The sequence below is a fragment of the Nitrospira sp. genome (genome assembly GCA_035968315.1).
GTDB lineage: Bacteria > Nitrospirota > Nitrospiria > Nitrospirales > Nitrospiraceae > Nitrospira_D.
In genome coordinates this window covers 519,045-977,446 of sequence record JAVYIN010000005.1, presented here as the reverse complement: position 1 = coordinate 977,446, position 458,402 = coordinate 519,045, and the positions used below count along the sequence as shown (strand labels likewise).

Here is a 458,402-nt window from a genome sequence, read left to right as displayed (position 1 = left end):
ATCGGAGCAGGGACGGCGACGGCAGGCGGCGGCGCGGCGATCGGACCTTTGGGTGCCGCCGACGGCGCAGGGGGCGTGGTCGGAACAGCCGGTGCCACGGCGGTTGGGGCCGGTGCTGGAGCCGGAGATGTCGCTGCTTGGGGGGCTGCCGTTGGCGGTGCGGCTTGGGTCGGTGCGGCTTGAGGCGGCGCGGCGACGGGCGCCGGGGCAGCGGCTCCCGGTGCGGCCGGAGCCGACATGGGGGCTGCCGGTTTCGCGGCGGCGGTCGGCTGTGGCTCCTGAACGGCGGTTTCCCCGAGCAACTGGTTCACCCAGTCCAGGACCATTTCCGGTTCCATGGCTACATAGGCACCGCCGCCGACAAGGGCGAGGAGCACGATCCAGAGCAGGGGACGTCCGCCGGACTTTTTAGGGGACTTCTTCGGGGACGATGAGCGTGTTTCGGTCGTCTGCTCCAATTCTTCTTCCGTGAATTCCAGATCCGGCTCCGGTTGAATGGCAAAGAACAGATTGGAGAGCGGACTACCCGTGTATGACGGGCCGGCAGCGACAGCGAACATCAGGCACCTCCCTATGGCGAGCGTCGATCTTCTTGCAAACTCTGTGAAACTACTTATCACCAAGGGGGGGTGGAGTCAATTTTGTGCGCAATTTCTGCACGGCCTGTTCAGGGACGGTATGAACCGGAGGCGAGGCTTGGACAGGCACAGCTTTCCTCATAATTGGTCGCAGGCTGTTTAGAAAGGCCGTCCAGCAAGGCCGCAGCAAGCAAAGAGGCGACGCGTACTGATGAGCGTACGTGGAGCCTCTGAGCGCCGCGAGAACGCCGCTGGCGGTCTTTCTGGACTGCCTGCTAACAGGCTTGCACGTGAGAGCAGGAGAGCACCTGATGACTTCGGCTGCCGGAACGGAAGACGGTGAGCCCCTTGCATCCGAGCTGATGGGCGAGGCGAAAGGCTTCGGCCACATCTTCGGGCGTCGCCTGCATGGGGAGGTTGATGGTTTTTGACACGCCACTGTCACTGTAGCGCTGGAAGACGGCTTGCATCCGCACATGGTGTGAGGGGGGGATGTCATGCGCGGTGACGAAGAGGGATCTGAGCGGCTCTGGGATGGCGGTGAGGTGCCGGATGGATTCCGTCCGGCTGATGTCGGCCTGGAGTGTGGCGAGCGGCAGTCCGTGACGGGCGGCCGCTCGCATGAATTCAGGATGGAGGCTGGTGAGGGTGAGCCCCTCCAAGACGCGGCGCACGATGCTGATGCCATACAGAGGCTCAATGCCGGCCGAGCAGTCCGCGATGATGCTGATGGTGCCGGTCGGGGCGATGGTTGTCACGGTGGCATTGCGCCGGCGGTCTCCACTGGCGTGCAACCGGCTTTCTGTGAAGGCGGGGAAGAGGCCCCGCTCCCGTCCCAATTGCGCGGAGGCCCGGTGCGCCTCGAGTTGAATGAATCCCATGAGCCGATCGGCGACGGCCAGGGCCTCGTCTGTGTCGTAGGGAATGCCAAGGTGAATCAGCAAGTCGGCAAAACCCATGATCCCAAGCCCGATCTTGCGAGTCAGCTGGGTGTGGCTGGCGATGGCGTCCAAGGGAAACCGGGAACGGTCGAGCACGTTGTCGAGGAAGCGCACGGCGGTTGGAATGACGGTCCGCAGGCGGTTGAAGTCGATGGCGGCGCGTCCCTTGGCGTGAGACACGAACCGGGCGACATTGATCGAGCCCAGCGTGCAGGATTCATAGGGCAGCAGCGGCTGTTCCCCGCAGGGATTGGTGGCTTCGATCGCGCCGAGTTGCGGAGTCGGATTGGCGCGATTCATGGTGTCGAGAAAGACGACGCCCGGTTCTCCCGATTGCCACGCGGCCTCGACGAGACGGTCGAAGACCTGTTCGGCCGGAAGCCGACGGACAGACCGGCCGGTGCGTGGATTGATCAGCGCATAGTCTTGGCGGCGCTGCACGGCGCGCATAAAACGGTCGGTCAGACCCACTGAGAGGTTGAAATTGGTCATCTCCGATGGGTTCTGTTTGAGCGCGATGAAGTCGAGGATATCCGGGTGATCGACTCGGAGGATGCCCATGTTGGCGCCGCGTCTCGTTCCGCCTTGCTTGATGACGTCGGTTGCCAGGTTGAAGACCCGCATGAAGGACACCGGTCCCGAGGCCACCCCGTTGGTGGTGGCGACCCGGTCGGCCTTGGGACGAAGCCGGCTGAAGGAGAAGCCGGTGCCGCCTCCCGATTGATGGATGAGGGCCTGGTATTTCACGGTATCGAAAATCGATTCCAGTGAGTCGTCGATCGGCAGGACAAAGCAGGCGGAGAGTTGTTGCAGGGGGCGTCCGGCATTCATCAGGGTGGGGGAGTTGGGCAGAAAGTCGAGACGGTGCATGAGATCGAAGAATTGCCTGGCGAGATGCGGGACGCGGGCGGTGCGCGGGTAGTTCTGCTCGGCCCGGGCAATATCCTCGGCCACTCGCCAGAAGAGCCCGGTGGGGGATTCGCACAACGTGCCGCGGCTGTTGCGCGCCAGGTAGCGCTGGCGCAAGACGGTCAGGGCATTCTCTGACAGCTGCCGTGGAGACCGTCGTGGAAGGGCTGCCCGCATAGAACTATTATAATCCCTTCGCAGGATTGCAACAGCCTCTTGCCGGCATTTTGTGGGGCCACTTGAATCTCTGAGGATCCGTTCGGCAGAATGCCTGTTCGACACACGGACGGGGCCGATGAAATCCTATCGCGAAGAACTCTGGTTTGAGACGAAGACGCGCCGCGCCTATCTCAATGTGACGCCGCAGGTTGAGGCGGCGGTCAAGAAGAGCGGGGTGCAAGAGGGGCTGGTGCTCGTGAACGCGATGCATATTACAGCGAGTGTATATATCAACGACGATGAACAGGGTCTCTTGCGGGATTACGATGACTTTCTCGAACGCCTGGCGCCGCAGGAGGCGGTCTACCGCCACAACGACACGGGTGAAGATAACGGCGATGCGCATCTGAAGCGGCAGATCATGGGCCGGGAAGTGGTGGTGGCGATCACCGGTGGGACGCTGGATCTCGGGCCATGGGAACAGATCTTCTATGGCGAGTTCGACGGCCGCCGCCGCAAGCGCGTGCTGGTGAAAGTGATCGGCGAATGAGGCCGCGTCGAATAGCAGGCGGGCGTTTGTGCAACCGGAATACCCTTCGTCCTTGCTCCGGTGGGGAAAGTTTGGCAACATGGATTGTGAACACGGTCGACGCGTTCCCGCCGTATGCATTATTTAGGAGAGCTTGATGTTAGCCTGGTCTCGGCCCGATCCCCTCACACGCGATCTCATTCATCTGATCAACGCCCGGCGTCACGACCATGGCGATACCGAGGCGGCCATCGATACGCTTCAGGCGTTTCTTGAGCAAGGCCGGGAAGCCGAGCTCTTGACGGTGCTGGCGGCGCTGGACGAGGACATGGCGGAGTGGCTGTTCGATCTGCTGGCGGAGGCCAGCTGCACGCTCATGCTGGATGGGCCCGATGACGACAAGCCCGCCTATGCGACGATGGCGGCCTTGGCGCTTCCGTTGCAAGCGAATCTGACGGCCCCGCTCAATCTCAAGATCGATCCCATCGCCACGGCGGAGCTGCTGCATCGCCATCTTCGGCTGCCGGCCGGGACGGTGGTGCGAGTGGAGTCCCGCCTGTTGACGGATTCGACGCTGGAGCTGCTGGATTTGCAGGCGTTGCAGGACCATTTGACCAATGTGGCCGATTCGCAGCGGACGCAATCGGTGGCGGCGCGGCTGTATCCGCCGGTTGAGAATACGGCATTTTTGCTGTTTGAAATCATCGGGGCGCCGGATCCCGGCCTGCCGGAGGCATGGGAAGATCGTCATCGCCGCGCGATTCTCGAAGGCCTGGTCGAGCAATGTCCGGAATTGGCGCTGGCTCCCGATACGATCGAGGCGCCGGTCTATGCCGCGTACGCGACCTTCGATGCCCAGAATGCCGTGCGGATTCACCGCCTGGCCGACGAAACCGCCGCAGTCTGGCGCGACCTCGATCCGCTCGTACGGTCGCGCACGATCGTGCATCTGCACACACAATGCGGCAATGGCGTGTATATGCCGGTCTGGACGGATTTGTTCGATCCGGAGCTGCCGGAAGAACACGGCCCGGTCTGGACGTCTCCGGATGTATGGGTCTTTACCGCCGATCTGCCGATCGAGTGGCCGGGAGAAATGCTGACGAATCGGCTGCTGGCGGAAGGGTGCACGCGGTTCGAGAACCACATTATCGAAGCCCCCGACAATTAGCGCGTCTTTTCTGCCGCCTCCGTTCTGCAAGGGATTGTGCCAGGCCTGAGCGCCGGTGTTGCGGGAAATTCCAGCTTTCCGTGATTTTCTCCACAGACTGCCCTATGCTGGACGCACATCATGGCTTCGCCGCAACCACAGCCGTATTCCAGCCGAGTCCTCACGATGGTCGTGTCTCTTGCCGTCCTGGCAGTGGTGTGGACTGTGGTGTGGGCGAGTTTGCCGACGTTGGAGGAGCTGCGGGCGTCGAAAGTGCCGCCGCAGGCGGCGGAGACCGCCCCTCCTTCGCCCGTGTTGGACCTGACGATTCCCGGCGTGCCTCCAGCGGATGACAAGGCGAGTGCGACTCCCTCGCCTGTGGTGGTGGTGAATGGGGCCGAAGGGCCGAAGGCGGGAACGGATCTGGGGATGCCGTCGGTACCGCTGGATCCTCGGGCCAGGCAAATCGTCGAGATGAAATGCGATGTGGAAGTGGAGCAAGTGTGCCCCCAGTCTCTGCCGGAAGAAGAACGACGGCAATGCATGGAACGCCGCATGACACAGTTCCCGCTGATGTGTCAGCAGATTCTTCAGCCGCGACTGGTGCGGTGGAAAGAACGCTCAGGCCATGCCCAGGCTTGTGTCGAGGATGTGCAGCGGTTGTGCCGTGAGATACAGCCGGGAGAAGGACGGGTTCTGCAATGTCTGCAGCGTCATGCCCAGGATGTCTCTGAGTCGTGCTATAGGACGCTTCCCAAAGGCTCCCTCACTTATCGAAACTAGCCGGACGTTCCCTCCACGCTATTTCCTTTGTCCAGCGCCTATGATTCGAAATGCCGGTGGTCAAGCCGTCTGAGCACAGCAGGAACCGGTCGCCTGGTTACAGCGGAGTTTCGCCGAGCGTTACCTCCACCTACCGATCGACCCAGACGGCGTGAGTGACCAGATTCCGGCGCGGAGACCGTTCTGCCGCCGCTTCCGGCCGATATCCGATTGGGCGGCATGGAAGAGGTCAAAGGCCATGGGTGCTTCGGTCTAAGCGGCAAGTCCCTGGAGGCAGGCCCGAATGGCCTGGGAAAACTCTCCGGCCCGCCGAAACCGAAGCGCCGGATCTTTCTGCAGGGCGCAGTTCAAGACTTCCAGCATAGCCGGAGGCAGGTCTGGCCTGATCGTGTGTATGGATGGATAGGGATGATGGGCGATGGCAAAGAGCAGGGCGGAGAGGTTGTCGGCGGTGAATGGAGGCTTGCCGCTCAAGAGCTCATAGAGCACCACTCCCAGCGAAAAAATATCGGATCGGCCATCCACTTTCTTGCCCGCGATCTGCTCGGGCGACATGTAGGTCGGGGTGCCCAGCACCACATCGGCTTGAGTCTTCGATGAGGAGGCCATCTTGGCAATGCCGAAATCCATGACCTTCACGATCTGGTCTTTGGTGACCATGATGTTGGCCGGTTTAATGTCGCGGTGCACGACCCCTTGTTGATGTGCGTAATCCAGCGCCTCGGCGACTGTGGCCAGAATGGGAATGAGTTTGTCGAGCGGCAACAGGTTCGGTTTGCGCGACCAGTCTTTGAGCGTGTTGCCTTGGAGCATTTCCATCGCAATGTAGCCGAGATTCGCTTCTTCCCCGGCATCGTAAATGGTGACGATATTGGGATGGGAGAGGCGGCCGGTCGATTCAGCCTCGCGGAAAAACCGCAGCGTGACCTCCTGCTGTTTCTCCGCATCGTCGGTTTCATCCAGGCGCATGGTTTTGATTGCCACGAATCGCTGAATGGTCGGGTCTTTCCCAAGGTAGACCACTCCCATGGCGCCGCGGCCCAGTTCCTTGAGCACCTTGTATCGTCCAAGCGTCGCTGGTGGAGCACCGGTGTCGCTGGCTGTGTTGGAGGCCGAGGGAAAGGAATCGGGAGTGTCTGCTCCGTCATCGGCCTGCGCGTGTTCGCCGAATGCGGGTTTTGATTTGTTCCGGCCCTTGGATGGCGTGGGATGGGAAAAACACCGATGCAGCGTCTCAAGGTTCAGCAACCAGGTGGCACTCAACCAAAGAGTGACGGCAAGCAGGGTTGCCGTGTAGCCTGTGTAATAGCGGTGGGGGCCGATTCGGTCGATCAGCGGCTGTCCGGCGACTCGGAGGGTCTTATCCGCGAGAATGATTACCGCGATGGTGATCAGCGGCAGAATCACGCGCCGGGTAAATGAAAATCCTCGCCCATTCTCCGGCATGGTCCGGAAGGCGTGAAATGCGAGGAGCCAGAGGGTCAGCAGGCCGGTCGCTTCCACGATGAGGCGGATTGTCTGCGGTCCCGTCAGTCCAAAGAGCGTCAGCGGAAATGTGTGCGCGAGAGGGAGCTTGCTCAGCAGCGGCCCGGCAAACAGGGCCACCAGCGAGACCATGGCAAATTGAATGAGCCAGCCGGACGCGTTCGACATCATGGGTTGTCAGGGGCAATTGTCCGAAGTCTAACGGAGTGGCGGAGGGAGTCAATGAATAGCGGGAAACATGCAGAAGGCTAGAGGCGAGCCGTGGCATCTTTGAGTTTTGTGAGCAGGTGGTCGGGGACGTGCAGCGTGCCCTTGCCGATTCCGACCTCGATGTCCGGTTTGGTGATGCCGTGAAAATCGCTGCCGCCGGTCACGAGCAGGTCAATCTGCTTGGCCAGGCTCAGGTATTCGCGGGTCTGACGGGGGGTATGGGTGCTGTAGTGAACTTCCACGCCATCCAGTCCGTCGGCTTTGAGCTGCCGAACGAGATCGGTTAATGTGCCTTCCGTAGTTTTGACCCAGGTCGGATGAGCCAGGACGGCCAGCCCTTGTGCCGCCTTGATCCATTGGATGGCGTCGGCGGGTTCCGGCAGGTCTCGCGGGACATAGGCGGGCTTGCCGTTGGCGAGGAAGCGGTCAAAAGCTTCTTTGGCCGAGGTGACGACCTTTTTGTCCATGAGCACCCGGGCGATGTGCGGCCGGCCGACCGAATCGCTTCCGGCGACGGCGCGCACCTCGTCGTAGGTGATGTCGATTCCGAGGGATTGCAGCCGTTCGATGATCTGCGGGTTGCGGCGGTGACGGCTGTCTCGCAGGGTGGCAAGGCGCGCATTCAGTTGCGGGTCCTGCCAATCGAGAAAGTAGCCGAGCACGTGCAATTCCGATTCTCCATAGCGCGAACTGATTTCAATGCCCGGGATGATCTCGATGCCGAGCGCCTGTCCGGCTGTGATGGCCTCCGGAAGGCCGGTGGTGATGTCGTGGTCGGTGATGGCCAGTGCTGTCACGCCGGCCTCGTGGGCCAGCCGCACGACCTCGGCCGGAGGCAGGCTGCCGTCCGAATGGGTTGTGTGGAGATGGAGGTCGATGCGGCTCATGCAGGCAGCGCCAATCGCTGGGGCTTCTGGGCCACCAATTGCGCGGTATAGGTCGCGCCGGAACCCTGCACGCCGTCGTGGGCCCCTTCGTCGTAGTGCCTGATGTGAAGCGGCGATGCCAGCGAGAGCAGTTCGTTCTGGGCCAGGCAGAACTCACGCCTGCGCGGATGGCCGTGCCGGAGATGGTTGTCGATTGTGAAGGTTTCATAGATGAGGACGCCGCCCGGCTTCAGGGCCTCGATAAGCAATGGAAAGAGCGGGCGGTGGAGATAGAAGAAGACGGCGATGGCATCGTACCGTTCTCGGCCGAAGGCCGGATCGAACGGGGCCGGCTGTTCGAGATCCACGGTTCGAGTCGTAATGGCCGGCAGGCGGTGCGCCGCTGCCGATTGTGCAAGCTGAGCCAGCGCGGCGCTGTCACGATCCACGGCATCGACATGAAAACCCTGAGCCGCGAGCCAGAGCGCATGCCGTCCGCTGCCGGCCGCGACATCCAGCACGAGGCCTTTCGGCAGGCGATGCGTTTGCTGCAGGAGAAACGGGGCCGGTGCCGAGCCGCTCTGTTCCGGGTGGTGCTGGAGTCTGGTGCGAGTCAGGGAAATGCCAACGGAAGTGGTGACTTGGCTAATGGGAGGATGCAGTTTTCGTAACCACAGCGTGGCGCCCTCGATAGGGAATTCTGTGAAGAGCGTGGAGAGGAACCGCTCGGCCATGGTCTCCAGCAGGCAGGCCTCTTGTGCGGTGCCGATGTCCACGATGCGCCGGGCAACGGCGGCATAGTCGATCGTGTGCGCCAGATCGTCGGAATGCCCTGCCGGTCCGATCCGGCAGTCCAGCTTCAGATCGACGGCCAATGGCTGCGCTTTGGCCCGCTCCTCAGGCGTGACGCCGCAACGTCCGCGGAATTCCAATCGTTCGATAATGATCTGTTCCGGCATGCGGGGCATTGTGAGGATCGGCATTCAAGGTGTCAAGCAAGGTGCGTGCGCCGCTCATCCGCCGGCGAACACCGGGCGAAAGCCTGCTGCGGTGAGGATGCGGGCTACACTCTCGCGCTGATCGCCCTGAATTTCGATCCGTCCTTCTTTCACCGTGCCGCCTGCGCCGCAGGCCTTCTGCATCTCTTTCGCGAGCTGTTCTTTTTCGGCCTGTCCAATTCCGACAAAACCCGTGACCACCGTGACCGTTTTGCCCCCGCGATGGGCGGTGGAGCGGATGATGTCTACCCGTCCACGGTTCTTCATTGGCGCGGTGGGTACTAGGGCTGATTGGATGGCCGTCGGTTGGTTCGCGCGGTCCGGCGGGAGCGTCACGTTCTTGAGTGCCGCGAATGGGCTTGCCCAGGCCGTGGGTTCGCCATCTGTGGGAATGCGGGTTCTCTTGGTCATGTCATCTCTGATCAGGACTTGAACGGAGTCGAGGCGGCTTTCAGGATCGTCCATTCGATATGTGCGCTATGGGAGCCTTCTCCCACCCACATCTGTCCTTCTTGAATGGTGCAGGGCAGCTGCATGCTGGGTTGCGCGAGCTCTGCCAAGGCGCGGCTCCCGTCTGACGGAAGATTGACCACCGTGAGATTGTGCAATCGCTCCAGGGTGCCTCGGTTCTTCTCCCACCACAGATCAGCCCCTCGGCCGCCGTAGGCATACACCACGACCTGCTTAGCACGGCCGCAGGCCTGGCGGAGCAATTTCTCCTCCGGCTGGCCCACCTCGATCCAGAGGTCGATGGCGCCGGTGAGATCCTTTTGCCAGAGCGCCGGTTCGTCTTCGACGCCGATGCCCCGGCCGAAGGACAAGTGTTCGTGGGCGTGTAATGCAAAGGCCAGCAGCCGCATCATCATGCGCTCGTCAGTTTCTGACGGATGGCGCGCGAGCGTGACCGCATGATCGCCGTAGTATTGGCGGTCCATATCGGAGATTTGCAGGGACGCTTTGTAAATGGTCGCGTTCAATGCCATCGTATCAGTGTTCCGTCACGGCAGTTCCGCGATGTACATGCCTTCCACCCGCTCCCGCGCCCAGGGCGTTTTGCGCAAAAAGGTGAGGCTGGATTTGATACTGGGGTTATGCAGGAAACAGCGGACGGGGAGGCGTTTCCCCAACACCTCCCAGCCGTGTCGTTCGACCAGTTGCGTGACGATGGTCTCCAGCGTGATTCCGTGCAGCGGATCGCGTGGATGGGGCGGTGGTATTGGTTGGTTCATACGCGCGATGGGCTTTCTTACAGCAGAGTACTCGGTACGGTTGTTTCCTGCAAGATGTGCCAACTGTGGTACGTACGTCCTCTGTGCTGGGTGCTTGACCTATCCTAGTTTGCCTGAAATGCCCGAATGAATTCTCCCAGCAAAGATTCTTGGTCGGACTCGAATTGCTGCAAAGACACTGGCGGGGCGATCTGGATATGTTCCCGGGCCCAGGTGTCGCTCCAGATGCGGATCCGTTGGTTGCGGATAAGCGTGACTTGCTCGACGAGAAAGAGTCCTGCTTTATAGAAAACCTTACCCGGGCAGTGCTCGCTGATGGCCCGCTGGGTCATTTCAAGCGACAGACTCGCCGTATCTTGTCCTTGAGGTTCGAGAGATATGGAAAGGCCCGCGGCTCTGAATTGACGAAGCGCTTTGGTTGCAAGCGGGGGGGTCAATCGCCCCGCTACGACCGACAACTGCACCCTGTCGAGAGAAAGGCCGTGCATGCTAACGCCGGTGCGGGTATCAGGTGTCAAAGGCGAAGGCCCATCATCACCGTGTGGATTCATCGAGTTCGCCTGTTCGGATTCGACTTTCTGTTGGGGTCGCGCGGAATTTGCCAGTTGGTAAGCTTTAATAAACCGCCAAATGAGCCAGTCCAGATCCTGTTCAAGTTCTTCAATCGTCAACGGCGGTCGTGCTTGAGGAGAGGTTTCAGCAGACCAGGTGATGTCCTGCATCACTTCGCTGTTTCTCGGCACGAGTACCGGTTCGATGAGGACTATGGAGGGGGTATATAAGACCTTTGTTGGGCAGATGTCGCCGAGCGGTGCGGGATAGAGCGTGAGCTTCAGCAGCGCAGTGGGTGCGGTATAAGTCTGAGCTGGAGAATACAGAGAAAGGCCAGCTGTTAGGAAAAGGTTTGTCACCCGTTCACGAAATCGGTCCGTCATCTCTGGTGCCGACTTGACCACGAGGCGAATGTGATGCAAATCAAGATCGCGCATCACCGGCAGATCCCGGTTCGGTGGATTTGCGATCCCCTGTGTGGGGACTGAGAATACAGATAGGAGCAGGAGCAGACCTATCCTAAGGAGCGGAGCGACCGTCGTGATGGGCCCCGTCGTATCCCGTGCTACAGTGACCGGTCGCTTCGGGGATGGAAGGATGGCGGGATGCAGGGCAGGAGCCAGTAGAGACTGTTTCCGCATTGGACTAGACGTTGAACCGGAAGTGCATGACATCGCCGTTTTGGACGACGTATTCCTTGCCTTCCAGCCGCATCTTGCCCTTTTCTTTCGCGCCTGCTTCGCCCTTGCAGGCGATGAAGTCGTCGTAGCTGATCACTTCCGCTCGGATGAAGCCCTTTTCAAAGTCGCCGTGAATGACGCCGGCGGCCTGTGGGGCCGTGTCCCCGACGTGAATGGTCCAGGCGCGGACTTCTTTCACACCCGCCGTAAAGTAGGTTTGCAGACCGAGCAGTTCGTAGGCGGCGCGAATCAGGCGGTTCAGCCCCGGTTCGGTCATGCCGGTGTCGGCCAGGAATTCCTTCTTTTCTTCATCCGACAGCACCGAGATTTCTGATTCCAGCGCGGCGCAAATGGCCACGACCGGCGCGCCTTCTTGTTTGGCAAATTCTTCCACACGGGTTAAGAGGGGATTATTCGTGAACCCTTTTTCCGACACGTTGGCAACGTACATCACGGGCTTGAGGGTGAGCAGGCAGAGCGGCTTCAAAAGAGCCAGCTGCGCCGCATCCAGCTTCATGGTGCGGGCCGGTTTGCCCTGGTTTAAACAGGCGGCCACCTGATCCAGCAGTTCGCCCAGCTTCGCGGCGTCTTTATTGCCGGCGCGCACGAGCTTGATGTTTTTCTCCTGCGCCTTTTCCACGGTCGTCAGGTCCGCCAGCGCCAGCTCCGTGACGATGGTGGCAATGTCGGAGAGCGGATCGACCTTGCCCGCGACGTGAATCACGTTGTCGTCCTCGAAACAGCGCACCACGTTCACGATGCCGTCGGTCTCACGAATGTTGGCGAGAAACTGATTGCCCAAACCTTCGCCCTTCGAGGCCCCGGCGACCAGTCCGGCAATGTCCACGAACTCGGTCGTGGCGTATTGGATGCGCTGCGGACTCACGATCTCGGCGAGCGCCTTCAGCCGTTCATCCGGCACTTCCACGATGCCGACATTCGGCTCGATGGTGCAAAAGGGATAATTCTCCGCTGCGATGCCCGACTTGGTGAGCGCATTGAAGAGGGTAGATTTGCCCACGTTGGGCAGCCCGACGATTCCGCATTTCAAACTCATGACGATCCCTTCATCTAGTAAGACGGCCGGTTGAGAGGTGCTGTTTCCAACGCGCCTTCGCGGAGGCTGAGAGGGGGCAGGAAAAGCAGTTCCTTATTCTACGTTGTCAGGGGGGCTCGGGTCCATCCCTCAAGAGTCGGTTTACGGGATTAAGCCGATGGGGATGGAGCGGGAAGAGGGCCAATGCTTGGCCCCCCTCCTTCGATAGGCAGGTGAGGGGGCGGAGACTATTGTCTAAATCAGATTTTGCGAACTTCTCTTCCGATCATGCCGGGCCGGTTCTTACCGTTCCCAGGGCACGGCGTGCTCGCGTTCTGTGTCATGCGGGCTATCCGGCCGTTCCAAATCTTCCCGGAAGGCAGTGGCAAACTCGTTACGGAGATAGGCGTCGAAGACTAAGCGATCAGTGAACGAGAGGCGCAACGGCGTCTGGTGGCGGCTCGATGGTTTACGGGCGACCTCCACGATAGTGGCATTGGAAAAGCCGATCCGGTCGAAGCCCTGATAGATGTCGTCGCGTTTCCAGGGAACGAGATTGCCCACGGCGTATTTCAGGGGCATGATGACAGCGTAGTCGAGGAGCGTTGAGAAGCCGCCCGCCACCACGCCGACTTTCGATACCACATCTTGATTGGCGCCCGACCCGGTATTGAGGTAGACCTTGAAGGCCTCCGGATACCGTGGATCGACCAGCGCCTGTCCGATACTTGGCCCGGCAATGCCGACGGCTTTGACGACACGGTACTTATGGTGTGTGAGAATTTGCGAGGCGGCGGCGCTGCGCTGTACCCCGCCGCTATGACCGGCGAGATAGAGACGATCCTCACGGCTTGCATGGTCCAAGATATACCGGACTTCGCTATAGGCCGGGCCATGGGAGAGGTTGAACATCGACCAGACCACATCGATGACGGTGCCATGGCGGTAGGGAGGGCTATAGACGTCGTAGGTGGGGTAGCTGTGTTTCGCAAAGAGCGCCCATAATCCTGTGTCCTGCCCCCATTTATTTCCCCCGTAAATCCCGCGAGACAGGAACAGCTTGCGGCGAATGGACGTGTCTTGCGCGATGTCGTCCTTTTCCGACCGGTCAAAGCTGAAATTGTATTGGAAGAGCTGTCCCACCAGCGGGGTCTCGAGGAGGAGGCGATAGAGCCCCCATTCGGCTCCTCCGCGGGTTTGGGTAGTGGCTTCGACATAGAGCGCGTTATAGGCGGTTTCGAGATTTTCCAGCGGATAGTTTGCGCGGTCCCGTCCGAAGGCCAGCCCCGCGATGGTGCTGAAGGGGATTTTGGCCAACTCAAAGGCTGCATTCTTCAGCCCAATCACGAGTGAGAAGGGGTATCCCGTGATGCGCCAGGGGTTGTCTTGCCAGGGCAGGAGGTTTTCCGTGGACCGTTCGGGGGACGCTGCTGTGACAGGCTCGACCAATGGCTTGGGGTCGGCCTCATTGGCATAGACGAGGTCATAGCCGATCAAGCGGGCCCTGGCGGCAGTCCCGGTGGAAGGTTGGCCACTCTCCGTCAGAGTGTGCTGGAAATAGAACGTCACTCCATAGCGAACCAAGGTTCGATCTTCATCCCAGGGTAGTTCATAGCCGAGAACAAGATAACGCTGGTTCCGCGGTGTGCTCGCGGCCTCAGCCTGGGTCATGTCGGACAGGAGCCGGTCGTAGAGGTCTGTGGGAGAAGTGACCACGTGATAGAGGGATTGCGCGGCGAGGCAGGAGGCATCCCCTCCTGTCGCCGCCAGGTTCTGTTGTGGGTGGGCCGTGAGCGGGATGGATAGTGTGCCGCACCACTGCGATTGACGCATGGCGGACTGTTCGACGAGACGGTAGGTATTGCGAGGGTCCTGGTCCGGCAAGAGTTGGCGTTCGGCCAGTTGCTGGACGAGTATGGCGGAGCGAACGTACTCGCGAAAGCGGTCCAGTTCCTGGTCCGGATCGGTCGCGTCCACGGCATAGGCCGTCAGCCATTTTTTCGCGACCTCTTCGATGGGGGGGAAGTGGGTGGCCTGCACGGAACGTCCCTTGTCGTCGGTGCATTGTTGCAACGCTTGCGTCGCTTCATGCAATCGATGTTCGAACCGATCTTGTAGCGTGCGAACGGTCCAGTTGGATGAGGCGTATGTGCCGGCGACCTGTTTCACGACCTCGTTGAGGCGAAGCACGCAATGGGCTCGCCCGGCGTCACCCGCGTCAGGGTTCGGATCGTCGATGGCAATGGAATAGGGCAGGCTGGATGCGCAGCCGGTAAAGATGAGAAGGCATATCATGGTGGCGATGAGTTTCATGCAATCCTCTCTCAGTGAGCTCGTTGCGTGGGAGAATAGTATTGCGAATCTGGTCCTGTGGGCCTCGTGTGCGTCTGCCAAAAAATCCACAATGGATTTTAGTTGAGCACATTTTCATTAGTAGGATGTGCTTATGCCACATCGAATGCCATCAGGCAAGAAGGCGGACTGCGTTGAAGCCGGAGCAGGCACGTTATATGGGGGCGCGGCGCTATCCCATCGCAGCCCAGATCTTCTGCGCGTTGTCGCCGGTAAACGTCATGTCATCCTGTGCTGTGGAGCTGCGCTCGAAGTAGAGATGGAGCAGTCCTCCGCCAAAGTGCGCTTCCCGGACGAGATCGAGATTGATCGCCACTTCACCGGCCCGTTCTTCATCCTTCACTTTGATAAATCGCATCACTCGCGCTCCCTTGTATTGCTGATGGACATCGCGTGACAGGAGAGACCACCGTGTCTCTTGCCCAAACATGCGTCTGCGGAAAAGTAAGCGGATGAAGTGCCTGAGTCAAGGTGGGAAAGATCAGCGATAGGCGCAGGCGGTCCGCCGACAGTCAGGCCTCGAGAGGTGTGCGCTGCCACAGGGTCATGATTATGTGTCTGCTTCAGGGCTAGGCGGGTCTGCTCTGTTCCACCGTACGGTGTCTGTAGGGTACGGCCTACGATTTCAGGCCACGATTGCACGGTCGTGTCTCTCAGGTGTGTACGGTTCTGTCGATTTTGAGTGGAATGGCATACAGGGCTGACAGGCTGGGGGACGTTCTGATTCTCCGTTGTATTCCAAAAATATCTATAAATCCTGGTCGCTTGGTGATCTGCGCGGAGTCGTGCCGACGGCATTGATATTGCTCATTGGGCACATGCGAGTCGCAGTGCTGAAGAACTAATCGGTGTTTCAGGGCAATGTCCGGCGAATGACTTCTTACACAATGCGCGAGGTATGTATGCGTCACATTCACCAATATGATCGGGTTTCCCAAGCTGGATGGCGTGGGATTACGTTTCGTCTCTGTGTGGGCCTTGGTGTAATTCTGGCCGGCGGTATCTGGGCATCTTCTGATGCCTGGGCGGTGAACGTGAGTCCAACGGCAGTGACCTTTTATGCCATTGAGGGTGCCGCCGATCCCTCCGTCCAGTCAGTCTCTGTGTCCAAGGGGAATTATCGTCAAGCGAAGTTGACGGCCTCGGACAACGCGGCATGGCTTGCGGTTTCCCCCGCGACGGCGATTATTACGAGCACCGCGCAGGTGTCCATGGCTGCAAAGATCAGCGGGTTGCCGGCCGGCACCTATACCGCCTCTGTCACGATTAAGTTGGATAAAGGGGGCAGCACGGTGGTTCCGGTGACGTTGTCGGTGCTTCCTGCAACGACCCTGTCAACGACTTCGACGACGACTTCAACGACGGATCCCACGACCTCGACCACGAGCTCAACCACAAGTTCGACCACGAGCTCGACGACGAGTTCGACCACCACGACGACGACAACCATCGTGAGCAGCACCAAGTCGGTATCGGTCACCTGGGACCCTGTCACCAGCGCGGGTTTGGCCGGATATAAGGTCTATGTAGGAACCACGTCGGGAACCTATGGAACCCCCATTGATGTGGGGAACGTCACGTCTTCATCGATCAACAGCCTCCTCGTCGGATCGACATATTATTTTGTCGTGAGGGCGTATAGTACCGATGGCCTTGAGAGCCTTCCGTCCGCCGAGGTGATCAAGACCATTAATTGATCGGAACCATCGTGGCTTGAGCCGAAGGAACGCCCGAGGGCCTGCAGGGTGGAGTTCCTAGGGGGGGCTTTGCCGTCAGATTATTTCCTTAGCCCTGGTGATTCGCTGTCCACTGTCCGATCCGGAAGATGAGGAACTCCGCTGGCCGCAACGGCGCTACTCCGACAAGACAGATGAGGCGCCCGGCATCAAGATCGTTCTGTGTCATGGTGGAACGATCACAGGTCACGAAGTAGGCCTCTTCCGGTTTCGCCCCGAGCAGGGCGCCATTCTTCCATTCGTTGAAGAGAAAGCCTTCGATCGTCCGGCGAACGGCATTCCACAATGGCAGGTCATTGGGCTCGAACACGGCCCACTGCGTGCCTGTTTCGATAGATCGTTCGAGATAGGAGACGTAGCGGCGCAGATTGACATACCTCCATTCAGGGTCGGAGCTCATGGTGCGTGCCCCCCATAAGCGGAATCCTCGCCCTTCGAAGAAGCGGAAACAATTGATCCCTTCCGGATTGAGGACTTCTTGCTGGCTTTTGTCGAGTGACTGCTCGAATCCGATGGCGAGAGTGAGCACCTCATTCGCGGGTGCCTTCCACACGCCGCGCTGGCTATCGGTGCGGGCATAGATGCCCGCGACAAATCCACTGGGTGGCAGCAAGATTTCAGTGTGCGTGAGAGGATCGAGTACCCGCACCCACGGGTAATAGAGAGCCGCGTAGGCGGAGTTCCATTTCGCTCTCATGGCCCGAACCTGGGCAAGGCTCTGGGCATTGCCGCAATCGAGCACCGCCATGCGGTACCGCATGCGTTCAGCCTGTGAGATGAGCGCGCTCGCAATGGCTTCAGCATCGGCTCGATACCCGTCCTCCAGGCCGAACGTGGACCCGGGCGCGGCAATGATGGAGAGATCTTCGGCCGCTTCAAAGGCGACGAGACCGGTGTTCGTATCCGATGCCGCATCCTGCGCCCCTCTGTATTCATCCGCCGTGGGGCGCCGGCCGTCATTGCCCCCGGTCAATTTGACGGTAACCGAGCGTTGTGCGTCACTCGACCGAGGACAGTTCACAGCGGAGCCAAGAGCCGGCTTTGCCTCAATCAGGGCCTGTACTATCGCCAGGCCGTCGGTGATCCCGCTGCCGAGAGTGATGATGAGAGGCACGATCTGCGGATCCTCACGAAGGCGCCGCTCGTCGGCAAACTGCGCGCTCAGCGAATCCGGCTCGCTGGTTCGCTGATGGTGTGGATCGGGCGGGAGGTCCTGCCAGACCAATCGCATGCCGTCGTTTTGTTGGACGGTTACCGTGACGGTCATCACCCGCACATGAATGCCTAGGGCGGGATCGAGCGACAGCTTTGGATCGGCATGTTGCAGACGAAGATCCGCCGGTGTTGGTGTCGTGCTGGATTTGAACCGCCAGGTTCCCTCCGTCGTATCGAATTCCGCCAGATAGAGCGAGGCCGCTCCCGGTGGAGCCACAACCGGGGAGGGTTCAGCGCCAATCCAGACGACATCATGGTTTGATAACGCACCGATAGTGGGAGCTTGGGTTGTGCCACCGAGAATATTGGGGCCCAGACGGATCGTAAACCGCACCCGCAGATTGCCGGCCGTGCCGGGGAATCGTGCGCGAAGGCTGAGCGCCTGCTCACCGCCTTCAGAGGGAAGGGACGCCCGTGCATGTCCGTCGTCGTAAAGGCCGGCGGTCGATTGTGCGGGCCTCGAGAACTCAGCCGGCGGGTATGTTCCGGCAAGGGGTTTGAAAACACGCGCGATCGCGAGCCGCTTGCCGCCTTCCGCGAAAAAGGCACGGGCCGCATGCCACATGTAGTTAGGCATCGCCGTGCGGCGGTAGGTCAGGCGCCGGCCATCCCCATAGATCCGTTCGAACTCGCTGAGACTTGTCAGGATTTCCGTCCCTGCGTCGGTGGGCCCGTACCGGGTCGGGCCGACAAATCCGGTGGTGGACGTACTGACGCCTTCGATCGGTTTGGGGCGAAACGACGTCTCTTCGAGAGAGATTCCGGGAGCGAGATAGTCAGGCATGTTGTTCTCTGGTGAACTTGTCGGCCAAGTGTAGCGCAAAGGCAGAGGCGTATCCATCACATCGGGGCCTGGCGCGTTGAGGAGGCTAGGTATTGCGGTTGAGCAGGCCCGCGAAGCGAGCGAAGGGGGTGAAGGTCGAGGGCCGATCTTGTGTGCGGTTCGGCGGTGGCTCACCGGACCTGTTGGCCACCAGATATCGCTGATGCTCGTTGTCGTGACAGTAGAGACAGAGCAATTCCCAGTTGCTTCCGTCAGGCGGATTGTTGCCGTGGTTGTGGTCCTTGTGATGGACCGTGAGCTGGCTTACCTTTTTGCCGGAGAATTCTCGTCCGCAATGTGCGCAGATCCATGGAAAGAGTGCGAGCGCGCGCTCGCGAGGGGTCTGCTCACGCGGAGAGTGATAGTTCCGTGCCATGCGCGCCTCGGTGAGGAGGGAGACTCGTACAAAGAGATTGTACAACAAGTCGTGAACGAATGCTTGCCATGAGCTGGGAAATGGTTTTCTGCTGGGAGCTTCAAGGGGGAGGTCCGATCGATGCGCTCGATTTGGTCGTGTGATGCGAAACGCTGATGCATGGAGGTTGCCGGAGAGTTTGTAGGACGACGCAGTATCGTTCGGTGAGGCGAAGCAGTGTCGCCAGTTGTTCCTCCGTGGCATCTGTCGAAAGATCGAAACACAGCCGGATCTGTTGAAACCCCACCGGCGTATCTTTGGAGATTCCGAGCGTGCCTCGAAAATCCAAGTTGCCTTCCGCCCGAACCGTTCCTTCCCGAATGTCGATACCGATGGCGGTCGCGACGGCGGCCAAGGTCACGCCGGCGCAGGCGGTCAGTGCCTCCAACAGCATGTTGCCGGAACAGGCCATGAGCCCGTTCCCGCCTGTGGCGGGATGCAGTCCCGCTTCAATCAGCGCGTTCCCGGTCGCAACGGTGCAGGAAAGTTCCGCTCCGAGACGTCCCTCGGCTTTCAACGTCAGGAGGGCCGTCTCCGGACGTTCACGATAGCGTTCTTTGAGTGGGGCTTGACGGGATCGGAGTTCGTTTGCCTTCATCGCGCACCTCGAATGAGTACAGGGTGACGTTCAGTAGTGGCGCTCGCCGGCGAGTCTACTGCAAAGCCAGGAACGGGTCTATCACGAGTGCTCAAAGGCTGAGTAGCTGTAGTAAGGGGATGGGTGTTGTGTTTGAGCATAGGCGTTGAGCCTACGTACGCGGCTGACCGCAATGGATAGGAGTGGCCATGAGTGGGGTGCCAGAGTGTGTAGGGTTCTTGATACAGGGCGCATCAATAGACATGCCAGCTGGGCTTCTCGATCTATCGCCAAGAGGCAGGGGAGGATTTGTTGCAGAATGGCCCCATGAGCGTGGCGGGATGGACGTGTGTCAGGCAGTGAGCGGATATGTTGTGTAGGGCTCGTTGCCATTCTTGGATAGAGACTCCTGCAACAAGTTGATATTGCGCCGTAACTGATAGGTGGTGCGAACCGGATTCTTGGATAATGGACATGCCGGGCTGGCATTGTCTTTGCTCCTTTTGGAGGTAGGTGCCTGAGGATGTCGTACGGTGCGAGTCCCTATTCAGAGGGCGGTGTGAGCGGAAAGGAGTCGATCCATGACACGCAAGATGGTGGTCATGTTAGCGTGGATGTTCCTGTCGGGATGCGCGCTCGACTACCGGCAACCGATTGATGTGGGCGTGGCGATCGGTGCGCCATTGCCGATGCCGGTTCATTCTGTTGGGCCGCCGCCGTGGGCGCCGGCGTATGGCTATCGCGCGCCGCTCTATGAATATTATTACTATCCCGATTCCGGCGTGTATTACAGTCTGGCCACCGGCACGTATTTCTACATGCAGCAAGGGGGCTGGCAGTTTGGCGTGACGCTTCCTGCCGGCGTAATGATCAATCCCGGAGCCTATGTGAGTCTGCGGTTGGCGACCGACCGGCCCTATCTGTTGTACGGTGAACATCGTGCGGCGTATCGTGGCTGGCGCCAGTATTCGCATGGCGGATACGAGTCCTATCGATCAAGGGGGCATGAGTACGGACATGAGCATGGGCACGGACATGGGCACTGGAGATAGTCTGTGTCTGGCGCTGCACGGAAAGTTCGAATATACGTTGTGCTTGATTCGATAGTTGGTAGAATGGGCATTGAGACGAGGAAATTAGTAGAAACGTACAAATGGGTTTTTTTAAGGAGGACGCATGGCCGACAATCAAATTTCGATCAATCCGTGGAAGCTGGCCACGATTGGCTTACTCATCATCGGTGGGACGGTCATGGTGACCACCTTCGTGATCGGCCAGAAAAACACGGCGGATTCCGGGGCTGCCAGCACTTCTGCGGCTCAGACGGCGGCTGCCCATAAAGCGAATAATCCCACCCCCGCGCATGCCCGGACGCAGCAGGCGGCGAATACGGCTTCGGCCCAGCCGTCGCCCGCCATCATCGAAGCTTGTAACCGGTATGCGAACGAACAGGTGACTGGGAAAACGACGGAAGTGGTGAAGGATGCGGGCATTGGCGCGGTGCTGGGCGCTGCCGTCGGGGCCGCCGGCGGGGCGATCGCGGACGGTGGCAAAGGCGCCGGCAAAGGCGCGGCGATCGGTGGCATCGTCGGGGCAACCGGCGGAACCCTCTTTGGATTAAACGAAAATAGAACGAACGACGAACGGTATAAAGCGGCCTATACTTCCTGCATGCATGCCAAAGGGTATCCAGCCTAACTAAGGATGCGGCGGCATCGGAGAGACGAGCGTTCGCTCTCCGGTGCCGCCGCCATTTTCCCTACACGCTGTTTTTCCCGACCGAGTCTCGCTACAATCATCCCATCGTGATCGGCATTGATGAAACACGGAGTGCTGTGCCCCGTCTGTGTCTGCCAACCGTGTGATGAGAAAGGATCCCTATGGCGACAGAGCACTGGATGCCGCGTCCCTGGAATGCGGAGCTGATGGGATGCATCTGGCTGCCGCGCCTGTTGGATAAGGGGCGGCAAGCCTTGGAAAGCCGCCGCCAAGGCAAAGATCTGATGAATAGCTATCTCTTCGGCAATAACGATTATGCCGATGGCAAGCTCCTCACGTTCCTGCGTACGAACGATGCCCATGTTCTGGGGCTGCTCCGGGAATCGAATGATGACGAGGCGGTGGCCAAACAGCTCCTGGCCGAGAGCGGCCGTTCAGCCGCTGAGGTGAAGGCCTGGTCCAAGCGGTTTCGCGCCGTCAATGCCCCGTTCGCCGCGATGTGGGATGCGGACGAAGGCCGGAGAGCGCCGGGTGCCGGCACGACTGCGCTGAAATTGTTCTACAACTATTTGATGATGCCGCCGGTGTATGTGATCTTTGCAATTGCGGAAGCGCTGCGGCCACGCAAGCGCGGCTGATAATCGAATCCGGTCGTCGAGCGGGCTGTGTCAGAACGACCAGAGACAGGCCGGGCCGACCAATCAGACAAACTCTACGGCGCGTGCCGGGAAATAGATCCAGACCTGCTAGACCCGCACCGTGACGCGCAAGAACGTGGCGGGGATGGATGTGGCATCTTTACGTGGGCTGGTGTTTTGGTTGGTGAACAGCACCTCCAGCTCTTTTTGCAACTCACCGGCCCGCCCGCTCTTTTCCGCCGCTTCGAAGGCATTCATGGTCGGACCATAGTATCTTCTAAACACCTCGACGAGTGCCGAAGGCGTGCCTGGAAAATTGAAGACAAACGTGTCTTTGGCGAACGAGATGTTCTCCTGAGGAATTCCCGCAGCCGTAAAGCGTTCAATCACGTGGCTCTCGATCCCCCAGGTCATCGGGCTCACGAAGCCTTCCGGAGGCGGCGGCGAGTAGGCGGAGCTGATTGTTAAAATTTGCGCGACCAATGTCGGATCATTGGGAATCCAGTTCCCCATCACGATCCGCCCCCCGGGCTTGGTCACGCGCACCATCTCCTTAGCCACATCGAACGGTTTAGGCGCGAACATGGCGCCAAAGATGCTCACGACCAGATCGAACGCATGATCCTGCAACTCGTGCAGATTCGTCGCGTCGCCTTCCTGAAACGTGCAGTTCGTGAGGCCCTGTTCTTGTGCGCGCTTATTTCCGGCCTCAACCAGGTTCCTCGCGATATCCACGCCCAACACGTCTGCGCCGAGTTTCGCTTCGGGTAATGCCGTCGTGCCATCGCCGCATCCGAGATCCAGCACCTTGAGCCCCTTGGTAATGCCGAGTGTTGTCACGAGCGTCTCTCCGCTCTCTCTCATGCTCGCTGCGATGCGGGTAAAATCGCCCTTTTCCCAGAGGGCTTTGTTTGGATTCATGGAATGTCTCCTCTCTTGCGGTCATGGAAATTATGACGCGCCGGATGCCTGCTCGGACGACAGGGCGGCCTCACCCAGACCTCGTGCGAATAGTATAGGAACAGAGTAGCAGATGCTACGCGGTCAGGCCGGGGTGACCGCGTGCTGGGGAAGCGTGGCGGAGGATTAGCCCCGCCCGTCATCCCTCATACTTGAGCTGGTAAAAGATAAGGCCCGCGAGAGCGATCGCGCACAATGCGGCTCCTGCATAGAAAGTGGATGACGGGCCGAGCTGATCCCATAAGAATCCCGCCAGCACGCTGGCGATGAGCATGGCCAGCCCGCTCGCGAGGTTGAAAAAGCCATAGGCCGTTCCGCGCAGATCGGCGGGCGCCGCGTCGGCCACCATGGTGACGAGCAAGCCTTGCGTCATGCCCAGGTGAAGCCCCCACAGGCCCACACCCGCGACCACCGTGTTCCAATGGTCGTCAGCCGCCAAGACCAGATCGGCCGCCACCAAGACGAGCAGCCCGAGTGACAGCAATTTCGTGTGGCGCATCCGGTCGGAGAGCTTGCCGAAGGGGTATGCGGTGGCGGCGTAGATGACGTTCATCGCCACCATGACGAGGGGGACGAAGGCGATGGGAATGCCACCGCGCTGCGCCCGCAGCACCAGAAAAGCCTCGCTGAATCGCGCCAGCGTGAAGACCGCCCCACATCCGACCACCCACCAATAGCGAACTCTTAAGCGGGCCAGAGTCTCCCAGTGAATCGGGGGGTGTCCTTTGGAGCCATGCCGAGCGTCAGGCTCGTGGATGCCGAACCACAAGAGGACGACCGCCAGCAGGCCCGGCACTACCGCGACCCAAAAGACGGCCCGGAAATCGTCGGCCCAGAGCAGCATCAATCCCACGGCGAGCAGCGGGCCGAGAAACGCGCCGACCGTATCGAGCGATTGCCGCAACCCGAACGCGGCGCCTCGGATCGCAGGCGGGGCAAGGTCGGCGATCAGCGCATCCCGTGGCGCGCCGCGCACGCCTTTGCCCACCCGGTCCAGCAGGCGGGCGGTCAGCACCAGGCCGATGCCGGAGGCCAGCGCAAACAGGGGCTTGGTGAAGGCGCCCAACGCATAGCCGAAGACGGCCAGCCCCTTCCGCTTGCCCCAATAGTCGCTCAGCGTGCCTGAAAAGACTTTGACGACCAGCGCCAGCGACTCGGCGAGCCCTTCCACGATGCCGACGGCGAGGGTGCCGGCTCCCAGCGTGGTCACCATGAACAACGGCAGCAGGCTGTGGATCATTTCAGAGGAGATGTCCATCAAGAGGCTGACGAAGCCCAGCACCCAAATGCCTGAAGGCATGTCACGGAGAGAACGCCCGGTCACAGTCACAGATGAGCTCCTGGTCCAGCGTATGTGGTGCAATGAGGATCTGGCGAAGGCGCGGGGTCATTCTACAGGTGCGGAGCGGCCCATGCCATTGACGCGGGCTGAAGGCGGGGAGATTGGGGGAGGGGTCTGAAGCCGTGATGTGGAGAACACGATGCGGGATGAGAATGTTGGCAACGCTCGGAGCAGGGGCGCCGGATCGCCCCGTGCCGGGGAATAGAGGATTACAGGACCTGAGGGGGCGGGCAAAATCGCAGAATCTGGGGCTGTTTGAAATCACCGTTGAGCCACGTGTTCAGTTTTCAGACGGTTGGTGTGTATTCATTGGAGTGGGTTGCTCCTCGTTTCGCTCAAGTCTCTATGGATAGGTGCCGAAGAAGGAACGACGAGAGGTAGGGGTCGGCTCCGGGCTGGCCACCGTGGCGGGATTGACGATGAAGATTCTTCAACTCGGCAATTGTTATTTTGGGGGAGCCTTCCGGGAGATGGGGCATGAGGTCAAGTGGGCCTCAACCGATCCGGGCGCCGATGTGGTGCTGTCACCATTCCTGGTGGAGGCCAAGAATCTCCTGGCGGCCTTGCCGGCGGATTGGCGGCCCGACGTGATCGTCATGGGTGACCACAGCGGTTTTCCCAAGATTCTGGGATTGGAAGCGCTCTCGATTCCCCTTGCCTGGTATGCCGTCGATTCACACATCCATCATGACTGGCACCGGCATTATTCCGCGGTGTGGGACTTTGTCTTTGTGGCACAGAAGGAATGGGCGCCGCTCTATGCGCTGGAGCCTGACCGGCAAACCGTGTCGTGGATGCCGCTCTTTTGCCATGCGGCTCATGACCGTGATCTCAACAGGGCGCGGACGGCGCCGCTGGTGTTCGTGGGGACATTGAATCCGGCCTGGAATCCAGACCGGGTGGAGTTAATGCAGCGGCTGCAGGCCCGGTATCCGATCGACGTGCGCACCGGCGCCTATGTGGAGATTTTCAATCAGGCGCAGATGGTGTTGAATCAATCGGTCGCCGGCGACGTGAATTTTCGGACATTCCAGGCCATGGCCTGCGGCGCGATGCTGGTGACCGAGCGGGTGGGGAACGGGTTCGAGGAGCTGTTCCAGGACCGTGTGCACTGTGCCGTGTATGAGAAAGGCAATGTGGAGCAGATCGTGGAGATTGCCCGCTATTATGAGAACCATCCCTCGGAGCGGGAGGCGATTGCCGCGTGCGGACGTCAGGCCGTGCTGGCCCGCCACACGAGCCACCATCGGGCCGAGGCGCTGCTGTCCTTGATTGCGCGCTCGGATGTCTCCGCTATGGTCAGCAAGCGCCTGGCCCGCCAGGCCGCCATTCAAGGCAGCATGGCACAGGTTTACGATGTTGCGATGCGGTCCTACCTCAAGGCGGCGAATCGGGGAGAGGGTGAGCGAAAAACCGTATTCTATAACACCATAGCCAGGCAGTATGCCGAGCAAGGATTGGCCATTTGCCGGAGATTGGGGCCGATGGCCCAGGCCGCGTCCTGCCCGGCGGCCTAGCTGGTTATGACACCCTCCCGATAGCGCCGGATAAGAGTGCGCTGTCCTTTTTCCTGTCCGGCAAGGGCGAGCACCAAAGTAAATCAGAATTTCGAGTTGAGGCTTGTCTGTGAAGCGGTTCCGATAATCCTCGGCCCTCCGTTTGTTTCATCTGTGCAGGCTAATGTGTTTCGGTATACGGGCGCTGCCACAGCTTCGTGAGCGTTCCCTCGTGCGCAGCCGTCCAGAGCCATCCGGCATTGCCAGCAGCCATGTAGAGCGTCGTGGGCATGAGAGGCTTTCGGAAGGCTGCCATGGCGTCAGGCGGGATGGCACGCCCCTCAGCGAGTCGTGCACAAGCCTCGTCGAGTGCGGCGGATAGATGGTGGACCACCTGTCCAGCTTCGTTCAGCGAGCGCCCGCTGATGGTCCCGCCGCCACCGAGTTGCAACGCCCCAGCCCAGCGCGCGCCGGTTTCACGAGCAAAGAGCGCAGAAATGGCCGCTGCCACGGAACAATGCCGTGCTTCGGGGAAGCCACAGTTGACGAGCAGTGCGACGGTGAGCGGCGGCGGCGAGGTGAGAGACCGTCGATCGGCGGCAATGGCTTCAAGCGATCGGGTAACAAGCGATGGCAGCGAGTCGATGTACAGGGGCGTCGCGATAAGCAGCAGGTCGTGCGCGCGCGTGTCAGCGGTGAGCGCGGCAAGCCCATGCGCCGAGTGAGCATCGTGCTGGCCCCACCGCGTGGTGGTGGCGATGCCGCGGGCCTCGAGGCGCGCCAGCATCTCGCGCCCCAGCGTTTCCGAGGTGCTGGTGCCGCGCGGCTTGGCGCTCCCCACCAGCAGCAACGCGTGTTGTGGAGGGGCTGCGGTGTCCCCTGCGCAGGGCAATGCCGGGAGAAGGTGATCCACATCGTCAATGTGCGCGGGTGTTTTCACGGATGGTGGCGTCGTCATCTGGTCGAGGAGTGCCGTGCAGACGGCCAATTCACGCCTCTCATCGGGAGGCCCTTCAAGGACCGCGACCGCGTGCGGCTGGGCCGCAAAGTTGATCGCATTTCGGGCCACGAGTGTGCGCAGTGTGACCTCGGCTTCAGCATCTGGGCGGTCGAATGTGGCCACGACGCCGATCGTCAGGCGGTGTGCGTATCGCTGCGGGTGATGCACCTCGCCGTCGATCCGTGTGAAGAAGGGGAGGAGGACGCCGAGAATCCGGTCCAGCGCCTTCTTGAGTTCGGACGAATACCCGCCGAACGTCACCGGGGTGAGATAGATCACGATATCGCTCTGCGCGAAGGACTCGGCAATACTGCGGCCGGCATCGTCGATCTTGCAGAGACCGGGCGTATGGACCCAGCACTCAAAGCAGCCCTGGCACCAGGCTACGGAGATCTCGAGCATCCGCCGCACATCGACCTGTGCGCCGCGCTCTTTGAGTGCGCGCACTAGGTAGGTTTCGCATCGTGAAAGGCGCGAATCAGGACCGATCGCTCCGTTGAGGAGGAGTGCACGCATGATGACCACCCATCGATATCATGGCGGTACAAACACGGAGGCACTGAACGGGAATATTCTACTGTGCAGGATTAGCGTGGTCTATGGGCTTGTGAGTCGGGGGGCAATCTGGTGGCGTATGGCCGATGGCAATGGGAAATTGAAACCGGCGAGATGCGCGGCACGCGATGAAGAGCACCTCAGAAGACCGCCACGCGCCGTGAAATGGCGGATGAGAAGACCCTGATTGTGCGATTCTTGTGCAACGTTATTCCGTGTCTCCGGGAAATAGTTTCTCAAACCAAGCCCCTCTCTGTTCGTCCGACTATCTGTACAGTCGTCAGGCGTGTGCCGTGAGATTGAAAATCACGTCGATCTATGTCGATGAGTTTGGGATATGTTTCCCAGACATGTATGGTTTGTCATGCTGCTCGGACAATCCTGCGTGCGACAAATTTTGTAAATAGTGGCTGATCTGCAGGAAATATCAGGGGATGCCTATTGGCACCGGCCTTGCTCTAGTCCAGTCGTGTTGGGCCCAGTGTTTTCTATTCACGACAAGGATCGGTTTCTTTTGCCGCGCGGCCGCGCATGCGAAGGAAATGCTGGTCTTGATGAAGGAGCAAGTCATGAAACACCCGCTGTTCCGTTTCCTCTTGGTCCTCCTGGTGGCCAAGGGTTTGATCGCGGTTGATGCGACGCCCAGCCATGCACTGGGGTTGTTCGGCTCACAAACTGATACGTTTTGCCAGTCGTACAACGGCACGACCCCGTACGCCGATCAAAGCTGCGCGCTCTGCCATGTCAACGGAGTGCCTCCAGCCTTAAACAGTACGGGGACCTTGTTTAAAAATAATGGGTTCGCACCTTCAGCTGCGATGTGTCCGGTCAAGAACACCGCGCCAATCGCCAATGCGGGTCCGAATCAAACGGTCGCGCTTGGCACGACGGTCACGCTAAACGGCACGGGATCCAGCGACGTCGATGGCAATCCTCTGACGTACCAGTGGTCGTTTGTATCCCAGCCGGCAGGCAGTGGCGCTACGCTTGCCAACCCGACTACAGCCAAGCCGACGTTTCTGGCTGGCATGGCTGGACAATATGTCGTCCAGCTCATCGTCAATGACGGGCTTGTGAACAGCCTGCCGGCAACCGTGACGATCAGCACGTCCAATACGGCACCGGTGGCCAATGCGGGGCCGAATCAGACGGCCAGAATGGGAGCCACCGTAACGCTCGATGGCAGTGGATCGACGGATGCAGATGGCAATTCACTCACCTACCAGTGGGCATTTGTCTCCGTGCCAACCGGAAGTGCCGCAACGCTGATGGGGCCCGCCACCGTCAAGCCGACCTTCGTGGCGGATAAAGCGGGGGACTATCTGGTGCGGCTCATTGTGAACGATGGAACGGTGAATAGCGCTCCAGCGACCGTGACGATCACCACGACTAACACGGCACCGGTGGCCAACGCCGGCCCTGATCAGGCGGCCACGGTTGGCTCAACGATCACTTTGGACGGGAGTGGGTCAACCGATGTGGATGGCAATCCCTTGACCTACGACTGGATGTTCGTCTCCGTGCCGACGGGAAGCACCGCGACCTTCTCGAACCCGACGGCCGCAAAGCCGACATTCGTCGCTGACAGAGCTGGCCAATACGTGGCCCAGTTGATCGTCAATGATGGCATGGTCAATAGCTTACCCGATACTGTGACGATCACCACGACCGCCGTGAATCTGGCACCGGTCGCCAATGCCGGTCCGGATCAGACGGTCCCTGCCGGGTCAACGGTTCAATTGGATGGGAGCGCCTCCGCAGACGCTGACGGCAATGTGCTGCGCTATCAGTGGGCCCTGACCGTCAAGCCGACAGGGAGCAGGGCGACTCTGTCGAACGCGACGACCATGATGGCGAGTGTCATCGCCGATGTGGCCGGACAGTACGTGGTCCAGTTGACCGTCAATGATGGCATGGTCAACAGCGCGCCGGATACGGTCACCATTACGACGCTGGGAGGCAACACGGCGCCAGTCGCCAATGCCGGCCCAGATCAAACCGTGCAAACGGGGATGGTGGTGACCTTGGATGGCAGCCTGTCCAGAGATGCCGACGGGAATCCGCTGACATTCCTGTGGGCCTTGACGACGAAACCGATCGGCAGCACCGCGGTGCTGTCCAATCCCGGCGCCATGCGGCCGACGTTTACGGCAGATCTGAGCGGCGAATATATCGCCCAGCTCATCGTCAACGATGGAACAGTATCCAGCATGCCGGATACGGTCATGATCAAAACCAGCACGATTCCACAGGCCTCAGGCGTCTATATCCAACGGGCCAAGTGGACTGCGAGCACGGGCAAACTCACGGTGGTCGGACGGGCGCCGAAGAATGCGACCGTTCAGATCCTCGATGCGGACAGTGGCACGTTGCTCACGACGGTGTTAGCGGGGGATACGGGGCGCTTCCGGGCCTTTATTACCCCCATGCCGTTTGTGCCATGCGCCGTCCAAGCCACGGCGAATGGGTTGTCCAGTGAGATGACACCCGTCGCAGGGGCGCCGACGAACTGTGGCGTGAACGGCGGAGCCCCTGCCGTGCAGAAAGGCGGGCAAAAGCGGATGAGTCGATAGACGACGCCTCGTCTACGAAGGTCCGTCCCGGGATCGGTGAGGGCATATCAAATGCTCTCGCCGATCCCCATATGTTCAGCCACTCGGACCGAGGATTCTAATAGAGTCTTCTGGCTGGTCAACGACAAGTAACGGCTCTCGGCCCGAGGCCGAGCATGAGCGCAAAGGGAACTGTTACGACAATGCAGTGGTGGAGAGCTTCTTCAACAGCCTGTAGAATGCATTGGAGCATCACGGGCGGCTGCATCAGAGTCTGGGTTATCACAGGCCGATGGAGTTCAAACGATGGATCGGTGCCCCGTAACCTGGCGGCCATAAACCCGAGGCACCTCAACCCGACCCCGCTACTTCTTCCGCGCATCCCTGTCTTGGATTCCGCGTGGAGAGGCGGCCGGAGGGCATGACGTCTGCTGGGCGTGTCGGATGGCAAGACCTGGAAATGGTTCCTGACACCTTTTTCTTTCCGGCTAAAAAAACATTCTCCAGCGCCAGTTGGCCGATCTTCGCATGCAGCGTCTTGAGATCCGGCGTGTCGGCTGGCGGGGGCGCCCCGCCAAACACGTCCGCCGCCCGCGCCAGCAACTGCTGCTTCCATTCGGTGATCTGGGTGGGATGGACGCTGAATTGCTCAGCCAATTCGGCCAGCGTCTTGTCGCCTTTGACCGCCGCCAACGCCACCTGCGCCTTAAACGTGGCCCCGTGATTCCGTCGTGTTCGCTTCATCGCCTCGCTCCTTTCGTCGGCCACCCCTCAGCAGGGTGGGTGAAGCCAGGCTACCACTTAGCACACTGTCCGAATTTCCGGAGCCCCCTCTATGAGCGCCATGTTGACGCTGCATCACCTAGGACTCCGTGAACAAACACAATTAAACGGTTCTTTTCATTCGATGGAGTGCAGGCTGTTGATGGACTGGTAATTTGCGAATCCCAAGACTCATTAGGTAAAAGGACACTCGGCGGAACCGAGGAGCAAGAAACGGTTGCGACCATGACAATCCCAAGCATGAGGGGCCGAGTTAGGGGCGAGCCCCATGCACTACGACAAGGTTTTTTCTCAATGCTTTGTCTCATAAGCAGAACCTTTCTTGAGATAGTTGGCAAACTCAAAAATGAACCAAATCAATATCGAAGGATCAGGGGAAAGTCTTGCTGGTATAGTTTTCGGCGACGAGCCTCGCTAAACCTGCACTCAGTGTGCTCAGCTCTTTCTTTAGCGCTATGCAAGTTATCAATCCTAATTATAATAAACCACTTTCGCAAGTCGAACAAAGACCACTTTGGGGAGGAGCGTGGACGGTATGTCACCAAGCGAAGGCCAGACGAAAATAAAAGGGTCGCCCATCTCGAAGGCTCCGGTCAGGAGGGCAAGACACCTCGTGCACCCTCACGGGGCTCGTGGGGCGAGGCCTCAGGTGACGACGGTTCTCTTGTAGCGCTCCCCCTGAATCAACCCAGGCAGCTTGATTTCAGGGAAGCACTACAGGCTTCTACAACCGTCAGCGGCTCCATGGCCCCTTGCTGTGGTGCGGCGGCCAACCAATATAGCTGTAAATACTGGCAACTAACTATCACCGCAAGTCGCTGAGCAACTGGTCTGCTTTAACCGATGTTCTGTTAACTTTCCAATCTATTTCAAGCTGATGGACAAGTGGCTCGGGCAAGGTGTCGGCATAAATCGATGCCGTTATCGTTACCACGCAGTTGGCTTTTGCGCCAATCACAAAGCTAGGATTCAGACTGACCTCTCTTTGAGGCTGCAACGCCCTCAATTCTAGGTGTGTCCTCCATTTGTTGCCCTGCATTTCGGGCTCATCCTCTCGCTGCTCAACACCCCCTGTCCATATCACACCGCTGCCAGATTTACTGGGAGGCGAGAGCTTTGCTTTTGAAATGGAGGACAGAATTACTTCACCTCCATCAGAGACTATGCGGACATCCACGTATACATCTCGAGCACCAACCGCTCCAATATTTTTCAGCCAAAAACGAACCGGCCGATAATACTTGCTAAAAACGATATGTCGAACCATTTCCCTGTAATAGTCTTTATTCGGATGCAGCCACGCCATGGATAGGAGCCCTGTTGATTCGGACTTATACTCATCCTGCAATTTTGGTTCTTGGTAATCAGGTATCGAGTCAAAGTCTGAAATCTCTAACAAATCGCTTTCGAACGTAACCTTGGAGCCTGCTTTCACTCCAGTAGCAGGGTCTGCAAATTCAAACAAGATGTCAGTCACCGGCTTTGAATTTAGCCCGCCCTTAAGGCCAAGTCCTTGCTCTACCAGCAACGTGCGAAGTTGCATTTCGATCTGCTTGGCCAACTTATCGCGGAATTCAATTGGGCTCGCATATGCTTCAACAAGGCCTTTGGGGAAAGTCTTCTGTTTGAAGTCTCGCAACTTTTGCAGTTGTACAAGATCGATGTGTTCCGGATCTTGCTTTACCTTAGAGAAGTAAAGCATCACGGGCTTTCCCTGGTTTGCTACTCGTTCGATCTCTTCGAGCGTTCCGCTATCCGCGATTCCTGTTGGACTGCCTACTCGAGTCCAAAAAATTCCTACCAGTAAATCACAGTGATCTACAACTTGGCGGTTGATCACTTCTTGAGGGCGCCGCCCATACTCTGGCGCCGAGTGCGTTTCCCATCTTAGTGGTAGCAAAACGAGCTGACGCTCAGAGGAATTCAAATCGTTCCACTCCTGAATGGTCTTGACAGCAATCTCGCGTTCTTCCTCCACGTCGGATGGGGAAGCAATCAATATTCGAAAGACTTGAGCGGGAAAAGACATATTCGCCGGGCTCCCATTGTTCAGGAAATGCTGCCACACGGGTGGCCTGCGGTAGGCCACTAGCACCTATCAGAAATCACATAATGGGTCTTATGTTGAGACCTGGAAGATTATGTCGATACCAATGCGTCTTTGACGCGCCGGACCTTAATCTTCCCAACCTGTTTCTCCACTTGCGCCAGGTCGTAAGCCGCCTGCATCCGCAACCAGGTCTCCGCGCCGCCGCCAAAGGCTTTTTCAAGACGGATCGCCATTTCTGCCGAAATCCCGGCCTTGCCGCTGACCAAGTTGTTCATGGCCTGCCGGGTGACACCCAGTACCTTGGCGCCTTCGGTCACAGAGAGGCCAAGCGGTTCGAGGCAATCATGCCGCACCGCCAAGCCTGGATGGGGAGGGTTCTTCATACGCATCGTAGGGCTCCTTAATGGTAGTCAATCAGATCTACGTCGAAGGCGCTGCCATTCTCAAATCGAAACACAATCCGCCAATTGCCGGATACAGTTACGGACCAGAAGCCTGCCAGCTCTCCCTTTAAGGGGTGGAGCCGATAGCCTGGCAGCCCCATGTCTTGCACGATCATCGCTTCATTTAGCCGCGCCAGGATGCGGGCAATCTTGTCAATCTGTGATGCCGGTAATTTTCGCCGGTCATCGTCCTCAAAGAATCTTGCAAGCCCCTTGTGCTTGAAACTCTCGATCACGCCTACCATCCTGCTCGTGTCAGGCGTAACTGTCAAGTATGCCTTTACAGTGAGAGAGGGCTCGGCTGTCTGAGTGGCCATAGGGCCTCGTGTTTCTGTTGGTGCCGCTCTTTCTCGCCTCTCCCTTTGTATTGGGGAAGGGCGGCCAGGGGCTTTCCGGTTTGCGCGTATTGACCGAGCACCGCCCCTGCATTGTCACTACAATCGGCTTTTGCGTGCGCGGGCAGCGAGCATAGGAAAGCACCTGGTTGCCCCTACGTTCCCTTCTCCTCTCCACTCCACATCTAAGGACTATCTGGCCGCTCCGTCTCACGCTCTTGCATATCAATCTTTGGCCCCCTTACAATGTCCTCTCCGACAGCCTAACCCCTTGGCATTCTGGCACTTTCAGGATGCCGGTGCGATAGACGAGGAGCCTCCTTCATGCGCATTGAGTATTCGAAGGGCGAGCGGGCTTCCAAAGAACTGATTCTCCTGAATCGTCAGAGTTTTGAAGCTAGCAGCGGCCGGAAGATGAAGGTCATGCTGATCTTCCCGCCGGACTGGTTTCCCTCCGAACCCTATCTGAGCCTTCCCTCCCTTACCGCTGTCCTCCGTCAGGCCGGTCATACCGTCATCCAAAAAGACATCAACCTCGAAATGTGGGACTGGTACTTCAGCGAGGACTTTTTGAAGAAAGTCCTGCGCCGGGTGCCGCAGCAACTTGACCGGCTCCGGAAGCTCTCCAAGAAGCGGGATCTGGACGCCAACGAGATGGATTTGCAGCTGGCGCTTTGCGATGTGACTAGGCAGCGGATCGATGAATTGATCAAGAAAGCGGAGAAGGCGAAGGCAATTATCCGCGGAGAAGTCTTCTACGAAATCGACCAGTTAGAGTGGGCCATTCAAGTGTTCCGCGAAGTGACTGCGGTCATTTCGATGGTCTATGCCCCGGCGCGGATCTGCATGCCGCCGATGGAGACGGATCTGTCCTATAAGGTCTTCGTCTCCTCCGAAGTGATGGAGGCGGTGAACGACGAACAGGTCAATATCTACCGCGATGTGTTCGAGCATCTGGTGAAGCCGGCGATTGAGCAGGCCCAGCCGGACGTGATCGGGATCTCGATCGTTCTGCAGCAGCAGATGTTCTCCACCATGACCTTCTGTGCCCTCATCAAGCAGCACTTCCCCCATATCCACATCACGATCGGCGGCAATACGGTCACGCGCCTGCGCGATGTGCTGCCGCAGTCGCCCCTGTTCCAATACTTCGACAGCGCCGTGGTCTATGAAGGGGAGACGGCCTTCGTCCAGCTGGTCTCGGCGGTGGGGGCGAAGCGGAGCCTGGCCGAGGTGCCCAACACGATCTATAAGGACGCCACCGGCGTCCATACCTCCGCGACTAGCTTTGCGGAAGACATGCATGCGCTGCCTCCGCCGGATTTTGACGGATTGCCGCTGGAGAAGTATTTCGTCCCGACGAAGATTCTGCCCTATCTGGCGACGCGCGGCTGCTACTGGGGCCGCTGCGAGTTCTGCGACCATGGCGAGGGCTATACCGCCGGCTATCGGACGAAGAAGATTCAGGACATTCTCGGCGAAATCCAGCACCTGCGCGACAAGTACGGGGCGAAGCATTTCCATTTCACCGACGAGTCCTATCCGCCGGCGCTCTTCCGCAAGCTGACGCGCGGGTTGATCGACAGCAAGATGGACATCTTCTGGACGACACACATGCGGTTCGAGAAGAGTTTGCTTGAGGATCAAGTTTGGCAGGATGCGAAGGAGTCTGGCTGCAAGTATCTCCACTTCGGCTACGAGTCGGGGAACGAGCGGGTGCTGAAGCTGATGGACAAGGCCACGACGACCGCCATCATGACCGAGCATTTGAAACGCACCGCTGAAGCGGGCATCTGGAACCACTGCATGGGCTTCTTCGGCTTTCCCGGCGAGACGAAGGAAGAGGCCTGGTCGTCGGTGGAGTTCCTAGAGCAGAACAAAGAGCATGTGCATTCGCTGGGGTTCGGCACGTTCGACCTGGGCCGGCATAACCCGGTGGCGAAGCATCCGGATAAGTGGGGCGTGACGGCCTACAAGAACCCCGAGTGGGACTTGGCGCTCGACTACTATTACACGGTGAAGAACGGGATGAGCATCGAAGAGGCCGAGCGGGTGTTCGAACAATTCGAGCGGAACCATTATTCCGGCTGGGACCTGCGGCTCTATATCCGGGAATATATCTTTCTCTATATCGCCAAGTTCGGCTTGGAGAAGTTGCGGGATCTGCAATATCAAGCCGCCAAGATTGCCGGGCATACGCCGACGCTGGCGGGGAAGATGTGATGGGTGCGTGGCTAGGGGCGAGAGGCTAGAGGAATGAAGTGGTGCGATCGTTCCTCCCCTTTGTAAGGGGAGGCGAGGTGGGGTAGAGGTCCGGGGGAAGAATGGCAGTGACGCGCGATGAGCCGCGAAATAGAAAGAGCCTATGAGTAGCTCCGGTCTCGTACAGATAGACGGTTTGTCGCCGATCAAGAAAGAGGATCGGAAGACCTCCAAGGTGATGCTGCTGTTTCCGCCCGAGTGGGTGCCGACGGCGCCCTATCTGGCGCTGCCGTCGCTGACGGCGGTGTTGCGCGAAGCCGGTCATACGGTCGTGCAGCGCGACATCAACATCGAGATGTACGACCACTTCTTCACCATGGAGTTCCTGATCTGGGTGAAGGGCCGTCTGGGCATGCAGCTCAAGCCGCTGCAAGATAAGGAAAAGGCCGGGACGCTCACGGACCGCGAGGCGGATCAGAAGGCTGTGTTGGAGCAGGCCTATGCGGTGGATGTGTTCGATCTGGCCGAGCGGGCGGAAGACGCCAAGCTGATCGTGCGCGGCGAACGGTTTTACGAAGCCGAGAAGCTGGAAGGCGCGCTGAATTGCTTCCGCGAGGCGATGCAGTATATTTCCGCCGCCTACTATCCGGCCTCCCTCGTCTTCTATCCGATGGAAAGCAACCTGGGCTACAGGCCCGGCGTCTCGAAAGAAGTCTTTGCCTGTCTCGACGACGAGCAGGTGAATGTCTACCGCGATATCTGTAATCAGCTCGTGCTGCCGTCGGTCGCCAAGGAGAAGCCGGACGTGGTTGGCGTGTCCATCGGTACGCAGATGCAGCTGCTGGCGGGCCTGACCTTCTGCAAGATGATCAAGGAGACCTTCCCGCACATCAAGGTGGTGGTCGGGGGGAACGTGATCACGCGGCTGCAGGAAGAGCTGCCGCATCACGAGCGGTTTTTTACCGAGGTGTTCGATGCGGCGATCCTCTACGAAGGCGAGCATGCGCTGCTCTGGTACATCGAGGCGCTGAACGGCCAGCGGGCGATGGAGTCGGTGCCGAACCTCATGTATCGCCATGCCGACGGGGTGAAGCAGAGCAAGGAAGTCTATACGGAGAAGACGGCGGCCCTCCCGCTGCCGGATTTCGACGGCCTGCCGCTGGACCGCTACTTCGTGCCGGAGCTGATCATTCCCTATCTCGCGACGCGCGGCTGCTACTGGGGCCGCTGCACGTTCTGCGACCACGGACAGGGCTACTTCGATCAATATCGCGGGATGACGGCGCAGCATGTGATCGAGCAGGTGACGGCGCTGCGCGACAAGTACAACTGCCGGCATTTTCTTTTCAGCGACGAGTCCTATCCGCCGGCTTTGTTCAAGAAAGTTTCGCAGCTGCTGGTGGAGCACAACGTCGGCATCAAGTGGACGACGCTGATCCGCTTTGAGGAGACGCTGCAAGATCAGGCCATCTGGGATCTCGCCGCCAAGGCCGGCTGCTGCACGCTCTATTACGGCATGGAGTCGGCGAACGAGCGTGTGCTGAATCTCATGGACAAGCACGCGAAGAAGAGCGTGATCCAGAACAACCTCCACCAGGCGGCGAAGGCGGGGATTTGGAATCATGTAATGGCCTTCTACGGCTTCCCCGGCGAGACGCGCGACGAGGCACTGGAAACGCGCCAGTTCGTCATCGACAACCAGCCGGTGATCCATTCCGTGGAACTGTTCTACTTCGTGGCCTATCGGCACACGCCGATGGTGCGCAATCCGGAGAAGTTCGGCATCACGATCCACAAGCAGGAGGAGTACGACCTGCCGCTGGACTACTACTACACGCTGAACGAGCCGAGCACCCTCTCCTGCCTCGACGCGATGCAGCTTTGCGAAGAATTCTACAAGAACGATTTTCAGCCCTGGGCGGTGCGGGTGAACTCCCGCGAGCACGTCTTTCTCTATATCTCCAAGTTCGGGACGAACAAGCTGCCGCAGATTTACGCCAAGCAGCAGGTGGCGGTCGGCGCGGCTGAAGGGGTGTCAGGTCTCGTTACCTGGCCGGTAGCGCAGCCGGAGGGAGATGAGGGGATGAGTCGGGTCACGAGCCACGATGTTTCGTGAACGGTGAAACGTAAATCTTTCACCTTTCACGTCTCACGTTTCACGCGCCAGACTCATCCGGCACCAGGACGGCGGTGAGGAGAGCATACGAGGCTTCGACCAGCTTGGTCATCTCCTCGGCCTTCTTGTAGGCCTGCATGTAGGCTTTGGGATTGTTGGTCAGGTTTGAGTAGCGGGCAGGGTTCCAGGTATAGAGCTGCACGCGCTTGGCCCGTTCCAGATCCTCGGAGGTGACGGGGAGCGTGAGGCCCAGCACCTCCAGCGCATGGGCGACTTCTTTGGGGATGATATCGTCGGTCATGGGACTACTGTAGCCGGAGTCAGACGGTCAATCAATGCCAATACCGATTCCCATGCTTCAGGCCGCTCCGATCTTCACGAAGAAAGATTATCGTGAGGTGCTGCGCCGTGAGATGGACGCGGGGAAGATCCCGCTCAGTCTCGGGCGCGATTGCCCGGTGAAGTGCGAGTTCTGCTACGAGCTGGACCACTCCTACCGCGAGACGCTCGACCCGCCCAAGACCAGCGACGACGACTGGAAGTACATCCTCGACTACATCAGCAAGAAGCCGACCGATCCGAAACAGTTCTGGTGCCTGGGCGGCAATGAGTACATGGAATGGACCGACCTCTTCCTGCATCCGAAGGCCATGGAGTGGGTTGAGGACTTTCTGAAGTACACGGACAAGAGCATTCAGTTCTTCACCGTCGGCTTTGTGCATGTGCCGAAGATCCATCAGCTGGTTGCGCAGTATCCGGGGCGGATCAACTTCGAGCTCTCGGTCATCACGCTCAGCGATTATCGCCAGCGGCTCATGCCTCACGCGCCCTCAGTGAAGCATGTGATGAAGGTGCTGGACGGGCCGGCCGTATCCTCGGCGAATTTTTATTCGTTCGATCGGCAGACGATGTCGAAGGACGCGCTGGAGATTTCTAAGATCAATCAGAAGTGCGTGCTCTGGATGGGGACGCTCACGCCGGTGCGGGGGCTCAAGGAGGAGACGGCCAGCCTCATGCGGCAGGGCCGGAAGCATCTGGCGGAAGAGGCCCTGCGGATCTACGACGCGGCCCTGCCGAATCTCCAGACCATCCATACGGAAGCCTATATTACGGCCTTTTTGAGCCGCAAACGGATCGTGAGCCTCTTTGACTCGCTTGAATTGGAGAAAAAGGATACCCTGGTAACAGGCGGGAGTGTGTCGAAGATCCTGTCGATGTACCGGAAGAACAAGGCGAAGGTGCTCTACGTGCCCAATGCGATGCTGAGCGGGGACTCGGATTGCACGGTGCTGCTGACGTTCGACGACATCATGCGGCGGCTGACCACCGAGAAGATCATCCATGTGCCGAAGTGCATCATGCAATCGGGGCGCGGGCCGTACACCGATATTACCGGCGTCACGCTCGACCAGTTCACGCAGAAGACCGGCGTGAAGGTGAAGGTGCTGCACAAGGTCGATACGCGCTTTGCCAACGAGCAGCTTTATCGCAACGGCTCGCTGCAAAACTATATTGAGAACTATGTGCGCAATCCGATGGTGCAGGAGTATGAGGCGCTTCCGCGCCCTGCGTAGTAGCCTGTTGAAAAAGGCTTCTGGCGGCGTTCTCGGTCGTATGTCTCCTTGCGACGTGCCCCAAAGGGTACGCCTCAGTTGCCAGACTCCCTGCGGCCTTGCCACAAGACCTTTTTGAACAGGCTGGAGGTAGGTTGTAATCAGGATTTATAGAGGAGTCACTACAAATGCCTGATCGCCGCTCGCTCAAGTTCTACCAAGCCGACGTCTTTACCTCCCAGCCGTTCGGTGGCAATCCGGTGGCCGTCTTTCCCGAGGCCGACGGGCTGTCCGACGATCAGCTGCAACAAATCGCCCGGGAGATGAATCTCTCCGAGACCGTCTTCGTCTTTCCCCCGACGGACAAGGCCGCGGTGGCGCGGCTGCGCATCTTTACCCCCACGCAGGAGATTCCCTTTGCCGGCCATCCGGTGCTGGGCACGTTCTTCGTGCTGGCCGAGTTGGGGATCATTCCCGTGAAAGATTCGGTGATCCGCGTCATGCAGGAGTGCAACATCGGGCTGTTCCCGGTTGAGCTCCAAGCGGAGGATGGTCTGGTGGAGCGGGTCGTGATGACGCAGCCCAAGCCGGAGTTCCTGGGCCCGGTGGAGGAGACGGAAGATCTCTACAAGGTCGCCAGCGCGCTGGGGCTGGCCAAGCATGTGATCGCCGATACGAAGTGGCCGATCGAAGTGGTCTCCACCGGGCTGCCGGTGATGATCGTGCCGGTGCGGACGCTCACGGCGGTGCGGTCGATCCGTCCCGATGCCTCGGCCATTACGGATGTGTGCCGGCGATTCGGCGCGAACGGCATCATGGTGTACACGACCGTGACGGTGGAGCCCTCCTCCACGGTGCACGCGCGCATGTTTGCTCCGGCCATCGGGATTCTCGAAGATCCTGCGACGGGCAGCGCGAGCGGTGCGCTGGGGGCCTATCTGGTGCAGAACGGTGTGGTGGACGTGGCGCCGACGACGGAGATCATTGTCGAGCAGGGCTACGCCATCGACCGGCCCTCGCGTATTTTCGTGCAGGTGGATTCGGACGACGACATTATTCAGACGGTCAAGGTGGGCGGGCAGTGTGTGATGGTGGTGGAAGGAACTTTGAAATTCTAGCAGGATGATGAAAACGCCATCTCACTGCGTTCTCAGTCGCACGTCTCCTTGCGACGTACCTCGCAGGGAACAAGCTGCACCGGCAGCTTGAGGTGGGTGGGTGAGAAAGCCACGCCTCAGTCGCCATGCTCCTTGCGGCCTTGTTATATGGCGTTTTGATCATCCTGGGGATTGTGCCCTGCTAGTGCCCGAAGGCGAGGCGGTCTGTTAGTCTCCTGTGCTCGCGCAACGCGCGGCCTCGGAAGGCCCTCGTTGCATGCGCGCAGTAGGAGACCAATCGGCCCACCAGTGAGGGGAGAGAGGGCGCACGATCCGTGCATTCAAAGTTTCAGTTGGAGGGGGAGAGGTGAAAAGATGAAAGCGGTACTCTTTCGCGCGCATGGTGGGCCGGATAAGTTGTCGTATGAAGACGTGCCGCTGCCGTCGTTCGGGATGGAGGATGTGCTGGTGCGCGTTAAGGCCTGCGCGCTGAATCACCTCGATATCTGGATTCGCCAGGGGAATCCGGCCTATCCGATGCCGATGCCCCATGTGTCGGGGTCAGACATCGCCGGGATCGTGGAGCAGGTGGGGGCGCAGGTCGAGGGGGTGACGGTCGGGCAGAAAGTCTTTGTCTCGCCGGGGATCAGCTGTTGGAAGTGCGAGTTTTGCTTGTCCGGCCGGGATAACTTCTGCCGCACCTACAGCCTGATCGGCGCCATGATGCATGGCGGCTATGCGGAGTATGTGAAGGTGCCTTTCCGCAATGTGCTGCCGATGCCGGAGAATCTCTCGTTCGAGCAGGCGGCGGCCTTTCCACTCGTGTCCGTGACTGCGTCGCATATGTTGTTCGCGCTCGCGGGATTGCAGCATGGCGAGACGGTGCTGATCATGGGCGGCGGGAGCGGGGTGGGGACGATGGCCATTCAGATGGCCAAGCTGGCCGGAGCGCGGGTGATCACGACCGTCGGGTCGGACGACAAGATTCCCAAGGCGGTGGTGCTTGGCGCTGATGCTGTCATCAACCACTCCAAGGAAAAGGTGGCGGAGCGAGTGAAGCTGCTGACCGAAGGGCATGGGGTCGATGTGGTGATCGAACATATCGGACCCGAGGTCTGGGAGAGCTGTCTGCAGTCCCTCGCGAAGGGAGGGCGGTTGATTACCTGCGGCGCGACGACCGGCGCTGAGGTGAAGCTGGATCTCCGGTATATCTACTCCCGCCAGTATACGATCAGAGGATCCTACATGGGCACGCGGGCGGAACTCGTAAAGGCGGCGGAGCTGATGGGGCAGAAGCGTCTGATGTCGGTGATCGATCGCACCTATCCGCTGAAAGAGGCGAGAGCGGCGCAAGAGCAGATGTTGTCTCGCAAGTTCTTCGGGAAGATTGTACTGACAGTGTGAGGATGCTGGAAACGGGGAGGTGAGTGCCCTGGTCATCCTCCTGCTCGCGGAACGCGCGCCCTCAGAAGGGCCTCGTTCGACGCGCGCATTTGAGGATTAACCAGGCCGCCTGGTAGAGCAGGAGGAAGGCAAGCTTGGAAGGTAGGGAGAGTCTGGACGCGGCCGGCGTTCTTCTCATCGATCACGTTCGCGACGAAAGGAGTGTCTGATGTCCACTGTTGCGCAGATCATGACGAAACGTCCGAAGTCTATCGGGCCCAAGACGTCGATTGTCAGCGCCGCCAAGACGATGCGCAGTGCGCGCGTCGGGTCGCTGCTGGTGAAGAAGGGGAAGCAGTTGGTCGGGATCGTGACGGATACCGACATCGTTCGCCGGGCTGTCGCTACCAGCAAGCCGCTGGGCAAGTTGACGGTCGATAAAGTGATGACGACGCCCCTCTGCACGATCGAGGGAAATCAGCCGGTGGATGATGCCCAGGAGATGATGGGCGATCTCGGTGTGCGCCATCTCGCGGTCACGAAGGGCGGAGCGATTGTCGGCGTGGTCTCGGTGCGGGATGTGATGTTGTCCTACCGGAAGTATGCCCAGTCGAAGATTTCAACCGAGGTGACGTACTCGGAACCGAAGATCGGGCAGGATTGACGGATGCTGAAAACGGCCTCTAGTGGCGTTCTCGCCTCGACAGCATCCTCAACGTAGCCCTGAGGCTACGCCTCCGGTGCTGTCATCGTCTGTGGCCTTGCTAGAAGACCGTTTTGAGCATCCTAAAGAAGGGAGTGTCCGCTTACTTCGTGAGTTCTTTGACCAGATGCCCGAGTTCGGGGAGGATCAACTTTTCCATCGCCAGGCGGACGGCGTTTTCTGATCCGGGGGTGGAGAAGAGGATGCGGCCCTTGATGATGCCGGCGGTGGCGCGGCTCATGATGGCCGGTGAGCCGATCTCCTGATAGGTCAGATAGCGAAAGACTTCGCCGAATCCATCCAGCCGTTTCTCCAGCATCGCATCGACCGCCTCGAACGTGGAGTCCCGCCGCGAGATGCCGGTGCCGCCGTTGATGATGATGGCTTGCACCGCGTCATTCGCAATCCCTTCGGCGATCCGTCCCTTGATCTGCGCCGGCTCGTCTTTCACGAGATGGTAGGCGGCGACGCTGTGGCCGTTTTCCTTGAGCAGTTTCTGGATGAGCTGGCCGCTCGTATCCGTTTCGGGCGTGCGGGTGTCGCTGCAGGTAATGACCATGCACCCGATGGACCGGGGTGCATGGTGCTTGTGTTCATGATGGGTTGCGCTGGCCATGATGCAATCGCGTGCGTTACTTCCACACCGCGTCGGGGTTCAGCTTGGCCGCGGGCTTGCCGCCCTTGATATGTTCGTCGAGGATCGTGGCGACGTCGGCTTCGGTCACCTTGGAGTACCAGGTGGCATCCGGATAGACGACGACGGTCGGTCCCTGCTCGCAGGGGCCCAGGCAGCCGGTCGCGCTGACGAGCACTTGGCCCGGCATAACGCCGCGCTGCATCAGGCCCATGTTGAAGGCCATGAGCAGCTGGGCGGCCCCGGAACTGCCGCAGGACGGCTTCGGGTGGCCCGGCGGACGGGAGTTGGTGCAGACGAGAATATGGTGCGTGGGTTTTGGCATGATGCTCCTTGGGTTTAAGGCGAGGGGCGAGTGGCTCGGGGCGAGGGGCGATGCCCCTTGCCTCTGGCCTCGTGCCCCGGGCCAGCTAATGCGGCCGGTAGGCTTGCCATTGTTCGATGGCTTCCTCTGGCAGTTTCCACTGTTTGAGCCCTTTGAGGACCCAGTCGAGGTAGTGGTCTTTGGGTTTGAATTTGCCGATCGGGTTGGCGGCATAGGTCGTGACGAGCTCTTTGTCTCCGGCCTCGTTCACGACGGTGATCTGGAGGTGCCGATACGCGCCTTGCGGCACGTCGTCCTCGAACTGATCCATGATCTTCAGGTCTTCGTCGGTCAACTCGAACACGCCGCCCCAGACTTTCTCGCCCGGTGAGGGGGCGATGCTGGCCAGGCCGCAGCGCCATTGCGAGGACCAGCGGCAGAACTTGATGGTGTGGTCCGCCAACGTCGCCAGGTAGAGGAACTTATGTTCCGGGGCTCGCCGCTTGAGCTGGGTGAGATTCAGGTTATCGCCGTACAGGAAGAATTTCATGCCATATGCTCAGGGTGTATCGATCGTGTTGCTTCAATGTGTGCGGTACTTGTAGCACACCCGCTTTTGGTCAGACAAGGTGGGGCGCGCCGCCATTGACAACCTCCCGAAGGGGTTCCTAAGATGCCGTGGGATTTCGATATGGCTCTTCACCTGATCTGGAACGTGTGTGGGGGTTCATGAGTACCGATTCGTCTCGCACTGTCTCTGGCCAATCGCGGTCATCGTCTCTCGTCAAAACGCTCCACTATGCCGTCGTGGCCGTGCTGGTCTTTGGAGGAGTGGCCTACGTCTGGATGAAGCCGCCCGCGCTCAATCCCATGGCCGACAAGCGGGCCGCCGAGGCGCTGGCGCTCGTGCAGACCCATCAGGCACTGGGATTTCCGACGATTCTTCAAGCGATGAATGAACATGTGCGCGCTAAAAAAGAGCGGGGCGAAGGCGTCCGGCTTGGGGAATGGCGGGTTAAGCAGGTTGAAGGGGATCTCTACGAGATCCGGGTGCAGCTTCGGGATCAAAGTGTGAGCGGGCAATGGTTTGAGCGGGAGTTTATCTGGCACGCGCACCTGGGCGTGAAGAAAGTGAACGCGGCTTCGTTGCCAGCAGATGGGGTCACTCCCAAGCCGCCGGACTCCGAGCGCCCGCAGACGCCTGCGCCTCCGTTGCCAGGAGCCCCGCCGATGCCGCCTATGCCAGGTCTGCCGGGAGTTTGATCTGGATCTGGCCGTCGACGACGCGCACGTCGCAGCAGGCCACGGTGAAGTTGGGATTGTTGACACGGGCGAGCTGGGGTCATTGCTTGACTTTGCACTCCGTCATCACCTGGAGTTGTTGGGGCGTGAGGGGCGTTGATTCGACAGCATCTTGAATCTTTGAAATCCTGGAAGCTGAGACCCCAAAACGGATGGCGACCGTATTCAGCGGCTCGTTGGCGGCGCGTCTCAATAGCCATACTGCCGTGTGGTAGGCCTCGCGATGTGTTCTGGCTATGATTGCTGGCGGTGAAATCCCAAATACGGTTGCCACGCGAATAAGAATCTCATCCGGCACCAGCCTGGTAGGATCAGTTTGGGCGCGCGGCACATTAGCCGGTCGCTGCTTGGGCAGTCGTTCTGCCATTCGTTCCCGAAAAGACGGACTTCCCAGGAAAATCTGGCCCGTAATCTCCGACCAGGGTGAGGGGCGCCCGATCCCGTCCGCCACGAACTGCCGATAAGCCTGCCGCGCTCGCGCCTGATCCGCCTCGAACAGCTCGAGCACACTCGCCACATTGAGCCATGGCGGGGCTGTACTGACTCCGGCCGTCGCTCCATAGCTACTCCATGCCCACTCCTCTGGAGTCGACACCATGCCTGCCCGCACCGGATTCAGCACCACATACCGGCAGAGCTCCAAGAGATAACTCTCGCGCTCGACCACGATACTCTTGAACCGCCCCTGCAAGAGATGGCCGACGCGCTGATGACGCCAATTGAAGCGCTGGGTATAGCTGCCATTCAGCCGCCGCATACCGCGGCTCAGATTTGGTTCGGGTGTGTCGAGGAGCAGATGATAATGATTCCCCATCAGGCAATAAGCATAACACCGCCAGCGCTGCTGGAGGATTTCGCGCCCGAGCAAGGTGAGGAAATGCTGCCGGTCGGTGTCATCGTGAAAGATGGACTGCTGCTCGTTGCCGCGGGCGGTCAGGTGGTAGAGGGCGCCGGGATATTCCAATCGCAGTTGGCGGGCCATGAGGCGGGAGGGTAAGAGGGTGGTAGTGCAAAGTCAAGCAATGACCCCATCTCTTTCCCCTAGTTTAGTAAACGTGCCAAATGGGACCGTTGGGGGCGAGTCGAGGCAGATCGGAATTGCGGCAACCGGCTCGGAAATGCAGCAGGTATTCCCCATTCATATAGATGGCGCGGAAGCTCAAGGGAATGCAGGATTCGGTGAGAGCGGCCTCCGCAATCAATTTATCTTTTCGGACTTTGATTCGCTCAATCAGGCCACAAGTAGCGTTGGGACCGGCATCCATCTTGATATTCAAACAGACCAAACTCCTGTCGACAGTGAATCGGCGTTGACCACCAACGGCCATGCCGTTCAGCGCCAACTGAATGCCTCCGTTGATTCCCGTGAGAAATGGACCGCTTCGGATATCATTTTCGATGCCGGTAATGTCGACGAATCCAACGTAAGTGTAGATCGGGCCTTGATAGATCAGAGTGCCGTCGGTGTACCGAACAGTCAAATCGGCGGAGAGACGTCGTCCCCAAGCGGCGACGGGACCAGTTCCAACCTTGATGTCCTCAATCTGAAGCAGTTCCCGCTTCTGCCGCTCGAGGTCGAGTTGTCCCTGAGCGTCCAGCTTACCTCGGACAAAAGGGGACAGATCCTCCCCATATTTGGCATCACACCCGGTCTGAGTCAGAACGAGGACCAGGATAATCAGAACACGCTTCAGCATAGTCTCTCATTCGGTAACCAAACTGTACCGCCTGATCGGAATGTGGTCAATCCTTCTGTGGGAAATGGTCTGTCTGGTCTGTTCGGTCTGTCTAGTCTATCTAGTCCTGAGGCATCGAACCCATCACTGTTCACGCGTCACTCGTCACTTTCTTTTGATCAACTCACGCTGCTCAACCAGGCCACCATTACTATTGCCGATCTGGCTGATGGGTATCTGGCGCTCACGTCCGGCACAACGATCACGCTGGATACCGATGCCGCCGGGTATGGGTGGTTCGTGGATCCGACGCCATTCACGAGTGAAGAATTCTTGCTATCAGCCATCAGCTATCAGCCGACCCAAATGGTGCCGCTGCAGGCAAGATCGACCTCATGACCGTGCTCATGCATGAACTCGGGCACGTGATGGGCTTGGGCCATGTGAGTTCCGCGGTGGATGGCACGCGTCTCATGGCTGGCTCCATTGACCCCGGTATTCGCCGGCTCCCATCATCACTCGATGTAGGTCTATTTGGTCTGTCTGGTCTATCTGGTTCGGGGACGTCAATCGACTCCGACCATTCACCATTAGAGGTCTGGATCACACCGACTCGTTGCTCAACATCCAAGCCGACGGCACTATGTTCTTGGCTCCGGGTGTGACTGTGACGCTGCTCACCTCTAGCCCCTCGTCTCGTGCCTGGGTCGTTAATATCGATCTGACCGGCATCATGGCAGGGGCGGGGGCACGGCTCTCGTTCGACCTGCTCGGCTTCGGCGACCGGACCTCCACGGTGACCATCGACAACGTGCTACTCACGGATGGCACACCGACCGTCGCACCGGTTGCCGTCAACGACTCCTATTCTGTCGCCGAAGGTTCCACTCGCCTCGTGTCTCTCGCCTCTGGCCTTCTGCAGAACGATTCTGACCCCGATACGGCCCCAACAGGCTTGTCAGCCGCTCTTGTCAGCAGTCCTTTATATGGCACGCTGAGACTCAACGCCGACGGTAGCTTTACCTACGTCCACAACGGCAGCGAGACGCTGAGCGACTCCTTCACCTATCGCGTGAGCGACGGGATCACTTTCTCGAATCTCGCCACGGTCTCCTTCACGATCACCCCGACGAATGATGCCCCGGTGATTGCAGGGATTCCCGCCCAGTCGGTCGAGCAGGGGAGAACGCTGACCCTCACGGTTCCGGCCACCGATCCGGACGACTCCAACATTGGGCCGGAGTCCAACGTGCTCAGCTTTAGCCTCGGGTCAAACGCCCCGGTTGGAGCCTCGATTGATCCAAGCACCGGCCTTGATATGGCGGTGAGCTTTTGGGGCGAGAGATGCGGTTATTCTAAATGTTCCGGGAGTTTGATCTGAATCTGGCCCTCGACGACGCGTGCCTCGTAGCAGGTCACGGTGAAGTTGGGATTGTTGACGCGCTGCCCGGTTCGCACATCGAATTTCCAGCCGTGCCAAGCCCCCCCCCTGATACGTATTTAGGACCTCAAATAAATCTCACCCTCGAAGTCAATGCGAGGGTGGCGAGTCAGCGGTGAGGCTGCTCCATCCAAGGCCGAAACAAGTCAACACTCATGCCTGGTCCCATTATTCCGTTGGCGTGGCTGTTGACCAGTATCAGACTGGTCTATATACTGGTCTGTAGAAAATGGGGGCGAGAGGAGGAGCGCATGAGGACAGAAATTGGTTCGTATGAAGCGAAGACGAAGCTTCCTGAATTGCTCCGGCAGGTCAAGGCGGGTAAGAGTTTTACGATTACCAATCGAGGAGAAGCTATTGCGGACCTCGTGCCGAGTGCGGGCGCAAGAGCCAAGGATAAAGTTTCAGCAGCCGCAAAACTGAAGGCTTTCATGCTGGCTGATCCGGTGCGTGGGGTCGATATCAAGGCCCTTCTTGAGGAGGGGCGCGCGTGAGGTTTGTGCTTGATAATTCGGTGACCATGCGGTGGTTTTTCGGCGATGGCAAGCCACAAGACCTCGCGTACGCCGGCAAAGTGTTGGATATGATGCAAGAGGCCCAAGCACTTGTCCCTGCGACCTGGGGCTTGGAGGTGGCGAATGTCATTGCCAAGGCGGAAGAGAAGGCCTTGGTGACGGAAGCCCGGAGTGGGGCATTCCTTGAGATGTTGGAAGATGTGGATATCGAGGCGGACTCAGCCACGTTTGTCCATGCGTTGTCTCATACGCTTCAGCTGGCGCGCCGGTACAAGCTGTCCTCATATGATGCGTCATACCTCGAACTTGCCTTGCGATTGGGCCTTCCACTGGCCACACTCGATGAAGATTTGCAGAAAGCTGCAAGGAAGGCGGGTGTGAAAAGATTTGCGTGACGAAAGAAAAATGGCGTTGCGGGAGAGGGTTCGATACTTACGGAGGATTAGAGCGGTGCCAGCTATCAAGTGACCTTCTCGGTCACTGATGGCGGGCGTGTGGAGTGGCGTGCGAGCTATGCCAGGTCTGCCGGGAGCTTGATCTGGATCTGGCCCTCGACGACGCGCACGTCGCAGCAGGCCACGGTGAAGTTGGGATTGTTGACGCGCTGTCCGGTCCGCACATCGAATTTCCAGCCGTGCCAGGGGCATTCCACGATGCCCTCTTTCATCTTTCCTTCGCCGAGCGGCCCGCCTGCATGCGGGCAGGTGTTATCGACGGCGTAGAGGGTTCCGTCCACGTTATAGAGGGCGATCCAAATGCCCTTCACGTCCACGGTGCGTCCGGTTCCTGGCGGGAGGTCGGCCAATGGGGCGACTGTCACGAATTCACTCATGCGGCGCAGTGTCTCAAAAAAATGGCCCTCGCGTCCAGATGGCGCGGGATACGGGGTTGCTTGATTTCACCCAGTGCTTATGGCATAGAAGGAAGAAATATGCCCCTGACCCTCTCGATGCCTGTTCGGCTGAGGAGTCCAGTTAGGAATGAGGTTGTTGCATGGAAATGACGCTCCTGCTCAACTCGACGTACGAACCCCTGCGGGTTGTGCATTGGCAAAAAGCGATTGCTCTGCTCTGGCAGGGTAAAGTCGAAGTCCTTGAAGTCTACGACCGTGAAATCCACGGTATTTCCCTCTCGATCAAACTGCCCGCGGTCATGCGCCTGCTCAAGCTGGTGCGGATAAAAGACAGCCACCGGGCGGTGAAGTTTTCCCGCATCAACATTTTCACGCGCGACGGCTATACCTGCCAGTATTGCAACCGGAAGTTCAGGACGGAAGAACTCACCTTCGATCACGTGGTGCCGATTGCCAAAGGCGGGAAGAAGACCTGGGAGAATATCACCACGGCTTGCTGGCGCTGCAACAACCGCAAGAGCGGGCGCACGCCTGAAGAGGCCGGGATGCGGTTGAAGAAGAGGCCGATGAAGCCGCGCTGGAGTCCGGTCATCACGATCACGATCGGTATCCGCAACACGCCGGAAAGCTGGCGCGACTATCTGTATTGGAATATGGAGTTGGACGCCGATCCCGCCGAACCCTAATCAGGCTGTTGAAACACGTCTTCAGCTGCGTTCTCGTCTCGTCAAAATCCTCAACGTAGCCGAGAGGCTACGCCTCCGGTTTTGCCTCGCCTGCGGCCTTGCTGAAAACGCGTTTGAACAGACTGTAAGCTTATTTTCTGCTATCTCAGTGGACGGAGTCTAAGACGATTTCCAGATCGCGCCCGCCTGAGAGGGTGGGGTTCTTGGCGTAGCGTCCTTCGATGTCGCCGGGTTGAGCTGGGCCGGCTTGTCCGTCCCGATCGAGTCTGGCGATCACGTCCACCATGCCCCGCAGTTCCGAGCCCTCCACCATGACATCGGCGTTGGTAATTTCGAATGAGACGGGAAAGGTCGGATGCTCGATGCGTTTGGCGGCGATGGGCCTTGGCGGGCCTTGGGGCCGTTTCACGATGACGAAGAGGACATCGGTCGGTTTCACTTGATCGGCGAGATTCGAGGCGATGGTGACGCGTCCGGCGATGACGCCTTCTCCCGCCGGCGGATCGCAACTGTGCGCCAAGCCCAGCCACGCGGCCATGGCCGCCAAGCCGATGATGCCCCCCGCCATTCCTACTGCTTTGCCCGACATGCCGGCCATTGTTCCTCCATGCCATAAGAAAGACGTCATTATAGAGAGATCAAAAAGAAAAAGGGAAGGCACGGTTTACGGGTCTGAAAGCCCTATTGTATGATACGGCGTTTGCGGCAAGTGAGTTGAGAACGGACGATTGACGCGCGATGTGCGGGATGGAGGAATAGGATATGGCCCCGAATCCTGGTTTTCCCTTGGTGCTTGATGTGAAAGGCTGGTCGGTCGTCGTTATTGGCGGCGATGAAGAGGCGGCTGAGAAATCGCAGCGGCTGCTGGAGTCCGGTGCGAAGGTGACGGTGATCAGCCCAACGTTGCATGAATCCCTGAAACAATTGGCGGCCTCGGCGAAGGTCATCCATCGCGGGCGGCATTTCCGTGAAACCGATTTGGAGCAGACGATTCTGGTCCTCAATATGATTCGAGGGGATCGGGAGTTTGCCAAGATGTTGCTGGCGAAGGCCCGCGAGAAAGGGTTTCTTCTCTGGTCGGTGGACTTGCCTGAGGCGTCGAGTGTCACGATGCCCGCTGTGGTGGCCTCCGGGCATGCCCGGGTGGCGATCAGTACGAGCGGCATGGCGCCGGCCTTGTCGGGATTTATGAAAGAAGATTTGGAGCGGATTCTCGATAGTGAGTTTGCCGCTTTTGTCGAATGGCTGGGGCAGCTCCGGGAGCAGGCCAAGGCGAACGAACCGGATGCGGAGAAGCGCCGGACGCTGCTTCGTGAGGCGCTCGATGGGTTCCGGCTGTTGGGCAAAGTGCAATATCCGAAGGTCTGGCAGGAAGAGCGAGCTCGTCAGGGAGCGGCTGCTTCCGCGGCGAAAACGACATAGAGGAGAGCGCGACGATGGTCTTATTGGAATTCAGCATGTCTCCGTTGGGGAAAGGTGAGAGCGTAGGGAAGTATGTGTCCCGGTCGCTCGACATCATCGATAAGAGTGGCGTGGAGTATCGGCTCAACCCGATGGGGACGGTGCTGGAAGGCGAATGGGACGAGGTGTTCGGCGTCGTCAAGAAGTGCTACGACCGGATGCGGAAAGACTGTGGCCGCATTTCCTGCACGATCAAAGTCGATTATCGCAAGGGCCACTCCGGACGGCTGGTGAGCAAGGTGGCTTCCGTCGAAAAGCAATTGAAGCGGCGCGTGAAACAGTAGCACGCGCAGGGCCTTTGGAGGCCGGTCAGTGTATCAGTCTTTATACGTGTGCGTATCTGAATTAATACTGAAAACTATGGTTTGATTGTATTTTTCGGCTGGTTTATGAGGCTTTATTTAGGAACTGATCGTGGGGACTTTGACGAGGTGAGGGCGCGTATCTTGCTAGCACTCCCGTAATTTCTGATCCGTGTGCGGCCGCTTTGAGGCTGCGCGGAAGATTGAGCGGAGTTGACGTGCAGACGGAACGGTATGTGACCGAATATTCATTCTTCCGTGGTTCATGAACAGGCTTGCCGAATCGATGATTTGGCAGGCCTGTCGTGTTTGAGGACCTAGGCACTAGGCCGGATAAAGGTAGGCGCACAATGACACGCTCGCAGCGGCTGATGGATGGACTGGCCTGGCTCTTTCGCCTGATCAATCGGATCTTGCCCTGGTACAAACTCCCGTTCATCAATAGCCGGATTCATCTGCTGGCGGCCCTGAGCCCTCAGGTGGTCAATCTGCCGATGCTGCGCCACGATCTGCGCCGCTGGAATCTGCATGATACGAGAACGCTGCCGGCGGTGTCTGAACCGCCGGTCTGTCCGTTCCACGAGAGCGATTTGGCGGCTCGCCGGGAAGACGGCACGCACAATGACCTGGCGGATCCGGCGATGGGGAGCGCGGGCACGCGCTTCGGACGGAATCTTCCGCTCGATAAAGGCTGGCCCGACCAGCTTCATCTGATGACGCCGAATCCTCGCGAGGTGAGCCTGCGCCTGATGACGCGCCGGCAGTTTACTCCGGCGGCGAGCCTGAATCTTCTGGCGGCGGCGTGGATTCAATTTCAGGTGCATGACTGGGTCCGGCACGAATTGAGCGAGGAGGAGTTTCACGAGGTGCCTCTCCGGCCGGACGATGTGTGGCCCAACGACGCAGACCGGCGCAATCCGATGAAGATTCGAAAGACGCTTCCGGACCGCACCAGACCCAGGCACTGCATGGCCGGACCGCCGACGTTCTTGAATGTCGAAACCCACTGGTGGGATGCGTCGCAAATTTATGGGAGTTCGAAGGAGCGGTGCGACGCGCTCCGCCTGCACCGGGACGGGCTGATGCGGATCGAGGCGGTGGGCGGGAATCAGGTCCTGCCCCAGGAAACCGACCCTCTGTTGCCGGGTGTGGATTTGACGGGCATGAATGACAATTACTGGGTGGGGTTGAGCCTGCTCCACACCCTGTTTGCGCGGGAGCACAATGCGATCGCGGCCCGCTTGAAGCGGGACTATCCGGAGTGGAGCGATGAGCAGCTGTTTCAAAAGGCCCGGCTCATCAATGCGGTGCTGATCGCCAAGATCCACACCGTGGAATGGACGCCGGGGATTCTGGCGCGGCCCTCGCTGCAAATCGGCATGAACGGCAATTGGTGGGGCGGGATTGGCGAACGGCTGCACAACTTGTTGGAACCGGTCGGGGAGAGCGAAGAGGTGTGGGGCATCCCCGGCACGCCGACGGATCACCATGGCGCGTCCTACTGTCTGACGGAGGAGTTTACCGCGGTGTACCGGTTGCATCCGTTGATTCCTGATGAGTACCGCTTCTCGTCGCTGACGGATCCGGGGCTGGCGGTCTACAAGGATTTTGCCGAGGTGCAGGGCAACGGGACGCGCGCGGTGCTGCTGGATCCCGCGATCGGGATGGACAATGCGCTCTATTCGTTCGGCCTGATGCACCCCGGCGCCATCACGCTGGGCAACTTTCCACGTGGCTTGCAGCACTTCAAACGGATCAAGCCGTTGCAGGGACAGGCGGAGTTTCTGGATTTGGCCGCGCTGGATATCTTGCGCGACCGCGAGCGGGGCGTGCCGCGGTATAACGACTTCCGCCGCATGCTGCGGTTGAAGCCCGTGACGTCTTTCAAGGCGTTGAATCCGGAGTGGGCCGATGAGATGGCGGTGCTCTATGGGGGCGATATCGAGCTGGTGGATACCCAGGTGGGATTGTTTGCGGAGAAGCCGCCGGCGGGGTTCGGGTTCAGCGATACGGCGTTTCGCATTTTTATTTTGATGGCGTCGCGGCGTTTGAAGAGCGACCGGTTTTTCACGAAGGATTACCGGCCCGAGGTCTATACGCCGGCGGGCATGGAGTGGATTCGCGCGAATACGATGACGTCGGTCTTGTTGCGGCACCATCCGCGCCTGGCTCCTGCGCTGGCCGGGGTGGCCAATCCGTTTGCGCCCTGGCGCAATGTGCATGTGCCCGTGCGGCCCATGCCGTAAACCCTCCCGGACTGGAACGGTCCGGCGGATGCTGACGCGGGCGGCGGGATTGCGGGTTGTGTGAAAGGATCTGTGGGGATGGGGATCTGGGGACGGCTGTGCTGGAGGATTCGCCGGGGGATCTGGAACTGGATCGCGCGGACGAAATTCACAAAAAATCAGCCGCTCGCGATTCTGCCGGTCCCACGGGCGTTTGAACCGCTGGTGCCGGTGCCCTTTTGCCGGGTGTTTCCCGGCGTGGTGATTCCCTCGTTGTGTGTAGCGAGTGCCATTCCCGCCGATGAAAAGCGCCCGTACGGGCAGTATCTCAAAAAACGGCTGATGTTCGGCGCGCAGCGGGTGCTGTACCGGATCTTCCCGCCCATGCAGCGCGGCCTCCCCATGATCGCCTCCGACATGCATGCGGCGCTGGCTCAGGGCTATCGCTCACGCCATGACCGCGCGGCCAAGGCGGCGGCGAAAAACGCGCGTGTGTCACGGGAGCTGGTGCTGCACCCTCCGGTGCTCCCGTCGGAGCTCTGCGGCAAGCCGGATCTCGGTTTGCTCGCGGTGCGCGGCCCCTATGCCGCCTATCTCCAGCGCGTGACCGACGATGTGTATGAATGGAACCTGCAGCAATTGAAGGCCCGCGCCGTGGTCTGCCATGAAGGGCTCTATCAGCCCTGGGCGCAGGTACGGTTCCGGCGCGATCCTGGCGCCAGGACGATTCGGGCAGTCGAGATTCATACGGAGTTGGGGGTGGCGCGGCCTGGCGATGCGGCCTGGCCGCTGGCGGAGCGGATCGCGCTGTGCGCGGCGACGACGCATACCGGCTTGGTGCGCCATTGGAACTGGCTGCACTTGATGGCCGGCGAATCGCTGGCGCTGGCGACGCGGAATGCCTTTCGTCCGCATCACCCCATCTGCCGCCTGCTCTGGCCGCATCTCTACGGAACGCAGCAGAGCAACCGGTTTGGGAACGCGGCCCAACTGGTCCCGCGCGGAGATTTCGAGCAGACCTACAGTGTCACCCACGAAGGGCTGTGCGCGCTGCTGGAGTCGTCCGCCAGGGAGTTTCTCCTGGAGATGGGCAATCCGCGGCTGGATGCCATGCGGCGCGGGCTGGCCGATTGCGGCATTGAGTTGCCGACGCAGGCCAATCTCGAAACGCTCTTTCGCGTCATGCATCGTCATGCGCAGCGGTATGTCGGGCTGTATTACAGCCAGGATGCCGAGGTGCAGGCGGATGAGGCCTTGCGCGCCTGGGTGGAGGGGCTGCACCGGTTGCTGCCGCATGCGGGTATCGGCGGGTTGTGGCCGCTGTCGGCGGCCGGGCTGGCGGATATGCTGGCCCGGATGATCTTTCTGGTTACGGCCTATCACGAGTCGGTCGGCGCGCAGCTCTGGAACTACCAGATGTGGACGGCGCCGCATCCGATCCGCGTCTATCGGGATTCCCGCCGGGAGCCGCTGGATGTCTATCAAAGGATGGTCAATACGAACTATCTGTTGCAAGTGGTGCGGGCTCCCTTGATGGCCGACTATTCGGGCGTGGCGTTGGAGGAGCCCACGAATCCCCAGCGGACAGCACTGGCGAAGGGGGCCTTTCGAACCTTTCGCGCAGAATTGGAGGCGCTCCAGCAGACGATGGATATGGAGCCGCCCGGCCTCTGGAAGCTGCACCCCAGGATGCTTGAAGTGAATATCAATGCGTGATCACGGCGGGCGGATTCGCATCAGCGCGCGCGGCGCGGCTTGGGTGATGTGTGCGATATCCCGTCCGGGATCCGGGCGACGGTGACGATGGACGTGTTGCCTCCCGACCATACCATCCTTGAACGGCCTTTCATGGCCTATCGCCCGTTCGGCGTCGATGAACGGGGCGAGCGGATTCAAGACTTCGGCGGCATGATCATTCGCGACAATGTCGAATATCTCGAAGAGTGCGTGCGCAAGAGCCGCGGCGCGGCGGCGGCGGAGACGGTCGCCGACGAGCTGTGCGGACTGTTGAACGGGCGCATCCGCGATTCCGCCTACCATGTGACGCCCGCATTCTTGAAGACGGTCTGGAATAGCTATTCGTATGAGTTCAGTTCCTATCTGCGGGAGTTCTGCCGCCAGCTCTCGGGCTGTCCGACGTTTCATTATGATGTGGGAAAAGAGAAACATATCTCGCCCTTGATTCAGACGCTGGGCCGTCCGTTTCGCCTTTCGCAGATCCACCGCATGTATCCCTATTTTGCGCAGAAGTTTGCGCGGGGGCTCGAATGCACGGTGGTCGAGGTGACGGACCGGTCGGCCGTGTTGCGGCTCCAGTTTTCTGACAAAGTGGTCGAGCAATTCGGCCCCTATCGGCGGGCCTGTGCTGCCCAGACCTGCGAATCCTCCAAGGGGCGCATTGCGATGGTGCCGGTGCGCTTGCATGGACTGCCGCCCTCGACGGTGATCGATCGTGCCTGCATCGTGCGGGGCGATGCCTATTGCGAATGGGACGTGCGGTGGAAGCCCGAGCAGTCGCAGCCGGTCTGGCCCTACTGGGGGGCGACGGCCGGTCTGGCGGCGTTTACCTATCTGTCCGTCGTGCATCCGGAGATCAGCGCGGTGGAGGCCTTGGCGGTGGCCCTGGTGCCGACGCTCGTGGCCGGCATGATTACCAGCCGGAGGATTCAATCCGAAACACGGAAGCGGGAGGCCTTGATTCAGGAACAAGTCGCGTTCGTCGAGGCGCGCCATGAGGAATTGCGCGAAGCCTATCTTGAGCAGGAGCAGACACGCGTGGAGCTGCGCCGGAAGGTCAACCAGCTGACGGCGCTCCATCGGTCCGGGTTGCTGTTCAGCTCGACGCTCGACCGGGAGGCCTTGCTGCAGCAGGTATTGGAAACGCTGATTCGCGATTTGAACTACGATCGCGCCATGATTTCGTTTTACGACCCGGTGCGGCAGGTGATCGGCAACGCGCGGGCGCTAGGGGTGTCGCCGGAAATCCAGGCCTTTGTTCGGGCACGAGAAATTTCGCTCACCGATTCGGAGAGCCCGGAGGGAATGGTCGTGTTGCAAGGAAAGTCTCTGTTGATCGGGGATGTGCGAGAGGTGTGGGACCGGCTCCATCCCATCAATCAGCAGCTGATCGAGATGATCAATACCAAAGCGCTCATTGCGGTTCCCCTCAAGGCCAAAGATCGAATACTTGGGACCCTGATGGTAGACCGGATGCAGGAACACAGTTTGACGCACGATGACCTTGAACTGATGACAACGCTGGCGAACCAAGTGGCGATTGCCTTGGACAATGCCGCGGCCTATCAGCAGATCGAGGAGTGGAACATGCGCCTGGAGGTCAAGGTGCGCGAGCGGACGGCGGCGCTGGAACAGGCCGACCGGCTGCGGTCGCAGTTCTTGTCCCATGTCTCGCACGAGTTGAAGACGCCGCTGACGTCGATTAAAGGGTTTATCCAGAATTTGCTGGATGGGCTGACGGGCCCGTTGAACGACAAACAGTTCCGCTATCTCTCCAGGATGCTGGAGAATTCCGATCGTCTGATTCGCATGATTGAAGATTTGCTGGACCGGACACGCATTGAAACCGGCCGGCTGGAGGTGCTGCCGGCCGAGGTGGATTTGGAGGCCTGCCTGGCGGACGCGATCGAGCAACTGCGTCCGCTGGCGCAGGCCAAGCGGCAGAAGATCGAGCTGGTGTATCCGGCCGCTACGATGATTGCCTGGGCGGATCGGGATCGGCTGACTCAGGTGGTCGTGAATCTCGTGCAAAACAGCATCAAATTTACTCCCGAGGATGGCCAGATTGCCGTGCGTGTGCAATCGGAAACGCCACGATCGGCCCGTATTGTGGTGCGGGACACGGGGCCTGGTGTTCCATCTGAGTTTTTAGACAAAATCTTCGACCCCTTTTTCCGCGTCCAGCATGGTCAGCGGAGCGGTCCGAAGGGATTGGGCCTGGGGTTGTCGATTGTGAAGACCCTGGTTGAGTTGCAGGGTGGGGCCGTCATGGCGCGCAATCATCCGGACGGCGGAGCAGAGGTTTTATTTACCGTTCCGTTATTGCCTACGTTGGACCCTCCTGCCTCCTCCGGCCTGTCGGCTGGGCGGCAGATATTGGTGATCGAGGGGGATGCCGACATCCAGCAATTGCTGGCGGATCGGTTGCGGGCGAATGGCCTGTATCCGCATCTGGTCATGGACAGGGAGATGGCGATGGAGAGGCTGCAAGCCGAACCCTATGCCGGGGTGCTGCTTGAAGTGGATGCGGCGCTGGCCGATCGCGTGGAGCTGGTGCGAGAGATCAGGCTGTGCAACCAGCGGATTCCGATTCTGCTGCTCTGTACGGCCGACTCTCAGGCAGTCGCGGCGAGAGCCATGGGGTTAGGAGCGCAAGCCACGTTGCTCAAGCCGTTTGAATCTGGAGAGGTGCAGCGTCTCATAGACTATTGGTTTCGACCCGGGTAGAATGCCGCCATTTCATAGCCTCTGGCTGCTAGGGATGCCGGAGAGAAGGAGCGGTGGCGGCGTGGTCAATATTCGGTTCCGTCAGGTGGCGGCAGGGTCGATTTGTGCCGGTGTGTTTCTGATCGTCAGTTTGCTGTACGGGGCATTCTTTCCCTCTGATCTTCTGGCACAGGTTCCTCGTATTCAAGGGCAGGGGACCGCCGCATCCGGGCAAGGCAACGCCTTTGCCGCCCAGGCGGACGATCCGTCGGCGCTGCACTACAACCCCGCCGGGATGACGCAACTACATGGTCTGCAAGTGATGGCCGGTGGATTATTGTCAGGCGGGACGACCAGTTTCACCAGCACGTCCGGTGTGAATTCCACAGGCGACCGCAATGGGGCCTGGGCAATGCCGCCGCCAGGCCATCTGTTCATTGTCGGAAATCTTGGCGACCTTGGGCTGAGCGCTCTGAGCGGATTCAGTGTGGGCGTCGGAATGACGGCGCCGCTCGGCTCTCTGAGCCACTATCCGGATAATGGCCCGCTTCGCTTCAAGAGCACCTTCACGGCCATGCCGTTGATCGACATCAAGCCCACCCTGGCGTATCAGGCGCTGCCGGATCTTTCGCTGGGGCTGGGAATGGATATTTATACCTTCTCCGGTTTGTTGGGGGAAGGGCATTTCGAGAAGCAGTTTATTTCAACCGGGGCAGTATCTGCGTTTGGTTCTTCCGGATCGAAAGCGGAGCTCTATGGCAAGGGAACCGCTGTCGGATACAACGTCAGCCTGCTCTATACGGCCTTGCGGAATGCCGAGGGAAAACCGATTGCCAATATCGGGCTGGTGTATCGGAGCCAGGTCGGCTTGCCGCTGAATGGAGGCATATTGGCCAATGGGGTCAAGACCTCGGATGCCTCGACGACCTTTGTGCTCCCGCAAATCTTCTCCGGTGCCGTCGCGATTTGGCCGACCAGAACGGCAGAGCGCGAATGGAAGCTGGAATTGGATGTGGATTATGTCGGGTGGAAGTCGGTTCGGGATCTGGACATCCATCTTCCCAGCGGAACGACAATCCCTCAATCGCAGAATTGGCGCAGCACCTATACAATGATGGTTGGGACAGAGTACCGGTGGCTCAAAGTGGAGGCGCTGCCGGAGTGGGAGTTGGCGCTGCGGGCGGGCTATACCAATTCCCCCACGCAGGTGCCGGATTCTTCCTTCGATCCAGCGTTGCCCTCAGCTGATGTGCATATCCTCTCGGTTGGGTTTGGAGCGTTGTGCAAAGAAGGGGGGACGATCTTTGGCATTCGCTGTGGTGACATTGGCTTTGGGCCGGTGAAGCCCAAAGCGATCGCGCTGGATCTCTCTTACCAGGCCTCGCTCTACGAGCAGCGAACGGTGACGTGCGGCTGTGCCTTGTCTGTGGTCAACGGGCGCTATCAGACGACGTATCACACGGGCGGGGTATCTATCCGAATGAATTTCTAACCGATACGAATCGAGCGGGATGGCGCCGCAGCCTCGTGCTGATAGACACGAGGCACGCGGGGGCCAATGGCACAGAGCACTTCGTAGGGGATCGTTCCTGTCCAATCTGCCACGTCGGCCGCGCTGATGGCGTCCTGTCCTTGCCGGCCGATTAGCACGACCTCATCCCCCACGGCCACACCGGGGATGTCGGTCACATCGACCATGATCATATCCATGCAGACCGTGCCGATTACGCGGGCGCGCCGGCTTTGCACGAGGACTTCTCCGCGGTTCGAGAGGCGGCGGCTGTATCCGTCGGCATAGCCGATCGGCAGGACGGCGACGCGCGTGGCTCTCTTCGCAATGAAGGTGGCGTTGTAGCTGACGGTGCCGCCTGGTGGAACCGTGCGCAGTTGCGCTATGCAGGTTTTGAGGGTCAGGACCGGCTGTAGATCAGGGGCTGGTACGGTGTGAGGCAGGGTGTGATAGCCATAGAGCATGATGCCGGGCCGGACCAGCGAGAACTGCGCGCCAGGAACACGCACGGCGCCGCCGCTATTGGCCGCATGGATGAGTGGCGCCGTGATGCCTTGTGCCGCGAGTGTCGTGAGCACGCGTGTGAAGAGGGTCAGCTGCTGTTGGGTCTGGTCGTTGGTTGCGCCATCGGCATCCGCAAAATGCGTCATCAATCCTTCGAGGTGCAAGCCTGACGGCCATGGCTCTGTTGTCACAAGTGCAATCGCGTCATCGGCGGCCAATCCCAGGCGGCCCATGCCTGTCTCAACCTTCAGATGGACAGGGTAGGGAGTCTGGAGCACGGCGGCGCGTTTGGCGAGCGCCGGGAGGATGGCTCTATCGCTGATTACGGGCGTCAGCCGGTGGGCGAAGAGGTCGTCTGTTTGGTGTGGAAAGAGCGGACCCAGTACCACGATGGGCACGGTGATGCCGGCCTGCCGGAGCGCGATGCCTTCATCGAGGGAGACGACCGCCAGGCGGGCGATGCCCTGCCGAATCAGTGCGCGGGAGACCTCGACGGCCCCATGGCCATAGGCATTGGCTTTGACGACGGCCATGATCGCGCATCCCGGCGAGAGGAACCGGCTGAATTGTGTGACATTATGCGCGAGGGCGGCGAGATCGATCGTCGCGGAAGTGGGGGAGCCGGGTGAAGTAGTGGACACCTGATAGGCCAGATTCCTGAAGGCCGATGTCAGACCTCCAGGATTTCCTGTTCCTTTTTCTTGATCACGTCGTCGATTTTCTGCACATAGTTGTCGGTCAGTTTCTGGGTGTCCTGTTCCGCTTTCCGGAGCTCATCTTCGGTCAGCTTGCTGTCTTTCTGCAGTTTCTTCAATTCTTCGTTGGCGTCCCGGCGAAATCCGCGGATTTGCACCTTCGCGTCCTCTCCGTGCTTTTTGCAAATCTTGCCGAGTTCTTTCCGGCGCTCTTCGGTGAGCGGCGGGAGGGGGACGCGGATCAGCTTGCCGTCATTCGAGGGATTGACGCCGAGTCCAGAATTGGAGATCGCTTTTTCGATTTCTTTAATGAGCTGGGGCTCCCACGGCTGGATCGTGATGAGCCTGGCTTCCGGCGTGGAAATGTTCGAGACTTGCTTGAGGGGGGTCATGGTGCCGTAGTAGTCCACCCGCACGCCGTCGAGGAGGGCCACCGAGGCGCGGCCGGTGCGCAGCCCCGCCAGATCACGCTTCAGATGTTCCAGGGCATGGTCCATTTTTTCGGTCAGTTTCTGGTGAATGGGGCCGGCGTTGGACATGACATCACTCCATGCAATGGGCTAGCGCGGGCTGGTCGTCACCAAAGTGCCGATCGGTTCGCCGAGCGCAACCCGTTTGAAGTTTCCTTTTTCTTTCAGATTGAACACGATCAGCGGCAGCTGGTTGTCCATGCAGAGGCTGATCGCCGTAGCGTCCATGACCTTGAGGTTCTGGTTCAAAATGGAGAGGAACGGGATCTCTGTGTATTTCTTGGCGGACGGATTTTTCACCGGATCGGCATCGTAAATTCCGTCAACCTTGGTCCCTTTCATGATGACTTGCGCCCCGATTTCCATGGCGCGGAGGGCCGCGGCGGTATCGGTCGAGAAGTAGGGATTGCCGGTGCCGCCGGCGAAGATGACGACGCGCTTTTTCTCCAGATGCCGGATGGCCCGCCGGCGGATATAGCCTTCCGCGAGCTGGCGCATTTCAATCGCCGATTGCACTCTGGTAATGATGCCCAGGCGTTCCAGGGCGTTCTGAAGGGCCAGGGCGTTCATGACGGTGGCCAGCATGCCCATGTAGTCGGCTGACGCTCGTTCCATGCCGGATGCGCTGGCGGCCAGGCCGCGGAAGATGTTGCCTCCGCCGATCACCACGGCGACTTGAATGTCGAGCGCGACGACGGAGGCAATTTCTTCGGCCAAGCCTTCGAGGATGGAGGGCTGAATACCATATCCCTGCTCACCGGCCAACATCTCCCCGCTGACTTTCAGAAGGAGGCGCCGGTATTTCGCAGAGCTCATGCTTCGCCTAGTTGATAGCGGGTGAAACGCCTGATGTTCATGTTCTCGCCAATCTTGGAGATCTTTTGCGAGAGCAGATCCTTGATGGTGACGGCGGGATCCTTGATGAACGACTGCTCCATCAGGCAGCTTTCCTGATAGAACTTTTCCAATTTGCCTTCCACGATTTTGGGCCAGGCCGCCGGGGGCTTCCCCAGTTCCTTCGCCTGTCCTTCGTAGATCTCCTTCTCTTTTGCGACGAGATCCGCGGGGATGTCCTCACGCTTCACATAGGACGGCTTGGCGGCGGCAATCTGGAGGGCCAGATCGTTGACAAAGGCTTTGAATTCCTCATTGCGCGCGACGAAGTCCGTTTCGCAATTGACCTCGATGAGCACGCCGATTTTCCCGCCCATGTGGATATAGGCGTGGATCAACCCCTGATTCGTTTCCCGGCCGGCTTTCTTCGCGGCGGCGGCCAGGCCTTTTTGACGGAGATAGTCGACGGCTTTATCGATATCGTTGCCGTTTTCTGTGAGCGCTTTTTGGCAATCGAGAATGCCTGCGCCGGTCTTTTCCCGGAGTTCTTTCACTAACTGACTTGATCCTGCCATGATCCAATATCCTTACCGTTATGATGAACAAATCGTCTGCACTGCCACGTATCGGCGATTAGGATGCGGGGGCACCCTGTGCGCTCAAGGCCGCCTGCTTGTCGGCTCCTGCCGGCGCGGCCTGGAAATCGGCTTCTTCCCGCTGCGACTTCAGATGCGCGCCCTCGATGCAGGCGTCCGCAATTTTTGACGTGATGAGCTTGATCGAGCGAATGGCGTCATCGTTCCCGGGAATCGGGTAGGTGATGTGATCGGGATCGCAGTTGCTGTCCAGGATAGCGATGACCGGAATGCCCAAGCGGGTCGCTTCCTGAACCGCGATGTGCTCGATTCTCGTATCGAGGATGAACACGGCGCCGGGGACGCCCCGCATGGTCTTAATGCCCGACAGATACTTTTGCAGCTTGACGATGTCCTTCTGCATCAGAAGGATTTCCTTCTTCTTCAGGCCGTGCTCGCTGGGGTTCGCCAGGATGGCTTCCATCTTCTTCATTTTTTCGATGCTGAGCCGAATGGTCTTGAAGTTCGTCAGCATGCCGCCCAGCCACCGCTGGTTCACGAAAAACATGTTGGCGCGCTTGGCTTCTTCTTCAAGAATTTCAGCGGCCTGCCGCTTGGTGCCGACAAAGAGGACGGATTCGCCTGCGGCGACGGTATCCCGGACGAAGGCATAGGCTTGCTCCATCCGCGTCAGCGTCTGCTGCAAGTCGATGATGTAGATCCCGTTGCGTTCGCCGAAGAGAAAGCGCTTCATCTTCGGATTCCACCGGTTCGTCTGGTGTCCGAAGTGCACCCCTGCTTCCAATAATTCCTTAATCGCGACCACTCCCATGCCTTCACCTCCCCTCAGGGCTTGCAGAACACCCATGACCGATCATGGGTGAGGGGGACTGGCCCCCTTGTCTCAAGCCAAGCAGCGTCCATGCGCTGATGTGGATTTTGATAAGAATCCGGTTCAAGCACAAAGCTCGACACCGGGCTGTCTTGTATAACCCGTAAAGCCTCGGCACGCTATCATAGTCACGGCTGGTTTTCAAGCCACCGGCTTGAATTCCATTTTAGGATCGATAGCTTGCGTTGATCCTGACATAGTCGTAGGACAGGTCGGTGGTCCACATGTGGGATGAGGCGGAACCCTGTCCCAGCCGCACACGAATGGTGAATTCCTTCTTCTTGAAGACCTTGGCAATGCGCCGTTCGGCGGCCAGGCCCACGCCCATGCCTCGCTGCACCATGAGGACATTGTCAAAATGGACGCTGACTTTGCTCTGCTCAATCGGAACACCGGCCCGGCCGATAGCACCCATGACCCGCCCCCAGTTGGCATCTTCGCCGAAGAGGGCGGTCTTCACCAGATTGGATGTGGCGATGGTTTGCGCCACCTGCCTGGCGTCCGCTGGTGTTTTGGCCCCGTCGACCGCGATTTTGACGACTTTGGTGACCCCTTCTCCGTCGCGGCAAATGGAGAGGGCCAGGGTCTGAGACACGGCTGTCAACAGGGCGACAAACTGCCGATAGGCTGCTGTGCCGTAGGTAATCGTCTTATTTTTCGCCAGGCCATTGGCCAGGCAGAGCACGGTGTCGTTGGTGCTGGTGTCGCCGTCGACGCTGATGCAATTGAACGATTCGTTGACGGCGGATGCTAAGGCTCGCTGGAGCGCCGCCGGCGCAATGGCGGCGTCCGTCGTGAGATAGCCCAGCATCGTGGCCATATTGGGATGAATCATGCCGGATCCTTTGGCCATGCCGCCGATCGTCACGATCCGTCCGCCGATTGTTCCGCGCACTGCGCATTCTTTCGGGCGCAGGTCGGTTGTCAGGATCGCCTGGGCCGCCTTGTGCCCGCCTCTGGCGCTCAATTGAGCGAAGAGCATGGGAATGCCGGACTTCACGCAGTCGATGGGCAGGCGCCGGCCAATGACTCCGGTCGATCCGACAAAGACTTCGTGCGTGGGGATGTCCAGTCGCTGTGCCACCAGTTGGGCCATCGTGAGCGCAGCGGCCATTCCCGGCTTTCCGGTGCAGGCATTGGCATTGCCGCTGTTGACGAGAATGGCTCGTCCGATGCGCTGCTTCAGATGCTCGCGATCGAGGATGACTGGAGCGGCGGCCACCTGGTTTTTCGTGAAGACCCCGGCGATCGGTCCGCGTACGTCGGACACCAATAACGCCAGGTCAAGAATGGCAGGTTTTTTGATTCCGCAATGAATGCCAGCGGCTTGAAAGCCTTGCGGCGCGGTGACGCCTGTTGTGTGCGAGGATGTCGTCATGGTCAGCTCGGTATAGGTGATTGAGGTGATGATCGGGCTTGATGGCTTAGGGGTATGCACCCGGAGCCGTCAAGCCGGTTTCTTCGGCGATGCCCATCATGAGATTCATGGCTTGAATCGCTTGGCCCGCCGCGCCTTTGACCAGATTATCGACGGCTGCAACCGTGACGACCCACCCGGCCCGCTGATCGGCATAGACCCCGATATCGCAGTAGTTCGATCCCTTGATATACCGGGGGTTGGGCACGGACTCTTCATGCAGGCGGACAAACCGTTCGCCGCTGTAGAAGTCTCGGTAGAGCGCGCGCAAGTCCGGAAGGGACATCGGCTTGTGCAATTTGCAATAGGCCGTGCTCAGGATCCCTCGATTCATCGGGACGAGATGGGGTGTGAAGGCGATCGTCACGGCACCGGCGTTCCCTCCCGTTTTAGCCAGGAGGCCGGACAATTCCTGTTCGATTTCAGGAATGTGCCGGTGCTGGCCGATCTTGTAGGGCTCCAGCGATTCGTGGGCTTCGGGAAAGTGGTAGGGCAGGGCCGGACTGCGTCCTGCGCCTGAAATGCCGGACTTGGCGTCGATCACCACGGTGCCTGGCTGGACCAAGCCTTTCGCGAAGAGCGGGGCCAGCTGGAGGATGGCGGCCGTTGGATAGCAGCCGGGAGAGGCCACCAGCCGCGCCTTGGCGATCGCCTCGCGGTGCAGTTCCGGAAGTCCGTAGACCGCATCGTTCAGCATCTCGGGATGGGTATGCGGCGCCTGATACCACTGTTCGTAGGCCGTCACGTCTTTGAGCCGGTAATCGGCGCTGAGATCGACCACGAGCTTTCCAGCCTTCCGGCACAGCGCCACCGGGTCCTGCGATTTCGTGTGGGGAAGCGCCAGGAAGATGGCATCGGCGCGTTCTGCCAGTGCTTCTGGTGCCAAGGCTTCAAACGTATGCGATACCAGCCCGGCGAGGCTGGGGAAGACCGCCGCGACTTTCTGTCCGGATGATTTTTCCGACGTCACGGCGGTGATCTCGTAGGCCGGATGGGCGGCCGCGAGGCGAACCAGCTCTGCTCCGGCATAGCCGCTGGCTCCGGCAATTGCGACGCGAAGGGTTTTCGTCATGACGACCTGCTCATCAAGCTGGTGAAGTGTAAGAGGTGCCGCCAGGCATAAAAAAAGGGGAAGGCGAGAAGCCTTCCCCTTTCCGGATGTCGGCTTCGTTGTTTAGCGCTTGGAGTACTGGAAGCGCTTACGAGCACCCTTCTGACCGTACTTCTTCCGTTCCTTCACGCGTGAGTCGCGCGTCAAGAGGCCTTCTTTCTTCAAAGGCGTGCGGAAGGCCGGGGTCATGGTTACGAGGGCTCGCGCGATCGCATGGCGAAGGGCGCCGGCTTGGCCGGTCGGGCCGCCGCCGTAGACGGTCGCATTGATTGAGTATTTGCCCATCATGCCGGCCATTTCCAGCGGAAGCTGGATAATTTGCCGGAGGGTGAGCCGCGGGAAGGCCTTTTCAAGGGGCTTCTCGTTCACGGTGATGTCGCCCGCCGTGCCGGTAACCCAGGCCCGTGCGACCGCGCATTTACGTCTGCCTGTTGCGTACTGTGTGACCACTGCCATGCGATTACGCCTCCTTCTAACCTAATGCCTAGAGAGTAATAAGTTTGGGATCTTGAGCCTGGTGCGGGTGGTTGGGGCCCGCATAGACACGGAGTTTCTTGGCCATATGGTTGCCCAGGGGATTCTTCGGGAGCATGCCCTCGATCGCCCGGACCAGCAATTCCGTCGGGTCTTTTTGGAAAAGATGCTTGGCCGTGGTTGTCTTCAGTCCGCCCGGAAATCCGGAGTGATGGATGTACAGCTTGTCTTCCATCTTATTGCCGGTTAGATGCACCTTTTCGGCATTGATGATGACGACATGGTCGCCCATATCCACATTCGGCGTGAAGGTGGGGCGGTGCTTTCCTCTGAGAATGCTGGCAACCTTGGCCGCCAGGCGTCCCAATGTGTGGCCTTCGGCATTGACGAGGTGCCACTGTTCTTTGACGTCGGCTGGTTTTTCGAGATAGGTCATCATGGTCGTCTTCTACTCCTCGCAATAAGTCAAACTGCGTGTCCTAGACTTCTTGTGTGCCGATATTTTTTGTATCGAGCTTCGTCAGCCAGGCATCTAGGTGTTGCCCGCTGCGTCGTTTCCACACATCCGGTGTCGTGTAGATGGGGGCGTGGGTCCGAAGGGCCAGCGCGATGGCATCGCTTGGCCGGGCGTCGATCATCCGCTCGACCCCTTTATTTTCCAGGTAGACGGTCGCGTAGTACGTGCTGCTTTTCACATCGGTCAAGATGACCCGCTGGGTTTTGATGCCGAAGTGCTCCCCGAAGTTCTTGATCAAGTCATGGCTCATCGGGCGCGGCGGGAGTGTCGAATCCAGGGCGCGGCGGATGGAGTCGCCTTCCGGTGCACCGACCCAGATCATGAAGGTTTCGGTTTCGTCGGGTCTCGTGAGCACCACGATTCTCGTGTCGGTATTGGAGTCCTCGACCACGCGATTCACCGTGAGCGGGATCAGGTCGTCGAGAGAATAGTGTGGCGTGGTGGTCATGATCAATGTCGTCGCGGCTACGAGTCCAGCTTGCCGAAATCTTCCGGTTTGAGGTTCTCCAGCCATTGCTCCAGTTCTTCCGAGCTTTGTTTGCGAATGACCGAATCGCTGGCGAAAATCGGGGCATCGGACCGGATGGCGAGCGCGATGGCGTCACTCGGCCTGGAATCGATGGCGTATTCGGAATCTTCGTACATCAAATGGACTTTGGCAAAATAGGTATGTTCGTTCAAGTCCGTAATAACGGTGCTGATCACTTTCGCGTTATAGGCGTCCAAAAAGGATTTCATGAAATCGTGCGTCATCGGACGTGGCGGCGCCACATTTTCCAGCGCCAGGCTAATGGCGCTGGCCTCTGACTTGCCAACCCAAATCGGCAGCATCTCCGCCTGATCTTCATCGCGAAGGACAACTATATAGGCGTTGTTGTAGGGGTCGAACATCAACCCCTTTACGTGCATTTGGGTAATCATGGCAAAATTCACCGCGCTCTCGGTCAATTGATGCAACAGAGAACGGAGGAGAATGGAGGAATCTAGCACTTCATTAACAGTCCTGTCAACGAAGTTGGCGACAAGACTGAAGAATCACTGGCCTCGTCTCGGCCGGGTTTGCAGCGACGCGAGGCTGATGGCGTGTGACGACACTATTTGATTCGGTTGCCGGCTGCGCTCATTGGCCCTGCGGCCGGAAGTTTTCGGCAATCTTTGACGTATCCGCCTGCTCGCCCAGCTTCAGGAAGGCCTTCATCTGTTTGCGCACGAGCTCGCGTCCGCTTTCGTCGCCCAGGTTGACCTGGTACTCATTGATGACCATCACTCTCATTCCTTCCCATTTCTTCCAGCAGCTCGTGCAGACTTTGGCTTTAATTTCGGTTTCGAGTTTGCCAAGGAAGAGAGGGGCGGTAATGGCTTCGCCGGTTTGTCCGCAGGTAATGCATGCTACGTCTGCCATGAATGTATCGGGCTCCTTCTCAGTGTGGTGAATCGATTGTGGTTCGTTCAGCGTGGCCTTGTGTGATGATGAAAACAGAGCGAAAAGAATTCGATGGCCATCTTAGCATTCAATTTCCGATGAAGAAAAGAGGCTTGCATGATTGACCCCGGTGATTGGTCGTGATAGAAGAATTCCCGCGCTATTCCATTCGCTGGGACGAGCCCGGATGGCGGAACTGGCAGACGCGCCGGACTCAAAATCCGGTTCTCGCAAGAGAGTGGGAGTTCGACCCTCCCTCTGGGCACCACCAGATAATACGATGGAAGGCGTGGGTACTTCATGAAGTTGGTTTTGCTGTCGAGTGTGCTAACGACTCAATTTATTGGGGGGAGCCCACTTGACAGGCCCTGGATATTGGCCTATAGTGCGCCCGTTCATTAAAAAAGACTCATGCACACGGTTATTCAAGGAATCTCGTTGTTCATCACCATCATCCCTACACTTCATCATTTAACTCACAAGGAGGCAGCACATGCGTAAGGTGTTGGCACTAGGAGCTGCGGTTATCATCGTAGGCTCTGTGAGTGTTGCAGTGGCTCAAGAGCGGCTGCAGCAGTCATCTGGTGGGTCTGCTATGGGCGTTGGCACCGGAGTCGGCGACGTGTCCGGAAGCGCGAATCGTGTTTCAGCTTTTGATCGGAACAGCTTCCTTGATCGGCTCTCTCAGCCAGAGACGATTTATGGTCGCGTGTTGGCGATCGATTTGCCTGGCGGGAAGTTGCACCTGGAAACGGGCGGAAGCTCGCATGACGAAGGGCGCGCTGGTGCCGGGTCAATGAATTCCCTTATTGTGTTTCTTGACGACAAGACCAACATGGATCAGCTCAAGACGATCAACTCTGGCGATGATGTTACATTGCAGGTGGTCGAAGCGACGTCCAATGCCCAGCAGTTTGGAGTGGGCCGGAAGCTTGTTCGTGAAATAACCGTGCTTCGCGGCAACGAGAAGCTTGCCGGCTTCGGTGGATTGGGCCAGCGCCCGAATCCTTCGACCGAGCGTGCGATTGAAACCAACAGCGGCAGCACCACCGGCGGCGTGGCTGGGGCAGTGCTTCCCGGCCAAGTCAAGGGCACTGTCGATACCGGCATCAGTGAGTTCACCGGTGCGGCTCCCTGCTGGAACTGCGAACCGCAGCCAGGCTGGGGTTATGGTTCTTCGAACAAGTCTGACTATGGGACAGATGCAGCCAAGCCCAATCTCGTAAAGGGGCTGAACTAGATCTGAATCCTGCATTCGTTTTTGGAAAGGGGCAGCTTCGGCTGCCCCTTTTTATTTTGAGGCGTGAAAGTCATGACTCCTTGTCGACTGCATGCCTTGTTTGGTAGGCTGATTCGCGAGTTCAGTACGATCCTCCTTATTCAATGGGCGAATATCGAAGGTGAGCGATGGATGAGCTACGGCAATCGGAATTGGCGTCAACGTCGGATGCTGAGCTTGATCTGCGTGGGGTGATTTGTCCCTATAATTTCGTCAAGACAAAGCTCAAGCTGGAAACGATGAGTGAGGGGCAAGTGTTGTCGGTCTTGCTCGACGATGGAGATCCCATCAGGAATGTTCCGCGAAGCGTGGAGAATGAGGGGCACACGGTGCTCATTCAAGAGCGCGTTGAGCAGGCATTTCGAGTACTGATTCGCCGGGAGGAGACCGACTAGCGAGTCAGGTGTTTGCGTGCGGCCGCTCTCTGCTTCTTTCCCGCTGGTTGCTCTCCCAGGATGATCGTCACGGCTTCTGGCGGATTCATCTCTTGAATCATTGCGCATATCTTCGGTGCGGTCCCTCTGAGAATCAGTTCTCGTGGCGTTGTAAGGTCGCAGGCCACGGTCATGGGCCGGTTCGGATTGAGTTGGGCGAGTGTTCCTACGGCAGCCGGCAGGGACTGTGATGGGCAGAAGAAGATGCTGGGCCCGGTGTGAGTGAGGATGGAGGCGAGCCATTGTTTGAGGGGGCCTGCGCCATCCGGAAGCTGCCCGTGGAAATAAAAGGCATCTCCAGGCCAGCCGGATGCGGCCATCGCGGCCGTGACCGCCGAAGGACCGGGCACTGATTGTACGGGGAGGTGTTGACGGTGTGCGGCGTCGACCAGGAGAGAACCGGGGTCGGATATGACGGGAGAACCGCAATCCGAGACGAAGGCCACATTGTTTCCTTGCCGGAGCCGATCAAGAAGGACGGAGATTTTTTCCTGTAGATGCCTGGGGCCGTAGCTTGTCAGATTGGCCGAGAGGCCGTGGTGCTGCAGGAGGATTTGTGTGGCGGCCGGGTCCTCGGATGCCACGATGTCGGCGCGGCGGAGAGTCTGGAGCGCACGGACGGTGATGTCGTCGGGATGTCCGATGGGAACGCCGACGATAAACAGGATTCCTGGCTGCTGACGTGGCCTGTTCTTTTCCACCATGGGACTCGTGTTTGGTTGACTCCCTTCTCGTCGCATCGTTATAATTTCCCGCTAATCCCGCAATATACGGTCTGAAATCTGTCGAGAGTGAGGGAAGACCCATATGGCAGTCGTCTGCTTCATGGTGACAATGGGGATCTATTTCATTGCCACCATTTCGTTTCTTGCCTATCTTCTCCGACGCTCTGAGGCCTTGTCAAAGGTGTCGCTTGGGATTACCGCGGCCGGATTCGTGGTGCATACCATTGCGCTAGTGGCGCGGATGTTCGCGAGTTCAGCTCCGTCTCCGCCCAGCGTCCATGAGGCGCTGTCCTTTTTCTCCTGGATGCTGATCCTTGTGTTTTTGGCCGTCGAATTCCGCCATCGCATCCATGTGCTGGGATCGTTCATCGTGCCGCTGGCGCTGGTTTCGCTCGTTTCCGCCGCCGCGCTGCCGGATACCGTTCCCACCTTGCAGCCGGTCTTTCGGACGTTGTGGCTGCATGTCACGCTGAGCATGTTAGGGACTGTCGGCTTTGCCATCGCGTTCGTCGCGGGTGTGATGTATCTCATTCAGGACCGCCTTCTCAAGTCGAAGCGATTCAATGTGTTGTATGCCAAGCTGCCGGCCCTGGATTTTTTGGATCACCTTAATCAGCAGTCCATTGTCATGGGGTTTCCGCTGCTGACGCTCGGCATCGTCACTGGCGCGATTTCGGCTGAGTTTGCCAAGGGGGCGTATCTGAGCTGGAATCCTGAGCAGACCTGGGCCTTGGTCACATGGCTGTTTTATTTCGTGGTGCTGCTGGGACGGTTGACGGTGGGCTGGCGTGCCAAGCGGGCGGCCTATTTGACCGTGATTGGATTTGCCGGAGTTATTTTGACGTTGGTGGGAGTGGTGCTCAAGAGCTACGGGACGGTGTCGTGAGATGCATCTGATTGTCGTCGGGCTCAGCCACAAGACCGCTCCGGTCGAGATTCGTGAAAAACTCGCGGTGCCGGAAAGCCGGATCGGCGAAGCCTTGAACCGCCTGTGCACCTATCAGGGCGTGAAGGAAGGGCTGCTGTTGTCCACCTGCAACCGGGTTGAAGTCTACTCGGTGGTGGACGATATCGATCACGGCTACGGGCGGATTCAAGAATTTCTTGCCGATACCCATCTGTCATTGTCCTCGGAGCAGCTGACGCCGCATTTGTATTGGCATACCGGCGATCGGGCTATCGCGCATTTGTTCAGAGTCGCCGCCAGTCTGGATTCGATGATTATCGGCGAGTCTCAGATTCTGGGCCAGTTGAAAGACGCGTTTGAAGTGGCGCTGGCGCACAAGACGACCGGCGTGATCATGAACAAGGTCGTGAAAAAAGCCATTTCGGTGGCCAAGCGCGTCCGTACCGAAACGAAAATCGCCGAGATGGCCGTGTCGGTGAGCTATGCGGCGGTCGAACTGGCCAAGAAGATTTTTTCGGACCTTGCCCAGCGGACTGTGCTGTTGGTCGGCGCAGGAGAAATGGCGAAGCTGGCGGCCCAGCATCTCATTGCCCAGGGGGTCGGACAGGTTCGGATTACGACCCGCACGCCGCAGCACGCGGTTGAGCTGGCGGAGCAATTTGGCGGGACTCCGGTGCCATTCGAGCAGTTCAAGGATGATATGGCGTCGGCGGATATCGTCCTGGTCTCCACCGGGGCCTCGCACTATCTGATCAGCGCCGACGATGTGCAGCGGGCCGTCAACGTGCGCCGGAACCGGCCTATGTTCCTCATCGATATTTCGGTGCCCCGCAACATCGATCCCGCGGTACGCCATGTGGACAACGCCTTCTTATTCGATATTGACGATCTCAAGCAGCGGGTCGAGCAGAATCGCGCCGAGCGTCTGCAGGAAGCGGAAAAGGCCGAGCGGATGGTGGTCGAAGAGGTCGGCGTGGTGCTGGAGTGGATGAAATCACTTGAGGTCACGCCGACGATTGTGGCCTTGAAGAATCGGGCCGACGACATCAAGCGGAGCGAGGTGGAGAAAACCATGAGCCGTCTGGCTCATCTCTCCGCGCAGGATCGCGAGATCGTCGAAGGGCTTGCCTCCGCCATCGTGAACAAGCTGATTCACAATACGATGGTGACGCTGAAATCCGAAGTCAATTCATCGAGCGGGGCGGCGTTTGTCGAGGCGGCCCGCCGCTTCTACAGCTTGGACAGCCAGCCGCCAGCCGAGGCTCGGAGCGGTGAGGCCGCAAGCCAGCCGGATCCTCAATCGCAGGAGTTGCCGGGCGAAGAGGCCGCGTCTCACACCGCCAGCCGCAAACGAACGAGCTAATCGCAGAGTCAGTTCACGATAACGATGGGGGCATGAAGGGTGGCGATATCAACCGGTCAACGATCCACATTGGTGTTGGGAACGAGAGCGAGCAAGCTGGCGCTGCAGCAGAGCGAAATGTTTCAGGCGCGAGTGCAGGAAGCGGCCCCAGGGGTGACGGTCACGTTGAAGCGCATTCAAACATCCGGCGACAAGATCGTCGATGTGCCGCTGGCGAAAATCGGCGGCAAGGGGCTGTTTGTAAAGGAAATCGAGGATGCGCTGCTCAACGGCGAGATCGATTTTGCCGTGCACAGCATGAAAGATGTGCCGACGCAGTTGCCGGAAGGGCTGGAGATCCTCTGTGTGCCGCAGCGCGAGGATGCGCGTGACGCCCTGATCAGTCGCGAGGGGCGCCTGTTCAAGGATCTGCCGTCTGGCGCGCGGGTTGGGACGAGCAGCTTGCGGCGGCAGTCGCAGTTCCTCCATGCGCGGCCGGATTTGCGGATCGACATGTTGCGCGGGAATCTCGACACCCGCTTGAGGAAATTGAAAGAGGGGCAATTCGACGCCATTGTGCTGGCTGCCGCCGGGCTGCGGCGGTTGGGTTGGACGCAGGAAATTACCGAATACCTGGATCCGCAGCTCAGTCTTCCGGCCATCGGCCAAGGGGCCTTGGGCATCGAGGGACGGTCGAACGATGGTTTCGTGCGAGACATTCTGAGCCGGCTCAATCATCCGCCGACCAGGGTGGCGGTCACCGCTGAACGGGCGTTGCTCCATCGATTGGAAGGCGGGTGCCAGGTGCCGATTGCAGCCTATGCGACTCTGGCCGGTGATGAGATTCAGATGGAGGGGCTGGTGGCGAGCGTGGACGGCAAGACCATTATTCGCGAGGCGATCCGAGGCAGGATCGCCGAGGCCCAGGCCTTGGGCACACAGCTGGCAGAGCGGTTGTTATTGCGGGGGGCGGACAGCATTCTCCGCGCGATTTACGGAGCGGCCTAGGGTGAAGAAGACACGGCACGGCATCGTGTATTTGGTCGGGGCAGGGCCTGGTGACCCGAAGCTGCTGACCCTGCGCGGGAAGGAATGTCTCGAGCTGGCCGATGTCGTGGTGTACGATTATCTCGCGAATCCTGCCTTGCTCTCTCATGCTCCGGTTCAGGCGGAACGGGTGTATGTGGGGCGGCGGGGAACAGGACAGTATCAGGCGCAGGATGCAATCAATCGCCGGCTGGTTGAGGCGGCGCAGCAGGGCCGCATCGTGGTGCGGCTGAAGGGCGGCGATCCGTTCGTGTTCGGCCGAGGCGGAGAAGAGGCCGAAGCGCTCGCGGCGGCCGGGGTGGCATTTGAAGTGGTGCCGGGTGTGACGGCCGCCGTGGCGGCTCCTGCCTATGCCGGCATTCCAGTGACCCATCGGACGATGGCGTCCACGGTGACCTTTGTGACGGGTCACGAAGATCCGGACAAGAAACGCTCGGCGATTGAGTGGCCGAAGCTGGCCAGCAGTCATGGCACGCTCGTCTTCCTGATGGGGATGAAGAATCTTCCTTCGATCGTGGCAAACCTGATGGCGGAAGGGCGTCCTGCCACAACGCCGGTGGCGCTCATTCGCTGGGGAACCAGGCCGACGCAGATCACGGTGGTGGGGACCTTGTCGGATATCGCCGAGAAGGCCGCCCGGGCGCATCTGGAACCGCCGACGGTGATTGTGGTCGGCGAAGTCGTGCGGTTGCGCGAGCAGTTGAACTGGTTCGAACGCCGTCCGCTTTTTGGGAAGCGCGTGCTGATGACGCGGGCGAAAGAGCAGGCTGCGGAGCTGGCGAATCTCCTCGCGGCCCAGGGGGCGGAGCCGGTTGAAGCGCCGACCATTCAGATCGTCGATCCCAAAGACTGGATACAAGTCGATCAGGCGATTGACCGCCTGGAGACGTATGAATGGGTCATCTTGACGAGCGTGAACGGCGTCGCGCGCTTTATGAAGCGGTGTTGGGGGAAAGGGCGTGATGCGCGCAGTTTTGCCGGCCGCCGGATCTGTTGTATCGGTCCGCGCACGGCAGAGGAACTGGCGAAATATGGGATCACCGCCGATGTGGTGCCGGCCGAGTTTCAAGCGGAGGGCCTGTTGGCCGCATTGGCTGGAACCGATCTGGCGCGCTGTCGCATGCTCATCCCGCGCGCGGAAGTCGCCCGGGAGCTGCTGCCCGATGAATTGCGTGCCCGCGGAGCCACGGTGGATGTCGTTCCGGTCTATCGAACCGAGATGCCCCGGGATGCCGTGGAGGGTTGGCGGCGGCAGTTGGAAGACCGGCAGATCGATGCCATTACGTTTACGAGTTCGTCGACAGTGCGCAATTGCATGGAGCTGTTGGGGGGTGAAGCCCAGGCCCGCCTCCTGTTACAATCGGTGGCGGTGGCCTGCATCGGTCCGATCACCGCGCAGACGGCGCGCGAGTCGGGGCTGACGGTGGCGATCATGCCGGAAGAGAATACGATGCCGGCGTTGGTAGAGGTGATGGCACAGTATTTTAGAGGAGGCGTCCGGGTCGCCACGGCGACGGGGCGTTCGTAATGCGAAGTCGGTGGATAGATGAATTGTAAAGGGAGGAGCACAGCATGGTTCCGGTGAAATCGTTCATGATTCCTCGAGAGAAGTTTGTGACCGTGGCCCGGGATACGGATGCCCAGACGGCGGCGCGGATTATGCGCGATCATGGGATCGGGAGTCTGTTCATCACGAATGACAAAGAAATTATCGGCATCCTGACCGATACCGATATGATGCGCCGGGTGGTGGCCTCGGGATCTGACGCCACGAAGACGACGGTCGAACAGATTATGTCGGCGCCCATTATGACGATCGAAGAGAACAAGACGCTGCTGGATGCCAACGATCTCATGGCGCAGGCCCATGTGCGCCATTTGGGCGTGACGCGCGATGGGAAATTGGTCGGGGTCATTTCCGTGCGCGACCTCGTCGTGTTCTTGACGAATCTTCCGAGAAAGTAGGACCCCATGGCGTTTCCGATTCAGCGGCTCAGGCGTCTGCGGCAGCACGAGGCGTTGCGGCGAATGGTGCGGGAGACAGCGCTGTCCCCCGCCGATTTTATTTACCCGCTCTTTGTGGTCGAGGGCCGCGGCCGCAGAGAGGAAATCGCCTCCATGCCGGGCCAGTTCCGGCTCTCGATCGATCTGCTGACCAAGGAAGCCGCTGAGATCAAGGCGCTGGGCATTCCCGCGATCATTTTGTTCGGGATTCCCGACAAGAAGGATGAACGGGGGACTTCCGGCTACGATCCCAATGGCATTGTGCAGCGGGCGATCAAGGCGGTGAAGGATCATGTCCCGGGCCTGGCGGTGATCACGGACGTCTGTATCGACGAATATACCGACCACGGCCATTGCGGGATCGTGAAGGACGGCAAGATTCTCAACGATGAAACGCTGGACTGTTTGCGGACGATGGCCAGAACCCATGCGGAGGCCGGGGCTGACATGGTGGCCCCGTCCGATATGATGGATGGGCGGGTGGCGGCCATCCGAGCAGAGCTGGATCAGGCCGGGTTTTCCGAACTCCCTATCATGGCCTATGCGGCCAAATTCTCCTCCTGCTTTTACGCGCCCTTTCGCGATGCCGCGTATTCGAGTCCGCAATTCGGCGATCGGCAGTCCTATCAGATGGATCCGGCCAACGGACGGGAAGCGCTGCGTGAGATCGATCTGGATGTCGAAGAGGGGGCGGACATTGTCATGGTGAAACCGGCCATGCCCTATCTCGATATCATCGCCAAGGCGCGCACCAGAACCCTGCTGCCCATCGCGGCGTATCAAGTCAGCGGTGAGTACAGCATGATCAAAGCGGCGGGCCGCGCAGGCTGGCTGGACGACAGCCGGGCCATGATGGAATCGCTGCTGTCGATCAAGCGCGCGGGCGCCGATCTGATCCTGACCTATTTCGCCAAGGACGCCGTCCGGCAGCTTCATTGAGATCGCGATGAAGGTGACGCGCGGATATTCTGACGGCGTGGCGCGGCCCTACCCGGTGGCCACCATCGGCAATTTCGACGGGCACCATCTCGGCCACCGGCGATTGCTTGGCACGGTGGTGGAGACGGCTCGCCGGATGAATGGCACGGCCCTGGCGCTGACTTTCGACCCGCACCCGGTCAAGATTCTCGCGCCGCATGTGGATTTGAAGTTTCTGACGAGCCCGGAAGAAAAACTCCAGCATTTTGAAGCGGCGGGGATCGACGAAGTCGTGTTGCTGGAGTTCAGCCATGCCTTTGCGAGCCTCTCGGCCGAGGCGTTTGCCGGGCAGGTGTTGAGCCAGGGGCTTGGGATCCGGCAGATTTTCGTGGGGCGGCATTTTGCCTTCGGGAAGGGCCGGGCTGGAACGGTTGCGGACCTTGTGGCGTTTGGGCAGCGATTCGGTTTTGCCGTCGATCCGGTTGAGCCGGTGGTCGCTGACGGATCGGTGGTCAGTTCGACGCGCGTGCGGAAGCTCGTGCAAGACGGTCAGGTCGATCTGGCGGCGCGCTTGTTGGGACGGCAGTATGCGGTGGCCGGCATCGTCATATCGGGGGCCCGGCGGGGACAGGAAATGGGGTGGCCGACGGCGAATCTTCGACTGCCAGCCGAGCGAGTGATCCCGCCGGACGGGGTCTACGCGACGGTGACGGTCTGGAATCAGCGCCGGTTCGATTCGGTGGCCTACATTGGGACCAGGCCGACGTTCGATGCCGGAGAGCGGTTGCTGGAAGTATATCTGCTCAATGAGCGGCAGGATCTTTATGGAGAACGCATCGAGGTGCGGTTTCTCCAGCGATTGCGCGGGGACGTCCAGTTCGCGAGCGGGGACGAGCTCAGCCGGCAGATTGCGATCGATGTCGAACGCGCCAATGCGATCTTGCAGGCGCACCGCAATGTCGGACAGGCAGGATGATGACGGCGATGGCGACGATCGAACAACGGGCGGCTCGGACTCCATGGCCGCCGCTTCTTCATAAGGTGGTGAAGACGGTCCGGTCTCGCCATCTGTTTGAACCCGGCCAGCACCTTCTCGTGGCGGTATCGGGGGGGCCGGATTCGGTGGCCCTGCTGGCGCTGCTGCATCGGCTCGCGCCACGATGGCGGTTACGACTGACGGCGGTCCATTTCAATTATGGGCTGCGGGGGAAAGAGTCGGATGAGGATCAGGCCTTTGTGGTCTCTTTGTGCGAGCGGCTCGCGATTCCGCTGCATTGCCAGACGGTGGATGTTCGGACCAAGGTCCGGGGGCATTCATTGCAGGCGGAGGCGCGCACACGCCGCTACCAGGCCATGACGGCGCTGGCCACGGAGTGCGGGGCCGATCGTATCGTGCTGGGCCATACGGCTGACGATCAGGCCGAGACGGTGTTGTTGTGGCTCTTGCGGGGGGCAGGTCTTGCGGGGCTGGCGGGGATGCCGGCTGTGCGAGAGGGCCTGATTGTGCGCCCCTTATACGATGTGCGGCGGCAGAACATTGTGGACTATCTCGTCCGGATGGGGCAGTCGTATCGGCAGGATTCCAGCAATGCCAAGCCGATCTATACCCGGAATCGCATCCGTCATGAATTGATTCCGGCGATGAATCGGATTGCGCCTTCGGCAGTCGATGCCCTCTGTCGGATGGCCGATCTCTGTCGTGAAGACGAGGGGTATCTTGAGACGCAGGTTGCCGGGTTGGCATCGTCCATGCTTCAAGAAGACGGGCAGGGCGGCTATTGGGTCGAGCGCGGACTGGTGCAGGCGTTGCCCCCGGCCATTCAGCGGCGGCTGCTTCGGGAAGCCTTGCGCCGGTGCCATCCGTTTCATCGGGCACCCAGCTCCGTGGCGGTTGAGGCGGTGAGGGGGATGCTTGCCAAGACGCCATCAGCCGCTGTGCGATCGTTGCCATCGGTTGTGATGACGGTATCCGGACGGTATCTGCGCCTGGCTCCGCGTGCTCATGATCCCAAGCAGGCTGAAGGGGCAGATGTCGGGAGTGAACTTTCCCTGGCCGTTCCTTCGCATATCCAGTGGGCTGGAACAGGACAGCAAATTCGGGTACAACTGGTGCCGGTCGAACGATTGCGTCAGCTGCAGCCGTTGCCGGATTGGTCAATGGTGCTGGATGCCGATCGCGTGTCAGACCCCTTGATGCTTCGTTCGTGGCAACAGGGCGATCGGTTTTGTCCTTCCGGGATGAAGGGCCGTTCGAAGAAGGTGCAGGATTTCTTCACCGATCTGAAAGTGCCGAAAGCGATTCGGGGCAGGATTCCTCTCCTGGTTTCACGGGAAGGCATTGCCGGCGTGTTGGGCTATCGGCAGGATGAACGGTTTGGGGTGGGGGCTTCAACGCGGCATTGTCTTGTCGTGCATGTGAGTGGTGCATTGGTGAAAGAAGGAGCGCTGTAGGATGGAACGTGTGTTTGGCCGCCCGGTTGTGACTCAGGAACAAATGCGTGCCCGTATTCGCGAAATGGGGAAGCAGATTAGCGCCGACTATGCGGGAAAGGATCTGGTCCTTGTGGGAGTGCTCAAGGGGGCCTATGCCTTTTATGCCGATTTGGCCCGGGCGATCCGCATCCCGATCAGGGTGGATTTCATCATTGTCACCAGTTATGGATCGAAGGCGAAGACCTCGGGGAAAGTAAAGCTCATCACCGAGCTGACCGAGGAGATCAAAGGGAAGGATGTGCTGCTCGTCGAGGATATCGTCGATTCCGGCCTGACCGTTCAATATCTCGTGAAGACCCTGTCCAAAAAGAAGCCGCGGTCGATCAAGGTCTGTACGCTCCTGAGCAAGCCGGAGCGCCGGGAGGTCGAGGTGCAGATCGACTATGAAGGGTTCAAAATTCCTAATAAGTATGTGGTGGGGTATGGGTTGGACTACCAGCAAAAATACCGGAATCTGCCCTATCTGGCCGTGCTGGATCAGGTGGACGAAGAGGCGTAGGCTTTTCTCGCGATATTGTCAGTTTTGACAGGCCTGTGTTAACATCACCCACAATCGATTGTGCGAGTGGTGCCCGTTTTTTTAACGTTCCCACAAGGAGATCTGGATGAATTCCAGGGTGAAAAACCTGCTCTTTTGGGTGGTCGTCGGGTTGTTCATGATTTTGCTGTTCAACCTGTTCAGCGTCCCGACACATGCCCCTGAAGAAGATGTGATATTCAGCGATTTCATGGCCAAGATTGATAAGGGCGACGTGGAGCGGGCCATTATCAAGGGGAGCCATATCAGCGCGGTGCTGAAGGATAAGACGAGGATCCGCACCTTCTCGCCGGATTATCCCGACCTGGTCAAAGTCCTGCGCGAGAAGGATGTGCAGATTGAGGTGAAGCCGCTGGATGAAAGCCCATGGTACATCACGTTCTTGGTGACGTGGGGACCGTTTATTCTGTTCCTCGGGCTCTGGTTTTTCCTCATGCGTCAGATGCAAGTCGGGGGGAACAAGGCTCTGTCGTTCGGCAAGAGCCGCGCCCGGTTGCTGACGGAAGAACGAAAAAAGGTCACATTTTCGGACGTCGCCGGGGTCGAAGAGGCGAAGGAAGAAGTGCTGGAGATCATCGAGTTTCTGAAGGATCCCAGAAAGTTCCAGAAACTCGGCGGCCGGATTCCAAAAGGCGTATTGATTGTCGGGCCTCCGGGAACGGGAAAGACCTTGCTGGCCAAGGCCATCGCCGGAGAGGCGGGTGTGCCTTTCTTCAGCATCAGCGGCTCGGACTTTGTCGAAATGTTTGTGGGGGTCGGTGCGTCACGTGTGCGCGATCTCTTCGAGCAGGGGAAGAAACATGCCCCCTGCATTATCTTTATCGACGAAATCGACGCGGTCGGGCGTCTGCGCGGAGCCGGATTGGGCGGCGGACACGATGAGCGCGAGCAGACGCTGAACCAGCTCCTGGTCGAAATGGACGGTTTCGACACGACGGAAGGCGTCATCCTGATCGCGGCAACCAACCGGCCTGACGTCCTGGATCCCGCCTTGCTGCGTCCTGGCCGGTTTGACCGGCAAGTGGTGGTCAACCGCCCGGACCTTCGCGGCCGCACGGAAATTCTCAAGGTGCACACGAAGAAAGTACCGGTTGCGGCGAATGTCGAGCTGGAAAAGATTGCGCGAGGGACGCCCGGATTCTCCGGTGCCGACCTGGAAAATCTGGTGAATGAAGCGGCCTTGTGGGCCGCCCGTTTGAATAAAAAAGAAGTCGAAGTGATCGACTTTGAAATGGCCAAGGATAAGGTCTTGATGGGCGCCGAGCGGAAGAGCCTGGTGCTCACCGACGAGGAAAAGCGGACGACGGCCTATCACGAGGCCGGTCACGCGCTGATGGCGAAGCTGTTGCCAGGGACGGATCCGGTTCATAAAGTCACCATTATTCCCCGCGGCCGCGCCTTGGGCGTGACGATGCAATTGCCGACGGATGACCGTCACAATTATTCCAAGGACTTTCTCTATAACAATCTGGCCATCCTGATGGGCGGGCGGGTTGCGGAAGAACTGGTCCTGCATCACATCACGACCGGTGCCGGCAACGATCTTGAGCGGGCCACCGATTTGGCCCGCAAGATGGTGTGCGAGTGGGGCATGAGTGAGAAATTGGGTCCCTTGACGTTTGGCCGCAAGGAAGAAGAGATTTTCCTGGGGCGTGAAATCGCGACAAAGCGTGATTTCAGCGACCAGGTTGCGTTGGAGATTGATCATGAAGTCAGCCGGCTGGTGACGGAAAACTATGAACGCGCCAAACGCCTGTTGACCGAGCATATGACGAGCCTCAAAGCGCTCGCCGAAGCCTTGCTTGAAAAAGAAGTGCTCGATGCGCCGGAGATCGACCAGATTCTCTTGCAAGCGACTTCGCAGACCGTTCCTGCCTAAGTGCTCTCTCAATGGTCGCCGCGCTTCACCGGTGGGCACCTGAAGCGCGGTGACCGTACCGTGTGATCCAGTATCAAGCGGAAGATCTCTTGGGGTCTTCTCCTGTGTCAGGGACTCTGACTAGGCGCAGCGTTGCTCAGGATAGACTCAACCAAATTTACCGGCGTCAGGCATTGAATGGAGAACATCGTGGAAGGCCATGTGTGGCTGGCGAGAGGACGGCACATGCACATCGGCGCGCGCCCTCTCATTATGGGGATTGTCAATGTGACGCCGGACTCCTTTTCCGATGGCGGACAGTTTCTCGATCCGGAAAAAGCCTTGGCCCACGCGATGGATCTGGCCGAGCAGGGCGCGGATATTGTCGATCTCGGAGCGGAGTCTACGAGGCCCGGTGCTTCTCCCGTCGATGTTGAGGTGGAGCTGAAGCGGATCGTTCCTCTGGTTGCGAGTCTGGCCAAACGGGTTGCGATTCCCATTTCAGTCGATACGATGAAGGCGCGGGTCGCCCAGGCGGCAATCGACGCGGGTGCGTCGATTGTGAACGATGTGTCGGGCTTGCGGTTCGATCCGGAGATGGCATCCATTGTCGCCCGGACGGAGGCCGGCCTGGTGCTGATGCATATGCAGGGGATGCCGGAGGGCATGCAGCAGGCGCCGCAGTATGAGGATGTGGCGACGGAGGTGTGCGCATTTTTTAAAGAGCGGCTCATTGCCGCCGAGCAGGCCGGCATTTCCAAAAGCCAGATCGTGCTTGATCCGGGTATTGGATTTGGTAAGCTGCAGGAACATAATGTGGAATTACTTAATCGGTTGTCGGTATTCAGCGCGTTGAACCTCCCGATTCTCGTCGGGCTGTCGCGCAAAGCGTTTCTCGGAAAGATACTGGACCGTCCTGTGCAGGAGCGAATGTGGGGAACCGCCGCGGCTGTGGCCTTGGCCGTGGATCGAGGCGCGGCTATTCTCCGGGTGCATGATGTGGCGGAAATGTTGGACGTCGTGAAGGTGGCCGCTGCGCTGAAGGCATCGGCGGCCCCATTGAGACAGGAAGACTATGCGTAAATTATTTGGAACCGACGGTGTCCGCGGGGTCGCCAATCTTGAGCCGATGACCAGCGAGATGGCGATGCAGTTGGGGCGGGCCGCGGCCCATTTGTTTATGCGCCGCGCCGGCCGCCATCAAATCATCATCGGGAAGGACACCAGAATTTCTGGGTATATGCTGGAGTCGGCGCTGACGGCGGGGATCTGCTCGATGGGTGTCGATGTGCTGCTGGTCGGCCCCATGCCCACGCCGGCCATTGCCTTTCTGACCAGAAGCTTGCGCGCGGACGCGGGAGTGGTCATCTCCGCCTCGCACAATGCCTATCAGGACAACGGCATTAAATTCTTCTCCAAGGATGGGTTCAAGCTGCCTGATGAGATGGAGGCGCGCATTGAGGAATTGATCGTCTCCAATGAGATCAGCCACCTCCGTCCGACGGCCGATCTGATCGGCAAGGCCTTTCGCATCGACGATGCGGAGGGGCGCTACATCGAGTTCGCCAAACGGTCGCTGCCGAAGGACCTCGATTTTCAAGGCATCAAGCTGGTGGTCGATTGCGCGAACGGGGCCGCGTACAAGCTGGCGCCAAAGGTCTTGCGCGAGCTTGGAGCCAAGGTCGAGGTCATCGGGAATGAGCCGAACGGCATGAACATCAATGCCGGGTGCGGCGCGGTGCATCCGGAACGGTTGCAGGAGGCGGTGCGCCACCATCAGGCGGATATCGGGATTGCGCTGGATGGCGATGCCGACCGGGCGATTTTTGTGTCCGAGCAAGGGCGGATCATCGATGGCGACCATGTGATGGCCGCCTTGGGGCTCGACCTGCACCGCAACGGGCTCTTGGCCAAGCAGACCATGGTCGGGACCGTCATGAGCAACTTCGGACTGGAGTTGTCGATGGCGAAAGCCGGCATCACGCTGCTTAGGACGCCGGTGGGGGACCGCTATCTGCTCGAGCGGATGCTGGCGGATGGGTATAATTTTGGCGGCGAGCAATCGGGCCACTTTATTTTCTTGGACCACAATACGACCGGTGACGGGCTGATTTCGGCGCTGCAAATGATTTCTCTGATGAAGCGGACGGGCAAGCCGCTGTCGGAGCTGGCGTCGGCGATGTCGGCGGTTCCTCAGATTCTGCTCAATGTGACCGTCAAGCAGAAACCCAATCTGGAGTCGGTGCCGGATATCGACCGGGCGATCCGGGACAACGAGCGCCGGCTGAATGGGAGTGGCCGCATTGTGGTGCGCTATTCAGGGACTGAGCCGCTGCTTCGCATCATGGTCGAGGGTGAACGGGATGCCGAGATTAAGGAAGTGGCGGAGGATCTCGCCCGTCTCGTGCGCAAACATCTCTGCTGACGCTCCTGTCTTCTTGCTACGGGAAGGCTCATGCTGCCGTCCCTCTCTGCGGTCTTTCTTGCCGGTCTCGCGCTCGGATCTCTTCTTCCGTTCTTTCCCGTCACGATTAGTGTGCTGCTAGGCCTGTTGATTCCGGCCCTGTGGATTGCCGAACGGGCCGGCGGCCTGGATCCCTTGCGGGCGACGACGGGGTATGCGGCCCTGTTGTTGGGGATCGTCTATTGGGCGTCGGTCGTGCCGCCACCTGGGGCGTTTCACGCGTTCGAGGAGGCTCCTGTCGATCTGCGGGCTGGGCGAATTATTGGCCCGGTGCAGCATGCCCCGCACCGTCTCACGCTACTGGTGAAAACCGAGTCCCCGCGGGAATCCCCTGCCGTACCGCACACGATTCGACTGACCTGGCGGGACCCGGGAAGAGAGGTATGGCATGGCGATCGGATTACGTTTCGCGCCAAGCTACGAGCGCCGACGGGGTCCTTGAACCCCAGGGGCTTCGATTACGCGTCCTATGTGGAACGTCAAGGGGTCGAGGCGGTCGCCACGGTGACGGGGCCTGAGGCGATCCAGGTACTGGAACCGGCGATGAGCAGTTGGTGGTGGGCCGGATGGGGAGAGGTCGATCGGTGGCGGGGCGCGATTCGCGACGCAGCGATCCGGTCGCTGAGCCAGCCGGCGCTCGGGATTTTTCTGGGGATGATCATTGGGGAACGGGGGTATTTACAGGAGGATGTCCAGGAATGGTTCATGATCACGGGGACCGTGCATCTGCTATCGATCTCAGGGTCGCACCTGGGTTTGATCGCGATCGTCCTGTTTGGCCTGGTGAGGGAGATGGCGGTGCAATTGCCGGCCCCGATGTTGCTGGCTCTGTCGAGACGCCTGACGCCCACGCGCTGCGCCATTCTTGTGACGTGGGCCGGAGTGATGCTGTATGCGCTGCTGGCAGGCGCAGAGATCGCCACGTTGCGGGCGGCCATGATGATTACCGCGGGACTGGCGGCGGTCTGGATCGGGTCCGAACGGCATCTTGCGCACGCGTTGGCTGGGGCTGCTGTCGTGATCGTCCTTCACGATCCCCGCGCCATCGGTGATATTTCCTTCCAGTTGTCCTTTCTCTCTGTGCTGGCGATCGTATGGGTTGCGGACTGGCATGCGTCTCGATCGGCTGAGGAGGATCAGCAAGAGGCCACCAGGTGGAAGCGGTATCGTCGAGCCGCGCATGAAGCGATGATCCTCAGCCTCGCGGTCACCATCGTGACGACTCCGCTGGTCGCCTGGTATTTCAATCAAATTCCGTGGGCCGGCGTGCTGACCAATATGATCGCGGTGCCGGTCACGGGATTTGTGGTCGTCCCGCTGGGCTTGTTGACGGCCGGTTGGACCGTGGCGCTTGGGCTTGACGGGCTCTCGCTCGCCACGGTGCAGCAACGGCTGATCGAATGGCTGGTGGGAGGGCTGCATGGGATCGCTTCATGGTCCGCGGCCGACTGGCGCGTATCCGCGCCATCCGTGTTCGTCATGGGAATGTTGTATGCCGGACTCCTGATCGCAGTGGGGATTTCAGTCAGACTCCGCTGGCGTCTGGTTGGTGCGGTGTTGCTGTGTTCTTCGATAGGCCTGTGGGGCTGGGAGGCGGGTTCTTTCGTTGATGGGGATCGGTGGCGAGTCACCTTTCTGGATGTCGGCCAGGGAGACAGTGCCGTGATTGAATGGCCGGATGGAAAGGCCGTCCTGATCGACGGGGGTGGCAAGTATGAGCGTTTCGATGTCGGGCGTGGAGTCGTCGGGCCTTTTCTCTGGAATCATGGCATTCGCCGCCTCGATGCAGTCATTGCCACGCATCCTCAGCTGGATCATGTCGGGGGCTTGCCCTGGATTCTTCGCCATTTTGCGGTTCAAGAATATTGGCATGCCGGTGTCGAGCGGCATGAGCCGCTGTTTGAGGATCTTCGCCGAGCCGTTCTGGAGCGGACGGTACGCGATCGCCGAGCGCACCGTGGCCAGGAGATTGTGTCCTCCGGCGGGTGCCGGCTCACGGTGATGAATCCCTTTGATGCGGATGTGGGAAAGCCGGTCTCGTTGCCGCTCAGCGGTTCGCAGCTGAACAATGAATCAATTGTTACTCAGCTTGAGTGTGGAGCCCATGCGGTGTTGTTTGCGGCGGATGTCGAGGCGGCGGGGATTCGCCGTTTGGCGGCAGAAGGGCAGGCTCCGGTGACGGTGCTCAAGGTCCCGCATCATGGCGGCCGAAGTTCGCTGGATCAAGCCTGGGTGAGGCGCGTTCATCCGCGCCATGCCGTGATTTCGGTCGGCCGGCACAATGCCTATGGCCATCCGGTTCAAGCTGTGCTCGACGCCTATGCGGGGGAAGGGAGCGAGATCTTTCGCACAGATGTCGATGGCGCGGTGGTGGTGACCGGACGGGTTTCATCATCTGCGGTTCATGTGCAGCGCACGAGTGATATGAGGCTGCGCCCTGCCAATCCGGGACGCCATGTGTGGCAAAGTGAATGGGAGAATTGGCAGCGGCTCTGGTCTCAGTGGAGCGGGGCGTAGCGTGTGCGCCAATAAGATTGTGTCCCTAACTAATGGAATGTTGGAAATGGGTTTTCTGTACAGTGGTGAAAGGCTTGTGGCAAAGTTTGTCCAGCTTTCATTCTGCGGCGGCGGTTCTCACGCCTAAGTGTGTGTGTTTCCTCACCATTGCTGTCGGCTGGCTATGGCCTGTGCAGGGCATAGCCTGTGCACATCAATCACTCTCTAGGGATTGAATACTGGAGGAGTGGCACATCATGGCCAATCTCGTTCGCATCGTCATCCAACTTCCGGAAGAGCTGAAACAGCAGCTGGATGCTCTCAGGCAACAGGGCTACACAGCCAGTGGATTTATCCGCGCAATGCTTGAGCGGGAACTGCCCAAACATGCTCCGGCCCAGCCTCCGGTGCTGCAGGTTGTCCCACCCAAGAAGCGAGTTGCGCGGGCGTAATTCGCGGATCGCGCACGAAATCCGGTTCGACCCCCTCGGTTCGGATGAGGTTCCTCACGTCTTGCACTTCTGTGTCAATCTCGGTACAAGGTCACCATGGTTCCCACTGTTGAATGGAAAAACGGCGTTGTTCGGCTGCTTGATCAAAGCCGCTTGCCGGAACAGATTGAGTTTCTCGATTGCCGGGACTATCGGGCGGTCGCCGACGCGATTCGTGAGTTAAAGGTCAGAGGCGCGCCTGCGATCGGAGTCACAGCGGCGCTCGGAGTGGCGCTCGGGGCACAGGCGGTTTCGGCGGCAGACTTCTCTCACTTTTCTCAAGCCGTTGAGGCTGTTTGCGACCATTTGGGTGCGACTAGGCCTACAGCGGTGAATCTGTTTTGGGCCCTCGATCGCATGAAGAAGAAGCTGGCGTCACTGGCTGCCCAGCCGATCGCCTTCGCCAAGGCCGCGCTGATCACCGAAGCGCAAGCCATTCTCGATGAGGACATTGCCCTGTGCAAAGCCATGGGGAAGCACGGTGCAGGCTTGATCAAAGACGGGCAAACCATCCTGACCCATTGCAATGCCGGGGCGTTGGCGACAGCGGGATATGGGACGGCACTTGGGGTGATCCGGGCTGCCTGGGAGCAGGGGAAGAAGATTCAGGTGATTGCCGATGAAACCAGACCGGTCCTGCAGGGGGCGCGGCTGACGGCGTGGGAATTGATGCAGGACAAGATTCCCGTGACCCTGATCACGGACAACATGGCCGGTTCGCTCATGCGCCAGGGGAAAATTCAGTTGTGCGTCGTCGGTGCCGACCGCATCGCTGCCAATGGGGATGTGGCCAATAAGATCGGCACGTACTCGGTGGCCGTCTTAGCCAAGGCGCATGGAATTCCCTTCTATGTCGCGGCTCCCTATTCGACGATTGATCTCAAGACGAAATCCGGAGCGGATATTCCCATCGAGCAGCGCAACCCCCTCGAAGTGACCACCATCCATGGCAGCCATCCTGTCGCGCCAGCCGGGGTCGCTGTCTACAATCCCGCCTTCGACGTGACCCCCGCCGAACTCATCACCGGCATCATCACTGAACGGGGCGTCTTTAAGCCGGGCGAGCTGGCTCGGCAGTTCGCATTCTAACCAGAATCGAAGCGCATCGAGGATATCTGCGGGATGGGAGCGGCCATTTCTATCAGTTGCAAGCTATTTCCTGGCCACTTATAATGCGGCGACGATGTTGAATTTATCCTTTAACTGTGTGGAGGAATCGTAGCGACAATGAGCGAACGGACATTAGCGATTATCAAGCCAGATGCGGTGAAGAAGAATGCCATTGGGGATATCATCAACCGCTATGAGCAGGCGGGGTTGAAGCCGGTGGCGATGAAGTTGATGCAGATGTCGAAGCCGGTGGCGGAGGGATTCTATGCTGTCCACAAGGCGCGGCCGTTTTTTGATAGCCTCTGCACCTTTATGTCGTCCGGTCCTGCGGTCGTGATCGTGTTGCAGGGTGAGAACGCCATCAAGAAAAACCGGGAACTGATGGGTGCCACGGATCCTGCCAAGGCTGAAGCGGGCACGATTCGCAAGGCCCATGGGGCGAATATCGAGTTCAACGCGGTGCACGGATCGGATTCCCCTGAAACGGCGGCCTTCGAAGTGAGCTACTTTTTCCCCGGCATGGAAATCTTCGGTTAAGCATGCCTCCCGGAGGGCGATGGGTTCTTTGCCCTTCATTCAGACACAAGGCCTGATCCGAGGGATAGCGTTGGCGCTGTCCCTCGGGTTCTTGCTGGCCTGTTCTCCACGCGTGCATCCTTCGCTTCCTGCACGATCCTCGGTGGAGGAGGTGCACAATGATCCCGCTCGCGACGCTCACCTGAAATTACTCCGAGAGGCCTATCGGGCGTTTGTCCAGGAGCGGTATCCCACGGCCCTGTTATTTTTCCGGCGCTTTGTCGATTCCGCTGATCGTGGCGCGCCGAGGATGGCGGAAGCGCGCTGGTGGTTGGGGCGCTCCTACGAGCAGCTGGGCGACTATCGGGCGGCCATGGCGGAATACCGCACGTTGGCTGTTGGTGAGGCAGGAGCGGATCCGCAGCAACCGTTGTATCGCGCCCATGCACTCCGCCGTTTGGACGAACTGCGTCAGGTGCCGACTGTGCCTCAAGCGGCGCCTCGCCGGCAGATGACGATAGGGGTCTCTCTCTCCCAAGTTCCTCCTGTCCCGCTATGGATCCCGTGGTTGGAGTCGCTGCTGAAGGCCGACGTGACGTCGTTGTTGATTGATCCGGCCCTGTCCGATGGGACAGCGGGAGAGGAAACGGACCGTCTGCGGGCGCTGGTGGAAGCGGCGCATGTGGCTGGTCTTGCTGTATGGGTATCTCTTGATCCCCATCAGGGGCGAGGCTTGCCGGTCCGTCCAGAGTGGATAACGGCGACGGTTGGGAGGGGGCAGGGCTTATCCAACGGGAGTGCCGGTGGTCCGGAAATTTTGCGTCATCCAGATATCCTGCATCCGGACTACCAAGCGGCGATCGAGGAACGGGTGAAGGTATTGCTTCAAACCGGTTGTGATGGTGTGTTCTTGCAGGCACGGGACAGCCAGGGTTTTGCCAAAGAGTATTCAGAGATCTCGTACCGGCTATTTGCCTCTGCGTTTAGTGTGGCCCTCTCTCCCCAGCAATTGCTCGGAGAGGGGGGAGGCGGAGGTGGGTGGGATGCGGAGCGTGAGGCGCAGTACTGGCGATGGGTCGGTTGGAAGGCGCGCGGATATGCCGCGTTTGTTGCGCGCATCAGAGCGCGTCTTCGCGATATGAATCCGACCGGGCGGTTGCTGATCGAGGTGCATCGTGAGACGGTGAACGGACCGCTTGCGGGATTGGAACAGTACGGCGAGGACGTGGCCGAACTGCTCCAGCGGACCGGAGGGGCCATTGTGGTTCGGAGTGAGGGCGCAGGAACCCTGTCTCTTCCTGAGCCATTGGCTCAGCATGCAGGGGCGCCGGATCGATGGTGGCTTAGTGTGGCCATGCCAGACTCTGAGTCGCTCTCAATCGCGCAATGGGTCGGAACGGCGCTGGCCACCGTGCCGGAGCAAGGGAATTGGAACGTGCTTGTTCGCGTGCCCGAACCGGCCCGATTTCCTTGACAAAGGCCGGTCTGGCCCACTACGATCCGGTCACATTCCGGTTGAGTTATGAGTAATTGACGAGCATGGGGAACCTATGATTCCGACAGATTTGCGGTATCACAAAGAACATGAGTGGGTGCGTCTCAGCGGGACACAGGCGACGGTCGGCATCAGTCACTTTGCCCAGGATGCCCTTGGCGATATTGTGTTCATCGATATGCCGAAGGTCGGGGCGGTGGTGTCGTCCGGGCAGCAGATCGGTGAAGTGGAATCGACGAAGACCACCTCGACCATCTATACGCCGGTCAGTGGCACGGTGACCACGATCAATACAGAGTTGAAAGATCATCCGGAAGTGGTGAACAGCGATCCGTACGGGAAGGGCTGGATTATCGTGATCGAGCTCTCCAAACCGGCCGAGGTGGATCAGCTGATGACCGCAGCCCAGTACGAAGCGTTTCTGGCCAGCCAGAAACATTAAATTCTTCCATGGCGACACACATCGCGATTCTGGGCGCCGGGCCGGGCGGATATGTAGCGGCCATTCGGGCGGCTCAGCTGGGCGCCCGTGTAACGGTCATCGAGCAGCAGGCGCTTGGCGGTGTGTGTTTGAATTGGGGCTGCATTCCCAGCAAAGCCCTCCTCTCCGTTATTGAACTCGGCGACAAATTGAAGAAGGCGGAGGATCTGGGGATCCTCCTTCCAGGCCCTGCGCGCTATGACCTGGCGCGCATGGTGGCACGCAAGAACAAGGTGGTGGCGACGCTGGTGAAGGGCATCGCGACGCTGTTCAAGGCCTGGAATATCGACGTGGTGGAAGGCCGCGGCCGCCTGGTCGATGCGCGCACGATTGCCGTGACGTCGAGCGACGGGTCACAGCGGCAGGTCGAGGCAGACGCCATTGTGATTGCGACGGGGTCGTCATGGCCCCAGCTTGCGCAGTTCCCAATCGATGGCACCACCATCATTACCAGCAAACAGGCGTTGGATTTGGACGCTGCGCCGCCGAGAATGATCATTCTTGGCGCCGGGGTGGAAGGATGTGAGTGTGCGTCGCTGTTTAGCGGGTTGGGCACACAGGTCACGATGGTGGAGCTGCAGTCGGCGGTTCTCCCATTGGAAGACGAGGAGGTTTCCGTGCTCATGGCGCGGGAGCTGAAAAAACGCGGGGTCGAGGTGAACACCGGCACGACGATCGAGCAGGTGGCCGTGCAAGACGGCGTGGTGAGGGCCACGCTGAAAGACGGGAGCACGCTCGAAGCGGAGAGGCTCCTGGTGTCGATCGGACGCGGATTTCAGTCGCGCGATATCGGTGCGGAGCACGCGGGAGTTGCGTTGGGGCGGCGTGGAGAAATTCTGGTCGATGACCATATGCAGACCAACGTGCCTGGCGTGTATGCGATCGGCGATGTGGTGGGCAAGGCGATGCTGGCCCATGTCGCCTCGGCGCAGGGGAAGGTGGCGGTTGAGAATATTCAGGGGCATCCGGTGACGATTCGGTATGATGTGATTCCGGCCGGCATCTTTACGTTGCCTGAAGTGGGGCGTGTCGGGCTGACCGAGCGGCAGGCGCGAGAGCAGGCCCAGGCGGCTGGTCGCGATCCGGAGCAGGCGATCAAGGTCGGGCGGTTCCGGTATGCGGCGCTGGGAAAGGCGCAGGCTACCGGTGATGTCACGGGGTTGTTCAAAGTGATTGCGGATGCGGCGAGCGGCAGATTGCTGGGCGCACATATTGTCGGGGCTCATGCGGCCGATCTTATTCATGAAGCGGCATTGGCGATGGAGACTGGCGCGACGATGTCGCAGGTGGCGCACATGATTCACGCGCATCCCACGCTGGCGGAAGGATTTCAGGAAGCGATTGAAGACCTTGAGGGACATGCCATTCATCAGGTGAAGAAAAAAGCATGAGTCTGCTGCGATCCATATTGCTCAAGCTCGGGATGTTTGCCCTGACGATGGGCGTCGTGTTCTGGATTGGCTGGCAAGTTCCGCAGACCATGCAGCGGCCCGCGTCTCCACATCCCGCGCCACTTGCGCAGGCTGAAGGGCTGGATGAACCATCGCCGGTCGGTGCGGCCCCTAACCAGGATCCTGTCACGGCCAAATCTCCACAGCGCATTTCCACAGACCCGCGGCTGGTCGATCTCAATCGCGCGAGTGTCGAGGAGTTTGAGCAGCTTCCCGGCGTGGGGCCTGTCTTGGCCAGACGAGTGGTGGCCTATCGCGAGTCCAGAGGGAGATTTCATGCGGTTGAAGAGTTGCGGGGAGTCAAGGGTATCGGGCAGAAGAAGCTGGAGCGTTTGAGGCGGTTGGTTACAGTCGCATCGCCGGCCGCATCGGACAAGGGAGAGAAGGCCCCCATATGAGCGAACTGAGTCGGCAGCTCGATTTGATTTTGCGCGGAACGGTGGAAGTGATTCAACAGACGGAGTTGGAAGCGAAGCTCACCCGGTCGCTGAAAGAGAATCGGCCGCTGCGCGTGAAGGCGGGATTCGACCCGACTGCGCCGGATTTGCATCTCGGCCATACGGTTCTGATCCACAAGCTCAAGCATTTTCAAGATCTGGGACATCAGGTCCTGTTTCTGATCGGCGACTTTACGGGGATGATCGGCGATCCCACCGGCGTGTCGGAGACCAGACGAGCACTCACCAAAGAACAGGTGCAGGACAACGCCAAGACGTATCAGCGGCAGATTTTCAAGATTCTGGATCCGCAGAAAACGACCATCGAGTTCAATAGCCGGTGGATGGGATCGATGACGGCGGAAGGGTTGATTCAGCTGGCCGCGCATTATCGCGTGGCCCGGATGATGGAGCGGGACGATTTTCATAAGCGGTTCCATGATCAGAAGCCCATCAGTGTGCACGAATTCCTCTATCCGCTCGTGCAAGGGTACGACTCGGTGGCCTTGAAGTCCGACGTCGAGTTGGGAGGCACCGATCAAAAGTTCAATCTATTGGTCGGCCGGGAATTGCAGCGCGATTTCGGCCAGGAATCGCAGGTCGTGATCACCATGCCGTTGCTGGAAGGCACCGACGGCGTGAAGAAAATGAGCAAGAGCGTCGGAAACTACATCGCGCTCGAAGATAAGCCGGAAGAGATGTTCGGCAAGGTCATGTCGATCAGCGATGCACTGATGGCGCGGTACTATGAATTATTGACGACGGAAGATCTTGAGCGTGTGAAGGCCCTGCATCCTATGGAGGCGAAGCAGGCGCTCGCCCAGCTCCTCGTCTCGCGTTACCACGGCGAGGACGCCGGGCGGCAGGCGCGGGCGGCGTTTCAGCACAAGTTTTCCGAGCGCGAGTTTCCGGACGAACCCGATGTCCGGCTTGTCCTGGCGGCGCACGATCTCAAGGACGGGCAGTCGATCGGACTGGTCGAGCTCGTGGCCAAGACCGGGCTGGTGCCGAGCAAGAGCGAAGCCCGCCGGCTGATCGTTCAGGGCGGTGTGGAGTTCGATCAACAGAAACAGAGCGATGCCGCGGCCGTTATCACCCTCGCCGCCGGCCGTCAGTACCGCATGAAGGTCGGCCGCCGCAAGTTTGCATTGGTCGAGCGGGCTCCGTAAGCAACCTCTTTCTTGACTTGGCATAGAGGCCGCGCGTAGGATGCGATTTAGCGAGCGGGCGTAGCTCAGTGGTAGAGTCCTTGCTTCCCAAGCAAGTTGTCGTGGGTTCAAATCCCATCGCCCGCTCCAAATAACATATGAAATGCGAGGCGTGAATTGTCACGCGCAAGGGATAGAGGACTTGAGAAGCATCTGCTTCCAAGTCCTTTTTTGTATCCTTCGGAGGATGGCGGATGAGGCGGTTCATTTCGATCGCTGGGGGCATTGCAGTCCTGCACGCATTAGCGGGCTGCCACTATTATCAAGAGTATCGCGTGCTGAAAACGAAGGCCGATGTCCAGGAGGAGCACGCGGAGTTATTGAGCGCCTACCGCCAATGCCTGGCCAAATATCAGGATGAGCCACCCAAGGCGAAAGAGATCTGCGCCGCCTATACGCAAAGTCTTCGAGAAATAGAAGTCAGGCACCAATCGGTTCGATAAAGAGAAAAGCGGATAGTGAGGGGGGGGGCGGCGTGTGAGGTGGAGAACGCGCGACCGAGCGCCTCGTCAATATGGCGAGGAGGATCGTGCGGGAGGACGCAATTCCGGTGCTGCTCTCAATACAGCAGGGGATCAGGAAAATGAGCGGAGAAGAGGACTAGACGGCCTTCTTGACCAACCCAGAACGCAGGCAGCGCGTGCAGACCCGAATTCGCAACGTGGTTCCACCGACAACGGCGCGGACGGACTGAATATTGGGATTGAATACCCGTCTCGTCTTATTGTTGGCGTGGCTGACGTTATTCCCGGATTGGCGGCGTTTGTTGCAGAGATCGCATGAAAATGCCACGGTAAGACTCCTTGTAAAGAAACACGTTCTCAAGAACGTCGGATGGTAGCATAGACAGAGTGCGCATGACAAGCGTCACGCCGTGATTTTCAACGGGGGGCGGTTTGCCTGTGAGCGCGAGGAGAGCTTCGATGGAATTCGACACATGGATAGGATTTCTGGCGGGCACGTTGACGACGATTGCGTTCTGGCCGCAGCTTCAACGGACCTGGGTGACCAAGTCAGCCAATGATGTGTCCTTGGCGATGCTCCTGACCTTTACCACTGGTGTGTTGCTCTGGTTTATTTACGGGCTCTCTTTGCACTCCTGGCCGATCATTGTGACTAATGCCATCACATTCGTGCTGACTTTGGCAATTCTTGTTCTCAAGCTGAAATTCCAAAAATAGCGATTCTTCCCACGAACGTTCAAGAGGCCGTAGCAGGTTGCCGGTCTTGGGGCGCAAGTGCTGCCTAAGGCAGAATGAGATCTCTATAAGGAATGACTGGGTGGAGCCATGGCGCTTGAGAGGGGAACGCTAATGTCGAAGCTCGGATCGCCTCCATCATCCAGATGATCTTTCCCGACGCTATAGAGTTTTCGCTGTGTGGGGCTCCAGAGCATGGGAAGGCCTGAAAAGGGGTCGTAGTATTTCGCTCCGACTTCGGCCAGCCGCGTGGGAATGGTGGCGGTGGCGGTCGGTTTGCGCATCAAGACCTGGAGTGAGACCAGCCGGAGGCGCGCATCAGTTTCTACGAGTCGCTGGCTGAACGGCGTCCATTCCGGCTCAAATTCCAGTGGATGGGCGACGCGCTCAAAAAATGTGCGGGTTGAGTTTTTGGCAATGTCGTGCAGTTTGGGGAGCGGGCTATGAACGGAGTCAGCCGTCTTGATGAGCGCATCGTAATACGCGGCATAGGTATTCCAGGTTTGCTGGTTTTGCGAAGCGGTGGTCAGGGACTGGCGGTTCTGAGGATGTTCCACTTTCTGAAAGGCTCCGGATGGGAGATGGGCACTGTGCGCGATGGACTCATAGGATGTCCAGTCAGTCTGGGGAACCTGGAGTGGGGCCAGGTCTGTCGTTCGGTTGCGTAAATAGGTCAGTGTGAAATGGCTTTGAACAGGCCATTGGAGCGAGTACTCGGCGGTGGTGAGCGGTTGAAGCAGATCGAGGCTCCGCGTCAGGATGGTCCGGTCCACTGAATCTTGGCTCAGGATTCCGGATAGAAGTTGCACATCGTCATCAATCATGACGGTGGCCATCATTTTGATAGGGAGTGTGCGGGCTTCGCGCAGGACCATGCGCCATTGGGCCAGGTCGCGGGAGAGCCGTGCAAGGCCGCTGGCGGTCTGTTGTGAGAATCCTTCCGCAACATAGAGCCGGTGGGCGCCCAGCAATTCTTCGATGCGCGGGGCTCCCTGATGGGCGTATCCCCAGTCTTCAAAGGGCATCTGAAGCCATTGTTCGTAGCGAGCCACCAGAGGACGGTATCGGTCGGCGGAGATTCGATACAGCGCATCTTTCTTTTGTAACGCCTCGAGCGGGTTGGACGCGTACCATTCGGGGAGGACGTGATCAACTGCGACGGGGAGGCGGAGTTCGGATCGCCCTGTTTGATTGAAGTCAAAACCGGCCTGGGTCGGCCGCGCATCCGATTCGAGCCAGATGTCATAGCCGGTTTGGATTGGGTTTCGTCCGCTTGCAGCGGCCATGCCGAGCAGGAGAAAGTAGCCATTCTCCAGAGGATGTTCAATCACGCGAGCCGGCGGTTCCGTCAGAGAGATAAAGGTGTCGCTGGGGTTGTCTTTTTTCAGTGACCACAGGAGGCCGGAGAGTTCCAAAAACAATCCAATGATACAGGCACTGATGATGAGATTGCGCATGACCCGTTCGAGGCCTTTCTTGTATCGCGTGCTGTGAATCGGTGTTCTGTAGGATTGACAGAAACGTTCATGGGAGATCTGAGCAAGCCTTATGCCCATAGGGTGTCCGTAGAAAATCTCACTATCACGGGCACTTTCAGCGATGAGGGGACGGTAACGGAGAGACCAATGTACAGCAAGGATGCAGTGGTTGGACAATATGGAACTTGACAAGTTTTGCTTCCATCTCCTAGAGTGCCAACACCATATCGTAACTCCGGGGTAAGGGAAGAGGGTGTGACTCCCTCGCGGTCCCGCCGCTGTGAATGGGGACGAAACCCGTGAAGGCCACTGTCCGTTTGGATGGGAAGGCGCGGGAAGTAGGATGAACCATGAGCCAGAAGACCTCCCTGGAGAATTGACCATCGTTCCCTCGAGGGCTGGGGAACAGGCGAGGATGTAGAAGCGGGGCAATCCTCAGGGTCTATTGTAGGCCTTGGGGATTTTTTATTTTGGGCCTGTTCAACGCGATTGTCAGTGGAGCCTGTGTCCTGCTTCTCTGTCTGGGTGGGATGCCAGCGGGCGGTGCGTTTGCGCATGATGAGATGCCGGATATGAAACGCCGACAGCAGGGTATTCTCACGGGCATGCCGTTTATGGCCCATGTGTCGTCCCGGTCGTTTGTCGATGACATGGGCCGCAAGATCTATCTGGCCAAAGCGCCGACCAGGATTGTGTCGCTGGCCCCGAGTGTGACGGAAACGTTGTTTGCCATCGGTGCCGGTTCACAGGTGGTCGGGGTGACGCAGTTTTGCGATTTCCCTCCGGAGGCGGCGCAGAAGCCGAAGGTCGGATATGCCAACCCCAATTTGGAATCGCTGGTCGCGCTTCAGCCGGACCTGATCATTACTCCGCAACAATTTCTCAAGCTCGATCTCCTCGGAAAGCTGGAGCAACTCAAAATCCCGGTCTTTATCCTGGCCGACCGGAGCGTCGAGGATATCTTTTCGCATATTCAGACGCTGGGGCGCATGTTGGATCGCTCTACGGAGGCCGTTGCGCTAGGGATGGATCTGCGCCAGGAGATTGCGCGCCTAAAAGCTCGGACGCAGGGACAGCCGCCTGTGCGGGTGCTGTATGTCTTGAACAGCCAGCCGCTCATTACCGTCGGGCCTGGCAGTTTTATCGATCAGCTTATCGGTCTGGTGGGCGGCGTGAATGTGGCGGCCAAGAGCGCGACGCCCTATCCACGGCTCAGTATGGAAGTGGTATTGCAAGAGGACCCGGAAGTGTTGGTGTTTCCGATCGGCAAGGCCGAGGGGATTTCGGAGAGTGAACAGCAAGCCTGGCGGCAATGGACCACGCTCACGGCCGTGAAGCAGGGCCGGTTGCGGCAGATTCCCGCCGATCTGCTCAATCGGCCCGGCCCCCGGATTGGGAAGGGATTGGAGTTGTTGGCGGATATTCTGCATCCGTCGCCTCCGGCATCGCCAGCGACCGGAGAGAGGCCGTAAGACGATGGCAAACGGCCAGGCCACGCCCCCAGCCGCTTCTGCTGCACTCGCTCCGGCAATTGGTGCGACCGCCTCATCAGATATGAGAGGGCAGTGGCAACGGACCGGGGCGATTCTGAGCAGCCGACGCTGGGGCCTGATCCTGTCCGGGCTTCTGCTCGCCAGTCTGGGCGTGGTGCTGCTCTGTAGCCGGTTCGGAGCCGCGTTGGTGCCATGGGGAGATGTGTTCCCGGCACTCGTGCATGCCTTGAAGACCGGGGAATGGGATCAGTCCTCGATTGGCACGTCCGGCGTGATTTTGATGCAAGTCCGGTTGCCGCGCGTGCTGATGGGATTTCTGGTCGGCGGCAGCCTCGCGGCGGTGGGGGTCACGCTGCAGGCGCTGCTGAGAAATCCGCTGGCCGATCCCTATGTGCTCGGCGTGTCAAGCGGCGCCGCGTTAGGGGCGGCCGTGACCATGTTGTTGGGAATCGGCACGACGATGGCGTTGTTGCCCGTGCTGCCCCTGTGCGGATTTGCCGGGGGGCTGCTGGCGCTGGTGGTGATCTATCGCTTGGCGCAGTCGCAGGGCCGGCTGCCGATTCACAGCCTGTTGCTTGCCGGCGTGATTCTCAATGCCATCCTCACGGCGCTCATTATGTTTATCACTTCCATCATGGAGCCCAATCGATCCGCCGGTCTGATGGCCTGGCTCATGGGCTCGTTAATCGCGCCGGGTTATCCGGCGCTGGGTGTTCTGGCCGGCTATGCGGTCTTTGTGTTGGCGATCGTGATGCAGAAGGCGCAGATGCTGAATGTGCTGACGCTGGGAGAGGAGACCGCCCGTTCGTTGGGGATCGATACCGAGCGTATGAAAAAACAGCTCTTTGTCCTGACGGCCTTGCTCACCGGCGCGGTGGTGTCAGTGAGCGGCATGATCGGGTTTGTCGGGATGGTTGTGCCGCACGCGGTTCGTCTGGTCCTAGGGTCGGATCATCGGCTGTTGTTGCCGGCATCGGTGTTGGTGGGAGGCATGTTTCTGGTTGCGGCGGATACCATCGCACGGACGCTGTTCGCGCCCGCCGAGATTCCCGTGGGGATCGTCACGGCGCTGATCGGCGGCCCGTTCTTCTTGTACCTGCTGTTATGGCGAAAAGATCGGATGTTGTGAGATGGCCGTATCGATGACCGCAGAACCGCCTTCCCAACCGATCATGACCCGTCATGCCATGGAGGTTGAAAACCTGTCTTTTCGGTACGGTTCTGACCAACAGGGGCGGGCCTGGACGATTGAGGGCGTGTCATTTGGCGTTCGGACAGGAGAGGTGCTGGGGATCGTCGGACCCAATGGATCCGGAAAGTCCTCTCTGCTGAAGCTGCTGGCGGGGTTGTTACGTCCCTACAATGGCGATATTCGACTCGGCGGTTATTCCATCGGCCGGCTCGAACCGCGAGAGATCGCACGCTCGGTGGCGGTGGTGCCGCAGGAATATGCGCAGGTGTTTCCCTTTACGGTCACGGAAACGGTGCTCATGGGACGGTTCCCGCACCGGCGCGCATCCTGGTGGAGCATGGGGATCGGGGATGAAACCGAACAGGATGTGTCCTGTGTGCAAGAAGCCATGAGTGCAACCGACGTTGTGCCTCTGGCCGACCGGTTGATGTCAGATCTGTCCGGTGGAGAACGGCAACGGGTGGTCATTGCGCGAGCCCTCGCCCAGGAACCGGCGATTCTCTTGCTCGATGAGCCGATGGCCTTTCTCGATATCAATCATCAGATCGAGATCTGTACGCTGATCAGCCGGCTCAAAGCGGAACGGCAGCTCACCGTAGTGCTGGTTTCCCATGATCTGAACGTGGCGAGCCAACTATGCGATCGCGTGTTGATGTTGAGGGACGGGCGGCTCTGCCGGATGGGGCCGCCCGAAGACACGATCATGCCGGATGTGTTGCGGATGGTCTATGGCTGCGAGGTCGTGGTCGATGCCCATCCGCAGACCGGGCGGCCTCGTGTGACCATACCGGTTGGCTCCGGCCAGATATAGGATATTCCCACGGTCATGTCCCCGGCCGTGCGGGTGTGAATGAGGGGGGACGATCATTTCAGCGTGAAAGGGCGTTTTGTAGAAACGTAGTTGGTGTCGGGGAAGATGGTGCAAATCCATCACGGTGCCGCCACTGTCAGCGGGGAGTAATTCTGCAGATGCCACTGTCATGAAGCGTGAAAGGTGAAACGTAAAGCGTAAGAGGAGCAGTCAGTCCTTTTACGGGGCACGTTTTACGCCATCACGCTTCAGATGGGAAGGCGCAGAGACACGACGATCCGCAAGTCAGGAGACCCAGCCAGCTGTCGATTCAACTCAACCCTTCGAGCACAAGGGAGATGTGTCATGGCATGGTTTGTTCGCTGGGCGTTGTCTGTCTGCGTTCTGGTCTGGTTCCTTCCTGCTCCTGTCGTATTGGCGCAAGAGATCGCGATGGCCGATCCGGCCGATATCATTGAAACGCCGGAGGTCGTCGTGAGCGCCACGAAGACGCCTGTTCCGGTGGCGCAGGTGACGAGTGCGGTTGAAGTGCTTACCGAAGACGATCTCAAGCGGCGGCAAATCAAGACGGTGGCGGAGGCTCTTCGCTTGAGCCAGGGGTTGACGGTGTTTTCAAACGGCGGCCCAGGAACGAGCACGAGCGTCCGGATTCGCGGCAGTAACGCCGATCAGGTGTTGGTGCTTATCGACGGCGCGATCATGAATAGTGCAACGCTGGGCAGCTTCAATTTTGCAAATCTGACGACCGACAACATCGAGCGTATTGAAATCCTTCGCGGCGCGCAGAGCATGTTGTGGGGAGCGGATGCGATGGGCGGAGTGATTAATATTACGACGAAACGAGGCAGTGGGGCGCCATCGGCAAGTGCATTTATCGAATACGGGTCATTTGCATCCATCCGGGAAGGCGGACAAGTGTCCGGCAAGACGGGGATTGTGGATTACAGTCTGGCGCTGTCGCGGTGGGATTATGCCGGGTTCTCGGCGGTGAATTATCGACGGGGCGCATCGGAACGAGATGGTTTTCATAACTGGCAGACGTCGGCGAGGCTCGGTGTGGCGCTGCCTCATGAAGGCCGGCTTGATGTCACGTTTCGGCTGTTGCAAGGCAAGGTCAATTTTGACAATGGGTCTTCTCCGGGGTTCGACACACTGGGCGCATTTACCGACAGCCAGCAATTTGTCTACAGCGCCACCTATGTTCAGCCGATCACGGACTGGTGGAATCAGGCCATAACGCTGTCCCGCCAAACGGAGGACTCGGAGTCCTTTTCAGGAACCACCCAGCGCAATTTGCAAACTGGAGTGGTAAATTCGCCGTATCTCTATCGATCGCAGATTAACACCGTGGCCAATCGCGCTGAGTGGCAGCACAATGTCCAGATTGGGAAGCCTCTGCTCCTCAGCGCGGGATATCAATTCCGCCAGCAGCAGGGGGAGAATCTAAACCTGCTTACGAATAATTATGATTTTCCGACAAAAAACGTGTCCAGTCATGCCGGATTTGCTCAAGCGCAACTGAATCTGTGGGAACGTGTGTTTGCCACCGGCGGCATCCGCTACGACGACTATAATGTGTATGGCAGTTCCACCACCTATCGGACGACGGCCGGCTATCTTCATCCAGAGACCGACACCAAGGTGCGGGGGAGTTACGCCACCGGTTTTCGTGCGCCGACGATCAATCAGTTATTTTATCCCAATTTCGGCAATCCGAACCTCAAGCCGGAACGAAGCCAAAGCATGGATGTCGGCATAGACCAGTATCTATTGGATAAGCGCCTGACGTTCAGTGGGGGATACTTTTGGAATCGCTTCCGCGACATGATTGCCGCGGTTTCGACCTCGACGGTCTGTGGGGCTGGCGGCTATTGTGCGGAGAATATCGGTCTCGTGAGCACGAAGGGATGGGAAGCGAGCGTCAAATACGCGGTGGTCAGAGATGCTTCCTGGATCAAGAGCTTGGATATTCAGGCGCAATATACGAATACGATGACCAGAAACCTTCAGGAGTATCCCGGCAATCGGGCCCCTCGCATGCCGGTGGATCAGTGGAGCCTGATCGTCAGTTGCCAGCCGATCGAACCGGTTCGGGTGAATTTAGAAGGCCGGTATGTGGGGTCACGGTTTGATGATGTCAATAATCGGCAAACCATGAAGGCCTTCGATGTCTGGAATCTCTCCGCGACCTACGATGTGACGCGCCGTGTGCAGACCTATCTGCGGGCCGATAATATCTTCAACGAGAAGTACGAAGAGGTTCGGTTTTACGGGACGCCGATTCGGTCGATCTTTGCGGGCGTGCGAGTAAATTACGATGCAAAATAGGGCATGGTATGACTAGTCCGAGGCTGGTCATTGCCGGCACCGCGAGCAATGTCGGGAAGACGACGGTGACGTTGGCGATCCTGGCAGCCCTGCGACAGCGGGGCCGCCGGGTGCAGCCGTTCAAGGCAGGACCGGACTTCATCGATCCGGGCCATCACACGGCGGCGGCCGGACGTGCGTCGCGCAATGTGGACGGCTGGATGCTGGGGGCGGACCTCAATCGAGCGATTGTTGCGCGGGCCGCGGCGGATGCGGACATCTCGATCATCGAAGGGATGATGGGATTGTTCGATAGCAGTTCCCCGGTGAATGAGATCGGCAGCACAGCGGAATTGGCGAAGCAGTTGGATGCGCCGGTGCTGCTCGTCATCGACGGCAGCGCCATGGCGCGGTCCGCTGCGGCAATGGTGTCGGGCTATGCGCGGTTCGATCCGGCCTTGCGGATAGCGGGAGTGCTGTTTAATCGGGTCGGCAGCGAGGGCCACTACAAGCTCCTCAAGGAAGCCGTGGAACACGAGACGGATGTGGCGGTGGTCGGGTATCTGCGTCCTGATGCCGCCGTGACGATCGGCGACCGCCATCTTGGACTGGTCATGGCCATGGAGCAGGGGACCGGAGCGCTGTATGACCGGCTGGCGAAGGCCGCGGCTGACACGATTGACCTGGATCAAGTCGAATCCCTGGCCGGCTCGTGCGGAGCCTTGAGGGGGCCATCTCCGTATGTGACGGAGACCCGGCCGCGTTCGGTTCGCATCGGTATCGCGCAGGATCAGGCCTTTTGTTTTTACTATCCCGAAAATCTTGAACTGCTGGAAGCGGAGGGCGCGGAGCTGGTTCCGTTTTCTCCAATCAGGGATCAGTCTCTACCGGATGATGTGGCGATGCTGTATTTGGGCGGCGGCTATCCGGAACTACACGGACCGGCGCTGGCTGGGAATACCGCCATGCGAACGGCCATCAGCGCATTTGCCGGGCAGGGAGGGACGATCTATGCGGAATGCGGCGGCATGATGTATCTGACGCAGGCGATTCGTGACTTTGCTGGCGTCTCCCATGAGATGGTCGGGCTGTTTCCGGCCGAAGCCGTCATGCGGAAGGCGGGGATGACGCTGGGATACCGGACGGTGGAACTGGCACAGCCATGCATTCTCGGTGCGGCCGGTGTGACGGCGCGCGGCCATGAATTTCACTATTCCACACTGGTTCCGAAAGGGCCATTGACCTATGCCTGTGGGCTCACCGATGCGCGGGGGGAGTCGAGGGGGCCGGATGGGCTGGCTCTCGACAATGTGGTGGCGCTCTATACGCACCTTCATTTTTCCAGCCAGCCCCAGGTTGCGGCTTCGTTGGTGGCCTCTGCTCGTCGAATGAAGGTCCGGGCATCGGTGCAACAGGAAGGAGTGCGATGACGGAGCAGGATGAGCATAAAGCGAGGATGGAACGGCTGAAGGCGTCGGTGGACCGCCGCATCGAGGCGGCACAAGAGGAGAAGGGGCTCTTGATCGTCTACACCGGGGCCGGCAAGGGCAAGACGACGGCCGCGCTGGGGATGGCGCTGCGCTGTATCGGGCACGGCCAGAAGGTGGCGGTGGTGCAGTTTATCAAGGGCGCCATCGATACGGCGGAAGAGCGGATGCTGAAGTCGTTCGGGGATCGGGTAACATTTCTGCGGATGGGCGAGGGGTATACCTGGGAAACGCAGAATCGTGAACGTGACACGCAGCATGCCCAACAGGCCTGGGCGAAGGTATGCGAGTTTCTTCGCGATCCCTCCTATGCGATGGTGATCCTCGATGAGTTCAATATCGCGCTGCATCATGACTATGTGTCACTCGGCGAGGTGCTTCCGGTTCTGCGCACTCGCCCTCCCATGCAGCATGTGGTGATGACCGGTCGCGGCGCCAAGGAAGCCTTGATCGAGGAGGCCGATCTGGTGACGGAGATGAAGCAGGTCAAACATCCCTTTCGCAAAGGGATTAAGGCGCAGCCGGGGGTGGAATTTTGATCAGGGTGTTGAAAAAGCCCGCCAGCTTTGTTCTCGCGTCGCTCAGAGGCTCAACATACAAACGGAGTACGCCTCGCCTCTTCGCTTGCTGCGGCCTCGCTGGACGGCCTTTTTGAACACCCTGAGGAGTTCTGAAGCGTGAGGTGGGGAGTACGATGCGAGGTCCTGTAACCAAGACGTGTGAGCACTGTGGCCAATCGTTTTCGTGCGGAGGGTATCAATGCTGGTGCGGGAAGATCGGGATCACGGAGTCCCACATGGACTGGATTGCCGAGCGGTATAAGGATTGTCTCTGTCCCGGTTGTTTGGAGAAGATCGCAACCGGTGAGTTGGGTCCGCAATCCGTGCCGCATCACGAGCGAACAAGATAGGAGCAAGGCCGGCAATGTCTGACGATAGGCAATTTTCAGACGTGGAGCGGGAGGCTGTGTATCGGGCAATCTTCGAACGGCGCGATGTCCGCCGGAATTTTCTGCCGGCGCCGATTCCAGACCAGGTCTTGACGCGTGTGTTGACCGCAGCCCACCATGCCGGGTCGGTAGGATTCATGCAGCCCTGGGATTTTGTGGTGGTGCGCGATCGCACGACCAAGGGCGCGGTGAAAGAGTTATTCCGGCAGGCTAATGAGAAGGCAGCGGCCTGTTATGAGGGGGAGCGTGCCGCGCTCTACAGAAGTTTGAAGCTGGAGGGAATCGAAGAAGCGCCGATCAATATCGGGGTGACCTGCAGCCGGCAGCGGGGAGGCCCTCACGTGCTGGGCCGTTCGACCGTGCGCAATACGGATTTGTATAGCACCTGCTGCGCCATTCAAAATCTCTGGCTGGCCGCGCGCGCCGAGGGGATCGGCGTCGGATGGGTCAGCATTCTGGATCACGGCGCGTTGAAGCGGGTGCTCGGCGTGCCCAAGCCGGTCAAAGTGCTGGCCTATCTCTGTCTCGGGTACGTATCGGATTTTGCCGCCAAACCGGATTTGGAAACAGCCGGATGGCGGGAACGGCTTCCGGTGGAATCCCTCATTCACTATGAATCGTGGGGCAATGTCGCAGCCGGACACGAGGGGAGGCAGTGATGCGCATTACCAAGGTCTATACCAGAACGGGTGACGCGGGAAAAACCAGATTGGCCGGCGGGCAGCAGGTCTGGAAAGACAGCCTGCGGGTCGAAGCCTATGGGACGATCGATGAGCTCAATGCGTCGGTCGGGGTGGTGCGGGTGATGAATGCCGAGGTGCTCGATGAGTATTCGGCGGCGGCGATTCTGGAAGAGGAATTGCGCTGGGTGCAGAACAAACTGTTCGACGTCGGCAGCCTGCTGGCGACGGCGCCGGGGCAGACGTTCAAGAATATGCCGCAGGTAACGGCGGCGGATGTCACGAGATTGGAAAAGCTGATCGATCGGTGCCAGAAAGATCTGGCGCCGCTCAAGGAGTTTATCCTGCCAGGAGGCGGAAAGGTGTCCGGCTTTCTCCATCAAGCCAGGACCGTGTGCCGCCGTGCGGAGCGGCTCTGTGTCGCGCTGGGGAAGGTCGAGCCGGTTGACTCAACCATCATCAAATTTGTGAATCGGCTGAGCGATGCCTTGTTCGTGTTGGCTCGGTGGGTGGCGAAAACACAGGGCGAACCGGAATTTCTCTGGGAGCGGGATGGCGCAGGCAAAACCAAGTAAACGAGCAACGCTGGCGAAGGTGCCCGCGCAGATCATCTTCGTCCTGGGCGGGGCGGCCTCAGGGAAAAGCGACGTGGCTCTCACCCTCGCTGGAGAGCAAACGCCGAAAGCGTTTGTGGCGACGGGGCAAGGGCTTGATGATGAGATGGCTGCGCGCATTGCCCGGCATCAAGCCACGCGATCGTCCGATTGGGAAACGGCGGAAGTGCCGCGTGAACTGGCGTCCTGGTTTTCGCAGGAGGGTGCTCGCTACCGGACGATCCTCCTGGATTGCGTGACCCTGTGGCTCAGCAATCTGACCGGCTCGGGAGTATCGGAGCCAGCCATCACGAAGCGTGTCACGGCACTCCTCAAGGCGATCCGAAAGACCTCGGCTAGAGTGGTGATTGTCAGTAACGAGTTAGGCCTGGGGCTGGTGCCGGCGGAGCCATCGGCGCGTGCGTTTCGTGATGTGGCCGGGCGGGTGAATCAGCAGATTGCGGCCGCAGCGGACGAAGTGTATCTGGTCGTCAGCGGGATCCCGCTGCGCATGAAGTGAACTAAGGAGCCGGCCATGTCATTACAGGAAGTGTGCGGTCGCATTCAGCCGCTTGACCCGAATTTGCTGGTGAAGGCGCAAGCGCGGCTGGATCGGTTAACCAAGCCGTTGGGAAGTCTGGGGCGGCTTGAGGAAATGGCGGCGCGCTATGTGATGATCACGGGCGAGCTAAAACCATCAGTCCCGCGCGGCGCCGTGTTCACGTTTGCGGCGGATCATGGGGTGACCAAAGAGGGCGTCAGCGCCTATCCTCGTGAAGTGACCCCGCAGATGGTGTTGAATTTTTTGCGCGGCGGGGCGGGGGTGAATGTGCTGGCTCGGCATGCCGGTGTGGATGTCCGCGTGGTGGATATCGGCGTCGATCATGATTTTGGGTCGGTGCCGGGACTGATCGCGAAGAAAGTGATGAGGGGGACGCGCAACTTGCTGGCCGAACCGGCCATGACTCGTGCGCAAGCGGAGCAGTCTGTCTTGGTCGGCGTGGAACTCGCCACGCAGGCCGCTAGGGAAGGGGTCGGTCTCATCGGCACCGGTGATATGGGGATCGGGAATACGACGCCGAGCGCCGCGATTACGGCGGTGATGACCGGGCGGCCTGTGGCGGAGGTGACCGGGCGAGGAGCCGGCATCGACGAGGCGGGACATGCGCGGAAGGTGACCGTGATCCAGCACGCGCTGGATCTGCACCGTCCCGATCGAACCGACGCGCTCGACGTCTTGGCCAAAGTGGGCGGGCTGGAAATCGGGGGGCTGGCCGGTTTGATTCTCGGCGCGGCTGCGGCTCGAGTGCCGGTGGTCTTGGATGGGTTTATTGCCGGAGCTGCGGCATTGATCGCGGTCGGTCTCCAGCCGCGGTGCCGGGAGTATCTCATCGCCTCGCATCGCTCGGTTGAGCGCGGGCATCAAGCCATCTTGGATCATGTGGGGGCCAAGCCGCTCCTGGACCTGGATCTGCGTCTTGGAGAGGGAACGGGCGCTTGTCTGGGCATGAGTCTCGTGTGCGCCGCGATCAAGATCTACAATGAGATGGCGACATTTGATGAAGCCGGGGTGGCGGAGAAAGCCTAGGATATGGGAGCGGTTGTCCGTCCATTCGTCTTTGCGTGGCATTTTTTGACAGCCATTCCGTTGAGCCGGGCGCATCATGAACCGACTGCCTCGGAATTGGCGGCGTCGATGGCCTGGTATCCTCTCGTCGGGATGGTCATCGGCGGCGGACTCGCCCTTGTTGACATGGCACTGACACATCTCTTTGCCCCCACCGTAGTGAATGCACTGTTGATCATGCTGCTGGTGCTGGTGACGCGCGGGTTGCATCAGGATGGGTTGGCGGACACGCTGGATGGATTGGCCGGCGGCCGGACGCCGGCGGAGCGGCTGCCGATCATGCGCGATCCGCGCATCGGCGCGGTCGGTGCCACGGGACTGTATCTCTCCTTGCTGTTGCGCTATGCCGGGCTGATGGCCTTGCCACAGGCGCTCAGGCTGCCCGCCCTGCTCTGTATGCCGGCGGTTGGACGGTGGGCGATGGTGACCCTGGCCTGGGCCTCACCCTACGCACGGGCGGAGGGAGGCTTGGCTGCCCCATTTCTTACGCACCTGTCGTCCCTCCAAGTGCTGATTTCGACGGCGGTGCTTTCCGTCGGGCTGGGCTTGGCGTTTGGCGTACAGAGCGCATTCGTCGTTCTGCTGTGCGCGGCGGCGCTGGTCGCCGCCGTATGGGCCGGTTGCCGCCATTGGTTCGGCGGCATTACGGGAGACACGCTGGGTGCCACGAATGAACTTATCGAAATCGTCTTTCTGCTCCTCGTGCCGTTGCTGCTGTGGTTCCTATGACGGGACGCGAACTCCTGCTGGCAGCCTGCCTTGATACGCTTGTCGGTGATCCCCGATGGCTGCCGCATCCCGTTCGCGGAATGGGGGCTGTCATTGCCTGGTGCGATGCGCATGTCAGAGGGATGTGCCAGAGTCCGGCTGGTCTTCGTCTGGCCGGGATCGGGCTGGCCGTTGGTTTACCCGGAGCTGTCTATGCGGTCGGGTATGCGGCAATTGACGCCGCCTCGGATCTATCCCTGTGGTGTGGGACGGCCGTGTCTATTGTCCTGGCCTCCACCACACTCGCGGGACGGGATTTATGGGACCATGTGCGGGCGGTGCGTGACGCGTTGCAGCAGGGCAATCTTCCCGCTGCCCGACAGGCCGTGGCGATGATCGTCGGGCGTGACACCGAGCCGCTGTCCGAATCCGGCGTGGTGCGCGCGGCGGTGGAAACGGTGGCGGAGAGCACCGCCGATGGGGTGATCGCGCCGCTCTTCTACCTGGCCATCGGTGGCGCGCCGCTGGCGCTGGCGTATAAAGCGGTGAATACGCTGGATTCGATGGTCGGCCATCGGGATGAGTGGCATCTCGATTTCGGGTGGGCCTCCGCCAGGCTTGACGACATTGCGAATTGGGTTCCGGCCAGGCTGACGGCTGTGCTGCTGGTCTTTGCGTCTGGCCTGGTCACAGGACAAATTGATCCGATGAGAAACGGGTGGCGCATATTCTGGCGGGATGGCGGCAACCATCCCAGTCCGAATAGCGGAAGGCCGGAAGCGGCGTTGGCCGGTGTTCTCGGTGTGCAGCTGGGAGGGCTCAATTACTATGACGGCGTGCCTCATGAGCGGCCATTCATTGGCGAGGCCGCTAGGGCGCTGGTTGTCGAGGATATCTCTCTTGCGATGCGGATGATGGTCATGGCCTGTGTGTTGGGCTTGGCCATGGCCGGAGGGATGCGATGGCTCGTCTGAAGGCCCGCTCGCATGGCGGCGATGTCTATGCCGCGTCGCGCGAGTTGCAGTGCGATGTGACGGAGGTGCTCGATTTCAGCGCCAGCATCAATCCGCTGGGTCCGTCGCCACGGGTCTGGCGGGCGATCACCGGCGCTCGTCATGTGTTGTCCCACTATCCCGATCCTGACTGTTGGGCACTGCGCCAGGCGCTGGCCACGCAATGGCAGTGTGAATCAGCACAGATCGTGGTGGGAAACGGCTCGATGGAATTGATCTATGCCCTGCCGCACGCGCTCAAGATCGATCATCTGTTGGTGGTGCAGCCCACGTTCTCCGAGTATGCCGCGTCCATGGTGCGCCATGGCGGGCACGTGTCGCAGGTCTGTGCTGATCGCAACGAACAGTATGCCTTGCCGGTCGAGCGCCTGTGCGGCTTGCTGCACCGGCAGAAGAACGGGCCTCGGGCGATCGACGGGGTGATGTTCTGCAATCCCAACAGTCCAACGGGGCAGGCCTGTGGTGCCGAGGCTGTACTGGAGCTGGCGCGCATGGCGCAGCGGCGGGGTGTCTGGTTGATCGTCGATGAAACATTTGCCGACTACTGTCCGGAACGATCGATCTTGTCCCTGGCTGCGTCGTTGTCGCGCGTCGTGGTGTTGCGGAGCCTGACGAAATTCTATGGTTTGCCTGGATTGCGGGTCGGGTACGCGGTCGCGAGGGCTTCCGTGGCGCGGACGCTGCGGGGCGCATTGCCGCCCTGGTCAGTGAATGCGATGGGGCAGGTGGCCGCCTTGGCTGCGCTGCAGGATACGGCGCATGCCCGGAAGAGTCTCCAGTACGTGATCACAGAGCGCACGCGATTGGCCGGGCTGCTTGCGGAGTTGCCGGGGTGCAGGGTATTTCCAGCGCATGCCAATTACATTTTCATGGAATTGCCCCGTGGCTGGCAGGCGAGGCAGATGACGGAACGCCTGCGACGGGACGGATTGCTGATCCGGGACTGCTCCAGAGTGCCCGGCGCGAACGCGCGCTCGATCAGGATTGCCGTGCGGCAGCGGCGAGACAACGACCGGCTGCTTTTGGCGCTTTCACGATGTCTGAGGGAGCGCCGATCATGACGAACGAAGGCTCGTCTCGCGTTCAGACCCGGTATCGAGTTGTGGAACAGACCCTGATTATTGACCTTGGAGGACGACGGCGTGTGCTCTCGTCCGCTCCGCAAGGAGGCGGGTTCACCACGGCGGCGCATATCCTAAATCACCAAGTCCAGTCGAATCCGGTTACGAACAGGCCTCATCCCGTAGCGCGCTGGGGGGATCCTGCCCGGTATCTCCGGCGGTTGGCCGTCACGCTGGGAGCGAAGCAGGGAACAGTCGGGCTGATGACCGCCGTCCCGATGAAGCAGGTAGTAACCGCACGGGGCATGTCGGGGGCGGTTTGGGTCGAGTGTTTCGCCACCATCGGGGTGGCGAATGCCGTACGGGCGGGGGCATGGCCTGAAACGAGCGCCCGTCGCAACCGGGCTGCGGGACCGGGAACAATCAATCTTATCCTGGTGACGAATGCCAGCCTGTCGAGTGCGGCGATGGTCGGCGCGGTGCAAGTTGCGACGGAGAGCAAAACCGGGGTGTTGCGAGATCACGCTGTGCCGAGTTGGACGGGGGAGTCTGGCGCGACCGGGACCGGGACCGATGCCGTGGTGGTGGCCTGCCGGTTGCGGGGGAAGGGGCCGTGGCTGGCCTACAGCGGCACCCATACGGTCATCGGGGCACTGATCGGCCGTGTCGTGGCCCGATGTGTGGCCCGTGGTTTAGCCAAGGAGAAACAGTGGCGGGAGCGGCACAGATGAAGGCGCGCGCATTGGCCGTGTTGGGAACGGGATCGGATGTCGGCAAGAGTTTGATCACGGCCGGGTTGTGCCGTCTTTTTCTTCGGGCCAGAGTCCGAGTCGCGCCATTTAAGGCGCAGAACATGTCGAACAATTCATATGTCACGCCGGACGGAAAAGAGATCGGACGGGCGCAGGCGCTGCAAGCACAGGCCTGCGGGCTTGACCCCGATGCGGACATGAATCCGATCCTGATGAAGCCGGAGTCGGATCGCAGCGCGCAGATCGTGGTGCAGGGCAAGGTGTGGGGCAAGGCGGAAGCCAGAACCTATTTTGAGCGGCGTGCTGAACTCGCTGAACGGGTGCGGGAGAGCTATGAGCGGCTGGCGGATCAGTATGACCTGATCGTCATCGAGGGGGCGGGGAGTGCCGCCGAAATGAATTTGCGCGACCGCGATTTGGCCAATTGGTCCGCGGTGGACATGGCCGATGCGCGTGTCGTGCTGGTGGCCGACATTGATCGCGGCGGGGTCTTCGCGCAGGTCATCGGCACGCTGGATCTGCTGGCCCCTTCCGAGCGGGCGCGGGTGATCGGCATTATTATCAATAAATTTCGAGGCGATGCCACCTTGTTTGAGGATGGGGTGCGGTTCATCGAGCAACGAACCGGCCTTCCTGTTCTCGGGGTGGTGCCGATGTTACGTGATCTTGTCCTGGATCAAGAGGATAGCCTTGAGATCGACCGCGCCCGTCAGGCTCCATTTGCCCCGGATCGGATCAACATTGCCGTGGTCCTGCTGCCGCGCATGAGCAATTTTACCGATGTTCGCCGGCTGGCCGCCGAAGATGACGTGACCCTTCGTTATGTCGCCGAGCCACGTGATCTGGGCGGAGCCGATATTATCGTGATTCCAGGGACCAAAAATACGATCGGTGATTTGCGCTATCTTCGGGAGGCCGGGTTCCCGGAAGCCTTCCGGGAGCATGTGGAACAAGGGCGTGAGTTGCTTGGTCTTTGCGGGGGCTATCAAATGCTGGGGCGCAGCATTGCCGATCCCGAAGGAGTGGAGTCCGGTGGTGTGGTGGAGGGCCTTGGCTGGCTGGATGTGACGACGAGGATGCAGCCGACGAAAGTCACCCAATTGGTCGAGGCGCACGCGCTGCATGTCGATGGCGGCCCAGCCGGTGCCGTCACGGGGTACTACATTCACATGGGCGAGACGCATCGCGGAACGGATCGCCCCTGTTTCCAGGTGCGCCTCGCAGGAACGCAAGACGCAAACGGTCGAACAGGGCCGGATGATCTGGATGGGGCTGTGGGCCACCACGGTCTCGTCTGGGGTACCTATATCCATGGGGTGTTCGATCGGCCAGGTTTTCGGCGGGCCTGGCTGAACCAGGTTCGGTTGCGGAAGGGATGGCTGCCGATCGATCCTCAGGTTTCTGAACGGGTGTCACGACGGTTCGATCATGAGCTTGATCGGTGGGCCGATCATTTGCGCACCCATCTTCCACGGATCGACGTGCTGCAGATCCAATCGTTGTCCTAGCCGGTATTATCGCCATTCTATTCCGCCGGCCGTTCGATCCTTTCTCCTTACACCATTCGCACTCATCTACTGGTGCCATCCACAATAGTGCCAAGAATTGTCACCTGGCGCGCAACAGTGCACGGAAAATACGGATCTTCAGCATTTGGCTGTTCCTGCCGATATGAATAGCAATGTGGGTCATTTTCGCAGCATTTGCTAGCATTCGGTGCAGAGACGCTCAATGGGGATCGTCTCGGTACAATGGCGGCACAATAGTTGCCATTGTAGAGGTGTTCCATGTGTGCGCCTGAGATCCGGCCGTGCGCAAATTGGCGGCAAAACGGAGCAAGGACAGGGTTGTGGAAAACCCATCGTTTTCTTGCCAATGGCGCATAAGCAGCTACACTTGCTCATGAACAATGGTGGTGAGGTCTCGAAGGAGGGGCATTATGAATGTGAAGATAGCGGCACTCATTCTTGGGGCGGGGCTCTGTGTCACGGTGATGGGAATGCCGTCGTCTGTCCGCGCAGGCGATGAAGCCGAAACGGCGGAATTGCTGATTGATTTACTGAAGGCCGGACGAGCGGTCGTTTCGGAACATCAGGCGTTGATCAATGATTCCAGCAAGGGCAACAAGGGATTTACCGACGAGTTTCTCGCGCAGCAAGTGATCGAGAAATTCAAAGCCAAAACGCGCGTGGATTTGAGCCGGCCGAGTGGCGTGCCCCAAAGCGGAGTCCTCTTGGCGCTGTTGGAAGCGGAGCGCGAAGTGGTGCTCGAAGGGCAGCCGGTGATCAATAAGCAAGGCGTGACCTTCAAGGGATTTATTCCCGCCGTGTTCGGACGGAAGGCGGGAGAAAAATTCTACAAGAAGACCGGCATTCGCTTGAAGCTGACCGGGATTGACTATCGGTACCCGGGCAATAAGCCGGATGATTTCGAATCGGAAGTGCTGCGCATGTTCGCCGATGCGCGGCATCCTAAGGGCCAGCAGTATGCGAAGGCCACGATGGTGGGCGGAAAGCCGGTAATGCGGGTGATGGATCCTGAGTACGCCGGCGCCACCTGCTTGACCTGCCACGGCGGGCCCAAGGGTGAACGCGATATTACGGGAACGAAAAAGGAAGGTTGGAAAGAGGGAGATCTTGCTGGAGCTATCAGCGTGGTCATCCCGATGAAATAGGGTGTGTTTATTAACGATGGAGGCGGAGGAAGGGAATTATGAGCAAGATTGTTGTCGTTGACGATTCGTATGCCGAGTTGCAGATGATTGAAGGCTATCTGAAGGCGGCCAACCATACGGTCGTGTCGTTTCCGAACACCGACAAATTGGAAGATAAAATCGTGGCAGAGAAGCCCGATCTTATTGTGATGGACGTGGTCATGCCAGGCCGCAACGGATTTCAGGCCTGCCGTGACTTGAAAAATGACGATCGGTTCAAGGGGATTCCCGTGGTGCTCTGCACCTCAAAAGGCCAGGAGAGCGACAAGTTTTGGGGACAGCAGCAAGGGGCCAACGGTCACGTTGTGAAGCCCTTCAAGGCGGAGGATCTGTTGGCCGCCGTGAAGCGGGCGTTAGGTTAGCTCTTGGAGTGAGTGTGTGCATCGGGCGTTCATGAAGGAAGCGATATGGAACCAGCTCTCGAACTCGTACAGTTGCCATCCATAGCTCCAGACCGGACCGGACGAGCCAAGGCCTCGGCCTCTTCTCGTATCTGCCTCATGAGCCTCGGAGGGGAACTCTTTGCCGTCGATCTTCGCCAAGTCCGAGAAGTCTTCGAACTTGAATCCGTGACGCCTGTGCCTGGCATGCCGGCGATGCTGGTCGGCGTGGCGAACCTTCGCGGAACGGTAATGCCCTTGGCGGATTTGCGTCCGTCGCTGGGCGTCCCGTCGTCAGGAGATCAGAAATATGCGGTTGTCGTACGGCATGGATCCCAGCAGGTAGGGATCTTGATCGATACTGTACCGGAGATTCGGACGATACATTCGGACGATCTTGTGAGTGCCGCGTCGCGCGGGCTGGCAGAAACCAGGCCGTTTGTTTCAGGCCTGGTAAAAGTCGAGGAACGCATGAGCAGTGTGATGGATGTGTCCAAACTGTTGGCCTGCGTGGAGGGTACGGCGGTATAGGCGGGCCTGAGGCGCGGACGAGCAGGCGCGAACGAGTACAATGCTATGGTCGGGAAGGATCACCTTGAGGGGTGAGAGGAGGATGGTATGGCGAGGAACGGGAAGGTGGAGAAGTCAGAGAAAACAGGATGGTCGGTGCAGACATGGTTCCAAAACCTCAAGACGCTCCCCAAGCTCATTATCGGATTTTCGGCCGTCGGCGCGATCATGATCGCGGTCGGCCTGGTCGGTCTGATCGGCCTCAATCGGCTGAAGGGTGAGTTGCAGAACATTTACGACGGATCAACGCTGGCGCTGTCGAATACCGGAGTGAGCAGTACCAACTTGGGCCTCTACCACGACGCGTTGCTGAACGCAGGCCGGCAAACACGCAAGAGCGATTTCGAGGACGCCATCGCGCCGCTGGCCGACTTGAAGAAGGAAACGTTAAGCCCTCTGTCAGCTTATCAGGCGAATGAGGCGCATGAGTCGTCTTCGGGGCGCAATGAGGCTAAAGATGTTGCCGCGCTGCGTACGGCTTTGACTGAATACTTTGCCTCAACCGACGGCGCGGTGAGCGCCTTCGCCGACAGTTTTTCCTCCGCATTGTCCGAAGATCAGAAGCAGAGCATGCGTGAGTTGGGTAACTTGGCGCTCAACGTCGAAGTCGCGAACAAGTACAGTACGGCGACATTGCGCGTACGAGAGCTGATGACGACCATTCGAGATGTCGCGAAGGATCTGAACGACAACGGGCAGGCCGAGGCCACCTATCGCACGAACGTCGTGCTGCTCGGAGGGCTGTTGGCGCTCGTCTTGGGAGGCGCGATCGGCTACTTCCTGGCCCGTTATATCGCGCGGAACATCGTGCATGTGGCCGACGTGGCGGAGCAAGCCGCGGCGGGCAATCTGCAGGCCCGCGCGAAGCTCGAAAGCGACGACGAGGTGGGGCACATGGCCAAAGCGTTCAACTCGATGTTGGATCGTATTACGGCCCTGGTGTCCACGGAGGAAGAGCGAGACATCATGCAGAAGCGCCTGATGCAGTTTCTTGTCTTGGTGTCCGACGTCGGTAAGGGAGATTTGACGAAGCGCGGCGAAGTGACGGCCGACATGTTCGGAAATTTGGCCGACGGTTTCAACCTCATGATTCAGCGGTTCGCGCAGTTGATGCGCCAGGTGCGAGAGGCCGCGGAACGCGTCAACAAGTCAGCGGGGACGTTGCGTGATAACGCCGGACAGATGGCCGGGACGGCCAAGCATCAGGCCGACGAGTCGGTCAAGGCCATGGGCGCGGTCGAACAATTGGCGGCTTCGATGCGGCAGGTGTCGGAAACGGCCGGCGCCTCGTCCGAATCGGCGCGGCAAGTGCTGCAAGCGACGGAACGTGGACGTGTCGCGGTGCAAGAGACTGTGCAGGATATGCAGAGCATCCGGGCGGCGGTGCAACGCATGTCGAAACAGGTGAAGGCGCTCGGCGACCGGTCTTTGGAGATTTCACAAATCGTGTCCACGATCCGCGATATCGCGAATCAGACCAACCTCCTGGCGCTCAACGCCGCCATCGAAGCCGCGGGTGCCGGAGAGGCCGGAGCCCGATTCGCCGTCGTCGCCGACCAGGTCAGAAAACTAGCCGAAAGTTCGACGCAAGCGACGCGCGAAATCGCCGATCTGGTGAAGGTCATTCAGGGTGAAACGCAGGATGCCGTGGTGGCTATGGAACATGAAACGCAGGCCGTGGAAGCGGGATCCGCTTCGGCGTTGCGCACGGGTGACGTGTTCAAAGAAATTTCCACGATTGCGCAACGGTCCGCAGAATTGGCCCAGAGCATTGCGTCGTCAGCCGCCGAACAGACGGCGTCTACGGATAAAGTGGGCCGATCGATCAAGGACTTTACCGGCGGCGCCGTGGCCACGCAAAAAGCCACGGACTCGGCGCGTCTGACCGTTGAGGACATGGCCAAGCTGGCCGAAAGTCTGACGGCCTCCGTATCGCAATTCAAACTGGCTTAAGCCGGCGACCCGGAGAACTGCCACGGTTCTCCGGGTAAGAGGGGGACTCGGATGAGCGCGGAATTCGATCAAGAGAATCTGATCGGCATCTTTCTGGCTGAAGCGTCGGATGGAATGGCCATGCTCAAGGCCGCGCTCCATCCCGCAGACGGAACGGTTCCCACCCCGCAGCAGCTTCAGGAACAATATATCGTGGCGCATCGTATTCGCGGTGCGGCTGCACTCTACGGGTATGCGGGAATCGCTCAGTTGGGCGAACGGCTTGAATCCCTCTGCGAGCAGGCAGGGTCCATCCTGGAGGCCGAGTGGGTCCGGGCCGTGGGGGCGATGCGGGAGATTGTGCAAGGGGTGCAGTTGCAGCTCGACGTGATTGGGCAAGGCGGGGGAGAGGATCAGGTCACGGTTGAACGCTGTTTGGCCGTGTCCTCAGGATTTCTTCCTGATGATGCCATTGTGCAAGGGGTCTCCGCGCCTCAGTCGGTGTCTGAACCCGTTGCGAGTAGCGAGGCCTCGCCACTGTCCCGGCAGTATTTGATTCCCGATTTGGATGAGGAGGTCTTGTCATATTTTGTGCCGGAGGCCGTGGAGTATCTCGACACGATCGACAGCTTGATCCGTGGATTGCAGGCGCGTCCGGCTGACGAGGAGGCCATTTACCGGTTCTTCAGGACGGCCCATACCCTCAAGGGGTCCGGATATACGGTCGGCTTTACCGTGATCGGTGATTTGTCGCATCCCATGGAAGAATGCATGGGCGCGGTGCGGGAGCAACGGCGCCAGCTGAATGATGAACTCTTTGAGGGGATGACGCGCGCGGTGAACACGATTCGTGTATTGCTTCGCCGGGACCCCAGCCAGCTTGAACGGCTTCAGCAGGAGGTCCCGTCGACCATCACCCTGTTGCGGCAGATTCGCGATGGGGAAGCGGTAGTGATGGCTCTTCCGATCGCACCCGCCGTCGCGGCCTCGTCTGTTACGGAGAAGCCGGCGCTGTCGCCTGTGACGATGCCGGAGAATCCCCCACCGGCCCTGTCAGCGGAGTATTTGATTCCCCAGCTGGACTCCGAAGTCTTGTCGTATTTTGCGCCGGAAGCCCAAGAATATTTGGAATCGCTCGAAGCCAATTTCCTCCAGCTTGATAAGGATCCTCAAAATGCGGAACTTATCAACCAATTGTTCCGCACCGCCCATACCTTAAAAGGGTCCGCCTATACCGTCGGTTTTCAATCGATCGGCGATCTTGTGCATCATGTGGAAGACTTCATGGGAGCGGTGCGTGACGGGCAAATGGCGGTCTTGCCGGGCCACACGGATCTCCTGCTCCGTTCGATCGACGTGGTGCGCGTGCTCATGCGGCGTGATCCGTCGATGCTGGCCACGACGCAACAGCGGTTTGCCAAGGCTTTGGCCGAATTGAAATACCTTCATCAGGGCGAACTTCCAACCGGAGCGGTGCAGCCGGCGGCGGTTGAATCGCTCGTGCTCCCAACGCCCCAGCCCACGGGATCCCAGGAGGGGCCATCGCAGGGCAAGGCGGCCGATGGGAAGACGGCGGAGGATCGTGAAGTCATTCGTGTCAGCCGGGAACGGTTGGAGCGGCTGTTGAATCTGGTTGGCGAGCTGGTGATCGGACGCGGCCGGTTAGAGCAGCGATTGCGAGTGTTAGAGCAATTGTCTCAACAGGTCTTGGGCTGTAAGAACCGGCTGGTCGATGCTGTCCAATCGTTCGAAGAAAAGCATACGTTTACGTTTCCCACGGCACCCACCTATCCAGCCGTGTCGGGCGAGCCAGGGATTCCAGGGCTGAGCGATTTCGGGAGTTTGGAGCTCGATAAATACGATGATTTCAACATCCTGGCTCGCCGGATCAGCGAGGTGACCGCGGATATTACCGAGTCGATGTCGCAATTGAGCGGATCGATTCGCCGGTCGCACGACGACATGAGCCAGCTGCAACAGCTGACTTTGGGCATGCGGGATGAAATCGCTCGTGCCCGTATGGTGCCGGTTGGCACGCCGTTCACCCGATTCCGTCGCGCGATTCGTGAAATCGCCAGGGCATCCGGGAAAGAGGTCTCCTTAGTGACGTCGGGTGAACACACTGAAGTGGACACCGGAATTGTGGAGCGGCTGGTTGATCCCTTGGTGCATCTCGTGCGCAATGCTGTGTATCACGGCATCGAGTCTGCGGCGGACCGTCTGGCCAAGGGCAAGCCGGCGGTCGGGACGGTGTATTTGCACGCGGCCCATCGCGGAAACTCGATCATCATCGAAGTGGAAGATGACGGCGCGGGGCTCGATCTCAAAAAGATTCGGGATAAAGCGGTGAAGCTGGGGTTAGTGCGGGCTGAGCAGGCGTCATCCATGCCGGACGGCGAAGTCTTAAAGTGCATTTTCGCCCCTGGATTCTCCACCGCCGACAAAGTGGGCGATCAGGCCGGACGCGGCGTAGGGCTTGATGTGGTCAAGCGTGTGATCGAAGGCATGAACGGGCATATCGATGTCGAATCGCTTCCCGGCGTCGGAACTAAATTCACGCTCGATTTGCCGCTGACCCTTCTCATTGCCACGGCATTGCTGGTGCGCGCGGGATCCGAGCGGTATGCGATTCCGTTGCCGAATGTGCGGGAAGTGACGATGCCGACCGCCACATCACTCCAGCATATGGGCGACCGCGCCATGTTGCATATCGGTGACGAAGCGGTGGATCTCTATGCGCTGCGCCATCTGCTGCGCCGTGAGGCCGGAACGGTGGACAGCAGCATGCCCGTGGTCGTGGTCCGGACGATGGCGGGTCCGGTTGGGCTGGCCGTCGATGAGTTGCTGGGACGCCAGGAAATCGTCATCAAGACGCTGGGCTCGTTGAAGCCGATGGAACGTTCGTTCTTTGGCGGCGCGACGATCGATCCGGAAGGGCGGGTTGTCTTGGTGATCGATCCGGGCCGCCTGTTTGCCCGTGAAACGAAAGAATCGCTTGCGGTGACGACGGCGGCAGAAACGGCCTTGCTCGAGGAGTATGAGAGCAGGGAGGCCGCGGCGTCCGACGAGAAGGCCGTGGCGCCGATTCTGCTGATCGACGACTCGCTCAGTATTCGCAAATTCGTGGGCCGCATGCTGGAAAATGCCGGCTATCAGGTAGACACGGCGGTGGATGGCGAGGATGGCTTGAGGAAGGCCTCTGCACAGTTCTACCGGCTAATTATTACCGATCTTGAAATGCCGAAGCTGAACGGCTTTGAAGTGATCCAGGCCTTGCGGAGCCGGGCGCAGACTCAACAAACGCCGGTGGTCGTGATGACCACGCGTGCGGGCGACAAACACCGTCAGATGGCGATCAATATCGGGGCCAGCGCCTACATTGCCAAGCCGGTGGAAGAACGAGCGTTGCTGCAAGAGGTCGAGCGATGGGTGGGGCAGGCGCAGATTGTCCGCTAGCAGGGTGCAAGATGCCACGGTATCATCTGGTCCGGACAGAGAGGCGAAGAGAGATGGCCAATGAGGCGGCGTCATGAGTTTGCGGGGGCGTCAAGCGGGTGCTCGCTCGCGGGTGGCGTTGGATCGCTATCTCATCGCGACGCTTGGCGGGGTGCAGGTTGCCGTCTCTGCGGAAACGATTGAAGGCCTGCTGACGATGGCGGAGGGTGGATCGGATGGGCCGCTGACGGTTCAAGGCCAGGTGTACGCACCAATGGATTTGGCCAGCCGGCTGGGGCTTTCACGCGAGGCCGATAGTCCGGATACGAGAGTGATCTTGCTGTCCCAGGGCACCGTGCGCGCCAGCGTGCGAGTGGCTTGTGTTCACGGCCTTGTCGAGTGCGAGCGCAGACACGTGCTTCCCCTTCCCCATCAGTTTCGTGGACCGGAGCGGAGCTGGTATGTAGGGCTGCTGCCATTGAGTGAGGGCGTGTCCGTTGTGCTTCATACGCAGTGGCTCTTGGATGGGGCGTATGCCGTGGCGTATCCGGAGAGTGTGTCCCAGGGGCATCGGCAGCCACTCATGTCGAAGGCGGCATCGCTGGCGATTGGAGGAGGCCCGTCATGCTAAGGGGCGCGGTTGGGCGGCAACAGAAGGCGGCCTCCCGTTCTTGTCACCTCCTGATGTTTACCGTAGGCGGACGCCGGCTGGCGGTCAAGACCGAGGAAATTGGCGGTATCTCAGCTTGGAAGGGGAGTTTCCCGATTCCCAGTCTGACCCCGTTTGTGTCGGCGGTGGTACGGCAGGACCGTGGGGTGTTTCCGGTATTCGATCTCGCGCAATTGCTGCGTGTGACGGTGCAAGGAGAGCAGGCCCTGTGTTTACTGGCGAAACAGCCGGGAGGCGCCATGGCGATTTGCATCGATGAGGAAATGCCCAGTCTCCATATGCCTGATACGGGAACAGTGCATCCGTATCGGGGGCAGGATGTCCCAGCCGTGGAGAGCGTGTTCGTGGGGTTCGAAGAGGTTCCCATTATTTCTCTTGCGCGATTGGGCAATGCATAAGCCGAATTGAATGCGGGATGGCGGTAGAAGGGAGTCGGTATGCCGAAGATTCTTGTGGCGGACGATAGTATCGCAGTCAGGAAAGTCGCGGAGCGGCTGCTGACTGAGGCCGGGTTGGGGGTCACCTTGGCCGCGAATGGAGAAGAGGCATTGGCGTTTCTCGCGAAAGAGCTGCCGGATGTCATTGTGTCGGACGTCATCATGCCGGATAAGAGCGGATACGAAGTGTGCGCGTTTGTCCGGGGGAATGCCGCGTTGGCAGAGACGCCGGTTCTCTTGATTTCAGGTATTGTCAACGAGGAAGTCACAAGGCAGGCCGAGTCCTGCCATGCCAATGGCGTGCTCAAGAAGCCCTTTCAGGGCACCTCGCTCAAAGATCGGGTGCTGGAACTCATTGCCAAACGTCACGCACAGGCCGCCGCGCCGGTTGCCTCTGTTTCTGAGGCAAGCGCGGCCGCTCCGGTAGAATCCGGAAGGACTCCCTGGATTACCCCTGAGCGATTGGCTGCGTATCAGGAAGCCGTGGCTCAAGCGCAGCAAGTTGATGCGCAGTTGTCGGCCGAGCGGGATCGGGCAGAGCAACTCGCCAGGCGGGTGGCTGAACTGGAGGCTGTGGCAGGACGTGTCCGGGAGTTGGAAGGGTCGGTGCAGGTTGAGCGGCAGCAAGCGTCTGAACTGAGTGTGCTGTCTGAGCGGGCCGCATCGCTGGAGGCGGCCTTGCTCCAGGCGCAACAGCAGATTGCCAATTTGCAGGAGCAGGTGGCGGCGGGCGAGCAAGTCCGGACAAAGGTGGAGGAGCTGCAATCGGCATTGAAAGATGAACAGGCGGCGGCGCAGCAATATCGCCAGCAGTTGGCTGACTTTCAAAAGACGACGGCCAAGGTCGCGGAGCTGGAAGCAGCGCTGCATGCCGAACGTGAAGCGGCGGCGCAATTGGTGCAGCAATTAACGACCCTGGAAAAAGGGGCCGCTCGTGCCAAGGAGCTGGAAACCCGCCTGGCTCGCGAGGAACATCGCGCAACGGACTGTGAATTGCAGGCGAAAGCCGCGGAGACCGCGTTGACGACTGAGCGCGCGCGTGTCGGGGAGTTAAGTGCTCGGTTGGCGACGGCTGAACGCAGTATTGCGCGGGTTGCGGAGCTTGAGCAGGTTGTGGCGGACACGAATCAGAAGGTCAGCGCGGGGGCTGCAAAAATTCAGGAGCTGGAAAAGGCTGCGGCCAAGATGCAGGAGGTCGAAGGGCTTCTTTCGACGGAGCGGGACCGGAACGGGTTGCTGACCCGGCGAGTGGCGGAAGCCGAACATGCCGCTGAGCAGGCAACAAAACGATTTGAAGACATGGCCAGAAAACTCGGTGAGATCGCAGGGTTGGCTTCACAGTTGGGCCATGGCAAAGGGCGGTCCTGAGCAGCTGCGCCTGTCAGTCTAGTTGTGCGTCGCAAGGAACTGTGCACGATGTCCGTCGATGCAGACGATGAGTTTCAGAAGGAGCTGATCACCCTTTTTGTGCAGGAAGCGCAAGAGTGGTTGCAGCAAATTCATGTCGCGCTGGATGAGTTGCAGCAAGGGCCGCCGGCAGACCGGCATATAAAACTGGCCCAAACGATCAAGGCCGGCCTCACCAATCTGGGAGGGTCGGCTGCCACCATCAATCTCACAGGGGTCGAACAGGCGAGTTTTTCTGCCTTGCCCTTTGTCGAGGCGGTCGAGAATCCCGCGGTAGCGTTATCTGCCAGTGCGTTCCTGGCTCTCTGTAAACAACTCGGACAGATTCACGGTGCGCTCACTCATGCGACCGGAGTCACCTTCGATGCCGAGTCCTCCGCGAGCGCGGAGGCGGTTCCCTCTACGATGGCCACGTCGGATTTATTGGCGGCGCTGCAAGGCTTGCTGTCAGGCCAGACCGGGGCGGATGAGGTGGCGCGTAACGTGACGCGGACAGTCATTGCGCAGGTCGAAGGGTTGGTCAATACGGGCGTGTCGCAATGCGATACGAACTCCCTGCGGGAGTTCCTTACACGCGTGGCCGATGCGGAGCAGATGTTTTTGGGCGTGGTCCAGCAACAGGGGCCGATGGTGGCCGAGGGTGTGGCACAGATGAATCGAGAGTTGAGGGGGCCAGGCCAGAATCCCGTCAGCGAATGGCAGGCGTTAGTTGACCGGGTGGGTGCGCTGTGGTCGGCTTCGCAGCAGGTCAATGCCGTTCAGGCAATGACGTTTTTCCTGGGTTTGAAGAGTTTTCTGACGATTGTGATGGAGCGGCGTGTGTTGCCGAATCCCAGGCAGTTTGAGACGGTGGAGCAGCGGCTTCGGAGCATGTTAGGCGCCATGCAGGAATGGGTGGAGGCCGGGCGTGCTGAGCGGGGAGCGATCAACGCGCTGTTGCCAGCCGCCTAGACAGCCAGCCTGTCCGCTGGCAAGAGCATGGAGAGAAGGGATCGGATGTTGATGTCGTGGTATCGCGAAGCCGAAGATGAATTGGGGCGATTGGCGTTGGCGATTCAACGCCAGGAGGTCGTGTGTCTTGATCGCGTGACGTCGCTGGCGACGGAGTTGGTGGTGTCGCTGAAGCGGAACGAGGCATTGACGGTGGTGGCGTTATCAAGCCCTTCCGGTGATCCCGTCCTGACGAATCTGCTGAATGTGGCCATTGTGGCCACCAAAATGGGCATGCGGCTGGGATATTTCGGTACAGAGTTGGAGCGTCTGGCCGTGGCCGGGCTTGTTCACGATATCGGGTTGTGTGCTGTGCCGCAGTCACTTGTCACGAAGGAGGGGCGTCTGACGCCGGATGAACGGATGCTGATCGAACAGCATCCGGAACTGGGTTACGAGGTCATCAAGCGGGCCGGCCCTGAGTATCTGTGGCTGGCGCAGGTGGTTCGAGAGGCGCATGAACGTTCGAACGGTTTAGGGTATCCCAATAGGCTGAGAGGCCGGCAAATCAGCGAAATGGCGCAGATCATTGGAGTCGCGGATGTCTTCGATGCGCTGATCAGCGAGCGGCCCTATCGGCGCCGCATGCTTCCGCACGTGGCGATTCAAGAGTTGATGGTGGCAGAGCGGATGACGTTCCCGAGAGAGATCGTGAAAGCCCTGGTCGAACAGTTATCGGTCTACCCGCTGGGCACTACGGTTCGATTGACGACCGGAGAAACCGGGTTGGTTGTGGGCGTCAACCCGCGCTATCCGCTACGGCCAATTGTAAAGGTAGATGAAGCTGGGTCGGAAGATGGCGCGGCGAACCGTCAGGTTGATTTGAGTTTGACCCCGCTCGTGGGGGTCATTGAAGCGCTGAGCTTTCCCGTTGTTGGACGTGTTACCTTTGCCCCGGAGCCTCATGCTGTCGATGGGGGAGATTCTGTCCAGCCTGGCATGGGTTCGGATCGGTTTACTGCGTTGCTGGAGAGTCTCGATATCATTGCGTCGGCCATTCAGGGTGCCGTGGAAACCCAAGAGGCGTGTGCGCAGGAGGAGCCGGACCAGCCTATTGCGGAGCCGGTTCAGGAACCGCTCAGCCAGGAAGGCTCCACGGTGTTCTGAGTCTTTTCCCGTACCTATCCTTGTACTCATCGACGGAATACCCGTCAGGTCAGATCTTTTCTCCCTCTCCAGTCCAGCCTTCCGAACTCTTCAAGATGAACGGTTTCAAGATCGTCTCAGGATCGTTATAATCAGGCCCGTCCCAATTCCCTTATCGGTATCGTCTTGCAGTGAGGATATTGTGTCGAAATTGATTGCCAGGCCGCGGCCTGAACAGATTGCGCAGCACGCGCAGGATTATGTGAAGTCCTACATTCTCCTTCCGTCTGGGATTGTGGGATTGATTTGCATGGTCGGAGGCGTGGGCGGGCTGGGATACCAGCTGCTTGCGACAGACAATTATACGTGGGGCACGTTTTACCAGAGTACGGGGCTGATTGTTCTCGGCGTGGTGATGGGCATCGTGCAGACACGCTATCACCAGTTCTTGCTGGCGCAATTTCCCGAGGTGCTGGCGGCCAGGATGCGGTCGGCTACGGCGAAGAAGGGGAGTAAGGTTAAAAAAGATCCGGATCTTCCGGTCATCGACCATCAGGGCCGGCAGCTCATTCCCGTTGCGTACACAGTTGGAACGGGCATGATCTTGGGATCATCCTGGTTTGCGGCCATGATGGGCCAGGTGGATGCGGTACCGGCCTTGCTCCTGCCATGGGCGGGGTTCTATTGGGCGAGGCTGTTTTTCTGGCGTGGCCGAGTCTGAGTGGCGCGACATTCTTATCGCGGTGATCGGCGAGCGGGCTTTTTCGGCGCCGGCTGCGTGGCCAGCGCGAGTTTTCCTTCCAGCTCTGCGACACGCTGCTCCAGATTTCTCACCAACTGCCGGAGTTCGGGAAGCCGGGGAATCACGGCCTGGGCCTTCATCCAGGTTTCATGCGGCATCACCGGCGCGCCGGAAACGATCTGATTCGGCTCCAAGCTGCGGTTCACTCCTGCGCGCGCCGCAATCATCACTTGATCGCCGATCGATAAATGATCCGCCAGGCCTGCTTGTCCACCGATCATCACATGCCGGCCGATCGTCGTGCTGCCGGCAATCCCGACCTGTGCCACGACGATGGAGTGCGCGCCCACCGTGACGTTATGGGCGATCTGCACGAGGTTATCGACCTTGGTGCCGGTTTGAATCACGGTCTGTCCCAGGGTCGCCCGGTCGATCGTGACGTTCGCGCCCAATTCCACATCATCTTCGATCGTCACGCCGCCCAGTTGTGGGATCTTATGGTGGCGTCCTTGATGCTGGACGTAGCCAAATCCATCCGATCCAATGACCGTTCCGCTGTGGACAATGACTCGGGCGCCGATCGAACAGCCTTCACGCACAACGACATTGGGGTAGAGAATCGTATCGTCGCCGATGGTCGAATCCGAGCCGACAAAGACGCCCGGATAGAGGGTCACTCTGGCTCCAATCCTGACACGATCTCCCAGCGAGACGAAGGGCCAGATGGAGACGTCGGCGCCGAGCTCAACCGCTGTACCACGCACCAGATCCGCGGCAATGCCTCGCGGGGGGGCAGAAGGGACGAAGAAGGTTTGAGCCGTCTGCGCAAACGCCAGCTGAGGATTGGCGACCACGATCTGAGGCACAGGAAGCTCTGCGAGATGGCGATGGACTAAGAGGGCGCCGGCGTGGCTCGCGCCGGGTGTTTTGCCGGCTTTATCGTTGGCCACGAAGGATAACGAGTGTGCAGTGGCTTCGCCCAGGCCGGCGAGGCCGGTGAGCCTGGTATTCCCATCGCCGTGTAATTCGCCACCCACCAGTTGATGGACTTGCGCGAGTGTCAGCTGAATCGATGGAGTTGAGGCAGCCATCGGTCAGACCTTCCTTTTCGATGCGGGTTTAGCCGGTGCGTGTTTCGGTTTGGCGGACGGAGCGTTCTTGGCCTTGGAAGATGTGGGCTTGGCCGCCGGAGTCTTCTTGGTCGAGGATGATGTGGGTTTGGCTGCCGGAGTGCGTTTGGTCGGAGCCGGTTTGGGGGAGGCTGCCGGAGTACTGGAGGCTGGAGCCAGACGCTTCTCCACATAGGCCGCGACCGATCCCACGGTTGTCATGGCCGAAAGATCCTGGTCAGGGATTTGGAGGTCGAAGGTCTCTTCGATTTTGTAGAGGAGTTCGATCACCGCCATCGAGTCGAGCCCAAGGTCGTCGCGCAAATGGTGAGCGGCGTGAATCGTGGCGGCATCCCGTTTCAGGTAGGCTGCGAGAGCCTGCGTGATCTTGTCAACGATCGTCTGGTCGGCCATGGTGGTGGTTCCTTCTTCGCCGCAGGGGCTTGCTAGGCTTTGAATGATTTGAGCACCACGGCGGCGTTGTTGCTGCCGAACCCAAAGGCATTGAGCAACGCGGCTCTGATCGTGCGCTCTTGGGGTGAGCGGCTGATGCCGCTTAGTTGGCAGTCTGGGTCGGGGTCATCATAGTTCGCCGTGGGATGAATGTGGCCTGACTGAATCGCCAAGGTCGTCGCGATGGCGCCAATGGCGCCGGCCGCGCCCAAGGTATGTCCGACCAGGGATTTTGTGGCACTGATGGCAATCTTATCCGCTCGACTCTTGAAGAGGCTGCGGATGGCCTTCGCTTCGACGGCATCGCCGATAGTGGTCGACGTGGCATGGGCGTTGATGTAGTCCACTTCTGAAGGGCTCACGTCGGCGGCCTTCAAGGCCAGCTTCATGGTCGTGGCTACTTCTTCGCCGTCTTCACGGGGAATGACCATGTGGTACGCCTCACTCGTGGCGGCGTAACCGGAGAGTTCGGCATAGATGGCCGCTTTCCGTTTCTTCGCGTGGGCCAGTGATTCGACAATCAGTGCGCCTGCGCCTTCGCCCATCACGAATCCGTCCCGCCCCCGGTCGAATGGACGGGAGGCGCGTTGCGGCTGGTCATTGAACTTGCTGGATAGGGCGCGCATCGAGCAAAAGCCGGCAAAAACAAGGGGGGTAATGCTGGCATCGGCGCCGACGGTAATGACGACATCGGCTTGGCCGGCGCGAATGCATTGCAGCGCCTGGCCCAGGGCATGGGCGCTGGATGAGCAGGCCGTTGAAATCGTGAGATTTGGCCCTTTCGCACCGGAGGCCATCGCCACAATCCCCGAGGCGGAATTCAAGGTAATCGTCGGAATGAAGTTGGGGTGCACGCGGTGTGGCTTGTGAGTCTCGTAGAGTTGGGTGATCTCGCGCTCGCCCATGACCATTCCGCCCATCCCGGCTCCGACGATCACGCCGACACGGTGCGGCGGCTCTTTGTCGATGCGCAGCTTGGAGTCGGCAATGGCTTCGCGGCTGGCCGCGAGGGCAAACTGGGCATAGCGGTCCACGCGGTCGCCCTGTTGCGAGCCGATATGGAGTGCAGGGGAAAAGTCATGGATTTGTCCGGCCACCTTTGAGCGATAGCCATCCATGGGAAACGGGTCGAACGAGGTGATCGCCGAAATGCCCGATTGGCCGGCCAATGCGGCTTTCCAAAAGGCGCTCACGCCGATTCCAATAGGGGAGACGATTCCAAGCCCGGTAATTACCACACGAACGGCCACGCGATGAGCTCCTTGTGAGACATAGCCACCAGTCTTTACTTACCGGAAGGTCCGCACGCAGTCAACCGATTCCCCCGCCCTTAATAGCGAACTTTGAGCAGGAGATAGAGGCCGAAGCTGGCGAACAGGAGATTGGCCATCCATCCGGCGAGCATGGGCTCCAGCGCGCCGCCCCGGCCCAAGGCGATGGCGATGGAATGGGTCGTCCAGTAGCAGAAGCCGACCACGAAGGCCTGGCCGATGCCCATGGCCATGCTGCCTCCGCGCACGCCGCTCCGGCGCAGACTCAAGGCGATCCCGACGATCACCATAATGATGGCGACGAAGGGGAAGGCCAGGCGTCCGTAATAGTCCGTGCGGAGACGGGCGAAGGAGAACCCCTCGTCTTTGAAGCGGGCAAGGTAGTGCCGGATTTCCCGGACCGTCATCGTGTCGGACTCTCCCGCGAGCCAGGTCGTAAAGTCGTCGGGAATCAGGGAGAGATCGATGGGCTGTTGCGTGAACTCGATCAGCGCCACCGTGCCGTTCGGATTGAAGCGGCGTTGATTGCCCTGTGAGAGCATCCACCCCTCCGGACCGTATTGCGCCGTGGCGGCTTCCGTCATCCGGTCCAGCCGGAATCCATTCTGCAAGTGGTAGAGATGGACGTTGTGGAGGATAGCCCCGCCGATTTCGATCTCGGAGATATGCATCAAGGTGTTGGCGTCGGTTCTCGCCCATGGATGTGCCGGTTTGACCGTCGAGGGCGCGGGCTTTTTCTCGATGTTGACCAGGCGAATCTGTTCCGCTTTTTCGGATGCCAGCGGGATGACGGTCGAGCTGAAGCTGAGCAGGATGAGGGAGATGACCGTGGCAAAGATCAGGAACGGAGAGGCGATCCACGGCAGGCTGATGCCGCAACTGCGCATGGCGGTGATTTCATTGTTGCGGGAGAAGAGGCCCAGTGTCAGGAGTGTGGCCATCAAGATGGCCAGCGGCGAGATTTGGAACGAGATGGCCGGCGTTTTGAGCGCGAAGTAAGTCAGCACGTCGAGCATGTTGGCGTCATAGCGCAGGAACCGGCGGACTTTTTCGAAAAAGTCGATGACGAGATAGATGGTCATCAATCCGGAGAAACACATGAGGAAAATCTTGGCGTATTCGCGGAGAATATAGCGGAAGAGAATCGTCATAACGGCTATTGGCGGCTCATGTTCCAGAAGAGTCCGATCGTGAGCAGCGTGAACAGCCCGTTCGGCAGCCAGGCGCCGGCAAACGGGGAGATCCAAAGCGTGGTCACGAGAAATTCGCAGGCGATGTTCAAAATATAATAGGCCACGACAATCAGGACGCCGACGGCAAATCCCCCCATGCGGCCCGAGCGTTTGGAGACAATGCCGACAGGCACGCCCATCAGGCAGAAGACCAGCGACGCCGTCGGGAAGGCGAGATCTTTATAGTGCTCCATCAGGCGGCGCAAGGCCTGTTGATCCTTCCATTGGGTCGCATTCAATGTTGCCAGAATGCTGGCGTAGGTGGGGCGTTCTTCGGTCGCGGCATAGCCGCTTTGACTCAGGTTCATCTTCAAATCGTAATTCGTAAACGAGACTTGCTGGTATTGATCGACGACATCCGGACGGCTATGAATCACCCCATTGACTAGCCGGAGCGCGACTTGCTCGTGCTCGGCGTCCATGAGGACCTCGTAGTGTTCGGCGACAATGATGCGCGGTTCATCGCGCACCCGTTCGTCCGAGACGAAAATGCCCGGAGCGGGCTGCCCTGATTGGCTGTCGGGGATATAGATCATCACATTCGGGATCGGTTCGTTGAACGTGCCGCGTTCGAGCGCCAGCACGAGTTGATCGCGCAAGAGGTTCAGCGCGACCTTCTTGAGATTGAGCGAGCTCCAGGGCTGCCCCCATTGAGAGAGCAGCAGGGTCAAGCCAAACACGGAGATGGCGAACAGGAGGACCGGCTGGGTCAGGCGGAAGAGGCTCAATCCCGCCGCGCGCATGGCGACGAGCTCCTTGTCGAAGGAGAGGCGTCCAAAGGCCGTAATCGAGGCAATGATGCCGGCAATGGGCAGCGTCAGGACCAAGAAGGACGGCAGCAGCGTGGCGAAGACTTTCATGACCGCCCAAAGGCCGACTCCCTTGGACACCAGGAGTTCGACGAGGCGGAGCAGCTCTCTGGTGAGCATGACGAAGCACAGGGCGCCGAGGCTCAGCCCAAAGGGGGAGAGCAGTTCGGTGAAAATATAGCGGTCGAGCAGGGTTCGTAGAATCACAGGTGTCATCGTCAATGGGAACTGTTCCGTCACTATAGGGAAGTCGCCCAGCCTTGTAAACCGCAGGGGAAATCTTATGCGCGCGGAAGAATTGCTTGACAAGGGTGAATTGCTATGTTACTTCCAGCGCGATTTTCATTTTACCGATGGGTTCCGCGAGTGATGTATTTTTTCCTGCAGGGTCCCGTCCAGTCTTCTCCTCGAATTGCCATTACATTTCATCGCCTGTGTTCGAGTCCATCTACGGCTTATCCGGCCGGCTGCGCAACTATGCGTGGTCATTGAGGAAAGGGGGGCATTGTGAAGACAAAAGGAACGGTGAAGTGGTTCAACGACCGGAAGGGGTTTGGATTTATCCGCCTCGATAGCGGCGACGATGTGTTTGTCCATTATTCGGCCTTGCAAGGCGATGGGTTCAAGACGCTGAAGGAAGGCGAGAACGTCGAATTTGATATCGTCCAAGGCGCCAAGGGGCCGCAAGCCGCCAATGTGCTGAAGGCTGCCGTGGCGGCATCGTAATCCCGCCCTGCGCAGTGCCGGAATTTCATGGGGCCTGTCTTTCCCTTGGGGGAGGCAGGCCCTTTGTTTTTGCCATTTTCGTTTACAAACTGGGGGGAGACTGTTAGCGTTTGCGTATTCCTGTCTAAGGAGCGACATTTGGCTCTCGACCGTAGCAAGGTATTGCACAGCGCACAATCGCTGGCCGCTCGCGGCCAGTTTGATGCGGCTATTGCCGAGTGGAAAAAGCTCGCACAGGAGGTGCCAAACGACGGGAGTGTGCACAACTCCATCGGCGATCTCTATCTCAAGCGAAACGGCGTTGCCGAAGCCGTGACGGCCTTTCTCCAGGCGGCCGCGGCATTCCGAGCCGAAGGCGCCACCCTAAAAGCGATCGCCACCTACAAGAAGGTCCTCAAAGTCGATCCCACCTGTTATGAGGTCTATCGTCATCTGGGCGATCTCAATGCCGAACGGGGTTTGATCAGCAGCGCGGTCCAGGACTATCAGACCTTGGGGAAGCATTACCTCAAGGCGCAGAAGAGCAAGGACGCGCTCGACATCTACAAGAAAATCGTGAGCCAGGATCCCTCCAATCTGGATGCGCAACAGCGTGTGGCCGAACTCTGTCTGCAGGAAAATCTGCAGGATGAAGCCACCAAGGTGTATCTCCAGCTGGGCCGGGAGCGATCCGCCCAGGGACTGTACAATGAGGCGAAAGATGCCTACTTGGCCGTGTTGCGGATCGATCCGAAGAATAGCGAAGCCGCGCAATTTGTGGAAAGTGCGGCCAAGGGCGGGGCGCCATCGTTGCAGGCGGAGGCTTCCGGCCGGCCGGTGACCTTGGCGGCTAAGTCGACGGAGCCGTTGGATCTACTGGCCGAAGCGACCCGCCGGATGGATGAACAGCAATATGCCGGGGCCGAGGCGATTCTGAATCAGTTGCTCACCAGAGAACCGGGGAATCCGCAAGTCTGCCAGCTGCTCGCCCGGCTGCATTTGCTGCGCGGCGATATTCAGGTGGCGCTCGGTGAATATCGGTTTCTGGCCGGGGCCGCGTTGCGCGCGCAAGAGTATCCCCTGGCCGAAGCCCTGATCGCGGAGTTTCTCGCGGCCGAGCCCAATTCGGTTCCCTTGCTGGAGCTCTATGCGGAGTTGTGCGAGGAAAAAGGGGAGGCGGCAGCCGCGGCGGAGCAATATGCCAAGGCCGTCGAATTGCTCTTGGCCCATCCCGAGCCGGGGATGGAGAGTTTGCATGAGGAGTTGTTTGAGAAGGTCAAAGCCCTCGCCCCAGGATCGGCGCTGGTGGCCCGGTTGTCGGCGAAGATAGCGGGCGAGCCTGTGGCTGAATCCGCCGTTCAACCGACGGAGGCCGCCGCGGCCGGAACCGAACCGGAGCCTTGTTCAAGTGTTCCCGTGTCAGCGGCCGCTTCGGATGAATCGACCTTCTCCCTCGTTGGGGCCGTTCCTGATGCGGTCGTTGATGCGCGGGGCGTTGCGGCGCCTTCGTTCGATCATCTGGCGCCTCCTCCCGATCCCATTGAATGCGAGACGCTGGCCGCGACCGATACGGTTGCGCCAGTCGTGGCACAGGCGTTAGAAGAAGCAGTTCTTGTGGTGCCACCTGTCGAGGAGCTGTCGGTGATTTCAGTTGTGGAACCGGTGTCCCTCGCTGTTGTGTCGGCTGAGGCCGCCGCGCCGCCGCAGAGCGAGCCGGACTACGAGGCGCACTACACCCTGGGGGTGGCCTATAAGAACATGGGGCTCTACGATGACGCCCTGGACGAGTTGTACATCGCGAAAGCCTCCGATTCCTTTTATCTCGACGCCTGTCTCATGACGGCCGTCTGCATGAAGGAGCAGCGGCAGTATCGCCAGGCGATTCGAGGGCTGGAGGCGGCCCTTTCGGATCCGCGCTGTCAGGGGGCGAAGGGCCAAGCGATTCGGTATGAGCTCGGCCGGTTGTATGAAGTGGAGTCACTGTGGGAACAGGCTGCGCAGACCTACGAGACGATCCCCTCCTTCCACGATGTTCCCAAGCGGTTGGAATCGCTTCGGGAAAAGTGTCTCCAGGCCCCTGCCGAATTTCGTATCGCGAGCTAGTTGAGAGCGTCTAGTGCACCGGGTTGATCGGTGCGCATCCGCTCAGCACTGCGGCAATATTCTCCAAACAGATCAGTCCCATCTTGATCCGGGTGTCCTGTGTCGCAGACCCCAAATGGGGCAGCAGTACCACGTTCGGCAGTTGTTCGAGTCCAGCCTGTAGGGTGGGTTCCCGCTCATACACATCCAGTCCGGCACCAGCAATCGTTCCTTGTTGCAGCGCCGCCAGCAGTGCGGCCTCATCGACCACCGGGCCGCGCGCCGTGTTGATGAGGATGGCACCGGGTTTCATGAGGGCCAGCTCCTTGGCGCCGATCAGATGGCGGGTCGATTCGGTAAGGGGCACGTGCAGCGACAAGAAGTCTGACCGTTCAAAGACCTGCCGAATCGAAGCCCGTGTCCATCCGGTATAGAGCGCGCTGTGAGGCAGCTTGTGTCTGCTCGCATAGAGCACCGGCATGTCAAATCCAGACGCCCGCCGTGCCACGGCCTGGCCGATGCGCCCCATCCCGATGATGCCCAGCGTTTTTCCGGCAACCTCGGTGCCCAGCATTTGAGTCGGAGCCCAGCCTGGCCATTGCCCTGTGCGGACCCAGCGATCGCCTTCGACCACGCGCCTGGCCACGGCGAGCATCAAGGCCCAGACCAGATCGGCGGTCGCATCGGTCAGCACCTCCGGGGTGTTTGTCACCACGATGCCGCGCCGCGTGGCGGTGGCGACGTCGATGTTGTTATAGCCGACAGCATAGTTCGCCACGATCTTGAGCCGTGGCGCTGCGGCGAACAGCTCGTCGGTGATCGGGTCCGCCAGCGTGCAGATGACCGCATCGGCATCAGCAAACCCGCGCCGCATGGCCTCGGCGGTGGGAATGTCACCCTCGCGCGGTTCCGAGACCAGCGCATAGCGGGTACGGATCGCCTCCATGATAGGTGCAGGGAGCAGTCGAGTGATATACAGTGAGGGAAGCGGCATCGTGTCCTCGTGAGCGAGGCCGCATTGTACGGGAATCGTGGTTCCCGCAACAACCGCTGACTTGTTCTCTCTCTCTGGGACCGTCTAGAATGCGCCACGATCTTTTATGAGCGCACCAACTCTCATTCTCCCAGACCGCTCCCACGCCATTGCCGCCGATCTGCGCGCGGCGCTGGGAGCCGACAAGGTCAAAGACGATTTCCCGACCAAAACGGCCTATGCCGTGGATGCCAGCATCTATCGCATGGAGCCTAAGGCGGTGGTGCTGGCGGAGTCGGAAGAGGATATTGCCGCGACGGTGACCTATGCCGTGTCACGCGGCATTCCTCTGACACCGCGCGCTGCCGGGACCAATCTCACCGGATCGGCGGTCGGTAGCGGGATCATTCTGGACGTGTCCCGCATGAATCGCCTCCTCGAAGTCAATCAGGACGAGCGTTGGGCCAGGGTGCAGCCGGGGATTGTCCTGGCGGAGTTGAATAAACAGCTCGCGCGGCAGGGGCTGCTCTTTGGGCCTGATCCCTCCAGCGGCGACATGTGCAAGCTGGGCGGCATGCTGGCCAATAATTCAGCCGGGCCGCATACGTTGCGGTATGGGGCCGTGAAGGACAATGTGTCCCGGCTGCGGGTCTGTCTCGAATCCAGCACGTGGCTGGAGGCGAAGGCCTACGCGCTGAACGATCCTGTGTTGACGGGGCTGCTGGCCTCCAGCCCGGCGTTGCGGACGGTCTTGAGCCTGGTGCAGGGGCAGGCTGGTGCCATTTCAGCCAAGCGCCCGACGGTCAGCAAGAATAGCTGCGGCTATAATGTATTTGGGCTGGTCGATGGGCTGGCAAAGGGGGAGTTTGATCTGCCCAAGCTGTTTGTCGGCAGCGAGGGCACGCTCGGTGTTGTGAGTGAAGCCACTCTTCGTCTGGTTGAGAAGCCGAAGGCCACGCTGACCGCGCTCATCCATTTCCGGCATTTGGAGGATGTGGGGGCGGCGGTACCGGCGTTGCTCGCGCTGGAGCCGAGCGCGCTGGAAGTGATGGATGCCAATACGCTGGAACTGATCGGGCGGGTAAAACACGGCATCCCCGCCGATGCGGCCGCCACCTTGCTGGCCGAGCTGGATGCCAATTCCGTGGATGTTGATCTCCAGGAACAGGCGGAACGCATGGCGGCGGTCTGCCGGCCCTTCCGCCTGGCCGCTGACCTGACGCTGGCATTCGATCCGGAGCAGCGTGAGCAATTGTGGAAGGCGCGCAAGGCCTTGTATCCCACGCTCTATCGATTCGATCCGCGCAAGAAGCCGATCAATTTCGTGGACGATGTGGTGGTGCCGGCGGATCGGATCAGCGAATTGATCCGCTATCTGGAAGAGTTCTTCGCGGGGCAGCAGGTGCCGGTGGCGATTTTCGGGCATATCGGCAATGGAAACGCGCATATCGTTCCTCTCCTCGATGTGAATGATTCCAATGACTTCGAAAAGATGGTTCAGGGGTATCATGAGATTCATGGAGCCGTTCTGAATCGCTTTGGCGGGTCCATCTGCGGCGAACATGGCGACGGACGGATTCGCGCCGAGTATGTCAGGAAGATGTTTGGCGACGATCTCTACAACCTCTTTGTCCAGGTCAAAAAGAGTTTTGATCCCAGTGGCGTGCTCAATCCCGGCATCAAGATCAGCGAGGCCTCCTTTACCGAACACATCGATTACACCAGGTTGTCCAAGTCCTGCGCGACCTGCGCCAAGTGCAATGCCGTCTGCCCGGTCTACGATGTGTTCCAATCGGAGGACATGAGCTCGCGGGGCTGGTTTGAGATCGTCACGTCGAAGGATTACAGCTATCTCAACTCAAAGCGGGTGGTGGAATCCTGTCTGAACTGCAAGTCCTGCCGCACGGCCTGTCCGGCTGGCGTCGATGTGTCGGACCTCATTTTGAAGAAACGGGCTGAGCATCCCAACCGGCTGGCCGGGTGGATCTTCCGCTGGCAGGCGAAGGGGGAGCCCTTCGGGGCCTTGCTGCGGCTGTTGGGGCACACTCAGCTGCTGTGGGATCGGCCACTGGTCCGGAAGATTCTGGAATGGGTTTCGAATCCTGTGATGAAACTGCTCGCGCCGACGGCGAAATTGCCGCACGACTTGCTCCTGCCCAGGCTGGCGTCGCGCCACCTGCGCGACCGGCATGCGGACCTCATTCCACAGGCTGGCGCAAAGCCTGCTGGTGGGGTTGCCTATTTTCACGGCTGCGCCGCGAACTATTTCGACGACGGGGTGGGCGATGCGGTGATTGCGGTCTTGCGCAAACACGGCGTCGAGCCGGCGCTCCCGCCGCAGCGCTGCTCGGGGACGCCGGTGCAAACCTACGGGCATCAGGACCTGGCGCGGGAGGGGGCGCGGTTCAACCTCGTCTCGTTTGCTTCATACGACACCGTTGTGACAGGCTGTGCCTCCTGTACGCTGATGTTGAAAGACTATCCGGCCCTCTTTGAGGAGGGGGAGGAGCGGCGGCAGGCGGAAGGACTGGCCAAGAAAGTGGTGCATATCGCGGAATTTGTCAGCCGTTCCTCCGCACATCCTGCCATGGCCGCGGCGGCGAGCGGGACGACACGTGTGACCTACCACTCGTCCTGTCATTTGCGCGCCGCGGGTGTGACGAAGGAGCCGCGCAAGATTCTGTCGGCCTTGCCTGGGGTGCAGTATGCCGAGATGCCCGATGCCGATCGCTGCGCCGGAGGGGCCGGGACGTTCCTGGTGAAGGATTACGACACGTCGCAGAAGATCTTCGAGCGGAAAGCGCGGGCGATCGATCAGGTGGGGGCTGACGTCGTGGCGACGAGCTGCCCGGCCTGCATGATTCAATTGAAGCACGGCTTGAAGGGCAAGGCCGACGTGAAGCATGTGGCACAGCTTCTCCAAGAATCCTACGAAGCGGCTGATGGTCAGAAAGCGACGCCGAGATGAAACTGAGAAAAGTCGATTGGTTGTTCGTGCTGTTTGCCGTGGCGGTCGTGGTGGGTGTGTCGTTATTGCCGACGCCGAAGGATCGCAACCCCGTGATTCCCAAGAATGCGGAGCATCAGGCTATCGTGGTTGAAAAGGATTGTGTGACGTGCCACCAGGCCGGTGCCGCCAAGCCGCTTCCGGACCGCCATCCCAAGCGTCAGGATTGTTTCCGGTGTCATGCGAGGGGCCAGTGACAGAGAACCAGACAGACGAAAAAGACTAGACAGACCAGACAGACCGACCGACCGAATAGACCAGATAGACAATATAACGACCGACAAGGATTGATATGGTAACCGTACTGGTATTCGGCAGGACGCTCCTAGAGGCCGTGGGGGAGAATGAGTTCTACATTGAGACGAGCGAAGTGACGACGGTGAGGAAATTGATCGAGGCCAATCCTGATCAACTGGGCCCGCTGCTCCGGTTTATTGCCAGCCGCGAAGCGCTCATCACGGTGAACAAGAAAGTCGGCACCGAAGACACGGCCGTGAAGAGCGGCGACACCATTAAGGTCTCGTTCCAGTCGAACAACGCCTACGATGGGACGAGAGACATCCCCATGTAACGGTTGCATCCGCTATGGTGCCATTTCCCTCCGATGGTCCTTCTTGTGGCCGTCGATCACTGTACTTATCGGATTACGCGTGCCTCCCTCCATGTGATCGCAAACATCCCGTTCTCTCGTATGTGATGACCTGATTTGTCCGTGAGTTGTCCTAGGCTGGAAACCGACATTTCGCATGGAAGTGTCGCTGGTGGGGGAAGACATGCTGGATCCTCGCCGGCCCGAGTATCGGGAGCGAACGGTCTTTTTTGTCCCACGGAAGTTCAGCGCGGCTTCTATGGAAAAGTGATCTGGCGATGGTAGGAAGCGGGGAAAACGTTGACGGCTGAACGTCGCGCCATGCGCGAAATACGGTTTGGGTTCGGTTAGCGTACTTGTGAAAGAATGGTCGAAATAGGGATATAAGGCTATAGCCATAAGTAGGTAAAATCTTGATAACGAATTAATCTCCCTGTATTTTGGCGTTTGGCCGAGTCCTGACTCGTGGGCGCGACTATTCCGGACTTGTTATGCGGGTGTCGCCAGCGAAAAACCATGCCATGGGAATGATCGGAATGTTCTCACGGGGATTAAGCATATAAGAGATTGATAATGGGGTTGATTGTTCCCTGGAAATGCCAGGACAGCCACAGGTATGGACGTGTCGTTATGGTGGTTGTTCTGGGTCTCGCGGCGCTCCTGCGCCCGCTGCCCATTCTGGCGGCCAATATAGTGCCACCTGCCGCCGATCAAGTCGATCTTGCCGAGCTTAGCCTCGAGGAACTGATGGACTTGCCGGTGACGTCCGTGAGCAAACGTGAGCAGCCCTTCTCACAGTCTGCCGCTGCGCTGTTTGTGTTGACTCAGGAGGATATCCGTCGTTCCGGCGCAACCTCCATTCCCGAAGCGCTTCGGATGGTGCCGGGGCTGCAGGTTGCCAAAATCGACAGCAATAAGTGGGCGATCTCCGCGAGGGGTTTTAACGGACGATTTGCCAATAAGCTGCTCGTCCTCATCGATGGCCGCACGGTCTATACGCCCACATTCGCGGGTGTGTATTGGGACGTTCAAGATACGCTGCTCGAAGATATCGAGCGCATCGAAGTCATTCGCGGACCGGGGGCGACACTCTGGGGATCCAATGCCGTCAACGGGGTTATCAACGTCATTACAAAAAAGGCGAAGGATACCCAGGGTGGCCTGTTTGTAGGCGGCGCGGGTACCGAAGAACGCGGTTTTACCGGCATGCGCTATGGAGCCGCGCTATCAGACGATACGCACCTCCGTGTCTATGGCAAATTCTTCGCGCGTGACGATCAAGCGACACGCACAGGCGACCCCGCAACTGACCGGTGGCAGCAAGGCCGCGCGGGGATGCGGATGGACCATACTGCCAACAACGGAGATGCGTTTACTCTCCAGGGAGATTACTATTCCGAGCGATACCGAGAAAATACGACCTTGCCCATTCTTACCACGCCATTCACTCAGGCCTTCGATTTCAAGGCCCTGGCAACTGGAGGCAATCTTCTGGGGCGTTGGACCCATAAGATTTCTCCGACGTCAGGCCTGATCCTTCAAGCCTATTACGACCGGCTTGAGCTCGACAATGGTCGTCAGTGGATCAAGACCGACACGGCCGATATTAACTTCCAGCACCATGCAGCTTTGGGCGTCAGGCAAAATGTCATCTGGGGGCTCGGTTATCGGTTTGTGAACAACCTAACGGACAATAGTTCAGATCTTCTCGGTTCCAGCTATAACCCGAAAACCCGCTTCTTTAGCCTCTGGAGCGGATTTATCCAAGATGACATCACTCTTATCCCCCAACAAGTGACGCTCACGCTCGGCACGAAAGTGGAACATAACGATTTCACCGGCTTTGTCGTACAGCCCAGCATCAAATTGCGTTGGACGCCCACGGAACGTCAAACCGTCTGGACTGCGGTATCACGGGCTATTCGCACACCGTCAGTGGCAGAGGACGATGTGCGTGTGAACCAGCCTACAGGGCGGTCTCCGTTGGTTGCGGTGATGGGTGATCGAGGTTTCGGGAATGAACAAATGATGGCATACGAAGCTGGGTATCGCAATCAGATCACGCCGGCGCTATCCCTGGACCTCGCCACGTTTTACAACAACTATAAAGACCTGAGGACGTTCGAACCCGGACCAACCTTTACAGAAACTGCCCCAGCTCCCAGCCACACGGTGTTGCCGCTGAATGTGAGCAACAAATTGCGCGCTGAAACATACGGAATCGAGGCCTCGCTGGAGTGGCGCCCGGTCGAGTGGTGGCGGATTCAGCCCTCCTATACCTATCTCTATATGCATTTGTATACCGATCGTTCTAATGACACCGGGGCAGGCAATGCCACAGGTGAGAATCCAGCCCATCAAATCTCGCTTCGATCGTTGATGTCGCTCCCACATAGAACTGAATTCGATCTGTGGGCGCGGTATGTGGACCGGTTGCCGGGGATTCAGATTCCATCCTATGTGACGCTTGATGCGCGGCTAGGCTGGAAACCAACGGCTCGAATGGAAATCTCGCTGGTGGGGCAAAACCTGCTGGATCCTCACCGGCCGGAGTTTCGGGAGAGGATCGTGTCTTTTACGCCGACGGAGATTCAGCGCGGCGTCTATGGGAAAGTAACCTGGCGATGGTGATGGGCCGTCAACCGTCCTGGCGCGTAGTGGTGTTCGCTGGTCTGGTCACACTGTGGCTGTCCGTGGTGCCTGGCCATGCCGTCGGCGAGGAGTATGAGATCAAGGCAGCATTCCTCTATAATTTTTCCAAGTTTGTCGAATGGCCGGAAATGGCGTTGCCGAGTAAGGCGGAGACCTTTACGATTTGCGTTATCGGCGACGAGCGCATGATGCAGGCCACGAGTCTGACGCTGCAAGACAAGCAGGTGCAGGGCCGCACAGTAGTGACGCGGTCGCTGCGCTCCCTCGATGAAGCCAGTGCCTGTCAGGTTCTCTTCGTGGAGGCCTCGGCTATCGATGTGGCCGAATGGGCGGGGAGTCTGGCCAAGACGCTGCCCATTCTCACGGTGGGCGAGTCGGATCGGTTCATCCAAAAAGGGGGGATCATCAAGCTATTCGTGGAAGACGGCAAACTGCGGTTTGAAATCAGCCCGCAGGCGGCGGCGCGCGCGCAGCTGAAGGTCAGCTCGAAGTTGCTCAAGCTTGGGCGGATCGTCGAGGCGCCATGACGGTGATGGGACGCACGATGAAACAGGTGTGGCAGCATCTTCCCATTAAACAGAAGCTGATCTGGATCACGATGCTGGCTGCTGGCAGCGCCCTGCTGCTCGCCGCCGCCGCATTCCTCACCTACGATATGACGACGTACCGGCAGTCGCTGGCGAGCGATCTGCTGCTTCGGTTGAAGGTTCTGGAAATCAATAATGCCGCGCCGCTCGCGTTCCGGGACCGCGCGGCCGCCCAGGAAAATCTGATTCCGTTGCGCGCCGATCCCCGGCTGGTGGCCGCCGTGATTTATGACAAGGCCGGCCTGCTGTTCGCCGAGTATCGCCGAAGCCCTGATGTCGTTGTGCCGCCGTACCGGACCGATGAGAAAGAGGTGCGCTTCGAGGGAAACACCATCGACCTGTATTTGCCGGTCTTGCTGGACCACGACGTGATTGGCCACATCGCAATTCGGGCGGATCTCACTGAGCAGCAGACGCGTCTCCGTTCGTTGTTGCTCATCGGCGCGGGGGTACTGGGTGTCTCGTTTGCCCTGGCATTTTTCATTGCCTCACGGTTGCAGGCATCGATTTCCGGCCCGATTACGGATCTCACGCGGGTGGCCCGCCGAGTGTCCCAGGACAAGGACTATACGGTGCAAGCCGTGAAGCGGGGGGACGACGAAATCGGCCTGTTGGCGGACGGCCTCAATGAGATGCTGGCTCAGATTCATGAGCGGGACCGGCAGTTGCGGGACACGGTCGAACAGCTTCAAGTCGAGATTGCCGAGCGTCAGCTGACCGAACGGGCATTGGATCAAAGCGAAGAGCAGTTTGCGAAAGCGTTCCGTGCAAGCCCCAATCCGGTCGGTATCACCGAAATCGCCACGGGGCGCACCATCGACGTGAACGACGCCTGTTTGGCGCTATTTGGATATCCGCGTGAAGAGGTGATCGGGCGCACGACGCTGATGCTCGGGATCTGGCCTGATCCCGAAGACCGCCGCCGGCTGATCGAGCAGGTGCAATCCGGCAAGCCGGTGCTCAATCGCGAGATGACTTGCCGGATGAAATCCGGGAGCCTGCGCCACATCCTGGTGTCCTCGGATCTTATCGAACTGAACGGGGTGGCCTGCCTGATCACGGTGGGAAACGACATTACTGACCGTAAGGAGGCGGAGGCGGCCCTCCAGGCCTCACAGGACCAGATCCAGCAGATGCAGAAAATGGAGGCGCTTGGGCAATTGGCCGGGGGCATCGCGCACGACTTCAATAATATCCTGACCGCCATCCTGGGCAACGCCGAGATCGCCTGCGCCAAGAGCGCGGACGATCATCCGTCCAGGCCGAACTTGGCGCGGATTATCGAAGGCGGGCAGCGGGCCTCCCATGTTGTGCAGCAAATCCTCACCTTCACGCGCCAGCAGGACGTATCCCGCACCGTGCTGCCGCTTTCCCCCGTCGTCACCGAAGCGCTGGCGTTGCTGCGCGCCACCTTGCCGGCCGGCGTTGAATTGACCAGCACGGTCGATGCGGCCACGCCGCACGTGCTGGCCAATGGCACGCAGCTCCATCAAGTCCTCATGAACCTCTGCACCAACGCCTGGCATGCGTTGGGGGATCATCCTGGCCGCATCACCGTGGACCTGGCGCCTGTCACGCTGGCTCAGCCGCTGCACAGCCTGCATGTGACGCTGCCGCCGGGCCGCTATGCGCGCCTCTCGGTGCGCGATACCGGCTGCGGCATGTCGCGCGAGACGATGGCGCGTATTTTCGATCCGTTCTTTACGACCAAGCCGCTCGGGCAGGGCACGGGACTGGGCTTGAGCGTTGTGCATGGCATTGTGCAGGGGCACGACGGGACCATTGTTGTCGAGAGCGCCCAGGGGCAAGGGACGGCCTTTCACTTGTACTTTCCGGCCGTCGAGGCTCCGGCTCCGGCGCATGAACCAGCCAAGGCCTCCCAGGCGGCCCGTCCTGGTCGAACCTGCCGTCTGCTCTATCTGGATGACGAAGAGATGCTGGTGGAATTGGTGCGGGCGCTCTTTGAGCCGCAGGGCTATCAGGTCACCGGCTGCACCAAGCCGGCGGAGGCGCTGGCATTGGTCCGCGCCAATCCGGACGGCTTCGATGCCGTTGTGACGGATTACAATATGCCGGAACTCTCTGGCCTGGATGTGGCGCGCGAGGTGATGAAGATTTGCGCGACGCTGCCGGTGGTGTTGGTCTCGGGGTATCTCACGCCGGCCGAGCAGGCCTCCGTTCTGGCCGCCGGCGTCAAGGAAACGATTCCGAAACCCACCATGTTGCAGGAGTTGGGGGCCGTGCTGACTCGGCTGCTCGATAGCCGGTCGTGAGCGAGGGATGTAATGACGGTCGAATGCACGCCGGATACTGAGATCATCCTGTCATTCGACCATCAGCGAGCGGTCGTGTCGCCCTGGGGGGCGTCTTTACGGCAATATGGTGTCGTGGAACCGGGCGGTGGTGAAACCGATATCGTCTGGGGCTATTCGGGTGGCGGCAATAAAAAGGGCGGCCAGGGGGACGTGCTCATTCCCTTTCCAGGACGTATTGCGGAGGGGCGCTACTCGTTTGACGGACAGGTTTTACAGCTCGACCGGAATGACAAGGAAGGGCCCAATGCGATCCACGGGTTTGTGCGGGCGCTGCCTTGGCGCCTCGCGCAGGCCGATGCCCGGAGCGCCGCGTTCGAGATCCGTCTCGATGCCACGACCTACGGCCCTCGGGGCTATCCGTTTACGCTCGATTGTCGCGTCAGGTACGCCTTGGACCGCCAAGGCCTGTCCTGTTCATTCGCCGTGCGGAATGCCGGGAGCCAGGCGGCGCCGGTCGGGGTGGGCTTTCATCCCTACTTCACGGTCGGCACAGAGCTGGTCGATGAGGCCGAGGTGAAGATTCCCGGCGCGGCGTTTTTGGAATTCAACGAACGGCTTGCACCGACTGGGCGAGTCATCGACGCAGCCGGGACGGAGTGGGATTATCGCAAGGCTCGACCGATCGGCCCGCGCCGCTTCAACCACTGCTATGTGCGGCTTGAACGGGATGCGGAGGGAATGGCCACGGCCTCCCTGCATCATTCGGCGAGCGGACGTGTCGTCGAGGTGGTCATGGACCAGTCATTTTCCGCAGTAGTGGTCTACACGGGCGACGCGATCGCTGAGGTTCCGCGCCGCGCCTTCGCCATCGAGCCGATGACCTGCGCGACGGATGCCTTCAATCATCCGGAGTGGGGATTGAAACGCCTGGTTCCCGGGGAGACCTGTACCGGGCGCTACTTGATCCGGCATCGGCTGGTGCGGGCCGCTTCGTTATGACGCCGGGCTTGTCTCGATAATCCGGAAGCGGACTTCATCCACATGGGTATAGGCGGAGGTGGTATCCCCCGCAAAGAGGCCGCAGCGATAGAGTCCCGGCAGCCATCCCGTGCGGGGCCGGGAGAGCAGGAAATAGCCGGACTGATCGTTCATGGTCGTCATGGCGTGGTCCTGCACGATCGGGTGTTGCCGATCGGTCGATTCGGCTGTTTCGAGGAAACACTGGGCGGTCAGGGGCACGGCATCATACGAGGCGCCCACCAGCCCAAATACCAGGTAGATCTCCTGCTGGGTGGCGGGAAAGCTGTCCCCGGGGTTCAACGGAATGAAGTCATGCGCGCCGGTGGGGAAATCATCCCGCATGACTTTGGCCGCCGGAATGACAAACCGAAACCAGCTGAAATCGGCGTCTCGTCCCATCAGAGCGGCTCCTGTCTCCAGCGTCTTCTGCGGTTTGAACCGGTCGAGTGCGTTCGCGAACAGGTCTTCGGCCGCTGCGTTTCCGGCAGGAGCTGAATCGCCGGCCGGAGTCGCAGGAAGCGGGGCCTTCTGTGCGAGCTGCGCCAATTCAGGGACGTGAGGGCGCACCTTGTCGAGCCATTTCGCCAGTTTGCCTTTATCCAGCACACGGGTTCCCGGAGGCAGCGCTACCTGCTTGTTTGCCTCTTCAAACTCGATGGCCGTCTCGTAGAGGATGTGAAAATGGACGAAGGCGTCTTCCCAGCGTTCTAACTCGACGAGACATTGGCCCATGCGAAACACGGAATCCGTATAGTCTTCATCGGTCGTATCGAGATCGGAGAGTTTGCGGAAAATCGTCAGCGCTTCTTGGCATTGGCCCACTTGCATGAGTGTCAGGCCCAATTGGTAGGTCGCCGTGGGATCCATCGGATTGAGCGCCAGCATTTTACGGTAGATCGGCGCGGCCTCCTGATAGCGCCCGGCTTCGAAGAGTCTCCAGGCTTCCGCTCGCAGGAAGGCCCATTCTTTCAATTGTGCTTCTGTGGCGTCCGGGGTCAGGACGCGTTCGTAGCGCCGGCCTCGCTCCGTGGAGGTGCCCTCGATGAGGGACAGCAGCGTTTTGGCGGGAATTTCCAGCGGAGAGCCGGGAGGCGCGTGTGTCAGAATATCCTGCACGTCGCCATTCGCGCCGTCGTAATCCAGCAGATCGAATCGCCCCCGCGCCAGTGCGAGCCGCCAGCCGGGCAGATCCGGCCTGAGCGCCACGGCCTTCTTATATGATTCCAGCGAGTCCTCCAGCCGGTCGAGTTTTCGGAGTTCCTGCGCCAGCCGCAGATGCACGAGCGGGTTCTGGGCATCGAATTCAGCAATGCGTTGCAATTCGGCAAGCGATTCCTCTGCCTGCCCCCATCGAACCAGAACGCTCCATTTCGCCCATCGGACATCGAGGGCGGCAGGGTGCTTGGTGAGGACGGCGTCGTAGGCCTGGACCGCTTCTTGGGGGCCCCGTGAGGTGGCGAGGATGTCACCCCGCAATTTGTGGAGCGGCAGGGCGTGTGCGTGGCTGCGAAGGCCCTGATCGAGCAGGTCGAGGGCAGTTGATACCGCGCCGCTTTCCCAGAGGGCTTTGGCCTGTTGCGCGATCTGCTCCGCCGGGGGAGATTGAGGGGCTTCCGCGAAGGCGAGCGGACGTATGAAGAGGAAGAGCGTCAGCGGGAGCGTCAAAAGTCCGGCGATGGTGCCAGGTCGCAGCCGGTCTGTTATCTGTAATCGCTGCATAGGAAGAAGGCGGTACGCCAGTAGCCGTCCGGTGGTTGCTGATGTGTACTGTACCAAGAGATCGGGGGAATGTGGTAGCACCTGCGCAAGAGGGGCCGTGGGAGGGGAGGGCGGGAGATGAAGGGCCGTGCGAAGGCAGACACACTCCGCACGGCTCAGGCCGCTTACTTCATTTTCCTGGGGTCTTGGTACACCATGAGATGGGCGTAGGGGGTGCCGTCGAACATGATGTAGGTGCCGGAGGGGTTCGGGGTGGTCGGGAGTTTCGTGGCGGCGGCGTCAAACGGCCACATGACCATCCAGTGCGCGGGTTCTTTGACAATCTTTGCGCCCTCCCCGGACATGACCACTTTCCCGTCTTTTTCAAAATGGGAGCCGCCGCGCACCATGTAGGCGATGCCGGGCACGGTGTTCGTCGGCTTGGGGGCGTTGTTCATGATGTCGGTGAACCATTGCTGGGAGGCGGCGTCCATGCACATGGGATCGGGATCTGGCAGATTCATCACGGTCGGGATGCAGGTAAAGCCGTTGGCGCTTTTCCGCGTTTCGGTCAATGTGCCGTCGGCACCGAAGACCATGACGCCGGCGTCTTTCGCAATATGCGCCGGGGCTGCGCTCAAGGCCAGTGCCGTCTGGTCTTTCTCGGACATGGCCTTCACGTCTTTGACCGTGGCCCCTTTCTTATGGTGTGTATCTCCCGCTGTGGCAAGAGCCGGCAGCGCAAGGGAACTGGCAATGAGGATGGTCAGCGTCACGTGTCGAATCATAACGGCCTCCTTGGTGAATAAGTGCAACGATGATTCGTAGGGGCTTCATTACACCACTTTTTCGCAGGGGAGGGCAAAGACGTGCAGCGGGAAGGTGTTGCCATGCTCATGCAGCCCATGCGTTTCTCTGAAGCGCGTGAACGCGTCGATGAGACGAGCGGCCGCGGGCTCCTGCACTGCCGTAAGGATCATACAGTTGGCTCCCGGGGAGAAAAAGGATTTCACGGATGGCCCGGTCTCTCCCTGGCCTTCGACGTTGTGGATTTCGCTAAAGGACGTGACCTGGTGTTCCTTCAGCAGCGCATGGATGTGTTGAACGATCGATTCCCGAAACACAATCATCAGCATTTTCATGGCAGACACTCCTCCGGAGCCTGGTGTGCGAAGTCGTGGATAGAGATCCTCATTGAGCCGCTCGCCCTGCCAATCTATAGGGGAGAGGCCGAAAAAAGACAAGAGGCATTGAGGCCGGGATCGCGAGATCCGGTGCGGCCATGATAGACTGCGCGCCCCATGTTCGACATCATTCTCTACCAGCCTGAAATTCCCCCGAATACCGGCAACATCATCCGCCTCTGCGCGAATACCGGGGCAGGGCTGCATCTGGTCAAGCCGCTGGGGTTTGATCTGGACGACCGGCAAATGCGGCGGGCTGGATTGGACTATCACGAATTCGCGACCCTCGCGGTCTACGAAACCTGGGCCGACTGTGCGGCGCATTTCAAGAATCGCCGTCTGTTTGCGGCCTCTACCAAGAGCACTCAGCGGTATGATCTGGTGTCCTATGCCGAGGGCGATGTGTTTGTCTTTGGGCCGGAAAGCCGTGGCTTGCCGCCAGAACTCTTAGGATCGGTCGCCGAGGGGCAGCGGATTCGCATCCCGATGAAGCCGGAGAGCCGGAGCGTGAATCTCTCCAATGCCGTAGCGGTGGTGCTGTATGAAGCCTTGCGTCAGGTCGGATTTGGGCCTTGCCGGTGACGCAGTGAAGATCCAAGAGCGTATGGCGTATGGCTGATAGCAGGAAATAGAGATGACCGAGCAGGTCTTTGTTTGTGGCTATCCGCCATCAGCTCTTTGAGTTTCTGCTAGAGGTCGTTCTTTTTGAGATACCGGCCAAGTCCCTGCCGCTGAGCGAAGTAGTACGCATAGTGGAGGGCGGCGAGATTGGCGATCCGCTCCTCCGCTTCTTCGCGGCTGTCGGTATAGATGATCTGCATCCCATACCGCGCCGTGATGGCATCCAGAAAATCCATCAAGCCGTTCTTGTGATACTGGCCGAGCCGGCCGCTGGCGATCCGCGCCTGAATGGCGCCTTCGATGACGAGAAATCGGTGGGGGATGGCGAGCAGCGGTTCGAGTTCGCGCAGAAAGGGCAGCCGGTTATCGGCGGGATTGGAAAAAATCGTATTGAACTCTTCGACGCGTTTCCGGACGACGCAGAAGAGTTCCGGCGCTTCGGCAATCGCATAGTCTCCGGCGGCCAGCGGTTGCTGCATGGTGCCGGCGATACGAATCAGACCGCGAAACTCATAGGGCTGGTGCTGGCGGCTATCGACGAGGATATGAATGGCCGGCACCGGAGTCTTGGGCTGTTCATCTCGAAAGAGCGTGACGGGCAATTGCGGGCCGCGCGGCTCCTGCCTGGCGTGACGCGGGGCCGCCGGCTGAGGCCGCACGGGCGAAGCCGGGCGTGACGGTTGGGGCGCGGCGGCGGGCGTTGTGCGCGTCGAGGCCGGTTGCGTCTGGGCGTCATAGCGCTGACGCAAGACCGGATCGCTCAGAGTCTGATAGGCCTGGTTGATGAGCTGCGTACGAGCTTCCGCTTTGCTGTGCAGCGCGGGGGCGTGGGTGAACCGGTCCGGATGCCAGACTTGGAGTTGTTCAATCCAGGCCTTTTTAATATCGGTGGCGGTGGCCAACGGGCTTAATTCAAGCACCTGATAGTAGGTCACTGTGCGAGGCTCCCAGGTGGAATGGCTCAGAAGCGGAGTGTAACGGACTCGCCGGCGGAGTGCCAGCCTGAAAGGGCCGATGGAGTCTGAGGGGATGGGCCTGTCCCGCCTTCGTGCTGGAAGTCACAGGGGGCTTCTGATAGATTCCACCGCCGCATTGTCCGATGCATCACACGAGGACTCTATGACGACTTCAACACAGGCTCAGATTTCAGCCGCAGCGCAGCTCAAGATCGGTTCCCTCATCGCCAAGGAACTCGGTGTCGGCGCCCATCAGGTGGCGGCGGCGGTGGCGCTGCTCGACGAAGGTTCGACCGTTCCCTTTATCGCGCGGTACCGGAAAGAGGTGACGGGGAATTTGGACGATACGCAGCTGCGGACACTGGAAGAGCGGCTGCTCTATCTCCGTGAGTTGGAGGCGCGGCGCGCGGCGATTCTGGCCTCGATTGACGAGCAGGGAAAGTTGACCGACGCCTTGCGAGCGAGCCTGGATGCCGCCACGACCAAGCAGGCCGTGGAAGATCTCTATCTGCCTTTCAAGCCCAAGCGCCGCACGCGGGCGCAGATCGCGCGGGAGGCCGGGTTGGAGCCCTTGGCCGATGTGCTGCTGGCTGATCCGATGCTCGTGCCTGAGGTGGAAGCGGCCAAGTATCTCAATGTGAAGCCGGCGGCCGAAGGCGCCGAGGCGATCAATGTGCCCGATGCCAAGACGGCGCTTGAAGGAGCACGCGATATTTTGATGGAGCGCTTTGCCGAAACAGCCGATCTGCTGGCGGCTCTGCGGACGCGTCTCTGGGAGCAGGGTGTCTTGACCTCGACGGTGATGAAAGACAAGGAGCTGGCCGAAGAGGAAAAGTTCCGCGATTACTATGCCTATTCGGAGTCCATCAAGACCATTCCGTCGCATCGGGCCCTCGCGCTCTTCCGGGGGCGCACCCTCGGTGTGTTGAAGCTGGAATTGGGTTTGGGGGAAGCGAGCGAAGCGGTCGTGCCCCATCCCTGTGTGGCGATGATCGCGGCTCATGCCGGGATCGCGGATCGCGGGCGCCCCGCCGACAAGTGGCTGGCCGGCGTCTGCGATTGGACCTGGCGGATGAAAATCCATGTGCAGCTCAGTGTGGAATTGCTGGTGCAGTTGCGCGAGGCGGCGGAGGCCGAGGCGATCAAGATTTTCGGGCGCAATCTCCACGAGCTGCTGCTGGCGGCGCCCGCCGGCTCCAAGACTGTGCTTGGGCTCGATCCCGGCATTCGCACCGGGTGCAAAGTGGCCGTGGTCGATGCGACGGGCAAGCTGCTGGCGACGGAGACGATTTACCCGCATCAGCCGCGCAACGACTGGCAGGGATCGCTGGAAACGCTGGTGCGTCTCGTGGTCCGGCATGGCGTGGAATTGATCTCGATCGGCAATGGGACGGCGAGCCGGGAAACCGACAAGCTGGCAATCGAGGTGATCAAGCTGGTGGCCACACACAAGCCGGAGCAGAAGATTGCCAAAATCGTGGTGAGCGAGGCGGGGGCGTCGGTGTACTCCGCGTCGGCCTTTGCGGCCGCGGAGTTTCCCGAGCTGGATGTTAGTTTGCGCGGGGCCGTGTCCATTGCACGGCGTGTGCAAGATCCCCTGGCCGAGCTGGTCAAGATCGAGCCGAAGGCCATCGGCGTGGGCCAATATCAGCATGACGTCAATCAGCGGGCCTTGGCGCGGTCGCTCGATGCCACGGTCGAAGACTGCGTGAACGCCGTCGGTGTGAACGTCAATACGGCGTCGATTCCGTTGCTGGAGCGGGTGTCGGGGCTGAACAAGGCGCTGGCGAAAAATATTGTGGACTATCGGGATGCCCATGGCCCGTTCTTGAACCGCCTGACGATTCGCAAGGTGCCGCGCTTGGGCGAGAAGACGTTCGAGCAGGCGGCGGGCTTTCTCCGTATCCCCGATGGAGACAATCCCTTGGACCGGTCCGCCGTCCACCCGGAGGCCTATCCGGTGGTCGAGCGCATTCTCACGCGCCTGGGGACTGGGATTCGTGACGTGATGCGCCAGCCGGCCGTCTTGAAGGGATTGTCGCCGACGGACTTCACCGATGAGAAGTTCGGGGTGCCGACGGTGCGCGATATTCTCACCGAGTTGGAAAAGCCGGGCCGTGACCCTCGTCCGGAATTCAAAACGGCGGCCTTCCGTGACGGCGTCGAGGCGGTGGCCGATTTGCAGCCGGGCATGGTGCTGGAAGGCGTGGTGACGAATGTCGCCGCGTTCGGCGCGTTCGTCGATATCGGCGTGCACCAGGACGGGCTTGTGCATGTCTCGGCGCTGGCCAATAAATTCGTGAAAGATCCGCATGAAGTGGTCAAGCCAGGCCAGATCGTCAAGGTGAAGGTGCTCGACGTGGATTTGAAGCGCCAGCGGATTGCCTTGACCATGCGGCTGGACGATGCGGCCAGCCGTCCCGCTCAGCCTGGGAGCGAGGCCGTGACGGCCGGCCCTCGCGATCAGCGGGGACGCGGTCCCTCGGCATCCGGCCAAGCGGCCACACGCTTGCCTCAGCCGGTCAGCGCGATGGCGCTGGCCTTGGCCAAGGCCAAGCAAAAAACCTGACAGGCTGTTGGTAATGTCCGCCAGCGGCGTTCCCTGAAATCGTGAAACGTGAGGCGTGAAACGAGAGGAGGCCACGGAAATGCGGCTTTGCAGGACCGCCATTCCGAGCCGTCTCGTAGCTACCGCTCGGCGCGCACGTTGAAGAAGTCGCCGCCTTTGACAAACTCGTCGTCGCTGCCCCAGGCGATATGTTTGTCCAGGCGCTTCATGAGCGGCACATGTTTGGAGCAATGGACGTAGGCTTCCTCGACGTTCACCAGGACCCAGGCTTCCGGATGCCGGCCGCCTTTGATCTGCATGGCTTCGAGAATACTGGCGGGAAGCTGCTGGATCCCTTCCAGCTCACCGGGCGTCAAGACCTGCGCTTTGCCGTTGACGTGCAACCCCATCGTGGTCAGATAGTAATCCAGGAAGATCATCCCGATGTGGGGGTTTTCCAAGATATTGCCGACGCTCGCCAGCACGCCGTTGCCTCGATATTCCGGATAGACCAGCGTCTTCTCGTCCAGCACGGTGACGAATCCCCTGGTGCCGGCGCGGAATGAGCTGTCGCAGGCGCCCTTCGCATCGGCGGTGGCGATAAAGACCATTTCTTGCCGCGCGATGAACTGCTGCATGGGCCGGTTGAGATGGTCCAGCATCTGATTGGCGTAGAAGGCGGCGGCGCGCGTGGTGGTGCCGAACCGTTGCTGGGCCTGCTGTTCTCCCGATGATGCCGGTTGTGTCATAGCCGGTGTTCCTTCTATGGGGCGGGGGCTTTGTGTGCCCCGGGATGGTGTTCGTGATGGTCTGCGGCGATCCCATATTTCTTCAGTTTCGCGAGCAGGGTCTTGTAGTCGATGTCGAGGGTTTTGGCGGCCTGGGTTTTGTTGCCCCCGCTGGCATCGAGGACGCGTTGGATATGGCGCCGTTCGATGTCATCGAGCGAACAGGCGGAGAGGTTGCCGTCGCGCTCTTGCCCCGCTGATGGGGGAAGGCTCTGCGCCACGTCGTCCCGGCCGATCGGACCCGTGCCGGTGTGCATCAAGACCATGCGCTCGACCACATTCCGCAGTTCCCGCACATTGCCCGGCCAGTGGTAGGTGGCCAGTTGCTGGAGGGCGTCCGCCGAGAGCGTGCGCTTGGGTGAGCCGGGCACCGGCCATGTTTGGAGGATGTGCTCGACCAAGGCGGGGATATCCTCAGTTCGCTCACGCAGCGGCGGCACACGCAGGGTAATGGTGTTGATGCGGTACAGGAGGTCGTCGCGGAAGCGGCCTTGATGGACGAGTTCCTGAATATCCTGATTGGTGGCGCCGATGATCCGTACGTCGGCGTGCAGGGTGCGGGTGCTGCCGACGGGGCGGTATTCATTGCGGTCGAGAAACCGCAAGAGGCTCACCTGCATCGGTCCCGGCATCTCGCCCAGTTCGTCGAGAAACAACGTGCCGCCTTCAGCGGCGGCGATGAGCCCGATCTTGGCGGCGGTGGCGCCGGTAAACGAGCCCTTTTCGTGCCCGAAGAGTTCGCTTTCGAGCAGTTCCCGGCTGACGGCGCCGCAGTTGATGGCGAGGAACGGCCCGTTGGCCCGCCGGCTCAGATCGTGGAGCAACCGCGCCGCCACTTCTTTGCCGGAGCCCGTTTCTCCTTGTATGAGGACGGGCGCATTGGCCGGTGCCACCTGGGCAATCTGGGTTGTGAGTTTCTGCCAGGCCGGGCTGGTCCCATCGACAATCACATCGCGCGTAAATCCGCCATGGCGGGCCGCCAGGTTTTCCTTGCGGAGCGCACGGACGGTCTTGAGCTTGGTCAGCGCCGCCTTCACCACGCCGGCATCGAACGGCGTGTCCTTGATGAGGAAGTCCCAGGCGCCTTGCTTCATGGCCTCGACCGCGTCTTTCACGTCGCCGTGTCCGGTGAGCATGAGCACATCGACGTCCGGCTGGTGCTCAGTAATCCATTTCAGCACGGCGCGGCCGTCTAGACCGGGCATCCGCAGGTCCGTAATCACGCAATCGAAGGGCGACGTTTGCAAGGCGTCGAGACCGGCCTGGCCATGCGTGACGGCGGTGACCTGGCAGCCCTCTTCGCGCAGGGCCTGTTCCAGGACCAGCCGGACATAGGCTTCGTCGTCGATGATGAGTGTACGCATCAGTGCACCTGATTGGGAAATGCCAAATAGAATGTGCTGCCCTGGCCGGGCGTGGATTCAGCCCACACCCGGCCGCCGTGCTTGTCCATCACCAGCTTTACAATGGCGAGTCCGACGCCGGTGCCCTCATACTCGCCTGGGCTATGGAGCCGTTCAAAGAGGCCGAACAGTTTGCCGGCTTGGTGTGTGTCGAAGCCGATGCCGTTATCGCGAATCCAGAGGATCCTCTCCTTCGGCGTCTGCTCTCCGCCGATCGTCAGGGCCGGTGCGACCGTGCGGGCGGAAAATTTGATGGCGTTATCGAGCAGATTGGTGATGGCTTGGCGCACGCTGACCGGTTCGCCGTACAGGTCGGAGAAGGGCAGGTTTACGGTGATGGCCGGTGTGGCGCCGGAGCGCGGGTGCAGCCGGTCCGTGACCATGCCGGTGATTAGCTCCATGACGTTGAAGCGAATGCGGGGCAAGTCTTGCTGCTCCAATCGGGAATACTTCAAGAGGGCGTCGATCATGTGCGTGAGGCGCAAGGCTGATTGCCGGATGACGCCGATGTGGTGCCGCAGCGGTGCGTCGTTCGACTCGGCGAATTGCTTTTCGAGGATCGATGAAAAGCCTTCGATTTCGCGCAAGGGGCCTTTCAGGTCGTGCGCGATGGAATAGGTGAAGGCTTCCAGCTCTTTGGTCTTGCGCATGAGCGCGGTGCTGTGGTCCCGCAGGCTCGCCAGCATGGTGGCGAGTGAGCCGGCGAGGGCGCCGACTTCGTCACGGCTGGGCCAGGGTTCGAATTGGGCCGCGAGGTCGTGATGTGCCACACGGTCGGCGGTGGCCGCCAGGCGTGTGAGCGGGTTGGCCACATGCCGTTTCATGGTCCCATAGACGGCGACGATCAGCAGCGTGAGGACGCCGAGAATGCCCATGACCATCATGCGGGCTTGATCGACGAGGCGGTCGCCTTCGATTTTCATTTCGACATCGATCTTGCGATGGACTTCGATCAAGGCGGCGATGGCTTCTTTGGTGCGGGTCGCGGCTTGTTCGTAGGCGGCTTCCGATCCGGCGCGATCGGCGGGATGCGTGCCGAGGGCGCTGGCCAGGTCTTCCCGCTGCGCGCGCAAGCTGGTGAGGCCATCGGCGATGGCGACGACGGCCTGGTCTTCCTGGAGGGCCAAGTCGGTTCGGCCATGGTGCTCCAGCATGCCATAGAGCACCGGGTGGGTGCGGGCGGCATGCGCCGCCTGATACGTGTCGAGCGCGGCCAGGGTGCGCCGCTCGATGTCAGCGATGGCGGCAAAGCCGGCGGTCCGATTCGCATCGGAGAGATGTTCCCGGGCGTGATGCATGGCGGTTTCGATATCGCTGATATTCCGCAGCATTTCCGAGGCGGTGACCACGCCGGGGATGGTAATGCGCTGGTGGCGATCGACGTAACTATTGACCCGGGAGAGATAGACGAGTGTGGCGGAGAAGCTGACGACGAGCAGTAGCAAGATCAGCCCAAAGGCAACGGCGAGTTTTTGGCCGATGGCGAGGCGGGCAATCCAGCCGACGGGTGTCTGAGGCATGATGTACCCTAGCACAGCACACGGGAGAGTGTCAGCCGGACGGCGGTGCTCAGGCCATGCCGAGAAATTTGAGCAGAAAGCCCGCTGCCGCGCAGGCTCCGACGACAGGAATGATCGGGATTTTGAATCGATAGAGGGCTACAAACGCGGCGATCCCGATGAGTGCGGGTATCCACTCGAAGCGGCCGGCAAATCCCTGCGGCCATAAGACGTGATAGGCAAAGAATAGCGCCAGGTTGAGAATGACGCCAACGACGGCGGCCGTAATGCCGGTGAGCGGCGCGGTGAATTTCAGGTCGCCATGGGTGGATTCCACGATGGGGCCGCCGATCAAGATGAAGAGAAAGGAGGGGAGAAAGGTAAAGAACGTGACGACGGTTGCGGCGACGATGCCGGCCCAGAGCAGCGCGTCGGGACCGAACAGGGTGGTGGTCCAGCCGCCGACGAACCCGACGAAGGTCACCACCATGATGAGCGGGCCGGGCGTGGTTTCGCCCAGGGCGAGCCCGTCGATCATTTGGAGCGGGGTGAGCCAGTGATAGTGTTCGACGGCGCCTTGGTAGACATAGGGGAGCACCGCGTAGGCCCCGCCGAATGTGAGCAGGGCGGCTTTGGTAAAGAACCAGCCCATTTGTGCCAATGGATGATTCCACCCGTAGATCCCGACAAGTCCGCCGAGCGCCGCGGCCCATAAGCCGATCCCGATTCCAAGATGTGTCCAAAAGGAGGGCCATGAAAATCGCGCATGATCCGGGATCGGGGTGTGGTCATCGATCACCGATGGCTCGTGGGGTGTGTCCGTGGCGCCGTGCCCGCCTCCCAGTGTGAAATATTCCGGGCGCAGGCGGCTGCCCAGATAGCCGAGCACACCTGCGGCCAGCACAATGGCGGGAAACGGAACGTGCATGGCGAAGATGCTGACGAACGAGGTGCCCGCAATCGCCCAGAGCCAGGCGTTCTTCAGCGCCCTCGATCCGATTCGAAAGGCGGCGAAGACGACGATGGCCGTGACGGCTGGTTTGATGCCATAGAAGAGGCCGGCGACGGCCGGAAGATCGCCATAGGCCATGTAGATCCACGAGAGGCCGATCAAAATGAAGAGGGATGGCAGCACGAACAAGCCGCCCGCCACGATGCCGCCCCATGTGCGGTGCAGGAGCCAGCCGATGTAGGTCGCGAGCTGCTGGGCTTCCGGTCCTGGCAGGAGCATGCAGTAGTTAAGGGCATGGAGAAATCGCCGCTCCGAGATCCACCGTTTGCGTTCGACCAGTTCCTGGTGCATCACCGAGATCTGCCCGGCCGGCCCGCCGAAACTGATGAAACCGAGCTTGATCCAGAAGCGCAACGCTTCGGAGAAGGAGACCGCGGGTGGCAATCTGGTCGGCATGTCCTGGTTCATTTCAAGCGCATCAGCCAGGGATCACCGAAGTCGGTGAGGCATCAGGCCTGGTCCCTTGTGTAACAGTTTCAGCGTTGAACGGATTGTGATGGGGAGTGGAGACGGAGCCTTGCATCACAATCGGAGCCGCCGAATGTGTCGACGTTACTTCCACGTCACTTCCTCCCAGCAGAGATGAACGAAGGTTTCAAAGGGAGGAAAGTTATTGCTGTTTTGTTCCTTCGACCTAAGCCAGAGATCGATTTCCATACCGGCTGGATCGGTTTCGCCCCCAGGCAGAGTCCGCTTGACCGGATAGCGAACCTCATGGGTTATGGGATCGCGAGACCGTTCCATTACCATGAAATGCGCATCGTAGTCTTTGTAGAGGATCTGATCGTTTTTATGCATGGTCGCGGTGCCCCATCCGCCAAGATAGAGCCACGTTTTCGGGTACAGGGGATCGCCGTTGCCTGAGTCCCCATGTTCATACAATCGTGTGGCAATTCCGCCATTCTGAAACGGAGCTTTCGCACTGAACCGGTCAAAGACGATCCGATAGTGGTCCGCGCCCTCGGAAAATTCGGCGGTGATCTGGCCGCTATCCGTGAGTTCATTCACGGCGATCTCGATGGCGCCCTGCACCGGGGTCAGGTGTTTGCCGGCATAATCGAGGTGGTCCCAGGGTGCGCGGTCATTCATGCTTCCGATCAGAGTGGTTCTTTGGCCGGAAAGGTGGAATTGGCCCGTATAGTATGGATGTTCAGTGGCTTGAAAAATCCTGGTTCCTTCGTGTTCTTTGGGTGTGCCGAATTGTCCTGCAAATACAGCGGACACGAATATCAGCGCCATGGATAAGGCTGTTGAAACTAGGAATGGTGCGGCCGTCTTTTGCTGAGTTGCCATGGCAATTCCTTTCCATTGGAAAATCTACTGGCGCGCGGTTCCCCAGCGGCGATGGAGAAATTGTTCTATAGGAGTAAACAGTGATTTGTCTACGGCCAGCCCGATCACTACGATGACCAGCATCACTCCGATCACTTGATCCATTGCGTTAAGTTCCCGTCCATAGTGCAATAAATGCCCCAGGCCAAAGCCGGTCAGGATCGTGACGAATATTTCCGCCGCCATCAGCGAGCGCCAGGCGAAGGCCCAGCCTTGCTTCATGCCACTCAAAAGGAATGGCAGCGATGCCGGCAGGATCACATGTGTCCAGGTGTGCAGGCCGGTTGACCCCATGCTGCGGGCGGCACGGGTATAGATCGGCGGGATCGTCCGCACGCCGTTGTTCGTGGCGAGAATCAATGACCAGAGGGTTCCCATCACCACGACGAAGAGCATGGCGGATTCGGTTTGCCCGAACCAGAGGAGTGCGAGCGGCACCCAGCAGACGCTCGGAAGCGTCTGGAGTCCCAGTGCGAGGATTCCAATGGTGTCTTGAGACCAGCGGGACGAGGCGGTGAGGAGGCCCAAAGGAAGCCCGGCAAGGACGCCGAGTCCGTATCCGATAAGGAGCCGTCGCACGGTGACGACGGTGGCCTCCCAGAGTGTGCCGTCTTCCACGGCGGACCGCAGATAGTCGAAGACGCTCATGGGAGACGGCAATAGGAGCGGCGACCAGATCTTGGCTTTCACGGCGAGGTGCCATACAGCCAGGAGGGCCAGGAAAAATAGCGATGCGGACAGCCATCGTACGATCATCCTGCCACCTCCGTTTTGACGTAGCCTTTCAGCACGCGGGTAATCTCCGTGGCGTAGCGCGCGAGGTCCACACTGTTGATGTCACGCGGGCGTGGAAGAGGAATCGCAAATTCTTCGCGAATCCGTCCGGGGTTTGGTGAAAACAAGATCACGCGGTCTCCCAGGCAGACCGCTTCTCGCACGTTATGCGTGACGAAGACGATGGTCTTGCGATGCTGGCTCCAGATGCGTTGAATGTCGCCATAAAGTTGCTCGCGTGTGAGAGCATCCAGGGCGCCGAATGGTTCGTCCATCAAGAGCACGCTGGGGTTCGGTGCCAGCGCTCTAGCCAGGGCTACGCGTTGTTTCATGCCGCCGGAAAGTTCATGGACATTGGCATGCATGAACCGCTTCAGGCCGACGAGTTCCAGGAAATATTCGGCCTTCTCCTGACGTTCCGCGGCCGTCAATCCGTTGCTGAGTTTCAGCCCAAAGAGGACGTTGCCCAACACGGTCAGCCACGGGAACAAGGCGGCTTCCTGAAACATCATAAGACGGTGGGGGCCTGGGCCGGTGATGGTGTGGCCGTCGGCTTGAACGAGCCCGCGATCAGGCCGGTCGAGGCCGGCCATGATGTTGAGCAAGGTCGATTTGCCGCAGCCGCTGGGGCCGACGAGACAGACGAACTCTCCGTCGGCGATACGGAGCGTCACGTCGTTGAGCGCCTGAACATGCAGCGAGCTGGTCTGAAAGGACTTCGAGATATGTTCAAACACAAGTTTGCTGGAGGCGGTGGTGGTCGATGGGCTTTCCGGTGTCGGCATGTCAATTCAACCTTTCGATCAAGCGGGACAAGTCTGGGGCTGTGCGAATAAATCCGGCGCGCTGCGCGTTGGCGACGAATTGCTGATACTCGCCGGGCGAGGCTTCAGTGGTCAGGCCGATCCGTGTCCAGGCCTGGGCGATCAATTCGGTTGAGACGGCGGCGTGGGTTTCAGCCGCCAGTTCTTGTTGCGCCATCTGCTTCGCCTCTGCCGGATGCGCGAGGATCCACTCGGTGAGTTCACGGTGGGCCTGTGCAAATTTCTTGGCGAGTTCGCGTTTGGTCTTGAGAAACTTCACACTCGATACCAGGACTGTGATGCTGTCCTTCGATTGTTCGAGAAGGATCTTGCCTCCGGCGTCACGTTCCAGACGGGAGACCCAGGGTTCAACGGTCCAGACGGCATCGAGCTTCTTGCTTTGGAATAAGGCGAATTGGTCGGGGTTTGGTGTGGGGACGATGAAGGCATCGCCGCCAGTCTGCGTAATCTTCAACCCGCCATTGGCCAGCCAGGCCCGGCAGGCCACGTCTTGCGTATTCCCGAGCTGGGGAGTCGCGATGGTCTTTCCTCGAAAATCGGCGGGTTGCGTAAATGTGGAATCGGGTTGGACAACCAAGGCGGCGCCTCCGGTCGCGGCGCCGGCGATGATGCGGATTTCCTCGCCGTTCGATTTCGCATAGGCATTCAAGGCTGGGCTTGGCCCCACGTAAGTGAGGTCGATGGAGCCGGACAGAATCGCTTCCATGGCGCTCGGTCCGGCGTTGTAGATAAACCACTCGATCTTCACGTCTTGGCCGAGCCGCTCTTCAAACCATCCGCGTCCCGTGCGAGAAAGGTGTTGGGCGACCAGACCCTGGACGTGGGTGATATTCGGAAAATGTCCGACGCGAATGGTTTCGGCTGCCAGCGCCTGTTGAGGTGTAGAGATTCCGGCCGACGCAGTGAGTAAGAGTAAGCCGAGAGCTATCGCTGACAATCGTTTCATGATGGTTCCTCTTGATCCAAGGTGATGCCCATTGGGAGCAGGGGCTCTCTCCATTCCGGTGGATGCGTGCGCTGGCTACGGGCGTAGGTGACGCCCTTGCTCAAGGCCTGGATAAACGGGGAGAGCCGTCAGCGCTTCGCGATAGCGAATGTGCAGTTCCTCCTGTTGGTCCGGGGCAAATAGGCGGCCGCCTGAACTGACCTTGGCCAGATATTCTTCCGGCTCGAAGGCCGCATCGAAGGCGGCGGATCGTTCCGGGACATTCGGCATTTGGCGGTCGTATTTGCTGATGTCTGGACCGGGGCTGTGCCGGTCGTGCACCTCGCTGAGGGTCAGGACGAGGATATTGTCACGAACGGAGAGCCATCCTGCCGTCGTTTCCTCCTCCCCCTGGTCCGTGGCATGACTCAGGCGGAAATGCACCCGCTGAGCCGGTGTGGCCTGAGCCAATCCCTTTGCCAGGTGTGGGGCCAACAGCACGATTTCTTCATCCCGGAAGGCCCTGGTCCTGTTGGCGTCACCGCTGAATAAACGGTGGATCACATTCCGCCGCTCCCACACCCGCACGTTTCGCAAGAGCGTGCCGATTTCAGTCGGTGTGAGTGCGGCCGGGTGTGCGTTCACCGATGAATCGGGATCTCCTTCCAGCCGTATCGTATTGAGTCCTGATTCATAGATCGCCTTCGGCGCTGAGACGGGCTGTGTGGCGCAACCTGCCAAGATAGTGAGGCCTGCGAAGAAGAGGAGCCCCGTGATCGACCAGGTGTAGGCGTGCGGTGTTGACGGTGCGGTGCTGTTCATGGTTTTCCCTCCTGCTGTTGGGCCAATCCGGCATTGCGAGATGCTTGATCGAACCCATGTTCTTTGAGTTGCGTTTGGGTCTGGGGTGTCAGGAGAAACTCGATGAAGTCCCCCGCTCCAGACAGGTTCTTCGCTGTCCAGACAACGGCTACGCCGTAGCGAATCGGGGTATGCGAGTTTTCCGGGGCCGTATCGAGAATGCGAACGTGTTCGTCCGCGACGGCGTCTGTCCGATAGACGATGCCGATTTCGGCCTCACCCTTGGCGACCAAATCCAGCACGGCGCGCGAATGTTCGCCATAAATAAACTGCGATTTCAGTTGCGGTTCGAGTTTGCTGTGCGTGAGAAACTGCATAGCGACTTTTCCCACCGATGAGGCTTTGGGGTCACCGATCGCGATGCGCCGGACCGGGACGGTGTGCAGGTCCTGAATCGAGGCGATGGGCGCGGGAAGCGTGGTGCTGGTGATCAGCACCAGCGACGTGCCGGCATAGACACGTTTGCTGCCCTGAATGACGAGGCCCTTTTTTTCGAGCTGATCGATTTCCTCGGACAAGGAGGGGAGGAACACATCCACGGGTGCTCCTTCTTCGATTTGCTTTCGGAGGGTTTGGGACGGGCCATAGATGACCCGCACGTTGACTTCACGGTGCTGGGATTCGAACAGCGGCAAGACTTTCCGTAATGCGTCCTTGACGCTGTTGGCGGCGGCAATGGTGAGCGTTTCCGGTTGCGCTGATGCGCCGGCCGGTGCCCAAAATGTAAGAGCCGCGATGCTGAGCAGCAGCCATCGTCGAAAGAGCTGAGCCTGGTGTTTCATGGACGTCCTCGTGGTGATGTGTGTGGTGTTCTGCATGTTTCGTTAGAAGTAGAACTGGTATTGCACATTGATGCGGTTTTCGATGAGATCCTGTCCGAAGCCAGGGAGGCTTTCGAAGGGATAGCGGTCTGGGGCGCGCCCGCCGCTGCCTTGTGTGATGTTGGAGTAATCGATGACAAGCCGGTTGTTGTAGGTGCCGTCGAAGCTGTAGTTGATGGCGAAGCCGAACTCCTTGGTGAGATCGCGCTTCTGTTTGGTCGAGGGGTCCATCACGCCATACCGGACAGCCACTTCGAGTTTGCGGGGGATGAGGTATTTCCCCACTTGGGTGTACCAACCCCAGGCGTGCCCCAGCGCTACTGGGGGGCCGGTGAATTGAGCTGCCGGGATGGTGGCGAGGTCGAAGGGGGTCGCGCCGCTGTCGCTATGACGGACACGCTGATGCCGGAAGTACCCTTCAGCCTGGAGGGACCAGCCTTGGTATTTGGCGATGAAGTCCGTCTCGTAGGTCTGGAAATCGTAGATGCCTCCGCCGAGGAGCCGGCCATTAAAAGCTTTGGTGACACTCTGGCGATAGGCCCGGTCGACGATGTCGGAGCGAATGGCGCTCAGGTAGTTTTGTGCCGGATTGTAGGCATACCCGAAGGCGATGGCTGCCTGTGGGGTGCGTGAGTTCAAGATGTCTCCTTGGCCATACCCCGGATTTCCAGAAATCTTGTACAGAATCCTGGCGGTGTACAACATCTCGCCGGTCATGAATCGAGTGTCGTAGTTGTAGGTGCGAGTCGTTCCTGATGAGGGGCCGCCGCCGCCGCTAGGAGGCAGGACCCGTTGGCTGACAGAAGTGCCTTCCCTGGTCAGGTTCGGTCCAACCCCTCCCCAGATACCAACGGCATAGTTCAGCTTGTATTGATCCTCATCGCTGAGGATGCTGATGCCGACGTCGCGGCTGTCGATTTGATTGGCGGCAAAGGCCCGCTGGACAATCATATTGTCCGCAAACGTGGAGGTGGCAATGGAACTGATATTGGCGCGGTTGAACCAGACGCGCTGCTGGCCGACTTGGACCGTTGCCAATGGAATGTGCCAGGAGGCGACATAGGCATCAAGCAGTCTTGCCCGGCCGCTGCCCCCTTCCTGATCCCACGAGGTTTGATCGAACGACCAGGAAAAGTTGTAACGGAAATCCGGATCGAAGGCGTAGCCCAGAAACTGGACGCGGGCGCGGGGGACGGAGAAGAGATTGGAATCGCTCTGCTTCTTGACGGCCCGAAACTCGACCTGGCCCCCCAGAATCTCCGGGTTTCTCGAATCTCCGATCGTGCCCCAGGCGCTGTTGTAGTCACTGTGGGTGTAGCGTACCTGAGTCAGCAGCCGAAGTTTCAGAAAGAACTTCTCTCCGACCCGGATGTTCAAGCCGTTGTTGACATCGAGGCCAAAATTCAGCCGTGAAAGGCGTTCTTTCGTTTCGATCACCTTCAGGCCTTTGTCGTACTCCTCCTGGGTGATCAGCCCTTTCAGATAAAGATACTTCAATCCAGGGTCTTCGCCGGAATAGTACTCCCACTTGCCTTCCTTCTTGACGAGTTGGCCTTCCTCGGCGGCCAGGGCAGGGGGTGGATTGGTCAGAATCGTCAATGATCCAAGAATCAATAAAAGCACACCGGAAATTCTCATGTCGCTGCTCCTCCTGGACATGAAAACTTCCGGTGATCCGGTCAGTTTTCGGAATGTGTGTAGGGTGTTTTATATCGTGTGGGCTCCAGTCGTCTGGATGGCCCGTGCCGGTTTCTTATAGGGAAAGACAGGGTTGTGTGTTCATGTCAGCTCACTGCGCAGACGAGAGGCTATCCGTGCCAATACGCAGTTTTTCCTTTCGTTCGATCTGGACCACTTTGGAGTTGTGGATCACGATTTCGACTGAGCCGAATCGGATTCCCTTCAATGCGGCCAGAATGGTCTGGGCGATGTCGTGATCGCTCTTTCGTTCTGATCGGTTTTCGTGTTCCATGATGGTATGTGTTGTCGCCGCTGCAACATGGCGCTTATCGCATGATGATCTTGCCGCTTCGGTCCCAGAACCAGAACAGGGACACGTTCGGGTAGATGGAATTGCTCGCATTTTGTCCCGCCGCCGTAAACAGGCAGCCGGCCGCGACCATCCAGTTTTGCGAGAAGTTCCATTGCAGGGCGGGCTCGACGCCGATAATCGAGAAGCCCTTCAGCTGGCCTGTATTGATCTGGTGTCCGTCGGCGCGCCAGGTGGTGCCATGCAAGGTGCTGATCTCGATGTTGTAGCCGAACCCGTGTTTGTCATCGACGATATGTTCGACAATCAGGCGTGTGTTGATGACATCGCCTGAATAGGTCGTCAGCCCCTGGTTTTCTCCAGGGACCGCATAGGTATAAAACACGGCGGCGCTGATCCGGATGGGCTCGAAGTTCTTGCGCATCATGAGCCCCTGGGTAATGCCGTATTCGCCGAACCGCGTGCTGGGCAGCCGGCCAAGCGGCGAAAATCCTCCGGGGGGACGCTCGGCGCCCGTCCAGCGGCTGGTGGGGAGCACGATTTGCGTAAAGTGGGTGATGGACGGTTTCCAGCTATCCGGATCCTGGATGATCGGACGGTATTTCATGACAAGCGACACGTCTCCGAAACTGGTATCGGACGTGTGGGTTCCATTCTGCGTGGCCCAGAAGGCGTTCATGGACAGCGCGGCTCCCACCTCGACGTGATTGCTAAGCCCGTAGGCCGCATTCACGGATGGCGAGATTTGATAGAGGTGAACGGGGCCGTTCTTGCTGTCGGTCGCGAAGCTGAGCCGGTTGCCGAAGCTGCTTTCACTGATCTGGGAGAAGAAAAACTCTCGGATGGAGAGCTGGCCTTTCGGCTGTGTATCGACCGACTGAAGGAGGATGGGGCCATGTGAGAGGGGATTCCAGCTCTGCCGGTACTTCTTGATGTCCTCATCCGTCGGCACCCAATCGAATGCGTGAACGATGGGGAGCAGGGCAATAAAGAGTGAAGAGATAAGGGCTGCGAGAAGAACAAGTACTCGAGTCATGGTGGCTGGTCTTTCTTATAAATAATTATATATCTGTAAACCGATCAAGATTGAGATAAATGTAAATATAGTAAGTGGAGCTACATTGTCAACAAGTAAATTGCATGGGTGCTAAAGACAGAAACATTGATATGTGGAGTCATTAATAATGAGCAATAAATGTTTGGTCTGTCAATTTTGATTGACTTAAGTAAAGTATATTTGCTATTTCGTTTTGCATGACTCAACGAAATCCATCTCCCGCGGTGCCACCGACTTTCCTGAATCGGCTCAAGGACGTGCGAGTCGCCAGGGGGCTCTCGCAGGGTGAGCTCGCGGCCCGTGCAGACATTACTCGCCAGGCCATTTCTTCGATCGAAGCCAACCGCTATCTCCCAACCACTGCTGTGGCGCTCCAACTCGCGCGTGTACTGAATACCTCGGTGGAAGAGTTGTTTTCCCTGCAATCCGCGGGAGAGGTGATCGAGGCCAGATTGATTGATGTGCCGAGGCCGACGTCGTCCGTCTCTTCGTTGCCTCGGGTGAAGGTGGTGAAGGTGAATGGCCGGTATTATGCGCGGCCCGTGGCAGGTCTTGGTGAAGTCTTGAGCTATACCGTCGCGGCCGATGGGTTTCTTGAATCGCAGGAAATCGCTCGTCGAGGGCGCGTCGATGCGCCTGTTGTGCAGGTGCGGCTTTCACGTGACCGCCAGGCGATCGAGCAGGAAATCGCTGTGGCCGGGTGCGATCCCGCCATCTTTTTGGCGGGAGAACACCTTCGCCGGCGGAAGGACCAGACCAGCGTGGTGGGCTGGACGATGGGGAGCACCGCCGCGCTCCAGGCGTTGCAACGAGGCGAGGTCCATGTGGCCGGCATTCATCTGACCGATGCGTCGACCGGTGAGAGCAATCTCCCGTTTCTCCGCCGGCAGTTGAAGGCGAGTGCTTATGAGGTGATTACGTTCGCTACTTGGGAAGAAGGATTGATGGTCAGGCCTGGCAACCCCAAGGGGCTTCGATCGGTTGTGGATTTGGTGCGGGAGGATGTGACCCTGATCAATCGGGAGGAGGGAGCTGGTGCCCGATTATTGCTTGATCAGCGGCTGCGCGCGGCAGGGTTCGTCGGTTCGCAGGTAAACGGGTACGATCGCACGGCGGCGTCCCATCTCCATGTCGCGCGTCTGGTCTCGGAAGGGCAGGCGGATGCGGGGGTGGGCATCAGATCCGCCGCGCAGTCCTATGGCCTCGACTTCATTCCGTTGCAGTCGGCACGCTACGATTTGGTGGTGCCGAAAGCCTATCTCTCCAGCCATCCCTCCCTGAACCATCTCTTCGACACGCTGGCCAGCCGGCCGTTTCGGTCGGAGATCGCCGCCATCGGCGGGTATGACACGACGGACACGGGCAAGGTTCAGGCGTTGTAATGATGAGGGCGGAAATCTGATGACTATGCGATGGATGAGTGTTGTCACGGTGGGGCTCTGTATCGCCGCCAGCGTGAATTGTGGGCCGGTGCCACGTTCGGTTCGAGATGAAGGCGCGGTTCGGGTGCTGGTCATTGCGACGTCACCGGCCGTGGCGGAGGCGCTGACTCAACTCGGCCAGGCGTTCGAGGTCAGCCATCCGGGGGTGCGCGTCCAGCTTTCTGTCGATCCAGCGCTCGATTTGCGCCGGATGGTTGCCGCGATGGAGAGCCGAGGCAAGTCCTTCATCGGCTCAGGCCCGATTCACCTCGTGGCGCCGGGCGGCGATGAAGTCATCACCCGTATGGAACAGAAATATTATTTGCTGCCGGAAGCGAACGCCTTGTATGCGACGGAACGGCTCGTGCTGATTGCACCAGAGTCCTTGAGCGAAGCACCGGAATCATTTGAGGCGTTGGCGACGATGGGGACGGTGCGTATCGCTGTCGCCGACCTGTCCACGCGACTGGGCGTAGAAACCGATCAGGTCTTGAGGGCCTTGGGCCTCAAGGGGAAGAGGCTCGATCTTGCCAACGATCAGGCGGGCATTCTTGATCATGTGCTGAGCGGCCAGGCCGATGTCGGCATCCTCTTCGGCCAGGATGCGATGAAGGTTCAGCAGCGGGTCCGCATTGTGGCGACGGCTCCAGCCGGCCTCTACAAGCCGATTCCGCATTCTATCGCCATGGAACGGTATTGCCCGGATCGTCCGCTCTGTGAAGAGTTTTTGCGGTTTGTGACGAGCCCGGACGGGCAGTCGGTATTGAAACGATTGGGGTATGGACCGGGGAAAACGCCTGAATCACCGGTGCGCGTTTCTATTCCCTGAGTGGGCGGTCAGACAAGGTTCCTGGCGGCGTCTTTTCATATCAACGGAGAGCATGTATGCGTCATCAATACCGTGCCTTCATATTTCCGCGGATAGTTCTCTGTGTGGCTGCCGTGGGCCTATCCGCTTCCTGTGCGCGTCTGCCGTACACCACGACTATGGTCCATGAAGACGCGCGTGTGATTGTCTCGCTTCAGCGGGAAGTGGAGACCTCGGCCTATTCACATCCGGCACACCTGACCGCGGCGGAGTTAACGGACATCTTGCAGGGGTTCTCATTCCGGCCCAAGCAGCGCATGCCGTTGCGCTGGTTCGCGGAAGAAAATCCTCCGAAGCCGGTGTTCCGCCAGGATGAACTGACCGCGTTGGCCGTCCGCCTCTCGGAAGGCCTCCGAGCCGCCGGGCCGGAGGAGCGCGTGCATTTCGAATTGCGCGCGCCGGGTCTCAATCCCAGTGTCCTCCGTGATGTTGTCGGCGGGTGGGTAGCGGTTCGTGAACCCTATTTCTATCTTACGCTTGAGCATGTGCATGTGCAGATCCCGACCAGAAAATCAGATCTCTACGACTACAATTACCCCACCCCGCCGCCACCGCCCGCCGAGTACCTTCTCTATTTTGAGCCTGGCCGATTTTGGGCTGCCGACCAACAGGGTGTCTCAGCGCTGGACTATCGTGCGTTCTTGAAAATGCCCAAAGTCGGAACGTCTCCAGGGTCGTAACCTTCATTTTCATCCTTGTCGCCATCGTTCATTCGCGATCGTCTGTTCGCTTTGATTGAGGAGCTCATTGCCATGTCTCATCACGCTCGATGGTTTGTTGCTGGATATATGGTTCTGTTGGGTCTGTGTATGAGCCCGGCTTGGGCTGCGGATGCCGGGAAGCTCGTCGAAAAAGACGGACGCTACGTGTTTGTCGAAAGCATGGATCCGGCCACCAAGCTCTTGCTGCAGCGGGCGGTCAAGCAGGGCACGATTACGCAGGAAGAGTACGATCACGTGGTCAGGGAATCGCAGGAGCGCACATATCTCTTACAGCCCAGCTTCAAAGCCTGGTATGACCGGGGTTTTAACTTTTCGATGAACGACAATGACTTCCTCCTCAAAATCCGTGGCCGGTTCGCAACGCGCTATACACAGCGGTATAGGAATGATGCCTGGCGCACGACAGGAGATTCGAAAGATTTTCCTGAGCTGCTCGGGGTGTTCGGTGATTACCGTGCGAATCGATCGACCAATGATGGATCCACATTCAATTTACGGACCGCCCGCCTCTATTTCATGGGACATCTCTTCAGCCCTGACTTGAAATACTACTTTCAGCTGGCAGGGGAGACGAGTGAAAATGCGCAGGCACCTGGCTCCATTTCGATGCTTGACGCGTATGTGCTCAGCACTCATATCCCCTGGCTGAATGTGCAGGTCGGTCAGTTCAAGGTCTACTTCAATCGGTCGCAGATTAATTCGACCGCGGCGATGCAGTTTGCCAACCGAGCCCTCGCGATGGATGCCTTTGCGGCGAGCGGGCTCAACCGGCGTGACGTCGGCATCACGATCATGAATGATGAAGAAATATACCCGGTCAATTACTATTTCGGCATTTTCAATGGCGAAGGTCCTCTGGTGAATCGGTTCGCTCAATTCGGCAGCGAGGAAGCCACGGTGGGGTGTTCGGGAGGACAGACTGGTGGGAATCCCTTTCCCTCTCCGACAGGCTGTCCGGCGAATAACCGAAATCTCAACGCCAATGTCCGAACCAGCATCAACCAGCTCATGTATACGGCGCGGTTGCAGTGGAATGTCTTGGGCCGGGCTGGATATGGCGAAGGTGATATTGCCTACTCCGAGACTCCGCAAATGGCGATAGGGGGTGGCTATGCGTATAACCCCGGGCTTAATACCAGCACCGATAATGCGTTCGTCGGCATCGATCTGGCAAATCTGAATCTCAGACGGTCGCTGGCCGTGCTGGGAAATGGGAGAATGCTCGGGCAAGGGATCGTCGACTTTTCCACCTGGACCCTCGATTATGCGTTCAAGTACCGTGGATTCTCGCTGCAGGCAGAATACTGGTTCAGGAACGTGACGCGGCATGAGAAAGGACTCCCCTGTTTGCAGACGGCCACGGTGGGAGGGCCTTGTACGGTCTATGCGCCGGGACAGTTCGGCAATGCGACGGGTTGGTATGTGCAATCGGGTTACTATCTGATTCCCCGGAAAGTCGAAGTCGCGGCGCGTTATGCCTGGTGGGATCCGGATACCAGATCGGGCGGGGATTTGATCAAGGAAGTGGATGTCTCATTGAACTGGTTTCTGAGCGGGACGTACGATCATCAGATCATGGTGACCTATAGCAATATTGCGATGGGACAAGGCGGCTTTGCGATTGGACGTAGTGCGCCGTTGCCGGCGGTGGGCACCAATTTCCCGTCCGGAACCGTAGCATTGGATGTGAATGCCAGGACGTTGATTGAAAATGCGGTCCGCATCCAATATCAAATATTCTTTTAAGGAGGCCGGGCTATGCTTCGAATCATTGCCATCATATGTATGCTTGTCCTCTCAGGTGTAAACCTGGCCGGCGCGGAGGAGGTGACGATTGCCGCGGCGTCGGATCTGAATTTCGCGTTCAAGGAACTCGTGGCCGAATATGAAAAGACTACGGGGAACCATGTGAAGCTGTCGTTGGGGTCGTCGGGCAATTTCTATGCGCAGATTCAGAACGGGGCGCCCTTCGATCTGTATTTTTCCGCCGATAGCGGGTACCCCAAGAAGCTGGAAGAGGCCGGGCTCACGGTGCCAGGGTCGCTCTATCGATACGCGGTGGGGCGCATTGTCTTATGGGCAGGGACGGCATCGCGCCTGGATGTATCTAAGGGGCTCGATGTCCTGCGGGAGCCGGGTATCAAGAAGATTGCGATTGCGAATCCCAAACATGCCCCGTATGGTCGTGCGGCGGTAGCGGCGATGGAGTACGCCAAGGTCTACGAATCGGTCAAAGATAAACTGATCTTGGGGGAGAATATCTCGCAGGCCGCGCAGTTTATCGAATCCGGTGCTTGTGACATCGGGGTCATCGCGTTATCGCTTGCGATGGCCCCTGCCATGAAAGACAAAGGCTCTTACTGGGAGATTCCGGCTGAGGCGTATCCTTCGTTGGAGCAGGGGGCGGTGATTCTCAAACAATCCAAGAATCAGGCCGCGGCGCGGAGCTTCCTGGAATTCTTACAAAGCTCGCAGGGGCAGGACATCATGAGGCGGTATGGATTTACATTGCCGAGATAATGCGGTGAAGGCGCTGTTCGGTGCGGCGGTGTTCGCTGTTAGCGCCGGATGCTCCGATGCCGTGACGATGGTGCGGGAGACGCCGACGAGCGGGGTCGTGTCCTACCTCTTTAAAGAAGAGCGTGGGGGGCCGATGGGCTCAATCCATCGGAGAGAGGCGTTGAAGGTCATGGAGCAGAAGTGTCCGTCCGGCTACGTGGTGCTGAAGGAGGGGGAAGTCAAAGGGTACGGCAGCCTGTCCAGCGTGGAAGGGGCGGAGGGGGAGGTCACCGGCCGGCGGTGGGGAATGCAGTTCATATGCAAGTAGGACGTATTCTGAGATGAACTGGCTTGCCATTTGGGTCACTGTCAAATTGGCCAGCCTTACGGCTGGCTCCTTGCTGCTGATCGGGTTGCCGATCGCCTATTGGGTCACGTTTTCAACCTGGCGCTGGAAATTTCTGGTCGAGTCGATTGTCGCCTTGCCGCTGGTGCTCCCGCCGACGGTGCTGGGGTTCTACATCCTCGTCGCCATTGGGCCTCATAGCCCCATCGGCCGCTTCTATGTGGACCTGGTCGGCCATCCTCTTCCATTCACCTTCGAAGGGCTTTTGTTGGCGTCGATTCTGTATAGCTTGCCGTTTGCCGTACAGCCGTTCGCGTCGGCGTTCGAGCAGGTCGATCGCCGCTTGCTCGAAGCCTCCTGGACGCTGGGCCGCTCCAAGGTGCAGACGTTCTTTCGGCTCATTGTCCCCCTCTCGGCCACCGGGCTCATTACGGGCGTGGTGCTCAGCTTCGCCCATACGCTTGGCGAGTTCGGTGTGGTCCTCATGGTCGGCGGCAATATCGCCGGGGAGACGAGGACGGTCTCGATCGACATTTATGACGAGGTGCAGGCGCTGAATTATGCGGGGGCGGCGAAGACGGCGTTCTTTCTCCTGGTGGTGTCGTATCTCGTATTGCTGACGGTCTATGCCATGAATCGAAAGGTCTGGGCGGCATGGCCGCAGAAGTAGCCATCGACATCACCAAGACCTATCCGGGGCGTCCGCCGATCCATGCGGCGATCCGGTATCCTCTTGATCAGGCCACGTCTCTGGTGCTGTTCGGCCCGTCCGGATCCGGAAAGACCACCGTGCTGCGCTCGATCGCAGGCCTTGAGTGGCCGGAGCGCGGAACCATCCGGTTTATCTCGCGCACGTGGCTCGATGCTGAGGCCAGGGTGCGGGTGCCTCCGCAGGAGCGCCGGATCGGCTATATGCCCCAAGACTATGCGTTGTTTCCCAACTACACGGTGGCGGGGAACATCGGGTATGGACTTGGCGAGTTGTCGCTTGCCGAACGGATGACACGGGTGGAAGAAATGATCGAGCTGTTCCAGTTGCAAGGGCTGGAGTCGGCCAAGCCACGAGAATTGTCCGGCGGTCAGCAGCAGCGGGTGGCGCTGGCGCGGGCCGTTGCCCCGCGGCCGCAGTTGCTCTTGCTGGATGAACCGCTTTCCGCGCTCGATGCGCCTACGCGTGTGCAAGTGCGGGGCGATCTGCGGCGGCTGTTGACCCAACTGGCCCTGCCCTCCATCATCGTCACGCACGATTGGACCGAAGCCCTGACCTTCGGCGATGTCATCGCCGTGATGGGCAAGGGAAATGTGCTGCAAGTCGGTTCGCCGAAAGACGTGTTTTCCCGTCCCAAGAATGCCGACGTCGCGCTGATCGTCGGTGTCGAAACGGTGGTCGAGGGGAGCGTGATTGAACAAGGCGAGGGGCTGGCGACGGTTCGGGTGAACGGCACGACGCTCAAGGGACTAGGGGCTCATCCGGTCGGGGCATCGGTGCTGGTCTGTATCAGGGCCGAGGATGTCGTATTAGAGCCGGCCGGCAGCGGGATGACTAGTGCGCGCAACCATCTCGTCGGCTCCGTGACCGGCATGATGCCGCAAGGGGTGATGGTGCAGGTCATGATCGACTGCGGGTTTCCACTCGCTGCGCTGGTGACGAGGGGGGCGATGGAAGATTTGAGACTGTGTATTGGAAGTCCCGTTACTGCTGCCATGAAAGCCGGGGCTGTGCACTTGATTTCACGCTGAGCGTTCTCGATTACGGCGCCCCGTACTCCCCGAATTCAGTGCCCTGCGTGCTGGTTTTTCCGCCTATATTCCTCTCCCCAGCTTCTGTGGATAAGCCTGTTTATAACAGTGAGACGATCGCACTATTGGCTTGAATCCACCACTAACCGAACAAGTTGCCTAAGTTTTAGTCATTGAAGATCTCCCATGATAGCCTACAAGATATGGTGGGGACCGTATAGCCATGGCCTTATTACATGTAATAAGGCCATGAGAGGTAGACTGTTAGTTAATTTATCAATAAATCTCATACCTTCGGTATTAATTGAGCAAGTGATTCACAGGGTATCAGTAGGGTTCTTCTAAAAATCTCGTTTTCTTCTCTTGACAACCTTGGATTAAGTGGTGTAACCATTGGTTACATCATGCAGGCAAACGATCTCAAACAGATTCGAGATGCATTGGGGCTGACGCAGCAGCAATTGGCTGATGTGTTGAAGACGACGCGCGTGTCGATTGCCCGCTATGAGTCTGGGATGAGGCGCATTCCCGGCATGGTACGGGTGGCGCTGGAACAACTGCAGCGCCGTACAGAAATTCCGATGGCGGGACTTGTCGCCGCCGGATCTCCCATTGAGCCGGTGCTCCAATCTGATCTTGTGGATGTCCCCCCGAGCATGTTGCGGGGAGGTGAGACGTTTGCCTTACGTGTGAAGGGCGAGTCGATGAAAGATGACGGCATTCTGCCTGGCGATCTTGTGGTTGTGCGGCGGCAAGAATATGCCCGCAATGGGCAAACGGTGGTCGCGTTGGTGAATCAGGAAGCGACGATTAAGACCTATTATAAAAAAGACACGCACATCGAGCTGCACCCGGCCAATGCCGCGATGCAGCCGATCATCGTCACTGCGAATGATCAGTTTCATATCGAGGGATTGCTTATTGGGGTGATTCGCCATTGTGCCATCTAACTGCAGGAAGGAGGGGCTAATGCTTACCGGAGGACAGACTCGGATGACGGAAAGGTTGGTGGATCTTGAACGAACGATTGATTCCTTGACCGGACAACTCCAGGAAGTGCGCTGCGAGCTGCATCAGGCAAAGGTTCAGCCGCTGCCGGTTCGGTTCTGGCGCAATCTTGTGCGATTGAAGTCCAGTCAGGAGTATATGTCGGCGGTCTGCAACCGGAAGGTCCGTCCGAATACAAAGGTGGTGTCCTATGCCAGTTCAAGAGCGTAACGTCGATAGTATAGTGAGTGGGCCCTGCGCAGAATGCGGCATGGTGATTGTGGGCAGGATGGAAGTGTTCGATTGCGAGACTCGTTCGCGGGTCGAGCTCTGCCCATTTTGTTGGCTGGTTACTCGCCAGCGGCAGGTTTTTGCCGGAGGCTGTTGCGGATAGGTGCAGAACAGAGTGTGTCGCTTGCGGGGCGGTGTGTGGTGTACGTGCTGCACTGCAAAGTCTGGTGCCTTCTCAGATGGGTAGGTGGATCGTGCGGGTGGGGTCTTCTCGATCCCTTTCAAATTGGGTCTATTTTGACAGCTCGATATAACGTAAATAATTGATAAATAACGGTAAGTATATAAATTTTTCGTTGCATGATTTCGCTGGAATGTTCATGGTATGATGTCGGTGCTGCTTTCGCTGCTTTCTTGGTGCCAAGGGTCTCCCCTGGACCAGAGGAAGTCGGGGAGGTGATGTGGCCATCACCTCCCCATTTTTTTCTGCTCTGACGTTCTTCTTTCTGATCATTACCTGCAGATACCTTGCCCCTCTCATCGATGATCAGACTCTTTACCTGAGCAATGCCGTATTGATATCGCCCAATTCTATTTTCTTGTCTTGCCACTGGTGGCGTAGCGTAGTTGGTATGGGGCATTCCACTTGTATTCAGGCGCGTGGACCATTCCCGTTTCTCCCCAGGTGCCTATCAGGGAGAGGTGAGAAATTGCCGTGCGGTGACAATCAGTGGTTGAGCCGGTACTGCGAAGAGAAGTTCAAATGGGGTTGTGGTGGTCGGACTGTGTAGTTATCGAGGAGGAAGGTGAGGAGGCGACGTGGCCGCCGCCTCCTCATGGGCGCCTACTTCTTTTTCTTGGCGGCGGCCTTCTTTGCCGGCTTCTTCGCGGCGGCTGCTTTCTTCGGCGCTGCTTTCTTCGTTGCCATGAGTACTCCACCCCCCTTCGATGTTAAAAGTGAAAAGATATGTCTTCTATATCAGAGATTGTGCGGCGAGTAAAATTTTTCTCTTCGAAATTGTCTTTGAAGAGAGTTTGTCGTGTGTGTCGGCGAGTTTTTTCTGGTGAGAGGGATGTGGGTGATTCAAGTTGCGCAAGTTGGAGAAAGCCAGATTTTGAACGCACAGCGTTGTTTGCCCGCATCCGTGGTTCATAATGGATTCCAGGAGGGAAGAATCTGAAGAGGAAAGGTGATGGCGATTCTATTTCTCGTGTCCAGCAAGAGATTGCCCTTGCGGAATGCTCAATGGACTGGAGTGCGCACCTTGCGAGGAGCGCGTCTTGCGCAGGTCGATCCCCGTGGAGCAGGCAACAGGTTGCGGATTATATAAAACGGAGTAAGAAGTGGTGGCGGTGACCCGGATTGAACGGGTGACCCGCGGCTTATGAGTCCGCTGCTCTGCCAACTGAGCTACACCGCCATGCGAGTGAAAACTCGCATACTTCCCTGCTCATCGTCAAGGGTGGCGTGGTGCTTCTTGACGAACTGTGTGTTTGGCGTGAACCCATCGGCAAAAGCTGGTATCGTGGCCTGAATTATCTCAAGGAATGGGTGTGACGTGGAGACACAACCGAAGTTTGTGCTGATCACCGGTGCCTCGACGGGAATCGGGGCGGCTTGTGCTTGGCATCTGGATCGTCTGGGGTTTGTCGTGTTTGCCGGTGTGCGACGCACGGAGGATGGTGTGCGCCTGAGAGCGCAGGCGTCACCCCGGCTGCAGCCGATCGTGCTGGATGTGACGGATGCCGGCATGATCGAGCAGGCACGCCGCCTGGTTGCCGAACGGGTGGGCGAGGCGGGGTTGGCCGGTTTGGTGAACAATGCGGGAATCGCTGTCGCGGGCCCGCTTGAAGCGGTGCCGATCCCGGATCTTCGACGGCAGTTCGAGGTGAATGTCATCGGCCAGGTCGCGGTGACTCAGGCCTTTCTTCCCTCGTTACGGAAGGGGCGCGGCCGCATCGTGAATATGGGGTCGATTGCCGGGCGTGCGGCTATGCCGCTAATGGGGCCTTATTCCGCGTCGAAGTTTGCCCTGGAGGCGCTGACGGATGCGCTACGGCTTGAAGTGCAACAGTGGGGGATTCAGGTGTCGATCGTCGAGCCTGGGGCTATCGCCACGCCGATCTGGGAGAAGTCCGGAGCGAAGGCCGATGAGCTGGAAGCCACGGTGTCAGGTGAGTTGAAGCAGCTGTATGCGGCGGCGGCGGCAGGGGTGAAAGCCTGTGTGGCAGAAGCGGCCGCGCGGGCGATTCCGGCGGAGGCTGTGGCTCGGGTGGTGGAGCATGCCCTGACCGCCGCGCATCCCAAGACCCGGTATCTGGTCGGACGCGATGCGAAGCTGCGCGCGCTCATGGTCAAACTGCTTCCCGATCGGCTCTCGGATCGGCTGATGACCAAAATCTTGCACTTGCCTCAGTGAGCGGACGAGAGGCCTGGTGCTCCCCCCATTCCCAAATCTTGCTTTGAGACGTCGAAGGAGAAGCGGAGCTGGACGGCCAAGTATTTCTGGACCAGGCCGGCTTTGTCCAACGGCTGATCCTGTTCTCGATAGAAGGCCAGCTCCATATCCTTCCAGCGGACGGCCAGCCCGACGATCCAATCCAGCTCAGACGGCTTCATCTGATTGCCGGCCTCACGGTCCGTGAACATATTCGCGTCGCCGTAGAGCACGACTTTATTTTTGTAGAGATCAAGATCGGCATGCGCGACATAGCGGAAGAGGGCGCGGCCGGTGTTGTCCGGCCTGGCGAAATATTGGCTGTTGTGAAAGAGCCAGCCAGCCCCGCCGTACATGGTCAGGCTTTGGTTCGGAAGGAGTTGCCGCCACCAGGCCATGTCTTGCGCTGATTGCAGTTTGGCGGTGAGCAGGCCGTCGGCATAGGCCTGTTTGATTCCGCGGCGGTCGATCGGTGCATCCCGTTCATATTGCAGCCGCCAGCCAAAATGATCGACGACTCCAGTGAAGGCGTAGGTGCCGTCCCATTCGCTGAGTCTGATCCAGCCATTCGTCCGATCAGAAAAGAAGTTCTGGTCAGTGTAAAAGGTCAGGTATTGTTTGTAGAGATCGGTTTCAAGATGCAGCATGTGGCGCAGGCCGACCAGTCCGCTGTTATCCGGTCTGGCGGCAAAGGTGGGATTTTTTACGAATGCGCCGGTGAGCAGGTAGCCGCCGAACAAGGTTTCCTCGGCCTCATGGCCGTTTTCGTCCGTGTCCTCCATCGAGGGCAGAGGGCGGCCGTATTTCTCCAGCGCCTGCGTATCGAAGGGCCAGACGAACAGGAGTATGAAGACGAATCCCTGCGCGATCCTATAGAGGGGGCTACGCCGTGCCATAGGGGCTAGGAGTACCACGATTTGCATCGATCGGCTAGGCTGAAAACGTAACTGGCCGGCCTGGGTGGCGCGCTATTGCTGGCAGGACTCGAAGATGGCTTCGCAGTCGTTCGACGCGTCGAAGGAGGGCGGGGCGAACCGGTAGCGCACTTCTGTCACGCGGTCGTCGGCGATGATCACGGTCGCCCAGCAGCCATGATGCACGGTGGGAAAGCTGCCTTTCCCGACCGGCGACGATTCTTCAAGCATCGGGGCTTCACGATAATATTGCAGGAGGGTGACGCCGTTTCTGGTTTGTTCCTTGACCGGTTTTCCGGCGCAAGCCAGCACCGCAGCTTTTGAGGCACCGACCATGCGCTGCTGATTCGGATACTCGCCGACTTGGGCGGGGGTGGCGCAGCCGGTCACCCAGGCAACGGCGAGGAGTCCGAGGCTCAGATTGAAGAAGTGCCTGATGTGCAGTGATTGGACGGGCGGCATGGGTCGGATTCTTATCCGACGAGATCGGGATTCAGCCGATTCATCGGTTTGACGGAGAGGGCTTTGATTTCATTATAGACGATGGTTCGGCCAGCCTGGCGTAACCGGCTGAACACGCCTTCGACGATCACGTGATCGCCCTCATGGACTTCCGCCTGGCCGAGGCTGACCACCTTCAACGTGCCGGCCTGGTCTTGCAGCAAAAATCCATAGGCCGGTTGTCCCTGCCGATTGGTGGCGAGCTGGACGTTGGTGACCTTGCCGCTCACGACCACATCTTGATGGTCATATTGCTCCGGGTGCGCGATCAATTCGGCGATCTCGAGCAAATTGGCGGCGGACGTACTGTAGGGAAATCCGAGGCCGACGAGCAGGCCGAAGAACAAGCCTGTCAGCATGGATCTGGAAGCGGCTGGCTGGTTGACGGATGGTCTCACCATAACGTGGTTCAATTATACCGCAACGGATGGTATTCGCAATGGATGCCGGAACCTACCATTTGTCCGATGCCCGGCCGCTGACATCTTCTCCGATAAAGTTGTGCAGGATTTGCTTCTGCAAGTCGGTAATTTCCGGTTTGGACTCGTCGCCAGGACCTCCGAGCGCGCCCACTTCGGCTTTGTGGCGAGGCGCGGTGCGTTTCATCAGTTCTTCGTCGAGGGCCTCCGGGCTGGTATCGGTGTCATGTTGGATGGAGACGAGCCGTTGCAGGCCGAACAGCGTGCGGGTGTTTTCTGTATGAACGGCGTTTGAGCTGGCGCCATAGACGAGCGAATTCCAGAATTTCACTTCCGTCTCTTCGGGCAGCGCGCCCACGACATAGAGGGACAACTTATCGATCAAGGCGGTTTCAGTCTTTTCCAGCCCATCGTACGTGGCGATGGATCGTTCGATGGGCGTGCGGGAGAGGACGGTCAGCGTCTCTTTCCAGAGGTCCAACGGCGGGGCGGTATTGGGTTGTACGGGGGCGCCGGTCAGCTTGGTTTGCAGAGCCATCAGGTATTGTGACAAAAACTTCACTTTTCTCGCGGCCAGCGTGCCGGCCGGAATCCCCCAGATGTGCCCGATCTCGTGGTCCTGGAGCGTGTTGTTGTCGGCCGTCTGTTGTTCCCGCTCAGCCAGGTCGAGGCGTTTTCGGAACCGTTCGGCCATGCGGAGCTGCAGCTGCAATTCCACCGCGAGCCGCTGCTTTTGGTACTCCTCGGCTGAAATTTCGTCGGTATCCCAGCGCTCTTCCAGCATCCGTAGAAGTGGCCGTGGCACGGCGACCCGGGCTTTGACTTGGAGGCCGGCGATCGTCTCGTCGGAAACACCATAGGTGGTGCGCAACAAGGCCGCGGCGCGTTCGGCCAAGGATTCGGAGGTTTTAGCGAGGGTACGCAGCGCGGTGCATTGGAGCCAGGTCCGTTCCCGCTTCAGGCGCGCCCGCTTGCGATACTCATCGCGACGGTTCAGCATCGCGGTGATGGCTTCTTGAGTCATGGTCGTAATGGGTTTGGTGCCGGAGACGCAACGGGGATCAGGCCGGTCCGACACCATAAAGAGAATTTCATCTTGCGTGACGTCGAAATGTTGGAGCAGGAGGAGGCGCAGCATGATCCGCCCCTGAATGGGCAGGCCGGCAATGACCTCTTGGATGAGTTCCGCTGTGAGGGGGGAGGACATGGTAGACGGCATGGTATTGGTGAATCCTGTCTGCCCCGATTAGGCGTTCCCGGTTTGCTGTTGATGGGTCTCCAGGTAGAGGGCGACGTATTCGCGGACTTCCTGGACGCTTCCGCTGATGAACATTTCGCGTGGGATCTCAATTCGCACCAGTTTCGACGGGTCTACGCCGCGTTCCTGGGCATAGTGCTCGTCAATATATAGACTCACGGATCCATCTGGGAACCGGAGGGCATACAGGGCAGTGGTATCAGCCATCGACATACCAGGTTGGTTAGTGAAAAGTGACGTAGTAGAGGTAACACATGCGCGATTTGGCTGTCAAAGCCGTCGGATGCCGTTGCGCAGGTTGTGCCAGGATTCGTAAAACGTAAGGCGTGAGAGGCGAAACGGGCGGCTGAATGGTGGTCTTGCTGAAGCCTGGAAAAACGACGGGCCTTCGATCGGATGATCGAAGGCCCGTTGACGGTTGCTCTGCGTGACGCTTAACCGCCGAGCGTATCGAGCGTTTCTTTCAGGCTCTGGCGAATGCAGGTGAAGATCGGCGTATCGCGCAAGGTGTAGCGCGAACCTTCGGTCTCACGCAGGGCCATGACCAAGTCGAGAAAATCTTCGGGCTTATCGCTTTCGAACGCCACGACCCATTCTTGATCGTCGAGGCCGAAGGAATAGGTCGTATTCAGCTTGACGGAGGGGAAGCGATGGCCGACTTCAATGTGTTCGTCCATCATGCCCTGCCGCGCGGCCTTGGTGAGCAGGAACCACTCGCGGGTTTTCAGGAACGGATACACGAAAATATACTTGCCCTTCCCCGGCACGACCGTGAGGCGCTTGCTCTCCTGTCCTTCGTGGGTGTGGTTGTCCACATAGATGGACCGCTTGGTCATGGAGAGATAGGAATAGGGCGTCGTGATGTATTTGCCCAGTCCCGATGCCAGGATCTTCGTGGTCATCTCCTGGAACAACTCCAATTCGTAGCTGATGCGCCAGAGCATGATGTCGCAATCGCCCCGGATGCCGACGGCCGAATAGGCGATGACCATGACTCGGCCGGCATAGTCTTCGACGGCGCGCAGGAATTCCTGCTTGCCCTTGGTGCGCTCCTCTTCCGGGAGGCGGCGCCAGGCCGGGTCGACTTTATAGAACACGAAATTGACGTACTGACGTTTGGGTGGTTGTGCTGCGGGTGTCTGTTCAGGGCTGGACATCGAAACTCCTCCGTGTAACTGCTTGAAAAGGCACGGTAAGTAAAGGCGTGATTCTTTAGCACTTCATCTTCGGTCTTGTCAACGGGCGAAAGCCCGCGCGCGCCTTCATTGACAGGCGAAAATCGATCTGGTACGGCTTCACGTCATGCCGATCCCGACTGGTCATTGGCTGGTCCGGTGCGTGGGCGCTGCGCTTCTGTTGAGCGCATCGCCTGTGTGTGCGATTGAGGTGCATCCAACCTCTGCGCAGATCCGCGCGTCGCTGGATGCAGGCCACGCGATGGCGCAACGTGGAGGGCCGCCAGACAGTTTCTACGCCCGCTTCGGAGCCGAGGATGAGGTGCATCCGAGCGGATTTCTGATTACGAAGCTGGGGGCCCTCTCGGTCATGGCCACGCACATGGCTCTGCGCGGATTGCAGCCCAGCGAGGCCGATATCGCGCAGGTACTTGACGCCAAGACGATGCTGATCAGCGCGGTCATCTTCGGGGATGCGCCGAATTTCGCCGTGGAGAGTTATCTGGTGCTCGATCAGCGAGGCCAGACCGTCAAGCCGGTGACTGTCCGCTTTGACGGGCAGGCCAGCCGCAGCGCGGCCTGGCCTGACAGCCCGCGCTTTAAGGCCAAAGTCGTCGCCTCGTTCGACTATGGCGACCTCGATCCCACGGCCACCACGACAATCACGGTCTTTCCGGCCGCCGGTGGAGCGGTCAATTTTCTTGTCGATTTTTCGGCAATCCCATAACGGAGCGTATGCCATCCATGAGTGCCTCACGGCCTGCCGATCGTCCGTTCCTCGCTGAAACCATTGCCATTGGGTCCGAGTTGCTCGTGGGCGGACGGACCGACAGCAATTCGCTCTTTCTCGCGGAGATGCTCGGCCAACTGGGCATCGAGGTGCGTTTCAAGACCGTGGTGGGGGATGACCAGGTGGATATCGTGCGGGTTCTCAAGGCGGCAGTCAGCCGCGCAGGCGTGGTCGTGATCACTGGCGGCCTGGGGCCGACCGTGGACGATTGCACAAGAGAAGCCATTGCCAAGGCGACGGGACGGCGGCTGGCGCGCCGCAAGGAGGCGTTTGACGGCATGACGGCGCGATTGGCCGAATGGGGGCGGACCCCCAATCCCGCGCAGATGCGGCAAGCGCTGATTCCGTCCGGCGCGACCGTGTTGGCCAATTCCGTCGGGTCTGCTCCGGGGTTTTGCCTGTCCTGGAAAAACGCTCTGCTGGTGTCCTTGCCTGGTGTGCCCAGGGAAATGGAAGCGATGGTCCTGCAGGAAGTGGTGCCCCTGCTCAAGGCCAGAATCGCCGCCTGCGCGCAATGCCCGAGTCCGATCGCCCGCCACGTATTTCACACCTGGGGATTGCCGGAGGCGGATGTGGATGCCAGGCTCAAGGGCGTGATTCCCAAGGGTGCGCCCATCGATCTGGGCTTGCTGGCCTCGCCCATGGGTGTGCTCGTCTCATTGACGACGAAGCCGAGTGGCAAGAAGAGGGGTACGTCCGATCTGTTGCCAGGGCTTGCCGAACAGGTCCGTTCCCGATTGAGCGAGTGGCTCTTTGCCGAGGGGCATGACACGATGGAAGCCGTGGTCGGGCGGCTCTTGGCGGAACGGAAGCTGACAGTCGCGACAGCGGAGTCCTGCACCGGGGGATTGATCGGCCATCGGCTGACTCAAGTGCCGGGATCCTCGGCGTATGTCGATCGCGGCGCGATCTGCTACAGCAATCAATCAAAGATCGATATGTTGGGCGTGCCAGCGGACCTGATTGCGAAACAGGGCGCGGTCAGTCAGGCCGTCGCGGCGGCCATGGCGAAGGGGATTCGCGAACGTGCCGGTGTCTCGGTGGGGCTGAGTGTGACCGGTATTGCCGGACCGGGTGGCGCGACGGAGACGAAACCAGTGGGCCTGGTCTATATCGGACTCGATGGCGGGCCTGGTGAGGCGATTACGAAAGAGTATCGCTTTCACGGCGACCGTCAGGTCATCAAACAGCGGTCCTCGCAGGCCGCGCTCGATCTTCTTCGCCGCTGGGCTCTGAACAGGAGCGGCGCATGATCAGGGTCTTTCTCGCCGTTGAGCTCAGTGACGGCCTCAGGACGCAACTCGCGCAAGTACAGCAGGATCTCAAACAGCGGCTCGGCCGTGATTTTCCCAAAGACGTTCGCCTTTCCTGGGTGCAGCCTGCCTTGATCCATCTCACCGTCAAATTCCTCGGTGATATCGAGGAATCGCTCGTTGAACCGATGCGCCAGGCCATCGAACAGGTGGTGAAGGCCCATCGAATCATTCATATTCCAATCGAGCGACTCGGGGCCTTCCCTCATCCGCAGCAGCCACGAGTCGTATGGGCAGGCGCGTCAGCACAGTGGGAGAAGGGGGAAGAAGCGGCACGGCTGTCCGCGCTGCATCAATCGCTCGAAGACTGTTGCGAATTATTGGGGTTTGCGCGGGAAGGCCGACCCTTGAGCCCGCATCTCACCCTGGCGCGGATCAAAGCGGGGGAACGCCATGTGGGACAGGCCATGGCTAAGAGCGGCGCGATGGATCGGCCATGGTCTTTGGGAGCGCTGGCAGTGGACTCGATGGTTCTGATGAAGAGCGAGCTGAAACCATCCGGGCCTATCTATACGAAGCTGTGGGACGCACGGATCGGATCGTAAGAGCCGTGCATCCCACGTAAGCGGTTACTGCAAAGAGTCCGGCGGTGTCTTGAGGAATTTCGCAAACCGGCTTTTGTCGATCGCCTTCTCGTAGGCTTCTTCCGGCGCAATCCATTTTTTGGTCAGGAGATCTTGGATCGCATCATCCAGTGTTTGCATGCCGGCGGCTTTGCCTGTCTGCATGATTGAGGCAATCTGGAAGGTTTTTGCGTCGCGCACGAGATTGGCGACGGCCGGGGTGCAGACCAGAATTTCCAGCGCGGCGCAGCGGCCTTTCTGATCGATGCGCTTAAACAGGTTTTGCGCGACGATGACCCGAAGGGCGGTGGAGAGCGTATTCCGAATCTGCGCCTGCTCCTGATGCGGGAACACTTCGATGATCCGGTCCACGGTCTTGGCGGCATTTTCCGTATGCAGTGTGCCGAAAACCAGGTGCCCGGTCGCGGCGGCTTCGACCGCCAGTCGAATCGTTTCGAGGTCGCGCATTTCTCCGACCAGGATAATGTCCGGATCCTCACGCATCGCGCCGCGCAGCGCCGCCCCGAAGGATTGTGTGTGGACGCCGACTTCCCGATGGTTGACGATGCAGCCCTGGCTTTGGTGCACGAACTCGATCGGGTCTTCGACCGTCAGGATGTGGTCCTTCCGGTTTTTATTGGCGTAATCGATCATGGCCGCCAAGGTGGTGGATTTGCCGCTTCCCGTGGGGCCGGTCACCAGGACCAGCCCTTTTTTCAGCATGGCGGCTTTGGTCAAGATGGGGGGCAACCCCAAATCCTCCGCCGTCAGCACTTTGCTGGGAATTTTGCGGAACACGGCGCCGCAGCCGTATTTCTGATTGAAGAGGTTGGCACGGAACCGGGCCAGCCCCGGGATCTCGTAGCCGAAATCGACATCGCCGGTTAGCTCGAAATGATCCTTTTTGGCGGCGGGCGTGATTTCGTACAGGAGTTCTTTCAGCCCGTCCTGGGCCAGAATGCCCTGGCTGCTGATGCGCTCGAGCTCGCCGTTGATCCGCAGGGCCGGCGGCTGTCCGGCAATGAGGTGCAAGTCGGACGCGCCGTGCTCGGACATGAGTTTGAAGAGATCGTCTATCTTGGCCATCTCGATTCTCCCGGAAATCTGGTGTCGAAAGGGTTGTGCCAGGTTGATTATAGGGGAGAGTCTTGGCCTGGCAAGTAAAACGACGAACCAGGCAGGGCCGAATCAGCCCGGCCTTGCAGCGGAGTGATTTGACGCAAGGTCTGGACGTTGAACGTTGGTGCCGCCGGCCTTTCCTTGGATGGGGCCAGTTGACACGGTCAGGCTAGGTTTCCCCATTCTGCTTCGGTATAATCCCCCCTTCCGAATTCCTCTAATGTAGGAGATGCTCATGTCAGAGAAAGACGACAAGAAGCGCGCGTTGGATTTGGCCCTCTCCCAGATCGAAAAACAGTACGGGAAGGGCGCCATTATGAAGCTCGGATCCGAGGACCGGCCGGCCGATATCCCGGCGATTTCGACCGGGTCGCTCGGCTTGGATATTGCGCTCGGCGTGGGCGGGATTCCCCGCGGGCGGGTGATCGAGATTTTCGGCCCGGAAGCCTCGGGCAAAACGACTATGACGCTCCATTGTATAGCCGAAGTGCAGAAGACGGGCGGAGTGGCGGCATTTATTGACGCGGAACATGCCTTGGACCTGACCTATGCAAAGAAGCTGGGTGTGCAGGCGGACGATCTGCTGGTGTCGCAACCGGATACCGGTGAACAGGCGCTGGAAATTGCCGAGACCTTGGTGCGCAGCGGGGCGATCGATCTGATCGTTGTGGACTCGGTGGCGGCGCTCACGCCGCGCGCCGAGATCGAAGGCGAGATGGGCGATTCGCACATGGGCCTTCAAGCCAGGCTGATGTCCCAGGCCTTGCGCAAACTCACGGCGGCGATCTCCAAGTCGCAGACGACGCTGATTTTTATCAACCAGATCCGCATGAAGATCGGCGTGATGTTCGGCAATCCGGAAACGACGACCGGCGGCAACGCGCTGAAGTTCTACTCATCGGTGCGGCTGGACATCCGGCGCATCGAGTCCATTAAAGAAGGCCAGGATGTGATGGGCAGCCGGGTCCGCGTGAAGGTGGTAAAGAACAAGATGGCGCCGCCGTTCCGGCAGGCGGAGTTCGACATCATGTTCGCGGAAGGCATTTCCAAAACGGGTGAGTTGGTTGATATCGGTGTGGAGAAGAAGGTGATCGACAAGTCCGGCGCCTGGTACTCCTACAAAGGGGAGCGGATCGGCCAGGGCCGCGAGGCGGCCTGCGCGTTTCTGAAGAATAATCCGGCGGCGGCGCTTGAGGTGGAAGCGAAGATCCGTGAGCTGGCCGGGGTGCCGGCGCGGAACGAAAAGAAGGCCGAGCCCAAGGACGAGAAAGAAAAACCGGCAGGCAAGGGTGACGAGAAGCGGGCTCACAAGTAGGTAGGCGAGCGTGGGTGCGCCCAGGCGAATCAGCCCATCCTCCCAAGAAGAGTGGATGCATCTGGCTGTCCGGTACCTGGCTCGCTGGGACCGGACGGTGGCTCAGGTCGAGCAGTATCTCGGGAGCAAAGGAGCCTCTCCCGCCCAGGTCACACAGGTCATTGGCCGCTTGTCCGACCTCCGTTATCTCAACGATCGCGCCTATGCAGAGCGGTGGATCGAGAGCCGTTTGGCTCGCCGGCCCATGGGGCGTGAACGGTTGAAAGCGGAACTGCAGGCCAAAGGGATCGAAGAGGCGGTCGCAGACCAGGCGATTGGCGCCGCCATTCATGATGTTGACGAAGAGGCGCTGGCGCGGAGGGCGCTCAAGGCCAGGCAGCGCAAGGGGTGCCGCATGACGCCGGCGCAGGCGGTGCGCCTCCTACGTCAGTGGGGTTTCGAAGAAGACACGATTGACCGTATTATCGGGGCTCGTTCCGGACGTGAAGGATCTGATTGATGAAGAATAGCGCACACGAACTTCGGCAGGCGTTTATCCGGTACTTTGAACAGCAGGGGCACCAGGCGGTGCCAAGCTCGGCGTTGATTCCCCAGGCCGATCCGACCCTGCTGTTTACCAATGCCGGGATGAATCAATTCAAACGGGTCTTTCTCGGCGAGGAAACGCGGGCCTACACGCGCGCCGTGACGGTGCAGAAGTGCCTGCGCGCCGGGGGGAAGCACAACGATCTCGAAAACGTCGGCTACACGAGACGGCACCACACCTTCTTCGAGATGCTCGGGAACTTCTCGTTCGGTGACTATTTCAAGGAAGATGCGATCAAGTTCGGCTGGGAATTTCTGACGCAGACGGTCGGGCTGGATAAGAGCCGGATGTGGGTGACGGTGTTCCGTGAGGATGACGAGGCCGAGCAGCTCTGGCGAAAAATCGGCGTATCGCCGTCGCGCCTTGTGCGTTGTGGCGAGAAGGATAACTTTTGGCAGATGGCCGATACCGGTCCCTGCGGCCCCTGCTCGGAAATCCATTTCGACCAGGGCCCGACCGTTCCCGGCGATGATACGCCGAACGGCGAGGGCGATCGCGTCATTGAGATTTGGAATCTCGTGTTCATGCAGTACAACCGGGATGCCTCCGGGACCTTGAATCCCTTGCCAAAGCCCAGCATCGATACCGGCATGGGGCTGGAGCGGCTGACGGCGGTGGCTCAGGGGGTCTACAGCAATTACGACAGCGATCTCTTTACGCCGCTGCTCACGGCGATCGCGAAACGGGCTGGGATGCAGTACGGCCAGAAAGATACGGCCGACCGTTCAATGCGTGTCGTGGCCGATCACTTGCGTGCGATCAGCTTTTTGATGACCGACGGCGTGTTGCCCTCCAATGAAGGGCGGGGCTATGTTCTGCGCCGCATTCTCCGGCGCGCGGCGCGCCATGGCCGGCTGCTGGGCATTGTCGAACCGTTCCTGCATGAGCTGAGTACGGTCGTGGTAGAGCAGATGGGCGGCGTGTATTCGGAAGTGAAGGCGGCTGCGGGAACCATCGCCGAAGCCACGCGCGGGGAAGAGGAACGCTTCATCGCCACGCTCGATCAGGGGTTGCCGATTCTCAACGACATGATTGCCAAGACACGGTCGGCCGGGCAGACGGTCTTGTCCGGTGCTGACGTGTTCAAGCTCTACGACACGTACGGATTTCCGATGGACCTCATCGGCGAGTCCTGCCGCGAGCAGGGGATGACGGTTGATGAGAAGGGCTTCGATCAGGCGATCGAGGAACAACGCACGCGCGCGCGCAAGACCGGCGGCTTTGAGCAGGAGACCGCCAGGCCGGTTGTGTCGGAACTGGCCGGACGATTGGGCACGACCAAGTTCGTGGGCTATGACCGGCTGGAAACCGACGCGGTGCTGCAGGCCATTCTCAAGGGCGAGCGGATGGTGAAGGAAGCGGCCGAGGGCGATGAAGTGGAAGTCGCGCTCGATGTGACGCCGTTCTATGCTGAAGGCGGCGGCCAGGTCGGTGATCAGGGGGTGCTCGTCGGACCGGAAGGGCGGCTCGATATCAAGGAAACGACCAGACCCGTGCCGACCTTGATTCTGCATAAGGGCCGGGTGAGCAAGGGGCGCATCAGGGAAGGCGAACAGCTTCGCCTGTCCGTCAATGCCACGATCCGGCAGGATGCGGCGCGCAACCATACCGCGACACATCTGGTGCATGCGGCCTTGCGCGACATGCTGGGTCCTCATGTGAAGCAGTACGGATCGTTGGTCGGTCCGAACCGGCTGCGGTTTGACTTTGCCCATTTCCGCCCGCTTTCGACACGCGATATCGACGAAATCGAGACAGTGGTGAACAACGAGATCCGCAAGAACGAAACGGTGTCCACCGAAGTGATGAGCATTCAGGATGCGGTGGCAAAGGGCGCTCTGGCGTTCTTCGGTGATAAATATGGCGAGCAGGTGCGGGTGGTCTCGGTCGAATCGTTCAGCAAGGAACTCTGCGGCGGGACCCACTGCCGGCATACGGGGGAGATCGGCCTCTTCCGGATCGTGTCGGAAACGGGCGTGGCGGCCGGCGTGCGCCGGATCGAAGCGCAGACCGGGAGCGGGGCCTTTGCGCTGGTCAAGAAGCTGGAAGCCGAAATCCGCGAGATGTCGGAGCTGTTGAAGGTCGGGCAGGCGGAGTTGGTGTCCAAGACCCGCAAGGTGCTCGCGCAGCTCAAGGATAAAGAGCGGGAACTGGAAGAACTCAAGCTCAAGATGGCGAGCGGATCCGCCGTCGCGTCGACGGCCAAAACGGTTGCCGGTGTGCCGGTGCATGTGCAGCGGACCGACGGGCTGGATGTGAATGGCATGCGGGCGCTGGCCGATCAATTGCGCGATAAGCTGAAGAGCGGCGTGGTCGCGCTTGGCGCGGCGACGGAGGACGGCAAGGTGGTATTGCTGGTTGTCGTCACGAAGGATCTCATCGGCAAGCTCAAGGCCGGGGATTTGATCAAGGTCATGGCCACCGAGGTCGGCGGCACCGGCGGCGGCCGCCCCGAGATGGCGCAAGCCGGCGGCAAGGATCCGTCCCGTTTGGATGCCGCGCTCGAAAAAGTCTTTGCTCTGGTCGAATCCTCCCTCCAGCGGTAAACTGATGCCACGCCGCATTCTGGCACTGGATTACGGCACGAAACGGATCGGCGTGGCGTTGAGCGATGAAATGGGCTGGACCGCGCAGCCGCTGGAAACCTACGAGCGGCGCACGCTGGATCAGGACATTGCCCACATTCAGGATCTTGTGCGGACGCATGACGCAGAGCGGGTGGTGCTCGGGCTCCCGCTGCGGTTGGGCGGTGAAGAAGGGCCGGCGGTGCAGGCGGTCCATCAGTTTCTGGTGCCTTTGGCCGAGGCGCTCCCGGTTCCGGTAGTGACCTGGGACGAACGGCTGACGACGTCGGAGGCGCAAGAGCTGCTGATCGCCGCCGATGTCAGCCGCAAGGACCGGAAAGGCATCGTCGATCGGATTGCCGCCGCGTTCTTGTTGCAGAGTTACTTGGAGGCTCACGCGCCGCCGCCGCTTCAGAACAGGCCGGCCGATGCCGAAGAAGGCAGTGAGCCAGGTGATCCCCATCACGAACTAGTCGATCGCTCCTATGACCTTTCGCATGACCCTGAGCGTGCTCGTCCTCGCCGCCGTGCTCGCCGGTCTGGCCGGGTATCGGATGATGATGAAATGGGCTGAAGCCCCGGTCGTACCAGAATCCGAGCATCCTCCCTCAACCCTCGTCGTGATCCCTGAAGGCGCGACCTTTCAAAAGGTGGCGAGCGCGTTGGAACGGGAGCGTCTGATTAAGAGCCGCTCGGCGTTCGTGCTGCTCGGCAAGGCCCAGGAGGCGGAGCGCAAGATCCATCCGGGAGAATATGAGTTGAATCCGGCGATGGCGCCGGCGGATATTCTGGCCAAGCTCATCGCCGGCCGTGTGGTGCTCCATTCGGTAACGATTCCCGAGGGCTACACGATGGCGCAGATCGCCGATGTGCTGGCCCAGCAGCAGATTACGGATCGCTCCGAGTTTCTCCGGCTGGTCAAAGAGAAGGCGTTCATCAAGAGTTTGGGCATTTCAGCTGAAACGCTGGAAGGGTATCTCTACCCGGACACCTACCGGTTTCCCAGACCGATGGCTGCCAAGGATGTGATTCGGACGATGGTCGAGCAGCTCAACCAGGTCTTCAACACCGAATGGCAGGCCCGGGCGAACGATATTCATCTGACGAAACACGAAGTGCTCACGCTCGCTTCGGTGATCGAGAAGGAGACGGGCGCAGGCGACGAACGGCCGCAGATTGCCGCGGTCTTTCACAACCGCTTGAAGAAACGGATTCCCTTGCAGAGCGATCCGACGGTCATCTATGGGCTGCCGAATTTCGACGGGAATCTCCACAAGAAGGACCTGTCGAATCCCAGCCCGTATAACACCTATCGGTGGGGCGGGCTTCCACCCGGTCCGATCGCCAGTCCCGGCGCACAGTCGATCAGGGCGGCACTCTATCCTGCCGCCTCACCGTATCTGTATTTTGTGTCAAAGAATGACGGGACCCATCAGTTCTCCGCGACGCTGGTTGAACATAACAAAGCGGTCGAGAAATACCAGAAGCAGTTTTTCTCGCATCAGCATCGAACCCGAACGTAAGAGGAGTGTGTCATCTCATGGCTGATTGGAATGTGCCTGCTCTGCTAGATCACACGGTGTTGCGGCCGGAGGCGACGAAAGCCGATGTGCTGCGCTTGTGCCAGGATGCAAAAGATCATGGTTTTGTGGTGATTTTCGTGCCGCCATGTTATGTCGATGAAGCAGTGGCCGCCGTGGCCGGCACGTCAATCCGCGTCGGCATTCCGATCGGATTCCCGCTCGGAGGCCATACGACGAAGGCGAAGGTGGCGGAGGCGGTCGAGGCGGTGGTACGGGGCGCCCAGGTGTTGGACATGGTCATCAATGTCAGCCGCTTGAAGTCGGGCGATCAGGCCTATGTCCGCCAGGACATTGTGGAAGTGGTGCAGGCGACGCCGAAGGTTGAGCACAAGGTCATTCTTGAAACCTGCTATCTCACGCAAGAGGAAAAGATCGCCGCCTGCCATCTCGTCGTCGAAGCGGGGGCGGATTATGTGAAGACCTCGACCGGATTCGGCGCGGCGGGCGCCACGGTTGAGGATGTGCGGCTGATGAAGCAGGCCGTCGCCGGCAGGGCGAAGGTGAAGGCGTCGGGGGGCATCCGGGATTGGAAGACCACGCTGGCGATGCTCGAAGCCGGAGCGGATCGCATCGGTACCAGCGCGAGCCTCAAGATCATCGGTGAGTGGAAGGACCAGAGACCGAACTAGGAGTGGATGTATGCAAGACGCACGGCGGGCTCCACGGGTGTCGGTGAATTGTCCGGTGTCCTTTGTCATTGAGAATGTGACGGGAACCGGAACGATCTACAATCTGTCCGAGTGGGGGTGTGCGATTGAAAGCGCTGTGCCGGTTCCGCAGGACGGGTATGCGTCGCTCTCCATCACGATTCCCGGGATGACGGATCCGCTGCAGGTGGAGCTGGCCCGTGTGTGCTGGATGACCAGGCGTGAGTTTGGCCTCGAGTTCCGCGTCATCGCACGATCGGCACGGAAGAGCATCGAGCGGTATCTGTTTCGTTCCCAGGCTGCGTAGCAGGCCCCTGCCTCAAGTATCTTCATGCCCATACGTGGAATGATCTTTGTCCTCCCAGGCCTTTTTGCTATAGTGCGCGCATGATTAATCGAGTTGTGTTGCTCGTCATCGATGGGTTCGGCATCGGCGCATTGCCCGATGCGTCCGACTATGGCGATGCCGATGCCAATACGCTGGGGCATTTGGCTGAAACGGTCGGCGGCCTGAGCCTGCCGAATCTGGAAACCTTGGGCCTCGGGCATCTCGCGCAGGTGGCTGGGGTGCGCGCGATGACTCAGATGAACGGCTGTTTCGGGCGCATGGGATTCGCCTCGCAGGGCATCGATTCCGTCACCGGCTATTGGGAAACGTGCGGCGTCATCCAGTCGCGCGCGGCTTCCCCATTTCGATCCCAATTTCCCCTCGCGGTCATCCAGCAGCTTGAACAGGTATTGGGGCGCAAGGTGATCGGCAACCGGGTGGGATCTCTCAAGGGGCTGGTCGAGGAACACGGCGCCGAGCATCTGTCGAATGGCGCGCCCATTGTCTGGACCGATGGCGGCTGGACCTGTCACGTGGCGGCGCACCCAACTATGTTGCCGGTCGTCGAGCTGGAACAACGCTGCCGTGAACTGCGCAAGCTGTTCACCAGCTCGGCGGGACCGCAGCGGATTGTCGCGCATTCGTTCACCGGCGAAGCCGGATCGTTCCAGTTCCACGCCAGCCGGAAGGATTTTATTGCCGAGCCGCCGGCGGTGACGATGCTCGATGTGTTGAATCGATCCGGGCAGATTGTGATGGGTGTCGGGAAAGCGCCTGATTTATTCGCGGGACGCGGATTTACCAGAGCGTTTCCCGCGCTCACGGTAACGGCGGCGTTTGAGGAAACCGTCAAGATGCTTCGGAAAATGCCGCGCGGCCTGTTGTATGTGAGCCTGGACCTGTTTCCGGATGAGCCGGCTGCGGCGGCGAGCGCATTGGAGGCGTTCGACCGGCGACTCCCCGAGTTATGTGAACATCTGCGAGTCGGGGATTTGCTCGTGCTGACGGGCGATCATGGACGGGATGTGACCCGTGGCGCCAGGACGCCGACTCGTGAATACGTGCCGATCTTGACTACCGGTCCCAAGCTGGCTCAAGGCGTGAATCTTGGCGCCAGGCCCTCTGCCGCAGATTTGGGCCAGACGATCGTCGAAGCCTTGCGCGCGGAGCGCATGCCGGTCGGGGAGAGTTTTTTCGACGCCCTCCGTGTGGGATAAGGAGTGCAGGATGTCGATTGATGCCAAGTTGAAAGCGCTGAATCTCGAATTGCCGTCGGCACCGAAGCCGGTGGCGAATTATGTGCCGGTGGTGCGGGCGGGGGATCTCTTATTCTTGTCAGGGGTGCTGCCATCGAGGGACGGGCAGCTCATCATGACCGGCAAGCTGGGACAGGGGTTGTCGATCGAGCAGGGGATGGAAGCGTCGAAAGTAGCCGCGCTCAACGCACTGGCGATCATTCAGGGTGAAGTCGGGTCGCTGGATAAAGTGAAGCGAATCGTAAAGATGGTCGGCCACATTGCCTCGGCGCCTGGCTTTACAGACCAGCCTCAAGTCCTCAACGGTGCCTCAGACCTCCTCGTGGCGGTGTTCGGCGAAGCAGGCAAACACGCCCGCGTGGCTGTCGGCGCCGCGGAGCTTCCTCGGCAGGCGCCAGTCGAAATCGAATTGATTGTGCAAGTAATGCCGTAGTCATTGCTCGCCTTGACACTCGAAAAATCTGCTTGTTATAGTCCGACCGTCCCTCGCTTCACGTTGTACCCCGGTGGCTCCTTCCTAATCCGGTGCGTGGGGTTCTCGTGCCACGTGCAGGGAAGTGTCTTTCGATCATTCTGAGCGGACTCTGAACCTGATCGCGTGATGTATCACGCAGACATAGAGGAGAGGTGTCATGACGCTTCTACGAGTCATCATCGCAGTGGCGGCTCTCGGAGCCCTGCTTTCTCATCTATCCTATGCGGGCCAGCCGGCCATTGAGGTCACGCCTACAACGGCGACGCCCGGCTCGACCGTGGTGTTGAGCGGCAAGGGGCTCGGCAGCTTCAAGTCCGTCCAATTTAATAAGGTGACGTTTGCGGGCTTGCCCGCGCTGATTCAGCGCTGGGAGTCCGATCTGGTCGAGGTCAAGGTGCCGGTGAAAGCCACGACCGGGCTGGTCGAGGTGTTTGTCGGCAAGAAGAAGTTGGCGGCCGGGACGTTCACGGTGGTGGGGCCGCAGATCAAGGCGATCACGCCGACCGAGGCAGAGCGCGGGACCGTGCTCACGATTACCGGCCAGCATTTCGGCGCCACGGCGGGCGCACGGGATCCGAACACCATGTTCGGGGTGAATGATGTGGTGATCGGCGGGGTTGTCGTGCGCCCCCGGCGGTGGAAAGACGACACGATCGAAGTCGAGATTCCGACGAACGCCGCCTCCGGCGACGTGGTGGTGCGGCTGGCGTCTTCCGATCCCTTGCCGGATGGATCCTGCTGCGCGCCGGTGGAATATGTGACGAGCAATGCCGTCTCGCTGTCCTTGATCCCCAGCGTGCGGGTCGATCCGATGAGCGGTCCGGCCGGGACAAAGGTTGTCTTGTTTGGCCAGGGCTTTGGGGCTGCGAAGGGCGCGGACGATGCCGTGTTGATTGGCGGCAGTCTGGCCACCGTGGCGCAATGGAAAGACGATGTGATCGTGGTCCACGTGCCGCTCGGGGCGGAGACAGGGCCGCTGGTCCTTAAGAATCAGGGCCGGCAGCGCACGCTTGGCACCTTTACCGTCCATGTGCCGAAAGCCGCGTCGATCACGCCGGCCAGCGCCCCGATCGGGACCTTGCTGAAGATTCATGGGGAGCATTTCGGGTTCTACTCCGAAAGCGGCGCGACCCCCTACAGCTTTATGGATTTCAACAAGGGCGACAATCGCGTCGAAATCGGCGGGGTGCCGGCCGTGATCTACCGCTGGCACGATGACCGGATCGATGTGTGGGTGCCGTTCAGTGCGAAGAGCGGCCCGGTGCGGATTTATCGGAGCGCCTCAAAACCCAAGGCGGACGGGTCGTGCTGCCAGGAGCGCGGTGAAGTGATGACCGAGGCGGGGGAGTTCACGCTGGTGACGCCGGTGATTGAGTCCTACGATCCGAAGTCGGCGGGGCTGGATGCGCTCGTGACGATCAAGGGCAAAGGGTTTGGGACGTTTCTCAAGACCGCGGAACATACGGAGCTGGGGTTGAGCCAGAAGGCGTACAAGCGGCGGCTGGATGTCGAGATCAACGAACCGGATTCCGGCAGCACGGTCATCTCCAACGTGTCGCGCACGGAAGTCTTGTTCAACGGCGCGGCGGCGATGGTGCAATCGTGGACCGATACTGAGATTGTCGTGAAAGTGCCCCATCGCAACCTCTACGGCATCGGCAAGCGCGGGGCGTTTTTCGACGACCTGGCGACCGGCCCGCTGGTGGTGCGGCGAGGTTCGTGGGATGTGCTGCCCGATGGCACCTGCTGCTCGCCCAAGCAATGGCTGACGCTGGAAGCGGGATCGTTCACCATCGAGGCCAAGGGGCTGCCCGATGACAGCTATTGGAAGAATAACCGGCCTGACGCCAGCACGAGCCAATAAAGGAACGCATGACACGGTCTTCCCATTCCATTCAGTCCGCTCTTCGGGTAGTTCTCGCTCTGTCAGTGCTGGCGACCCCTCTGTTCGCGCAGGCCGCCGATCAGACGCTGGTGACGACTCTGCAGAAAGCCAATACCGCGATGACGCTCATGGCGGTCCAGTTTAAGGATGCCAAGACGGGGTGGGCGGTGGGGTCAGGCGGAGCGCTGTTCAGCACGGCCGATGGCGGGAAGAAGTGGAAGAAGCAGGTGAGCGGGACCACGGCGTTGCTGACGGGAGTCTTTTTCATCGATCAAAAAACGGGATGGGTAACAGGAGCCGGAGGCACGCTTCGCCGCTCAACGAACGGCGGGGAAAGCTGGACGGGCCATCCGCTGGAGACGCAGCAGCCGCTCTATGGACTCTACTTCGCTTCCCCGACGGCCGGATGGGCGGTCGGAGGAGGGGGGACCATTCTGCACACCAGCGACGGCGGGGTGCATTGGGTGGAGCAGACCAGTGGAACGAGCGCCGCTCTCTATGCCGTCCATTTTCTCGATGAGCGTCGCGGCACGGTCGTCGGCGCATTAGGGACGGTGTTATCGACTCAGGATGGGGGGGATACCTGGATTCCGCAGGCGACGCAAGGAGCCGTGACCTTCTTCGACGTCTATTTTACCGACGCCTCGACGGGATGGGCGGTGGGCAATGCCGGCGCGCTGTTTCAGACGAACGATGGCGGCACCAAGTGGATCGATCGGACGTTGCCCTGTGGCAAGACTTGCACAAAAGTCATCGATCTCTTGAAGGTTCGCTTCACAACTGCGCAAGAAGGCTGGATTGTTGGCGAGCGCGGGATGCTGTATCGGACCACCGATGCCGGCTTTTCGTGGAGTGAAGGAAAACCGGTTTCGGCTTCTTCCTTATTTGGCCTCTCGTTCGCTGATGCCAGCCATGGTTGGGCGAGCGGCGAGGGCGGAACGATTGTGCAGTTGGAAACTCACCGTTAGAGAAAACGTTAGCCCAGTTCTCCGAGCCGGTGCTGGAGGATTCCTACGGTCGTGATGGCCGCTGTTTCGGCTCTGAGAATGTGCTGACCGAGAGTAATCGGCAGATACCCTGACTGTTCCGCCTGGTTCATTTCCTCTTCCGTCCATCCCCCTTCAGGTCCTATCAGTGCCAAGATCGATGCCGTGGCTGTCGTCGGTAGTGACAGGGTCCGTAAACTCTCCCCGTCACGCCGCTCGGCCAGCAGGAGGCGGACTGATTCGCCTGATGGGCTCGCGCAGACATCTCTCATCGATTTCGGTTGTGCGATCGTCGGTATGCGCCATTGTTCCGATTGCTGGGCGGCTTCGAGGGCAATACGCTGCCAGCGGGCCAGTTGGGATTCGACGCGTTCCGGCCTGAGCTGCACGATCGTATGGCGGCTTTGGATTGGGACGATTTGGCTCACGCCTAACTCCGTCGCTTTCTGAATCACCCAATCCATTTTCTCGCCCTTGAGGAGGGCTTGCCCAAGCATGACGGCAGGGGCCTGCCTGGGCGGTTCCTGCAATGTCTCGATAATCCGTCCGCTAAGACCCTGTTTGGAGCTGTGCGTAATCTCCGTTCGATAGCGAGCGCCCTGGCCATCGGCAAAGATAACTTCTTCCCCAACTTCGACGCGGAGGCTGTCGCGCAGATGGGCCAGCAATTCAGCAGGCACGGTGATGGAGGGAGGGGTGACGGCGTGAGCGGGGAGAAAGAAGATCGGCATAGGCACTCAGTCTGGCGAAGACACACTGTGCGCGGGACGTTACTCGAAGAACGTCTTCATCTTGTCGAAGAACCCATCCCCATCGGCTTCCATGACCATGCCGCTCTCCTTGGCGAATTCGGTCAGGAGTTCTTTCTGGCGGGCCGTGAGTTTGGTCGGGATTTGCACCTTGATGATGTAGAGCTGATCGCCGGTCTGGTTGCCTTTGAGGCTTGGCACCCCCAGTCCCTTCAGGCGCATGATCTTATCGTGCTGCGTGCCAGCTGGAATTTTGATGACGGTGTCGCCTTTGAGGGTCGGCACTTCGATTTTGCCGCCCAGCGTGGCGGTAATGAAGTTCACCGGAACATCGCAGAGAATATCCATGCCTTTGCGCTGGAAGACGGGATGGGGCTTGACGGAGATGGCGACGTAGAGATCCCCCGGAGGGCCGGCGTTGGCGCCATGTTCGCCTTCATTGGACAGGCGGAGGCGCATACCGGACTCGATGCCGGCCGGAATATGCACGGCGATGGTACGCTCGCGATAGACCCGTTGGCGGCCTTGGCAGGCGGGGCAGGGCTCCGTCACGATCTGGCCGGCGCCGTCGCACTGGCCGCAGGGGCGGCTGACACTGAAAAATCCTTGTTGGAACCGGAGCTGGCCGGCGCCTTTGCAGCTGGGACAGGTCTTGATCGATGCGGCTGATTTGGCGCCCGTGCCGTTGCAGTCGCCGCAGGTCTCCCAGCGGGGAATCTTCAGCTTGGCGTCTTTCCCGTAGACCGCTTCTTCGAAGCTCAACTCGAGATTGTATTGCAGATCGTTCCCGCGCTCGACGCGGCTGCCGCCACGCTGGCCGCCGAAGAAGTCTTCGAAGATATCGTTGAAGACATCGCCGAACCCGCCGGCTTGGCCGCCGAACCCTTCGAATCCGCTGCCTTGTTGAGCCCCGGCGTGCCCGAACATGTCATAGCGTTTCCGCTTTTCCTGATCGCTCAGCGTTTCGTAGGCTTCATTGATCTCTTTGAACTTTTCTTCGGCTGCTTTTTTCTGATCGTCGCCGGTGTGCAGGTCAGGATGGTGCTGGCGGGCCATTTTCCGATAGGCTTTTTTCAGCTCCTCATCGGAGACGTTTTTCTCAACGCCGAGAATCTCGTAATAGTCTCGTTTAGCCACGGCTGGTTGTGCTCGTATGAAAGGACAGGTGAACGTACAGAAAGACCGAGTTCCCCGTTTTCGGGAAACTCGGTCTGACCGATGGACATTCTACACTACTTCTTGTCTTTATCGACTTCTTCGAACTCGGCATCCACGACTTTTTCGTCCGTCTTCTGCTCGCCGCCTGCAGAGCCCGCTGACGCATCAGCTCCGGACCCTGGCGCCGCGCTGGCCGCCGCTTTCTTGTACATCTCTTCGGCGAGCTTGTGCGAGGCGGTCATCAGGGTTTGCGTCGCCGATTCGATGGCATCGGCATCAGTGCCCTCAAGGGCCTTCTTCACGGCCGCGATGGCGTCCTGAATCTTGGTCTTCTCATCCGGATCGACCTTGTCGCCGTATTCCGTGAGATTCTTTTCGGTCTGGTAGACCAGGTTATCCGCCTGGTTCTTGGCTTCGGCCAGCTTCCGGCGCTTCTTGTCTTCCTCGGTATGGGAGGCGGCGTCGCGAACCAGCTTCTCGACTTCTTCCTTGCTGAGCCCGCTGGAGGCCGTGATCTTGATCGACTGCTCTTTTTGCGTCGCCAGATCCTTGGCGGAGACATGCACGATGCCGTTGGCATCGATGTCGAACGTGACTTCCACCTGCGGCATTCCGCGCGGGGCCGGGGGAATGCCGACGAGATCGAACTGGCCCAGGAGCTTATTGTCGTTGGCCATCTCGCGCTCGCCTTGGAAGACCCGGATCGTGACGGCGGTCTGATTATCGGCCGCGGTCGAGAATACCTGGCTCTTCTTGGTCGGGACGGTCGTATTGCGTTCGATCAGCTTCGTGAAGACACCGCCCAGGGTTTCGATGCCCAATGAGAGCGGAGTGACGTCGAGCAGGAGCACGTCTTTGACTTCGCCCTTGAGCACGCCGCCCTGGATGCCGGCGCCGATGGCGACGACTTCGTCCGGGTTCACGCCGCGATGCGGTTCCTTGCCGAAGAACTCTTTCACGATCTGGATGACCTTCGGCATACGGGTCATGCCGCCGACGAGCACGACTTCCTGAATGTCTTTGGCGGTGACGCCGGCATCGGCCAAGGCTTTCCGGCAGGGCTCGATGGTGCGTTGGATCAAGTCGTCCACCAATTGTTCCAGCTTCGCCCTGGTCAGCTTGGTGACCAGGTGCTTCGGACCGCTGGCATCGGCCGTGATGAACGGCAGATTGATTTCGGTCTCCGCGGAGGATGACAACTCGATCTTGGCGCGTTCCGCCGCTTCCTTCAGCCGCTGCAAGGCCATCCGGTCTTTCTTGAGATCGATGCCCTGGTCTTTCTTGAATTCATCCACGAGCCAGTCCATCACGCGGAGATCGAAGTCGTCGCCGCCGAGATAGGTGTCGCCGTTGGTGGATTTCACTTCGAAGACGCCTTCGCCTATTTCGAGGATGGAGACATCGAAGGTGCCGCCGCCGAGGTCATAGACGACGATCCGCTCGTCTTTTTTCTTGTCGAGGCCGTAGGCGAGCGAGGCGGCCGTGGGCTCGTTGATGATGCGCAGGACGTTCAGCCCGGCAATCTGGCCCGCGTCTTTCGTCGCTTGGCGCTGGCTGTCGTCGAAATAGGCCGGGACGGTAATGACCGCTTCCGTGACCTTTTCTCCGAGATAGTCTTCCGCCGTCTGCCGCATCTTCTGCAAGATCATGGCGGACACTTCCGGCGGGCTGTAGCTCTTCCCGCGAATCTGGACATGGGCATCGCCGTTGTCGGCTTCGACGACTTTGTAGGGGAGGCGCTTCATGGCTTCTTGCACTTGCGGGCTCTTGAATTTGCGGCCCATGAGACGCTTGACGGAGAAAATCGTATTTTCCGGATTCGTGATGGCCTGACGTTTTGCGATCTGACCGACGAGACGTTCGCCCTTTTCCGTGATGCCGACGATGGACGGAGTGGTGCGGGCTCCTTCCGCGTTGGCGATGACGACCGGATCGCCGCCGCTCATAATGGCGACGCAAGAGTTGGTGGTCCCAAGATCGATGCCGATGACTTTGCCCATGAGGTGACTCCTTCCTTCCCGATATCTGCGACTGAGTGAGATTGCCGGTTTAGTTCGCCGTGGAACCTTGTTCGCTTGCCGATGCCGGCCCTGAGGACACGCTGACCATCGCGGCACGGAGAATTCTGTCGTGCAAGCGATAGCCTTTCTGGAACTCGTCCACCACATGATCGGGGGGGACGCTGTCGGATGAAACTTGGGATACGGCTTGATGGGTGCTCGGGTCGAAGAGCTGGCCCACGGTCTCGACCGCCTGGACGCCGAATTTCGTAAGGGCTCCAGACAATTGCTTGAGCGTGAGATCCACGCCTTGGACGAGGGCGGGATTTCCGCCATTGTCACGGGCCGCCTTGATCGCGCGCTCCATGTTGTCGACCACGGGCAGAAGTTCCTTCAACAACTGTTCGTTGCCGAATTTGATCTGATCCCGCTGATCGCGTTGCGCCAGCCGCTTATAGTTTTCAAACTCCGCCGCCAGCCGGAGATACTTTTCGTTGAGTGCCTGACATTCTTCTGCTTTCGCGGTCAGCGCGTCCTGGGACCCGGCGCTGGGGGCGTTTCCAACAGATGGGTCATTCTCTAAGTCCGCAATTGTATTAGTGTTGTCTTGTTCTTGGCTCATCATGACTCCTCTACAGCGCTGGAGATATCCATAGGGAAGAGGAAGTCAACGGGGGAAGAAAGAAATTTCTGAGAAAAATGAGAGGGATAAGGATCCGGCGGCTAACAGGAGTGGCCGGAGGTATTGCCCTGAGCTCGGCGGTACAAGAGCTCAAGTCCTTCGAGCGTCAGCAGCGGCTCAACTTTTTGGATCGAGGTCGTTTCTGGAGCGATCACGGAGGCCAATCCGCCGGTGGCGATGACATACGACGGATGTCCCTGTTCCTGCTCGATGCGCCGCACGAGCGCATCGACGAGTCCCGCATAGCCAAAGAGGAGTCCGGATTGAATGCTGCTGGCCGTATCGGTGCCGATCACGGTTTTGGGCCTGGCCAGTTCGACCTTGCTCAATTTGGCGGCGCGGGCAAAGAGGGCTTCGGCTGAAATGCCAAGCCCCGGGGCGATCACGCCTCCGAGGTACGCCCCCTCTTTGGTGACGGCGCAAAACGTCGTCGCGGTGCCGAAATCGACGATGATGAGGTCTCGGCGGTATTTGTGATAGGCGGCGGCGGCGTTCACGATGCGGTCGCTGCCGATTTCTTTGGGGTTGGTGTATTTGAGGGTCAGCCCCATGTCCATATCGGACGAGACAACTAGCGGAGTGCGCTGGAAATAGGTCTCGACCATGGATTCAAACGTTTTCGTCAGTGCCGGCACGACGCTGGAGATGATGGCGCCGGTGATCTGTTCGGGGACGCGTCCGTTGCGTGTCAGCAAGTTGAGACAGAGCACTCCATACTCATCCGTCGTGGTCTTGGGATCGGTGGCCAGCCGCCAATGGGCCAGGAGGGTGGAGCCTTCAAAGATGCCCCACACCACGTTGGTATTGCCGATGTCGATGGCGAGTAACATGGGGGCTATTGTACTCGGCGGCCGTCCATTTCGCCACTCAGCGGAGATGGATAATATCGGCGGCTCGTATGTCGATGAGCGGAGCGGGCGGCGAATCAGGGGAAGGGGAGAGGGGCCGTAATTGCAGCGCGCCATCAGCCGCAATGGCTTCCGCGGTGCCGGTCAGCTCTTGTTCCGTTCCCATCAGAGCGCGTACGCGCTTCCCCAACGTGCGACAGCGCGTCTGGTAGGCCTGCCGTAACCGAGCGGGGCCATGGGTTCGCAGTTCGTCAAGGCTGTGCTCCAGTTCCAGTAGCAGATGCGCGAGCAGCCGGTTCCGGTCGATGGGGTGCTGGGTGTCTTCAGCCAGTGAGGCGGCAATCGGACGCAAGTCTTCGGGAAAGGATGCGTGCGGTATATTCACGTTGAGTCCAATTCCGATGACGACGATGGGGTCGGCGGTTGATGCCAGCGAACTCTCGCAGAGGATGCCGCCGACTTTGCGGTCGTGGAGCAGCAGGTCATTCGGCCATTTGAGCGAAAGGGAGATCCCCGCGACGGTTTGTACGGATTCCGCCACGGCAAGGGCGGTGGTGAGCGGCACCCAGGAGAGCCATTCTGACAGGGCTATCCCCGCTCCTGTCCCTCTTACGAGGATTGAACCATAGAGATTCACTCCAGCAGGGGAAAACCAGACGCGGGCATGGCGGCCTCGCCCGGCAGTTTGACACTCTGTCAGGACGACGGTTCCGTGCGCGGCGCCGGCTTGGGCCAGCGACATTGCTTCAGAATTTGTCGAGGCCAGTTCCCGGTGCAGATGAATCTGTTGCCCGAACGCCCTTGTGGCGAGGGTGCTGCGAATGTCGTCGAGGGTGAGAGGGATAGATGCCGGCACGGGTTAGGCCCGCCCTGTTCGTACCGGAGGCACTGGTGTCAGGACAAGGCTCAGGTTGGCCGCCGGCGCGGAATGGGTCAGCGCTCCGATCGAGATGCGGTCGGGACCGGCTGCTGCCATGGCACGGACATTCTCCAAGGTAATGCCGCCGGAGACTTCAACAAGCGCGCGGTGGCCGATGAGGGTCACGGCCTTCCGGACCAGATCCGGAGACATGTTGTCCAGGAGGATGATGTCGGCCTTGCCCGCAAGCGCCTGCCGTACTTCCGCCAGGGTTTCTACTTCCACGATGAGCGCCATCGTCTTTGGCGCTTTTCGCTGGGCCAGTTGGCAGGCCGTACGGACGGAGGTCTTGCCGCGTTGCAGCAGGGCCAGGTGGTTGTCTTTGATCAGCACGCCGTCGCCCAGCGAGTAGCGGTGATTGGTGCCGCCGCCGAGGGCCACGGCCCATTTTTGCAAGGCACGCCAGCCGGGGAGTGTCTTTCTCGTATCCAGAATGCTGACGGGGTAGTCTTTCACCGCCTCGCAGAATCGGTGCGTGATGGTAGCGATGCCGGACAGGTGTTGCAGAAAGTTCAGCGCAACTCGTTCGGCCCGTAAGATGGACCGGCCATCCCCTTCGATGGTGAGGATAACCTCTCCCTCCTCGGCTGCTTCACCATCGTGCCGGAGCACGGTGAGCGTGAGAGCAGGATCGACGGCCAGAAAGGTTTGCACCGCCGCTGAAAGACCGGCGACGATCAGCGCATGCTGCGCCACGATGGAGGCATGGGCCGGGACCCGTTTCGGGAAGAGCGCGGAGGTGGTGACATCGCCTTCGCCGAGATCCTCGTCCAGTCCGATCCGAACGGCCCGCCGGATCGCGGCGGCAGGGAGGGGCATCATCGGTCAGGCTCCCAACATGGCGCGCAATTGCTGCTCACTATTCGCCAACATCGTCCGGTCGCGGGAGAGACTGTGCACCCGTTCATGATGTTCGGCGATGACGTCGGGCGGCGCTTTGGAGACAAAATCGGCGCTCTTCAATTTCCCCTCAATCCGTTGCGACTCCTTGTCGGCTTCGGCGATTTGTTTGAGGAGGCGGTCCAGGGCCTTCTTGAGATCGACGTCTCCTTCGACCGCAATGCCGACGGTGAGGCCTTCCGTCACCAGGCGCAGGACGTTGGAGGCTGGCCATTGGGAAACCGGCGCGAGAGTCAGCACGCCTTTTCCAAGATGGCCCAGATCCGCTGTCAGCGCATCCAGGGTGTGGGATTTGCCGTTGTCGTCATGGGCGGCAAAAAATCCGATCTGCTTGCCGGGTGGATAGTTCAGCAGCACGCGCCCGGTTCGCAGCAGTCCGATGCTTTGTTCGAGGAGGCGGAAGGCCTCTTCAGCCGCTTCGTCACGCCAATCTTCACGTGGCGCGGGGTAGGGCTGAAGCACGATTGTTTCGCCCTCGTGCGGCAGGGTTTGCCAGATTTCTTCGGAGAGGAACGGCATAAAGGGATGCAAGAGACGCAGCCATACTTCCAGCGTTTCGGAGAGGGTGTGCCGCGTGGAGGGGCCCTGCGGATGGGCCGGGTCTTGGAGCACCGGCTTGATGAGTTCCAGATACCAGTCGCAGTACTCGTGCCAAAAGAATTGATAGAGGGCGCTGGCCGCCCGATCAAAGCGGTAGGCTTCCAGCTCGGCGTCAACCACGCGGATGGTGTCGTTCAAGCGGCTCATGATCCAGCGGTCGGGAAACGAGCGCTCGGACGGGCGGCGCGCTTCTTTTGCGCCGTCGAGATACATGTGCGCGAAGCGCGCGGCGTTCCAAATCTTATTGGCGAAGTTGCGGTAGCCTTCGATGCGTTCCTCAGCCAGCTTGATGTCGCGCCCGGGCGAGGCCATCGAGGCCAGTGTGAAGCGCAGCGCGTCGGTGCCGAACTGTTCCATGACGTGCAGCGGATCGATGACGTTGCCTTTGGACTTGCTCATCTTCTGGCCCTCCGCATCGCGGACCAGGGCATGAATGTAGACATCGCGGAAGGGCACATCGCCCATAAATTTGATGCCGAGCATGATCATGCGCGCGACCCAGAAGAAGAGAATGTCCAGGCCGGTCACGAGCGTGGCGGTCGGATAATAGGTCTTGAGGTCGGCGGTCTGTTCCGGCCAGCCGAGTGTCGAGAAGGGCCAGAGGCCGGAGGAAAACCAGGTGTCGAGCACGTCGGGATCGCGCAGGAAATCCTGTCCCTTGCACGTGGGGCACGTCGTGGGGGCTGATTTTGCAACGATCGGTGTGGCGCCTTGGAGAATCGTCGTCCTGGTGACGCTGACTCCCGATGGAGAGGCATGCGTGGCGGTGACGATGTGGGCCGCATTACAGGACCAGCAGTACCAGGCGGGAATTTGGTGGCCCCACCAGATTTGCCGTGAAATGCACCAGTCCTTGATGTCCCGCATCCAGCCGAGATAGTTGTTGGTCCAGCCTTCGGGAATGATGCGGATGCGCCCATCCTCCACGGCCTTGATCGCGGGCTCGGCCAGGGGCGTGATGTTCACGAACCATTGCGGGGACAGATAGGGCTCGACGACGGTCTTGCAGCGGTAACATTTTCCCACCGCCATCTTGTGGTCTTCGACTTTCGCCAGCAGTCCGCGCTCTTTCAGCAGCTCCTCCACTTTTGGGCGGGCTTTCGAGACCGGAAGTCCACGGAGCAGCTCGACCACGGCCGGATCAACGGATGCTTTCTGCATGCCGGCCGGATCGAGGAGGGCCTGATGATCGAGGATCGCGAGCCGCCCGAGTTTGTGGCGTTCCCCGGCCTCGTAGTCGTTGAAGTCATGGGCCGGTGTAATTTTGACGGCGCCCGTGCCAAATTCCCGATCCACCAGGATGTGGTCTCCGACAATCGGAATAGTCCGGCTCGTGAGCGGCAGGCGAATCTGTTTGCCGATGAGGCGGTTGTATCGCTCGTCCTCCGGATGAACCGCGACGGCCGTGTCACCGAGCAGGGTTTCCGGCCGCGTGGTCGCCACGGTCAGGCGTACGGCTGGATCATCGGCGAGCGGATATTCGATCGAATAGAGCTTGCCCTTGATGTCTTCGTGTTCGACCTCGATGTCGGAGAGGGCGGTCAGGCAGCGCGGGCACCAATTGATGAGCCGTTCGCCGCGATAAATCAGGTTGTCTTCATACAGCCGGACGAAGACCTCCAGCACGGCTTTCGAGAGGCCCTCATCCATCGTGAAACGCTCGCGGCTCCAATCGCAGGAGGCGCCGAGGCGTTTGAGCTGCTGGATGATGGTGCCACCTGATTGGGCTTTCCATGTCCAGACCCGTTCAAGGAAGGCCTCGCGTCCCAGGGCTTCGCGCGAGGTGCCTTCTTGCATGAGCTGCTTCTCGACGACGTTTTGCGTGGCGATGCCGGCATGGTCGGTGCCAGGCATCCAGAGGACGTTGCGGCCTTGCATGCGCCGCCAGCGAATCAGAATGTCTTGCAGAGAATTGTTGAGGGCATGGCCGACGTGCAACGATCCCGTCACATTCGGGGGCGGGATCACGATGCAATAGGGGGTGCCGGGTTTGTCCGGCGCGGCGTGAAAATAGCCGCGCCGGATCCATTCCTGGTACCAGCGGTCTTCAACGGCTTTCGGTTCGTAGGTTTTGTCGAGTTGGGAGGCCATACGGTTCCTTGGTTCACAAAAGAACGGCATCTTAGCATGTCTGCCGGCGGCGGGAAACGCCCGGATTAGCTTGTGGCGACGCATGGCTTGTGTTATACAGTCGCCCGCAGTCTATTCTTTCACCCCAAGGGAGCGATCATGCCGAGAGGACGCGAAAAAGATCGGAAGACGAGAAAGAAGCATCAGAAGAACGTGAAGCGGGTCAAGGCGCTGGCCAAGGCGCGCCGGGCCGGGGCGAAGCGGACCACGAAAAAGAGCTAACGGCAGAGCAGGGTAAGGCTTACTCGGCCGCCGTGAGGCGGTTGAGTTCTGCCTTGATGTGCTGTTCGGCGAGTTCGGGAACGATGTGTTGGATCGCCTGTTCCACCGCCTGTTCCGCAGTCGTCCGGACGATGTCGTCGGCGATGAGCGGAGCCTGTTTGAGCGTTGCCTGCCTGATAGATTCCTTCACCTGCAGATCGATCGATTTCAAGTGGACGTCCACGAGGGCGGGAAGCTGTTCCTGCACGCTGGCGGCGACGTGATCCTTGATCGAGTCACCGAGGCTATTCTTGATCGCGGCGCCCGCGAGTTCCGACACGGTCTCGCGAATCAACGGTTCGCTGGCGGTCAGCTCGTTCTTCAGTAAGGCCGGTAATTCCTGGCCGATCAATGGTTGAATGATGGAGGCCAGTTGTTCTCGGGAGAGGATCTCTCCAAGCTGTCCGTCGAGTTCATGTTTGACGGCGGAGTGAATCCGAGTGGTGAGCTCCCGTTCAATAGCCTGTGGAAGGAGCTCCGTAATTCGCTTTTCCGTGCGCTCGGTCATGGAGGTCAGAATCTGACTGAAGAGGCCTGACATGGCGTCTTCCGGAGTAGATGCCGATTTTGTGATGGTCGGCGTGCTCATCGGGCTGGCTGGATGTTCCATGGCAAGATTCTCCTCCCCGGCAGGGGCGTCAATTCGGTCCATCACTGCATCGTCCTCGCTCAGGTCTGTTGAGGTGGAGTCCGGTGGCCAGACTCGACGCTTCAAGCGGAGGCTCTTGGTCTGTGTCTGTTGCGTCTGCTGGATGAGTGCGATGATCGAAAGCAGATCTTCGGTCTGGACAGGCTTTTTCAAAAAAGCCTTCACGCCCAATGAACGAAGGTGGCCCTCGTCCGGCCGGTCTACGGAATTGATCAACGAGACAACATAGGTGTCGGCCAGGTTGTCCAGCTTGTTGATTTCTTTGCAAAACCCCGAAAAGGTCATGTTGTCGAGATGGTAGTCGGCAATGATCAGGGAAGGATTATTGCGTCGAGCGGCATCAAGCGCGGCAGGACCATCTTGAAATCCCACGACCTCAAACCCTTCCGGGGCTGAAATCTCTTCGACCATCCGTCTCACGGCTGGACTGCTATCGACGACAAAAATTGAGGAAGCCACGAAAACCTCCAATTTATTGAAGTATTACGAAGCTATCATCGAGGGTTCTTCTTGTCCAAAAAAAACCGAAATTGTGCCTTTTTTGACTAGGCTTCTCCTTGGGCCGTACAATCCGGCGCGAATAATAATCTCTTAAACGGAGCGAATGTGGCGCAGACTCATCAGGTTGTCTTCTTCGATGCGGCGGACACCCTGTTTCACATCAAAGGATCGGTGGCGGAGATCTATCAGCAGCACGCGGTCCGGCATGGGTTTAAGCAGACGCCGGAATCGCTCACAGCCATCAAGCAGGCGTTCAGCCGGGCCTTTAAGGATGCGCCGCCCGCGATCTTTGCCTCCACGGAGCCGGCGGTGCTCAAGCAAAGCGAAAGGCTCTGGTGGTTTGATATTGTCCACAATGTGTTTTATCGCGTCGGGATGTTCGAGGGGTTCGATGAGTTTTTCGAGGAAGTCTTCGAGGTCTTTGCAGATCCGAAGACCTGGACGCTCTATCCGGAAACCGAGCACGTTCTCGGCCAACTAAAAGCGCAGGGGATGGAGTTGGGCATTATTTCGAATTTCGATTCCCGGCTGTTTCCCGTGCTGCGTGGGCTGGGCATCGAACGGTATTTCGATACCGTGACGATTTCGAGCCTGTCGCAAGCGGCCAAGCCGGCCCCAAAAATTTTTCATTTGGCGTTGGAAAAACATGCCGTCGATCCCGAAGAGGCCGTCCATGTCGGTGATAGTCTGAGGGACGATGTGGAAGGGGCCACGAAGGCGGGGCTGACCAGCGTGCTGATCGATCGTTCATCAGCCGATGCGGCACCGGGCATTCATCGCATCAGCTCGCTGGATCAGCTCGTCCCGTTACTCGCACGTCTGTAACAGGTTCGGCACCACGTCTTTTGCATGGCCGCGTAATGTCATGTCCACGAGATCCGATTGCGGGGTCGGGTCCAGATTGACTTCGATCACGAATGCACCAGCTTCTTTCGCGACCGAGGCAAATCCGGCTGCGGGATAGACCATGCCCGACGTTCCAATCACGATCAGAACGTCGCACGTGTGTAATGCCTTCGTGCAACGGGCCAGGTCTTCCGAGTCCAGCGATTCGCCGAACCAGACGATGTGTGGCCGCAGAAGCCCTCCGCAGGGTCCGCAGTGTGGCAGAAGCGGCAGCGGAACCTGGTGGTTTTCCGTCACAGCGCCACATGCTGTGCAGCGCACCATCCAAATATTGCCATGAATTTCGGATAGCTTGCGCGATCCCGCCGCGCGGTGCAGCCCATCCACGTTTTGCGTGATGAGCCAGAAATCGGGGAGGCGAGCCTCCAATGCCGCCACCGCATAGTGGGCATGATTGGGCTGTTTCGTGGCAATCAGTTCACGCCGCCAGTTGTACCATTCCCAGACGAGCCGGGGATCCCGCTCAAAGGCCTCCGGCGTCGCCAGGTCTTCCGCGCGGTAGTTGCGCCAGAGGCCGTCGTTTCCGCGAAACGTCGGCACGCCGCTGTCAGCAGAAATGCCGGCGCCGGTGAGGATCGTGACGGCTCGGGCGGCCGCGAGGCGAGCGTGGGCTTCTGATAGTTCTTCTGGGCTCATAGGGAGGGATTTTATCCTACTTCGGCAGCCTGCTATAGTACCGTTTCTTGTGAGGAGGAGTCTTCCAATGAAGAATATCTTGGTGGTCGGGGCTGGGTCGGTGGGTGGGTTCTTTGGGGCGCATCTGGCGAAGAACAATTCCAATGTGTCGTTCCTGCTGCGGCCAAAGACGCTCGCGGCGGTCAAACAGAACGGCTTGACGATTCGCAGTGCGAGCGGCACGTTTACCGTCCATCCGCCCGCCGCGTCCGATCCGCGTGAATTGCCCAAGCCAGATCTCATCATTCTCTCGGTGAAAGCCTACGATCTGGACGAGGTTATGGCGCAGCTTGATCCGGTGCTCACAGACCAGACCGTGATCCTGACCTTGCAGAATGGCGTCGATACGGAAGATCGCTTGATCGCCAGGCTGAAGAGGGATTGCGTCGTTGGCGGCGTGGCCTTTATCTATTCCAAAATTGCGGCGCCCGGGGTGATCGATCATTACAAGAAGGGCGCGGTGGCCATCGGGGAATTGATGGGCCATAAGAGCCCGCGTCTGCTTGCCATTGCGGAGATTTTCAAACAGGCGGGGATTCCCTGCCAGCTCACCGACGATGTGCGGAAGAGCAAGTGGGAGAAGATGTGCTGGAATTGCGTATTCAACCCGCTCACGGTCATTGTGGACGACAAGGTCGCGAAGACGCTGGAGCATCCGGAGATGCTCCGTGTCATTCGCCAGATTGTCGAAGAAGTCTCGGCCGTCGCGGCGTCGGTCAAGGTGCCGCTGTCGCCGGATATGCCTGAGAAGGTCGTGCGCTGGACGCAGGAGATTCGCGACATCCATACCTCCATGTACGACGATTGGAAAGCGGGCCGTCCGACCGAGATCGATTATTTGAACGGGTACATTGTCCGCCAGGGGCGTGAATTGGGTGTGCCGACACCGGTGAATGAGGCGTTGACGGCCATGATTAAGACCATTACGGAAAAGGAAAAGACGGGGCCTGGGGTCGTGCGGATCGATGGAGCGGTGGTGCAGCCCGTGTCATTCGATCGCGCGGCGATGCAGCTGTTGCCCGGCGAGTATCATGTTCCAGATGTCAGCACGGTGATGCCGGGGATGATAGGGAGAGCGATCAAGGTGAAGGGTTTGCTGGAGGTGCCGGCCTTGGGCATCAAGGCGGACCATGTGACGTTTCATTCCCTGGATGGCAAGTATGCGGCGACCCTCACCCTTCAGCAGGCGCGGGACTTCGGGCTGTTGCTCTATGAGTTGGAGGGAGAACCCTTGCCGGACAAGAAAGGCGGACCGTTCCGTCTGATTACGCCGGGCCTCGGCGACCTCTGCGCGAACGTGAAGGGCGTGGGACGGATTGAAGTGCGCGTGGGGAACGGGAAGGATACGAGGCCGCCGAATAGGGACTGCTAGAGTTCCGTTTTGAAATTCCCCAAAAATTAGGTCCAGGGCTATCCTGGAAAAGGCGGAAGTTCCACCCAACAGGGTTTGGCCGTCCGTTGCTTCCAAACCAGTTCCGCAAGGGGCTGCAAGTACCATAAATGGCGAAGGGCGAGTGTCCTATTCCATTGCGAGAGGGAGAGGCTGAACTTCCCTTTCGTTGTGAGAAGTGTTGAGAAATGCCGCATCCCGCTCTGATCGCGAAGCTCTGCACACATCGTAAAATAGCATTGGAGGTGACGCTCATTCTGGAGGCTTGGAGAGCCAGGGGGGATGTCAGTGGGAATATCGCGGTTTCCTGGGTACTTGTAAAAATTACCGTAATATTCTCTCAAGCAGGCCCGCTGAAACTTCGTTCGGTGTTTTTCTTCTGAGGCGTAGTCGAGAAGCACTTGAAGGTATTCGAGATCGAAATATGGATACACTGCTACATGTCCAGGTGGCAGTAGTTGTTGGGACCAGAGGGCAATTGCTCTGCGTTGGCGAAGAAGAAGAAAGGCGATCTCTGAGATGTTCCGGCGGGGTAGATAGGTACGAAGATAGTTGGTGAGCTCGCTTCGAAGATCGTCTGTTTCCGGCCACTGCTCGTGAGAAAGCAGTGAGTCGAACGTGTGTGGCAGTGCATGTGCAATGATCGCCGCAAGATCTTTTTCGGCGGATTCAGGCGTTACTTCCAGGCCAAGATGAACCTTCCATCCCACCGGATCTCCGAGGATATCGCCACCGACACCATCGAAGAGCAGTGAGGACTGCCGGGGAAGCGCTGCCATCACCCGCAGAGCCCATGTATGATCATACGTTTCTCCATCGGTCAGGGCACGTCTAATGCGGTCATCGGCAAGATACTCATCGAGGCTGTCCGATTCCACCACCCGGTGAGGAAATTGAAAGTCGTTGGCCATGGTGCTCGCAAACCTGGCATCCAGATCTCGGTGTTCTTTCTGAAGTACTTTGCAGGTAATCGCCAGAAAATCGACTTTCCGTCTGTGTAAGTCCGCGAGTATGCGCCGGCTGTCGAATCCGCTACTGAGGGGAAGGGCGATTTGAGGTAATCCCAGTTGCAAACAGCGATGCATAGAGGCTCGAAAGACTTCTTCTACGTCGGACACGGCGGTTGTGCCGACCGGCCGCGTTCCTTCCGGCAAACGATGAAAGTCGAACCATGGAATTGTTTGAACGCTATCCGCAGTGAAGCAGATATTGCTGCCGGCCGGGACCCGTCGAATTTCTTTTGAAAGCGTGCGGTCGGCGAGAATCCATGATGTCTGTAGGAGGCTTCTCCAGGCAATGAGGTCAGGACTTGTGTCGCTGGTTGTGAGATAGCGAGGATTGCTGGAGAAGAGGACCGCCTCTCCAATGGTTCGATAATACAAGGTGCCTATGCCTAAATGGTCCGTGATCAGGGAGAGGGTATTGTTGCGTTCATCGATCACCGCCGCAGAAAAGATGCCGTTATGTTCGCGCGAGCGGTGAGCGCCGTGCCAATACTCAACGATGGCCTGAGGCGGGGAATAGGAATGGAGAGCTGGGTGCACATAACCCCGAAAGGCGACGGCGCAGGCCTTAGGTTCGGTATAGTGCGTAAGGCCGGTTCCAGAAGGATGAAGCGGAGATTCTGCACTGGCCAGAAACCAATTGGTGCCTTCTCGAGTCACGCAGGGATAAGTAGCGGATTGTCCGGTCTGCACCAAAATGTTGCTGTGTGGATGCCAGACGCCGAGAAAGAAATTATCGCTGATTCCAGGCAAGCTGCTTTCCGGCCAATCAAGCCGAATCCGTACCGTCGATGTTTGCTGCTGTACGCGAGTCGTAAGGCGCGGTGAGTTCACTGAGATAGCATCCGAAGTTAGGTAGCCAGGTGTTCCGCATAGGTTACATGGGGAATGATTTCTGGTAGAAGGTCGGACAATTCGTGGCGCTGACATAGGAAGTTCTTCACATTCCGTGTCGTAAGCAAGACCGGCTGCACCTTATGATTTGGGTTAAGCGTTAGCGCGACTTCACCGCACTGAATGCGCGAGTCGCCGCCGGGAAAAGGCCGGAAGCAGATGGTTGAGCCGGTAGCCCGCTGGGTCATATGCACGCCGTGTATACGTTGGAGAAGGAGCTGTTCGGCGGTGGTCACGACTTGGGTGTATTTCGATGCTCGTTGTTTTGCTTCAAGCTCGCTGCATCGCCAGCCGAGAAACCGCTCGACATTGTCATGGTGTTTGTCCGTAAATGTTGCTGTATTGCGCTGTTCCGACATGTGTGTCATGTGCCGTTCAAAGTCAGCGACGGAGACGTGTTCGGATTCCACCATCACATCGACAATCCGGTCGAGTTCTACCAAGAAAATGAGACGCCGAAGCAGGCGGCAATATTCAAGAGTCTGATTCAAGGGGATATCGTTAATCAGCAACGCACACATATTGTCGACGACAAGCGAGAATCTCACACCAGGGGCATAAAGAGTTGTGGCAGCTCTGGCAAAGCGAGCAATCTGATTGAGGATAAGGAGTTCGCCAAGTCCCACATGGAAGGAGAGAGCCTCTCCTAGTTGAGCTGTGGCATGGTAGCCTCCGCCGATATCGTAGTAAAAACGGAGCGGCTCCTGGTTGCGAATGGCCTCCGCAAAATGGTGAAGGATCTGTTCTCGATAGGGGGCAACCTTTGTCTTACTGAGATAACAGAAGTCCCGACCGGTCAAAAGGTTCAAAAGATCTTTGGGGTCCGGGGGCGTTTGGATTTTGTTGCTGAGTGGAACGTGTTGAAAGTTTGACATCACCTGTTCGAGATATGTTCGAAAGGCCGATTGCTTTGCAAAGTCTATCCGTTGCAGGGGGGCAACAGTCGGCGGCGTTGATTCAATGAGGGCCGAAAAATGCTGTGGATTATGCACGGGTTGCTGTTCCTTTTCGTGCTCTTACGGGCAAACTTTTGAGGACCTTGCAAAGTTGGGATTTTCCGCCAGTACTACCCTGAAGACCAGTCCCAATAAGGTATGGTTCTACCCCCCCCGAATAGGGGGGATTAAACGATGCGAATGGCCTGCCATCGTTCAGATTGGTACCGCCACAGCAAGAGCGCCATCCGCACTGTCCAGTCCGCGATCATCGCGCTCCACACAAAGAGGATGTCGAGCGACAGCCACAGGCCTGCGAGGAGCGCCAGCGGCACGCGCACGCCCCACATGCCGGCGGTCGTCGCCCACATGATGAAGCGGGTATCTCCGGCTCCGCGCAAGGATCCGGCCAGCACCATCGTCAGTGCCAGCGGAATCTGAAGGACCGCCACGATGCGCAGGAAGCCGGTGCCCAGTTCAATGACGGCTTCGTCGTTGGTAAACGCTTGAAGGAGCGCATAGGGAAAGAAAAAAAACAGCATGCCCATCGAGGCCATGGCCACCGTTGCCAGCCGGTTGGCTTCCCAATTCTCCAGCTTCGCCCGCACATATTTCCCCGCCCCGATGCTTTGCCCCACCATGGTGGCCGCGGCGATGGCGAACCCATATCCTGGAAGGAACGACAGCGATTCGATTGAGAGCCCCACTTGATGGGCCGCATAACTGACGGTGCCGTACAGGAGGACGATTTTCGTGTAGACGATGATGCCGGCTTGCTGAAACAGACGTTCGCCGGACACCGGTGCGCCGATGTGCCAGGCTGAGCGCAGAAGATCGCTGCGCAGCTGCCACTTCGTGCTCACGAGATGCCGGCAGTGCCAGAGGAGATAGGCGACACCCGATCCCTCCGCGAGGCCGACGGCGACGCCTGCGCCGGTGATTCCCAAGTGGGGAAGCCCCCACCGCCCATAGATCAAGGGATAGGCGACCAGCACATAGAGCAGATTGACGCCGATCAAGGCGTACATCGGGGTTTTGGTATCTCCGGTGCCCTGTAAGATCGAGGAGAGGACTTGGAGGAAGATGGTGCAGGGAATGACCAGAAAGATTAAGTTGGAATAGGGCAGCGCGCGCGTCATCACGTCGGGCTCGGCGCCGAGCAGTTCCATGGCCGGCCGGTTCAGGAGAAGGCCGAAGGCGGCGAGCGCGCAGGAGACGAGGGCAGTTAGACCGAGCAAGTGGGTGGCGGCTTCCTCGACATCGTTGGTGCGGCGCGCACCCCAGAGTTGGGCGATCAGCACATTGGCTCCGACGGAGAGCCCTGAGACCAGCGTGGTAGCGATGAAGGCCAGCAATTGGCCGAGCCCCACCGCGGCGATTGAGGTCGCGCCGAGGCCGCCGACGAGGAACACGGCGAGGATGCCCTCGGTTCGCTGGAGCAGGCTGCTCACGGTGACCGGCAAGGCGAGGGTCAGGACGGATTTTCTGATCTGTGCGATGCTGGAAGCCATGAGCTTGTATCCTATCAGAAGGAGGGCAGAGGCCTGCTAGACAAATGTATTGTTCTTCGCTTAGGGTCATCGCATGACGAATGATTCCGCCATAGCCTCTTCGTTCGCGCCTCAGAGGTCGCTCCGGCTCTCAAAGTCAAAATTTCTGGCCGGCCTGCAATGCCATAAGCGCCTGCATCTTGAGCTCTATCAGCCGCAGCTGGCGACGCCGCCGGATGCGGGCACGCAGGCGATTCTGGATATGGGGACAGAGGTCGGAGAGTTAGCGCGAACGCGCTTCCCCGGCGGCAGGCTGGTGACGGCTGGATACCGGCAGACTGAGGCCGCCTTGGCGCAGACGGCGGAGTTTCTCGCTGATCCGGCGGTGCCGGCGATCTATGAAGCGGCCATCATGGCCGACGGCGTGCTCATTCGTGTGGATATCCTGGAACGCGTCGGTGCCTCGGAGGGTGGCGGTGTGGGCTGGCGCTTGATTGAAGTCAAGTCCTCGACCAGGATCAAGGATGTCCATCTTGACGATCTGGCCTTGCAATACCATGTGTTGGCCAGTGCAGGGCTGCCTGTGATCGGCAGCTATCTGATGTATATCAACACCGGCTACACCTATTCCGGGGGCGAGGCCGATCTCGCTGAGCTGTTTGCGATTCAAGACCTCTCATCCGCAGTGCGTGACCGTCAGGCCATTGTCGTCGATCGGTTAGCTGCCATGAAAGCCATGGTGCTTCTGCCGGATCCGCCGAAGATCGAGCCGGATCAGCATTGTCTCACGCCGTATGAATGTCCTTTCTGGGCGCATTGTACGAAGCCGAAGCCGGCGCGGTGGATCTTTCACTTGCCCGGGACCAAGCAGGTGGTGAATCAGCTGGCCGGACAGGGTGTGACGACGATCGATGAGATTCCCGATGGGACGAAGCTCTCGCTGGTGCAGCGCCGGGTGAAAGACCATGCGGAGTGGGTGTCGGAGACATTGGGCGCCGCGTTACAGACAGTGCGGTTTCCCGTCCATCATCTGGATTTCGAAACGGTCATGATGGCGGTGCCGCGCTTTGCCGGAACGCGTCCGTACCAAGCGCTTCCGATGCAATGGTCGAATCATATCGAGCAGGAATCCGGCGGCCTGGTCCATCATGAATTCCTGCATACCGAGGGGACTGATCCCCGCAAGCCGTTGGCAGAAGCTCTTCTCGACTCCTTAGGGACTCAGGGGAGCATTTGTGTGTATTCGCCCTATGAGAAGTCGGTCATTGAGCAACTGGCCGAGGTCTTGCCGGAATGGCGAACCGCGCTGCGCGCGCTGGTGAAACGTCTGTGGGATCTGCATCCGATCGTGCGGGATCACTACTATCATCCAGAATTCGACGGCTCCTATTCACTCAAGAACGTGCTGCCCGCTCTCGTGCCGTCGCTAGGGTATGGCGATCTGGGTATTCAGGAAGGCGGGCATGCGGCGAGCGAATATTATCGGATGGTCTTCGTCGAGACGGATTGGATCGAGCGGGTGAGGATTCAGGAGGCGCTCCTGGCCTATTGCAAGCGGGATACGCTGGCACTGGTCGAGTTGAGACGGGCGCTGGGGGAGAAGGCGAAGAAACTCTAGAAGTGTTCTATTCCGCCGCCAAAATAACCGAAGGTTGGTATATGACCTGAGGACTGCGTGAGGTGTTCTATCCTGTCGCCAAGATCAATTATAGAGGCTCCGGGTCGAGCAAGCTCTGTTTGGCGGAGAGGGTGGGATTTGAACCCACGGTCCCCTTACGAGGACGCCCGCTTTCGAGGCGAGTCCATTCGGCCACTCTGGCACCTCTCCGTTCAACTGGTATGACTGGGAAGCAAGACCCGGGGGAATTGCGACTGGGGGAGCTTAACGTGGGGGCGAAGATTTTTCAATCGGTTTTCTTTCCCTGGCCTAGATGAGAATAGGCCGGATGGTGAGTAGTCGGGCCTTCCTGGAAGCGAGATGGATGTGCAGAGTGCTGGACCGGTAGCGTTTTCATCGAGCGATCAGATTTGCGATTCCAGCTGGCATGTTCCGGTGCCGCTGGAGGCGCGGACTGTTCACCTCTGGGGATTTTCGCTCGAGGGGACCTCCGCTACGATGGCGCTTTGCCGCGAATGGCTGAGCCATAATGAACGGGTCCGAGCCGGCCGTTGTGTGCGTCTCGAAGATGGCAACCGCTACATTCTTGCGCGGGGCTGTCTTCGGGCCGTTCTTGCCCGCTACACCGGTTTCGATCCGTCTGCGCTGACGTTCCACTCGGGGGCGGCGGGCAAACCGGCGCTGGCTGGTTTGCCAGCCGGCGTGGCGCCTATCCATTTTAATTTGTCTCATTCTCATGGACGGCTGCTGATTGCAGTGGCCAGGCAGCAGGAAGTGGGTGTCGATCTTGAACGGATTCGGGCCGATGTCGAAGTGGTCAAGCTGGCGCAGCGGTTTTATTCACCGGCTGAACGTGAGAGCGTGATGGGTTTGCCTGGCGCCGCACAATCCGCCCAGTTTTTTCGGTATTGGGCCGCCAAGGAGGCCTTTTTGAAGTGTAAGGGGATTGGACTCCAGTTCCCGTTGGATCGCTGTGAGGTCACGCTGTTGCCGGATGGGCTTGCCGCGGCGGTGAATTGGAATCCTGTCTCTGGCTCTGTCGAACAGGGGCTGGTCCGGTTTCTTGCTCTCGAAGACGGGTGGATCGGCGCCGTGACGGCACAGGGAGATGAGTGGCGAACGGAGGCCTGCTGCTGGCCTTAGGGGGCCGGCTGTATGACCGTGGGATCGCCTGATTTCGAGAGGCTTCGCCGGTTTCGGAAAAACTCCTGCAGCAGTCGCTGGCTTTCTTCTTCGAGCAGTCCTCCTTCGACCCGTACCCGGTGGTTCAAGCGGGGTTCCGCGGGAATATCCATGAGCGAGCCGCAGGCGCCGGCTTTGGGGTCCCAGGCGCCGAAGACCAGCCGGGCGATTCGTGATTGCACGATGGCTCCCGCGCACATCGGGCAGGGCTCAAGCGTGACATAGAGCGTACAGTCGGTGAGCCGCCAGCTTCCCACCTTGGCTGCCGCCTCTTGGATCGCAAGCATCTCAGCATGGGCAGTGGGATCCTGCCGGGCCTCGCGGAGATTATGGGCCTTGGCTAGGATTTCTCCCTTGCAGACGAGCAGCGTGCCGATGGGCACTTCTCCGACTGACGGAGCGAGTCCGGCCTGTTCAAGGGCCAGGCGCATGAAGGCCAGGTCTTGCGTGCGTGCTGGTGAGGGGCTCTCGTTGGTGGTCTGTTTCCGCATCATACGGACAGGTTACGACTGGCTGGTGAGATAGATCGGGCCTGTTGGGGCTGATCGCTCTCCCAATGGTTCGAGGCTGATGGTGAACTGTTTGACCGTGGAAAGGTTTGGCTGGCGAGTAATAAGACGATGCGCGGTTTCGCCGCCATGGTTGTGAAAGGTGCCCATGCTGACCGGCTTATCCTGAATGGCCCAGATCTGGTAATTCATGCCTTTCGGACATTTGGGCAGATTGTGGGAGTAGAGCCACAGCTTTTGTGTGCGGGCATCGTAGAGGAGAAAGCCTGCCGCGCCTTTGGCTTTGTCCGATCCGCTCAGAGAGATGGCCTGCACGTGGCTTTGGCGAAGCAAGGCCGCCAGTTCGGTTTCCGGTGCGTGGGCAGCCTGGGGCATGTGGGTGCGAGTGACCAATTGGACCCGCAGATCTTCGAGCTCAGCCTCCCGCTGGGTCAATTGCTCTTTTAATTCTGTGGTTTCCGTGCGCTGCTGGGCCCTCTCGGATTTCAGGCGGTCGATGGTCTGTTCACGCTCCCGCAGTTGTTGTTGGATCAAGGCCAGTTTTGCGGCCTGCTCCTGTGAGGCGGTTTGCAGGGCCTGGAGCTTGGCGGAGCCGTCCGTCATGGCGGTATAGGAGTTCCAGGCGAAATAGACGCTGGTGGCCAACATGCCGAGCACTGCCAATCCGAGTCCCCATCGCAGAGACCATGAAGAAGCGGAGGATTCCGGTGGAAAGAGATGGTTCATCCATTCGCCCGGCTCAAGGCTCGGTCTGGAGGTCTGTTTCTCGGTTGCGGCGTCCTCCATCAGGGGGGCGGTGCGGGCGGCCATGATTTTGGCTTTCAGCGTGCGGGGGGGCGGTGTGCTCTGCAACCCAAAGGGGAGTACGGCAGCGACGGCCTGATATTCCTTGAGCGCGGTGTGGCAGGATACGCAGCCTGAGAGAAGATGCGTTTCGAGCGCCTGGCGTTCCGGACGCTCCAGGGCCCCGGCGGCATAGAGCGGAACGGCTTCCTCAAGTTCTTCGTGTGTCATAGGTGCTCACCCTGTTCCCAGCAATGGCGCAAGGACTCCCGGAGTTTGGTCATGCCCAGTTTAATGCGGGTCTTGACCGTGCCGAGCGGCTGATTGAGCTTGGCGGCGATTTCCACGTGCGATAAGCCCTCATAGTAAGCCAATTCAAGCGCCTCTTGCTGCGCGGGTGGGAGCGCTGCCAGCGCGCCCATCACCAGCGTGCGGACCTCCTGATCCGCCTGCGCCTCAAAGGGCGTGGGGCCGCGATCCGGGACGTGGCTGGCGCCATCGAGCGGCGCGCCCATGGACTGCGGACCTCGCGCACTGCGGGCGCGGAGGCGATCCACCGCCCGGCTTCTGGTTAAGGTGACCAGCCAGGCGAGCGGGGTGCCGCGTCCGACATCATACCGGGACACCTTGCGCCAGACTTCGAGATAGACGTCTTGCAGGAGTTCGGCGGCATCCTCTTTATTGCCGAGCATGCGGAGCGCCAGGCTGTACAAGAGCGCGCTCGATTGATCGTAGAGCTGGCTAAATGCCTGCACGTCTCCCTTGACCACTCGGGCAAGAAGCGCTGGGTCAATGGTGGATGCGGCCTGCTGTGACGGTGTGTCCATCGTAACGGATGCGATGTGTGATGATTCGGTCTTCAAGACTCAAACCCGTCACAACTATAACACTCTACGGACGAATCCGGCAAAAAGATGTGCCGGAAACTCCGCGGGAACACAGAGGAATATTGGAGAGGGACGGGGGCGATCCGGCTCAGACGGGGAGCAGCGACTCCAGAATCTTCGCTGCCTCGGCGGCCCCGGCTGCGTCGGGTGGCCGGTGGATGGGCTGTGGCAGAGCCAGGGCCTTGTGCAGCGCGGCTTCCCATTGGGCCTGTTCGAAGTCTTCCCCGGCCAGTTCCACACCTCTTCCATAACGATGCAGATACTCGACGATGGGCTGCTCGTCGGCAAAGCTGTAGCGCCGGACATAGACGACGGGTGTGTTGATGGCCACCGATTCGATGATGGTGCCATAGCCGGGTTTGGTCATGACGGCATCAACGGACGAGAGCAGGGTGCTGAAGGGCATGGGGATTTCAGCGATCGAATGGACGCGGATGGATCCAGGGGGGACGGGGCCCGCGATCAGAAAGTGAAGGCCGGCCATCGACTCCATTCGAGCAAACGGCAGCGATTCGAGGGGGATGCCTCCGAAGGCGATCAGAATAAGCGCGTCTTGTTGTTCGATCTGCAACAGCTTGCGCAGCCTGGTCCGTTCCGGAGGAAGAGGGGCCGCAATCGGGCTGATGTCTGTCGCCGTGGGAAAGGCGCGCATCGGCAGGCCCGGTGCAATTCTCAAGAGTAATGAGGCTTGTGCGTAGGCATGGCTGATCTGTTCGAGGAGCGCGTGCTGCCAGGGTTCATTCGGAGACAGGTGTTCTAGCAGCACATCGTCCCAGCTCAGGCTGGCTACAGCGATGGTGGGCAGGCCGGCTGCGGCTCCTGCCGCCATGGCGAGATAGGGGATGTTGCCAATGACGAGATCCGCGCGGGCCTGTTCGATCGCCGCAATTTCCTCGCGCAGCCGGTGGTCCCACGTGCCGTGAAAGGCTCGATGGGCCTGCCAGGTGGCCGGCCAATCCATCGTGATCGGCCCTTGTTGGATGCAGCCGATATCTTGCTCGCAGGGGCTGAGTTCCCATTCGACCGTGAGGCGGTCTGCGAAAAACGCGCGCGACACGTTAGTGCGCAAGACGACCCGGACGCCGGGTCTGCGGCGGCCCAAGGCATTCAAGACCGGGATGACCTGCGCGGCATGGCCGTAGCCATGGGCTGAGATGGCCGACCAAATAAGCGGCATGTAGGGTGACTCGTTGGAGGGTTAGCTGTTGGAGTAGTCGGATTCCAAGGGGGCGATGTTGTATTCCAGTTCGAGGTCGAATTCCTCGACGAGTTGATTGAACGCCTTCGCCCCCATATCCGAGCGGACTTCGTTCATCACCAGATCGATGGCCGCCGCCGCGTGTGCGCCGTACTGCGCAATGGCCGATTCGATCCGCTGTTTCGCTGTGTCGAGTGTCATGCTGCGGTCTCCTTCGTTAGCGCAAGCCTTGGAGCATCATCTGCATCTCCGGCACCAGGTCGCGGCCACCGTTGGCGCGTCCGGATGTGGAGGCGTCGATCCCGCCTTTCAGCACTGGCTTGGCCTCTTCGGGCCGTCCCAGGCCGATGAGAGCCCGGGCCAGCGCCAAATGCGAGGCCACATGGACAGGGTCGAGCTGCACGGCGACGCGCAGATGCTCCACGGCCTCTTCGAGGTTTCCACCTTCCTGAATGATTTTATTGCCCAGGCCATACCGGCCGAGAAATCCGTTGGGGTTCTTGGCGACCATCTGGCGAAATGCGTCGATGTCCATCGGTGCTCCTTGTATGAAGGCGCATCATAGCATTAGCGCAGGGAGACAGACCAGCCTGGTGGGCTGGTCTTGGGGCGAGGCGGAGTTCGGTTATCGCATGTCGGCTGTGCCGGATGTCGAGATGGAGAGGACCGCCGGTGTCCGGTGCTTCGATTTCACGCTGACCGCATAGATGGATCGTTCGCTGACTGGGGCGCTGCTGGCGTTGTAGAACGCCGTGTCCTTGACGAGTTGTTCCATGATGTCCGTGATGCCGGTTTCGAGGACATGCCCTTTCAGTTCTGTGATCATGCTGGGGCTGGCGGCGAAGAGGTTGTAGCGAGCCGTGCCGTTGGAAGAGGCTGTATAGGTTTTGACGGTGCCGTCCCACCGTTCGAGCTCCAGGGTCAAGTGCGTGCCGTAGTCGTAGTGCAATTCCATTACCGGAGCGAGCAGAAACATCGAGGTGCCGATGATGACGCCTTTCCAGGCGGCTTCCCCGGGATGCGAATCGATCGTGTCGTTGACGGACAGGCGCGCGACAATGGCTTTGCCGGTGGCCGGAGCCGTATCGAACAGTGAGAGTTGCGAAAACAGGCTGAGGTCTTGGAGCGCGCTCAGGAAACGGCGTTCCAGATCGGAAGATGGATTCTGCGGCGATCCGTTGTGGCTGATCTTGACGGCATCCAGAATCAGCGGGACGCGTTCGCTGCTCGCGATGGAGAGGGATGCCGGCGAGGGGCCGGCTTCCGCGGCCGGTTTCACGTCGATCCAGCGTGAGCAGCCGGTGGTGGCCATGCCGATGAGCAGCAGCAATCCAAGGAGACGTGAGGGTGATGTGTGTGCCACGATGTCCGTCCTTTTGTCAGAAGTAAAACGAAAATCCGCCGAACGGTAAACTGGAGTTCAAGCCCAGATTCGGATACCGCGTGCCGGCATTGGAAATGTGGTGAAAGCGATAGCCGACATTCAATGACATCTGTTGGGTGATGAAATACGAGCAGCCGAATCCCGCCGTCAGGATGAAATTGAATCGGGAGGACTCTTCGGGAATCTTCCCCGCCAGATCGGTCCAGAACGGGCCTCCGGCGAATTCCGCATAGGGCCGAATGCGGTCATGAGCCACGACGGTGTATTTGATTTTCGGCGTAAAGCCCATGCCGTGGGTCAAGAACGGTTCCCGGAACTGGATGTACACGACCTCGGCGCCCAACGAGACCTGGCCGCGATACCAGCTGTCGCCGACGGGGTCTGTTACCGTCATCATCCAGGAGGGCATGAAGGCGACGCCTTGTTGTTTGGTCGTATGGTCGACGGTCAGCCGATGGGGGAGCAGATAGCCGGCGGAGAGGCCGATCTCCTGCGTGCCCACGGTGATCTGGGGAGCCGTCCATTCTGTGGCCTGTGCAGCAGTGGCTATTGCCGCAACCATGAAAGTCAAACGCGCGATACGAAGGAGCACCATCCCACCCTTGGCAAATGTTCACGTCAGTATCTTGTCGGTTGTTCGAGCGGATAACTTAATGTGGGAGATGCTGCCGGAGTTCCGTCAGGAGGGCGGTATCCTGGGCCAGTTCGGGAAGCTGATGGTGACGGTCGAGGGAGACCACGCGCTCAAGGCAGCGGAGGGCCGAGACGGAGTTTCGTTCGCGCACGTAGATGGCGGCCAATAACCGCAATGCCGCCGCTTCGCCGGCGGAATGGCCGAGCTTGATGAAGTGCTCGGAGGCGTTGTTGAAACAGGCTTCGGCTTTGCGGAGGGCCCCGGAGTCAAGATACGCCTTGCCGAGCTGGCTGTAGGTGACAGCCAGGCCCTCTTCGTTGCCGACGATGCGGTGGCAATCCAGCGCGTGGGCAAAGTGCGCCGCCGCCTCATCCCAATGGGCTTGCCGGGCTTCTTCCATGCCCAGATTGTGATACAGGATCCCCAGTGCGCGATGGTCATTCAGAGGGGTGAGCAGATCGAGCGCTTCGAGATAGTAGGGGCGGGCTTTCTCCGGCCGGCCTGCGCCGATGTGGAGGTTGCCGAGGTTCACCAGCGTGTGGGCGATGGCATGTTGATTCTGTTCGGTGCGTTGAATGGCCAGCACCTCCCGGTAGCAGGTTTCGGCCCGTTCAAGATCGCCCGAGAGCGCGCAGACATTGCCGAGATTGCCTAGTGAGGAGGACAGCTCGGTGTGGTTGCCGGACAGCCGGTCGTCTGCGACGGCCTGTTCGTAAGCGGCTTTGGCCTGGGCCAGTTGGCCTCGATGCAGGAAAATGCGGGCGCGGTGCTTATCGTTGTCGCTCATCGGTGCTCTCGTGTGGGACTGTCAGCGTACGGATATGGAGGCTGAAGGTCAACCCGCTGGTTGACGGCGGCATGGGTTTTGGGAGGCTGAGGGCTTCAGAAGAGGCCGAGGCTGTCCGATATGAACAGTGCCCTAGCGCAAATGAGTAGGTGAAAACCCATGAAGACTGTCCTTTTTGTAGATGAAAATCCGGCCTCGCTAGAGATGGTACGCCAGGCTCTGGCCCCATTGGCCGGCCAATGGGAAATTCTCATGGCAGGCACGGTGGATGCGGCGCTGGCCGTGTTCGCCCGCAGGCCTGTCGATGTGCTTGTCAGCGACAGCCATCTTTCAGGGATGGGCGGGCTTCGATTGCAGGCGGAAATCAGGGCGCGCTATCCGGGAGTCATGCGAGTCGTCTGTTCCAATGCGGTTCATCGCGATTCGATGCTCCACGGTTTAGATGTGGCCCATCAGTTTATTGCCAAACCATTCGATGCAGCCGGTTTGGGGCATATGCTCAACGGACTGAGCCTGTTGCAGAATCGCTTGAACAATCAATCTCTTCGCGAGTTCATCAGCACCATCGCCATACTGCCCAGCATGCCGATGCTCTATCAGGAATTCGTCTTGGCTATGGAGTCGCCGCATGCGACGGCGGAAACCGCCGGACGAATCATTGCCAAGGATATGGCGATGCTGTCGAAAGTGCTTCAAATTGTGAACTCCATGTATTACGGACTCCGGCGCACCATTTCCAATCCCGCCCAGGCCGTGGCGTTGTTGGGGGTGAACACGGTCAAGTCGTTGATCCTGGCCTCGCATGTATTTTCTGAATTGTCGGTGGCCAGGCGCAGTTCCGTTTCCCTCGAAGGGCTCTGGCGGCACAGTATCGAAACGGCGACCCATGCACGGGCAATTGCGCAGGCGGAGGGGCGTGGGTCGATGGGGGTCGAGCGAGCATTCATGGCCGGGTTGCTTCATGACATTGGTGTGCTCGTCCTTGTGTCGAATTTTCCGGACGGGTATGGGAAGGTGATGAAACTGGTGAAGGCCGAGCGAATTCCGATCTGCGAAGCCGAACGCGCCGTCTTTCAGGCCACGCATCCGGATGTGGGAGGATTACTGCTCAGTTTGTGGGGGGTGAACGATGCCTTGGTTGATGCTGTCGTGTTTCACCACGAGCCCGCTGGTTCGCTGCAGAAAGGATTCAGCACGTTGGCCGCCGTGCATGTCGCTAATGCGATCGATGAGGTTCAGGATCCGGCGATAACCGGTGGGGTGGTCACAGCGATCGACGACGCGTATCTTCAGGCCTGTGGGCTTGGGAAGCGAAAAGCCGATTGGGAAGGTATTTGCGGCGCGAGTGAGAGGAATAATCTGGAACGCACGGCCTAAGGCATCTCCTACCGGGTTCCGCGCAGCCTTCTAGTCTCCACCTTTTGGGGTATCTTTCCTGAATTCGACCTGGATCTCGTCTTCTTCATCCAGCCCCAACCCGGCGCGGAACGATTCGTAGAGTTCCGTGACGTACGCGATGTGCTGCTGATTCTTGCCGTCCAGCGAGGCGAGATAGGATTCAGATAAGCGCATGCCGGTCTCAAAATGGCGGGCGATGGTTTCTTCCGTCACCTGCTGCCAGGTGATGTAGATGCAGAAGGCCTGGAAGGCATAGGCTTTGGGATGGCTCGCGGCGAGCCCGAGTAAGCCTTCATAAGCTTCCCGCGCCGTCGCTCCGGCGTTGGAAGAAAACGTCTCCTCCAGCTCAACGGCGGCGTCCCAGTCAGAACCCAGCTCAGCTTCGGCCAGTCGGAATGTATCTTGCGCTGCTAATGCGGCATCGAATTGCATGGGAGATCCTCAATAGTGACGAGACTGCAGATACTACGCGGATTGTGAAAACTAGGTCAATGGGATGAGGAAGGTGTTCCTGCGTGGGAGATGCGTTTACTTTTCTTCTCCCCGCTCTGTAGACTGCCTGCATTCAAGCCATGAGCAACGAACAGCCTTTCCCAGCTACCGAGACAGATTCCGCCTCGACCGATCCAATCGATCGGGTCATTCGCTATCATCTTCAGACCAAGCATCATTTCAATCGATACTCCCGCTCCCTTGGCTATTTGGATTGGGCCAATCAGCCTGATCCGTTTCGGCGATTTGCTGGCGCGCCGCTGATCCCGCTGCCGCTGCTAAAGCCGGATGAGGAGCCGCTTTCGCCATCGTACGATGCCATCTATGAGCAGGGCGCTGTCGCGTGTCAGCCTGTCAGCCTGCGCACCATCTCGCGTTTTCTTGAGTTCGCCCTCGCTTTGTCGGCTTGGAAAAAGGCGGGGGAGTCGGAATGGGCGCTGCGGAACAATCCATCGTCCGGCAATCTGCACCCGACGGAAGGCTATCTTGTCTTGCCGCGAGTCGAGGGTCTCGATCTCACGCCGGGGCTCTATCACTACGCGCCGAAGGAACATGGGGTGGAGTTCCGCGCTGAGTTCTCTGCGGAGCAGATGGCTCGTCTCCTGGCGCCCTTTCCTCCCGGTGCCTTTTTGTTCGGGCTCACGTCTGTCCACTGGCGCGAAGCGTGGAAGTATGGCGAGCGGGCGTTTCGCTACTGCAATCACGATGTCGGTCATGCCATCGGGACGGCCCGGATTGCCGCGGCGACGCTGGGCTGGAAGATGGCGCTGCTGGACGGCGTGGAGCAGAATACGGTGGCGCTGTTGCTGGGCACCAATCGCGTCGATGATTTTGCCGAGGTCGAGACGGAGCATCCGGATTGTCTCTGTGTCGTTTGGCAAGGGGCAAGGGGCGAGGGGCAAGAGGCGGGAGATGGAGAGGGCGCGATCCCTCTCAGTCTCGATTCTGCCGTGGCGAAGGAGCTGGCTAGTGGACCCTGGCACGGCAAAGCCAATCGGTTGAGCCGTGAGCACGGAGTCCATTGGGATGTGATCGATCAGACGGCTGATGCATCGTGGAAATTGTCCTGTGAGCAAACCGTTCTTTCCGTTCCATCTTCCAAGACGCCTCACCGTTCACCCGTCACGCCTCACGTCGGTCCCCTGGCCGGCCAGATCATCCGCCAGCGGCGGAGCGCGGTGTCGTTCGACGGGCGGACATCGATTTCGGCCGCGACGTTCTTCCGGATTTTGCGGCGCGTGATGCCGGATGCCGAACGTGCGCCGCTCGATCGGCCGATGCCGTGGGATGTATGGCCGTATGATCCATCGATTCATCTGATGATCTTCGTGCACCGGGTGGACGGCCTGACGCCGGGGTTGTATCTGCTTGCGCGCGATGAAGCCAAGCTGCCGCTGATTCGGGAATCATTGAGTCAGGAGTTGACGTGGACCAAGCCGGAAGGCTGTCCGGATCCTCTGCCGCTCTATTGGCTGCTGGAGGGGGATGCCAGGCGTGCGGCCATTCAAGTCAGTTGCGATCAGGCGATTGCGGGCGACAGTGCGTTTTCTTTGGGTATGCTTGCCGAGTTCGAAGGGCGCTTGCGTCAGGCAGGGGCGTGGTTTTATCCTCGGCTGTTCTGGGAGGCGGGGCTGCTGGGGCACGTGTTGTATCTTGAGGCAGAGGCAGCCGGGGTGCGGGGCACGGGGATCGGCTGTTTCTTCGACGACCCCGTCCATGAGATGGTGGGGGTGAAAGGATTGTCGTTCCAATCGCTCTACCATTTTACGGTCGGTGGCCCGGTGGAAGACCGGCGATTGATGACGTTGCCGCCGTACGGACATAGGCAGGCAAGGGGCTAGTGGCGAGAGGCAATAGGTGTCGAGGTTTTTGCCGAAATCTCCCGCTTGCCTCGTGCCTTTGACCTCTAGCCAAGGGGAAATATGTTTAAGATCAAGAAGAAGCTCGATAAGCCGAAGGCGCCGGTGCTCTACAACGTGATCGAGGACTACTCGGAGTTCGACGCACCGGGGAATGTCACGGTGTGTGCGATGACGCATCCGGAAGATCTGCCGGGACACGCGAAGATTCTGTCTGAAAGTTATGATGTCCCTCTCGAGACGATGACGCAGTTGTTGACGGAGGGGGGCACCTATGTCTATCCGCAGATCGGCGGATTGCTGACGCGGGGCATGTTCGCGTGTGTGGTGGAGGCAGGGGGCGGACAACCGAAGCGGACGTTTGTGCTCGACTTGATGCAGTTTGCCGAGGCTGAGCAGCTTGCCCGCGCGCGCGCGATTCCTTTGGCCCAGGCCGCCTATGAGGTATTTCACCGCGCCTTGCCGGATGAGTTGAAGGAAAAGCTGGATCAGAAAAACTTGGGGCTGGACTATCGCACGCTGGATCGGGCGGTGGCGAAGGGCGGCGATATCAAATACATCGACTTCCGCAAGGACTGGTCGCCGCATTTCAAGCGGCTCTGCATTATGCCGGACGGGCGGCTGGTTGAAACGGGCGGCTTGGAAGAATTTGCCGCGCTGCATGGGATCAGCCCCTCGCAAGCGAAGACGCTGGTCGAGCAGGGAGGGACGCTGGAAGTGAGCGGTGAAATACTGGCTTGCCAGATTGTGAATGGCCAGCCGGCGGTGGCGCGTTTCAGCGTCAAAAATTCGACCAAGGCGAAGGAGTTGGCGGCGTCGAAAGGGCTGCACCTCATGGATGCCCTGAGCGAAGTCGCCTACAACGATCCGGTGATGATGCGGGCGCTGGTGCGGAAGGAGTTGTCGAGCGGCCTGTAGGGGCCGGACGAGCACCCTGTGCCGGCAGTGGTGTTGCCTGGTGCCGTTATTGGGCGCCGATGGAGGGTGAGGGAAACAATCGCTCCATCATCTGGCACGAAAAGACCGCCGTCGCAGTCCAAAGGCCCAGTGCGGTGCCCGTTACGTTGCTCATGATGTCATAGGGCGACGGATGGCGGTTGTGGCAATAGACTTGAAACCCTTCGATTCCCGCCGAGAGTGCTAATCCTGTTCCAATAATAACGAGCGCGCGGTTGCTGACAGTGAGCGGGATGCGCCGCGCGAGCAGCAGCCCTAATGGATAAAAGAGCCCGATGTTGGCCACGACATCGAATTGAAAGCGGTGTGAGCGCCATTGGCTGGCCGGGATGGCCCATTGAATGGATTCCCAGTGGGAATGGCCGACGAAGTTCCGCAACGGCAGCAGGCCCGCCATGAGAATGACGCCAATCCACACGGCGATCGCCAAGTTGGTTCGATCCGGGCATAACGGCACTCGTCTTGTTGAGTCGGACCTGTTCACCGAATAGGCTCCCCGATTTTCAGGCGAGAGAGTATTACGTGGGCGAGTGATGTGCCTCGTGTGATTGTAACGGAGTATTGGCTGGTTTTGTCTAGGGGGCGGCGGGATGGGGCATGGCGGCCGGAGGGCCTTGCTCCAAATTATGGAGTAAATGGTGGAGTCGATCGGTTTCGGATTGTGACAGGCGCTCGAATTCCAAACCGAACAGGTTGCCGCAGGCCCACCGGACGATAGCTTGCTCGATCTCCAGGGGATGGAGAGAATCAGGAATGTGAATATGGAGCCCCACCGTGCTGTGAATGGTGAGGGTAATGGTCGAGTCGATGCTGCAGCCGCCCATGGAGAGAGTGGTGATGGTGCCCTGACCGGCCAGCTGTTCTCCGGCAAATGTGCCGCTCAAGTTGACCGTAAAGCGGGTGGCTTTTCTCTCATATCCCATCGGTGTGTCCTTCTCGACAGAGAGGCGGCATGACGCGGATCCGGCCTGCGTGGATCACGATGGATTATTCGCCCATGTGCTGCCGAAGGCGCCGTGAGGGCCGCTAGGCGGCGGCGAGTTCTTCGCGCACGGCTTGCAGCAGCTGGGCGATGTCGAACGGCTTATGAAAGGTCCGGCGCGCGCCGAAAAGATTGGCCACGTCGAGAAAGTTGCGGTCGCCTTGTGCGCCGGTAATGGCGATGACTTTGGCGTCGACATATTCCCGTGTGAGCTGCAAAGTGGCCTCAAGGCCATCGGTGTTCGGCATCAAGAGATCCATGATGACGAGATCGACCGGTTCTTTTTGATAGGTGGCGAGGCCTTCCCGGCCGTCGCTGGCTTCCAGCACGCGATAGCCGGCTTTGGTCAGAATATCTCTGAGCAGGGTGCGGATGGATTCTTCGTCGTCGATAACCAGAATGGTAGCCATGAAGAGTCTTCGTCCTTCAACACGTTAAGTAGTTATATTATGACGCGTCATTTCCCATGCTGTCTAGAAAGAAATCGTTTAGGCGCAGTGGCACGGAGGGGGCGGCGTTTCGTATCGGAGCGCGGCAGCCCCGGAGAATGCGGCAGGATACAGGCGGCAAATTCCGATTGACCCGCGCGGTGCTTTTTGGTACAAACGCCGTCGTTTGCTGCCGGTGATCTGCAACGCACCTTCTGCTGGAGACGTGTTCTTGTGAATCGTGAATCCGACTGGGCCTGGACCCGACGCACACTCTTGCGCACCGCTGTGGCCGGCCTCGTGATGGGGGCTGTGCATGCGCTGAGTCCCGCCCGCGTGCGAGCCAATCAGTTGCCCGAAGGGCAGCTGACCTTTCTCAATGTCTGGACGGACGAGCGGCTGACGGTGACTTACCGCAACGAGGCGGGAGAGTACGATCTTGAGGCGTTGGACGACGTGAATCATATTTTCCGCTGCCATGCGACGGGAGAAGTGTCGGTGATCGACGTGCGGGTCTTGGAACATGTGAATCTCGTCCAGAAACAATTGGGCGGCGATCGGGAAATCCATATTATTTCAGGGTATCGGTCGCCTGAGTATAACGCGAAGCTGGTTCGCAGCGGCCGGCGTGCGGCTCGAAACAGCCTGCACATGCAAGGGCAAGCCATCGATCTCCAAATCCCCGGCATCCACCCCAAGGTCATCAGGCAGGTGGCGCTGGAGTTAGGTTTTGGCGGGGTCGGCTACTATCCGCGCTCCAAGTTTGTCCATCTCGATTCCGGTCCCTTCCGATCCTGGTAGCGAGTCGGCCGTCGCGTTCGCGCTGTATCCTTCTTGACCAGAGGGCTCGTCTCGCAGCCTCCGTCTGTGATAACGTGTCGGACACATTTTCACGATAGCCTGGATTCAATCGCCCTCCGGATCATCTGCTCCGTGCGGCTTCTCCAGCCTATTCCAATTGTACTTGAGGAGGGTGTTACGATGATTCGTCAATATTCCCGGATGGCGGTGTGCGTGGTGGCGTTAGCCGGCATGAGCATGGTTGGGGCTCCGCTTCAGGCCGAGACCCACAAAGGGGTGTCCGCTCAAGTGGTTTCCAAAGGGAAGCTGGTGTCGCTGGAGTACACGTTGAAGCTGGATGAGAAGAATGTGTTGGAATCCAACGTTGGGCGCGAGCCGATGATCTATACGCATGGCGCGCAGGAAATTGTGCCTGGCTTGGAGAAGGCGCTCGAAGGCCTCGCGATCGGTGACAAGAAACATGTGGTTGTGAAGCCGGTTGATGCTTACGGCGAGATCGACCCCAAGGCGATTCAGGAAGTGAAGAAAGCGCAGGTGCCTGAGAAAGCCTGGAAGGTGGGGTCTGAGTTGGAAGCCAAGGGTCCTGATGGGCAGTCGATGTTACTGCGTGTCACAGAAGTCAAACCCGACACCGTGGTGCTCGACTTCAATCATCCGCTGGCGGGGAAGACGCTGTACTTCGATGTAAAGGTCCTCGACGTGAAAACGCCGCCTCCGGCATCGAAGTAGATTCAGGCTATGGTTGAGGGGATGGTTTGAGGAAGAGCATCGAGAGCGGGGGCAGCGTCAGGCTCAGAGAATAGGGGAATCCGTGACAAGGGCTGGCAGTGGCCTGCACGCCGCCCTGGTTGCCCAGATTGCTGCCCCCATAGAGCGCCGCATCGCTATTGAGGAGTTCGCGATACCATCCTCCTGCCGGGACGCCGATGCGGTAGTGCTCGCGGGGGATGGGGGTGAAATTTCCCACGCAGACAAGATGCTCGGCCGAATCTGGCCGTTTGCGTAAGAACGCGATCACCGAGTTGTCCGCATCGCTGAAGTCGATCCACTGAAACCCCGTCCAGTCATTATCGGCTTCATATAAGGCCGGTTCCTGCTGATAGAGCCGGTTGAGATCCTGCACGTACCGTTGCAAGCCGCGATGCGACGGATCCTCGCGCAGATGCCAATCCAGGCTGCCATCGTGATTCCATTCCCGCCATTGGCCGATTTCGCCGCCCATGAACAGCATCTTTTTCCCTGGGTGCCCGTAGAGGTAGCCATAGAGCGTCCGCAGATTGGCACATTGCTGCCAGCGATCCCCTGCCATTTTGCTGAGAAGTGTGCCCTTTCCATGCACGACTTCGTCGTGGGAGAGGACGAGGACGAAATTTTCAGTGAAGGCGTAGAGCAGTCCAAAGGTCAGCTGATTGTGGTGAAACCGCCGATGGACGGGGTCGTGCTGGAAATACTCCAGCGAGTCGTGCATCCACCCCATATTCCACTTGAAGGTGAAGCCGAGGCCGCCGGTATAGGTTGGGCGCGACACGCCCGGCCAGGACGTGGATTCTTCCGCAATCGTGACCGCACCGGGAAAGTCACGATGGACCAGAATGTTCAGCTCTTTCAGGAAGGTGACGGCTCCGAGGTTTTCATGTCCGCCGAACGCATTCGGAATCCACTCGCCGGCCTTCCGCCCATAGTCGAGGTAGAGCATGGAGGCGACGGCATCCACGCGCAACCCGTCGATGTGGTACTTATCGAGCCAAAAGAGCGCGCTGTTCAGGAGAAAGTTGCGGACCTCCGCGCGGTCGTAATTAAAAATGCGGCTGTGCCAATCCGGGTGATAGCCGAGGCGGGGGTCGGCATGATCATACAAATGGGTGCCGTCGAATTGGGCGAGGCCGTGCGGGTCGTCGGGGAAATGCGCGGGAGCCCAATCCATGATGACGCCGATGCCGGCCTGATGCGCCGCATCGACAAAGGCCATGAAATCTTCCGGGGCGCCATACCGGCTGGTTGCGGCAAAGTAGCCGGTGGTCTGATAGCCCCAGGACCCGTCGAACGGATGTTCGGTCACGGGGAGCAACTCAAGATGTGTGAAGCCCAGGTCCTTCACATAGGGGATGAGCCGGTCGGCCAGCTCCGCATAGGTCAACCAGCGGTTGTGGTCCTCCGGCACCCGCATCCAGGATCCGAGATGGACTTCGTAGATGGCGAAGGGGCTGGCCAAGGGATCCCGCGTCGCGCGATCGTTCATCCAGGTGTGATCGTGCCAGGTGTAGCCGGAGAGGGTGCGAACTTTGGAGGCTGTGCGGGGACGCAGTTCGGCGGCCTGTGCGTAGGGGTCGGCCTTCACGAGCAGCGCGTCCTGATCCCTTGGACGGATTTCGTATTTGTAGAGCGTGTGTTCAGACAGATCGGGGACAAAGAGTTCCCACAGGCCTGTCGCGCCTCGATTGGTCATCGGATGGCAGCGCCCATCCCATCGGTTGAAATCGCCCACCACGCTGACACGCGCGGCATTTGGAGCCCACACCACAAAGTGGACGCCGGTGGAGCCCTCGACGGTGCGGACATGGGCGCCAAGCGTGTCGTAGGCGCGATAGAAGGTGCCTTCGGCAAAGAGGTGCAATTCAAAATCGGTCAGCAACGGTGGCACGGCGTAAGGATCGTCGTGCTCGCTTACCAGGCCGTCAGGCCCGCTGGTTCTCACCCGGTAGCGGAGCGGCTCCTGTCCTCGAGGGACGACGGCTTCGTAGAGCCCGGCCTCATGAATGCGTTGGGCGGGGATGGCGAGCGCCGGATGCTGCTCCACCACGACTTCAACGGCCTCGGCAAAGGGCTGCCAGAGGCGAATGGCCAGGCCGGCTGGTGTGGGGTGCGGCCCCAGGACGGCACGCGGATTCCAGTGTGTGCCGGACACGATGCGGTCGATATCGTCGTGTGCGAGATGGGCGGAGGTCGGCATAGGCCTATCCTAAATCGTCGCGCGGGGAGAAGGAAGGGGAAAACGCGATCGAAAGGGGGAATGTGTCAGGCAATGTGCGGGATGGCAAAGGATCGAAGAGTGGTGCGCCCGACAGGACTTGAACCTGTAACCTTCTGATCCGTAGTCAGATGCTCTATCCATTGAGCTACGGGCGCATGGGATATTTTGTTTCGCGGCGCCCCGGACGCTGAATCCTTGAGGGAGAGCGAGGAGGGTGGTGCGCGGCACTGTGTCGTGCAGGGGAGGTTATACAGTTCTCAGGGAGACAGGGTCAAGTGCGGTGAACAGGCCGATGTTCGGTCTCTCGTCTGAGTGGAGACTTTCTCGGGCAAGATGGGGAGCTCACGATGGGCTCATCGCGTAGTTCTCTGCAACAGGGTAGAGTGGAAAAATACTATTCAGGTTCTCCTAGCTCAGGTATGATTCCGAAATATCTTTCATGACGTCAGCAACGCCAGGAGTCATAGGCCAGATGCAATCTCAAGAGGGCGGGCAAGATCAGATTGAGAGGGGTTCCTCTCGGCAGATGGCGTGGGAAATCGTGCGGCCTTGGGGGATGCTGGTTGCCGGGGCGGTGCTTGCGGCCGCAGTGGGGACATGGCTTGTCTGGTTTTCGCTGTCTGTCCAAAGGAAGTGGACGGAGGGGGACATACGCGAGGCCTGTCATCGGGTCATGCCGGATACAGCCGACCGATGCTATGACACAGTGGTCATTCAACGCGGAGGGGTGAGACGGTGATGATCAGTTGGAGATTCGTTGTTGCCGCAGCCCTGTTCTCAGTCTCGCTTGCCGGTCAGTCATTGGCGCAAGAAGCTCCGCCATCTTCTCGCGTCAAAGTCGAGGTGGGTGTTGGGACCTGGATCACGTCGGGCGATACGCGTTGGAGTCATAATGCGTCGGCTTCCGCGCCACTGGGAAATCCCACGTCACGGCTTGCCTATACAGATCATACGGCGAATATGGTGGATCTGATGGCCAAGATTTCAGTCGGCCCTCGCTGGTTTGGGCGATTGAATCTGGGATTTGGAGATATCGGTGGCGGACGGCTTACGGACGACGACTTTTTGACTCCTGATGGAGGGACTCCGTCATCACGGACGCACAGCGACATCAAAAACTCCGGGACGTACTACATTAATCTTGAAGGTGGCGCACGCCTGATGAGTTTTGCGGAGAGCCGAGGCCACCTTGATGGGCTCGTCGGGTTTCAGTATTGGCATGAGGAGCATAAAGCCTATGGGGTTCGACAGGTGTCTTGCTCAAACGCTGGCGCGACGATTGATCTGGATCCCAGCACCGTGGGCGTGCAGCCGCTCTGTAATTCAGGAGCCTCTCCTGTTGCCAATTCAGTCCTGGCTATTACGAATAAAACATCTTGGTATTCGATTCGGACCGGTATACAGGCGGAGTATCATCTCACACCATGGCTGAGTGCACAGGGGATGGTGTTGTTCAAGCCCTTGAGCATCTTTGAAAACCAGGATACGCATCATTTAAGACGGAGCGACTTTCAAGATCCCAGTTTTACTATGCTGGGGATCGGAATCGGGGCGGATGCAGATGCTGGTATCAAGATTAATGTCACAAAGTGGCTGTCTTTGAATGCCGGTTATCGCGTGTTTTGGAATCGCATGATCGATGGAACGTGGAAGAACCATTTGACTGATGGATCCTCGCAAGCGTATCCGATGACCCAGTTTCAATCCATCCGCCACGGGGCCACGTTCGGTCTCACCGCATCATTCTAATGGCTGCATAGAGAAAAACGTTAGCGCCTGGACCGCCCTGACGGCAGCGTGTCTTCCTCGTATTGCAGGAAGAGGCGTTTGGCTTCGGGATGGAGTTGCCCCGGATGGCCGTAGGGAATGCCGGCGGTGCGGAAGAGCGGCGTGAGTTTGCCGTTCGGGTGCAGATAGCCGGCGCGCAAGGGGACCGTTCGCTTGCTGTGGCGCACCAGGCGGCAGGGCGAGGGCCGGATTGAGGTCAGCCAGTCGGCAATATCTTGCGGATTGCCGATGGAGGCGGAGAGCAGCAGCAGCTTGGCCTGTGACGGACAGAAGATGATCGTTTCTTCCCACACGACGCCGCGCTCGGGGTCGGCGATGTATTGCGATTCATCCAGAATCACCAGCCCCAAGGTATCGAGCCGCACATCGATCTCACCGCTGGCCGCGTCATAGAGCAGATTCCGCAGAATTTCCGTCGTCATGATCAGGATGGGCGCCTGGCTGTTGTCCTGGCGGTCGCCCGTCAGAATGCCGACCTGGTCGCTGCCGAAAATTTTTGAAAACTCCGTGAACTTGGTGTTGGACAGGGCCTTCAGCGGAGAGGTGTAAATCACGGTCCGGTTTTCGCGCATGGCCCGTCTGGCCGCTTCCACGGCGACATAGGTCTTGCCGCTGCCTGTCGGAACACTCACCACGACATCCGTTTCCGCCAACCCTGCGAGGGCGTCTTCCTGCCAGGCGTCCGGGACAAATGGCTGCGGGGTCGGCACGCCGAGTCCCTCGAGCCAGGCCGTCAGTGTGACGCCCGGTTCGGTCGATTCCGGTTCATGTGTGCGTGCGGGGCTTCGGCTGGTGTGAGGAGCCGCTGGGCGCTGAGGCGTGGGCTTGGCCGCAGGAGGCGGGGCTTGAGCGCGTGATTGACGTTCTCCGATGAGGGCCTGCAAGTCTGATTCAAGACCGGCGAGATTGTTGGTCGAGTATTGAAGGATCATCTCAACCAGGCGGCGCTTGCCGGCCCGGAAATGCCGCTGCACGCGTCCGCGCGCCAGGCGATGCAGAATGGCCACTGGTTGCTGGGCCAGAAGTTGTGCGAGTTCGTCGGTCGTCATGGTTCAAATATCCTTTTGCGGCACTTGCATGCCGGGCATATCGTGCGAGTCTCGCTATTCGCGCCTGTCTCGCCGATGTTCACGGGAGTTCCTCCAGCACGCCGCGCCGGATGAGGGCAAGGGCTTTCGATGCCGTGTCGGCCAGGCCCGGATGGGTGGCCTTGAGCGTGTGCAGTTGGGAGAGAAACTCAAGGGTCCGCGCGAGCAGGCGATAGATGTCCCCCTCGGCCATGGTGGTCGAGCGGCAGAGCCCGATCCAGGTGAGGTTCGGGTCGGAGACCCAGCGCTCCGCTACGGCGGCGATATCGGCGCGGAGCAGGGGTGGATCTTCATAGGGGGACAGGCTCTCCGCCAATTTCCGGACTTGGCCAAGCAGTGAGCTCAGTCCTGAGCTGATACGCGGAAAGGCGCCGGGCCGGTCGTCGTCGTGGGCGATGCTGGCCATGATGCCGGTGAGCACCGCCGGGTCGGCTCCGGTGAAGGCTTCGGCGCGGATCAACTCGGTGATGAGCAGGGAATGGTCGATGCGGATCAGCCGTGCCCATTCCCCGTCGGCCGTGAGTTGCGACTCCGGCGTGAGATAGCCAAATTTCTGGAGCACGTCGATGCGCTCTTGAAAACGATGCCAGAGACTGGTCCGCAAGGCCTGAATCGACTTCATATGGCGCTGCTGCTCTTGGCGCATGCGCGAGGCGGCGAGGTAGTCCTTCTGGCAGGCTGATCGTGACGAACAGGTGGGGCAGGGGAAATCTCCCAGGCTTTGCACGATGGCATCGGGCAGCGGTTCCGACTCTTTGGAGACGAGAATCGGCAGCACCGGGAGGCGCGTGGGCAGCTCGGTGAGCTGATAGTGCAATTCGTCAAAGGACTCGGCGGTGCACCAGGGATAGCCCGGTTGTTCCTCGCAGTCGAAGATGCGGTCGTAGATTTCCGTGACGATGCCGGCGGGGCATTCGGTCACGGCGCCTCCGGGGCGGAGGATCGTGACCATCGGACTCTTCTGTCCCTTGCTGCGATATTGGCGCAAGACAATGCCGCGCCCCCGGCTGAGTCCCACGACACGGCCGGGCGTGAGGAAGTGAAACCGTGCGGTCATTTCCGGCGCTTCGTGGCGCACGGTCTGATGCCGGTGCGATTTCTGCCGCCTGGCCTGATCGAAGGTATGCCACTGGGTAATCCAGTCGGTGCAGACGCGCGGGCCGAAGGGTTCCATCTGCACGTGGAGCGTATCCAGTTTGCGCTCCAGCAGTTCCGCGCGCTGGTTGAGCTGGAATTGCGCGAAGCTCTTGGCCAGGATGGCCTGAATTTGGTTGTGCGGATGGGCCTTCAGCAGATTCAGGACCATCGGATAGGTGATGGTGAATTGGCTGTCGATGGCCTCAGGATTTCCCGTAAACCCTTTGGTGAGGACGCCGAGGTCGATGTAGGGCGACGGCGTCACGACCGCGAAGCCGACGTAGTCTTTGCCACGCCGTCCGGCCCGGCCGGCGATTTGCTGCACTTCGCCGATCGTCAGATCCATGAAGTCGCGCGCTTTGCGGATGCTCGATTGCGTGATGACGACCGTGCGGGCCGGGAAGTCCACTCCCGCGGCCAGCGTCGTGGTGGCGAAGACGGCGTCCAAACAGCCCTGCCGCATCAGTTCTTCGATCGCGATTTTCCAGGACGGCAGATGGCCGGCATGGTGGGCGGCCACGCCGATACGCTGGACCGTGGGAATCAACGGATGTTCGCCGATGCTGGGATATTGGGCGATGACCCGCTCCAGCGCGGCGGCGATGGCCTCTTGCCTCGCGGGCGGCAGCACCGTCTGCGCATGGTCGAACGCCTCCATGGCTTCGTCACAAGCCCGGCGCGAGGTCAAAAACACGATCGCAGGCGTGAGGGATTTGTCCCGCAGAGCGGCGATAAGATCAACCGGATGAATCGAGGGAGGCATGCAGTTTCATTCCCTTTGAAATGACCACCAGACCGGACTCGGTGACTTTGAATCGATGGGCATCGGCCTCCCGATCATACCCGATCTCGGTCTTGGGCGGAATGATGACGTCTTTATCGATGATCGCGCGCCGGATGCGGCTCTGTTCGCCGATGACCACGTTTTCCATCACGATCGATTCGCGCACTTCGGCATGGTCCTGGACGCGCACATTCGGGGAGAGGATCGAATTCTGCACCCGGCCGCCGGAAATGATGCAGCCGCCGCAGACGATCGAATCCAGCGCCACGCCCATGCGGCCGCCCTGGAAATCCTGGGCAAAGACGAATTTCGCCGGAGGAAACTGCCCTTGATAGGTGCGGATCGGCCAGTTGGGATCGTACAGGTTGAAGAGCGGATCGACGGCGATGAGATCCATGTTGGCTTCCCAATAGGCGTCGAGGGTGCCGATGTCGCGCCAGTATTTGACGGCTTTCTTGTTCTCGTCCTGGAATTTGAAGGCGTACACGCGGCCTTCCCGGATCATGCGCGGGATGATGTTCTTGCCGAAATCGTGCGCGGTGCCTTCCTGCGCGTCCGCCGTCAGGTATTGCCGAATGGCCTCGGTCTTGAAAAGATAAATCCCCATTGAGGCGAAGGCGTGGGTGGGATCGCCCGGAATCGGGGCCGGGTTGGCCGGCTTTTCGTCGAACCGGTTGATGCGGAGATCGTCGTCCACGCTGATAACCCCGAATCGCGTGGCATCCTGAATCGGAATGTCCAGCGCGCCGACGACGGCGTCGGCATTCTTGGCCAGCAGCCAGTGAAACATCTCGGCGTAATTCATCTTGTAGATGTGATCGCCGGCGAGGATGAGGAGATAGTCGGCGCGCTCGTTGTCCAGGAGAAACAGATTTTGGTACACCGCGTCGGCCGTGCCTTTGTACCACTCTTCACTGATGCGCTGCTGCGGGGGGACAGAGGCGATGTATTCGCCGAGTTCCGAATTGAGAATGTTCCAGCCGCTGCGAATGTGCTTGTCGAGCGAGTGGGATTTGTATTGGATCAGGACCGCGATCTTCCGCAGGCCGGAGTTGAGGCAGTTGCTGAGCGTAAAGTCGATAATGCGGTACTTGCCGCCGAACGGCACGGCCGGTTTCGCCCGCTGCTCGGTGAGCGGATGGAGGCGTTCGCCTTTGCCGCCGGCGAGGATCATCGTGAACACATTGTGCATGGCCGCGAATTGTAACAGGACCGCCGGGAAATGGAAAGGAAGCTGAATGATTGACTTCGGGGAGACCACGGATAATACTAGCCGAAAGTCGTAGGTGGACGCGTGACGGCCGAGTGAATAAAGGAGTGTGTATGAAACGTGATCTTATTGTGGCGGCTCTTCCTCGCAGCAACGGCAAAGTCGCTCGCAAGCCGGCGGAGCCCGCGAAAGATGCCATGTGGCGGATTGAGCGGCTGGAGTTCCAGCTCCAGAAACTGACCGAGTTAGTGCGTGACCATGCCGAAGATGTGGATCGCCTGGTCCGCATCGTGGCGGAGGACCGGAATGTGATCCGGCAACAGCTCTTGCGGAAGCATCACGAAAAAGTGCGTGTGCGGAAACATTTGCGGGACCATCATTCCAAGAGCGGGCTGGATAGTTGAGCGGCTGCCGCTGTCCTGATCCGTCTTCTCACCTCTCCGTCCGGCCTGTGTAGGACATCCATTCCGTGGCCGATCTGAGCATCGACATCCGCGCCTTGGTCAAACGCCACGGGGCCACCCTGGCGGTGGACCATGTCACCCTCGGCGTTCGCCGGGGTGAATTTTTCTCCATTCTTGGTCCCAGCGGAGCCGGCAAGACCTCGCTGTTGCGGATGCTGGCCGGGTTTGAAACGCCGGACTCCGGTGAGATCCTCATCGATGGACGGTCGATGGCGGGCGTGCCTCCCAACCGGCGTCCGGTCAATCTGGTCTTCCAATCCTATGCGCTCTTTCCTCATCTCTCTGTTGCGGAGAACGTGGCCTTTGGGCTGGAAATGAAGCGGGTGGCCCGCCCTGAGATCGAGGCGCGCGTGGCTGCGGCCATGGAGTTGGTGCAGCTCGGAGGCAAGCGGGATCGCATGCCGGGCCAGTTGTCGGGAGGGGAACAGCAGCGTGTCGCGCTGGCGCGCGCGCTCGTGAACCGGCCGGCGGTGGTCTTGCTCGACGAACCGCTGGCCGCGCTCGACCAGCAGTTGCGCCAGCAGATGCAGGCCGAACTGAAGTCGATTCAGGCGCAGGTGGGCGTGACGTTCGTCTGTGTCACGCATCATCAGGAAGAAGCGCTGGCGCTTTCGGACCGGTTGGCGGTGATGCAGCAGGGGCGGGTGGTGCAGATCGGTCGTCCCCAGGACCTGTATGAATCGCCGGCCACGCATTTTGTCGCTCAATTCATCGGCATGTCGAATGAATTGCGCGGGACTGTCACGGAGCTTCATGACGGGCAGGCCATACTGGCCTGTGCCGATTCCATGTTGCCAAACAGGATTCGCGTGGCGATGCCTTCCGGGCTCCAGTCCGGCGCGGCAGTGGCGCTTATCCTCAGGCCTGAACGGGTGCAGCTGACAGCAAACGGCGGCGGCAGAGGCTTCGACAATGAACTGCCCGTCAGAGTGGAGTCCCTGCGCTATATCGGCAGCGAGTGGCATTGTACCGTTCGTGTGGCCGACCAGATTTCTTGGACCATCCATCTGCCCAACCGCACGGCCGGGTCGCCGCCGTGGAAGATTGGCGATCCGGTCTCGGTGCAGTGGAATGTGTCGGATGGGGTGGTGCTGCCGCTGTCATGATGTCTGAACCATCGGCACACAGAACTGGCGGTGAGGGTGAAGCCCGTGGCGCCGCGTGGTGGTTGCTGGCGCCTGGCCTGTGCTGGACGGCGTTGTTCTGCGTGCTGCCGATGGCCGTGATTCTCCTCGTCAGTTTTGCCACGCGTGGGACCTATGGGGGGATCGTCTGGGATTTCAGTCTGGAGAATTACCGGGATCTGCTGCACGCCCTCTATGGACGGATCTTTGGACAGTCCCTCCTGCTGGCGGCGCTGACGACGATCATCTGTCTGGCGATGGGCTTTCCCTTGGCCTACTACATCGCCCGGCTGGCGCCACGGCGGCAGGCCGTGTGGCTGGTGCTGGTCATGATCCCCTTCTGGACCAATTTTCTCGTGCGGACCTACGCCTGGATATTCATTCTGAGGACCGAGGGGCTGATGAATACGGTGCTGCTGAAGTTCGGCCTGATCTCGACTCCTCTGGAGCTCCTCTACACCAACATGGCGGTGGTGCTCGGCCTTGTCTACGGCTATCTCCCGTTCATGGTGCTGCCCCTCTATGCGGCGATTGAACGAGTCGATCGTACGCTCATCGAAGCGGCCTGGGATCTCTATGCGGACCGATGGTCGGTTTTCTGGCGGGTGCTGGTTCCGCTCACGAAGCCCGGCATCGTGGCTGGCTGTGTGCTGGTGTTTATCCCTTCGCTCGGGGCTTTCATCACGCCGGATCTGCTGGGCGGCGCGAGGAGCATGATGGTGGGTAATCTGATTCAGCACGAATATTTGATTGCCCGGGATTGGCCGCTGGGGTCGGCGCTCTCCATGGTGCTGATGGCGTTTGTGACCGGGGCGATGATCTGGTCCTTCAGGTCGCGTGCGTCGGCAAATGGCAAGCGGAGGGCGTCATGAGAGCCCAGGGGGGCTGGCTGCGGGTGCTCAGTGTGCTGGGGCTGGCCTTTCTCTATTTGCCGATTGCCGTCCTTATGGTGTTTTCCATGAATGCCTCACGGTTGTCTGCAACGTGGCAGGGGTTCTCCTGGCAGTGGTACGAAATCTTATGGCGGGACGACGCCTTGCGGGCCGCGACGGGCAATAGTCTGCTGGTGGCGGCCATCTCAACGGTTATCGTCATGCTGCTCGGCATGCCGGCTGCGATGGGGCTGGAGCGGGTCCGGCCGCGATGGCGCGGGCTGTTGGATCCGATCGTGCTTCTGCCGCTGGTCATTCCCGAAGTGATGATGGGCGTGGCGCTCCTCTTGTTGTTTGTCCTGCTGCGGATGCCGCTGAGTATGACGACGGTGATCGTCGGGCATGCCGCATTCAATCTCCCGGTCGCGATCCTTGTCATTCGCGCGAGGCTTCAGAAGCTCGATCCCCGGCTGCTCGAAGCGGCCTACGATCTGGGCGCGACGCCGTGGCAGGGGTTCTGGCGGGTCACGCTGCCGTTGCTCTTTCCGGCCATCTTGGGGGCCGCGCTGCTGGCCTTCACGATTTCGCTCGACGACTTCATCGTCACCTTCTTTGTGGCAGGGCCCGGCGCGACCACGCTGCCGCTGAAGGTCTATTCGATGATCAAGTCCGGAGTGTCTCCGGAGATCAACGCGCTCTCGGCGGTGCTGGTGATGGTCTCCATGGGGCTGGTCGGACTGTCGCTATTGTTTCAGCGCCGGTAGGATGCGCGTGATGAATATACGGATCGTATTGCTCTCCCTGTTCAGTCTCATCGCCCTGCTGGCCTGTGACCGGACGCCCGGCGTGGGGAGGCAGGCACAGGGCGGGTTGGCGGAGACGCTGCATTACCTCACCTGGTCGGATTATGTCAGCCCGGAGTTGATTGGGGAGTTCGAGCGCGCGCATGGGGCGAAGGTGGTCATCGATACCTTCAGCAGCAATGAAGAGTTGCTGGCGAAGCTCCAAGGCGGGGCATCCGGCTACGATGTGACCGTGCCGTCTGATTTCATGGTGTCGATCATGGCGGCTCAGGGGCTCTTGGCTGAATTGGACCAGGCGGCTCTTCCCAATCTGAGGTCCCTGGAAGCGCATTTGCAGCAGCTTGCGTTTGATCCCTCGCACCGTTATTCCGTGCCGTACCTCTGGGGAACGGTGGGGATCGGCTACGACTCTGCCGTGGTCACGATTCCGCCGGACAGCTGGGACGTATTGTGGGATGAACGATACCGGGGGAAGATCAGCATGTTGAACGACCAGCGGGAAGTGTTTGGTGCGGTGCTGCGGTCCATGGGGCAATCGATGAATACGACCGATCCGCTGGTGATCGAGGCGGCGAAACAGAAACTGATCGCCCAAAAACCGCTGGTGAAGACCTATGCGAGCGACAACTACTCTCAGCTGCTTGCATCCGGGGATGTGGTTTTGGCGCAGGGCTGGGGAGGGCCTGTGGCGCGGGCGATGGCAGACCGGCCCTCGATTCGCTACGTGGTGCCAAAGGAAGGGGGCACGATCTGGGCCGACTGCCTGGTGGTCCTGCAATCGTCGAAACGGAAAGCCCTGGCGATGACCTTTATCAATTTTCTGATCGACGCGCGGGTGGCGGCGAACGCTTCCGAGCGGCTCCTGTTCGCGGCTTCCAATCGGGAGTCGAGGGCCTTCGTGAGAAAAGACCTTCTGGCGAACCCGGCCGTTTATCCTCCGGCTGAGTTGATGCCGCGATTGGAATGGATGACGGACGTCGGGAAGGCGATGCGCTTGTATGACCGGGCCTGGACGGAACTCAAGATGCGGTAACCCGATTCCGTGATGTCGTTGCAAGTGCCGATGAAATCAGTATAATGTGGACAACTTGCTTCTGCCGTCAGCCTCTCTGCCGCGGTTCACCGGACATGTGTGGGGGAGTGCGTATTACGAATTCAGCGCGATCTCTTCGTAGTGGTATGTGCGGTCTTCTGTTGGGAGGCGTGGCTCTCCTGGCCATGGGCCTATTCTTCTCCCCGCCTGCCTTGGGACAATCGATCCAATCCGCCACAGATAGTCCGGGCAAGATGCCGGGTGTGCCTGCTACAGCTTCAGCTATTCGGTTGAGTCTCGATGACGCCGTTGCGTTGTTTTTGCGCCAGAATCTCGATCTGTTGATCGCGAAATTCGGGATCGAATCGGCCAAAGGACAGCAAATTACGGCGAGACTCTTTCCCAATCCGGTGGCGTCGATCGGAACGCTGAGCGCGTTTACCCAGGGCAGAACGATGGGGAATAGCGGGGCGGTCATCGCCCAGGTGCAGCAATTGTTCGAACTGGCCGGCAAACGCGGGTATCGAATCGAAAGCGCCGCCTTCGGGACTCAGTCGGCCGAAGCCGCGTTTGAAGACGCGGTACGGCAGCTCAGTTTTACGGTGAAAGACGCCTACCATCGCATTCAATTGGCCCAGCGCCGTCTGACGCTGGCCGAGGAAAATCGGGACCGGTTTTCCCGCATCCTTGAAGTTAATACCATCCGGTTCAAGAAGGGCTATATCGCGGAAGTCGATTTGATCCGCATCCGGTTGCAGTTCATCGATTTTCAGTCCCAAGTCATTCAGGCCATTCAGGAGAGCGAAACGGCTCGGGCCGATCTCCGGCAGCTCCTCCGCCTCTCTCCGGCCACGCAGCTCGAATTGACCTCGGAGTTCGAGTATAAGCGCATCGATCCGGACATCAGCCGGCTGCGCACGGTGGCGCTGGATGCGCGCGCCGATGTGCGGATGAAACGGTTTGTCTTCTCGCAGCGCGAGGCTGATTTGAAACTGGCCATGGCCTACCGGATTCCCGATGTGACCGTCGGCGGCGGGTATTCTGTGCAGGGGGCCAGGGGGCCTGACAATCCGGGGCAGGTCGCGCTCAGTGTGGGGGTGCCCTTGCCGTTGTTCAACCGGAATCAGGGCGGGATCATGCAAGCGGAAGTCGCGGTGCAGAGCGCCGAGGCCGATTTGAACAAGACGCTCAATCAGGTCGAAAACGAAGTGGATGTCGCTTACAAGAACCTGATGCAGAGCCGGCGCCTGGTGGAGGCCTTCCTGGGCGGTGTCCTGGACGATGCGCGCTCGACGCTGACCATTGTGGAGCGGGCCTATGAGCGGGGGGGCGCGACCATTCTCGACCTGCTCGATGCGGCCAGAACCTCGCGGACGATCCAGCAGAATTACTTCGAGGCGCTCTTCAACTATCAGCGCAACGTGATTCAATTACAGAGCGCCGTGGGGCAGGAGATTCTATGACGTCTGCGCAGAGCGCTCCCCTCACGCTGGCGGTGCTATTGCTGCTGACCGTCTCTGGCTGCGGACGGACGGATCAGCCGTCTCATCCGGATTCAGCGGCAGTTCCGTCCCCTCCATCGGCCGGATCGCTGGCCGACGCACAATCACGCGTCGAAACGGCCGTCGTCGATTTCAGCTCGTCTCATCAAGCCCTGACCCTGTCGGGGAAGGTGGCCTACGGAGAAGATCGCTATTCGAAGATTTCGTCGCCGTTGCAGGGCCGGGTCGTCGAAGTGCGGGTGCATTTGGGCGATCGGGTGAAGGCGGGCGACGTGCTGCTGGTGGTCGATAGCCCCGATATCGCGCAGGCCTATTCGGAATATGTGAAAGAGGACTCCGACCTGCAGTACGCGACCAGGGCGCATGAGCTGGCGAAGGATCTGTACGAAAACAAAGCGATGCCGCTCAAAGATCTGAAGCAGGCGGAGAACGAACTGGTGAAGGCCCGGGCGGAGTTCCGCCGGGCGAAGGAACGGCTGCTGTCGCTCCGGGTGCCGGCCGAGGAATTGACCAAGCCGCTCGATAAACAAAAAATTACGTCGCGTTTTGAAATGAAGAGCTCCCTGACGGGGGTGGTGGTGGAACGGGCCGTGACGCCGGGGCAATCCGTGGGGGGCGATCCGGCCCAGGTGCTCTTCACCGTCGCCGATTTGGATATGTTGCAGGTCTTGGCCGATCTCTATGAGCGGGATCTGGCGCTGGTGAAGGAAGGCCAGTTTGCCCGTGTGAGCGTGGAAGCCTATCCCGGCATCGATTTTCCAGCAACGCTGGCCGCGATCGGCGATGTGGTCGATCCGGCGACCCGGACGATCAAGGTGCGGGCCTGGGTGAATAACGAGGCCCATAAGCTGAAACCGGAGATGTTTGCCCGTCTGCATCTGGATGTGGGAGAGGCGTCGCAATTCATTGTGGTGCCCAGGGAAGCGGTGTTGGAGGCGGACGGCAAGCAGTTCGTCTATGTGGTGGAGGATCAGAACCGGTACGTCAAGCGCGAAGTCAAAGTCGCCAATATTTCCTCGGAGCAGGTCCGCGTGCTTGAAGGGCTTGCGCGCGGGCAGCGGATCGTCACCAAGGGGGCGGTGCTGATCAAGGGCCAAGAAGTGAAGGGTTTCTAAACTCCTGTGAACCGTCCTCCCAAAGCCTTCCTGGATTTTGAACGCTGATGATTACACGCCTCGTTGAGATCTCGCTGGTACAGCGGTTCCTCATCTGTGCATTGGGGCTGCTGCTGCTTTTCGGCGGCCTCTACGCCTTCCATCTGCTGGACATCGTCGCCTATCCCGATCCTTCGCCGCCCATGGTGGAGCTGATCACGCAGCATCCCGGCTGGTCGGCGGAGGAGGTCGAACGCCAGATCACGATCCCCCTCGAAGTGGCGCTGAACGGCATGCCGGGGCTGACGGATATCCGGTCCCTGTCGATCTTCGGTCTGAGCGACATCAAAGTCTATTTCGACTTCGACACGGAGATGTTCCGTGATCGCCAGGAAGTGCTCAACCGGATCGGGACAGTCCGGCTCCCGCCGGGGGCGGAACCGGTGTTGTCTCCCTGGTGGGCCATCGCGGAAATCTTTCGCTATGAGCTGACGGGCGAAGGATCCGACCTCACGACGCTCAAGACGATTCAGGATTGGCAGGTGCGGCGGGAATTCAAGCGGGTTCCCGGGGTGATCGATGTTACGGCCTTCGGCGGGACGACGAAGGAATACCATGTCGATATCGATCCGGGGAAGCTGATCAGTTACGGCGTGAGTCTCTCGCAAGTCATGACGGCCCTGACGAACAGCAATGCCAACGTGGGCGGCAACTATCTCACGATCGGGGCGCAGAATTACAACATCCGCGGGCTCGGCCTCATCAATCGGCTGGAAGATATCGAAAACGTGGTCGTGGCGGAAAAAGACGGGACGCCGATCTATATCAATACCTTGGGCCGGGTGGCGGTCGGCCATCAGGTGCGGCTGGGCAAGGTCGGGATTGACGACCGGGACGATGTGGTCGAAGGCGTGGTGCTGCTGCAACGCGGCTATAAGGCGCTGCCGGTGCTGGATAAAGTGCGCGCCAAAGTCGAGGAGTTGAATGCCTGGAAACTGCCGGAGGGGGTGAAGGTCAAGACCTTCTACGATCGCACGAAGCTGATCCATACCACCGTGGAAACGGTCACGGATATTTTGATCAGCGGCATGGTGCTGGTATTCGTCATTCTCGTCGTATTTCTGGGGCATTTCCGCGCCGCCGTGATCGTGGCGCTGACCATTCCGCTCTCGCTCCTCTTCACGTTTACAGCGATGATTCTGATTGGACAGTCGGCCAATCTGATCTCGCTTGGCGCCATCGACTTTGGGATTATCGTCGATGCCACGTTGATTATGGTGGAGAGCATCTTCTTCCACCTGGCGCATGGCAAGGTGCAGGGCTTGACGACGCACCAGCAGATTATCCGCGCGGCGCGGCAGGTGGGGAGGCCGATCTTCTTCTCGACCGCGATCATCGTGGTGGCCTTCATTCCACTCTTCACCATGACCGGTGTCCCGGGGAAAATCTTTGCGCCCATGTCGATCACCTATGGATTTGCGTTGCTTGGCGCGCTGTTGATGGCCTTTACGCTCGCGCCGGTGCTGTGCTCATTTTTGCTGAGGGGCAAGATCAGTGAGGCCGATACGGTCGTGGTGCGGGGTGTGCGCCGTGTGTATATGCGGACGCTCGAATGGGCGCTGGACCATCGCATGGTCGTGCTTGGGTTTGCCGGAGGGGCTCTGCTCTCGGCGATGGTCGCGCTGCAGTTCCTCGGTGGAGAATTCATGCCGGCGTTGGAAGAGGGAAATTTGTGGGTGCGCGCCACGATGCCGGTGGATATTTCATTCGATCAGGCCGCCCGCTTGACGGGGGAGATCCGGCGCCTGTTCAAAGAGTCGCCGGAGATCACGACGATCGTGTCCCAGCTCGGCCGTCCGGATGACGGGACGGATCCGACCAGTTTTTTCAACGCCGAGTTCCTGGCCAATTTGAAGCCGCAGCAGGAGTGGCGGAAGGGGTTGAGCAAGGAGGCCTTGATCGAGGAAATCGAGGGGAAGCTGAAAGATATTCCCGGCGTGATCTTCAACTTCTCACAGGTCATTCAGGATAACGTGGAAGAAGCGATGTCCGGAGTCAAAGGCGAAAATTCGATCAAGCTGTTCGGCACCGATCTCAAGACGATGGAGGAAAAGGCGGTCGAAGTCGAACAGGTGATGAAACAGATTCGCGGGGTCAAGGACCTTGGAATTTTCCGGCTTGTCGGCCAGCCCAACTTGCTGATTCAAGTGGATCGCGAGGCGAGCGCCCGGTACGGACTGCAAGTCGCCGATGTCAACGCCGTGGTCCAAGCGGCGGTGGGCGGCCAGGCCGTCACACAGGTCTATGAGGGGGAACGGTTGTTCGATCTCGTCGTGCGCTTCCTGCCGGAGTTCCGCCAGGATGTGGAGTCCATCGGCAATATTCTGGTGAGCACGCCGGACGGCGCCCGGATTCCGCTCAAGCAGCTGGCCAACATTACGACTCAGACCGGGGCGTTCATTATTTATCGGGAAAACAATGAGCGGTATATCCCCATCAAGTTCAGCGTGCGGGACCGCGATCTGCAGAGCACGGTGGAAGAGGCGCAGGCGCGAATGGCCAAGGCGGTGACGCTGCCGGAACGCTATCGAATGGAATGGGCCGGGCAGTACGATCAGTTGAAAGATGAGCAAAAGCGGCTGGCCAAGATCGTGCCGATCAGCATGCTGATCATTCTCTTCCTGCTCTATACGACGTTCGATTCCTTGAAGAATGCGCTGCTGGTGCTGGCGACGGTTCCCTTTGCATTGGTCGGCGGCGTGCTGGCGCTGGTGCTGACCAACACCAACTTCAGCATTTCGGCGGCGGTGGGTGTCATTTCGACGTTGGGGGTGGCGATACTCGGCGGGGTGCTGCTCATTTCGCGCATTGAGGAGTTTCGCCGGACTGGGGAAACGCTGCGTGAGGCTGTGCGCAAAGGCGCGGATATGCAAATGCGCCCGATTCTGATGGCGACGCTGGGGGCGGCGATCGGCCTGTTGCCTGCCGCGCTGGCGACCGGCATCGGGTCACAAGCGCAAAAGCCGCTGGCGCGTGTGGTGGTGGGCGGGATGTTAACGGCCGCCTTCTTGATTTTGGTCGTCCTGCCGGTGTTGTATGAAGTGGTGCATCGGAACGAGGAAGAAATAACGGAAGACAGCGCCGATGAGGCAGTCTGAAAGGAGAGAGAACCAGTGAAACGGTCTTACATCGTCAGTGCGATTCTGAGTGCGGTGGCTGTGTGCGGCGGCGGCGCGGCGTGGGGAGAGGTGAGTCACACCCCTCCCGTCATTTTGGCGCAAATTCCGTATGAGGCTCCACCCAAGAGCCAGGATTTTCCAGATGTCTCGGTGCCGCCCAATACGAATCCGCTCAATCCCGAAGAGATCACACGAGCCGAAGCCCTGTTGCCGTTATTGGAGGGCAAGCAGGAGTTTTGGGCCATGGGTGAATTCGTGCATCTCGGCGAGCCGTCGGTTCCGGTGTTGATCAAGGCGCTGACGATGCCGAGCCCAAGAATTCGCTACAACGCGATTGAAACCCTTTCGATGATGAAGGGGGTGTCGGGGGTGCCGGCTTTGCTGGCGACGGCCAAAGAGCCGAATGAGATTCCCCGCGTCCGTGAGCATGCGCTGCGCGTCGCCATCCGGCTGGATGCGGCCAAGACGCCGGACGCGATTGCCGTCATGGCGAAGGATCTCAATCCGTCGGTGCGCAAAGCGGCGGCGTTTGAGGCCCGCTATGTTCGGGAGAAGGCGGTGATTCCGACGCTCATCCCCATGATCATCGATGAGGAGCGGTTTGTGGCGATGTCGGCCTTGCATTCCTTGTGGATTCTCACCCGGCATGAAACCGAGTTCCATGATTGGGATACCTCGACGAAACAGGACCGGCAGGCCTGGGTGTCGGAGTGGGTGGAGTGGTGGGAGGCGAACAAGGAGATCTTTGAAATTCCTGAGCCCCGCCGTTCAGGACAGCGCTCATAGGGAGCGCGCGTCGAGAGACCAGGTTGCGCGTAAAAAGAGCGGTGTGGTAGCTTTTGACACGGTTGGTGATTTGTCTGTCTAACCAGTGGATCCGTAATCGATGGCGATTTTGAATATTGCAAAACTCGGGAATCCGGTTCTCCGCCAACAGGCGGCATCGTTGAGCCAGAAGGAAATTCTGTCCTCGGCGATACAGCGGTTGATCGACGATATGTTCGAAACCATGTATGACGAACCGGGGATCGGGCTGGCGGCGCCTCAAGTATCCCGTTCCGTCCAGCTGGTGGTGATGGGTTGTGAAGGGGAGGACGGGTTTCCCGAGACGGTGTTGATCAACCCCTCCATCGTGTTTTACGGGCCGCAACAGGTCGAGAATTGGGAAGGGTGCCTGAGCGTGGATGGCTTGCGCGGCAAAGTGACGAGGCCTTCGCTGGTACGGGTCAAGGCCTTGGATCGCAAGGGCAAGCCCTTGGATTTTGAAGCGACCGGCCTCTATGCCGTCTGCATTCAGCATGAAATGGACCATCTCATCGGAAAGGTCTTCCTCGACCGGATGTCGGATCTCTCGACGCTCACCCAGCTTGCCGAGTTCGATCATTATTGGAAGAAAGATCCGGCTGCCGTCATCTGACGCAACGGGATTGATCCTACCCTGTGAACACCCTGCTCCGTGTGCTCCAGTATCTCCGGCCCTATCGCCTGATGGTGATCGGGACGTTTCTCTTTGCCGGCCTGACGACGGCCTTTGAACTGGTTCCGGCCTGGCTGGTGAAAATCCTGATCGATGACGTGATTCACGCGCAGCGCGTGGACTTGCTCGGCTGGGTCTTTGCCGGGCTGGTCGCCGCCTATCTTCTGAGAAATCTCTCCAGCTCCCTGCGCATCCGTCTGAACAACACGCTGGAACAGCAGGTGGTGCATGATCTCCATATCCAAGTGTTTGGCGCACTGCAGCGGCTCTCCATCAGTTTTTTTGAGAACCGGCCGACGGGCGAAATCATGTCGCGGGTTTTGAATGACACCGAGCACATGCAGCGCATCTTCGTCGATGGCCTGGAAGGCGTCATTACCGCGGGGCTGACATTGGCCGGCATCATGGGGGTGCTCTTCTGGCTCAACTGGAAGCTGGCGCTGCTGGCGCTGGTGCCGATTCCTCTGCTGATCCTGGGCGCGATGGGGTTCACCAAGCGGGTGCATGGCTATTACAAGGAGATTCGCAAAGGGTCGGCCGAACTCAACGCCTTGCTGCAAGATGCGCTGGCTGGCATCCGTGAGACGATGGGGTTCAACCGGCAGCCCTACGAACAGGAGCGGTTCGGCCGCAAGAGTGATCGCTGCAGGCAGGATACCTTGAAGGCCATGTACCTCTGGTCGTTCTATTCGCCGGGGATGACGCTGCTCGGCAGCCTTGGCGGGGTCTTGGTGCTCTGGTTCGGGGTCGAGGAGGTGCTGCAACAGCAGCTCTCGGTTGGCGAACTGGTGATGTTCGTGTCGTATCTCGCCCTCTTTTATGTGCCGATCAATCAGATTCATTCGGTCAATCACATGCTGCAACATGCGCTGGCCGCCAGCGAACGGGTCTTCGATATCCTCGATGCCGTGCCGGACGTGCATGACCGGCCAGGGGCGGTCGCGCCGCTGAAACGGCTGAAGGGCGAGGTGGCCTTTCACCATGTACGGTTCCATTATCGGGCGGATGTGCCGATTCTGAGCGACGTCACCATTGCCGTGCGGGCCGGGGAGCGGGTCGCACTGGTCGGGCCCAGCGGAGCGGGAAAGAGCACGACGCTCAAGCTGATTCCCCGGTTCTACGATGTGACGGAGGGATCGGTCACGATCGATGGTTATGATATTCGCGAGCTGCCCTTGAGCTTTCTACGCAGCCAGATCGGGCTGGTGCAGCAGGAACCGTTCCTGTTCAACGGCACGGTCCGTGAGAATATCTTGTACGGGAATCTGTCCGCGGGACAGGAGGCGGTGGAAGCCGCTGCCAAGGCGGCGCGCGCCCATGAGTTCATCATGGCCCTTCCCGAGGGCTACGATACCTGGATCGGGGAACGGGGCGTGAAGTTGTCCGTGGGACAGCGGCAGCGCGTGTCGATCGCCCGGGTCCTCCTGAAAGATCCGCCCATCGTCCTGTTCGATGAGGCGACCTCCAATATTGACACCGAAACAGAGGTGAAGATCCGGGAAGCCCTCAACGAGCTGACGAAGGGGCGGACCACGATCATCATTGCGCACCGGCTCTCGACGATTCAGGATGTGGACCGCATCGTGGTCGTGGATCATGGGCGAGTGGTCGAAGACGGGACGCATGATGTGTTGCTCGCGCGAGGCGGGGTCTATGCCGGGTTGTACGAGGCCCAGTTTCAGGTGTAACGAGACTGTGAAACGTGGAGTGACGTGTCTGGCCGTTGTGGATAGATCAGGCCAGCCAGTATACTGAAGGCCATTTGATGGGAGACTAGCGATGGTGTTGATATACGAAAGCGATCCGTTGGATGACGAGGATGCGAGAGGGCGGTTCTATCACGTGTGCCGTGGACGCATCATTCGGACTGAAATCCAGTTGCCGGAAGGGCAGTCCATCTATGAGTGCGCAGCGTGTGGAATCGATCTGGAGCCTGAAGATTTTTGGATCGCACGACAGAAGGGATCGGTGTAGAGATGGCTGGGAGTACAGGCCGGAAAACCGTCTCCGTCTCGCGGGGACTCATGATGTTGTGTGAAACGTGCTATGACCAGGTATACGCGGAGAAGCTGCCGGACGCGAGGAACTTTGTCGCAGACCACGAAGCGCTCTTCGATACGATCTGCCTCGGCTGCACCGACATTAATCGCCCGCTGATCGACGACATGCTGGGGAGTTCAGAATAGGGGCGCCGATCTATCAGTCTTTGGCTACTTGCACTCTTTTCCGTTGAAATACATGCAGGTCGATTCCCCGGATTTGACTTTCCAGGTCTTGATCACGGCCATCTGATCATCGCCCTTCCATTCAACGACAAAATCCACCAATCCTGAGATCGGCAGTTTTTCCATGTGTGGCCGCGCGACCTCCGGGACGTCGATGTAGAAGACCCCTCCGAGTTTGGAGATCAGGATGCGGTGGTTTTCAACGTCGATGTGGATGACCGGACTGTAGAAGCTCTTGTCCTCGGCGCGGCTTTGACCGGCGAGGAGGAGAGTGAGGGAGGCAGCAAAAAGAATGGTCCGTATGAGTGCCATAACGATCGCTCCTTTTAAATAGGACGATGACGGCGGCATTATCGCATTCGCACGGACAGAAGGAAATATGAATTTGCCGACTAGGCCGCGTCGATGCTGGCCGGTGACACGGCCCCACCTTTGATCCAGTAGGCTTTGATATCGGGCGTGCTGTGCATGAGTGAGAGGATGATGTAGGCGGGTGTGGGGAGATTGATTTTGGGCCAAATTTCTTCGTAGTCGGTCGCGATTTTGATGTCGGTGACAGACGGGCGGGCAGGGTCGTGCGGATGGGAATGGTAGACGACCTGCAGGTCGAGCCCTTTGGTCCGCATGTCTTTTTTGGCGCTGGAGAAATCCTGCATGTCCATGACGAAGGCGATTTCCGCGCGTTCGGCCGGCGAGAGCCGTTCCAGATGCGCGGCTTTGGAGGGGTCGAACGTGGAGAGTTTCTCCGCCCCTTCAAGCGCCACGATATTCTTGATTCGGTAGAGGTGGGTAACGGTGCCGCCAGTCCCTGCGAGGAGGCCGCAGCACTCGTAGGGGGCGAGTGCCTTCGCATGGGCGACCATGTCGTCGAGAATCGCTTGTGGGATGACGAGATCAGCCACGATGGTTAGATAGTGCAGCTGACTGTGTAGTCGAGATTCAGGTCTTTAATCTTAGGATTCGGGCCGCAGAGCGGGCAGGCCGGATCCTTAGGGCGGCTAACTTTGCGGAACTTCATGTCGAGCGCATCGTAGATCACGAGCTTGTCGGCAATGGTCTCGCCGATGCCCAGCACTTCCTTGATCGCCTCGGAGGCTTGCAGGATTCCCATCGTACCGGCCAACACGCCGAGCACACCGGCTTCCTGGCAGTTCGGGACCAGCCCGGCCGGCGGCGGTTCTGGATAGAGGCAGCGATAGCAGGGATAGCCTTCATGCGGCTTGATCGTCGTGAGCTGGCCCTCGAACCGGAACATACTGGCTGAGATGAGTGTCTTCTTGGCAAAGAAGCAGGCATCGTTCACCAGAAAACGGGTCGAGAAGTTATCCGAGCCGTCCAGCACGATGTCGTACTGGGAAATGAGCGGGAGAATATTGTCGGCATCGACCAACTGATGATAGGTGTTGATCGTGATCTCCGGATTGATCGCAGACAGGGTCTTGCGGCCGGACTCCACTTTGGGCTGTCCCAGAGTGGCCGTGGAATGCATAACCTGGCGTTGCAGATTCGACAGGTCCACGACGTCGCCGTCCACGAGGCCGATCGTGCCAATGCCGGCGGCGGCCAGGTAAAGCGCAGAGGGCGATCCGAGGCCGCCGGCCCCGATCAAAAGAATCTTCGCCTTGCCCAGCTTCTTCTGCCCTTTGCCGCCGACTTCATTCAGGATGATCTGGCGGCTGTAGCGCTGTATTTGTGAATCGGTGAGTTCCATGGATTTCCGTTAAACGTAAAAGGTAAAATGTGAAATGTAAAAAGTCTTCTCGACGATCCTGCGCCTAACCTTTCACGTCTTACGTTTCACGAAGTATTATTCCACTACATTCAGTTCGATCGGATCGACGACGCAGCCTTTTTTGCGAAGGCCTTCGAGCGCCCGCTCGATTTCCGCTGTCTCGCCCGAGAGCTCCACATCGACCCAGCCGGTGGTTTCCCGCACATCGGCGCGGCGCACGTTGGTGACGATGTTGTACTCGCGGCCGATCTGGTAAATAATCGGTTCCTTGACCTTGTCTTCCGGAAAGCGGACATGAAAGCGCAAGTGTGACATGGTTAGCCTCCCGCAATCGCCGGAACGATGGAGACTTCATCGCCGGCTTTCAAGGCGGTGTCTTTGCCCTTGAGGAAGCGGATATCTTCCTCGTTGACGTAGATGTTCACGAACCGGCGAAGCTCGCCGCTGTCATCGCAGAGGCGTGCCTTGATGCCGGGATACGAGCCTTCCAAGGTATTGACCATATCGCCGATAGAGCCGGCGGCAATCTCCACTTCGCCTTGGTTCTTGGTCAGCGGTCTGAGCGGAGTCGGAATGCGGACTTTAATCATGCGTCACCACCACCGTTCTTTCCCAGCTTAAAGGTTTTTTCAAAGGCCACCAGGCTCGGCTGAATGCGGGTCGGCCGTCCGACGGCATCAATGACTGCTTCCTGGGTCTTCAATCCGTTGCCCGTGATGTAGGCCACCGTCACTTCGTTTTTCTTGATCACGCCCTGCTTGACCAATTTCTTCAGCACGCCGATCGTCACGCCTCCGGCGGTTTCCGCAAAGATGCCTTCGGTCTGCGCGAGCAGCTTGATGCCATCCACCACTTCTTCATCGGTTACCATCTCCATGGCGCCCTTGCTCTCCGCCGTGGCTTTGAGCGCGTAGTAGCCGTCGGCCGGGTTGCCGATGGCCAGCGACTTGGCGATGGTCTTCGGCTTCACGGGCTTGAAGAAGTCGCGTCCTGCCTTAAAGGCGGTGGAGATCGGCGAGCAGCCTTCCGCCTGGGCGCCGTTGAGCTTCGTATGCACCTCATCGATGAGCCCCACGTATTTCATTTCGTGCAGGCCCTTCCAAATCTTGGTCAGGAGCGAGCCCGAGGCCATGGGAATGACGACTTGATCGGGTGCTTTCCAGCCCAGCTGTTCCACGGTTTCATACGCGAGGGTCTTGGAGCCTTCGGCGTAGTAGGGGCGGATGTTGATGTTCACGAAGGCCCAGCCATGTTCACCGGCGATTTCGCTGCAGAGCCGGTTCACATCGTCGTAGTTGCCCTCGACTTCCACCACATGGGGCTTGTAGATGAGGTTGCCCAACACTTTTGCGGCTTCCAAATCTCCAGGGATGAAGACGTAGCAATGGAGGTTCGCGGCCGCGGCGTGCGCAGACACTGAATTGGCCAAATTGCCGGTCGAGGCGCAGGCGACGGTCTCGAAGCCCAGCTCGCGGGCCCGCGTCAGCGCGACGGCGACGACGCGATCCTTGAAGGAGAGCGTCGGGTGATTGACCGTATCGTTCTTAATGTAGAGCTCATCAAGGCCGAGATAAGCGCCGAGATTCTTGGCGCGAACCAGCGGCGTCAATCCGGCATGGGGCCCCACGAAATTGGTACCTTCGACCGGCAGCAGATCGAGATAGCGCCACATGCTGTGGGGGCCGTCCTCGATCTTCTTCCTCGAAATCGCCTTTTTGATCTCCTCGTAGTTGTACTTGACTTCGAGGGGACCGAAGCACATTTCGCAGACGTGGATCGCCTTCGTCGGATATTCTTTTCCGCACTCCCGGCACACAAGAGCTTTCATTTTCGGCATTGCGACACCATCGTAAGAAGTTGAGCACTACGGACGTGCGGCACAGCCCGCGAACGGGTCTCCATCGTCGAACAGTTCGGTGATCGTCGGATGTTCACCGCAGAGCGCGCAATTCGGATTGCGCTTCACTTTGATTTCTCGGAATTGCGTTTTCTTCGCATCGAAGTCCAGCAGCCGGTCGGTGAGCGGGCGGCCGATGCCCAGAATGAGCTTGAGGGCTTCCGTCGCTTGGATCGTTCCGATAATGCCGGCCAAGACTCCGATGACGCCCGCTTCCTGGCAGGAGGCCACCAGGCCCGGCGGCGGCGGAGTCTTGAAGACGCAACGATAGCAGGCGGACTTCTTCGGCACAATAGTGGTGACGCGGCCGTCGAATCGCAGAATGCCGCCATGCACGAGCGGTTTGTCGGCGAAGTAGCAGGCGTCGTTGATCAGGAACTTGGCGGTGAAATTATCGACGCCGTCGATGATGACATCGTACTCGCCGAAAATCTTCAGCGCGTTTCCGGCGGTCAGGCGCTCCTCGTACATGTTCACGGCCACATCGGGATTCAAGGCCTGAATCTTTTCTTTTCCCGACAGCACTTTGGGACGGCCGACATCGGATGTGTGGTGGAGGATCTGCCGCTGCAGGTTCGTCAGGTCCACGACGTCGCTGTCGATCAAGCCGATCGTGCCGACTCCGGCGGCGGCCAGATACAGCCCGGCAGGCGAGCCCAAGCCTCCGGCGCCGACCAGCAGAATCTTCGCTTTCGCGATCTTCTTCTGTCCCTTCCCGCCGACTTCGGGGAGGAGAATGTGCCGGCTGTAGCGGTTGATCTGTTCTTCGGTGAATTCCATGCAGACCCCGTTAAACGTAAAAGGTGGCTCGTTGTTGCCTGAATCTGATCTCAACCTTTTACGTCTTACGTCTCACGCTAAATATTGAAATACTTCTCAATGCTGATGTAACGCTCGCCGGTATCGCAGAGGATGGTGACCACATTCTTGCCGGGCCCCAGTTCGTCGGCGATTTTTTGCGCGGCGAACACGTTGGCGCCGGCCGAGATGCCGACCAGCAACCCTTCCTTCTTCGAGAGTTGCTTGGCGGTCTGATAGGCTTCATCGTCCGTCACGGTGATCACGCGATCCAAAATCTTCCGGTTCAATACTTTGGGAACGAAGCCGGCGCCGATGCCTTGAATCTTGTGGGGGCCGGGGTCGCCGCCTGAGAGGACCGGGGAACCGGCCGGCTCCACTGCCACCACTTTCACATTCGGATTCTTTTCCTTGAACAGTTCGCCGCATCCGGTAATCGTGCCGCCGGTGCCGACCGCGGCCACGAAGGCGTCGATCTTCCCGTCCAAGGCATCCAGAATTTCCGGCGCCGTCGTCATGCGGTGCATCGCCGGATTGGCCGGATTCGAAAACTGATCCGGCATGAAATACGTCGGGTTCTGCGCCAGGATACTTTCGGCTTCCTTGATGGATCCCTTCATCCCTTCCCAGGCGGGCGTCAGCACGAGCTGCGCGCCATAGGAGGAGAGCAGGCTGGCCCGCTCCATGCTCATGCTTTCCGGCATCACGAGGATCAGCTTGTAGCCGCGCACGGCCGCGACCAGCGCCAGGCCGATGCCGGTGTTGCCGCTGGTCGGTTCGACGATCGTGCCGCCCGGTTTGAGCTTGCCTTGCCGCTCGGCCTCATTGATCATATTGAGGCAAATGCGGTCCTTGACGCTGCCGCCCGGATTAAAAAACTCGACTTTGCCGTAGATCGTCGCGGCGCCGGGCTTCGACAGCCGGTTCAACCGTACGAGCGGGGTTTTGCCGATCAGTTCGGTAATCTCTTTGTGCATGATCATCGTCACCGGCCACCCCCCATGTAAAAGAGGAATTCCACCTGATCGCCCTCATTGAGCTGGGTCGAGGCGAGGTGATCCCGATCGATCATCTTCTCGTTGACTTCCACGGCAACCATCTGCGGTTCAATCTTCTTGAGTTTGAGCAAATCCAGGACGGTTCCGCCCTGAATGTCCTCTGCTTTTCCATTGACCTTGACCTGCATGGATTCTCCCAAGTTGGCCCAGAGATTAATGAATTCAAGAAGTTAACAAAGAGCCTTCATTATTGTCAAGGTAACGCCTGGCCTGGGAGTTGCTTGACTTTCTTTCCGGTCCCCCTACAGTATGCCGCCTTCTCGGAGGAGCGATCTCATGTGGAAGCAGAATTTCATGTTTCGGGCGCTTGACGCCACGCCGTTGAAGGAATCCGAACAGGAATTATTTCACGATACCGACCCGGCGATGGATAGCGCGGGACTCCATCTGGAGAAGTTCTTGTCCGTGTGGATTCAAGGCGACGGAGAGGACGAGAAGCCGACGGCCTACACGAATTGCTATGTGCGCACCGCGACGCTGGACTTTCAAAAACGCGTGGGTTTCCTCCAGCCGCTGCAAGGGCGGTCGCACCAGATCAAGCAACAGCTGACGGCTGGGCAAAAGGATTTTCTTCGTGGCTGGCTGAGCTCCCACGCTCCTCAGGCCTGGGAAGCTTCCGACGACCATTTCCGCGACCTGTTCGAAGCCGAATGACGAGGCCGTCCTTGCCGATGCAGCCTGGTGGATGGAGTCGGCTCAGCGCGGCATTTGTGCTCGCGGCCTGTGTGGCCGGCGTGGGTATCGGCCAGTCCGTTGCCGCGACCGTCGAGGTGTATTACGCCCCTGAAGATGAACCGCTGACGAGGCTGGCGAAGCTCTACGATCACGCGACCCGCTATATTTATGTGGCGGTCTATGGGCTGACCTCTCCGCTTGCCGTCAAAGGGCTGGTCGAGGCCAGCAAGCGGGGCGTCGATGTGCGCGTGATCACGGATCGGGAACGGCTCAATGATCAAAAGCAGCAGGCGGCCGTCGAAACGCTGCATCTGGCGGGTATTCCGATCCTGATCAATCAGCACGACGGCCTCATGCATTTGAAACAGGTGGTGATCGATGACGAGATCAATACATCCGGCTCGATGAACCACACCGGCAGCGGCAATCGCTATAATGACGAACGGTTGGATGTGATCAGGGATCGTGCGATCTCGCTGAAGGCGCGTGACAAGTTTCTGGCGATGTGGAAGGACGGGCAGCGCTACCGTCCCTGGAAAGAATAAGGCGGCATTCGATGGCTGGGACGATGATCGACACCGACATCGCGGTGGTGGGCGCGGGCGGCGGCGGAGCCGTGCTGGCCCTCGCGCTGGCGCAGAAGGGGATCAAGACGCTCATCATCGAGCAGGCCTCCGGGCCGCCGCAGGGGTTGCGCGGAGAAATCCTCCAGCCCAACGGCCAGCACGTGTTGGATCGGCTCGGTCTCCTGAGCAAGCTGCCGGCTGACTCGACCAGGACCGTGCGCAAGTTCCACTTCTGCCGTGTCGGCGGCGAACGCCTCTGCACGGTGGATTATGGAGAATTGCCCGCGCCCTATAACCGGGCCGTTGTGACGTTGCCGAATGTGGCGCACCACGCCATTCTCGATGCCATTCAAGCCGAGCCCTCGGTCACGCTGTGGTACGGCACCAGCTTTCTCCGCCTTATAAGGGAGGGAACGCAGGTCTCCGGCTTGGTAGCGAAGCGAGGCGATGAAGAGGTGACGATTCGGGCGAAGGTCGTGGTGGGCGCGGACGGGGCCTTTTCAAAAGTGCGGGAGGCCTTGCAGATTCCCGCCGATCTCCATCTCTACCCGCAAGGCTATCTCATCGCGATTCTGGATTCGCCCCTGCCGGTGAGCGAAGCGAAGTACTTTGTCGGCAAGAAGACCATCCTCGGACTCTTTCCAGCAGCCGGCGACAAGGTCTATTGCTTCTACATGATTCCAACTGGCACCTATGACAAGGTGAAAGCACAGGGGCTTCCGGCCTTGCAGCAAGCTTGGACGGCCATTGATCCTACGCTGAAGCCGGTCTTTCAGCGATTGACCGACTGGAGTCAGACGGCCTTCATGCCGACCGGTCGTGTGCGCACACCCACCTGGGTGGCGGACGGCGCGTTGCTGATTGGCGATGCGGCCCATGCGATGAATCCGCACGCGTCACAAGGGCGCATGCAGGCGATGGTCGATGCCATCACCGTGGCTGACTTGTTGCCGGACTGTTTGGCCCAGCAGGACTTCTCTGCCGCCACGCTCAAGCAATATGAAGCCGCGCGCCGGCCGCAGGTGACCATGTTGCAGCGGCTTGCGGACGAGCAGGTGGTGTTTTGGAACACGGCGAATCCGGTCCTTGGATTTTTGCGCGACCGTGTATTTCGCACGCTCGACCGGAATCCGCGCCTGCGGTATCGTGTCTTGTCCACCACGGCGGGTTTGCGGCAGACGGCTCCCTTTTCATTGATCGATCGAGTGATGGCGGCGGGGTTGCTTCCTGATCCCTGCGCCGGGAATAACACAGCGGGAAGATGAGGTGCGCGCATGGGGCCGAGTGAGTGGGTGATCGAAGGGCTGCCGGAGGAGTCGCAGCAACAGCTGCGCGGGTATGTAAAAGACGTCCGCGCGGCCTACGGGGATCAGCTCGACGGCTTGTTGCTGTATGGCAGCGCCGTGCGCGGCGAATTCCTGCCGGGCCGGTCGAATTTCAACATCGTGCTGCTGCTGAAGTCGTATGCGGGCGAGTCGCTGAAGAAGTACGGTGCGGTGCATCGGCGATGGGCCAAGGAGCAAGTGGTGGTGCCGCTGTTCCTGACCTCCGAAGATTTGCAGGCGGCTTCGCTGGTGTTTCCGCTTGAATATCTGGAAATCCAGGAACAGCATCGTGTCCTTTGGGGGCAGGATCCCTTCGTCGGGTTCAAGGTCGATCAGCGCCATCTGGCAAGCCAGGTGCTGCAGAGTCTGCGCGGGAATTTGCTTCGGATGCGGCAACGATACGTTGAGGGGGGCGGCAGCGAAGAGGCGACGACGATTTTGCTGCCGCTATCGGTGACGGCGCTGCTCCCTCCGTTGCGCGGTCTGCAACGGTTGCTGGGGCGTCCGGTCCTGTCGCAGAGCGACGCGCTGTTGAGCGATGTCGCCAGCCATCTTGGATTGGATTGTTCCGGGCTACGCGATGCGTTATTGCTGAAGCGCGGACAGATTTCCCCCGGTCATAAAGAAGTGCCCCGGCTGTTCGACCGTTATGTGGAGAGCTTGAGCCAGTTTGTTGCCAAGGTCGAATCCCTCATCGGGCAGAAAACCTCATGATTTATTCCTGGCGAATCATCCTGTTCGCGTTTCTTTTGGTGTTTGGTCAGGGATTGGCCTGCGACAATCTTGGTCAGGCCGCGCTCTATGACCGTCCCAAGGAACGGGCGAAGCTGCCGAGTCCGATGGGCTATGTCAGCGACCATGCGCAGGTGCTGGACGACGATTGGAAAGCGCGCATTCGATCCGTGTGCCAGGATTTGGAGCGCAAGACCGGCGTCGAGATGGTGGTCGTCACGGTGCCCACGCTGAAACCGTTTGAGTCGGCCAATGAATACGCGACAGCGCTCTACGAAAAGTGGGGAATTGGATCCGCGCAGCAGGAACATGGGGTGTTGGTGCTCGTCGCGGTGCAGGAGCGGCAAGCGGCCATGACGTTGGGCCGCCAGATGTTGCCGGTCATCACGCCTGCGATCATGAGCGAAGTCGGCGGGGGCACTCTGCACCCTGCGATTCAGCTCGGGCATTTCGGCGAGGGCCTCTATCGTACCGTGGTGGCGCTCGCGACCCCGGCGCAAGAAGTGCGCGTCAGCACGCTGGCCAAGCACCATTTCAAAGGTGTGGGTTTCTGGATCACTCTCTTCACCAGTGTCGGGGCGCTCTCCTTCTTTTGGTGGATCAGCCGCCCGGACCTTCGCCATCCCTATCGACGCATCCAGCAAGGCGAGTATTGGGGGACCGGCCAAGGCGGATTCGGCGGCAACTGGGGCGGCTTCGGCGGAGGCACCAGCGGGGAGGGCTGGCGGTAGGTAGATACTAGCGTGCGGTTGTTCGTTCTCGTTTCGGAACCACTCGCCCTTCTTCCAAATCCTGCAAATCGGACCAGGCTGTCAGATCGGTGCGTGAGGGATCGACGGCATCGCGGAGTTTGTCGAAATAGGCCTGTTTCTCCGGCGTGCTCGGGCCGCGCTTCAGCATCATGGCATTCCACTCGTCCAGCTCAGCCGGTGTGTGAGGGGTTGCCACCCCACGGAACCAGTTGGCCACGCCCTCATCGGTGGGATTCGTCTTCACCGCTGCCGTGAATTGTTCGTGCGTGATCCCGGCGAATTCCAGCAGGCGAAAGTCCATCGGGCAGGGGTAGATGTATTCCCCCTCGGTGCCGGCCAGCACGGCGCGGCATTTGTCGATCATGCGCGCGACGTGGACGTAGCCTTCCAGTTTGACACGCATGCTGCGTGGAAAATTCTTTCGCAAGTCCATATCGCTCGACCGATGAGCCCTTCTCGCTGCGGCCTCTCCCCGTAAGCGGGGAGAGGCCGCGAGTGATGAGGCTTAGCAGGATGCTGAAAAAGTCCGCCAGCGGCGTTCCCTGCCTTCGCCGAAGCGCTTCGCGCAGGCAGGTCGCGGCGCTCAGAGACTCAACGTACGTTCGTCAGTACGCCTCGCCTCTTCGCTTGCTGCGGCCTTGCTGGACGGCCTTTTTGATCATCCTGCGACCTCTCTGAACCGTTCCCATGTCTGATCCATTCATCAATGCTGAACAGTTCAACGCGAGTATTTCCGCAGCCTGTTAGATCAGCTTGTGATTCGTGAACGTGAGGTTCTTCACGACGACTGCCCCGTTTTCATACGTGATGATGCGGCGGGTTGCTGGCAAGTCGGACGAGCCCACGCGCACATGGGTGTCGGTGAAGCTCTCGACATTGTTCAGCTTCCCGTCGGTCGGGGAGTAGTAATAGACGGTATAGCGGGTCGTCAGGTTCTTTTGATCCTGCGTGACGGCGCTTTCCTCGACGTTGATCGTAAAGGCGAACGGGGTCATGCCGGGGTGGGCCATCTTCCGGTTGATCTGGGTGATCCGGTTATCCTTGACCCGGTAGAAGGAGTTGGAGCCGTGGATGTCCACCTTCGTGCCGAAGGGGTGGCCATCTTCTTCCATGGTGAGGGAATATTTTCCGTCGGACTCTTCAAATGTGCGCGGTCCCCGGTGCACGGCGATCATGCCGAGCTGTTCCTGCGCCCACTTCTGCACGTCGGCATCGCCGAGTTGGACGGAGACTTCCCGCGGCCCTTTGACCATGACGGGGCCTGTGGTTTCCTTCCCGTTGATATTGACCGTGAGATCGGCAGTGAAGCCTTTGAAGTCCGGTTGCCAGCGGGCGGTCTTCTCAAACGCCTGGCGGAGGAGTTCACGGGCTTGGGGGTCGTCGGCAACGGTTGATTGCGGGGCTGTATGCATGGACATGGGCAATTCTCCAGTTGATAAGGTTGGGGCGATTATACCTACCCCATTCGATAGGGCTCAATGGGGCTGGTTTAGGCAGGATTTCCGCTTGCTGAGCCCATCGGACAGCCATTTTGAGCTCCTGTTCATTTCTTCCCTCAAAATATTTCAAAAATCATGTGTTTTCTGATATAGTTCGGCGATTTTTGCACCTGCCCGGGCGAGCGGGCTCTCGATCGACGGGATGTGCTCAGAAAAGGATGGTGGATCGGCATGGAACGACGCGCGGCTTCCCATACGGAAGAAGAAGAGATGAATCAACGCCGCAAGCTGTTGAATGCGGCGAAGCGGGGCGATCAAAAAGCGATTGCCAAGCTCTTTGAGCTCTATCAAGTGCGGGTCATGAATCCGGATCAATTGACCAAGATCAACAAGGTCTATGCGGCGATGCCGTTGCCGGTTAAGGCCTCGAAGTCCAGCAAGTCCTCGTCGAAAAGCGCCAAACAGCCCCCGGCGAAGCCTGCGGCTCCGGTAAAATCCACGAAGGCCGAGAAGCCTGTGAAGCCGGCGAAGCCCGCGCCGCCCGCGAAGTCTGCCAAGCCAGCTTCCAAGCCGGCTCCCAAGAAAGCCGCCAAGCTGCCGGCCAAGCGCAAAGCGAAGTAAGGGCTAGGTTTCTCCAGCCGTACGATCGTCCTGCTACTGGACGGCGACGCGGAGCCCCCCGCCTGCCAAGCCTGACGCGATCTGCTCTGCCTTCTCAGCCTCACCCTCGAAGACCGTCGCTTCTCCTTCATGATCGATTCGATAGGCGAGCTCAAACGCATATGATGACGACATGCCCGGTATGTACCGGCACAGCAGGGTAATGACTTGCTGGTAGGTATGGCAGTCGCAATTGTACACGATCACGCGAGCTTCGAGCCCCTGGCCGGACCCGGTTCCCGTTTCTTCAGTGACATCGGGCGTGGCAAAGGGGGCGGATGGTTTCGGCATGGAAAAATCTTAGCAGAGTCCTGGGTGGAGGTTAATATCCTGTCTTGATGACCAGATGATTGGAGAGAGTGAGGCCTTCCCGCGCGATCGTTCTGGAGAGCAGGTGACAATGAGCGGAGGAGTCTGTCACGGCTGCGAGCAGGTGCGCCTCCGCCAGGGCGATCGTATAGCGCAAGGCGGCGGCGGTTTTGATGAGCGCCAGGCCATATTCAAACCGATAGGCGGCCTCTCCCGATAATCTTCCCGCACTCAGGTCTTGGACCTCTGCGACGGTAAAGGGGTGGCGGTGGAACTCCTCGCTCATCAGCCGCAGCAGCGCGGCAGGTCCAGGGACGAGGTCGCGGCCGATGGGCATGGCATGCGTCGGATCAAAGAGCCCCCGCTGGACACGCCGGTCTTCCTTGAAGGCGTGATGGAAGAGGGTGCGCCAGTCGTGATCGGCCAGGTCCCGGTCGATGGCCTGGCGCAGGCCGTCCGTGAGCGGCCCGCTGACATTGTAGCCTTGGACAAGCCGCCCGCTGGCAACCAGTTCGGGAAATGTTCCCCCCATGCGATCTTCGTAGGCGGTGGTGCCTGAAAAGGGGGTCAGTCGGAGCGCCATGTAGTCGCGAAAGTGGATGCGGTAAAAACGGGTGAGCAGGCGCGCGAGCGTCTCCGCATGGCAGAGGTGAAACGGATAGAACAACGCGTCGGCATGGAGGATAGGTTTCATCGACAAGCGTCCCGACTCATGCTAGTTTTCGCCCATGAAAAAGATTTTTACGTCCTGGCTCGATGTGTTGCTCGTCTGTATTCCGATTGCGGTGACACTGGAACTTTTCAAGGCCGATCCGCTGTTCGTCTTCATCGTCTCGGCGTTGGCCATCGTGCCGCTCGCCGGCATGCTGGGGCGCGCGACTGAACATCTGACCTCCCATGTGGGGGCGGGTGTTGGCAGCTTGCTGAACGCATCGCTCGGGAATGCGGCGGAGCTGATCATCGCGCTCGCCGCATTGCGCGAGGGCTTGCACGATGTCGTGAAGGCGTCCCTCACGGGTTCGATTCTGGGCAACATTCTTCTTGTCCTCGGCGCCTCGATGCTGGCCGGCGGCCTCAAGTATGAGCGGCAGAAGTTCAACCAGACGGCGGCGGGCATGGGGGCCAGCTTGTTGCTGCTGGCGGCCATCGGACTGATTATTCCCGCGTTGTTCCATTTTACGGCGTCTGATCGCGGGGTGGCGATCGAGCGGGAGCTAAGTCTGGAAATCGCGATTGTCCTGTTTGTCATGTATGTCTTGAGCCTGACGTTTTCATTGAAGACCCACCGCCATCTGTTTGCCGGAGAAGATCACGGCGCGGAGGATCTGGGCGAAAAGCCCTGGAGCTATCGCCTCTCGGTGACGGTGCTGACGGTTGTGACGGCATTGATCGCGCTGATGAGCGAATTGCTGGTCGGCGCGATCGAACCGGCCGCCCATCAGCTGGGCCTCACGCAGGTGTTCGTCGGCGTGATCCTTGTAGCGCTGGTCGGCAACGCGGCGGAGCATTCGACCGCGGTGCTGGTCGCGATGAAGAATAAGATGGATCTGGCCTTCGGCATCGCCGTCGGGTCCAGCCTTCAAATTGCGCTCTTGGTGGCGCCGGCGCTGGTGTTTGCCAGTTATCTCTTCGGCACGCCGCTGGACTTGATCTTTACGCCGTTCGAAGTCGCGGCGGTGACGATCTCGGTGCTGGTGCTCGGCTTTGTCGGGATGGATGGTGAGTCTCACTGGATGGAAGGGGCGATGTTGGTCGGCGTCTATGCGATGCTGGCAATCGCGTTCTATTTCCTGCCGGCCTGAACGTTCCGCTAGATCTTGTCCATATCGATCACTTCGGTCGCATCCCACAAGTTCTTCCATTCGGCGTCGGCCAGGTCTTTCTCCCGGTCGATATGAGTTTCTTCTCCAAATGCCCTGGGCGTCGGCGCAACGGAGTCGCCAACTGTATCCTGGACTGGCACGGTGTCGGTCTGACTTTTTCGTCGTTTCTTGGAGGGGTCCATATTGACGGGCATGAGGTACCTCGTGTGAAGGGGACAGGCTGGTAGTCTCTCTTTCCCCGAACGTGCTTGTCAATGGTGGGCAGAGTCAGAAGAGTTCCTCCGCCACGCTGTCATGATAGCGCCGGCCGAGGGGCGTGAGTCGAATTCGGTCATCTTCCGTGGCGAGCAGGCCCTTGGCTGCGAGTTGCTCGATGGCGGGGCGTTGGTCGGGATCGTTCAGGGCCATCTCGCGGGGGACGCCTGTAAGCAGGCGCAGGCCGAAGATCAGGGCATCGCGCCGTTGCTCATCGGGAGACAGGCGCACGCGATCGGAGACGGGCAGGCGGTCTTCCTGTAGGAGACTGCAGTAGGTTTCCAGATTGGCGATGTTTCCGAATCTGACCCCATCGACGTAGGATTGCGCGCTCGGGCCGAGCCCGAGATAGTCCTGGTTAGTCCAATACAATTGATTGTGCCGGCAGGCGAATCCAGGCTTGGCGTAGTTGGAAATTTCGTAGCGGGTCAGTCCCGCCTTGCCCAGTATGGCTTCGGTGGCGGCTTCCATATCGAGTTGGAGCGAGTCGTCCGGCGCCGGCGCGAGCCCCTTGGCGATATCCTGGGCCAGCTTGGTGCCTTCCTCGATGGTCAGCGCATAACAGGAGACATGCGTTGGCGAGAGCTCCAGGAGCGAGTGCAGGGTGGTGCGCCATGAGGCCAGGCTCTGTCCCGGCAAGCCATACATCAGGTCGAGATTGATGTTGGTGAATCCGGCGGCTCTGGCATCGGCAACGGCTTGCCTGGTCTCGTTCACCGAGCCGGGGCGGCCAAGAGGGGCAAAATCCGCCTGGTTCATCGATTCGGCGCCAAAGCTGATGCGGGTGAATCCAGCGTCCGCGAGGATCCGGACATCGTCTGTGCCGACCGTCGAGGGATGGGCTTCCACGGTGAGTTCCGCCTGAGGTGTCAGCGGGAAGGTGTTCCGAATTCGGTTGAGCAGGGCGGCCAATCGCCGGGCTGGAATGACGGTCGGTGTGCCGCCTCCCAGATAGACGGTGTGCAGGGGCCGATTGCCAATGACGGCTTGCTCACGATAGAGATCCAGTTCTCGTTCGAGCGCAAACATGAATGAGTCGAGCCGGTCGCCCTTGGGGATTTCCAGATAGAAGGCGCAGAAGTGGCAGCGTTGCCGGCAGAAGGGGATATGCAGATAGAGTCCGATGTCCTTATGTTGCGCCATTGACTAAATCTTGAACGGGTATGGTTTTGTGAAATCTTTCTCAAGCGCTACTTCAATTTCATCTTGAGCGGACTTGCCACGATTTCTGATATGGGCGCTCCAGCCTGGGTGGCGGCGCAACGATTCAAACACCACCTTGATAATATCCGGCTTCATTCTCGTTTCCCATTCACGCGTCCAGGCCTGGTGATCGTCATCCCCTTCATAGTTGTCGGGAAAAATTGCTTCGAGGCTGAATTGCAGGGTGAAGGATTTTTCTTCTCGGTACATGGGGCCTTTCATTGCGATCCGGGCGCGGCGATTTTATAATGGGGCCAACAGAAGGAGTCTCCCGATGCCTATCTTCGAATATGTCTGCAGTGAATGTAAACACCGCTTTGAGCTGTTGCTGCAAGGTTCTGCGCAAGCGGCTTGTCCGAAGTGCAAGGCCACCAGGCTTGAAAAGCTCATTTCGTCGTTCGGAGTCGGGGCGACGGGCAGCTGGGCCTCTCCTGGCTCGGGCGGGGGCGGTTCCTGCGGGAGCTGCGGCGATCCGCGAGGCCCTGGCGCCTGCTCGATGAATTGAGTGGCGGCTGATGGACTCTGAGGCCGTATTGCAACGGGCCATTGGGACTATTTCCCAATCGGACCCGATCATCAAGCTCTTGCAGCAGGTGAAATTGGGAAAGATGAAACCGGCCGACGCCGGGTTGCGCGCCATCGTTGAGGCCTGGCTGGCGACGTATCAAAAAGTGGTGGCCTCTCCCGGTTTGACCAAAGCCGCGCTCAGCCGGATCAATCCCTCTCCCAGGGTGGCTGTGCTGATTGAGGCGGGCGTGCTGCACGCCACCCAGCCAGCGGTCCAGTCGCTGGAGTCGGCGTTTTCCCACGCCATGGCCCAGGCCCCAAGCGAATAAGTGTGCCTGCGATGCGGTGCCTGTCTCTATTTGTATCGGCAGTCCTGCTGTGCGTGGTGCCGGCCGTTGCGGCTGATGAGGTGCCGGGAATCGGGCCGCTTCTCCGCGGGTCTGTTACGGATTTTGCGAAGACGCTTCCTGCAGACATCCGCTTCTTGAACGATCCTGCCTCCATCGAAACATTCTTCGCTGCGTTGGACGGCGAGCCGCCCGATTGGCCGACGGTGTATGGCCAGGGCCATCATGATCCGGCGCATGACGAACGGTTGTTCAATCTGAACCGCGAACGGGATGCCAAGCGGAGAGGAAATCCTGCGTTGCAGACGCGGATTGCGTTTGTCTGGTCGGGGGAATTGTCGCGATTCGATTCCGAGGTCGGCGGCTATTCCGTTGCGCTCGGTCCGGTGTTCATTGCGACCAGCTGGGGCATGGTCCGATTCAAGCCGGAGGATGTTCCCGGTGACTTGCGCGTGAAACTCGATTCTCAGCAGGGGCATCATGTGCGGCAGTCGATGGATCGTGGAGACCCGGTGGAACTGGTGGTGATCTTCATCGGCCGGCTGATCCCCGAAGAATCGATCGTCTACGACTTCTCGCACGATCAGGAAGGGATGGGGCTCGTCATGCCGTTTATCCGCGTCGAGCAGGTGCAGTACCTACAGGCTCGGTAATTGGCGGAGGGCTCCGCGCCCAGGCCTCTCAGAATGCGTCTTTCGCGCAGCGAAATCCGGTGCCGCTGGGCCGGCTATCCATCAGGCCCCAGTCCCGGTCGGTCGTCCGGAGACTCACGGCCGGTTTCAGCCAGGAGCCGCCGCGCATCGCTTTGATCGCGCCTCGCACAGGGCCGGGCGGATCGTTCAACGGAGCGGATCGATAGTAGTTGGGATCGTACCAATCCTGCACCCACTCCGCCGCGTTCCCGGCGAGATCGTGAATGCCGTAGGGGCTGAGGCCTGAGGGAAAACTGCCGGCCGGCATAGTTAAAATTTCACCCAGCACTCCGTGCTCTTTTGCGATCCGTGCGCCGTCCCCCTTCACCCAAAAGGCGTCCCAGTCGGCTCCGCTTTGAAAATCGACCGTGCGGCCAGCCCAGTAACTGGCGCTGTTCGCTTTCGTGAAATCCCACTCGTTTCCCCAGGGATAGCGGCGGCCGTCCGTTCCCCTTGCGGCCTTTTCCCATTCGGCTTCGGTGGGGAGCCGTTTGTCGGCCCAGCGGCAATAGGCCACCGCATCCTCCCAGCTTACGTTGACGACGGGATGAGTTCTAATTTCAGGGAGGGGGAATCCATGCGCCCACAGAGTCGCCGAGGGTTGCGCATTTTCCGGCATGCGATGACCGGTCGCTTGGACAAATTCGAAGTAGTCGCCGTTCGTCACTTCAAATCGGTCGAGATAAAAACTGCCGATGAACACCTGTCGCTCGGGATGTTCGTCGGCCAGCCCGCCGCTCCCCTCCGGAGTGCCCATCGTGAATTCTCCGGCGGGAATGAGAACCATGCCCTCGGGGAGCTGAGAGCTGATGGCTGATGGCGAATGGCAGAGACCAAGGAGGAAGAGGCCCAGAATGCCGGCGAGCTGCCCCTTCATTACCCCTTCTTGATCCCGCAGGCTTTGGCGACCGCATCCCGGTAGGCCAGCCAGAGGCGCAGGCTTTTCTTGAGGCTGGTCATGACGGATTGTTGCTGCGCCGCGGAGGGCGTGTATTCCGTCACCATCTTATAGGCGTCATGCCGGTGGCCAGCCTCCACGAGCTGGTGAGCCCGAATGAGATCCATGGAGTCGGGATGGGCTCCATGAAAGCGCACCAGGGGATGGTTCTTGATCGTGGCCTCGATCTCTTCCGCCGTCTTCGGTTTCGAGGGTTCGAGCAGCTCCTTCCGATCTTTCACGCTGCCTTCGACGAAGACCGTGAGCGTGGCCGCGCCGAGCACCCATTGCTTGTGGGTGGACATCTGGTCGAGCCAGGCGCGATACGCGCGGCTGGCGGGGAGAGGCCGGACCCGCTCGAAGTCCTTGGTGGAAAACCCCAGCCCTTCCATCATCGTGAGAAAGAGTTCTGGATGCGATTGGCCGAGCGACAACCCGCCGGTATCTTCTTCATAAATATTCTCGGCCAGCATGCGGCGCACGTCTGGCGGCGGATTCTGGCCGTGGATGCGCGCGAGGAACACGGGGAAATCGCGCACGTAGACGAAGTATTCCTGCTGGAAATGAATCTTGAGCTGGTCTTTGGTGAGGCGCCCATTGGCGAAATGGTCCCAGGCCCAATGGTGTTTGCCGTCCATGATTTTCAGAAGCGCGTCGAGGAACCGGGCTTGCGTCAGTCGTGCTGCCATCGTACCTTGCCTTCCTGAAGGCCGCCTCGTTAGAATCCGGCGGCCCGATAAGGAGCTGTGATGAATCCCATTACCATTCAAAACCCGGACGACATTCTCACCCTGCTGGCCGACATCGCGTTGCGCGGGCCGGGGTTCTCCACCGAATGCCTGCTGGATTACGTGCTTGAAGAAGGGTTCACCGAACCGATCTTCTTGAACGCCAGCGGCGAAGATCCTGCCGCATTCTACAAGGGCCAGCCGAACGCCTGGGCTGTGTATCAGGTGCGCGAGTGGAAACGGGTGTTGACCGTTTCAGGCGGTCCTGGCCAGGAGCGCCGTGTGCGCATTACCGAAACCCCGTAGGTGAGGGCGAGTGTAGAGGGGACGGGGGAAAAGTGCAAATGCTTGCGCAATCTGTCCGATATCCTGTGTCAGGGGAACCCGCTGGCCCATGGCAATGCGCTATCTGACCACCGCTCAAGACATGGGGGAACTCGCGATCATCAAGAGCCTGTGCGAGGCCAACGCCATCTCATGTTTTTTTCAGCACGAACACATCAGCAGTCTCTATCCCGGATGTTCCGCCTTGCTCTGCCGGCTATTGGTCGACGAGGCCGATTGGGAGCGGACCGGCATTTTGTTGCGTCGGCTGCGGATGCCTCTTCGCGAAGTCGGGCCTACTGCGTAGCAGGGTTCTGAACACCCTCAATTATCTCTCTCCTGTGAGACCGTACTCGATCCGTGCGCCTTGCGCTTTTTGAGATCCGCGCGCATAGTTCGGTTTCAGCACTGAACCCTATGTGGAGGAACGACGATGAATCGACTCGCAGCAGAGGCGGTGGGGACGTTCTGGCTGGTTTTTGGCGGGTGCGGGAGCGCCGTGTTAGCCGCGGCGTTTCCAGAGGTCGGCATCGGGTTACTCGGGGTCTCGTTTGCGTTTGGTCTGACGGTCTTGACCATGGCCTATGCCATCGGCCATGTTTCCGGCTGTCACCTGAATCCTGCCGTGTCGGTGGGATTGGTTGTGGGGAAGCGATTCCCTGCGAGCGATCTGCCCGGCTATATCGGCGCACAGGTCCTCGGCGCCGTTGTTGGAGCGGGGGTGTTGTATCTGATTGCGAGCGGCAAGCCGGGATTTGAACTCGGCGGGTTTGCTTCCAACGGCTTTGCCGAGCATTCACCCGGCGGCTATTCGATGATGGCGGCCTTGATAGCCGAAGTCGTGCTGACCTTCATGTTTCTCTTCATCATTTTGGGGGCTACGGATAGCCGGGCGCCGCAAGGTTTTGCGCCGATTGCAATTGGGCTTGGACTGACATTGATCCACCTGATCGGGATTCCGGTCACCAATCTCTCCGTGAATCCCGCCCGGAGCACCGGTCCGGCCCTTTTCGTTGGAGGGTGGGCGATCGCGCAGCTCTGGCTCTTCTGGCTCGCTCCGATCATCGGCGCGGCATTGGCCGGACTGGCCTATCCGATGATCGCGGGAAGCAAAAAGTCGTAACCAAGTTTTTCACCGCGCCGCAGGTTGCCGAGGCCTATATTCCCGGTGGCCTGCGGATTGTCAGGTCTGCTCAATGCCGGTAGATTATTGCGTTTCGCCATCAGGCTTTATCATTGAACAGAGTTCACCATGTCACTGAAGTCTAAGGTCTCCTCCAAACGCTACACGGTGGATCGCTTGCTCTCGAAGCTAGGCATCGCCTCTCGTGGCACAAGCCAGGAGTGGGTCCGCGCCGGGCGCGTGCAGATCAATGGGCGGGTGGTTCGCGATCCGGCCACCTGGGTCTTGTGGCCGAAAGACGCCATCTCGGTTGATGACCGGCCGATTCAGGATTCAGCCAAGCGGTTTCTGCTCTTTCACAAACCCAAGGGGGTCATCACGACACATAGTGATGAGAAGGCGCGGAAGACTATCTTCGATGTGTTGCCGGCGGACTTAGGCTACCTGCACGCCGTCGGGCGGCTGGATCAAGCGACCAGCGGGCTTCTGTTGCTGACCAATGATTCGGTCTTGTCGAGCTATCTCACCGATCCGGCCAATAAAGTGATGCGGACCTACTTGGTATCTGTGCGGGGTGAATTCACCGAGGCGCAAGCGAATGACGCCACGGTTGGCGTCGTCGATAATGGTGAGCGCCTCCAGTGCCACAGTGTGAAGATTCAAAAAAGTTCCGGCCGCGAGTCGCATCTGGAAGTGGTGTTGGTGCAGGGAAAGAATCGGGAAATTCGCCGGTTGTTCCTGGCACTGGGGCATGAAGTGACCAGGCTCAGGCGTATTCAATACGGCCCATTTACACTGGAAGATCTTCCGCCCGGCGCCTGGCGTGAGATGCCGATCGAGGACGCACGGAAGGTACTGAGGCTGTGAGTGCTTGGCGTGCTCACTGGATGGCGGACACCGAACAACCTTGCGGTCGTTAGGGGCGAACCGCAAGGCTGTTCGGTCATTGAGGGAGAGGGTGCTACACACTCCTGACTATTTCACGGGAATACTGATCACGATCGCTCCCATGACATCATTGATCTTGAAGTCCCGCTTGGGGCTCTCCTGATGGGCATTATGGCAGCCGATACAAGCCTGGGTTACAGCGAGATCCGGATAGACGGCCTGGAAGTGCCGGGCGCCCCCTACCGTCACAAACCCGGTATAGGGTTTGGTCGGATGCGTGAGGACGGTGCCCAAGCCAGTTTTCTCGAACTCGCTGGAGGCCACATTCCGTTTATTGATCGGCCAGAGGCTAATGAGTCGATACTGGATACCGATATTTTTTCTGGCCATCACGCGGCCCGACTCGATCAGGAATTGAGCCGGTAGGGGGAGTGTATTCTTTTGTTCCCAGTTCTCCGAGGCCACGACCACTCCTTTGGCCTGCATCCGTTCAACGACGTGCTTGGTGTAGACTTCACGGTCTGCCTCGATGACGGCATGTACATAGTCCGCCACCATTTCAATGGGCAGGCTCACAGCTGTTCCTTCCGTCGCGGCATGGCTCGGCCCAACGAAGCCGACGATGCCTAATCCGAATACCGACATGAGAACTCCCCTGAACAACTTGCTGGAGGATGTCATAAAAACCTCCTTGGCTTTTTCATGGACACATCGGCGTTAGTCGTCGTGGTTCCATGAAGGGGTGTGGTGCTGTGCGAAAACCCGGTGTCGTATCTCGTTGTTTTCTGCTGTATATGTAGAGCGAGTTCTGTGCCGTACTTGTGGGTGATGAATTGCCAGCAAATGCTGAGATAAACCAGAAAAACTTAACGGGAAATGATCAAATACGTACCGGAAGAGATTCAGTGCTGTATCTTTTATGATAACAGAGCAAGCGATCATGCTCTCATAGAATGATTGAGAAAGGGGGGCGATGAAAGGGTTCAGTCAGGATGGAATGTCTGTTGTCGTTGCGATTTGTGATAGAAGAGGGAGCAGGGTGCGGTTGTCGGAGTGATATAGGAGCGTCTCGGCTATTCGTGATTGGCAGGCACATTATGACTGCCCTGTCTGATGTCGAAGTGACACTTGCGAGATTCATCCTATTTCGCTGGCGTCCGTTTGGCCGATAGCAGCCGTTCCGCCTGGGTCATCGCAATCAGAAGCGCGGGCAGTTCCTTGTTCTTATTTATCGATGCCGGCAGGCTGTCGACGAAACGTTCCGCCGATCTCATCAACAACTTTAGCGCCTCTTTCATGCCGACCTGTGCTGTGGTCCGTGCCGACGACACAGTACGAGGGCTTGTGCGGCTTCTCCTCGGGCTCACATAGGGTTGCGGGGCCGCCGGATTATCTTTGATCAGCTCTGGTCGTATTCGGTTCATGGTGTATCCTTCAAGGCGTCAGAGAGAGTGTGCATCTGGTGAAGTAGAATAAGTCATGGCAGAGGGAAGAAGTAATCAACCTTCAAAAGTTCCCCGCCTGCACCACATCCTCCAGGCTATTGATGTCGAGCCAATGGCCGGCTGTATAGAGGACGCGGATGGGATAGTTCCATTTCAGCAGTTCTTGGAGTAGCTGGGGGATGGCGGCTTTGCGGTTATCGGGCTTTGCCAGGAGTTCGGCAATGATGCCGGTGATGAGGGTGGTGGCGCTGGGGGAAACTTTGAGGAAGCCCATCCAGACACCGTGGATGGAGTCTTTGGGGAGCGCAGCTCCCAATTGCTTGAGATAGATCTTGGCGTTGAAGGCTTTTCTGGAATTGGGAATGGAACATTCGGCGAATCCGCCCAGGCGGGCGTAGCTGCTCTGTTCCTGCCAGTTGCTATCGACGAAGATCACGCAGTCATCGTTCTCCTGACAGAGCGACTGAGGGATGTACTTATTGAACAGGACATCCCCGTAGGAAATGATGGTGCTCTGCGCCGGTCCCTTTCTGGACTTCAGGGCCTTGAGGAGCGAATCCAGCTCGCCGGTGTCGGCATAGTCGTCGTTATCAACGTAGGTCAGGTTGGGCAGAGTGACCGCGTCTTTCTTGTACCCGCGCACGACGACGATATCCTTGATGCCCACGGCGTTGTAGGCGTCCACGATGTGGGAGAGGATGGGCGCGCCCTGGATCTTGACCATCGTTTTGGGCTGTTGTTCGGTGAGTTCGCCCAGTTCTTTTCCCCGAGAGGCGGCCAGCACAATCGCGCTGGTGTCTTCGGCCCCTTTGGGCAGATAGCGGTCTTCGGCCTCTTGCAGTTCGGCGGCGTTTTGCAGCCGAAAGATTTCTGATACCGGCGCGACTTTGTCTTCGATCGAGAGCAGGTGCTCCTGCTCCTTGAGGGTCTTCGCTGTCTTCTGCATGGCGGTCACGGAAGACCGGAGCATGTGATTGGCCCAAATGACGACGGAAAACCCATGCTGGCGAAACACGTCCGTCGGCGTGGCGTAGTACTTCGTCGGCACGATAACGACCGGGCAGCGATTGCCCCATTCCTGTTTGAATGCCAGGATTTCGTCCGGCACCGACAAGGCGCTGTGAATCAGGATGCCGTCGGCGCCTGCCTGATGATAGGCCTCGGCGCGCCGCAGGGCTTCCGCCAGGCCCCAGCCGCAGATGAAGGCTTCGACACGGGCGATGATGGAAAAGTCGGGGTCGGTCTGCGCGTCTTTGCCAGCTTTGATCTTGCCGCAGAACTCGTGCATGTCCGCCATGGGCTGGGCGCCGCCCTTGATGAAGCTATTGGTCTTGGGGAAGAGCTTGTCTTCGATGCAGACGGCGGCGATCTTGCGCTGCTCCAGTTTGCGGACGAGCCGCTGCATGTTGTTGAAGTTGCCGTAGCCGGTATCGCCGTCGAGGAGAATGGGAATCGTGGTGGCGTCGGACATGAATTCCAGATCTTCGAGCACCTGGGTCCAACTGGCTTCGTTATTGTCGCGGACGCCGAATTGGGCTGAGATCGAGAGGCCGCTGGCCCAAATGCCTTTGAATCCGGCTTCCTGGACGATCTTGGCGCTTAGGCCGTTGTGGGCTTCGCAGATGAACTCCAGCTGTTCCGACAGGAGCAGGTTCCGGAATTGCGATGTCGTGCGGGTATTGGGGGTCGAACTCATAATGGGGTCCCTGCCGTGAGTGCTCGTTTATCGACCCATCTTGGGATGAGGAGAGTCTACTGGTGCATTCATGGGACTCCGTTCCTCCGAGCCTTCGAACCACCCGCCGATGAGCACGCCTTCCTCAAAGTAGAGATAGCGGTGCTTCACCTCGGAGGTGCTGATCCAATCTTCGAAAATCCATTCTTCCCGGCGGAGGCCGTCGGCGGTAAAGGAGGTGTTGATGGTCTGCGGCCCGCCCCAGGACTTGAGGACCTGGTCTTTCGTCATGCCGGCCATCACTCGGCGCTGCTCAATGTGCTTTGAAAAATCAGGGTCCTGGAAATGGACGATCATCGGCCAGACGACCATCAAGAGGAAGGCGATGGCCAGGCAGGCATAGATGACTTTGCGCACAAGCGGCCGGCGGATAAAGGCCTGTTCTTCCTGTTCCAGGGCAAGGGGATCCATAGTCGAGGGGGGCTGTTCCATAGTCGTTATTTCTTCCGGTTTAAGCCGGTGCATGCTAACAAGGGGTGTGTGGTGAGTCAAGCCAAGCCTGGCGGGTTCTCATGAAATTTCAGCGAGATAGGCCGGCTGGGCTTGTCGGGGGTCTGGTGCTCAATCAGCCAAGTGAGGTGGGAGATGAAACCTCAAGTGCGTAAAGATTTCATAACAGGCGTGCTGGTTAGTCTTTTGCTGCTCAGTCTTGGGGCAACTCTATCCTATGCCGGGACGGTCTACTCCTATCTCGACGAGCAGGGGAATCTGCACGCGACCGATTCGCCCGACACGATTCCCGAGAAGTACCGGGCGAAGGTTCAGACGCATGAACAAGCCGATCCCCAGGTGATCCCCCCCTCCAAATTCGAGGTGGCGAAGCAGACCGTGCGTGAGACCGTGCAGGGGTTCGGTATTACGGTGCCGTCGATGAAGCCGCGATCCGCACCGACTATCGGATCCATTCAATTTTCAGGTATCAGTCCCAGTCAGTCTCAGATCCTGACGTATGCGGGCGGGGCAGCGGTTGTGTTGCTGATCATCATGTATCTGACGAAGAGTCCTATGCTGCGCCTGCTGGGGCTGGGCCTGCTCATGGTCATCGGGATCGGGACGCCGCTGCTGATGTATGTGAGCGAAGATGGTCCGGCGGACATCCTAAAACAGAAAGCCCTTGCGGCCGGGCAAGTCCAGCAGGATCGCCTCAAACCAGCCGGCCAGTAGCCGGCCAGGGAATACCCCATCAACATATCCCCAAGCATCTACCGCAGGCTGCGCTGCTCATTCTGCGTATTTGGGCATGGGGATTGGTTTGCGTTGAACTGGCGATGGGGCTGCCTGCGCGGCAAACTCAGGCGAATAGGGATTGATGATCGGTTCGTGGGTATGGCGCTGCCGCTGTGTGACGAGCTGCAGGCTTTGGGTGCCGATTTCCATGCGATCGACGGTGGCGCTGGTGGTCAGCCGGTCGGGGAGGCCTTGCAGGGAAAAGAGTTGGTAGGTCAGAGTCCAATCGAGCTGCTCCTTGCCTTTCTCTCTGATGAGAAAGCGGGCCGCGGGAGAGGGCGCCCCCTCGAACAGCAGGACCCAGATATTCGAGCGGAAGGCCGGGGAGCCTGCTTCGGGAGAAGGTTTGAATTCCGGCACCAGCGAAGGCACTTGCGCAATCGGCACGGGCGGAGAAAATTCGATGTCCACCAGGCGCACAAAGAGCGGGCGATTGTCGCTGGCGTCATTGGGATCGATGGTGTAGCTGAAGGAATAGCGTACGTCGATATTGTTCCGTTTGAAGGTATACACGTCCTCGCCGTTTTCCGGCGACACCAATTTGCTGAAATACTTCTGCCAGTCGGTGATGGGGTAGTAGGTGAAGACCCGCAGGGCGGATTTCCGGTCCCGCACGGCTTGCGGCATGCCCAATCGTTCGTGCAGTTCTTTCTGCGTCAAGCCGAGAAAGCCGTCTTCGAAATAGGGGGCCGCTGAGAGCGTGGGGGGAAGGACGAGGGCAGAGAGCAGCAGTGCCAGGCTGTACCAGCGGTGTCGGGTACGCAATGCGATCCTCCTTGTGGCACCGTCATCGTATCGGCGCCTGAGAAGGTCTGTCAAGAAATCGCAATGTTGTCTTGCTGGTGACCGGGGCTTCCAGTATCATCAGCGCTCGGCTTAAGCCATTCATGTCTATAAGGAACACCTACACCGTGACGAATGCAGTCTTTTCGGATATCGAGCGTCTTCTCAAGGAACGCATCTTGGTCCTGGACGGGGCCATGGGCACCATGATCCAGCAGCGGAAACTGGATGAGGCGGCCTTCCGCGGCCAGCGGTTCAAAGACTGGAAGAAGGATCTGAAGGGGCATAATGACCTGCTGAACCTCACGCAGCCCGCCATTATTGAAGACATTCATCGGCAGTATCTCGAAGCCGGCGCCGACATCGTCGAAACCAATACGTTCAACTCTCAGGCGGTTTCACTGGCGGACTACCAGATGGACTCGCTGGGCTATGAGCTGTCGAAGGCCGGGGCGGAGTGCGCCAAGCGCGCGGTCGAGACCGTGCAGGCGGCTCAGCCGGGGCGGCGCTGTTTTGTGGCCGGGGCGATCGGTCCGACCACGAAGACGTCGTCCATCTCGACAGACGTCAACAATCCAGCGGCGCGGGGCGCCACCTATGAAGAACTCGCTGCGGCCTATCGCGACCAGGTGCGTGGGCTGTTGGACGGGGGCGTCGATCTGCTCCTGGTCGAAACGATCTTCGATACGCTGAATGCCAAGGCGGCGTTCTTTGCGATTCAACAGTTGTTCGACGAAGGGGCCCGCCGCGTCCCGATCATGGCGTCGGTCACCTTCATCCAGGCTGGCAGCAATCGCGGGGTGACGGGGCAGACCGTCGAAGGCTTTTGGAATTCGATCTCCCATGTGCCCTTGCTGAGCGTCGGGATGAATTGCGCGCTTGGGCCGAAGGAGATGCGGCCGCTGATCGATGAACTGTCGCGGATCGCGCCGGTCTATCTGAGCGCCCATCCGAATGCCGGATTGCCGAACCCGCTTCTGCCGACGGGATTTCCCGAAACACCGGATACGCTCGCGCCTCAATTGCGCGAATGGGCGCAGAACGGCTGGCTGAACATCGTGGGCGGGTGCTGCGGGACGACCCCGGCCCATATCAAGAAGATTGCCGAGACGGTGCGGGGACTGACGCCGCGCGCGATTCCCACGGTTGAACCGTACACACGGTTGAGCGGCCTCGAAGCGGTGACGATCCGCCCCGACTCCAACTTTGTGAATGTCGGGGAACGGACCAATGTCACGGGCTCACCGGCCTTTGCCAAGCTTATTCTGGCCGGCGATTATGACGCGGCCCTCTCGGTGGCGCGGCAGCAAGTGGAGGGCGGCGCCCAGATCATCGATATCAACATGGACGAGGGCATGCTGGATTCGAAGGCGGCGATGGAGAAATTTCTCCGCCTCATCGCGTCGGAGCCGGATATTTGCAAAGTGCCCATCATGGTCGATAGCTCCAAGTGGGAGGTGCTGGAGACAGGCCTCAGGAACATTCAAGGAAAGGCGGTCGTCAATAGCATCAGCCTCAAAGAGGGCGAAGAGAAGTTCATCGCGCAAGCGAAGCTGGTTCGGCGCTACGGCGCCGCGGTGGTCGTGATGGCGTTCGACGAACAGGGTCAGGCGGATACGCTTGAGCGGAAGAAAGAGATCTGCGCGCGTTCCTATAAGATTCTGACGGAGCAGGTGGGGGTCCCGCCGACCGATATTATTTTCGATCCCAACATTCTGACCGTCGCCACGGGGATCGAGGAGCATAACAATTATGCCGTGAACTTCATCGAGGCGACGCGCTGGATCAAGCAGCACCTGCCGGGCGCCAAAGTTAGCGGCGGCATCAGCAACATCTCCTTTTCCTTCCGTGGGAACAACGTCGTCCGCGAAGCGATGCACGCGGCGTTTTTGTATCACGCGATCAAAGCCGGGCTCGACATGGGCATCGTCAACGCCGGTCAGCTGGCGGTCTATGAAGAAATTCCCAAGGATCTGCTGGAACTGGTGGAAGATGTGCTGCTGAACCGCCGTCCGGATGCGACGGAGCGGCTGGTGGCCTTCGCCGAGACGGTGAAGCAGAAGGGCAAGGCGGCGGTGAAGGATGATGAGTGGCGGCAGGGCACCGTCGAAGAACGGCTCTCCCATGCGTTGGTGAAGGGCATTACGGATTATATCGATCAGGATACGGAAGAGGCCCGGCAGAAGTATCCGAAGCCGTTGTCCGTGATCGAAGGCCCCCTGATGGCCGGGATGAACGTCGTGGGAGACTTGTTCGGCTCGGGCAAAATGTTTCTCCCGCAAGTCGTGAAGAGTGCGCGGGTCATGAAAAAGGCGGTCGCCTATCTCATGCCTTTCATGGAGGAAGAAAAGAAACGGACGGGGAGTTATCAAGCCCAGGGCAAAGTCTTGCTCGCGACGGTCAAAGGCGATGTGCACGATATCGGGAAGAATATCGTGGGCGTCGTGCTGGGATGCAACAATTATGAGGTGATCGACCTGGGCGTGATGGTGTCGTGTGAAAAGATTCTGGCTGCGGCAAAGGAGCTGAAGGTGGACATTGTCGGGCTGAGCGGCCTGATTACGCCGTCGCTTGACGAAATGGTGCACGTGGCCAAGGAGATGACGAGGGAAGGCTTCACGGTTCCCTTGTTGATCGGCGGCGCGACCACCAGCAAGGCGCACACGGCGGTGAAAATCGCGCCGTCGTATGTCCCATCGGTGGTGCATGTGCTGGATGCGTCGCGGGCCGTCGGGGTCGTCAGCAATCTGATGAGCCCTGCCCAGAAGCCTGCGTTTGTCCAACAGGTTCGTGATGACTACGAACGGATGCGCCAGGCGCATCAAGACAAGGGCGCCAAGGCTCTTTTGCCGATCGCCCAGGCGAGAGCCAACCGCTTGAAGACCGATTGGACGACGGTAGATATTCCTACGCCTTCGTTTCTCGGGGTGCGCACGATCACTGAGCAGTCATTGGCGGACCTTGTGCCCTATATCGATTGGTCGCCGTTCTTCCACACGTGGGAGTTGAAGGGACGCTATCCCTCTATTTTCGATGACGCGACAGTGGGGGGGAAGGCGAAGGAGCTCTACGAGGATGCGCGCCGGTTGTTGGATGAGATCATCCACAAGAAACTCCTGACGGCCAAAGGGGTCTATGGATTCTTTGCGGCGGCCAGCGCCGGTGACGATATCGTGTTGTATCGGGATGCGTCCCGAAAAGAAGCCCTGACGACGATTCACACGCTGCGGCAACAATCGGAAAAGCCGCAAGGGCATCCCAACTTGGCCCTGGCTGATTTTGTCGCGCCGGGCGAGTCGGGCAGGCAGGATCATCTCGGCGCGTTTGCCGTGACGGCCGGGATCGGTTTGGATGAGCTATGCCGGCGCTTCGACCGGGATCATGATGACTACAATTCCATTATGGCCAAGGCCTTGGCCGATCGGCTGGCTGAAGCCTTTGCGGAGTTTCTCCATAAGCAGGTGCGTGAGGCTTGGGGGTATGGCAAGGGTGAAGCGCTGTCCAGTGAAGATCTGATCCGCGAGAAGTATCGCGGCATCCGGCCCGCGCCCGGATATCCGGCTTGTCCCGACCATACGGAAAAGCGGCTGTTATTCGATCTCTTGCAGGCCGAACAGCATGCCGGTATCACGCTGACAGAGAGTTTTGCGATGCTGCCGGCCGCTGCGGTGAGCGGCTTCTACTTCGCCCATCCGGAGGCCAAATATTTTGCGGTTGGGAAGATCGGGAAGGATCAAGTCGAGGATTACGCCAGACGGAAAAACCTGCCTCTTGCCACCATCGAACGGTGGTTGTCTCCGAACTTGAATTACGAGCCTGCCAGCTGAGCCGTAATCCTAGCGGGACTGTGTGCCGTGTTACGGGAAGAGAGCCGTTTAGACCGCCGTGCTCAGCACGTCGTCGGTGACCTCCGCGACGGCCCGCTGCAAGGCCTGGAGGATGGACCGATAGCGCTCGTCCGCCCAGCGATTGAACGATTCGGCGTCGGCAAACACCAAGTCCCAGGCCTTCACGGCATCGAGCAAGAGCAGATGCTGCGTCTGATGCGGGCCTGGAAAATAGACGACGAGCACGGCGGTATTGCCGGTCAGGCTGATGTCAGTAAAGACATGGAGCTTGGCCGCCGCAGGGAGATTGGCGTCCCGAGTAGCTGCCTCGGCGATCGGTTGGTAGAGCCGCTGGAGTAATTGCGCTGTGGCTTCATAGGGGATCGAAGGGGTTAAAAGGCGCGGATTGGGTTTCTCGCCGAACAGGTTTTCCGTGAGATAGGTCGCCGCTTCCCATGTCGGCATCACGCCGGAGGTGACCAGGGCTTCACAGAGATAGGCAATCCAGTTTCTGGCGGTGGACCGAACGCGAATCGAGGCGGTTTTCTTGGCCATGAGGGGAACCCTTTCATCAACTGGACACGCGGGGTAGTCTGCAGCAGGCGCGGGCACGGGTCTGCCGGCAGTTGAAAAAAGTATATCGGTGAGGGGAAAGACGGTCAACGAATTGCGGAGATTCTGATTACGCGACGTCCGGGAGCTCCTGGCTGGCGGGGTTGTCGGCGTAGTGATCGTGGATGCGCCTCAGATCTTCTTCGCATGAGAGGAAGAGATCCAGGAGTTCGGGATCGAATTGGGTGCCGCGCTCTTTTAACATCAGCGAGCGGGCATGGGCGAAGTCAAAGGCGGGTTTATACACCCGGGCGGTGGTCAGGGCATCAAAATTGTCGGCGATGGCGGCGATGCGGCCTTCGATGGGGATCTCTTCTCCCTTCAGTTTGCGCGGATAGCCGGTTCCGTCGTACCGCTCATGATGCGTCCAGGCGATGGTCGCGGCCACTTTGAGCAGATCGGAATCGGATCCGGAGAGGATCTTGTAGCCGATCTCCGCATGCTGCGAAATCACGTCGAACTCTTCGGCGGTAAATTTCCCCGGCTTGAGCAGCACCTGGTCGGGGGTGCCGATTTTCCCGATATCGTGCATGGGGCTTGCTGTGCGGATGAGATCGCACTGCTCGGCGGACAGGCCGTGCTTTTTGGCGAGCAACTCGCAATAGTGGCTCATGCGGTGAATGTGTTGCGCGGTCGAATGGTCCCGGAATTCCGCCGCGATGGCCAATCGCTGAATGGTTTCCTCACGAGACAGGCGCAGTTCTTTCTCGCTGCGTTCCAGCCATTCGAGGGCTTGCTGGAGGGCCATGGTTCTGGTGCGGACGAGATCCTCAAGATGTTCCCGGTGGAAGCGATTTTCGATTTCCAGTTTGCGGCGGCGCAGGGCGTTGGCCACATCGATGAGGACTTCATTCGTTTCAAACGGCTTGACGATGTATCCGAAGGCGCCCATATCGAGCGCCGCATTGGCGAGGACGGAACTGTCCAGTCCTGTGACCATGATCGTCGCGGTATGGGGATGTTCTTCCAAGATGGTGCGAACCAGATCCATGCCGGATTCACCCGGCATGTTCACGTCGCACAGCATGAGGGCATAGGGCTCTTTGTCCAGCAGCTGCCGGGCTTCACGGGCATCGGCCGCCAGGGTGACGGTATAGCCATGAGTCTGGAGCAGATAGCCGATGAGCCGGCGGATGGGTTCTTCGTCATCGACCACCAGAATCTTCCGATTTTCAAGAAGGGCCTGTGGTGCGTCTTGGGCAAGTAATGTGGTCATGGTGAATGAGGGAATGGTGTTCGGGTGGAAATGGTTTGTAATCGTAGATCTCTTATCGGTTTTTTGCCTCGACTCTTGAGCCTCGGGATGTAAAAATATTAGTGCATCTTTTGTGCCGTTTGGCTGCGTATGAGAGCGGATCGCACCCCGTGAAACCGTCTGACTCCAGCACGGGCCACGATGCAAATCCATTGCTTTGATGCGGTGTTGTGCTGTCTCCGAGAGGCTGATTGTTTCGGCTGGCCGAATTTATGAGTGGAGAGGTCTGGGGTCTCAGTCAGGGGCGAACAAAACAGTTTGGGGAGTCGCATTTTTGTACAGAGAACGGCAGCCAGGATGTCGAATCGCCGCACAAATGGATAGGAACGGAGCGGAGTCCGCATGCGCAACCGATGTGCAGTTGGTTTGCGCTTTCCCAGACGCTCCACTATAATCCCAACCTTACTTTCTGCTGATGGGAGCTTGAGATGAGCGCAGTGTCTGGATTAGTACGTTTTGACGGACGTCGGAAAGACCAGCATCGACCGGTCAAGGTCACTCGGAACTTTACGAAACATGCCGAGGGATCGGTGCTGATCGAAATGGGCGATACCAAGGTTATTTGCACCGCGTCGATCGAGGAAAAAGTGCCGCCGTTCATGAAAGGGAAGGGGAGCGGATGGGTGACGGCGGAGTATTCGATGCTTCCTCGCGCCACCCACGAACGGACGTCGCGGGAAGCGGTAAAAGGCAAGCAGGGGGGACGAACCCTTGAGATTCAACGGCTGGTTGGGCGCGCATTGCGCTCCGTCACGGATATGACGCAGATGGGGGAACGCAGCATTTGGATCGATTGTGACGTGATTCAAGCCGATGGCGGGACCCGAACGGCCTCCATTACCGGCGCCTTCATCGCGCTGGCCGACGCATTTGCGGTTCTGAAAAAGAAGGATTTGATCAAGCGCATTCCACTGACCGATTACCTTGCCGCGATTAGCGTGGGAAAGGTCGGGGGGGAAGTGATGGTCGATCTTGCCTATACCGAAGACTCAATGGCCGAAGTGGATATGAATCTGGTCATGACCGGCCGAGGCCGGTATGTGGAAGTGCAGGGGACCGCTGAGCGAACCCCTTTTGCCAAGCAGGATATGGACGAGTTCCTGAATCTGGGCTGGCAGGCGATTCAGCGTCTGACCGCGATTCAAAAAGAATTGATCGGCTCGCTGGATTAACGAGGCGCTCGTGATCAAAGAGTTGGTGCTCGCCACCAGGAATCGGCATAAGGGAGAAGAGCTGGCGGCCTTGCTCGGCGACCTGGACATCCGTATTCGCACGCTGGCGGATTTTCCGGATGCGCCGGAAGTCGAAGAAGACGGGGCGACCTGCGAGGCCAATGCGATCAAGAAGGCCACGGTGATTTCCCAATCCACAGGCCTCCCGGCGGTGGCTGATGATACGGGCCTCGAAGTCGAGGCCTTGGGCGGCAGGCCCGGCGTCTATGCCGCGCGGTATGCCGGCGAAGATGCCACGTATGAGGATAATTGCCGGAAACTGCTTCAGGAACTTGCCGGGGTGCCGCGCGACAAGCGGACCGCCAGGTTCGTCACGGTGGCGGCGATTGCCGTGCCGGGTGAAGCCGTGCAGGTGACTCGCGGAGTGCTGGACGGATACATCACGGATTCAGCCAGCGGATCGCGCGGATTCGGATATGATCCGGTGTTTTTTGTGCCCGAGGTGGGGGCCACGCTCGCGGACATCACGGCCGAGCAGAAGAATCAGATCAGCCATCGAGCGAAGGCGTTCCTGCAAGCCAAGGCCATCTTGCGGTCGTGTCAGTCAGCATTGATCGTCGGGGCGTAGCGCAGCCCGGTAGCGCGCCTGCTTTGGGAGCAGGATGTCGCAGGTTCAAATCCTGTCGCCCCGACCAAACCAAGCTTGCTCGGACCCGGAGCCTCATATGTTGTGGCGACGGGAGAGGCACCGTTTGTGTTGAGCGCCCGTAGCTCAGTCGGATAGAGCATCAGCCTTCTAAGCTGAGGGTCGCTGGTTCGATTCCAGCCGGGCGCACCACCTGACGAATTGGGCATGGGTTGAATGCTGCGTCCACGGATTGTTGCCAGTCTAGCGGGTGCGCTCCTCCTGTACAGCCTCATCGGATTTCTTGCCGTCCCATACCTCATCACACAGTATGCGGTTCCTGCCGTGGCGGAGAAGATTCGCCATCCGGTGTCGGTGAAGGATGTCGCGTTCAACCCCTTTACCTTGGCATTGACGATAGACGGGCTGGAAATCCGCGAGCCGGACCAAACGCCTCTCCTCGGGTTCGAGCAGTTCTCCGTGAATGTCCATGCCAAGACGCTGCTTCTCAGGGCCTATGCCTTCGAGGAGATTCGCCTGGTGATGCCGTTTGTCTCGATGAAGGTCTCCGCTGAGGGCAAGATGAATCTTCTTGGGCTCCTGCCTCCGCCCCAGCCAGGGGCGGAGGCAGCGGGAGGAAGCAAGAAACCGAGCGGCGGGGGGGCGTCTGTCCCGCTGGAAATCGGGCTGCTGACGATCGAGCGTGGGATCGTCGAGTTTCGAGATGAGTCCAAGCCGAAGCCGTTCGAGCTGAGTATCGTGCCGATTCAGATCTCGCTCCGCAATTTTACGACCGTACGAGGGGGCGAAAATGCCTATGCCTTCACCGCAGAAATTGGGAAAGGCGAATCGCTCGCATGGGAAGGGCGGGTATCGCTGGAGCCGGTGGAGTCGGACGGGAAGCTGAGCCTGAGCGGCGTTCGCCTGAGGCCGCTCGCGCAATATGTGCAGGACCGGGTTGGGTTTGAGGTGCGCCAGGGACAGCTGTCGATCGGGGGCCAGTATCATATCGATCTGAAGGGCGAGGCCCCGAATATCGTCGTCAGCGACGGGACGCTCTCGATCATCGATCTTGCGATCGGGGAAAAAGGCGCTGATGCTCCGGTGGTGTCGATTCCGTCGTTCGCGATCGATGGGCTGGGCGTGGATGTGCTCAAGAAACAGGTGGCGGCGGTGCATGTGCATTCTGCCGGGGCGCGGTTCGAGGTCTGGATCAATCCCGGTGGTGTGCTGAATTACCAGCAGCTGTTTGCCGCATCGGGTGAACCGGAACGGGCGGCCGGAAAGCAACAGACGGAGGCGGCCGCAGTGGCCGCGCCGGAGCATCCTTGGTCGATCGATATCAAAGAGGTGGTGCTGAATAATTATCGGGCAATCTTCGAGGATCGAACGCTGGAGCGGCCGAGCCATCTGGAGATCGACGGGTTCGACTTGACGGTGAAGGGCTTGAAGCTGCCGTTGCGGCAGGCGCTTGGCGTGGATGTGGCTTTCAAGCTGAATCAAGCGGGCCGGGTCGGCGCGAAGGGCTCAGTGACGGTCGATCCCTTGACGGCTGATCTTGATCTCAATGTGAAGGAGGTGGGGTTGCGCCCGTTTCAGCCCTATCTTGACCCGTTCGCCGACATCGATGTTCGGGATGGCGTGCTGGAGCTTGGCGGCAAGCTCCATATTGCGAAAGAACATAGCCGCAGTCCCTTCCTGACGTATCAGGGCAATCTCGCAGTAAACCGGGTGTCGATCACCGATCGCCAGGACTTTGATGAACTGCTGTCATGGAGGCGTCTGGGATTGAACCGTGTGGTCTTGGACGTCGAGCCGACATCCGTGAAGATCGGCGAAGTCGTGCTGCAAGAGCCTGCCGTCTCGTTGGTGGTGCAATCGGATGGCACGTTGAATCTGGCGCAGATCGCCAAGCACCCTCCCTTGGAGTCCTCCGCTCAGCCGGTGAAGCCAGCTCCTGAGAAGCCGGCCAAGCCGGTTCCGGTCAATATTGAAGCCGTCAAACTGATTAACGCCTCAGCGACATTTCGAGACCGGTCGATTCAGCCGGCGGTGAAAGTGGGGATCAGCGAATTGACGGGCAGCATCAAAGGTTTGTCCTCACGCGAACTGGCGAAGGCCGAGGTCCTGTTAACGGGAAAGGTGGATCGGGTGGCGCCGCTGCAGATCAAGGGGCAGATCAATCCGCTGAGCGAGGATGCCTATACCGATCTCGCCGTCAAGTTCGAGAACGTCGATCTTCTGGCGGCGTCTTCCTATGCGGGGAAATACGCCGGGTATCCGATCACGAAGGGCAAGCTGTTTCTCGATCTGGCCTATAAAATTGCCAAGAAGGAATTGGCCGGGGAGAACAAGGTCCTAATCGATCAGCTGACCTTTGGCGGCAAGACGGAGAGTCCTGATGCCACCTCGCTGCCGGTGCCGCTGGCCGTGGCCCTGCTCAAGGATCGCAAGGGGCAGATCGATGTCGATTTGCCGGTGCGTGGAAACTTGGACGACCCGGACTTCAAATACGGTCGGGTGCTGTTGAATACGCTGCTCAATCTTCTGGGGAAAGTGGCGACGTCCCCGCTGTCTCTGGTCGGCGCACTCATAGGAGGGAGCGGTGATGAACTCCGCTTTGTCGAGTTTCCGGCAGGGCGTAGCGAATGGGGGGAGGCAGAGACCAAGAAGCTGGCCGCGCTGGTCACCGTGCTGACGGAACGGCCAGGGCTGTCGCTCGACATCACCGGCGCGGCTGATCGGCAAGCGGATCGACGGGTTCTAGCCGAGAGGCAATTACGGGAGCAATTGCGTCAGGCCAAATTGAAGGAAGCCGGAGGTTCTGATCGGGAGGTAAAACCGGATTCCCCGCTTCCAGCGGAAGAAGAAGCCTCTTTGGTCGCCGCCCGGTTTGCGCAGCAGTTTCCGTCAGCGGGCGCATCTGAGAAGCCAGCGCCTTCGGTGTCGGAGATGAAGGCCCGGTTGCTGGAGGCCATGGTTGTTGAAGAGGCCGCCTTGCGCCTCTTGGCGCGGGAACGAGCGGAACGAATCCGGGAGTGGCTGATACAAGAGGGGGAGATTGGGGAGGCCAGGATATTTCTCGTTGAAGCCGCGTTGAAAGAAGGGACAGGCACGACCGTGCAGACGGACCTCAATCTTGCCGCACGCTAGCTTCGTTCCGGACAACGCCCTTCCTGACACTGCACCGGCAGGCAAGTCCCGCTCGAACCTATTTCAAATAGCGCATGCGCGTGCCCTGGAGCAGAGAGAGTTCGATTTCTGAAGCGGACAGTTCCGCGGGAAAGAGCACCCCGGAAATCTTGCAGGCGTTGATCGACGCGCCCCGCAGGTTGGACTGGCTGAAGTCGATCCCTCGCAGGTCGGATTGCCGGAAGTAGGAGTCACTGAAATCGAGGCCGGCCGCATCCAGACCTCGAAGATCGAGTCCGCGCAAGTCGCAACTGCGCAAATCGCATGTATCGCCGGCGGCTTTCTTGACGTTGAATTCCTTGATACAGCCTTCCCGCAACAACTTATACATCGGGTCATTCGACATGCGGAGTCCCGGCGTTGTGGGTTTGGTGTTGTCCATAAAATCCCCCTGGGCGTGTGGGCGTACGTCTTTATCGGATGGAACGGATGGATTCTAAAGGAGGGTTGGGCCGGAAGCCGCCATATCCTGGTCGCCGTGGTGTTAGAGACGGCCTTCGTCCAAGTCGATCGCCTCGGCCCAGGTATGAATCGGAGGCAGGCGGCTGACGGGGATGCCGCGTTTCCTGGCAATTTCCTCCAGGCGCCGATGGTAGCGAATTCTGGCGCTTTCGTCCTGCGGCTGTCCGGTCAGGATCCGTTCGTTCCATTGGCGGATGTCTTCGTCTGAGAGGGGCCTGGCGATCGACTGCACCCAGGCCAGGAGTTCCTGATCCGTTCCTCCCTGGCGCACACGTTCCTCCACAGCGGTCCCGTCAAGTTGGAGAAAGTCGAGCAGATCTTTGTCGAATCCAACGGTGAGGTAATTGTAGCCCTGAATCTGCCCCTTCTGGCGCATTCGAATCTTATCGAAGAGCCGGCCAAGATGGGCTAATCCACCGAGCAAGGCTTTGGGGCTCCGTGGGTATTCAGTAGGCATGGCTCGGCCTTTCCTACTATTTGGTTCCGGCGTGACATATCAATGAAAGGTATCCTATCTTTACGGTTCGTTTTTCGCAATGGTGGCCGACGGTCCCTACGATAACTGAATGGCCGGGAGAGTAGGGTTGGGAGGGCTTGCGCTTCCCGGAGGGAAGTCAGTAAGGTACGGGGGAATAGGGCAGTGAGAGCGGGGAAGGGGTCCCCGATTATCATTGAAAGGAGTTGAGCATGGCTTTGCGCTTGGGAGATGAGGCGCCGAATTTTACGGCGGAAACGACGGAAGGCACAATCAATTTCCATGAGTGGCTGAATGGCGGGTGGGGGATTCTTTTCTCTCATCCGAAAGATTATACGCCAGTATGCACGACGGAGCTTGGAACGGTGGCCAAGATCACCCCGGAATTTAAAAAGCGGGGCGTAAAAGTCATCGCCGTCAGCGTCGATCCGTTGGATTCCCATAAGGGATGGATCAACGACATCAATGAGACCCAGAATACGACGATGAATTATCCGATCATCGCCGATCCCGATAAGAAGGTCGCCACGCTCTACGACATGATTCATCCCAACGCGATCGATAATATGACCGTTCGATCGGTCTTTATTGTCGGTCCAGATAAAAAGATCAAGTTAACCTTGACTTATCCTGCGTCATGCGGGCGAAATTTCGATGAATTGCTGCGCGTGATCGACTCTCTTCAGCTGACATCAAAGTTCAAGGTTGCCACGCCGGCCAATTGGAAGGATGGGGAGGATTGCATCATTACCCCCGCGGTGAATGATGCAGAAGCCAAGACGTTGTTCCCCAAAGGATTCAAGGTCGTGAAGCCCTATCTCCGATACACGCCGCAACCGAACAAGTAGTTCACTGTCGGACAGTGCATGAGGGCGGGAGGGGCGATGCCTCTCCCGCCCTTATTATTTCTGGCCGGCAAGACTCAGGGATTTGGCAGGTTGATTGCCCCCGGTTTTAAACCAGCAGCAGACCGGCAGCGCGGGCCTGCTGCCAGCGTGAACTATCGAGGAAGCGCTCGAACTCCATTGCGGTTCCCGGAAATGTCGCACTTGTTTCTTTCATCGGGGGGTAGGAGCTTATAGGGGTGCTGCGAGGGGTCGAGCGTTGAATAAGCTGGTAGAGCCACTCGGCTTCTTGGCTGGCCAGGAGGATGGTGTGATCGCTGGCACGCCCCGGAAGAATGAGCCTGGTTCTTTTCCCGACCGGTTGGCAGACCGGCTCTCCGCCGAGCCATACGAATCGTCGCTCTGCCTGGGGATGATCGGCCACCATACGATTGTTGAGCAGCCGCCTGATCCAGGCCGGAGACACACAGGGTTTGGGGACGGGCTGATCGAACCATTCACGGACGTCCAGCGTGAGTCCTCGCCCTTCGAGATAATTGAGCATAGACCGCCGGAGCCCTTCGCCCAGCCACTCCGGAGTGGCACCGCGGCGATCCCGGTGCTGGAGGTCGTTTTCGGCAAAGCCCTGAAAAGCCGGCCCAAGAATGCGTAATCCGTGAGCCGCGGGATTGAGGCCGATCGGACTATGGGCGGTGGCGGTGAAGCGATGCCAAAAGGCGGATTGAATGAGATTGGCTGACACCAATTGCCGGACGCGTTCCAATGAGTCCACGGTTTCTTGAACCGTTTCGGAGGGGCAGCCGTACATCAGATAGGCGTGAATGAGAATGCCGGCGTCTTTGAAAGCGGCGGCGACCAGCGCGGTCTGATCGACGGTAATGCCTTTCTTGATCTTCTCCAGCAGGCGGTCCGACGCCGCTTCGAGACCGGCTGTTATGGCGATGCAGCCGGAGGCGGCCAGCAGGCGGCACAAGTCGGGTGAAAAGGCCTCTTCAAACCGGATATTGCCCCACCAGGAAATCGTCAGTCCCCGTTCAAGCAGGGCCAAGGCGAGCGCTTTCAACGCGGCGGGAGGCGCGGCCTCATCCACAAAGTGAAAGCCGCGGCAGCCTGTTTCGGCGATCAGGCGCTCGATGTGCTGAATGAGCCGGTCGGTCGGCGTCATCTCGTAGCGGCTGATGTAGTTCAACCCGACATCGCAAAAGGTGCATTGTTTCCAATAGCAGCCGTGCGCGACGGTGAGTTTGTTCCAATGGCCTTCCGACCAGAGGCGATGCATGGGATTGACGCTGTCCAGGATCGAGAGATAGCGGTCCAGGGCCAGCCCGCTGTAGGTTGGGCAGCCTGCTTCTCCCATGCGAAAATCGTGATCGGATGGGCTATCGGAGAAGGCCACCTGTCCCTTCTCCCGATAGAAGGTCCGGCAGAGCTGCGTGCGCGGCCGTGTTCCTGCCAGATGTTCTACCAGCGACAGCAGCGGACGTTCGCCATCGTCGAGCGTGACATAGTCCACATAGTCGAACACGCGGGGATCGCTGATGCGCCGGAGCTCCGTATTGGCATAGCCTCCCCCGAGCGCGACGATCATCTCAGGCCGTTGCGACTTGATTGCCTGCGCCACACGAAACGCCCCGTACAGGTTGCCGGGAAAGGGGACGGTGAGCCCGATCAGGGAGGGGCTGACGCGGTCGAGGTGGTGCCAGAGCGCGTCCAGCATGTACCGGTCGGTCAAGGTCGGGGCGGAGGCCAGTGCCGTGAGGATGGTGTCGAAGGAGGAGGCCGAGCGGGCAATGTGCTCCGCATAACGGCTCAAGGCGAATTGCGGAGAGACGGTGGCTTGGATGAGGTCGGCCAGGTCTTCGAGAAAGAACGTGGCGAATTGCTTGGCGCGATCGAGCTCGGACAGGCTGCGCGAGCGGGCTGTCTTTCCGGTTCGTCCGGCGAAGCGGGGGCCTTGCGGCAAGACACCGGTTCGCGCCAGGAGCGGTGCGAGCGAAGGATTCCGTCCCTGCAAAAACTCAATGACCGGATCGATGGCGTTCAGGTAGGCCTGTTCAAGGGCCAGCATCTGTTGCGCTTCACCGGGGAGATCATCCTGCCGCTGCCGGATGGCGGTGAAGACAGAGGTCAGGCCCTCCCGGCAGAACAGCCTGAGCACCATGTCGATGCCGAGATCGGCTTGATCGCAGGGGATCCCCTGCGATCGCAGGAACCCCGTCAGATAGGCGGTCGCGGGATAGGGGGTATTCAGTTGTGTGAGCGGGGGCGTCAGGAGCAGGACATGCGGCTGGTTCATGGTGTCCACATAGCATAGAGGCGAACGGGATTGCTATGTGGGCATCCGGCAGGCCAGAGGACGTATGCCCGACCGTCGAGCCGGCTATTTCTTGATATCTAAGATGCTCCCGAGCATGTCATTGGCGGTTTTCAGCGTGCTGAGATTCGCTTCAAAGCCGCGTTGCGCGATGATCTGGCTGACCGCTTCTTCTCCGAGATCGACATTGGACAATTCGACTTGAGCCGCTCCATAGCCGGTGTCCTTGAGGACGGCAGGACCGGCCGAGTCGTCTTTTTGCACGACCGGCAGCACACCGCCGGTTTTCAGTTCCACGAACTCGGTTCGAGACTTGTGGAAGCCGTCGGTATTGACGTTGGCGACGTTGTGCGCCGTCACTTCGATTTTTTTCGAAAAGGCGGCCATTCCAGACAGCGCAGTATCTATGGCGGACATCATACGGCACCTCCCATCGAACCACACGGTGAATATGCGTGACGCCGGGGAGGAGGGAGAAGATCCAGAAGTGAGCTGGCGCGCCAGTCGTCTGCGAGGCGGATACAGTTGTGGCGGCTAGGCTGACCCTGGAACATCGTCCGTTCCTGGTTAGGTCCCTTGGCTTTGCGTCCTGCCCTCTCGGGCAGTTTGCCTTTGTCACGCGCCGGGAACGATCTCAGAATCCGATCCACTCCCGACAGTCATCAGTATAGCAGAAACTGCCGGCACCTATTCGCCCACAACAGCCTGAGAGAGAGCCGAACAGGGAACAATAGGATGAGAGTCTGAGAAAAGGCCGCCGCCGGCGGTCTCAGTCTGGTCTGCCGAGCTATTCCAGGTCAAAAAAGTTTCGTGCGATACGATGGCGCGTGAAAGAACCAGGTGTAACCGACAGGCTCGAACAGAAACCGACCGGTCCGGCCTGTACTGGAAGTTAAGGTTAGGTCGCACTTGCCGATAATGTAAGTGAATACGTTCGTGTATTTAATGGAGTGCGAATAGCGCATGGCACAACGGCGGATCCCGCTGCATGAGCTGAGGGTCGGGATGTATGTGATCGGGATCGATCGCTCCTGGCTTCTCACACCATTTTTACGACATCACTTCAAGGTCCGCGACAGCGCCGATATCGAGAGCCTCCGTCGAGCCGGCGTCGCAGAGGTGACGATCGATACCGACCAGGGGCTGGAGGCCGTGGGGTCAGACGGCCATCAGCCGGCATCTTCCAATGAGGGGCTGGATCCTCAAGCCGCATCTTCCGAGGCAATAGGAGCAAGGCATACTACCGTAGAAACCCCGGTGGTCCTGGCGGAAAACTTGGCCCTGGCCAAACAGCGGCGCACTGAATGGATGGGCCGACTGAACCGGCTCTTCGAGGGAACGCGGGCCACCGGACTGGTGTCATATACGGAGGCCTGCCAGCTGGTCGAAGAGATGATCGGCGTGATTCTGGAGCGCCAAGCGGCCTGCTATGCCGTGATCAGCCTGCAAGAATCCGATCCGACCCTGTATGAGCATGGAGTCACAGTTTCCATGCTCTCGATTATTTTGGGACAGGCCCTGGGCTATCCGCGCGAGGCCTTGCGGCAAATCGGAGTGGGCGGGCTGCTGCACGATATCGGCCTGATCCGGCTTCCCCGGAACCTGATCAAACGGACCAAGACGATGACGGCGGCGCAAACGGCCTTGTATGACAGTCATCCGAGTCAGGGGATTGTGATTCTTGAAAAGAGCGGGATCAGCGATGAGGTGATTCTGTGCATGCTCCGGCACCATCATGACGTGGGCGAGGTATCAGACCCATCGCCTGTCCCGCCGGCTGGGCGAGAGCGGCCGCACAGGATTGTGGGCGTAGCCGATCAGTACGATGAGCTCTTGACCGGCCAGTCCGGCCTGCCGCCAATGTCGGCGGGCCAGGCGATGACGCAGCTGTATCAGCGTTATCAGCGGCTGCAATCCTTGCAGGAGAGCGTGGCGCATTTAATCCGGACGCTCGGCGTGTATCCGCTCTATAGCATCGTGGTCTTGAATACGGGCGAATGGGGAGTGGTGGGCGCCATCACGCCGGGGAAGGCGCATTTGCCGACGATTTATCTGTTCCGTGATTCCAATGGACGTTCGTGCGCGCCGCCGGTTGAGGTGGATCTCTCCCGGGAGCGGGAAGGCGGGCGAGCCATTCAGGATGTCCGTGACCCCAGGCGGGAGCATGTCGATATCGAATCGATCTTGCGGCGGGTCGCGGCATGAGTCTTCCCTCTCCGTCACAACACGAGCCTCAGGACGGCGGCGAGGTCACGTGGATGCCGACCCGTGAGGATGCCCAGCTTCTTCTGGAGGCGTCTGGGGAATGTGTGTTTCTTACCGATCGCGAGGGCCGCATTCTGGCCCTCAATCCCATGGCACAACAGATGGTGGGCCGGACGCGCCAGGTGCTGGGCCTGTCGTTTCATGATCTGATGGGCTGTCTGTTGCCGGCAGACCACGCCCCGGCCCTCTGTCCGGTGGAGCATGTGGTGCAGACAGGCGAAGTCATGATGCTGGTGTCGCACCTGTGGAAGCGCGGCGACCTCCACTATGAACTGTCGAGCTCGTTCTGGCCTCGCCTGCAGCGGGGCAGACGGATCGGCGCGGTGATTGTCTGCCGCGATCTGACATCCGCGATCGAGGCGCAGCGCGATGTGCAGCGGGTGGCACACCTGGCCGAGGATGCGCCGAACCCGATTGTCGAGTTCGAGGCCGATGGGACGATGCGGTATGCGAACGCCGCGATGGTGGAGCTCATCACGCAATGCGGGGCGCTCCACACCGGCGTCGAGGCGGTGTTGCCGGCCAACCTGTCCGCCATTCTCCGCAACTGTCTGAGCGCGCGCGCCCCGTCGGCCCGGATCGAGCATGCGGTGGCCGGCCGCGTCATTGCCTGGTCCTTCTTTCCGCTCGGGGAATTGGAGCAAGTCCGCGCTTACGGCCTCGATATCACGGCGGACGTCGCCTTGCGGCGGGCGAAGGAAGCGGCGGAGGAGTCGGCCCGAGCCAAGGGGATTTTTCTGGCCACGATGAGCCACGAACTGCGCACGCCGATGAACGGGGTGCTGGGCTGCACGCAACTGTTGCAAGACACCTCCTTGACCGAGTCCCAGCGGCAATTGATCCAGACGATGGAGCGATCGGCCCAAGCCCTGCTGGGGCTGGTGAATGACATTCTCGACTTTTCGAAGGTTGAAGCGGGCAAGCTGACGCTGGAGACGGCGGAGGTGGATCTGCGGTCGTTGATCGAGGATGTGGTCACGCTGGTTTCGGAGCTGGCCAGGCAGAAAGGCCTGGCGCTGGCGGTCAAGGTTGCGCCCGGCGTTCCCCAGGAGCTGCGCGGCGATCCTGTCCGGCTGCGGCAGTTATTGTTCAATCTCGTCGGCAATGCCATCAAGTTTACCGAGACGGGTGGCGTGGAGGTTTCCGTCGAACAACCTGAATCCACCGGGGATATGGCGGGCCGGATGCTGTTGAGATGGAGCGTGACGGACACCGGCATCGGCATGACGGAGGAACAGCAGGCGCGATTGTTCCAGGCCTACTCGCAAGCGGATGCCTCGACGGCGCGCCGGTTTGGCGGAACCGGCCTCGGGCTGATGATTTGCCGCCAGCTGGTGGAGCTGATGGATGGCGAGATCACCGTGCAGAGCCGGATCGGACAGGGCACCACGTTTTGCTATACGACGGTCTTGTCGCTGCCGCTCGAACGGACTGTGGGCGGGCCTGCCGACAGCGGGATCCGGCGGAACGCCGTGCCAAGAGTCCTGGTTGCCGATGACAATGAGATCAATCAAGTGGTGGCGAGCAAATTCCTGCAGAAACTCGGATATCAGGTCGAGGTGGTGCCTAACGGGCGGGAGGCCGTCGAGATGCTGGCCTGCGCCTCGTATGACGCGGTGTTGCTGGATTGCGACATGCCGGAGATGGACGGCTATGAGGCCGCGCGTTTGATTCGGCAGCGGGAACAGGAGCGCGGCACCCGGGTGCCGATCATTGCGCTGACCGGGCATGTGTCGCAGGATGCCATTGACCGGTGCCGGCAGGCCGGCATGGATGACGTGATGACCAAGCCTGTGACGCTCACGGTGCTGCGAACCATGCTCGACCGTTTTCTGGAAGGCCCGACGCCATAGCCCACGCCGGAAATTTCCGTCTTCCCCCGATAGATGCCTTCAATCATGACGATTGGAACAATCGAATGGACCTCCTGCGCCCGTTTCCATTAGGGTATGCCGAGCTAGAATAGACCCCAAGGGGGAGATGGCGATGCCGAATGGAGGAACACAGCGGGTGGTGCTCTACAGCGACTTCAACTGCCCCTTCTGCTATGCGATGCATGAGCAGTTATGGGAGTTGGGACTTGCCGAACAGGTGGAGTGGCGGGGCGTCCAGCATGCCCCGTATTTGCCGGTGCCGATGGCGAAATGGGCGGGCGCGATGCACGCGGAGCTTCGTCAGGAAGTGGCGATGGTCGGGCGGCTCGCGCCGGCGTTGCCCATTACGGTGCCGGGCGGGAAGCCCAACACGCGGGCGGCGATTCGTACGGCGGCAGCCGTGCTCGCACGCGATCGGCAGCAGGGGGAATCGCTGGTGCGCGCGCTGTATGGCGCTTTCTGGAGAGACGGAGCCGATCTCTCGGATCCTGCCCTGCTCAGGAGTTGCGCGGGGGTGACCGAAGAGGATCTGCAGGATGCTTCTGCGGAGGTGCTGCAGACGGTAGACCGATGGGATGATGAGTGGCGGCAGACGGGGCAATCCGGCGTGCCTCTGCTGGTGGGGCCGGATGGAGCGCAATTGGTCGGGTTCGTCCGGGCCTCGGAGGTGGTGCGATTTGTCCGGCTCGTTTGACCTCTCCGTATTCTGTGCCTCCGGCTATCGGGTCGTGAGTATTAGAGCCCGGTCGAGTAGAGCCGAATGCCGGCCCGTCATTGGTGGGCTGATCCTGCAAGAGGAACATGGTAGGGTGAGCTCATGACAGGGCTATCTTTTCCTGACCGTCAGGTGTTCGAAGAAGACTCGATGGATGCGGGGATGAACGACGCGGATCCCGAACGCCAGGCCTTGCGGTCGGCCGCCGAGCTGTTGGCCAAGGTGCTCGACTCGGCGATTGCGATCCCTGGGACGCGGATTCGTATCGGCCTGGACCCGCTGTTTGGGATGGTCCCCGGGATCGGGGATGTGTTTGCCAGCGCGATCGGATCGGTCATTCTCCTCATCGCGGCCCGGCTGCAGGTGCCGAAGATCGTCTTGCTGCGCATGGGGATCAATCTGATGATCAACGGGATCGTCGGCATGATTCCCGTCGCGGGGGATGCGTTCTCGATCTGGTTCCAGAGCAATCGTCTCAATGCGCGGCTCCTGGCGGACTATGCCAGGCCGTCGCCGCCCCGGTCGACGGCGGGCGATTGGCTGGCCGTGGGCGGCGTGTTGCTCGTTTGTCTCAGTGCGGTGGTCGGAGCGATGGTGCTGGTGCTCTGGCTGGCGGGGCAGGTCGGGCAGTTCTTGCAGTAAGAGACCGGAGTGTAACAACAAGGCATGAAGAAGACAGCGGCCGGTCCAGCCGGAGCGGAACAGGCAGCGGGCACCATCCTGGTCGTCGATGACGAACCGGCGGTCTGTTACGTCACCGGAGAAATGTTGAAACAGCAGGGATTTCCCGTCCTCTGCGCGGAAAATGGCGAGCAGGCCCTGCGCCTGTTCGCGGAGCATCGGGAGCGGATCGCCTTGCTCCTGACGGACATTGCCATGCCGAAGCTGTCAGGACCGCAGCTGGCGCAGCAGCTTCGCGCGCAACGGCCGGGCTTGCCGGTGCTGTTCATTTCCGGGGTCGTGTCGCCGGCCAATTTCGAGGGCATCATGGGCGGATGGCTGATCACGAAACCCTATGGGCCATCCAGCTTGGCGGCAAAGATCCGCGAAGTGTTGCGGGCGTCCGTCTCCGGTTTGTAAGGCCCGCGTCTCCCGCCGACCGTCAGACAGCACACCATTCATGAGAAGCTACAGTTGCGGGGAGGGGGCCGGAGGAGGGAGGACCTTCGTCCAGCGGATACTGGTCTTTCCGTCGCTCGTGGTCAATCCGCCCTCATGGAAGGCCACGATATCGACTGTGCGCTGCCGCTTCTGCGCCGGTTGCAGCCGGGGGACGCCGGCTTTGGTCACGATCGTCCCGCGCAGCGTTTCGATAATCAGGAGATCCGCCGCGGCCGAGGGTTTAATCGACCAGACAAACGACGCGGGGCCTCCGGCGTAGGTGCCGGTGCCTTCCCAGCGTCCGACGAGCGCGGGATCGACCGTCTTCAGTTGAAACACGGGCACACTCGTCGCCTCGTGCCGCAGCTCCCAGAGCTCGGCGGGAATCTGCGCGGGATCCTGGTCCGGCTGCAGCCGGCTCCACGTGGCATGGAGACTGCCGGTGCTGGAGAACGATTGCGGGGTGCTCGTGAGATAGGTGCCCTTCCAGGCGAGGCCCTTGAAGGTGTTCGACCGTTCGAGCGACCAGCGGCCGGCGTCGGCGTTCACGACCCCGTCGAATTGCATCATCGACGAAAGCGTCCAGGTGCGATTCGGCTGAATCACCAGCAGCAGTTCATGCTTGATCGCGCCCTGCAGCGCGTGCGCATGCCAGGTGCCGGTCAGGCCGGCCAGGTCGATCGGGACGGATTTGGCCGGCCCGGACGAAGTGCCCGAGACAGCGGGAAGCGTCTGCGTCATCGCCGCCTGGCTGGTGCGAGCCGTGGCGGCCGGCGGCATGGAGGCAGCCGGTGCGGAGGGCGGTACAGAGCCGGCCGAGTCCCCCGCCACGAACGTCGAGCCGCCATAGCGAGCCGCGGCCATCTTGCCCAGTTGCGTGACCGAGTCCGGAAGATTGGTCTGAGAAAGGGAGGAGACCATGACCGTCACCAGCGCCTGTCCGCGGATGAAGCTCAACCGCGCCAAGGAGGGCGGCGAATAGACCCGCACCGCGCCGTCGGCCAAACCGGGAAGGAGATCGCTGTCCCGCCGGAGCCGCTCTTTATTGAACCAGGTGCGGCGGTCCTTGCCTGCGGTTTCATCCACTTGCACCGTCACGGCATTGGAGTTGTTGCGGCTGGCTTTGAAGACACAGGTGTTCGGATCGGTGAGTGCCCCAGCCTGAACCCGTTCGCCCAGAGCCCGTTCCGCCTCGGCTGCGGTAATTAACGAACAGGGGTCGGTCTGGACCGATGGCAGATGCGACTCCTCGCCACAGGAGAGGAGCGTGAGGCACAGCAGCGAAAGCGCAGACAACGGCAGCGATCGAATCATAGGGACCACGACTCCGGGATGAACTCTAGTCGATTGTACAGCGATCCGGAGGGCAGTGCTATCACTCATTCGAGCGGCAATCAGCCGGCGACGAACGTGAGCGAGACACCGTTGATGCAATAGCGGAGGCCGGTTGGCTTGGGACCGTCGTCGAAGACATGGCCCTGGTGGCCGCCGCAGCGGGCGCAGTGGACCTCGATGCGGGTCATGAAAAATTTGGAATCGGTGCGCGTCTCCAGCACCTTCGGGTCGATCGGCTGCCAAAAGCTCGGCCAGCCCGTGCCGCTGTCGAATTTGTGTTCGGATGAAAACAGGGGCAGATCGCAGCCGGCGCAGTGGTACAGCCCTGCCAGATGATTCTCATGGAGGGGGCTGGTAAAGGCCCGTTCCGTATCTTCATGCCGCAACACCCGATAGGCCAGGGGCGACAGCTGGTTCTTCCATTCCTCGTCCGTCTTCGTGACTTTCACAATCGGGCCGATATCGATTTTGGGAGGCATAGGGGATCTCCTTTAGCTGGATGGGCGTCGCATCTATTCAGGAGTCGAACGATAGGTCCAATCCTTACATAGGCCCCTGCGGAAGGGCAAGGAGCGGGGGAGCGTCCTGCCTATGACAGGGGGACGGAGGCATAGCCCCTGGGACACACAAGCTACGGCTCTGGTTTCTTCTCAAAACCCTTGAGGAACGGCGCGATGGTGTCGATGGGGATCGGGAAGATCGTCGTCGAGTTTTTCTCCGCCGCGATTTCCACCAGCGTTTGCAAATACCGGAGCTGCAAGGCGGCCGGGTTGCGGCTGATCACATCGGCGGCATCGGCCAGGCGGCGCGAGGCCTCGAATTCGCCTTCGGCATGGATAACCTTCGCGCGCCGTTCGCGCTCCGCTTCCGCCTGGCGCGCGATGGCCCGTTGCATTTCCTGCGGCAGGTCCACGTTCTTCACTTCCACGGCGGTGACTTTGATGCCCCAGGGCTCCGTCTGCTGGTCGATGATCCGCTGGAGGTCGGCGTTGATCTGCTCCCGCTTCGACAGCAGGTCGTCGAGCTGGCTCTGCCCCAGCACGCTCCGGAGCGTCGTTTGCGACATCATGGAGGTGGCATAGAGATAATCTTCGACTTGAATGATGGCGCGCTCCTGGTCCACCACCCGGAAGTAGATGACGGCGTTCACCTTGACGCTGACGTTGTCCTTGGTGATCACGTCCTGGGGCGGCACATCCATCGCCACCGTGCGCAAACTGACCCGCACCAGTTTGTCGATAAACGGCAGGATGATCACCACGCCGGGCCCGTTGCCCCCGACGAGCCCGCGCGACAGCCGGCCCCAGCGGAAGATCACCGCCCGTTCGTATTCCCGCAGGACGTTGAACCCCATCAGAATCAGGATCAAGACGAGAAGCACGGCGGCAAATGGACTGAACAGCATATCAGGCCTCTTTCTGTGTGGAGAGGGGTTTCACGTACAATCGCAAGCCATCCATGCGCACCACTTCGGCTTCGTCCCCCGCCCGGAGCGGCTGGTCGCTGGTGGCTTCCCAGAGTTCGCCATGGACCGCCAATTGGCCGTGCGGCGCCAGCGCCGTCTTGGCAATGCCCACCAGCCCGACCATTTCCTCCCGGCCGGTCACCGGCCGCCGCCCCATCGCCCGCAGGCCCATGCCGACGATCAAGAGGGAGAAGGCTCCCACAAGGAGGACCACCGGCAGGATGACCGACCAGGAAATCTGCAGAAACTCCGCATCGGTCTTGATTAGCATCACCGATCCGAGGAGCATCGACACGACCCCGCCGATGCCCAGCAAGCCGTAACTGGTCACGCTGGCTTCCAGAATGAAGAAGACGATCCCGAGCAGGAACAAGAGCACGCCCGCATAGTTCACCGGCAGCGACTGAAAGGAGTAAAAGGCCAGGATCAGACTGATGGCCCCGACGACGCCCGGCAGAATCGCGCCGGGATTATAGAGCTCGGCGATGATGCCGATCGTGCCGATGGTCATGAGCAGATAGGCGATGTTGGGATCGCTGAGCGTCTTGAGCAGTTCGAGGCGAAGCCCCATCGGGAATTCGCGCACCGTGGCATCCGCCGTGTGCAGCACCGCCGGTCCGCTGGAGAGGGGAACCGTGCGGCCGTCCAGCTGTTTGAGCAGCGCCGGGATGTCTTCGGCAATCAGATCGACGATCTTCAGCTTCACGGCCTCCCGTTCCGTCACCGACACACTCTTCCGGACGGCCTCTTCCGCCCAGGCGGCGTTCCGGCCCCGCTGCTCGGCGATTGATTTGAGATAGGCCACGGAATCGTTCTCCACCTTCTCCTTCATCGTCGCATCCATCTCGCCCCCGCCCACGGACACGGGATGGGCGGCGCCGATGTTGGTGCCGGGCGCCATCGCCGCCACATGCGCGGCCATCGTGATAAAGACCCCGGCCGAGGCGGCCCGCCCGCTGGAGGGCGCGACATAGACGATCACGGGCACAGTGGCGCCGGTCAGATCCTTGATGATGAGCCGCATCGACGTATCGAGGCCGCCGGGCGTATTGAGGCGGATGACCAGCGCCTGCGCCTTCGTTTCTTGGGCCGACGCGAGCGCATCGTGCAGATATTCGGCGGAGACCGGATTGATGATCCCGTCATAGGTGGCGAGCACTACGGACGATTCGGCGCGCACAGAAAGCGGGGCAGTCAGCAAGACGGCGAACATCGCGCCAACCGCGATGAGCCGGGACAGGAGCCGCAGACAGGGAGGACTGCTCGGGAAGTCCATCGAGGTGTCCCTCCGGCACATCCGAATCAGAATAAACCGTTACCGGCAATTTTGAGCATACGAGCCGCCGGAAGGGGTGTCAAGGAAGGGGGAGGGGTGTGCGGCGGAGACGATCCCTCCGCCTGCTCCGGCACTGTGGCGCGACCACGCTACGTGGATCATCTGCTCAACGCCGAAACTTGTTCCGTTCAATGCGTCGCCTGAACGGATCTTCGAACATCGGCATTGCCAGCCAGGAGCTGGCCGCAGCTGATCAACAAGCGTGGTGCCCGCGCCTTCGTGCATGTCGCAGGTGGAGGGTCGTCTCCGCCGCACGTGGAGAAGGAAGATGAGGCTCTATGAGAGGGGTATTGTCTGCGCATGCCGGACACTGGACCATCGCGCATAGGGAAACGGTGAGTCAGAAAAACTCCCGTGCCCGTGATGCTTAAAAAAACAGGGGGTGTGAGCGACGTGGGAGGCAACCCTTCGCTCGAAGAGATGGGCAGTGGAGTCTTCGAGCTGCGCTCACAGCCCCTATCTACCGGATAATCATAATTTGGCTCTCGTCAAGAATGGGCGTTGCGAGGGGAAAAGGCTGAGGGATAGACAATAAAAAAGCGGAGCGGAAGCAGGTTCTGAGAGATGTGTGTCAATTGCTGAGATCTCGGAGGGGTTTTAGACTTCCCACCCATCGGTGGGCCTGCTCACCGCCCCTACACCCGACCTCGATTCCATTGAGTGTTCCTCTCACCAACCTCCGCCCACTATATAGATAACGTGTGTTGGCCCATGATCAAGGAGGGGAGACGGGACGGACCACTTGTGCCGGTTGTGGTTGGGCGATGCGCATCGGCCACACTGGGGAAAGGCGGAGGAAACCTATTGCTGCACCAAAAGATCGAGCGTCAGTTGGTCGGGCTGGCCGTCGAAGTACTTGAGCAGGGCGTCTTTGAAGAGTGCGTTGTCGGTGGCAGCGGTCGAAAACAAGGTCAGGCAGGAGCGGAATTTCAGATGGTCGGGATACCCGAAGATCTCTTCAGCGCTACGCCCCTCCACGTCGAGAACAAGCTGCGTACATGCTCGGAGTCTGGGACCAAGGATAGCGTGCTGTATGTAAGCCTTGGCCTCGTCGAGAGAGGCAATGGCAAACTGCTGCGCCATGCTACTGCGGCCAAGACCTGTGATTTGAGGAAAGATAAACCAGATCCAGTGACTACGCTTTCTTCCGGCCCGCAGCTCAGCAAGGACTGTGTTGTAGGTGTGCGCTTGTGCGTCGAGGAAGCGGTGGAGATTGTAAGCGTCGGTCATGATCTGTGCCGGTAACACTAGGCGGTCTCAGGTTTTGCCAAATTTTGAACAATTCAGAATGTTAAAATTTTATTCTCAGGAGGGGGAGGTGATTCCGGTCAACAGACGAAAGCATAGGCGTGGCTATAATTCAGCAGGGGATGTCATTGCGTCAAGTTCATCCGTTAGATCAAATAAGCGACAATCTGATCCCGGTAGGGAATATGTATGAGTATTATAAGCCTTAGGGTGAGCGTAGCAGACTTGCAGCGATTCTTCTTCAAATGCAGCTAAGGCAGTGCCGAGAGTTGATATCTTTGTGTTCATGGGGGCGATTACGGTGTTGTGACCTGGGAATTTCTTTGCCTGTTCTAGAATTGTGCGTCTAGTATCAAGAGGGTCGATGCATGAGAATTGGAATTGTTCAACCTTTGCAATTACGGTGGCCTTTTTTTCGACGAGCTCCAGGAGTTTTCTGTGAAACACTGCGTTGGTAGCATGGTGTTCTTTGCTTATGGAGGCTGATTGCTCTCCTATGCCTAGTGAGATAATTGCTGGATCGTAGGCCTCAATGACCTTCTCGGCTCGCTCGCTCTCAAAACCTGCCAATACAACTAGATGCAGTTTTCTCGATGGTAGTAGATTGCCTGGATACCCAAGGACTGAGCGGATATCATCTACACCTTTGCTGAGCCATTTTTGTTCGTCAGGTAGATCTGTTGCGTATTGGCTGGCGCCAGTATAGCCAGCAATGATCTTAAATCTATGCACTGAGTTGCGGAGTATCCGAATGAGTATAAGCAATTGCTCGTGAGTAAATGTTGTAATATCAACAAATATGGTTCCCCCAGATATTATGGGGGCAGCAGCCAGAGTTTCAGAAAAATGATCTGCTGCCAATAGGGGGGCGTCAGTTCGAATATTCAGTATCTCGTGCTTTGACGGATAGAGATTCTTCAAGGCCTCGATATTCTTGCTGGCAGATTCGGCATAATCTTCGTTTACACAAAACACGGCATGACCGACCCGATTTGGCGTGATCGCTCTTGCGAGAGACTGGGATCGCTTCTCGAAGCTTGCACACCCAATGAAGAGATCAATCTTATCCGGAGCATAATTATGCAGTTCGGCAAGAGAGATTTTAGTTGAAAGCTTCACGAAGAAGTTTCCTCCGAAAAGAGATCTCGTTGAGAACTGCCAATTACTTCATCATCTATTCGGTTCTTAATGCTGCGCAGGGTTGTGGTGGGATGTAGGATAGCACTTCGCAAAAATTCGTTGGTGACGAACTTATATGCGGAGAAGCCGGTTGGGTCGAGTAGGAAATGGGGTGCCATCATACGGCTTAGAACGTAGAGTCTAGTTCGCCCTGTTCCTTCCTTTGTGCCGATTGCAGCTTCATAGAGGTATCCATTCTCAATCCCAAGTTTCAGGACTTCCTTAACTTCGGGATCTAGTTCGTCAGAAAGAGCAAATGAAAATATCCGACGTTCGGCTGCGTTGGAGACAAGGATCATTTGGAATAAGCCACCCAAAACTGTCACGAGATTTTTGAGGCGTTGAGTTTTCGTAACATTGTCGGGATTTTGTTGCTCGTCTATCGCTAATCTGTCGAACTCGGCCATCATGAAATTGTCTGACTGTCCCTTGAGAATGTCGTGCTGAATTCTGGGGTCAATAAATTGTACCGTGCCATGTTTGGAATGTTTTCTTTGCTCACCGTACATAAGAGACGCGGACTCAAGGAAGTGACGAATAACACCAGAAGAAATATGAACGATCTGTTTGAACCCTGCGTAACGATAGGTGGATCCTTGCTTGCTGCTTCCCCTTAACCGCTTAATATACTCTGGTCTGGCATAGCGATAAGCGTCGTCTTCTGGACGATACCCACGACCAAACTTTGGCCAGTTGGCTTTAAGCTCTTTGGCTATTTCTTCAATTTTAGCCTCTTGCGCCTTGTCCTCTGGGAAGAATTCTTCGGGAGATGCGGTGATGGCTGCTCTTTGCAGCCGTTTTCTTACAATCTCTTTAACCCAGTTTGGATACCGCTCTTTGGGAGAGGTATAGATGCTGGTAATATTACTTTCTGAGAAATCATGTGGTGAGGCTATCTTGCCTTCGTTGATTGTGCGATAGGTCTTGTAGTTCAATTGGGTGGCGATTTTAAGGCAAACGAAGTCTGTGCTTCGGGAAGATACCCAGGTGTTAAGTATTTGGGTTTGTTTTTCGCTGAGATTGTCTGCGTCATCGATCATCAGAAATATAGGGCCGCTGGGCATGAAGCTTAGGCTAGAGAGATCTTTGAAAAGTGGAAGTAGGAAATCATGAAATCCCAACAATGCGTCGGAGTACGGCATATCCTTCCCTGTGAATGAAACTGTTCGGAGGTATGCGATGGTCCTTAAGTAGAGGCTGTCAAAGAGCTTTACGAGATCCGCAAGAGTTGTTGGTTTCTCAGCCTCTGATTTCGGAGTCCAACCTGCTTGTTGCAAACGCTCAAGGATTCGCGAGCAAGTCTGGAAAACTTCTTTGGATTCTGCTTCGGACAGATTGCTAATACTAACTGCAGAATCAATTGCGAAAATTGTTTTTGTGGCGAAAAAAAGAGCCATTGCATGTTCTGCAAGGATAACCTCAGCGAATTTATCTTTGAGACGAGCAAATTCACTAAGTCTTAGATCTGTAGCTTTAATTGAGGCATATACACCGAAGTAAGGGAGCTGTTTAAGGGACACGTTTCGACTTATCATTTGGCAATCAGGTGCCATAAAGCGCAGCATCATGCTCTTGCCTGACCCGCGAGGCCCGTGAAGAAATGCATGTCCAGTCTTTTGGACGTTGAAGTAATCTGAGAAGATGTCAACGAACAAATCTACTATCTCTTGGGCTGACATGCCTTCTGGAGTTTGAACGGAAAAAGGATTTTGGCCAATGACATCCATAGATGCTTAAATCTTAGTTTGGAGACATTTGTGAAGTGTTTGCCCAAGCAGATGGGGGTATCTCTTGGCTAGGTTTTCAGGAGAGGATGGGTACCCAGACTCCTCAAGTCGAATGGGATGTGTTTGGATTGGAGTCATGTCTTCTCCGTTAATATTGATCGTCACATCAATTCGATCCACTCTAAATACCGGGAACATGAAACGAGTGCAATATTTTCGCTCGAGGTCCATTTTTTCTAACCGGAGCAGGATCTCATCGATCAGATATGTTTCACCGTCACCTTTTCCCCATAAACGTGTTGCTCGGTTGATCGGGATGTCATATTTAATATCAATAGTTTTGGCGCCTCTATCAGGCCACGCAGTTGTTACTGACTCAGCATACGCATGATAGACTTCACTCTTCTTGCTAATGGCTCCTCCATCAAGAAGTACTCGTGCCCCACGACCACGGTTTTCACAGACCTCATCGGCAAATCTAAGGAGAGCCGCTAAGACCTGTGCTCTGAAGCTGGCCGTCGCATGCCGACTATGTTCTTTGAGGATTCCAATTGTATCTTTATCTCCTGTTGGTGTTTCCCCGCCATGCGCCTGTGCCACATCGGCAATGTCTTTCTTCTGGACGTTATCATCCCCAGCCAACGCTCCCATTTCACTGAGGAGTTTGAAGGCTTTCTTTTCATGACCGATACGTCCATAGACGTTGCCCGCATCATGTAACAGGATAGCCATGAGAAGGACGTATACCTCGTAGGGCTTCAATCGATCCGGAACGCATTTGGGCTCTTCGGCACCAATCATTAGCCCAGCGTAAACAATAACCTGGTCGAAGTGATCGGGGCCATGATCCGTATAGATTCCTCCATCGGTTGCAAGAGTAGCCCCAATATGCTTGTACACATTGTTAATTAACCACTCCTTAACGGAGCGATATCGTTGGAAATAGTCAATTTGTGGGGTTGGAAATTCATTCCTCGATGAGGCCGATACTTCCTTTAGGCATGCTTCCAACGGTAATAGGTGAGCCAGGGTCATGTGCAATCACCGGATTGATTAATAGAAAGTAGTTCTTGGAAAATTGCTTTAGCTAAAAACGGAGGGACGGCATTCCCCACTTGCTGTTGTTGAAAGCCTATTGATCCGGTGAACCGGAACCAATCAGGGAAAGACTGAAGCCTGGCCGCTTCGCGGACAGACAGCCCTCGGTCTTGCCTTGGGTGAATGAGCATATTCTTTCTGAAGTTCCCAATTACGATAGAAGGCTCATTCTCTTTTAGTCTGTAGTAGATCCCAGTATGACATCGGGAAGGATCAGCATAATTTTTCATCAGACGGCTAGGAATCTGTTCCCAGTTTCCTCCTTGCGGAATATGGCGGTAACGACTCAGTACATAGGATGCGTTGCGGGTTACAAGATGACCACTGCAGTGGGTCAATGTGCCACGCAACATTTTTGCATACGAAGTACTAGCCTTGACCGGATACCGAAGCATATCGGAACTTGCGCCATTTTCCAATTCAGGCAAATCACTCAAAGCCTCTTGTACCGTAATTTGGCGGTGGGATTTTCCTTTGGGTAGTGGTAACGAAACGCCATGGAGAGACCCAATGATGAAAAGCCGTGATCGGTCTTGGGGAATACCAAAGTCCTTAGCGTTGAGAACTCCGAAAGAGAGGGTATAGCCAATCTTTTTGAGCTCACGCATTATATGCTCAAGAAAGGCACCTCTTTCTGTTTCAATAATGCCTCGTACGTTCTCGAAGACAATCCAGTCAGGATGGATAGTTTTGACGAAACGTGTGTATTCTCGAAATAACCAATTTGAGGGGTTTGAAGCTGAGCGGGTTCGCTGATTTGAGGTTGAAAATCCTCTGCATGGTGGGCCGCCAAATATGACAGTTGGTTCTTTTGTTCTTTTAAGTTTGGAAATCTGGGGAATGCTCAGTGGGTCAACTAGCCGAATGTCTTTTTGGAGGACTGGGGTGTTTGGATGATTTTGAGCATAAGTTGCCGCTGCAGATCGATCTGCCTCAATGGCAAGGGAAATTCTGACCCCTGCCATTGTAGCACCGATAGACATACCTCCGGCACCTGAGAATAAATCGATTCCAACCATAGGAATATTCCTCAACCGCCTTGCAACCTATCATTTCCCGCCTCCTTCAAGTCAAGAAAGGAAGTTCGTCAGAAGAGGAAAATGGATATAGGAGTCATTTCGCCTATCCGAATGTTCGCTCAACACCTACCCATGTATGGATAAGAAAGCAATGACACAGATGGGGTATTCTGATTTTTAGCGTATTTTTTGATCAAGTGAGATAGGTGGAGAGAACCGGGAATCAGGGTCGTTGCTTGACTTGGCACCTGAGGACCGCTTTTCGCTCAAGAATATGGGGGGTGGTGCAGATTAGGCTGCTGCATTTTTCACCCGGGCTTCTGCCCGATGGCCGATCGTGGCGAGGACTCGGATCAGCAGACTGAGTTACCGCCGGCTTGCTACGCGTGTTCGGGACGAAGGGCGTTTGGTGGGTTTCTTCGGAACAGGCATGAAGAGCGCGGGTGAGACACCGAAGCGGGCGGCCAATTGGGTGATTTGGCGGACGTTCAGGTCTCGCTTGCCGGAGAGGATTTCTGAGACGACGCCCTGGCTGCCGATCTCTGACAAGTCCGATTGCTTGAGCGCATGCTCTTCCATCAAGGTGCGGAGGATTTCGGAGGCGGATGAGTCGGAGAAGGGGACATGGGCGTCCTCATATGCTTCGATAAAGAGGCCAAGCATCTCCGCCAGGTCGGCCAGGGGGTGGGTTTCTTGCTGACCGATTTTATCCAGGATTTCATCGAGGACGGCCACGGCGCGGTTATAATCGGCTTCAGTCCGTAGCGGACCGAGTGGAATCCGCTGCCGGATGCGGCGGTAGTCGGTATGGGCGTCCTGAATGTATTTGGCAAGCATGGATCAAGTCCTCCACGTGTTCCGGTCGTATTCTGCGTGCGTCAGGATGTGCCGGATGTACAGCTTCTTCCGATTATAATGAATGGCTGCGATCAGCCGAAACGTGTTTCTTCCGATTCTTACACCCCTTGGACTTCGCGCGATGACCCTGCTATGGTGCTCGCATGACTATAAATGCTCCCATCGTTCCGGAAACTGTGAATTGTGCGAATGGCCAGTGTGGGCGGGCGCTCGACACCCAGCGCAATCAAGGGCACCCTGACTCGACGGTGCCGCCCAGTTATATCCACAAGCTCTACCATCTCTCTCTCCCGTCGTACTCCGTCGCCTGCATGAAATGTGGGCACTACTCGATCCGGTATCAACGGCCTCAGCCGGACTGATCGACGCGGAGCTTCTCCTGGCGAGCGGGTATTCTCTTCTTCCGGCTGGACGGCTTCGATTCGGTTAGTCCGGTCTTCCTGCTTGCGCCCAAGGAAGGTGTCTAGTAGACTCTGGCACAGATCCCCTTGTTATCTAAGGCGGCTGACGATGCCACAAGTAAGTCCACACCATGATGCTGCGCGGATTGCTGACAATTTGCGCCGGACGATCGAATTGACGGAATTGGGGTTGGCCTTGCGTCAGGCCGTGCTGCGACAGGACCATCCGCAGGGCGATGGACTCGTCCAGGTGATGCACGAGATTCGACTGGCCAAAGAGCAGGCATGGCGGCAGAGCCGATCCTAATTCACGCCCTTTCCGACCTCATTACCGAGTTCAATCGTCGTGGTGTGGCCTATGCGCTTGCAGGAGGCTGGGCGTACAGTGCCTTGGTCGAGCCACGGGCCACAACCGATATTGATCTTCTCATTCTTCTCGATCGGCCGTCCCGGGATACGCTCCATGCGCTGGTGTCGCCATTGTTCGATGCCACGGTGATACATCCTGCACCGATGGTGTTTCATGGACTGTCGATTTGGCGAATCGTGGGAATTCGCCGCGATCAGGAAATCCTCGTCGATCTGCTCCTGGCGGATTCCACCTATCTTCAAACGGCATTGGGTCGCGCCCGCCGGGTTTCGTTTGCCTCGCTGTCGGTTCCCATTCTCACGGTGGAAGATCTGATCATCTTAAAGACGCTGGCGGGGCGGCTGCAGGATCTCGCCGATCTGGAGAAAATCCACGTGCGCCAGTCTGAGCTGCATATCGACTGGGCGTATGTGGAGCATTGGAAACGGACGCTTGGCCTCGCCGATCTATAGCGCAGGGCTCGAGGTTTCGGTGTTGGATCTGGAGCTGTGAGGCTGCGGCGCGGTGGCTCACGGTTCGTCCCGTTCGGCTCATTCTGCCCCTTTTCCCGGTACTGTCCCCTCTGTTTTCTCCTTCTCAGGGACCCTGCGGATACCGTAGAATAGCCCCGCGTTGAAGTACGTCACTCCGTTTTGGCCTGCGCAAAGACTCTGCCGCCCGGTGGAGGAAAGGGGAGCGTCGAGATGCACGCACAGCACACCGTTCAGGAATTGCTCGAGCGAGCTCAGGTGCACATCAACGGGACCCAACCGGGTGATATCCAAGTCCACCACGATCAATTCTACGATCGGATCCTGGCCGAGGGCTCGCTCGGGCTCGGCGAGTCCTATATGGATGGCTGGTGGGATGCCAACCGGCTGGACGAGTTCTTTTTCCGGATTCATGCGGTCGAACTCGACAAAGCCGTGCGCGATACGCGGCTGATTCTGAACGGGTTCAAAGCCCGCCTCTTCAATATGCAGACGCCGAGCCGCTCAAAACTTGTGGCGCAACGGCACTACGATCTGAGCAACGAGTTTTACGCACAGATGCTCGGCCCGAGCATGCAATATACCTGTGCCTATTGGAAGGGCGTGAAGAGCCTGGAGGAGGCGCAGGAACAGAAGCTGGATGTGATCTGCCGGAAGCTGCAACTTCAAAAAGGCGACCGTGTGCTGGAGCTGGGGTGTGGGTGGGGCGGGTTCGCCCATTTCGCCGCCTCCAACTATGGCTGTTCGGTGGTGGCCCACAACATTTCCGAGCAGCAGGTCGCCTACGCGCGCCGCTGGTGCGCGGGACTGCCCGTCGACATCAAACTCGAGGACTATCGTGAGGCCACCGGGGAGTTCGACAAGGTGGCGGCCATCGGCATCTGCGAACATGTCGGGTACAAGAATTATCGCACGCTGATGGAGGTGGCCCATCGGCGGCTCAAGCCGCATGGGCTGTTTCTGCTCCACAGCATCGGGAACAATGCCTCGGTGACCACCGGCGATCCCTGGTTCGATCGCTACATTTTCCCAGGCGGTATGCTGCCGTCGGCCGCGCAACTGGGCGAGGCGATGGACGGGCTCTTTGTGTTGGAGGACTGGCATAATTTCGGGCCCGACTATGACCGGACGCTTCTGGCGTGGCAGGAGAACGTCGACCGGCATCAGGCGCAATGGGAGCAGACCTTCGATGAGCGGTTCTTCCGCATGTGGCGGTACTATCTCCTGTCTCTCGCGGGGGCCTTCCGCGCCAGAACCATCCATCTCTGGCAGATCGTGATGTCGAAGCATGGCCTGTTGGGCGGCTATGAGGCGGTGCGCTGATGGCGATGATCTCGCTAGAAGACCATGCCCGCAAGCGAGCGGCCTTGGCGGAGTCCCTGCGCGCGTCTAGCCAAACCGGATCGCTGGCCCTCGACAAACCCACCTCCAATCTCTTCCGTCAGCGGGTGCAGGAGCCGCGGCAGAAGCTGGACGTCCGCGACTTCAACCATGTGATCCGCGTGGACGAGCAGGCCAGGACTGCCTTAGTCGAAGGGATGACGACCTACGAGGAGCTGGTCCGCGAAACGCTGCCGTTCGGACTGATGCCCTGCGTGGTCCCCCAACTGAAGTCGATTACTATCGGCGGAGCATTGGCGGGGATCGGCATTGAATCGTCCTCATTCAAGTACGGCTTCGTCCACGAAACGGTCCTGGCCATGGATATTCTCCTGCCTGACGGCAGGGTCGTGTCGGCCACCAAAGAGAACGAGCACCGAGATCTGTTCTTCGGGTTTGCGAATTCCTACGGCACGCTGGGCTATGCGCTCACCGTCACCCTCGCGCTCATTCCCGTCAAGAAATTTGTCCGGCTCCGGCACGAGCGGTATTCCGATCCGGAGACCTATTTCCAGGCCCTGGGGCGCATCTGCCGGGACGGGCAGGTGGCTTTCGTGGATGGCACGATGTTCAGCGGGCGGGAGCTCTATATCACGACCGGGGAATGGGTCGATCAGGCTGAATGGGTGAGCGATTACACCTATCAGCACATCTACTATCGATCGATCCAGCAGAAGACGGTGGATTACCTGACGGCGCACGATTACCTGTGGCGATGGGACACCGATTGGTTCTGGTGCTCGAAACATTTCTTCGTCCAGCATCCGCTCGTCCGGTGGCTGTGGGGCCGGAAGCGTCTCTGCTCCACTGTCTATTGGCAGGTGCGCAACCGGTTCAATCGCTCACCCGTCGCCCAGCGGATCGCCGGCGCGCTGACCGGCCGGCAGGAGCTCGTGATTCAGGACGTGGAAATTCCGCTGGAGCAGGCGCCGACGTTTGCCGCGTTCTTCAATCGGGAGATTGGGATCACCCCGGTGTGGATCTGTCCGGTCGCAGCCTACGATCCAACGGCCTCCTATCCGTTGTACCCGATGACTCCCGGCATGTTGTACGTCAATTTCGGATTCTGGGACGCGGTGAAGACCGACCATGAAGAGGGGTATTTCAATAAGAAAGTCGAAGCCACCGTGCGGGCCCTCCACGGCAAAAAGTCCCTCTACTCAGATGCGTACTATTCGCGCGACGACTTCTGGCAGTTGTACAACGAACCGGCCTACCGCGCGCTCAAGGTCCGGTATGATCCGGCGGCCAAGCTGAAGGATCTGTATGAGAAGTGCGTCCTCAGAAAGTGAGGAGGCCTGTGCCATGATGGGGCAGGCCCCGGTGTTGAACCGGGGCCTGGTGAGATTACGAGGCGGTCGAGGTCGCTAGGGGTTCATCCCGCTCACTGCCTGCCGATGCGGCCGCCTCTTGATTGAAGGCGGCCGGCAGCACTTCTTCGATCCGTTCGACCAGGATAAAGGTGAGTTCGTCCCGCACTTCCTGCGGCACGTCTTTCAGGTCCTTCTCGTTGGCCTTCGGCAGAATGATCCGCTTGATCCCGGCGCGATGCGCCGCCAGGACTTTTTCCTTGATCCCGCCCACCGGCAAGACCAATCCGCTCAAGCTGATTTCCCCCGTCATGGCCGTATCGCTCCGCACGGCTTTCCCCACGTAGCTGGAGGCCAAGGCCGTCGCCATGGTGATGCCGGCTGACGGGCCGTCTTTCGGAATGGCCCCCGACGGCACGTGGATGTGGACGCCGTTGCGTTTGAAGCGCGAGATATCCAGCCCCATGCTTTCGGCATGCGACCAGAGATAGCTGCGCGCCGCGCGCGCCGACTCCTGCATCACGTCGCCCAACTGGCCGGTGAGGGTCAGTTCATGGCTGCCGGGCAAGAGGGTGGTTTCGATATAGAGCACGTCGCCGCCGGTCGGTGTCCAGGCCAGCCCGGTCGCCACGCCCGGAGGCAGATTCTTCCGCGCCTCTTCCGGCATGAACCGTTCCGAGCCCAGCCATTCGCCGAGCAGGCCGGCGCGAATCTCGACCGGCTGCCGCTCCGCTCCTTCCGGCAGGTCGGCGAAGGTTAGCGCCACTTTTCTCGTGAGGCGTCCCAGCATCTGTTCGAGCTGGCGCACGCCCGCTTCGCGCGTGTAGCGGCTGATGACGAGGTTCAAGACCTCGTCGGACAGCAAGGCCTGGCTGGCGTCGAGGCCCGCCTCCTTCAGCCGTCGCGGCCAGAGGTAGCGGCGGGCGATTTCGGCCTTTTCCCGTTCGCTGTAGCCCTGCAGGCGGATGATCTCCATGCGGTCCAGCAAGGGCTGGCTGATCGTGTCGAGGGTGTTCGCCGTCGTGATGAAGAACGCCTTCGACAAGTCGAACGGCAGATCCAGATAGTGGTCGCGGAACGTATGGTTCTGCGCCGGATCGAGGATTTCCAAGAGCGCGGCCGCCGGGTCTCCCCGGAAGTCGCGGCCCATCTTGTCCACTTCATCGAGCATGAGGACCGGATTGTTGACGCCGGCCCGGCGCACGGCCTGGATGATCCGGCCCGGCAAGGCGCCGACATAGGTCCGGCGATGGCCGCGCAATTCGGCTTCGTCATGCACGCCGCCGAGGCTGAACCGCTCGAAGGTGCGGCCCATGGCTTTCGCAATGGACTGCCCCAAGCTGGTCTTGCCGACGCCTGGAGGGCCGACGAGGCAGAGGATCGGCGCCTTGGCAGTCGGATTGAGCTTCAAGACCGCCAGGTGTTCGACGATGCGTTCTTTCACTTCCTTGATGCCGTAGTGATCCTCTTCGAGCACCTGCCGGACCTTGGCGAGATCCAGATGGTCCTCGGAGGCGTTCTTCCAGGGCAGTTCGAGGACGAGTTCCAGATAGGTCCTGAGCACCTGATGGTCCGGCGAGGACGGCGGCACTTTCCCGAGGCGCGCCACTTCCCGCTCGGCTTCTTTCCGGACAGGGTCGGGGAGGTCGGCCTCCTGGATCTGTTTCTTCAGGTGGGCGATGTCGTGTTCTTCCCCGTCGCTCTCGCCCAGTTCCTGCTGAATGGCCTTGAGCTGTTCGCGCAGAATGTATTCGCGCTGGTTCTTGCCGATCTTGGCCTGGGCTTCGCTGGTAATCTTGTCGCGCACCTGGAGGATTTGAATTTCCCGCGACAGGGCCGCATAGAGGCCGCGCAGCAATTCGGCGGTCGAGGAGGTCTCCAGGAGTTTCTGCTCTTCGGCGACGGTCAGGTTGACGAGCGAGGCAATCCGGTACGCGAGGGCGACCGGGTCCTCTTCGTTGCTGAGGGCGACGCTGGCTTCCTGCATGCCCGGCGCTTGAATCAAGCGCGGCAGGTCCGTGACCAGTTCTTGAATGGCCCGATGCAAGGCCTGCACTTCGGTGCTGCTGTCGGAGGGCCGATCCAGCGCGCGCACGCGGGCGGTCATGTAGGGGGTGGTCTGCTCTGCTTCGATCAGCACCACGCGGTCCAACCCTTGGACCATGGCGTGGATGGTGCCCTCAGGGGATTGGGCCACCTGCCTGATAATGGCTTTGGTGCCGATGGGGTACAGATCGGCGAGGCCCGGTTCATCGGTCTGCGGGTCGCGCTGCGCGACGACCAGGATCATCTTCTCTTCGGTCTTCATCGCGGCGTTGACGGCGGCCATCGACCGTTCCCGGCCGATGGTCAGGGGCATCATGACCCCTGGGAACAAGACCGTCCGCTTGATGGGTAATATCGGCAGGGTCAGCACGGTTATCTCGTTGTTCATATGGCTCCTTCCCTTCGTCTCGTCCATGAGTCGGGACACGGTGAATGTGTGTCCTCCTTCAGATAGGTCGATGCGGAGGCAAGTCAAGGGGAAGGCAGGCGGGGCCTGAGGGCTGCCAGGAGGCTAAGCGAGGCACGCACGGTGGAGCATCAGCTCAGCTGGGTGTGGGATTGCCCGATGGATGTTCTACAGGCACGAGACGGCGTCTGGCCCCGCCTTGGACGATGAGGAATTCATAGAGGCGGCATTCGATGGCGCCGTTGAAGAGGGGGGTGCGTTTCGAGGGGGCCAGGCCGATGAGTTTGGGTGCGCGGAGGTCCCCGGTAAACAGATAGACGCGCCAGCCGACACAGCGGGTTTTGAGCCAGGAGCCAAGTTTGGGATAGAAGACGTCTAGATCGGCTTGGGTGCCGAGGCGGACGCCGTAGGGCGGATTCATGACGATGATGCCGGGCTCTTTTGGCGGGGTGAGGTCGAAGAGATCGATGTGGGTGAGCGTGATGTCCCGGGCGACTCCGGCACGGGTGAATTGCTCGGTGGCGATGTGCACGGCCTGGGCGTCCCGATCGGAGGCATAGATGGGAGCAGGGCTCGCGGGTAATTGCTTGGCCTTGGCTTGGGCTTGGATGGTGTTCCAGAGGGCTGCGTCGAAATTCGAGAACAGTTCGAAGGCGAAGTGCCGGCCGAGACCGGGGGCGATGTGTCTGGCCATCATGGCGGCTTCGAGCGGGATCGTGCCGCTACCGCACAGGGGGTCGAGCAGCGGCGTGGTGCCGTTCCAGCCGGTCAACTGCACGATGCCAGCGGCGAGATTCTCGCGCAAGGGCGCCTCGACGGTTGATTGGCGGAAGCCGCGCTTGAAGAGGGAGTCCCCGGTGGTGCCGAGGTAGAGCGTGAGATGGGTGGCATCGAGAAAGGCGTCGATGCGAATGTCCGGACGGCTGGAGTTCACACTGGGGCGGGTGCCCTTCAGCTTGGTGAAGGTGTCGCAGATGGCATCTTTGATCCGCAGGGTGACGAAGTCGATGCTTTTGAGCGGACAGTGCTGTGCGCTGGTTTTGACTTTGATGGTGCGCGAGGCCTGGAACCACTGCGGCCAGGGAATGGCGCAAGCGGCGGCGTAGATATCTTGTTCGTGGCGATAGGGGACGTGCGCCACTTCCAGCAGGATGCGGCTCGCGAGGCGGCTTTCGAGATTGGCCCGGTAGATGGTCTTCAGATCGCCGGAAAATCCCACGCCGCCTTCGGTCTGGCGCAGGTCGGTGGCGCCGATGGCGGCCAGTTCCTGTTGCAGCAGCCGTTCGAGGCCGCGCGGGCAGGGTGCAAAGCAGCGCTGGTTTGTGCTATCCATGCTTATCGAACTCCTCGCAAGACATGCGGGACAGGCGCGACGCGCGGCGGATTCTTTTCTCGCTCGTCACCCATCACGTATCACACGTCACTCGTTATGAAATATTGCAGCGCCTGCGGCGCGCCCGTCAGCCAGAAGATCCCCCCCGGCGACAATGTGCTGCGCTACGTGTGCGAACATTGCCAGGCTATTCATTACCATAATCCCAAAATTGTCGCAGGCTGTATTCCGGAATGGGGGGATGACATCCTCTTGTGCCGCCGCGCCATCGAGCCGCGCCTGGGATTTTGGACCTTTCCCGCCGGATTCATGGAGATCGGGGAAAGCACGGAGGAAGCGGCCGCGCGCGAAACGAAAGAAGAAGCGCTGGCGGACGTGGAGATCGTCTCGCTCTACGCGGTGCTCAGCATGCCGCATATCGGGCAAGTCTACATGGTGTTTCGCGGGCGGATGATGGCGCTCGAGTTTGGCGCCGGGTCGGAAAGTCTCGAAGTGCGGCTCTTCCCCCGCCATGCGATTCCCTGGGACGAGATGGCTTTTCCCGTCGTGGCGGACGCCTTGCGCCGCTATGTGAAGGACGCCGAGGCGGGCCGGTTCTTGCTGCAGCTCGGGAATGTGGCCGACCGGATGCCGGAGTAGCGGAATAGGCCGAGGCGCCCGCTCAGCGCAGCGCGGAGCGCCGGACGATGGCGTGAATTTCCAGCAGCGCATCCCCCCGGTCAATCGAATAAAAAATCCGCCAGTCCCCCACGGCATATTTGGAGAGGCCCGGCAGATCCGGCGAGAGCGGTTCATGCCGGAGGTTGTCGACGTTGGACGCGATCCATTTGGTCTTGTCGAAAAGCCGTTGCGCCATCGGCTGATCAATGTGGGAGAGGTCCTGGACGACTGATGGGCGGAAGGCGATGCGGTACCAGGCCATCGATCGTTACCAGCGGAGTCCGAGTTGGTCCGCCACGTCTTCCCCTGACAGCCGTTCCCGGCTTTGGAGCGACTCTTTGAGTCTGGCTCGCAAGGCGTCGCCGAGGGAGAGCCCAAGGTCGGGATCGCCGATCAGTTCGCGAATCCGGTCATCGACGAGCCCCTGCACGAGCTCTTTCAACTGTTGGGCGGTTAACTGAGACGGGTCCATGAGGAGCGAGCATACGGAGGCGTCCGCTGAAAATGCAACTGGCGCAAGACCGGAGAAGCGGGCGAGAGACGGTTAGGCGGCGCTCTTGTTTGTGGTAATCTGCGAAATTAAGGACTTGAGGCGTGCTTCCTGGGCCGGTTCGATCTTGAGAAACTCAATGCCGATGCCATGAGAGCCGGTCCAGCGCACGGTGGCATTGCTGATCGTGATCGGCGTGGCTTCACCAGGCAGCTGAAAGGAGACTTCCAGTTGCATGCCGGTAAAGGGCTTGATGGGGCTTTCTACGCGGCAGCCTTTGATCGAAACGTCGCAGACGGCGGCATCGTAGCGCAGCTTGTCCCGTTGAACCAGCACGCTGGACAGGCGTGTGAGAAACCGTGGAAATTTTCTTGTGACCATATCATGGCTCCTTCGCAAGGGACGGTTGTAAATAAGGTCCCATCTGCCTTGCGTACCTGTGCTGTATTGTCCTCTCAGGCTAGTGGCGAAGGGGAGTGAAGTCAATCAAACCGCTGATTATTGCATGGGGAATTTAGAATGAAGCGAAAGCCTGGAGAGCCGATCTACCTTGGGGGGCAGATGCTGGCCTTGGGACTGGCGGTGATCTGTCCGGTCGCGCTGCCGCAGCTCTACCATATGTTCATGAGCCCGATCAGTTTCGAAACGAGAGTGGTCGCGGGGCTGGCCCTCGCGGTGGTCTCGGGAATTCTCTTGTATCGGCTCTTTGCCGCTGCCGCCAAGAACGAACCATAAGTACGAGTGGCTTCTACCGGTGATGTCTCCAGTGGCCATGGAGATAGGGGCCCCAGTAGGGGCGGTAGTAGGACCCGCCGTAGATCCAGGGGCGGCCGATGTAGAGGCCTAATCCCAGAGCCGGCGGGTAGATGTAGGAATAGAGGTACGGGTTTGCTGGAACGATGACGGGCGGAGCGACTGGTTGCCGGTATTGCTCAGTGGCTGCCGCCTGTTGTTTGAGTTGCTGGGCGGCGCCTTCTTGAAATTGAAGCTGACCTTTAAGTTTGCCGATTTCCTCACGCTGCAATTCGATGAACGTGTTCAGGCACCGGGTTTGAGCCTCGCCGGCATAGTTTGAACATTCCCAGGGGACCGGCTGATCGCCTGCCTGTGCTGAAATGGTCCGGAGAAGGAGCAACAGACCGATCGCTCCGGCGAGCAAGGTAAGGCGCCAAGAGCAAGAGGATTCCGGAAGTGCCATGACCGTCGGTTGTCGATTCATGTGGACCCTCCTTGAAAGTCTTCTACCAGGCTACCACGAGAATAGCCTATTGAGTAGGCCGGTCTTCTGATCGAGTGCAACGCACGAACGAGGGTTGTGTTGACGGGGGTCCAACAGGTGGTTTGATTTTGCGGCAACAGGCCTCCTACAATGCCGCATCATTTAGGCACCTCGGATATGTATGCGCGCCAAATCAGCCAAGTCGTCCTCCCGTAAGAAGAAGGCGGTGTCCAAGTTTCCCGCGCTCCCTCCTGCGCTGAAACGCCGGTTTCAACAGCGGCTGCTCAAGTGGTACGGCGAGCATGGCCGCGACCTGCCTTGGCGAAAGACCTCAGACCCCTATCACATTCTCGTATCGGAAGTGATGTTGCAGCAGACGCAGGTGGACCGCGTGATTCCCAAGTATCACGAGTTTTTGGATCGCTATCCGAGTTTCGAGCACCTGGCCGATGCTCCGGTCGCGGACGTGAAAAAAACCTGGTATCCCTTGGGGTACAACATCCGACCGGAGCGGCTGCACAGCATTGCCTGTGAAACGGTCGAGCGCTATGGCGGCCAGCTGCCTAATGACGCCGAGGAGCTGTTGTCCTTCAAGGGGATTGGGCGGTACACCGCCGGCGCCATCCGGTCGTTTGCCTTCAACGAAGATGCGCCGATTCTCGACACGAATGTCATTCGCGTGCTCCATCGTGTGTTCGTCGCCCAGGGGGATCCCAAGACCCAGAAAGCGCATCTCTGGGAACTTTCGGAAGCCCTGATCCCGCGCGGGAAGGGCTACGATTTTAATCAGGCGATCATGGATTTCGGCGCGATGGTCTGTACGGCGAGAGATCCCTACTGTTTGCTGTGCCCGATGAAGTCGTTTTGCCGGACCTATCCGTTCGACCCGCAGTCCCGCTCCCGTTCGTAGGCTCACAGTGATGGCGATTCAAGTCGCGGCAGGACTGATTCATCGCGAGGGCCGGTATTTGATCGCCCGCCGGAAACCCGGCGCGCATCTTGGCGGATTCTGGGAGTTTCCCGGCGGGAAACGGGAGCCGGGTGAAACGCTGGAAGCCTGTTTGCACCGCGAGTTGTTTGAAGAATTGAATGTTCGGATCGCAGGCCTGCGTCCGTACGAGGTGGTCCGGCATTCGTATCCGGAGAAAACCGTCGAGCTGCATTTTTTTCATTGCGTGATCGAGGCGGGGGAGGCCGAGCCGATGGACGGCACGGAGCTCCGCTGGGTGTTGCCGGACGAATTCTCGCAATTCCAATTTCCCCCGGCGGACGAGGTGATCCTCGAGGCCTTGCGGCGGGACGCAGGAAGGAGTGTGTCATGAAAGTGGTGCTGGATATCGAAACGGTCCAGGCTCCGAGAGAGGAGTGGGCGAGACTGCTGGGGAAAGAGCCTTCGTCGGGCGAGCCAACGGGGGATTTTGACCTCTTTGCCGCCGGGGCCGCGGAGGAACAGCGCCATGCGGACGATGAGTTGTACGCCAAGTCGGCCTTTGACGGGACCTTCAGCCGGATTGTCTGTATCGGCCTGCTCGAATTTTCCGATCAAATGGAGGCGCGGAGCGCGGTGGCCTGGTATGGGCCGAATGAGCGGGAGCTGCTGCGCCAGTTCTGGGCCCGCCTGGCGCAAGACCGGCCCGGACTCTTTATCACCCATAACGGGTTAGGGTTCGACCTGCCCTTCATCAAGAAACGCTCGATCATCAACCAGGTGAAGCCCAGCCTCGATATCAATCTGGCCAAGTTCCGGACGGAGCCGGTGTACGACACGATGGCGATCTGGAGCAATTGGGACACCCGCGGGTGGGTCAAGCTGGACGTGCTGGCCAGGGCGCTCAACGTGGAGACGAAATCCGGGAGCGGCTCGCAGGTGGCGGCGATGTGGGAGCAGGGGGAAGGGATGGAGCTGGCCCGGTACTGTCTCCAGGATACCTATGTGACCTATGCCTGTTATTGCCGGATGAATTTCCGGCAGCCGTTGTCGAGCGATGTGGTGCTGCTTCAGCCGGAATTGCTTGAAGTGTTATAGAAGGGGAGCCTCTATCGGGTGGGCTGCAGCTCAGCCTTGTGTTTTAGCTTGGGGGTAGAGGTGGTGGTCGATGCGGCCTTGCCCGCTTTTAGGGCGTTGACCTGAGCGCTCTTCTCTCTCAACTTCTCTTTCATCCAGCTATTTTCTTTCCGCAGCATGCTGATTTCTGAGTCTTTGAGGGCGGCGGCCTCTTTTGCCCGGCGAAGCTCCTCCATCTTGTTCAGCAAAAACTCGTCGGCGGTGAGACCTGCCGTGTTTTGGCTGGCCGGCTGATCCGGCTTGGCGACAGGAGCGGCGGCGGCACCGGCGATTTTTGCCAAGATCGGATACTCGATCACGATGGAGGGTACTCCCTGAACCCCATGTGTGACCGCAGGGCTAGCCGCTTCGATTCTGGCGGCTGAGCGGGGTGAAAATCCTATGGCCTTGGTAAGGCCCTTTGACGAGGTGAGGGTGAGATGCACGGCCCCTTGCTGCACATAAAGGGTGCCCGCGGTGGGTTCAGCGCCTGACCCTGCCGATGAGGACACACGGAAACCGACCAGTTGCTCCGGTTTCGCTTGCGATAATCCTTGGGCTAGCAGGGGAGCAAGAAACTCGGCGTCCTCATCGCTGAATACTCTCATCGGCTTGCTGCCACTCGCGGGCATGTTGGTTGGCTTGGAAGAGGGAGACGCATCATTCACAAGGAGGCCGGTCAGGACCTTCAACATGGTCTGGCGATCGATCATCGTGGGATGATCGGCATCGAAGGACCAGTCTGATATGTCCTCGAAATAGATCGACCCTTTTGCGGTCTGATGGATGGGCTGAATGCCGGAGGAGAAGGAGCAGCCTGCTGTCAGGACGGCACATGACAGGAGAAGTACAGAAGAGAGACTGATGCGGGTGGAGATTCTGACGGACACGGGAGAATTCCTTTCCGCACGCAAGCAGGCTGTCGTGGCCGCTGTGGCGGCCGGATGAATGGGCTGCCGGAGTTACCAGATGCCCAGGCCCATGAGCACCATGCCCATGGCGAGCCATCCGAATACCCCTGCCGAAATCATGCTTTCGAGTGTCATGTTCGAATCCGATTAATGTGAGTGGTGGATAATGGGTCCTTCATAAGTAGTCAGCTCAAATAGCAAGGGTTATGCCTTTGTGACATCAGGTGAAAATGGTTGGATAAAAATGCAAAATCCGAGGAGTTGATGGGGGAAATCAATTTGACCGGAGATGAAAAGAAGATTGAATTCGAGAGCAATTTAGTCAGTAAATTCAATAGTCTAGACGATCTGTCTCTTTCCGTGACCGGTTAGGCTGAAGAAAAGGAGTCCTTACGGGAAATTCTTTCTCAGTACTTGCAGGGGGAATTTTAGTGCGGCGTGCGTGGAAAGTTTGACGAAGCGATGTCAAAAAATGTTCGTCATGTTGGCTGGGCTGTGCAGGAATGTCCTTATGTGATGGGAAGAATTAACCCAGAGGGGACTGACTCCAGAGCCGAACCAACGGGCAAGTGGCTGGCTACTCCGCAAAGAGAGCGGCCGTTGTGGCGTCGGTGATCAATCGAGTGGTGAACAGGCCTGGCTGAAGCGGCTCGGTTCCCTTGTTCCAGATGACGGCAATGTTGCCGTCTGTTTTTCCCATCCATTGATCCGGCGACCTGGTGGCATCGCGCTCGACCAGGATGGAAAGTCTCTGGCCGATGTATTTCCGGTTCAGGGCCGCGCCGATCTCTCGCTGAAGATCGACCAACCGCTGCACCCGCAAGCTCTTGACATCATTAGAGATATCGTCGGGATATTTCCTTGCGGCGATCGTATTTTTTCGCTCGGAATAGGCGAAGACAAAGGCTGAATGAAACCGGACCTGTTCGACCAGCCGATAGGTCTGGTTGAACTCCTCGTCCGTTTCCGAGCAGAATCCGCAGATGATATCCGTCGTCAGCACAATATCGGGGATAAGCTGCCTGATCTGATCGACGAGCTTGCGATAGTCGTCTGTCGTATACAGCCGGCCCATGAGATCCAGGATGCGGTCGCTGCCGGATTGCAGCGGCAGGTGGATGTGTTTGCAGATCTTTGGATGGGTGGCGATGGCCTCCAGGAGCGGACGGGGAAAATCCTTGGGATGGGGCGAGGTGAACCGGACCCGTTCGATGCCAGGCGTATCGGCGACCGCCAGGATGAGCTTGGCGAAGTCCCAGTCGTCAGACCGGTACGAGTTCACGTTTTGTCCCAACAAGGTGATTTGCTTGTAGCCCAGAGCGGCCGCTTGCTGCGCTTCGGCCAGAATACTCTGCGGGTCGCGCGACCGTTCGCGCCCTCTGGTGTAGGGGACGACGCAGAAGCTGCAGAAGTTGTCGCAGCCGCGCATGACCGTGATCCAGGCATTGGTCCCGCCCTCGCGATCCGGCATGACCCCGTCGTAGGTTTCATATTCCGACAGATCGAGCGCAAAGGCTTTCTTTGAAAAACCCTGTTCCTGAGCCTGGAGGGCGTTGGAGATCAGCATGGGCAGCTGCCGATAGGCATCGGGGCCCGCGAGCACGTCGATCAACGGGACTTTCTTGGTCAGCTCGTCTTTCAGACTTTGCGCCATGCAGCCGAGCACGCCGACGACGAGCGGCCGTTCCTTCTTGATCGCGTGGAGCTCGCCAAGATGGCCATAGACTTTATTGTGCGCGTTCTCGCGAATCGCGCAGGTATTCATCAGCATCACGTCCGCCCGCTCGCGATCGTCAGTGAAGGCAAACCCGTCTTGCTTGAGCAGTGAACGGACCAACTCGCTGTCCGACTCGTTCATCTGGCAGCCGAAGGTCTCGATATGGACTAAATGGGGCGTAGCTTTGTGTGTCATACGATCGGCAATGGTACGGCGCCTGCGTGAGAATTCGTGATCAGGCCGATGGCCCAGCGTTCGCTGGCGGCCGTGATCGTCACCCGGTGGACCTGATTCGTCATGTCACTGGTCGATGGCACCGCAACTTTCAAAAAGTTCGCAGTCGTCCCCACACCATAGCCTTCCTGGAGTCCGGATTCAAACAAGACCGGGACCGTGGTGCCAATGTGCCGGTCGTGAAAGGCCAGCCGTTTGGCCTGGGAGCGAGCCGTCAGGATGGCCGTGCGCCGCTTCACCAATGCCGGATCCACCGGATGGGGGAGCTTGATGGCTGCAGTTCCCGGACGAGGCGAATAGGGGAAGACGTGAAAATAGGCGAAGGGCAGATCGGTCGCCAGCTGAAGCGTCTTGTCGAAGGCCTCGTCATCTTCACAGGGAAAGCCCACCATGATGTCCGTGCCGAGTCCCAGGTTGGGAATCTTGCGCAGGGCGCGCTCGATCAGATTCCGATAGTCGCCTGCCGAATAGGACCGGTTCATGGCCGACAGAATCCTGTCGTCTCCACTCTGAAGGGGAACATGGAGATAGGGACAGAGTTTCGAGGATGAGGCCATGAGATCGAGCAGTTCATCCGTGACCGTCGTCGGTTCAATCGAGGAGATGCGGATGCGCTCAAGCCCGGCAATCTGTTCCAGCCACCGGATCACGGTACAAAGGTCGGCGCCGTCCTGCCGGTACTGCCCGATATTCACGCCGGTCAACACGACTTCCCGGCAACCCTGAGCAGCGAGCTGCTCGGCCTCGCGCAGCACATCGGCCAGCATCCGGCTGCGTTCCTGCCCGCGGGCGAAGGGAATGATGCAGAAGCTGCACATCGTGCTACAGCCGTCCTGAATCTTGAGCGGCGCCCTGGTGGAGTCCGGTTGCGCGTACAGGTCGAGCTCAAAGTCATCGCGCGCAATGGTCTTGGTCCGATGCACTTCGGGGGTCGCCCGTTTCTGGAGCTGATCGCTCGGCGGGAGATAGCTGGGCAGGTCCAGCTTGTATTGATTGCCGACGATCAGGTCGATGCCCGCTTGTTTCTTGAGCCCCTCCGTTCCGGTCTGTGCATAGCAGCCGGTTACGGCGATAAAGGCATGGGGCGAATGTTTCAAGGTCTTGCGAATCAGATAGCGCGAGGTGCGCTCGGCATCTTCCGTGACGGAGCAGGTATTCAGCACCAGCAAATCGGTCGGCTGGCCAAATTCCACCAGTTGATAGCCGTCCCGCCGCAGCCGTTCCCCGAGGATCGAGGTTTCCGCCTGGTTGAGCCGGCAGCCGAGCGTGTGCAGCGAGGCGCGTGGTGGTGCGGATTTCGTGAGCATCCGCGCATTATAGGGGAGGGGTTGCGACACGGGCAAGGGAGGGGCGAGAGGGGGGCCCAGTACCATTCGGAGGCAAGCGATAGGTGTGACGGGCAGGAGGATTACCCGATTCGCTTGACGGCAATCAGATCGTTTACTACGGTTAGCTATCAATCTGGCTATGTCGCGATTGGCATTACCTAAGTGGACTTCGGCTTTATCGAGCCAGCGTTGCTCGGGGCGATTGCCAAGACGGCGAAAGACAGCCAGGCGGCGCCAAAGGGATTGGACGGCCATCTCGTGACCCGTGTGGCGATGGGGGTGGATGTACCGGCGCGGTTGCAGTAGCAGATTCAGCAAGTGTTGTTGAGTATGCGGGATGCGCGGCAGGGGAAGGCGAAAGGATAGGGCTGTCGTATACGTGCAGGGGGGGGGCGACATGAATGACCGACAGGGGCTCTTGCGGCTTGGCCAGGCGATTTGTCTGGTGGTGATCATGGGGATCAGTGGCAGTGCCTGGGCAGGATTTCTGGGCTTTGGTGATCCCAGCTGGCAAGAAGAAGTGCTGCTGCACGATGGCAGCAAGATCATCGTCAATCGTTCGCAAAGTTATGGCGGGCGGCATGAGATCGGACAATCAGCGCCGATCAAAGAACAAACTCTGACGTTTACCCTGCCCAATACCAGCACGACCATTGTGTTTAAGAGTGAATATGGCGAAGACATCGGGCGTGCCAACTTCGAGCTACTGGCGTTGCACATTCTCAACGGCACCCCGTACATCGTGACCGCGCCAAATTTATGCCTGTCGTACAACAAATGGGGGCGACCGAACCCGCCGTACGTGATCTTCCGATACGACAGCAAGGCATGGACGCGCATCGCGTTGGAAGAACTCCCGACAGAATTCAAGGACATCAATTTGGTCGTCAATTCCAAAGGCAAGGAGAAAATCCTCACGGCGCAGTCCATCGTCACAGCGGAGCTTGTCAAGAAACTGAACGGTGAGTTGGAACAACCCGAATACAAAACGATCCTGCGGGAGCCGTTAGTAGGGGAGCGGTGTCCACAGTATCCGAGTGGGCCTAAGGCTCCTATCCCAATTGCTCCAAGCACGTCACCGAAATAAGGCAAACCACCAGATCTATCGAGCCGATCCGGCAAACACGTTTTAGGAGAGCAAATATGACCACCACGATTGAATATGCGTTAATGGCGGGCCACGCATATCGTACGACACGCGATGAAATCAATTGGATACCCGTTCCGCAGGGGTGGAGCCCTTTCTTTCCGGTTCCTGACACAACGACGCCAAATTTTCCAACTACCGCTGGCTTCGAAGCCATCTCATTCCAGCGCGGCACCGACATTGTCATCTCCTATGCCGGCACCTATGACAAAGATATCACCGGAGATATTGTGGCGGACATAGGCCTTGCCACCGGCTTTGGATCCGTTCAGCTTCTGCAGGCCGCCGAATATTACTTGCAAGTCCAAGCCGCGAATCCTACGGCGACCATTACCTTCACCGGTCATAGTCTGGGCGGCGGGCTGGCCGCTTTGATGAGCGTGTTCTTCGGCGGATGGGAAAAGGTGTCAGGAACCATTGTTTGAGTTGACGACCATGAATTGAGGCTTGGTATGGGCCGACCATTACGCCCTGGGTCAGCCGACATCGTCTACCACGTCTTGAACCGGGCGAATGCCCGGATGACGCTCTGTGACGACGACGGGGATTATGCCGCGTTTGAACGGGTGCTGACGCAGGCTTGTGGAGGAAAAACGGGGACATTCTACACTTTCGAGCGGCGTGAGGAGCTAAGCGGGGTTTTATATGCCACGGAGTGCACGCGCGTCAGTCGGAGCTCTTGTTACCACGTGATCATTTGGGGTAACGCCCGTTTGGATCGGACGCCTGGACGGCGATCAAAGAATCGCGGGCAGATTGACTTGTCCTAGCCCTGTCTATCAAATCACCAGTCTGGGCGACTCTCCTCCTCACGGCTTACCGGATCTCCTCCCTCATAACTGATTCAGTTCAGGCCCTGTGTGCGATTGCGCGCGGAGGACTCTACAGATCTGAGGATTGACAGTATCCGGTTCGCTCGATAGAGTGACGCACCTTGCGGGAGGTGCCAGGATGATCACACGTTCCACCTGGATGTTCACGGTGCTGGTTGCCATCGTACTGATACTCCCTGGCCACACTGCGTCCCGCGAGATCTTGCCGGTTGAACCGGACCTCACGACTCGTCTCGACGAACTCTACGACCACGAAGCCCGCTTGTTTCTGATGCTCTATTCCTTAAAAGGGGACGGCCAGGTGGATTATGTGACGGGCCGGTCCGTGCAGGAGTATGCCCGCAGCAACTACGGCAATCCGATCTATAAGACGGATGAGTACCCGCTCTTCTATTGGTGGAACCACACGATGTGGAATGATCCGGAGGAGGATGGGGTGAACGGCAATGAGCGGGTGTATCAGGAGAATGTGGACTTCGACATCCTGCGCTATAAGCCCTGCCTCTTTAACGGCCAGCCCTGCTAATCTCTGACGCATCACGCCAGCGGTATTTTCGCGCGATTCGAGATTCTCCTGCGACAGTTGTTGTGTTCGGTGCTATTCTACGGGTCGGTCTACGTCGTCATCCTGTAGCCGCCACAGTGATTATGAGTCTGCTTGCCCTGTTTCCCAAAGCCTTCTTGAACCGCCGTCTGGCGGTGATGTTTCCGCTCGGGTTTCTCTCGGGCCTGCCGCTGGCGCTCACGGCCGGCACGCTGCAGGCCTGGCTGACGGTGGAGGGCGTGGATCTCAAGACGATCGGCATTTTCACGCTCGTCGGCCTGCCATACACGCTCAAGTTTCTCTGGGCGCCGGTGATCGACCGGCTCGTACCACCCTGGTTGGGGCGCCGCCGGGGGTGGATGCTGGTGGCGCAGCTCTGTGTGGCACTGGGTTTGGTCTTGATGGCCTCCACCAGTCCACGGCATCATCCGGAGCTGCTGGCGGCGTTCGCACTACTCGTGGCCTTTCTGTCTGCCTCTCTCGATATTGTGTTTGACGCCTACCGGACGGATGCGCTCGAGGCGCAGGAGCGCGGTTTTGGCGCGGCGGTCTGGGTGAACGGCTATCGGATCGCGTTGCTCGTGGCTGGCGCCGGGGCTCTCGTGGTGGCCGATGTGGTCGGATGGCCGATGACGTATTTACTATTGGCCGCGATGATGCTGGCTGGCACTGTCACCATCTTCATGAGCCCCGAGCCAGTGCGGATTGCCACGGCGCCTCATACGTTGGCGGAGGCGGTCGGGGCGCCCCTCAAAGAATTTTTCTCGCGGCCTCATGCACTCGGGTTTCTTGGCGTGATCGTGCTCTACAAGCTGGGGGACGCCTTTGCCTCGGCCCTGCAGACTGCATTTCTGATCGGCGAGCTGGGTTTCTCGTCCGGTGAGGTGGGCTTTGTGAAGGGGCTGGGCATTGTGGCGACGCTCTTGGGCGCCCTGGGGGGCGGGCTCTTGATGGCGCGGATTGGACTGGTGCGTTCGCTGCTGGCGTTCGGCCTCTTGCAGGCCATTTCGAATCTGGGATTTATGGTGCTGGCCTGGGCCGGAAAGAGTTCGGCGTTGCTGGTGACGGCGGTCTTAATTGAAAATATCACGGGGGGCATGGGGACGGCGGCATTCGTCGCGCTGGTGATGACGCTCTGCGACCCGCGCTATACGGCCACGCAGTTTGCGCTCCTTTCGTCGCTGGAGGCGCTCGGCCGGGTGTTTGCCGGGCGCCCCTCGGCGGATCTTGTCGGACTGGTGGGCTGGGCGCAGTTCTTCTTCTTGACCTTCGTCGTCGCGCTGCCCGGTTTGTGGGCGGTCTGGCGGGTGCGGGAGCGAGTGAGCCTTGTCCAATCGCGCCCGGTCACCGTGCCTGCGTAGCCAGCAGGCGTCCTGCTACGACAGGCGGCGCTGGAGGAACAGGACGAACAGCATCAGCGTTGGAAGCGGGGCAAAGAGAAAGGGGAGCAGCCAGAGCCACACATTCTTGCCCCGGACCCGCGCCTGGTCGATCATCCAGACGAAGACCCAGATGATGAGGCCGGCATAGTTGAGCGCCATCCATCTGGTGGTGTGGATTTTGAGGCCGCTGCTGTTGTCCGGCGACCCTTCTAACAGGAAGAGGAGGAGCAGTAATACAAATCCTCCCAATAACCCGGCGACGAGGCGTTTGCTCCAGACGAACATGGCATCCTCCGTGATGTGCAGTTGGGTGGTCTCACCGGCGCAATGGTCTTGTGGGGCGCTAGGCTAATGAGCCGGTGTGGGTTTGTCAAACCACGGAGAGGCCCGGCGAAAGGCCGAGGGCCGGTTCCTTCCAAAGGAGGATCGTCCAATGAGTCTTCAGCGTTTAGCGATCATCGTGGTTCTGCTTGCCGGGGCTGTGGGGCTGGCACTCTCGAATCCCTCGATGACCGACTATCTCCAGTTTGTGGAGCGTGAGTTGAACAAGGCGATGAGCCGGACGAACACGGCGGCCTCCACTCGGGAGCAGCAGTTTATTCGCCAGGTGTTTGAGAGCCAGAGCAAGAAGATTCTGCAGGATGTCGTGCTGCCCTATACTAGGCGGCAGAATTTCGGTCTGGCCAGCCGCTACGAGACGACTGTGATGGACACAAAAGTGGTCGTGCTGGGTGTCGCAGGCCAGTTTATTCCCCTGCAAGGAGTTGAAGAAGCGACGATTAAAATAGGCCGATTGGCCTTCTAGTGGGCGACTGCCTCGTTTTCCCCCCATCCACCCTGTGGATAACTTCGCTTAAATTTGCATAAATACGCTCCCAGAGTGGTTCTTTGGTTATCCCCAGGTTTTCCTCCGATTCCCCAGCTAACCCACAACATTTTGTGTTGACAAAAAATACCAATAGCTATATGTAGTCGTTCCTCGAAGATAATCGTCACTTTGTTACGTTCCTAATGACCCATTTGTGAGCTGATCCATGTTGTTACGTTTCTTGGCGCATCGAGCCTCTTTCAAAGGAGGGGGATTGTGAGAATTGAGCGGAGATTTACCCGTCGTGGTCAGGGTCCCTACGAGGGTCTCACGTTCGTGAAGCGGTCGTCGGAGATTCGAAATCCCGACGGCTCCACGGTCTTTAAGCTGGATAATATCGATGTGCCGGAGCAGTGGTCCCAGTTGGCCATTGATATCCTGGCCCAGAAATATTTCCGCAAGGCCGGGATTCCTCAGCTGGACCAGGCGGGACAGCCCCTCCTCGATGCGGCCGGCAAGCCGGTGCTCGGCGGGGAGCGCGATGCGCGCCAGGTGTTTGAGCGATTGGCCGGATGCTGGACCCATTGGGGGAAGGCGTACGGCTATTTCAAGACGGCGGAAGACAGCGAGGCGTTTCACGACGAAGTGGCCTGCATGCTGGCCCGGCAGATGGCCGCGCCGAATTCTCCGCAGTGGTTCAATACGGGGTTGCACTATGCCTACGGACTCTCCGGTCCGGCGCAAGGGCATTATTATGTCGATCCCAAGAGCTGCAAAGTGGTGAAGGCGACGAATGCGTTTGAGCATCCCCAGCCGCATGCCTGTTTTATCCAATCCGTCGAAGACGATCTCGTCAACGATAACGGCATCATGGATCTGTGGGTGCGTGAAGCCCGCCTGTTCAAGTACGGGTCCGGAACCGGGACCAATTTCTCCCGGTTGCGCGGCGATGGGGAGAAGCTGTCCGGGGGCGGACGCTCATCCGGCCTGATGTCGTTTTTGAAAATCGGCGACCGGGCGGCGGGGGCGATCAAGTCCGGCGGAACGACGCGGCGCGCCGCGAAGATGGTGTGCTTGGACTTGGACCATCCCGACATCGAAGAATTTATCGAGTGGAAAGTCGTCGAAGAGCAAAAAGTCGCGGCCATGGTGACGGGCTCCAAGATTTGCGCCCAGCGCCTGAACGCGGTGCTGAAGGCCTGCCATGTCGTCTCCGGCGACGGCCAGGCGAAGGTGGAGATCGATCCCAAGAAGAATCCCGTCTTGCGCGACGCGCTGGCGGCGGCACGCCGCGACATGGTGCCTGAGGCCTATGTGCAGCGCATGTACTCGTACGCGCAGCAGGGGTTCACGCATTTCGTCTTCCACGAGTACGACACGAACTGGGACGGCAAGGCGTATCAGACGGTCTCGGGGCAGAATTCCAACAACAGCGTGCGCATCCCGAACGAGTTCTTCCGCGCCCTGGAGAACGACGCGGATTGGCATCTGACGCGGCGCAACGACGGCAAGGTGTGCAAGACCGTGAAGGCGCGCGACCTGTGGGACCGGATCGCCTGGGCGGCCTGGATCTGCGCGGATCCGGGAACGCAGTACGATACGACCATCAATGAATGGCATACCTGCCCGGAAGACGGCCGGATCAATGCCTCGAATCCCTGTTCGGAATACATGTTCCTGGACGATACGGCCTGCAACCTGGCGTCGCTGAATCTGGTGCACTTCTATACGCCCGACGGCCAGTTTGCCATGGACGATTTCCGCCATGCCGTCCGGCTCTGGACGATCGTGCTGGAAATCAGTGTGCTGATGGCGTCGTTCCCCAGCCAATCGATCGCGGAGAAGAGCTATCAGTTCCGCACGCTGGGCTTAGGCTATGCCAACTTGGGCACGGTGCTGATGCGGCAGGGGATTCCGTACGATTCGCCGAAGGCCTTGGCGATTTGCAGTGCGATCACGGCGATCATGACGGGCGAGTCCTATGGCGCCTCGGCTGAAATGGCGGCGGAACTCAAGCCGTTCCCCGGCTATGCCAAGAATCGCGACCAGATGTTGCGGGTCATTCGCAACCACCGCCGCGCGGCGTACAACACCGCCGCCGAGGAGTATGAAGGGCTGACCATCGTGCCTATGGCCATTCAGCCGGAACATTGCCCGCCGGACCTCCTCATTGCCGCGCGCCGGGCCTGGGATCGCGCGCTGGAACTCGGCAGCGCTTATGGCTATCGGAACGCCCAGGTAACGGTGATCGCGCCGACCGGCACGATCGGCCTGGTGATGGATTGTGATACGACCGGTATCGAGCCGGATTTTGCGCTGGTGAAGTTCAAGAAGCTGGCTGGCGGAGGCTACTTCAAAATCATCAACCAGAGCATTCCGTCGGCCTTGACGACGCTGGGCTATTCCGAGCAGCAGATTCAGGATGTGGTGCGCTATTGCGTCGGTGCCCAGACCCTCAAAGGCGCGCCCTTTATCAACCACGAGGTGCTGCGGCAAAAAGGATTTGACGATGCCGCGCTCGAGCGAGTGGAGAGCGGGCTGGCGCAGGCCTTTGAAATTCAATTCGTCTTCAATAAATTTGCGCTGGGCGAAGCCTTCTGTTTTGAGAAGTTGCATTTGACGGAGGCCCAGCTGGCCGAGCCCAACTTCAATATGCTGAAGGCCTTGGGCTTTACCCAGGAAGACATCGCCGCCGCGAACGATTACTGTTGCGGAACCATGACGGTCGAGGGCGCGCCGCATTTGAAAGCGGAGCACTTGCCGGTGTTCGATTGCGCCAACCGGTGCGGCCGCATCGGGCAACGCTACATTGCCGTCGATGCCCATATCCGGATGATGGCGGCGGCCCAGCCGTTCATCAGCGGCGCGATCAGCAAGACTATCAACATGCCGGCCGAGGCAACGCTGGAAGACGTCAAGTCGGCCTATCTGTTGTCCTGGAAGAGCATGGTCAAGGCCGTGGCGCTGTACCGGGACGGGTCGAAGCTGAGCCAGCCGCTCAGTTCGTCCAGCGACGGAGAGAAAACCGCCGAAGTGTCGGCGGACACGGTGACGGCCGCGGCAGAAAAGATCACGGAGCGCGTGCTGGTCCGGTATCTGGCCAAACGGCGTCCCTTGCCGGGACGGCGGAACGGCTACACGCAAAAGGCGATTGTCGGAGGGCATAAGCTCTATCTGCGGACCGGCGACTATGAGGACGGGACTCTGGGCGAAATCTTCCTGGATATGCACAAGGAAGGGGCCGCGTTCCGGAGCTTGATGAACTGTTTTGCCATCGCCATTTCCTTGGGCTTGCAGCACGGCGTGCCCTTGGAAGAATTCGTGGAAGCGTTTGTCTTCACCCGATTCGAGCCCAATGGACCGGTCAAGTTGAACGATCGGATCAAGATGTCCACGTCGATTATCGACTACATCTTCCGTGAATTGGCCGTGACCTATTTGGATCGGTACGACTTGGCGCAGGTCAAGGACGAAGATCTGCGCATGGATTCGATGAAGAAGGACGAGCAGGATCCCGAGTGTGTGGATGAAGAGGCCGATCTCGAAGCCCTGGCAAAATCTTCGGTGAGCATCGAACATCTGCCGATTCGCCGGAACGGGTCGAATGGCCACGGCAATGGCAACGGGCATGGCCACGCGCACAGCATGGCCAGAAAAGTGGAGATTCTGCGCGAGACCTTGACCCTGACTGAAGTGCAGAGCGCCAAGGTGAAGGGCTACGAAGGCGATCCCTGCCCGGAGTGCAAGCAGTTTACGATGGTCAGAAACGGCACGTGCCTCAAATGTGTCAGTTGCGGTGCGACCAACGGGTGTTCATAATAGAAAGCGATTCGTCTGTGGGCTGAGGCCTAAATGACCGTGGCTCCCTTGGCTGGCAAGAGGGAGGCCGTAGATCACGATTGATGGACGTGTATATCAGAGGGAAGGCACCCCCTTTGGATATCGACAGACTATAAGCCCCTCAGAAGAGCGACGGGGCTATAGGAGGTTTATATGAGCACCATTCTTCGAGAAAGCCGCATTGAAACGCTGCACGATCAAGTCGTCAGTGAAGTGGCGCAACGGTGGGCGAAGGCCTTTCAATGCCGTGTGACGATCAAGACCGGTCTGGATCATCAACCCTGGACTGACTTGCCCCAAGAATCGGATATTCAGGGCTGGGATTTCAGCCCGCAAGGCAAACATGTTTTATGGTCCGCCGAAGTTGAAACGGACGAGTCGCTGTCCGATCCGGATACCTATCGGAAATGGCAGCGGGCTGCGATGCCCGGTGTTCCGCACTATCTGCTGATTCCACGCGGGACCCGTGCGCAGGCGGAGAAGATGGCCGTCTCGGCGGATCTTCGCTTCAGCAGCATCTACGAATATGGTTTTGTGAACGGAGTCGTTCAGGTCCAATAGGGGGTTGCCACCGTTTGCGGGGGCGCCTCCCGCGCGGTGTGGGAAGGTTCGGATCGGCTACGATCGTACTCGTTCGAGGAACCTGAGGAGCGAGGTCGCGATGAATAATTGGAAGTCCTTGCATATCTGCCGTCAGACGCGGCGGTGGTCCGTGAGGGGAGCCGCCATCAGAGTCCGGCGCTCATTCCATTCAGCGGGCAGTTATCAAAATATTGGAAGACTCGGCCCCTGTCCTTGCGGGACCCATCGCTGCAATTCCTGGTCTCCGTTGAAGAAGCCGCAGGGGGAAGAGCGGGAAGGTGGAATGGAGTAATACGTATGCCGACGACTACACAATTGGTCATTAGCGGTCAGAGCAAGCCCGGCGTCATCGCCAGGGTCGCGTCTGTCTTGGGCGAAGCCGGCGTCAATATCAAAGCCTTCTCGGCTCCCGAGGTGACCGGAACGGGAAAGCTTCGGTTGCTGGTCGCCGATGTCGATGGCGCCAAGGCGGCGCTTAAAGCGGCCAAGATCAGGTTTGGCGAAGAGACGGCTCTGATTCTCAGCCTTGAAAACAAACCGGGCGCCTTGATGGATGTGGCCGATCTGCTCATGAAAAACCGCATCAACATCAAGTGCGGCTACTGTACCCCCTCACGGGAGGGAAAACGCGCGATCGTGGTTTTGACGGTCTCCAATACGGCCAAAGCGCTGGCGGTCTTGCGCGATGAGTCACTCGACGAGTTTTGATCGATGAGGGCCTTCCAGCCCAGTGAGCGGCCTTTCGCTGTCCGGTGGCTGCTCCTTTGTGCGCTCTGTTCCCTCCTGTCCTCTTGCCGCACCCAAGCGCCTCCCGTCGAACGATTTCCAGGCTATCCTATCGGATTTGTGGAACGAGGGACTGCCTCCTGGTATGGGCCAGGATTCGACGGAAACAAGACGGCCAACGGCGAGCGCTACGACATGCATAAACTGACGGCCGCGCATCGGACGCTGCCCCTCGGGTCCGTGGCCGTCGTACGCTCCTTGACCTCGAATCGGCAAGTCACCGTTCGCATTAACGATCGCGGTCCATTTGCGAAGGGGAGGGTGCTGGACCTTTCCTTAGCCGGGGCGCAGGCGATTGGGATGATCGGAAACGGGACCGATCAGATCGAGCTGCGCGTGGTGAGCTATGTCGAACGGCCTGAAGGGATGGGGGTGTTGCGGATTCAAGTCGGATCCTTTGCTGATCTGCAGAATGCGCGGGGGCTGTTTGATCGCCTCAAATCCCAGTATCCGGGAGGGCGGATTACCCAGGTCGATTTGCCAGAGGGGCGGCGCTATCGGGTGCAGGTGGGACAGTTTTTAACCGAATCCCAAGCCCAGGCGGCCTCGAATTCTGTGGATGCTCATTATAATGTGCAGTCGTTTGTAGTGCGGGACGACGGGTGACGCTTCTGTCCCGTTGCATTGATCGACGAATGTGGAACCATTTGATTTTACTGCCTCTTTTTGCGAATAGCTTGCCCTGGTCATGGACCTGTGATACATCTTGTCCTCAATGAGATCGATTCCCGCTACATGGTCTATCGCCATTGATCGCATCTTTATGGGGATGATGGGGGCCATGAGGCCTAGTCAGACTCCTTATCTATCTGGACGAGCCATTGTGGCTCGCCGTTTCTAATCAAAGGCCGCCATGGATATCCTCATCCTCTTAGGATTGATCGGATTATCTGCTGTTATTTCAACGGCTGAGATCGGATTCTTTGCGGTCAACGAAACCCGTCTCCGGGCCATTGCCAAGAACGGCGATAAACGGGCAGAAATGGCTCTTGCGCTCAGGAGCGATCCCCAGAAGCTGTTGTCCACCATCCTGGTCGGCGACCGGCTCGTGGGAACGGCTATCCCTATGTTTGCAACCTTCATCACCTTGAATGCGTACGGGGGAAAGACCTCGTTTGACGAAGCCATTGCCGTGACGGTGGGGGTGCTGACCTTCGTTCTCCTGGTATCGGTGGACGTGATTCCCAAGACCTTGGCGGCCAAATTTGCCGTGCCGGTCACGCTGAACATGGCCTATCCTGTGTATGGCGTGCAGCTCATGCTGAAACCTCTGTTGTTTGTGATGGTCCCGCTGATCCATAAGCTGACCGGAGGCAAAGGTTTGACCCTTCCGCTGGTCACCGAGGAAGAACTCAAGATCATGCTGGATGAGGGCGGCCGGGTGGGCCAGATCGAATCCGAAGAAGTGAAGATGATCAAGAATGTGTTTCAGCTCAAGGATATTACGGCCGAAGACGCCATGACGCCGCGCATCTATGTCTTCTCATTGGACGGGAATTTACAGCTCAAAGAAGCGCAGGAGCTGCTCTATAACTCGAAGTACTCCCGCATTCCTGTCTATGACGGGACGCTCGACAACATTACCGGGATTCTGTACAAGACCAAGGCGCTCACGGAATTGGCCAAGGGACGGACGGACGTCAAACTGAAAGATATCGCGCATCCCGCCCTCTTCGTGCCGGCGGGCAAGACGGCCGATGACCTGATGAAACAGTTTCAGCAGGAAAAGCGGCATATGGGCATTGTCGTGAACGAGTTTGGCGGGGTCATGGGATTGGTGACGCTGGAGGATCTCCTGGAGGAAGTGGTCGGTGAAATCGTCGATGAAACCGACATTACCGAAGAGCTCATCAAGCGCATCGGCAAGAATCAGATCCTCGTTCACGGCAGGACCGAGGTGCGGAAGGTCAACGATTTCTTCAAGGTCGATCTGGGGGATGAAGCCTTGACCATCGGCGGGCTCATTCAAGGCGAGCTGGGCCGCATTCCTAAAGCCGGAGAAGAACTGCACATCGGCCATTGCCGCATGGTGGTGCACGAGGCAGACCCGCGGTCGATTCGCAGCGTGAACATCTATAAGGAAGAGAAAACCCCGGTGTCTGTCGAACCGCCCGCACTCAATCCTGTCAGCTAATCCTATCCAGCCTATCGGTTGATCAGGTCGGCAAATTCCCGCTCCGTGAGGACTGCAACGCCCAGCTTTCTGGCTTGATCGAGTTTCGATCCCGGATCGTGGCCGACGACCACATACGAGGTCTGTTTGCTCACGCTGGATGTGACGGTTCCGCCGCGCTCTTCAACCAGACGCTTGGCGTCATCGCGGCTGTAGCCATCGAGACCTCCCGTAAAGACGAACGTGTTTCCCGCCAGCGGGAGAGGGCCTGTGGAAGGGCTCACCGGCCGTTCTTCGATGACCAGGCCGAGCGACCGGAGCTGGTCGATGACGCGGCGATTCGAGTCTTCCCGAAAGTAGGAGACCAGGCTGGAGGAAATTTCCGGTCCGACTTCTTTGACGCTCTGCAAGCGCGCATCATCGGCATCCATAATTGCATCGAGGGTGCCGAATTCTTTCGCCAAGACTTTGGCGATATGCTGGCCGACCTGCCTGATCCCCAGTCCCATTAAGAAACGATCGAGCGGCACGGTTTTGCTCTGTTGAATGGCCTCCAGCAGCAGCGTGGTCGATTTCTCCGCAAATCCTTCGAGCGGCAGGAGTTGATCTCTGGTCAGGCGATAGAGATCGGCCAGATTGCCGACCAGCCCCTGGTCCACAAGCTGGGCCACGGTCTTTTTCCCCAGCCCCTCGATATTGAGCGCCTGTTTGGAGGCGAAATGTTCGATCGCGCCTTTCAATTGCGCGACGCATCCGGCTTGCCCGGTGCAATAGTAATAGGCTCCTTCTCGTCCCACGGCCGATCCGCACACCGGACAATGATCCGGCATTGCAAACGGAGTGGAACGGGATTCGCCGGGAACGGGGATGCGCTCGGCAATGGCCGGGATGACATCGCCGGCCCGTTCCACCTTGACCGTGTCGCCCACACGGATGTCTTTCCGCGCGACCTCATCGGCATTGTGCAGCGTCGCCCGGCTGATCGTGACGCCTCCGACCTCGACCGGCCGCAAGAGCGCCACCGGAGTGAGTGTGCCGGTGCGGCCGACCGAGACGACGATATCTTGCACCACGGTGATTTCTTTGCGTGGAGCGAATTTGAAGGCGATCGCCCAGCGGGGGCTGCGGGACTTGAAGCCCAGCTGTTCCTGCCAGCTCCGGCGATTCACTTTCACCACCAGACCGTCGATTTCATAGGGAAGGCCGTCGCGCAGCTGCTCTGTTTCACGATGGAAGGCGATGACCTCCTCGATGGTCTGGCAACGGCGTCGATGGCTGGGAATGGGAAGCCCCCAATCGGCTAAGGCCTCAAGTTCATCCCAGTGAGAGTCCGGCGGTTCATTGGACAGCGCCATGGCTTCATAACAGGTAATCACTAACGGGCGAGTCGCGGTGATGTGTGAGTCGAGCTGCCGCAGGGACCCGGCTGCCGCGTTGCGCGGATTGGCAAAGGCCTCTTCTCCCCGTTCCGTGATCGTCCGGTTGAGCGCGTGGAAATCGTCGAGCTTCATGTAGACTTCGCCGCGCACCGCCAGGTGGGCCGGGGGAGAGGAGTCCTGGCGCAGATGCAGGGGAAGGGAGCGGATCGTCCGGAGGTTGACCGTCACGTCCTCACCCATGGTTCCGTCGCCCCTTGTGGAGCCGCGGACCAACCGGCCTTGTTCGTAGACCAGCTCGACGGAAAGACCGTCGAACTTCGGTTCGACGGTATACTCCACCTGTTCCTTTTCCAGCTCCCGTTTCATCCGTTGATCGAAGGCCAGGACGTCGGCTAGATCGACGATGGAGTCGAGGCTGAGCATCGGCCGCTCATGCCGGACTTTGCCCAGTTCATCGAGCGGCGGCGCCCCGACCCGCTGGGTCGGGGAATCGCCAGTCACCAGGTCAGGATGGGCGGATTCCAATTCGCTGAGTTCACGGAACAAGCGGTCATATTCGCCGTCGGAAATTTCCGGACGGTCTTTGACGTAGTACAGATAGTCATGGCGGCGGATTTCCTGCCGCAGCCAGTCGATGCGTGTCTTGGCAGAAGAACTGGCGCCTCCGGATGGCGGCGGATCTGCTGGCAGATTATCGAATAAATCGTGCGGCATAGCTTCGGATCTCGTGGCCATTGAGGACGTGAAAGCGGCGGAGCCGGTCGAGCGTCTGGCTTGAAAATCTGGTGAGCGGCAAGGTGACGAGCCTGCGCCCATATTGACTGGCGATCCATCGCCAGCGCGCGCGCGGCGGAATCGGCGAGACGATGGCGATATGAGGCTCGCGTGTATGGGCCGCGCCGGCCGCGATGAGCCGTTCCTCCAGTGTCGTGGCGAAGGCCAGATGGGGATCGCTCCAGATGTCGGGGATCGGGCGTGGGGGAAAGAGAAACAGCGCGCCTCCGTATCGCGACTGGCCGATGCCGGGGCCGACCATGTCGTTCGCGAACGGCGTGGCGTAAAAACATAAGGTCGATTCTTCCTGATGCTCGGCAAACCAGGTGGCTTGCCAGGAGTAGGTCCGCGGATCAGCGGGCGTGTCGAAGAGGAAGATGACCACTTCTACATTACCGCGGGCCGGTGGAATCTCCCGCACATAGAGATCCATGCGCGGCAGTGCGGCGGCGCTGGTTCCGATGGCGCCGCCCGCCGGGCGCCGACCGCCCAGCCATCGGCGCAGACTCTCCCGGAGATCGAGTCCGTCTTTCATGGAGGTGGTAAATTTTTCGGTCTTGGCCAAGTCGGCGCCGATGAGGGCACGGGCTTGTTCCCGGACATGGGTATTGAAGCTCTCGATCTTTTGGTCTTCCGGCGGCCAGGAACATTGGCGCTGCGGATTCCAGAGATAGGACCATTCGCGGCTGGTTCTCCGGTCCGGCTTCGGCCGCAAGGACAGGGATTTCCAGACCAGTGGAGGGCCCTGCAGCCGATTCTTGGCCTGAGCCAATGTTCCGCCGGGCAACTCCATCTGACCGATGCCGACGGTGACCGATTCAATCCGTGACCAGTCTTGCTCCACCTGATAGCCGTAGTCCTTGGCCGTCTTCAGCAGCATGACGGCAAAATCGTCCCCGGCTGTTTGTTTGGCCGCTAGCACCAGTGAATAGAGCGACGGAGTGAGCCGCCGTTCCAGCAAGGTCACGTTCCGTACGTACTGGAGGAGCGCCTGGAGGATCTGCGGGGTGACCCAATCGGGAATCGACGCGCCGTCGGCACGATGCTGCTCGATCCAACGCGTCCGCGTTTCGATGAGCAATTCTTTCACGCCGTCGATCGCCAGATTCCAATCGGACCGGACTTCCGCCCGCCGGCGCTCGTAGAGCTCCGTCAGAAAGGGCAGTTCGCCGAGCACAAAGTAGAGGGAATCCCGGTTGACCGCGCAACGGGCAGGCCGTTCACGCAGCGGTTCCGGTGCCTGGTAGGGGGCGCGGGCCTGATAGGAGGCTCGCAGCCAGGGCCAATCGGCAATGTGGCAGAGGCAGAGAATCGAGGCATGGTCGAGTTCCAGCTCGTGCAGGCGAAACGCCATCCAGGCAATGCGGTGCGCCTGTTGCGAGCCGGGGAGAGGGGCCGTCAGAGAAGGGATGGTGGCCGCCGCCAGCGCGGGGAGCGACACGGATTTGAGGGCATAGGGGTCGGGGCCGATAAAGGGAGTCGGTTCAAACTGGAGGACCTCGCGATCGATATAGGCGCGAGGAATGCCTTGGCCCATCGCCACGCGAATGCCCATGATCACAGCCTGGCAGGGATCGACGGGAACGAAATTGACGGTTGAGCGCTCGTCGTGATCGGGCTCTGGCAGAATGACCAGGCTGATTTGCGGGAGGAGGGCCACGGCTTGTTCGACGGAATCCTCGAACGAGGGCGGGAGCGGCACCGCCAGGCAATCGTAGCGCTTGCCGATCAGCGTCTCGCGCACTTCCTGGGCGAGATCGCCGCTGCCATGCAGCACCGGCAGCAGGTCGATCCTGGGGGAGAGGCTGAGCACGCGCGCGTCATCCGGTGTGAAGCGAGCCATTCAACGTCCCGGGTGTAGAGGATCATCTTCTTCAAAAAAGAAGTCGCCCAGGCCTTTGGGAAGGGAATGCTCGCCCAGGGCGCGGGTTCTTCGCCGCGACTGTTCTTCCAGGTTGAGCGATTCCGGCCCCAGCACTTTCACGAGGGCTTCCTGCCAGAGCCGGTCCATGGCGGCCGGGTGGGCGGGATTCTGCGCCAGCCGCTTGATCGCATATTGAATCAGATGCAGCCCGTCCCGGATCGAGTATTCGAGATTGAGCTGGTGGGCTTCCTGGAGGAAGCTGACGGCGAGGGTCAAGACTTCGTTCGCGGCGAACGGCAGGTGGTAGCGCAGGATCGCCAGCTCGTCCTCCCGCGAGGGAAAGCCCAGGCCCAGGGTCGGTTGGAGCCGGGAGAGAATATAGTCGGGCACTTCATAGGTCGAGGCGTCTTCGTTCATCGTCACGCAGCAGCGGAAATGCTCGTGGGCCTGGATGAGAATGCCGGCGATGATCGACTCCACACAGCGGCGGTGATCCAGGAGCGGGGCGAGCGACGCCCAGCTTTTTTCATTCATCCGGTTGCCTTCGTCGAGGACGCAGATGCTGCCCGTCAGCACGGCCGTCACGAGCGGGGACGCATGGTAGGCAATCGTGCCGGATTCCGCGAGGACCGGCGTAATCAGCAGATCTTCCGGCCTCGTGTCGGCGGTGCATTGAAAGACATAGAGATCCTGTTTGCGCTCCTTGGCGCCGGACATGGCCAAGGTTGTCTTGCCGATCCCTGGTGGGCCGGTAATGCGGGGCGAGAGCGGCAGATCGCGGGGATCCACCATCAGCCAGCAGGCCAGCAGCTGCTGCAACGGCTCCCGGCTCCCGATCCATTCTTGCAGGGACGTCATCGGCTGAGCCAAGTGGAGGGTGATTCCCTGGACGACCATGGTTCTGGCCGGGGATGCAAAGGGGCGTTGATCCGTCATGGGCAAGCCTGTCTCTGTGAGAAAGCGAGTTCGGTGGGACGGTAACATAGCGATAGGGGAGGGTCAAACCCCCGAGGGGGCCAATTCGCTTTGACTTTCACGGCGTTGGACCGTATTCTAATGAACCCCGGCGGCTGGCAATGCGTCCATGCGCATTGTGCATTTTGGGTGAGCCGTCAATCCGGCGGGTGCCGGAGGCCGGCAAAGGAGGCGCACGATGAACAGGGAGGGTTTGCGAGTGGACGATCTGAGACCCAGAATGGTGGCCATGGGCCTGGCAGTAGTCTGTACCACGCTGCTCTTGAACGGGTGTGTCGTGCTGGAGGAGAAATATAACGCTGAAAAGACCAGGAGCTTGAATTTCCAGCGGCTGTTGGCGCAGGAAGAGAAGCGCACGGTCGAGCTGGACAGCGAAGTCAAACGGACGAAGAAGGAGCTGGCCGAATTCGAAGCCCGTAACCGCGAACTCTCCGCGCAAGTGCAGTCTGCGCGGGAACAGATGGGACGCTTGCAGGAAGAAACGGAAGCGATCCGCGAAGCCGCGGTCTTAGAGCGCAAGGCGATGGAAGACATGCGGAAAATGTCTCAGTCCTCCGGCAAAGCGAAGAAGGCGGAGGCCGCGGCCTCCGTTCCTCGCGAGGCGGAGCACAGCATGCAGGAATTGACGAAGGATGGCTCTGGTTTCCTCGACCTGACGGAACCGGCGAAACCCGCATCGAAAACCGCTCCGGCGGCCGGCTCCATGGTGCATGTGGTGAAACCGGGGGAAACGCTGTTCCGCATCAGCCGCCGGTATGGCGTCGAGATCGAGAAGCTCAAGAAGTGGAACAAGCTGCCGGACGATATCATTGAAGTCGGGCAGAAACTGATCGTTGGAAACGAGTAACGAACGAAGCTTCCATGGCGACGCCGACCTATTCGCTCAGTGTGGATGAGTTCCGGAGCTACGCGAAAGAGGGCAACCTCATTCCGTTGTACCGGGAAATTCTGGCCGATCATGAAACGCCGGTCTCCGCCTTCGCGAAGATCGATCATGGCCCGTCCGCCTATTTGCTGGAAAGTGTGCAGGGCGGAGAGAAGTGGGCCCGCTATTCCTTCCTCGGCAGCGGCTCGCCGATCGTGATGGTGGAAGACCGCGGCGACCTCGTCATCAAGAAGGGAACACGGAGCCGCCGCATCGCCTGCAAAGGCGCGCCGCTCGACCGGTTGCGGGAGTTCATGGACGCCTATCGGCCGGTGACGGTGCCGGGGCTGCCGCGCTTTGTCGGTGGGGCGGTGGGCTACCTGGGCTACGACATGGTCAAGACGTTCGAGGATCTGGCCTTCCGGCGGAAGGACAGCCTGAATCTGCCGGAATTTGCCTTTCTGCTGACCGATACGCTGCTGATTTTCGACAACGTGGCCCAGAAAATCAAAGTCGTGGCGAACGCCCATGTGAAATCCGCGTCGGAGCGGGGCATTCGCCAGGCCTATCGCGATGCGACGGCACGGATCGAGCGCATGATCGCCCGGTTGCGGAAACCGTTGCGGCAAAAGGCGCCGAAGCGGCGCCGCACGCCGATTACCTTTACGCCGAACATGAGCAAGGCGGACTTTGAAAAAATGGTCAGCCGGACACAGGAATACATCAAGGCCGGAGATATTTTTCAATGCGTCTTGTCGCAACGCTGGGAAACCAATCTGCACGCGCCGCCCTTTCAGCTCTATCGGGCGTTGCGGGTCGTGAATCCATCCCCGTACATGTACTATCTTCGCATCGCGGGTGTGGAGCTGGTCGGATCGTCGCCTGAAATTCTCGTGCGTTGCGAGGACGGCCTCGTGTCGGTTCGTCCCATTGCCGGCACCAGGCGGCGCGGGGCGACGGTTGAGGAGGACGAGCAACTGGAGCGCCGGCTGCTGGCGGATACCAAAGAGCGGGCCGAACACATCATGCTCGTGGACCTGGGGCGGAACGATGTCGGGCGTGTGGCGGAAAGCGGAACGGTGAAGGTCGAGTCGCTCATGAATGTCGAGCGCTATTCGCATGTGATGCACATCGTGTCCAACGTCACCGGCCGGCTGGCTCCATCCAAGTCGGTGTACGATGTGCTGCGGGCCTGCTTCCCGGCGGGGACCGTTTCCGGCGCCCCGAAAATCAGGGCGATGGAGATCATAGAGGAGTTGGAGCCGACCAGGCGCGGCCCCTATGCCGGCGCGGTGGGCTACATCAGCTTTTCCGGCAATATGGATATGTGCATCAACATCCGAACCGTGGTCGTGTCCAAACGCCGCGCCTTCATTCAAGCCGGAGCGGGCATCGTTGCGGATTCGAATCCCGAGCATGAGTATGAAGAAACCTGCAATAAGGCCCGGGCGATGATGAAAGCCATCGAGCTGGCGGAACGAGGGCTGGAATAACGAGAGTGAACGGGTTGCCATGCTGTTAATGATCGACAACTACGACTCCTTCACCTACAACCTCGTGCAGTATTTTGGCGAGCTGGGCGAAGATGTGCGCGTGTTCCGGAACGACAAGATTTCGCTGCAGCAGATCGAGGATTTGCATCCGAGCCGGATCGTGATTTCTCCCGGCCCCTGCACGCCCAAGGAAGCGGGCGTCTCCGTCGAGACGATCCGGCAATTTGCCGGGCGGGTTCCGATGCTGGGTGTTTGTCTCGGCCATCAATCGCTGGCGGTGGCGTTCGGCGGCGAAGTGATTCGCGCGCAACGGTTGATGCACGGCAAGACCTCCATGATCTCGCACGACGGGAAAACGATCTATCAAGGCCTGCCGAATCCGTTTGAGGCGACACGCTACCATTCGCTGTTAGTGAACCCGCTCAATCTGCCGGATTGTCTCGAAGTGTCGGCCCAGACGGCCGAAGGCGAGATCATGGGCATGCGCCACCGGACGCTCGGCGTGGAAGGGGTCCAATTCCATCCCGAATCGATTCTGACGAAGGCCGGCAAAGACCTCCTGAGAAATTTCCTGAAACTCTAGCCTCTGCGGATTGTACGGCTCCTATGATCAAAGATGCCCTGGCCAAATTGGCGGATCGCGCGGACCTTTCCGAAAAGGAAGCGGAAGAGGTCATGGGCGAAATCATGGAGGGGGCGGCGACGCCTGCCCAGATCGCCGCCTATCTGATGGGCCTTCGGCAGAAAGGCGAAACCGTCGATGAAATCGCCGGCTCGGCCCGCGCCATGCGCGCCCGCGCGACGAAAATTCGTGTCGGCAGTTCGATCGTCGTCGATACCTGCGGCACGGGCGGCGACGGCGCCCATACGTTCAATATTTCGACGACCGCCGCATTCGTGGCAGCCGGAGCGGGGCTCACGGTAGCCAAACACGGCAACCGGTCCATTTCCTCCAAATCGGGCAGCGCAGACGTCCTGAGCGCGCTCGGCGTCAAGATCGATCTGTCTCCGGACCGCGTGGCGGATTGCGTGAATGAAGTCGGGATCGGGTTTTTGTTTGCGCCGCTGTTCCATGGCGCCATGAAACATTGCGCCGGGCCGAGACAAGAGATGGGAATTCGCACGCTTCTGAACGTGCTGGGGCCGCTGACCAATCCGGCCGGCGCGACCCATCAAGTGCTGGGCGTGTATGACGCGAAGCTGACCGAGGTGCTGGCGAAGGTGCTGTTGCAGCTGGGGTCGCAACATTGTTTTGTGCTGCATGGCATGGATGGGCTCGACGAACTCACGCTCTGCGACCGGACGAAGGTATCGGAAGGCAAAGGCGGCGTGGTCTCGAATTATTTTGTCGCGCCTGAGGAGTTTGCCTTGCCCAGGGTTCCCAAGCGGGAGCTCGTTGGCGGGGGGCCGGAAGACAATGCCCGCATCACGCGGGACATTCTGCAGGGCAAGAAGGGGCCCAAGCGCGACATCGTCGTCCTCAACGCCGCCGCCGCCATCGTGGCGGGGCAGAAGGCGAGGACCTTGAAAGACGGGGTGCGGGTCGCGCAACAGTCGCTCGATTCGGGAGCGGCGGCGGAGAAGCTCGACCGGCTGGTGGCATTTACACAGAAGGCGGCAGGATGATTCTCGACCGGATTCTTGAGCATAAAAAGGCGGAGTTGCGGCATAAACAAAGCCGTAGCTATCTGGCGGATTTGAAAGCCGTCATTCGGGATCTGTCTTCGCCGCTTGGATTCGCGGTCACCCTCGACGCGACGAAGACCGCCCAGAGTCCGGCCTTGATCGCGGAAGTGAAAAAGGCTTCGCCGAGCCTGGGCCTGCTCCGGCCGGAGTTCGCCGACCAATTCGATTATCTCGCCATTGCACGGACCTATCACGAGCATGGCGCGTCGGCGCTCTCGGTCCTGACCGATAAGGAATTCTTTCAGGGCGACCTCCGGTATCTTGCCGAGATCAAGAAGGCCGTGCCGATGCCCGCGCTCAACAAGGAATTCATGGTGGGCGACATCCAGTTTTATGAGGCCCGCGCGCATGGCGCCGATGCGGTCTTGTTGATTGTCGCGGCATTGGAGAAGCGGCAGCTGATCGATTTCCATGCGCTGGCCACCGAGCTCAAAATGGATGTCCTGTTCGAAACCCATCACGAGCGGGAACTCGATACGGTGTTGGAATGGGTGCCTGCTGCCAGAATGATTGGGATTAACAATCGCGACTTGAAGACGTTTTCCACCGACTTGGGCGTGACATTTCGGCTCGCCAAGCGGATTCCATCGGACAAGATCATCGTGAGCGAAAGCGGCATTCATACACGCGAGCATGTCGTGCGGCTCGTGGAGGCGGGCGTCCATGCCATGCTGGTCGGGGAATCCTTGATCAAGGCGGAGAAAACGGCGGAGAAGGTGCGCGATCTTCTCGGAACCCTGACCGCCGCCAAGCAGCCGGCCTAGCCCATCCGGAACAATAAATGGTCACGGTAAAAATTTGCGGGATCACGAATGAGGAAGACGCCCTGGTGGCGGTCGAGGCGGGAGCCGATGCGCTGGGCTTCATCATGTACCGGAAGAGTCCCCGGTATGTCGATGCCGCGGCGGCCAAACGGATTATCGCCAGGCTGCCGCCCTTCGTCGTGCCGGTCGGCGTCTTTGTGAACGAAGAGGCGAGCGCCGTCCGTGACCTGGTAGATCATTGTGGATTCGGGCTCGCGCAGTTGCATGGCGATGAGCCGGCTACGTACTGCCAGGATCTTGGGCGCCCCGCGATGAAAGCGGTCCGGCTCAAGGACCGGGGATCTTTTTTAGCGCTGGCGGAATTTCATGGGCGGGCGAATGTCAGAGGGTTCGTCATCGACGCCTTTTCCGATCAGGCCTATGGTGGAACGGGACAAACGGTGGACTGGAGCCTTGCGGCGGAGGTCGCCCGATCATCGCCCGTGCTGTTGGCTGGCGGATTGACCCCGGACAATGTCGCGGAGGCGATCCGGTCCGTACGCCCGTACGGCGTCGATGTCAGCAGCGGGGTGGAAGCGAGCCCGGGGAAAAAGGATCACGCGAAAGTCCGGGCATTTATCCGCGCCGCCCAGCTTGTGTCCGTCTGATCGTCCCGTCTATACTCGGCGCATCATTTTCCGAAAGGATTGAATTGCACCATGACCACAGTGCCAGACAGCCATGGACGGTTCGGGCCTTATGGAGGCCGCTATGTTCCTGAAACGCTCATGCCCGCGCTGCTTGAACTGGAGCAGGAGTATGCGACGGCCAGGAAAGACCGGCGTTTCCAAGCGGAATTGGCCTATTATCTGAAGCAATATGTCGGGCGGCCCACGTCGCTGTATAAAGCCGAGCGGCTCGGGAAGAAGCTGGGCGGCGCCACGATCTATCTGAAGCGGGAAGACCTCTGCCATACCGGCGCGCACAAGATTAACAACGCCATCGGCCAGGTCCTGCTGGCGATGCGCATGAAGAAACCCCGCATCATCGCCGAAACCGGCGCGGGCCAGCACGGCGTCGCGACCGCGACCGCCGCAGCCATGTTCGGGTTGCAATGCGAAATTTACATGGGCACCGAAGACATGCAGCGGCAGGCGCTGAATGTGTTTCGTATGCGGCTCCTCGGAGCGAAGGTCACCGGAGTCGATGCCGGTAGCCGCACCTTGAAAGATGCCATTAGCGAGGCGATGCGCGATTGGACGACGAACGTCCGCACCACGCACTACATCCTGGGGTCGGTCTTAGGCGCCCATCCCTATCCGATGATGATCCGCGACTTTCAGGCCATCATCGGACGTGAGGCCAGAAAGCAGATCATGGCGGCGGAAGGCAAGCTGCCGGACTATCTCGTGGCCTGTGTCGGTGGCGGGAGCAATTCGATCGGGCTCTTTCACGCGTTCTTGAAGGATAAGAAAGTGAAGATGATCGGCGTGGAGGCCGGGGGCACCGGCATTGAAAGCGGCAAGCATGCGGCCCGTTTCTCAGGCGGAAAGCCGGGCGTGCTCCAGGGCACGATGACCTACCTGTTGCAGGATGAAGACGGGCAGATCAATCTGACCCATTCCGTCTCAGCCGGGCTGGATTATGCCGCCGTCGGGCCGGAGCATGCGCTCTATCACGACATGAAGCGGGTGCAGTACACCTATGCGACGGACGAAGAAGCCTTGGCGGCGTTCGATTTGCTGGCGACGGAAGAGGGGATCGTGCCGGCGCTCGAAAGCGCCCATGCCATTGCCCATGTGGTGAAGCTGGCGCCGACCCTAAAAAAATCGAATATCATCATCGCCAATTTGTCGGGCCGCGGAGACAAGGATGTCCAGCAAGTGGCGAGAATGCGCGGAGTAACACTATGACCGGGCGGATTGAAACGACCTTCCAGCGCCTTCAACGGACCGGGGAGAAAGCCCTCATCGCCTATTTGATGGCAGGCGATCCCACATTGGCCGACACGGAACCACTGGTGTTGGAGATCGAGAAGGCCGGCGCGGACATCATCGAATTGGGCGTGCCGTTTTCCGACCCGATTGCCGACGGGCCGGTCATTCAGCTCGCGGCCGAACGGGCCTTGCGCAGCGGAACCACGCTGAGAAAGATTCTGCCCCTGGTGAAGTCGTTGCGGAATAGGACGCAGGTGCCGATCGTCCTCATGGTCTATTACAACTCGATTCACGCGATGGGGCTGGAGACCTTCTGTGAGGAGGCCGCGGCGGCCGGCGTCGATGGTTTGATCGTGCCGGACATGCCGCCGGATGAAGCGGGCCCCTTGAAAGGTCCGGCCGCGAAGGCCGGGCTTCGCCTTGTGTTTCTCCTGGCGCCGACCAGCACGCCAGATCGGCGCACCTATGTGGCGAAGGAATCGCAAGGCTTTCTCTACTATGTGTCGTTGACCGGCATCACCGGGGCGCAGATTCAAAACATGAGTGAAGTCGGGAAGAATGTGCAAAAGATCAAGAAAGTGACGAAGACACCGGTCGCGGTCGGATTTGGTGTCTCGACTCCGGAAGATGCCGCGCGGGTATCCGCGATGGCCGACGGGGTTATCGTCGGCAGCGCCATCGTGAAACAAATTGCCGCTCACCAGCAGACTCCCGATATGCCGGCGAAGGTAGGGACGTTTGTCGGCTCGCTGAAGGCGGCGATGAAACAGGCTGCGTCAACTCCAACTGGCTAGGCTGCCACCGATCCCATCGGTCCGGCGTGTATTCTCTTCAAGGATTGAGAGATCGATCTGAAAGGGGAGGGGCCGCTACCGTTTGGGGCCATGGACGGTCGGGGGCATGTACTTGACCATCTCGTCCGTGAGTTCCGCGGCCACGTCTTTTAAGTTGGGACGATTGAAGATGTAGCTGCTGGATTTTTCATGGCGGGCCTTCCAAATGGTCGCGCCGGTTGTGGCATCGACCAGCCGCAATGTCAGCCCCACACGTCCGACGTTATCTCCCGCTTTCCCGGCATATTCCCAAGCATTGATGCGAAGAACGAGAAACGCTTCCACATTCAACGCTTTCCCGAGCTTGATGGCGGCGTCCCGATCGGACTGGCCGGTCATTTCCAAACGGGAGAAATAGAACACCAGTGTGTCGAACGCTTCTTTTGAGGCCTGAAAAATATCCGTGACTTGCTCGGCATGCACGACACGCTCAATCCTTCCAGTCTTGACCAATGACGCGGCAAGAACCTCCTGAATGTCCTCCCGGGCATTGTCGTACTGACTGGCCATTGGCGGCAGTGCCGCGATCGATTGCGGGCGAAAGACCTTCGCGCCGGGCCCTTCCCACGTGTCTAAAAGCCCGCCCGCGCATCCGGTCAGGGATACCAAGAGAACCATCGTTGCTGCGCAGCTCCAGGCGGTTACACGTTTCATGGAAAGTACTATACCATGTTCATGGAAAAAGATGAGGGGCCGCGACAGGACTCTTCAGCGGACCGCCTTTCCAAGGTTTAGACGATCATCCCATCCTGCATGTGGATAATACGGTCGGATTGAGCAGAGAGTTTATCGTTGTGGGTCACGATGACGAAGGTCGTTCCGCGCGACCGGTTCAAGTCCCGCAGGAGGCCGAAGAGCGCATCGCCGGTGTGGGTGTCGAGATTGCCGGTTGGTTCGTCGGCCAGCACAAGGTCGGGTTTCTGCACCAGCGCGCGTGCCACGGCAACCCGCTGCTGTTCGCCTCCGGACAGCTCACCCGGCTTATGATACAGCCGCTGTCCCAACCCCACTTCCTTCAGCAGGGCCGTGGCTTCCTGTTCCACTTCTTCGAGAGAACGGCGTTGGATGAGGGCCGGCATGCAAGCGTTTTCCAACGCCGTGAATTCCGGTAGCAGGTGATGAAACTGAAAGACGAAGCCGATGCGGCGGTTGCGGAACTCGGCCTGCTGCGCTTCGGACAATTGAAAGAGATCCTGGTCGTTGAAGTAGACGGTGCCCTTTGTCGGCCGGTCGAGCATACCCATAATATGGAGCATGGTGCTCTTGCCGGCCCCCGAGGCGCCGACGACCGCCACCATTTGGCCGCGTGGGATCTCCAGGTCGATGCCTTTCAGCACGGTCAGTTCCTGCTGGCCCATGACGAAGGATTTGTGGAGCCCTGTGATCCGAATCATCGGAGCGGAAGCGCCGGAACCGGCTAATGTCAGAAGGGTATCGCTCATTCGTACCGTAGGGCCGCGACCGGTTCGAGTTTGGCCGCTTGGAGTGAGGGGTAGACAGTGGCCGCAAAGCTGATAAGAATGGCGGACCCGGCCACAAGCAGCACGTCGAGCGCCTGCACGTGGACCGGAATTTTGGAGATGTAATAGACCGTCGGATCAAAGGTCCAAAATGTTTGGATGAGCCAGAGAAAGGCATAACCCAAGGGAATACCGATCGCGGTTCCGGAACATCCGATGATCAACCCGTTCAACATGAAAATGCGCCGGATGCTTTTCCTGGTGGCGCCCATGGCTTTCAAAATCGCGATCTCTTTCTGCTTTTCCGTCACGATCATCGTCAGGGTGCTGACGATATTGAAGGAGGCGACGATAGTGATCAATACCAGCAGCAGGAACATCATGGTCTTTTCCAGCTTGAGCGCCGAGAAGAGATTCCGGTTCATCTGCATCCAATCGCGGGCGCCGTATGCGAACCCGAGCGAGCCCTCAATATTGTGCGCAATCTCGCCGGCCCGGAACACGTCGGTCACTTTGACCTCGATGCCGCTGACCGTGGCTCCCATATTGAAAAACTTCTGGGCCTCGGCCAGGTCAATGTAGGCGAGGGACGAATCGTATTCGTACATGCCGGAGTGGAACAGGCCCACGACGGCAAAGGTGCGGATTTTTGGCACCATGCCCATGGCGCTGACCGGTCCGACCGGCGACACCACATTGACGGTGTCACCCACAAAAACCCCCAGCCGCATCGACAATTCCTTGCCGAGGATGATTCCCGGTTTCTCGGTTTCGACGGCTGGACCGGTCGGATCGTCGGCGGGAGGCTGCCGTACTTTCACCGGCTTGCTGAGGTCCGAGAGTTCACCGGTGCCCAGATTCTTGGCCAGTTCCGTCACCTTGCCTTCGCGCTGCGGGTCGATGCCCCGGATCACGATGCCTTGCACGCCGTTTGGCGTGGTCAGCAAGACTTGCTTCAAGACAAAGGGGGTTGCCGCCACAACCTCAGGCACGTCCTGAATCCGCTCCGTCGTCGGGTTGTAGTCGGCCATGCCGTCCTTGATCCGGTCCTGCACAATGATATGGGCGGTGGTCCCGAGGATCTTGGCCTGAATATCTTCCTTGAAGCCGGTCATGATGCCGACCGTGCCGATCAGGGCGGCGACGCCCAGTGTGATGCCGGCGATGGAGACAAACGTATTGAGCGAGATCGTTCGATTACGCCGCTTGGCGCGCAAATACCGCAGACCGACGAAGATTTCGTAGGGGATCGCCATCGGCGGCTATTTCTCCGGCCTGAGTTGGGGAAAGAGCACCACATCACGGATCGAGGCTTGGTTCGTGAAGAGCATGATCAACCGATCGATGCCGATCCCTTCGCCGGCCGTCGGCGGCATTCCGAATTCCAAGGCCCGCAGGAAGTCTTCATCGACCAGATGCGCTTCTTCATCGCCCGCCTCGCGTTGCGCCGCTTGTCCTTCGAACCGTTCCCGTTGATCGAGCGGGTCGTTCAACTCGGAGAAGGCGTTGGCGATCTCGCGCCCGGCGATATAGAGCTCGAACCGGTCGGTGAGCGACGGGTTGGAATCCTTCCGCCGCGCGAGGGGAGAGATCTCGATGGGGTAATCCGTGATAAAGGTCGGCTGGATCAGATTCGGTTCGACCGTTTCTTCAAAGATCTCATTCACAATGTTAAAGAGTGTCGCCTTCGGATCAATCTGAATGCCGAGGGCCTTCGCGGCCGCCGCGGCCTTGTCACGGTCTTGCAGGACCGAGGGATCCAATTTGTTCACTTCCAGAATCGATTGGTGATAGGACCAGCGCCTCCATGGGGGTGTCAGCGTGATCTCTTTGCCCTGGTATTCGATGACGGTTTTGCCAAGCATCTGCTGCGCCAGGGTCGAAACCAGCTCTTCGGTCAGAATGATCAAGTCGTGATAGTCGGCATAGGAGACGTAGAACTCCAGCATCGTGAATTCTGGGTTGTGGATCGTCGAGATGCCTTCGTTCCGGAAGTTCCGGTTGATTTCGAACACGCGGGGAAAGCCGCCGACGATCAGCCGCTTGAGATAGAGTTCCGGCGCGATGCGGAGATAGAGATCGACTCCCAGGGCGTTGTGATGGGTCACGAATGGCTTGGCGGCGGCGCCGCCCGGGATGGGATGCATCATCGGGGTTTCGACTTCGAGGAATCCGCGCTCGATCAAGAAGGCCCGGATCCCGGCGATGATCCGGCTGCGCATCGCGAAAATGCTGTGCACGTCGGGATTGGCGATCAGGTCCACATACCGCTGGCGATACCGGGTCTCGACGTCCGTGAGGCCGTGCCACTTTTCCGGGAGCGGGCGAAGGGCCTTGCTCAGAAAGGTGAGTTCCCGAACCTCGACGGTAAACTCGTTGGTCTTGGTGCGGAAGAGCGTGCCGGTGACCCCGATCCAGTCGCCGAGGTCGAGCTGTTCCGTGACCATGTAGGCTTGTTCGCTCAGCAAATCTTTCTTGAGATAGACCTGCAAGCGATCCGACCCGTCTTGCACAACCGCAAAACCGGCTTTGCCAAAGCGCCGCAGGGCGACCACGCGGCCGGCGAAGGTGCAGCCGACTTTTTCCTGCTCCAGCACTTCTTTGGTCTTTTCCCCGTGCAGCTTGATGAGCTGTCCGGCCCGATCCTTCACTTCGAATCTGGTGCCGTAGGGCGCCACGCCGGCGGTGCGCAGTTGTTCCGCTTTCTTGATCCGCTGCTGTCGTTGTTCGTTCAGTTCATCCATGTGCAATCCGTGATAAGTGATGAGTGATGCGCGATGTGTGCCCGCGAACGGCCTTAAACCTCGTCATCCAGTTCGGTGACGGCTGTGAGCGGTTCACTGCCCTTCGTGAATTTCCTCTTGAGATAGGCTTCGATAAACCCGTCCAGATCGCCGTCCATCACGGCGCTTACCTGGCTGGTCTCATGCCCGGTCCGGTGATCCTTGACCATCTGATAGGGTTGAAACACGTACGAGCGGATCTGGCTGCCCCAGGCATTCTCTTTCTTCTCTCCAACGATGGCATTGAACTCCGCTTCCTTTTTCTTCTGCTCCACTTCATAAAGCCGCGCCTTGAGGATCTTCATGGCGCCGTTGCGATTTTGGAGCTGCGACCGTTCATTCTGACATTGCACGACGATGTTGGTGGGAATGTGCGTAATTCGGATCGCCGTTTCCACCTTGTTCACATTCTGGCCGCCGGCACCGCCGGCGCGGAAGGTATCGATCCGCAAATCCTTCTCGTCGATGACCACGTCGATGTCTTCGTTCAGTTCGGGATAGACGAAGACGGAGGCGAACGAGGTATGCCGCCGTTTGTTGGCATCGAAGGGGGAGATCCGCACCAGCCGGTGCACGCCGGCTTCGGCCTTCAGATAGCCGTAGGCATAGGGACCGGTGATGGAAATGGTCACGCTCTTGATGCCTGCTTCATCGCCATGGAGCAAATCCAATGTCTCGACTTTGAATTTCCTGGTCTCCGCCCAGCGCACATACATGCGGAGGAGCATTTGCGCCCAGTCCTGAGACTCGGTGCCGCCGGCGCCGGGATGGATCGCGACAATCGCGTTGTTGGGATCCAGCTCTCCGGAGAGGAGCATTTCGACGTGGAGCGCGGCCAGCTTCGGTTCGAACTGCTGGAGTTCCGCCGTCAGTTCCTGTTCGAGCGACTCGTCATGGGTTTCTTCGGCCAGTTCCAGCAGGGCCTGCAAATCGCTGATCTTCGCATCGATCTCTCGCCATTGGGTCAGTTCGCGTTCGAGAGTGACTTTCTTTCGGCTCACCGCCGCGGCCGCGCGGGTATCGTTCCAGAACGACGGCTCCGCCATTTGGGCCTCAAGCTCTTCGAGATCGGAGCTCATGCGAGCGAGGTCAAAGATGCCCCCGTAATTCCGAGACCTGTTCGCCCACGGTGCGCACGCGACTCCGGACCTCTTCCAACATGCCCGCTGTCCTTTCTGATTACGCCGGTGTAATGGCGGTGGTGCCGGGCTCCGGTTCCTTGGGACGGAACAGATTGGCCAGGCACAGCAGGGCGCAGATTACCACACAGCCGTAGGCAAACACATCCCCGTAGCGGCTGTAAAATGTGCGGGGCTGCCATGTGGGAAGGGTGACCTGCATCGCCTCTTCCGTGAAGAGCGGCGTGGCCTGGATGATCCGGCCGAATGGGTCGATGGCGCCGGTGATGCCGGTATTGGCGGCCCTCGCGAAGGCCAAGTGATTTTCGACCGAGCGGAATACGACCATCGCAAAATGTTGGGCCGGCGCCGACGAGTTGCCGAACCAGCCGTCGTTGGTGATCGTGACCAGAAACTCCGCGCCGTTGACGGCAAATTGGCGGACGAGATCGGGGAAAATCACTTCATAACAAATCGCCACGCCGAACTTTACCGGCCGGGCCGCCGCCGGCTGTCCGGACGCGGCAAGCCGGTTCTTGGGCGTGAGCGTCATAACCGTACCGCCGGGTCCCGCTTCGAAATCGCCGATTCCTTCCACCAGTTTATCGAGAAAAAAGAGCAGCGAGGATTTCAAGGGAATATATTCACCGAAGGGCACCAGATGCTGCTTGTCATAACGGCTCAGGATCGTCCCGTCGGCCGAGAGCAGATAGGCGCTATTGAGCAGATAGGGGCGGCGATCCGGATAGAAACGGAGCGCGGGGCTTCCGAAGAGGAGCGGCGCCGTTGCCCGCTCGGCCCAGGCCATCAATTGCAACTGGTAGCCGGCTTCCCGCTCGAAAATAAACGGGGTAGCCGCTTCGGGCCAAATGATGACGTCGGCGTCAGTGCCGAACCGGCTGGTCAGCCGGTCGAACCGCTGCATGGTTTCATCACGAAAGGCCACATCCCACTTGACCTCTTGATCGATATTGGGCTGGACTAACCCCGCCGTAATCGACCCTTTGGGGAGCGGCAGCCCCGAACCGCTCAGGAGACCGGTTCCATAACTCCAGGTCGATACCATGAGCAGGGTGGTAATGGTCGTCAATTCCCAGGGCAGCTTTTGGGGATGAAATCCGCGGAAGAAGGGCATAAGCCAGAGCATGAACTCGGCCAGCGTTATATTCACCAGGATGATTAAAAAAGAGATTCCATAGACTCCCAGATGGTCGGCGACCTGGATCAACTCCAATTCCCGGTACTGTGAATAGCCCAGCAGGCACCAGGGCAATCCGGACAAAAAGTAGGTTCTCAGGAGTTCGAGCGCGACCCAGACACAGGGCGCGAAAAAAATGCCGTATCGTGGTATAAATTCGCGCAGCCACACGACGCTCCAGCTATAGATTCCGACGTAGATGCCGAGATAGGCGGTGAGCAGGAGCAGAATGGCGTAACTGATGGGGAGCGGGACCTTGCCATAGGTGGTCATGGCTGTGACGACCCAGGCCATGATGCCGGTGAAGCCGATGGTCCCGCTGAGGCATCCTATCCAAAAGGCACGGCGGCGCGTTGCAGAATCCAGCGCAAGATGGAGGGGAATCATGGCAACCCAGGCAAGCAACCCCAGGTCAAATTTGGGAAAGCAGAACGGGAGCAGGAGCCCGCTCGCACAGGCAAGCGCGATCTGGCGAGCACGAATGCGATCCATCGAGCGGTACCATAACCAAAGCTGTCTCGACTTGCAAGGGAACGATTGGCGCCTCGGAGCGATGACGTATCCTGCGGCGGCGAGTCTTGCCTTGGGGCTGGCTCTTGCCATGGCCATGGTGTGGATTTCGCCGGTACAGGCCGAGGAACCGGTGAGCCTTGAGACGCAGATCTCGAAGAAATTCGTCCGGGGGATCGTCAATCTTTCCACTGGCTGGATGGAGCTGCCCCGGCAAGTCTATGAAGTGGGGCAGAACGAGGGGTGGGTCACTGGTGTGTTGCGCGGGCCGTTTGACGGCATTGGAATGTTCTTTGCGAGGACTGTCGCCGGCGTGGTTGAAATCGCCACGTTCCCGGTTCCCTTGCCGACCTATCAGCCGATTCTGAGTCCCGCCTACGCGTGGGAATCGGAACGTGTCGATGATGTCGTGACTCCGACGGCTCCCCCGAGGCAGTAGAACTGTCCGTGCGGAGAGAGTGATCTTATTCCGGCAAGCAAGACTGAATCGACGCTGGCCGTCAACCCTATCTCATTCGTTTACTTTTTCTGTTCTGGCTTCTGGTGCATCCACTTGGCTGGCGCGCTGACGGTCGATTGATAGGCCTGTCCAAAGCCGAGCACCAGGTGGGCGTCCATCAGCCGCAATTCCCACAGTGAAAAATCGCCAAAGCCGAACATCATGGCCGACGCCGGGAAACGGGCCAGATAGGAAGCTTTCACCGCGGGATAACCCGGCTCCTCGGGCGTGAGGATCGCCGCATCGCCTTGAAGATTCATCCGGCGTAGGGCCAGGGGATTCTTGTCCGGGCCGTCGGGCTCCGAGATGAAGAGCGAGACCTGCGGGTCTTGAAGAAGGTGCTGAGTATGGAGAGCCAGGCGGCTGAGATGCAGGTAGGCACGTGTCCAATCCTCCCCGATGATATACGGCACATGTGAGCCGAATGGCCGGCCATTCCGCATGGTGAGCAGCACCCCCGTACGGACGTCTTGCACCAGTTTCCCCCATGCTCTCTGCACGTCGGCATCCGACATCGATTCGATCATTGGTCCCATCCTTTCCTGGCCTGTCGGGCATGCAGCATACCCAATCTTTCGCCATTTGCCCATTCCCACTTTGATGCAGAGAAGATGATTTGAACAGGGAAACGTAGTATCTTTAACCATCGAGGCAATAGGAGCAAGCGCGTAACCTATTCGCATGCATCAATACGCCAAAGGGGGAAACCAATGACACGAGCATGGATTGGATTGGGCCTCTGTCTGTTCGTTGCTGTCGCGGGATGTGGAGGTGGAACCGCCGCCATTCAAGAGGACCGGCTGACGGTCGGCAAGGTTCAGGGAGAGATCAAGGTCGGCATGGCGGCCTCTCAAGTGGCGGAGCTGCTCGGCAGCCCCAATATCGTCACCACGGATGAAAAACGCCGGGAAGTCTGGATCTATGATAAAGTCTCCACCGACCGGGTGGATACCAGCAGTTCATCCTTCGCGGGCATCATCATCCTCGGGGCCAGTTCTCGCGACAGTTCCAGTTCTCAGCGCCAGCGCACTCTGACGATCATCATCAAGTATGACGAAGAGAAGAAGGTGCGCGACTTTGCTTACAACTACACTCAATTCTAGGCTCTCCGGCTCGTTTATACAGAGATGGGCGGCGGGGATGGGCATTTCCCTGGTCTGGCTTGTTCTCTTGTCCGGTTGCATGGCCCACAGCGAGCCGGCGGAGCTGTTTCAACTCACCTCCGAGAGCGCCATCAACCGGGCCATGCAAACCCGGATGTACGAAACTTCTGACGCGCGGGAATTGCTCTCCGCCTCGGCGGCGGTCCTTCAGGATCTTGGATTTCAGGTAGAGGAAAGCCAGAAGGAGGTAGGATTTCTGCGAGCCGCCAAGGAACGGAGTGCAAGAGAGTACGGCCAGTACATCGGTCGGGTTTTAGCCTTGGTGCTCTCCTTGGGGAAATACCTCATGCCGGTGGATCTCCACCAGAAAATTTCGGCAACTCTCGTCGCGCGGCCGATCAATCCGGATGCCACGCGCCAGGAGGTGCGAATTGTTTTCTACCGGGTGGTTTGGAAAGGGGACGGCCAGGCCGATCGCCAATACATTCCGCCTGGCGAGCAAAAGATGGAAATGCTCCGCGACCCCATTCTGTATCAGCAATTCTTCGCCAAGCTTTCGAAGGCCGTATTTCTGGAAGGCTTCAAGCTGTGAACAAGAGGTCATGATGAAACGACGAGTGGTACGGGGAGTGATCGCAGGAGCCATCGCCGCGATGGCGTATGGGTGTGTTCCGCCGCAGCCCGATCAGGGATTACTCGCCCCCACCGAAGCCCAGATGAAAATCCGGAGCGTGCAAACCCGCATTTTTGACGTGAAGGATCGCCAGGCCGCCATGCGGGCCGTCATCGCGGCTTTGCAAGATCTGGGGTTCATCGTCGAGCGGGCCAACGAGGCGCTCGGCCTGGTCACCGCCGCCCGCTTCGCCGAACCAAACTATTATGACATGCTGGGTGTCACCGTCACCGTGCGCCCCCAGCCTGACGACCGCATGATGATTCGGGCCAATGCGATCTATAACAACAAGCCCATCGAGGATCCAAAGGTCTATCAGAATTTCTTTGCCACCCTCGAACGCTCGATCTTTGTGACGAAGGATTAATCTCCGTGATGGGTCGCCTGTTACCCGAAAAAGGTGCTCCAGGGGTGCGACGGGGCACCAGGGATCTGATGTTGCTGATCGGAGTGGGGATCAGCTTTCTGTTCTCCGGGTGTCTCACGCCCTATGAATCACGGCATGAAAATCAGTGGGACTCACGGCAGCAAATCTGGCTCTCGGAAGAGAGTCAGGTCAAACTCCGCGCAGCGCAGAGCCGGGTGTTCGACACAGCCAACCGCGTGGCCGTCCTCGAAGCCGTTGTCGCCACTATGCAGGATCTCGGGTTCATGGTCGAAGTACTGGATCAAGAGCTGGGAATCGTGTCCGCCAAGAAATATGTCGATCTCGAACGCCCCACGTTCCTGGACCCTTCCTATCTCCTCTATCGCCCGGACACCTTGATGATCCTGACGCGGAATATTCATTCTTGGGGGCCCTTCTACCATCGCAACGACCTCGTGAGGCTCACCGTTACGGTTCGCAAACGCAATGACTCACAACTCGTCGTGCGGGCCAGTGCGCAATTTTACCTGCGCGCGGTCGAAGATCCCGCGCCCTATCAGAAATATTTCCGCACACTCGAACAGGCGCTCTTCCTCCAAGGCCAGATGGTCGAATAGCGCCGCGGAGCATTCCGGCCTTGAGGCGTGACGTATGCCCTCCTGGCGCCACGCGTCACGAGGACTCCACTTTTCCGCCCGGCGTAAGGACCGACCAAGATTATCGAGAATGTAACAAGTCTTCTCTCCACCAACACGGCCACCATCGCAGTCTCCCTCACGCTATGCTAGGCTCATGAACGATTGGAATCTGAAGAGAGGGTATGATGAAACCTGGATATCGGTTGCTCATAGTCGATAAGGCCGGTGTATTGGTGTCGGAGTTTCAATTGACGGAGCATGCGCTGGCTCAACCGGAGGCATTCGTGACCTCACTGAGACACGTGATTGAAGCGGTCGAAGAGGAAGAGCCGTGAGGGGAATGTTCGGATGTCGTCGCGATGGAAGGTCGTGAATCGGCTTCTACTGAATATGAGAGCTGTTAATAGGAGGATTTCATGAAAAATGTCGAAATGACGGTCGAGGGGAACACGCTCACCATTAAGGTGGACTTGTCCAAGGAGTTCGGGCCCTCGTCTTCAGGCAAGACGATCATCATCGCCTCGACGGAGGGGAATGTGACGATTCCCAACCGCGAAGAAAAAGTTGGACTGAACGTGTATCGAAAGAAATAGCGGACCAGACTGAGTGGAAGCGGATCCAGCCGCAGAGCTTTGGTGCGATCCCCTTCATGTCTATTTTTCAGATCGGCCTCAAAAAGCCCTGTTTTCAGGCTAAATTCGTCTGGCACATCCACAGCGCACCAGCCATTCTGTGCATAAGTCCGCCAAAATTCTCGATACCCCATAAAGTCGAGAGCATTTCAAGTGTCAAATTGCGTGGAATTTTATTGGGCACCATAGATTGTGGAAAATGAAAAAAATAAATCGTCAAGCCGCAAAATATAGTGGCTGCCAAGGATCTGACACAATGCCTAAAATATGGGCAATCAGGTTATACTGCTGTCCATATCAGCCATTTCAGCGTTAAGAATCCATTCATACACAGAGTTATCCACAGAAGCTGGGGGCGAAGAAAATAGATCTGCTGAGATCGCTAAAATTTCAGCGAGATAGCTCGTGAGTGAATATTGTTGTGCCGGAAGATTAGGGGCGGCTCTTCCCGCAATCATGAACGAATTCCATTCACAGTGAAGGTGCTCATTCTTGACTCGCTATGATGCGGGGGGTATCGTGAGCGCGTGGGGGGAGTTAACGCCCCGAGGGAATATGGTCCATAAGGGGGTTGAGTGTGAGGACGGTGTGCAGGACCAGCTTGTACTGGGAAGCCTAATGTTCTCCCGAGATCTCCGCCGTACCTACTGATCCTCGGTAGGTGCGTGCTCCTCCCACCCTAAACTTTTCTCGTGACTGCGTTCTTCGGCAGGACGTGGTTGTCCTCCATGAAGTGCTCCATCCCATTGCATGTCTCTGCCGGCTAGGTCCCCAGGCCCTGGCTGCGAGTATCAATAAGACTAATAACGATAGAGATAGGCAATCCGTGGGGCGAGCCGACTCTTATTCTGCCCTAGGCGGCAGAAGGGTAGTGTGTGTGGGGCGGCGGCGTGGCGAATTCAATTCCGTTCCGCCCATTCTGTTTGACTCGATACAACGCCTGATCGGCCAGCTCCCACAACAGCTGCGGAAACGCAGGATTCTCCGGTGAGCATGTCGCCACCCCCAGGCTAAGGGTGATGGAGAGCGGACCGGTTTTCGTGTCGAACGAGTCGCCGGCAATGGCGTAGCGGATTCGTTCGGCGATCTCGGCCGCTGCAATCTCGCCGCATCCCGGAAGAATCACCAGGAACTCTTCCCCGCCGATACGGCCGACGAGGTCATACCGGCGCGCCGTGTCCTGAATGCGCCTGGCCGTTTCCCGGATCACCCCATCACCGATCACATGGCCATAGGTGTCATTGACACGTTTAAAATGGTCGATGTCGGCCATGATAATGGCGAGCGGTTCGTGTTCGCGAGTAGCTCTGGAAAGTTCTCGGCTCAAGGCATCAATGGTGGCGGAATGGTTTAAGAGGCCTGTGAGAGAGTCCTGCCTGGCTTGCGTCTTGGCGTCGAGCAAGAGCTGCAGATTTTCGACCGACACACCGGCCTGGGCGGCAAGCGCCAACACAACCTGCTCGTCCAAATCCGTGAAGGCCGTACGGCCTCCGTCTCCCGCTACTTTGTCGAGCAGATAGAGCTGCGCGCAAATGCGTCCGTGGCACCGGAGCGACATCCCGAGGAATGATCCCAGAGCCTGTGGCGTTCCCTCGATGTCCACCTGTCCAATTTCACGAGCCAGATCGGCGATCCGCAGCACCCCGTTTCTCACCATCAGGCAATGCAGGAGGCCGCCACTGAGCGGTAAGCGGCTGATGGCGCGCCCCATTCGTTCATCGCAGTCGATGGTGTGTATGCGGCTCAAAGTCGTCAGTCTGTCATCGAGCATGCCGAGGACGGCATACCGGGCACCTGTGATCGTCTTGGCATGATCCAGCATGTGCCGGATCAACCCGTCGAGATCGGTTGCTGACGCCATGTCATTTGCCGCAAGCACGACGGCATGGAGCGCTTCAGCTCTGCTACTCAAGAGAGCTTCCGCCTTGCTCGCTCGTAATGATTCCTGTTCGGCAAGTCTCCACTCATAATGAATCCGCTTCACCAGCCACACGAGGAGGAGACAGAGCGGTACCACGATGAGGACGGTCATCAGCATCAGTTTATGCAGGAACGTTCGCACGGGTGTCAGCACGCTGTCCCGGTCCACCCGGATCAAGATCCCCCACTGCAGGGGAGGGCGAGCCTGCAGTACCGTAACCTGCGCATAGGCCGTAATGACGGGCGCGTCGCGGCGCAGATGCCGCTCCTCGATAAAGCCTCGCTCCGAAGTCGCCAGCAAATTGGCGGATGGCAACCCCTGTTCCCTGAGATTCACTGTGCCTTCCTCGCGCAAGGTGGAGTCGGCGATCAAACCGCCAGAGGCGTTGAGCAGTTGAAATTCGATATGTGACTCATCCGTCCATTCGACATTCTGTAATACGCGCATTGTCTGATCCAGGATGTCGATCAGAGAAGGGACGACCACCACGCCGGCAACGGCTCCCTGAAAGCGCCCATCGGCGGTTCGGATCGGCGCCGTGATAGTGATGGCGAGCTGTCCATGAGCATCCGGGTTGGCCTCGGCATCAAGCACTGTCACACTGTTGGTCGAAAGTGATTGCGTGAACCAATGGGTCTCGTGCCGATCCTGGGAGACACTGGCGGGATCGGTCGCCGCAATGACCACGCCGGCCGCATCCGTCACGCCGATCCATTGATACACGTGATAGGTTTTGAGCAGGCGAAAGAGATAGGCGGTTAACTCATTACGATTTTGGCTGTGCGCAATGGGTGATGAGGAGAGGACCTCCATATCGCCTTGCCGTTCGGCGATCATCAACTGCAATTTGCTGGCGGAATCTGTCGCTGCCTGAACCAGACTATGCCCGGTTGCACTAATCAAACGGCGTTCGACTGTGCAGGCGCCCCAGCCGATGAACAACATCATGATAATGGAAATGATTCCAACAAGGCTGGCGGCCATTGTCGGAGGATGCCGGGCTGACAGCAACGGTGACGCTGGCCTGGCATGCCCCTGCTTGCAATGATTGTTGCTGATGGGGTCGCTCATGGTTATCGGGACCAGATCCATCAAATCCCCCAAGCCTAGTGTCCTACTTCGGGCACCTGTTCAGATTTGTGCCACGCCCCAGTTTGTATCGTTCAAAAGGAGTGCCATCGTTGCCAGGCCTGATAACAGCTGATGCCATAAAGAACCCGGCTGATATTAAGCAGGGCGCGGCCTTAAGGTGGACGAGAAATTGGGAACCTGCGGCATGACAGACGACAATTTGCGGCTCTCTTTTAGACACAGTACATACGACGGGAAAAAGGAGTGCGGCCAATTGGCAGGGGCCATCCCTCCCACAGGCTGGAATCGCCCTTCGATTTGTGATACCAAGGTTGACCGCGTTTCATGTGAGAGAGGGTGAATGGCCAAAAAGGACTCGTCTGTTCCATCGTCTTCCCGGTCCGCTGCCGATTCCGCCGCCGAAAAAAAACCTGCTGCGCAACCGACGCAGTTGGTCACGGCGGTGGAGATGGGCGCGCGCCAGCGGGAAATCTCGGTCTCCGAATTCTTCACGAAGAACCGGCATCTGCTGGGGTTCGACAACCCGCGCAAGGCATTGCTGACCTGCGTCAAGGAAGCGGTCGATAACGCGCTGGACGCCAGCGAAGAAGCCGGCATTCTTCCGGATGTGACGGTGCAGCTCGATGTCGTCCCGACGGGAGGCGCGACGCCGCCTGCCAGCCAGGCCACGCGCTTTCGCATCACCGTCACAGACAACGGCCCCGGCATCGTCCGTCAGCATATCCCGCGCATCTTCGCCAAGCTCTTGTACGGCTCGAAGTTTCACCGCATGCGGATGAGCCGCGGCCAGCAGGGCATTGGCATTTCCGCGGCAGGGATGTATGGCCAGCTGACGACCGGAAAGCCGGTGCAGATCATTTCCCGGACGGGACCGAAGGCCGCCGCGCATTTCTTCGAGGTCCAGATCGATACGAAAAAGAACGAGCCGCTCGTTCATGAAAATAAGCAGATTGCCTGGGATCAGCCGCAAGGCACGAAGGTGACGCTGGAAGTTGAAGGAAAATATCAGAAGGGCCGGGCGTCGGTGGACGAATGGCTGGAGCAGACCTCCATCGCCAATCCCCATGTGCGGCTGACCTATCTGACGCCGGAAGGCGAGACGAAGGAGTACCCGCGCACCTATCACGAACTGCCGCCGTCGCCACGCGAGATCAAGCCGCATCCCTACGGCATCGAGTTCGGCATGATGCTCAAGATGCTGCAGGACACGAAGAGCCATTCACTCTCCGGCTTCCTCTCCAGCGATTTCTGCCGGATATCGCCGCAGCTGGCCGACGACATCTGCAGGGCCGCCAAGGTCTCGCCGAATATGAAGCCGCGCGACCTGAAGGGGGCCGTGGCGGAGACGCTCTATCAGACCCTGCAAAAGACGAAAATCATGGCCCCGCCGACGAATTGCATTTCGCCCATCGGCGAGCGCGCGATTCTCTCCGGGCTCTACAAGCAGATCAAAGGTGAATTCTATACTGCCGTCAGCCGTCCACCGGCCGTGTATCGCGGCTATCCCTTCATCATCGAAGCGGGGCTGGCCTACGGTCATCGGCCGGAAGATCAAACCAAGCCGAAACAACCGGCCGGACCGAAGGCGGAAGGCGAAGGGGAGGATGAGAACTCCGAACTCGCACGCGTCATCCGGTATGCAAACCGGGTCCCGTTGCTCTACCAACAGTCGGCCTGCTCAACCTTCAAAGCCGTCCTGGGTACGACCTGGAAGCATTACGGCATTGCGCAATCGCGCGGCGCGCTCCCGGGCGGACCGATGGTGATCTTCGTGCATATGGCCTCCGTCTGGGTGCCCTTCACGAGCGAATCGAAAGAAGCCATTGCCGACTACGACGAAATTCAGAAAGAGATCACGCTGGCCTTGCGCGAATGCGGCCGCCGGCTCGGGCTCTTTCTCCGCCGCAGGGAACGGGCCGCGAGTGAATTCCGCCGGCGCAACATCTTCGAACTGTATATCGAAGAAGTCGTCGAAGCCTGCAACCGGCTGAAGGGCGGAACGCTGCCCAAAGAAAAACTGAAGGCGCAGCTGCAGAAAATCGCCACCTCGCGCACCGGTGGACTCAAGACCGACGAGGCGCTGGGCAAGACCGGCGGCGGACCGGAAGGGCTGCCGGATTCGATCATTGTGACGGCGGAAGGCATCGAAGGAGCCGTCGAAATTGCCCAGCAGGTGGAGGCGGACGCACCGAAGGCCGCGGGAGCCATGGTGGCCGATCTGCCAGGCAAGGAACAGGCTGCCGCGTTGAACCCTGGGAAGAGGCAGAAGAAGGAACCGGCCAAACCTGGCAAGCGGGCGAAGAACAAGCCCGTCTCGCGCAAGAAGACCACGTCCGAACAGAGTCCGGCTCCTAAGGGAAAGAAGTAGGCGGCCATGGCAACCAAACAGAAGAAGGCGACGGCGGTTGAAAAGAAACTGATCGGCCTGGCCGACGTGGTGATTACGGCGGCGGAGCGGGCCAAAGATCCGACGATCGCCATTCCCATCCGCGCCCTTTCGAATGTGTCCTTCAATGAACGCAAGGGCCTCATCGAGATGGGCAGCAAGAAACAGGCGCGGTCGTTTTTCAACGTCGGCATGGCCAAGAAATTCATGCAGACCATGCTGGTGGCCGACGCGCTCTCCGAATTGCAGCGCGCCGATCTCACCACGTCGCTTCGAGAAATTTACTACCGCACGAAGCACACGATCGCCGATTCGCATGAAAACACCTTCGACACGCAGGACGAATCCGACCCCGTCATCGAGGATCTGGAAGTCTCGCTGGCGGCCTTGCGCGAAGAGCTGCATGTCCGCGCGGAGAACAGCGGGAGCATCGTGGGACCGGTCGTGTTCGGCGACGATGGGGACCGGGTCGATTGCGCCAAGCTCGGGAAGGGCGGCTATTCGGTTCCGTCCATTGTGGAGCCGGAGTATCTGGAGATCCGCCGCTGCACCGCCGACTTCGTGCTGCTGGTCGAAAAGGGCACTCAGTGGAACCGGCTGTCCGAAGATAAATTCTGGCGGCGCTACAACTGCGTGCTGCTGACCGGCAACGGCCAGCCGCCGCGCGGGGTGCGCCGGCTCGCACGCCGGCTGCACGAAGAACATCGGCTGCCGGTCTATGTGCTGGTCGATAACGACCCCTGGGGCTACTACATTTATTCCGTGATCAAACAGGGCTCGATCAATCTGGCCTTTGAAAGCCAGCGCATGGCGATTCCCAAAGCCAAGTTCATCGGCCTCTCCAGCGCCGACCCGGAACGGTACGAGCTGCCGCGGAACGTCGGCATCAAGCTCAACGAGAAAGACATCGCGCGGGCCAAAGAACTGATGAACTATCAGTGGTTTCAGAAGTCGGCCTGGCAGGCGGAGATCAAGCGCATGCTGGGGAGCGGGCTGAAATATGAGCTGGATGCCCTGGCGAACAAAGATTTCCAATATCTGACGAAGAAGTATCTGCCACGGAAGTTGAAAGAAAAGGATTGGCTGGACTAGCGGCCTCGCGCCGGTTCCTATCCACGCCGTCACTCCAATACAAGTGCGTGACATGTGCCGCTCCGTCGAAACCAGACGGGGGGAACGGGTTCTTGTGTTATGAAACCATTGCCTGCCTGGACCGCGCCGCTTCGTGACTGGCAGCACCGTGCCTGGTCGGCGGTTCTGGCTCACCCCAGGCCAGATTTTCTCGCCATGGCGACGCCGGCAGCCGGGAAAACACGGTTCGCGCTGCGCACCGCCCATGACCTGCTCGCCACACGCAGAGCCGTCCGCCTGTTGGTCGTCTGTCCGACCAATCATCTGCGCATGCAATGGTCCGACGCCGCCAGCAAGATCGGGCTGCAACTCGATCCGGCGCTGACCAACGATCAGCCCTGCGAAGCCGCGGATTTTCACGGCGCCGTCGTCACCTATCAGCAAGTCTGTCTGGCGCCCGACCTCTTTCAGCGTGCCTGCCGCGGCAAAAAGACCCTGGTGATTCTGGACGAGCTGCACCACGCGGGGGACGGGAAGCTGTGGGGCAAGGCGCTGCGCACGGCGTTCGATCAGGCCGTGTTCCGCTTGATTCTCTCCGGCACCCCCTTCCGATCGGACAATAATCCCATTCCGTTCATCCGCTACGAACAGAACGAGAGCCAGGCCGACTTTGCCTACGGCTATACCGAAGCCATTCGCGACAGCGTGTGCCGGCCCATCGTCTTCCCCAGCTACGAAGGAGAGCTGACCTGGCTGTCGGATGGCCGCGAACATACCGCGACCTTTCAAGACGGATTGACCTTCGACCGGCAGCGGGAACGGCTGAAAACCGCGCTGCTCCAAGAGAGCTGGCTGGGCCCGGTCGTGACCGATGCCCATGCCCAACTGACGCGCCTGCGGAAAGAGGAACAGCCGGATGCGGGCGGATTGATCGTGGCCATGGATCAAGACCATGCGCGCTGGGTGGCCGACCTTGTCGGGCGCATCACCGGCACCAAAGCGGTCGTGGCGGTGTCGGACGATCCTGCCGCCTCCCGCGTGATCGAGTCGTTTTCAGACCATAAAAAACAGCAGTGGCTGGTGGCCGTGAATATGGTCAGCGAAGGCGTGGATATTCCCCGGCTGCGGGTCGGCGTCTACGGCACGAACGTCTTGACCGAGATGTATTTCCGGCAGGTCGTCGGCCGCTTTGTCCGGATGCAGGAGGGCTTTCCGAAACCTCAACGGGCCTGGCTCTATCTGCCCAAGGACCCGATCCTGGTCCATTACGCCAGGCAGATCAAAGCCGAGCGCGATCATGTGCTGGAAGATCTCATGCCCGCCGGACAGCGCGACCTCTTTGGCCGGGTGACGGTCTCCATCAACGAATATGTGCCCCTCACGGCAGTGGCGCGTGTCGATACCCTCATCGGTGAAGAAGAACCGAAAAACGAGGAGACGGGACCTGCGCCCGTCGAGCCACCGGTGTCGCTGCACGATCAGAAACGCGATTTGCGCGATGCCCACCGGCTGCTGGTCGGGACCGTGGCGCGGATGAGCGGCATCGATCACCGGCGGCTGAATGCGGAATTGATCGCGCGCACGGGAAGCCGGGTGGATCAGGCGACGGTGGACCAACTGCAGAAGCGGATTCAACTCTTGGAACGCTGGCGGGATCGCGGATACGACGGCAAACGGTGAATGAAGGGGCAGCGCACCGCTGCCCCTTCGGTCTCTCTAGCTCGGCGGAAGCATCCAGTAGCACCAGGCCAGGATGATCGGCGAGGCGACATAGGTCGCGGTCTTTCCGAAGGAATCGTACACGCCGTAAATCAGGATGGCGCCGATAATAAAGAAGTACAACATGCCGATACCCCGGTAGCTCGCGTTATGTTCCGCGGCGAGCGCAAGCGTCGGAAGACTGCCCAATAAGCCGGCTGAGACCATGGCCACTCGTTTCATGAGAGGCTCCTTTGTGAAGAGGGTGAAGGAACGGGGACAGGGATGGCGCTGATACAACAACGCCCTCGTGGCGTCGCCCGGCTCGCCAGGAGGGCGTGAGTGCATGATGACCGGAGGGATGGGAGCAAATCGGCCGGGCCTAGCAGGAGATCACGCGGTGCCTCTTTGTCTAAGTGTGAGGACGCTATGCTGCGCCTTCTCCTGCGGGAAGTCAACGGCGGCGCCCCGCGCAGGGCGCAGCAAAGGCGATCCCGCGCTTCTTGCGCCGTCTTTTCAGCGGGTGCTAAGATCCGTCTGTCGATGCCGGTTGCGGTGCCTGTGCGTTCTCACGCGGCCGATCCGTCTTAACCTGAATCTGGTGGAGTCCCGATGCCCAATATTCTGTTGCTCGTCTCGCCCAGTTGCGGCGCATGCCCCTCGGCCAAGAGCCTCTGGAAGCAGCTGCGCGTCAAGTACAGCTTTTCCTATCGCGAAGTGGATATCACGACAGAGGACGGACGGAGCCTCGCCGACCGGCATTCGGTTCGGGCTGTCCCGGCGACGATCATCGATGGCCGGCTGACGTTTGTCGGCGTACCGAGCCGGGAGAGCGCGGAGAAAGCGCTGCTCCTTAAAATGAAACCGAGAGAATAGGATCTATAGCCACATGGTGGACGATGACGATTTTGAATTGCCGGAACTGCCGTTCATCGACAAAGGCCCGCCGCCGGATTGTCCGATCTGCGGCGATCCGATGAAATTTATCGATGGCGACTGGGCCTGCGTCGATTGCAACGGCGAGCTCCTCGGGCCGGAAACAGGCTAGAAGATCTGGCTCGTGGTCAGGGGCACGAGGCGAGAGGAGTTGCGAGTCCTGCTCAACAAGGATGATCATCCATGATGTCTCACCCCCCTTGCCTCAAGCCCCGAGACTCTCGCCGAACGTAGCGTATGTTTCGCGTCGTTACCGGTCCCTTCCATCCGCATCTTGAATCGGCGCTTGTGGACCAGGTTCGTCTGGCCAAGCGCGACGATCCCTTCGCGCCGCTCGCCGTCCTGGTGCCTTCGAAACATTTGCTCGACCGGCTGCGGCGTGTGCTGGCGGTCGAACACCGGCTCTCGCTCATCAATATCCATTTTCTGACCTTCCACCAGCTCGCGTTGCGCCTGGCCGGCGAGGCGCGCGCGGAAACACAGGCGACGCCGCTGCGGGTGGTGGACGATCTGTTTTTCGAGCAACTGGTTCGGCACATCGTCCAGAGCCGGCTCTCCAGCCTGGCTCCGCTCCGGCACATCGGCCATTCATCCGGCACATGGGGCGCGCTCTGGTCCACCGTCCGCGACCTGAAGGATGCCGGGGTGGATCCAGCCGGCGCGCTGCGCGGCCTCCGCGAGGGCTATTTCGATGAAGAAGACAAGGACTGGCTCCAGGCCCTTTTCTCATTGCATGCGGCGATACGGGAAGTGGGCACCACCTTGGCGGTCGGCACGCCGGACGATCTGGCGGAATCGCTGATTCCACACGTCTCCACCTCGCCGTTTCTGCTGTCCTTGCGCCACACGTTCTACTATGGGTTTTACGATCTGACGCAGGTGCAGTTGTCACTGTTCGAAGCGGTGAGCCAGACGGTTCCCACGACGCTGTTCTTCCCGCGCGAGGAGGGAAGTCCGTCGGGATTCGCGCAGCGATTCTTTGACCGCTACATTCACCCGCGCGTGGCTCAGCCGGATGCGATGACGATACTGCCGCCCCCTCCGCAGGCGGCCTCACCCGGTCCTCTCACGGTATCCGTCCAGAGCGTCATCGGCGTGGAGGAGGAATTGGCCTCGGTCTGCCGCGCAATTCTGGATCTCGTGGAGACCAATGGCTACCGACTCGAAGAGATCGGGGTTGTCGCCCGCACGCTCGATCCCTATCGCACGCAGATCCAGCCGGTGTTCGACCGGCATCGAGTCCCGTTGACCACCAACGCCGGACGCCCGTTGATCCAGGAGCCGCTCTGCAAGGTACTGCTCCAGTTGGCATCATTGCCGACGACCGGCTTCTACCGCACCACGGTGCTCGATGTCGTGACCTCTCCTCTCTATGTCTCGCCGCTCATCGATGAGGCCGACGCCTCCTACCGCCCGGAACAGTGGAAGCTCATTGCGCAAGTTCTGCAGATCACGCGCGGCGCCGAGGAATGGACCAGAGTGGAGGGGGCGGCTCGTTCGAGCATGGCATTGGAGAGCGGCGAAGAGGGAGACCGCGCCGTCGATGCTCTGGGAATCGCGCCGGAAGTGATCGCCCTCTTTGGGCAGGTCCTGTCGCAACTCCTGACGGAGTGCCAGGCGCTTCCGCAACGGGGGACGGTCGGACAGTTGGTCGAGGCCTTTCGGCCATTCGTGCAGCAACGTCTTCGTCGCCCCGGTAGTGCTGACGCGGCTGAGCCGGATGAAGAGAGCGCAAGGCTGGCGGTAGTCTGGGAGGCCATCGATCGCACGTGGGGACGGCTCACGGAGCTGGATGCGATCGGGGAGGAATTGACCTGGACCGAGTTTGTCGAACTCGTGATCCATGCCATGGAGCGGACCCAGATCCCATTGGAAACCACGGCACATCAGGGCGTCATGATTCTGGATGTCATGGCGGCGCGCGGCCTGCCCTTCAAAGCGCTGTTTGTGCTGGGGCTGAATGAAAAAGTGTTTCCGCGCTACATTCGAGAAGATGCGTTTCTCCGCGACCGGCACCGGCGGGTCCTTGAGGCGACGCTCGGCTTCAAGATCGATGAAAAGCTGGGCGGCTATGAAGAAGAAGCACTGCTCTTTGCCCTGCTGTGCCGGGCGGCGAGCCAGCGTCTGTGCCTCTCCTATCAGCGGGCCGACGAGGCAGGCCGGATGCTGGCCCCCTCGCCCTATCTGACAGAGGCCACCAGCCGGTCTGGACGGGATGAACGGCCGGTGGACGTCATCCCTCGCAGACTGACCGACCGGGTGACGCAGCGGCCGGCCATCCGGCACTTCCTCGCTCCGACAGAGCTTGCGCAGTGGATGGCGATCGACGGGCAGGACCCCGCGAGCCTGCTCCGCGCAATGGGCTCGGATGCGGAGGCGTTTGTGCATGCCGCAGAGGCCCAGGCCAGAATCGAAGACGAGACCCCCGCGCTCAACGCCTTTGACGGTATCACCGGTCCGCTGGCAACTCATTGGGCGCGGGTCGTGCGGCGCGGACTGGCCCCGACGCCGCTGGAGCGGTATGCCCGCTGTCCCTTCCAATATTTTTCCGCCGATGTGCTGCGCTTGGAGCCGATTCGCCTGACACTCTCGCAGGAACCGGATGCGGCCCTGCTCGGCACACTGTGCCATGCCGCCTTGCGCCGGTGTTACGAGCACCTGCTCCCCACCGGCTGGCCGGCGGAGCCGGTGACGGACGACACGGTCGAATGGTGCATCCATTCAGCCGTCGAAGAAGCGGCGAAGGACTGCGAAGCGCGGCAGCGGACCGGCCACTATCTGCTCTGGGAGCTGGCGAAGGAGCAGATCGTCGAACTCATTACCGACGCCGTGGAGGCGGACCAGGCCGCCCAAGCCCAGGAGCCCTATAGTCCGATCGCATTTGAAGTGGATGCGGACGGCACGCTGGACGATGTGATGAGCGGGGAGCAGGACTCCCTCAAAATTCATGGGCGCGTCGACCGCATCGACCGGCATCGGGTTACCGGCGCCATCCGGATCATCGATTATAAATTCAAAACCGGATCCGCCATGAAACCGGAAGACCGGAATCTGGTGCAGTCCGCGGTGCGTGGCTATCGCCTGCAACCGCCGCTCTATGCCCGCCTAAACATTCCGGATCGCCCGCAGCCAAGCCAGGTGCAGTTCTTCTTCCTGGCGCCGCGCTGGCCCACGCCTATCGGGCGCTCCACCTTCGAGGCCGCCACCTGGTCGTCGGAGACCGGCAGCCTGATCCATCAAACCATCAGCCTCTTGGTGAGCGGCATTCACCAGGGGCGCTACTTCATTCAACCGGACAGCTATTGCGACACCTGCGAGTTTCGCGTCGTCTGCCGGCGGGAACATCAGCCGACCTGGTGGCGATCGTACCGATCGGACGGACCCAAAGCGCTCAAAGCCTTGCGCGCGCAACGAATCAAGGATGAGTCCCGTGGAACTGATTCCTGACAAACCGGCCCGCGAGTCGGCGGAAACGACGTTCGACCGGAACGTGGTGGTCGTGGCTGGTGCCGGGACCGGCAAGACGACGCTGCTCGTCAACCGCCTGGTGCACGCGCTGATCAAGGAACCCAGGCCGGTGGCCATCACCCAGATCGTGGCCTTGACCTTCACGAACAAGGCGGCGACGGAGATGAAGGTCCGCTTGCGGGAACGGCTCACGATATTGGCGCATCCCGAGGCCTCTCCAGCCGCAGACGGCGGGGCCGTCTCGCAGGAAGACTTGCGGCTGCGCTACGGCCTGTCAACGGACGAGGTCGCCGCCAGAGCGGCCGCCGCGTTGCGCGATCTGGAAAAGGCCCAGATCGGCACGCTGCACAGTTTTGCGGCCCACTTGCTGCGGCTGCATCCGTTGGAGAGCGGCGTCGATCCTGCCTTTCAAGAGGACGATGGATCGCGGTTTGACGAGCATTTCACCGCCGCCTGGGAGGTCTGGCTCGATCGCGAGTTGAGCCGCCAGGGCAGCCATCATGAGCGCTGGCGTGGGCTGCTGGAGGCGGCCACGATCGACAGCCTGCGCAGCCTGACGAAGGCCTTGTGCAGCGAAACGGTTGAGTTGGATCTGCTTCAGCAGCAAATTGACACGTCACAGATCAGCCCGCTGGTGCAGCAATGGATCGAGCAATGCCGAGAGCGGGCGCAGGCGCTGCTCGATGAGCACGACCGGCCCAAACGGAGGAAGATCGAGCAGATGCTGGCCGCCACGGTGACGCTGCTGGATCTCGTGGCCCGAGAGGGGCCCGCCGCGATTCAGTCCTTGCCGCCGGAGGAGCGCGACTGGCTGACCAAAGACCTTGGCAATGCCGTGGCCGGGTGGGAGAAACCAGAGTTCTCCGAAGCGGCGACACTCATTAAAACTGCCACGCAACTGCTGCTGGTGAACCATCCATTCTTCAAGGATCTCTTGAAGTTGCTGGCGCCGCTGATCCGCGAGATTCGCGCGTCCTTTGCCAAGCAGGGATGGGTCTCGTTCGATGGGCTGCTGGCCCACGCGCGCAGCCTGCTCCGTGACCATCCGGTGGTGCGGGAACGGATCAAGGGCGACTATCGCGCCGTGCTCGTCGATGAATTCCAGGACACCGATCCCATTCAATACGAAATCATCCTGGCCGTCTCTGAACGGCAGGGGACTCATGCCCGCGACTGGCACGAGATGGTCCTCGAACCGGGCAAGTTATTTATCGTCGGCGATCCCAAACAGTCGATCTATGCCTTTCGCCGGGCCGACATCGAAGCCTTCGATCGCGTACTCCAGAAAATTGAAGCCATGGGCGGAATGATCCAGACCCTCACCACCAATTTCCGCAGCGATGCCGCCGTGCTCGGGCCGGTGAACGATGTGTTCGACCGCCTCTTTGAACGGAGACCGCTGATTCAGCCGGCCAATGTCCGATTGGAAGTCCGTCCTCAGCGGCGGCCCTCTCTCTTAGATGCCGGGGTGCGGCTCCATGTGACGGCCCCAAGTGAAGGCGAAGAGGCGTTCGATGCCGCGCGAGCCACCAGGGCCGAAAGCGAAGGGCTCGCCCGCTGGATCAAAGAGGAGCTGGGCAGCCGTCCGAACCTCAAAGCCGGCCAGATCGCCTTGCTCTTCCGCAAGCTCACGCAAGCCGACACCTATCTCGATGCGCTGCGGCGGTACGGAATTCCTTATGTCATCGAAGGGGAAAAACACTTCTATCGGCGGCAGGAAGTCATCGATCTCGTCAATCTGCTCCGGGTGCTCGACCATCCGCATGACAGCGTGGCCCTCGCCGGCCTGCTGCGTTCCCCGCTGGGAGGACTGAACGATCGCGATCTCTACGATCTGCGGCAGGCCGATTGCTTCAACTATCTGGAAGAACAGCGGCTGGCGAGCTGGGGCCATGCCTGCGCGGGTGCGGTCAGGCGGCTCTATGGCCATTTGGCCTGGCTGCATCGCGCGATCGGAGCGCTGCCGCTCGGTGAGGCCATCCAGCTCATCTTCAACCGGCTTCCGCTGCTCGAAATTGCCGGCGCCTCGCTGCATGGCGAACAGGCGGTGGCGAACCTCTTGAAGGTCAAGCAGACAGCTGCCTCCCTGTCAGACCGTCCCCATCTCACCTTGAGCGGATTTGTGGATGTGATGGTGAGCCGGCTCGACGACCAGCCGGACGAGGCGGAGAGCCCTCTGTCGGAAGAATCGTCCGAGGCCGTCCAAGTGTTGACGATTCACAAGGCCAAGGGGCTGGAGTTTCCCGTGGTCGTCTTGCCGGGCCTCCATCAGGGCAGCGGACGGGACCGATCGGCGCCTCCCGTCACCTACGATTGGTCGGGTGGCACCTATGGCCTCACGCTGGGCGAGCAGCAGACCTTCGGCTCCGTGCTGGTGCAAGAAAAGCTGAAGATGCGGGAAGAGGCGGAACGGCGGCGTGTGCTGTATGTCGGCATGACGAGGGCGAAGGAGGTGCTGCTGCTGTCCGGAGGCGTCACGGCCCGGTCGGTTGGAGAAACGGTCTTAGGGCTCCTGCAGACTATTGGTGATGGCGCGGTCGGCGCTCATGCACCGGACATGTTGCAGATCGGCAAGAGCATGATCCCCTGCCGGGTGATCGAAGCGCCGGATCACAAATGGCCTCGCCGGCCGCTGGCGAGCATGTCAGGCTCTTTGCCTGTCGATCCAGCCGCCATCGCAGCGCTCTGGCGCGAGCGGCAGGACCGCTGGGATCAGGCCCGTGCCACGCCGACACATCTAACCCCGACGGCCATGGGCAAGCAGGGCGTCCCGCTTGTGCCCCTGTCAACGGCGGGCAGCCAGGAGCCTGAGGCAGGGCGGCTTGTCGGCATCGGCACACACCGTATTCTTGAACAGTGGGATTTTGCCAAGGACCCAGTAGGATTACTCGATCGAATTGCGCCAACCCTGCAGGGGATCATGAGGCCGGAAGACGAACGTCTGGCTGACACCGTCCAGGATTCGTTGCGCGAATTGTTCGACCAATTTGGCCGATCCGATCTCTACGCCATGCTGCGACGGGCTACGATTCTTGGGCGGGAAGTGCCGTTTGTCATGCCCTGGGGAGACGGGCAGGTGCTGGAGGGGGTGATCGACGTCCTCTATCGGCTCGATGGCCGGCTCTGGATTGCCGACTATAAAACCGATGCGGTGAATGCCGAGGACGTGCCGGAACGGGCCGATCGATACCGTACGCAAGCCACGCTGTATAAGACCGCCGTGGCGCAAAGTCTGGGCGTTCCCGAGGTATCGTGCCGGCTGCTGTTTCTGCGGGCGGGCGTCGGCATCGACATCTAACGAATATCGAAACGGTTACGCACCATGTCTACCCCTCATTCCCAGCCATCCGGTGAAGCGTTTGCCCGCTTGGTACAACAGGCCATCGCCGAGCTGCCTCCGGAATATGCCACGCTGCTCGATACCATCGCCGTAGTGGTGGAAGAAGAGCCGCCGCGGCAGGTCCTTGATGACATGGAGATCGACCCGGAGGAAGAATTGCTCGGCCTGTATCACGGCCTGCCGATCGGCGACGAGTCATTTTTCGGATCCGGGGGAGAGCACCCCGCGCGGATCGCACTCTACCGGGGGCCGATTCTGCGGCTCTGCGAGACGGAGGAAGAGATCGTGCAGGAGGTGTGCGACACGCTCGTGCACGAGCTGGGACATCATGTGGGACTGGACGATGACGAGATGCCTTATTGAAGCGGGGGCATTGAGCGGGACTGATCGAGGGCGCGCTTGTGATAGCCCCACACGAGCATGAAGACGCCCAGCATCACCATCGGCGCCGAGAGGAGCTGGCCCATGGAAAAGGGGCCGAGCACAAAGCCCAAATGGAGATCCGGCTCACGAAAGAGCTCCACAAACATCCGGCAGATCCCGTAGCCCGCGATAAAGGTCCAGCAGAGCGTGCCCGGGGGTGTGGATCTCCGGCCCACCAGCCACACTACTGTGAATAACAACACCCCTTCGAGCGAGGCTTCATAGAGCTGTGAGGGATGCCGGCAAGCCGGTCCGCCGCTGGGGAACACCATGCACCACTCGACATCGGTGGCCCGGCCGTAGAGTTCTCCATTGATGAAGTTCCCCATCCGTCCGAATCCCAATCCGATCGGCGTGACAGAGGCGGCCAGATCGGCGACCGTATAGACGGGAATGCCCCGGCGTTTGCTGAACCAAATGAGCGCGACGATGGTGCCGATAAGCCCGCCATGAAACGACATGCCGCCTTCCCAGACGGCCAGAATCTTCTCCGGATGCTGCGAGTAGTAGGGGAAATTGTAGAACAGTGTATAGCCGAGGCGCCCGCCCAAAAACACCCCGAAGGCGGCGAACACCACCATGTCATAAATCTGGTCCGGCCCGAGCGGAAGCTGCTTGGCTGCCACCGTGCGCTTGATGAGGAAGTAGGCTGCCGTGAGGCCGATGAGGTACATCAACCCGTACCAGCGAAACTGGAGCGGTCCGAGTTCGAGAAAGACAGGATCGATATGCGGGTAGGGAATTTCTGCGAACGAGCCCATGCCATCTCCAATCACGATCGTTCGCGGATCATAGGGAAGACCAACCTCCATTGCAAGCAACGGGAGGTGAAGGCCTGCCTGTTTACTCGGCGAAAACCCAAAGCCCAGAGCCATGTTGCCGGGACGAAAGTCTCGAAGTGTGAGATTTCTGAAACGACTGTGTTGCCGGTTGTCGCGAAAAGTGCACCGTTCATGAGGCGGACTTAATCCTCAGAGGTGCGCAGCACCTATTTTGCGGCAAATCGGGCTCATTTCGGGCTGGCACGGGACCTGCTGATAGGGTCTGGTAGAAGGGCGAGGCAGAAGAAACCCTTCAGCATCTTCACCAACAACCAGGAGGCATGCGATGTCGGAACAAGGAAAGCAGGCAGCAAAAATGGCCGCGATGATCGCTGGCGGAGCGGTGATTGGAGCCGGGTTGGGGCTGCTCTTTGCGCCACAGTCCGGAGCGGAAACCCGCCGGGATATCGGACGGGCCGCGAAGAAGGCGCAACTGCAGGCCACTCGCTGGGGCCGGAGCGTGCAATCAAGTGTGCAGCACGTCATGAACCGCGGGAAAGAGCTGGTTCAAGGCCAAGACGCGCGGCCCAGAATCGAAGCCGTCTAACCAGGCGTCATCGTCACGACATATCGAATGCGTACGCGCATCCGCTTGCGGCCTGTTGCCATCCGGGACAGGCCGTGTGCGTTTTTGAAGGCCAGTGATGTGTGATCTGTGATGGGCGGTCTCGATCCAGTTGCTTCCTCAGCGCTCACGGCACTCCTGATTCATTTCATCTCCAGGCTGATCATCACCCATCACCCATCACTTCCCCGGCACCTGCTTGACCCCCCAGGACCTCGATGTTAGAGTCCCCGCCGTGTTTGCCGTAGAAGACTCAGGCTGGCCAAACAGGTTTCCACCAAGGCCGCAGTGAGCTGACATGCGAGGCGTACTTTGTTCGGTACGTCGCAGCGTGGAGGCTGTGCGAGAATGCCGGTGGGAAGCTGTTTCGCCAGCCTGGTAGCCGGAGTGGCGGAATAGGCAGACGCAAGGGACTTAAAATCCCTCGGGCCCAAAAGGCCCGTGCCGGTTCGATCCCGGCCTCCGGCACCATCATCAGCCCGTCATTTTCTGGCATAGCGGCTTCTCCCCTTACGTTGACGGGTGCTGTCGATCGGCATATAGTGTCGCTATGAATGCATTTCCTTTCTCCTTCCGTTCTCTCCTCGCTGTTTCAATCGTCATCCTCTTTTCTGCCTTGAGCTTCAATGCCTATGCCTGCCTTCTTCCGGCGATGAGTGTTCCGGCTAAGGCCATGGGCGCCGGCTGTTCCACTCCTGAAGAGGCACCCGTCTATCAGGTGTGCGATATGTTTAAGACGCTCGGCGTGCAGTCTGTCGATAAGTCTCATTTCTCAAGAGATGGCCACGTGATGTGTATTGAGGCAAGCGCCTCGGTCGCGGGTCGTGCAATGACTCCTTCACGCGGCAGCCGTTTACACGATCGTCCCCCGGACAATTCTCCTCAGGATCTTCTGCTTCAGATTTCCGTGCTTCGCATCTGATTCTCTTTGCCACTCCGCGCAATCGCGCGCTCGCTGTCATATAGATCGTTCCATGCTCAGGGGGTACCCTCTGGCATCCCGTCTCATTTTGGGAGGAGATGGGTATCGCCGGAGTGCTGAACAGGTATCGCCCGTGAGTCACATACGGAATGCATCATGTCTGAACGGTAGAAAAACATAGTCGGTGGGTCGGTGTCATAACCATCGGATGGTGCATCTCCACGATGCACCGCAACAAGGGAGAACCGCATCATGATGAAAATAGGGAATACTATTGTGAAAGGGTTGATCGCCATTGTGATGATCGTGGGAGTCGTGGCCTGCGCCGTCATTGCCAGTCCGCCTCAAGAGCTTGTCGCCAAAAACGATCACGGCGGGCTCGAAAATTGGTATGCGCAGGAGGCCGTCCATCTCCGCCAGCGCGCGAAGGATATGCTGGTCATGGCGGAGGAGTATCAAAAGAATCCGGGGCCAACGACACGCGGGGTGGTCTCCTCCAAGATCGACATGATTCAACATTGCCAAAATCTCGCGGCAATCTATGCCAAGGCGGCTGAAGAGACTGACGCGATGGCCATCGCGCATCGAGATATGAAGGGGCTCATGAAATCGTACTGACTGGAATCACGCACAATTGGCCGATCCTAGGCGGCAAGGACATGGTGGTGCGTGCAACAAGCCAGCAGCGACTGCTTGGCATCGTGGTGGCGCTCTTGGGGAGTCTTCTGCTTGCGCCATGTGCGGCGTGGACGATTGACGCGGCGGCGGCATCCGCGGATGGTCTGCCGTCTGCCGCGCAGTCTCACACAGCGGTTGGCGTCGAGGCCGATCCGTTCGCGGACCTCGCTGAGCTTCCGGCGCCGCAGTCCGCTCCTGAACAGGCCCCTCGCTCGTGGCAGCAGGCCTTGTTTGGCGAGAATTTCGGCTTCAGAAAGGAAGTCATGTCCCAGTTCGATATGAACGAGCGGGGCAAGTCCGCCAGCCGCCAATCCATTGGGTTCGAAGCGCTGAAAAAGTTCTCGACGGCGACGGCGACCTTGGCCAGCCTCGATTTCCAGGGACGGCTGGTGCGGCGCGATGGCTTCAATCCCGTGCTCAACGATATGGAGGGCCAGCGGCGGCCCAATTGGGCGTTCGAATATCACAACGCGTATCTGGACCTGTATAACGTTTTCAATCCTCTCTTGAGCGACAGGCAGCGCAGTGAGACGGTCGGGCAATTCAATCTTCGCGCCGGACGGTTTTATGTCCCGTTCGGGCTCAATCTCCAGACCGACACCCATGGCACGGTCCTTCAGCTGTCCAACGACCGCAATTTCGGGTTCGAGCGGGACTGGTATACCGGCTTCTGGGGTTCGATCAATTCCCATGTGAACTATGACGCCTATTATCTGGCCGGCTCTGGGTACGATCTCAAATTCAAAGGCCAGAGCGGGCTTGGCGCGCTCAGGCTCAGCTTGGCGAACAAGTACAGTTACGAATATGGATTGGAAGGCGGACTGTCGATATTGGGAGGGGAGCGGCTGTCTCCCGATGCCATCACGCGCCGCCGAGCCCTGGCCATGGATACAGGCAATGAAAGCCGCGTGGCCACCAAACGCGTCGGCCTCGATGGCCGATACCGGCAGGCCGTCCCGACCGGTCTGCTGACGGTGACTTCCGAACTGAGCGGAGGCCGCGACCTGTCCAGTGCCGTCTTCACGCAACTGTATCAGGCGGAATATCTGCACGCCTCTCGCCAATGGGGTGTCTCCACGCAATATCGGCGATTTCAGCAGGAGGGGCTTGGCGCCGATGCCTCCATCATCGGGGAAATTTCCTGGTATTTCAGGAACGACATTGGCAATTCCAACTTGCATTGGATCAAGCTTAATGTCGAACGGCAGGTCGAGCAGATGCAAGGGCCCTGTGGCACCATCATGACACTGCAATATTATTTCTATCAGTAGGAGGGGCGGATGAAGCGCATCGTCATGTTCATTTTGTTCGCCGTTCTTGCGATGCCGCAACAGGCCGTTGCGGCGATCGGGTGCACGCTGACCAATCCGGCCGAGGATCTGAAGTATTTGTATCCCGAGATGACGACGTACAAAGAGGACCTCAATGAGTTTCCTTTGCTCAAAGACGGCACCCAACTGTTCACCGCGCTGCGGGAGCGGCTGGGCAGCGATCTCGATCCGATCTATGAGACCTACGAGACGCCGTATACCGTCTACAGCGTGTTCAAAGGCCAGCAGAAGATCGGAGTCGTCCATGGCGTGAATGTGCCCGGCAAGGGTGGCGTGATTCAGGTGTTTCTGTCGATGGATTCACAGACCGGTGCGATCAGGAGGTTCTTCTTTCAGCGGCTGGAAAGCCCGGCGGCGCGCCAGTTGAGGAGCAAGGAGTTTCTGAGCCAATTCGAGGGGCTGACGCTCGGAGATTTCTACAAGCACGACTACTACGCCACGGTCGATCCGGGCGCGAAGGCCGACAAAATCGCGGCGATTGTACCGCCTGCATTCGACCCGAGCGGCAGGCCTGATTACGAGGCCTCGCTCCGCGGTATCCGCAAAAATTTAATCCTGGTCGACTTCTTCGTCTACGGAAAGAAATTCGAACCGTATTTCGAGCGCGCCAAGCAGGCGGCTGAGAAGGCGAAGGCCCGAAAGGAGTAGCGTATGAAAACAATCCTGTTCCTTTGTGCGCTTTCACTCGTCATCGGGGGGGTGCTCATCTGGTACATGGTGAGCCTGCCCAACGAGTATGGGGCATTCATGGGCGTGCCGAAGGCCGAGGTGGCCGATCTCATCGACAGGCCAAAGGACTTTCTGCACACCACCGTCGCCATTGAAGGCACGGTCAGGAAACAATGCACCACCATGGGCTGTTACTTCTTTTTCCTCTCGGGCGAGAAGGCGCTGCGGGTCGATTTGGAGCAGATCACGATGGTGGCGCCGAGGCGGAACGGGCATCGGGCTCGCGTGGAAGGGCAGATCGTGCCCTATGGCGACGGATACCAGTTTGTCGCGAGCGCGGTCGAATTCGAGTGAGGAGGATGCAATGAACGAAACAACCCAAGATCCGTTTGTGCTCCGGCGCTATCTCGTGCTGGCCGTCAAGAATCTGCGCCGGCGTCCGGTGCGCACAGGCTTAACCGTCGCCGGCGTCGCGCTGGCGGTCACGGTCGCCGTGTCGCTCGGAGGGTTTATGCTGGGGTACCGGGGCGCCATCGACAAGAGCATCAATATGCTGGGGTACCAGGTCATGATCATGGCCAAGGGCTGCCCTTACGAGGCCGCGACCATGATGCTCAAAGGCGGAACGGGGCTGCTCTATCTGCCAGGCGAAACGTACCAACAAGTAAAGAGCGATCCGGACATTGAAAGCATCACACCGATATTCATTGGGGTGGCGGAGAAGCAGGCCAGCAGCATCCGTGACGAAGGCGCGGCCAGTAACTTCACGGTTATCAGCGGTATCGATGTGCCAAGTTTCCTGATCATGAAGCCGTGGCTCGGGTTCAAGAAGGGGCCGGGGTACGCCGATGGCCGGTGGTTTACTCCTGGAAGCAAGAATGAGGTGGTGCTGGGCTTCGAGGCGGCCGAGTACGAACAACGCAAGGTTGGCGACAGCTTCTATGCCTCGATCACGCCGGCGGGCAAGCCCAACCCCGTCATGCATCAATTCACGGTCGTCGGGGTGCTGGAGCGGACCGGCACCCAGGACGACGGGACGGTGTTCCTGCCCATCGATGCGACACGGGAATATTTTAACCGGCCGAACCAGTTGACGATTCTCGGCATTAAGCTCAAGGAGTTCAGTTCGTTCAGGCTGCGCGAGTTCGAGACACGGTGGCTCAAGCTGCCGGAGGTGCAGGTGGTGGGGTTGCAGCAGGTGAAGAATACGTTGGTCAACCTGGTGGCCACAGCCCAGACCATGATCGCCGCCGTGGCCGCCATCGCCGTCATCGTCGCCCTCATCGGGGTCGTCAACACGATTCTGATGAGCGTGTATGAGCGCACGGCGGAAATCGGCATCATGAAAGCGCTTGGCGCGCGGCGGGGCAGTATCTTCCAGCTCATTTGGCTGGAAACGCTGATGGTGTGTTTTGCCGGTGCCCTGGCGGGGTCGGCAATGGCGGTCATTGCCGCAGGCCTTGTCGAGCAGGCGATCAAAGCGCTGGCCGATCTGGGCCTGTCCGGATCGATCGTGCAGATTACTCCGGCCCTCGTCGGCTACACCGTGCTCGTCGCCGTAGTGCTGGGATTCTTCGCGGGACTCTACCCTGCGTGGCGGGCATCGTCGATGCGGCCCATCGAAGCGATCGGCAAGGGAGGATGATATGCACGAGACCATCATCGAAGCCCACGGACTCAAACGGTATTACTATCGAGGCAGCGAGACGGTCAAGGCGCTGGACGGCGTGGACCTCTCCATCAGGACCGGCGAGATCGTGTCGATCCTCGGGCCATCCGGATCAGGCAAGACAACGCTCATCAACCTGCTCTCCTGCCTCGATGCGCCGACAGCCGGAATGCTCATGGTGGCCGGCCAATCAGTCGCCGGGCTCTCCGAGGACGAGTTGGTCGAGGTCAGGCGCGGCGTGCTGGGATTCGTGTTCCAACAGTTCTCATTGTTGCCGACGCTGACCGTTTCAGAGAACGTCGAACTTCCCCTGATGTTCCTGGGGCGGCAAACCGATCCTCGGAGGACTGCCGAGGTACTGAAGATGGTCGGCCTGAGCGACCGGACCACCCATTTGCCGAGAGAACTGTCGGGCGGACAGATGCAGCGGGTGGCGATCGCACGCGCGCTGATCGTGGATCCGAAGATTCTGGTGGCGGACGAGCCCACCGGGAATCTCGACAAGGCGACGGGCGAATCCATTATCGCGCTGTTCAAACATCTGGCTGCCGACAAGGGGCTGGCCATCCTCATCACCACGCACAACGCCGTATTCGGCTATGAAGCGGACCGTGCAATTACGCTGGAGGATGGCAGGATCGTCAAGGAAGAGGATCTGCGGAAGGGGAGGTGAGTCTGTATCGGGCCTACAGACTCGCAGCCTATTCATCACCGCGGTTTCACAGGCTGACCCTAGGCCTCAGCACCATTTTTCTCGCACGTGCCAGCCGATAGTGTCCCATTGTCACGATGAGTCGATTGCGCTTACAATTCATCGAAGCACTACGCACTTGCGGTTTGATCCCGGCCTCCGGCACCAACTGCAATCAGGGGGTAGGCGATGGATAGCAGGTCTTACAGCCGAAGACTTCTGACGCGCCTCAATCTGTGTGTTCTCGCCTGTGCTGCTCTGTGTGCCCTTGCCCCTCAGGCCATGGCCCAAGTCTCTCCTACACCGGCGAATCCGCAAAATCCCTCCACGCAAAGCTTGCAGGCCGGCGTTGGGACCGCTCTGACCGTCACGCCGACGGCAGGAACGACACCGTCCGTCAGCGCGGTGCAAGGTGTGGCCTCTATTTCGAGTTCCACCCGCCCGGGATCGTTACGGTCGGCGGGGCAGGGATTGCCGGGCATGCCGGGCGGTCCGCCGCTCAAAGGATCGCTCGGGTACCAAGATCCCTCTTCGGCTTATATGCGCCCGACGACGATCGGACCGCTGGTCTGCGATCCGCTGCTCGATGGGGCCTGCGACTAGCCTGTCAAAATCGTCTCTTCTCATTTTGTTCAGCTGGAATGGTATGATGAGACCGTTCAGCGGGCGAATCGTTTATTCATTTTCTATCAGGGAGTCATCACCATGAATCTGGCGCGTGACATCGTTGGTTTGTCGTTGAGCGTGGTCTTGTGTGCCGGGGCCGGCCTGGCCGCCGAACCGGCTGAAGTGGAAAAGTTCGTGAAATCCCGCATCGAGATCGGCGAGATGATGACGAACTATTTTCAGGGCGGCGAGCGGTTCAAGGAAGGCCAGCGGCCCACGCCCGAGCAGATGAAGGAAATGGGCGCGGACATCAACGCGAAACTGAGCGCGCTTCTCTCGAAGCACGGACTAACCGTCGAAGAATATCGGGCGCGCAGCAAGGACGTGTTTGCCGATGAGGCGGCGGTCAAGAAATATCTCGGCGAGCATCCTGACCTGAAGACGCGCTACGAAGCGCTTCCGCTGGATCGCATGGGGCGCGGCGGCAGCACGGGACGCGGCTACTAGCAGTTTCGCAACAAACGACTTGAGGCCGCCTGACCATGACGGTTAGGCGGCACATCATTACAGGCTATTCAGCAGGTCTCAGCTCTGCGATTCTTTTCCGTTTCACGTTTCACGTTTCACGCCTCACGTTTCACGGAATCCCCACAAGCCGCTCACGGACTGTCTTCACTGCCTATCAAGTGTGTTGCCGGTTTGAAAGGTATTCGGCACTCTGATACTCGATGACCAGGCGGCTGTGCCGATTTCCGGTGAGTTCTACTGAGATGATGCCGTTCGGCGTCTCCCAACGCGCGGCATAGCGCAAGTGGCCGATCAGCACCGCCACGCCCCAGTAATCTGGCAAAGATTGGTAGAGGTCGTTGGCCCACAACGTCTCATCTTGCAGGGGCGCTCCCAATTCTTTCATGAGCGCGGCTTTGACTGCTCCGTAATAGCCGATGAATTCGTTGAGGCCGTTGATCGGTTGTTGCAAACAACGGTACTCGCCCCGGACCAGTGCCCCATCCTTGAACTCATAGCCTTCGATGACTCCGTGGTCGGCAAGATTGCGGAGGAAGATCAGCTTGCCGCGCTCATCGCTCGCCAGGTCACCTTGCAACATCTTGCGCAGCGCCGCTTCACTCTCTCCACGATGCCGCTGCATCGTTTCCAGAAAGGCGGTTACCTGGGCCGCTATCTCGGCTTGTGTCGCGGTTTCATCATAGTCGTCGAACGGAATCTCGTAGGTGGGAGGAGGCAGAACGGTCCCAGCCTCAGCCCAGGCTAATGAGGCGGTGCTGATCAACGAGAGCCCGATCATGAAACCATTCATGGTGCGCATCGGCTCTCACCATAATGGAGAGGCGCTGATGGCCTCTATCCTACGAATGGAGGGGACTCATGAAGGGCGCCGCTTGGCTTTCGCCGTAGGCGGGGCGGTGAGGGGATCGTCTGGCCAATGGTGCTTCGGGTATCGGCCACGCAGTTCTTTTTTGACCTCGACATAGGCGGACTTCCAGAAGCTCGCGAGATCTTTGGTCACCTGCACCGGACGCCGAGCCGGTGACAGCAGATGCAGCATCACCGGCACCTTGCCATTCAGTACGCGTGGCGTATCGGTACAGCCGAACATTTCCTGCAACCGCACGGCCAACACCGGCAAGTCGGACGATTCGTAGTCCAGACGGACATGCGAGCCGCTCGGCACAGTGATCTGTGCGGGGGCCAGGCGCTCCAGTTGCCGCTGTTGCTCCCAGGTCAGCAAGGCGTGCAAGGGGGGCGTGAGATCCAGCCGCTTGACCCGCTCAAGGGTAGTGAAGCCGTCGAGGTAGGGGCCCAGCCATGTATCGAGGGTCTGGAGCAGATGCTCGTTGGAGAGGTCCGGCCAGGGAGACTCCGGCCCGGTCATGCGCCGAAGGAATTGGACGCGCGCCCGCCATTGTTGCAGCTCCGGCGTCCAGGCCAATGGATCGAGGCCCTTCTCTGCGAGGCCTTGCAAGAGCGCGGTCACGATCAGCGACGGCTCGGGCTTCGACAGGGATTGCTCGGCCAGCACCAGGCTCCAGAGCTGCCGCTGCCGAGAGGCGCGGACAGCTTGCGTCTTCTCGTCCCACACCACGGCGTCCGAGATGCGTATCTCATGCTGATAGAGCTGTTCGATGTCGGCCAGCGTCACCGGCGCGGCCAGGTCGATGCGCGCCCACTGGGTGGCGCCGTCCAGCTCGGCGATGACGAGATACGGTTCCCCCGCCAGGGGATCGGGATTCGGAAACACGGCCCCTCGCCCGTTGGCCATGCGATAGCGCCGATCCATGCCGGGCTGCCGCTGGGCGATGCGATCGGGGTAAGCGAGGGCGAGCAGGATGCCCGCTGCGTCATGGTCGCGAGGTTGCTCGGCCGGCGGTGCGCCGGACAAGCGGGCGAGATGGTGCCGCCAGAGGTCCGCGGTGCGCCGGATGCGCTGTATCGCGCCACGATCGACCGTCGCGCCCCCGGCATGGTCCTGTATGCCGTGGAGGAGATCGAGCCGCAGACGCAGGTCGGCGTTCCGCCAGCCGGGTGGCCCGCGCAGGACATCCCGCTCACTGAGCAACGCCGCCAGGTCGCAGGCCAGCGATGTCAGGCGCAGCGGGAGGGATTGGAGAAGCATATGCGCCAATCGCGGGTGGATGGGCAGGTCAGCCATCTTGCGGCCATGGGCGGTGATGGCACCTGTGGCATCGAGCGCGCCCAGGCGGGTGAGCAAGTCGTTCGCCTGCGCGACGGTTCCTGACGGTGGCGGCGTGAGCCAGGACAACTCCGAGGGATCGGCGGTCCCCCAGAGGGCCAGATCGAGCATGAGCGGCGCCAGATCGGCGTCCAACATTTCCGGGGGGCGGCGCGGGGTGAGCGCAGCCTGTTCAGAGACCGTCCATAATCGGTAGCAGACCCCCGGCTCCAAGCGACCGGCCCGGCCCCGGCGCTGGTCGGCGGAATCTTGGGTTACGCGAATGGTGTCGAGCCTGGTCAATCCGGTACGCGGGTCGAAACGGGGGACACGCAAGAGCCCGGCATCGATCACGACGCGCACGCCGTCGATGGTCAAGCTGGTTTCCGCAATCGAGGTGGCCAATACGACTTTGCGTGTGCCGACGGGAGCCGGTGCGATGGCGAGATCCTGCGCGGCTTGCGGCAGATCGCCATGGAGGGGCGCCACAAGAATAGCCGGGCCGAGGCTGGCCTCCAGCAACATCCGTTCAACGCGGCGAATCTCCGCCATGCCGGGCAGAAAGACGAGCAGGCTGCCGCTGTCTTGCGCCAACGACCGGCGGATCATCTGTGAGACCGCCTTATCGAGATGTCCGGCCATCGGCTGCTCGAGATAGCGGGTCTCGACGGGAAACATGCGGCCTTCGCAAGTGATCACCGGCGCCTCGCCAAGCAGCGTGGCAATGGCCTCCACATCGAGCGTGGCGGACATGACGAGCAGACGCAGGTCGGGGCGGAACAGGCGCTGCGATTCCAGACAGAGGGCGAGGCCCGTGTCCGCCTGGAGGCTGCGCTCGTGAAATTCGTCGAAGAGCACCGCGCCATAGGCGCTGAGCGACGGGTCCTGTTGGAGGAGGCGCGTCAGGATGCCTTCGGTCACGACTTCGATGCGGGTCTTCGGCCCGATCTTGCTGTCGAGCCGCATGCGATAGCCCACGGTGGCGCCGACCTGTTCATTCATGGCCGTTGCCATCCGATGCGCCGCCGCGCGGGCGGCCAGCCGCCTGGGTTCGAGGAGCAACAGCTTGTTGCCGCCCAGCCAGGAGGCCGTGAGCAGCGCCGGCGGCACGCCCGTCGTCTTCCCGGCGCCGGGCGGCGCCGTCAGGACGGCATTGGGGGTGCGGGCCAAGGCCGCACAGAGAGTCGGCAACACATCTTCTATTGGGAGCCGAGACGTGATAGTGTGTGGGTTCATGAGAGGCAGACTCTAGCAGACTGCCACGGCAAGCACGAGAGGATTGCGGAGATGACGGGCTATCGGTGGACCACGGACAAGCCGGCGGCGGCTGGGTGGTACTGGTATAGAGGGTTAGCCCACGAAGCGGATCCGTTCATCGTCCAAGTGGATGCGTTGGGCCAGTTTCAGTGGCCTGACGGCGGATATCAAGAAGTCACATTGGCGAAAGGCGAATGGGCCGGGCCCATTCAGGAGCCCGAGGGGGCCTAGCCGTTCGACATATCCCTGTCCGTTTCTTGTCGTTCCTTACAACAGCGGTCGGTCGCCGAATCCTGCCGGTCGATGCAGTGGCACGCAGGCTCGGCGCGATCTATCGGTATGCCGTTTCCGTGCACAGGCTGCGGACGGGTGTCTCGCACGAGCCTTGAGTGATGCGCGGCGGCAACGGTCAATGTGTTCAGGCACTGCATTAGAGGAGGAAAGAATGGGGCGTTCCGGAATGGATCCGATTCAGCGACTGATGAGTTTGATGTTCAAGGCGCATCCCTGGCATGGAGTCTCGATCGGCGAGAAGGCGCCGGACGTCGTCACCAGCTATATCGAAATCGTGCCCACCGACACGGTGAAGTACGAAGTGGATAAAGACAGCGGATTCCTCAAGGTGGACCGCCCGCAGCGCTTTTCCAATTTTTGTCCCGTCTATTACGGACTCATCCCGCAAACCTTTTGCGGCGAAAAAGTGGCGGCCTTGTTCGCGAAGCGCGCGAAACGCAAAAACATGGTGGGCGACGGCGATCCGCTCGACATCTGCGTGCTGACGGAAAAGACGATTGCCCATAGCGATATTCTGCTCACGGCGATTCCCATCGGCGGGTTCAGCATGGCCGACGGAGGGGAAGCCGACGATAAGATCATCGCCGTGATGAAGGACGATGCGGCCTACGGCAATATCCGGGACATCAAGGATTGTCCGATCGCGCTGATCGATCGGTTGCAGCATTATTTTCTCACCTACAAGCAGGCTCCGGGATCGGTTCAGCACAAAGTGGAGATTACGAGCCTGTACGGCCGCGATGAAGCGATGAAGGTCATCCGCGCCAGTCATGCGGACTATCGCGCCAAGTTTCCTGAGCTGGAATCGCTCTGGCCGAAACAGATGGCGCAGTAATGTCAGAAAAGGATACGACAGGCTCTATGAAACACGACACGATCGACCCGTCCACCGCCACGGCCGTCCATGGCTTTTCCCCCGGCTTTGCCGCACTCGGCCTCGAAGCGTCGCTGCTGGCGACGTTGGATGCGCTGGGGTATGAAGAACCCACGCCGATTCAGCGCGAATCGATTCCACCGCTGCTGGCCGGGAAGGATCTGCTGGGACAAGCCGCCACGGGCACGGGCAAGACGGCATCGTTCGCATTGCCGCTCTTGCAGCGGCTGGCCCATGGCCCCAAGCAACGGCCGGGCGCGCTCATTCTGGTGCCGACACGCGAACTGGCCATTCAGGTGGGTGAGGCACTGCAGCGCTACGGCAAGGAGCTCCGGACCTCGGTGCTGGCGATTTACGGCGGCGCGGCGATCGGCCCGCAGTTATACGCCCTGAAGCGCGGCGTGGACGTGGTCGTGGCGACGCCGGGACGGGCGCTGGATCACCTGCGGCGCAATACGCTGCAACTGAAGCACATTCAAATGGTGGTCTTGGACGAAGCGGACGAAATGCTCGACATGGGTTTCGCCGACGATCTCGACGCCATCCTCGAACAAACGCCGGCCACGAAACAGACGGCCTTGTTCTCCGCCACGATGCCGCCGCGCATCAAGTCGATCGCCCATCGCCATCTCAAGAATCCGGTCGAGATCACGATTGCCAAGGAGCCGGTCAAGGCCGGATCCGCGCCCAAGGTCCAGCAAACGGCCTATATCGTCTCGCGCCCCTATCGGGCGGCGGCGTTAGCACGAGTCCTGGATATGGCGGGGCCCAAATCAGCCCTGGTCTTCTGCCGCACCCGCGTGGAAGTGGACGAAGTCACGGTGATGCTGACCAGCCGCGGCCATCGGGCGGAAGCCATTCATGGCGGCATGAGCCAGCCGCAGCGCGACCGCGTAATGCAATCCTTCAGGAGTGGGCAGACCGAGCTGTTGATCGCCACCGATGTGGCGGCGCGCGGCCTGGATATTCCCAGCGTGTCGCACGTCATCAACTACGATTTGCCGTCATCCGCTGAAGTCTATGTGCACCGCATCGGCCGAACGGGCAGGGCGGGTCGCGAAGGCGCGGCGATCACGATCATCGATCCGCGCGAGCATCGCTTCTTGCGCAACATCGAGCAGCTCACGAAGGCCAGAGTCGTGGTGGCCCCGGTGCCGTCGGTCTCCGACCTCCGCACGAAGCGAGTGGAGCGCACCTTATCGTCGATTCGCGAGGTACTGACGGCTGGGGATTTGGAGCATTTCCGCACCGTGGTCACGACCCTGGCGCAGGATTTTGAAGTGATCGATGTCGCCGCCGCGGCCATGAAGCTGGCGCATCAGGGACAGGCCGGTGAGCGGGACGAAGCTGAAATTCCCGCCGTACCAGTGCGCCCGCAGGCGCCGGAGTATCGGCCCTCGCAGCGCCCGATGGGACGGCCTGACGACCGCTATCGTGGCGGGCCTGCCAGGCCCAGCGAACGGCCGGCCATGGGCAGGCCGGTGCGCAGTAGTGGGCGGGCTCCAGGCATGGCCCGAATCTATATCGGCGCCGGCCGCGAGGCGGGGATTCGCCCGGGCGATCTCGTCGGCGCCATTGCGAACGAAGCCAAGCTGAGTGCGAGCATGATCGGCGGCATCGAAATTGAGAGCCGGTTTTCACTCGTCGATGTGCCGGAGGCGATGGCCCAAGGCATTATCCAGACGCTGGGACGCACCAGAATCAAAGGACAAAAAGTTCCGGTCAGGATTTTCCGCGACTAAGCAACGGACCGGCACGCCGGCCGGGCCGATCAGACAATGACGCCGTGCGCTCGCCCGGTCGTGCGCGCGCGTCGTTGTTGCCGGTTGGTGATCGCCCGATCGCTGGCATTCCCTCTCAGGCCCCTCTTTTGAGGACTACCCCTGCGGCCATCGATAGGATAGGGTGAAGCGCATCGGGAGGGAATGCCATGACGGATTTTGAAGAGACCAGTCTGCTGATGAGTGTGTTGGCCCTGGCGGGGATTGCCGTGATGGCCGATCGGCCGCTGGAAGCGACCTGTGAACGGTTCCTGGAGTGGTTCAGACCGCGCGGCTAATCTTCCTGTGTGCTTCTCGCCTGTCCCCCGAATCGAATGTGCTCATGATTCCGAGACCTCTGTGACGGCGTGGCTATTCCCCTTGGATGTCGAGCACGTACCGGGGCGGAGGCGCCTGCGCGTCGTCTGGCGGCAGAATTCGGCAGGGAGGAATGTCGGCCTGCAGGCGTTTGAGGAGGCGGGGCACTTTCAGCGCAGCGGGAATCTCGCACACCCAGACATGCATGCCCGATGCGGACTCATCAAAGTGCCGCTGAACGCGAAACCCCGGATGCTCCATGAAGTAGGCCGACAAGAATCCCGTGATGGCCTGCATCACCCACGGGTTGGCCGTGAGATAGCGCTGGCTGACGGCCAGCTCGGCATTGAGATGAGGGGTTTCGGCATTCATGGCCGGCAGAGTGTAGCGCCTGGGTGCGGCCGCCGCAAGCGTGCCGTTGAGGGCCGTTGCCGATTCACGAGGAGGCCTGAGGCTCGTTCGGCCAGGGGAAACGAAGCGACTGCGGGGTATCGGCCTGGTGTTCATAGGTGCGCAGCCGCACGAACAACTCAATCGCCGTCGGTTTCCCTTGCTCCTGATGCAGCCGATATTCAATCTGGCGCGGATCCGACATGGTCGGCTCACAGAAAAAGCCCCATCTGACATAGGGCTTGCCTTTCGCGCCGGCTTCCCGGGCCTTTGTCTCAACCGCCGCCGGTTCAAACGTGGCTCCTTCCGTGTGGGTCGATTTGATTTTCATCCGCCAGGCCTTGGAATCTCGATCGTGTTCTGTATAGACGAGAAACGCATATTCACTGTTGAGGACGGCATCATAGACGACCAGATAGCCCAGTTGATGATAGGTGCGCGCATGATCGTCGGCAGGGACTTCGAGCAGGGGTTTCAACATGAGCGCTCCTTCTTATTCCGGTAGAGGGGACAGATTCCACGAAGCATCGTGGAAAGACCGGACGATGATGACATTCTCAGGCCGCTGATTTCCACTGGTCATGCGAGCAGGTTCTGCATCTGTGAGCCTGAACACCGAGCTTTCGGATTGTGCGGGGCTTCAGTATACTGACAGCTATTCCACACAGGGGAATGGACACGCTTCACAGAAGGCACGCTCTCAAGCCTGCTCATAGAATCGGTGCGATTGGAGTCGAGGATATGGCGATCACAGCCTACAACGGCATCACGGTTCCGGCATTCATGTATGGCACCGCGTGGAAGAAAGAGGCCACGACCCGGCTGGTGCAACTGGCGGTTGCGTCCGGGTTTCGGGCGATCGACACCGCGAATCAGTTGATCCATTACCAGGAAGCGCTGGTGGGCGACGCGCTGTTGGAACTGGCGAAGCAGGGCATTGCTCGGGACACACTGTTTCTTCAGACCAAGTTTACCTCAGTCGATGGGCAGGATCATCGGACTCCCTACGATGCCAAGGCCGACCTCACCACGCAGGTGCATCAGTCCTTCCAGAGCTCGTTGGCCCATCTGCACACGGACTATCTGGACTCCTATGTGCTGCACGGTCCCTATTCCAGACGTGGGTTAGGGAATGCGGATTGGGAAGTCTGGGCCGCCATCGAAGCGCTCTACGATTCCGGCAAGACCAAGATGATCGGCATCAGCAATGTCTCCGCTGAACAGTTGTCCTTGCTCTGCGCCAAGGCCCGGCACAAGCCGATGGTGGTGCAGAACCGCTGCTACGCGGCCTTCGGGTGGGACAAAGCCGTGCGAGAGATTTGCAAGGCTGAGCATATTATTTATCAAGGCTTTTCCCTTCTGACGGCCAACCGGGAAGTCTTTGTCGATCCAGCGGTGCGCGCCATGGCGGTGACGCATGAAACCGGACTCGCGCAGATTGTCTTTCGGTTCGCGATGCAGATCGGCATGTTGCCGCTCACCGGCACCAGCAATCCCCCGCACATGACAGAGGATCTCGCGTGCGATCAGTTCACCCTCTCACCAGACGAGCTGCACGCCATCGAGACGATCGGCCTGTAAGTTTGTGAAGTGGATCTTTCTATGAACATTGCAATCATCGGTGGCGGTCCGGCCGGGCTCATGGCTGCGGAGGCCGCGCGCGCCGGCGGAGCGCAGGTCGATCTCTATGACGCGATGCCCTCCGTGGGCCGCAAGTTTCTCCTCGCCGGCAAAGGCGGGCTGAATCTCACCCATTCGGAACCGCTGGAACCGTTTCTCGCCCGGTATGGGGCCAGGCGGGCACAGATCGCCCCGCTACTGGCGGCGTTCGGCCCAGAGGCGCTACGTGCCTGGGTGGGGGAGTTCGGCATTGAAACATTTGTCGGTTCCTCCGGCCGCGTATTTCCCAAAGATATGAAGGCGGCTCCGCTGCTGCGGGCCTGGTTGCGCCGCTTGCGCCAGGCCGGCGTCATCTTTCACACCCGGCATCGCTGGTCAGGCTGGACGGAAGACGGGGGACTCACTTTTTCCACGCCGCAAGGCGTCACCACCGTGCAGGCTGATGCGGTGGTGCTCGCGCTCGGTGGCGGAAGCTGGCCGGCCCTGGGTTCCGATGGCGGGTGGGTTCCGCTGCTCCGGCAGCGCGGCGCGGTAGTGACGCCGTTGCGTCCTGCGAATTGCGGATTCGATGTGGCCTGGACCGAGCATTTCAAAAGCAAGTTTGCCGGACAGCCGGTGAAGTCGGTGGCCTTGAAGATTCTGACCCCGACCGGCGGGGAGTGCTGGCAGCAGGGCGAATTCGTCGTGACGACCACGGGGGTGGAGGGCGGGGTGATCTATGCGATGTCGTCCCTCCTGCGGGATGAGATTCTCGCCAAGGGGACCGCGACCATGCGGCTCGATCTGGCGCCTGATCGCGACCTCTCCCGTTTGACGAACGAGCTCTCACGCCCGCGCGGCAAACGGACGATGGCGACGCACCTGGACCGCCGGGTCGGCATATCAGGGGTGAAGGCGGGATTGCTGCGTGAAGTGGTGTCGAAAGAGGATTTTACCGATCCGGCCAAGCTGGCCGCCGCGATCAAATCGCTGCCGATTACGCTCCTCGCGCCCAGGCCGCTGGATGAGGCGATCAGCACGGCCGGCGGCGTGGCGTTTGAAGTGCTGGATGCGCGGCTGATGCTGCGGGATGTGCCGGGTGTGTTCTGCGCCGGCGAGATGCTGGATTGGGAAGCCCCGACCGGCGGCTATCTGCTGACCGCCTGTTTCGCGAGCGGTCGGGTAGCCGGAGCAGGTGCGGTGGAATGGCTAAAGTCACGCTAGTTGGGCCGGTCGATGAAAATATCGACAATCCCGCCCTTCGGGGCAAGCCCTAGTGAGACCCGTCCGGCGAAGGCCTGATGGGTCCAGTTCATGCCGTCGAGGCTCGACCAATCCTTATAGATGTAGAGTCCCTGGGTCAGTTGGATCTGCAGATTGGTTTCACCAGGCTGCAGCACCAACGGACCTTTCACGGACACGTGGATCGGGATCGTTTTCCCGGCTGGCACATGCAGCACATAGTTCTTATCCGCCGGCTCCGGCTTGCCGATTTCAATGACCGGCACTCGTTTCATAATGTCTTCAGGCGGGCCGCCCATCGCCGCACAACCAGCGAGAAACGTCAGGACGGGAAGCAGCGCCGAAGCCGGGTGTCTCATCGAAGCCATAGATCCTCCAGTATTGTCTTGGCCCCATCCTATTCAGAGTCCCCATATCCTGCAAGGCGGAACGAGAATCTGACAGTCTTCACCTTCAATTCGCTCAGAGAAGCATGCTAGGCTACCCGCATGATGCTGCCAAAAAGTTGTGAACGGGCGATCCTCGAACGATTCTTACGCGCCGAAGCCATGGCCCTCTGGGCCGTGCGGGCCGCGCAGTTGCGCGATGTGCCGCCGAATGTGCAGGCCTTCCTCAAACAGCACGAAGCGGATGAACTGGATCATCTGCAGCAGTTTGAAACGATGCTGGGTCATCAGTCGCGCGGACGCGAGGTGCTGCCGACCGTGCCGCAGCAATGGCCGGCCCTGGCCGTGTTGCTCTTTGGTTATGAGGCGCTCGGATTGGAGTTTGCCAAATTGCTGGTCGGGCTTCGTCCGGACATGGCGGCGATCGTGGAGGACGAGGAAACGCACGTCGGGTTTTTTGAGCGGGAGCTGCGGAAGATTCTCGAACATGACGCGGTGGGGGCAGAGCAAGCCAGAGTCTCAGCCAATGCCTGGTGGCGGAAATTGCCCCGCACGGTCGATCGCTATCTTCAGGATGAGGAGCTGGATGTCTGCCGGACAGACGTACGCGCCATGATGTTAGCGGCCATTCAACAGCGGTTCATCGCAGTGGGGTTACAGGCGCAGAGCGAGATATCAAATTGAAGGTCCCACGCCGCTTACGTGAGGGCAACTAACCCATTCACCGCGCCGATCTTGCGATATTTCTGATCGCGCTGGGTGAGTAATTGGTCGGCTGACAGGTCGGTGAGCTGGAAGAGTTGGTTGGTGAGCACTTTGCCGACTCGCTCGCACATGGCTTTGGGGTCGCGATGGGCGCCGCCGAGCGGTTCGGAAATAATTTCGTCGATTACGCCAAGCTCGAGCAGATCGTTCGCGGTGATTTTCAGCGCGGCAGCCGCATCGGGCACTTTCGCCGGGTTGTCCCAGAGAATCGCGGCACAGCCTTCCGGGGAAATCACGGAATAGACGGAATGTTCCAGCATCATCACGCGGTCCGATACGCCCAAGGCCAGGGCGCCGCCGCTGCCGCCTTCTCCAATCACCACGGAAAGAATCGGGACGGTCAGGCGGGACATGACGAGTAGATTATGGGCGATGGCTTCGGCTTGCCCGCGCTCTTCGGCGCCGATGCCGGGATAGGCCCCCGGAGTATCGATAAAGGTGATGATCGGCCGGTTGAACTTTTCCGCCATTCGCATCAGGCGCAGGGCTTTCCGGTAGCCTTCCGGGTTGGGCATGCCGAAGTTCCGCTGCATCCGCTCTTTGAGCGTCTTGCCCTTTTGATGGCCGATGATCATGACCGTCCGGTCGTTGAACCGGGCGAACCCGCCGACAATAGCTCGGTCGTCGCCAAAGGAACGGTCGCCGTGAAACTCCAGAAAGCCACGGCAGAGTTCGTTGATATAGTCGATGGTGCTGGGGCGCTGGGGATGCCGGGCCAGCTGGGTGCGCTGCCAGGGAGTCAGGGACCCATAGAGTTCGTGTTCGGCTTGGGCGATTTTCCCGCGCAGTTTGCGGATTTCTTCCTGGGTCGAAGATTTTCCTGAATTGGCTGCCGCCAGCTTTTCGATTTTTTCTTCCAGCTCGCGGATCGGCTTTTCAAATTCAAGGTAGTCGCGCATAGTCGTTGTCGTACCCGGTTGATCAATGGGTGGGGTCTTCGCCAATGGTACCCCCAATTACGTACGCTAAGATAGCAAAGAAAGGGCCCCTTTGCCTAGCACTTCTTCAACATCCGCGACAAAGTATTCACTGGGGGTCACGGTCAGATTCGGGAGCGGCTGGGTGTCCGCTTCGAGCGTGCCGTTCATTTGAAAGGTCAGGGAGATAGCCGTGCCTCCTGGGTAGCGTTTGAAGATGTCGCGCAGCCGAGGCAGTTGCTCGCCGACATCAGGCCGGTCGGTGAGCCGAATGTGAACGCGCTTGATGGACTGCATCTGCACGTCGGCGAGCGGTTCGATCTTCACGCCGCGCAGCTTGGTCCCTTTATCGCCCCGATCGACCGTCCCGACCAGCCGTACCACGCGTTCCGGGGCAATCAAGTCGCCAGCGGTTCTGAAGAGGTCCGGGAACGCGATGGCTTCGACGGTGCCGTGCAAGTCCTCTAAAGTGAGATAGGCCATCCGGTCGCCCTTCTTCGTGACCATGCTCTTGACCGAGGCAATGATGCCGCAGAGTTTGACTTCTTTTCCATCGGCCACGTCCCCCAGGCTGATCGTCGTGGCGGTGGACAGGGCCTTGATGGTGGCTTCGTAGCGCGTGAGCGGGTGGGCGGTGATGTAGAAACCGGTCAGTTCGCGCTCGTACTTCAAGCGCTGCGCCTGGTCCCATTCGGCGATGTTGGGCAGCGGCGGCGTGGCCATGGCTGTACCGGTGTCTTGCGCCTGGAACTCTTCGCCGAAAATGCTGGTCTGCCCCAGGTCCCGTTCCCGCTGCGCGGCGGCCCCGTCTTCGACGGCTTGGTCGAGCACGGCCATGAGCTGCGAGCGTTTCGCGCCGGTCGAATCGAACGCGCCGGCCTTGATCAATCCTTCCAATGTGCGCTTGTTGACCTTGTGCAAATCCACGCGCCGGCAAAACTCGAAGAACGACGTGAACGGGCCGGTGTCGTTGCGAATGGCAATGATCGATTCGACGGCGCCTTCGCCGACATTCTTGATGGCCGCCAAGCCGAACCGGATCACGCCATCGACGACCGCGAAATGCTTTTTGCTCGCGTTGATGTCCGGACCGAGCACCTTGATGCCGAGATCGCGGCATTCGGTGAAGTACCCGACGATCTTATCCTGGTTGCCCATGTCGGTCGTCATGAGGGCGGCCATGAACTCGGTCGGGTAGTGGGCCTTCAAGTAACCGGTGTGATAGCAGACCACGGCATAGGCCGCGGCGTGCGACTTGTTGAACCCGTAGCCGGCGAACTTCTGGATCAGCTCGTAGAGCTTCTCGGCCTTTTTCTCCGCGATCCCCTTGGTCTTGGCGCCTTCCAGAAACTTGACGCGCAGCTTCTCCATCTCCTCCGGCTTCTTTTTGCCCATGGCCCGGCGGAGAATGTCAGCTTGTCCCAGCGAGAAGCCCGCCACCTTGTTGGCGATGGCCATGACCTGTTCCTGATAGACGATGACACCATAGGTGTCTTTCAGGATCGGCTCGAGCTCGGGCGTTTCGTAGGTGATCGGAATCTTGCCCTGCTTGCGTTTGATGAAGTCGGGGATCAGGTCCATGGGACCGGGGCGATAGAGCGCGATGATGGCGATGATGTCTTCGAACCGGTCCGGTTTCAGGCCGGTGAGCAAATCGCGCATCCCGGAGCTTTCCAGCTGGAACAAGCCGGTGGTCTTCCCGGATGAGAGGAGCGCAAAGGTTTTCGGATCGTCGAAGGGCAGCTGATCGACCGCCAGCGGCGGATCGTTCGGATGGCTGTCATTGATCAGCGCTTCGGCGCGGCGGATCATCGTGAGCGTTTTGAGGCCGAGGAAGTCGAACTTCACCAGGCCGATTTTCTCGACGTCCCCCATCGAGTACTGGGTCACGATTTCGTCGTTGGCCCCCTTGTAGAGCGGGACATGATCGGTGAGGGGGCCTTCTGAAATCACGACACCGGCGGCATGCGTCGAGGCGTGGCGCGCCAGGCCCTCCAGCGATTGCGCGACTTTCATGAGTTCGGCGATTCTGGTGTCGGTCTCGACGAGTTCGCGGAGCTTCGGTTCTTGCTCAAGGGCCTGCTGCAAGGTCATATTCAACTGATTAGGAATCAGCTTGGCGACTTTGTCGGCTTCGGCGTAGGGGATTTCCAGCACCCGGCCGACATCGCGAATCGCGGCCTTGGCGCCGAGCGTTCCAAACGTGATGATCTGCGCCACGTGGTCGGTCCCATACTTCTCGACCACGTAGTTGATCACTTCGCCACGGCGATCCATGCAGAAGTCCATGTCGATATCGGGGAGCGACACGCGCTCGGGATTCAGGAACCGCTCGAAGAGGAGCGTGTAAACCAGCGGATCGAGATCCGTGATGCGCAAGGCATAGGCCACCAGGCTGCCGGCGGCTGAGCCGCGGCCCGGTCCGACGGGAATGCCGCGTGAGCGGGCAAAGCGGATGATGTCCCACACGATCAGGAAATACCCGGCAAAGCCCATCGAGCAGATCACCATCAGCTCTTCACGCAGGCGCAGTTCATAGGCGGCGGAGGGAATCTGGCTGGGGCGCTCCTTGAGGCGCGCCTTCAATCCCGCAATCGCCAGTTCTTCGACGTACGATTCGCGGGTGTAGCCCTCCGGCACTTTGTACTGCGGGAGATAGGTCTTGTTGAGCGGCAGATCCAGCTTGCAGTCATCGGCGATCCGGCAGGTATTGCTCACCGCGCCGGGAAATTCGGCGAAGGCCGGAGCGATTTCCTCGGTCGATTTCACATAGAGCTGGTCCGTGTCGAATTTCATCCGGTTCGGGTCGCTCAAGGTCTTGCCCGTCTGGAGGCAGAGCATGAGCTCGTGCGGATGCGAATCTTCTTTTTTGAGATAGTGGCAGTCGTTCGTCCCGGCCATTGGAATATCGAGCTTCTTATGGATCTCGATCAAGCCGGCATTGGCGATCCGCTGGTGGTCGAGGCCATTGGCCTGGACTTCAAGGTAGAAGCGGTCTTTCCCGAAAATCTCCTGGAATTCCCCCGCCACGGCCATCGCGCCGGCCATATCTTTCTGGCCGATCAGGTAGGGAATTTCTCCGCTGAGACAACCGGACAGGGCGATGAGCCCTTCGTGATGCTCCTTGAGAATTTCCTTATCCATCCTAGGCTTATAATAGAATCCTTCAAGATATGCTTTACTGACGAGCTTGATAAGGTTTTGGTAGCCAGTCAGGTCGCTGGCGAGCAAAATCAGATGGTAGTAATCGTTGTGTGCGAGCCCGCTGTCTTTCTTCGCATGGCGGCTGCCCAAGGCCATATAGGCTTCGCAGCCGATGATCGGCTTCACCCCGGCCTCTTTGGCCTTCCGGTAAAACTCGATTGCGCCGAACATGTTGCCATGGTCGGTCATGGCGACCGCCGGCTGGTTGAACGCCTTGATCTGCTGGACAAGCGGCTCGATCTGATTCGCGCCGTCAAGCAGGCTGAATTGGGTATGGAGATGGAGATGGACGAAGGACGAAGCCATGGAGGATTCTAGGAGGGCAGGGAAGGGGAAGTCAAACGGACATTCGACCGTGTACAGCGCCACCAGCTCAACATGGTATCGCCGTCACACTGAACATCAACAAGCCCTGGCGCGCACTCGCGTGAATGGATCCAGTGCCTGTTCTTGCACTTATCGGAAGCCATTTGCTATTCTTCAGCCCGCCTTCCAAGACGTGACCTACTCACTATGTATGACTCTCAAGGAGTGAACCATGGCCAGCATCAAGCGGGCACTGATCAGCGTTTCAGATAAGACCGGAGTTGTTGAGATGGCCAAGGGCCTGGAGGCTCTTGGCGCGGAAATTCTTTCGACCGGCGGCACGGCCAAAGCCTTGCGCGATGCCGGCGTGAAGGTCACCGATGTGGCGGCCTATACCGGCTCGCCGGAAATCCTCGATGGACGGGTGAAGACGCTTCATCCGAAGGTGCATGGCGGTCTGTTGGGACGGCGGTCGGTTCCGGCGCATGTGGCGCAAATGCAGCAGCACGGCATCGGCCCGATCGATGTGGTCGTCGTGAATCTCTATCCCTTCGAAGCCACCATTGCCAAGCCCAATTGCCCATTTGAAGAGGCCATTGAAAACATCGATATCGGCGGCCCTTCCATGCTGCGTTCGGCCGCCAAGAACCATGAAGATGTGGTGGTCGTCGTCGATCCGGCGGACTATGGCCGGGCGCTGGATGCGATCAAGAGCGGCGACGTACCGGCGGCGCTCCGGCGCGAATTGGCCATGAAAGTGTTTCAACACACCGGCCGCTATGACAGTCTGATTGCCACCTATCTGGAGAAGCAGGTGCAGGGCGGGGAGGTGAAGTTTCCCAAGATCCTCTCGATGCAATTCGAGCTGGCGGAAACGTTGCGCTACGGGGAGAATCCTCACCAGCAAGGCGCCTTCTATCGCGAATTGAATTCCAACGAACCGTCAGTGTCGCGCGGGAAGATTCTCCACGGCAAGGCGATGTCGTACAACAACTTCCTGGACGCGAATTCGGCGCTCGAATTGGCGAAGGAATACGATGAGTGCGCGGTCGCGATCATCAAGCACAACAATCCCTGCGGCGTGGCGTTGGGCGCGACGCCGGTGGAAGCCTACGTCAAAGCGCGCGAGACCGATCCGGTGTCGGCCTTCGGCGGCGTGATTGCATTTAACCGGATCGTGGATTTGCCCGCCGCGAAGGAAATCACGTCCACCTTTGTAGAGGTCGTCATTGCGCCGGGATTTGCCGAGGACGCCCTGGCTGAATTGAAACGCAAGAAGGATCTCCGCCTCTTGGATGTCGGCCCGCTCACCAAGGTGAAGCAGGTCGGTTACGATCTCAAGAAGCTCGTTGGCGGATTGATCGTGCAAGACCGCGATTTGGGTGTGCTCACGGACCTGCGCGCGCTGCAAGTGCCGACGGCCAGAAAGCCGACGGATGACGAATACGCGGCCTGTGCCTTTGCCTGGAAGGTCTGCAAGCACGTCAAATCAAACGCAATCATTTACGCCAAGCCTGGCCAGACCGTTGGCATCGGCGCGGGACAGATGAGCCGGGTCGATTCGGTCAAACTGGCGGCGATGAAAGCGCAGATGCCGGTGAAGGGCTGCGTGATGGCGTCGGATGCGTTCTTCCCTTTCCGCGACGGATTGGATGCGGCGGCTCAGGCCGGCATCACAGCGGTCATTCAGCCGGGCGGATCGATTCGCGATGCCGAAATCATCAAGGCGGCCGACGAGCACGGGCTGGCGATGATTATGTCGGGAATGCGGCATTTTAGACATTGAAAAGGCCGTAAAAAGTGATGCGTGACCAAGGCAAGAACCAGGCGGCTCTTGCCTTGATCGTCTTGTTCCCGTTTCGGCTCGTAGTCACTTCATCACGCATCACTGATCACCCATCACGAAAGGCTTTGTAGTGAAGATTCTTGTTGTCGGCAGCGGTGGACGCGAGCACGCGATCGTCTGGAAGCTCGCGCAGAGTCCGCGCAAGCCGCAGTTATTTTGCGCCCCAGGCAATGCGGGGATGGAATCGCTTGCGGCCTGCCTGCCGATCAAGGCCGACGATATCGCCGCCCTCAAAGAGTTCGTCATCAAGGAACAAATCGATTTGACCGTGGTGGGGCCGGAAGTCCCGCTGGCGCTGGGCATTGCCGATGAGTTTCGCAAGGCCAAGCTGAAGATATTCGGTCCGACCAAACACGCCGCGCGCCTCGAAGCCAGCAAGATTTTCTCCAAAGAGGTCATGGCCACGGCAAAAATTCCGACGGCCCGCTCGCAGAGCTTTGAGAAGATGGAGGCCGCGCTGGCCTACGTCGATCAGCACGAGTTGCCGGTTGTGATCAAGGCCGATGGGCTGGCACAGGGCAAGGGCGTGATCATCGCGACGACTCGCGAACAGGCGCGCCAGGCGATTATCGACTCCATGGAAAAGTCGGTGTTCGGCCAAGCCGGCCAGCGTGTTCTCATCGAGCAATTTCTCGATGGGGAAGAGTTGACGATCATGGCCTTCACGGACGGCAAAACCGTAGTGCCGATGCTGCCGGCGCAGGACCACAAACGCGTAGGAGACGGGGATACGGGGCTCAATACCGGCGGCATGGGCGCATATTGTCCCGCGCCGCTCGGCACGGCTGCGCTGCGCGTACAGGTGACGCGTGATGTGCTCCAGCCGATCGTGGTGGCCATGTCGCGCATGGGCTGTCCGTTCCAAGGCGTCCTCTATGCCGGCTTGATGGTGGTCAAGGGCACGCCGTACGTCTTGGAGTTCAATGCCCGCATGGGCGATCCGGAAACTCAGGTGGTGCTGCCGCTCCTAAAGTCCGATCTGATCGACGTGATCGAAGCGGTGGTGGAACATCGGCTGGATCAATTCACCGTCGAATGGCATGACACCTACGCTGTGTGCGTGGTCATGACCTCCGGCGGCTATCCCGGCGCCTACGAAAACGGGAAGGTCATTCACGGGCTGGCTGACAGCACGCCGTCGGCCACGGTATTTCACGCCGGCACCGTTCGCAAAGGGCAAGACATTGTGACGGCCGGAGGCCGCGTCTTAGGCATCACCGGCTATGGGAAGACCATTGCCGAAGCGCAGCAGGAAGCCTATCGCCGGGTGAAGACCCTGTCTTTCGACGGCTGTCATTTCCGAACCGACATTGCGCATCGGGCACTGGGGCCGCGCGCCTAGAAATCGTCCGGTTCGCCCTCTTCATGGCTATCATCACGCCGTATCGTGCGACAGAAGTGGACTCGCTCAGCGCCTCCCTGTCCGGGGTGTTGCGCGCAGGCGGTGTAGTCGCGCTCCCGACGGAAACCTATTACGGACTCGGCGCGAATCCTTTCGATGCGGCCGCGATCGACCGGCTCCTTGCCGTCAAAGGCCGCCCGGACGGCAAACCGATTCTTGTCCTCATTGGCGATCGGGCGCAGCTCGACGGATTAGTAGGCCACGTTCCTCCGGCGGCCAAGGCGCTGATGGAGGCCTATTGGCCAGGCCCCCTTACCATTGTGTTTCCCGCCAACAACCGATTGCCTGCAAATCTGACGGCGGGAACCGGAACGGTGGGAATCCGGCTGACGTCATGCGGGCCGCTGGCCGATCTGCTGCGGCGGATTGGCCCGTTAACCGGCACAAGTGCCAACCGGTCCGGGGCTCCGCCGGTCCAGACCGCACAGGACGTGAATCTCTCCCTTGGCAACGAGGTCGCCCTCATTGTTGATGCTGGAATGACTCCCGGAGGACTGCCGTCAACTGTGGTGAGTATCTGCGACGGCGTGACGATACTCCGGGAGGGGGCGATTGCCCCTTTGGACATTGAGAAGACGCTCACGGCGCAAGGACTTCATCTTCAGTAGAGAAAAATGTGGTATACATCGACTCGAACCATGTCAGAAGGAGGAGGGGAATGATGATTCGGACACGTCAATCGATGCTCATGGGCCTGCTGGTGGCCGCAGGGCTTACGCTGTCGGGCTGCGACTACTGGCCACCGGCGTTACAGGCACAAATCGAGCAGCTCCGCTCGGAGATCCAGACCAGCAATATGGAGAAGACTCAACTCCAGAGCCAGTTAAACGATCTGGCCAAAGGCAAACAGGATTTGCAGGCGCAGGTCGAGAGCCTGGACCGAATGAACCGTGAAAAAACCGGGATGATTTCCAGCCTGCAAAACGAAGTGGAAGCCTTGCGGGCGAAAGCGGCGAGAGCCTCGGCGCCAAAGGCTCCGGCTAAATCAGCGGCCAAACCGGCTGCCAAGCCAGCGCCCAAAACACCGGCGAAGAAAAAAGCGCCCGCCAAGCATACCTAGAAACAGGATAAGTTTAGCTCGAACTCGACGAGCTGCCTGACGAGGACGAACTCGTCCCAGCCGAAGATGAGGTGCCGCTGCTGCTTCCTGACGATGAGGAGGCGGGAGCGGCAGCCGGGGCTGTCGTCGATGATGCCGCCGGAGCGCTGGAGGCCGACTCGGATTTTGCCGGCGTCGTTGATGTTGGGGAAGGTTTCGAGGCGTCTCCTGACGGCGGCTTCATTTTGTCGGAATAATCCGTAATATACCAGCCGCTTCCTTTAAACATGATCGCCGGGGCCGAGATGATGCGGCTGACGGGCTTGCCGCATTTCTGGCAACTGGCGATCGACTCATCCTTGATGCTCTGCTTCAACTCAAACGTATACGAGCACTCTTCACAGCGATATTCGTAAATCGGCACAGGACATCCTCCGGCAATGATGGGTTAACCTATATAGGAATAACCTCGAATTCACACGAGTCAAGACGGGACTCAGGGCGTGAGTTTGCCGACCGCGGCGGCAAGACGATCTAGCCCTTTGATAATCGCCTCCATGCTGGTGGCATATGACAGCCGAATATGGTCGGCGCTCCCAAAGGGCTCTCCTGGAACCACGGCCACATGCGCGTCTTTCAGGAGATAATTGGCGAAGGCGGTCGGAGAATCGATCACTCCGTTTGGCCCGCGCCGTCCGAGGACGCCGCGAATATTCGGGAAGGCGTAAAATGCGCCGCCGGGCAGCCGGCAACTGACGCCGGGAATGCCATTCAGCCGCTCCACCATCACCTTCCGTCTGCGGTCGAATTCCGCGACCATCTTTTCGGTAAACGGGTTGCCCACTCGCAACGCCGCGACAGCGGCTTTCTGCGAAATGGAACAGGGATTGGAGGTGCTTTGACTCTGAATATTGGCCATGGCCGTCAACAAATCTTTCGGGCCAGCCGCATAGCCAATCCGCCAGCCTGTCATGGCATAGGCTTTCGACACGCCGTTGATGATCACGGTTTGAGCCGCGACGTCGGGACTCAACGTGGCAATACTCAAATGCGTGGCTCCGTCGTAGAGGACTTTCTCGTAGATTTCATCCGAGATGATCAAAATCTTATGCTTGAGCGCGATCTCGGCAATGGCTTCAAGTGTGCGTTTGTCGTACGTGGCGCCGGTCGGATTACAGGGGCTATTGACGATAATCGCTTTCGTGCGCGGCGTGATAAGCCGCTGCAGTTCATCGGGGTTGATGGCATAGCCCTGATCTTCTCTCGTGGGTAGCAGCACGGGCGTAGCATCGTTGAGCAACGCCTGGTCTGCATAGGACACCCAGTAGGGAGTCGGAATGATGATCTCATCGCCCTGTTCCAGAAGCGCTTCAGCCAGGTTGTAGAGCGAATGCTTCGCTCCGCAGGAGATCAGGATTTGTGATTTCTCGTACCGGAGCCCGAGTTCGGTCTGCAGCTTGTCAATGACGGCCTGGCGCAGTTCATCGATGCCTGATGAAGGCGTGTATTTGGTAAATCCGGCTCGAATCGCGGCTTCCGCCGCGGCCTTCACTGGTTCCGGCGTATCGAAATCCGGCTCTCCGGATGAGAAATCGACGACATCGATCCCTTGGGCCGCCATGGCTTTGGCCGTGGCGGTCATGGCCAGGGTCGGAGAGGGCGTAATACGGCTCACACGTGCAGCGAGTTTCATGATTTCAGACTCCGAATTCGTTCTTGGAGGCGTCGGGCCACTTCAGGATGGAGAAATTCGGTCAATGCTCCCCCATGTTGCGCGACATCCTTGATAATGGTTGAGGAGAGATAGGAATATTCTTCGCTCGGCATTAAAAAAACCGTCTCGACTTGTTTGGCCAGCTTCCGGTTGATGAGCGCCATCTGAAATTCATGCTCAAAGTCAGAAATGGCGCGCAAGCCGCGAATGATAGCATGGGCACCCGACCGTTCGACATAGTCAACCAGCAGGCCTTCGAACGCCGTCACCTCCACCTGGGTCAAATCCTTCATGACCAGCTTCACCATCTCCAGCCGCTCAGCCAGGTTGAACAGCGGATGTTTGGCCGGGTTGGGAGCCACCGCCACCACCACTTTATCGAATACCCGAAGGCTGCGGGTGATGATATCGGTGTGACCGTGCGTAATCGGGTCGAACGTGCCGGGATAAATGCCGATTTTCATGCCGGCACCACATCGGGGAAGGTAAAGATCGACAAGGCGGTATCTCCATAGGCATAGCGTCGAGTGAACGAGCTGGGCCCCAGTTGGGACGGGAGGACCATCTTTGATGCATGCTCGACTATCAACCAGGCATCCGGCGTGGCCAAGGCCGGCGTGATGTTCTTGAAGATGCCCTCAAGCTCATAGGTCGCATCATAGGGAGGATCGGCAAAGACAATATCATAGGGACCGGTCCAGAGTTCCGGACGAGCAAGAAACTGCTGGACGGTTCTCGCTTGTATGATAACCTGGCTGCTCATGTGGCAATCCGAGACATTTCGCCTCAAGAGCGTCAGTGATTCGGCGCGCGACTCGACAAAGGTCACCTGAGCCGATCCTCGACTCAAGGCCTCGATCCCGATGGCCCCGGTTCCTGCATATAGATCCAACACTCGACTCTCAGGAAGCCGGTTGCCAAGAATGGAGAACAGTGCTTCCCGTACACGGTCAGAGGTAGGACGGAGTGCAGTTCCCTGCGGACCCTGAAGGCGTCGTCCCCGGTGGGTTCCAGCAATCACGCGCATGGTATCAGATGAGTCGCATCGTCAAGGCGAGTGACTCTAACACAGCGTTTTTGCAGGGGTCAAGCAACTGCGAGTCTAATGATATTACGGATGAACGAGGAGCCATGACCTATCGTCATGGAAGGGCGGGGAGCATCGTCGTGCGATGCACTTTGACCGAGAATCAGACGCTCGCTATAATTCGCGTACTCGCGCGAACCGTGGGACGCACCGAACCAGATCCAAGAGACGACGGTCGGCTCGTGCGACCTCATCAAGGTCGGGTCACGATCGACCCCACGGTTCGATCTTAGCGGACGGCAACCGGCTGCGGATCTTTCGCGGCCAGGCTCTTGCGTCGATTGCTGGAGATCGTACGATCAATGATCGCACCGCAGTTGATGCACTTCCAGGCGTAGAAAATGAGGAAGAAGTCGGAGAACCGCTCCAGCATCATCAGGCCTTTGCACTTTGGACATTCCATGAATCCCTCCCAGGTGACGTCGTGTGCTGCTGCAGCCGAGATTAAGCAAGACCTGCACCAAATTGTCTGTTTTCGATATTTCAATAGGTTAGCTGTTACGTATTTGTCTCCATGGGATAAAAAGTGCCGACTGGGCCCGGACAAAAACGTCCGGAGTGTCAGTTTTTTGTCCCTGAATAGGCATTTATGACAGGGCGTGGAAAGAGAAAAGGCATTACCCAGTGGCCTGAGGCCGAACGGCCTCGAGAGCGTCTGCTCACCAAAGGATCTGAGGTGCTGACGGATGCCCAGTTGTTGGCCATTCTCCTCAGAACCGGCCGCCGCGACGCCTCAGCTGTCCAGATGGCCATGGAGATCCTGCACCACGCGGGAAGCTTGCCAGGGCTTGCACGGAGCGGCATAGAAGAGCTGTGTGCGATTCCTGGGGTGGGACCCGCCAAAGCCGCCCAACTCAAAGCCGCATTCGAATTAGGAAAGCGCGCGATGGCGGTTCCCTTATCGACAGGCACCAGGATTTCTTCTAGCGCGGATCTTTACCGCCACTTTCACCCGTTGCTGCGGGATCTCAAGCATGAATTGTTCAAGGTGGTGTTGCTGGACGCCAAGAATACCGTGATGAAAGAGGCCACGGTCTCCGAGGGAAGTTTAACGTTGAGCATTGTCCATCCGCGGGAAGTGTTCGCCATGGCGGTTCGTGAGTCTGCCGCCGCGGTGATCTTTCTCCACAACCATCCAAGCGGAGATCCCACGCCCAGCGCGGAGGATCGGCGCCTGACGGATCGGCTGGTCGCGGCGGGAGAGGTCCTGGGCATCCGCGTGTTGGATCATGTGATTGTCGGGGACGGACGATACGTCAGTTTTGCCGACGAGGGATGGCTTGCAGGAACAGGGCGCGAAGCGTAACAATTCAAAAAGGAGAACTTGTTGCAGAGGATTGCCCATGAAGTAGTACGCACGGATTGAAGTCCTTCACCGCACGAAGAGGAGGCAGCCATGGAAGACACTCGTACAGAGTCTGTCAGAAATGTCGTGCTAGTCTCAAACCTCGGAGCAGGGAAAACTTCTCTCAGCGAAGCAGTGCTGTTTGCCCTGGGCGCAATTCCCGTCCTAGGGTCAGTCTCTCAGGGAACTACCACATCGGATTTTGAACCCGAAGAACATCGCCATAGAAGTTCTTCGAGTACCAGCCTGTTGCACTGTGCACTCCCTCCCATCTCCATCAATCTCCTTGATCCTCCCGGCGCCCCAAGTCTCATGGGCGACACAGTTTCGGCCCTACGCGCGGCTGATGCCGTCATCCTCGTCCTGAACAGCGATAGCGGCGTGCGGACTGAACTGGCTCGCGCCTGGTCGCGAATTGCCGATCTGGGCCTTCCTTGCCTGGTGTTTATCAACGGACAGGATAAGACCGGCAGCTCGTTTGAGAATGCCCTGAAAACCTGTCGAGCGCAGCTGAATTGCAATCCTGTCCCCATGGTTCTGCCAATACAGACCGGACCGGAGATTGACGGCGTGATCGATGTGCTCAATGAAGAAGCCCTCTACTCAGGACCCGCATCACCCAAGGTGGACCGAAGACCTATCCCGGAATCATTGCGCGCAGTGGCGAGTACAGCACGAACGCAGGTATTGGAAGCCGTCGCGGAGACAAATGAACGGCTGCTCGAATCCTATCTGGCCACAAACGACATCGGGAAAGAATACTTGATTGCCGGATTGCGCGGGGCCGTGCTGGCTCGACAGGTCATGCCGGTGTTCGGAGGCTCGGCTCTTCGTCATGTCGGCATTAGGTCATTGGTGAAGGCGATCCAAGATCTGCTTCCCTCGCCGGCAGAGCGGTTCGCGGCTTCGCCGCTGACTGGAGTGAATCCTGACAAGGGAACGGCCGTAGAGCGCCTTGGTCTGGCCAGGGAGCCATTTTCTGCCTATGTATTCAAGACGCTCATCGATCCATTTGTTGGAAGACTTTCCTATTGCCGAATCTTGTCCGGCACGATTCAAGCCGATACCATGGTCCTCAATGCGACCAGACATGCCCGTGAAAAACTGGGACACTTCTATACGGTGTTGGGGAAACATCACGCCGCCATCTCCTCGGCACAGGCCGGAGACATTATTGCAATCGGCAAGTTGAAAGATACGCAAACCGGCGACACCTTGTGCCAGGAACAGGATCCAATCTGCTATCCCGCGTTGAATCTGCCTCGCCCCATGCTCTCATTTGCCATCCATCCCAAATCAACCGCGGAGATCGATAAAGTGAGCCTCGGTCTCCATAAACTGATCGAGGAAGACCCCACGCTGGAATATGTTCGTAATACTGACACCAAAGAGATGGTGCTGAGCGGAATGGGGCAACTGCACATCGATCTGGCCCTGGAGAAGTTGCACCGGAAATTTGGCGTGGATGTGATCCTCCATGCCCCGAAGGTGCCCTATCGCGAATCGGTTCGGACCACGGCGCGCGCGCAGGGCAAATATAAAAAACAAACGGGCGGACATGGCCAATATGGAGATTGCTGGCTTGAACTGGCTCCTCTCGCTCGCGGCGAGGGGTTTCGATTTGAGAACCGCGTGGTCGGTGGAGCGATTCCGAGGAATTTCATTCCCGCTGTGGAGAAGGGCGTAGTGGAGGCCATGCATGCCGGCGGGACGACCGGGTTTCCGGTTGTCGATGTGGGGGTTGCGGTCTACGACGGGTCCCATCATCCGGTGGATTCTTCGGAACTCTCGTTCAAGATCGCCGGGTCCATGGCCTTTAAGCACGCTCTGGAGTCGGCGCATCCCATGTTGCTCGAGCCGTTGATGCGGCTGGAGGTCGAGGCTCCGGCGGACACAGTGGGCACGGTCATGGGCGACCTGAACGCACGGCGCGGTAGAATTCTGACGGTGACGGCCAACGATCAGGCGGAACGGATTACAGCCCTGGTGCCGCTGGCCGAACTGTTTACCTATGCGTCGGTGCTGAATGCCCTGACCGGTGGGAGGGGAAGCTATGCCATGGAATTGTCCGGATATGATGAAGTGCCAGGCGGTTTAGCCGGGAAAATCATTGAGGCCCATAAGGCTGACAAGCAGATGGTAGCGGCCCATTAGCCCGAGCCATCAGTCGGATGATTTCAGCACGACATAAAACGCGCGATTCTCCCGCAGCACGCGAAGCAACACCGTGTCGCCTCGCCGGACCTTGGCAATAGCCGACGTGAATTCTCCGACCGTGGCCACGTCTGCACGGTTCACTTCCTTGATCAAATCGCCTTCGCGGAGGCCTTCGGCGTGAGCCAGGCTGCCGGGATCGACTTTCGTAATGAGCACGCCGCGGGTTTCGCGGAGCTTAAATTTGTCGGCCAGACCGCTGGTCAAATCTTGAAGGTCCAGGCCAAGTTTGACTTCGGTGCGGGATTGAGGCAGCGATGCGACGACGGCGCTGTCCCGCCGTTCGCTCAGAGGCACGGCAATGACCAGATGCTTCAGATCACGCACCACTTCAATCTTTGGCATGGCCCCGGGCGGCAACACACCAATGAGCCGCGACAGTTTGTTTGGAGAATCCACCACGCTTCCATCGATGGTCAAAATGATATCGCCCGGCTTGATGCCGGCTTCCGCCGCGGGATCCTTTTCGAACACTTCATTGACCAGCACCCCTTCGCCCTCATTCACGCCGAACTTTTTGGCCAGTTCCGGCGTCAGCGGCTGAATGCCGACACCGAGCCACCCACGAACAACCTTGCCGCGCGACGTGAGCTGTTGAATCACCTGCTTGGCCATATTCGAAGGAATCGCGAAGCCGATGCCTTGGGCGAAGTTAATAATCGCCGTGTTAATGCCGATGACTTCGCCGCGCAGATTGAACAACGGCCCCCCGGAGTTGCCTGGATTGATCGACGCGTCGGTTTGGATAAAGTTTTCATAGCGCGACAGATTGATATTCTCCCGGCCGATGCCGCTCACGACTCCCAGCGTGACCGTGCGATCGAGCCCGAACGGATTGCCCACGGCAAGCACCCATTGCCCCACGCGGACGGTGCTCGAATCGCCGAAGCGCGCGCTAGGCAGAGGCCGATCGGCGGTGACCTTGAGGAGGGCCAGATCTGTATCCGGATCTTTGCCAATGACCTGGGCGATGAGTTTCGTCTTGTCCGACAAGCGCACTTCGACTTCCGTCGCATCGCCCACCACATGGTTGTTGGTCACAATGTGGCCGTCACTGTCCACAATCAGACCGGACCCGGACCCTGAAGTGTTGGGGGAACGATCGCCTCCGGACTCACGCGGACGGCCGCCGCCGGGAATCGGAAAGAGATTGACGACCGCCGGCTTGGCCTGTTCGGCCAAATCCATGATGACCGTCTGGATTTCTTCTAGCATCCGGATCCCCGGCGAATCAGTCAGACCCGCCACCGTGCCGGTTTCAGCCTCCGCCATGACGGGGAGTGCGACCGAGAGGATCAGAAGGGTGAGCATATTCAGCCGACGTCTCATGGTTCTCTGCCTCATCAAAAATATGTATGAAGATGCTTATTTATTATTGTACCGAAAGAATAGCAGCGCGACTACTGCCTAGGCCGATTGCGGAATAGAGGCTTTCGTATGGCGGGTGCTGGTAAACCACTGCGTCAGATGGTCCAGCTCGGTCTGTGCCCCAATCAATATGACAATATCGCCGATTCGGAATACCAGGTCATCGCTCGGAGCCAGTAAGAACGGACCTCGTATCACGGTGGCAATATGAATCGACGACGATCGTGGGACGTTGCTGATGGTCTGGCCGACCGCAGCAGCGCCTCGCGAAATGGTGATGCGCTCAATACCGGCTGACCGTACACTCAAGTCTTGTTGCAAGCGCAATAAATCCGCATGGATGGTTTCCAGCTTTAATTGGCGGATTTCTGTGTCGATTCCGGCCAGAGCCCGTTTCAGATCTTGAATGCGCTGGTGAGCCCAGGTGACCGACGTATCGAGATCGCTCAGATCGCTGTCTTTTGCGCCACGGCCAGCCGCCCGGTGTGAAACCGAGGTAGCAATCTGCTGGCCCAATGTATGTGTGACCTCGTCGATGCGGGCCAGAATAGAGGAGGCTTGCCAGTGAAGCCGCATGATATGCACCTTGCGATTCACACGCTCAGAGATTGCCAACACAGCCTCATAGAAGGCGTGACTGGTGATCGAGAGTTCCTTTCGAATCCGTCCGACTAGTTCAAAACTCATAAGCTTTCAACTATTCACAGTCTGATAAGAGTGATTATGTCAACTTGCAACGAAGGCACCGGGGGGAGGCGCAACGATCTGACGGCCCCCCATGCCAACCCCTCGCAACCCTAGCCGATCTTTTCTCCTGGGTCAATTCTGGACAATTCAACGCCGACACCATTAATTTGCCGGTTAAGGGGTGCCTATGAGTCGATCCCACGTACTTCGTTTTCCCGCTCCTGAAGTCCGTTCCTTCTCGGTCGATCCCAAGACCAATGAAATCATGATTCGCGTCTATGTGGGCGACTCCCTCGCTGGCGATCTCTCGGAAGCCCTGAACTGGCTCTCGGACCTCGTGGGCACGGCGCGGCGAACGGTCTCCTTGTGTGAGCGGCAAATAAAGACGGATGAACTTATCGAGCAACAGCGGCGGCGGCATATCGAGGTTGCGCGGGCCTATCAACGGCTCCGGGTGTCCGGGATGAAGCATCGGGCCGCAATCCGGGCAATTTACATTGATCCCTCTTTCGCTGATCTGAACGCTCCCACATCCGATATTGCCGCATGGGTCAAGATGTATTGCCTGGAATCGAAGCCAAGGGGCTCTCGATGACCGGCGCGGCTCTTGCTCCCTTTTCCATACGTTTCAATCCTCGCCCGCCCCGAAGGACGGGCGCTACTAGAGCGGCTTACGCACGCAGAAGCACCTTGGTTGTTTCAATCCTCGCCCGCCCCGAAGGAGGGGCGCTCGACCAGCACTGCTGAGGACTACTGAAATTGGCGGGCTTCAGCCCATCCCCACTCGCGCGGGAACACTGTTTTTCTGTGATGCGTTCCATGGTGTCATCCGGTTCATCCCCACTCGCGCGGGGAACACCGGTAGAACAGCGGCAACCCGCTCGCCCCGATCGGTTCATCCCCACTCGCGCGGGGAACACATGGCCCTCACCACCGTCGTCAACTGCAAAGCCGGTTCATCCCCACTCGCGCGGGGAACACTGATTATCGCCACCGATACCCTGGTCGGATGCCGGTTCATCCCCACTCGCGCGGGGAACACGTATAAACAGGTCGGTTCGCCTCATCCTATCTCGGTTCATCCCCACTCGCGCGGGGAACACGATCACTATGTTTGCCATGGGTGCGGATGTTGCGGTTCATCCCCACTCGCGCGGGGAACACTTGGTGTCGGCGTCGGCCATGAGGGCGTCGAACGGTTCATCCCCACTCGCGCGGGGAACACACGACTCACGGCGCGGGCGACGGCGTGACGACCGGTTCATCCCCACTCGCGCGGGGAACACGACCGCGAACTCATCATCCCACCGGTTGCCGACGGTTCATCCCCACTCGCGCGGGGAACACGCTTCGACCTGTTGCCGAATCTTCTCCCGCGTGCGGTTCATCCCCACTCGCGCGGGGAACACAAGAGTTGATGAAATTCAGCAAGAGCCTCAACCGGTTCATCCCCACTCGCGCGGGGAACACGACTGGCGAGGGGGGCAAAAAAGCAATGTGTACGGTTCATCCCCACTCGCGCGGGGAACACATCAGCGGCAGTCCATCCACCGCGCAGGGTTTCGGTTCATCCCCACTCGCGCGGGGAACACACCAGCCGGCTGTGCTGCTCCCGCAGTCGCGCCGGTTCATCCCCACTCGCGCGGGGAACACTCCGCCTCCGTGGCCACCATGCGGTTCATGACCGGTTCATCCCCACTCGCGCGGGGAACACGGGCCAGTACAGCTATGCCGCCGGCATCTATACCGGTTCATCCCCACTCGCGCGGGGAACACAGAGTCACCATGACCACGAGGCAACGCCAGATGCGGTTCATCCCCACTCGCGCGGGGAACACATTCCCGCCGCTGTCGGTGATCGTGACGCGGGCGGTTCATCCCCACTCGCGCGGGGAACACGCGTTTAAGAGCGGCGAGAAGTTCCCGTCTCCCGGTTCATCCCCACTCGCGCGGGGAACACACTTCTTTCATCACATTGATCTACCAGGCAAATTCATTGCTCTCAAAATCTACCAATTACCCCTGAGTCGTAACGCCCGTTACGAAGGCTACGCTTTTTGACTATTTGCGTCGCTTTCAGGGAGAAAGCTGACCAGCTTCGCACCATCTATTTCAACGGGAATTCGGCGGTTTGTTCCCAACGTGACGAAATCGAATCCCGCTTCATTGTTCGTGCGCCAGGCCATGACCGCATTCCCTTCTCCGATTCCGGTTTCAACCTGGCTCCAAATATGATCCCGCACTTTTACCGAATAGTTACCGACGTAGACGCCGGCCCGGATCTCCAATAGCCAGACTGCCAGCCGCCCACGAAGCCGGGGCGGAGCATTTTCAAGTACGATGACCAGCATCGCCGATACTCTCCTGATTGGGAATGGCTGGAGACACCTGCTCTTCGAACGGAGCGGGCCGTGGAATTTCTCCTGCCGCCAACATCTCTTCAATGCCGGGAATGATCCGTTCCAAGAGCTTGGTCTCGCGAAAGCTGTCACGACAGGCCAGCCGCACCTGCTGTTCGGCATTCACCGGGTTCTTGGCGGCGATGCGAAATGCCAAGGGCACGACGGTTTCGAACTTATAGACGTCAGCTACATCGTAGACAAACGACAAGGGTTTCCCCGTATGAATAAATCCAATCGCCGGAGCATAGCCCGCCGCAAGCACCGCCGCCTCTGTCACACCATAGAGACAGGCCGTCGCAGCAGACAGACAGCGATTTGCAACGTCGCCCTGATCCCAATCTTCGACATCGTAGTTGCGTGCTTTCCATTGCACACCAAGCTGGCCCGCAATGCGCTTGTACATCTCCCGGACACGGGCTCCCTCAATGCCCCGCAATTGTTCGACGGACCGGCGTTGTGGAGGCTCTTCACCAAACCGAAGCGCATACATCTTGCGCACGACTTTTAACCGCAATTCATCATCCAGCGCCAGCTTCGCCTGATAGAGGAGCCGGTCGGCGCGCGCCCCGCCGGGCTGCCCGGCCGAGTACAACCGCACCCCCGCCTCCCCGATCCAGACCAACAGCGTTCCGACTCGGGCCGCCAATGCACAGGCCGCATGAGACACCCGCGTGCCTGGTTCCAGCATCAAACACACGACACCCCCAACAGGAATATGCGTCCGCACCCCATTCTTATCCACGACCACAAAGGAGCCGTCCAAGACATCAAGATGGCCGTACTCGATGTACAACACGGACAGCCGTTCCTTGATCGGGATGGGTTTCAGCGGAGGCAGAATATCAGCCATATAATAGCCTCAACGGTATGTGCATCATGCTATTGGCGCCACAGACAAGAGCCCAAGGCCCAGAGACTTGCCATGGCCAATCCCCGTCTGCAACACCTTCACAAACGCGGACACATCAGTCACTGTCAACACGCCATCGTATAACACCGAGAAGATGCGGATACTATTTCCGTGATGTTGTCTTCCGGTCAGCATCTGTTCTTGAGAGACCCGCACATCAATTCGCGCCCCCCCTTCCTCCGATAGATCGAGCGAAGGAAGCTCTGGAAGTAGAAACCCGTGCATGAGCCCCTTTCGTTTGATCCACTGCTCCTGTTCGACGAGCTGAAGCAGTCCTAACCGTTTACCATTGCGGGTGACACACGGATTGGCCCGTAACCGAAACCGAAATCGCTGACCAGCGGTGAGTGCGCCAAGCTTCAGACGACTCTTCAGATCGATTGGCGAATCCACCTCCGCCAGCCAACTTTTCACGCCAATGCCATCCCAGTCGGGAATCGTGCGGCTTTGAACGAGCACGCGCGGAAATCCATCGGACCTGGTTTCCGGCTCAAGTCGCCACAGGATTTCCCCTTCAGGACATTTTTGGTCTGGTGGACTGAACGCTCGACACAAGGTTGCATGGAGCTGATACGGATCGGCCAAATCACGCCTAGCCTCACGGCAGCGTGGGTCAAGATGGAGTCTATGCAGAAGCATGCGTCACCCCTTGAGGGAAAGGAATACATTCCGAGTGCACAAACCGAGCGCCGAAGCGCCGTTCGGCAAATGATGACAAAGGCTGGTCCATTTTGAGCACGCCGGAACCGTCATCGGACTCCAGGGATATCAGTAGTTTTTCGGGAAGCGCTTCCCATCTCCGCTGCGTGGCAATCCATGGATATCGCTCCAGGGCCTCACGCAAAGGCACGTCCTGTAGAGCATTCTCCATCCAGATCGGTTCAGAGGGAACGTAGGATTTCCGGCCGAGTGCCAAAGGCCAGACAGGATCGCGCAGAGCAGCGTGAATTCTCTCTAGAAATGCACGGTTGTTGCCTGCTAACCCAACCAGGAATGCGGCATCGGCCAGATAGTCTCGCGTCGTCACGGCCGTATCGTGGATCTTCGACCTGTCCGCCGAAATGATATGTTGTGCAGTCTGGTAATCTCGCTTAGGAACTCCAGGCCGGTCGTGACGAATGCCTATCGAGAGACGCGTCAGCGGCTCCAAATCAACCCAGCTCTCGCGATCGATTCCCATCGCGGCGGCAACCAAGCCCACGACGCCTGATTTGCTGGGCTCCTTCCCAGTATCGCGTTGGTCAAAACGACTGGTCGCCCCCCACGACTGCATGGGACCAACAAGTCGTAGCAACAGTGTGGGCATGCTTTACTCCTTCACAGCAGCAAGACTTTTCTCCAGCAATTCCCTCAAGGTGCTCACCGAGGTTCCGAATCCGTCAAGCTTGGTCTCTGTGAGATTCAACACGAAGGTCTGTCCGTCACCGCCATATACAGTTCTTAGCTTCTTTGCTTTTTCGACAAGCTTCTCTGCAGACACCTTGGTGAGCGATTCATCCTTGCGAACACGAAGCGCTGTTTCAAAGGCATTGGCAAGATTAGACGGCGCAGTATTGCGACGAACAGATACCGCCACAAATTCCGGTTGGTTGTGTGCCGCAAAGGTGTTCTGCTTGCCGGTCGGCTCTGCAACGACAAAGCCCTCTAGAAACGCCCGCAGCCCCTTGACCGCAAGGTCCGTATCCTTTTGGAGATTATCCACCAGTTTCTCCCAATCGACCACAGCATACCGGTAGAAACAGGCCGAGTTGAACTCCACCGTTCCCATCATGTCCGCACCAGCCGTATCCTCTGGCTTCAAGTCATCGACCGCAGTGTAGAAATCAAACTCACGCTCAACCGCATGGGTCGAGATGGCGTGGGCCACCTGACAGGCAGCGTGTTGATTCTTCTCTGGCATATCGGCCAGCATGCGTCCAAAGAGCGCCACATCCACAGCCTTGCCGCCATTGAAGATAGAATCTATACGCTCTTGAATCTCCTTCGGCGCACTGCCAGCAGCAGCCTTTTTCCCTTTCCCTTTGGTCTTTTCACCAGCCTCCTTGGCCTCGGGAATAATCTGGTCCCAGAACTGATGAATCGCTTCAGCCAAAGCAGCTATTTCATTCTGGCCAAGAAAGAGCAGGTATTGAGTCTTGCCTCCTTCAGCGGCTTTAAGTTTGACGTATGACAAGGCAATCTCCGCCTTGGCCAACGTTTCGGCATGTGGGCGCTTGCCATCCAGCCGATCGGCAATGGCCTGATACACCCTCTTGGTCCGCACGGCGAGTTCATCTGGACTGAAAAACCCCTCGCCTTTCTTTTCACCAAAATAACTGCGGACTGCCCGCTTGAGGCACTGACTGGAGACGCGAGCACGGCGAGTGCCGCCGAACCAAGCATCTTTTGGAGCGCCAGTGTCGTCTCGATTCAGGTTCGATGGAGCAAAATGTTGCAGGGCATGGATTTCGATCAAGGTCTTCATGCGGTTTTCTCCTCCTGGGAAATGGATTCTATTTCCATGTCATCTGAGATGTTTCTGTAGAAATCTTGCGCCCACCCGTTCTGAGTGCACTTCCGATCGTCGTTCCAATACAGAAGACCTGTTAGGAGCGCATCAAAATCTATGGGTTGCTCTTTGAGCAGGGCAACCATCTGACGCAGATGGTGAGGCAGCTGATCGCTGTCGGAATCAAGCAGTGTGATGAATCGACGTTCGGTACTGGTGGAGCCACTTGCCACCTGATAAACCGCACATGCCTTTCCGATAGTCATCAGGCCACCTAGACGTTCCTCCCGCCAGTGAGCAGCCCAAAGGCCGGCCACCAGGTAGTGCATCTCCCGCCGCCATGAATTGCCCTCGTCCTTCACGAATGGTTCAACATACGGATACGCGGGCACAAAGGCTCCCGGATCAAACGCCAAACTACGCCGCAGCACCGCGCGCACCTTGGTATCTTTCTGATTGAGGCCTTCCAGCCATTCAATAAATCTCCTCATGCTTCCTCCCTCGCCGGTGTGAGTCTTAGGATTTCCTCGTCGAGTTCTTTCAACTTGGCCCGCACAGGCCCTTCAGCTTTCACCAGCGCTCTGATGGCCCAGGCGTCGCCCATTGAAACCGAATTGCGATGCTGTTCCCATGCCTGTTTGAGAACAGCCCGGACTGAGATAAGCCACTGGCAGCGAATGTCTTCCGAATCACGGTCAAGCGTATACGCGTGAAGAACTTCTTGGAATCGACCCTCTAATGCAGACCAGTACCAGGAATGCACGGGCATTTGTTGCACCACGCTTCTAATATCTTTCTTGTCTGGTGGTCTGTCACCCCGGCTCAGTAGAGCGCGGGCAAAGGCATTTGACGACATCCACAGAGACTTCTGCGACTCTTCTGCACAAGTAAGCAATGTTGTGACTTCTGACCGGATACCGTCCTTGGTTGCCAAAGACACGGGGAAGACAAATTGTTCCATTCGCCAGAAATCTACATTTGCACTTGGCGGGGAGTACCGCAGACCAAGAACCAGCACCGACTTCGGGAGTAAGGTCGGGTTTCTCCCTGCCAGGCGAAGGGCATGCTGAATTGTCTGGGGTGCCAAACCTGTGTCATCGGGGAGTAACGAATCCAAGTCACGCCAGGTTCCGCGCTCCTCCCTGAATTGAACCGGTAACTTCCCATATGTCGGATCAACCTTATAGGGTTGCATCGGATCAGGCTGTTTGGATGAGTTATCAAAGCCCAGTCCGGCAACAAACCTCACCGACGCCACCGCACCTGATAGCAGTTCTTCGAGGTGAATCATCCGAGGCTGCCATGAATAGAGATCTGCATACCCGGCAGCCATCCGTTTTGGTTCAGCCAGTGGCAGGACCTCGGGATTACGTTCCCAAAGCGCCAAATCCCCTTGCAGAACCTCTCGATTCGGATAGGGAATAAGGGCATGACAGAAGGTGTTATGGAGGTTCGCTCCCAAAGGGATGCACATTATGGCGTTTGGCGATGGTGATGGGTAGTACCCTCGCCCCCCGGCGATTGAAAAACTCATGGTGGCAATCAACCAGCGAGCGCACTCCATTGGCTCTCTTGTACCGGGACGCGTCGTGTCCGTGTGATCAAAAAGGACCTTATTGGATGTCGCATTGAATTCTGCTGTCAGCTTGGTCCAAGGCTCAATTTCATTCTTCGGCACATGTGGATTTTGACCAAACGGAAACTTCTCGTGAAACAGCCAGAACCGATCTCTCCACTTTTCGAGATAGGCTCTGATCTTTTCACGAGGCAGCCCATCTCTAAACAATTTCTTGGCTTGGTCGATGTCAGTCGGACCCTCCAGAGCGCGGTACAGGACGGCGAGTAAGAACCTGTGCAAGGAAGCCACGACCAATGGCGACGGGTCTTCGATTGCCGCGATCTCCTTGGCCTGCAACAGGGTGTCTTGAATCCCCAGTTCCTCTCGGCTTCCATTGAGGAATCGAACCGGAATCCACTTCTCATCAATCAGGTTGAATCGGCTCATTCGCTCTCCTTTGCCTCGTACACCAACCCCAGATCCTCATCAAGGCGCACTGTGGTGTCTTCGACCCAGCGCCCATCCGCATCCAGTCGCAGTGGGAAACAGTTGCGCAGAAGCGACGACTCTTTCCAACCTTCTGGCACTCCCAACTTTCTGAGTTGCTGGACTACCCCCTTGCGCGTGAGACTGATGGCTCGCAGAAACCAATCCTTAGATTGAGCAAATTCTGGAATATTCCTTGAATCGAAGGTGTCTTCCGGCCATAAGGGGACCGCTACCACCGAATCCTCGCCCAGTCTGGTCTGGGCCATGAGTGTTCGATGCACACCAGGCTCATCCTCGTCGTAGAGCACAAATCTCGCTGGATCGTTCCAAGACGCATCATCAGGAAAGCCTATGATGGCCTGGTTCGCCTGCCCTGTATGAGCAATGGACTTTCCATCACTGGCCATCAAGGCTTTGTCCAATCGCTCCTGTACGAACTCAGGCACACCGACCTGCTCCTCGTACACCGCCTGCACGAGCGCATCGATCTCGTCCGGAAGCGTGACTTGCTGCTTCCCTCGCAAGAGGTTCCACGTACGCAGCAGGATGTCTTCACGATAGACCGCGCCCCACCAGAGCGGTTTTCCGAACGAAGGAGGCAGGTCATCGCTAAGTCCCGCGACCAGAAGCAGCGGTTCGGATACGGGCCGAGATGGTCGTGCGTGCCTCCACAAACGCCCTGCACGTTGAAGTACAAGATCGATTGGCGCAAGGTCTGTCGCGATCACATCGAAATCCACATCCAGGCTTTGCTCCGCCACTTGAGTTGCAATGAGAATCTTTCGGTCTGTCCGATGCGAGTCCTTCCCAAAGGTCTCGATTGCCAGCTCTTCCCGTTGTTGCCGCTGGTCTGCTGGAAAGCGCGCATGGAACAAGAACACGTACGTTCCATTTGCCAAACGTTTGCCGACACGTTGTCCGTCGCGCTCAAGAGGCTCGCCGTCTGAAAATAATCGGTATAGGTCCTGCGCCCGCTGCACCGTATTGAGCAACGCCAAGCCCATTCCTCCCTGGGCAAGACATGTCTCTAGGGCCGCACGCATATCGGACAAGTCTGGAGTAAGGGCTTGCAGCCGCACTGTCTGGCGACGAGCCGGATCAGCCTGAAAATGTTTTTGGCGTACTTTTTCCCCATGCTGAAAGACAGACAGGCGCGGATATTCAGCCTCTTGCTCGGGCAATGTGTTGGTTACGACCGTGGCCAACTTCCGACGAATCGATGGCGGCAGCGTTGCCGAAAGAAGAACTACTGATGATCCAAGTGCCAGAAGCCAGCGTAGCAAGTGAATGAGAAGGGTGCCTGTATAGGCGTCATAGGCATGGATTTCATCAAAGACGACCACCCGATTCGCGAGCCCCCAGAGGCGAACGAAATTGTGTCGCACCGGCAGAATGGGCAGTAGCGCTTGATCTACCGTTCCCACGCCGTATTCAGAAAGCAGCGCCCGCTTCTTGTTTGTAAACCATTCTCCGGCTCGAACCTGCCCCTCTTTCTCATCCCATATACCGGTTGGCTTCAATTGCTGGAATGCGTCGTTGAGTAATGCCCCGCCATGCACGAGTTGGAGATCAAGACTTCTATTCAACCCTTGATCGCACAAGAACTTCAGAGTCCGTTTGAACATTGCGTTACCAGTCGCCTTGGTCGGCAATGCGATGTACAAGCCACGATGTCCGAATCGTCGCTGCAGCTCCAGATGGGCAAAAAAGGCTGCCTCTGTCTTGCCCTCCCCCATTGGCGCCTCAAGAAGCAGAATAGCGGGCCCCTTCAACTCAGTGAGTGCTTCGGCAACAGTCTGCTGCAATGGACGAGGAACAAAGCCAGATCCAAATACCTCCGAAAATGACTTCGTTTTTTTAGCCAGCGGAATTCTGGGTTCCCATCCGATTGCATTCAGAGCTTGCTCGGCACAAGCTCTTCGCGCTTCAAACCACGATTTCAAATCGCGACAGTCTGCGGGATTCCCGAACTTAAACCACGCTTCGTTCGAACCAATCCAATCGGCAAAACTCGTGAGTCCCGCTAGCAGCATAAAATCGGGACCAGATAGTTTCTCTTTGGTTGGGGTAATTGTTGGTTTCAGAACCTCCACGAGCGCATCTAGAATGTCATGCCGTACCGCCGACCACTCATCTTTTCCGATGGCCCGTCTATCACCACTCAAAAGGTCAAGGGCGGTCGGGGATGCCCGTTCTCCATGATGGCACCCAACTGCATCGCCCGCTAACTCCGCCAAGTCGTCTAACCATCCCTGTCCCAGCAACCAAGCTGACAATGCAATCTGGCTAACAAAGGCGTGGTTGATGTCGGTGTTTGGACTTCTTCCTCCATCCAGGCTGGATAAATTCATCCACTTACATTGAAATCCAGGACAAGCCTTCCCTAAGTCATGGCAGGCGATCAAAAACAACAACCACGGTCTGGCTTGCTCCCACTCCAGCCCCAAGATCGCTGCTATTCTCGTGCGAGTCGATTCCGGTTCGCGAACCAGAATAGCCTCTGCACTTGCAGCCACATCCAGCATGTGGAGGATAAGCGGATGCCACCGGCCATCATTATCCCGAGAAGTTTTCGCCCAAAGGTTTACTGCCGCCTGGGTCATCACTTATTCAACGGCCCGCAGATGTGTTTCATACTCATGGATGGCGAACGATCCGTCGTCGTTCCGGCGGACATGGGCGAGGTGGCGTCTCGCCTCAGGATGAAGCGCAGGCTGGCTGGAACTGTCGTGCGGGCTCATGCGTACTCTCTCGGATCCCTCACCGCGCTCTCGACAAACAGGCCGGAAAACCATATCCTATTCGTATCGTAAAGTCATCCCGCTGAGTTCGTCCGTCGATGATAATTCCCTGTATTTAGACCCTGTCGAGGAGGCACTGCTTCCTGGATGAGGAAATGTGTGAGGACGCAATGAGGCATCATCCGCTTGCTGGAAAACCCGCTCCCACAGACATGCTGGCTGATATTCCCGCGCTTGTGGATCGCTACCACAGCTTGAGGCCTGATCCGGCCTGCCGTGAGCAGCGGGTCGCCTTCGGCACCTCTGGCCACCGTGGATCATCCCTCAAGGGATCCTTTAATGAATCGCATATTTTGGCTGTGACTCAAGCCGTTTGTGAATACCGGCTCGGACAACACACGTCCGGTCCACTCTATCTCGGCAAGGATACTCATGCCCTCTCAGAGCCAGCCTGGACGACGGCCATGGAGGTGTTGGCAGCCAATGGCGTGGAGGTCATGATCGATAAGGACGGCGGGTTTACTCCGACCCCGGTCATCTCCCATGCGATCCTCTCGTACAACAAAGGAAGGACGGACGGGCTGGCCGATGGCATCGTCATCACCCCATCACACAATCCACCGGAAGACGGCGGCATCAAGTACAACCCACCGCAGGGCGGACCGGCCGACACGCACGTCACCAAGTGGATCGAAGAACGGGCCAATGCGTTACTCGAAGCAAGCCTGCAAGGCGTCAAACGCATGCCCATCGCCGCGGCACGCCGTGCGAGCACGACACACCGGCACGACTATATCAGCGCCTATGTGGGCGATCTCAAGTCTGTGATCGACATGGAGGCAATCAAAGCCTCCACGCTCAAGCTGGGCATCGACCCGCTCGGAGGCTCAGGCATTGCCTACTGGCAACCGATTGCCGACCGCTATGGCTTGCATATCGAGAATGTGAACCCGACCGTCGATCCCACCTTTCGCTTCATGCCGCTGGATTGGGACGGCAAGATCAGGATGGATTGCTCCTCTCCCTATGCGATGGCGAACTTGATTGCCCTGAAAGATCGCTTCGATGTGGCATTTGGGAATGACGCGGACAACGACCGCCACGGCATTGTCACCAGGACCGCCGGCTTGATGAATCCGAATCACTACCTAGCCGTCTCCATCGCCTATCTCTTTGCCCATCGCCCTGGATGGAATGCTGGCGCCGGGATCGGCAAAACACTGGTGAGCAGCAGCCTCATCGATCGCGTGGCCGCAAAGCTCAAACGGACGCTGGTCGAGGTGCCGGTCGGCTTCAAATGGTTTGTCAGCGGATTGCTGGACGGCTCCCTCGGATTTGGTGGCGAAGAAAGCGCGGGCGCCTCCTTCCTGCGCCACGATGGCACCGTCTGGGCAACCGACAAAGACGGCATCATTATGGATCTCTTGGCCGCCGAGATGATGGCAAAGACCGGGAAAGACCCCTCACAACTCTACCGCGAGCTCACCGATGAATTAGGCGAACCGGTCTACGAGCGAATCGATGCCTCGGCCACACCGGAACAAAAAGCTATTCTCTCCAAGCTCTCCCCTGAGCAGGTGAAGGCCACCGAATTGGCCGGTGATCAGATCGTCGCCATGATGACCGCGGCCCCCGGCAACGGCGCGGCGATCGGCGGATTGAAAGTCGTCACCGCGCACGGCTGGTTCGCCGCCCGTCCGTCAGGGACCGAAGATGTGTACAAGCTGTATGCCGAAAGTTTCCGCGGAAGAGATCACCTCAAGCAAATTCAGGACGAAGCCCAGACCCTCATCGCCAAGGCCTTGGCCCTGGCAACATAGACGTCGTATAGCTCACGCATTCTGACAATAGAACGAAGAAATGGACGTGAGCGGATGACCGAGCATACAGTCCGTTGGCCTCTTCCAGCACACGACTATTGGTCCACGCCGTTTGCGGAATCGTTGCTTCGCCATCTTGATCTCCGTCCAGGGTTGCGAATCCTCGACATCGCATCCGGCCACGGCATTCCCGCATTGTATCTGGCTGAACAGGTTGGCCCGACGGGACAGGTTCTGGCCGTCGATTTGAGTCAGCATCAAGTCGCTCGCGCCAGAGCCATTCAAGGCTCACAGCTCCCCTGGCTGCGCTTCGACTGCGCCGACATGCGCGCGCTGCCTGGCGGCCTTCCCAAGTTTGATCGCATCACCGGCAATCTCTCGGTCATGTTCTTCCGTCCCAACCGCTTGGAGGCAATACGAGGCTTGAGTGAGCACCTCGCACCCGGTGGTCAAATCGTGCTGACATTCCCTTCGCTGGGAACGTTTGATTCGCTCTGGCAACGCGTTGAGCAGGACATGGTACGGCAGAGCTTGGCAAGGGAACGCGTGCGATTTCAGGAGTATCTTGCCGAGCGTCCATCTGTGAAGGAGGCACGTGGCTGGCTGGAGTGGCTAGGGCTAGAACGAATCGAAGCGGTGGAGTACCCACTTGAGATTGCCACAGGCCCAGGCCGTGAGTTTCTGCACCATCCCCTGCTCCGAGGCGGATTTCTTGATGACGTGTACGAATGCTTTGAGAATCAGTCTCTGGCAGACCAGTTTATGAACGGGATCGCAGAGCAGGTGCCTCAATTTGTTCCACTGATCGCACAGCGCTGCGTGATCTCGGGATGGAAGAGAATCTAGGTCGACGCCACCTGCTGCTCGGCATGGTACGAACTGCGCACGAGGGGGCCGGACTCGACGTGAGTAAATCCCATCGCCAATCCCTCCTCTTTGAGTGCCGCGAATTCGGAAGGGTCATAATATTTTGCAACGGGCAGATGGTCTCTCGTCGGCTGGAGATATTGTCCGATGGTGAAGATGTCGCAATGGACCGATCGCAAGGCCTGCATGACTTCACGGGCTTCATCCAGCGTTTCGCCCATCCCGAGAATCAGTCCAGACTTGGTCGTCATGCCCAGCTGCTTGGCCAGTCTAAGAAGTTCAAGCGATCGTTGATATTTCCCTTGCGGCCTCAGCGAAGGGAATAACCGTCTCACCGTTTCAATATTGTGATTCAGAATCTCCGGCTGCTCGGCGCAGACAGCCGCAAGGGCCGCCTCATTTCCTTCAAAGTCCGGGATCAAGACTTCAATGGTGCATGCGGGACTCAGCTGCCTGGCTTGCCGAATCGTCTCGGCAAAGATCGCGGCGCCGCCGTCTTCCAACTCATCCCGGTTCACCGATGTGATGACCGCATGGCGCAGGCCAAGCGCCTGGATTGCTTCGGCGACTCGCTGAGGCTCTCCATGATCGACCGCCACGGGCCGCCCCGTTTCGACCGAACAGTAGTGGCAGCGTCTAGTACAGATGTCGCCAAGGATGAGGAAGGTGGCCGTGCGCGCATTCCAGCATTCCCAGCGATTGGGGCAGCGGGCTTCTTCGCAGATCGTGTGGAGCTTGAGCCGGTCCATCGTCTGCTTGATGTCGAGATAGTCCTGGCCGGTTTTGGCCTCGACCTTGAACCAGGAAGGCAGTCGCGGGCGGCTGATCGCCGACGAGGACCGAAGCTGCTCCAGCGAGATAAAACTCATGGCCGATGGTTACTCTTTCGCGGCACGTGGACGGAACCAACTGAGGAGTCTTGTCATGAGCCCTTCCGGCTCCGGGTCCGGCTGCGGATCCTGGTATTCGACCCAGGCCTCTTGCGAGCCCAGATACACCCCGCCGCGAAAGCTCATTTGCGTGCGTAATTGCCGGTACCCATGCGCGTGGAGCGTCTGGATCAGCAGCCTGAGCGCCGCGTCCTGCGTCGCCTGGAACGGGCTTTCGACGCGAGTCGTTTCATACCGAAAGACGGCGCAGTAGCCCTCTTCCCTCTGCTCAAATTCGATCGGGCGGCTGAACCCACGCAGCCGAACATCAAAGCCGGCCAATTGATGTTTATCAAGTCCGGGCTGGCCCATAGGATGGCTACTCTAAGGCGCGGAACACTGCGACCAGGTCGCTCAGCGCCAAGGTCTTGTGCCTGAGGATCGCGCGTTCTGCCTGGATAGACTCGCGGGTCTTGGCATCGGCGGCGCCAGACTTCAAACAGGCCGCGCCGAGCGCCAAGATGCGGTCGCACTCTTCCCCGAGCTTTTTCTTCACCACGGGATTCACCGCAAGAATCTCCATGAGCTGCCGTCTGGTCTCGGTCAGGTGACCTTGGAGTTCTGAGTCCGGGTAGCTCTTGCGAGCCACCTCATCGAAGCAGCGGTCGAGGTATTGGGCCAGAAACACGTACAGGCGAACGAGTGCGGCCGCGATATCGACTTGTTCTGTTGCTGAGGTGGCCATGAGCCCTCTTTCTGTCGATCGGTTAGAGCAAGACTTTGATGTCAGCCCCTTCGACCTTCACTTGGTAGACATCAACTTTGGCCGATGGATTCTTCACGCATTCGCCCGTGGCGATGTTGAACTGCCAGCCGTGCCAGGGACAGGCCACGACATGGCCCTCCACGTCGCCTTCGCCGAGCGGCCCGCCCCGATGCACGCAGGTGTTATCGATCGCGTGAAAGGTGCCGTCCACATTGAATACCGCGAGGGTCTTGCCGCCCACTTCCGCCACAATGCCATGGCCCGGTTGCACATCAGCTGTGCCGGCCACACGTACGAATTCTCCCATCTGACGCCTCCGTCGAGTTATGAGCTTTTAGTAAAGGGCTGTTTCAGTTTATCGAGCAAGTTCCCGATGGAGGGCTTGCCCTGGTCGGCAGGGCCGCCGACCGCGGCGATGATTTTCTGCGCAATCTCACGAAACGCGGCGGCCTGGGGCGAAGCCGGATTGGCCGTTACGATGGGATGGCCGGTGTCTCCGCCGTCGCGAATCGCCGGATCGATGGGAATGCGGCCGAGGAACGGAATGCCCAGCTTCTCCGCCGCGCGCTCGCCACCGCCGTAGGAAAAAATCTCCGTGCGTTCGCCGCAATGGCCGCACACGAAGTGGCTCATGTTTTCGACGATGCCCAGCAGCGGCACATTCACCTTCTGAAACATCGCCATGCCCTTGCGCACATCGTACAGGGCCACTTCCTGCGGCGTGGTGACGGTGATGGCGCCGGCCAGCGGAACCATTTGCGACAGCGACAACTGGACGTCGCCGGTGCCGGGCGGCAAGTCGATCAACAGATAGTCCAGTTCGCCCCAGAGCACATCTCGGAAAAAGGCCTGGAGGTATTGATGGACCATCGGGCCGCGCCAGACAAGCGGCGCTTCTTCCGGAACGAGGAAGGCCATGGAGATCAGTTTCACGCCATGGCTTTCGACGGGAACGATCTTCCCGTCTTTTTGCCCGGGGCCTGAGGTGCTCCCCATCATCATCGGGATGTTGGGACCATAGAGGTCCGCGTCCAAGAGACCGACTTTGGCGCCAGTGAGCGCCAAGGCGCAGGCCAAATTAGCCGAGACGGTGGACTTGCCCACGCCGCCCTTGCCGCTGCTGACCGCAATAATATGTTTTACGCCGGCGATGAGCGCATCTTTCGGTTGCGCCTGCGGAGCGCCTCCCGAATGTTCGTCAGCCATACTGTGTTCCTCCCGCTCTATGTGTGTGCCGCGACCAGCAATCTGGCCGCTGGCCGTCAGGATACGATCCTCTGTCCGGTCATCATAAGCGATGGCGTACGTGAAATGAAATGGGCCGGTCGGACCATCGTGTGGTATGGCCCGACCGGGGAAGACTCGCCTGGAAGCTAGAATACCGTGGGGTCGAGGCGGCGCAGATTGGTCGCCAGTCCGAATAGCGAGAGGGTATAAATGATCCACTTCGAGGGGTCGAAATTATACCATTCAGGACCGTTCCGGTAATCGCGGGCATAGGTGTGGTGGTAGTTGTGATACCCCTCCCCGAAGCTCACGAAGGAGATGAGCCAGCTATCCCGGCTGCTGTCTTGCGTGCCATGCGGCTGGCTGCCGATCATGTGGCAGAGCGAATTGATCGTAAATGTCGAGTTCAGCACCAGAAACATGCGCAAGAGTCCGCCCATCAAGAGCGCGCTGATCCCACCCATCAAATTGCCATGCCACCAGAGGCCGAGGGCAAACGGCAACACCAGCCCGGAGAGGACGATCAGCCAGTAATAGCGATGCTGCCAGAGAATTACCGGATCGCGGCGGAGGCGGATTTCATATTTGTCGGTGCGATGAGGTGTTTCGTAAAAAAGCCAGCCGCAGTGGCTATGCCAAAATCCCTTGCTGGCATTGTAGGGGTCCTCGTCCGTGTCGGTCTTGGCATGATGGCGAATGTGGTCGGCGCACCAGATCAAGGCGGAGTTCTGCAGCGCCCATCCGCCCACGATCAAAATGATGCGCTTCACCCAGTCGGGACACTCGAAACTCCGGTGTGAGACCAACCGATGGTACCCCACCGTAATACCCAGCCCGGTCACAATGTACATGACGAAGAAGAGAATCCAATCAAAGAGGGCAAACCCGACGTAGTAGCCGTAGAGCGGAATGCCGATCAACGTGGCGGCGACCACGACACAAAAGAGCGTGAAATTCGTGTACGAGAAGGCAGTCCGATCTGTCGAGACAGGCTGGTCGGTCGCGGTCATTCTTCCTCCTGAAGATAAAATTCATACGGTCCACCCTAGCCGGTCTCCGGTGAACAAGCTTATCTTTCGCATGTTAAACGAAATGGATGGAATTGTTCAACCGGCACACTGCACAGAGCCTTCACCATGAGAGGTCCCGCTGAGGGAATCGAGCGCTGATACGAATCGGATGGAGTATACTGCAACCACCTCATGGCAACGAGAGGAGCGCAGGATGGCAAATTCCCACTCACTCGAACCGGCGATTCTCCGTATCGGAGCGCACTTGGCTCAACTCTCCGCCGGCCTCTCTCCGACTCTCTTCGAGCGCCGTTGGTGGTCCCACGCGGCGATCAATCTGGCCATGAAGGATCCGGCGTTCAAAACGCGCCTCTTCCGCTTCATCGATGTCCTGCCGGCGGTGGCCGACGATGCCCGTGTCGTCTCACTGGCAGAGGAGTATTTCGGCCAAGTCGATACTGAACTCTTTGGCCTTCAGTGGGGATTGAAGACGCTCGCATCGACCGGGATCGGCGCGCGAATGACCGGCAAAGCCATCCGTCACCACGTCGAGCAAATGGCGCGCCTCTTTATCGCCGGAGCCACGGTTGCGGAAGCAGCGCCTGTCTTCGCGCGCTTGTGGACAGAGGGGCGGACCTGGTCCGTTGACCTTCTGGGGGAAGCGACGATCAGCGAGACCGAGGCAGATCAGTACCGCGATCGCTGCCTGGAGGCATTGACCACCCTGAGCCAGGCAGCAGCTTCCTGGGCGCCCTCCCCGCGGCTGGAGCGGGATCATCTTGGCCCCTTGCCGCGAGTCCAGCTCTCGCTCAAAATTTCTGCGCTGACCTCGCGGCTGGATGCGATCGACCCGGAGGGCTGCTATCGCGCCGTGGCAGCCAGGCTTCGGCCCATCGTGGATCTCGCGGCAGCGACCGCTTGCGGATTGATCTTCGACATGGAGCAAGCCGACACGAAAGACCTGCTGCGCTCGATCTTCACGCGATTGTTCGCCGAACCGGCCTATCGGTCTTATCCCCATGCCGGCCTCGCGCTGCAAGCCTATCATCGCGAGACCGAGCAGGACATTCATGATCTCCTGTCCTGGGTGCGCGCACGCGGGACGCCCATCACGATTCGCCTGGTCAAAGGCGCCTATTGGGATTCGGACACCGTCCGGTATCGCCAAGCCGGATGGCCGGTACCGCTGTTCGAACAGAAAGCCGAGACAGATGCCCACTATGAATCGCTGGCCCATACGATCCTCCAGCACTCACCGCTCATCCGTCCCGCCTTCGGCACCCATAACCTGCGCACGCTGGCGGTCATTGAGGCGGTCGCGGAGTCGCTCAGGCTCGCACCGGAGACGGTTGAATATCAGATGATCTACGGCATGGCCGAACCGTTTCAACATGCGATGGTCACACTCGGCCGCCGGGTGCGGCTCTACACACCGGTGGGGCGCTTGTTGCCGGGCATGGCCTATTTGGTTCGCCGCTTGCTCGAAAACACATCCAACGAATCCTTTCTCCGCAAAGAATATGTCGAGTCCCAGTCGCTCGCGACGCTCTTGGCGCCGCCGGCGGTGCTCAGCCAACCGAGTGCTCCCGCATCATCGGATGGGTTCCGGAATGAGCCGCACAGCGATTTCTCACGCCTGCCTCTGCGGACTGCGATGCAGGATGCGATCACGTCAGTGCGGGCGCGCAAAGGAAATATTCTGGAGCCGGCCACGAACGCTCTCCGTCTGAACGGGCCGCTGATGGAGTCGCACAATCCGGCACAGCCGGACGACATCGTTGCCACGGTGCGAACGGCATCGGAGGCAGATATCGAATCGGCCGTGCGTCTGGCCCAGTCCCATGCCGAGACCTGGCATCGCCGCCCTGCCGACGAGCGGGTGGCCGTCATGAAGCACGCGGCGGCGCTGATGCGCACACGGCGGTATGAACTGGCGGCCTGGGAGATCGTCGAGGTGGGCAAACCTTGGCGGGAAGCGGATGCGGATGTCGCCGAAGCCATCGACTTCCTCGAATACTACGCGAGCCACATGGAACGGTTGGCACAGCCGCTTAAGCTTGGAGACCGGCCAGGCGAGCTCAACCACCGGGTGTATGGGCCGCGTGGCGTGGCGGCAGTCATCGCGCCCTGGAATTTTCCCCTCGCCATTCCCACCGGCATGGTGGCGGCGGCGCTGGTGACCGGAAATACGGTCCTGTTCAAACCGTCGGAACGGGCGCCGCTGATGGGCCGGTTGCTGACCGATATTCTTCTTGAGGCCGGCGTCCCGCCAGAGGCGCTGATGTGCCTTCCTGGTGGACCGGAGATCGGGCGAGCGTTGGTGGGTCGTCCGGAAGTCTCAACGATTGCCTTCACCGGCTCAAAAGCTGTGGGGCTGCAGATTCTCGCCGGTGCGGCGGCCGTCCAACCAGGCCAACGGCACGTCAAGCGGGTCATCGCGGAGATGGGCGGGAAGAACGCGATCATCGTCGATGACTCAGCGGATCTCGATGAAGCCATTCTTGGCGTGGTGGCCTCTTTCACCGGATACGCCGGCCAGAAGTGCTCGGCCTGTTCGCGCGCCATTGTGCATGAGTCGGTGTACGAGCCATTTCTCTCTCGTTTGAACGACGCCGTCATGAGTCTCACGATCGGCGATCCGCGTGATCCCGGCACGCAGGTCGGCCCGGTCATCGATGCCAGAGCGAAACAGCGCATCGAGGAGTGCATTGCGGCAGGCGCACGAGAGGGCCGCCTGCTGGTTCGCCGCTCGTCCGAAGGGCCCGGCTTCTTCGTCGGACCAACCGTGGTGGCGGAGGTGAAGCCCCATCATCGTCTCGCGCAAGAGGAAATATTCGGCCCGGTGCTGGCGGTGATGAAAGCTGCCGATATGGAGGAGGCGCTCGAGATCGCGAATGGGACGGCCTATGCCCTCACCGGCGGCATCTATTCGCGCAGCCCGGCCAATCTGGCGCTGGCGCGAGCGCGGTTCGACGTGGGGAATCTCTATGTCAACCGGCCGATCACCGGCGCCTTGGTGGGCCGCCAGCCGTTCGGCGGACATCGGCTGTCAGGAGTGGGGGCGAAGGCGGGAGGAGAGGACTACCTGGCGCAATTCATGATCAGCCGGGTCATCAGTGAGAATACCCTCCGCCGCGGGTTCGAGGCGGCTGACTGACCCGCGCGCCGGCGCGATGCGGTATTCTTCCAGTTCTTCCATAATTTCGGTCACCACGCCCCGGTCTTCCTTCACGGTCGAGAGTTCCTGCCGCTCGACATACTTCACCAGCCCGACCCCTTTGGCAAACCAGGCCGTCATCACATCGGTCCCGCGAGCGGACTTCTCCCCTCCCGACAGGTGAATCTGCATGATCATGCGCGCTTCCACCTTGACGGTATCGTGAAACGTGCCGGCCGGCACCGTGACGCTTTCACGGCCCACCACACTGGACCAGCCCTTCACATCCACCGTTTCATCGGTGCCATCGCGATCCATATCGGCGCCGAAGTCCAGTCCCGCACGGTCGAACTGCTGGAAGGAGGACGGGGCCTTCATCGGAAACCGGACGATCTGATAGGGCGTGATTTGTTTTTCGAGCGGCGTGCCGGGATCGGAGCCATAATACACAATGCCGACGACATCGCGCCGATAGTAGCTCTCCGATTCGCCATGGTTGCCGGGATTGCTGTCGTGAAAGACAGTGACGGTGATGCCGTTCAGGTTCTTCGTGCCGGTGACCTCGGACACATTCGAAAAGTATTTGAGGTCGATAGTTTGGATCGGGCCTTCGGAAATCTGCCCGCGATACTGCCAGCGGTTGCCGATCTGGTCGGGAAAGTAGTCGGCGGATTGGGCAATCGGCAGGGCCTCTTCAGCCGCCACGCAGACACGGTGATCGAATGCCGCCGTCGCCACGAGCAGCCCCGTAAGAGCCCATGCGAAGAATGTCCTTGATCTGTGCCGCATGCATCCCCTCCTCTGTTGAAAAGGACCGTATCATAGGACTTGCAGAGGCAGCAAGAAGAGCCTGGTATCAGACGGCAGAGACTTGCGTTGCGGATGGGCTGCTTTCATAATCCCTTTCTCTATGGCTTCTCCCCCACGAACAGTCCGAGCGAAACACACGACTCGCCCATCGGTCTTGGTGACCGGAGCCTCAGGTGGCATCGGGCGGGCGGTCTGCCTGGCCTTTGCCGCAGCCGGCTGGCATATCGGCGTACATTACCATCGCCGCAAGGCCGAAGCAGAGAAGACCTTGCGAGCGGTCCAGATCACGGGGGGAACCGGCGCGCTCTATGAGGCTGACGTTCGTGAGGCTGACGCAGTTCGCCGCATGGTCGAGACATTCTGCCAGCAGACGCCACCCCCCTATGCGTTCATCTGCAATGCGGGGGTCGCGGCGAGCAGCCTTCTGGTACGCCAATCGGAAGAACAGTGGGCCGACGTGATGCAGACGAATCTGACCGGCACCTTCCACTGTTTGCAGGCCATGGCTCCTCCCCTGCTGGCGCACGGCGGCGGCTCGATTGTCGTCATCGGCTCGCATGCGGGATTCCACGGATCGACCGGACAAGCCGCCTATGCCACGTCGAAAGCCGGCCTGATTGGACTCGTCAAAACGGCGGCACGCGAATGGGGACCGCAGAACGTGCGCGTCAATCTCGTCTTGCCCGGCTGGCAGCAGACCAGTATGGCCGAGGATGCCACGCTCGACCAGCGAGACTGGCAAGACCATGCGCTCCGCCGGCCACCGGCCCTTGAGGAAGTGGCACGCACGATTGTCTATGTGGCTCAGCTCAACGATATGTCTGGCCAGGTGTGGAATTGCGATAGCCGGGACTTGTGAGAAAAGAGCAGAGAGCGTATGGCTGATAGCATGACGCATGGGATTTTTATCACTGGGACCGATACAGCGGTCGGCAAGACGCTCGTGACTGCGGCTCTTGCCTGGAGTCTGAAGCAACAAGGGCTGGATGTCGGCGTCATGAAGCCGGTCGAGACCGGCGTGAAGAAGAGCCGCCCTTCTGATGCCACTCGCCTTCAGCAGGCGGCGCACGTCTCGGATTCGCTCGACCTGATCAGGCCCTATGCCTTCCGCCTCCCGGTTGCGCCGTTAGATGCAGCGAGGGCTGAACGACGATCCATTCAGATCGCGAGGATCATGAAGGCCTACCGTGCGCTGCACACACAACATAACCTGCTACTGGTTGAAGGCGCTGGCGGGGTGCACGTACCGATCACTCCATCGATGGATGTGCTGGATCTGATCGGGAAGTTGAAGGCCTCAGTGCTGGTCATAGGGCGAGTCGGGCTTGGCGGAGTGAACCATGCGATGCTCACACTCAACACGCTGCGTGAGAGGAAGATCCCCGTTCTTGCACTGGTGCTCAATCAGACAGTGCCAGCAAAGACCGCTGTGGCACGACGACAGGAACGTTCGACGGTGGAGTTACTACGAGAGTCTTCCGGGATGCCGGTGATTGGGCCGCTTTCCTACATGGCTGACGTTGATGCGCAGTTTGAACGGGCCGTAGAAAAACTGGCGGCGCATACCGAAATGAACAAGCTTACGAAGCTGGTGCTGGCATCTGTGCGAGGAAGTCGCTGACCGCTTGTTTGATGTCTTGGGCTTTCAGAATGGCCGAGATGACCGCGACGCCGTTCGCACCCGCCTTCATCACCTCTCCCACATTCCCGACCGTAATTCCGCCGATGGCAAAGATCGGCAGCGACGTGAGGTCACGAATCGCCCGCAGCCCGTCAATGCCTACCACCGGATCGTGATCCTGTTTCGAGCCTGGCTTAAAGATCGGACCAAAGCCGAGATAGTCCGGCTTGCCCGCACTGGCAGCCCGCACTTGATCTGGATTGTGCGTTGAGATGCCAACCAGCTTGTCCGGTCCCATCACCTTCCGAGCCAGATCCAGCGGCAGATCTCCTTGCCCAAGATGCACCCCGTCCGCATCCACCGCTAGAGCCAGATCACAGCGATCGTTCACGATGAACAGCACGCCCAACTCTCCCGCGAGTTTTCTGAGTGGCAGGGCCTCTTCATAGGCCTCCTTCATCGAGGCCGTCTTGTTGCGGTACTGAACGATTCTCACGCCAGCCTGCGCAGCTTGCCGCAGCGCATCACTCAACGATTTCGTCGGTGAAATCGACGGATCGAGGATGAGGTAGAGACCTCGAAGCGTATGAATAGAATGTGTGGTCCGCATGGGGCCGCATTGTACAGGAGGCCACAGCCAAGCGGCTACCACTCAGGTGGCGAGATGGCGTCTTAGACGCGTTTCGTTGACCATCTTCCGATCCGGCGGTACAGTTTGGCTACCGAAGGAGAAACTATGCTGAAGCGCACGTTGACCTTGTTGGTTCTCGCTCTGGCCCAATGGGGCTGTGACATTAACTATGGGGAGAACCTGTCCCCCTTCAACACTTGGAATCTGGAGGAAGTTCGCTCCAGGTTGGAGCGAGAGAAGCGAGAGTTTCTGAAGATCGAAGAGATCCAAGTCGGAAACGGAGCCATTGCCTCCTGGGGACGTCGGCTGAAGGCCGAGATCGAGGTTCGGTATGCCGACGATGGAACCACCATTTTCAAGGGTCCCCTCGTCACCTATGTTGGGTTCGAGGGCTTGCTCGCCTCTTACCTGCCCGACCGCTTCATGTTGAGTGACAGCCAACACGGAATCCAATTGGGACTGAATGGGATGGCTGTCGGCGGCAAACGCCGTGTCGTGGTCGATCAAACCTTGGTTTGCGATGGCCCAGATGCTTGGTGCCACTTGCTCAGACCTGAGCGACATTTTGTCAATGAAATCAAGGTTCGCAAATCGAATCTGATTGTCGAGGCTACCTTGACTGAATCCTGCGCTCCCATCCGGTTTCGCTGGCGTGCCGGTAGTAGTTTCACGCTGATTGACATCAGTGCCGGTTGTCGCACCAAGAGTGAACCCAAAGTTGGTGGATCCGACTGGCACATTTACTAAGCTCGTCCATGCAGCCTGAGCAGAGAGTAAGAGATGGGGGTCGTTGTTTGACCTCGCACATCCCCGCCGATCGCTGGTCTAGCTAGATCTATGAATGAAATGGGGTCAGCCTGATTATTGACTTGTGCTTGACCTCGCCCCCGCTGTCGGTGCCTTCCCCAGTGACGACGTGAATCGATCGAGCCACACCTCCCACCCAGGCCGCAGCCGAGCAGCTACCACTTAGGCTGCGAGGTGGCGCCGCAGACGCAACTTTCGTTGACCACATCCCGATCCGGCGGTACAGTTTGGTTACCGAAGGAGAGACTATGCTGAAGAAAGCTTTGATTCTGTTGATTCTCGTTCTCGCCAACTCCGGGTGCAGCCAAAGTGGCCAAAATATCGGCCCCTACGATATCTCTTCCCTGCCCGAGGAAGGCCGGTTGCTGCGTGAGGCCGAAAAACGTGACTACTTGCGGCTCGAAGATATCCAAGTTGGAACCGGTCCCGTCGCTGCTCGAGGTCGTCGCCTGACTGCCAACATTGAGGTCCGATATACCGATGGGACCGTTGTCTATAGTGGCACGATTATTAGCTTCCCAGGATTCAGCAGGCTTGCTGGCAACATCCGTGACAGCAGGGTCCTCAGTACGACGCAGAACGGAATCGACCTCGGCTTGAATGGCATGGCTGTCGGAGGACGCCGACGCATGACCATCGATCGGAAACTCGTCTGCACTGACATCGCCGAGGATGCCCCCCCGTGCTTTCTGTTACCTGACTGACGCCTCGAAGAATCGCATCGAACTCCATAAGCAAACTTTGATTGTCGAAGCGACCCTGACCGAATCCTGCAATCCTGTGATCACTTGGCAAGCTCTCTACATGTTCGGCGATTACATGATTAAGTTGCAGGCCTGCCGAGAAGAACCCTTCCCCCAAATTACTCCCGGCAATCCCATCTGGCATTACTACTGACGAGAAGCCGCTAAGCGATTGCCAATTTACTGAAAACGGGCAACGCTGGGGGCGTTGATTGCCATGGTATTTCTCACCGAGCAATGATTGGATTAGATCGCATGAATACAGCGGTTCAGGTTGAGTCCACGTTGACATATTGATGCTTCATGGGTATGCTCTGATGCATGCGAACGACAATTCGGCTCGACGATCAGTTGCTCAAGTCGGCGAAACGATTCGCCCATGACACCGGCAAGTCATTGACGGCGGTCATTGAAGATGCCCTCCGCCAAGTCCTGTCTCGCCGAGCTGTCCAGCAAAGCAGAAAGCCGGTGAAGCTCACCACAGTGTCTGGGCATGGAGTCCGACCCGGCGTGGATGTGGACGATTCGGCTGCCCTCCTCGCCTTTATGGAACGGCCCCATGGTTCTTCTTGACGTCAATGTGCTCGTCTATGCCCACCGCCAGGATACACCGCACCATGATCCGTATCGCCGTTGGCTTGAAGCGCTGATTAACTCCGAGCAGGCCTACGGTGTGTCCGACCTCGTGTTGAGCGGTTTTCTTCGCGTCGTGACCCATCCACAGGTCTTTAATCCCCCTAGCACGATGGCGAAAGCGCTGGCCTTTGCCCGAGAACTTCGCGATCAGCCCAACTGCACCATCATCAATCCCGGTCCGCGACACTGGGAAATCTTCACTCGTCTCTGCGCCACCACCGACGTCAAGGGTAATCTCGTGCCCGATGCCTTCTTCGCGGCCTTGGCAATCGAACACGGCAGTGAATGGGTCACCGCCGACCGCGACTACCACCGGTTTCCCGGCCTTCGAGTCCGCCACCCGCTGGAGTAGCCCTCGCCAACAAACGCATCGGGCGACTACTTTCAGCTTGCGACACATTCCCAAGCGAGACGTCAGTCACGATACAGCTCTGTTGCATTGCGCGCTCTGAGCATCTTTCGTTGACCATACTCAGATCCAGCGGTACAGTTTGGCTACCGAAGGAGAGACAATGCCGAAGCGAATCTTGGTACTATTGATTCTCGTTCTGGCCCAATTTGGTTGCTCCGTCAGCGAAGAGACGGGGCCTTATACACCCATCGCCCTCACCCAAAAACAAAGGGAGAGCCTGGAACGACTGAAGAGAGAGCATCTCCAGATCGAGGACCTCATGATTGGTAATGGCCCCCTCGCTGCTTTGGGCCGCAAAGTCACTGCGGATATTGAAGTCCGCTATGCCTCCGGGGATGGTAAGCCGATCTATCGCGGCCCCGCCATCGACTATTTCGAAATGGAAGGATCCGTGCTTATTCACAATAACGTGGACGAGAGCGGCATCCTGTCCCTGGAACAGCAAGGAATCAGCTTGGGATTGAATGGTATGGCTGTCGGCGGCAAGAGGCGCATCACCATCGCTCCCAGCCTGGCTTGCTTCGACGGTACTGTGAAAGAGTCTACTTCCCAGGGAGCCACCCCCAGCATTGTCTGTAGACTTGTCATGCTGTATTTGAAGGATGGCGGGATTATTCAAGTCCGCAAAGAGACGTTGATTGTTGAAGCCACCCTCACTGATTCCTGCATTCCCGTTTTCATGAAGATTCCCTTCATTTACAAGGGACAACTTCGCTGTCGGAATGCCGACGGCCCTCTACGTGATCCCAGCGCTCCAATTTGGCGTATCTATTAAGAGGGAGAGTTGGGATCGTTGCTTGACCTCGCATCTCTCTACCGGTAGCTGGTTCGCCTAGACGAGAATATCTTGATTTAAGCCAAGAGACAGAGCTTCAGAGGAGAGCCCTAGCTCGCCAGAAACCGTTCCAGGAACGTGGTGGAGACGTGGCCTTTTTGGAAGTCGGGGTCGTCGAGGATGCGGCGGTGGAGCGGGATGGTCGTCTTGATGCCTTCGATGACGAATTCATCGAGGGCTCGGCGCATGCGGGCCATGCATTCCTGCCGGTCTCGGCCGTGGGTGATGAGCTTGGCGATCATGGAGTCATAATGCGGCGCCACGACGGCGCCGGTTTGCATCACGGAATCGACCCGCACGCCGAACCCGCCCGGCGGGCAGTATCTCGTGATCGTCCCCGGCGAGGGGGTGAACTTCTCCGGATCCTCGGCGTTGATGCGGCATTCCATGCTGTGGCCGTTCATAACGACATCTTGCTGCCGGATGGTCAAGGGCAGGCCTGCGGCCAGGCGAATCTGCTCCTTGATCAAATCGATGCCCGTCACCATTTCGGTGATGGGATGTTCGACCTGAATGCGGGTGTTCACTTCCATGAAAAAGAAATTGCGGTCTTTGTCGAGGAGAAATTCGACGGTGCCCACGTTCCGGTAATGGGCCGCCTTGACAGCTTCGACTGCGACACGCCCAATTTCTTTTCGCAGCTTTTCGTCCACGGCGGGCGACGGCGTTTCTTCCAGCAGCTTCTGATGCCGCCGCTGGATGGAACAATCCCGCTCACCGAGATGGATCACGTGGCCGCGATGGTCGGCCATGACCTGCACTTCGATATGGCGCGGTTCGAGGAAATACCGTTCGAGGTAGACGCTTTCGTTGCCGAACGTGGATTTGGCTTCGGCCTGGGCGGCCTGAAACGCGCGGGCCAGGTCTTCGGCCTTGTTGACGACGCGCATGCCGCGCCCGCCTCCGCCAGCCGTAGCCTTGATGATGACGGGAAAGCCGATCTTCTGCGCGGCTTGCAGGGCCTCTTCTTCGCTCTTCAATTGGCCGGGGCTGCCGGGTGTGACCGGAAGGCCGCGCTTCATTACGATTTCACGCGCTTTGGCTTTGTCGCCCAGCATGGCGATATTCTCGGACGAGGGCCCGATAAATTTGATGCCGATGGATTCGCACACTTCGGCGAAGTGGGCATTCTCGGACAGGAATCCGTACCCGGGATGGATCGCATCGGCGCCGGTGATTTCAGCGGCACTCAGGACATTGGGAATATTGCGATAGCTGAGGGCGGCCTCCGCCGGGCCCACGCAGACCTTTTCGTCGGCGGCACGCACGTGCAAACTCGCGGCATCCGCCTCCGAGTGGATGGCGACGGTCTTGATGCCCAGTTCCTTGCAGGCGCGGATCACCCGCAGGGCGATCTCTCCACGATTGGCGATGAGAACTTTCTTGAACACGCAGTAGCTCCGATGTGGATTGGCTGAGGCGGACTACGGGGTGGCTTTCGGATCGATCAGAAAGAGCGCCTGGCCGTATTCGACCGACTTGGTGCTTTCTCCCAGGATCTTGACGATGCGCCCGTCCGTTTCGGACTCGATCTCGTTCATGAGCTTCATCGCTTCGACGATGCAGAGCACCTGCCCCTTCTTCACGTAGTCCCCCTCTTCGACATAGGGATCGGCGTCGGGAGACGGAGATCGGTAGAAGGTGCCGACGATCGGCGAGGTGATCGTCATCATCCCGGCGGTCTCTTCCGCCGACGGCCCTGCAGAGGAGCCAGACTGGGGAGCTGGTTGCGATGAGGCCGGCGCCGATTCCTGCACCGACGTCGTGACGGTTTTGACACCGACTTCGTGCCGGACCCGGATGCGGACGCCTTGCCGCTCGAGTTCCAGTTCGGTCAGGTTATTCCGGCGCAGGAGATCGATGAGATCCTGGATCTGCTTGGTCTGATTCCCCGTGAGCAAGGCATCGGACGGCGCCTGCCCGCCGGGAAAGGTCTGTGGCAGCACGATCGGACGGCCCTGTTTTTTTGCACGTGTTGGCCGCCGCGTGCTCACCGGACACGCTCCACATAGGATCGGGTGCGGGTATCGATTTTAATCACGGTGCCTACCTCCAGGTAGAGGGGAACTTTGATGGTGGCCCCTGTTTCGACCACGACGGGCTTGGTTCCGCCGGACGCGGTATCGCCGCGCACGCCCGGTTCGCCGTCGACGACTTTGAGTTCGATGAAATTCGGCAATTCCACATCGATCGGCCGGTGTTCATACACCAGGATCTTCACGATCATGTTTTCTTTGATCAGATCGGCATTCTCGCCCAGCTGATTCTTGGGAAAGGTCAGCTGGTCGTAGGCCTCGGTATCCATAAAGGTATAGTCGTCGCCCGTGGCATAGAGGAACTGCATTTCCCGTTCTTCAAGATCCGGCTCTTCAAACCGTTCACCGGAGCGAAACGTGCGTTCCACCAGGTTCCTGGACAGATAGCTCTTCAATTTCGTCCGCACGAACGCGCCGCCTTTGCCCGGCTTCACATGCTGAAAATCAACGATGTAATACGGTTCGCCTTCCACCATCAGACGAACCCCACTGCGAAAATCAACAGTCGAAATCACTCCAGACCCCCTTCATCCCGGCACGGTGAATCAAATTCATCGGTTATGAGGCACGCCGCCGAGGGCGGCGCGCCTGCTTCAATCTTGCTGTTCCCGCTTTGGTCCCCTGTGCGGCGATATGCTCGGACAGGCCGCGCAACGCCAAGGTATACCCTGTAGGACCGAATCCTGCAATCTGTGCCAGCGCCACACCGGCAACATAAGACCGGTGCCGAAACTCTTCCCGCTGATGGATATTGGAGAGATGCACTTCCACCGTCGGCAGGTTCACTGCAGCAATCGCATCCCGAATCGCGATGCTGGTATGTGTGTAGGCGGCTGGATTGATAATGATCCCCTGATAACCGGTGCGCGCGTCCTGGATCCAGGTGACCAGTTCCCCTTCGATATTGGACTGGCGAATATCCACGGCCACGCCCAGCTCATCGGCTAATTCCGAAATAGCGGCGTCGATGGCGTCGAGCGTCGTCGAGCCATAAATCGATTGTTCTCTGGTCCCTAGCAAGTTGAGATTAGGACCATGCAAGACAAGGACACGAACCATGTCAGGTACGAACCGCCTCCGACGTGAACAAGAAGGTTGCAAGCTTGTAGTCAGCGAGCAGCGGGGGCATTCTAGCAGCCCTGCAAAGGAGGGTCAAACCTTTGATCAATCGTAGGAAGTTGGCGCGACGGTTTCGGCGGACGGCCGGTCGCGACGGCGGGTCTGAATGAAGCGCAGCCATTGCTCCAGTTTCTCGACCGCCGCCTGATGACGAGCCGGAGGTACCGTTGCGGCTGGCGTGAGTTCAGGCTCAGATACCGAACGGGCGTCATCGGGTTGCAGGGCCGGGCTGCTGTCTGCCTGTTCGGCGTTCCCTATAACAACGGACTCGCACTCAATGGAACCTGACGTGACCACGGAGGGCTCTTCCACCTTGGCATCCGGTTCGGCAGGCTCAATGAGTGGCGCGGATTCCGGGGCCTCAACCGTGGCAACGGAAACTGCCGCATCATGAGGCGGCGGGGTCTTCCGAGAAGCATCCATGGCAGGAGGTGTGACCGGCTTGATCGATTTTGCTGCTGGAGCCGGCGGCGGCGGAATCCCTAACGAGGCACGAATTGACAGCGATTCCTGATCGGACGGATTGGCGGCAAGGATGACCGTACAGGAACGGAGCGCGGCTTCTGTGGCCCCTTCGGCGGCGTAAATTTTCGCGAGTGTTCGATGGGCCCGAAGATTTTCCGGGCTGATCTTGATGGCTTCTTCCAGAATGGCCTTGGCTTTGGTGGGCTGCCCCATCTGATCGTAGGCCCGGCCAAGAGCCACCATCGCCGTAATGAAGCCGGGATACTGCTTGAGTCCGTCTTCAAGGACACCTGCGGCTTCCGCCCACATGCCGGCTTTGCCGTACTCTTCTGCGAGAGGAATAAAAGCTTTTGAGCCTGGATCTTTTGCCAGGGCCAGGGCATGGCGATCGATTTCGGCGGCATTACCGGCCTGTGATCCTGAAGCCATCGTCGTCCCCTTAGGATATGACTGTCGGCGCGTGGGTCCCCTGCATACTCTTGGGAAAGTCTACTATAACGGAGAGAATATCGTGAGCCATTTGTGATTTTGCTCTGAGGCTCAATGGCCATTGCTGGCCGGTGCGGGAGAGGATGACGGCGGCATTCCGGTCGCTGCCAAAACCAGACCCTTCCTGGGTCACGTCGTTGGCTACGATCAAATCCAGCCCTTTGGCGGCCAATTTGGTCTGGGCATGGGCCAGGAGATGCTGGGTTTCCGCCGCAAAACCCACCAGGATTTGCGAGGTTCGTTTGGCCGACAGCATGGCTAGAATATCAGGGGCTTGTTCCAGTTCGAGCGTCGGCACGGCCTGCCCGCTCTTTTTCAACTTGTGCGATGCTACTTCCTTGGGGCGGAAATCGGCGACGGCGGCGGCCATGATCACGACGGTAGACCATTCGAAATGTGCCGTCATCGCGGCAGCCATGTCTTGGGCAGTGGTGACCGGAATCATCCGAACTCCTGCGGGCGGAGTCAATGCGGTGGGTCCTGTGACGAGCGTCACCTCGGCGCCACGGTTTCTCGCCGCCTCCGCCAGCGCATACCCCATTTTCCCCGATGAACGATTAGAGATATACCGCACCGGATCGATGGGTTCCTGCGTCGGGCCGGCGGAGATCAGCACCCGCTGTCCCCTGAAGTCGAGTTGCGGCAGCAGGGTCCGCTCAACGGCCTCAAGGATGCGGGATTCGGCGGCCAGCCGGCCTTGGGCCACCTGCCCTGATGCCAACGGCCCTTCTTCCGGATCCAGTACGAGCACCCCTCGGGATCGAAGCGTGCGGACATGGTCCTGCACGGTGGGATGCGTCCACATATCGCCATCCATCGCCGGCGCGACAATCAACGGACTGCGCGTGGTGAGCAGCATGGTCGAGAGCACATCGTCGGCCAGGCCCACTGCCGCCTTCGCGAGAAAGTTGGCGGTCGCCGGAGCCACGACGATGACGTCGGCCTGCTCCGGAATCGACAAATGCTTCATTTCCTGATGGGCTTCAAAGAGATCGGTGGTGACCGATTGGCCCGAAAGGACTTCAAACGTCATCGGCGTCACGAACTTGGCCGCCGCCTTGGTCATGACGACCGACACCGATGCCCCGGCCTTCGTGAGCGCGCGGAGCAGGCTCACGGCCTTATAGGCGGCGATGCTCCCCGTGACGCCGAGCGCCACCCGCTTGCCGGTCAATGGGCGTGTGTGCGTATCGGCGTCCAACGAGTACTCCTACTCCTCGGCTTCCTTCACGGCCGGCGCCACCGTGTCATCGACATAGACGCTCAGCTCTTTCTTGATTTCGCGGGCGTCTTCGCCGGTCATCATGGCCAGCCGTTCGCTTTCCCCTTCTTTGCCGCGCTTCGCTTCCTTCATGGCATCGCGCGCGTCTTTCCCGATCAGATATTTCACTTGGTCGCGCAAGACCTCATCCAAGGCTGAGGTGGTTTCCTTGGCGAACCGCAAGGGCCCCGCCGGTTTGGCCCCCTGGATCAGGTGCTTGGCGCGCTGAGCGGCGATGATGACCAGCCGGTGGCGGGAATCGAACTGGCCGGCCTTGTACTGCGGCAGCAAATTAAGCATGTCAATCATGGTGAACAGTACTCCCTTTGGTGGTGGAAGGCGCGTCGCGCTCTCCCGATTTAGACTCTCGCTCCAGAATAAAATTTTGCTCCAGCCAATTCATATCGAGCCGCTTGGTTTTCAAGCGCTCGGCCAGGAAAATGCTTTGCAGCTCACGCAAGGACTGCGCGAGATCGTCGTTTCGGACGATATAGTAATACTCCCGATAGCTCCAGACTTCTTCTTTGACCTTTTGGAGCCGGCGCATGATTTCTTCCGGCGTGTCCGACGCCCGGCTCTGCAGCCTGGTGCGCAGCGTCTCCATGGACGGGGGCAGGATAAAAATATACACGGCATCTTGAAACTTCTTCTTGATCTGGAGGGCGCCCTGCACATCGATCTCCAGGAGCACGTCGATGCCCCGCTCCATTTTGTCCATCAACGACTTTCGAGGGGTGCCATACCAGTTGCCGTAGACATGGGCGTATTCCATGAACTCGTTTTTCTCGACCATGTCCTGAAACACTTTTTCTTCGATGAAAAAGTACTCCCGCCCGTTCTCTTCTCCGGGACGCGGCTGGCGGGTGGTGTAGGAGACGGAATGCCAAATCCCTGGAACGGTTGCCGCGATTTGCTTGCAGAGCGTGGTCTTGCCCGTTCCTGATGGAGCGGAAATGATAAACAGAATACCCCGGCGTTCCGGGGTATGGTACCCCTGCTCGGAAGTTGCGGTCACGCCATTGCTGCTCATTGCGGTTGTCATTCCACGTTCTGGATCTGTTCTCTGATCCGTTCGAGTTCGGCCTTCATCTGGACGACCGAAGCAGTGATGGTGAGGTCGTTGGCTTTGGAGCCAATGGTGTTGATCTCCCGCCCCATTTCCTGAATGAGAAAATCCAATGTTTTCCCAACGGACTCCGTACTCTGAAGCGTCTGCTCGAACTGTATCATATGTGCATCCAGTCTGACCAATTCTTCTGTAATGTCACTGCGATCGGCAAAGACCGCTAATTCCTGATGCAGTTTGGCCTGATCCGGCGCTTCGCCCGACAAAAGCCTCTCAACCCGCCCTTTCATCCGGTCAAAGGCCTCTTGTGCGACATGCGGGGCTTTGGCCGCCACCTGGGATTTCAAGCCGCGCAAAATGTCGAGGCGGGCCTGAATATCATTGGCCAGGAGGGCGCCCTCCTTCTTGCGCATTTTAGCCAGGTCTTGGATGGCCTGGGTGGTGAGCTTGGTGACCAGCTTGGCGAGCTGCGGATCGTCGGCAGGCTGATCGGACATCGTGATGACATCCCGAAGGCCGGCCAGCAACCCGACATCGATAGACCCTTTGAGCTTCAGCGTGCGTTGGAGCGTGCGGAGTGCCTGATGGTACTCTTTCGCCAGGACCGCATCCACCTGGAGGGACCGTGTTCCTCCCCGCCCGCCTTGCACGAGCACCGTGAGATCGACCCGCCCTCGCCGGCAATGGCCTTGAATGGCTTTTTTGAACACATCCTCAAGCTGGTTCATCGATTTCGGCAGGCGAATTCCCGTTTCCAGAAACCGGTGGTTCACCGACCGGATTTCAACCGTGACGTGACTGTCTTCCCAAGTACCTTGCCGTCGTCCAAATCCTGTCATGCTGGTAATCATCGTGGAGCTTTTCCTTTCCAATGGCACTCGGCATACAAGCAGCATTCAGCGCATTGCGGTTTCCGGGCCAGACAGACATAGCGTCCATGCAAGAGCAGGCGCTGGGAGACATCGGTCCACTGTGCTTGAGGGAACTGTCTTTGCAGATCCTCTTCAATCGTTTCGGGATCGTCCGACGCCGTGAGGCCTAACCGATTGGCGACCCGTTTCACATGCGTATCGACCACGATAGCGGGCTTTCCGAACGCCGTTCCCAGGATCACATTGGCCGTCTTGCGCCCCACTCCGGGAATCGTCGTCAGCTCCTCCATGCGTTGCGGCACGGTGCCGCCGAATTGTTCCGCCACCGCCCGTCCACAGCCAATCAGATGCTTCGCCTTATTTTTGTAAAATCCGGTGGATTTGATTAGCGTTTCAAGCTCAGCCTGCGGCGCGGCGGCGAATTCGCGGGGTTCCCGGAATCGCTTGAACAAGGCCGGAGTCACTTGATTCACCCGCTGATCCGTACATTGCGCCGACAGAATAGTTGCCACCAACAGTTCCCAGGGAGAACGATGCGTCAATTCCATCCGAGCCACGGGAATCTGTCGCATCAGTATACGGGCGATTCCGGCAGGTCGATCAGGCAAAGATTTGGTGCGGGCTGGTCTGGCATCCATGGATAATGCAGTCAATTGTGCAGCGGTTAGACGGGAGATGCAAGCACCGGATCGGGGGCCTTCACGTGTGGAGAGGCAGTCCCGTGCCCGCTGGTGATCGCATAGACACGGGTCGCAAGATGGTCGATCAACGGTTTCACGGTGTCCGGATTCAGCGCAGAAATTCCGATGGCCTGGTAGCGCAAGCACAGCACCTCGGCTTGCTGCGCCGGCAGCCGGTCGCATTTATTGAAAATGAGCACTTGGGGAATCTGGTCAAGCCCCAGCTCCAGAAGAATGTCCAGGACCGCCTTTATTTGCGCGTCGATATCGGGCGCGCTCGCATCGACCACATGCAGCAACAGATCGGCTTCCCGCAGCTCCTCCAGCGTGGTGCGGAAGGCCCCGACGAGTTCTTGCGGCAGGTCCCGGATGAACCCCACGGTATCGGTCACAATCACTTCCCGATCTTCCGGAAAGCGCAGACGCCGGCTCGTCGTATCCAGCGTTTCAAAGACCCGGTTTAACGTCGAAACGTGACTCTTGGTCAGCACATTGAGGAGCGTCGATTTTCCCGCGTTGGTATACCCGACCAGCGAAAGCACTGGCAGCCCATGGCGCTCACGGCGAGCCCGGCGCTGCCCCTGATGGCGGGCAAAGTCTTTAATCTCCCCTTCCAAATGTGTAATCCGATCGTGAATGCGCCGGCGATCCGTTTCGAGCTTTGTTTCACCGGGGCCTCTGCTGCCAATCCCGCCTCCCAGCCGGGAGAGCTGCGTGCCATGCCCGGAGAGCCGTGGCAACAGGTACCGGAGTTGGGCCAGTTCGACTTGCACTTTCCCTTCCCGGCTGTGCGCCCGTCTGGCAAAGATATCCAAAATCAACTGAGTCCGGTCGATAACTTTAATATCGGTCATCTCTGAAATCGCTCGTGCCTGGGCCGGTGTAAGCGTTTGGTCAAAGATGAGCATATCCGCGCCCTTATGCAGGGTTTGTATCAGCACTTCTTTCAGTTTTCCGCTCCCTAACAGATAGCGCTGATGACCAGCTGGAATCCGCTGAACCATCTTATCCACGACCGCCACTTCCGCGGAGTCTGCCAGTTCGGCCAGCTCGGCCAGACGGTCCTCCTGTTCGGCGCGGCCACGTGACGAGGCACTCACCAACATCGCCGACTCCTGCTTCCCCCCGACAGCATGGTGCTTCAACGCCTGCTGGATGTCCGCCTCCAGCTCTTCGATAAACCGATCAAAGACGATCGGACATTGCGGCAAGGGCGTCGGCTTTAAAATCTTACAGAGTTCGCCGCTGCCATCCGGCGGAAGGAGGTGCGCGAGATAGACAGTGCCGGGAGTGCCATCAGGACTGACAGATAAGACCCCCATGAGGTCGAGGCGCAGATAAGCGAGGTCCGTCAGATCTTCCTGGCTCAATGGCCGGTCATGCAGTTGGGTCCGAATGAGCCTGAGTCCACGAAGCGAGCGCGGACCGGTCCTGAATTTCGCCTGCGTGGTCGGAGACAGCACCATCTCCGTTCCCACAATAATTTCCTGTACGACTCCACGCCTCGTTAACAGCAGCGAGAGCGGGCGACGGATTTCGAGCGCAAGCTGTGCGGCCGCTTTGGCCAAATCCAGAGACAGCACTTCATCGGCGGGCACACGGCGGCGATAGAGCCGTTCAAGAGCCGCTACATGGCTGGCGCGAAGTCCCGTCGTCTGTCCATGAATGTCTGAAATACAGGGCCTCGTTATGATCCGGCCTGAACCAGGGCAATGTTCGCCTGAGTCCCAAGCCTGAGTGTGGGAATGATATCGATCTCACGATTGATGGGGCGCCCGCTAAGCAGCAATTGCCGTCCGGCTGAGGCGATCATCGCCGCATTATCCGTGCAATAGGTCATCGGCGGCAAGGCGAGCCTGACGCCATCCAGCGCCGCCCGTTCCGCGAGAAGCGTCCGCAGACGCGAATTGGCCGACACGCCGCCGACCACGGCAAGCGCCTTTGTGCCGGACAATTGAACCGCGATAAAGGCGCGATCGACGAGGACTCGCACAATGGCTTCCTGATAGCCGGCGGCCAAATCAGCCGCCTGAGCCGTGCGCGCCGAGGCCTCCATGTCCCGCAGCTTGTACAACAACGCGGTTTTCAGGCCGCTAAAACTGAACTCCAAACTACTTTTCCGCAAACGCGACAACGGAAATCGAATAGCGCGTGAATTGCCCTGCTTGGCCAAACGGTCGATAGCGGGACCGCCCGGATAATCCAGCCCCAGCATCTGCGCACCCTTGTCGAAGGCTTCACCCGCCGCGTCGTCGCGCGTACACCCAAGAAGCCCATTGCTGCCATCTGCCTCTCGACGATACAAATGCGTGTGTCCGCCTGACACTACCAGCACGACGCAGGGATGGGGGAATTCCGGATCGGCCAGCCAGGCCGATGCGATGTGGCCATCGAGATGATTCACTCCGATGAGAGGGAGCTTCAAGGCATAGGCAAACGATTTGGCGTAGTTGACTCCCACCAACAAGGCTCCGGCCAAACCAGGCCCCTGAGTCACGGCAATCGCCCCAAGATCGCGCCTTGTCAGCCCGGCCTGGATCAGCGCCGACTTGACCACGCGATCGATTGTCCCCAGATGGGCGCGGGCCGCCAGTTCAGGGACCACCCCGCCATACTTCCGGTGAACCGCATCTTGTGACGCAATGATATTGGAGAGCACCTGTCCTCGCTCATCAAGGACGGCGGCAGATGTCTCATCACATGAGGATTCGATGCCGAGAATGGGGTGAGGATGCCAGGATTCGTAGCGGATGGTCTCTCCCGTAAGTCTAGTAGTCATACGGGTTATTCATAACACTTTCACATACCGGGATGAAAGCAGACACCCCCTGCGGCTTGTGGCCGCAGGGGGTGTCAAGGCACGTACTGTGGAGTGAGCCTGCATTCACAGACTGCGGTTTAGACGCCGGCCATCGCCTCCTGCTCGATAAAGGCCGGTGCACCATCACGGAGCACCACCTTGATCTTGCGGCTGTCCTTAAAACGGCCTTTGATGAGCTCGTCGGAGAGCGGATCCCCGATCGCCCGCTGAATCGTGCGCCGCATCGGACGGGCACCATACAACGGCTCATAGCCCTCTTTAATAAGCCACTGTTTCACTTCGTCGTCGACCTCGATCTCGACACCCTTTTCGACGAGGCGGCCGTTCAGCTCGCGGAGCAGGATATCGAGAATGCTGTTGAGATGCTCCTTGTCCAGCTGATGGAAGATGACGATCTCGTCGATCCGGTTGAGGAACTCGGGGCTGAAGGAGCGGCGCAATTCGCCGAACACTTCTTCCTTCTTCTTGCGAGCCTGTTCCCCGTCCGTGCTCTGGAAGCCGAGCGAAACACCCTTCTGGATCATCTTCGTGCCGATGTTCGAGGTCATGATGACCACGGTATTCTTGAAATCGACCTTTCGGCCCAAGCTGTCAGTCAACACCCCGTCATCCAACACTTGGAGCAAGACGTTGAACACATCCGGATGGGCCTTCTCGATTTCGTCGAACAGCACCACCGAATAGGGCCGCCTGCGGACCTTTTCAGTCAGCTGGCCGCCTTCTTCATATCCCACGTATCCGGGAGGGGCTCCGAACAGCCGTGAGCTGGTGAACTTCTCCTGATACTCGGACATATCGACCCGGATCAAGGCGTCTTCGCTGTTAAAGAGGAATTCCGCCAAAGTTCGCGCCAGTTCCGTTTTCCCGACGCCAGTCGGACCGAGGAAGATAAAGGAGCCGATCGGCTTCTTGGCTTCCTTGAGCCCGGCACGCGAGCGGCGGATGGCACGGGAAATCGCCGAAATGGCCTCGTTCTGGCCAATGACGCGCTTGTGAAGAAATTCTTCCATCCGCAGCAGTTTGTTGGACTCTTCTTCTTCCAACTTAAAGAGCGGAATGCCCGTCATCTTCGAGACGACGTAGGCGACATCTTCTTTCGTAATCGTCGGTTTATTCTTTTCCTGGCTCTTCTTCCATTCGCGCTTCGACTCTTCGAGCAGCTTCCGCAACCGTTCCTCTTCTTCCCGGTGGCGCACAGCTTCCTCGAAGTTCTGCATCGAGATCGCCAATTCCTTGTCACGGGACACTTTCTTCAATTCCTGCTCCATCGCCTTCAACTCTGAGGGCAACGCGTAGGTCTGAAGCTTGGCGCGCGAACCGGTTTCATCGATCAAATCGATCGCCTTATCCGGCAGGAACCGGTCGGTAATATATCGGTCGGACAGCTTCACGGCCTCGACGATTGCGTCTTCGGTGATTTCCACACCGTGATGTTCTTCGTAACGGTCCCGCAAGCCCTGGATGATGCTCACCGCTTCGTCCAAGCTTGGCGGCTGCACATGAATCGGCTGGAACCGCCGCTTGAGCGCGCCGTCCTTTTCAATGTGCTTGCGGTATTCATCCAGCGTCGTGGCGCCGATGCACTGAATTTCACCACGAGACAACGCGGGCTTCAGCATATTGGAGGCGTCGATCGAACCTTCGGCGGCGCCGGCGCCCACAAGGGTGTGCAGCTCATCGATGAAAATGATGATATTCCCGGCCTGAACGATTTCCTTCATCACGACCTTGAGCCGCTCTTCAAACTGGCCGCGATATTTCGTCCCGGCCACGAGGGAACCGAGATCCAACGCGATGACCCGGCGGGACAGCAGATTGTCCGGCACTTCAGACTGGACGATGCGTTGCGCCAAGCCTTCGACGATGGCGGTCTTGCCGACGCCGGATTCGCCGATCAGCACCGGATTGTTCTTCGTCCTCCGGCTGAGGATCTGAAGGACCCGTTCGATTTCATCGGCCCGGCCGATGACCGGATCCAGCTGCCCCTCTTGGGCCATTTGGGTCAGGTCGCGCCCGAACTCATCGAGTGCCGGCGTGTTGCTCTTTCGGTCGCGTTCACGCGGCGCGGATTTCCTGAGGAAGGTGACGGTCAACTGTCTTGCCGTCAGGAGATTGGCTCCCAAGCTGCGCAGAATCTTCCCGCCGATGCCCTCTTCCTCACGAAGCAGGCCGAGGAGAAGATGTTCGCTGCCGATATGATTGTGTCCAAGAAGCCGGGCTTCCTCCACCCCATATTCAATGACTTTTTTCACGCGGGGGCTGAAGGGGATTTCTCCAAAGGTCATGGTCGTCCCGCCGCCGGGCAGATTCCGCTCGATTTCCAGCCGGATCTGTTCCGTCGAGAGCCCCATCTTTTTCAGGATCATAAGAGCGATCCCGTCGGACTCACGGAGTATCGCTAAAACAAGATGCTCCGTTCCGAGGTAATCGTTCTGGTGTCGCTCGGCTTCCTCGCGTGCGAGGATGATGATCTTCCGACCCTTGTCCGTGAATCGTTCGAACATCCTGCCTCCTTGTGGTATACGCTCGTAAAGGGTGTGTGTCGCGCAAACCTATGGAAAATCTTGATCTGATTGTAACTAGCGGTCTTTCGAGTGTCAAGGTTACGCACGATTCGAACGCCGCCGTGAAACGCCGCTGGCCATGCAGGATTTCTCTTATTCGACAGCCCGCCGACTGGGCTCTCTCGCGTTGACAGAAAAAGAATCCTCCCTATACAATCCCGCACCTTTCACGCAGCCCCATATTCACGGCCTCGTTGGATGCCTCCTATGAAAAGTAAAAGCATCGGCATTCTGGTCAAGCCCAAATTTCCGGAGATCAAGGCCACTCTGCAGAACGTCGTGGCCTGGCTGCGGGCAAGAAGCATTAATGTCCTCTTGGATACGACCTGCGCCACTCTGCTTGGCGAATCGGGCGGCATCCAGAAAACCCAGTTGGCGGGAAAAGCCGACGTGCTGCTCGTGCTCGGCGGCGATGGCACCATGCTCAATGCCGCGCGGCTCGCCGGCGAACGCAGCATCCCCATCCTCGGCGTCAACATGGGAGGGCTGGGCTTTCTCACGGAAGTGCGGCTGGAGAATCTCTATCCGTCGCTGGAGCGGGTGTTTGCCAACGACTTTGTGCTGGACGAACGGCTCATGCTCAAGACGCATATCCACCGCCACGGCGAAACCGTCGCACAAGGGGGCGTGCTGAACGATGTGGTGATCAGCAAAGGCACGCTGGCCCGCATGATCGAATTGAAGATTGCGATTCAAGGAGAGTTCGTCACCAACCTGCGCGGCGACGGGTTGATCGTGAGCACGCCTACCGGATCGACGGCTTACTCCTTATCGGCCGGCGGTCCCATCATCGATCCGGCCGTGCAGGCACTGATCCTGACCCCCATCTGTCCGCACACGCTGACGCATCGGCCGCTGATTGTGCCGGCGCAGGCGGAACTCGAAGTCACGCTCACGAGCAAGGATGATGGCGCGATGGCGACGATGGATGGGCAAGTGGGCGTCTCGATCTCGCAAGGAGATACGATCGAGATCAAGATGTCGGACCATCGGACGAGACTGATCCGTTTTCCGGAAACACGCTACTACGAAGTCTTGCGCGAAAAGCTGAAATGGGGAGACGGTTGAAGACCGGCCGGTTTCTCCAACCTATTTCGTGCCGCGCTCGATCACACTCAGCATCTCCTGATTCGCCGCAAACTTGAACTCGCCGATGCAATCGGCCGCTCCCGTGTGGGCTTTTTCGGCTGCATCAAGCGTTTTCAAACCAGCGAGATCGACCGGGCGGCTCTTCCGTTCCTTGAGAAGCCCCTGTAATTTGTCCAACACCGACTTCGCCGAAAGCGGCTGCCCGGATGTTTTGGTGCCCAGATACCGAGTGACCACTTCCGCGCACCACTCCCCGTCCCGCTTGGCGATGCCGACCAATCCGTCGCTCGCCTTCCTGGCCCAGCCAGTCAGGAACACGCCATCCACAACCTTCCCCGCCGCCTCATCGTAGGCCTGAAACAGCGCGTCGTCAGGATCGTTGTTGGTCTTATTGGGATTGGTCACATAGACACCGCCCTTATAAGGCAATCCAACGGTGTCATCGACTCGATCGCCCACGGCAAAGACCACCGCATCGCAGGGAAACTCATAATATTGCTTCAGCCCGACCGCCGCCGTATCGCTGCCCTTGGGCTCCAGCTTATTGTCTTCCATCTCCAGCCCGCGCACACGATTATTGCCGTCCACCAAAATGCGCTTGGGTGAAGCCAGGAACTTAAAGCCCATCTTTGTGTCGCTGCCCGTCGGTTCGCATTTCGTAAATTCGTCGGTCAAGCCTTTCAGGATCTCGTCTGCGTTCTGACCGACTGCGGCCAAGCGATCCTTGATCCGCGCGACTTCTTTCGTAATCCCTTCCACATCCATATTCGAGCAGACCGCCCGAATTTCTTTCGGGTTGTACTTCCGCTCCGCCGGGCCGCGCCGGACAATGGCCGTGACGCGCTCCACCTTCTTATAGCGAATCAGCCAATGGGCGATGTCCACCATCACGTCGCCGGCGCCTATCACCGCGACATGCTTCCCCATCTCGAAGGGGCGATCGCCAAACCCTGGCAAGCGATTGAAGTGATAGACGACATCCTTCGCGTGAAACACCCCCTGCGCGGAATCGCCTTCCACGCCGATCGCTTTCGTGCCCTGCGCGCCGATGGCGAATACCACCGCACTGGCGCCGAGCGCACGAACGTCTTCGACCGTCAGATCTTTCCCGTTGCCGATCGACACGTTGCCGAAGTAGTGGACGTTCGGCTGTTCGAGCATCTCCCAATATTGTTTCT

453 protein-coding genes, 8 tRNA genes, 1 pseudogene, 1 CRISPR repeat array and 3 riboswitches (2 of these 466 cut by a window edge) are annotated in these 458,402 nt (G+C 59.2%); of the genes and pseudogenes, 248 read left to right on the top strand and 214 right to left on the bottom strand.

The features are described from left to right. Positions 1-560 carry the 5' portion of a hypothetical protein gene (locus RI101_08310; GenBank protein MEC4890050.1) on the bottom strand. The gene continues 232 nt to the left of window position 1, outside the view, so only the first 560 of its 792 coding nucleotides appear in the window; the start codon lies at positions 558-560; the stop codon falls past the left edge of the window. 293 nt (positions 561-853) lie between these two features. After that, on the bottom strand, positions 854-2,605 hold the full coding sequence (locus RI101_08305; GenBank protein ID MEC4890049.1) for an adenosylcobalamin-dependent ribonucleoside-diphosphate reductase: 1,752 nt from the start codon (positions 2,603-2,605) through the stop codon (positions 854-856). A gap of 118 nt (positions 2,606-2,723) precedes the next feature. Here RI101_08305 and RI101_08300 point away from each other — a divergent pair, with 118 nt between their 5' ends. From RI101_08300 to RI101_08290, 3 genes are all read left to right on the top strand, one after another. Next, a complete protein-coding gene (locus tag RI101_08300) occupies positions 2,724-3,137 on the top strand; it encodes a secondary thiamine-phosphate synthase enzyme YjbQ (GenBank protein MEC4890048.1) in 414 nt (137 codons plus the stop codon). Positions 3,138-3,273: 136 nt separating this feature from the next. Next, positions 3,274-4,287: a hypothetical protein gene (locus RI101_08295; GenBank protein ID MEC4890047.1), complete on the top strand. Its 1,014-nt coding sequence runs from the start codon at positions 3,274-3,276 to the stop codon at positions 4,285-4,287. Between the two features lie 120 nt (positions 4,288-4,407). Further along, on the top strand, positions 4,408-5,049 hold the full coding sequence (locus tag RI101_08290; protein ID MEC4890046.1) for a cysteine rich repeat-containing protein: 642 nt from the start codon (positions 4,408-4,410) through the stop codon (positions 5,047-5,049). Positions 5,050-5,301: 252 nt separating this feature from the next. Here RI101_08290 and RI101_08285 read toward each other — a convergent pair whose 3' ends face one another. From RI101_08285 to RI101_08240, 10 genes are all read right to left on the bottom strand, one after another. Beyond that, on the bottom strand, positions 5,302-6,705 hold the full coding sequence (locus RI101_08285; protein MEC4890045.1) for a serine/threonine-protein kinase: 1,404 nt from the start codon (positions 6,703-6,705) through the stop codon (positions 5,302-5,304). 77 nt (positions 6,706-6,782) lie between these two features. After that, positions 6,783-7,631 carry a PHP domain-containing protein gene (locus RI101_08280; protein ID MEC4890044.1) on the bottom strand — a complete coding sequence of 283 codons (849 nt, stop codon included), beginning with the start codon at positions 7,629-7,631 and terminating at the stop codon, positions 6,783-6,785. Next, positions 7,628-8,593 carry a dihydroneopterin aldolase gene (folB, locus tag RI101_08275; GenBank protein MEC4890043.1) on the bottom strand — a complete coding sequence of 322 codons (966 nt, stop codon included), beginning with the start codon at positions 8,591-8,593 and terminating at the stop codon, positions 7,628-7,630. Before folB ends, RI101_08280 begins: the two co-directional genes overlap by 4 nt. A gap of 30 nt (positions 8,594-8,623) precedes the next feature. Continuing rightward, complete coding sequence (locus RI101_08270) at positions 8,624-9,019, bottom strand: translation initiation factor (GenBank protein MEC4890042.1); 396 nt, start codon at positions 9,017-9,019, stop codon at positions 8,624-8,626. An 11-nt stretch (positions 9,020-9,030) separates the two neighbouring features. After that, entirely contained in the window at positions 9,031-9,591 is a 561-nt protein-coding gene (locus tag RI101_08265; GenBank protein ID MEC4890041.1) for a YaeQ family protein, read from the bottom strand. Positions 9,592-9,606: 15 nt separating this feature from the next. After that, the gene (locus tag RI101_08260; GenBank protein MEC4890040.1) at positions 9,607-9,837 is read right to left on the bottom strand and encodes a VF530 family protein; all 231 of its coding nucleotides are present in this window, start codon (positions 9,835-9,837) and stop codon (positions 9,607-9,609) included. A gap of 104 nt (positions 9,838-9,941) precedes the next feature. Next, on the bottom strand, positions 9,942-10,826 hold the full coding sequence (locus RI101_08255) for a hypothetical protein (protein ID MEC4890039.1): 885 nt from the start codon (positions 10,824-10,826) through the stop codon (positions 9,942-9,944). 208 nt (positions 10,827-11,034) lie between these two features. After that, the gene (ychF, locus tag RI101_08250; protein MEC4890038.1) at positions 11,035-12,126 is read right to left on the bottom strand and encodes a redox-regulated ATPase YchF; all 1,092 of its coding nucleotides are present in this window, start codon (positions 12,124-12,126) and stop codon (positions 11,035-11,037) included. A gap of 282 nt (positions 12,127-12,408) precedes the next feature. Continuing rightward, on the bottom strand, positions 12,409-14,418 hold the full coding sequence (locus RI101_08245; GenBank protein ID MEC4890037.1) for a hypothetical protein: 2,010 nt from the start codon (positions 14,416-14,418) through the stop codon (positions 12,409-12,411). A gap of 211 nt (positions 14,419-14,629) precedes the next feature. Further along, positions 14,630-14,815 (bottom strand): hypothetical protein, encoded by a 186-nt coding sequence (locus RI101_08240; GenBank protein ID MEC4890036.1) that lies wholly within the window; start codon positions 14,813-14,815, stop codon positions 14,630-14,632. 676 nt (positions 14,816-15,491) lie between these two features. Here RI101_08240 and RI101_08235 point away from each other — a divergent pair. Next, the gene (locus RI101_08235) at positions 15,492-16,154 is read left to right on the top strand and encodes a fibronectin type III domain-containing protein (GenBank protein MEC4890035.1); all 663 of its coding nucleotides are present in this window, start codon (positions 15,492-15,494) and stop codon (positions 16,152-16,154) included. A gap of 88 nt (positions 16,155-16,242) precedes the next feature. On the opposite strand, the gene RI101_08230 is transcribed toward RI101_08235, so the two are convergent. From RI101_08230 to RI101_08220, 3 genes are all read right to left on the bottom strand, one after another. Beyond that, positions 16,243-18,192 carry a phage tail sheath subtilisin-like domain-containing protein gene (locus tag RI101_08230; protein MEC4890034.1) on the bottom strand — a complete coding sequence of 650 codons (1,950 nt, stop codon included), beginning with the start codon at positions 18,190-18,192 and terminating at the stop codon, positions 16,243-16,245. Positions 18,193-18,277: 85 nt separating this feature from the next. Continuing rightward, the gene (locus tag RI101_08225) at positions 18,278-18,607 is read right to left on the bottom strand and encodes a YajD family HNH nuclease (GenBank protein MEC4890033.1); all 330 of its coding nucleotides are present in this window, start codon (positions 18,605-18,607) and stop codon (positions 18,278-18,280) included. A 100-nt stretch (positions 18,608-18,707) separates the two neighbouring features. Then, positions 18,708-19,244 (bottom strand): OsmC family protein, encoded by a 537-nt coding sequence (locus tag RI101_08220; GenBank protein MEC4890032.1) that lies wholly within the window; start codon positions 19,242-19,244, stop codon positions 18,708-18,710. 560 nt (positions 19,245-19,804) lie between these two features. Here RI101_08220 and RI101_08215 point away from each other — a divergent pair. The 3 genes from RI101_08215 (at position 19,805) to RI101_08205 (ending at position 21,580) form a co-directional block, all read left to right on the top strand. Continuing rightward, positions 19,805-20,275, top strand: coding sequence for a hypothetical protein (locus RI101_08215; GenBank protein MEC4890031.1), 471 nt, complete (start codon positions 19,805-19,807; stop codon positions 20,273-20,275). Positions 20,276-20,399: 124 nt separating this feature from the next. Then, complete coding sequence (locus RI101_08210) at positions 20,400-20,921, top strand: hypothetical protein (GenBank protein MEC4890030.1); 522 nt, start codon at positions 20,400-20,402, stop codon at positions 20,919-20,921. Positions 20,922-21,103: 182 nt separating this feature from the next. Beyond that, positions 21,104-21,580: a DUF5069 domain-containing protein gene (locus RI101_08205; GenBank protein MEC4890029.1), complete on the top strand. Its 477-nt coding sequence runs from the start codon at positions 21,104-21,106 to the stop codon at positions 21,578-21,580. A 108-nt stretch (positions 21,581-21,688) separates the two neighbouring features. Here RI101_08205 and RI101_08200 read toward each other — a convergent pair whose 3' ends face one another. Both RI101_08200 and RI101_08195 read right to left on the bottom strand, forming a co-directional pair. Then, positions 21,689-22,501, bottom strand: coding sequence for a class I SAM-dependent methyltransferase (locus RI101_08200; GenBank protein MEC4890028.1), 813 nt, complete (start codon positions 22,499-22,501; stop codon positions 21,689-21,691). 178 nt (positions 22,502-22,679) lie between these two features. Further along, positions 22,680-23,870: an MFS transporter gene (locus tag RI101_08195; GenBank protein MEC4890027.1), complete on the bottom strand. Its 1,191-nt coding sequence runs from the start codon at positions 23,868-23,870 to the stop codon at positions 22,680-22,682. 365 nt (positions 23,871-24,235) lie between these two features. On the opposite strand from RI101_08195, the gene RI101_08190 reads away from it, so the two are divergent. Beyond that, a complete protein-coding gene (locus RI101_08190) occupies positions 24,236-25,399 on the top strand; it encodes a glycosyltransferase (GenBank protein ID MEC4890026.1) in 1,164 nt (387 codons plus the stop codon). Between the two features lie 160 nt (positions 25,400-25,559). On the opposite strand, the gene RI101_08185 is transcribed toward RI101_08190, so the two are convergent. Then, positions 25,560-26,894, bottom strand: coding sequence for a flavodoxin family protein (locus RI101_08185; GenBank protein ID MEC4890025.1), 1,335 nt, complete (start codon positions 26,892-26,894; stop codon positions 25,560-25,562). Positions 26,895-27,502: 608 nt separating this feature from the next. Between RI101_08185 and RI101_08180 the strand changes: the two genes are divergently transcribed. Further along, entirely contained in the window at positions 27,503-29,506 is a 2,004-nt protein-coding gene (locus tag RI101_08180) for a PKD domain-containing protein (GenBank protein ID MEC4890024.1), read from the top strand. 471 nt (positions 29,507-29,977) lie between these two features. Here RI101_08180 and RI101_08175 read toward each other — a convergent pair. The 4 genes and pseudogenes from RI101_08175 to RI101_08160 all read right to left on the bottom strand — a co-directional run bounded on the left by RI101_08175 (position 29,978) and on the right by RI101_08160 (position 32,997). Beyond that, positions 29,978-30,229: pseudogene (locus tag RI101_08175) on the bottom strand (transposase). 844 nt (positions 30,230-31,073) lie between these two features. Next, complete coding sequence (locus RI101_08170; GenBank protein MEC4890023.1) at positions 31,074-32,297, bottom strand: hypothetical protein; 1,224 nt, start codon at positions 32,295-32,297, stop codon at positions 31,074-31,076. A 110-nt stretch (positions 32,298-32,407) separates the two neighbouring features. After that, positions 32,408-32,707: a HigA family addiction module antitoxin gene (locus RI101_08165; protein MEC4890022.1), complete on the bottom strand. Its 300-nt coding sequence runs from the start codon at positions 32,705-32,707 to the stop codon at positions 32,408-32,410. 11 nt (positions 32,708-32,718) lie between these two features. Then, positions 32,719-32,997 carry a type II toxin-antitoxin system RelE/ParE family toxin gene (locus RI101_08160; GenBank protein ID MEC4890021.1) on the bottom strand — a complete coding sequence of 93 codons (279 nt, stop codon included), beginning with the start codon at positions 32,995-32,997 and terminating at the stop codon, positions 32,719-32,721. A 423-nt stretch (positions 32,998-33,420) separates the two neighbouring features. Between RI101_08160 and RI101_08155 the strand changes: the two genes are divergently transcribed. Both RI101_08155 and RI101_08150 read left to right on the top strand, forming a co-directional pair. Continuing rightward, positions 33,421-35,319, top strand: a complete 1,899-nt coding sequence (locus RI101_08155) for a radical SAM protein (protein ID MEC4890020.1) — start codon at positions 33,421-33,423, stop codon at positions 35,317-35,319. A 142-nt stretch (positions 35,320-35,461) separates the two neighbouring features. Beyond that, a complete protein-coding gene (locus tag RI101_08150; GenBank protein ID MEC4890019.1) occupies positions 35,462-37,414 on the top strand; it encodes a radical SAM protein in 1,953 nt (650 codons plus the stop codon). Between the two features lie 40 nt (positions 37,415-37,454). On the opposite strand, the gene RI101_08145 is transcribed toward RI101_08150, so the two are convergent. Then, positions 37,455-37,715 carry a hypothetical protein gene (locus tag RI101_08145; GenBank protein ID MEC4890018.1) on the bottom strand — a complete coding sequence of 87 codons (261 nt, stop codon included), beginning with the start codon at positions 37,713-37,715 and terminating at the stop codon, positions 37,455-37,457. Between the two features lie 34 nt (positions 37,716-37,749). Between RI101_08145 and RI101_08140 the strand changes: the two genes are divergently transcribed. From RI101_08140 to RI101_08125, 4 genes are all read left to right on the top strand, one after another. Further along, positions 37,750-38,988, top strand: coding sequence for a hypothetical protein (locus tag RI101_08140; GenBank protein MEC4890017.1), 1,239 nt, complete (start codon positions 37,750-37,752; stop codon positions 38,986-38,988). Positions 38,989-39,155: 167 nt separating this feature from the next. Beyond that, positions 39,156-40,085, top strand: a complete 930-nt coding sequence (locus tag RI101_08135) for a PhzF family phenazine biosynthesis protein (GenBank protein ID MEC4890016.1) — start codon at positions 39,156-39,158, stop codon at positions 40,083-40,085. A gap of 354 nt (positions 40,086-40,439) precedes the next feature. Then, entirely contained in the window at positions 40,440-41,468 is a 1,029-nt protein-coding gene (locus RI101_08130; GenBank protein ID MEC4890015.1) for a zinc-binding dehydrogenase, read from the top strand. 208 nt (positions 41,469-41,676) lie between these two features. Then, entirely contained in the window at positions 41,677-42,111 is a 435-nt protein-coding gene (locus RI101_08125; GenBank protein ID MEC4890014.1) for a CBS domain-containing protein, read from the top strand. A gap of 142 nt (positions 42,112-42,253) precedes the next feature. Here RI101_08125 and RI101_08120 read toward each other — a convergent pair whose 3' ends face one another. The 3 genes from RI101_08120 to RI101_08110 form a co-directional block, all read right to left on the bottom strand. Further along, complete coding sequence (locus RI101_08120; protein MEC4890013.1) at positions 42,254-42,766, bottom strand: MogA/MoaB family molybdenum cofactor biosynthesis protein; 513 nt, start codon at positions 42,764-42,766, stop codon at positions 42,254-42,256. 16 nt (positions 42,767-42,782) lie between these two features. Next, the gene (locus tag RI101_08115) at positions 42,783-43,109 is read right to left on the bottom strand and encodes a (2Fe-2S) ferredoxin domain-containing protein (protein MEC4890012.1); all 327 of its coding nucleotides are present in this window, start codon (positions 43,107-43,109) and stop codon (positions 42,783-42,785) included. An 85-nt stretch (positions 43,110-43,194) separates the two neighbouring features. Further along, positions 43,195-43,638 carry a gamma-glutamylcyclotransferase family protein gene (locus RI101_08110; GenBank protein MEC4890011.1) on the bottom strand — a complete coding sequence of 148 codons (444 nt, stop codon included), beginning with the start codon at positions 43,636-43,638 and terminating at the stop codon, positions 43,195-43,197. Between the two features lie 179 nt (positions 43,639-43,817). On the opposite strand from RI101_08110, the gene RI101_08105 reads away from it, so the two are divergent. Continuing rightward, positions 43,818-44,351 (top strand): hypothetical protein, encoded by a 534-nt coding sequence (locus RI101_08105; protein ID MEC4890010.1) that lies wholly within the window; start codon positions 43,818-43,820, stop codon positions 44,349-44,351. 79 nt (positions 44,352-44,430) lie between these two features. Here the strand turns inward: RI101_08105 and RI101_08100 are convergent, their stop codons facing one another. Further along, entirely contained in the window at positions 44,431-45,372 is a 942-nt protein-coding gene (locus tag RI101_08100) for a transposase (protein ID MEC4890009.1), read from the bottom strand. Positions 45,373-45,397: 25 nt separating this feature from the next. Here RI101_08100 and RI101_08095 point away from each other — a divergent pair, with 25 nt between their 5' ends. The 4 genes from RI101_08095 to RI101_08080 all read left to right on the top strand — a co-directional run bounded on the left by RI101_08095 (position 45,398) and on the right by RI101_08080 (position 48,417). Then, on the top strand, positions 45,398-46,465 hold the full coding sequence (locus RI101_08095; GenBank protein ID MEC4890008.1) for a hypothetical protein: 1,068 nt from the start codon (positions 45,398-45,400) through the stop codon (positions 46,463-46,465). 268 nt (positions 46,466-46,733) lie between these two features. Next, positions 46,734-47,447, top strand: coding sequence for an Ig-like domain-containing protein (locus tag RI101_08090; protein ID MEC4890007.1), 714 nt, complete (start codon positions 46,734-46,736; stop codon positions 47,445-47,447). Positions 47,448-47,758: 311 nt separating this feature from the next. Next, positions 47,759-48,001 (top strand): type II toxin-antitoxin system prevent-host-death family antitoxin, encoded by a 243-nt coding sequence (locus tag RI101_08085; GenBank protein ID MEC4890006.1) that lies wholly within the window; start codon positions 47,759-47,761, stop codon positions 47,999-48,001. Continuing rightward, positions 47,998-48,417 (top strand): type II toxin-antitoxin system VapC family toxin, encoded by a 420-nt coding sequence (locus RI101_08080; protein MEC4890005.1) that lies wholly within the window; start codon positions 47,998-48,000, stop codon positions 48,415-48,417. The genes RI101_08085 and RI101_08080 overlap by 4 nt, the downstream gene beginning before the upstream one ends. A gap of 116 nt (positions 48,418-48,533) precedes the next feature. On the opposite strand, the gene RI101_08075 is transcribed toward RI101_08080, so the two are convergent. Further along, on the bottom strand, positions 48,534-48,842 hold the full coding sequence (locus tag RI101_08075; GenBank protein MEC4890004.1) for a Rieske 2Fe-2S domain-containing protein: 309 nt from the start codon (positions 48,840-48,842) through the stop codon (positions 48,534-48,536). Positions 48,843-49,015: 173 nt separating this feature from the next. Between RI101_08075 and RI101_08070 the strand changes: the two genes are divergently transcribed. Further along, on the top strand, positions 49,016-49,561 hold the full coding sequence (locus RI101_08070) for an HNH endonuclease (protein ID MEC4890003.1): 546 nt from the start codon (positions 49,016-49,018) through the stop codon (positions 49,559-49,561). Between the two features lie 145 nt (positions 49,562-49,706). Here the strand turns inward: RI101_08070 and RI101_08065 are convergent, their stop codons facing one another. Beyond that, on the bottom strand, positions 49,707-50,159 hold the full coding sequence (locus RI101_08065; GenBank protein MEC4890002.1) for a hypothetical protein: 453 nt from the start codon (positions 50,157-50,159) through the stop codon (positions 49,707-49,709). A 164-nt stretch (positions 50,160-50,323) separates the two neighbouring features. Here RI101_08065 and RI101_08060 point away from each other — a divergent pair, with 164 nt between their 5' ends. The 6 genes from RI101_08060 to RI101_08035 all read left to right on the top strand — a co-directional run bounded on the left by RI101_08060 (position 50,324) and on the right by RI101_08035 (position 59,484). Continuing rightward, positions 50,324-50,983, top strand: coding sequence for a bifunctional precorrin-2 dehydrogenase/sirohydrochlorin ferrochelatase (locus RI101_08060; GenBank protein ID MEC4890001.1), 660 nt, complete (start codon positions 50,324-50,326; stop codon positions 50,981-50,983). A gap of 14 nt (positions 50,984-50,997) precedes the next feature. Continuing rightward, a complete protein-coding gene (locus RI101_08055) occupies positions 50,998-51,306 on the top strand; it encodes an MTH1187 family thiamine-binding protein (GenBank protein ID MEC4890000.1) in 309 nt (102 codons plus the stop codon). A 368-nt stretch (positions 51,307-51,674) separates the two neighbouring features. After that, the gene (locus tag RI101_08050; protein ID MEC4889999.1) at positions 51,675-53,570 is read left to right on the top strand and encodes a peroxidase family protein; all 1,896 of its coding nucleotides are present in this window, start codon (positions 51,675-51,677) and stop codon (positions 53,568-53,570) included. Between the two features lie 78 nt (positions 53,571-53,648). Then, positions 53,649-55,265: a lipoxygenase family protein gene (locus RI101_08045; protein ID MEC4889998.1), complete on the top strand. Its 1,617-nt coding sequence runs from the start codon at positions 53,649-53,651 to the stop codon at positions 55,263-55,265. Positions 55,266-55,313: 48 nt separating this feature from the next. After that, positions 55,314-58,013 (top strand): ATP-binding protein, encoded by a 2,700-nt coding sequence (locus RI101_08040; protein ID MEC4889997.1) that lies wholly within the window; start codon positions 55,314-55,316, stop codon positions 58,011-58,013. A gap of 61 nt (positions 58,014-58,074) precedes the next feature. Next, on the top strand, positions 58,075-59,484 hold the full coding sequence (locus RI101_08035; GenBank protein MEC4889996.1) for an outer membrane protein transport protein: 1,410 nt from the start codon (positions 58,075-58,077) through the stop codon (positions 59,482-59,484). On the opposite strand, the gene alr is transcribed toward RI101_08035, so the two are convergent. The 12 genes from alr to RI101_07975 form a co-directional block, all read right to left on the bottom strand. Beyond that, positions 59,481-60,647, bottom strand: coding sequence for an alanine racemase (gene alr / locus RI101_08030; GenBank protein ID MEC4889995.1), 1,167 nt, complete (start codon positions 60,645-60,647; stop codon positions 59,481-59,483). The two genes, RI101_08035 and alr, sit on opposite strands and share 4 nt — an antisense overlap. 29 nt (positions 60,648-60,676) lie before the next feature. Then, positions 60,677-61,240 (bottom strand): ribosome recycling factor, encoded by a 564-nt coding sequence (frr, locus tag RI101_08025; GenBank protein MEC4889994.1) that lies wholly within the window; start codon positions 61,238-61,240, stop codon positions 60,677-60,679. A 21-nt stretch (positions 61,241-61,261) separates the two neighbouring features. Further along, entirely contained in the window at positions 61,262-61,987 is a 726-nt protein-coding gene (gene pyrH, locus RI101_08020; protein MEC4889993.1) for a UMP kinase, read from the bottom strand. Further along, complete coding sequence (tsf, locus tag RI101_08015) at positions 61,984-62,580, bottom strand: translation elongation factor Ts (GenBank protein MEC4889992.1); 597 nt, start codon at positions 62,578-62,580, stop codon at positions 61,984-61,986. The genes pyrH and tsf overlap by 4 nt, the downstream gene beginning before the upstream one ends. A gap of 58 nt (positions 62,581-62,638) precedes the next feature. Further along, positions 62,639-63,412 (bottom strand): 30S ribosomal protein S2, encoded by a 774-nt coding sequence (rpsB, locus tag RI101_08010; protein MEC4889991.1) that lies wholly within the window; start codon positions 63,410-63,412, stop codon positions 62,639-62,641. A 226-nt stretch (positions 63,413-63,638) separates the two neighbouring features. Beyond that, positions 63,639-64,850, bottom strand: coding sequence for a bifunctional glutamate N-acetyltransferase/amino-acid acetyltransferase ArgJ (gene argJ, locus RI101_08005; GenBank protein MEC4889990.1), 1,212 nt, complete (start codon positions 64,848-64,850; stop codon positions 63,639-63,641). A gap of 46 nt (positions 64,851-64,896) precedes the next feature. Further along, positions 64,897-65,961, bottom strand: a complete 1,065-nt coding sequence (gene argC / locus RI101_08000; protein MEC4889989.1) for an N-acetyl-gamma-glutamyl-phosphate reductase — start codon at positions 65,959-65,961, stop codon at positions 64,897-64,899. Between the two features lie 102 nt (positions 65,962-66,063). After that, positions 66,064-66,456, bottom strand: a complete 393-nt coding sequence (rpsI, locus tag RI101_07995) for a 30S ribosomal protein S9 (protein MEC4889988.1) — start codon at positions 66,454-66,456, stop codon at positions 66,064-66,066. Between the two features lie 28 nt (positions 66,457-66,484). Next, on the bottom strand, positions 66,485-66,913 hold the full coding sequence (gene rplM, locus RI101_07990; protein ID MEC4889987.1) for a 50S ribosomal protein L13: 429 nt from the start codon (positions 66,911-66,913) through the stop codon (positions 66,485-66,487). 40 nt (positions 66,914-66,953) lie between these two features. Continuing rightward, the gene (locus RI101_07985) at positions 66,954-67,439 is read right to left on the bottom strand and encodes a bifunctional nuclease family protein (protein ID MEC4889986.1); all 486 of its coding nucleotides are present in this window, start codon (positions 67,437-67,439) and stop codon (positions 66,954-66,956) included. 17 nt (positions 67,440-67,456) lie between these two features. Continuing rightward, positions 67,457-67,912, bottom strand: a complete 456-nt coding sequence (locus tag RI101_07980) for a bifunctional nuclease family protein (GenBank protein MEC4889985.1) — start codon at positions 67,910-67,912, stop codon at positions 67,457-67,459. Positions 67,913-68,111: 199 nt separating this feature from the next. Further along, positions 68,112-68,393: a Fe(2+)-trafficking protein gene (locus RI101_07975; GenBank protein ID MEC4889984.1), complete on the bottom strand. Its 282-nt coding sequence runs from the start codon at positions 68,391-68,393 to the stop codon at positions 68,112-68,114. Between the two features lie 202 nt (positions 68,394-68,595). On the opposite strand from RI101_07975, the gene RI101_07970 reads away from it, so the two are divergent. From RI101_07970 to RI101_07960, 3 genes are all read left to right on the top strand, one after another. After that, positions 68,596-68,682 (top strand) — tRNA-Leu (locus RI101_07970). Positions 68,683-68,907: 225 nt separating this feature from the next. Then, complete coding sequence (locus tag RI101_07965) at positions 68,908-69,654, top strand: hypothetical protein (protein ID MEC4889983.1); 747 nt, start codon at positions 68,908-68,910, stop codon at positions 69,652-69,654. A gap of 167 nt (positions 69,655-69,821) precedes the next feature. Continuing rightward, positions 69,822-70,088, top strand: coding sequence for a sulfurtransferase TusA family protein (locus RI101_07960; GenBank protein ID MEC4889982.1), 267 nt, complete (start codon positions 69,822-69,824; stop codon positions 70,086-70,088). Here RI101_07960 and RI101_07955 read toward each other — a convergent pair. Next, positions 70,085-70,831: a ribosomal RNA small subunit methyltransferase I gene (locus tag RI101_07955; GenBank protein ID MEC4889981.1), complete on the bottom strand. Its 747-nt coding sequence runs from the start codon at positions 70,829-70,831 to the stop codon at positions 70,085-70,087. The two genes, RI101_07960 and RI101_07955, sit on opposite strands and share 4 nt — an antisense overlap. Positions 70,832-70,934: 103 nt before the next feature. On the opposite strand from RI101_07955, the gene ccsA reads away from it, so the two are divergent. The 23 genes from ccsA to RI101_07840 all read left to right on the top strand — a co-directional run bounded on the left by ccsA (position 70,935) and on the right by RI101_07840 (position 94,551). After that, positions 70,935-71,738: a cytochrome c biogenesis protein CcsA gene (ccsA, locus tag RI101_07950; GenBank protein ID MEC4889980.1), complete on the top strand. Its 804-nt coding sequence runs from the start codon at positions 70,935-70,937 to the stop codon at positions 71,736-71,738. A gap of 1 nt (position 71,739) precedes the next feature. Beyond that, positions 71,740-73,122 (top strand): glutamyl-tRNA reductase, encoded by a 1,383-nt coding sequence (gene hemA, locus RI101_07945; GenBank protein ID MEC4889979.1) that lies wholly within the window; start codon positions 71,740-71,742, stop codon positions 73,120-73,122. A 39-nt stretch (positions 73,123-73,161) separates the two neighbouring features. Beyond that, positions 73,162-74,109, top strand: coding sequence for a hydroxymethylbilane synthase (hemC, locus tag RI101_07940; GenBank protein ID MEC4889978.1), 948 nt, complete (start codon positions 73,162-73,164; stop codon positions 74,107-74,109). A gap of 1 nt (position 74,110) precedes the next feature. Further along, entirely contained in the window at positions 74,111-75,676 is a 1,566-nt protein-coding gene (cobA, locus tag RI101_07935; protein ID MEC4889977.1) for a uroporphyrinogen-III C-methyltransferase, read from the top strand. Between the two features lie 44 nt (positions 75,677-75,720). Beyond that, on the top strand, positions 75,721-76,113 hold the full coding sequence (locus RI101_07930) for a CBS domain-containing protein (GenBank protein ID MEC4889976.1): 393 nt from the start codon (positions 75,721-75,723) through the stop codon (positions 76,111-76,113). A gap of 6 nt (positions 76,114-76,119) precedes the next feature. Next, positions 76,120-77,091: a porphobilinogen synthase gene (gene hemB, locus RI101_07925; protein MEC4889975.1), complete on the top strand. Its 972-nt coding sequence runs from the start codon at positions 76,120-76,122 to the stop codon at positions 77,089-77,091. A gap of 7 nt (positions 77,092-77,098) precedes the next feature. Continuing rightward, positions 77,099-78,046, top strand: coding sequence for a bifunctional riboflavin kinase/FAD synthetase (locus tag RI101_07920; GenBank protein MEC4889974.1), 948 nt, complete (start codon positions 77,099-77,101; stop codon positions 78,044-78,046). Then, positions 78,043-79,521: a tRNA lysidine(34) synthetase TilS gene (tilS, locus tag RI101_07915; GenBank protein MEC4889973.1), complete on the top strand. Its 1,479-nt coding sequence runs from the start codon at positions 78,043-78,045 to the stop codon at positions 79,519-79,521. Before RI101_07920 ends, tilS begins: the two co-directional genes overlap by 4 nt. A gap of 1 nt (position 79,522) precedes the next feature. Then, positions 79,523-80,062: a hypoxanthine phosphoribosyltransferase gene (gene hpt, locus RI101_07910; protein ID MEC4889972.1), complete on the top strand. Its 540-nt coding sequence runs from the start codon at positions 79,523-79,525 to the stop codon at positions 80,060-80,062. A 106-nt stretch (positions 80,063-80,168) separates the two neighbouring features. Beyond that, positions 80,169-81,980 (top strand): ATP-dependent zinc metalloprotease FtsH, encoded by a 1,812-nt coding sequence (ftsH, locus tag RI101_07905; GenBank protein MEC4889971.1) that lies wholly within the window; start codon positions 80,169-80,171, stop codon positions 81,978-81,980. 189 nt (positions 81,981-82,169) lie between these two features. Beyond that, positions 82,170-83,042, top strand: a complete 873-nt coding sequence (gene folP / locus RI101_07900; protein MEC4889970.1) for a dihydropteroate synthase — start codon at positions 82,170-82,172, stop codon at positions 83,040-83,042. Beyond that, entirely contained in the window at positions 83,035-84,384 is a 1,350-nt protein-coding gene (glmM, locus tag RI101_07895; protein MEC4889969.1) for a phosphoglucosamine mutase, read from the top strand. The genes folP and glmM overlap by 8 nt, the downstream gene beginning before the upstream one ends. Before the next feature lie 30 nt (positions 84,385-84,414). After that, entirely contained in the window at positions 84,415-86,940 is a 2,526-nt protein-coding gene (locus RI101_07890) for a DNA internalization-related competence protein ComEC/Rec2 (protein MEC4889968.1), read from the top strand. A gap of 236 nt (positions 86,941-87,176) precedes the next feature. After that, complete coding sequence (locus RI101_07885; protein MEC4889967.1) at positions 87,177-87,371, top strand: ribbon-helix-helix domain-containing protein; 195 nt, start codon at positions 87,177-87,179, stop codon at positions 87,369-87,371. Between the two features lie 96 nt (positions 87,372-87,467). Further along, positions 87,468-88,499, top strand: a complete 1,032-nt coding sequence (mtnA, locus tag RI101_07880; protein ID MEC4889966.1) for an S-methyl-5-thioribose-1-phosphate isomerase — start codon at positions 87,468-87,470, stop codon at positions 88,497-88,499. Positions 88,500-88,637: 138 nt separating this feature from the next. Then, positions 88,638-89,057 carry a nucleoside-diphosphate kinase gene (gene ndk / locus RI101_07875; GenBank protein ID MEC4889965.1) on the top strand — a complete coding sequence of 140 codons (420 nt, stop codon included), beginning with the start codon at positions 88,638-88,640 and terminating at the stop codon, positions 89,055-89,057. A gap of 70 nt (positions 89,058-89,127) precedes the next feature. Then, a complete protein-coding gene (locus RI101_07870) occupies positions 89,128-90,510 on the top strand; it encodes a hypothetical protein (GenBank protein ID MEC4889964.1) in 1,383 nt (460 codons plus the stop codon). 76 nt (positions 90,511-90,586) lie between these two features. After that, a complete protein-coding gene (gcvH, locus tag RI101_07865) occupies positions 90,587-90,973 on the top strand; it encodes a glycine cleavage system protein GcvH (protein ID MEC4889963.1) in 387 nt (128 codons plus the stop codon). Positions 90,974-90,981: 8 nt separating this feature from the next. Further along, a complete protein-coding gene (lpdA, locus tag RI101_07860; protein ID MEC4889962.1) occupies positions 90,982-92,403 on the top strand; it encodes a dihydrolipoyl dehydrogenase in 1,422 nt (473 codons plus the stop codon). Further along, positions 92,400-92,861, top strand: coding sequence for a ComEA family DNA-binding protein (locus tag RI101_07855; GenBank protein ID MEC4889961.1), 462 nt, complete (start codon positions 92,400-92,402; stop codon positions 92,859-92,861). Before lpdA ends, RI101_07855 begins: the two co-directional genes overlap by 4 nt. Continuing rightward, positions 92,858-94,069: a tyrosine--tRNA ligase gene (gene tyrS / locus RI101_07850; protein MEC4889960.1), complete on the top strand. Its 1,212-nt coding sequence runs from the start codon at positions 92,858-92,860 to the stop codon at positions 94,067-94,069. Before RI101_07855 ends, tyrS begins: the two co-directional genes overlap by 4 nt. A gap of 54 nt (positions 94,070-94,123) precedes the next feature. Then, positions 94,124-94,198 (top strand) — tRNA-Gly (locus tag RI101_07845). Between the two features lie 104 nt (positions 94,199-94,302). Continuing rightward, the gene (locus RI101_07840) at positions 94,303-94,551 is read left to right on the top strand and encodes a hypothetical protein (GenBank protein ID MEC4889959.1); all 249 of its coding nucleotides are present in this window, start codon (positions 94,303-94,305) and stop codon (positions 94,549-94,551) included. Positions 94,552-94,708: 157 nt separating this feature from the next. On the opposite strand, the gene rpmB is transcribed toward RI101_07840, so the two are convergent. Further along, the gene (gene rpmB, locus RI101_07835; GenBank protein MEC4889958.1) at positions 94,709-94,900 is read right to left on the bottom strand and encodes a 50S ribosomal protein L28; all 192 of its coding nucleotides are present in this window, start codon (positions 94,898-94,900) and stop codon (positions 94,709-94,711) included. A 131-nt stretch (positions 94,901-95,031) separates the two neighbouring features. On the opposite strand from rpmB, the gene RI101_07830 reads away from it, so the two are divergent. Then, a complete protein-coding gene (locus tag RI101_07830; protein MEC4889957.1) occupies positions 95,032-95,289 on the top strand; it encodes a SemiSWEET transporter in 258 nt (85 codons plus the stop codon). A gap of 83 nt (positions 95,290-95,372) precedes the next feature. Here RI101_07830 and RI101_07825 read toward each other — a convergent pair whose 3' ends face one another. Next, positions 95,373-96,764 carry a hypothetical protein gene (locus RI101_07825; GenBank protein MEC4889956.1) on the bottom strand — a complete coding sequence of 464 codons (1,392 nt, stop codon included), beginning with the start codon at positions 96,762-96,764 and terminating at the stop codon, positions 95,373-95,375. Positions 96,765-96,978: 214 nt separating this feature from the next. Next, positions 96,979-97,172, top strand: a riboswitch (cobalamin riboswitch). A 185-nt stretch (positions 97,173-97,357) separates the two neighbouring features. Between RI101_07825 and RI101_07820 the strand changes: the two genes are divergently transcribed. From RI101_07820 to RI101_07695, 26 genes are all read left to right on the top strand, one after another. Further along, the gene (locus tag RI101_07820; GenBank protein MEC4889955.1) at positions 97,358-98,257 is read left to right on the top strand and encodes a cobalamin-binding protein; all 900 of its coding nucleotides are present in this window, start codon (positions 97,358-97,360) and stop codon (positions 98,255-98,257) included. A gap of 82 nt (positions 98,258-98,339) precedes the next feature. Beyond that, positions 98,340-99,407, top strand: coding sequence for an iron ABC transporter permease (locus RI101_07815; protein MEC4889954.1), 1,068 nt, complete (start codon positions 98,340-98,342; stop codon positions 99,405-99,407). Position 99,408: 1 nt separating this feature from the next. Further along, positions 99,409-100,281: an ABC transporter ATP-binding protein gene (locus RI101_07810; protein MEC4889953.1), complete on the top strand. Its 873-nt coding sequence runs from the start codon at positions 99,409-99,411 to the stop codon at positions 100,279-100,281. Positions 100,282-100,355: 74 nt separating this feature from the next. Further along, positions 100,356-100,599, top strand: a riboswitch (cobalamin riboswitch). A gap of 27 nt (positions 100,600-100,626) precedes the next feature. Next, positions 100,627-102,609: a TonB-dependent receptor gene (locus tag RI101_07805; GenBank protein MEC4889952.1), complete on the top strand. Its 1,983-nt coding sequence runs from the start codon at positions 100,627-100,629 to the stop codon at positions 102,607-102,609. 8 nt (positions 102,610-102,617) lie between these two features. After that, the gene (locus RI101_07800) at positions 102,618-104,018 is read left to right on the top strand and encodes a cobyrinate a,c-diamide synthase (protein ID MEC4889951.1); all 1,401 of its coding nucleotides are present in this window, start codon (positions 102,618-102,620) and stop codon (positions 104,016-104,018) included. Continuing rightward, a complete protein-coding gene (cobO, locus tag RI101_07795) occupies positions 104,015-104,614 on the top strand; it encodes a cob(I)yrinic acid a,c-diamide adenosyltransferase (protein MEC4889950.1) in 600 nt (199 codons plus the stop codon). Before RI101_07800 ends, cobO begins: the two co-directional genes overlap by 4 nt. 385 nt (positions 104,615-104,999) lie before the next feature. Continuing rightward, positions 105,000-105,683: a 5,6-dimethylbenzimidazole synthase gene (gene bluB / locus RI101_07790; protein MEC4889949.1), complete on the top strand. Its 684-nt coding sequence runs from the start codon at positions 105,000-105,002 to the stop codon at positions 105,681-105,683. After that, positions 105,683-106,279 carry a cob(I)yrinic acid a,c-diamide adenosyltransferase gene (locus RI101_07785; GenBank protein ID MEC4889948.1) on the top strand — a complete coding sequence of 199 codons (597 nt, stop codon included), beginning with the start codon at positions 105,683-105,685 and terminating at the stop codon, positions 106,277-106,279. The genes bluB and RI101_07785 overlap by 1 nt, the downstream gene beginning before the upstream one ends. Next, on the top strand, positions 106,257-106,817 hold the full coding sequence (cobU, locus tag RI101_07780) for a bifunctional adenosylcobinamide kinase/adenosylcobinamide-phosphate guanylyltransferase (protein MEC4889947.1): 561 nt from the start codon (positions 106,257-106,259) through the stop codon (positions 106,815-106,817). Before RI101_07785 ends, cobU begins: the two co-directional genes overlap by 23 nt. A 15-nt stretch (positions 106,818-106,832) precedes the next feature. Continuing rightward, complete coding sequence (cobT, locus tag RI101_07775) at positions 106,833-107,885, top strand: nicotinate-nucleotide--dimethylbenzimidazole phosphoribosyltransferase (GenBank protein MEC4889946.1); 1,053 nt, start codon at positions 106,833-106,835, stop codon at positions 107,883-107,885. A 3-nt stretch (positions 107,886-107,888) separates the two neighbouring features. Continuing rightward, positions 107,889-108,653: an adenosylcobinamide-GDP ribazoletransferase gene (locus RI101_07770; GenBank protein MEC4889945.1), complete on the top strand. Its 765-nt coding sequence runs from the start codon at positions 107,889-107,891 to the stop codon at positions 108,651-108,653. After that, positions 108,650-109,606, top strand: a complete 957-nt coding sequence (gene cbiB, locus RI101_07765; GenBank protein ID MEC4889944.1) for an adenosylcobinamide-phosphate synthase CbiB — start codon at positions 108,650-108,652, stop codon at positions 109,604-109,606. Before RI101_07770 ends, cbiB begins: the two co-directional genes overlap by 4 nt. Then, positions 109,594-110,706, top strand: a complete 1,113-nt coding sequence (gene cobD / locus RI101_07760) for a threonine-phosphate decarboxylase CobD (protein MEC4889943.1) — start codon at positions 109,594-109,596, stop codon at positions 110,704-110,706. The genes cbiB and cobD overlap by 13 nt, the downstream gene beginning before the upstream one ends. Continuing rightward, positions 110,703-111,437, top strand: a complete 735-nt coding sequence (locus RI101_07755) for an adenosylcobinamide amidohydrolase (GenBank protein MEC4889942.1) — start codon at positions 110,703-110,705, stop codon at positions 111,435-111,437. The genes cobD and RI101_07755 overlap by 4 nt, the downstream gene beginning before the upstream one ends. Then, positions 111,416-112,966, top strand: coding sequence for a cobyric acid synthase (locus RI101_07750; protein MEC4889941.1), 1,551 nt, complete (start codon positions 111,416-111,418; stop codon positions 112,964-112,966). The genes RI101_07755 and RI101_07750 overlap by 22 nt, the downstream gene beginning before the upstream one ends. Positions 112,967-113,397: 431 nt before the next feature. Further along, entirely contained in the window at positions 113,398-114,132 is a 735-nt protein-coding gene (locus tag RI101_07745; GenBank protein MEC4889940.1) for a DUF3365 domain-containing protein, read from the top strand. A gap of 38 nt (positions 114,133-114,170) precedes the next feature. After that, positions 114,171-114,533, top strand: a complete 363-nt coding sequence (locus RI101_07740) for a response regulator (GenBank protein MEC4889939.1) — start codon at positions 114,171-114,173, stop codon at positions 114,531-114,533. Positions 114,534-114,578: 45 nt separating this feature from the next. After that, positions 114,579-115,082: a chemotaxis protein CheW gene (locus RI101_07735; protein ID MEC4889938.1), complete on the top strand. Its 504-nt coding sequence runs from the start codon at positions 114,579-114,581 to the stop codon at positions 115,080-115,082. Positions 115,083-115,169: 87 nt separating this feature from the next. Continuing rightward, complete coding sequence (locus RI101_07730) at positions 115,170-117,074, top strand: methyl-accepting chemotaxis protein (protein ID MEC4889937.1); 1,905 nt, start codon at positions 115,170-115,172, stop codon at positions 117,072-117,074. A 51-nt stretch (positions 117,075-117,125) separates the two neighbouring features. After that, positions 117,126-120,509: an Hpt domain-containing protein gene (locus RI101_07725; GenBank protein MEC4889936.1), complete on the top strand. Its 3,384-nt coding sequence runs from the start codon at positions 117,126-117,128 to the stop codon at positions 120,507-120,509. 73 nt (positions 120,510-120,582) lie between these two features. Next, positions 120,583-121,119 (top strand): chemotaxis protein CheW, encoded by a 537-nt coding sequence (locus RI101_07720; protein MEC4889935.1) that lies wholly within the window; start codon positions 120,583-120,585, stop codon positions 121,117-121,119. Further along, positions 121,113-121,556 carry a chemotaxis protein CheW gene (locus RI101_07715; GenBank protein ID MEC4889934.1) on the top strand — a complete coding sequence of 148 codons (444 nt, stop codon included), beginning with the start codon at positions 121,113-121,115 and terminating at the stop codon, positions 121,554-121,556. The genes RI101_07720 and RI101_07715 overlap by 7 nt, the downstream gene beginning before the upstream one ends. A 39-nt stretch (positions 121,557-121,595) precedes the next feature. After that, positions 121,596-122,963, top strand: coding sequence for a response regulator (locus RI101_07710; GenBank protein ID MEC4889933.1), 1,368 nt, complete (start codon positions 121,596-121,598; stop codon positions 122,961-122,963). A 48-nt stretch (positions 122,964-123,011) separates the two neighbouring features. Next, a complete protein-coding gene (locus RI101_07705; GenBank protein MEC4889932.1) occupies positions 123,012-123,953 on the top strand; it encodes a hypothetical protein in 942 nt (313 codons plus the stop codon). A gap of 45 nt (positions 123,954-123,998) precedes the next feature. Further along, complete coding sequence (locus RI101_07700) at positions 123,999-125,099, top strand: HD domain-containing protein (GenBank protein ID MEC4889931.1); 1,101 nt, start codon at positions 123,999-124,001, stop codon at positions 125,097-125,099. A gap of 181 nt (positions 125,100-125,280) precedes the next feature. Further along, positions 125,281-125,799 carry a hypothetical protein gene (locus RI101_07695; GenBank protein ID MEC4889930.1) on the top strand — a complete coding sequence of 173 codons (519 nt, stop codon included), beginning with the start codon at positions 125,281-125,283 and terminating at the stop codon, positions 125,797-125,799. Positions 125,800-125,813: 14 nt separating this feature from the next. On the opposite strand, the gene lpxD is transcribed toward RI101_07695, so the two are convergent. From lpxD to RI101_07670, 5 genes are all read right to left on the bottom strand, one after another. Further along, positions 125,814-126,911: a UDP-3-O-(3-hydroxymyristoyl)glucosamine N-acyltransferase gene (gene lpxD / locus RI101_07690; GenBank protein ID MEC4889929.1), complete on the bottom strand. Its 1,098-nt coding sequence runs from the start codon at positions 126,909-126,911 to the stop codon at positions 125,814-125,816. 3 nt (positions 126,912-126,914) lie between these two features. Further along, complete coding sequence (locus RI101_07685) at positions 126,915-127,343, bottom strand: phosphopantetheine-binding protein (GenBank protein ID MEC4889928.1); 429 nt, start codon at positions 127,341-127,343, stop codon at positions 126,915-126,917. A 32-nt stretch (positions 127,344-127,375) separates the two neighbouring features. After that, a complete protein-coding gene (gene fabF, locus RI101_07680) occupies positions 127,376-128,632 on the bottom strand; it encodes a beta-ketoacyl-ACP synthase II (GenBank protein MEC4889927.1) in 1,257 nt (418 codons plus the stop codon). 80 nt (positions 128,633-128,712) lie between these two features. Continuing rightward, positions 128,713-129,804, bottom strand: coding sequence for an LPS export ABC transporter permease LptG (gene lptG, locus RI101_07675; GenBank protein MEC4889926.1), 1,092 nt, complete (start codon positions 129,802-129,804; stop codon positions 128,713-128,715). Between the two features lie 5 nt (positions 129,805-129,809). Further along, positions 129,810-130,901, bottom strand: coding sequence for an LptF/LptG family permease (locus tag RI101_07670; protein ID MEC4889925.1), 1,092 nt, complete (start codon positions 130,899-130,901; stop codon positions 129,810-129,812). A 300-nt stretch (positions 130,902-131,201) separates the two neighbouring features. Here RI101_07670 and RI101_07665 point away from each other — a divergent pair, with 300 nt between their 5' ends. Next, positions 131,202-131,420 (top strand): cold shock domain-containing protein, encoded by a 219-nt coding sequence (locus RI101_07665; protein MEC4889924.1) that lies wholly within the window; start codon positions 131,202-131,204, stop codon positions 131,418-131,420. Positions 131,421-131,558: 138 nt separating this feature from the next. After that, complete coding sequence (locus RI101_07660; protein ID MEC4889923.1) at positions 131,559-133,502, top strand: tetratricopeptide repeat protein; 1,944 nt, start codon at positions 131,559-131,561, stop codon at positions 133,500-133,502. Between the two features lie 10 nt (positions 133,503-133,512). On the opposite strand, the gene RI101_07655 is transcribed toward RI101_07660, so the two are convergent. Continuing rightward, entirely contained in the window at positions 133,513-134,475 is a 963-nt protein-coding gene (locus RI101_07655; GenBank protein ID MEC4889922.1) for a D-glycerate dehydrogenase, read from the bottom strand. A 106-nt stretch (positions 134,476-134,581) separates the two neighbouring features. Here RI101_07655 and RI101_07650 point away from each other — a divergent pair, with 106 nt between their 5' ends. The 7 genes from RI101_07650 (at position 134,582) to RI101_07620 (ending at position 144,543) form a co-directional block, all read left to right on the top strand. Next, entirely contained in the window at positions 134,582-137,422 is a 2,841-nt protein-coding gene (locus RI101_07650) for an FAD-binding and (Fe-S)-binding domain-containing protein (protein MEC4889921.1), read from the top strand. Beyond that, positions 137,419-137,658, top strand: a complete 240-nt coding sequence (locus RI101_07645; protein MEC4889920.1) for a hypothetical protein — start codon at positions 137,419-137,421, stop codon at positions 137,656-137,658. The genes RI101_07650 and RI101_07645 overlap by 4 nt, the downstream gene beginning before the upstream one ends. Before the next feature lie 95 nt (positions 137,659-137,753). After that, positions 137,754-138,032 carry a hypothetical protein gene (locus RI101_07640; GenBank protein MEC4889919.1) on the top strand — a complete coding sequence of 93 codons (279 nt, stop codon included), beginning with the start codon at positions 137,754-137,756 and terminating at the stop codon, positions 138,030-138,032. Between the two features lie 648 nt (positions 138,033-138,680). Beyond that, positions 138,681-140,681 (top strand): TonB-dependent receptor, encoded by a 2,001-nt coding sequence (locus RI101_07635; protein ID MEC4889918.1) that lies wholly within the window; start codon positions 138,681-138,683, stop codon positions 140,679-140,681. Continuing rightward, complete coding sequence (locus tag RI101_07630; GenBank protein MEC4889917.1) at positions 140,681-141,229, top strand: YfiR family protein; 549 nt, start codon at positions 140,681-140,683, stop codon at positions 141,227-141,229. Before RI101_07635 ends, RI101_07630 begins: the two co-directional genes overlap by 1 nt. After that, complete coding sequence (locus RI101_07625) at positions 141,226-143,562, top strand: ATP-binding protein (protein ID MEC4889916.1); 2,337 nt, start codon at positions 141,226-141,228, stop codon at positions 143,560-143,562. Before RI101_07630 ends, RI101_07625 begins: the two co-directional genes overlap by 4 nt. Positions 143,563-143,574: 12 nt before the next feature. Beyond that, on the top strand, positions 143,575-144,543 hold the full coding sequence (locus RI101_07620; GenBank protein ID MEC4889915.1) for a hypothetical protein: 969 nt from the start codon (positions 143,575-143,577) through the stop codon (positions 144,541-144,543). Here RI101_07620 and RI101_07615 read toward each other — a convergent pair. From RI101_07615 to RI101_07605, 3 genes are all read right to left on the bottom strand, one after another. Beyond that, positions 144,538-146,283 (bottom strand): tetratricopeptide repeat protein, encoded by a 1,746-nt coding sequence (locus RI101_07615; protein ID MEC4889914.1) that lies wholly within the window; start codon positions 146,281-146,283, stop codon positions 144,538-144,540. The two genes, RI101_07620 and RI101_07615, sit on opposite strands and share 6 nt — an antisense overlap. Positions 146,284-146,447: 164 nt before the next feature. Next, entirely contained in the window at positions 146,448-147,050 is a 603-nt protein-coding gene (locus RI101_07610; GenBank protein ID MEC4889913.1) for a hypothetical protein, read from the bottom strand. A gap of 48 nt (positions 147,051-147,098) precedes the next feature. Continuing rightward, positions 147,099-147,404, bottom strand: coding sequence for a hypothetical protein (locus RI101_07605; protein MEC4889912.1), 306 nt, complete (start codon positions 147,402-147,404; stop codon positions 147,099-147,101). 159 nt (positions 147,405-147,563) lie between these two features. Between RI101_07605 and RI101_07600 the strand changes: the two genes are divergently transcribed. After that, a complete protein-coding gene (locus RI101_07600) occupies positions 147,564-148,028 on the top strand; it encodes a tRNA (cytidine(34)-2'-O)-methyltransferase (GenBank protein MEC4889911.1) in 465 nt (154 codons plus the stop codon). Between the two features lie 107 nt (positions 148,029-148,135). Here RI101_07600 and RI101_07595 read toward each other — a convergent pair whose 3' ends face one another. Next, the gene (locus RI101_07595; GenBank protein MEC4889910.1) at positions 148,136-149,002 is read right to left on the bottom strand and encodes a DnaJ domain-containing protein; all 867 of its coding nucleotides are present in this window, start codon (positions 149,000-149,002) and stop codon (positions 148,136-148,138) included. A gap of 184 nt (positions 149,003-149,186) precedes the next feature. Here RI101_07595 and RI101_07590 point away from each other — a divergent pair, with 184 nt between their 5' ends. Further along, complete coding sequence (locus tag RI101_07590; GenBank protein ID MEC4889909.1) at positions 149,187-151,592, top strand: Tex family protein; 2,406 nt, start codon at positions 149,187-149,189, stop codon at positions 151,590-151,592. 119 nt (positions 151,593-151,711) lie between these two features. On the opposite strand, the gene RI101_07585 is transcribed toward RI101_07590, so the two are convergent. From RI101_07585 to RI101_07525, 13 genes are all read right to left on the bottom strand, one after another. Continuing rightward, positions 151,712-152,320, bottom strand: coding sequence for a pyridoxamine 5'-phosphate oxidase family protein (locus RI101_07585; GenBank protein MEC4889908.1), 609 nt, complete (start codon positions 152,318-152,320; stop codon positions 151,712-151,714). Between the two features lie 14 nt (positions 152,321-152,334). Continuing rightward, entirely contained in the window at positions 152,335-153,723 is a 1,389-nt protein-coding gene (locus RI101_07580; GenBank protein ID MEC4889907.1) for a sigma-54 dependent transcriptional regulator, read from the bottom strand. Further along, the gene (locus RI101_07575) at positions 153,723-155,282 is read right to left on the bottom strand and encodes an ATP-binding protein (GenBank protein ID MEC4889906.1); all 1,560 of its coding nucleotides are present in this window, start codon (positions 155,280-155,282) and stop codon (positions 153,723-153,725) included. Before RI101_07575 ends, RI101_07580 begins: the two co-directional genes overlap by 1 nt. Positions 155,283-155,331: 49 nt before the next feature. Beyond that, the gene (chrA, locus tag RI101_07570; GenBank protein MEC4889905.1) at positions 155,332-156,669 is read right to left on the bottom strand and encodes a chromate efflux transporter; all 1,338 of its coding nucleotides are present in this window, start codon (positions 156,667-156,669) and stop codon (positions 155,332-155,334) included. A 156-nt stretch (positions 156,670-156,825) separates the two neighbouring features. Continuing rightward, positions 156,826-157,362, bottom strand: coding sequence for a hypothetical protein (locus tag RI101_07565; protein MEC4889904.1), 537 nt, complete (start codon positions 157,360-157,362; stop codon positions 156,826-156,828). 228 nt (positions 157,363-157,590) lie between these two features. Beyond that, positions 157,591-158,361: an ABC transporter permease gene (locus RI101_07560; protein ID MEC4889903.1), complete on the bottom strand. Its 771-nt coding sequence runs from the start codon at positions 158,359-158,361 to the stop codon at positions 157,591-157,593. Further along, positions 158,358-159,164, bottom strand: a complete 807-nt coding sequence (locus RI101_07555; GenBank protein ID MEC4889902.1) for an ABC transporter ATP-binding protein — start codon at positions 159,162-159,164, stop codon at positions 158,358-158,360. Before RI101_07555 ends, RI101_07560 begins: the two co-directional genes overlap by 4 nt. 1 nt (position 159,165) lies before the next feature. Beyond that, the gene (locus RI101_07550) at positions 159,166-160,149 is read right to left on the bottom strand and encodes an aliphatic sulfonate ABC transporter substrate-binding protein (GenBank protein ID MEC4889901.1); all 984 of its coding nucleotides are present in this window, start codon (positions 160,147-160,149) and stop codon (positions 159,166-159,168) included. A gap of 75 nt (positions 160,150-160,224) precedes the next feature. After that, positions 160,225-160,950 (bottom strand): hypothetical protein, encoded by a 726-nt coding sequence (locus RI101_07545; protein ID MEC4889900.1) that lies wholly within the window; start codon positions 160,948-160,950, stop codon positions 160,225-160,227. Continuing rightward, positions 160,947-161,771 (bottom strand): molybdate ABC transporter substrate-binding protein, encoded by an 825-nt coding sequence (gene modA / locus RI101_07540; GenBank protein ID MEC4889899.1) that lies wholly within the window; start codon positions 161,769-161,771, stop codon positions 160,947-160,949. The genes RI101_07545 and modA (RI101_07540) overlap by 4 nt, the downstream gene beginning before the upstream one ends. Before the next feature lie 42 nt (positions 161,772-161,813). Then, positions 161,814-163,448, bottom strand: a complete 1,635-nt coding sequence (locus tag RI101_07535) for a hypothetical protein (GenBank protein MEC4889898.1) — start codon at positions 163,446-163,448, stop codon at positions 161,814-161,816. 151 nt (positions 163,449-163,599) lie between these two features. Continuing rightward, the gene (locus RI101_07530; GenBank protein ID MEC4889897.1) at positions 163,600-163,782 is read right to left on the bottom strand and encodes a DUF2292 domain-containing protein; all 183 of its coding nucleotides are present in this window, start codon (positions 163,780-163,782) and stop codon (positions 163,600-163,602) included. Between the two features lie 34 nt (positions 163,783-163,816). Next, positions 163,817-164,836, bottom strand: a complete 1,020-nt coding sequence (locus RI101_07525; protein MEC4889896.1) for a hypothetical protein — start codon at positions 164,834-164,836, stop codon at positions 163,817-163,819. Between the two features lie 245 nt (positions 164,837-165,081). On the opposite strand from RI101_07525, the gene RI101_07520 reads away from it, so the two are divergent. From RI101_07520 to RI101_07475, 10 genes are all read left to right on the top strand, one after another. Beyond that, positions 165,082-166,239, top strand: a complete 1,158-nt coding sequence (locus RI101_07520) for a substrate-binding domain-containing protein (GenBank protein MEC4889895.1) — start codon at positions 165,082-165,084, stop codon at positions 166,237-166,239. Positions 166,240-166,258: 19 nt separating this feature from the next. Further along, positions 166,259-167,107, top strand: coding sequence for a substrate-binding domain-containing protein (locus RI101_07515; GenBank protein ID MEC4889894.1), 849 nt, complete (start codon positions 166,259-166,261; stop codon positions 167,105-167,107). 104 nt (positions 167,108-167,211) lie between these two features. Then, positions 167,212-167,826 (top strand): hypothetical protein, encoded by a 615-nt coding sequence (locus RI101_07510; GenBank protein ID MEC4889893.1) that lies wholly within the window; start codon positions 167,212-167,214, stop codon positions 167,824-167,826. A 129-nt stretch (positions 167,827-167,955) separates the two neighbouring features. After that, positions 167,956-169,614, top strand: a complete 1,659-nt coding sequence (locus tag RI101_07505) for a porin (GenBank protein MEC4889892.1) — start codon at positions 167,956-167,958, stop codon at positions 169,612-169,614. Between the two features lie 12 nt (positions 169,615-169,626). Then, on the top strand, positions 169,627-170,388 hold the full coding sequence (gene modA, locus RI101_07500) for a molybdate ABC transporter substrate-binding protein (protein ID MEC4889891.1): 762 nt from the start codon (positions 169,627-169,629) through the stop codon (positions 170,386-170,388). Beyond that, positions 170,366-170,695, top strand: a complete 330-nt coding sequence (locus RI101_07495) for a hypothetical protein (GenBank protein ID MEC4889890.1) — start codon at positions 170,366-170,368, stop codon at positions 170,693-170,695. Before modA (RI101_07500) ends, RI101_07495 begins: the two co-directional genes overlap by 23 nt. 13 nt (positions 170,696-170,708) lie before the next feature. Beyond that, positions 170,709-171,383 (top strand): molybdate ABC transporter permease subunit, encoded by a 675-nt coding sequence (modB, locus tag RI101_07490; protein MEC4889889.1) that lies wholly within the window; start codon positions 170,709-170,711, stop codon positions 171,381-171,383. Next, a complete protein-coding gene (locus RI101_07485; GenBank protein ID MEC4889888.1) occupies positions 171,368-172,453 on the top strand; it encodes an ABC transporter ATP-binding protein in 1,086 nt (361 codons plus the stop codon). The genes modB and RI101_07485 overlap by 16 nt, the downstream gene beginning before the upstream one ends. A gap of 404 nt (positions 172,454-172,857) precedes the next feature. Then, positions 172,858-173,403, top strand: a complete 546-nt coding sequence (gene lexA / locus RI101_07480; GenBank protein ID MEC4889887.1) for a transcriptional repressor LexA — start codon at positions 172,858-172,860, stop codon at positions 173,401-173,403. A 43-nt stretch (positions 173,404-173,446) separates the two neighbouring features. Beyond that, on the top strand, positions 173,447-173,671 hold the full coding sequence (locus tag RI101_07475; protein ID MEC4889886.1) for a hypothetical protein: 225 nt from the start codon (positions 173,447-173,449) through the stop codon (positions 173,669-173,671). 281 nt (positions 173,672-173,952) lie between these two features. Here the strand turns inward: RI101_07475 and RI101_07470 are convergent, their stop codons facing one another. Further along, the gene (locus RI101_07470; GenBank protein MEC4889885.1) at positions 173,953-174,282 is read right to left on the bottom strand and encodes a hypothetical protein; all 330 of its coding nucleotides are present in this window, start codon (positions 174,280-174,282) and stop codon (positions 173,953-173,955) included. Between the two features lie 734 nt (positions 174,283-175,016). Next, positions 175,017-175,092 (bottom strand) — tRNA-Met (locus RI101_07465). A gap of 138 nt (positions 175,093-175,230) precedes the next feature. Between RI101_07465 and RI101_07460 the strand changes: the two genes are divergently transcribed. Beyond that, complete coding sequence (locus RI101_07460; protein MEC4889884.1) at positions 175,231-176,091, top strand: SDR family NAD(P)-dependent oxidoreductase; 861 nt, start codon at positions 175,231-175,233, stop codon at positions 176,089-176,091. Here RI101_07460 and RI101_07455 read toward each other — a convergent pair. The 6 genes from RI101_07455 to RI101_07430 form a co-directional block, all read right to left on the bottom strand. Continuing rightward, complete coding sequence (locus RI101_07455) at positions 176,085-177,005, bottom strand: hypothetical protein (protein MEC4889883.1); 921 nt, start codon at positions 177,003-177,005, stop codon at positions 176,085-176,087. The genes RI101_07460 and RI101_07455 overlap by 7 nt on opposite strands. A 72-nt stretch (positions 177,006-177,077) precedes the next feature. Then, the gene (locus RI101_07450; protein ID MEC4889882.1) at positions 177,078-177,485 is read right to left on the bottom strand and encodes a hypothetical protein; all 408 of its coding nucleotides are present in this window, start codon (positions 177,483-177,485) and stop codon (positions 177,078-177,080) included. A gap of 11 nt (positions 177,486-177,496) precedes the next feature. After that, positions 177,497-177,925, bottom strand: a complete 429-nt coding sequence (locus RI101_07445; GenBank protein ID MEC4889881.1) for a hypothetical protein — start codon at positions 177,923-177,925, stop codon at positions 177,497-177,499. A 52-nt stretch (positions 177,926-177,977) separates the two neighbouring features. Beyond that, complete coding sequence (locus RI101_07440) at positions 177,978-179,162, bottom strand: hypothetical protein (protein MEC4889880.1); 1,185 nt, start codon at positions 179,160-179,162, stop codon at positions 177,978-177,980. Positions 179,163-179,189: 27 nt separating this feature from the next. Then, positions 179,190-179,408 (bottom strand): hypothetical protein, encoded by a 219-nt coding sequence (locus RI101_07435; protein ID MEC4889879.1) that lies wholly within the window; start codon positions 179,406-179,408, stop codon positions 179,190-179,192. A gap of 227 nt (positions 179,409-179,635) precedes the next feature. Next, positions 179,636-180,358 (bottom strand): chlorite dismutase family protein, encoded by a 723-nt coding sequence (locus tag RI101_07430; protein ID MEC4889878.1) that lies wholly within the window; start codon positions 180,356-180,358, stop codon positions 179,636-179,638. A 280-nt stretch (positions 180,359-180,638) separates the two neighbouring features. Here RI101_07430 and RI101_07425 point away from each other — a divergent pair, with 280 nt between their 5' ends. Genes RI101_07425 through thpR form a run of 3 tightly spaced genes read left to right on the top strand, consistent with a single transcriptional unit; the run spans position 180,639 to position 183,024 of the window. Next, complete coding sequence (locus RI101_07425; GenBank protein ID MEC4889877.1) at positions 180,639-181,103, top strand: hypothetical protein; 465 nt, start codon at positions 180,639-180,641, stop codon at positions 181,101-181,103. 17 nt (positions 181,104-181,120) lie between these two features. Further along, positions 181,121-182,419 (top strand): competence/damage-inducible protein A, encoded by a 1,299-nt coding sequence (locus RI101_07420; GenBank protein ID MEC4889876.1) that lies wholly within the window; start codon positions 181,121-181,123, stop codon positions 182,417-182,419. Next, positions 182,416-183,024 (top strand): RNA 2',3'-cyclic phosphodiesterase, encoded by a 609-nt coding sequence (thpR, locus tag RI101_07415; GenBank protein MEC4889875.1) that lies wholly within the window; start codon positions 182,416-182,418, stop codon positions 183,022-183,024. The genes RI101_07420 and thpR overlap by 4 nt, the downstream gene beginning before the upstream one ends. 24 nt (positions 183,025-183,048) lie before the next feature. Here thpR and RI101_07410 read toward each other — a convergent pair whose 3' ends face one another. Further along, entirely contained in the window at positions 183,049-184,128 is a 1,080-nt protein-coding gene (locus RI101_07410; protein MEC4889874.1) for a type IV pilus twitching motility protein PilT, read from the bottom strand. 268 nt (positions 184,129-184,396) lie between these two features. Between RI101_07410 and recA the strand changes: the two genes are divergently transcribed. The 11 genes from recA (at position 184,397) to RI101_07355 (ending at position 195,768) form a co-directional block, all read left to right on the top strand. Beyond that, entirely contained in the window at positions 184,397-185,476 is a 1,080-nt protein-coding gene (gene recA / locus RI101_07405; GenBank protein ID MEC4889873.1) for a recombinase RecA, read from the top strand. Between the two features lie 55 nt (positions 185,477-185,531). Next, complete coding sequence (locus RI101_07400; GenBank protein ID MEC4889872.1) at positions 185,532-185,975, top strand: regulatory protein RecX; 444 nt, start codon at positions 185,532-185,534, stop codon at positions 185,973-185,975. After that, positions 185,975-188,608 carry an alanine--tRNA ligase gene (gene alaS, locus RI101_07395; GenBank protein MEC4889871.1) on the top strand — a complete coding sequence of 878 codons (2,634 nt, stop codon included), beginning with the start codon at positions 185,975-185,977 and terminating at the stop codon, positions 188,606-188,608. The genes RI101_07400 and alaS overlap by 1 nt, the downstream gene beginning before the upstream one ends. Positions 188,609-188,612: 4 nt before the next feature. Beyond that, the gene (gene ruvX, locus RI101_07390) at positions 188,613-189,200 is read left to right on the top strand and encodes a Holliday junction resolvase RuvX (GenBank protein ID MEC4889870.1); all 588 of its coding nucleotides are present in this window, start codon (positions 188,613-188,615) and stop codon (positions 189,198-189,200) included. Then, a complete protein-coding gene (mltG, locus tag RI101_07385; protein MEC4889869.1) occupies positions 189,112-190,149 on the top strand; it encodes an endolytic transglycosylase MltG in 1,038 nt (345 codons plus the stop codon). Before ruvX ends, mltG begins: the two co-directional genes overlap by 89 nt. Before the next feature lie 17 nt (positions 190,150-190,166). Beyond that, positions 190,167-190,838 carry a deoxyribose-phosphate aldolase gene (gene deoC / locus RI101_07380; protein MEC4889868.1) on the top strand — a complete coding sequence of 224 codons (672 nt, stop codon included), beginning with the start codon at positions 190,167-190,169 and terminating at the stop codon, positions 190,836-190,838. Positions 190,839-190,848: 10 nt separating this feature from the next. Next, positions 190,849-191,163: a PilZ domain-containing protein gene (locus tag RI101_07375; GenBank protein ID MEC4889867.1), complete on the top strand. Its 315-nt coding sequence runs from the start codon at positions 190,849-190,851 to the stop codon at positions 191,161-191,163. 80 nt (positions 191,164-191,243) lie between these two features. Continuing rightward, a complete protein-coding gene (locus RI101_07370) occupies positions 191,244-192,401 on the top strand; it encodes a phosphopentomutase (GenBank protein ID MEC4889866.1) in 1,158 nt (385 codons plus the stop codon). Positions 192,402-192,411: 10 nt separating this feature from the next. Further along, complete coding sequence (locus RI101_07365) at positions 192,412-192,873, top strand: RidA family protein (protein ID MEC4889865.1); 462 nt, start codon at positions 192,412-192,414, stop codon at positions 192,871-192,873. Between the two features lie 199 nt (positions 192,874-193,072). Next, positions 193,073-194,779, top strand: coding sequence for an IPT/TIG domain-containing protein (locus RI101_07360; GenBank protein MEC4889864.1), 1,707 nt, complete (start codon positions 193,073-193,075; stop codon positions 194,777-194,779). Positions 194,780-194,787: 8 nt separating this feature from the next. Next, the gene (locus RI101_07355; GenBank protein MEC4889863.1) at positions 194,788-195,768 is read left to right on the top strand and encodes a YCF48-related protein; all 981 of its coding nucleotides are present in this window, start codon (positions 194,788-194,790) and stop codon (positions 195,766-195,768) included. Positions 195,769-195,776: 8 nt separating this feature from the next. On the opposite strand, the gene RI101_07350 is transcribed toward RI101_07355, so the two are convergent. The 8 genes from RI101_07350 to RI101_07315 form a co-directional block, all read right to left on the bottom strand. Further along, positions 195,777-196,517, bottom strand: a complete 741-nt coding sequence (locus tag RI101_07350; protein ID MEC4889862.1) for a 16S rRNA (uracil(1498)-N(3))-methyltransferase — start codon at positions 196,515-196,517, stop codon at positions 195,777-195,779. A gap of 39 nt (positions 196,518-196,556) precedes the next feature. Further along, positions 196,557-197,672 carry a molecular chaperone DnaJ gene (dnaJ, locus tag RI101_07345; protein ID MEC4889861.1) on the bottom strand — a complete coding sequence of 372 codons (1,116 nt, stop codon included), beginning with the start codon at positions 197,670-197,672 and terminating at the stop codon, positions 196,557-196,559. A gap of 95 nt (positions 197,673-197,767) precedes the next feature. Beyond that, complete coding sequence (dnaK, locus tag RI101_07340) at positions 197,768-199,693, bottom strand: molecular chaperone DnaK (protein ID MEC4889860.1); 1,926 nt, start codon at positions 199,691-199,693, stop codon at positions 197,768-197,770. Positions 199,694-199,742: 49 nt separating this feature from the next. Further along, on the bottom strand, positions 199,743-200,318 hold the full coding sequence (gene grpE, locus RI101_07335; protein MEC4889859.1) for a nucleotide exchange factor GrpE: 576 nt from the start codon (positions 200,316-200,318) through the stop codon (positions 199,743-199,745). A gap of 98 nt (positions 200,319-200,416) precedes the next feature. Further along, a complete protein-coding gene (locus RI101_07330; protein ID MEC4889858.1) occupies positions 200,417-201,205 on the bottom strand; it encodes a type III pantothenate kinase in 789 nt (262 codons plus the stop codon). Between the two features lie 37 nt (positions 201,206-201,242). Further along, positions 201,243-202,079, bottom strand: a complete 837-nt coding sequence (locus RI101_07325; protein MEC4889857.1) for a biotin--[acetyl-CoA-carboxylase] ligase — start codon at positions 202,077-202,079, stop codon at positions 201,243-201,245. 3 nt (positions 202,080-202,082) lie between these two features. Further along, the gene (nadC, locus tag RI101_07320) at positions 202,083-202,964 is read right to left on the bottom strand and encodes a carboxylating nicotinate-nucleotide diphosphorylase (protein ID MEC4889856.1); all 882 of its coding nucleotides are present in this window, start codon (positions 202,962-202,964) and stop codon (positions 202,083-202,085) included. A gap of 3 nt (positions 202,965-202,967) precedes the next feature. Then, positions 202,968-205,733: a valine--tRNA ligase gene (locus RI101_07315; protein MEC4889855.1), complete on the bottom strand. Its 2,766-nt coding sequence runs from the start codon at positions 205,731-205,733 to the stop codon at positions 202,968-202,970. Between the two features lie 138 nt (positions 205,734-205,871). On the opposite strand from RI101_07315, the gene RI101_07310 reads away from it, so the two are divergent. Beyond that, on the top strand, positions 205,872-205,994 hold the full coding sequence (locus RI101_07310; GenBank protein ID MEC4889854.1) for a hypothetical protein: 123 nt from the start codon (positions 205,872-205,874) through the stop codon (positions 205,992-205,994). A 19-nt stretch (positions 205,995-206,013) separates the two neighbouring features. Here the strand turns inward: RI101_07310 and RI101_07305 are convergent, their stop codons facing one another. Beyond that, the gene (locus tag RI101_07305) at positions 206,014-207,141 is read right to left on the bottom strand and encodes a response regulator (protein ID MEC4889853.1); all 1,128 of its coding nucleotides are present in this window, start codon (positions 207,139-207,141) and stop codon (positions 206,014-206,016) included. A gap of 147 nt (positions 207,142-207,288) precedes the next feature. On the opposite strand from RI101_07305, the gene RI101_07300 reads away from it, so the two are divergent. Continuing rightward, positions 207,289-208,008 (top strand): HAD-IA family hydrolase, encoded by a 720-nt coding sequence (locus RI101_07300; protein ID MEC4889852.1) that lies wholly within the window; start codon positions 207,289-207,291, stop codon positions 208,006-208,008. Here the strand turns inward: RI101_07300 and RI101_07295 are convergent. Beyond that, complete coding sequence (locus RI101_07295; protein ID MEC4889851.1) at positions 207,991-208,725, bottom strand: NAD-dependent deacylase; 735 nt, start codon at positions 208,723-208,725, stop codon at positions 207,991-207,993. The genes RI101_07300 and RI101_07295 overlap by 18 nt on opposite strands. A 67-nt stretch (positions 208,726-208,792) precedes the next feature. On the opposite strand from RI101_07295, the gene RI101_07290 reads away from it, so the two are divergent. Then, complete coding sequence (locus tag RI101_07290; GenBank protein MEC4889850.1) at positions 208,793-210,136, top strand: 2-dehydropantoate 2-reductase; 1,344 nt, start codon at positions 208,793-208,795, stop codon at positions 210,134-210,136. A gap of 38 nt (positions 210,137-210,174) precedes the next feature. On the opposite strand, the gene RI101_07285 is transcribed toward RI101_07290, so the two are convergent. From RI101_07285 to RI101_07275, 3 genes are all read right to left on the bottom strand, one after another. Beyond that, on the bottom strand, positions 210,175-211,992 hold the full coding sequence (locus tag RI101_07285) for a hypothetical protein (protein MEC4889849.1): 1,818 nt from the start codon (positions 211,990-211,992) through the stop codon (positions 210,175-210,177). 17 nt (positions 211,993-212,009) lie between these two features. Further along, positions 212,010-213,044, bottom strand: a complete 1,035-nt coding sequence (locus RI101_07280) for a hypothetical protein (GenBank protein MEC4889848.1) — start codon at positions 213,042-213,044, stop codon at positions 212,010-212,012. A 131-nt stretch (positions 213,045-213,175) separates the two neighbouring features. Then, positions 213,176-214,498 (bottom strand): MATE family efflux transporter, encoded by a 1,323-nt coding sequence (locus tag RI101_07275; protein MEC4889847.1) that lies wholly within the window; start codon positions 214,496-214,498, stop codon positions 213,176-213,178. A 73-nt stretch (positions 214,499-214,571) separates the two neighbouring features. Between RI101_07275 and RI101_07270 the strand changes: the two genes are divergently transcribed. Beyond that, entirely contained in the window at positions 214,572-216,095 is a 1,524-nt protein-coding gene (locus RI101_07270; GenBank protein MEC4889846.1) for a DUF2779 domain-containing protein, read from the top strand. A gap of 120 nt (positions 216,096-216,215) precedes the next feature. Here RI101_07270 and RI101_07265 read toward each other — a convergent pair. After that, positions 216,216-216,305: transfer RNA gene (locus RI101_07265), tRNA-Ser, on the bottom strand. Between the two features lie 150 nt (positions 216,306-216,455). On the opposite strand from RI101_07265, the gene RI101_07260 reads away from it, so the two are divergent. Beyond that, on the top strand, positions 216,456-217,238 hold the full coding sequence (locus RI101_07260; GenBank protein ID MEC4889845.1) for a 4'-phosphopantetheinyl transferase superfamily protein: 783 nt from the start codon (positions 216,456-216,458) through the stop codon (positions 217,236-217,238). On the opposite strand, the gene tadA is transcribed toward RI101_07260, so the two are convergent. The 9 genes from tadA to RI101_07215 all read right to left on the bottom strand — a co-directional run bounded on the left by tadA (position 217,235) and on the right by RI101_07215 (position 223,459). After that, positions 217,235-217,771: a tRNA adenosine(34) deaminase TadA gene (gene tadA, locus RI101_07255; protein ID MEC4889844.1), complete on the bottom strand. Its 537-nt coding sequence runs from the start codon at positions 217,769-217,771 to the stop codon at positions 217,235-217,237. The genes RI101_07260 and tadA overlap by 4 nt on opposite strands. 9 nt (positions 217,772-217,780) lie before the next feature. Next, positions 217,781-218,800 carry an anti-sigma factor gene (locus RI101_07250; GenBank protein ID MEC4889843.1) on the bottom strand — a complete coding sequence of 340 codons (1,020 nt, stop codon included), beginning with the start codon at positions 218,798-218,800 and terminating at the stop codon, positions 217,781-217,783. After that, entirely contained in the window at positions 218,797-219,396 is a 600-nt protein-coding gene (locus RI101_07245; protein MEC4889842.1) for a sigma-70 family RNA polymerase sigma factor, read from the bottom strand. Before RI101_07245 ends, RI101_07250 begins: the two co-directional genes overlap by 4 nt. A 148-nt stretch (positions 219,397-219,544) precedes the next feature. Further along, on the bottom strand, positions 219,545-220,633 hold the full coding sequence (locus RI101_07240; protein ID MEC4889841.1) for a hypothetical protein: 1,089 nt from the start codon (positions 220,631-220,633) through the stop codon (positions 219,545-219,547). 21 nt (positions 220,634-220,654) lie between these two features. After that, complete coding sequence (locus tag RI101_07235) at positions 220,655-220,855, bottom strand: hypothetical protein (GenBank protein MEC4889840.1); 201 nt, start codon at positions 220,853-220,855, stop codon at positions 220,655-220,657. A 16-nt stretch (positions 220,856-220,871) separates the two neighbouring features. Beyond that, entirely contained in the window at positions 220,872-221,189 is a 318-nt protein-coding gene (locus RI101_07230) for a tetratricopeptide repeat protein (protein MEC4889839.1), read from the bottom strand. Between the two features lie 90 nt (positions 221,190-221,279). Beyond that, positions 221,280-222,017, bottom strand: coding sequence for a hypothetical protein (locus RI101_07225; GenBank protein ID MEC4889838.1), 738 nt, complete (start codon positions 222,015-222,017; stop codon positions 221,280-221,282). Between the two features lie 16 nt (positions 222,018-222,033). Continuing rightward, positions 222,034-222,633, bottom strand: a complete 600-nt coding sequence (locus tag RI101_07220) for an acyloxyacyl hydrolase (GenBank protein ID MEC4889837.1) — start codon at positions 222,631-222,633, stop codon at positions 222,034-222,036. 55 nt (positions 222,634-222,688) lie between these two features. Next, entirely contained in the window at positions 222,689-223,459 is a 771-nt protein-coding gene (locus RI101_07215; GenBank protein ID MEC4889836.1) for a tetratricopeptide repeat protein, read from the bottom strand. Positions 223,460-223,618: 159 nt separating this feature from the next. Between RI101_07215 and RI101_07210 the strand changes: the two genes are divergently transcribed. After that, positions 223,619-224,836, top strand: coding sequence for a response regulator (locus RI101_07210; protein ID MEC4889835.1), 1,218 nt, complete (start codon positions 223,619-223,621; stop codon positions 224,834-224,836). A 30-nt stretch (positions 224,837-224,866) separates the two neighbouring features. Here the strand turns inward: RI101_07210 and RI101_07205 are convergent, their stop codons facing one another. Further along, the gene (locus RI101_07205) at positions 224,867-225,289 is read right to left on the bottom strand and encodes a hypothetical protein (GenBank protein ID MEC4889834.1); all 423 of its coding nucleotides are present in this window, start codon (positions 225,287-225,289) and stop codon (positions 224,867-224,869) included. Between the two features lie 140 nt (positions 225,290-225,429). Here RI101_07205 and RI101_07200 point away from each other — a divergent pair, with 140 nt between their 5' ends. Together RI101_07200 and RI101_07195 are read left to right on the top strand one after the other, a co-directional pair. Beyond that, entirely contained in the window at positions 225,430-227,190 is a 1,761-nt protein-coding gene (locus tag RI101_07200; GenBank protein MEC4889833.1) for a SagB/ThcOx family dehydrogenase, read from the top strand. A gap of 81 nt (positions 227,191-227,271) precedes the next feature. Next, positions 227,272-228,126: a hypothetical protein gene (locus RI101_07195; GenBank protein MEC4889832.1), complete on the top strand. Its 855-nt coding sequence runs from the start codon at positions 227,272-227,274 to the stop codon at positions 228,124-228,126. 46 nt (positions 228,127-228,172) lie between these two features. On the opposite strand, the gene RI101_07190 is transcribed toward RI101_07195, so the two are convergent. From RI101_07190 to RI101_07180, 3 genes are all read right to left on the bottom strand, one after another. After that, positions 228,173-228,595 (bottom strand): VanZ family protein, encoded by a 423-nt coding sequence (locus tag RI101_07190; GenBank protein ID MEC4889831.1) that lies wholly within the window; start codon positions 228,593-228,595, stop codon positions 228,173-228,175. A gap of 145 nt (positions 228,596-228,740) precedes the next feature. Beyond that, positions 228,741-229,088 (bottom strand): PilZ domain-containing protein, encoded by a 348-nt coding sequence (locus tag RI101_07185; GenBank protein MEC4889830.1) that lies wholly within the window; start codon positions 229,086-229,088, stop codon positions 228,741-228,743. A gap of 103 nt (positions 229,089-229,191) precedes the next feature. Then, positions 229,192-229,557 carry a response regulator gene (locus RI101_07180; GenBank protein MEC4889829.1) on the bottom strand — a complete coding sequence of 122 codons (366 nt, stop codon included), beginning with the start codon at positions 229,555-229,557 and terminating at the stop codon, positions 229,192-229,194. Between the two features lie 252 nt (positions 229,558-229,809). Between RI101_07180 and RI101_07175 the strand changes: the two genes are divergently transcribed. Together RI101_07175 and RI101_07170 are read left to right on the top strand one after the other, a co-directional pair. Beyond that, positions 229,810-230,376 (top strand): DUF882 domain-containing protein, encoded by a 567-nt coding sequence (locus tag RI101_07175; protein ID MEC4889828.1) that lies wholly within the window; start codon positions 229,810-229,812, stop codon positions 230,374-230,376. A gap of 180 nt (positions 230,377-230,556) precedes the next feature. Further along, positions 230,557-231,105 carry a peptidylprolyl isomerase gene (locus RI101_07170; protein MEC4889827.1) on the top strand — a complete coding sequence of 183 codons (549 nt, stop codon included), beginning with the start codon at positions 230,557-230,559 and terminating at the stop codon, positions 231,103-231,105. Between the two features lie 7 nt (positions 231,106-231,112). On the opposite strand, the gene glgB is transcribed toward RI101_07170, so the two are convergent. Together glgB and RI101_07160 are read right to left on the bottom strand one after the other, a co-directional pair. Beyond that, on the bottom strand, positions 231,113-233,326 hold the full coding sequence (gene glgB, locus RI101_07165; GenBank protein MEC4889826.1) for a 1,4-alpha-glucan branching protein GlgB: 2,214 nt from the start codon (positions 233,324-233,326) through the stop codon (positions 231,113-231,115). Between the two features lie 100 nt (positions 233,327-233,426). Next, positions 233,427-233,502: transfer RNA gene (locus RI101_07160), tRNA-Arg, on the bottom strand. Positions 233,503-234,085: 583 nt separating this feature from the next. Here RI101_07160 and RI101_07155 point away from each other — a divergent pair. Continuing rightward, positions 234,086-235,096 carry a hypothetical protein gene (locus RI101_07155; GenBank protein ID MEC4889825.1) on the top strand — a complete coding sequence of 337 codons (1,011 nt, stop codon included), beginning with the start codon at positions 234,086-234,088 and terminating at the stop codon, positions 235,094-235,096. A 20-nt stretch (positions 235,097-235,116) separates the two neighbouring features. Here RI101_07155 and RI101_07150 read toward each other — a convergent pair whose 3' ends face one another. From RI101_07150 to glgC, 3 genes are all read right to left on the bottom strand, one after another. After that, on the bottom strand, positions 235,117-236,184 hold the full coding sequence (locus tag RI101_07150) for a DEAD/DEAH box helicase (GenBank protein ID MEC4889824.1): 1,068 nt from the start codon (positions 236,182-236,184) through the stop codon (positions 235,117-235,119). Positions 236,185-236,263: 79 nt separating this feature from the next. Continuing rightward, entirely contained in the window at positions 236,264-238,123 is a 1,860-nt protein-coding gene (locus tag RI101_07145) for a helicase-related protein (GenBank protein ID MEC4889823.1), read from the bottom strand. Next, the gene (gene glgC, locus RI101_07140) at positions 238,098-239,336 is read right to left on the bottom strand and encodes a glucose-1-phosphate adenylyltransferase (GenBank protein ID MEC4889822.1); all 1,239 of its coding nucleotides are present in this window, start codon (positions 239,334-239,336) and stop codon (positions 238,098-238,100) included. The genes RI101_07145 and glgC overlap by 26 nt, the downstream gene beginning before the upstream one ends. Positions 239,337-239,467: 131 nt before the next feature. Between glgC and RI101_07135 the strand changes: the two genes are divergently transcribed. The 13 genes from RI101_07135 to RI101_07075 all read left to right on the top strand — a co-directional run bounded on the left by RI101_07135 (position 239,468) and on the right by RI101_07075 (position 253,088). After that, complete coding sequence (locus RI101_07135; protein ID MEC4889821.1) at positions 239,468-239,758, top strand: hypothetical protein; 291 nt, start codon at positions 239,468-239,470, stop codon at positions 239,756-239,758. Positions 239,759-239,823: 65 nt separating this feature from the next. Beyond that, positions 239,824-240,924, top strand: a complete 1,101-nt coding sequence (locus RI101_07130) for an ABC transporter ATP-binding protein (GenBank protein MEC4889820.1) — start codon at positions 239,824-239,826, stop codon at positions 240,922-240,924. Then, a complete protein-coding gene (locus tag RI101_07125; GenBank protein ID MEC4889819.1) occupies positions 240,921-241,814 on the top strand; it encodes an ABC transporter permease in 894 nt (297 codons plus the stop codon). Before RI101_07130 ends, RI101_07125 begins: the two co-directional genes overlap by 4 nt. Further along, entirely contained in the window at positions 241,811-242,578 is a 768-nt protein-coding gene (locus tag RI101_07120) for an ABC transporter permease (GenBank protein ID MEC4889818.1), read from the top strand. Before RI101_07125 ends, RI101_07120 begins: the two co-directional genes overlap by 4 nt. A gap of 10 nt (positions 242,579-242,588) precedes the next feature. Continuing rightward, the gene (locus tag RI101_07115) at positions 242,589-243,650 is read left to right on the top strand and encodes a spermidine/putrescine ABC transporter substrate-binding protein (GenBank protein ID MEC4889817.1); all 1,062 of its coding nucleotides are present in this window, start codon (positions 242,589-242,591) and stop codon (positions 243,648-243,650) included. A 263-nt stretch (positions 243,651-243,913) separates the two neighbouring features. Further along, positions 243,914-245,113: a TolC family protein gene (locus RI101_07110; protein MEC4889816.1), complete on the top strand. Its 1,200-nt coding sequence runs from the start codon at positions 243,914-243,916 to the stop codon at positions 245,111-245,113. After that, entirely contained in the window at positions 245,110-246,267 is a 1,158-nt protein-coding gene (locus tag RI101_07105; GenBank protein ID MEC4889815.1) for an efflux RND transporter periplasmic adaptor subunit, read from the top strand. The genes RI101_07110 and RI101_07105 overlap by 4 nt, the downstream gene beginning before the upstream one ends. 47 nt (positions 246,268-246,314) lie before the next feature. Then, positions 246,315-249,404 carry a CusA/CzcA family heavy metal efflux RND transporter gene (locus RI101_07100; protein MEC4889814.1) on the top strand — a complete coding sequence of 1,030 codons (3,090 nt, stop codon included), beginning with the start codon at positions 246,315-246,317 and terminating at the stop codon, positions 249,402-249,404. Positions 249,405-249,419: 15 nt separating this feature from the next. Continuing rightward, the gene (locus RI101_07095) at positions 249,420-250,211 is read left to right on the top strand and encodes a HEAT repeat domain-containing protein (protein MEC4889813.1); all 792 of its coding nucleotides are present in this window, start codon (positions 249,420-249,422) and stop codon (positions 250,209-250,211) included. 100 nt (positions 250,212-250,311) lie between these two features. Further along, positions 250,312-250,842 (top strand): peptide deformylase, encoded by a 531-nt coding sequence (gene def, locus RI101_07090; GenBank protein MEC4889812.1) that lies wholly within the window; start codon positions 250,312-250,314, stop codon positions 250,840-250,842. A 23-nt stretch (positions 250,843-250,865) separates the two neighbouring features. Next, positions 250,866-252,590: an ABC transporter ATP-binding protein gene (locus RI101_07085; GenBank protein ID MEC4889811.1), complete on the top strand. Its 1,725-nt coding sequence runs from the start codon at positions 250,866-250,868 to the stop codon at positions 252,588-252,590. A gap of 91 nt (positions 252,591-252,681) precedes the next feature. Further along, a complete protein-coding gene (locus tag RI101_07080) occupies positions 252,682-252,876 on the top strand; it encodes a hypothetical protein (protein MEC4889810.1) in 195 nt (64 codons plus the stop codon). A 2-nt stretch (positions 252,877-252,878) separates the two neighbouring features. Further along, complete coding sequence (locus tag RI101_07075) at positions 252,879-253,088, top strand: hypothetical protein (protein MEC4889809.1); 210 nt, start codon at positions 252,879-252,881, stop codon at positions 253,086-253,088. Between the two features lie 24 nt (positions 253,089-253,112). Here RI101_07075 and RI101_07070 read toward each other — a convergent pair whose 3' ends face one another. The 9 genes from RI101_07070 to thiS all read right to left on the bottom strand — a co-directional run bounded on the left by RI101_07070 (position 253,113) and on the right by thiS (position 258,740). Further along, on the bottom strand, positions 253,113-253,439 hold the full coding sequence (locus tag RI101_07070; protein ID MEC4889808.1) for a hypothetical protein: 327 nt from the start codon (positions 253,437-253,439) through the stop codon (positions 253,113-253,115). Positions 253,440-253,519: 80 nt separating this feature from the next. After that, positions 253,520-254,029, bottom strand: a complete 510-nt coding sequence (locus RI101_07065; GenBank protein ID MEC4889807.1) for a M67 family metallopeptidase — start codon at positions 254,027-254,029, stop codon at positions 253,520-253,522. 5 nt (positions 254,030-254,034) lie between these two features. Further along, positions 254,035-254,838 carry a molybdopterin-synthase adenylyltransferase MoeB gene (gene moeB, locus RI101_07060; GenBank protein ID MEC4889806.1) on the bottom strand — a complete coding sequence of 268 codons (804 nt, stop codon included), beginning with the start codon at positions 254,836-254,838 and terminating at the stop codon, positions 254,035-254,037. 96 nt (positions 254,839-254,934) lie between these two features. Continuing rightward, positions 254,935-255,174 carry an NIL domain-containing protein gene (locus tag RI101_07055; GenBank protein MEC4889805.1) on the bottom strand — a complete coding sequence of 80 codons (240 nt, stop codon included), beginning with the start codon at positions 255,172-255,174 and terminating at the stop codon, positions 254,935-254,937. A gap of 2 nt (positions 255,175-255,176) precedes the next feature. Further along, the gene (locus RI101_07050) at positions 255,177-255,449 is read right to left on the bottom strand and encodes a MoaD/ThiS family protein (protein ID MEC4889804.1); all 273 of its coding nucleotides are present in this window, start codon (positions 255,447-255,449) and stop codon (positions 255,177-255,179) included. Beyond that, positions 255,446-256,696 (bottom strand): threonine synthase, encoded by a 1,251-nt coding sequence (gene thrC, locus RI101_07045; GenBank protein MEC4889803.1) that lies wholly within the window; start codon positions 256,694-256,696, stop codon positions 255,446-255,448. Before thrC ends, RI101_07050 begins: the two co-directional genes overlap by 4 nt. A gap of 27 nt (positions 256,697-256,723) precedes the next feature. Beyond that, positions 256,724-257,536, bottom strand: coding sequence for a molybdopterin-synthase adenylyltransferase MoeB (moeB, locus tag RI101_07040; GenBank protein MEC4889802.1), 813 nt, complete (start codon positions 257,534-257,536; stop codon positions 256,724-256,726). A gap of 77 nt (positions 257,537-257,613) precedes the next feature. Further along, complete coding sequence (cysK, locus tag RI101_07035) at positions 257,614-258,537, bottom strand: cysteine synthase A (GenBank protein MEC4889801.1); 924 nt, start codon at positions 258,535-258,537, stop codon at positions 257,614-257,616. A 2-nt stretch (positions 258,538-258,539) separates the two neighbouring features. Beyond that, positions 258,540-258,740 (bottom strand): sulfur carrier protein ThiS, encoded by a 201-nt coding sequence (gene thiS / locus RI101_07030; GenBank protein MEC4889800.1) that lies wholly within the window; start codon positions 258,738-258,740, stop codon positions 258,540-258,542. 148 nt (positions 258,741-258,888) lie between these two features. On the opposite strand from thiS, the gene RI101_07025 reads away from it, so the two are divergent. Genes RI101_07025 through RI101_07005 form a run of 5 tightly spaced genes read left to right on the top strand, consistent with a single transcriptional unit; the run spans position 258,889 to position 262,641 of the window. Continuing rightward, complete coding sequence (locus tag RI101_07025) at positions 258,889-259,266, top strand: hypothetical protein (protein MEC4889799.1); 378 nt, start codon at positions 258,889-258,891, stop codon at positions 259,264-259,266. Further along, positions 259,263-259,832 (top strand): phospholipase D-like domain-containing protein, encoded by a 570-nt coding sequence (locus RI101_07020; protein ID MEC4889798.1) that lies wholly within the window; start codon positions 259,263-259,265, stop codon positions 259,830-259,832. Before RI101_07025 ends, RI101_07020 begins: the two co-directional genes overlap by 4 nt. 11 nt (positions 259,833-259,843) lie before the next feature. Continuing rightward, positions 259,844-261,118 (top strand): FAD-dependent monooxygenase, encoded by a 1,275-nt coding sequence (locus RI101_07015; protein ID MEC4889797.1) that lies wholly within the window; start codon positions 259,844-259,846, stop codon positions 261,116-261,118. Positions 261,119-261,127: 9 nt separating this feature from the next. Further along, entirely contained in the window at positions 261,128-261,892 is a 765-nt protein-coding gene (locus RI101_07010; protein ID MEC4889796.1) for a hypothetical protein, read from the top strand. Continuing rightward, entirely contained in the window at positions 261,889-262,641 is a 753-nt protein-coding gene (locus RI101_07005; GenBank protein MEC4889795.1) for a TPM domain-containing protein, read from the top strand. The genes RI101_07010 and RI101_07005 overlap by 4 nt, the downstream gene beginning before the upstream one ends. Positions 262,642-262,648: 7 nt before the next feature. Here the strand turns inward: RI101_07005 and RI101_07000 are convergent, their stop codons facing one another. Both RI101_07000 and RI101_06995 read right to left on the bottom strand, forming a co-directional pair. After that, on the bottom strand, positions 262,649-263,095 hold the full coding sequence (locus RI101_07000; GenBank protein MEC4889794.1) for a DUF5069 domain-containing protein: 447 nt from the start codon (positions 263,093-263,095) through the stop codon (positions 262,649-262,651). 310 nt (positions 263,096-263,405) lie between these two features. Then, entirely contained in the window at positions 263,406-264,080 is a 675-nt protein-coding gene (locus RI101_06995) for a DUF3386 family protein (GenBank protein ID MEC4889793.1), read from the bottom strand. A gap of 252 nt (positions 264,081-264,332) precedes the next feature. Between RI101_06995 and RI101_06990 the strand changes: the two genes are divergently transcribed. After that, a complete protein-coding gene (locus tag RI101_06990; protein ID MEC4889792.1) occupies positions 264,333-264,722 on the top strand; it encodes a hypothetical protein in 390 nt (129 codons plus the stop codon). Positions 264,723-264,755: 33 nt separating this feature from the next. Here RI101_06990 and RI101_06985 read toward each other — a convergent pair whose 3' ends face one another. Next, positions 264,756-265,052, bottom strand: coding sequence for an ATP-dependent Clp protease adaptor ClpS (locus RI101_06985; GenBank protein MEC4889791.1), 297 nt, complete (start codon positions 265,050-265,052; stop codon positions 264,756-264,758). A 31-nt stretch (positions 265,053-265,083) separates the two neighbouring features. After that, positions 265,084-265,764, bottom strand: coding sequence for a hypothetical protein (locus tag RI101_06980; GenBank protein ID MEC4889790.1), 681 nt, complete (start codon positions 265,762-265,764; stop codon positions 265,084-265,086). Between the two features lie 34 nt (positions 265,765-265,798). Here RI101_06980 and cax point away from each other — a divergent pair, with 34 nt between their 5' ends. Then, on the top strand, positions 265,799-266,872 hold the full coding sequence (gene cax / locus RI101_06975; GenBank protein ID MEC4889789.1) for a calcium/proton exchanger: 1,074 nt from the start codon (positions 265,799-265,801) through the stop codon (positions 266,870-266,872). Positions 266,873-266,880: 8 nt separating this feature from the next. On the opposite strand, the gene RI101_06970 is transcribed toward cax, so the two are convergent. From RI101_06970 to RI101_06960, 3 genes are all read right to left on the bottom strand, one after another. Next, on the bottom strand, positions 266,881-267,087 hold the full coding sequence (locus RI101_06970) for a hypothetical protein (GenBank protein MEC4889788.1): 207 nt from the start codon (positions 267,085-267,087) through the stop codon (positions 266,881-266,883). A gap of 73 nt (positions 267,088-267,160) precedes the next feature. Beyond that, entirely contained in the window at positions 267,161-268,291 is a 1,131-nt protein-coding gene (gene hemW, locus RI101_06965) for a radical SAM family heme chaperone HemW (GenBank protein MEC4889787.1), read from the bottom strand. A 3-nt stretch (positions 268,292-268,294) separates the two neighbouring features. Continuing rightward, complete coding sequence (locus RI101_06960) at positions 268,295-268,561, bottom strand: hypothetical protein (GenBank protein MEC4889786.1); 267 nt, start codon at positions 268,559-268,561, stop codon at positions 268,295-268,297. 64 nt (positions 268,562-268,625) lie between these two features. Here RI101_06960 and RI101_06955 point away from each other — a divergent pair, with 64 nt between their 5' ends. Genes RI101_06955 through RI101_06945 form a run of 3 tightly spaced genes read left to right on the top strand, consistent with a single transcriptional unit; the run spans position 268,626 to position 269,858 of the window. After that, complete coding sequence (locus RI101_06955) at positions 268,626-268,856, top strand: zinc ribbon domain-containing protein (protein MEC4889785.1); 231 nt, start codon at positions 268,626-268,628, stop codon at positions 268,854-268,856. Between the two features lie 10 nt (positions 268,857-268,866). Next, complete coding sequence (locus RI101_06950; protein ID MEC4889784.1) at positions 268,867-269,187, top strand: hypothetical protein; 321 nt, start codon at positions 268,867-268,869, stop codon at positions 269,185-269,187. Positions 269,188-269,198: 11 nt separating this feature from the next. Continuing rightward, entirely contained in the window at positions 269,199-269,858 is a 660-nt protein-coding gene (locus tag RI101_06945; GenBank protein ID MEC4889783.1) for a hypothetical protein, read from the top strand. A gap of 28 nt (positions 269,859-269,886) precedes the next feature. Here the strand turns inward: RI101_06945 and RI101_06940 are convergent, their stop codons facing one another. Both RI101_06940 and RI101_06935 read right to left on the bottom strand, forming a co-directional pair. Continuing rightward, positions 269,887-270,774: an SUMF1/EgtB/PvdO family nonheme iron enzyme gene (locus RI101_06940; GenBank protein MEC4889782.1), complete on the bottom strand. Its 888-nt coding sequence runs from the start codon at positions 270,772-270,774 to the stop codon at positions 269,887-269,889. Further along, positions 270,774-271,523 carry an iron-containing redox enzyme family protein gene (locus RI101_06935; protein MEC4889781.1) on the bottom strand — a complete coding sequence of 250 codons (750 nt, stop codon included), beginning with the start codon at positions 271,521-271,523 and terminating at the stop codon, positions 270,774-270,776. The genes RI101_06940 and RI101_06935 overlap by 1 nt, the downstream gene beginning before the upstream one ends. Before the next feature lie 60 nt (positions 271,524-271,583). On the opposite strand from RI101_06935, the gene RI101_06930 reads away from it, so the two are divergent. The 4 genes from RI101_06930 (at position 271,584) to RI101_06915 (ending at position 273,876) form a co-directional block, all read left to right on the top strand. Continuing rightward, positions 271,584-271,868: a hypothetical protein gene (locus RI101_06930; protein MEC4889780.1), complete on the top strand. Its 285-nt coding sequence runs from the start codon at positions 271,584-271,586 to the stop codon at positions 271,866-271,868. 88 nt (positions 271,869-271,956) lie between these two features. After that, entirely contained in the window at positions 271,957-272,193 is a 237-nt protein-coding gene (locus RI101_06925; protein ID MEC4889779.1) for a DUF2007 domain-containing protein, read from the top strand. 126 nt (positions 272,194-272,319) lie between these two features. Beyond that, the gene (gene aqpZ / locus RI101_06920; GenBank protein ID MEC4889778.1) at positions 272,320-273,009 is read left to right on the top strand and encodes an aquaporin Z; all 690 of its coding nucleotides are present in this window, start codon (positions 272,320-272,322) and stop codon (positions 273,007-273,009) included. Positions 273,010-273,138: 129 nt separating this feature from the next. Further along, a complete protein-coding gene (locus RI101_06915) occupies positions 273,139-273,876 on the top strand; it encodes a pseudouridine synthase (protein MEC4889777.1) in 738 nt (245 codons plus the stop codon). A 108-nt stretch (positions 273,877-273,984) separates the two neighbouring features. Here the strand turns inward: RI101_06915 and RI101_06910 are convergent, their stop codons facing one another. The 4 genes from RI101_06910 to RI101_06895 form a co-directional block, all read right to left on the bottom strand. Beyond that, positions 273,985-274,542, bottom strand: a complete 558-nt coding sequence (locus tag RI101_06910; GenBank protein ID MEC4889776.1) for a DUF3365 domain-containing protein — start codon at positions 274,540-274,542, stop codon at positions 273,985-273,987. A 497-nt stretch (positions 274,543-275,039) separates the two neighbouring features. Then, positions 275,040-275,321, bottom strand: coding sequence for a hypothetical protein (locus RI101_06905; protein MEC4889775.1), 282 nt, complete (start codon positions 275,319-275,321; stop codon positions 275,040-275,042). Between the two features lie 82 nt (positions 275,322-275,403). Beyond that, on the bottom strand, positions 275,404-277,038 hold the full coding sequence (aepX, locus tag RI101_06900; protein ID MEC4889774.1) for a phosphoenolpyruvate mutase: 1,635 nt from the start codon (positions 277,036-277,038) through the stop codon (positions 275,404-275,406). Between the two features lie 27 nt (positions 277,039-277,065). Continuing rightward, positions 277,066-277,509, bottom strand: coding sequence for a hypothetical protein (locus tag RI101_06895; protein ID MEC4889773.1), 444 nt, complete (start codon positions 277,507-277,509; stop codon positions 277,066-277,068). Between the two features lie 153 nt (positions 277,510-277,662). Here RI101_06895 and RI101_06890 point away from each other — a divergent pair, with 153 nt between their 5' ends. Further along, positions 277,663-278,241, top strand: a complete 579-nt coding sequence (locus RI101_06890; protein MEC4889772.1) for a DUF4124 domain-containing protein — start codon at positions 277,663-277,665, stop codon at positions 278,239-278,241. 57 nt (positions 278,242-278,298) lie between these two features. Here RI101_06890 and RI101_06885 read toward each other — a convergent pair whose 3' ends face one another. Then, on the bottom strand, positions 278,299-279,069 hold the full coding sequence (locus RI101_06885) for a hypothetical protein (GenBank protein MEC4889771.1): 771 nt from the start codon (positions 279,067-279,069) through the stop codon (positions 278,299-278,301). A 146-nt stretch (positions 279,070-279,215) separates the two neighbouring features. Here RI101_06885 and metH point away from each other — a divergent pair, with 146 nt between their 5' ends. Continuing rightward, positions 279,216-282,914: a methionine synthase gene (gene metH, locus RI101_06880; protein MEC4889770.1), complete on the top strand. Its 3,699-nt coding sequence runs from the start codon at positions 279,216-279,218 to the stop codon at positions 282,912-282,914. A gap of 48 nt (positions 282,915-282,962) precedes the next feature. Here the strand turns inward: metH and RI101_06875 are convergent, their stop codons facing one another. Then, positions 282,963-283,469, bottom strand: a complete 507-nt coding sequence (locus tag RI101_06875; protein ID MEC4889769.1) for a hypothetical protein — start codon at positions 283,467-283,469, stop codon at positions 282,963-282,965. 127 nt (positions 283,470-283,596) lie between these two features. After that, on the bottom strand, positions 283,597-284,742 hold the full coding sequence (locus tag RI101_06870) for a response regulator (GenBank protein MEC4889768.1): 1,146 nt from the start codon (positions 284,740-284,742) through the stop codon (positions 283,597-283,599). Positions 284,743-285,209: 467 nt separating this feature from the next. On the opposite strand from RI101_06870, the gene rph reads away from it, so the two are divergent. The 5 genes from rph (at position 285,210) to RI101_06845 (ending at position 289,731) form a co-directional block, all read left to right on the top strand. Next, positions 285,210-285,953, top strand: a complete 744-nt coding sequence (gene rph / locus RI101_06865; protein MEC4889767.1) for a ribonuclease PH — start codon at positions 285,210-285,212, stop codon at positions 285,951-285,953. Positions 285,954-285,963: 10 nt separating this feature from the next. After that, on the top strand, positions 285,964-286,581 hold the full coding sequence (locus RI101_06860) for an XTP/dITP diphosphatase (GenBank protein ID MEC4889766.1): 618 nt from the start codon (positions 285,964-285,966) through the stop codon (positions 286,579-286,581). Beyond that, positions 286,572-286,648, top strand: a tRNA-Pro gene (locus RI101_06855). Before RI101_06860 ends, RI101_06855 begins: the two co-directional genes overlap by 10 nt. 66 nt (positions 286,649-286,714) lie before the next feature. Continuing rightward, positions 286,715-286,791, top strand: a tRNA-Arg gene (locus RI101_06850). Positions 286,792-286,815: 24 nt separating this feature from the next. Then, positions 286,816-289,731, top strand: a complete 2,916-nt coding sequence (locus RI101_06845) for a DUF748 domain-containing protein (protein ID MEC4889765.1) — start codon at positions 286,816-286,818, stop codon at positions 289,729-289,731. A gap of 58 nt (positions 289,732-289,789) precedes the next feature. Here RI101_06845 and RI101_06840 read toward each other — a convergent pair whose 3' ends face one another. Together RI101_06840 and RI101_06835 are read right to left on the bottom strand one after the other, a co-directional pair. Beyond that, positions 289,790-290,152 (bottom strand): pentapeptide repeat-containing protein, encoded by a 363-nt coding sequence (locus RI101_06840; protein MEC4889764.1) that lies wholly within the window; start codon positions 290,150-290,152, stop codon positions 289,790-289,792. Between the two features lie 102 nt (positions 290,153-290,254). Then, positions 290,255-290,689, bottom strand: a complete 435-nt coding sequence (locus tag RI101_06835) for a DUF5069 domain-containing protein (protein MEC4889763.1) — start codon at positions 290,687-290,689, stop codon at positions 290,255-290,257. A 230-nt stretch (positions 290,690-290,919) separates the two neighbouring features. Here RI101_06835 and RI101_06830 point away from each other — a divergent pair, with 230 nt between their 5' ends. Next, positions 290,920-291,555 (top strand): peroxiredoxin, encoded by a 636-nt coding sequence (locus RI101_06830; GenBank protein MEC4889762.1) that lies wholly within the window; start codon positions 290,920-290,922, stop codon positions 291,553-291,555. A 106-nt stretch (positions 291,556-291,661) separates the two neighbouring features. On the opposite strand, the gene RI101_06825 is transcribed toward RI101_06830, so the two are convergent. After that, positions 291,662-293,848 carry a radical SAM protein gene (locus RI101_06825; protein ID MEC4889761.1) on the bottom strand — a complete coding sequence of 729 codons (2,187 nt, stop codon included), beginning with the start codon at positions 293,846-293,848 and terminating at the stop codon, positions 291,662-291,664. An 84-nt stretch (positions 293,849-293,932) separates the two neighbouring features. Continuing rightward, complete coding sequence (locus RI101_06820) at positions 293,933-294,286, bottom strand: flagellar basal body rod C-terminal domain-containing protein (GenBank protein MEC4889760.1); 354 nt, start codon at positions 294,284-294,286, stop codon at positions 293,933-293,935. 106 nt (positions 294,287-294,392) lie between these two features. Continuing rightward, positions 294,393-294,487: riboswitch (cyclic di-GMP riboswitch) on the bottom strand. A gap of 342 nt (positions 294,488-294,829) precedes the next feature. Between RI101_06820 and RI101_06815 the strand changes: the two genes are divergently transcribed. From RI101_06815 to RI101_06795, 5 genes are all read left to right on the top strand, one after another. Beyond that, complete coding sequence (locus RI101_06815) at positions 294,830-296,071, top strand: DUF3391 domain-containing protein (protein MEC4889759.1); 1,242 nt, start codon at positions 294,830-294,832, stop codon at positions 296,069-296,071. Further along, positions 296,068-297,984 (top strand): ATP-binding protein, encoded by a 1,917-nt coding sequence (locus tag RI101_06810; protein ID MEC4889758.1) that lies wholly within the window; start codon positions 296,068-296,070, stop codon positions 297,982-297,984. The genes RI101_06815 and RI101_06810 overlap by 4 nt, the downstream gene beginning before the upstream one ends. A gap of 133 nt (positions 297,985-298,117) precedes the next feature. Next, the gene (locus RI101_06805) at positions 298,118-298,699 is read left to right on the top strand and encodes a DsbA family protein (protein ID MEC4889757.1); all 582 of its coding nucleotides are present in this window, start codon (positions 298,118-298,120) and stop codon (positions 298,697-298,699) included. A 123-nt stretch (positions 298,700-298,822) separates the two neighbouring features. After that, positions 298,823-299,362: a DUF4112 domain-containing protein gene (locus RI101_06800; GenBank protein MEC4889756.1), complete on the top strand. Its 540-nt coding sequence runs from the start codon at positions 298,823-298,825 to the stop codon at positions 299,360-299,362. 24 nt (positions 299,363-299,386) lie between these two features. Next, positions 299,387-299,800 carry a response regulator gene (locus tag RI101_06795; protein MEC4889755.1) on the top strand — a complete coding sequence of 138 codons (414 nt, stop codon included), beginning with the start codon at positions 299,387-299,389 and terminating at the stop codon, positions 299,798-299,800. 48 nt (positions 299,801-299,848) lie between these two features. Here the strand turns inward: RI101_06795 and RI101_06790 are convergent, their stop codons facing one another. The 10 genes from RI101_06790 to RI101_06745 all read right to left on the bottom strand — a co-directional run bounded on the left by RI101_06790 (position 299,849) and on the right by RI101_06745 (position 311,065). Then, on the bottom strand, positions 299,849-301,135 hold the full coding sequence (locus RI101_06790; protein MEC4889754.1) for a hypothetical protein: 1,287 nt from the start codon (positions 301,133-301,135) through the stop codon (positions 299,849-299,851). Positions 301,136-301,215: 80 nt separating this feature from the next. Continuing rightward, a complete protein-coding gene (msrB, locus tag RI101_06785) occupies positions 301,216-301,635 on the bottom strand; it encodes a peptide-methionine (R)-S-oxide reductase MsrB (GenBank protein ID MEC4889753.1) in 420 nt (139 codons plus the stop codon). Between the two features lie 152 nt (positions 301,636-301,787). After that, a complete protein-coding gene (locus tag RI101_06780; GenBank protein MEC4889752.1) occupies positions 301,788-302,561 on the bottom strand; it encodes a slipin family protein in 774 nt (257 codons plus the stop codon). A 1-nt stretch (position 302,562) separates the two neighbouring features. After that, on the bottom strand, positions 302,563-303,897 hold the full coding sequence (locus tag RI101_06775; protein MEC4889751.1) for a nodulation protein NfeD: 1,335 nt from the start codon (positions 303,895-303,897) through the stop codon (positions 302,563-302,565). Between the two features lie 861 nt (positions 303,898-304,758). Then, entirely contained in the window at positions 304,759-305,187 is a 429-nt protein-coding gene (locus RI101_06770) for a DUF1810 domain-containing protein (GenBank protein MEC4889750.1), read from the bottom strand. A gap of 123 nt (positions 305,188-305,310) precedes the next feature. Further along, positions 305,311-306,324, bottom strand: coding sequence for a hypothetical protein (locus tag RI101_06765; protein MEC4889749.1), 1,014 nt, complete (start codon positions 306,322-306,324; stop codon positions 305,311-305,313). Continuing rightward, entirely contained in the window at positions 306,321-308,111 is a 1,791-nt protein-coding gene (locus RI101_06760) for a hypothetical protein (protein ID MEC4889748.1), read from the bottom strand. Before RI101_06760 ends, RI101_06765 begins: the two co-directional genes overlap by 4 nt. A 6-nt stretch (positions 308,112-308,117) precedes the next feature. Next, positions 308,118-309,146 (bottom strand): hypothetical protein, encoded by a 1,029-nt coding sequence (locus tag RI101_06755; protein ID MEC4889747.1) that lies wholly within the window; start codon positions 309,144-309,146, stop codon positions 308,118-308,120. Then, positions 309,143-310,228: a DNA cytosine methyltransferase gene (locus tag RI101_06750; protein MEC4889746.1), complete on the bottom strand. Its 1,086-nt coding sequence runs from the start codon at positions 310,226-310,228 to the stop codon at positions 309,143-309,145. The genes RI101_06755 and RI101_06750 overlap by 4 nt, the downstream gene beginning before the upstream one ends. A 366-nt stretch (positions 310,229-310,594) precedes the next feature. Further along, the gene (locus RI101_06745) at positions 310,595-311,065 is read right to left on the bottom strand and encodes a transcriptional regulator (GenBank protein MEC4889745.1); all 471 of its coding nucleotides are present in this window, start codon (positions 311,063-311,065) and stop codon (positions 310,595-310,597) included. Between the two features lie 531 nt (positions 311,066-311,596). On the opposite strand from RI101_06745, the gene RI101_06740 reads away from it, so the two are divergent. From RI101_06740 to RI101_06725, 4 genes are all read left to right on the top strand, one after another. Next, positions 311,597-311,794 carry a hypothetical protein gene (locus tag RI101_06740; protein ID MEC4889744.1) on the top strand — a complete coding sequence of 66 codons (198 nt, stop codon included), beginning with the start codon at positions 311,597-311,599 and terminating at the stop codon, positions 311,792-311,794. Continuing rightward, the gene (locus RI101_06735; GenBank protein ID MEC4889743.1) at positions 311,773-312,309 is read left to right on the top strand and encodes a hypothetical protein; all 537 of its coding nucleotides are present in this window, start codon (positions 311,773-311,775) and stop codon (positions 312,307-312,309) included. Before RI101_06740 ends, RI101_06735 begins: the two co-directional genes overlap by 22 nt. Positions 312,310-312,540: 231 nt before the next feature. Further along, positions 312,541-313,650 (top strand): cyclopropane fatty acyl phospholipid synthase, encoded by a 1,110-nt coding sequence (gene cfa, locus RI101_06730; GenBank protein ID MEC4889742.1) that lies wholly within the window; start codon positions 312,541-312,543, stop codon positions 313,648-313,650. Next, complete coding sequence (locus RI101_06725) at positions 313,650-314,999, top strand: FAD-binding oxidoreductase (protein MEC4889741.1); 1,350 nt, start codon at positions 313,650-313,652, stop codon at positions 314,997-314,999. Before cfa ends, RI101_06725 begins: the two co-directional genes overlap by 1 nt. 55 nt (positions 315,000-315,054) lie before the next feature. Here the strand turns inward: RI101_06725 and lon are convergent, their stop codons facing one another. Together lon and RI101_06715 are read right to left on the bottom strand one after the other, a co-directional pair. After that, on the bottom strand, positions 315,055-317,451 hold the full coding sequence (gene lon / locus RI101_06720; protein ID MEC4889740.1) for an endopeptidase La: 2,397 nt from the start codon (positions 317,449-317,451) through the stop codon (positions 315,055-315,057). A gap of 154 nt (positions 317,452-317,605) precedes the next feature. Continuing rightward, positions 317,606-318,802, bottom strand: coding sequence for a THUMP domain-containing protein (locus RI101_06715; protein ID MEC4889739.1), 1,197 nt, complete (start codon positions 318,800-318,802; stop codon positions 317,606-317,608). A 96-nt stretch (positions 318,803-318,898) separates the two neighbouring features. Here RI101_06715 and RI101_06710 point away from each other — a divergent pair, with 96 nt between their 5' ends. After that, positions 318,899-319,441: an NUDIX hydrolase gene (locus RI101_06710; GenBank protein MEC4889738.1), complete on the top strand. Its 543-nt coding sequence runs from the start codon at positions 318,899-318,901 to the stop codon at positions 319,439-319,441. A 22-nt stretch (positions 319,442-319,463) separates the two neighbouring features. Here RI101_06710 and RI101_06705 read toward each other — a convergent pair whose 3' ends face one another. From RI101_06705 to RI101_06695, 3 genes are all read right to left on the bottom strand, one after another. Then, positions 319,464-319,724 carry a type II toxin-antitoxin system RelE/ParE family toxin gene (locus RI101_06705; protein MEC4889737.1) on the bottom strand — a complete coding sequence of 87 codons (261 nt, stop codon included), beginning with the start codon at positions 319,722-319,724 and terminating at the stop codon, positions 319,464-319,466. Between the two features lie 6 nt (positions 319,725-319,730). After that, positions 319,731-319,934 carry a hypothetical protein gene (locus RI101_06700; GenBank protein MEC4889736.1) on the bottom strand — a complete coding sequence of 68 codons (204 nt, stop codon included), beginning with the start codon at positions 319,932-319,934 and terminating at the stop codon, positions 319,731-319,733. A 72-nt stretch (positions 319,935-320,006) separates the two neighbouring features. Beyond that, positions 320,007-320,333, bottom strand: a complete 327-nt coding sequence (locus tag RI101_06695; protein ID MEC4889735.1) for a PilZ domain-containing protein — start codon at positions 320,331-320,333, stop codon at positions 320,007-320,009. 138 nt (positions 320,334-320,471) lie between these two features. Here RI101_06695 and RI101_06690 point away from each other — a divergent pair, with 138 nt between their 5' ends. Then, entirely contained in the window at positions 320,472-320,687 is a 216-nt protein-coding gene (locus RI101_06690) for a hypothetical protein (protein ID MEC4889734.1), read from the top strand. 13 nt (positions 320,688-320,700) lie between these two features. Here the strand turns inward: RI101_06690 and RI101_06685 are convergent, their stop codons facing one another. Beyond that, the gene (locus RI101_06685; GenBank protein MEC4889733.1) at positions 320,701-321,171 is read right to left on the bottom strand and encodes a hypothetical protein; all 471 of its coding nucleotides are present in this window, start codon (positions 321,169-321,171) and stop codon (positions 320,701-320,703) included. 181 nt (positions 321,172-321,352) lie between these two features. On the opposite strand from RI101_06685, the gene RI101_06680 reads away from it, so the two are divergent. Genes RI101_06680 through RI101_06670 form a run of 3 tightly spaced genes read left to right on the top strand, consistent with a single transcriptional unit; the run spans position 321,353 to position 323,197 of the window. Next, the gene (locus RI101_06680) at positions 321,353-322,081 is read left to right on the top strand and encodes an A/G-specific adenine glycosylase (protein MEC4889732.1); all 729 of its coding nucleotides are present in this window, start codon (positions 321,353-321,355) and stop codon (positions 322,079-322,081) included. Positions 322,082-322,091: 10 nt separating this feature from the next. Continuing rightward, a complete protein-coding gene (locus RI101_06675) occupies positions 322,092-322,493 on the top strand; it encodes a (deoxy)nucleoside triphosphate pyrophosphohydrolase (protein ID MEC4889731.1) in 402 nt (133 codons plus the stop codon). Next, positions 322,490-323,197, top strand: a complete 708-nt coding sequence (locus RI101_06670) for a 3'-5' exonuclease (GenBank protein ID MEC4889730.1) — start codon at positions 322,490-322,492, stop codon at positions 323,195-323,197. The genes RI101_06675 and RI101_06670 overlap by 4 nt, the downstream gene beginning before the upstream one ends. An 11-nt stretch (positions 323,198-323,208) precedes the next feature. On the opposite strand, the gene RI101_06665 is transcribed toward RI101_06670, so the two are convergent. The 3 genes from RI101_06665 to mtaB form a co-directional block, all read right to left on the bottom strand. Next, on the bottom strand, positions 323,209-324,105 hold the full coding sequence (locus tag RI101_06665; protein ID MEC4889729.1) for a hypothetical protein: 897 nt from the start codon (positions 324,103-324,105) through the stop codon (positions 323,209-323,211). A 598-nt stretch (positions 324,106-324,703) separates the two neighbouring features. Continuing rightward, complete coding sequence (miaB, locus tag RI101_06660) at positions 324,704-326,038, bottom strand: tRNA (N6-isopentenyl adenosine(37)-C2)-methylthiotransferase MiaB (GenBank protein MEC4889728.1); 1,335 nt, start codon at positions 326,036-326,038, stop codon at positions 324,704-324,706. After that, positions 326,035-327,384 (bottom strand): tRNA (N(6)-L-threonylcarbamoyladenosine(37)-C(2))-methylthiotransferase MtaB, encoded by a 1,350-nt coding sequence (gene mtaB, locus RI101_06655; GenBank protein MEC4889727.1) that lies wholly within the window; start codon positions 327,382-327,384, stop codon positions 326,035-326,037. Before mtaB ends, miaB begins: the two co-directional genes overlap by 4 nt. Before the next feature lie 183 nt (positions 327,385-327,567). Here mtaB and RI101_06650 point away from each other — a divergent pair, with 183 nt between their 5' ends. The 6 genes from RI101_06650 to RI101_06625 all read left to right on the top strand — a co-directional run bounded on the left by RI101_06650 (position 327,568) and on the right by RI101_06625 (position 331,290). After that, positions 327,568-327,711 carry a hypothetical protein gene (locus tag RI101_06650; protein ID MEC4889726.1) on the top strand — a complete coding sequence of 48 codons (144 nt, stop codon included), beginning with the start codon at positions 327,568-327,570 and terminating at the stop codon, positions 327,709-327,711. 91 nt (positions 327,712-327,802) lie between these two features. After that, a complete protein-coding gene (locus RI101_06645) occupies positions 327,803-328,492 on the top strand; it encodes a hypothetical protein (protein MEC4889725.1) in 690 nt (229 codons plus the stop codon). A gap of 56 nt (positions 328,493-328,548) precedes the next feature. Then, positions 328,549-328,977, top strand: coding sequence for a hypothetical protein (locus RI101_06640; GenBank protein ID MEC4889724.1), 429 nt, complete (start codon positions 328,549-328,551; stop codon positions 328,975-328,977). A gap of 27 nt (positions 328,978-329,004) precedes the next feature. Further along, a complete protein-coding gene (locus tag RI101_06635; protein ID MEC4889723.1) occupies positions 329,005-329,322 on the top strand; it encodes a hypothetical protein in 318 nt (105 codons plus the stop codon). A gap of 181 nt (positions 329,323-329,503) precedes the next feature. Next, positions 329,504-329,911 (top strand): hypothetical protein, encoded by a 408-nt coding sequence (locus tag RI101_06630; protein ID MEC4889722.1) that lies wholly within the window; start codon positions 329,504-329,506, stop codon positions 329,909-329,911. 122 nt (positions 329,912-330,033) lie between these two features. Then, the gene (locus RI101_06625) at positions 330,034-331,290 is read left to right on the top strand and encodes an MFS transporter (GenBank protein ID MEC4889721.1); all 1,257 of its coding nucleotides are present in this window, start codon (positions 330,034-330,036) and stop codon (positions 331,288-331,290) included. 15 nt (positions 331,291-331,305) lie between these two features. Here RI101_06625 and RI101_06620 read toward each other — a convergent pair whose 3' ends face one another. Beyond that, the gene (locus tag RI101_06620) at positions 331,306-331,596 is read right to left on the bottom strand and encodes a hypothetical protein (GenBank protein MEC4889720.1); all 291 of its coding nucleotides are present in this window, start codon (positions 331,594-331,596) and stop codon (positions 331,306-331,308) included. A gap of 148 nt (positions 331,597-331,744) precedes the next feature. Between RI101_06620 and RI101_06615 the strand changes: the two genes are divergently transcribed. From RI101_06615 to RI101_06590, 6 genes are all read left to right on the top strand, one after another. Then, positions 331,745-332,116 carry a DUF4359 domain-containing protein gene (locus RI101_06615; protein ID MEC4889719.1) on the top strand — a complete coding sequence of 124 codons (372 nt, stop codon included), beginning with the start codon at positions 331,745-331,747 and terminating at the stop codon, positions 332,114-332,116. 279 nt (positions 332,117-332,395) lie between these two features. After that, a complete protein-coding gene (locus RI101_06610) occupies positions 332,396-335,938 on the top strand; it encodes a vitamin B12-dependent ribonucleotide reductase (protein ID MEC4889718.1) in 3,543 nt (1,180 codons plus the stop codon). Positions 335,939-336,112: 174 nt separating this feature from the next. Then, positions 336,113-336,520, top strand: a complete 408-nt coding sequence (locus RI101_06605; protein ID MEC4889717.1) for a hypothetical protein — start codon at positions 336,113-336,115, stop codon at positions 336,518-336,520. A 318-nt stretch (positions 336,521-336,838) separates the two neighbouring features. Continuing rightward, the gene (locus RI101_06600) at positions 336,839-337,249 is read left to right on the top strand and encodes an ACT domain-containing protein (protein MEC4889716.1); all 411 of its coding nucleotides are present in this window, start codon (positions 336,839-336,841) and stop codon (positions 337,247-337,249) included. 138 nt (positions 337,250-337,387) lie between these two features. Further along, the gene (locus RI101_06595) at positions 337,388-337,933 is read left to right on the top strand and encodes a septal ring lytic transglycosylase RlpA family protein (protein MEC4889715.1); all 546 of its coding nucleotides are present in this window, start codon (positions 337,388-337,390) and stop codon (positions 337,931-337,933) included. Positions 337,934-338,180: 247 nt separating this feature from the next. After that, positions 338,181-339,461, top strand: coding sequence for a hemolysin family protein (locus RI101_06590; protein ID MEC4889714.1), 1,281 nt, complete (start codon positions 338,181-338,183; stop codon positions 339,459-339,461). 11 nt (positions 339,462-339,472) lie between these two features. Here RI101_06590 and ligA read toward each other — a convergent pair whose 3' ends face one another. Genes ligA through RI101_06575 form a run of 3 tightly spaced genes read right to left on the bottom strand, consistent with a single transcriptional unit; the run spans position 339,473 to position 344,393 of the window. Beyond that, positions 339,473-341,533 (bottom strand): NAD-dependent DNA ligase LigA, encoded by a 2,061-nt coding sequence (gene ligA, locus RI101_06585; protein ID MEC4889713.1) that lies wholly within the window; start codon positions 341,531-341,533, stop codon positions 339,473-339,475. Next, positions 341,511-343,436: a hypothetical protein gene (locus tag RI101_06580; GenBank protein MEC4889712.1), complete on the bottom strand. Its 1,926-nt coding sequence runs from the start codon at positions 343,434-343,436 to the stop codon at positions 341,511-341,513. The genes ligA and RI101_06580 overlap by 23 nt, the downstream gene beginning before the upstream one ends. Next, positions 343,437-344,393 (bottom strand): AAA family ATPase, encoded by a 957-nt coding sequence (locus RI101_06575; protein ID MEC4889711.1) that lies wholly within the window; start codon positions 344,391-344,393, stop codon positions 343,437-343,439. Positions 344,394-344,610: 217 nt separating this feature from the next. Between RI101_06575 and RI101_06570 the strand changes: the two genes are divergently transcribed. Genes RI101_06570 through trpA form a run of 8 tightly spaced genes read left to right on the top strand, consistent with a single transcriptional unit; the run spans position 344,611 to position 351,950 of the window. Beyond that, the gene (locus tag RI101_06570; protein MEC4889710.1) at positions 344,611-345,279 is read left to right on the top strand and encodes a LysM peptidoglycan-binding domain-containing protein; all 669 of its coding nucleotides are present in this window, start codon (positions 344,611-344,613) and stop codon (positions 345,277-345,279) included. A gap of 14 nt (positions 345,280-345,293) precedes the next feature. Next, a complete protein-coding gene (gene trpE / locus RI101_06565; GenBank protein ID MEC4889709.1) occupies positions 345,294-346,790 on the top strand; it encodes an anthranilate synthase component I in 1,497 nt (498 codons plus the stop codon). A 19-nt stretch (positions 346,791-346,809) separates the two neighbouring features. After that, positions 346,810-347,373: an aminodeoxychorismate/anthranilate synthase component II gene (locus RI101_06560; GenBank protein ID MEC4889708.1), complete on the top strand. Its 564-nt coding sequence runs from the start codon at positions 346,810-346,812 to the stop codon at positions 347,371-347,373. 23 nt (positions 347,374-347,396) lie between these two features. Further along, a complete protein-coding gene (trpD, locus tag RI101_06555) occupies positions 347,397-348,416 on the top strand; it encodes an anthranilate phosphoribosyltransferase (protein ID MEC4889707.1) in 1,020 nt (339 codons plus the stop codon). Continuing rightward, positions 348,413-349,240, top strand: a complete 828-nt coding sequence (gene trpC, locus RI101_06550; protein ID MEC4889706.1) for an indole-3-glycerol phosphate synthase TrpC — start codon at positions 348,413-348,415, stop codon at positions 349,238-349,240. The genes trpD and trpC overlap by 4 nt, the downstream gene beginning before the upstream one ends. A gap of 17 nt (positions 349,241-349,257) precedes the next feature. Continuing rightward, on the top strand, positions 349,258-349,887 hold the full coding sequence (locus tag RI101_06545; protein ID MEC4889705.1) for a phosphoribosylanthranilate isomerase: 630 nt from the start codon (positions 349,258-349,260) through the stop codon (positions 349,885-349,887). Between the two features lie 51 nt (positions 349,888-349,938). Next, positions 349,939-351,132 carry a tryptophan synthase subunit beta gene (gene trpB, locus RI101_06540; GenBank protein ID MEC4889704.1) on the top strand — a complete coding sequence of 398 codons (1,194 nt, stop codon included), beginning with the start codon at positions 349,939-349,941 and terminating at the stop codon, positions 351,130-351,132. Further along, complete coding sequence (gene trpA / locus RI101_06535; protein MEC4889703.1) at positions 351,129-351,950, top strand: tryptophan synthase subunit alpha; 822 nt, start codon at positions 351,129-351,131, stop codon at positions 351,948-351,950. The genes trpB and trpA overlap by 4 nt, the downstream gene beginning before the upstream one ends. Positions 351,951-352,025: 75 nt before the next feature. Here the strand turns inward: trpA and RI101_06530 are convergent, their stop codons facing one another. The 6 genes from RI101_06530 to lnt all read right to left on the bottom strand — a co-directional run bounded on the left by RI101_06530 (position 352,026) and on the right by lnt (position 359,040). Further along, positions 352,026-352,607: a hypothetical protein gene (locus RI101_06530; GenBank protein MEC4889702.1), complete on the bottom strand. Its 582-nt coding sequence runs from the start codon at positions 352,605-352,607 to the stop codon at positions 352,026-352,028. Between the two features lie 113 nt (positions 352,608-352,720). Continuing rightward, positions 352,721-353,383, bottom strand: a complete 663-nt coding sequence (locus RI101_06525; protein MEC4889701.1) for an ABC transporter ATP-binding protein — start codon at positions 353,381-353,383, stop codon at positions 352,721-352,723. A gap of 44 nt (positions 353,384-353,427) precedes the next feature. After that, positions 353,428-354,705, bottom strand: a complete 1,278-nt coding sequence (locus RI101_06520) for a lipoprotein-releasing ABC transporter permease subunit (GenBank protein MEC4889700.1) — start codon at positions 354,703-354,705, stop codon at positions 353,428-353,430. A 6-nt stretch (positions 354,706-354,711) separates the two neighbouring features. Further along, positions 354,712-356,193 (bottom strand): lysine--tRNA ligase, encoded by a 1,482-nt coding sequence (lysS, locus tag RI101_06515; protein MEC4889699.1) that lies wholly within the window; start codon positions 356,191-356,193, stop codon positions 354,712-354,714. Positions 356,194-356,246: 53 nt separating this feature from the next. Beyond that, positions 356,247-357,393 (bottom strand): peptide chain release factor 2 gene (gene prfB, locus RI101_06510; GenBank protein ID MEC4889698.1). Its coding sequence is split into 2 segments (ribosomal slippage): positions 356,247-357,323 and positions 357,325-357,393, totalling 1,146 coding nucleotides; the frame shifts between segments, so codons are not numbered across the junction. A gap of 18 nt (positions 357,394-357,411) precedes the next feature. Next, positions 357,412-359,040 carry an apolipoprotein N-acyltransferase gene (lnt, locus tag RI101_06505; GenBank protein ID MEC4889697.1) on the bottom strand — a complete coding sequence of 543 codons (1,629 nt, stop codon included), beginning with the start codon at positions 359,038-359,040 and terminating at the stop codon, positions 357,412-357,414. Here lnt and RI101_06500 point away from each other — a divergent pair. Beyond that, entirely contained in the window at positions 359,030-359,497 is a 468-nt protein-coding gene (locus RI101_06500; GenBank protein MEC4889696.1) for an exosortase system-associated protein, TIGR04073 family, read from the top strand. The two genes, lnt and RI101_06500, sit on opposite strands and share 11 nt — an antisense overlap. Before the next feature lie 80 nt (positions 359,498-359,577). On the opposite strand, the gene RI101_06495 is transcribed toward RI101_06500, so the two are convergent. Further along, positions 359,578-360,084, bottom strand: coding sequence for a pyridoxamine 5'-phosphate oxidase family protein (locus RI101_06495; GenBank protein ID MEC4889695.1), 507 nt, complete (start codon positions 360,082-360,084; stop codon positions 359,578-359,580). A 183-nt stretch (positions 360,085-360,267) separates the two neighbouring features. Here RI101_06495 and RI101_06490 point away from each other — a divergent pair, with 183 nt between their 5' ends. The 6 genes from RI101_06490 to RI101_06465 all read left to right on the top strand — a co-directional run bounded on the left by RI101_06490 (position 360,268) and on the right by RI101_06465 (position 362,931). Next, a complete protein-coding gene (locus RI101_06490; protein MEC4889694.1) occupies positions 360,268-360,660 on the top strand; it encodes a hypothetical protein in 393 nt (130 codons plus the stop codon). A 37-nt stretch (positions 360,661-360,697) separates the two neighbouring features. Further along, positions 360,698-361,252, top strand: coding sequence for a hypothetical protein (locus RI101_06485; GenBank protein MEC4889693.1), 555 nt, complete (start codon positions 360,698-360,700; stop codon positions 361,250-361,252). A gap of 10 nt (positions 361,253-361,262) precedes the next feature. After that, positions 361,263-361,700, top strand: a complete 438-nt coding sequence (locus tag RI101_06480) for a hypothetical protein (GenBank protein ID MEC4889692.1) — start codon at positions 361,263-361,265, stop codon at positions 361,698-361,700. A 68-nt stretch (positions 361,701-361,768) separates the two neighbouring features. After that, positions 361,769-362,317, top strand: coding sequence for a hypothetical protein (locus RI101_06475; protein ID MEC4889691.1), 549 nt, complete (start codon positions 361,769-361,771; stop codon positions 362,315-362,317). A gap of 203 nt (positions 362,318-362,520) precedes the next feature. After that, positions 362,521-362,673, top strand: a complete 153-nt coding sequence (locus tag RI101_06470) for a hypothetical protein (protein MEC4889690.1) — start codon at positions 362,521-362,523, stop codon at positions 362,671-362,673. 81 nt (positions 362,674-362,754) lie between these two features. Beyond that, a complete protein-coding gene (locus RI101_06465) occupies positions 362,755-362,931 on the top strand; it encodes a hypothetical protein (protein MEC4889689.1) in 177 nt (58 codons plus the stop codon). 892 nt (positions 362,932-363,823) lie between these two features. On the opposite strand, the gene RI101_06460 is transcribed toward RI101_06465, so the two are convergent. Then, the gene (locus RI101_06460) at positions 363,824-365,962 is read right to left on the bottom strand and encodes a diguanylate cyclase (protein MEC4889688.1); all 2,139 of its coding nucleotides are present in this window, start codon (positions 365,960-365,962) and stop codon (positions 363,824-363,826) included. 361 nt (positions 365,963-366,323) lie between these two features. Here RI101_06460 and RI101_06455 point away from each other — a divergent pair, with 361 nt between their 5' ends. From RI101_06455 to RI101_06445, 3 genes are all read left to right on the top strand, one after another. Next, positions 366,324-368,351: a DNA topoisomerase VI subunit B gene (locus RI101_06455; protein MEC4889687.1), complete on the top strand. Its 2,028-nt coding sequence runs from the start codon at positions 366,324-366,326 to the stop codon at positions 368,349-368,351. A 6-nt stretch (positions 368,352-368,357) separates the two neighbouring features. Then, on the top strand, positions 368,358-369,461 hold the full coding sequence (locus RI101_06450; protein MEC4889686.1) for a DNA topoisomerase IV subunit A: 1,104 nt from the start codon (positions 368,358-368,360) through the stop codon (positions 369,459-369,461). A gap of 99 nt (positions 369,462-369,560) precedes the next feature. Continuing rightward, positions 369,561-371,120: a DEAD/DEAH box helicase family protein gene (locus tag RI101_06445; protein ID MEC4889685.1), complete on the top strand. Its 1,560-nt coding sequence runs from the start codon at positions 369,561-369,563 to the stop codon at positions 371,118-371,120. 36 nt (positions 371,121-371,156) lie between these two features. On the opposite strand, the gene RI101_06440 is transcribed toward RI101_06445, so the two are convergent. Then, positions 371,157-371,381 (bottom strand): hypothetical protein, encoded by a 225-nt coding sequence (locus tag RI101_06440; GenBank protein MEC4889684.1) that lies wholly within the window; start codon positions 371,379-371,381, stop codon positions 371,157-371,159. Positions 371,382-371,750: 369 nt separating this feature from the next. On the opposite strand from RI101_06440, the gene RI101_06435 reads away from it, so the two are divergent. From RI101_06435 to RI101_06415, 5 genes are all read left to right on the top strand, one after another. Further along, positions 371,751-372,014, top strand: coding sequence for a thioredoxin family protein (locus RI101_06435; GenBank protein MEC4889683.1), 264 nt, complete (start codon positions 371,751-371,753; stop codon positions 372,012-372,014). Positions 372,015-372,027: 13 nt separating this feature from the next. After that, positions 372,028-372,186 carry a hypothetical protein gene (locus RI101_06430; GenBank protein MEC4889682.1) on the top strand — a complete coding sequence of 53 codons (159 nt, stop codon included), beginning with the start codon at positions 372,028-372,030 and terminating at the stop codon, positions 372,184-372,186. Positions 372,187-372,311: 125 nt separating this feature from the next. Then, positions 372,312-375,521, top strand: a complete 3,210-nt coding sequence (locus tag RI101_06425) for a PD-(D/E)XK nuclease family protein (protein ID MEC4889681.1) — start codon at positions 372,312-372,314, stop codon at positions 375,519-375,521. Next, positions 375,505-378,840: a UvrD-helicase domain-containing protein gene (locus RI101_06420; protein ID MEC4889680.1), complete on the top strand. Its 3,336-nt coding sequence runs from the start codon at positions 375,505-375,507 to the stop codon at positions 378,838-378,840. Before RI101_06425 ends, RI101_06420 begins: the two co-directional genes overlap by 17 nt. A gap of 24 nt (positions 378,841-378,864) precedes the next feature. Continuing rightward, positions 378,865-379,245, top strand: coding sequence for a metallopeptidase family protein (locus RI101_06415; protein MEC4889679.1), 381 nt, complete (start codon positions 378,865-378,867; stop codon positions 379,243-379,245). On the opposite strand, the gene lgt is transcribed toward RI101_06415, so the two are convergent. Beyond that, a complete protein-coding gene (gene lgt, locus RI101_06410; protein MEC4889678.1) occupies positions 379,239-380,066 on the bottom strand; it encodes a prolipoprotein diacylglyceryl transferase in 828 nt (275 codons plus the stop codon). The two genes, RI101_06415 and lgt, sit on opposite strands and share 7 nt — an antisense overlap. 346 nt (positions 380,067-380,412) lie before the next feature. Here lgt and RI101_06405 point away from each other — a divergent pair, with 346 nt between their 5' ends. The 11 genes from RI101_06405 (at position 380,413) to RI101_06355 (ending at position 387,764) form a co-directional block, all read left to right on the top strand. Then, entirely contained in the window at positions 380,413-380,673 is a 261-nt protein-coding gene (locus RI101_06405; GenBank protein MEC4889677.1) for a YtxH domain-containing protein, read from the top strand. Positions 380,674-381,072: 399 nt separating this feature from the next. Further along, a tRNA-Leu gene (locus tag RI101_06400) sits at positions 381,073-381,162 on the top strand. Positions 381,163-381,241: 79 nt separating this feature from the next. Next, entirely contained in the window at positions 381,242-381,613 is a 372-nt protein-coding gene (locus RI101_06395) for a hypothetical protein (protein ID MEC4889676.1), read from the top strand. 252 nt (positions 381,614-381,865) lie between these two features. Continuing rightward, a complete protein-coding gene (locus tag RI101_06390; GenBank protein ID MEC4889675.1) occupies positions 381,866-382,231 on the top strand; it encodes a hypothetical protein in 366 nt (121 codons plus the stop codon). Between the two features lie 41 nt (positions 382,232-382,272). Further along, positions 382,273-383,562, top strand: coding sequence for a hypothetical protein (locus RI101_06385; GenBank protein MEC4889674.1), 1,290 nt, complete (start codon positions 382,273-382,275; stop codon positions 383,560-383,562). Between the two features lie 9 nt (positions 383,563-383,571). Beyond that, on the top strand, positions 383,572-384,270 hold the full coding sequence (locus tag RI101_06380; GenBank protein ID MEC4889673.1) for a hypothetical protein: 699 nt from the start codon (positions 383,572-383,574) through the stop codon (positions 384,268-384,270). 3 nt (positions 384,271-384,273) lie between these two features. Beyond that, a complete protein-coding gene (locus RI101_06375; protein ID MEC4889672.1) occupies positions 384,274-384,645 on the top strand; it encodes a hypothetical protein in 372 nt (123 codons plus the stop codon). A 10-nt stretch (positions 384,646-384,655) separates the two neighbouring features. Then, positions 384,656-385,936: an FtsX-like permease family protein gene (locus RI101_06370; GenBank protein ID MEC4889671.1), complete on the top strand. Its 1,281-nt coding sequence runs from the start codon at positions 384,656-384,658 to the stop codon at positions 385,934-385,936. A 1-nt stretch (position 385,937) separates the two neighbouring features. Next, positions 385,938-386,633 carry an ABC transporter ATP-binding protein gene (locus tag RI101_06365; GenBank protein MEC4889670.1) on the top strand — a complete coding sequence of 232 codons (696 nt, stop codon included), beginning with the start codon at positions 385,938-385,940 and terminating at the stop codon, positions 386,631-386,633. 300 nt (positions 386,634-386,933) lie between these two features. Beyond that, positions 386,934-387,254: a hypothetical protein gene (locus RI101_06360; GenBank protein ID MEC4889669.1), complete on the top strand. Its 321-nt coding sequence runs from the start codon at positions 386,934-386,936 to the stop codon at positions 387,252-387,254. A 102-nt stretch (positions 387,255-387,356) separates the two neighbouring features. Continuing rightward, a complete protein-coding gene (locus RI101_06355) occupies positions 387,357-387,764 on the top strand; it encodes a hypothetical protein (GenBank protein MEC4889668.1) in 408 nt (135 codons plus the stop codon). Positions 387,765-387,939: 175 nt separating this feature from the next. Here RI101_06355 and RI101_06350 read toward each other — a convergent pair whose 3' ends face one another. Together RI101_06350 and hrpB are read right to left on the bottom strand one after the other, a co-directional pair. Next, on the bottom strand, positions 387,940-388,584 hold the full coding sequence (locus tag RI101_06350) for a hypothetical protein (protein ID MEC4889667.1): 645 nt from the start codon (positions 388,582-388,584) through the stop codon (positions 387,940-387,942). Positions 388,585-388,641: 57 nt separating this feature from the next. Continuing rightward, positions 388,642-391,185: an ATP-dependent helicase HrpB gene (gene hrpB / locus RI101_06345; protein MEC4889666.1), complete on the bottom strand. Its 2,544-nt coding sequence runs from the start codon at positions 391,183-391,185 to the stop codon at positions 388,642-388,644. Positions 391,186-391,236: 51 nt separating this feature from the next. Here hrpB and RI101_06340 point away from each other — a divergent pair, with 51 nt between their 5' ends. The 4 genes from RI101_06340 to RI101_06325 all read left to right on the top strand — a co-directional run bounded on the left by RI101_06340 (position 391,237) and on the right by RI101_06325 (position 394,433). Further along, entirely contained in the window at positions 391,237-391,437 is a 201-nt protein-coding gene (locus RI101_06340) for a hypothetical protein (GenBank protein ID MEC4889665.1), read from the top strand. 214 nt (positions 391,438-391,651) lie between these two features. Further along, a complete protein-coding gene (locus RI101_06335; protein MEC4889664.1) occupies positions 391,652-392,335 on the top strand; it encodes an inorganic pyrophosphatase in 684 nt (227 codons plus the stop codon). Between the two features lie 26 nt (positions 392,336-392,361). Next, on the top strand, positions 392,362-394,116 hold the full coding sequence (locus RI101_06330) for a DEAD/DEAH box helicase (protein MEC4889663.1): 1,755 nt from the start codon (positions 392,362-392,364) through the stop codon (positions 394,114-394,116). Positions 394,117-394,304: 188 nt separating this feature from the next. Next, a complete protein-coding gene (locus RI101_06325) occupies positions 394,305-394,433 on the top strand; it encodes a hypothetical protein (protein MEC4889662.1) in 129 nt (42 codons plus the stop codon). A 73-nt stretch (positions 394,434-394,506) separates the two neighbouring features. Here the strand turns inward: RI101_06325 and RI101_06320 are convergent, their stop codons facing one another. Further along, the gene (locus tag RI101_06320) at positions 394,507-394,824 is read right to left on the bottom strand and encodes a hypothetical protein (protein ID MEC4889661.1); all 318 of its coding nucleotides are present in this window, start codon (positions 394,822-394,824) and stop codon (positions 394,507-394,509) included. A 64-nt stretch (positions 394,825-394,888) separates the two neighbouring features. Then, a complete protein-coding gene (locus RI101_06315) occupies positions 394,889-395,323 on the bottom strand; it encodes a hypothetical protein (protein ID MEC4889660.1) in 435 nt (144 codons plus the stop codon). 260 nt (positions 395,324-395,583) lie between these two features. On the opposite strand from RI101_06315, the gene RI101_06310 reads away from it, so the two are divergent. Continuing rightward, a complete protein-coding gene (locus RI101_06310; GenBank protein MEC4889659.1) occupies positions 395,584-396,423 on the top strand; it encodes an aldo/keto reductase in 840 nt (279 codons plus the stop codon). Positions 396,424-396,444: 21 nt separating this feature from the next. Continuing rightward, complete coding sequence (locus tag RI101_06305; protein MEC4889658.1) at positions 396,445-397,665, top strand: TIGR03862 family flavoprotein; 1,221 nt, start codon at positions 396,445-396,447, stop codon at positions 397,663-397,665. Here RI101_06305 and RI101_06300 read toward each other — a convergent pair. Continuing rightward, positions 397,662-398,051, bottom strand: coding sequence for a hypothetical protein (locus RI101_06300; GenBank protein MEC4889657.1), 390 nt, complete (start codon positions 398,049-398,051; stop codon positions 397,662-397,664). The genes RI101_06305 and RI101_06300 overlap by 4 nt on opposite strands. 120 nt (positions 398,052-398,171) lie before the next feature. Between RI101_06300 and RI101_06295 the strand changes: the two genes are divergently transcribed. After that, on the top strand, positions 398,172-398,753 hold the full coding sequence (locus tag RI101_06295) for a hypothetical protein (GenBank protein MEC4889656.1): 582 nt from the start codon (positions 398,172-398,174) through the stop codon (positions 398,751-398,753). Between the two features lie 14 nt (positions 398,754-398,767). Here the strand turns inward: RI101_06295 and RI101_06290 are convergent, their stop codons facing one another. Together RI101_06290 and dnaE are read right to left on the bottom strand one after the other, a co-directional pair. Next, positions 398,768-399,733: an acetyl-CoA carboxylase carboxyltransferase subunit alpha gene (locus RI101_06290; GenBank protein ID MEC4889655.1), complete on the bottom strand. Its 966-nt coding sequence runs from the start codon at positions 399,731-399,733 to the stop codon at positions 398,768-398,770. Between the two features lie 66 nt (positions 399,734-399,799). Further along, entirely contained in the window at positions 399,800-403,261 is a 3,462-nt protein-coding gene (gene dnaE, locus RI101_06285) for a DNA polymerase III subunit alpha (GenBank protein ID MEC4889654.1), read from the bottom strand. A gap of 232 nt (positions 403,262-403,493) precedes the next feature. On the opposite strand from dnaE, the gene purH reads away from it, so the two are divergent. The 5 genes from purH (at position 403,494) to RI101_06260 (ending at position 407,805) form a co-directional block, all read left to right on the top strand. Continuing rightward, positions 403,494-405,047, top strand: coding sequence for a bifunctional phosphoribosylaminoimidazolecarboxamide formyltransferase/IMP cyclohydrolase (gene purH, locus RI101_06280; protein MEC4889653.1), 1,554 nt, complete (start codon positions 403,494-403,496; stop codon positions 405,045-405,047). Positions 405,048-405,177: 130 nt separating this feature from the next. After that, the gene (gene purD, locus RI101_06275; protein ID MEC4889652.1) at positions 405,178-406,449 is read left to right on the top strand and encodes a phosphoribosylamine--glycine ligase; all 1,272 of its coding nucleotides are present in this window, start codon (positions 405,178-405,180) and stop codon (positions 406,447-406,449) included. A 23-nt stretch (positions 406,450-406,472) separates the two neighbouring features. Next, positions 406,473-407,117, top strand: coding sequence for an L-threonylcarbamoyladenylate synthase (locus RI101_06270; GenBank protein ID MEC4889651.1), 645 nt, complete (start codon positions 406,473-406,475; stop codon positions 407,115-407,117). Between the two features lie 50 nt (positions 407,118-407,167). Next, the gene (locus RI101_06265) at positions 407,168-407,569 is read left to right on the top strand and encodes a hypothetical protein (GenBank protein ID MEC4889650.1); all 402 of its coding nucleotides are present in this window, start codon (positions 407,168-407,170) and stop codon (positions 407,567-407,569) included. A gap of 71 nt (positions 407,570-407,640) precedes the next feature. Further along, positions 407,641-407,805, top strand: a complete 165-nt coding sequence (locus tag RI101_06260) for a hypothetical protein (protein MEC4889649.1) — start codon at positions 407,641-407,643, stop codon at positions 407,803-407,805. A gap of 239 nt (positions 407,806-408,044) precedes the next feature. On the opposite strand, the gene RI101_06255 is transcribed toward RI101_06260, so the two are convergent. The 4 genes from RI101_06255 to RI101_06240 all read right to left on the bottom strand — a co-directional run bounded on the left by RI101_06255 (position 408,045) and on the right by RI101_06240 (position 410,752). Continuing rightward, positions 408,045-409,241, bottom strand: coding sequence for a pyridoxal phosphate-dependent aminotransferase (locus RI101_06255; protein ID MEC4889648.1), 1,197 nt, complete (start codon positions 409,239-409,241; stop codon positions 408,045-408,047). Continuing rightward, the gene (coaD, locus tag RI101_06250; protein MEC4889647.1) at positions 409,238-409,726 is read right to left on the bottom strand and encodes a pantetheine-phosphate adenylyltransferase; all 489 of its coding nucleotides are present in this window, start codon (positions 409,724-409,726) and stop codon (positions 409,238-409,240) included. The genes RI101_06255 and coaD overlap by 4 nt, the downstream gene beginning before the upstream one ends. Next, the gene (rsmD, locus tag RI101_06245) at positions 409,723-410,289 is read right to left on the bottom strand and encodes a 16S rRNA (guanine(966)-N(2))-methyltransferase RsmD (protein ID MEC4889646.1); all 567 of its coding nucleotides are present in this window, start codon (positions 410,287-410,289) and stop codon (positions 409,723-409,725) included. Before rsmD ends, coaD begins: the two co-directional genes overlap by 4 nt. 289 nt (positions 410,290-410,578) lie before the next feature. Beyond that, complete coding sequence (locus tag RI101_06240; GenBank protein ID MEC4889645.1) at positions 410,579-410,752, bottom strand: hypothetical protein; 174 nt, start codon at positions 410,750-410,752, stop codon at positions 410,579-410,581. 186 nt (positions 410,753-410,938) lie between these two features. Between RI101_06240 and radC the strand changes: the two genes are divergently transcribed. Then, positions 410,939-411,655 (top strand): DNA repair protein RadC, encoded by a 717-nt coding sequence (gene radC / locus RI101_06235; protein ID MEC4889644.1) that lies wholly within the window; start codon positions 410,939-410,941, stop codon positions 411,653-411,655. Positions 411,656-411,745: 90 nt separating this feature from the next. Further along, positions 411,746-413,848: an elongation factor G gene (fusA, locus tag RI101_06230; protein ID MEC4889643.1), complete on the top strand. Its 2,103-nt coding sequence runs from the start codon at positions 411,746-411,748 to the stop codon at positions 413,846-413,848. 9 nt (positions 413,849-413,857) lie between these two features. Here the strand turns inward: fusA and RI101_06225 are convergent, their stop codons facing one another. Both RI101_06225 and RI101_06220 read right to left on the bottom strand, forming a co-directional pair. Continuing rightward, entirely contained in the window at positions 413,858-415,237 is a 1,380-nt protein-coding gene (locus RI101_06225; protein MEC4889642.1) for a Do family serine endopeptidase, read from the bottom strand. Between the two features lie 78 nt (positions 415,238-415,315). Then, positions 415,316-415,852, bottom strand: coding sequence for a TrkA C-terminal domain-containing protein (locus RI101_06220; GenBank protein ID MEC4889641.1), 537 nt, complete (start codon positions 415,850-415,852; stop codon positions 415,316-415,318). 298 nt (positions 415,853-416,150) lie between these two features. Between RI101_06220 and RI101_06215 the strand changes: the two genes are divergently transcribed. Continuing rightward, positions 416,151-416,558 carry a hypothetical protein gene (locus tag RI101_06215; GenBank protein ID MEC4889640.1) on the top strand — a complete coding sequence of 136 codons (408 nt, stop codon included), beginning with the start codon at positions 416,151-416,153 and terminating at the stop codon, positions 416,556-416,558. A 175-nt stretch (positions 416,559-416,733) separates the two neighbouring features. Next, positions 416,734-417,923: direct repeats of the CRISPR family, unit length 29 nt; unit sequence CGGTTCATCCCCACTCGCGCGGGGAACAC. Between the two features lie 88 nt (positions 417,924-418,011). Here RI101_06215 and cas2e read toward each other — a convergent pair. Genes cas2e through RI101_06170 form a run of 9 tightly spaced genes read right to left on the bottom strand, consistent with a single transcriptional unit; the run spans position 418,012 to position 426,551 of the window. After that, positions 418,012-418,314 (bottom strand): type I-E CRISPR-associated endoribonuclease Cas2e, encoded by a 303-nt coding sequence (gene cas2e / locus RI101_06210; protein ID MEC4889639.1) that lies wholly within the window; start codon positions 418,312-418,314, stop codon positions 418,012-418,014. Beyond that, on the bottom strand, positions 418,295-419,215 hold the full coding sequence (gene cas1e, locus RI101_06205) for a type I-E CRISPR-associated endonuclease Cas1e (protein MEC4889638.1): 921 nt from the start codon (positions 419,213-419,215) through the stop codon (positions 418,295-418,297). Before cas1e ends, cas2e begins: the two co-directional genes overlap by 20 nt. 24 nt (positions 419,216-419,239) lie before the next feature. Beyond that, positions 419,240-419,860 (bottom strand): type I-E CRISPR-associated protein Cas6/Cse3/CasE, encoded by a 621-nt coding sequence (gene cas6e, locus RI101_06200; GenBank protein ID MEC4889637.1) that lies wholly within the window; start codon positions 419,858-419,860, stop codon positions 419,240-419,242. Between the two features lie 40 nt (positions 419,861-419,900). Beyond that, complete coding sequence (gene cas5e, locus RI101_06195) at positions 419,901-420,581, bottom strand: type I-E CRISPR-associated protein Cas5/CasD (GenBank protein MEC4889636.1); 681 nt, start codon at positions 420,579-420,581, stop codon at positions 419,901-419,903. A gap of 3 nt (positions 420,582-420,584) precedes the next feature. Further along, positions 420,585-421,739, bottom strand: coding sequence for a type I-E CRISPR-associated protein Cas7/Cse4/CasC (gene cas7e / locus RI101_06190; GenBank protein MEC4889635.1), 1,155 nt, complete (start codon positions 421,737-421,739; stop codon positions 420,585-420,587). Next, positions 421,736-422,254 (bottom strand): type I-E CRISPR-associated protein Cse2/CasB, encoded by a 519-nt coding sequence (gene casB / locus RI101_06185; protein MEC4889634.1) that lies wholly within the window; start codon positions 422,252-422,254, stop codon positions 421,736-421,738. The genes cas7e and casB overlap by 4 nt, the downstream gene beginning before the upstream one ends. Continuing rightward, complete coding sequence (gene casA / locus RI101_06180; GenBank protein ID MEC4889633.1) at positions 422,251-423,768, bottom strand: type I-E CRISPR-associated protein Cse1/CasA; 1,518 nt, start codon at positions 423,766-423,768, stop codon at positions 422,251-422,253. Before casA ends, casB begins: the two co-directional genes overlap by 4 nt. Next, positions 423,765-426,413, bottom strand: coding sequence for a CRISPR-associated helicase Cas3' (gene cas3 / locus RI101_06175; GenBank protein ID MEC4889632.1), 2,649 nt, complete (start codon positions 426,411-426,413; stop codon positions 423,765-423,767). Before cas3 ends, casA begins: the two co-directional genes overlap by 4 nt. Before the next feature lie 3 nt (positions 426,414-426,416). Further along, entirely contained in the window at positions 426,417-426,551 is a 135-nt protein-coding gene (locus RI101_06170; protein ID MEC4889631.1) for a hypothetical protein, read from the bottom strand. Between the two features lie 170 nt (positions 426,552-426,721). On the opposite strand from RI101_06170, the gene pgm reads away from it, so the two are divergent. Together pgm and RI101_06160 are read left to right on the top strand one after the other, a co-directional pair. Continuing rightward, on the top strand, positions 426,722-428,371 hold the full coding sequence (pgm, locus tag RI101_06165) for a phosphoglucomutase (alpha-D-glucose-1,6-bisphosphate-dependent) (GenBank protein MEC4889630.1): 1,650 nt from the start codon (positions 426,722-426,724) through the stop codon (positions 428,369-428,371). Between the two features lie 54 nt (positions 428,372-428,425). Then, positions 428,426-429,217 carry a class I SAM-dependent methyltransferase gene (locus RI101_06160; protein MEC4889629.1) on the top strand — a complete coding sequence of 264 codons (792 nt, stop codon included), beginning with the start codon at positions 428,426-428,428 and terminating at the stop codon, positions 429,215-429,217. Here RI101_06160 and lipA read toward each other — a convergent pair. The 6 genes from lipA to RI101_06130 form a co-directional block, all read right to left on the bottom strand. Then, positions 429,214-430,107, bottom strand: coding sequence for a lipoyl synthase (gene lipA / locus RI101_06155; protein ID MEC4889628.1), 894 nt, complete (start codon positions 430,105-430,107; stop codon positions 429,214-429,216). The genes RI101_06160 and lipA overlap by 4 nt on opposite strands. A 9-nt stretch (positions 430,108-430,116) precedes the next feature. Further along, on the bottom strand, positions 430,117-430,479 hold the full coding sequence (locus RI101_06150; protein MEC4889627.1) for a hypothetical protein: 363 nt from the start codon (positions 430,477-430,479) through the stop codon (positions 430,117-430,119). Positions 430,480-430,486: 7 nt separating this feature from the next. Next, positions 430,487-430,852 carry a hypothetical protein gene (locus RI101_06145; protein ID MEC4889626.1) on the bottom strand — a complete coding sequence of 122 codons (366 nt, stop codon included), beginning with the start codon at positions 430,850-430,852 and terminating at the stop codon, positions 430,487-430,489. 22 nt (positions 430,853-430,874) lie between these two features. Further along, complete coding sequence (locus RI101_06140; GenBank protein ID MEC4889625.1) at positions 430,875-431,180, bottom strand: Rieske 2Fe-2S domain-containing protein; 306 nt, start codon at positions 431,178-431,180, stop codon at positions 430,875-430,877. A 17-nt stretch (positions 431,181-431,197) separates the two neighbouring features. Next, positions 431,198-432,079 (bottom strand): Mrp/NBP35 family ATP-binding protein, encoded by an 882-nt coding sequence (locus tag RI101_06135; protein ID MEC4889624.1) that lies wholly within the window; start codon positions 432,077-432,079, stop codon positions 431,198-431,200. Between the two features lie 167 nt (positions 432,080-432,246). Beyond that, positions 432,247-433,110 carry a fatty acid desaturase gene (locus RI101_06130; GenBank protein ID MEC4889623.1) on the bottom strand — a complete coding sequence of 288 codons (864 nt, stop codon included), beginning with the start codon at positions 433,108-433,110 and terminating at the stop codon, positions 432,247-432,249. 214 nt (positions 433,111-433,324) lie between these two features. Between RI101_06130 and RI101_06125 the strand changes: the two genes are divergently transcribed. Next, positions 433,325-436,267: a proline dehydrogenase family protein gene (locus RI101_06125; protein MEC4889622.1), complete on the top strand. Its 2,943-nt coding sequence runs from the start codon at positions 433,325-433,327 to the stop codon at positions 436,265-436,267. On the opposite strand, the gene RI101_06120 is transcribed toward RI101_06125, so the two are convergent. Then, a complete protein-coding gene (locus RI101_06120; GenBank protein ID MEC4889621.1) occupies positions 436,160-437,056 on the bottom strand; it encodes a hypothetical protein in 897 nt (298 codons plus the stop codon). The two genes, RI101_06125 and RI101_06120, sit on opposite strands and share 108 nt — an antisense overlap. Positions 437,057-437,177: 121 nt before the next feature. Here RI101_06120 and RI101_06115 point away from each other — a divergent pair, with 121 nt between their 5' ends. After that, the gene (locus tag RI101_06115) at positions 437,178-437,936 is read left to right on the top strand and encodes an SDR family NAD(P)-dependent oxidoreductase (GenBank protein ID MEC4889620.1); all 759 of its coding nucleotides are present in this window, start codon (positions 437,178-437,180) and stop codon (positions 437,934-437,936) included. A gap of 18 nt (positions 437,937-437,954) precedes the next feature. Then, entirely contained in the window at positions 437,955-438,698 is a 744-nt protein-coding gene (gene bioD, locus RI101_06110) for a dethiobiotin synthase (GenBank protein ID MEC4889619.1), read from the top strand. Here the strand turns inward: bioD and thiE are convergent. Then, on the bottom strand, positions 438,658-439,308 hold the full coding sequence (thiE, locus tag RI101_06105; GenBank protein MEC4889618.1) for a thiamine phosphate synthase: 651 nt from the start codon (positions 439,306-439,308) through the stop codon (positions 438,658-438,660). The two genes, bioD and thiE, sit on opposite strands and share 41 nt — an antisense overlap. Positions 439,309-439,434: 126 nt before the next feature. Between thiE and RI101_06100 the strand changes: the two genes are divergently transcribed. The 5 genes from RI101_06100 to RI101_06080 all read left to right on the top strand — a co-directional run bounded on the left by RI101_06100 (position 439,435) and on the right by RI101_06080 (position 442,702). Next, positions 439,435-440,076: a hypothetical protein gene (locus RI101_06100; GenBank protein MEC4889617.1), complete on the top strand. Its 642-nt coding sequence runs from the start codon at positions 439,435-439,437 to the stop codon at positions 440,074-440,076. A 308-nt stretch (positions 440,077-440,384) separates the two neighbouring features. Next, positions 440,385-440,840, top strand: coding sequence for a hypothetical protein (locus RI101_06095; GenBank protein ID MEC4889616.1), 456 nt, complete (start codon positions 440,385-440,387; stop codon positions 440,838-440,840). A 360-nt stretch (positions 440,841-441,200) separates the two neighbouring features. After that, on the top strand, positions 441,201-441,452 hold the full coding sequence (locus RI101_06090; protein MEC4889615.1) for a DUF6364 family protein: 252 nt from the start codon (positions 441,201-441,203) through the stop codon (positions 441,450-441,452). Then, positions 441,439-441,867, top strand: coding sequence for a type II toxin-antitoxin system VapC family toxin (locus RI101_06085; protein ID MEC4889614.1), 429 nt, complete (start codon positions 441,439-441,441; stop codon positions 441,865-441,867). The genes RI101_06090 and RI101_06085 overlap by 14 nt, the downstream gene beginning before the upstream one ends. A 160-nt stretch (positions 441,868-442,027) precedes the next feature. Next, a complete protein-coding gene (locus RI101_06080) occupies positions 442,028-442,702 on the top strand; it encodes a hypothetical protein (protein MEC4889613.1) in 675 nt (224 codons plus the stop codon). A gap of 110 nt (positions 442,703-442,812) precedes the next feature. Here RI101_06080 and accC read toward each other — a convergent pair whose 3' ends face one another. From accC to RI101_06015, 13 genes are all read right to left on the bottom strand, one after another. After that, complete coding sequence (gene accC, locus RI101_06075; protein ID MEC4889612.1) at positions 442,813-444,153, bottom strand: acetyl-CoA carboxylase biotin carboxylase subunit; 1,341 nt, start codon at positions 444,151-444,153, stop codon at positions 442,813-442,815. A 33-nt stretch (positions 444,154-444,186) separates the two neighbouring features. Continuing rightward, the gene (gene accB / locus RI101_06070; GenBank protein ID MEC4889611.1) at positions 444,187-444,756 is read right to left on the bottom strand and encodes an acetyl-CoA carboxylase biotin carboxyl carrier protein; all 570 of its coding nucleotides are present in this window, start codon (positions 444,754-444,756) and stop codon (positions 444,187-444,189) included. Next, complete coding sequence (efp, locus tag RI101_06065) at positions 444,753-445,313, bottom strand: elongation factor P (GenBank protein ID MEC4889610.1); 561 nt, start codon at positions 445,311-445,313, stop codon at positions 444,753-444,755. The genes accB and efp overlap by 4 nt, the downstream gene beginning before the upstream one ends. A 43-nt stretch (positions 445,314-445,356) precedes the next feature. Then, entirely contained in the window at positions 445,357-445,857 is a 501-nt protein-coding gene (gene aroQ, locus RI101_06060; protein ID MEC4889609.1) for a type II 3-dehydroquinate dehydratase, read from the bottom strand. A gap of 105 nt (positions 445,858-445,962) precedes the next feature. Next, entirely contained in the window at positions 445,963-446,811 is an 849-nt protein-coding gene (locus tag RI101_06055) for a tetratricopeptide repeat protein (protein MEC4889608.1), read from the bottom strand. 10 nt (positions 446,812-446,821) lie between these two features. Beyond that, a complete protein-coding gene (gene coaBC, locus RI101_06050; protein MEC4889607.1) occupies positions 446,822-448,072 on the bottom strand; it encodes a bifunctional phosphopantothenoylcysteine decarboxylase/phosphopantothenate--cysteine ligase CoaBC in 1,251 nt (416 codons plus the stop codon). A gap of 9 nt (positions 448,073-448,081) precedes the next feature. Beyond that, the gene (locus RI101_06045) at positions 448,082-448,441 is read right to left on the bottom strand and encodes a DNA-directed RNA polymerase subunit omega (protein ID MEC4889606.1); all 360 of its coding nucleotides are present in this window, start codon (positions 448,439-448,441) and stop codon (positions 448,082-448,084) included. Then, positions 448,434-449,174, bottom strand: a complete 741-nt coding sequence (gene gmk / locus RI101_06040) for a guanylate kinase (GenBank protein MEC4889605.1) — start codon at positions 449,172-449,174, stop codon at positions 448,434-448,436. The genes RI101_06045 and gmk overlap by 8 nt, the downstream gene beginning before the upstream one ends. Continuing rightward, positions 449,171-450,049, bottom strand: a complete 879-nt coding sequence (locus RI101_06035; protein MEC4889604.1) for a YicC/YloC family endoribonuclease — start codon at positions 450,047-450,049, stop codon at positions 449,171-449,173. Before RI101_06035 ends, gmk begins: the two co-directional genes overlap by 4 nt. Next, on the bottom strand, positions 450,046-450,708 hold the full coding sequence (gene nth, locus RI101_06030; protein MEC4889603.1) for an endonuclease III: 663 nt from the start codon (positions 450,706-450,708) through the stop codon (positions 450,046-450,048). The genes RI101_06035 and nth overlap by 4 nt, the downstream gene beginning before the upstream one ends. 26 nt (positions 450,709-450,734) lie before the next feature. Beyond that, positions 450,735-452,348 carry a GTPase HflX gene (gene hflX / locus RI101_06025; protein ID MEC4889602.1) on the bottom strand — a complete coding sequence of 538 codons (1,614 nt, stop codon included), beginning with the start codon at positions 452,346-452,348 and terminating at the stop codon, positions 450,735-450,737. 89 nt (positions 452,349-452,437) lie between these two features. Beyond that, on the bottom strand, positions 452,438-453,529 hold the full coding sequence (tsaD, locus tag RI101_06020; GenBank protein MEC4889601.1) for a tRNA (adenosine(37)-N6)-threonylcarbamoyltransferase complex transferase subunit TsaD: 1,092 nt from the start codon (positions 453,527-453,529) through the stop codon (positions 452,438-452,440). 119 nt (positions 453,530-453,648) lie between these two features. After that, a complete protein-coding gene (locus RI101_06015) occupies positions 453,649-456,075 on the bottom strand; it encodes an ATP-dependent Clp protease ATP-binding subunit (protein MEC4889600.1) in 2,427 nt (808 codons plus the stop codon). Positions 456,076-456,342: 267 nt separating this feature from the next. Between RI101_06015 and RI101_06010 the strand changes: the two genes are divergently transcribed. Then, positions 456,343-457,203, top strand: coding sequence for an NAD(+)/NADH kinase (locus RI101_06010; GenBank protein MEC4889599.1), 861 nt, complete (start codon positions 456,343-456,345; stop codon positions 457,201-457,203). 21 nt (positions 457,204-457,224) lie between these two features. Here RI101_06010 and RI101_06005 read toward each other — a convergent pair whose 3' ends face one another. Next, positions 457,225-458,402, bottom strand: the 3' portion of a protein-coding gene (locus RI101_06005) for an FAD-dependent oxidoreductase (GenBank protein MEC4889598.1). The gene runs 181 nt beyond the window's last position; only the last 1,178 of its 1,359 coding nucleotides appear in the window; its start codon lies off the right edge, out of view; the stop codon is at positions 457,225-457,227.

Coding starts and splice junctions, on each gene's coding strand:
- RI101_06480 (MEC4889692.1), top strand. CDS start 361,263: ATGATGAAACGACGAGTGGTACGGGGAGTGATCGCAGGAGCCATCGCC.
- cfa (MEC4889742.1), top strand. CDS start 312,541: ATGCACGCACAGCACACCGTTCAGGAATTGCTCGAGCGAGCTCAGGTG.
- RI101_06010 (MEC4889599.1), top strand. CDS start 456,343: ATGAAAAGTAAAAGCATCGGCATTCTGGTCAAGCCCAAATTTCCGGAG.
- RI101_07330 (MEC4889858.1), bottom strand. CDS start 201,205: ATGTTACTCGCCATCGACATCGGCAATACCAACGTGGTGTGGGGCATC.
- fusA (MEC4889643.1), top strand. CDS start 411,746: ATGGAAGACACTCGTACAGAGTCTGTCAGAAATGTCGTGCTAGTCTCA.
- RI101_07530 (MEC4889897.1), bottom strand. CDS start 163,782: ATGGAACACGAAAACCGATCAGAACGAAAGAGCGATCACGACATCGCC.
- tyrS (MEC4889960.1), top strand. CDS start 92,858: ATGAGCGAACTGAGTCGGCAGCTCGATTTGATTTTGCGCGGAACGGTG.
- RI101_07505 (MEC4889892.1), top strand. CDS start 167,956: ATGAGCCCGGCTTGGGCTGCGGATGCCGGGAAGCTCGTCGAAAAAGAC.
- rph (MEC4889767.1), top strand. CDS start 285,210: ATGAGCGCAGTGTCTGGATTAGTACGTTTTGACGGACGTCGGAAAGAC.
- RI101_06525 (MEC4889701.1), bottom strand. CDS start 353,383: ATGATTCGGATCACAGGGCTCCACAAATCCTTCGTCATGGGCCAGCAG.
- RI101_07735 (MEC4889938.1), top strand. CDS start 114,579: ATGGAACCAGCTCTCGAACTCGTACAGTTGCCATCCATAGCTCCAGAC.
- RI101_07715 (MEC4889934.1), top strand. CDS start 121,113: ATGCTAAGGGGCGCGGTTGGGCGGCAACAGAAGGCGGCCTCCCGTTCT.
- RI101_07605 (MEC4889912.1), bottom strand. CDS start 147,404: ATGAAAATGCTGATGATTGTGTTTCGGGAATCGATCGTTCAACACATC.
- rpsI (MEC4889988.1), bottom strand. CDS start 66,456: ATGGCAGTGGTCACACAGTACGCAACAGGCAGACGTAAATGCGCGGTC.
- RI101_07440 (MEC4889880.1), bottom strand. CDS start 179,162: ATGCCGTCTACCATGTCCTCCCCCCTCACAGCGGAACTCATCCAAGAG.
- RI101_07075 (MEC4889809.1), top strand. CDS start 252,879: ATGGCTGGGAGTACAGGCCGGAAAACCGTCTCCGTCTCGCGGGGACTC.
- RI101_06970 (MEC4889788.1), bottom strand. CDS start 267,087: ATGCCCGTCAATATGGACCCCTCCAAGAAACGACGAAAAAGTCAGACC.
- RI101_07420 (MEC4889876.1), top strand. CDS start 181,121: ATGAGTGCCTCACGGCCTGCCGATCGTCCGTTCCTCGCTGAAACCATT.
- RI101_08055 (MEC4890000.1), top strand. CDS start 50,998: ATGGTCTTATTGGAATTCAGCATGTCTCCGTTGGGGAAAGGTGAGAGC.
- RI101_07100 (MEC4889814.1), top strand. CDS start 246,315: ATGATTACACGCCTCGTTGAGATCTCGCTGGTACAGCGGTTCCTCATC.
- lpxD (MEC4889929.1), bottom strand. CDS start 126,911: ATGGCTGCCTCAACTCCATCGATTCAGCTGACACTCGCGCAAGTCCAT.
- RI101_06160 (MEC4889629.1), top strand. CDS start 428,426: ATGACCGAGCATACAGTCCGTTGGCCTCTTCCAGCACACGACTATTGG.
- RI101_06795 (MEC4889755.1), top strand. CDS start 299,387: ATGAAGAAGACAGCGGCCGGTCCAGCCGGAGCGGAACAGGCAGCGGGC.
- RI101_07855 (MEC4889961.1), top strand. CDS start 92,400: ATGAGTCTGCTGCGATCCATATTGCTCAAGCTCGGGATGTTTGCCCTG.
- glgC (MEC4889822.1), bottom strand. CDS start 239,336: ATGCACAATGTGTTCACGATGATCCTCGCCGGCGGCAAAGGCGAACGC.
- RI101_07245 (MEC4889842.1), bottom strand. CDS start 219,396: ATGGACACACCGTCACAGCAGGCCGCATCCACCATTGACCCAGCGCTT.
- RI101_06350 (MEC4889667.1), bottom strand. CDS start 388,584: ATGCGCACCATGAATGGTTTCATGATCGGGCTCTCGTTGATCAGCACC.
- RI101_07425 (MEC4889877.1), top strand. CDS start 180,639: ATGGCGCAACGTGGAGGGCCGCCAGACAGTTTCTACGCCCGCTTCGGA.
- ychF (MEC4890038.1), bottom strand. CDS start 12,126: ATGAGTTTGAAATGCGGAATCGTCGGGCTGCCCAACGTGGGCAAATCT.
- RI101_06835 (MEC4889763.1), bottom strand. CDS start 290,689: ATGCCTACTGAATACCCACGGAGCCCCAAAGCCTTGCTCGGTGGATTA.
- RI101_06530 (MEC4889702.1), bottom strand. CDS start 352,607: ATGGTTCTCTTGGTATCCCTGACCGGATGCGCGGGCGGGCTTTTAGAC.
- RI101_08215 (MEC4890031.1), top strand. CDS start 19,805: ATGACACGCAAGATGGTGGTCATGTTAGCGTGGATGTTCCTGTCGGGA.
- RI101_07975 (MEC4889984.1), bottom strand. CDS start 68,393: ATGGCAGACGTAGCATGCATTACCTGCGGACAAACCGGCGAAGCCATT.
- RI101_07170 (MEC4889827.1), top strand. CDS start 230,557: ATGATTCGTCAATATTCCCGGATGGCGGTGTGCGTGGTGGCGTTAGCC.
- RI101_06360 (MEC4889669.1), top strand. CDS start 386,934: ATGGCCCAAGTCTCTCCTACACCGGCGAATCCGCAAAATCCCTCCACG.
- RI101_08135 (MEC4890016.1), top strand. CDS start 39,156: ATGCCTGATCGCCGCTCGCTCAAGTTCTACCAAGCCGACGTCTTTACC.
- RI101_07630 (MEC4889917.1), top strand. CDS start 140,681: ATGGGCCGTCAACCGTCCTGGCGCGTAGTGGTGTTCGCTGGTCTGGTC.
- RI101_06135 (MEC4889624.1), bottom strand. CDS start 432,079: ATGGCTGACGAACATTCGGGAGGCGCTCCGCAGGCGCAACCGAAAGAT.
- dnaE (MEC4889654.1), bottom strand. CDS start 403,261: ATGGCTTCGTCCTTCGTCCATCTCCATCTCCATACCCAATTCAGCCTG.
- RI101_08300 (MEC4890048.1), top strand. CDS start 2,724: ATGAAATCCTATCGCGAAGAACTCTGGTTTGAGACGAAGACGCGCCGC.
- RI101_06710 (MEC4889738.1), top strand. CDS start 318,899: ATGAAATATTGCAGCGCCTGCGGCGCGCCCGTCAGCCAGAAGATCCCC.
- RI101_06590 (MEC4889714.1), top strand. CDS start 338,181: ATGGATATCCTCATCCTCTTAGGATTGATCGGATTATCTGCTGTTATT.
- RI101_06645 (MEC4889725.1), top strand. CDS start 327,803: ATGAATGACCGACAGGGGCTCTTGCGGCTTGGCCAGGCGATTTGTCTG.
- RI101_07485 (MEC4889888.1), top strand. CDS start 171,368: ATGGCCGCAGAAGTAGCCATCGACATCACCAAGACCTATCCGGGGCGT.
- RI101_07215 (MEC4889836.1), bottom strand. CDS start 223,459: ATGAGCGACAACGATAAGCACCGCGCCCGCATTTTCCTGCATCGAGGC.
- RI101_06545 (MEC4889705.1), top strand. CDS start 349,258: ATGGTCACGGTAAAAATTTGCGGGATCACGAATGAGGAAGACGCCCTG.
- RI101_08150 (MEC4890019.1), top strand. CDS start 35,462: ATGAGTAGCTCCGGTCTCGTACAGATAGACGGTTTGTCGCCGATCAAG.
- RI101_06055 (MEC4889608.1), bottom strand. CDS start 446,811: ATGGCTTCAGGATCACAGGCCGGTAATGCCGCCGAAATCGATCGCCAT.
- RI101_07435 (MEC4889879.1), bottom strand. CDS start 179,408: ATGGCTGATACCACTGCCCTGTATGCCCTCCGGTTCCCAGATGGATCC.
- RI101_06700 (MEC4889736.1), bottom strand. CDS start 319,934: ATGGACCCGTCTCAGTTAACCGCCCAACAGTTGAAAGAGCTCGTGCAG.
- RI101_08180 (MEC4890024.1), top strand. CDS start 27,503: ATGAAACACCCGCTGTTCCGTTTCCTCTTGGTCCTCCTGGTGGCCAAG.
- RI101_06780 (MEC4889752.1), bottom strand. CDS start 302,561: ATGCTGTTCAGTCCATTTGCCGCCGTGCTTCTCGTCTTGATCCTGATT.
- RI101_06940 (MEC4889782.1), bottom strand. CDS start 270,774: ATGAAGGGGCAGCTCGCCGGCATTCTGGGCCTCTTCCTCCTTGGTCTC.
- RI101_06635 (MEC4889723.1), top strand. CDS start 329,005: ATGGGCCGACCATTACGCCCTGGGTCAGCCGACATCGTCTACCACGTC.
- RI101_06890 (MEC4889772.1), top strand. CDS start 277,663: ATGAAACCTCAAGTGCGTAAAGATTTCATAACAGGCGTGCTGGTTAGT.
- lexA (MEC4889887.1), top strand. CDS start 172,858: ATGCAGGCAAACGATCTCAAACAGATTCGAGATGCATTGGGGCTGACG.
- RI101_08230 (MEC4890034.1), bottom strand. CDS start 18,192: ATGCCTGACTATCTCGCTCCCGGAATCTCTCTCGAAGAGACGTCGTTT.
- RI101_07450 (MEC4889882.1), bottom strand. CDS start 177,485: ATGCCGCCCGTCCAATCACTGCACATCAGGCACTTCTTCAATCTGAGC.
- RI101_06615 (MEC4889719.1), top strand. CDS start 331,745: ATGAGTCTTCAGCGTTTAGCGATCATCGTGGTTCTGCTTGCCGGGGCT.
- RI101_07710 (MEC4889933.1), top strand. CDS start 121,596: ATGCCGAAGATTCTTGTGGCGGACGATAGTATCGCAGTCAGGAAAGTC.
- RI101_06100 (MEC4889617.1), top strand. CDS start 439,435: ATGCTGAAGCGCACGTTGACCTTGTTGGTTCTCGCTCTGGCCCAATGG.
- RI101_07645 (MEC4889920.1), top strand. CDS start 137,419: ATGAAACTGAGAAAAGTCGATTGGTTGTTCGTGCTGTTTGCCGTGGCG.
- RI101_07010 (MEC4889796.1), top strand. CDS start 261,128: ATGGGGCCGAGTGAGTGGGTGATCGAAGGGCTGCCGGAGGAGTCGCAG.
- RI101_07515 (MEC4889894.1), top strand. CDS start 166,259: ATGACTATGCGATGGATGAGTGTTGTCACGGTGGGGCTCTGTATCGCC.
- RI101_07370 (MEC4889866.1), top strand. CDS start 191,244: ATGATTAATCGAGTTGTGTTGCTCGTCATCGATGGGTTCGGCATCGGC.
- RI101_07375 (MEC4889867.1), top strand. CDS start 190,849: ATGCAAGACGCACGGCGGGCTCCACGGGTGTCGGTGAATTGTCCGGTG.
- RI101_07565 (MEC4889904.1), bottom strand. CDS start 157,362: ATGAATGACCGCGCACCCTGGGACCACCTCGATTATGCCGGCAAACAC.
- thrC (MEC4889803.1), bottom strand. CDS start 256,696: ATGCCGAAAATGAAAGCTCTTGTGTGCCGGGAGTGCGGAAAAGAATAT.
- def (MEC4889812.1), top strand. CDS start 250,312: ATGGCGATTTTGAATATTGCAAAACTCGGGAATCCGGTTCTCCGCCAA.
- hrpB (MEC4889666.1), bottom strand. CDS start 391,185: ATGAACCCACACACTATCACGTCTCGGCTCCCAATAGAAGATGTGTTG.
- RI101_07290 (MEC4889850.1), top strand. CDS start 208,793: ATGAAGAATATCTTGGTGGTCGGGGCTGGGTCGGTGGGTGGGTTCTTT.
- RI101_06470 (MEC4889690.1), top strand. CDS start 362,521: ATGATGAAACCTGGATATCGGTTGCTCATAGTCGATAAGGCCGGTGTA.
- modB (MEC4889889.1), top strand. CDS start 170,709: ATGAACTGGCTTGCCATTTGGGTCACTGTCAAATTGGCCAGCCTTACG.
- RI101_07200 (MEC4889833.1), top strand. CDS start 225,430: ATGAGCAACGAACAGCCTTTCCCAGCTACCGAGACAGATTCCGCCTCG.
- rsmD (MEC4889646.1), bottom strand. CDS start 410,289: ATGCGCGTGATTGCTGGAACCCACCGGGGACGACGCCTTCAGGGTCCG.
- RI101_08295 (MEC4890047.1), top strand. CDS start 3,274: ATGTTAGCCTGGTCTCGGCCCGATCCCCTCACACGCGATCTCATTCAT.
- RI101_06745 (MEC4889745.1), bottom strand. CDS start 311,065: ATGCTTGCCAAATACATTCAGGACGCCCATACCGACTACCGCCGCATC.
- RI101_06440 (MEC4889684.1), bottom strand. CDS start 371,381: ATGAAACGAGTGGCCATGGTCTCAGCCGGCTTATTGGGCAGTCTTCCG.
- RI101_06255 (MEC4889648.1), bottom strand. CDS start 409,241: ATGAAACTCGCTGCACGTGTGAGCCGTATTACGCCCTCTCCGACCCTG.
- RI101_08125 (MEC4890014.1), top strand. CDS start 41,677: ATGTCCACTGTTGCGCAGATCATGACGAAACGTCCGAAGTCTATCGGG.
- RI101_06675 (MEC4889731.1), top strand. CDS start 322,092: ATGGCGATTCAAGTCGCGGCAGGACTGATTCATCGCGAGGGCCGGTAT.
- RI101_07180 (MEC4889829.1), bottom strand. CDS start 229,557: ATGGCTACCATTCTGGTTATCGACGACGAAGAATCCATCCGCACCCTG.
- RI101_08110 (MEC4890011.1), bottom strand. CDS start 43,638: ATGAAATTCTTCCTGTACGGCGATAACCTGAATCTCACCCAGCTCAAG.
- cobT (MEC4889946.1), top strand. CDS start 106,833: ATGTCATTACAGGAAGTGTGCGGTCGCATTCAGCCGCTTGACCCGAAT.
- RI101_06750 (MEC4889746.1), bottom strand. CDS start 310,228: ATGGTTGGAATCGATTTATTCTCAGGTGCCGGAGGTATGTCTATCGGT.
- RI101_07275 (MEC4889847.1), bottom strand. CDS start 214,498: ATGGCTTCCAGCATCGCACAGATCAGAAAATCCGTCCTGACCCTCGCC.
- RI101_07135 (MEC4889821.1), top strand. CDS start 239,468: ATGAAACGTGATCTTATTGTGGCGGCTCTTCCTCGCAGCAACGGCAAA.
- RI101_06265 (MEC4889650.1), top strand. CDS start 407,168: ATGATGATTCGGACACGTCAATCGATGCTCATGGGCCTGCTGGTGGCC.
- RI101_08145 (MEC4890018.1), bottom strand. CDS start 37,715: ATGACCGACGATATCATCCCCAAAGAAGTCGCCCATGCGCTGGAGGTG.
- RI101_06220 (MEC4889641.1), bottom strand. CDS start 415,852: ATGCGGCTTCACTGGCAAGCCTCCTCTATTCTGGCCCGCATCGACGAG.
- bluB (MEC4889949.1), top strand. CDS start 105,000: ATGTCTGACGATAGGCAATTTTCAGACGTGGAGCGGGAGGCTGTGTAT.
- RI101_06895 (MEC4889773.1), bottom strand. CDS start 277,509: ATGGAACAGCCCCCCTCGACTATGGATCCCCTTGCCCTGGAACAGGAA.
- lgt (MEC4889678.1), bottom strand. CDS start 380,066: ATGGGCTCGTTCGCAGAAATTCCCTACCCGCATATCGATCCTGTCTTT.
- ndk (MEC4889965.1), top strand. CDS start 88,638: ATGAGCGAACGGACATTAGCGATTATCAAGCCAGATGCGGTGAAGAAG.
- pyrH (MEC4889993.1), bottom strand. CDS start 61,987: ATGAGCTCTGCGAAATACCGGCGCCTCCTTCTGAAAGTCAGCGGGGAG.
- RI101_06085 (MEC4889614.1), top strand. CDS start 441,439: ATGGTTCTTCTTGACGTCAATGTGCTCGTCTATGCCCACCGCCAGGAT.
- RI101_08130 (MEC4890015.1), top strand. CDS start 40,440: ATGAAAGCGGTACTCTTTCGCGCGCATGGTGGGCCGGATAAGTTGTCG.
- RI101_06465 (MEC4889689.1), top strand. CDS start 362,755: ATGAAAAATGTCGAAATGACGGTCGAGGGGAACACGCTCACCATTAAG.
- RI101_06990 (MEC4889792.1), top strand. CDS start 264,333: ATGGAACGACGCGCGGCTTCCCATACGGAAGAAGAAGAGATGAATCAA.
- RI101_06290 (MEC4889655.1), bottom strand. CDS start 399,733: ATGCGCGACTACCTTGAATTTGAAAAGCCGATCCGCGAGCTGGAAGAA.
- thpR (MEC4889875.1), top strand. CDS start 182,416: ATGATCAGGGTCTTTCTCGCCGTTGAGCTCAGTGACGGCCTCAGGACG.
- RI101_06390 (MEC4889675.1), top strand. CDS start 381,866: ATGATGAAAATAGGGAATACTATTGTGAAAGGGTTGATCGCCATTGTG.
- RI101_06685 (MEC4889733.1), bottom strand. CDS start 321,171: ATGAATCGACAACCGACGGTCATGGCACTTCCGGAATCCTCTTGCTCT.
- RI101_06790 (MEC4889754.1), bottom strand. CDS start 301,135: ATGATTCGATCGCTGCCGTTGTCTGCGCTTTCGCTGCTGTGCCTCACG.
- cas7e (MEC4889635.1), bottom strand. CDS start 421,739: ATGAAGACCTTGATCGAAATCCATGCCCTGCAACATTTTGCTCCATCG.
- RI101_06680 (MEC4889732.1), top strand. CDS start 321,353: ATGCGCGCCAAATCAGCCAAGTCGTCCTCCCGTAAGAAGAAGGCGGTG.
- RI101_06825 (MEC4889761.1), bottom strand. CDS start 293,848: ATGAACCAGCCGCATGTCCTGCTCCTGACGCCCCCGCTCACACAACTG.
- RI101_06755 (MEC4889747.1), bottom strand. CDS start 309,146: ATGACCCTGGCTCACCTATTACCGTTGGAAGCATGCCTAAAGGAAGTA.
- mtnA (MEC4889966.1), top strand. CDS start 87,468: ATGGTTCCCACTGTTGAATGGAAAAACGGCGTTGTTCGGCTGCTTGAT.
- RI101_06800 (MEC4889756.1), top strand. CDS start 298,823: ATGACAGGGCTATCTTTTCCTGACCGTCAGGTGTTCGAAGAAGACTCG.
- RI101_06810 (MEC4889758.1), top strand. CDS start 296,068: ATGAGTCTTCCCTCTCCGTCACAACACGAGCCTCAGGACGGCGGCGAG.
- folB (MEC4890043.1), bottom strand. CDS start 8,593: ATGCCGATCCTCACAATGCCCCGCATGCCGGAACAGATCATTATCGAA.
- RI101_08240 (MEC4890036.1), bottom strand. CDS start 14,815: ATGCGATTTATCAAAGTGAAGGATGAAGAACGGGCCGGTGAAGTGGCG.
- RI101_07210 (MEC4889835.1), top strand. CDS start 223,619: ATGAAGACTGTCCTTTTTGTAGATGAAAATCCGGCCTCGCTAGAGATG.
- pgm (MEC4889630.1), top strand. CDS start 426,722: ATGAGGCATCATCCGCTTGCTGGAAAACCCGCTCCCACAGACATGCTG.
- deoC (MEC4889868.1), top strand. CDS start 190,167: ATGGCTGATTGGAATGTGCCTGCTCTGCTAGATCACACGGTGTTGCGG.
- RI101_07525 (MEC4889896.1), bottom strand. CDS start 164,836: ATGACTCGAGTACTTGTTCTTCTCGCAGCCCTTATCTCTTCACTCTTT.
- RI101_06495 (MEC4889695.1), bottom strand. CDS start 360,084: ATGATCGAATCGATGTCGGATGCCGACGTGCAGAGAGCATGGGGGAAA.
- rplM (MEC4889987.1), bottom strand. CDS start 66,913: ATGATGACCTATCTCGAAAAACCAGCCGACGTCAAAGAACAGTGGCAC.
- RI101_07360 (MEC4889864.1), top strand. CDS start 193,073: ATGACGCTTCTACGAGTCATCATCGCAGTGGCGGCTCTCGGAGCCCTG.
- RI101_06460 (MEC4889688.1), bottom strand. CDS start 365,962: ATGAGCGACCCCATCAGCAACAATCATTGCAAGCAGGGGCATGCCAGG.
- RI101_07125 (MEC4889819.1), top strand. CDS start 240,921: ATGATGTCTGAACCATCGGCACACAGAACTGGCGGTGAGGGTGAAGCC.
- RI101_07545 (MEC4889900.1), bottom strand. CDS start 160,950: ATGAACAGCACCGCACCGTCAACACCGCACGCCTACACCTGGTCGATC.
- RI101_06925 (MEC4889779.1), top strand. CDS start 271,957: ATGGCAATGCGCTATCTGACCACCGCTCAAGACATGGGGGAACTCGCG.
- RI101_06715 (MEC4889739.1), bottom strand. CDS start 318,802: ATGGATAGCACAAACCAGCGCTGCTTTGCACCCTGCCCGCGCGGCCTC.
- RI101_06355 (MEC4889668.1), top strand. CDS start 387,357: ATGAATCTGGCGCGTGACATCGTTGGTTTGTCGTTGAGCGTGGTCTTG.
- RI101_07350 (MEC4889862.1), bottom strand. CDS start 196,517: ATGCCGATCTTCTTTCTCCCCGCTCACGCCGTCACCCCTCCCTCCATC.
- RI101_07820 (MEC4889955.1), top strand. CDS start 97,358: ATGAAACGCCGACAGCAGGGTATTCTCACGGGCATGCCGTTTATGGCC.
- gcvH (MEC4889963.1), top strand. CDS start 90,587: ATGATTCCGACAGATTTGCGGTATCACAAAGAACATGAGTGGGTGCGT.
- moeB (MEC4889802.1), bottom strand. CDS start 257,536: ATGGAATTCACCGAAGAACAGATCAACCGCTACAGCCGGCACATTCTC.
- RI101_07755 (MEC4889942.1), top strand. CDS start 110,703: ATGACGAACGAAGGCTCGTCTCGCGTTCAGACCCGGTATCGAGTTGTG.
- tsf (MEC4889992.1), bottom strand. CDS start 62,580: ATGGCAGGATCAAGTCAGTTAGTGAAAGAACTCCGGGAAAAGACCGGC.
- RI101_06905 (MEC4889775.1), bottom strand. CDS start 275,321: ATGAACCGAATACGACCAGAGCTGATCAAAGATAATCCGGCGGCCCCG.
- mtaB (MEC4889727.1), bottom strand. CDS start 327,384: ATGCTCACGAAATCCGCACCACCACGCGCCTCGCTGCACACGCTCGGC.
- casB (MEC4889634.1), bottom strand. CDS start 422,254: ATGAGGAGATTTATTGAATGGCTGGAAGGCCTCAATCAGAAAGATACC.
- RI101_06170 (MEC4889631.1), bottom strand. CDS start 426,551: ATGAGCCCGCACGACAGTTCCAGCCAGCCTGCGCTTCATCCTGAGGCG.
- RI101_07355 (MEC4889863.1), top strand. CDS start 194,788: ATGACACGGTCTTCCCATTCCATTCAGTCCGCTCTTCGGGTAGTTCTC.
- RI101_08065 (MEC4890002.1), bottom strand. CDS start 50,159: ATGGCCGGCATGTCGGGCAAAGCAGTAGGAATGGCGGGGGGCATCATC.
- RI101_06445 (MEC4889685.1), top strand. CDS start 369,561: ATGAAACCATTGCCTGCCTGGACCGCGCCGCTTCGTGACTGGCAGCAC.
- RI101_07980 (MEC4889985.1), bottom strand. CDS start 67,912: ATGATTACCCAAATGCACGTAAAGGGGTTGATGTTCGACCCCTACAAC.
- purH (MEC4889653.1), top strand. CDS start 403,494: ATGGCCAGCATCAAGCGGGCACTGATCAGCGTTTCAGATAAGACCGGA.
- RI101_07250 (MEC4889843.1), bottom strand. CDS start 218,800: ATGACACACGAAGAACTTGAGGAAGCCGTTCCGCTCTATGCCGCCGGG.
- RI101_07930 (MEC4889976.1), top strand. CDS start 75,721: ATGGTTCCGGTGAAATCGTTCATGATTCCTCGAGAGAAGTTTGTGACC.
- RI101_06395 (MEC4889676.1), top strand. CDS start 381,242: ATGAATGCATTTCCTTTCTCCTTCCGTTCTCTCCTCGCTGTTTCAATC.
- trpD (MEC4889707.1), top strand. CDS start 347,397: ATGATCAAAGATGCCCTGGCCAAATTGGCGGATCGCGCGGACCTTTCC.
- RI101_08060 (MEC4890001.1), top strand. CDS start 50,324: ATGGCCCCGAATCCTGGTTTTCCCTTGGTGCTTGATGTGAAAGGCTGG.
- RI101_06625 (MEC4889721.1), top strand. CDS start 330,034: ATGAGTCTGCTTGCCCTGTTTCCCAAAGCCTTCTTGAACCGCCGTCTG.
- RI101_07230 (MEC4889839.1), bottom strand. CDS start 221,189: ATGGACATCGACGCATTTCGCCAGATGGTCGCCAAGAACCCCAACGGA.
- RI101_08050 (MEC4889999.1), top strand. CDS start 51,675: ATGACACGCTCGCAGCGGCTGATGGATGGACTGGCCTGGCTCTTTCGC.
- RI101_06370 (MEC4889671.1), top strand. CDS start 384,656: ATGAACGAAACAACCCAAGATCCGTTTGTGCTCCGGCGCTATCTCGTG.
- RI101_07455 (MEC4889883.1), bottom strand. CDS start 177,005: ATGGCACGGCGTAGCCCCCTCTATAGGATCGCGCAGGGATTCGTCTTC.
- RI101_07830 (MEC4889957.1), top strand. CDS start 95,032: ATGGAATTCGACACATGGATAGGATTTCTGGCGGGCACGTTGACGACG.
- ccsA (MEC4889980.1), top strand. CDS start 70,935: ATGGCAGTCGTCTGCTTCATGGTGACAATGGGGATCTATTTCATTGCC.
- RI101_07220 (MEC4889837.1), bottom strand. CDS start 222,633: ATGGTGCTCCTTCGTATCGCGCGTTTGACTTTCATGGTTGCGGCAATA.
- RI101_06475 (MEC4889691.1), top strand. CDS start 361,769: ATGTTGCTGATCGGAGTGGGGATCAGCTTTCTGTTCTCCGGGTGTCTC.
- RI101_06870 (MEC4889768.1), bottom strand. CDS start 284,742: ATGACCACATTACTTGCCCAAGACGCACCACAGGCCCTTCTTGAAAAT.
- RI101_07920 (MEC4889974.1), top strand. CDS start 77,099: ATGAAGGTGACGCGCGGATATTCTGACGGCGTGGCGCGGCCCTACCCG.
- aqpZ (MEC4889778.1), top strand. CDS start 272,320: ATGAATCGACTCGCAGCAGAGGCGGTGGGGACGTTCTGGCTGGTTTTT.
- cobU (MEC4889947.1), top strand. CDS start 106,257: ATGGCGCAGGCAAAACCAAGTAAACGAGCAACGCTGGCGAAGGTGCCC.
- RI101_07700 (MEC4889931.1), top strand. CDS start 123,999: ATGTTGATGTCGTGGTATCGCGAAGCCGAAGATGAATTGGGGCGATTG.
- RI101_07495 (MEC4889890.1), top strand. CDS start 170,366: ATGGATTTACATTGCCGAGATAATGCGGTGAAGGCGCTGTTCGGTGCG.
- RI101_07555 (MEC4889902.1), bottom strand. CDS start 159,164: ATGCCGACACCGGAAAGCCCATCGACCACCACCGCCTCCAGCAAACTT.
- RI101_08085 (MEC4890006.1), top strand. CDS start 47,759: ATGAGGACAGAAATTGGTTCGTATGAAGCGAAGACGAAGCTTCCTGAA.
- thiS (MEC4889800.1), bottom strand. CDS start 258,740: ATGCAGGTCAAGGTCAATGGAAAAGCAGAGGACATTCAGGGCGGAACC.
- RI101_07585 (MEC4889908.1), bottom strand. CDS start 152,320: ATGACACAACCGGCATCATCGGGAGAACAGCAGGCCCAGCAACGGTTC.
- RI101_08070 (MEC4890003.1), top strand. CDS start 49,016: ATGGAAATGACGCTCCTGCTCAACTCGACGTACGAACCCCTGCGGGTT.
- RI101_06240 (MEC4889645.1), bottom strand. CDS start 410,752: ATGGAATGTCCAAAGTGCAAAGGCCTGATGATGCTGGAGCGGTTCTCC.
- RI101_08220 (MEC4890032.1), bottom strand. CDS start 19,244: ATGAAGGCAAACGAACTCCGATCCCGTCAAGCCCCACTCAAAGAACGC.
- ftsH (MEC4889971.1), top strand. CDS start 80,169: ATGAATTCCAGGGTGAAAAACCTGCTCTTTTGGGTGGTCGTCGGGTTG.
- RI101_06805 (MEC4889757.1), top strand. CDS start 298,118: ATGCCGAATGGAGGAACACAGCGGGTGGTGCTCTACAGCGACTTCAAC.
- RI101_07730 (MEC4889937.1), top strand. CDS start 115,170: ATGGCGAGGAACGGGAAGGTGGAGAAGTCAGAGAAAACAGGATGGTCG.
- lipA (MEC4889628.1), bottom strand. CDS start 430,107: ATGAGTTTTATCTCGCTGGAGCAGCTTCGGTCCTCGTCGGCGATCAGC.
- RI101_08170 (MEC4890023.1), bottom strand. CDS start 32,297: ATGTCTTTTCCCGCTCAAGTCTTTCGAATATTGATTGCTTCCCCATCC.
- RI101_08165 (MEC4890022.1), bottom strand. CDS start 32,707: ATGCGTATGAAGAACCCTCCCCATCCAGGCTTGGCGGTGCGGCATGAT.
- RI101_06130 (MEC4889623.1), bottom strand. CDS start 433,110: ATGACCGCGACCGACCAGCCTGTCTCGACAGATCGGACTGCCTTCTCG.
- lnt (MEC4889697.1), bottom strand. CDS start 359,040: ATGGATCGCATTCGTGCTCGCCAGATCGCGCTTGCCTGTGCGAGCGGG.
- RI101_06760 (MEC4889748.1), bottom strand. CDS start 308,111: ATGGATGTCATTGGCCAAAATCCTTTTTCCGTTCAAACTCCAGAAGGC.
- RI101_07960 (MEC4889982.1), top strand. CDS start 69,822: ATGGATGAGCTACGGCAATCGGAATTGGCGTCAACGTCGGATGCTGAG.
- RI101_07025 (MEC4889799.1), top strand. CDS start 258,889: ATGTGGAAGCAGAATTTCATGTTTCGGGCGCTTGACGCCACGCCGTTG.
- RI101_07240 (MEC4889841.1), bottom strand. CDS start 220,633: ATGCCGCTTATTTGGTCGGCCATCTCAGCCCATGGCTACGGCCATGCC.
- trpE (MEC4889709.1), top strand. CDS start 345,294: ATGGCGACGCCGACCTATTCGCTCAGTGTGGATGAGTTCCGGAGCTAC.
- dnaK (MEC4889860.1), bottom strand. CDS start 199,693: ATGGGCAAAGTCATCGGCATCGATCTTGGGACCACCAACTCTTGCGTC.
- RI101_06380 (MEC4889673.1), top strand. CDS start 383,572: ATGAAGCGCATCGTCATGTTCATTTTGTTCGCCGTTCTTGCGATGCCG.
- nth (MEC4889603.1), bottom strand. CDS start 450,708: ATGGATGCCAGACCAGCCCGCACCAAATCTTTGCCTGATCGACCTGCC.
- RI101_06695 (MEC4889735.1), bottom strand. CDS start 320,333: ATGGTCACAAGAAAATTTCCACGGTTTCTCACACGCCTGTCCAGCGTG.
- hemW (MEC4889787.1), bottom strand. CDS start 268,291: ATGGCGCAACATAAGGACATCGGACTCTATCTGCATATCCCCTTCTGC.
- RI101_06340 (MEC4889665.1), top strand. CDS start 391,237: ATGACGGGCTATCGGTGGACCACGGACAAGCCGGCGGCGGCTGGGTGG.
- RI101_06310 (MEC4889659.1), top strand. CDS start 395,584: ATGGCGATCACAGCCTACAACGGCATCACGGTTCCGGCATTCATGTAT.
- radC (MEC4889644.1), top strand. CDS start 410,939: ATGACAGGGCGTGGAAAGAGAAAAGGCATTACCCAGTGGCCTGAGGCC.
- cas3 (MEC4889632.1), bottom strand. CDS start 426,413: ATGACCCAGGCGGCAGTAAACCTTTGGGCGAAAACTTCTCGGGATAAT.
- RI101_06930 (MEC4889780.1), top strand. CDS start 271,584: ATGAATCCCATTACCATTCAAAACCCGGACGACATTCTCACCCTGCTG.
- trpA (MEC4889703.1), top strand. CDS start 351,129: ATGACCGGGCGGATTGAAACGACCTTCCAGCGCCTTCAACGGACCGGG.
- trpC (MEC4889706.1), top strand. CDS start 348,413: ATGATTCTCGACCGGATTCTTGAGCATAAAAAGGCGGAGTTGCGGCAT.
- RI101_08200 (MEC4890028.1), bottom strand. CDS start 22,501: ATGAATCCAAACAAAGCCCTCTGGGAAAAGGGCGATTTTACCCGCATC.
- argC (MEC4889989.1), bottom strand. CDS start 65,961: ATGACGAAAACCCTTCGCGTCGCAATTGCCGGAGCCAGCGGCTATGCC.
- RI101_07150 (MEC4889824.1), bottom strand. CDS start 236,184: ATGACGACCGACGAACTCGCACAACTTCTGGCCCAGCAACCAGTGGCC.
- ruvX (MEC4889870.1), top strand. CDS start 188,613: ATGCCACGCCGCATTCTGGCACTGGATTACGGCACGAAACGGATCGGC.
- RI101_06035 (MEC4889604.1), bottom strand. CDS start 450,049: ATGATTACCAGCATGACAGGATTTGGACGACGGCAAGGTACTTGGGAA.
- RI101_06425 (MEC4889681.1), top strand. CDS start 372,312: ATGTTTCGCGTCGTTACCGGTCCCTTCCATCCGCATCTTGAATCGGCG.
- RI101_08100 (MEC4890009.1), bottom strand. CDS start 45,372: ATGGCCCGCCAACTGCGATTGGAATATCCCGGCGCCCTCTACCACCTG.
- RI101_08260 (MEC4890040.1), bottom strand. CDS start 9,837: ATGAACCAACCAATACCACCGCCCCATCCACGCGATCCGCTGCACGGA.
- RI101_06315 (MEC4889660.1), bottom strand. CDS start 395,323: ATGTTGAAACCCCTGCTCGAAGTCCCTGCCGACGATCATGCGCGCACC.
- RI101_07070 (MEC4889808.1), bottom strand. CDS start 253,439: ATGGCACTCATACGGACCATTCTTTTTGCTGCCTCCCTCACTCTCCTC.
- RI101_06915 (MEC4889777.1), top strand. CDS start 273,139: ATGTCACTGAAGTCTAAGGTCTCCTCCAAACGCTACACGGTGGATCGC.
- RI101_07685 (MEC4889928.1), bottom strand. CDS start 127,343: ATGGCCGACCAGACGATCGTTGACAAGATCACGCAGGCTCTCGCAGCC.
- RI101_07315 (MEC4889855.1), bottom strand. CDS start 205,733: ATGGCCTCCCAACTCGACAAAACCTACGAACCGAAAGCCGTTGAAGAC.
- RI101_06215 (MEC4889640.1), top strand. CDS start 416,151: ATGAGTCGATCCCACGTACTTCGTTTTCCCGCTCCTGAAGTCCGTTCC.
- RI101_07560 (MEC4889903.1), bottom strand. CDS start 158,361: ATGATCGTACGATGGCTGTCCGCATCGCTATTTTTCCTGGCCCTCCTG.
- hemA (MEC4889979.1), top strand. CDS start 71,740: ATGCATCTGATTGTCGTCGGGCTCAGCCACAAGACCGCTCCGGTCGAG.
- lysS (MEC4889699.1), bottom strand. CDS start 356,193: ATGGATGAACTGAACGAACAACGACAGCAGCGGATCAAGAAAGCGGAA.
- rpsB (MEC4889991.1), bottom strand. CDS start 63,412: ATGGGAGTGGTCGCGATTAAGGAATTATTGGAAGCAGGGGTGCACTTC.
- hpt (MEC4889972.1), top strand. CDS start 79,523: ATGGAACGTGTGTTTGGCCGCCCGGTTGTGACTCAGGAACAAATGCGT.
- RI101_06560 (MEC4889708.1), top strand. CDS start 346,810: ATGCTGTTAATGATCGACAACTACGACTCCTTCACCTACAACCTCGTG.
- RI101_07580 (MEC4889907.1), bottom strand. CDS start 153,723: ATGCGTACACTCATCATCGACGACGAAGCCTATGTCCGGCTGGTCCTG.
- RI101_06375 (MEC4889672.1), top strand. CDS start 384,274: ATGAAAACAATCCTGTTCCTTTGTGCGCTTTCACTCGTCATCGGGGGG.
- RI101_06225 (MEC4889642.1), bottom strand. CDS start 415,237: ATGAGACGTCGGCTGAATATGCTCACCCTTCTGATCCTCTCGGTCGCA.
- RI101_07625 (MEC4889916.1), top strand. CDS start 141,226: ATGACGGTGATGGGACGCACGATGAAACAGGTGTGGCAGCATCTTCCC.
- RI101_07655 (MEC4889922.1), bottom strand. CDS start 134,475: ATGCCGCTTCCCTCACTGTATATCACTCGACTGCTCCCTGCACCTATC.
- RI101_06580 (MEC4889712.1), bottom strand. CDS start 343,436: ATGGCTCGCTTCACACCGGATGACGCGCGCGTGCTCAGCCTCTCCCCC.
- RI101_07600 (MEC4889911.1), top strand. CDS start 147,564: ATGTTCGACATCATTCTCTACCAGCCTGAAATTCCCCCGAATACCGGC.
- RI101_06045 (MEC4889606.1), bottom strand. CDS start 448,441: ATGATTGACATGCTTAATTTGCTGCCGCAGTACAAGGCCGGCCAGTTC.
- RI101_06705 (MEC4889737.1), bottom strand. CDS start 319,724: ATGGCCTGGTACCGCATCGCCTTCCGCCCATCAGTCGTCCAGGACCTC.
- alaS (MEC4889871.1), top strand. CDS start 185,975: ATGAAGAATAGCGCACACGAACTTCGGCAGGCGTTTATCCGGTACTTT.
- RI101_07770 (MEC4889945.1), top strand. CDS start 107,889: ATGGGAGCGGTTGTCCGTCCATTCGTCTTTGCGTGGCATTTTTTGACA.
- RI101_06630 (MEC4889722.1), top strand. CDS start 329,504: ATGATCACACGTTCCACCTGGATGTTCACGGTGCTGGTTGCCATCGTA.
- msrB (MEC4889753.1), bottom strand. CDS start 301,635: ATGCCTCCCAAAATCGATATCGGCCCGATTGTGAAAGTCACGAAGACG.
- RI101_07810 (MEC4889953.1), top strand. CDS start 99,409: ATGGCCGTATCGATGACCGCAGAACCGCCTTCCCAACCGATCATGACC.
- lptG (MEC4889926.1), bottom strand. CDS start 129,804: ATGACGATTCTCTTCCGCTATATTCTCCGCGAATACGCCAAGATTTTC.
- RI101_07785 (MEC4889948.1), top strand. CDS start 105,683: ATGCGCATTACCAAGGTCTATACCAGAACGGGTGACGCGGGAAAAACC.
- RI101_07005 (MEC4889795.1), top strand. CDS start 261,889: ATGATTTATTCCTGGCGAATCATCCTGTTCGCGTTTCTTTTGGTGTTT.
- RI101_07295 (MEC4889851.1), bottom strand. CDS start 208,725: ATGAGCCCAGAAGAACTATCAGAAGCCCACGCTCGCCTCGCGGCCGCC.
- RI101_07965 (MEC4889983.1), top strand. CDS start 68,908: ATGCGTAAGGTGTTGGCACTAGGAGCTGCGGTTATCATCGTAGGCTCT.
- RI101_06575 (MEC4889711.1), bottom strand. CDS start 344,393: ATGACGGATCAACGCCCCTTTGCATCCCCGGCCAGAACCATGGTCGTC.
- RI101_06125 (MEC4889622.1), top strand. CDS start 433,325: ATGGCAAATTCCCACTCACTCGAACCGGCGATTCTCCGTATCGGAGCG.
- RI101_07575 (MEC4889906.1), bottom strand. CDS start 155,282: ATGCCTCAGACACCCGTCGGCTGGATTGCCCGCCTCGCCATCGGCCAA.
- RI101_07550 (MEC4889901.1), bottom strand. CDS start 160,149: ATGAAACGATTGTCAGCGATAGCTCTCGGCTTACTCTTACTCACTGCG.
- RI101_06945 (MEC4889783.1), top strand. CDS start 269,199: ATGCGGTGCCTGTCTCTATTTGTATCGGCAGTCCTGCTGTGCGTGGTG.
- RI101_07615 (MEC4889914.1), bottom strand. CDS start 146,283: ATGCAGCGATTACAGATAACAGACCGGCTGCGACCTGGCACCATCGCC.
- RI101_06725 (MEC4889741.1), top strand. CDS start 313,650: ATGGCGATGATCTCGCTAGAAGACCATGCCCGCAAGCGAGCGGCCTTG.
- RI101_06365 (MEC4889670.1), top strand. CDS start 385,938: ATGCACGAGACCATCATCGAAGCCCACGGACTCAAACGGTATTACTAT.
- RI101_08245 (MEC4890037.1), bottom strand. CDS start 14,418: ATGAAACTCATCGCCACCATGATATGCCTTCTCATCTTTACCGGCTGC.
- RI101_07235 (MEC4889840.1), bottom strand. CDS start 220,855: ATGACACTCGACACAGCGAAACAGCGGATCGAATCGGCCATTGCGCAG.
- RI101_08255 (MEC4890039.1), bottom strand. CDS start 10,826: ATGCGCGATCTTGATTTGCATCACATTCGCCTCGTGGTCAAGTCGGCA.
- RI101_07650 (MEC4889921.1), top strand. CDS start 134,582: ATGAGCGCACCAACTCTCATTCTCCCAGACCGCTCCCACGCCATTGCC.
- modA (MEC4889899.1), bottom strand. CDS start 161,771: ATGAAACACCAGGCTCAGCTCTTTCGACGATGGCTGCTGCTCAGCATC.
- cas1e (MEC4889638.1), bottom strand. CDS start 419,215: ATGGCTGATATTCTGCCTCCGCTGAAACCCATCCCGATCAAGGAACGG.
- RI101_08185 (MEC4890025.1), bottom strand. CDS start 26,894: ATGCGTGCACTCCTCCTCAACGGAGCGATCGGTCCTGATTCGCGCCTT.
- RI101_07205 (MEC4889834.1), bottom strand. CDS start 225,289: ATGCAATTCGATGCCGCATTAGCAGCGCAAGATACATTCCGACTGGCC.
- RI101_06845 (MEC4889765.1), top strand. CDS start 286,816: ATGCTGCGTCCACGGATTGTTGCCAGTCTAGCGGGTGCGCTCCTCCTG.
- RI101_07055 (MEC4889805.1), bottom strand. CDS start 255,174: ATGTCACACTTGCGCTTTCATGTCCGCTTTCCGGAAGACAAGGTCAAG.
- trpB (MEC4889704.1), top strand. CDS start 349,939: ATGACCACAGTGCCAGACAGCCATGGACGGTTCGGGCCTTATGGAGGC.
- RI101_08225 (MEC4890033.1), bottom strand. CDS start 18,607: ATGGCACGGAACTATCACTCTCCGCGTGAGCAGACCCCTCGCGAGCGC.
- RI101_06815 (MEC4889759.1), top strand. CDS start 294,830: ATGGCACAACGGCGGATCCCGCTGCATGAGCTGAGGGTCGGGATGTAT.
- RI101_06320 (MEC4889661.1), bottom strand. CDS start 394,824: ATGAATGCCGAAACCCCTCATCTCAATGCCGAGCTGGCCGTCAGCCAG.
- RI101_06115 (MEC4889620.1), top strand. CDS start 437,178: ATGGCTTCTCCCCCACGAACAGTCCGAGCGAAACACACGACTCGCCCA.
- RI101_06435 (MEC4889683.1), top strand. CDS start 371,751: ATGCCCAATATTCTGTTGCTCGTCTCGCCCAGTTGCGGCGCATGCCCC.
- cas5e (MEC4889636.1), bottom strand. CDS start 420,581: ATGCCCACACTGTTGCTACGACTTGTTGGTCCCATGCAGTCGTGGGGG.
- aroQ (MEC4889609.1), bottom strand. CDS start 445,857: ATGGTTCGTGTCCTTGTCTTGCATGGTCCTAATCTCAACTTGCTAGGG.
- RI101_07825 (MEC4889956.1), bottom strand. CDS start 96,764: ATGCGCAATCTCATCATCAGTGCCTGTATCATTGGATTGTTTTTGGAA.
- RI101_07445 (MEC4889881.1), bottom strand. CDS start 177,925: ATGGTGAGACCATCCGTCAACCAGCCAGCCGCTTCCAGATCCATGCTG.
- RI101_06335 (MEC4889664.1), top strand. CDS start 391,652: ATGGGGCGTTCCGGAATGGATCCGATTCAGCGACTGATGAGTTTGATG.
- cobD (MEC4889943.1), top strand. CDS start 109,594: ATGGCTCGTCTGAAGGCCCGCTCGCATGGCGGCGATGTCTATGCCGCG.
- RI101_07260 (MEC4889845.1), top strand. CDS start 216,456: ATGGATGTGCAGAGTGCTGGACCGGTAGCGTTTTCATCGAGCGATCAG.
- cbiB (MEC4889944.1), top strand. CDS start 108,650: ATGACGGGACGCGAACTCCTGCTGGCAGCCTGCCTTGATACGCTTGTC.
- RI101_07740 (MEC4889939.1), top strand. CDS start 114,171: ATGAGCAAGATTGTTGTCGTTGACGATTCGTATGCCGAGTTGCAGATG.
- moeB (MEC4889806.1), bottom strand. CDS start 254,838: ATGGAACTCACCGATTCACAAATACAGCGCTACAGCCGCCAGATCATC.
- RI101_06455 (MEC4889687.1), top strand. CDS start 366,324: ATGGCCAAAAAGGACTCGTCTGTTCCATCGTCTTCCCGGTCCGCTGCC.
- RI101_07015 (MEC4889797.1), top strand. CDS start 259,844: ATGGCTGGGACGATGATCGACACCGACATCGCGGTGGTGGGCGCGGGC.
- RI101_06270 (MEC4889651.1), top strand. CDS start 406,473: ATGGCTATCATCACGCCGTATCGTGCGACAGAAGTGGACTCGCTCAGC.
- RI101_08270 (MEC4890042.1), bottom strand. CDS start 9,019: ATGACCAAGAGAACCCGCATTCCCACAGATGGCGAACCCACGGCCTGG.
- cas2e (MEC4889639.1), bottom strand. CDS start 418,314: ATGCTGGTCATCGTACTTGAAAATGCTCCGCCCCGGCTTCGTGGGCGG.
- recA (MEC4889873.1), top strand. CDS start 184,397: ATGTCAGAGAAAGACGACAAGAAGCGCGCGTTGGATTTGGCCCTCTCC.
- lon (MEC4889740.1), bottom strand. CDS start 317,451: ATGAACAACGAGATAACCGTGCTGACCCTGCCGATATTACCCATCAAG.
- RI101_06820 (MEC4889760.1), bottom strand. CDS start 294,286: ATGATGTCCGCCATAGATACTGCGCTGTCTGGAATGGCCGCCTTTTCG.
- RI101_07080 (MEC4889810.1), top strand. CDS start 252,682: ATGGTGTTGATATACGAAAGCGATCCGTTGGATGACGAGGATGCGAGA.
- glgB (MEC4889826.1), bottom strand. CDS start 233,326: ATGCCGACCTCCGCCCATCTCGCACACGACGATATCGACCGCATCGTG.
- RI101_07840 (MEC4889959.1), top strand. CDS start 94,303: ATGAGGCGGTTCATTTCGATCGCTGGGGGCATTGCAGTCCTGCACGCA.
- RI101_06485 (MEC4889693.1), top strand. CDS start 360,698: ATGGGCATTTCCCTGGTCTGGCTTGTTCTCTTGTCCGGTTGCATGGCC.
- RI101_06430 (MEC4889682.1), top strand. CDS start 372,028: ATGGTGGACGATGACGATTTTGAATTGCCGGAACTGCCGTTCATCGAC.
- RI101_07805 (MEC4889952.1), top strand. CDS start 100,627: ATGGCATGGTTTGTTCGCTGGGCGTTGTCTGTCTGCGTTCTGGTCTGG.
- RI101_07720 (MEC4889935.1), top strand. CDS start 120,583: ATGAGTTTGCGGGGGCGTCAAGCGGGTGCTCGCTCGCGGGTGGCGTTG.
- RI101_06140 (MEC4889625.1), bottom strand. CDS start 431,180: ATGGGAGAATTCGTACGTGTGGCCGGCACAGCTGATGTGCAACCGGGC.
- RI101_07475 (MEC4889886.1), top strand. CDS start 173,447: ATGACGGAAAGGTTGGTGGATCTTGAACGAACGATTGATTCCTTGACC.
- RI101_08265 (MEC4890041.1), bottom strand. CDS start 9,591: ATGGCATTGAACGCGACCATTTACAAAGCGTCCCTGCAAATCTCCGAT.
- ligA (MEC4889713.1), bottom strand. CDS start 341,533: ATGCCGCACGATTTATTCGATAATCTGCCAGCAGATCCGCCGCCATCC.
- RI101_07155 (MEC4889825.1), top strand. CDS start 234,086: ATGATCAGTTGGAGATTCGTTGTTGCCGCAGCCCTGTTCTCAGTCTCG.
- coaD (MEC4889647.1), bottom strand. CDS start 409,726: ATGAAAATCGGCATTTATCCCGGCACGTTCGACCCGATTACGCACGGT.
- RI101_06670 (MEC4889730.1), top strand. CDS start 322,490: ATGAAAGTGGTGCTGGATATCGAAACGGTCCAGGCTCCGAGAGAGGAG.
- RI101_07815 (MEC4889954.1), top strand. CDS start 98,340: ATGAGAGGGCAGTGGCAACGGACCGGGGCGATTCTGAGCAGCCGACGC.
- RI101_08285 (MEC4890045.1), bottom strand. CDS start 6,705: ATGATGTCGAACGCGTCCGGCTGGCTCATTCAATTTGCCATGGTCTCG.
- tilS (MEC4889973.1), top strand. CDS start 78,043: ATGATGACGGCGATGGCGACGATCGAACAACGGGCGGCTCGGACTCCA.
- RI101_06490 (MEC4889694.1), top strand. CDS start 360,268: ATGACACGAGCATGGATTGGATTGGGCCTCTGTCTGTTCGTTGCTGTC.
- RI101_06600 (MEC4889716.1), top strand. CDS start 336,839: ATGCCGACGACTACACAATTGGTCATTAGCGGTCAGAGCAAGCCCGGC.
- RI101_06640 (MEC4889724.1), top strand. CDS start 328,549: ATGACCACCACGATTGAATATGCGTTAATGGCGGGCCACGCATATCGT.
- RI101_07985 (MEC4889986.1), bottom strand. CDS start 67,439: ATGACCACCACGCCACACTATTCTCTCGACGACCTGATCCCGCTCACG.
- RI101_06690 (MEC4889734.1), top strand. CDS start 320,472: ATGAAGCGAAAGCCTGGAGAGCCGATCTACCTTGGGGGGCAGATGCTG.
- RI101_06120 (MEC4889621.1), bottom strand. CDS start 437,056: ATGCGGCACAGATCAAGGACATTCTTCGCATGGGCTCTTACGGGGCTG.
- mltG (MEC4889869.1), top strand. CDS start 189,112: ATGACCTTTCGCATGACCCTGAGCGTGCTCGTCCTCGCCGCCGTGCTC.
- RI101_06015 (MEC4889600.1), bottom strand. CDS start 456,075: ATGTTCGAACGATTCACGGACAAGGGTCGGAAGATCATCATCCTCGCA.
- nadC (MEC4889856.1), bottom strand. CDS start 202,964: ATGATGCCCCTCCCTGCCGCCGCGATCCGGCGGGCCGTTCGGATCGGA.
- RI101_06520 (MEC4889700.1), bottom strand. CDS start 354,705: ATGGCGATCCCCTACGAAATCTTCGTCGGTCTGCGGTATTTGCGCGCC.
- RI101_06910 (MEC4889776.1), bottom strand. CDS start 274,542: ATGTCGGTATTCGGATTAGGCATCGTCGGCTTCGTTGGGCCGAGCCAT.
- RI101_06405 (MEC4889677.1), top strand. CDS start 380,413: ATGTCGGAACAAGGAAAGCAGGCAGCAAAAATGGCCGCGATGATCGCT.
- RI101_07365 (MEC4889865.1), top strand. CDS start 192,412: ATGTCGATTGATGCCAAGTTGAAAGCGCTGAATCTCGAATTGCCGTCG.
- cobO (MEC4889950.1), top strand. CDS start 104,015: ATGACGGAGCAGGATGAGCATAAAGCGAGGATGGAACGGCTGAAGGCG.
- glmM (MEC4889969.1), top strand. CDS start 83,035: ATGCGTAAATTATTTGGAACCGACGGTGTCCGCGGGGTCGCCAATCTT.
- RI101_07400 (MEC4889872.1), top strand. CDS start 185,532: ATGCATCTGGCTGTCCGGTACCTGGCTCGCTGGGACCGGACGGTGGCT.
- RI101_06330 (MEC4889663.1), top strand. CDS start 392,362: ATGAAACACGACACGATCGACCCGTCCACCGCCACGGCCGTCCATGGC.
- RI101_08290 (MEC4890046.1), top strand. CDS start 4,408: ATGGCTTCGCCGCAACCACAGCCGTATTCCAGCCGAGTCCTCACGATG.
- RI101_06605 (MEC4889717.1), top strand. CDS start 336,113: ATGAGCACCATTCTTCGAGAAAGCCGCATTGAAACGCTGCACGATCAA.
- RI101_06450 (MEC4889686.1), top strand. CDS start 368,358: ATGGCAACCAAACAGAAGAAGGCGACGGCGGTTGAAAAGAAACTGATC.
- RI101_08105 (MEC4890010.1), top strand. CDS start 43,818: ATGAGTACCGATTCGTCTCGCACTGTCTCTGGCCAATCGCGGTCATCG.
- argJ (MEC4889990.1), bottom strand. CDS start 64,850: ATGACGACATCCTCGCACACAACAGGCGTCACCGCGCCGCAAGGCTTT.
- RI101_08305 (MEC4890049.1), bottom strand. CDS start 2,605: ATGCGGGCAGCCCTTCCACGACGGTCTCCACGGCAGCTGTCAGAGAAT.
- RI101_07195 (MEC4889832.1), top strand. CDS start 227,272: ATGTTTAAGATCAAGAAGAAGCTCGATAAGCCGAAGGCGCCGGTGCTC.
- RI101_06145 (MEC4889626.1), bottom strand. CDS start 430,852: ATGGCCACCTCAGCAACAGAACAAGTCGATATCGCGGCCGCACTCGTT.
- RI101_07610 (MEC4889913.1), bottom strand. CDS start 147,050: ATGATTCGACACGTGACGCTGACCATCCTCATTGCCAGTTCCCTTGCG.
- RI101_06295 (MEC4889656.1), top strand. CDS start 398,172: ATGATGCTGCCAAAAAGTTGTGAACGGGCGATCCTCGAACGATTCTTA.
- RI101_07185 (MEC4889830.1), bottom strand. CDS start 229,088: ATGGGATATGAGAGAAAAGCCACCCGCTTTACGGTCAACTTGAGCGGC.
- aepX (MEC4889774.1), bottom strand. CDS start 277,038: ATGAGTTCGACCCCCAATACCCGCACGACATCGCAATTCCGGAACCTG.
- RI101_06385 (MEC4889674.1), top strand. CDS start 382,273: ATGGTGGTGCGTGCAACAAGCCAGCAGCGACTGCTTGGCATCGTGGTG.
- RI101_06995 (MEC4889793.1), bottom strand. CDS start 264,080: ATGTCCATGCATACAGCCCCGCAATCAACCGTTGCCGACGACCCCCAA.
- RI101_08120 (MEC4890013.1), bottom strand. CDS start 42,766: ATGGCCAGCGCAACCCATCATGAACACAAGCACCATGCACCCCGGTCC.
- RI101_07590 (MEC4889909.1), top strand. CDS start 149,187: ATGACGACTTCAACACAGGCTCAGATTTCAGCCGCAGCGCAGCTCAAG.
- RI101_06955 (MEC4889785.1), top strand. CDS start 268,626: ATGCCTATCTTCGAATATGTCTGCAGTGAATGTAAACACCGCTTTGAG.
- RI101_08210 (MEC4890030.1), top strand. CDS start 20,400: ATGGCCGACAATCAAATTTCGATCAATCCGTGGAAGCTGGCCACGATT.
- thiE (MEC4889618.1), bottom strand. CDS start 439,308: ATGCGGACCACACATTCTATTCATACGCTTCGAGGTCTCTACCTCATC.
- modA (MEC4889891.1), top strand. CDS start 169,627: ATGCTTCGAATCATTGCCATCATATGTATGCTTGTCCTCTCAGGTGTA.
- RI101_06325 (MEC4889662.1), top strand. CDS start 394,305: ATGACGGATTTTGAAGAGACCAGTCTGCTGATGAGTGTGTTGGCCCTG.
- RI101_07310 (MEC4889854.1), top strand. CDS start 205,872: ATGCCGAGAGGACGCGAAAAAGATCGGAAGACGAGAAAGAAGCATCAG.
- RI101_06080 (MEC4889613.1), top strand. CDS start 442,028: ATGCCGAAGCGAATCTTGGTACTATTGATTCTCGTTCTGGCCCAATTT.
- RI101_07120 (MEC4889818.1), top strand. CDS start 241,811: ATGAGAGCCCAGGGGGGCTGGCTGCGGGTGCTCAGTGTGCTGGGGCTG.
- RI101_08045 (MEC4889998.1), top strand. CDS start 53,649: ATGGGGATCTGGGGACGGCTGTGCTGGAGGATTCGCCGGGGGATCTGG.
- RI101_07620 (MEC4889915.1), top strand. CDS start 143,575: ATGACGGTCGAATGCACGCCGGATACTGAGATCATCCTGTCATTCGAC.
- cysK (MEC4889801.1), bottom strand. CDS start 258,537: ATGATCATGCACAAAGAGATTACCGAACTGATCGGCAAAACCCCGCTC.
- RI101_07705 (MEC4889932.1), top strand. CDS start 123,012: ATGTCCGTCGATGCAGACGATGAGTTTCAGAAGGAGCTGATCACCCTT.
- RI101_06740 (MEC4889744.1), top strand. CDS start 311,597: ATGCCACAAGTAAGTCCACACCATGATGCTGCGCGGATTGCTGACAAT.
- RI101_08205 (MEC4890029.1), top strand. CDS start 21,104: ATGGCGACAGAGCACTGGATGCCGCGTCCCTGGAATGCGGAGCTGATG.
- RI101_07410 (MEC4889874.1), bottom strand. CDS start 184,128: ATGGCCAAGATAGACGATCTCTTCAAACTCATGTCCGAGCACGGCGCG.
- RI101_06985 (MEC4889791.1), bottom strand. CDS start 265,052: ATGCCGAAACCATCCGCCCCCTTTGCCACGCCCGATGTCACTGAAGAA.
- RI101_06775 (MEC4889751.1), bottom strand. CDS start 303,897: ATGGACTTCCCGAGCAGTCCTCCCTGTCTGCGGCTCCTGTCCCGGCTC.
- cax (MEC4889789.1), top strand. CDS start 265,799: ATGAAAAAGATTTTTACGTCCTGGCTCGATGTGTTGCTCGTCTGTATT.
- RI101_07955 (MEC4889981.1), bottom strand. CDS start 70,831: ATGGTGGAAAAGAACAGGCCACGTCAGCAGCCAGGAATCCTGTTTATC.
- chrA (MEC4889905.1), bottom strand. CDS start 156,669: ATGCCGACCAGATTGCCACCCGCGGTCTCCTTCTCCGAAGCGTTGCGC.
- RI101_08140 (MEC4890017.1), top strand. CDS start 37,750: ATGCCAATACCGATTCCCATGCTTCAGGCCGCTCCGATCTTCACGAAG.
- RI101_07000 (MEC4889794.1), bottom strand. CDS start 263,095: ATGGACTTGCGAAAGAATTTTCCACGCAGCATGCGTGTCAAACTGGAA.
- casA (MEC4889633.1), bottom strand. CDS start 423,768: ATGAGCCGATTCAACCTGATTGATGAGAAGTGGATTCCGGTTCGATTC.
- lpdA (MEC4889962.1), top strand. CDS start 90,982: ATGGCGACACACATCGCGATTCTGGGCGCCGGGCCGGGCGGATATGTA.
- RI101_07745 (MEC4889940.1), top strand. CDS start 113,398: ATGAATGTGAAGATAGCGGCACTCATTCTTGGGGCGGGGCTCTGTGTC.
- RI101_06840 (MEC4889764.1), bottom strand. CDS start 290,152: ATGGACAACACCAAACCCACAACGCCGGGACTCCGCATGTCGAATGAC.
- RI101_06305 (MEC4889658.1), top strand. CDS start 396,445: ATGAACATTGCAATCATCGGTGGCGGTCCGGCCGGGCTCATGGCTGCG.
- RI101_07640 (MEC4889919.1), top strand. CDS start 137,754: ATGGTAACCGTACTGGTATTCGGCAGGACGCTCCTAGAGGCCGTGGGG.
- miaB (MEC4889728.1), bottom strand. CDS start 326,038: ATGACACACAAAGCTACGCCCCATTTAGTCCATATCGAGACCTTCGGC.
- RI101_06570 (MEC4889710.1), top strand. CDS start 344,611: ATGAACAGGGAGGGTTTGCGAGTGGACGATCTGAGACCCAGAATGGTG.
- RI101_06950 (MEC4889784.1), top strand. CDS start 268,867: ATGGACTCTGAGGCCGTATTGCAACGGGCCATTGGGACTATTTCCCAA.
- RI101_07050 (MEC4889804.1), bottom strand. CDS start 255,449: ATGATTAAAGTCCGCATTCCGACTCCGCTCAGACCGCTGACCAAGAAC.
- RI101_07115 (MEC4889817.1), top strand. CDS start 242,589: ATGAATATACGGATCGTATTGCTCTCCCTGTTCAGTCTCATCGCCCTG.
- RI101_07105 (MEC4889815.1), top strand. CDS start 245,110: ATGACGTCTGCGCAGAGCGCTCCCCTCACGCTGGCGGTGCTATTGCTG.
- RI101_06300 (MEC4889657.1), bottom strand. CDS start 398,051: ATGGCTTCGATGAGACACCCGGCTTCGGCGCTGCTTCCCGTCCTGACG.
- tsaD (MEC4889601.1), bottom strand. CDS start 453,529: ATGACTACTAGACTTACGGGAGAGACCATCCGCTACGAATCCTGGCAT.
- RI101_06620 (MEC4889720.1), bottom strand. CDS start 331,596: ATGTTCGTCTGGAGCAAACGCCTCGTCGCCGGGTTATTGGGAGGATTT.
- RI101_08115 (MEC4890012.1), bottom strand. CDS start 43,109: ATGCCAAAACCCACGCACCATATTCTCGTCTGCACCAACTCCCGTCCG.
- RI101_07635 (MEC4889918.1), top strand. CDS start 138,681: ATGGTGGTTGTTCTGGGTCTCGCGGCGCTCCTGCGCCCGCTGCCCATT.
- grpE (MEC4889859.1), bottom strand. CDS start 200,318: ATGATGAGCCAAGAACAAGACAACACTAATACAATTGCGGACTTAGAG.
- frr (MEC4889994.1), bottom strand. CDS start 61,240: ATGTCCAACGCCGGCCCCATTCACCAGAAACTGACCGAAAAAATGGAC.
- RI101_07535 (MEC4889898.1), bottom strand. CDS start 163,448: ATGAGAATTTCCGGTGTGCTTTTATTGATTCTTGGATCATTGACGATT.
- RI101_08280 (MEC4890044.1), bottom strand. CDS start 7,631: ATGAGCCGCATCGACCTCCATCTCCACACAACCCATTCGGACGGCAGC.
- RI101_06830 (MEC4889762.1), top strand. CDS start 290,920: ATGGCTTTGCGCTTGGGAGATGAGGCGCCGAATTTTACGGCGGAAACG.
- RI101_06500 (MEC4889696.1), top strand. CDS start 359,030: ATGCGATCCATCGAGCGGTACCATAACCAAAGCTGTCTCGACTTGCAA.
- RI101_07270 (MEC4889846.1), top strand. CDS start 214,572: ATGACGAATGATTCCGCCATAGCCTCTTCGTTCGCGCCTCAGAGGTCG.
- RI101_06960 (MEC4889786.1), bottom strand. CDS start 268,561: ATGTACCGAGAAGAAAAATCCTTCACCCTGCAATTCAGCCTCGAAGCA.
- RI101_07890 (MEC4889968.1), top strand. CDS start 84,415: ATGCTGCCGTCCCTCTCTGCGGTCTTTCTTGCCGGTCTCGCGCTCGGA.
- hemB (MEC4889975.1), top strand. CDS start 76,120: ATGGCGTTTCCGATTCAGCGGCTCAGGCGTCTGCGGCAGCACGAGGCG.
- RI101_06415 (MEC4889679.1), top strand. CDS start 378,865: ATGTCTACCCCTCATTCCCAGCCATCCGGTGAAGCGTTTGCCCGCTTG.
- bioD (MEC4889619.1), top strand. CDS start 437,955: ATGGCTGATAGCATGACGCATGGGATTTTTATCACTGGGACCGATACA.
- RI101_07430 (MEC4889878.1), bottom strand. CDS start 180,358: ATGTCCAGCCCTGAACAGACACCCGCAGCACAACCACCCAAACGTCAG.
- RI101_06935 (MEC4889781.1), bottom strand. CDS start 271,523: ATGGCAGCACGACTGACGCAAGCCCGGTTCCTCGACGCGCTTCTGAAA.
- RI101_07020 (MEC4889798.1), top strand. CDS start 259,263: ATGACGAGGCCGTCCTTGCCGATGCAGCCTGGTGGATGGAGTCGGCTC.
- RI101_06770 (MEC4889750.1), bottom strand. CDS start 305,187: ATGACCGACGCTTACAATCTCCACCGCTTCCTCGACGCACAAGCGCAC.
- RI101_06150 (MEC4889627.1), bottom strand. CDS start 430,479: ATGGGCCAGCCCGGACTTGATAAACATCAATTGGCCGGCTTTGATGTT.
- RI101_07145 (MEC4889823.1), bottom strand. CDS start 238,123: ATGCCTCCCTCGATTCATCCGGTTGATCTTATCGCCGCTCTGCGGGAC.
- gmk (MEC4889605.1), bottom strand. CDS start 449,174: ATGACAACCGCAATGAGCAGCAATGGCGTGACCGCAACTTCCGAGCAG.
- RI101_06735 (MEC4889743.1), top strand. CDS start 311,773: ATGGCGGCAGAGCCGATCCTAATTCACGCCCTTTCCGACCTCATTACC.
- RI101_08155 (MEC4890020.1), top strand. CDS start 33,421: ATGCGCATTGAGTATTCGAAGGGCGAGCGGGCTTCCAAAGAACTGATT.
- RI101_07725 (MEC4889936.1), top strand. CDS start 117,126: ATGAGCGCGGAATTCGATCAAGAGAATCTGATCGGCATCTTTCTGGCT.
- RI101_06095 (MEC4889616.1), top strand. CDS start 440,385: ATGCTGAAGAAAGCTTTGATTCTGTTGATTCTCGTTCTCGCCAACTCC.
- RI101_07885 (MEC4889967.1), top strand. CDS start 87,177: ATGGCCAATCTCGTTCGCATCGTCATCCAACTTCCGGAAGAGCTGAAA.
- tadA (MEC4889844.1), bottom strand. CDS start 217,771: ATGATGCGGAAACAGACCACCAACGAGAGCCCCTCACCAGCACGCACG.
- RI101_06090 (MEC4889615.1), top strand. CDS start 441,201: ATGCGAACGACAATTCGGCTCGACGATCAGTTGCTCAAGTCGGCGAAA.
- RI101_06980 (MEC4889790.1), bottom strand. CDS start 265,764: ATGAAACCTATCCTCCATGCCGACGCGTTGTTCTATCCGTTTCACCTC.
- RI101_06875 (MEC4889769.1), bottom strand. CDS start 283,469: ATGGCCAAGAAAACCGCCTCGATTCGCGTTCGGTCCACCGCCAGAAAC.
- RI101_07800 (MEC4889951.1), top strand. CDS start 102,618: ATGACTAGTCCGAGGCTGGTCATTGCCGGCACCGCGAGCAATGTCGGG.